At 56.4% G+C, this 461,373-nt stretch carries 304 protein-coding genes, 4 tRNA genes and 2 pseudogenes (2 of these 310 cut by a window edge); 163 read left to right on the top strand and 147 right to left on the bottom strand.

Translation table 11 applies throughout. The features are described from left to right. Positions 1–532: the 3' portion of a hypothetical protein gene (locus CEE69_RS03445; RefSeq protein WP_099259351.1), read on the top strand. The gene continues 356 nt to the left of window position 1, outside the view; 532 of the gene's 888 nt are visible here — the last part of the coding sequence; the start codon falls outside the window, past its left edge; its stop codon occupies positions 530–532. Positions 533–1,019: 487 nt separating this feature from the next. Here the strand turns inward: CEE69_RS03445 and CEE69_RS03450 are convergent, their stop codons facing one another. The 5 genes from CEE69_RS03450 to CEE69_RS03475 all read right to left on the bottom strand — a co-directional run bounded on the left by CEE69_RS03450 (position 1,020) and on the right by CEE69_RS03475 (position 9,578). Continuing rightward, positions 1,020–2,444: a Gfo/Idh/MocA family protein gene (locus CEE69_RS03450; RefSeq protein WP_099259352.1), complete on the bottom strand. Its 1,425-nt coding sequence runs from the start codon at positions 2,442–2,444 to the stop codon at positions 1,020–1,022. Positions 2,445–2,843: 399 nt separating this feature from the next. Then, positions 2,844–3,425, bottom strand: a complete 582-nt coding sequence (locus CEE69_RS03455; RefSeq protein ID WP_099259353.1) for a histidine phosphatase family protein — start codon at positions 3,423–3,425, stop codon at positions 2,844–2,846. Then, the gene (gene rpe / locus CEE69_RS03460) at positions 3,422–4,129 is read right to left on the bottom strand and encodes a ribulose-phosphate 3-epimerase (RefSeq protein WP_099259354.1); all 708 of its coding nucleotides are present in this window, start codon (positions 4,127–4,129) and stop codon (positions 3,422–3,424) included. Before rpe ends, CEE69_RS03455 begins: the two co-directional genes overlap by 4 nt. Before the next feature lie 666 nt (positions 4,130–4,795). Beyond that, positions 4,796–7,969: a type II secretion system protein GspD gene (locus CEE69_RS03470; RefSeq protein ID WP_233214580.1), complete on the bottom strand. Its 3,174-nt coding sequence runs from the start codon at positions 7,967–7,969 to the stop codon at positions 4,796–4,798. A 577-nt stretch (positions 7,970–8,546) separates the two neighbouring features. Further along, a complete protein-coding gene (locus tag CEE69_RS03475; RefSeq protein WP_233214581.1) occupies positions 8,547–9,578 on the bottom strand; it encodes a sugar phosphate isomerase/epimerase family protein in 1,032 nt (343 codons plus the stop codon). A 143-nt stretch (positions 9,579–9,721) separates the two neighbouring features. Here CEE69_RS03475 and CEE69_RS03480 point away from each other — a divergent pair, with 143 nt between their 5' ends. Continuing rightward, positions 9,722–11,446, top strand: coding sequence for a glutamine--tRNA ligase/YqeY domain fusion protein (locus tag CEE69_RS03480; RefSeq protein ID WP_099259356.1), 1,725 nt, complete (start codon positions 9,722–9,724; stop codon positions 11,444–11,446). A gap of 171 nt (positions 11,447–11,617) precedes the next feature. Here CEE69_RS03480 and CEE69_RS03485 read toward each other — a convergent pair whose 3' ends face one another. From CEE69_RS03485 to CEE69_RS03495, 4 genes are all read right to left on the bottom strand, one after another. After that, complete coding sequence (locus CEE69_RS03485) at positions 11,618–13,150, bottom strand: carboxypeptidase M32 (RefSeq protein ID WP_233214583.1); 1,533 nt, start codon at positions 13,148–13,150, stop codon at positions 11,618–11,620. A 109-nt stretch (positions 13,151–13,259) separates the two neighbouring features. After that, a complete protein-coding gene (locus CEE69_RS03490; RefSeq protein ID WP_099259358.1) occupies positions 13,260–14,450 on the bottom strand; it encodes a DUF1559 domain-containing protein in 1,191 nt (396 codons plus the stop codon). A gap of 105 nt (positions 14,451–14,555) precedes the next feature. Next, positions 14,556–14,717: a hypothetical protein gene (locus CEE69_RS32345; protein ID WP_158230950.1), complete on the bottom strand. Its 162-nt coding sequence runs from the start codon at positions 14,715–14,717 to the stop codon at positions 14,556–14,558. A gap of 363 nt (positions 14,718–15,080) precedes the next feature. Continuing rightward, entirely contained in the window at positions 15,081–16,805 is a 1,725-nt protein-coding gene (locus CEE69_RS03495) for a glycosyltransferase family protein (RefSeq protein WP_099259359.1), read from the bottom strand. A 106-nt stretch (positions 16,806–16,911) separates the two neighbouring features. Between CEE69_RS03495 and hisD the strand changes: the two genes are divergently transcribed. The 6 genes from hisD to CEE69_RS03525 all read left to right on the top strand — a co-directional run bounded on the left by hisD (position 16,912) and on the right by CEE69_RS03525 (position 25,233). Next, positions 16,912–18,276, top strand: coding sequence for a histidinol dehydrogenase (gene hisD / locus CEE69_RS03500; RefSeq protein ID WP_099259360.1), 1,365 nt, complete (start codon positions 16,912–16,914; stop codon positions 18,274–18,276). An 84-nt stretch (positions 18,277–18,360) separates the two neighbouring features. Beyond that, entirely contained in the window at positions 18,361–19,620 is a 1,260-nt protein-coding gene (locus tag CEE69_RS03505; RefSeq protein WP_099259692.1) for a beta-ketoacyl-[acyl-carrier-protein] synthase family protein, read from the top strand. A gap of 368 nt (positions 19,621–19,988) precedes the next feature. Continuing rightward, positions 19,989–20,240, top strand: a complete 252-nt coding sequence (locus CEE69_RS03510) for an acyl carrier protein (protein WP_007325818.1) — start codon at positions 19,989–19,991, stop codon at positions 20,238–20,240. A gap of 111 nt (positions 20,241–20,351) precedes the next feature. After that, positions 20,352–21,746, top strand: coding sequence for a phytoene desaturase family protein (locus CEE69_RS03515; protein WP_099259361.1), 1,395 nt, complete (start codon positions 20,352–20,354; stop codon positions 21,744–21,746). A gap of 161 nt (positions 21,747–21,907) precedes the next feature. Further along, on the top strand, positions 21,908–24,133 hold the full coding sequence (locus CEE69_RS03520) for an NADP-dependent isocitrate dehydrogenase (RefSeq protein ID WP_099259362.1): 2,226 nt from the start codon (positions 21,908–21,910) through the stop codon (positions 24,131–24,133). 92 nt (positions 24,134–24,225) lie between these two features. Further along, positions 24,226–25,233 (top strand): class I SAM-dependent methyltransferase, encoded by a 1,008-nt coding sequence (locus CEE69_RS03525; protein WP_099259363.1) that lies wholly within the window; start codon positions 24,226–24,228, stop codon positions 25,231–25,233. Between the two features lie 89 nt (positions 25,234–25,322). Here the strand turns inward: CEE69_RS03525 and CEE69_RS03530 are convergent, their stop codons facing one another. Further along, positions 25,323–25,769, bottom strand: coding sequence for an NADAR family protein (locus CEE69_RS03530; protein ID WP_099259364.1), 447 nt, complete (start codon positions 25,767–25,769; stop codon positions 25,323–25,325). A gap of 112 nt (positions 25,770–25,881) precedes the next feature. Beyond that, positions 25,882–27,024 (bottom strand): lactonase family protein, encoded by a 1,143-nt coding sequence (locus CEE69_RS03535; RefSeq protein ID WP_099259365.1) that lies wholly within the window; start codon positions 27,022–27,024, stop codon positions 25,882–25,884. A 94-nt stretch (positions 27,025–27,118) separates the two neighbouring features. Between CEE69_RS03535 and CEE69_RS03540 the strand changes: the two genes are divergently transcribed. Next, positions 27,119–28,015 (top strand): cysteine hydrolase family protein, encoded by an 897-nt coding sequence (locus CEE69_RS03540; RefSeq protein ID WP_099259366.1) that lies wholly within the window; start codon positions 27,119–27,121, stop codon positions 28,013–28,015. 271 nt (positions 28,016–28,286) lie between these two features. Here CEE69_RS03540 and CEE69_RS03545 read toward each other — a convergent pair whose 3' ends face one another. From CEE69_RS03545 to CEE69_RS03555, 3 genes are read right to left on the bottom strand one after another with little or no spacing between them, the layout of a single operon-like run. Then, positions 28,287–29,441, bottom strand: a complete 1,155-nt coding sequence (locus tag CEE69_RS03545) for a hypothetical protein (protein WP_099259367.1) — start codon at positions 29,439–29,441, stop codon at positions 28,287–28,289. Further along, complete coding sequence (locus CEE69_RS03550) at positions 29,438–30,088, bottom strand: methylated-DNA--[protein]-cysteine S-methyltransferase (RefSeq protein WP_099259368.1); 651 nt, start codon at positions 30,086–30,088, stop codon at positions 29,438–29,440. The genes CEE69_RS03545 and CEE69_RS03550 overlap by 4 nt, the downstream gene beginning before the upstream one ends. Beyond that, positions 30,085–31,284 carry a serine hydrolase domain-containing protein gene (locus CEE69_RS03555; protein WP_099259369.1) on the bottom strand — a complete coding sequence of 400 codons (1,200 nt, stop codon included), beginning with the start codon at positions 31,282–31,284 and terminating at the stop codon, positions 30,085–30,087. The genes CEE69_RS03550 and CEE69_RS03555 overlap by 4 nt, the downstream gene beginning before the upstream one ends. Positions 31,285–31,495: 211 nt before the next feature. Between CEE69_RS03555 and CEE69_RS03560 the strand changes: the two genes are divergently transcribed. Then, on the top strand, positions 31,496–33,121 hold the full coding sequence (locus CEE69_RS03560; RefSeq protein ID WP_099259370.1) for an arylsulfatase: 1,626 nt from the start codon (positions 31,496–31,498) through the stop codon (positions 33,119–33,121). A 288-nt stretch (positions 33,122–33,409) separates the two neighbouring features. On the opposite strand, the gene CEE69_RS03565 is transcribed toward CEE69_RS03560, so the two are convergent. Further along, positions 33,410–36,286, bottom strand: a complete 2,877-nt coding sequence (locus CEE69_RS03565; protein ID WP_233214585.1) for a hypothetical protein — start codon at positions 36,284–36,286, stop codon at positions 33,410–33,412. 445 nt (positions 36,287–36,731) lie between these two features. On the opposite strand from CEE69_RS03565, the gene CEE69_RS03575 reads away from it, so the two are divergent. Beyond that, entirely contained in the window at positions 36,732–37,025 is a 294-nt protein-coding gene (locus CEE69_RS03575) for a transcriptional regulator (RefSeq protein ID WP_099259372.1), read from the top strand. 64 nt (positions 37,026–37,089) lie between these two features. Here the strand turns inward: CEE69_RS03575 and CEE69_RS03580 are convergent, their stop codons facing one another. Continuing rightward, positions 37,090–38,124, bottom strand: coding sequence for a phosphatase PAP2 family protein (locus CEE69_RS03580; RefSeq protein WP_099259373.1), 1,035 nt, complete (start codon positions 38,122–38,124; stop codon positions 37,090–37,092). 361 nt (positions 38,125–38,485) lie between these two features. On the opposite strand from CEE69_RS03580, the gene CEE69_RS03590 reads away from it, so the two are divergent. The 6 genes from CEE69_RS03590 to CEE69_RS03615 all read left to right on the top strand — a co-directional run bounded on the left by CEE69_RS03590 (position 38,486) and on the right by CEE69_RS03615 (position 45,333). Beyond that, the gene (locus CEE69_RS03590; protein WP_099259375.1) at positions 38,486–39,148 is read left to right on the top strand and encodes a DUF502 domain-containing protein; all 663 of its coding nucleotides are present in this window, start codon (positions 38,486–38,488) and stop codon (positions 39,146–39,148) included. A gap of 352 nt (positions 39,149–39,500) precedes the next feature. Next, a complete protein-coding gene (locus tag CEE69_RS03595; RefSeq protein ID WP_099259376.1) occupies positions 39,501–40,499 on the top strand; it encodes an ROK family protein in 999 nt (332 codons plus the stop codon). A 48-nt stretch (positions 40,500–40,547) separates the two neighbouring features. After that, positions 40,548–42,362, top strand: a complete 1,815-nt coding sequence (gene lepA, locus CEE69_RS03600) for a translation elongation factor 4 (RefSeq protein WP_099259377.1) — start codon at positions 40,548–40,550, stop codon at positions 42,360–42,362. Positions 42,363–42,548: 186 nt separating this feature from the next. Next, a complete protein-coding gene (locus CEE69_RS03605) occupies positions 42,549–43,139 on the top strand; it encodes a hypothetical protein (RefSeq protein ID WP_199169782.1) in 591 nt (196 codons plus the stop codon). A gap of 290 nt (positions 43,140–43,429) precedes the next feature. Beyond that, positions 43,430–44,548, top strand: coding sequence for a hypothetical protein (locus CEE69_RS03610; RefSeq protein ID WP_099259379.1), 1,119 nt, complete (start codon positions 43,430–43,432; stop codon positions 44,546–44,548). Positions 44,549–44,625: 77 nt separating this feature from the next. Further along, on the top strand, positions 44,626–45,333 hold the full coding sequence (locus tag CEE69_RS03615) for a polyprenol monophosphomannose synthase (RefSeq protein ID WP_143549142.1): 708 nt from the start codon (positions 44,626–44,628) through the stop codon (positions 45,331–45,333). 214 nt (positions 45,334–45,547) lie between these two features. Here CEE69_RS03615 and CEE69_RS03620 read toward each other — a convergent pair whose 3' ends face one another. The 5 genes from CEE69_RS03620 to CEE69_RS03645 form a co-directional block, all read right to left on the bottom strand. Further along, on the bottom strand, positions 45,548–47,230 hold the full coding sequence (locus tag CEE69_RS03620) for an FAD-dependent oxidoreductase (RefSeq protein ID WP_099259381.1): 1,683 nt from the start codon (positions 47,228–47,230) through the stop codon (positions 45,548–45,550). Continuing rightward, positions 47,227–48,228: a calcium/sodium antiporter gene (locus tag CEE69_RS03625; RefSeq protein ID WP_099259382.1), complete on the bottom strand. Its 1,002-nt coding sequence runs from the start codon at positions 48,226–48,228 to the stop codon at positions 47,227–47,229. Before CEE69_RS03625 ends, CEE69_RS03620 begins: the two co-directional genes overlap by 4 nt. A gap of 141 nt (positions 48,229–48,369) precedes the next feature. Continuing rightward, on the bottom strand, positions 48,370–48,750 hold the full coding sequence (locus CEE69_RS03630) for a hypothetical protein (protein ID WP_099259383.1): 381 nt from the start codon (positions 48,748–48,750) through the stop codon (positions 48,370–48,372). A gap of 293 nt (positions 48,751–49,043) precedes the next feature. Further along, entirely contained in the window at positions 49,044–49,319 is a 276-nt protein-coding gene (locus CEE69_RS03640) for a membrane or secreted protein (protein ID WP_233214587.1), read from the bottom strand. A gap of 269 nt (positions 49,320–49,588) precedes the next feature. Next, positions 49,589–50,608, bottom strand: a complete 1,020-nt coding sequence (locus CEE69_RS03645; RefSeq protein WP_099259385.1) for a hypothetical protein — start codon at positions 50,606–50,608, stop codon at positions 49,589–49,591. Positions 50,609–50,680: 72 nt separating this feature from the next. Here CEE69_RS03645 and CEE69_RS03650 point away from each other — a divergent pair, with 72 nt between their 5' ends. Together CEE69_RS03650 and CEE69_RS03655 are read left to right on the top strand one after the other, a co-directional pair. Then, positions 50,681–51,688: a Fe-S oxidoreductase gene (locus tag CEE69_RS03650; RefSeq protein WP_233214588.1), complete on the top strand. Its 1,008-nt coding sequence runs from the start codon at positions 50,681–50,683 to the stop codon at positions 51,686–51,688. Then, entirely contained in the window at positions 51,642–53,210 is a 1,569-nt protein-coding gene (locus CEE69_RS03655) for an NAD(P)/FAD-dependent oxidoreductase (protein ID WP_233214589.1), read from the top strand. The genes CEE69_RS03650 and CEE69_RS03655 overlap by 47 nt, the downstream gene beginning before the upstream one ends. Positions 53,211–53,265: 55 nt before the next feature. Here the strand turns inward: CEE69_RS03655 and CEE69_RS03660 are convergent, their stop codons facing one another. Together CEE69_RS03660 and CEE69_RS03665 are read right to left on the bottom strand one after the other, a co-directional pair. After that, the gene (locus CEE69_RS03660) at positions 53,266–55,902 is read right to left on the bottom strand and encodes a diguanylate cyclase (protein ID WP_099259388.1); all 2,637 of its coding nucleotides are present in this window, start codon (positions 55,900–55,902) and stop codon (positions 53,266–53,268) included. A 253-nt stretch (positions 55,903–56,155) separates the two neighbouring features. Further along, positions 56,156–76,345: a LamG-like jellyroll fold domain-containing protein gene (locus CEE69_RS03665; protein ID WP_233214590.1), complete on the bottom strand. Its 20,190-nt coding sequence runs from the start codon at positions 76,343–76,345 to the stop codon at positions 56,156–56,158. A 540-nt stretch (positions 76,346–76,885) separates the two neighbouring features. On the opposite strand from CEE69_RS03665, the gene CEE69_RS03670 reads away from it, so the two are divergent. Genes CEE69_RS03670 through CEE69_RS03685 form a run of 4 tightly spaced genes read left to right on the top strand, consistent with a single transcriptional unit; the run spans position 76,886 to position 83,500 of the window. Then, positions 76,886–78,784: a TolC family protein gene (locus tag CEE69_RS03670; RefSeq protein ID WP_233214591.1), complete on the top strand. Its 1,899-nt coding sequence runs from the start codon at positions 76,886–76,888 to the stop codon at positions 78,782–78,784. Further along, complete coding sequence (locus tag CEE69_RS03675) at positions 78,781–79,710, top strand: efflux RND transporter periplasmic adaptor subunit (RefSeq protein WP_099259391.1); 930 nt, start codon at positions 78,781–78,783, stop codon at positions 79,708–79,710. The genes CEE69_RS03670 and CEE69_RS03675 overlap by 4 nt, the downstream gene beginning before the upstream one ends. Next, a complete protein-coding gene (locus tag CEE69_RS03680) occupies positions 79,704–81,155 on the top strand; it encodes an efflux RND transporter periplasmic adaptor subunit (protein WP_099259392.1) in 1,452 nt (483 codons plus the stop codon). Before CEE69_RS03675 ends, CEE69_RS03680 begins: the two co-directional genes overlap by 7 nt. A gap of 59 nt (positions 81,156–81,214) precedes the next feature. After that, positions 81,215–83,500, top strand: a complete 2,286-nt coding sequence (locus tag CEE69_RS03685; protein ID WP_233214593.1) for a site-2 protease family protein — start codon at positions 81,215–81,217, stop codon at positions 83,498–83,500. Positions 83,501–83,588: 88 nt separating this feature from the next. Here CEE69_RS03685 and CEE69_RS03690 read toward each other — a convergent pair whose 3' ends face one another. The 4 genes from CEE69_RS03690 to CEE69_RS03705 all read right to left on the bottom strand — a co-directional run bounded on the left by CEE69_RS03690 (position 83,589) and on the right by CEE69_RS03705 (position 89,945). Next, the gene (locus CEE69_RS03690) at positions 83,589–86,306 is read right to left on the bottom strand and encodes an O-antigen ligase family protein (RefSeq protein WP_099259695.1); all 2,718 of its coding nucleotides are present in this window, start codon (positions 86,304–86,306) and stop codon (positions 83,589–83,591) included. A gap of 269 nt (positions 86,307–86,575) precedes the next feature. Further along, positions 86,576–88,057: a DUF4346 domain-containing protein gene (locus CEE69_RS03695; RefSeq protein ID WP_099259394.1), complete on the bottom strand. Its 1,482-nt coding sequence runs from the start codon at positions 88,055–88,057 to the stop codon at positions 86,576–86,578. A 49-nt stretch (positions 88,058–88,106) separates the two neighbouring features. Next, the gene (locus tag CEE69_RS03700; RefSeq protein ID WP_099259696.1) at positions 88,107–89,006 is read right to left on the bottom strand and encodes a DUF1573 domain-containing protein; all 900 of its coding nucleotides are present in this window, start codon (positions 89,004–89,006) and stop codon (positions 88,107–88,109) included. 255 nt (positions 89,007–89,261) lie between these two features. Further along, positions 89,262–89,945 (bottom strand): Maf family protein, encoded by a 684-nt coding sequence (locus CEE69_RS03705; protein ID WP_099259697.1) that lies wholly within the window; start codon positions 89,943–89,945, stop codon positions 89,262–89,264. 496 nt (positions 89,946–90,441) lie between these two features. Here CEE69_RS03705 and CEE69_RS03710 point away from each other — a divergent pair, with 496 nt between their 5' ends. The 3 genes from CEE69_RS03710 to CEE69_RS03720 all read left to right on the top strand — a co-directional run bounded on the left by CEE69_RS03710 (position 90,442) and on the right by CEE69_RS03720 (position 94,247). After that, on the top strand, positions 90,442–92,178 hold the full coding sequence (locus CEE69_RS03710) for a DnaA/Hda family protein (RefSeq protein ID WP_099259395.1): 1,737 nt from the start codon (positions 90,442–90,444) through the stop codon (positions 92,176–92,178). Between the two features lie 103 nt (positions 92,179–92,281). Next, positions 92,282–93,730, top strand: coding sequence for a replicative DNA helicase (gene dnaB, locus CEE69_RS03715; protein ID WP_099259396.1), 1,449 nt, complete (start codon positions 92,282–92,284; stop codon positions 93,728–93,730). An 85-nt stretch (positions 93,731–93,815) separates the two neighbouring features. Further along, entirely contained in the window at positions 93,816–94,247 is a 432-nt protein-coding gene (locus CEE69_RS03720; protein WP_143549143.1) for a hypothetical protein, read from the top strand. 323 nt (positions 94,248–94,570) lie between these two features. Here CEE69_RS03720 and CEE69_RS03725 read toward each other — a convergent pair whose 3' ends face one another. Next, entirely contained in the window at positions 94,571–95,011 is a 441-nt protein-coding gene (locus tag CEE69_RS03725) for a hypothetical protein (protein ID WP_099259398.1), read from the bottom strand. 77 nt (positions 95,012–95,088) lie between these two features. After that, on the bottom strand, positions 95,089–96,681 hold the full coding sequence (locus CEE69_RS03730) for a DUF4153 domain-containing protein (RefSeq protein ID WP_099259399.1): 1,593 nt from the start codon (positions 96,679–96,681) through the stop codon (positions 95,089–95,091). A 445-nt stretch (positions 96,682–97,126) separates the two neighbouring features. Between CEE69_RS03730 and CEE69_RS03735 the strand changes: the two genes are divergently transcribed. The 5 genes from CEE69_RS03735 (at position 97,127) to CEE69_RS03760 (ending at position 102,700) form a co-directional block, all read left to right on the top strand. Beyond that, complete coding sequence (locus CEE69_RS03735) at positions 97,127–98,809, top strand: COG1361 family protein (protein WP_099259698.1); 1,683 nt, start codon at positions 97,127–97,129, stop codon at positions 98,807–98,809. A 197-nt stretch (positions 98,810–99,006) separates the two neighbouring features. Continuing rightward, on the top strand, positions 99,007–99,864 hold the full coding sequence (locus CEE69_RS03740; protein ID WP_099259699.1) for a DUF1206 domain-containing protein: 858 nt from the start codon (positions 99,007–99,009) through the stop codon (positions 99,862–99,864). A 338-nt stretch (positions 99,865–100,202) separates the two neighbouring features. Further along, positions 100,203–101,066 (top strand): DUF2314 domain-containing protein, encoded by an 864-nt coding sequence (locus CEE69_RS03745; protein ID WP_233214594.1) that lies wholly within the window; start codon positions 100,203–100,205, stop codon positions 101,064–101,066. Positions 101,067–101,367: 301 nt separating this feature from the next. Further along, on the top strand, positions 101,368–102,156 hold the full coding sequence (locus tag CEE69_RS03750) for a carbon-nitrogen hydrolase family protein (RefSeq protein ID WP_099259701.1): 789 nt from the start codon (positions 101,368–101,370) through the stop codon (positions 102,154–102,156). A 217-nt stretch (positions 102,157–102,373) separates the two neighbouring features. Then, positions 102,374–102,700, top strand: a complete 327-nt coding sequence (locus CEE69_RS03760; protein WP_233214596.1) for a hypothetical protein — start codon at positions 102,374–102,376, stop codon at positions 102,698–102,700. Between the two features lie 2 nt (positions 102,701–102,702). Here CEE69_RS03760 and CEE69_RS03765 read toward each other — a convergent pair whose 3' ends face one another. Further along, a complete protein-coding gene (locus CEE69_RS03765; RefSeq protein ID WP_099259402.1) occupies positions 102,703–104,571 on the bottom strand; it encodes an arylsulfatase in 1,869 nt (622 codons plus the stop codon). 121 nt (positions 104,572–104,692) lie between these two features. Here CEE69_RS03765 and CEE69_RS03770 point away from each other — a divergent pair, with 121 nt between their 5' ends. Further along, positions 104,693–105,772 carry a transglutaminase-like domain-containing protein gene (locus tag CEE69_RS03770; protein WP_099259403.1) on the top strand — a complete coding sequence of 360 codons (1,080 nt, stop codon included), beginning with the start codon at positions 104,693–104,695 and terminating at the stop codon, positions 105,770–105,772. A gap of 81 nt (positions 105,773–105,853) precedes the next feature. Continuing rightward, positions 105,854–106,711, top strand: coding sequence for a dihydroorotate dehydrogenase electron transfer subunit (locus CEE69_RS03775; protein WP_099259404.1), 858 nt, complete (start codon positions 105,854–105,856; stop codon positions 106,709–106,711). A 90-nt stretch (positions 106,712–106,801) separates the two neighbouring features. Here the strand turns inward: CEE69_RS03775 and CEE69_RS03780 are convergent, their stop codons facing one another. Then, positions 106,802–107,827, bottom strand: coding sequence for a helix-turn-helix transcriptional regulator (locus CEE69_RS03780; RefSeq protein ID WP_099259405.1), 1,026 nt, complete (start codon positions 107,825–107,827; stop codon positions 106,802–106,804). A gap of 103 nt (positions 107,828–107,930) precedes the next feature. Then, positions 107,931–108,686: a hypothetical protein gene (locus CEE69_RS03785; RefSeq protein WP_099259406.1), complete on the bottom strand. Its 756-nt coding sequence runs from the start codon at positions 108,684–108,686 to the stop codon at positions 107,931–107,933. Positions 108,687–109,178: 492 nt separating this feature from the next. Here CEE69_RS03785 and CEE69_RS03795 point away from each other — a divergent pair, with 492 nt between their 5' ends. Continuing rightward, the gene (locus tag CEE69_RS03795; protein WP_008652974.1) at positions 109,179–109,640 is read left to right on the top strand and encodes a ferritin-like domain-containing protein; all 462 of its coding nucleotides are present in this window, start codon (positions 109,179–109,181) and stop codon (positions 109,638–109,640) included. A 183-nt stretch (positions 109,641–109,823) separates the two neighbouring features. Here the strand turns inward: CEE69_RS03795 and CEE69_RS03800 are convergent, their stop codons facing one another. The 6 genes from CEE69_RS03800 to CEE69_RS03825 form a co-directional block, all read right to left on the bottom strand. Further along, positions 109,824–110,825, bottom strand: coding sequence for a c-type cytochrome (locus CEE69_RS03800; RefSeq protein ID WP_099259408.1), 1,002 nt, complete (start codon positions 110,823–110,825; stop codon positions 109,824–109,826). Beyond that, entirely contained in the window at positions 110,816–111,838 is a 1,023-nt protein-coding gene (locus CEE69_RS03805; RefSeq protein ID WP_099259409.1) for a ribonuclease H family protein, read from the bottom strand. Before CEE69_RS03805 ends, CEE69_RS03800 begins: the two co-directional genes overlap by 10 nt. Positions 111,839–111,840: 2 nt before the next feature. Beyond that, entirely contained in the window at positions 111,841–113,124 is a 1,284-nt protein-coding gene (locus CEE69_RS03810; protein WP_099259702.1) for an HD-GYP domain-containing protein, read from the bottom strand. Positions 113,125–113,223: 99 nt separating this feature from the next. Beyond that, the gene (locus CEE69_RS03815; RefSeq protein WP_099259410.1) at positions 113,224–114,411 is read right to left on the bottom strand and encodes a hypothetical protein; all 1,188 of its coding nucleotides are present in this window, start codon (positions 114,409–114,411) and stop codon (positions 113,224–113,226) included. A gap of 40 nt (positions 114,412–114,451) precedes the next feature. After that, a complete protein-coding gene (locus CEE69_RS03820) occupies positions 114,452–115,408 on the bottom strand; it encodes an ATP-binding response regulator (protein WP_099259411.1) in 957 nt (318 codons plus the stop codon). A gap of 128 nt (positions 115,409–115,536) precedes the next feature. Then, complete coding sequence (locus CEE69_RS03825) at positions 115,537–118,254, bottom strand: COG1361 S-layer family protein (RefSeq protein ID WP_099259412.1); 2,718 nt, start codon at positions 118,252–118,254, stop codon at positions 115,537–115,539. 560 nt (positions 118,255–118,814) lie between these two features. On the opposite strand from CEE69_RS03825, the gene CEE69_RS32740 reads away from it, so the two are divergent. The 23 genes from CEE69_RS32740 to CEE69_RS03945 all read left to right on the top strand — a co-directional run bounded on the left by CEE69_RS32740 (position 118,815) and on the right by CEE69_RS03945 (position 152,584). Continuing rightward, positions 118,815–118,988 carry a hypothetical protein gene (locus CEE69_RS32740; protein WP_199169783.1) on the top strand — a complete coding sequence of 58 codons (174 nt, stop codon included), beginning with the start codon at positions 118,815–118,817 and terminating at the stop codon, positions 118,986–118,988. A gap of 121 nt (positions 118,989–119,109) precedes the next feature. Further along, a complete protein-coding gene (locus tag CEE69_RS03830; protein WP_099259413.1) occupies positions 119,110–120,264 on the top strand; it encodes a DUF1559 domain-containing protein in 1,155 nt (384 codons plus the stop codon). 299 nt (positions 120,265–120,563) lie between these two features. Continuing rightward, positions 120,564–122,666 carry an esterase/lipase family protein gene (locus tag CEE69_RS03835; protein ID WP_099259703.1) on the top strand — a complete coding sequence of 701 codons (2,103 nt, stop codon included), beginning with the start codon at positions 120,564–120,566 and terminating at the stop codon, positions 122,664–122,666. 726 nt (positions 122,667–123,392) lie between these two features. Then, positions 123,393–124,838 (top strand): UDP-glucose 6-dehydrogenase, encoded by a 1,446-nt coding sequence (locus CEE69_RS03845; RefSeq protein WP_099259414.1) that lies wholly within the window; start codon positions 123,393–123,395, stop codon positions 124,836–124,838. 368 nt (positions 124,839–125,206) lie between these two features. Continuing rightward, positions 125,207–125,938, top strand: a complete 732-nt coding sequence (locus CEE69_RS03850) for an FHA domain-containing protein (protein ID WP_099259415.1) — start codon at positions 125,207–125,209, stop codon at positions 125,936–125,938. Positions 125,939–125,941: 3 nt separating this feature from the next. Next, positions 125,942–126,514, top strand: coding sequence for an RNA polymerase sigma factor (locus tag CEE69_RS03855; RefSeq protein WP_233214599.1), 573 nt, complete (start codon positions 125,942–125,944; stop codon positions 126,512–126,514). Then, the gene (locus tag CEE69_RS03860; RefSeq protein WP_099259417.1) at positions 126,511–127,176 is read left to right on the top strand and encodes a hypothetical protein; all 666 of its coding nucleotides are present in this window, start codon (positions 126,511–126,513) and stop codon (positions 127,174–127,176) included. Before CEE69_RS03855 ends, CEE69_RS03860 begins: the two co-directional genes overlap by 4 nt. A gap of 22 nt (positions 127,177–127,198) precedes the next feature. After that, positions 127,199–129,748, top strand: a complete 2,550-nt coding sequence (locus CEE69_RS03865) for a carboxylesterase family protein (protein ID WP_099259418.1) — start codon at positions 127,199–127,201, stop codon at positions 129,746–129,748. Between the two features lie 306 nt (positions 129,749–130,054). Next, positions 130,055–131,149 carry an AAA family ATPase gene (locus CEE69_RS03870; protein ID WP_099259419.1) on the top strand — a complete coding sequence of 365 codons (1,095 nt, stop codon included), beginning with the start codon at positions 130,055–130,057 and terminating at the stop codon, positions 131,147–131,149. After that, positions 131,139–132,020, top strand: a complete 882-nt coding sequence (locus tag CEE69_RS03875; protein ID WP_099259420.1) for a DUF58 domain-containing protein — start codon at positions 131,139–131,141, stop codon at positions 132,018–132,020. Before CEE69_RS03870 ends, CEE69_RS03875 begins: the two co-directional genes overlap by 11 nt. A gap of 8 nt (positions 132,021–132,028) precedes the next feature. Next, entirely contained in the window at positions 132,029–134,617 is a 2,589-nt protein-coding gene (locus CEE69_RS03880; RefSeq protein WP_099259421.1) for a BatA domain-containing protein, read from the top strand. Beyond that, positions 134,614–137,469: a vWA domain-containing protein gene (locus tag CEE69_RS03885; RefSeq protein ID WP_099259422.1), complete on the top strand. Its 2,856-nt coding sequence runs from the start codon at positions 134,614–134,616 to the stop codon at positions 137,467–137,469. Before CEE69_RS03880 ends, CEE69_RS03885 begins: the two co-directional genes overlap by 4 nt. A gap of 426 nt (positions 137,470–137,895) precedes the next feature. Then, the gene (locus CEE69_RS03890) at positions 137,896–138,900 is read left to right on the top strand and encodes an NAD-dependent epimerase/dehydratase family protein (RefSeq protein ID WP_099259423.1); all 1,005 of its coding nucleotides are present in this window, start codon (positions 137,896–137,898) and stop codon (positions 138,898–138,900) included. Between the two features lie 89 nt (positions 138,901–138,989). Beyond that, positions 138,990–141,332 carry a serine/threonine-protein kinase gene (locus CEE69_RS03895; RefSeq protein WP_233214601.1) on the top strand — a complete coding sequence of 781 codons (2,343 nt, stop codon included), beginning with the start codon at positions 138,990–138,992 and terminating at the stop codon, positions 141,330–141,332. A gap of 136 nt (positions 141,333–141,468) precedes the next feature. Then, entirely contained in the window at positions 141,469–142,476 is a 1,008-nt protein-coding gene (locus CEE69_RS03900) for a hypothetical protein (protein ID WP_099259425.1), read from the top strand. A gap of 31 nt (positions 142,477–142,507) precedes the next feature. Beyond that, the gene (locus CEE69_RS03905) at positions 142,508–144,349 is read left to right on the top strand and encodes a hypothetical protein (protein ID WP_099259426.1); all 1,842 of its coding nucleotides are present in this window, start codon (positions 142,508–142,510) and stop codon (positions 144,347–144,349) included. 312 nt (positions 144,350–144,661) lie between these two features. Continuing rightward, positions 144,662–146,032, top strand: a complete 1,371-nt coding sequence (locus CEE69_RS03910) for a Na(+)-translocating NADH-quinone reductase subunit A (protein WP_099259427.1) — start codon at positions 144,662–144,664, stop codon at positions 146,030–146,032. A 5-nt stretch (positions 146,033–146,037) separates the two neighbouring features. After that, positions 146,038–147,297 carry an NADH:ubiquinone reductase (Na(+)-transporting) subunit B gene (locus CEE69_RS03915; RefSeq protein ID WP_099259428.1) on the top strand — a complete coding sequence of 420 codons (1,260 nt, stop codon included), beginning with the start codon at positions 146,038–146,040 and terminating at the stop codon, positions 147,295–147,297. Beyond that, positions 147,284–148,195: a Na(+)-translocating NADH-quinone reductase subunit C gene (locus tag CEE69_RS03920; RefSeq protein ID WP_099259429.1), complete on the top strand. Its 912-nt coding sequence runs from the start codon at positions 147,284–147,286 to the stop codon at positions 148,193–148,195. The genes CEE69_RS03915 and CEE69_RS03920 overlap by 14 nt, the downstream gene beginning before the upstream one ends. A gap of 3 nt (positions 148,196–148,198) precedes the next feature. After that, positions 148,199–148,825 carry an NADH:ubiquinone reductase (Na(+)-transporting) subunit D gene (locus CEE69_RS03925; RefSeq protein WP_099259430.1) on the top strand — a complete coding sequence of 209 codons (627 nt, stop codon included), beginning with the start codon at positions 148,199–148,201 and terminating at the stop codon, positions 148,823–148,825. A gap of 3 nt (positions 148,826–148,828) precedes the next feature. After that, positions 148,829–149,470 (top strand): NADH:ubiquinone reductase (Na(+)-transporting) subunit E, encoded by a 642-nt coding sequence (gene nqrE / locus CEE69_RS03930; protein ID WP_099259431.1) that lies wholly within the window; start codon positions 148,829–148,831, stop codon positions 149,468–149,470. Between the two features lie 135 nt (positions 149,471–149,605). Next, positions 149,606–150,865 (top strand): NADH:ubiquinone reductase (Na(+)-transporting) subunit F, encoded by a 1,260-nt coding sequence (gene nqrF, locus CEE69_RS03935; RefSeq protein WP_099259432.1) that lies wholly within the window; start codon positions 149,606–149,608, stop codon positions 150,863–150,865. 399 nt (positions 150,866–151,264) lie between these two features. Then, entirely contained in the window at positions 151,265–152,584 is a 1,320-nt protein-coding gene (locus tag CEE69_RS03945) for an FAD:protein FMN transferase (RefSeq protein ID WP_233214603.1), read from the top strand. Positions 152,585–152,618: 34 nt separating this feature from the next. Here CEE69_RS03945 and CEE69_RS03950 read toward each other — a convergent pair whose 3' ends face one another. Next, on the bottom strand, positions 152,619–153,431 hold the full coding sequence (locus CEE69_RS03950; RefSeq protein ID WP_233214609.1) for a 4'-phosphopantetheinyl transferase family protein: 813 nt from the start codon (positions 153,429–153,431) through the stop codon (positions 152,619–152,621). Positions 153,432–153,532: 101 nt separating this feature from the next. Between CEE69_RS03950 and CEE69_RS03955 the strand changes: the two genes are divergently transcribed. The 3 genes from CEE69_RS03955 to CEE69_RS03965 all read left to right on the top strand — a co-directional run bounded on the left by CEE69_RS03955 (position 153,533) and on the right by CEE69_RS03965 (position 154,904). Then, the gene (locus CEE69_RS03955) at positions 153,533–153,928 is read left to right on the top strand and encodes a hypothetical protein (protein WP_099259435.1); all 396 of its coding nucleotides are present in this window, start codon (positions 153,533–153,535) and stop codon (positions 153,926–153,928) included. A gap of 94 nt (positions 153,929–154,022) precedes the next feature. Then, the gene (locus CEE69_RS03960) at positions 154,023–154,406 is read left to right on the top strand and encodes a hypothetical protein (protein WP_099259436.1); all 384 of its coding nucleotides are present in this window, start codon (positions 154,023–154,025) and stop codon (positions 154,404–154,406) included. 24 nt (positions 154,407–154,430) lie between these two features. Further along, entirely contained in the window at positions 154,431–154,904 is a 474-nt protein-coding gene (locus CEE69_RS03965) for a hypothetical protein (protein ID WP_099259437.1), read from the top strand. Here CEE69_RS03965 and CEE69_RS33615 read toward each other — a convergent pair. After that, positions 154,904–154,978, bottom strand: a pseudogene (locus CEE69_RS33615) (hypothetical protein); the annotation flags it as partial. The gene CEE69_RS03965 and the pseudogene CEE69_RS33615 sit on opposite strands and share 1 nt — an antisense overlap. Before the next feature lie 178 nt (positions 154,979–155,156). On the opposite strand from CEE69_RS33615, the gene CEE69_RS03970 reads away from it, so the two are divergent. Then, positions 155,157–155,717 (top strand): REP-associated tyrosine transposase, encoded by a 561-nt coding sequence (locus tag CEE69_RS03970; RefSeq protein WP_099259705.1) that lies wholly within the window; start codon positions 155,157–155,159, stop codon positions 155,715–155,717. A gap of 190 nt (positions 155,718–155,907) precedes the next feature. Here CEE69_RS03970 and CEE69_RS03975 read toward each other — a convergent pair whose 3' ends face one another. After that, positions 155,908–157,455 (bottom strand): family 16 glycoside hydrolase, encoded by a 1,548-nt coding sequence (locus tag CEE69_RS03975; protein ID WP_099259438.1) that lies wholly within the window; start codon positions 157,453–157,455, stop codon positions 155,908–155,910. 188 nt (positions 157,456–157,643) lie between these two features. On the opposite strand from CEE69_RS03975, the gene hemB reads away from it, so the two are divergent. The 6 genes from hemB (at position 157,644) to CEE69_RS04005 (ending at position 165,383) form a co-directional block, all read left to right on the top strand. After that, entirely contained in the window at positions 157,644–158,675 is a 1,032-nt protein-coding gene (gene hemB / locus CEE69_RS03980; RefSeq protein ID WP_099259439.1) for a porphobilinogen synthase, read from the top strand. A gap of 167 nt (positions 158,676–158,842) precedes the next feature. After that, positions 158,843–159,499: a class I SAM-dependent methyltransferase gene (locus CEE69_RS03985; protein ID WP_233214611.1), complete on the top strand. Its 657-nt coding sequence runs from the start codon at positions 158,843–158,845 to the stop codon at positions 159,497–159,499. A 479-nt stretch (positions 159,500–159,978) separates the two neighbouring features. Continuing rightward, positions 159,979–160,386: a GntR family transcriptional regulator gene (locus CEE69_RS03990; RefSeq protein WP_037254513.1), complete on the top strand. Its 408-nt coding sequence runs from the start codon at positions 159,979–159,981 to the stop codon at positions 160,384–160,386. Between the two features lie 85 nt (positions 160,387–160,471). Beyond that, positions 160,472–161,479, top strand: a complete 1,008-nt coding sequence (locus CEE69_RS03995; protein WP_099259707.1) for an ABC transporter ATP-binding protein — start codon at positions 160,472–160,474, stop codon at positions 161,477–161,479. Next, positions 161,476–163,998: an ABC transporter permease gene (locus CEE69_RS04000; protein WP_099259440.1), complete on the top strand. Its 2,523-nt coding sequence runs from the start codon at positions 161,476–161,478 to the stop codon at positions 163,996–163,998. Before CEE69_RS03995 ends, CEE69_RS04000 begins: the two co-directional genes overlap by 4 nt. After that, the gene (locus tag CEE69_RS04005) at positions 163,995–165,383 is read left to right on the top strand and encodes a hypothetical protein (protein WP_099259441.1); all 1,389 of its coding nucleotides are present in this window, start codon (positions 163,995–163,997) and stop codon (positions 165,381–165,383) included. The genes CEE69_RS04000 and CEE69_RS04005 overlap by 4 nt, the downstream gene beginning before the upstream one ends. Before the next feature lie 169 nt (positions 165,384–165,552). On the opposite strand, the gene folK is transcribed toward CEE69_RS04005, so the two are convergent. From folK to CEE69_RS04020, 3 genes are all read right to left on the bottom strand, one after another. Then, positions 165,553–166,629 carry a 2-amino-4-hydroxy-6-hydroxymethyldihydropteridine diphosphokinase gene (gene folK / locus CEE69_RS04010; RefSeq protein WP_099259442.1) on the bottom strand — a complete coding sequence of 359 codons (1,077 nt, stop codon included), beginning with the start codon at positions 166,627–166,629 and terminating at the stop codon, positions 165,553–165,555. A 40-nt stretch (positions 166,630–166,669) separates the two neighbouring features. Then, positions 166,670–167,110 carry a hypothetical protein gene (locus tag CEE69_RS04015; RefSeq protein ID WP_099259443.1) on the bottom strand — a complete coding sequence of 147 codons (441 nt, stop codon included), beginning with the start codon at positions 167,108–167,110 and terminating at the stop codon, positions 166,670–166,672. Positions 167,111–167,223: 113 nt separating this feature from the next. After that, positions 167,224–169,089 (bottom strand): ExeA family protein, encoded by a 1,866-nt coding sequence (locus CEE69_RS04020; protein WP_099259444.1) that lies wholly within the window; start codon positions 169,087–169,089, stop codon positions 167,224–167,226. A 200-nt stretch (positions 169,090–169,289) separates the two neighbouring features. On the opposite strand from CEE69_RS04020, the gene CEE69_RS04025 reads away from it, so the two are divergent. The 4 genes from CEE69_RS04025 (at position 169,290) to CEE69_RS04040 (ending at position 178,319) form a co-directional block, all read left to right on the top strand. Continuing rightward, positions 169,290–170,111, top strand: a complete 822-nt coding sequence (locus CEE69_RS04025) for a class I SAM-dependent methyltransferase (protein WP_233214620.1) — start codon at positions 169,290–169,292, stop codon at positions 170,109–170,111. Positions 170,112–170,132: 21 nt separating this feature from the next. Beyond that, positions 170,133–171,596, top strand: coding sequence for an aldehyde dehydrogenase (NADP(+)) (locus CEE69_RS04030; protein WP_099259446.1), 1,464 nt, complete (start codon positions 170,133–170,135; stop codon positions 171,594–171,596). A gap of 173 nt (positions 171,597–171,769) precedes the next feature. Next, a complete protein-coding gene (locus CEE69_RS04035) occupies positions 171,770–175,021 on the top strand; it encodes a protein kinase domain-containing protein (RefSeq protein ID WP_099259447.1) in 3,252 nt (1,083 codons plus the stop codon). A 67-nt stretch (positions 175,022–175,088) separates the two neighbouring features. Further along, a complete protein-coding gene (locus tag CEE69_RS04040) occupies positions 175,089–178,319 on the top strand; it encodes a serine/threonine-protein kinase (protein WP_099259448.1) in 3,231 nt (1,076 codons plus the stop codon). A 278-nt stretch (positions 178,320–178,597) separates the two neighbouring features. Here CEE69_RS04040 and CEE69_RS04045 read toward each other — a convergent pair whose 3' ends face one another. After that, positions 178,598–179,899, bottom strand: coding sequence for an IS701 family transposase (locus tag CEE69_RS04045; protein ID WP_099259449.1), 1,302 nt, complete (start codon positions 179,897–179,899; stop codon positions 178,598–178,600). 239 nt (positions 179,900–180,138) lie between these two features. Between CEE69_RS04045 and CEE69_RS04050 the strand changes: the two genes are divergently transcribed. Beyond that, entirely contained in the window at positions 180,139–183,378 is a 3,240-nt protein-coding gene (locus CEE69_RS04050) for a serine/threonine-protein kinase (protein ID WP_099259708.1), read from the top strand. Between the two features lie 142 nt (positions 183,379–183,520). Here CEE69_RS04050 and CEE69_RS04055 read toward each other — a convergent pair whose 3' ends face one another. Then, a complete protein-coding gene (locus CEE69_RS04055) occupies positions 183,521–185,728 on the bottom strand; it encodes an AAA domain-containing protein (RefSeq protein ID WP_099259450.1) in 2,208 nt (735 codons plus the stop codon). A 75-nt stretch (positions 185,729–185,803) separates the two neighbouring features. On the opposite strand from CEE69_RS04055, the gene CEE69_RS04060 reads away from it, so the two are divergent. Next, positions 185,804–186,085, top strand: a complete 282-nt coding sequence (locus tag CEE69_RS04060; RefSeq protein WP_233214622.1) for a DUF1294 domain-containing protein — start codon at positions 185,804–185,806, stop codon at positions 186,083–186,085. Between the two features lie 23 nt (positions 186,086–186,108). On the opposite strand, the gene CEE69_RS04065 is transcribed toward CEE69_RS04060, so the two are convergent. Continuing rightward, positions 186,109–186,759 carry a hypothetical protein gene (locus tag CEE69_RS04065; protein ID WP_099259451.1) on the bottom strand — a complete coding sequence of 217 codons (651 nt, stop codon included), beginning with the start codon at positions 186,757–186,759 and terminating at the stop codon, positions 186,109–186,111. A 105-nt stretch (positions 186,760–186,864) separates the two neighbouring features. On the opposite strand from CEE69_RS04065, the gene aroB reads away from it, so the two are divergent. The 6 genes from aroB to CEE69_RS04095 all read left to right on the top strand — a co-directional run bounded on the left by aroB (position 186,865) and on the right by CEE69_RS04095 (position 193,700). Then, complete coding sequence (gene aroB, locus CEE69_RS04070; protein ID WP_099259709.1) at positions 186,865–188,025, top strand: 3-dehydroquinate synthase; 1,161 nt, start codon at positions 186,865–186,867, stop codon at positions 188,023–188,025. 106 nt (positions 188,026–188,131) lie between these two features. Beyond that, complete coding sequence (gene nusG, locus CEE69_RS04075; protein WP_099259452.1) at positions 188,132–188,686, top strand: transcription termination/antitermination protein NusG; 555 nt, start codon at positions 188,132–188,134, stop codon at positions 188,684–188,686. A 341-nt stretch (positions 188,687–189,027) separates the two neighbouring features. Next, positions 189,028–191,037, top strand: a complete 2,010-nt coding sequence (locus CEE69_RS04080) for an FAD-dependent oxidoreductase (RefSeq protein WP_099259710.1) — start codon at positions 189,028–189,030, stop codon at positions 191,035–191,037. A gap of 1 nt (position 191,038) precedes the next feature. Next, entirely contained in the window at positions 191,039–192,427 is a 1,389-nt protein-coding gene (locus CEE69_RS04085; protein WP_099259453.1) for a cytochrome c3 family protein, read from the top strand. 111 nt (positions 192,428–192,538) lie between these two features. Then, on the top strand, positions 192,539–193,162 hold the full coding sequence (locus tag CEE69_RS04090; RefSeq protein ID WP_008652879.1) for a Tll0287-like domain-containing protein: 624 nt from the start codon (positions 192,539–192,541) through the stop codon (positions 193,160–193,162). Between the two features lie 121 nt (positions 193,163–193,283). After that, positions 193,284–193,700: a globin family protein gene (locus tag CEE69_RS04095; RefSeq protein ID WP_099259454.1), complete on the top strand. Its 417-nt coding sequence runs from the start codon at positions 193,284–193,286 to the stop codon at positions 193,698–193,700. A gap of 187 nt (positions 193,701–193,887) precedes the next feature. Here CEE69_RS04095 and CEE69_RS04100 read toward each other — a convergent pair whose 3' ends face one another. From CEE69_RS04100 to CEE69_RS04110, 4 genes are all read right to left on the bottom strand, one after another. Next, entirely contained in the window at positions 193,888–195,960 is a 2,073-nt protein-coding gene (locus CEE69_RS04100) for a hypothetical protein (protein ID WP_099259455.1), read from the bottom strand. Between the two features lie 138 nt (positions 195,961–196,098). Then, positions 196,099–198,066: a WD40 repeat domain-containing protein gene (locus tag CEE69_RS04105; RefSeq protein WP_099259456.1), complete on the bottom strand. Its 1,968-nt coding sequence runs from the start codon at positions 198,064–198,066 to the stop codon at positions 196,099–196,101. A 49-nt stretch (positions 198,067–198,115) separates the two neighbouring features. Beyond that, complete coding sequence (locus tag CEE69_RS32355; protein ID WP_158230952.1) at positions 198,116–198,277, bottom strand: hypothetical protein; 162 nt, start codon at positions 198,275–198,277, stop codon at positions 198,116–198,118. A gap of 108 nt (positions 198,278–198,385) precedes the next feature. Beyond that, a complete protein-coding gene (locus tag CEE69_RS04110; protein ID WP_099259457.1) occupies positions 198,386–198,664 on the bottom strand; it encodes a hypothetical protein in 279 nt (92 codons plus the stop codon). Positions 198,665–199,223: 559 nt separating this feature from the next. Here CEE69_RS04110 and CEE69_RS33060 point away from each other — a divergent pair. Then, positions 199,224–213,326 carry an Ig-like domain-containing protein gene (locus CEE69_RS33060; RefSeq protein WP_449314199.1) on the top strand — a complete coding sequence of 4,701 codons (14,103 nt, stop codon included), beginning with the start codon at positions 199,224–199,226 and terminating at the stop codon, positions 213,324–213,326. A 108-nt stretch (positions 213,327–213,434) separates the two neighbouring features. Continuing rightward, complete coding sequence (locus tag CEE69_RS04150; RefSeq protein WP_158230953.1) at positions 213,435–213,986, top strand: PEP-CTERM sorting domain-containing protein; 552 nt, start codon at positions 213,435–213,437, stop codon at positions 213,984–213,986. On the opposite strand, the gene CEE69_RS04155 is transcribed toward CEE69_RS04150, so the two are convergent. Then, complete coding sequence (locus CEE69_RS04155) at positions 213,979–214,632, bottom strand: hypothetical protein (protein WP_099259460.1); 654 nt, start codon at positions 214,630–214,632, stop codon at positions 213,979–213,981. The two genes, CEE69_RS04150 and CEE69_RS04155, sit on opposite strands and share 8 nt — an antisense overlap. Further along, positions 214,629–214,832, bottom strand: coding sequence for a hypothetical protein (locus tag CEE69_RS04160; protein WP_099259461.1), 204 nt, complete (start codon positions 214,830–214,832; stop codon positions 214,629–214,631). Before CEE69_RS04160 ends, CEE69_RS04155 begins: the two co-directional genes overlap by 4 nt. Positions 214,833–214,994: 162 nt before the next feature. On the opposite strand from CEE69_RS04160, the gene CEE69_RS04165 reads away from it, so the two are divergent. Together CEE69_RS04165 and CEE69_RS04170 are read left to right on the top strand one after the other, a co-directional pair. Next, a complete protein-coding gene (locus tag CEE69_RS04165; protein WP_099259462.1) occupies positions 214,995–220,409 on the top strand; it encodes a choice-of-anchor I family protein in 5,415 nt (1,804 codons plus the stop codon). A 184-nt stretch (positions 220,410–220,593) separates the two neighbouring features. Continuing rightward, complete coding sequence (locus CEE69_RS04170) at positions 220,594–223,569, top strand: thioredoxin (RefSeq protein WP_233214641.1); 2,976 nt, start codon at positions 220,594–220,596, stop codon at positions 223,567–223,569. Between the two features lie 265 nt (positions 223,570–223,834). Here CEE69_RS04170 and CEE69_RS04175 read toward each other — a convergent pair whose 3' ends face one another. The 3 genes from CEE69_RS04175 to CEE69_RS04190 all read right to left on the bottom strand — a co-directional run bounded on the left by CEE69_RS04175 (position 223,835) and on the right by CEE69_RS04190 (position 226,901). Continuing rightward, on the bottom strand, positions 223,835–224,707 hold the full coding sequence (locus CEE69_RS04175; RefSeq protein ID WP_099259464.1) for an IS3 family transposase: 873 nt from the start codon (positions 224,705–224,707) through the stop codon (positions 223,835–223,837). Continuing rightward, a complete protein-coding gene (locus CEE69_RS04180; RefSeq protein ID WP_008655570.1) occupies positions 224,704–225,003 on the bottom strand; it encodes a transposase in 300 nt (99 codons plus the stop codon). The genes CEE69_RS04175 and CEE69_RS04180 overlap by 4 nt, the downstream gene beginning before the upstream one ends. Before the next feature lie 545 nt (positions 225,004–225,548). Then, a complete protein-coding gene (locus CEE69_RS04190) occupies positions 225,549–226,901 on the bottom strand; it encodes a Gfo/Idh/MocA family protein (RefSeq protein WP_099259466.1) in 1,353 nt (450 codons plus the stop codon). Between the two features lie 301 nt (positions 226,902–227,202). Here CEE69_RS04190 and CEE69_RS04195 point away from each other — a divergent pair, with 301 nt between their 5' ends. Next, on the top strand, positions 227,203–228,189 hold the full coding sequence (locus CEE69_RS04195) for a hypothetical protein (RefSeq protein ID WP_233214643.1): 987 nt from the start codon (positions 227,203–227,205) through the stop codon (positions 228,187–228,189). Positions 228,190–228,368: 179 nt separating this feature from the next. Here the strand turns inward: CEE69_RS04195 and CEE69_RS04205 are convergent, their stop codons facing one another. From CEE69_RS04205 to CEE69_RS32360, 6 genes are all read right to left on the bottom strand, one after another. Next, the gene (locus CEE69_RS04205) at positions 228,369–229,607 is read right to left on the bottom strand and encodes a hypothetical protein (protein ID WP_099259468.1); all 1,239 of its coding nucleotides are present in this window, start codon (positions 229,605–229,607) and stop codon (positions 228,369–228,371) included. Positions 229,608–229,626: 19 nt separating this feature from the next. Further along, positions 229,627–231,513 (bottom strand): hypothetical protein, encoded by a 1,887-nt coding sequence (locus CEE69_RS04210; RefSeq protein ID WP_390179961.1) that lies wholly within the window; start codon positions 231,511–231,513, stop codon positions 229,627–229,629. Between the two features lie 192 nt (positions 231,514–231,705). Next, positions 231,706–234,165, bottom strand: coding sequence for a polyketide synthase (locus tag CEE69_RS04215; protein WP_099259469.1), 2,460 nt, complete (start codon positions 234,163–234,165; stop codon positions 231,706–231,708). A gap of 179 nt (positions 234,166–234,344) precedes the next feature. Next, positions 234,345–236,138 carry a proteasome accessory factor PafA2 family protein gene (locus tag CEE69_RS04225; RefSeq protein ID WP_099259713.1) on the bottom strand — a complete coding sequence of 598 codons (1,794 nt, stop codon included), beginning with the start codon at positions 236,136–236,138 and terminating at the stop codon, positions 234,345–234,347. 81 nt (positions 236,139–236,219) lie between these two features. Further along, positions 236,220–236,429, bottom strand: a complete 210-nt coding sequence (locus tag CEE69_RS04230; protein WP_099259471.1) for a hypothetical protein — start codon at positions 236,427–236,429, stop codon at positions 236,220–236,222. Between the two features lie 25 nt (positions 236,430–236,454). Then, complete coding sequence (locus CEE69_RS32360) at positions 236,455–236,610, bottom strand: hypothetical protein (protein ID WP_158230954.1); 156 nt, start codon at positions 236,608–236,610, stop codon at positions 236,455–236,457. A 497-nt stretch (positions 236,611–237,107) separates the two neighbouring features. On the opposite strand from CEE69_RS32360, the gene CEE69_RS04240 reads away from it, so the two are divergent. From CEE69_RS04240 to tgt, 3 genes are all read left to right on the top strand, one after another. Continuing rightward, positions 237,108–237,181 (top strand) — tRNA-Thr (locus CEE69_RS04240). Positions 237,182–237,380: 199 nt separating this feature from the next. Continuing rightward, a complete protein-coding gene (locus CEE69_RS04245) occupies positions 237,381–238,712 on the top strand; it encodes a tetratricopeptide repeat protein (protein ID WP_099259473.1) in 1,332 nt (443 codons plus the stop codon). 5 nt (positions 238,713–238,717) lie between these two features. Then, positions 238,718–239,836: a tRNA guanosine(34) transglycosylase Tgt gene (gene tgt / locus CEE69_RS04250; RefSeq protein ID WP_099259474.1), complete on the top strand. Its 1,119-nt coding sequence runs from the start codon at positions 238,718–238,720 to the stop codon at positions 239,834–239,836. Between the two features lie 145 nt (positions 239,837–239,981). Here the strand turns inward: tgt and CEE69_RS04255 are convergent, their stop codons facing one another. Both CEE69_RS04255 and CEE69_RS04260 read right to left on the bottom strand, forming a co-directional pair. After that, entirely contained in the window at positions 239,982–241,256 is a 1,275-nt protein-coding gene (locus tag CEE69_RS04255) for an HTTM domain-containing protein (protein WP_099259475.1), read from the bottom strand. Beyond that, positions 241,253–242,056 carry a hypothetical protein gene (locus CEE69_RS04260; protein ID WP_233214658.1) on the bottom strand — a complete coding sequence of 268 codons (804 nt, stop codon included), beginning with the start codon at positions 242,054–242,056 and terminating at the stop codon, positions 241,253–241,255. The genes CEE69_RS04255 and CEE69_RS04260 overlap by 4 nt, the downstream gene beginning before the upstream one ends. A gap of 328 nt (positions 242,057–242,384) precedes the next feature. Between CEE69_RS04260 and CEE69_RS04265 the strand changes: the two genes are divergently transcribed. Next, complete coding sequence (locus CEE69_RS04265; RefSeq protein ID WP_099259476.1) at positions 242,385–245,411, top strand: hypothetical protein; 3,027 nt, start codon at positions 242,385–242,387, stop codon at positions 245,409–245,411. Positions 245,412–245,526: 115 nt separating this feature from the next. On the opposite strand, the gene CEE69_RS04270 is transcribed toward CEE69_RS04265, so the two are convergent. Further along, positions 245,527–245,940, bottom strand: coding sequence for a hypothetical protein (locus CEE69_RS04270; protein ID WP_099259477.1), 414 nt, complete (start codon positions 245,938–245,940; stop codon positions 245,527–245,529). A gap of 158 nt (positions 245,941–246,098) precedes the next feature. Between CEE69_RS04270 and CEE69_RS04275 the strand changes: the two genes are divergently transcribed. The 3 genes from CEE69_RS04275 to CEE69_RS04285 all read left to right on the top strand — a co-directional run bounded on the left by CEE69_RS04275 (position 246,099) and on the right by CEE69_RS04285 (position 250,674). After that, the gene (locus CEE69_RS04275; RefSeq protein ID WP_099259478.1) at positions 246,099–249,602 is read left to right on the top strand and encodes a DUF7133 domain-containing protein; all 3,504 of its coding nucleotides are present in this window, start codon (positions 246,099–246,101) and stop codon (positions 249,600–249,602) included. 129 nt (positions 249,603–249,731) lie between these two features. Then, positions 249,732–250,217, top strand: coding sequence for a hypothetical protein (locus tag CEE69_RS04280; RefSeq protein ID WP_233214671.1), 486 nt, complete (start codon positions 249,732–249,734; stop codon positions 250,215–250,217). A gap of 34 nt (positions 250,218–250,251) precedes the next feature. Beyond that, positions 250,252–250,674 (top strand): VOC family protein, encoded by a 423-nt coding sequence (locus CEE69_RS04285; RefSeq protein WP_099259479.1) that lies wholly within the window; start codon positions 250,252–250,254, stop codon positions 250,672–250,674. Positions 250,675–250,839: 165 nt separating this feature from the next. Here CEE69_RS04285 and CEE69_RS04290 read toward each other — a convergent pair whose 3' ends face one another. Beyond that, a complete protein-coding gene (locus CEE69_RS04290) occupies positions 250,840–252,102 on the bottom strand; it encodes a CCA tRNA nucleotidyltransferase (RefSeq protein WP_099259480.1) in 1,263 nt (420 codons plus the stop codon). A 148-nt stretch (positions 252,103–252,250) separates the two neighbouring features. On the opposite strand from CEE69_RS04290, the gene CEE69_RS04295 reads away from it, so the two are divergent. The 5 genes from CEE69_RS04295 (at position 252,251) to CEE69_RS04320 (ending at position 258,363) form a co-directional block, all read left to right on the top strand. Beyond that, positions 252,251–252,688: a hypothetical protein gene (locus CEE69_RS04295; protein ID WP_233214673.1), complete on the top strand. Its 438-nt coding sequence runs from the start codon at positions 252,251–252,253 to the stop codon at positions 252,686–252,688. A gap of 197 nt (positions 252,689–252,885) precedes the next feature. After that, on the top strand, positions 252,886–255,546 hold the full coding sequence (gene ppdK, locus CEE69_RS04300; protein WP_099259481.1) for a pyruvate, phosphate dikinase: 2,661 nt from the start codon (positions 252,886–252,888) through the stop codon (positions 255,544–255,546). A gap of 296 nt (positions 255,547–255,842) precedes the next feature. Then, the gene (locus CEE69_RS04310) at positions 255,843–257,045 is read left to right on the top strand and encodes a glycosyltransferase (protein ID WP_099259483.1); all 1,203 of its coding nucleotides are present in this window, start codon (positions 255,843–255,845) and stop codon (positions 257,043–257,045) included. A 354-nt stretch (positions 257,046–257,399) separates the two neighbouring features. After that, positions 257,400–258,179 (top strand): hypothetical protein, encoded by a 780-nt coding sequence (locus CEE69_RS04315; protein WP_199169785.1) that lies wholly within the window; start codon positions 257,400–257,402, stop codon positions 258,177–258,179. Next, on the top strand, positions 258,157–258,363 hold the full coding sequence (locus CEE69_RS04320; RefSeq protein ID WP_099259485.1) for a hypothetical protein: 207 nt from the start codon (positions 258,157–258,159) through the stop codon (positions 258,361–258,363). The genes CEE69_RS04315 and CEE69_RS04320 overlap by 23 nt, the downstream gene beginning before the upstream one ends. Before the next feature lie 159 nt (positions 258,364–258,522). Here the strand turns inward: CEE69_RS04320 and CEE69_RS04325 are convergent, their stop codons facing one another. Continuing rightward, a complete protein-coding gene (locus CEE69_RS04325) occupies positions 258,523–259,764 on the bottom strand; it encodes a sensor histidine kinase (protein ID WP_099259486.1) in 1,242 nt (413 codons plus the stop codon). A gap of 96 nt (positions 259,765–259,860) precedes the next feature. Between CEE69_RS04325 and CEE69_RS04330 the strand changes: the two genes are divergently transcribed. Further along, positions 259,861–260,604, top strand: a complete 744-nt coding sequence (locus tag CEE69_RS04330; RefSeq protein WP_099259487.1) for a ribonuclease E inhibitor RraB — start codon at positions 259,861–259,863, stop codon at positions 260,602–260,604. 207 nt (positions 260,605–260,811) lie between these two features. On the opposite strand, the gene CEE69_RS04335 is transcribed toward CEE69_RS04330, so the two are convergent. Then, positions 260,812–262,320 (bottom strand): BBP7 family outer membrane beta-barrel protein, encoded by a 1,509-nt coding sequence (locus CEE69_RS04335; RefSeq protein ID WP_099259488.1) that lies wholly within the window; start codon positions 262,318–262,320, stop codon positions 260,812–260,814. Positions 262,321–262,585: 265 nt separating this feature from the next. On the opposite strand from CEE69_RS04335, the gene CEE69_RS04340 reads away from it, so the two are divergent. Both CEE69_RS04340 and CEE69_RS04345 read left to right on the top strand, forming a co-directional pair. Next, positions 262,586–264,775: a preprotein translocase subunit SecA gene (locus CEE69_RS04340; protein ID WP_099259489.1), complete on the top strand. Its 2,190-nt coding sequence runs from the start codon at positions 262,586–262,588 to the stop codon at positions 264,773–264,775. A 777-nt stretch (positions 264,776–265,552) separates the two neighbouring features. Further along, positions 265,553–266,869, top strand: a complete 1,317-nt coding sequence (locus tag CEE69_RS04345; protein WP_233214677.1) for a hypothetical protein — start codon at positions 265,553–265,555, stop codon at positions 266,867–266,869. A 345-nt stretch (positions 266,870–267,214) separates the two neighbouring features. Here CEE69_RS04345 and CEE69_RS04350 read toward each other — a convergent pair whose 3' ends face one another. Next, positions 267,215–268,000 carry a TIGR00282 family metallophosphoesterase gene (locus CEE69_RS04350; protein WP_099259491.1) on the bottom strand — a complete coding sequence of 262 codons (786 nt, stop codon included), beginning with the start codon at positions 267,998–268,000 and terminating at the stop codon, positions 267,215–267,217. Positions 268,001–268,081: 81 nt separating this feature from the next. Beyond that, positions 268,082–269,758, bottom strand: coding sequence for a 30S ribosomal protein S1 (locus CEE69_RS04355; protein WP_099259492.1), 1,677 nt, complete (start codon positions 269,756–269,758; stop codon positions 268,082–268,084). A 137-nt stretch (positions 269,759–269,895) separates the two neighbouring features. Between CEE69_RS04355 and CEE69_RS04360 the strand changes: the two genes are divergently transcribed. Continuing rightward, on the top strand, positions 269,896–270,423 hold the full coding sequence (locus CEE69_RS04360) for a hypothetical protein (protein WP_099259493.1): 528 nt from the start codon (positions 269,896–269,898) through the stop codon (positions 270,421–270,423). A gap of 301 nt (positions 270,424–270,724) precedes the next feature. Here the strand turns inward: CEE69_RS04360 and CEE69_RS04365 are convergent, their stop codons facing one another. From CEE69_RS04365 to CEE69_RS04380, 4 genes are all read right to left on the bottom strand, one after another. After that, the gene (locus tag CEE69_RS04365; RefSeq protein ID WP_099259494.1) at positions 270,725–271,780 is read right to left on the bottom strand and encodes an acyl-CoA desaturase; all 1,056 of its coding nucleotides are present in this window, start codon (positions 271,778–271,780) and stop codon (positions 270,725–270,727) included. 237 nt (positions 271,781–272,017) lie between these two features. Continuing rightward, positions 272,018–272,236: a small basic protein gene (locus CEE69_RS04370; protein WP_085978436.1), complete on the bottom strand. Its 219-nt coding sequence runs from the start codon at positions 272,234–272,236 to the stop codon at positions 272,018–272,020. Positions 272,237–272,420: 184 nt separating this feature from the next. Further along, the gene (locus CEE69_RS04375) at positions 272,421–277,037 is read right to left on the bottom strand and encodes a DUF4332 domain-containing protein (RefSeq protein WP_099259495.1); all 4,617 of its coding nucleotides are present in this window, start codon (positions 277,035–277,037) and stop codon (positions 272,421–272,423) included. Positions 277,038–277,315: 278 nt separating this feature from the next. Further along, entirely contained in the window at positions 277,316–278,152 is an 837-nt protein-coding gene (locus tag CEE69_RS04380) for an iron-sulfur cluster transporter (RefSeq protein WP_099259496.1), read from the bottom strand. Positions 278,153–278,364: 212 nt separating this feature from the next. On the opposite strand from CEE69_RS04380, the gene CEE69_RS04385 reads away from it, so the two are divergent. The 5 genes from CEE69_RS04385 to CEE69_RS04405 all read left to right on the top strand — a co-directional run bounded on the left by CEE69_RS04385 (position 278,365) and on the right by CEE69_RS04405 (position 283,351). Next, positions 278,365–279,603, top strand: coding sequence for a DUF6655 family protein (locus CEE69_RS04385; protein WP_233214685.1), 1,239 nt, complete (start codon positions 278,365–278,367; stop codon positions 279,601–279,603). A gap of 175 nt (positions 279,604–279,778) precedes the next feature. Further along, positions 279,779–280,885, top strand: coding sequence for a DUF481 domain-containing protein (locus CEE69_RS04390; protein WP_099259498.1), 1,107 nt, complete (start codon positions 279,779–279,781; stop codon positions 280,883–280,885). A 263-nt stretch (positions 280,886–281,148) separates the two neighbouring features. Next, a complete protein-coding gene (locus tag CEE69_RS04395; RefSeq protein ID WP_099259499.1) occupies positions 281,149–281,550 on the top strand; it encodes a TadE family protein in 402 nt (133 codons plus the stop codon). A 16-nt stretch (positions 281,551–281,566) separates the two neighbouring features. After that, positions 281,567–282,700: a VWA domain-containing protein gene (locus CEE69_RS04400; RefSeq protein WP_099259500.1), complete on the top strand. Its 1,134-nt coding sequence runs from the start codon at positions 281,567–281,569 to the stop codon at positions 282,698–282,700. A 108-nt stretch (positions 282,701–282,808) separates the two neighbouring features. Further along, positions 282,809–283,351 (top strand): TadE family protein, encoded by a 543-nt coding sequence (locus tag CEE69_RS04405; RefSeq protein WP_099259714.1) that lies wholly within the window; start codon positions 282,809–282,811, stop codon positions 283,349–283,351. A 53-nt stretch (positions 283,352–283,404) separates the two neighbouring features. On the opposite strand, the gene CEE69_RS04410 is transcribed toward CEE69_RS04405, so the two are convergent. After that, positions 283,405–284,304: an SDR family oxidoreductase gene (locus CEE69_RS04410; protein WP_099259715.1), complete on the bottom strand. Its 900-nt coding sequence runs from the start codon at positions 284,302–284,304 to the stop codon at positions 283,405–283,407. Positions 284,305–284,648: 344 nt separating this feature from the next. Here CEE69_RS04410 and CEE69_RS04420 point away from each other — a divergent pair, with 344 nt between their 5' ends. Genes CEE69_RS04420 through CEE69_RS04430 form a run of 3 tightly spaced genes read left to right on the top strand, consistent with a single transcriptional unit; the run spans position 284,649 to position 289,170 of the window. Further along, entirely contained in the window at positions 284,649–285,953 is a 1,305-nt protein-coding gene (locus CEE69_RS04420; protein WP_099259502.1) for a S1C family serine protease, read from the top strand. Next, positions 285,943–287,067, top strand: coding sequence for a PDZ domain-containing protein (locus CEE69_RS04425; protein ID WP_099259716.1), 1,125 nt, complete (start codon positions 285,943–285,945; stop codon positions 287,065–287,067). The genes CEE69_RS04420 and CEE69_RS04425 overlap by 11 nt, the downstream gene beginning before the upstream one ends. Before the next feature lie 3 nt (positions 287,068–287,070). After that, the gene (locus CEE69_RS04430; protein ID WP_099259503.1) at positions 287,071–289,170 is read left to right on the top strand and encodes a hypothetical protein; all 2,100 of its coding nucleotides are present in this window, start codon (positions 287,071–287,073) and stop codon (positions 289,168–289,170) included. A 228-nt stretch (positions 289,171–289,398) separates the two neighbouring features. Here the strand turns inward: CEE69_RS04430 and CEE69_RS04435 are convergent, their stop codons facing one another. Continuing rightward, on the bottom strand, positions 289,399–289,581 hold the full coding sequence (locus tag CEE69_RS04435; RefSeq protein ID WP_037251833.1) for a hypothetical protein: 183 nt from the start codon (positions 289,579–289,581) through the stop codon (positions 289,399–289,401). 229 nt (positions 289,582–289,810) lie between these two features. On the opposite strand from CEE69_RS04435, the gene CEE69_RS04440 reads away from it, so the two are divergent. Continuing rightward, positions 289,811–290,527, top strand: coding sequence for a DUF3467 domain-containing protein (locus CEE69_RS04440; protein WP_233214701.1), 717 nt, complete (start codon positions 289,811–289,813; stop codon positions 290,525–290,527). Positions 290,528–290,750: 223 nt separating this feature from the next. Here CEE69_RS04440 and CEE69_RS04445 read toward each other — a convergent pair whose 3' ends face one another. Further along, complete coding sequence (locus tag CEE69_RS04445) at positions 290,751–291,686, bottom strand: proline racemase family protein (RefSeq protein WP_099259504.1); 936 nt, start codon at positions 291,684–291,686, stop codon at positions 290,751–290,753. 208 nt (positions 291,687–291,894) lie between these two features. Between CEE69_RS04445 and CEE69_RS04450 the strand changes: the two genes are divergently transcribed. Beyond that, positions 291,895–296,391, top strand: a complete 4,497-nt coding sequence (locus tag CEE69_RS04450; RefSeq protein ID WP_099259505.1) for a DUF885 family protein — start codon at positions 291,895–291,897, stop codon at positions 296,389–296,391. 115 nt (positions 296,392–296,506) lie between these two features. On the opposite strand, the gene CEE69_RS04455 is transcribed toward CEE69_RS04450, so the two are convergent. Beyond that, positions 296,507–297,286 carry a thioesterase II family protein gene (locus CEE69_RS04455; protein WP_099259506.1) on the bottom strand — a complete coding sequence of 260 codons (780 nt, stop codon included), beginning with the start codon at positions 297,284–297,286 and terminating at the stop codon, positions 296,507–296,509. Positions 297,287–297,545: 259 nt separating this feature from the next. On the opposite strand from CEE69_RS04455, the gene CEE69_RS04465 reads away from it, so the two are divergent. The 4 genes from CEE69_RS04465 to CEE69_RS04480 all read left to right on the top strand — a co-directional run bounded on the left by CEE69_RS04465 (position 297,546) and on the right by CEE69_RS04480 (position 302,781). Further along, positions 297,546–299,012, top strand: a complete 1,467-nt coding sequence (locus tag CEE69_RS04465; RefSeq protein WP_099259508.1) for a sulfatase — start codon at positions 297,546–297,548, stop codon at positions 299,010–299,012. A gap of 77 nt (positions 299,013–299,089) precedes the next feature. Continuing rightward, positions 299,090–301,003 carry a tetratricopeptide repeat protein gene (locus tag CEE69_RS04470; protein WP_099259509.1) on the top strand — a complete coding sequence of 638 codons (1,914 nt, stop codon included), beginning with the start codon at positions 299,090–299,092 and terminating at the stop codon, positions 301,001–301,003. 132 nt (positions 301,004–301,135) lie between these two features. Beyond that, positions 301,136–302,401, top strand: coding sequence for a LamG domain-containing protein (locus tag CEE69_RS04475; RefSeq protein WP_099259510.1), 1,266 nt, complete (start codon positions 301,136–301,138; stop codon positions 302,399–302,401). Positions 302,402–302,517: 116 nt separating this feature from the next. Further along, complete coding sequence (locus tag CEE69_RS04480) at positions 302,518–302,781, top strand: hypothetical protein (protein ID WP_199169786.1); 264 nt, start codon at positions 302,518–302,520, stop codon at positions 302,779–302,781. 47 nt (positions 302,782–302,828) lie between these two features. Here the strand turns inward: CEE69_RS04480 and CEE69_RS04485 are convergent, their stop codons facing one another. From CEE69_RS04485 to CEE69_RS04495, 3 genes are all read right to left on the bottom strand, one after another. Next, positions 302,829–303,533: a hypothetical protein gene (locus CEE69_RS04485; protein ID WP_099259512.1), complete on the bottom strand. Its 705-nt coding sequence runs from the start codon at positions 303,531–303,533 to the stop codon at positions 302,829–302,831. Between the two features lie 126 nt (positions 303,534–303,659). Beyond that, positions 303,660–304,643: a DUF3500 domain-containing protein gene (locus CEE69_RS04490; RefSeq protein WP_099259513.1), complete on the bottom strand. Its 984-nt coding sequence runs from the start codon at positions 304,641–304,643 to the stop codon at positions 303,660–303,662. Positions 304,644–304,767: 124 nt separating this feature from the next. Further along, complete coding sequence (locus tag CEE69_RS04495; RefSeq protein WP_099259514.1) at positions 304,768–307,620, bottom strand: serine hydrolase; 2,853 nt, start codon at positions 307,618–307,620, stop codon at positions 304,768–304,770. A 614-nt stretch (positions 307,621–308,234) separates the two neighbouring features. On the opposite strand from CEE69_RS04495, the gene CEE69_RS04500 reads away from it, so the two are divergent. Continuing rightward, positions 308,235–310,577 (top strand): AMP-binding protein, encoded by a 2,343-nt coding sequence (locus tag CEE69_RS04500; protein ID WP_099259515.1) that lies wholly within the window; start codon positions 308,235–308,237, stop codon positions 310,575–310,577. A 303-nt stretch (positions 310,578–310,880) separates the two neighbouring features. Here the strand turns inward: CEE69_RS04500 and CEE69_RS04505 are convergent, their stop codons facing one another. Beyond that, the gene (locus tag CEE69_RS04505; protein ID WP_099259516.1) at positions 310,881–312,293 is read right to left on the bottom strand and encodes a hypothetical protein; all 1,413 of its coding nucleotides are present in this window, start codon (positions 312,291–312,293) and stop codon (positions 310,881–310,883) included. Between the two features lie 240 nt (positions 312,294–312,533). On the opposite strand from CEE69_RS04505, the gene CEE69_RS04510 reads away from it, so the two are divergent. The 3 genes from CEE69_RS04510 (at position 312,534) to CEE69_RS04520 (ending at position 318,297) form a co-directional block, all read left to right on the top strand. Continuing rightward, on the top strand, positions 312,534–313,937 hold the full coding sequence (locus tag CEE69_RS04510; protein WP_099259517.1) for an MATE family efflux transporter: 1,404 nt from the start codon (positions 312,534–312,536) through the stop codon (positions 313,935–313,937). An 85-nt stretch (positions 313,938–314,022) separates the two neighbouring features. Next, on the top strand, positions 314,023–316,728 hold the full coding sequence (gene acnA / locus CEE69_RS04515) for an aconitate hydratase AcnA (protein WP_099259518.1): 2,706 nt from the start codon (positions 314,023–314,025) through the stop codon (positions 316,726–316,728). A 24-nt stretch (positions 316,729–316,752) separates the two neighbouring features. Then, a complete protein-coding gene (locus CEE69_RS04520; protein ID WP_099259519.1) occupies positions 316,753–318,297 on the top strand; it encodes a polyamine aminopropyltransferase in 1,545 nt (514 codons plus the stop codon). Between the two features lie 664 nt (positions 318,298–318,961). Here CEE69_RS04520 and CEE69_RS04525 read toward each other — a convergent pair. The 4 genes from CEE69_RS04525 to CEE69_RS04545 all read right to left on the bottom strand — a co-directional run bounded on the left by CEE69_RS04525 (position 318,962) and on the right by CEE69_RS04545 (position 328,470). Further along, positions 318,962–320,458, bottom strand: coding sequence for a DUF1501 domain-containing protein (locus tag CEE69_RS04525; RefSeq protein ID WP_099259520.1), 1,497 nt, complete (start codon positions 320,456–320,458; stop codon positions 318,962–318,964). 29 nt (positions 320,459–320,487) lie between these two features. Continuing rightward, on the bottom strand, positions 320,488–325,827 hold the full coding sequence (locus CEE69_RS04530; RefSeq protein WP_099259521.1) for a DUF1549 domain-containing protein: 5,340 nt from the start codon (positions 325,825–325,827) through the stop codon (positions 320,488–320,490). Between the two features lie 287 nt (positions 325,828–326,114). Beyond that, complete coding sequence (locus CEE69_RS04535; protein ID WP_099259522.1) at positions 326,115–326,765, bottom strand: hypothetical protein; 651 nt, start codon at positions 326,763–326,765, stop codon at positions 326,115–326,117. Between the two features lie 358 nt (positions 326,766–327,123). Continuing rightward, a complete protein-coding gene (locus CEE69_RS04545; protein WP_199169788.1) occupies positions 327,124–328,470 on the bottom strand; it encodes a hypothetical protein in 1,347 nt (448 codons plus the stop codon). A 310-nt stretch (positions 328,471–328,780) separates the two neighbouring features. Between CEE69_RS04545 and CEE69_RS04550 the strand changes: the two genes are divergently transcribed. From CEE69_RS04550 to CEE69_RS04565, 4 genes are all read left to right on the top strand, one after another. Further along, positions 328,781–329,323 (top strand): hypothetical protein, encoded by a 543-nt coding sequence (locus CEE69_RS04550; RefSeq protein ID WP_099259524.1) that lies wholly within the window; start codon positions 328,781–328,783, stop codon positions 329,321–329,323. 219 nt (positions 329,324–329,542) lie between these two features. Next, positions 329,543–330,835, top strand: a complete 1,293-nt coding sequence (locus tag CEE69_RS04555; protein ID WP_099259525.1) for an LptF/LptG family permease — start codon at positions 329,543–329,545, stop codon at positions 330,833–330,835. Then, the gene (locus CEE69_RS04560) at positions 330,835–331,506 is read left to right on the top strand and encodes a TIGR04283 family arsenosugar biosynthesis glycosyltransferase (protein ID WP_099259526.1); all 672 of its coding nucleotides are present in this window, start codon (positions 330,835–330,837) and stop codon (positions 331,504–331,506) included. Before CEE69_RS04555 ends, CEE69_RS04560 begins: the two co-directional genes overlap by 1 nt. A 212-nt stretch (positions 331,507–331,718) precedes the next feature. Continuing rightward, on the top strand, positions 331,719–332,618 hold the full coding sequence (locus tag CEE69_RS04565; RefSeq protein ID WP_099259527.1) for a ParA family protein: 900 nt from the start codon (positions 331,719–331,721) through the stop codon (positions 332,616–332,618). A gap of 627 nt (positions 332,619–333,245) precedes the next feature. Here the strand turns inward: CEE69_RS04565 and CEE69_RS04570 are convergent. The 12 genes and pseudogenes from CEE69_RS04570 to CEE69_RS04645 all read right to left on the bottom strand — a co-directional run bounded on the left by CEE69_RS04570 (position 333,246) and on the right by CEE69_RS04645 (position 344,352). After that, complete coding sequence (locus tag CEE69_RS04570) at positions 333,246–333,854, bottom strand: hypothetical protein (RefSeq protein WP_099259528.1); 609 nt, start codon at positions 333,852–333,854, stop codon at positions 333,246–333,248. Positions 333,855–333,973: 119 nt separating this feature from the next. After that, the gene (locus CEE69_RS04575) at positions 333,974–334,222 is read right to left on the bottom strand and encodes a hypothetical protein (RefSeq protein WP_143549145.1); all 249 of its coding nucleotides are present in this window, start codon (positions 334,220–334,222) and stop codon (positions 333,974–333,976) included. A gap of 191 nt (positions 334,223–334,413) precedes the next feature. Next, positions 334,414–334,858 (bottom strand): annotated as a pseudogene (locus CEE69_RS04580) (DUF4269 domain-containing protein). A gap of 603 nt (positions 334,859–335,461) precedes the next feature. Further along, complete coding sequence (locus tag CEE69_RS04585; protein WP_158230956.1) at positions 335,462–335,878, bottom strand: hypothetical protein; 417 nt, start codon at positions 335,876–335,878, stop codon at positions 335,462–335,464. Between the two features lie 103 nt (positions 335,879–335,981). Next, entirely contained in the window at positions 335,982–336,623 is a 642-nt protein-coding gene (locus tag CEE69_RS04590; RefSeq protein ID WP_233214719.1) for a hypothetical protein, read from the bottom strand. Positions 336,624–337,124: 501 nt separating this feature from the next. Then, positions 337,125–337,250 carry a hypothetical protein gene (locus CEE69_RS33455; RefSeq protein ID WP_261341334.1) on the bottom strand — a complete coding sequence of 42 codons (126 nt, stop codon included), beginning with the start codon at positions 337,248–337,250 and terminating at the stop codon, positions 337,125–337,127. Between the two features lie 1,071 nt (positions 337,251–338,321). Beyond that, positions 338,322–338,447, bottom strand: a complete 126-nt coding sequence (locus CEE69_RS33460; RefSeq protein ID WP_261341334.1) for a hypothetical protein — start codon at positions 338,445–338,447, stop codon at positions 338,322–338,324. Between the two features lie 975 nt (positions 338,448–339,422). Continuing rightward, a complete protein-coding gene (locus CEE69_RS04620) occupies positions 339,423–339,824 on the bottom strand; it encodes a hypothetical protein (RefSeq protein ID WP_143549148.1) in 402 nt (133 codons plus the stop codon). Positions 339,825–340,465: 641 nt separating this feature from the next. Next, positions 340,466–340,897 carry a hypothetical protein gene (locus CEE69_RS04630; protein ID WP_099259536.1) on the bottom strand — a complete coding sequence of 144 codons (432 nt, stop codon included), beginning with the start codon at positions 340,895–340,897 and terminating at the stop codon, positions 340,466–340,468. 174 nt (positions 340,898–341,071) lie between these two features. Continuing rightward, positions 341,072–341,632, bottom strand: coding sequence for a hypothetical protein (locus CEE69_RS04635; protein ID WP_099259537.1), 561 nt, complete (start codon positions 341,630–341,632; stop codon positions 341,072–341,074). 99 nt (positions 341,633–341,731) lie between these two features. Continuing rightward, positions 341,732–342,211 carry a hypothetical protein gene (locus tag CEE69_RS04640; protein ID WP_099259538.1) on the bottom strand — a complete coding sequence of 160 codons (480 nt, stop codon included), beginning with the start codon at positions 342,209–342,211 and terminating at the stop codon, positions 341,732–341,734. Positions 342,212–342,870: 659 nt separating this feature from the next. Continuing rightward, on the bottom strand, positions 342,871–344,352 hold the full coding sequence (locus CEE69_RS04645) for a DUF1501 domain-containing protein (RefSeq protein WP_099259539.1): 1,482 nt from the start codon (positions 344,350–344,352) through the stop codon (positions 342,871–342,873). A 226-nt stretch (positions 344,353–344,578) separates the two neighbouring features. On the opposite strand from CEE69_RS04645, the gene CEE69_RS04650 reads away from it, so the two are divergent. Next, positions 344,579–345,991, top strand: coding sequence for a mandelate racemase/muconate lactonizing enzyme family protein (locus CEE69_RS04650; protein ID WP_099259540.1), 1,413 nt, complete (start codon positions 344,579–344,581; stop codon positions 345,989–345,991). Positions 345,992–346,158: 167 nt separating this feature from the next. Here CEE69_RS04650 and CEE69_RS04655 read toward each other — a convergent pair whose 3' ends face one another. Next, a complete protein-coding gene (locus CEE69_RS04655; RefSeq protein ID WP_099259541.1) occupies positions 346,159–347,037 on the bottom strand; it encodes a serine/threonine-protein kinase in 879 nt (292 codons plus the stop codon). 353 nt (positions 347,038–347,390) lie between these two features. Next, positions 347,391–349,550 (bottom strand): alpha-amylase/4-alpha-glucanotransferase domain-containing protein, encoded by a 2,160-nt coding sequence (locus CEE69_RS04670; RefSeq protein WP_099259542.1) that lies wholly within the window; start codon positions 349,548–349,550, stop codon positions 347,391–347,393. Positions 349,551–349,582: 32 nt separating this feature from the next. Between CEE69_RS04670 and CEE69_RS04675 the strand changes: the two genes are divergently transcribed. Continuing rightward, entirely contained in the window at positions 349,583–349,765 is a 183-nt protein-coding gene (locus CEE69_RS04675) for a hypothetical protein (RefSeq protein ID WP_233214721.1), read from the top strand. Between the two features lie 289 nt (positions 349,766–350,054). Here the strand turns inward: CEE69_RS04675 and CEE69_RS04680 are convergent, their stop codons facing one another. Continuing rightward, positions 350,055–350,984 carry a hypothetical protein gene (locus CEE69_RS04680; protein ID WP_099259544.1) on the bottom strand — a complete coding sequence of 310 codons (930 nt, stop codon included), beginning with the start codon at positions 350,982–350,984 and terminating at the stop codon, positions 350,055–350,057. Positions 350,985–351,424: 440 nt separating this feature from the next. Between CEE69_RS04680 and CEE69_RS04690 the strand changes: the two genes are divergently transcribed. Both CEE69_RS04690 and CEE69_RS04695 read left to right on the top strand, forming a co-directional pair. Further along, positions 351,425–352,570 carry a DUF4013 domain-containing protein gene (locus tag CEE69_RS04690; protein WP_099259546.1) on the top strand — a complete coding sequence of 382 codons (1,146 nt, stop codon included), beginning with the start codon at positions 351,425–351,427 and terminating at the stop codon, positions 352,568–352,570. A 74-nt stretch (positions 352,571–352,644) separates the two neighbouring features. Continuing rightward, entirely contained in the window at positions 352,645–353,112 is a 468-nt protein-coding gene (locus CEE69_RS04695; RefSeq protein ID WP_099259547.1) for an NUDIX hydrolase, read from the top strand. Between the two features lie 359 nt (positions 353,113–353,471). Here the strand turns inward: CEE69_RS04695 and CEE69_RS04700 are convergent, their stop codons facing one another. After that, positions 353,472–354,662 carry a hypothetical protein gene (locus CEE69_RS04700; protein ID WP_233214722.1) on the bottom strand — a complete coding sequence of 397 codons (1,191 nt, stop codon included), beginning with the start codon at positions 354,660–354,662 and terminating at the stop codon, positions 353,472–353,474. 308 nt (positions 354,663–354,970) lie between these two features. On the opposite strand from CEE69_RS04700, the gene xseB reads away from it, so the two are divergent. The 5 genes from xseB to CEE69_RS04725 are packed head-to-tail and all read left to right on the top strand — an operon-like array spanning position 354,971 to position 359,784. Then, positions 354,971–355,375 (top strand): exodeoxyribonuclease VII small subunit, encoded by a 405-nt coding sequence (xseB, locus tag CEE69_RS04705; RefSeq protein ID WP_099259549.1) that lies wholly within the window; start codon positions 354,971–354,973, stop codon positions 355,373–355,375. A 2-nt stretch (positions 355,376–355,377) separates the two neighbouring features. Next, complete coding sequence (locus CEE69_RS04710; RefSeq protein WP_199169795.1) at positions 355,378–356,325, top strand: polyprenyl synthetase family protein; 948 nt, start codon at positions 355,378–355,380, stop codon at positions 356,323–356,325. Continuing rightward, a complete protein-coding gene (dxs, locus tag CEE69_RS04715; protein WP_099259551.1) occupies positions 356,322–358,229 on the top strand; it encodes a 1-deoxy-D-xylulose-5-phosphate synthase in 1,908 nt (635 codons plus the stop codon). The genes CEE69_RS04710 and dxs overlap by 4 nt, the downstream gene beginning before the upstream one ends. Next, the gene (locus CEE69_RS04720; protein ID WP_099259552.1) at positions 358,229–359,119 is read left to right on the top strand and encodes an NAD(+)/NADH kinase; all 891 of its coding nucleotides are present in this window, start codon (positions 358,229–358,231) and stop codon (positions 359,117–359,119) included. Before dxs ends, CEE69_RS04720 begins: the two co-directional genes overlap by 1 nt. A gap of 20 nt (positions 359,120–359,139) precedes the next feature. Continuing rightward, positions 359,140–359,784 carry an RluA family pseudouridine synthase gene (locus CEE69_RS04725; protein WP_099259719.1) on the top strand — a complete coding sequence of 215 codons (645 nt, stop codon included), beginning with the start codon at positions 359,140–359,142 and terminating at the stop codon, positions 359,782–359,784. Between the two features lie 166 nt (positions 359,785–359,950). On the opposite strand, the gene CEE69_RS04730 is transcribed toward CEE69_RS04725, so the two are convergent. Beyond that, a complete protein-coding gene (locus CEE69_RS04730) occupies positions 359,951–361,735 on the bottom strand; it encodes a hypothetical protein (RefSeq protein WP_233214729.1) in 1,785 nt (594 codons plus the stop codon). 82 nt (positions 361,736–361,817) lie between these two features. On the opposite strand from CEE69_RS04730, the gene CEE69_RS04735 reads away from it, so the two are divergent. After that, on the top strand, positions 361,818–363,365 hold the full coding sequence (locus tag CEE69_RS04735; RefSeq protein WP_099259720.1) for a sulfatase family protein: 1,548 nt from the start codon (positions 361,818–361,820) through the stop codon (positions 363,363–363,365). Between the two features lie 524 nt (positions 363,366–363,889). Here CEE69_RS04735 and CEE69_RS04740 read toward each other — a convergent pair. From CEE69_RS04740 to CEE69_RS04755, 3 genes are all read right to left on the bottom strand, one after another. After that, positions 363,890–367,321 (bottom strand): tetratricopeptide repeat protein, encoded by a 3,432-nt coding sequence (locus CEE69_RS04740; protein WP_099259554.1) that lies wholly within the window; start codon positions 367,319–367,321, stop codon positions 363,890–363,892. Positions 367,322–367,971: 650 nt separating this feature from the next. Further along, positions 367,972–368,044: transfer RNA gene (locus tag CEE69_RS04750), tRNA-Lys, on the bottom strand. Positions 368,045–368,170: 126 nt separating this feature from the next. Further along, a tRNA-Ser gene (locus tag CEE69_RS04755) sits at positions 368,171–368,259 on the bottom strand. 412 nt (positions 368,260–368,671) lie between these two features. On the opposite strand from CEE69_RS04755, the gene CEE69_RS04760 reads away from it, so the two are divergent. From CEE69_RS04760 to CEE69_RS04780, 5 genes are all read left to right on the top strand, one after another. Next, entirely contained in the window at positions 368,672–369,286 is a 615-nt protein-coding gene (locus tag CEE69_RS04760) for a hypothetical protein (RefSeq protein WP_099259556.1), read from the top strand. A 131-nt stretch (positions 369,287–369,417) separates the two neighbouring features. Continuing rightward, positions 369,418–370,314: a polyphosphate kinase 2 family protein gene (locus tag CEE69_RS04765; protein WP_099259721.1), complete on the top strand. Its 897-nt coding sequence runs from the start codon at positions 369,418–369,420 to the stop codon at positions 370,312–370,314. Positions 370,315–370,414: 100 nt separating this feature from the next. Then, positions 370,415–371,563 carry a (E)-4-hydroxy-3-methylbut-2-enyl-diphosphate synthase gene (gene ispG, locus CEE69_RS04770; protein ID WP_199169790.1) on the top strand — a complete coding sequence of 383 codons (1,149 nt, stop codon included), beginning with the start codon at positions 370,415–370,417 and terminating at the stop codon, positions 371,561–371,563. A 98-nt stretch (positions 371,564–371,661) separates the two neighbouring features. Continuing rightward, the gene (locus tag CEE69_RS04775) at positions 371,662–372,003 is read left to right on the top strand and encodes a tetratricopeptide repeat protein (RefSeq protein WP_099259558.1); all 342 of its coding nucleotides are present in this window, start codon (positions 371,662–371,664) and stop codon (positions 372,001–372,003) included. Between the two features lie 216 nt (positions 372,004–372,219). After that, entirely contained in the window at positions 372,220–373,515 is a 1,296-nt protein-coding gene (locus CEE69_RS04780) for an FAD-binding oxidoreductase (RefSeq protein WP_099259559.1), read from the top strand. A gap of 182 nt (positions 373,516–373,697) precedes the next feature. On the opposite strand, the gene CEE69_RS04785 is transcribed toward CEE69_RS04780, so the two are convergent. Together CEE69_RS04785 and CEE69_RS04790 are read right to left on the bottom strand one after the other, a co-directional pair. Beyond that, positions 373,698–374,528, bottom strand: a complete 831-nt coding sequence (locus CEE69_RS04785; RefSeq protein ID WP_099259560.1) for an SDR family NAD(P)-dependent oxidoreductase — start codon at positions 374,526–374,528, stop codon at positions 373,698–373,700. Beyond that, the gene (locus CEE69_RS04790) at positions 374,519–375,250 is read right to left on the bottom strand and encodes an SDR family oxidoreductase (RefSeq protein WP_099259722.1); all 732 of its coding nucleotides are present in this window, start codon (positions 375,248–375,250) and stop codon (positions 374,519–374,521) included. The genes CEE69_RS04785 and CEE69_RS04790 overlap by 10 nt, the downstream gene beginning before the upstream one ends. A gap of 144 nt (positions 375,251–375,394) precedes the next feature. Here CEE69_RS04790 and CEE69_RS04795 point away from each other — a divergent pair, with 144 nt between their 5' ends. Both CEE69_RS04795 and CEE69_RS32370 read left to right on the top strand, forming a co-directional pair. Beyond that, the gene (locus tag CEE69_RS04795; protein ID WP_099259561.1) at positions 375,395–375,973 is read left to right on the top strand and encodes a glutathione peroxidase; all 579 of its coding nucleotides are present in this window, start codon (positions 375,395–375,397) and stop codon (positions 375,971–375,973) included. Between the two features lie 124 nt (positions 375,974–376,097). Further along, the gene (locus CEE69_RS32370) at positions 376,098–376,265 is read left to right on the top strand and encodes a hypothetical protein (RefSeq protein WP_158230957.1); all 168 of its coding nucleotides are present in this window, start codon (positions 376,098–376,100) and stop codon (positions 376,263–376,265) included. A gap of 37 nt (positions 376,266–376,302) precedes the next feature. Here the strand turns inward: CEE69_RS32370 and CEE69_RS04800 are convergent, their stop codons facing one another. Further along, on the bottom strand, positions 376,303–378,054 hold the full coding sequence (locus CEE69_RS04800; RefSeq protein ID WP_099259562.1) for a hypothetical protein: 1,752 nt from the start codon (positions 378,052–378,054) through the stop codon (positions 376,303–376,305). 461 nt (positions 378,055–378,515) lie between these two features. On the opposite strand from CEE69_RS04800, the gene CEE69_RS04805 reads away from it, so the two are divergent. Beyond that, positions 378,516–379,190, top strand: a complete 675-nt coding sequence (locus tag CEE69_RS04805; RefSeq protein WP_233214737.1) for a redox-sensing transcriptional repressor Rex — start codon at positions 378,516–378,518, stop codon at positions 379,188–379,190. Between the two features lie 124 nt (positions 379,191–379,314). Here the strand turns inward: CEE69_RS04805 and CEE69_RS04810 are convergent, their stop codons facing one another. Then, a complete protein-coding gene (locus CEE69_RS04810; RefSeq protein WP_099259564.1) occupies positions 379,315–380,847 on the bottom strand; it encodes a sulfatase in 1,533 nt (510 codons plus the stop codon). Between the two features lie 144 nt (positions 380,848–380,991). Next, positions 380,992–382,743: a RodZ family helix-turn-helix domain-containing protein gene (locus tag CEE69_RS04815; RefSeq protein WP_099259565.1), complete on the bottom strand. Its 1,752-nt coding sequence runs from the start codon at positions 382,741–382,743 to the stop codon at positions 380,992–380,994. Positions 382,744–383,360: 617 nt separating this feature from the next. Here CEE69_RS04815 and CEE69_RS04825 point away from each other — a divergent pair. Beyond that, positions 383,361–383,906: a DOMON domain-containing protein gene (locus tag CEE69_RS04825; protein WP_099259723.1), complete on the top strand. Its 546-nt coding sequence runs from the start codon at positions 383,361–383,363 to the stop codon at positions 383,904–383,906. Positions 383,907–383,910: 4 nt separating this feature from the next. Here the strand turns inward: CEE69_RS04825 and CEE69_RS04830 are convergent, their stop codons facing one another. Further along, on the bottom strand, positions 383,911–385,446 hold the full coding sequence (locus CEE69_RS04830) for a S10 family peptidase (protein ID WP_233214741.1): 1,536 nt from the start codon (positions 385,444–385,446) through the stop codon (positions 383,911–383,913). Positions 385,447–385,761: 315 nt separating this feature from the next. On the opposite strand from CEE69_RS04830, the gene hmpA reads away from it, so the two are divergent. The 3 genes from hmpA to CEE69_RS04845 all read left to right on the top strand — a co-directional run bounded on the left by hmpA (position 385,762) and on the right by CEE69_RS04845 (position 388,513). Further along, positions 385,762–387,000, top strand: a complete 1,239-nt coding sequence (hmpA, locus tag CEE69_RS04835; protein WP_099259567.1) for an NO-inducible flavohemoprotein — start codon at positions 385,762–385,764, stop codon at positions 386,998–387,000. Positions 387,001–387,138: 138 nt separating this feature from the next. After that, positions 387,139–387,603 (top strand): large conductance mechanosensitive channel protein MscL, encoded by a 465-nt coding sequence (gene mscL, locus CEE69_RS04840; RefSeq protein WP_099259568.1) that lies wholly within the window; start codon positions 387,139–387,141, stop codon positions 387,601–387,603. 7 nt (positions 387,604–387,610) lie between these two features. Continuing rightward, positions 387,611–388,513: an alpha/beta hydrolase gene (locus tag CEE69_RS04845; protein ID WP_099259569.1), complete on the top strand. Its 903-nt coding sequence runs from the start codon at positions 387,611–387,613 to the stop codon at positions 388,511–388,513. Positions 388,514–388,695: 182 nt separating this feature from the next. Here CEE69_RS04845 and CEE69_RS04850 read toward each other — a convergent pair whose 3' ends face one another. From CEE69_RS04850 to CEE69_RS32755, 4 genes are all read right to left on the bottom strand, one after another. Beyond that, positions 388,696–389,388: a methionine-R-sulfoxide reductase gene (locus CEE69_RS04850; protein ID WP_099259570.1), complete on the bottom strand. Its 693-nt coding sequence runs from the start codon at positions 389,386–389,388 to the stop codon at positions 388,696–388,698. 152 nt (positions 389,389–389,540) lie between these two features. Then, positions 389,541–390,503 (bottom strand): putative bifunctional lysylphosphatidylglycerol flippase/synthetase, encoded by a 963-nt coding sequence (locus tag CEE69_RS04855; protein ID WP_099259571.1) that lies wholly within the window; start codon positions 390,501–390,503, stop codon positions 389,541–389,543. A gap of 36 nt (positions 390,504–390,539) precedes the next feature. After that, positions 390,540–391,010 carry a hypothetical protein gene (locus tag CEE69_RS04860; protein WP_099259572.1) on the bottom strand — a complete coding sequence of 157 codons (471 nt, stop codon included), beginning with the start codon at positions 391,008–391,010 and terminating at the stop codon, positions 390,540–390,542. A 373-nt stretch (positions 391,011–391,383) separates the two neighbouring features. Next, positions 391,384–391,599 (bottom strand): hypothetical protein, encoded by a 216-nt coding sequence (locus CEE69_RS32755; protein ID WP_199169791.1) that lies wholly within the window; start codon positions 391,597–391,599, stop codon positions 391,384–391,386. Between the two features lie 81 nt (positions 391,600–391,680). Here CEE69_RS32755 and aroA point away from each other — a divergent pair, with 81 nt between their 5' ends. The 10 genes from aroA to CEE69_RS04925 all read left to right on the top strand — a co-directional run bounded on the left by aroA (position 391,681) and on the right by CEE69_RS04925 (position 405,296). Further along, positions 391,681–393,072: a 3-phosphoshikimate 1-carboxyvinyltransferase gene (gene aroA, locus CEE69_RS04875; protein ID WP_099259574.1), complete on the top strand. Its 1,392-nt coding sequence runs from the start codon at positions 391,681–391,683 to the stop codon at positions 393,070–393,072. Between the two features lie 27 nt (positions 393,073–393,099). Further along, on the top strand, positions 393,100–393,882 hold the full coding sequence (locus tag CEE69_RS04880; protein ID WP_099259724.1) for an N-formylglutamate amidohydrolase: 783 nt from the start codon (positions 393,100–393,102) through the stop codon (positions 393,880–393,882). A gap of 268 nt (positions 393,883–394,150) precedes the next feature. Further along, the gene (locus CEE69_RS04885) at positions 394,151–394,981 is read left to right on the top strand and encodes a hypothetical protein (RefSeq protein ID WP_099259575.1); all 831 of its coding nucleotides are present in this window, start codon (positions 394,151–394,153) and stop codon (positions 394,979–394,981) included. A 472-nt stretch (positions 394,982–395,453) separates the two neighbouring features. After that, the gene (locus CEE69_RS04895; RefSeq protein WP_099259576.1) at positions 395,454–396,200 is read left to right on the top strand and encodes a ParA family protein; all 747 of its coding nucleotides are present in this window, start codon (positions 395,454–395,456) and stop codon (positions 396,198–396,200) included. Continuing rightward, positions 396,193–397,182, top strand: a complete 990-nt coding sequence (locus tag CEE69_RS04900; RefSeq protein ID WP_099259577.1) for a ParB/RepB/Spo0J family partition protein — start codon at positions 396,193–396,195, stop codon at positions 397,180–397,182. Before CEE69_RS04895 ends, CEE69_RS04900 begins: the two co-directional genes overlap by 8 nt. A 765-nt stretch (positions 397,183–397,947) precedes the next feature. Continuing rightward, positions 397,948–400,335: a protein kinase domain-containing protein gene (locus tag CEE69_RS04905; RefSeq protein WP_099259578.1), complete on the top strand. Its 2,388-nt coding sequence runs from the start codon at positions 397,948–397,950 to the stop codon at positions 400,333–400,335. A 169-nt stretch (positions 400,336–400,504) separates the two neighbouring features. Then, positions 400,505–401,215, top strand: a complete 711-nt coding sequence (locus tag CEE69_RS04910) for an RNA polymerase sigma factor (RefSeq protein ID WP_099259579.1) — start codon at positions 400,505–400,507, stop codon at positions 401,213–401,215. Further along, a complete protein-coding gene (locus tag CEE69_RS04915; protein WP_099259580.1) occupies positions 401,212–402,747 on the top strand; it encodes an anti-sigma factor family protein in 1,536 nt (511 codons plus the stop codon). The genes CEE69_RS04910 and CEE69_RS04915 overlap by 4 nt, the downstream gene beginning before the upstream one ends. 353 nt (positions 402,748–403,100) lie before the next feature. Next, positions 403,101–405,068, top strand: coding sequence for a BBP7 family outer membrane beta-barrel protein (locus tag CEE69_RS04920; RefSeq protein ID WP_099259581.1), 1,968 nt, complete (start codon positions 403,101–403,103; stop codon positions 405,066–405,068). Positions 405,069–405,224: 156 nt separating this feature from the next. After that, positions 405,225–405,296 (top strand) — tRNA-Gln (locus tag CEE69_RS04925). Positions 405,297–406,697: 1,401 nt separating this feature from the next. Here CEE69_RS04925 and CEE69_RS04940 read toward each other — a convergent pair. The 18 genes from CEE69_RS04940 to CEE69_RS05025 all read right to left on the bottom strand — a co-directional run bounded on the left by CEE69_RS04940 (position 406,698) and on the right by CEE69_RS05025 (position 431,398). Next, the gene (locus CEE69_RS04940) at positions 406,698–407,168 is read right to left on the bottom strand and encodes an HNH endonuclease (protein WP_099259584.1); all 471 of its coding nucleotides are present in this window, start codon (positions 407,166–407,168) and stop codon (positions 406,698–406,700) included. Beyond that, positions 407,165–408,946 carry a restriction endonuclease subunit S gene (locus CEE69_RS04945; protein WP_099259585.1) on the bottom strand — a complete coding sequence of 594 codons (1,782 nt, stop codon included), beginning with the start codon at positions 408,944–408,946 and terminating at the stop codon, positions 407,165–407,167. The genes CEE69_RS04940 and CEE69_RS04945 overlap by 4 nt, the downstream gene beginning before the upstream one ends. Then, entirely contained in the window at positions 408,943–409,098 is a 156-nt protein-coding gene (locus CEE69_RS32375) for a hypothetical protein (protein WP_158230958.1), read from the bottom strand. The genes CEE69_RS04945 and CEE69_RS32375 overlap by 4 nt, the downstream gene beginning before the upstream one ends. Further along, positions 409,095–410,585 carry a type I restriction-modification system subunit M gene (locus tag CEE69_RS04950; RefSeq protein WP_099259586.1) on the bottom strand — a complete coding sequence of 497 codons (1,491 nt, stop codon included), beginning with the start codon at positions 410,583–410,585 and terminating at the stop codon, positions 409,095–409,097. Before CEE69_RS04950 ends, CEE69_RS32375 begins: the two co-directional genes overlap by 4 nt. Positions 410,586–410,591: 6 nt before the next feature. Continuing rightward, positions 410,592–411,749, bottom strand: coding sequence for a PDDEXK family nuclease (locus tag CEE69_RS04955; RefSeq protein WP_099259587.1), 1,158 nt, complete (start codon positions 411,747–411,749; stop codon positions 410,592–410,594). A 5-nt stretch (positions 411,750–411,754) separates the two neighbouring features. Beyond that, positions 411,755–414,097, bottom strand: coding sequence for an EcoAI/FtnUII family type I restriction enzme subunit R (gene hsdR / locus CEE69_RS04960; RefSeq protein ID WP_199169792.1), 2,343 nt, complete (start codon positions 414,095–414,097; stop codon positions 411,755–411,757). A gap of 342 nt (positions 414,098–414,439) precedes the next feature. Beyond that, entirely contained in the window at positions 414,440–414,871 is a 432-nt protein-coding gene (locus CEE69_RS04965; RefSeq protein WP_099259588.1) for a hypothetical protein, read from the bottom strand. 99 nt (positions 414,872–414,970) lie between these two features. Continuing rightward, on the bottom strand, positions 414,971–415,462 hold the full coding sequence (locus CEE69_RS04970; protein ID WP_158230959.1) for a hypothetical protein: 492 nt from the start codon (positions 415,460–415,462) through the stop codon (positions 414,971–414,973). 1,130 nt (positions 415,463–416,592) lie between these two features. Then, positions 416,593–417,108 carry a hypothetical protein gene (locus CEE69_RS04980; RefSeq protein ID WP_099259591.1) on the bottom strand — a complete coding sequence of 172 codons (516 nt, stop codon included), beginning with the start codon at positions 417,106–417,108 and terminating at the stop codon, positions 416,593–416,595. 99 nt (positions 417,109–417,207) lie between these two features. Next, positions 417,208–420,651: an efflux RND transporter permease subunit gene (locus CEE69_RS04985; protein ID WP_099259592.1), complete on the bottom strand. Its 3,444-nt coding sequence runs from the start codon at positions 420,649–420,651 to the stop codon at positions 417,208–417,210. 72 nt (positions 420,652–420,723) lie between these two features. Further along, positions 420,724–421,074, bottom strand: coding sequence for a four helix bundle protein (locus tag CEE69_RS04990; protein ID WP_099259593.1), 351 nt, complete (start codon positions 421,072–421,074; stop codon positions 420,724–420,726). Between the two features lie 64 nt (positions 421,075–421,138). Continuing rightward, complete coding sequence (locus tag CEE69_RS04995; protein ID WP_099259594.1) at positions 421,139–422,542, bottom strand: efflux RND transporter periplasmic adaptor subunit; 1,404 nt, start codon at positions 422,540–422,542, stop codon at positions 421,139–421,141. A gap of 226 nt (positions 422,543–422,768) precedes the next feature. Then, positions 422,769–423,209, bottom strand: a complete 441-nt coding sequence (locus tag CEE69_RS05000; RefSeq protein ID WP_099259595.1) for a hypothetical protein — start codon at positions 423,207–423,209, stop codon at positions 422,769–422,771. Between the two features lie 243 nt (positions 423,210–423,452). Next, a complete protein-coding gene (locus CEE69_RS05005; RefSeq protein WP_099259596.1) occupies positions 423,453–423,911 on the bottom strand; it encodes a hypothetical protein in 459 nt (152 codons plus the stop codon). A gap of 10 nt (positions 423,912–423,921) precedes the next feature. Further along, complete coding sequence (locus CEE69_RS05010; RefSeq protein ID WP_099259597.1) at positions 423,922–425,181, bottom strand: DUF1552 domain-containing protein; 1,260 nt, start codon at positions 425,179–425,181, stop codon at positions 423,922–423,924. A gap of 89 nt (positions 425,182–425,270) precedes the next feature. Then, a complete protein-coding gene (locus tag CEE69_RS05015; protein ID WP_099259598.1) occupies positions 425,271–427,682 on the bottom strand; it encodes a DUF1592 domain-containing protein in 2,412 nt (803 codons plus the stop codon). Beyond that, positions 427,679–428,386 (bottom strand): hypothetical protein, encoded by a 708-nt coding sequence (locus CEE69_RS05020; RefSeq protein WP_143549153.1) that lies wholly within the window; start codon positions 428,384–428,386, stop codon positions 427,679–427,681. The genes CEE69_RS05015 and CEE69_RS05020 overlap by 4 nt, the downstream gene beginning before the upstream one ends. Before the next feature lie 168 nt (positions 428,387–428,554). Continuing rightward, positions 428,555–431,398: a carboxylesterase family protein gene (locus CEE69_RS05025; protein ID WP_233214752.1), complete on the bottom strand. Its 2,844-nt coding sequence runs from the start codon at positions 431,396–431,398 to the stop codon at positions 428,555–428,557. Positions 431,399–431,402: 4 nt separating this feature from the next. Here CEE69_RS05025 and CEE69_RS33065 point away from each other — a divergent pair, with 4 nt between their 5' ends. The 3 genes from CEE69_RS33065 (at position 431,403) to CEE69_RS05035 (ending at position 434,146) form a co-directional block, all read left to right on the top strand. Continuing rightward, positions 431,403–431,630: a hypothetical protein gene (locus CEE69_RS33065; protein WP_233214753.1), complete on the top strand. Its 228-nt coding sequence runs from the start codon at positions 431,403–431,405 to the stop codon at positions 431,628–431,630. A gap of 92 nt (positions 431,631–431,722) precedes the next feature. Then, the gene (locus CEE69_RS05030) at positions 431,723–432,616 is read left to right on the top strand and encodes a rhomboid family intramembrane serine protease (protein WP_099259601.1); all 894 of its coding nucleotides are present in this window, start codon (positions 431,723–431,725) and stop codon (positions 432,614–432,616) included. 204 nt (positions 432,617–432,820) lie between these two features. Then, on the top strand, positions 432,821–434,146 hold the full coding sequence (locus CEE69_RS05035; RefSeq protein WP_099259602.1) for a hypothetical protein: 1,326 nt from the start codon (positions 432,821–432,823) through the stop codon (positions 434,144–434,146). A 135-nt stretch (positions 434,147–434,281) separates the two neighbouring features. Here the strand turns inward: CEE69_RS05035 and CEE69_RS05040 are convergent, their stop codons facing one another. From CEE69_RS05040 to CEE69_RS05060, 3 genes are all read right to left on the bottom strand, one after another. Beyond that, complete coding sequence (locus CEE69_RS05040) at positions 434,282–434,647, bottom strand: hypothetical protein (RefSeq protein ID WP_233214755.1); 366 nt, start codon at positions 434,645–434,647, stop codon at positions 434,282–434,284. Between the two features lie 770 nt (positions 434,648–435,417). After that, on the bottom strand, positions 435,418–436,626 hold the full coding sequence (gene fdhA, locus CEE69_RS05055; RefSeq protein ID WP_099259604.1) for a formaldehyde dehydrogenase, glutathione-independent: 1,209 nt from the start codon (positions 436,624–436,626) through the stop codon (positions 435,418–435,420). Between the two features lie 159 nt (positions 436,627–436,785). Then, positions 436,786–438,441 carry a TolC family protein gene (locus CEE69_RS05060; RefSeq protein ID WP_233214757.1) on the bottom strand — a complete coding sequence of 552 codons (1,656 nt, stop codon included), beginning with the start codon at positions 438,439–438,441 and terminating at the stop codon, positions 436,786–436,788. Positions 438,442–438,505: 64 nt separating this feature from the next. Between CEE69_RS05060 and CEE69_RS32760 the strand changes: the two genes are divergently transcribed. Continuing rightward, entirely contained in the window at positions 438,506–438,697 is a 192-nt protein-coding gene (locus CEE69_RS32760; protein ID WP_199169799.1) for a hypothetical protein, read from the top strand. Between the two features lie 200 nt (positions 438,698–438,897). On the opposite strand, the gene CEE69_RS05065 is transcribed toward CEE69_RS32760, so the two are convergent. From CEE69_RS05065 to CEE69_RS05075, 3 genes are all read right to left on the bottom strand, one after another. Continuing rightward, a complete protein-coding gene (locus tag CEE69_RS05065) occupies positions 438,898–442,332 on the bottom strand; it encodes an efflux RND transporter permease subunit (RefSeq protein WP_099259605.1) in 3,435 nt (1,144 codons plus the stop codon). A gap of 77 nt (positions 442,333–442,409) precedes the next feature. Then, entirely contained in the window at positions 442,410–443,636 is a 1,227-nt protein-coding gene (locus CEE69_RS05070) for an efflux RND transporter periplasmic adaptor subunit (protein ID WP_233214765.1), read from the bottom strand. A gap of 416 nt (positions 443,637–444,052) precedes the next feature. Then, positions 444,053–444,775: a cytidylate kinase-like family protein gene (locus CEE69_RS05075; RefSeq protein WP_099259606.1), complete on the bottom strand. Its 723-nt coding sequence runs from the start codon at positions 444,773–444,775 to the stop codon at positions 444,053–444,055. A gap of 523 nt (positions 444,776–445,298) precedes the next feature. Between CEE69_RS05075 and CEE69_RS05085 the strand changes: the two genes are divergently transcribed. Then, entirely contained in the window at positions 445,299–446,657 is a 1,359-nt protein-coding gene (locus CEE69_RS05085) for a sigma-54-dependent transcriptional regulator (RefSeq protein WP_099259608.1), read from the top strand. 280 nt (positions 446,658–446,937) lie between these two features. Here the strand turns inward: CEE69_RS05085 and CEE69_RS05095 are convergent, their stop codons facing one another. Further along, entirely contained in the window at positions 446,938–447,810 is an 873-nt protein-coding gene (locus CEE69_RS05095) for an SHOCT domain-containing protein (protein WP_233214767.1), read from the bottom strand. 504 nt (positions 447,811–448,314) lie between these two features. Between CEE69_RS05095 and CEE69_RS05100 the strand changes: the two genes are divergently transcribed. Beyond that, positions 448,315–450,333 (top strand): dockerin type I domain-containing protein, encoded by a 2,019-nt coding sequence (locus tag CEE69_RS05100; protein ID WP_099259610.1) that lies wholly within the window; start codon positions 448,315–448,317, stop codon positions 450,331–450,333. Positions 450,334–450,422: 89 nt separating this feature from the next. On the opposite strand, the gene CEE69_RS05105 is transcribed toward CEE69_RS05100, so the two are convergent. Together CEE69_RS05105 and CEE69_RS05110 are read right to left on the bottom strand one after the other, a co-directional pair. Then, entirely contained in the window at positions 450,423–451,916 is a 1,494-nt protein-coding gene (locus CEE69_RS05105) for a mannitol dehydrogenase family protein (protein WP_099259611.1), read from the bottom strand. Between the two features lie 18 nt (positions 451,917–451,934). Further along, a complete protein-coding gene (locus CEE69_RS05110) occupies positions 451,935–453,659 on the bottom strand; it encodes a purine-cytosine permease family protein (protein ID WP_099259612.1) in 1,725 nt (574 codons plus the stop codon). A gap of 598 nt (positions 453,660–454,257) precedes the next feature. On the opposite strand from CEE69_RS05110, the gene CEE69_RS05120 reads away from it, so the two are divergent. Further along, complete coding sequence (locus tag CEE69_RS05120; RefSeq protein ID WP_233214774.1) at positions 454,258–455,319, top strand: hypothetical protein; 1,062 nt, start codon at positions 454,258–454,260, stop codon at positions 455,317–455,319. 39 nt (positions 455,320–455,358) lie between these two features. Here CEE69_RS05120 and CEE69_RS05125 read toward each other — a convergent pair whose 3' ends face one another. Then, complete coding sequence (locus tag CEE69_RS05125; RefSeq protein WP_099259731.1) at positions 455,359–456,486, bottom strand: transglutaminase-like domain-containing protein; 1,128 nt, start codon at positions 456,484–456,486, stop codon at positions 455,359–455,361. A gap of 131 nt (positions 456,487–456,617) precedes the next feature. Continuing rightward, complete coding sequence (locus CEE69_RS05130; RefSeq protein ID WP_099259614.1) at positions 456,618–457,142, bottom strand: hypothetical protein; 525 nt, start codon at positions 457,140–457,142, stop codon at positions 456,618–456,620. A gap of 266 nt (positions 457,143–457,408) precedes the next feature. On the opposite strand from CEE69_RS05130, the gene CEE69_RS05140 reads away from it, so the two are divergent. Beyond that, positions 457,409–458,569, top strand: coding sequence for a Gfo/Idh/MocA family protein (locus CEE69_RS05140; RefSeq protein ID WP_233214782.1), 1,161 nt, complete (start codon positions 457,409–457,411; stop codon positions 458,567–458,569). Further along, positions 458,566–458,847 carry a hypothetical protein gene (locus tag CEE69_RS05145; RefSeq protein WP_099259617.1) on the top strand — a complete coding sequence of 94 codons (282 nt, stop codon included), beginning with the start codon at positions 458,566–458,568 and terminating at the stop codon, positions 458,845–458,847. The genes CEE69_RS05140 and CEE69_RS05145 overlap by 4 nt, the downstream gene beginning before the upstream one ends. A gap of 210 nt (positions 458,848–459,057) precedes the next feature. On the opposite strand, the gene CEE69_RS05150 is transcribed toward CEE69_RS05145, so the two are convergent. Together CEE69_RS05150 and CEE69_RS05155 are read right to left on the bottom strand one after the other, a co-directional pair. After that, on the bottom strand, positions 459,058–460,770 hold the full coding sequence (locus CEE69_RS05150) for a J domain-containing protein (protein ID WP_099259618.1): 1,713 nt from the start codon (positions 460,768–460,770) through the stop codon (positions 459,058–459,060). Positions 460,771–460,874: 104 nt separating this feature from the next. Beyond that, positions 460,875–461,373 carry the 3' portion of a hypothetical protein gene (locus CEE69_RS05155; protein WP_233214783.1) on the bottom strand. Its footprint extends 179 nt past the window's final position, so 499 of the gene's 678 nt are visible here — the last part of the coding sequence; the start codon falls outside the window, past its right edge — the gene reads right to left on this strand; the stop codon is at positions 460,875–460,877.

The following is a 461,373-nucleotide window of genomic DNA, read 5'->3' on the forward strand; positions in this document are numbered from 1 at the left end:
CGCTGTCAAGCGATTTGAGTTCACTCCCGAGCAGTTGACCAGCCACTTCAGTCAATCGGACGTGGGTGCTTCCTACAGCGTTTGGGTGCCTTGGGATGCGATCGGTGGCGAACAACGTCACATCTCATTGGTGGCGTCGTTCAAGACCAAAGAAGGCAAATTGCTTCAGGGTCAGCCGACCAATGTCTTGTTGCCGGGTTCGAAAACCGATGCTGAAATGGCGCTTGCCAATCGGTATTCGCCAGACTTCCGAGCGTGGCAGCACGCCTCGTCGGGCAAGACCTCGCCGAGCAGTGGTTTGACCACGACGACCATTTCGCGTCCTACGGTTCGTGACCGTTCGGATGTGTTGCCACCGTCGGTTGGCACCTGGAACATTGCTCGTTCGAGTTCTTCCAATTCCGTCGACATCGCGATGGTGAACCAAGGCGATGCACAGGAGAGTGCTCAGGGCGAGCCGGCGAACGCGATTGCGTCTCCGGGGAAAACTGGAACGCCGCAAGTTTTGCCGGCATCCACTCGCTTGAAGTGAGTTGAACCTGGGTGTGTTGTGTGTAGGCCAGGTTGTACCTGGCTGGGTGATTGATGGGCTGCGTTGAGTGTTGTGGGGTGGCTAGACGCCTCGCTTTGTACCAAAGCATCGGTTGGTTGCCAGGTGAGACCTGGCCTACTTGGCTGGACTCAGTGTGGTCCCTCGCTGACTCGTTCGGGTTGTGATTTTGCATTCGGTTTTGTTGGCCAACGGCCAACATCAACCCAAACGTTTTGAATTGAATTTGGCCGTTGGCCAAAATGGGACCGTGTTTTTCTGCTCCAGGGGCGATGCCCCTGGTTATGTTGAACGAGGCCGTTGGCCATACGAGGAAAAAACGCAACTTCACAACTTATGCGTCCGGCGTTGCGATGGATTGGAATGGGCAGGTCGCCGGTGACGTGGCGAGCACAAAAAAAGAGCCCGGTGGATACCGGGCTCTTTGCATTTGTCATTCGCTGATTGGCTCAATCAGCCGGGAGGCGGATCAGCCCAGTTCCCAACCATCGCGATATTCTCGCTGAACGAATTGATTGACCGCTTCCACGTTGGGGCTGGTCAAGTCTTTCGCGTTCCATTCGATGCGTTGGCCTTCGCCCGCACGCATGGCCAAGTTGCCGACCAAGATGGTTTCGGTCAGGCGGCCAGCGTAGCCGAAGTTCGACATTGTGCCGGGTTCGTACTCGCCCTTGATCGTGCTGACGAATTCCCATTTGTGACGCTCGTCGCCACTTGCTTTGAATGGGATGCGAGGCAACCAAGGTTCCGGCTTCTTGAAGTCGACGTACTTGCTTTCTGGAAGCAGGTAGTACTTCGCTCCGTAGTCGTCGGGTGAGAACACGAGGCCTTTGCTGCCGACGATGACCGCACCGGATTGTTTCCGTCCGCCATCGCGTTGAGCTTGAACGCGTTTTTGGAACGAAGCAGGCAATTGCGAAATGATGTTCTCTGGTGGCAGGTTGCCGCCGTCGTACCAGTAGAACTTACAAGGTGGCAACGTCTTGCCATCGGCACCTTCGCGTTCTGGGAATTCGAACATCAGCGAGCTGCTGCCGGGATACTGTTCGCCTTCGACGATGCCAGGGTTCTTCACCGCGGTGACCGCGACTGGATCCCAGAGGTGGAGAGCTTTAACGGGCATGTTGGTGGTGTGACAGGCCATGTCACCGAGAGCACCGGTGCCGAAGTCGACCCAACCACGCCAGTTGAACGAGTGATAAGCGCCTTTGACGAACGGACGCATCGGGGCTGGGCCGATCCAGGCGTCCCAGTTGAGCGAATCCGGCACGGGGTCTTCGCCGGCAGGACGTCCGCCGCCTTGTGGCCACACGGGACGGTTACTGAAGATGTGGATCTCGCTGACGTCGCCGATCGCGCCGCTTTGAATGACTTCCACAGCTTCGCGAAGACCATCTTCGCTGGTGCCTTGGTTGCCCATTTGCGTGATCACGCCGGTCTTCTCAGCGGTTTCTCGCATCAAGCGAGCTTCGCGAATCGACCAAGTCATGGGTTTTTGGCAGTAGATGTGCTTGCCCATGTTCATCGCTTTGACACATGCCGCCGCGTGCGTGTGGTCAGGCGTGCTGCAGGTCACGATGTCGACCTTGTCGCCCATCTTGTCCAGCATTTCGCGGAAGTCATCGAACTGTTCTGCGTCAGCGAACTCGCGACCTTTCTTAGCCAGCGTGTCGCGATCGACATCGCACAATGCAGCGATGTTCACGCCTTGATTGGCGATGTGGCTGGTATCGCTACCACCTTTGCCGCCGACGCCAATGCAGGCTGCCGACAATGAGTTCAGGGCGGAGGTCGACTCTTCTTGAGCAACGCTGGTGCCGGCGAAGTAGCCGACGCCCGCGGTCAATGCGGCCGATTGGCCAATGAAACGACGGCGGTTTGTTTTCGAGGTCATGGACAAACAGTTCCAAAGGAAGGAAGTGGTAGGTGGGCGATCCGGTGAGTCGCCATTGCATCGGTTTGCAACAAGATATCGTAGACAAACGCGACGGGCGGCGGAGATCCGTGGATCGAATTGTACTTCACCGGAGCGCCTAGATTAACAACTCAATAGAGCCAGGACAATCTTTCCGCAAGAACGATCGCAGCGTCGATTCGGCGGGAAATCTTCTCAATTGAGGCTCATTTCACGCAAACGGGGTTTTGCGAGAGTGAATGCCACCGCGCAAAAAAAGCCGCCTCCGTGAAGAAGCGGCTCACTGGTTTGTGTTTTCTCGGGATTTGGCCGCTAACTTTTTTCAGGCGGCTTGGTTTTGTCTGCCTGAGAATCGTTGCTGTCGAGGCAGATTTCCAATCAGGACGTCTCGATCAACTGCCAGTTTCCAGCGTCGGTTTCGACTTTCCAGATCTGAGGCAATGCTTCGTCCTTCAGCTGGCTAGCGACCAGCGACGCCAATGGATCAGGGATCACGAAGGCGACGACATGGTTGCGATTGCGTTTCAAGATGCGACGCACGGCTTTGCCAACTCGGTGGGCTGCTTCGAGCATTGGTTCGCCGCCGGGAGGACAGGTCGACTCGGGTGTGTCGCACAATTCGCGATACAGTCGCGGTTGATTGCGGCGAATTTCTTCGATCAGTTTGCCGTGCCACAAACCATGGTCGACGTTGCGGAACTCGTCGATCACCTTTGGTCGCAAGTCGCGACCCTTGGCGATGCAAGTCGCTGTTTCGACTGCGGATTGGCAAGGTGCACAGTAGATCGCGTTCAAACGAATGCCCGCCAATTCACTGGCCAGGGCTTCCGCTTGCAATCGACCGCGTTCGCACAGGGGCATGTCCAGATTGCCCTTCATGCGACCTTGTTCATCAAAGGTGGTCGCGCCGGGACGAATTAAAACCAGCTTGGATGCTGCTTTGGGCCAAAGTGAGATCATGACTGGACTCCTGATTGAGGAGGCGAGCCATGCATGGCTTGGGTCAGTTCGTTGATCGCTGTTTCATAGTCGTGCTGTCCAAAAATCGCGGAGCCGACGACGAACAGATCGCAACCGGCCGCACGAGCGTCGCCGATTGTTTCAGCTTTGATGCCGCCATCAATTTCCAGCAGCAGGTCTGGCTTGCGTTCTTTGAGGCTTCGCAGACGATCCAGCGAAACCGGATTGAATTTCTGACCGCCGAACCCAGCGTTGACGCTCATAACCAGCACCATGTCGACTGAATCGAGGCAGCAATCCAGCTTGGCGAAGTCCGTGTCGGGATTGATTGCGACACCAACGCCGACGCCCATGTCTCGAATTTTGCCGGCTGTTTCGACGCAGTCTTCAACGGCTTCGACGTGGAACGTCAGCAGGTCCGCGCCGGCATCGACCATCGGTTGCGCATAGGCAATCGGGTCGCTGATCATCAAGTGAACATCCAGCGGCAAGTCCGTGTGACGACGCAGGCCTTCGACAATGGGCATGCCGTAGGTCAGGTTGGGCACAAAGTGGCCGTCCATGACATCCAAGTGCAACACGCGCGTTCCCGCAGCGGTCAGCTTCTCGACCTCGGTGCGCAAGTCACCAAAATCGCATTGCAAAAGGCTCGGCAAAATTGCCGGCCCAGCGGCACGGATGGAATCGAGCTTCGCTCGGCTCATACAGTTGTCTCATCGGGGAATGGATTCACCACGCAGGTCCGGCCTGGTGGCCAATGGAAACGTCCGAAGACGCTCAACCGAGAACACTCCACAAGCACGGCAAAACCGGTCTCACTTCGTCTCTCGCTTGCACCCTGCTGCCTTGGCAGCCAAATGCCCACGTTGCGTTGGTGTGATGCGATCGCCGTGCCAAGTTTCACAAGCCAGAACCGATCCGATCGGAGGGCTGAATGCGAATTGACGACACACGATTGCATCGATGGGGCAACAGATTGATCAAGTCCCGGTGTAGCTGTCAATTGGCAGGCCAAACTCAGGGGGAGTTCCCCAAGCCACAATGGCGGCCGCAACACGGAAATTCAAAACAACCGGCATTTGCTAGCAATTGCAATGGCGGCGAATCCTCCGTAAAAATTTGCTCTCGCATGCGGTGAATTTCCCGATCCAGGCGATTTGCCGCCAGGTTTGCATCTTGCCGGGGCGAATTGCCTTGGAAAATGCAGTCTGTCACCGCGCACGAAAAAACGGCCGCCGCGTGTTCCGAAGAACTCGCGACGACCGTTGATGTCTTGAAGCCGTCGATGTCTTGAAGGCAGTGAACCCGATTCACCCGACTCGAAAGCGGAAGGACGCTTCCGAATCGTTCGGTGCAGGGTTACTCAGAGATCAGCGACCCGGATCAAATCCGGTTTGGGCGATCTCTTCTTCCTCTTGGATGATGATCCGAGGTGTGACCATCATCATCAAGCTACTCGACTGACGACCGACCGCGGTGTTGCGGAACAATCGGCTGACGTAAGGGATCTTGCTCAGGAACGGAACGCCACGTTCGTTGCGGCCTTCGCTCATTCGTTTGATCCCACCAAGAAGAATCGTGCCGCCATCGGGAACACTCACGGTCGTGTTGACTGTGGTGATGGCAAACGTCGGTTGCTGAACCGTCGTGCCTTGCGTGACGCTTTCTTCTTCTTGTTCGTCTTCTTCATCGATCACGCCGTCACCGTTGGTGTCAACGTTGCGATTACTGGTGTTGCGAGTCGTCGAGTTGCCTTGGAAGGTGAACTCGTTGACTTCGCCAATTTGGCTGAAGGTTGGAATCAGCGTCAGGCGAACGAATCGTTTGTCTTCACTAACAACACCTTGCACGTTCAGTCGTGTGCCTTCGTCGAGAACGACGATGACCGGCTGCTGTGCGACGGCAAAGTCACCGACGACTGGAACGATACTGGTCACAAACGGTCGCGATGTCTGGTCTTGGATCGACGCGATCTGACCATCGAACAGCGTCACCTTAGGTGCCTGCATCACATTCGTACGACTGTCACCCTGAGCGGCTTGCAAGAAGAAGTAAGCTTCGATGTCGCTCAAGATCGCAAACCCGAGGGTCGAGATCGCACCAGGGTCAGCACCAAAGGGTGGTGTCACACCGCTGCTGTTGTTGTCGAATCGAATGTCGAGGTCAGCCGTTGGCGTTCCATCGGCGTCCAAACCGATCGTGATTTCAGGTCCGCTGTCATCGCCTGGCAAACCAGGTGCGTTGTCATCGAACTGCAAGTCAAAGTCGATGCCGATTTGCTCGAAGAACGTGTCAGACAATGTGATGAAGCGAACTTCGATCGTGATCTGCAAGTTCTGCAGACGACGAAGCGATTCCAACAAGTCAACAATCTGATCGTGCACATCACTGGTCGTGCTGACAACCAGCGACAAGTTTTGTGGGTACGGTGCCATCGTGCCGACGCCACCGAGGGCTTCCCACGATTCAGGTTCAATCGTCGTTTGAATCAACTGCATCAGTTGGCTGAAGTCAGCCATCGACTGACCACCCAAACCACCCATTCCGCTGGGCGAACCCAAGCCTCCGGCCGAACCGTAGCTGCCACCAGTGTTGTACTGGCCCAGCATGTTGGGGCTCATCGACCCGGTGGAATTGTTGCCGGCAAAAGCACCCAATCCCGACGCCGAGACAGGCACAACTTGAACGTCCGTGTGCGGGTTGATCATTTGGTAGGCGTTTCGCAACGCACCACGCAAACCATCGTCGTAACCCGCGACGAAGTTTGGAATCGGTGTGACGAGGTCAGCGACTCGATAGGTGTGAGGAATGACCATCGATCGACGAGCGTCTTTGCTGGTCACGTTCAACACTTCATTGTCGATGACGTGAGTCAGGTCGAGATCGCCCAAGATAATGTTCAGAGCACTCTCAAGCGAGATTCGCGTGGAGATATTCTGCGAAACCGGGGTCTCGCGGTTCAAACGAATCGCGGCCAAGGCTCGGTTGTCGATCACGATCGGCACGCCGGTCATGTTTGACAAGTCATCCAGGACTTCGCCGAGTGGGCGGTCACGGTATTTGACTTCGACTTCCGTCGCGAGTTTGCGTTTGATCTCTTGTTCGCGAGGGGTGAGGCTGGTTTCAGCGTTGCCTTGCAAACGTCTCCGCGAGAGTTCTTCCCAGGAACGAATTTCGGGGAAGGCAAACGGGCGGTCAGGATCGCCAGGCACAGCTGCTTGACCGATGGCCAGCATTTCACGAACAAAGCCGTCTTCAGAACCCGCTTTGATTTCCTCATCCATTTGGATGCGGACGCCCATGCGGCTGCTGTGGAACATGCTTTGAGCGATGGGCGAACCAGGTTTCAGCTCACCCACTTGCTTGGCAATCACTTCGGCTTCGTTGAAGCGACGATCGTCCATCAAGTCGTTGAAGGTCTCGACCAGCGATGAAATTTCATCGTCGATGCGAACTTCTTTCGCTGCGTCGGTTGCCATTTCGGAACGAACCGCTTCGTTGGCGAGGTCCAGTTGGATCTCGGCGCGATGCTGTTCGACATAAGTTCGTTGATCCGACAACGCACGGTCGACCATGGCCGCCAGCGATGCCTTGGATGCTTCATCAATGCTGGCACCATCCACGCGACGACGAAGACGTTCGAGGTCGTCGACGGCATCCATTGGTGCGGTGGTGCGTTTCTCGTTGGCCTTCGACAATTCCGTCGTGATCTCGCGATACAGTCGACGGGTTTGCTGTTGGGCTTCGAGTTCCGCTTTGTCCATCGCGGACAAAGGTTGGCCAGCGGTTGGCGAAGGCAAGCGAGACGGTTGCAACAACGTCAACTTGTCTTGCAGTGCACGACGAGTTTGCGTGTCGAGCTCGGACTCAAACGTCCATGCTTTGACGAACGCTTGGCGTGCTTCTGTTTTCTTGCCTTGCGACAGCAGGTCCATTCCTTCACGGAACAGACGGTCGCCATCGGAATTCCCAAGCGGCATTGCTGCTTGAACTTGCGAGATGCCACCGGGAGCCGAGCTAGCACCACCGGCTTGTTGCACCATGAAAGGTGCTCCGGCAGTGGCTTGACCACTGGTTTGCATGATCGGGTTGGCGGCTTCCTTGGCCAAAGCGTTCAGATCCAAACCGGTCCGGCGAGCGGCGGCTTGAGTATCAAGAAGCAATTGCCACGGACGAGCGTCGCCGGGTTGGAATTCATGCTCTTTCAATCCGAAGGATTGGGCCTGGTTGGCCGACAAATAAGCATTCTTTACATCGCCTTTGTCCAGCGCGGCTCGACCGGCGGCAACCAATCGCAACGTTTCCGTGCGACGGATAGCCAACGGCAACGAAGCAGGCGTTTCTTTCGAAGTCGCAGCAGCTTTCGCGGACGAGTCGGCGGGAGGCAATGAGAACTGGGCCGATGCGTTCGGGACTGCGACCGCGGTCGACAGCAACGAAGCAATGGACAATGACACGAGCGGCCGGGTGACCTTGTGTCGCCATTGAGATTCCAGCGTCGACAACAATGTCTCCTTGGCGGAAACTTTGGTCGGCGCGGTCATCGAATGACCCATTTCGTCCTTGGTCTGTCCCTCGGGACACGACCGGTTCCGCCTTGGCGGATGATACGAGCGGTTCAACGCGACTCTCCTTCTTCGCGTGAGACATGAAATCCATAAAGTGCAGGAAAGCTCTCGCCCAGGCTCACCTCAGGTGGACTGGTTGTCGGCCGTGAACATCGAAATGTTCCGCGTTTCGAACTGGTCTCCCCGGTCGAATTCCATCCTCGTGACGGAAAACACCCAATGAGTCAGCACGAAAACCTTCCTAGCGAGGTTGGCAATACGAATTGCGGACAACCAGTGTCAACACGGCTTTGACCGATCAAATCGAATTTTTGTCAACCGGAAAATGCGATTCACGCATGAAACTGTCGGCCGAAATCTGAGAGCGGCAGGATCCGGCAGCGAAGACCCCCGAAAAGGCCGTGACGATCGCTAGATTCGCGATCGGGCAGAGTCGCATTCATCGTTCTTCCCCGCAGGAAACTCGATGAATGCGGATTCACGCAGTTTGCCGGATTGATCACGCGTCGATCGATCCGGCGGAGTCAATCTGCGAACGTTCAGATGGTGGTGATCAGGCCAACCTGGGACGCTCTCGCCCCAGCATTCGATCCAGCGAATCGGAGGTTTGGTAGATCAACGCTTCCGGGAAGTGCGCGTACGGGTGAAAGTACTCGAACGTCAAATACCCGTCGTAGCCGATCGTGTCGAAGGCTTTCAAAACGGCCGGCCAGTTCGTCGTGCCATCCAGCAGCGGACGAAACGCTTCGAGCGAGTGATCGGATCCCTTCTTGGTGTACTCCTTCAAGTGCACGTTCTGAATTCGATCGCCCAGGATCGGAATCCAATGCTCCGGGAACTGATACTCCATGATGTTGCCGGTATCGAAGTGCACTCGCACGTGATCACTTTGGAAACTGTCGACGAACTCAGCCATCTCCATCGGCGACATCAAGAAACCGTTGAAGAAGATGTTTTCCATGTTCAGTTTGACGTTCAACTTCTCCGCCTGAGGAAGCAGTTTGCCAATGGCTTCGCGAGCCCGCCGGTCGCAGACGTCGTTGGGCGTTGGGTCGTGGTCTTCACGCCAAGGCATGTGAACCGCACCGGGGACGACCAACAAGTTTTCCGTGCCCAGATCGTGTGCCGCCTGAGTCATCTTGCTCGCCAGTTCCATCCCACGGGCCCGTTCGGCCGGATCGTTGCTGGTCAGCGGATACGGCCAAAACAGAAACGAGCACAGACCGCTGATCGCGATGCCGATCTCGTCGGCCATCTTGCGGATCTCGGTGAATTCTTTGGTTCCTGATTTAGGTGACAGGTCACTGTCGAGATCGTAGTTCAGCTCGATGCCATCAAACCCGGCGTCCTTGGCCAGCTGCAAGCATTCCTTCAGCGACATCTTATCGGGGTAGGGAAACGCCCAAAGGTTGATCGACTTTTTGAACTGATACTTCGGTTGTGATTGTTTGAAAGGCGCAGCGGTCGCGATTGTGGTGGCTTGCGACGATCCCGCGGCGATGGCGGCGCTGCCAAATGCGGCGTAGCTCAGCCACTCACGACGATCGACGGCAGGTTTCGAGTTGGACTTGGGGTGGGATTTCACGAGGCGGGTTCCTTTTCAACATCAGGGTCAATGGAGGGTGGAACCAGCGTAACCGAACCGAATGTCAGCGTTGTGGATTGGCCGCAAATCCTACCCTTTCAACGTTTTGGCAATCGCGTCACAATGCGATCTCCCTTGATCCTTTGAACCGGCGAATTGACGTGAACGCACCCGAACCATCCGACTCGGCCACCCCAGATAAAACGCCGTCGAAGCACTTCATTCGCCAAGCGATTGATGCTGACTTGGAAGCCGGACGCTTTGACGGAGTTGCCACGCGATTCCCGCCGGAACCCAATGGTTACCTCCACATTGGACACGCGAAAAGTATTTGCCTGAACTTTGGTTTGGCCAAAGACATGGGCGGCACATGCAACCTGCGATTTGATGACACTAACCCCGTCAAAGAAGACACCGAGTACGTTGAGTCCATCCAAGACGACGTGCGTTGGTTGGGGTTTGAGTGGGACAACTTGCATTTCGCCAGCGACTACTTCGACCAACTTTATGATTGGGCGGAACAACTGGTCAAAGACGGCAAGGCTTACGTTTGCGACTTGAACGCCGAAGAGACTCGTGCCTACCGCGGCACGCTCACCGAACCCGGTAAAGACTCACCGCATCGCGATCGCACTCCGGAAGAAAACCTGGAGCTCTTGCGAGCGATGAAGGCTGGCAAGTTCAAGGACGGCGAGAAGACGTTGCGAGCCAAGATCGACATGGCGGCGCCGAACATCAATCTTCGTGATCCGGTGATGTACCGGATCACGCACGTGCCTCACCATCGCACCGGCGACAAGTGGTGCATCTATCCGATGTACGACTGGGCACACGGTCAATCGGACTCGTTGGAAAAGATCACATTCTCGATTTGCACACTCGAGTTCGAGCACCATCGGCCGCTTTACAATTGGTACTGCGAGAACCTTGGCATCCATCATCCTCGCCAAATCGAGTTCGCTCGTCTGAACATGACTTTCACCGTCATGAGCAAACGGAAACTCTTGCAACTGGTGAAGGAAAACCACGTGACCGGTTGGGACGATCCTCGAATGCCGACCTTGGTCGGTTTGCGTCGTCGCGGTTACACGCCCGAGTCCATTCGTGCGTTCTGCGCCGATATCGGTGTGGCCAAGTTCAACAGCACGATCGATGTCATTCGTTTGGAAAACTCAGTTCGCGAACACCTCAATTCGGTCGCGTCGCGGCGGATGGCGGTTTTGAATCCGATCAAGCTCACCATCACGAACTGGCCCGAGGGCAAAGTCGAGAAGATGAACGCGATCAACAATCCCGAAGACGAATCCGCCGGCAGCCGCGAAATTCCATTCAGTGGTGAGCTGTACATCGAGACCGAAGATTTTCGCGAAGAGGCTCCTCGCAAGTTCTTCCGATTGAAGAAGGGCGGTTCGGTTCGTTTGCGTTCCGGCTACATCGTGGATTGTCACGACGTGGTGAAGGACGACGATGGGAATGTCACCGAAGTCTTGTGCACCTACGATCCGGAAACCAAGAGCGGCGAAGACACCTCCGGTCGCAAAGTCAAAGGCACGATCCACTGGGTCAGTCGTGAGCATGCCCGAAAGGTGACCGTTCGCAATTACGACCGTCTGTTCAAAGTCGAAAACCCGGATGCGTCCTCGGACACGGGATCGTTCCTGGATCACTTGAACCCAGACTCACTGACGACATTAACCGCCCATGTGGAACCATCACTGGCGGAGGCCGCCGTGGGCGATCGCGTGCAGTTCGAACGACTGGGGTATTACGTCGTCGATCCCGATTCGACCGATGGCGAGCTCGTTTTCAATCGCATCGTTCCGTTGCGTGATACTTGGGGAAAGATCGAGGCGAAGGGGAAGAAGTAGCTCGCCAGGAATTCTCCGTGGCCGGATCCGCCAGAATTTGGAAGCAAGTTTGCCGTAGCCGAATTCGCCAGAATTCGGACTCGTTCGCATGGCGGACAGGCGCCGAGATTGCTCGGTGCCTGTTGAGTGATCGTTCAGTGCGGATCACAGGCTGGAAGCCTATGCCACTCTTTAGGTGAGGTCGTAGACTTGGCTGTAGCGGGTTCGCAGGCTTTGGATCAGCGGTTCGGCGGAGAGCGGTTTGCCGCTGGCTTGTTCGACCAGTTCGTCCGCGGTTCGCGTTCGTCCGAGCTGATGAACGTTCTTGACCAACCATTCTTGTAGCGGTGCAAAGTTCCCTTCCCGAACCATTGCATCAATGTCGCCGAGTGATTCTTTGGCAGCATCGTACAACTGTGCCGCGGCCAAATTCCCCAGCGTGTAAGTCGGGAAGTACCCGATCAAGCCCGCGCTCCAGTGGACGTCTTGCAGCACGCCATCGGCGGCCGACGGTGGGCGAACCCCGATGACTTGTTCGTAAGCATCCGCCCATGCGACCGGCAAATCATCCGTCGATAGCTCGCCGCTGATGAGGGCTTGTTCCAGTTCAAATCGTACGATGATGTGCAGGTTGTACGTCGCCTCGTCGGCTTCGACGCGAATCAGCGATGGCGAGACGGAATTGAAGCAGCGATGCAATTCCGCAGCGGTGGCATTGCCCAATTGCGCCGGGAAGCGTTGTTGGATCTGCGGGGTGAAGTGTTCCCAGAACGGCAGCGTTCGGCCGACGAGGTTTTCCCACATTCGTGATTGTGATTCGTGGATTCCCAACGACGCGTAGCTTCCCGGTGGCAATCCGAACCAGTCGTCTCGCATGCCTTGTTCGTACAGTCCGTGGCCCGCCTCGTGCAGCGTTCCGAAGATGCTGGTCGGAAGAAAGTTGGGTTCGTAGCGAGTTAGGATGCGGCAGTCAGAGGGGCCGATCGTTGTGCAAAATGGATGCGAAGTCTCATCCAGCCGACCTCGGTTGAAGTCAAAACCGATCGCTTTGGCGAGCACGTGCGAGAACGCTCGCTGTGCTTCGACAGGAAATTCCTGGGTGATCAGCGACGTGTCGACTTGTCGCGGTGAGTCTTTGATCTCGCCAATCAATGCCACCAGTTCGGTTCGCAAGTCGGCAAATGTTTTTGTGAGAGCGGCCGCTTTTGCACCTGGTTCGAATTCGTCCAGCAAGGCTTCGTAGACCGTTTGGTCATCGGTCTTCAGGAGTTCGCCAGTTTCCCGTTTGAGCGAAAGCATTTCATCCAGCACGGGCTGGAACATCGAATAGTCGTCGGCTTTGCGAGCGGCGTCCCATTGCCCTTGGCCGCGAACGCAACATGATGCGGTGCGTTGGACCAGGTCGCTGGGCAGTTTGCATTGCCGGCGGTAATCATCGGCGAGACATTTCAACGTCGCTCCGATGTCACTGTGCGGATCGGATGCTGCGTCCCAGTCCGCAAGCGAAGCGAGTTGCTCTTCGATGACCGGGGCCGTTTGCAGGGTGTGCACCAACCCGCGCAGGTGAGCGACTTGTTCGGCGCGGTAGTCCGCTCCTCCGCGTGGCATTCCGGTGCGTTCATCCCATTCCAGCAAATCCGCGGTGGTGGACAGTTTGGCCGCATCGCGAAAAGTTTGGCAAAGCGATTCGAAGGTGGCAGCGTGATCGTCGGTCGTTCGGCTCATCGAGATGACTCCATAAAAAATCCCCGGCACAAATGAATGTGCCGGGGACGTTGCCATGTTCGCTGGCGTTTGGCAAGCCGAGGTCAGCGAGTTGGTATTCTACGTCAACCTAGAAAATGTCGCCCGTATCGACGACTTCTTTGGACGCTCGAGTACCAAGTGCACCCCAGATGCCGTAGACGCTTTGGCTACCATCAATCAGCGGAGTTGATTGCTGATTTCCCGCATCGATGCTGTCGGTGATGAACTTGACGGCACCGTCGCCTAGCAAGACGTGAGCACCACCTTGGTGCCGGCTACTGCACGACGAGATGCCTTGGCTGGCGTCATCAGCCGAAAAGCAGTTCAGCGAGTTTGGTGGCTTGATGGTTTGGAACGAGGTGTACTGGATTCGACCGTCGGCCCAGCGTCCACCACGAATTTGGTTCCCGCCGCCCAAGTTGCCGGGCAGATCAGCATCGGGGAGCCAGAACTGAGGACGGGCTGGATCAACTCCGGGATCGCAAAATGCTGGATTGGTGATGACGTCTATCCCCGCGTTGAGTTGAAACTCAGCGATCAATTCGCGAGCACCGATTGTCGTCGCCACTTCACCCATGGCGATTGTGTTGGACAATCCGTCAAGGCAGTCTCGGAATTTCAATTGATGCCGTGCCCAGAACATCCCTCGGTTTCGAGCTCGAGCCAGGGCTGCCCAGTTGGTGTTGTTTCCGGTCGCGCGGCCTTTGATGCCAGCTTGCCCGGTGGCGATACCGCCATCTTCGTAGTTGCCGCGTTCGTTGCGACCACCTGAGTGAACCAGTTCAATCGCGTCGCCAAGGCAAAAAGCAAAGTTGGATCGGCCGAGTGCTGGCAGTCCCACGCCTGGGTCGCTGGGGCAGCGAAGGGTGGGGATGTTCGTCATCCAAGGTGGAAAGTCTGTCCGCCAAGGTCCTGGGTTAATCAGCATGCCTCCGCCAGGAGTTTGGTAAGGGTTGCTGACAACGTCCCAGATCGCTTGTTGTTCCATGAACGGCGTCAAACCGACCAGGCCGCTCAGATACAAGCGTTGCGTCAATGCGGAGTCGGCCGTGGTCGTGTAGTTCGCTCCCGTCATCTGCTGCGGCAATGTATTGAATGCCGAGTGATAGTTGTGGACCGCAAGTCCCATCTGTTTGAAGTTGTTGCTGCAACTCATTCGGCGTGCCGCCTCGCGAGCGGCCTGGACCGCGGGCAACAGCAGCCCCACCAAAACGCCAATGATGGCGATCACCACCAGGAGCTCCACCAGCGTGAAGGCTCCTCTTTTCTTGCTGCTCATGGGGAAAATTCTCTAAAGACATCGAGAAAGCTGATGAAATTGCCAAGTACGCCTCAAGCAATCAGCAGCCGGGAAAAAAAGGGAGGGATGGATCGGTTGCGATCGCTACTGGTCCATCTGTTCGAGGTAGGCCTGTTGTTCGGCCTCTTGTTCGGGAGTCATTTGGTTGGGGTCAGCCACCGTCTGCGAAGTGCTGGATGGACAGCCTGTAATCGCTAATGAAACCGCTACCAGAATCAGAGCTGAAAGTCGCGGAAGAGTACTCATGTAGAAAAACCACCATTCGGAAGAGTGAGGAGCGATTGCGAACGCAAGAAGGTGGTCCTTCCCGCTATTTAGAGATAAGGGAAGGTGCTCTCGCGTTGCATTTGGCTCAAAGTTACAGCCTTTCGGCGCATTGGCAAGAGAATTTTTGACCCGGATGGTCGTCTTGTTTTACCTAGCGAGCTCGGCGAAGACGCCTCGGTCTGGGTTTGAAAAGATCCGCCGGCGAACTTGGGGGCCGCCATCCGATTGAGAAGAAATCTAAGAATCGGGTTTGTTTGGTGTTTGCGAGACTTGAACTAGGCCTCGAGTGACATTTTCTGGCGAGTGATGAGGCCTTGAAGTCTATCGAGAAGACGCCGTTTTTCAGTCCCGGCCGTTTGTCGTTGAAAATAGATAAAGGTGTCCAAGACGCCCTTGATGTTGGGTGCCGGGGAGCCATCGCTGGAGTTCCTCTCGCTGCGTTGATGACAGGGAACGCGTGAGAAACCAATGCCTTGAATGGGCATTGTTGGTGGATTTTGAAAGGACCGCATTTTTCCATCCTTCCGCCGGCGTTTGAGATCCCAAGGCATGAAGGTTTGCTTCGGAACCCAACGAGTACGGTCCGTTGGCAGGAAACGTCAGATAGTTCGCGAGATCGGCGTTTTTGACCTCTCCCACAATGGGCGGTTGCTCGATCAAATAGCCGTCAATCCAGACGTGATGCTCGGTCTGAAGCGTGTTTTCCTTGTCTTTGGGTGTGGTTTCTGCGGCAATCAACCGAAGAGCTTTTCGCCAGTCTTCGCCGCGATGCACCCAGTAGGAGGTCACTCGCGGTAACCAGGGTCGATTTGGTCCAGGCTGACTCCATTCTGGGGTCCAGTAAATCGATCCTTGCGCGAAAAAGACCGTAAATAACGATGTGAAAGCAATTGACGCCGCTAAGATTTCGTAGTGTCTTCGAAGGTTCAGAGCGGCGATCCAGGCACCGAGACTGATGCAGCCGAGCGGCAAACCTGCGATCAGATAGCGCCGATGCCAGATTGGAACCCCAAGAAATTTTGCCAAAAAAAATCCGGAAATCACAGAGATCATCAGGGCACTTAGTGTCAAAGCTGCAAAAGAAGCGGGACGAACGCGGAAAGCGGGGGGGGCAGTCGCAGGCGAAACATCGTTCGACTGCGACTTGGAGCCGGTTCGAAATGGCAGAGTCGCCGAACCGAGCAGATAGAAGGCAAAGGGAATGAGGGTCCACCCTACCCATGGCCACATGCTCCAAAGAGCGAAGAGTGATCGAGGGCGGCCAAAAGCTTCCCAGGCATCCCGGTGGTTCCAGATTTCTCGTTGATGATTGGCGATCAGCAGTCCAACAATCATCCACCCCGCCAGCCACAGCACGTGCCGAATAGTGCGTCGTTTGAATTCAGTGGGGTTTCCGTGGGCGTGAACCAAGTCGCTCACTGACAGTGCGATCACGAGCGGGGCGAGCGTCACCAGGGAAGTGACGTGCATCAAAATCGCAAACAGGACGCTTGCGTGCAGCCCCACCCAGTCTCGTGCTCTAGTCCGAGACGCCGACGTCCAGATTCGAGCGGCAAAAAGGATTGCGGCGGTGCTGCCCAAGATGACGGCGGCATACGGCCGAAGTTCAGTCCCAAAGAATGCAGCATTGCGATCCAACGCGAAAAAGAGGCCGGCGATCGTCGCTGCCAGCAGGCTGCCGTGGTAACGCAGGGATCCCCAGGTGATCAGAGCTGCGGAAAGGCTGACGCACCAGAGGCTGGTTAGCCGAGCCAGGACTTCCACGGGGTAGCTGGCGAAAGGCTCGGGCCAGGGAATCTGTTGCCAGATCCAAAGGGCCCAGAAGTACAGCGGTTGCTGGTTTCCCATTTTTGCTCGTGGAGCCACTTCGTCCCAGCCGTCGGCGACGCACCATGCCGTGTGAAGTTCGTCGATCCAAAAGCTTTCGGCCAAAAACGGCCATCGAAACGCGAAAGTCAGGGCGAAGACCGCGATCACGCACACCCACTCGATTGCGGTGGTGCGACGTTTTTCGGGAAGCGATCGTGCTTCGGCTGTCTTCGGAGCAGGCGTGGAAAAGCGTTTCATGGGCCAAGCCTAGCCCAAGGTTGTTGGCTCGGTAAACTGACCGACCGGCTTTCGCAGCCGAGTCCACTTCGTCGATCCCTTCCTCGTTCTTTTCCGCATCGTTGCCGTGCCTGAATTTTCAATCCAAACCGTTGACGCTCGCGATCCTTCTTCGTGTGAAGCTGCGGAAACGCTGGCCGCGTTGCGAGAAAAGTTGAGTCCTCGTGGGGACTTGGTGAGTCCGCGTGGTCGTGAGTTGACGTTGAAAGTGTTCGGCAAGGCTCTGACGCCGATCGAGGTCGTGGAAACGATCTGCAACGACGTTCAGTCCCAAGGCACCGAGGCTTTGTTGCGGTACACCCAGACGCTCGATGGTGCTGAGTTGACCGCCGAGACGTTACGAGTGCCGGAAGCAGACTTGAAGGCCGCCCATGCCGCGGCGGACCCGAAGCTGATCGAAACCATCGGCCGAATCCGCGACAACATCGCCACGTTCCAGTCCGCGATTTTGCACCGAGATGTCACCATCACGCCGCGTCCGGGAGTCTCGCTGACCCAACGTTACGTGCCGATTCCTCGCGTGGGAATTTGCGTTCCCGGTGGTGCGGCGGCTTATCCATCAACGGTGATGATGACGGCGATTCCGGCTCAGGTTGCTGGCGTCGATGAGATTGCGGTGGTCGCGCCTCCGACCCCGTTTGGTGCTTACAACACGGACATGCTGGCGACTTGTTACGAGCTGGGTATCAAGGAAGTCTATCGGTGCGGAGGAGCACAGGCTGTCGCCGCGATGGCGTACGGATGCGATGCCTTGCCCGCGGTCGACAAAATCGTCGGACCCGGCAACCTGTTCGTGGCATTGGCGAAGAAGCACGTGTTCGGCACCGTCGACATCGATTCGTTTGCCGGGCCGAGCGAAGTGATTGTGATCGCGGACGATTCTGCGGACGCCGCTTTTGTTGCGTCGGATTTGTTGGCTCAAGCCGAACATTCGCCCGGATCGGCAATCTTGATCACATGGGATGAGTCGTTGCTTGCAAAGGTCGAATCGGAATTGGCTCGGCAGCTTGCGGAGCTCGAGCGTGGCGATTTGGCTCGCGATGCTTTGTCCGATTTCGGCGCTTTGGTTTTGGCTCGCGACGCCGATCACGCCTGCGAATTGACCGACTCGTTCGCGCCGGAGCACTTGCAAATTGAGACTCGCCAGCCGGAATCGTTGATTGCGAAAATTCGGCACAGTGGCGCGGCATTTTTGGGGCACCACACTCCGGTGGCCTTGGGCGATTACGCGGCTGGGCCCAGTCACGTGTTGCCGACGGGAGGCACGTGCCGTTGGGCGGCGGGGTTGTCGGCCAACAGCTTTTTGCGGTCCGGGAGTGTGACTCAGTTCGATCAATCGGCTCTGGCGGCAATCGCTCAAGATGTGATCACGGTTGCGGAGAAAGAGGGCCTGACGGCTCACGCACGCAGTATTTCGATTCGAACGGAATGATTGCCCGTTGAGGAAACGCGGTCCGATTGCTACGTTTTTGAGTCGCTTTCCACGCACCAATCGCCCATTTTGGCCGCAACATCAGTGATCGCCCCCAACCTCGCCTCGCAGCTTCCTGACGACCAACGCATTGTCATCACCGGCGTCGGTTTGACATCGCCCAACGGCAACGACTGGGCAACGTTTCGTCAGGCGTTGCTGGAAAAACGCAGCGGTGTGCAGCCGTATGAGATCCGCTACTTCGGTGAGACTTTGGCGGGCGTTTGCGATTTCGACGCGAAGAAGTATCAATCCAAAAAAGACATCCGCCGGGGAACTCGCGCTGGCAGCGTCGGCGTTTACACGGCTCAAGAAGCTGTCGCTCATTCCGGGTTGGATTGGGAAAACGTCGATAAGGATCGAGTCGGAATTTACGTCGGCGTGACTGAACACGGCAACGTTGAGACCGAAAATGAAATCCACGTGATCAAAGGGTTCGACTACGACACGAGTTGTTGGTCGCACCACCACAATCCGCGCACGGTCGCGAACAATCCCGCGGGTGAAATTGCATTGAACATGCAGATTACCGGGCCGCACTACACGATCGGTGCCGCTTGTGCCGCCGGAAACGCTGGCATCATTCAGGGTGCTCAGATGCTGCGGTTGAACGAGTGCGATGTGGCGATCGCGGGCGGAACCAGCGAGAGCATTCACACGTTTGGGATCTTTGCCAGTTTCAACAGTCAGAACGCTTTGGCGACTCACGCGGATCCGACGCTCGCTTCTCGTCCGTTTGACCAAAAGCGAAACGGCATCGTCGTCGCGGAAGGCGGTTGCTTGTACACGCTGGAACGACTCAGTGACGCCAAGGCTCGCGGGGCGGAGATCCACGGCGAGTTGGTTGGTTACGCGATGAACACGGACGCGACTGATTTTGTGTTGCCCAACCCGGAACGCCAAGCTCAATGCGTTCAGAAGGCTCTCAAGCGAGCCGGATTGGAAGCGGACCAGATCGACATCGTCAGCACGCATGCGACGGGAACGAACAGCGGCGACATTCAAGAGTGTGCTGCTTTGCGAAGCGTGTTTGGAAAATGCGAGAATGTTCGCATCAACAACACAAAGAGTTACATCGGGCACGCGATGGGAGCCGCCGGCTCGCTGGAGTTGGCTGGCAATTTGATGGCGTTTCGCGATCAAGTCGTGCACCCCACGATCAACGTCGATGAGCTGGATCCCGAGTGTGACTTGCCGGGCTTGGTTCTCAACGAGCCCCAGGAGAAACCTCGCGTGGATTACATCCTGAACAACTCCTTCGGGATGCTCGGCATCAATTCAGTCGTCATCGTCGGCCGAGTTTGATCAAGAAGTCGCGCGCCGCTAGCCAACCGCGAGCAACCTCCAATTCCAAATTTGCACTTTGCAATTGTCAATTTGCAATTTCAGTGCTCGGCCCTCCCCTCGCTTCGCTCGACCCTCCCAGAGGGAGGGTGAATCGGAACGAGGCCTTTTGTTCCTTGATCCACTGATCCCCGTGGTCCTGTGGTCCTGAGCCACTTTCCCCCTCTCTGCGTCGATCTGTCTCGTTTCAATTGAGCGGAGTCCACCTGTGGTGCCCCTTGTGTCGAATCCCGATGCCGTCGAAACTACTCCATCCCGCGTGGCATCCGATCCACGGTGGGGCACGGACGTTTCTCCATCCCGTTTCTCTCGCATTCCTGCTTCCTTTCATGACTCCTGCCGAAATTCGCCAAGAAATCATCGATATCCTCGACGACATTTCTCCCGATGAGGACCTCGACAACCTGGACGACCAGAAGGCGTTTCGCGAGCAATTGGAACTGGATTCGATGGACTTTTTGGACATCGTGATGGAGCTTCGCAAGCGTCACCGCGTGCAAATTCCAGAAGAAGACTACGGTCACCTCGCCAGCATGCATTCCACGGTCACGTACCTGGAACCCAAGATGAAGGATCTTTAGGACAAGCGGAAAGAACCACAGGGGCACAGAACCACAGGGTGTGCCTTCGGGAAACTGCTCTCGGTCGTGCCTGTGGTCCTGTGACACTGAGCCCCTTTCCACTTTCGCTGTATGTACGACACCATCATCATCGGCGCGGGGATGAGCGGGCTGGCAGCCGGCATTCGCTTGGCCCACTTTGACCAACGCGTTTGCATTCTCGAGAAGCACTACACGATCGGTGGTCTGAACTCGTTCTATCGAATGGGCGGTCGCGACTACGACGTTGGGCTGCACGCGATGACCAACTTCGCTCGCAAGGGTGACAAGAAAGGTCCGCTGGCCAAGCTCATTCGGCAACTGCGATTCAGCTGGGAAGATTTCAAGCTTGCCGAGCAGAACGGATCCTCGATCCGATTCCCCGGTGTCGAGTTGGATTTCAACAATGACATCGCGATGCTCGAGAGCGAAATCAAATCTCGCTTTCCCGATCAGATCGATGGTTTCCGCAGCCTGTGTGGATCGCTGCTCGACTACAGCGACATGGACGGGGACGCTCCCGAGTTCATGCGTTCGGCTCGCAAAGTCATGGCGGAACATCTGTCTGATCCGCTGTTGATCGAGATGCTGTTGTGCCCGCTGATGTGGTACGGCAACGCTCGCGAAAACGACATGGATTTTGGCCAGTTCTGCATCATGTTCCGAGCTTGTTACTTGGAAGGTTTTGGGCGTCCGTACAAAGGGGTTCGAGTCATCCTGAAGAACTTGGTTCGGAAATTTCGCGGGCTCGGCGGCGAGCTCAAATTGCGAAGCGGCGTTTCCAACATCCACGTCGAAGACGGCAAGGCTGTCGGCGTTGTGCTGGACGATGGCACCGAACTGCGGGCCAAGCGAATTCTGTCGTCCGCGGGCACGGTCGAGACCATGCGGATGTGCGACGACATCACCGAGCCAGACGTGGCAAAGGCTGGCAAGTTGTCGTTCATCGAATCGATCAGCGTGCTGGATTGCAAGCCGAAAGAACTGGGGTTCGATCGCACCATCGTGTTCTACAACGATTCGCCGAACTTCCACTGGGAACGCCCCGACGATTCGTTGTGTGATGCTCGAACGGGAGTCATCTGCAGCCCGAATAATTACATCTACGACGCAGAAGAAGGCGAGTTGCCCGACGGTGTGGTTCGGATCACGACGCTCGCCAACCACGATCTGTGGTCGGAGTTGCCGGAGGAAAAGTATCGGGCGGCGAAGGTGACGCAGTACGACGATGCCGTCGCATCGGCCGTTCGGTTCATGCCCGATTTTCGTTCTCGCGTCGTCGACACGGACGTGTTCACGCCCAAAACAATTCGCCGTTTCACCTGGCACGACAACGGAGCCGTCTATGGTGCTCCTGACAAGCAGTTGGATGGAACGACGCACCTGCCCAATGTTTTCTTGTGCGGTACCGACCAAGGATTCGTTGGCATCGTGGGTGCGATCGTCAGCGGCATCAGCATGGCGAACCGGCACTGCCTTCAAGTTTGATCGTTTCGGACGATCATACGCCCTCGTCTGCGGTTTTTGGTTGCAGGTTTGCCGTTGAGGTCGCGCCGGCATTGACAATTGAGCGTGGGGGCCGCAGGCTTTCGGACGCAAATTCTTCTTGATCCCCGTGATTTCGGGGTCTTTGTCCAGACGAGGTTGGAATGCCCAGCGAAACTGCCGCGATTGTTTACACGCACACCGACGAAGCTCCCGCACTGGCGACTCGTTCGTTGCTGCCGATCTTGAGGGCCTTCACCAGCGGCAGTGGTTTGTCGTTTGAGACCAAGGACATCTCTTTGGCCGGCCGCATTCTGGCCGGATTCGCGGATCGATTGCCGGCGGACAAGCAAGTCCCCGACGCGTTGGCCGAGCTGGGTGAGTTGGTCACAAAGCCCCACGCCAACGTGATCAAGTTGCCAAACATCAGCGCCTCGATCCCGCAATTGGTCGAAGCGATCACGGAACTGCAGGCTCAAGGGTACGACCTGCCCGACTTCCCTCAGGACCCCAAGACGGACGAAGAAAAATCGGTCCGAGCGATCTACGCCAAGGTGCTCGGCAGCGCTGTCAATCCAGTGCTTCGAGAAGGCAACTCGGATCGTCGGGTTGCCGCTCCGGTCAAAGCTTACGCGCAAGCGAACCCGCACTCGATGGGCGACTGGTCAGCTGATTCGAAGTCGCACGTGGCTCACATGAGCGAAGGCGACTTCTATGGCAGCGAAAAATCGGTGATCATGGACTCCGATGAGACCCTGCGCATCGAACATGTTGGTTCCACTGGTGACGTCACCGTTCTGCGAGACGGACTCAACGTCAAAGCAGGCGAGATCGTCGATTCGGCTCGCATGAGTGCTCGTCAATTGCGAGCGTTCTACGCCGAACAAATCGCGGATGCGAAGTCCAGCGGCGTTCTGTTCTCGTTGCACCTGAAGGCGACGATGATGAAGGTCAGTGACCCCATCTTGTTTGGGCACTGCGTCAGCGTGATGTACGACCAATTGTTCGAAGAACATGGCGATGTGCTGGCCGCCGCGGGTGTCGATCCCGATCAAGGCCTCGCGTCCGTGTTCGCCAAGGTGCAAGACTTACCGTCCGATCAACGTGCTTTGGTCGAAGGAACGCTTGTTGAGATTCAGTCGAGCCTGCCCGGGATCGCGATGGTCGACTCGGACAAAGGCATCACGAACTTGCACGTGCCCAGCGACGTGATCATCGACGCCTCAATGCCCGCTGCGATCCGCGCTGGTGGCAAAATGTGGGGAACCGATGGCAAGTTGCACGACATGAAAGCCGTCATTCCCGATCGTTGCTACGCCGGCGTCTATCAAGCCACGATCGACGACTGCATCGCCAACGGCACCTTCGACGTCACCAAGATGGGCAGCGTTGCCAATGTTGGTTTGATGGCTAAGAAAGCCGAAGAGTACGGCTCGCACGACAAAACCTTCCGCGTGCCCGCCGACGGTCAGGTTCGCGTCGTTGACTCGGCTGGCAAAGAGTTGATGAGCCACGAGGTCGAAAAAGGCGACATTTGGCGTGCTTGCCAAACCAAAGATGTGGCGGTCAAAGATTGGGTACGGTTGGCGGTTTCGCGTTCGCGTGCCACCGGAGCACCCGCGATCTTTTGGCTGGATGAAAACCGTGCTCACGATCGCAACTTGATCGGCAAAGTCAATGAGTACCTGAAAGATCACGACACCGCCGGGTTGGATATCCAAGTTTTGGAACCCGCCGCTGCGACTCGCCATGCTTGCGGTCGAGCTCGTGAGGGCAAAGACACGATCAGCGTGACCGGCAACGTGCTGCGAGATTACTTGACGGACTTGTTCCCGATTTTGGAACTCGGCACCAGCGCAAAAATGCTGTCGATCGTCCCGTTGCTGGAAGGCGGTGGTTTGTTCGAAACCGGGGCCGGCGGATCGGCACCAAAACACGTCGAGCAGATCGTCAGCGAAAATCACTTGCGTTGGGATTCGCTCGGCGAGTTCCTTGCCTTGGCGGTATCGCTGGAAGACTTGGCTGAAAAAACCAGCAACGAAGAATTCGCGGTACTGGCCAAGACGCTCGACGATGCCACGGGATTGTTCCTCAAAAACGACAAGTCACCATCCCGAAAAGTTGGTGAACTCGACAATCGCGGCAGCCATTTCTACTTAGCGTTGTACTGGGCAGAAGCCTTGGCGAAATGCGATCACGATGGTTTGAAATCGCGTTTCGAACCGATCGCGAAAGCCTTGTCAGACAACGAAGCAAAGATTGTCGGCGAGCTGAATGATGCTCAAGGCGTCGAGGTTGATTTGGGTGGCTACTACCATCCCGACGAAGTCAAGGCTTGTGCGGCGATGCGACCCAGCACAACTCTCAACGCAATCATCGATGGTGTTTAGAGTCGTTCGCTTCCATCGCGAATTTTTTCACAACAACCTATAGCTCGGTGGTCCTCCACCGAGAGCAACCCCCGCGATCTCCCTCCCAGTTCATGCCAGTCGACCCCACCCCAGTCCTTCAGTACATCAACGGCTTTCGATTCTCGAAGGTCATGTTTGCCGCGGTTGAATTGGGCGTCTTTGACCGGCTGGACGATCAACCTCGTTCGGCGGAAGAGTTGGCAGCGGACCTGAAGTGCGATCCCGCGGCGATGAATCGCTTGCTCGATGGGCTGGTCGGGATGCAGTTGCTTTCGCGCGAATCGCAGTCGTATCGCAACACCAAACTGGCTTCGGAATTGCTGACGACGACCAGTCCGAACCGAATGACCGGCTACATCAAATTCAGCAACGATGTGAGCTGGAAGCTGTGGTCCCACTTCGAAAACGCTATTCGCGAAGGATCACATCGTTGGAAAGATGCCTACGGTTGGGACCAGCCCATTTTCAGCAGTTTCTTCGCCGATGATGCTGCCATGCGAGAGTTTTTGATGGGCATGCATGGCTACGGCGTGATCAGTTCGCCGAAGGTGGTCCGCGCCGTTGATTTGTCACCGTTCAAGCACTTGGTCGATCTTGGCGGAGCCACCGGTCACCTGCCGATCGCAGCTTGCGAAGCCTACGAGTCACTGACCGCGACCGTGTTTGATCTGCCCGATGTGATTCCGCTGACCAAAGAGATCGTTGCTCAGTCATCCGTTTCCGATCGGATCGATGTGACGGCGGGGGATTTCTTCGCCGATGAACTTCCCGAAGCCGATTTGATGTCGCTGGGTCGGATCCTGCACGATTGGTCCGACGAAAAGATTGATCGTTTGCTTGCGAAAATCTATGACCGGTTGCCGGAAGGCGGTGGTTTGCTGCTCGCGGAGATTCTGATCCAAGAAAATCGTGGCGGGCCGGATTGGGGGCAGATGCAAGATCTCAACATGTTGGTTTGCACCGAAGGCCGTGAACGAACGCTCGGGGAATACGAAGCAATCTTACGCCGTGCAGGCTTCAGCAACGTGACCGGCCAAGTCACCGGCGCACCCGTCGATGCGGTGCTGGCCATCAAGTGAGCCAACTGGCCAGGTTGGTACGCAGACGCGGGTTCGCTCCCGTTGGCTGCGTTGTCTTGCCCGCCTGCGACAGAACAGCGTCTCGCCATTCAGCGAAGTTCTAACAGTTTGGTTCGGGTGTCCATCAGGATCCGGCCCAGCATGTTCTTTCCTTTGCCGTCTCCCCCATCGCCCCAGTAGTCATCGTTTGCTGTGTGCTCGATGATTTTCGCGTCGCCTGTCGCCAGTAGTAAGTCACGTAGTTCGTGGTGTTGCGTGAATTTCGCCATGACAGCTTCCCGCATGACGTTCACCTTCACGGATTCCCAGTCGCGTCGGAGCGTCCGTTTTCGGTCTCGTCCCATCCTTGCCGCCAGCATGGGCGAATTCGCTTTCCGGATTTCTTCTTGATCAGACTTTTCCAGGAACTTCATTGCTTGGAAGTAGTGCTCCGTCGTTGGCCAAATCTTCTTTCCGATTTGAATCGGATACCCCGCGAAGTTGGAGAATTCACCGTATTCGTCCGCGGTGCTGTAAAACTTGATCGGCTCTGACATGACGATTGACTTGTTCGGGGACTGCGATTGCTAGGCAGACACAATGCTGGTTCGAAGGTTCGCATAACATGCTGTTCTAGCAAGAGAGCAACATTGGATCTCTTGTCGTTGTTCAGGGAGCGACGACCAAGTCACGTGCAGCGAGGTTCCAGTCGAGTTGGGCTGCTTCGGTGAGTTCGCCATTGCGGGCGATGCGATAAGCGGACAAGCGACGATCACCGGTTTCGCTGACGAAGAGCAGTTTTTGGTCTGGAGACAGGTCGAGTTTCCATGGGATGTCGCCCACATGGCAACGAGCGACCAGGCTGAGTTTGCCTTCCACGTTGACGTCGAAGGTGAAGACGCTGTCTTGGTCGCTCACGAAATCGCGGACGGCGACGAACAAGCGTTTTCCATCGCGAGTGAGCACTAAATCGGACGCATGCAAGCCACGTTTTCCATGAACGAACGGTGTGCGACGCGGCAGCGTGATCGCATGTTGAATATCGGTGAGTTGTCCGTCTTCTTGAATCTGATAGACGCTGACACCGAGTTGTTGTTCATTGCTGAAGTAGACGATTGGAAGCGATGGGTGAAAGGCCGCGTGGCGTGGGCCAAACATTGCGGGGGGATCAGCATTGAATGGTTGCAGAGGGACCAGTCCGCCCGTGGTTGCATCGAATCGAAATTGGAACAACGCGTTGTTGTTTTTGACACACGGGACATAGGCAAATTGATTGTCTGGCGTTGTCAGGATGCAATGAGCTTCTGTGTTCGGCGTTACAACAGATGAAGTGAGTTCTCCGACTTGGCCGCTGTCCTGGATCCGATAGGCTGCGATGATCCCGTTGCGATAGTTGGCGGCCAGGAAGAATTTCCCACTGCGATCGATGCTGGTGTAGCCGGTTGGATGATCCAGTGACGACGTTGCGATCAACTGCATCTCGCCCGATGCGGTCGCTTGAATGGTCGCGGATGTCGGGACACCTTTGGCACCCGAACTGACGATCAATCGCTGGTGGTCTTGCTGCCACGCGAGGATGGAGGGTGTGAAGGGAAGTTCAAGCGAACTCTGGCGTTGGAATGAGACGTTGCTGTCTTGGCTTGTGACCATCCACTGAATGATTTCATTAGTAGGCGGTGAAGGTGCGAAAACGTGAAATGGTTCCGCACCTCGCGCGAGCATCGCTGAAAGGACGATCAGGTAGCAGCAGAGACAACAGCGAAGCATTGGGATGCGTCCTTCGGGACGGGCAAGGTTGGTGGGCGATTTCATATTTTAGCTGCGAGACGTTGCCCAGGTTGGCCCTGTCGCAGTTCGAAGATGATTAGGATGAAGGCAAACTCACCCTTCAATCTGGAGACGTCGGATGGCGAAAAGTTTCGCATCGGTTGCTTTGTTCATCGGCGTGTTGCTCGGCCGGTGTGCGGTTGCGCAGTCGGGTTTGGAGTTCAAGCTTCAGTCCCAATCGAAAACGGATGCCGGAGATTTTGTCATTCAGCACGACGAAGTGACTTGGGATCCGACTCAGACCGCAATCATCGTTTGTGACGTGTGGGACTATCACCACTGCTTCAACGCGGTCGGTCGCCTGAATGAAATGGCACCGACGATGAATGAGGTCATTGCTGAATCGAGGCGTCGCGGTGTGACCATCATTCACGCTCCGAGTGGCTGCGTCGATTTCTACAAAAACACAGCAGGTCGCAAACGTGCGATGGAAGCACCTCTCGCGAGCAATCTGCCCGACGAGATTGGTGCGTGGTGTTACACCATTCCTGCGGAAGAAGATGCCAAGTATCCGGTGGATCAATCCGATGGTGGCGAGGACGACGATCCCGAAGAACACGCGGCTTGGGCGGCGAAGTTGGAGTCGATCGGTCGAGATCCAAAGCAGCCGTGGAAGCGTCAACTGAAAACAATCGAAATCGATGACTCAGCTGATTTCATTGGCGATCAAGGTGACGAGGTTTGGAACATTCTGGAGTCCAAGAAGATCGACAACGTCATCCTATTGGGCGTTCACACGAACATGTGCGTGCTTGGTCGACCGTTTGGGCTTCGTCAGATGGCAAAGAATGGAAAGAATGTGGTGCTGATGAGAGACATGACGGACTCGATGTACAACCCAAAGATGTGGCCCTACGTCAGTCACTTCGAAGGGACGCGGCGAGTGATTTCGCACATCGAGCGATACGTTTGCCCGACGATCACCAGCGACCAAGTCATCGGCGGTACGCCATTTCGTTTTGCGGGTGATGAGTGATTGTTCAGGCTTTCGTTGGAGCCGAGCCCGACTGTCACGCAACAAGTAGCCGACGGAGGCTCTCCGTCGGCAATCAAGCGTTCTTGCTGGGGGAGATTGGACGGTTGCTTTGATTGTTTACGCTCATGCCGACCGAGGTCCTCGGTCGGCTACATGGGATGCTGGCCGGGGGCTTTTTATGGCTTCGCAGGCCGTGAGGTTTCAACCGTTCAACGTCTGGGCACGGTCGGTGTTGGGAATCAACTGTTCGTTGTGTCGTTTGTTTCTCACATCATGCTTCGCTGTTGGCGAACAAATCAAATGGAAGCGTGCCGTATGGTTTGCCGTTGATCTGCAAAGTGACCGCGTGCCGGCCGGGATAGAGTGTGTACGTGGTTGCGTTGGCGTGCAGTCGGTGACGTTTGGTCAGTGAGACCGACTCGCCTTTTCCGAGTGGCAGGCTCTTGAGCTTGTGGACTTTGGGAGCTGTCGTTCCGTTGGCTTTGACGAAGTCGATGACGTAATCAATCATCAGTGATTCCGCTCGTTCAGCCGAGACGGTGAATGAGAATTCAATTGTGTCGCCCGGCCGAAGTTCGCCTGTCTTGAGTTCAAAATCAGAGACTTCAATCTTGGGGTTGTCGCGATAACCGAGGAACTTTAACGCGGGGGAGTGACCTTGTTTGATCAAGGTTCTCAACGCGTGGCGACTGATCCAGTCCAGCTCTTTGGGTGTTTGACACTGAGACGATTTCCATCCGCGAAGGGTTTGGAGGACGAGTTCGGGATGCGATTTGGAAATGTCGTTGAGATGGTTGGCGACCGATCGGGTGACGTACCGCGTCGGGTCGGCGTGTAGTGTTTCGAGGAATGGCAGCGGAGTGGTGACGTCGATGGTTAGCCGACGCGACCAGGGCAATTTCGGTCGTGTGCCTTCGCTGACTAAACGGCGGACGTGATAGTTGGAATCCGACGACCACTTCGAGAGTTCGGCGAGCGTCGCGTCCGGGTGAGCGTCGATGAAGGCGCGGATGGCGTCCTCCATTGAAAATCGCATCGTGATGGCTTTGAGAGTTTTTAGCGAGTGTCGCAGCTGTTTCCGCTCGAGCCCGTTGCGAACGACGAATTCCCCAAGCGGAGCGAAGATGAAGTCGCCGAAGTCGTCGTCGGTTCGTTTGGGATCCAGCGGCGGCGGCAGGGCCTCTCGAATTTGAGTGGCTGCGGTGGCAAAGTCATCGGAAAGATGAGTTTCAAGGACGCCGGCGATGTGGACGATCCGCTGTTTCAACTCGAGGTCCAAAAGGCCTCGCATGCACTGGCGCGTGAAAGCTTTGCCATCGAAGTTGCTGTCCGCGTTTTGGAATAAACTGCTGAGGTAGTTCACGCGGTCGCGATTGAAGAGTTGATCCTTCAGACTGAATCCGCTGCCTGTTGTCGATGGGCTCATGGCTGTGTTCGCGTCGTCCTGGCTACGGAAAGTGATTCAGCTGGTGTGGTTTCGAATCCGGCGAGGTGGAGCTGGTTGTTCGCTGGTTCGACACTTCCACCGCTCACTTTCTTCTCTCGACGCAGGAGTTCTCGTTTGCGGTCCAAGCCCCAACGAAAGCCTGAGTCCTTGCCGTCCGAACGCACGGCACGATGACAGGGGATTGCCAGAGCGATTTGGTTTTGGCCGCAAGCGGCGCCAACGGCGCGGCTGGATCCAGGTGAGCCAATTCGGTCGGCAAGTTCTCGGTAGGTGACCGTTTCGCCAGGCTCGGTTTGCGCCAACTCGGTCCAGACCTGTTTCTGAAAGTCAGTGCCAAACAGATTGACTGGCAGACGGAGTGGTTCGGCCGGTTGTTCGATGAATTCGATGGCAGCGGCAAGCTCGGCTTGGAAAACGGACTTTGTTTCGACCCGTTTTCGGTTTGAGTGTGCAGTGGCCAAGTCAATGAGCAAGCTTTCCCGGTCATCACCGAGAGCCAAGTAGCTCACGCGCGTTTTGGAATTTCCGTCGCTAGTCCCAGCGATCAAGACTTGCCCTAGAGAGCATTCGCCGGTCGCGAAAATCAGCTGCGAATCATCAACGTTGGGAGCGATTGGTGGATTCATTGTTCGATTTCGATTGAACCTGATGCGGGTGATTCGCTGAAGGACGAAAGTTGCTGGGCGGCCCAGTCGGCGGCGATGGTTCCGATTTCGCCCGCGAGCGAATTGACGGAGCCTTTGCCGTTCGGGTGAACACGATTGCTGAGGAAGATGACGTACAACTTCAGTTCCGGGTCGATCCAAATAGCAGTGCCGGTGAAGCCGCCGTGTCCAAATGCGGCGTCGGTCATCGACTTGCCCCGGTTGGAAGAGTAACCGGATTGCTTGTCCCAGCCCAGGCTCCGCAGTTGAACTCGATCGGGCGAAGAACCGGGCACTTCGACGCCCGTTGTCATGGCATCGAAAGTGGCTGGTGAAAACAAATCCATGTCGTCGGACTGGCCCGCATTGACCAAGACGTTTGCAAGGATGGAGAGGTCGTCCGCGGTGCTGAACAATCCCGCGTGACCGGCAGTTCCGCCCAGAGCGTAGGCACGAGGATCATGAACTTCGCCTCGCATCCAGTGGCCGTCGCGTTGTTGGGTCGTCGCACACTGATCGTCATTCTCTCCTACCGGGCGGAAGCCGGTGTGCTTCATCTGGAGTGGTTCAAAGATGTTTTTTTGTGCGAATTCATTCAGAGGCTTCCCCGAGACTCGCTCGACCAATTCGCCGAGCACCATGAAGCCAACATCCGAGTATCGAAATCGCGTTCCCGGAGGACTGCGAAGTTTCTGGTTCATCAGGTTGTCGATCGATTCGGCGTGAGTGCCCCGGTAGTCCGACATGCCGTTGTCGGGGATCAAACCTGAGGTGTGCAGAAGCAAGTGTTTGATCGTGACGGATTCTTTGTCTTGGCCAGCGAATTCGGGAAGGTATTTGCTGACGGGATCGTCGACGGAAAGTTTGCCTTGATCGACCAGCATCATCACGCTGTTGGCCGTCGCGATCGGCTTCGTGAGCGACGCAAGGTCGAAGACGGTGTCGACTGTCATTGGAACTTGACTTGGTTGAACCTGGCGATTTCCAAACGCGGATTGATAGACCGTTTGTCCGTCGAATCCGACTGTCACGACTGCTCCGGGACATTTGTTGGCGTCGATGCCCTGCTTCACGATCTGCTCCACACGTTCCGACGGGAAGTCTTCCGCGTGGCAGGTGTAAGTGGTTGTGATGGCCAGGAACAGGACGGCCGCGAAGCGTGCAAGGAGTTGGTTCATGGTGCTGAAATTGAAATTCAGAGGTCGGAGAGCATAAATGGCGGTGTGACAAAGAATCTGAGTCGTCGCTAGTTTACAATGGCTGGCCGGCGAGGAGTGACGGGGGCGTTTCGGTTGATGCCGGATCGTACCCGAAACTGCCCGAACGATTGACTAAGGGAGGATTCTCCCTTCCCGCCCATTTTCTTCCCCACCGATTGATTGAGTCAGCATGAAACGTGTTGCCATGGGAATTTGCCGTTCCCTTTTCGCTTGTTTGTTTGTCGTCGTCGCGTCTTCGCAAGCGTTTTCCAAAGAGACATCACCGCCCAACATTGTATTGGTGTTGGTGGACGACATGGGGTATTCCGACTTGGGGTGCTACGGCAGCGAGATCGAAACACCGAACATCGATGCGTTAGCAGAGAATGGGCTGAGATTTACCCAGTTCTACAACTCTGGTCGATGTTGTCCGACGCGAGCGAGTTTGTTGACCGGGTTGCATCCGCACCAAGTCGGGATCGGGCACATGACCGCTCCTCCGGGAAAAGTGCTGAACGCTCCGCCGGCTTATCAAGGTCATCTGAACGAAACCTGCGTGACGATTCCCCAGGTGTTGAAGTCTCAGGATTATCACACGTTCATGACGGGGAAGTGGCACCTCGGGCATGTCAATCAAAATGATTGGCCGATGCAACGTGGGTTCGATCGTTTCTATGGCGGGATCAGCGGCGCATTCAATTACTTCAAGCCCGGCGGTGATCGCGGGATGACTGACGGGAATGAGGATGTAGAGACGGAAGATGGTTTCTACGCGACCGATGCATTCACCGACATTGCTTGTGACTACATCAGCGACGCGAGGAGGGCGGACGACAAGCCATTCTTCTTGTACCTCGCTTACAACTCTCCTCACTGGCCGTTGAACGCGAAGGTGAAGGACTTCGAGAAGTACCGAGGGCGTTATACGGATGGCTGGGAAGCGGTGATGAAAGCCCGGCAGGCCAAGCAACGTGAGATCGGGCTGTTCGGTGAATCATTGCAACCGGCGCCCCACGTTGGGCCGGCTTGGGATTCATTGAAAGCGAAGAAACGAGATGATTTGGATGCGATCATGGCAGCGTACGCCGGGTGCGTGGACAACATCGATCAAAACATCGGGAAGTTGGTCTCTCATCTGAAATCGATCGACCAGTACGAGAACACGCTGATTCTGTTCTTGTCAGACAACGGTGCTTGTCAGGAAGGCGGGCGTTTGGGTTTTGGGGACGAGAACATGGTCCGCAATCCGCCTTTGGAAACGACGAACGGTGTGCGTCAAGGATTGGCTTGGGCGAACGCCAGCAACACGCCTTTCCGTTTGTACAAACACTTTTTGCACGAGGGCGGTGCGAACACACCTTTGATCGCTCATTGGCCCGGCGGAATCCCTGAGTCACGCCGCAACTCGTTCGTGAGACAACCGGCTTACTTGCCGGACATCATGGCGACATGCGTGGAATTGGCCGAGGCGGAGATGCCAGGCGATGTTCCACCGTGCCAAGGCAGTTCGCTCGCGAATGCTTTGACCGGTGATTTAGAAGCTGCCAAGCAACCGATCCATGACACGCCGATCTTCTTCGAGCATGAAGGCAACGCGGCGATGCGCGATGGGGATTGGAAACTGGTTCGTGAGTACAAGAAGCCTTGGGAGTTGTACAACATCGCGGACGACCGGACGGAGCTGAGCGATTTGTCGACCGCGGAATCGGAGCGGCGTGATCGGATGGTTGCGGCCTGGGAGGCTTGGGCGACGAAGACAGAAGTCGCGTTTCCCGAGCGATACAACATGTATCAAGAGATGAAGAATCACGAGTGAGAGCTTGTGTTCATCGCTTTCTCATTCGCAACGACAGGCAGCTGTCTTGGCTTCACAAACGGTTGTTTCACTGACGGACGAGGCGATCCGGCAATCAAGTAGCCGACGGAGGCCCTCCGTCGGCAAAAACGGATGTGTGGTGCTGCAGACAGCCGGGTAGGTTCGTTGCCTCGGGTTGCTGGTGAGGCTAGTCGCTTGTTGTGGTTGGGTGCGCTCGGGCCGACAGAGAAGCCTCCGTCGGCTACATATTCGCTTCCGTTCTCAAGCGGGACGCTGGAGAAGGGCGTACTACTCGGATTGGTGCGAGATGGGACGCATGGCGGGGAGCGGGTTGGCGTCGGTTTCCCAGGCTCGAACTTGGATCTCGTCGATGATCGCTTCGCCGCCGCCGAGGACTTCAAACATCACGTGGATGGGTTCGTCGTTGACCGTTTGACGGTACAGGGTCACGGGCGTCCAATCCGGCCGGTCGCTGATGAGCACGCCGAGTTCTTGCGAGCCGAGCGAGTCGTACATCAGCAATCCTTGATGCGGGCCGCCAAAACCAAGCGTGCGGACGACGGCGTCGATCCGAACGGCTCGGTTGGGTTCGACAAAGATCGGTGGACTACGGACAAGTAGGGCAGTGCCTTCGTAGCCGCCGGGCAACGGGTCATCGCGTTTGGGAATCACCCGAACGGTCAACGCTCCGGTGCCGTGGAAGACGCCACGGTCAACGCATTCGGCCGTGGTTTCCGCCCACTCTGAATGACGGCGACCAAAGGTCCAGCCCTCGGTTTGCAGACTGTCGGGGCGATCCATTCCGCCACCACTGAGCAGGTTCACTCCCCAACGTGATCGACCGCGTGTGTCACCGATCGGTGGCATCTTCAAAACGGAAGTGGTCGCCAAGCCGGAGTTCAACAACGGCGACCAAGCGATTTGTGTTTCGTAGTTGCCTGCGTCGATCGGCGGACTGCTGACGATGCCGTACGGGTCTTCGCGAAAAGCATCGCAAAGCATCCAGTTGGCCTTCATGCACCAAGCGTCCGCACGGGCGGCCAATCGCAAAGCGGATTGCGCATCATTACTGCGAACCATGCGTTCGGAATTGTTGATCGTGCTGCGTGCGACTTCGAGCAAATCGTTGGGCGCATCACGAGAAACGGCCCGAGCGGCGACGGCCCGTGCCCAAGCTGTATTGGACTGTTCGATCGAATCGCGAGCCAACTGCCAACGATCCAAGGAGGCTTGTTGTGAAAACTTGGACAGCGACGATGCGAGTTGACCGCCTTCTGAAACTTGGTCGCTAATCGCGATGACCTCAACCACATCGGGCGACACGATTTCGATCGAGGTGCCTTGCGGGGTTGTTTCGGGTTCGATGCGCTCGGCTGCGAAGTGCGTCAACCGCCACATCAGTTTGCCCTGTTCAAAGGCGGGCAAATCAATGCGAAGGGTCTTCCCGTCGCCGCCCATGATTCGAGTTCCACGGACCATTGCTGAGGTGCAAATCAGGAAGGTCGTGGAACCGCTGGCGAGACGATGAGCGGTGTAGTACGGACCGACCGGAACGGGAGTGGTGTCCGGCGTGCCGGTGGAGACCCATTTTTCAAGCGAGGCGACGAAGCGGTTGATGAAGCTGATCGCCATGCCGCGGTTTTGGTCGAGCGTTTCGCCGGAAGCCAATGATCGCGTCGATCGAACAAGGATCGCCGACGGTGCATCGGCCATCGCATCAGCGACTTCACGCCACATCGGTTGCCAAGCAAATGTTTCGGTGGGAGGAGTGCCGATCTGGTTTGCAATTGCGTTGGATTGGGCGATCGAGGCGGCGTTGGGCATCCCGAGGACACTGATCGCGATGGGTTTGCCGCCCAAGCGAAATTGTTGTTGTGCGCGTTCGGTACGAATCGCTTGACTGGAAAGAGCACGGATCCGCGGCGGTGCCGTCAACACGGCCGCATCCAGCATCGCTCCGTAGTGCCGGAAGTCCTCGACCGGCGAGCCAACGATCGGTCGTTGCCAACGCCGCGGCAAGGCGCGCAACCGAGCGATCTTCTCAGCGATTTCTTCGCGGTGGTGGCTGTCCATGGCTGTGCCCGGAGCCGCGACCCAACCCGCAACGGGTTCGAGCAACGGTTCTAGTTTGGGATCTGGAATGGTCGGGCACGGAGCGTAGATGCGGACGCGATGCGCGATCGCGTCGGATAAGATCGCTGCGGTGGGAGGTTCGGCCAACCAAATGGCATCGAACCCCAGCGAACGAATCCAGCTGAGTGGCTCGTTGTTGTACTGAATGATTCGAGTGACGCGTCCGATTGGAAACGCCGGTTGGTCGGCTGGCGATATGAGCGACCGACCATTGGTGGGTGAGTCGGATAGCTTCGGTCGACGTTGACCCTGCATCAGACTCAGATCGATGTTCATCCGAGACGAGGATTGCAACGGGGTTCGGTTGGCGTTGGTGGTTGAATGAGGTGAACTGTCGAGTTCAGTCATGGGGACCATCGCATTGACGCGAAGATCGTCCAAACGCAGCGTGGAATTCCCGGGCTTGCCATACGCGTTGACGACGACCGCGTCGACATAAGGAGCTGACACGTCCGCTTGGATGCCGTACTCGTTGCGTAGGGCGATGATCTTCAGACGCAGAGGAGCCGTGATGGCGCTGACGCCCAAACGTTGAAACTCACCAACTCGTCGATATTGGGATCCGAAGATGGTGACGGAAGCGGGGCGACGCGTTTCCGGATCGATGAGGTAGGGGAACCGAACTCGGAATCCGACTTGGATCCCTGTGTTGAGACCTTTGACCGAGACCATCGCAGAGAGCTCGTCGATCGGTCGGACTGGTTCGATCGGGTAAACGAGGATGGCTTGTGTGCCGTGTCCCATTACCAGCGAGATCGCTTCGCAAACGCCACCTTCGGCGGATGGATCGTTTTCGTGACCTTGGTCAGCGACTTTCGCATCGCAATCACTTTCATGAAGTGACCAGCGCGGTGGGTACGCATCAAGTGAATCGATCAGCTGCGCCGTTGCGACATCCATCATCGTCAGCGAGCACGCGATGGCGACCAAGACCGAGGCAACGTTCGCCCAAGTGGCCGTTCCGAGGTATCGCAATTTGGTAGCGATCTTGCTGAAAGATGTGTGCGCGCCGTCGAGACGCGCCCGATTCACTCGGGGCTGCATCGGAATACTTTTCCTAGCCGTTTCAGCCATCGCGGGAAGTTCTGCAAACGTGTCGGCAAGTCGAATTGAACGTTGACCACCTTCGGAGCCAAGGGAACAATCCCTTGCAAGTGACCGGGAGGCGAAAACGCAACATCAAGTTGCGAAACCTCCCCAACTACGGGTTGATCCCCCGAAACGCACCTAAGTGCTTGGGATACCAAGTCTTGGGCAGGAAAGCCAGATCGAAAGTGTGTTGCTAGAACGCCACGTTGCGAAAACGCAACACACATCACCAAAAACCGTAAGTGCTTTTCCCGTAAAGAGTTCGGGATCACAACGTCGTGTCGGCAGGCAGCCGGCACCGCAAGTGCAATGGATGGCTATCACCAAACAAGCAACCACTCGCTGGTTTGGTCCCACACCCTGACGCCCTCGAAGGAAAGTCACTTTTATGACCAAGATCGCTGCCAACAACGCCGCCAAAATCAACGACGAAACTCCTGTTGAATTGCAAGAAATGGCTGCCGCCATCGACGCCTTGCCAGCACGCTACCGGGACGCGGTTGCACCCGCTTTGGCTCGTGTGGTCGAGTGCAGCACTCGCCGTCGTCGAATTTTGAACTTGGTTCAAGAAGCCCTGTCGCAACTGCGTTTGGACATGAAGTATCTGATCTTTGACTTGGAAGCGACTCGTCGCGAACGAGATCAATACAAAGAAATGTTGGAACAAGACGGCTCGCTCTAAGCCGCAACGATCATTGGGTGTGTCGCTAGCAAATGCAGGCTCGGAGGTTTTCCGAGCCGAGTTGCTAAGCCGCTCGCTCGCCCGCGTTGCCAAAATCTGGTCGGCGGTTTGATTGCCCATCCTTGGGTTCGACATGGTCCGAACCGAGAGGGTGTGACTGCGAAGTGTTTGCTGATGACATGTTGGACGTCATCGCTTCGTATTGCTCCGTTGCACTCATTTGCGACGCATGAATCGGTGAAGCATGCATGGGGAACGAAGGTGTCCCCGTTGATGAACCCGCGTTGCTTTGTGGAATGAGCTGCGGAACAGCGTCGGACGAGTCACTGGTTTCGGCGCGAGATCGTCGACCATGTTCGGGAACCATCTTGTCAAACAGGTTTCCTAACAATCTTGGATGAAAACAGACGTAGGACCAAAACAGTCCGAACGCCACGCCGCCGCAAACATCGCTGGCGAAGTGAGAGCTTGTGTTGACGCGATTGATCAGCACGCCCATCCAAACCATTGCGAAAAGAAAACGACCGCGCGGGACGACGACCCACAAACCAATCAGCATGGCGGTTGCTGTGACGACATGTCCGCTTGGGAAGGCTCGCATTGCGGCGTCGAACGAGGCGACTTCGCTGAGGTCCCAATCAAATGCCCAAAGCCAAGCGGAATCGTGACCCGCATGATTCAGATTGAGGTTGCTGGGGCGAGGCCGGATCACAAACATCTTCGCGATCGTGGCAATGGCTCCGCCACCCATGGCAAGCGTGGCCAAACGAGGCAAATGCCAACGGCGTTTGGGGGCCATTAGCAGGATTGCCAACAAGATCACAAAGACGCCGTAGCCGTGCGATAGAACCAGCGAAAGTTCCAGGGCAGAATCCAATTCCGCTGGCAGTGGCGCGGTGCGGAAGTAAGACGCGATGTTCACGTCGACCAACGTCATCATCGGCACCAACATCATCGTCATCGCTGCCATGTAAAGCAGCGTCACGGGACGATACAGCGTGATCGCATCGTTGGTCGTGCTGGATTTGATGAGCGTTTTTTTGTCGCGAGGTGTGACTTCGCGGTTTTGGTCTTCGCGTGACGATTCAAGTCGGTTCACGATGGCGTCCTGTATCGCGACTGGTTCAGATCGGCGGTCTGGAGGGCGGATTCGAGATCGGGTAAACGGGGCGAGATCGATTCAGTTCGGTCCTGCCGTCCGCGTCGATGGCTGTGAATCCTGGACGATCCGGACGCTACGAAATGCTGGATGGCGGTGGGAACCCCAGTCGGGGTGAAGAACCTGCGGGCATGTCGAATTGCAAATGAATTCGACGATTTGCCCAAGCGTCCGCGCCTTTGCAAAGGCCGCAATCGGCCCAGAGTCGGAGGCCGCCTCGCGTGATACCATCCGCGTGTTGAGCTCGCAGTCCGCGTGATACCATGCGATCTTTCGATTCGTTCCGTGAAACATTGCCGCCATGAAACAGCACGTTCAACGACACTTTTCGTTTCTTCGCACGACCGCGATTGGTGGAATCTTTTTCTTACTGCCGTTGCTGGTCGTGTTGGTGTTGCTTGGGCAATTGGCTCAGGTCATCTATGCGGTCGCGGTCGCGTTGTTGCCGTTCCTGAAAGACTACACGCCGTTTCATGATACGACCGGGTATCTGCTGGTCTTCGGCATCGCGACGTTGTTGCTGATCCTGGCGTGTTTCGTTTCTGGGATCATGGCACGTCGATCGATCGCGAGGCAGTTCACTCGCTTCATCGAGAAGTATCTGTTGATGCTGTTTCCACGTTACGCGATTTTCAAGGAACAGCTCAGCGGCAACATCGGGGGCGAGGTTGCGAAAAATCGGTTGCGTCCCGTCGTGGCTCGGTTGGACGGTTATTCGCAATTGGCGTTTGAGGTCGAGCGCTACCGTGGATCCGACATCGCCGACGATCCGTTGGGCGTGACGTTGTATTTGCCCGGGTCACCGGATCCTTGGAACGGGAAAGTGGTGATGGTCGAAGCGTCACGAGTTCAACGCATCGATGCACCGTTTGGTGACGTGGTCGGTACGTTCGAGCAATTGGGCACCGACACGCAGAGGTGGGCTCGGGCGGATGTTCTGGCCGTTCCGGAAGACGAGTCCTGAGCGGGAAGTCCGGCGGAGGCTGGTTTCTATAGAGGTTTGGAGTGTTTTGGGCCGGTGAAGCAGGACAAATGTCGTTTTCGAACTGGAGCGACTATGCGATGGCCGTTGGGGTTGTTTGCGTCGTGGAAACCGGTGCTAACGCATTGCGGCTGATATTCCCGGACTCAGCAAGTGGTTTGCCAGGCGTTGGTGAATCGAGTCGTTGTGTTGGTTGACGCCACATCGAGAGTGACTTAGCGGGGGCGTCGTTTCCGTTGCAAAACCCTGTCCAGCGGCGATGCCAAAATTGCGTGATCCGTTATACTTCCGCCCAGCTTCTAAGACTCATTCCCAAACTTTCTCAAGCGTTTGCATGACAACCGATTCACGGCACTACTGGGGCATCGACATTGGCGGCACCAGCATCAAATGCGGGCTGGTCAATTCGGCCGGAGAGACCGTTGCGTTCGAGCAGGTTCCCACGCTGGAATCCGACGGCCCCCAGGCGGCGGTGGATCGTTTGGCCTCGACAATTCGCGAAGTGGAAACGCGGACGAACACGACGGGCAACGTGCCTCGCATCGGAATGGGAGCCCCCGGGCCGATGGATTTGCCTCGCGGGATGTTGGTCGCTCCGCCTCAGTTGCCGTCGTGGTGGGAATTTCCGCTGTGTGCGAAATTGACCGAAGCGACCCATCGGCCGATTTCGTTTTTAAACGATGCGAATGCCGCGGCTTACGGCGAGTTTTGGCTCGGCAGCGGTGCAAAAGGTTCGTCGATGATTTTGTTGACGCTGGGCACCGGCGTCGGCGGCGGCATCATCGTCGAGGATCAATTGGTCAACGGCGTGAACAGCTTTGGCAGCGAATGCGGCCATATCATCGTCGATCCTTCACCGGACGCTCAGCTTTGTGCATGGGGAGGTGGCCGCGGTCAGTTGGAAGCCTATGCCTCGGCCAGCGGCGTGGTCATGCGGACTCGGCACCGACTGGCGGAATACCCGCAGTCGAAGTTGCGACCTTTCCACGGCGAAGCGGGCTCTGAATTGACCGCGAAAAAGATCTGGGAAGCTGCCTCGGAAGGCGACGATTTCGCGAATCTGATCATTGATGAGACTGCACACTGGTTGGGAATTGGCGTCACCAATTTGGTTCACACTTTGGACCCTGGGCACGTGGCGCTGGGTGGAGCGATGAACTTTGGTGGCTCGGAGTGTGAGATTGGGCGTCGCTTTTTGGCCGGCGTGACGGAAGAATTTCGACAACGGACCTTCCCCAATGTCTTCGAGGGAACGACCATTTCATTTGCGACGCTCGGACACGAAGCCGGCTATTTGGGTGCGGCCGGGTATGCTCGCAAGCAAGATTCCTGAAAACGGGTTTGCCGTTTGAACAATCACCATCACTGAAACTGAAACCGGATGGCATCGAAATCCTCTCGTTCGCAAGAACACATTCGCAACTTCTGCATCATCGCTCACATCGACCACGGCAAAAGCACGTTGGCCGATCGTTTGCTGGAAAACACCGGCACGGTGGACAACCGCGGCAAGAAGACGCAAATGCTGGATGACCTCGCGCTGGAACAGCAACGCGGAATCACGATCAAGGCTCGCGCCGTCGCCATGCAATACCAGCGAGACGGCGTGGAATACGAACTGAACCTGATCGACACGCCCGGCCACGTTGACTTTCAATACGAAGTTTCACGTTCGTTGGCATGTTGCGAAGGTGCGTTGTTGCTGGTCGATGCCTTCCAAGGTGTCGAGGCTCAAACCGTTGCCAACGCATTTGCGGCGATGGAGCATGATCTGACGATCGTTCCGGTGATCAACAAGATCGATTTGATTCACGCTCGTCCGGATGAAGTCGCCGAAGAGATGATGAATTCTCTGGGCACGGACCCCGAAGAATGCATGCGAGTCAGCGCGAAGACCGGCGAAGGCGTTGCCGCGTTGCTCGACTCGATCGTGGATTCGGTTCCGCCGCCAACCGGCGATCCCGAAGCCGTCTTGCAGGCGATGGTCTTCGATTCGAACTACGACGATTTTCGCGGTGCGATCACGTACATCCGAGTCATGGAAGGAACGGTTCGCAAAGGTCAAAAGATCAAGTTTTTGCGTGCAGGATCGACTCACGACGTCGTGGAACTGGGCCAGTTTGCTCCCGCCCGAGTTCCCTGCGATGAATTGGTCGCCGGGCAAGTTGGCTATTTGATCTGCAACATCAAGAGTCTCGGCGACGTGCACATCGGTGACACGATCAGCATCGCGGGCAACGATCCGGCTCCGGCATTGCCGGGCTATGACCGTCCCAAACGGATGGTTTATTGTGGGTTGTTCCCCAGCGATGGGCAGGACTTCAGCGAACTGCGAGATGCACTGGAGCGATTGGCCGTCAACGATCCGAGTTTCGAGTTCGAGCCCGAAACCAGCGACGCACTCGGGTTTGGTTTCCGCTGCGGTTTCCTGGGGCTGCTGCACATGGAGATTGTCCAGCAACGCCTCGAGCAGGAATCGGACATCGACCTGGTCCAAACCGCTCCCAACGTGACCTACGAGATCACCGACAAACGCGGCGAGACGAAGAACATTCACAAGCCGCAGGATGTCCCCGACCCCGGCGACATCGAGAAGTTCTGCCAGCCGATTGTGCGTTGCAACGTGATCGTTCCGGAGGAATACATCGGCCCGGTCATGAAACTGTGCCAGGAACGCCGCGGCATCCAAAAGGGCCACGAAGTCCTGGGGGCTTCGCGAGCGATGCTGACGTATGACATTCCTTTGGCGGAAGTGATCTACGACCTGCACGACCGCATCAAGAGCTGCACGCGCGGTTATGGGACGCTGGATTACGAGATGGTCGGGTATGAAGAAGCCGACCTGTGTCGCTTGGACATTCTCGTCAACGGCAACCGAGTCGACGCTTTGTCGGTGGTTTGCCACCGTGCCGATGCGGATCGTCGCGGGCGTGCGGTTGCGAAAAAGCTGAAGGCGGAGATCGAACGGCACATGTTCGAGGTTGCTGTGCAAGCGGCGATCGGAAGCCGCGTGATCGCTCGTGAGACCGTGCCCGCAATGCGGAAGAACGTGACCGCGAAATGCTACGGCGGTGACATCACGCGAAAACGCAAGTTGCTGCAGAAGCAGAAGGAAGGCAAGAAGCGAATGAAGGCGGTCGGCAACGTCGAGATCAGCCAGAAAGCTTTCATGGCGGTGCTGACCGACGGCGAGTGACGGTCCGAAGCTGGTTTGAGTTCCACGCGTGAAACTGTTGTCGGCAAACTTTCCGAACGAATTTCCGGAATGACCCGCAAGATCGGAACAGTTTGACACGATACAGGTACTACGCAAATGAATGATCCTCTGCGGATTGGTTCAAGTGCGGATTTGCCAAGTCGGAAACCAAGGAAGGTTGCTCGGATGACCAGCAAGATGACCTCAACACTCACTCGTTTCGGGACGTTGTGCCTGCTCACCACTGTGGTGATTTCAAGCACAGGTTGCTACGGCCTGGGCGGCAGCAACTACAACTTGGGAATCCTCGGATTTCCAATTCCTGTGAGCCCGTACTACCAACACAAACAAGAAGAGAAGTTCCACAACAAGGAACGCTACGACCGGGTGCCGATTCTCGGCCCCACCACGTCGGGCGGTCCGCCAATCGCTTTGGATCCACCAAGCGATGACGAAGTGATGCAAGCACTCGAGCAGGCTCGTCCTGTTCAAGGCGGCATCCCTTTGATCTGGGAAAAGCAACGCAACGATGTGCGGATCATCAAAGAGAAGATCTCGGACTACATCGATCCGCCGCGTTTCTATCCTTTGATCGGACCGGCTCAGTTGCACCACGCACACTACAAGTGCACGGTCTACTTCGACGAGTCGACCATCATCGGCTACCCCGTCCCGCACACGCTGCGTGACCGCGAAGCGATTGAGGTCGTCTACATTGACCACAACCACTTCCACATGGTTGGCGACGTCGAGCCTTACACGACGCCGAACCTGTAGGGCCGAGCCTACAGCCCGAACAGATCGGGATCGGAACTCCGGATGAAACACTCCGGCTGGCAATTGCAGTGAACAAAACGACGGTCCGATGAGCATTTGAGCTCACCGGGCCGTTTGTTCGTTCAAGCCCGACATCTTTCCCACACCGCACGGTTTCCCCACGCGATGCGTCTGACTCGCGATGGCGTTGAAAAACCAGAAAAGGTGGCCAGGATTCTTCCCGGAAACGGGGTCGGCGGGTTAGCGTATGCGGACTGAAATCACGTCCCGCTCCTCGCGAATCTCTGCACATGAATTCTGACGAAAACCCTTCTTTGACCAGCGACTCGCCACGTTTTGACGCCGACGATTTGGGCACGCCCGAATCCGTGGAGTCAAACCCCACCGCGAATTCGGACGTCTATGACGACGTGCCCGATGACGAGGCCTCCGGCGAAGCTTCCGCCGCAACCGAGTCGACGTCGGAGACGATGACGGCCGAAATGTTGAACGAAGACGTTTCGGATTTGGCTGACGACGTCGAAGAGCTTTCGGACGAAGTCAACCAATTCGCGGTCTCAGCAGTCGCCGCAACGGATGAATCCGCCGATTCGGACGACGCGGATTTGTCGCCTGAATTGTTGGCGTTGCAACAACCCTTCGTCGGTCGATGGAACGGGTTGGTCAGCACGACGAACTGGGAAAAGGGACGCATCATCAGCCAATGGCGTGCGGCTTTGATCGAAGCTGGTGCTCCTTCGACGGAATACTCCGACGAAGCTTGGGCCTCTCGCGTTGGAGGTGTCACAGCACCCCACGTGGGGCGTTTGCGTCGCGTCTTCGATCGTTTCGCTGACGATCAGCCGAAGTACGAAGGTTTGTACTGGTCGCACTTCTTGGCGGCATTGGACTGGGATGACGCGGCACTTTGGTTGCAAGGAGCCGTGGAAGAGAAGTGGTCGGTTTCGAACATGCGAGACAAACGTTGGAAGGCCAACGGCGAAGTCGAGTCGCAACGCCCAACCGCCAGCCAGGTGATGGACGTCGATTTGGACGAAGACCAACCGATGAGCGATGCCGAATTGGGCACCGCGCCTGCTCAGGGCGACGACACGACGCGGGACTACGATGGCGACACCGATGGTGTCCAAGGTCCGACGTACGAAGGTCCTGATTTTGGCGAAGAGGAAGAGCTGAACAAGCTCGGTGAGTCCGGGCGTGAAGAGGGCGAAGCCGGATTGGCGACGGAAACACCGCCGTCACCCTTGCAACCTTTCGCAGGTTTGCCAGAATTACCCGATGATCTCAGCGACGTCGTGGAACAACTGAAGTTGTCGATCCTGCGGCACAAGTCCGCTGGGTTCAACGACGTCTCGCCCGACGTGATCCGCCGCTATCTCGAAGCGGTTGCACTCCTGATTGAATCGTAGCCATCGACACGACTTCTGAAATCGCCAACGAAACCGAATCGCATTCCGTTGCCTCTGACCTCGCGTCGGGGCAACGGATTTTAGTTGGAATCTGCACCTACAACGAAGCCGCCAACGTCAAAACGATGTTGACGAAGATTCGCGAGGCTCTTCCAGATGCGGATTGTTTGGTCGTCGATGATGACTCGCCCGACGGGACCGCGGAAATCGCGCGACGGTACGCGGAGGAGTCCGGTGCCGGTGAATCGATCCTTGTGAAAGTTCGCAAGGACGAGCGAGGATTGGGGGGCGCCATTCGCGCGGCGATGCAGACCGCAATCGATGGGCAGTACGATTTGTTTTGCAATATGGACGCGGATCTCAGTCACGACCCAGCCGATTTGCCGCGGTTGGTGTCGACATGTTTGAAGGAGAACGCCGACGTTGTCGTTGGGTCGCGTTACATCGAAGGCGGCGCGATCGTCGGTTGGCCGTGGCGTCGCAAGGTGATGAGCGGCCTGATCAACGGGTTCACCCGAAAGTTGTTGCGGTTGCCGGTGCGTGACGCGAGCGGTTCGTACCGTTGCTATCGTGTGCGCTGTTTGGCTGGGTTGGATCCACCTCGCAATCCAAGTGATGGGTACGCGTTCATCCAAGAGGTTTTGCTGCGGCTTCATCGCGATGGAGCGAAGTGCGTCGAGGTTCCGATCACGTTCACCGAACGAGTTCACGGCACCAGCAAGCTGAATCTGAGAGAGGCGGTCCGAAGCAGCTTGACCGTGTTCCGATTGTTGGCCGCTCGGTAGGCCATGTCTCACATGGCGACCGCTACCTAACCGTAGCCGGATTCGCCAAGAATTCGGTCTGTAGGCCATGTCTCACATGGCGACCGCGCCGATGCTTTGGAACAAAGCGAGATGTGTTCTCAGATCGGTATGGCCTTGAGGTCGTGTCTGATTTGGAACGCGAAGATTGTCAGGTGGGACCTGACCTACGCGACGGCGGTCTGGATTTCGGGGATCAAATTTGCGCAACCGCTTGCGCGGCCCGGCGTCCGTGGTCGAAGGCTTCTTCGAACAAGGCAACGCCGCTGAGGTCCGACGCGGCAAAGTGGATGTTGCCGATCGATTGGCTGGCTCGCGTTCGAAGCGGATTGGAACGGCTGCCAACGGTGGGCTGGATCATCGCGTGGCCCCAGACCATGACATCCATCGCTTCGATGTGTTCGCGAATGTTGGGATGCATGATTTCAAGATCGCTGCAAACGACTTCCGCGGCTTCTTCCCAGCTGAGAGTCATCAACTCCGTGCGAGTCAGTGCGGTGTCGTGGGTCGTCAACGCTTGGTACCACGTCAACACGGTTCCGCCGTGATCGCTTCCAGTTTGATGGCCCGCGTTGACGTATCCCAACGAAGCGGACTGGTAGCGAACGTTGTCCCAGCACATTGCGGGTTCGTTTTCCTTCGGTCGATCTCTGAGCACGATATTCGCAACCAACCAACTTCCGTACTGAAACGACTGAGCCATCTCGATGCGGTTTTGTTTGACTTCGCCAAGTGAATCAGGCAGCAAACGGCACGCGATGAATTGCGGGACCGCGAGGATCACCGAGTCGGCGGTGACGTTGGATCGTTTTTGCGTTTGAGTGTTCAATGCGCTTAGCGAGAGCGTGCCAGAATCAAGTTCGCTCATTGAAAGGACTGCTTGATCCGTTTCGATTCGGTCGCCGATTTTCCGCACCAATTGATCGACCAGAAAGCAGTTGCCTTCGGGCCACGTCAGCACGGGAGCGGACTCGGTCGATTGCGAAGGATCGAGCATGCGCGAAGCGAAGTAAAAAATTCCGGCCCAGGCACTCGTCTGGTCGGCTCGCAAACCGTAGTCATCGCGGCAAGAGTGATCGACCAACCAAAGCAATCGCGGCGAATCAAATTCGCGAGACTGCATCCACTGGGACATCGACAATTGATCCAGTGCTAGGCTCTCGGGATCGTCACTCGCCCGCGAAGTCGGCAGAACGAACCAAGGTTTGTCGTTTGCGTCTCGCGTCTGCGCAAAGTCGGACATCTCCTTTTGGAATCGTTCGACTTGCGAGATGTCTTCGGTGGTCGCGTCACCCATCGGCAACAAACCATATTGCCAACGTCCGTTCGCCCATACGCGTTCTTCGGGATCACGGCAAAGCATCTGCTCGGCCGCTGCTCCGCTTTCATCGAGGACGCCGCACTCGCGAAGGAAGTTTCGCAGCGGTTCGTTGTGAGTGCCCGGGAGCGGCAAGTAGTGGGCTCCCCAGGGAGCACGCAGAGAACCGAACGAGTCCGATTGGTACTGGGTGCTTCGCGAAGTTCCGCCGGGTGTCGATTCCAATTCGAGAATGAGAAAATCGTCGATGCCCGATTTCAGCAGTTCGTAACCAGCCGCCAGTCCCGCGACTCCGCCGCCGATAATCACGCAGCGAGCGTGCCGGATGTCTGCGTTTGGATTTTCTGCGTCGGAAGCCGAGGCAAATCGCTCGGCGGTTGGGACTCGTAAACGATGCCCAACGTCGCGGTTGGGCGTGAGCACGGAACCGGTGAAAGGCAGTGCACCAGACCATCGCGATGAAAGTGAATTGCAACCCAGGCAGGCGAGCGTTCCTGCGCCGAGCACCGAAGACAGCAGATCACGACGTGTGTAGCGAAGTCTTCGGGGTTGGAAATTCATCCGAAGGCTCCGTTTGTCTTCAATAAGTAGCCGACGTAGCCGCAGTAGATCAGGATCATCAGCACGCCTTCCCACCGCGCGATCGTTCGGCCCGTGCGATAGAGCACCCAACTCAAAATCGCGGCGATCACCATCAACGGCATGTCGAGCCCCATGATTTCGGGAGCAACGTTCAGACCACTGGGGGCGATCACGGAGGTGATGCCGAGCACGGCGACGATGTTGAGCGTCGTGCTGCCGACGGCATTGCCAATCGCGATTCCGCGTTCTCCTTTGATGGTCGCAGCCACGGAAGTGACCAGCTCAGGCAGCGATGTTCCCGCCGACACAATGGTCAATCCAATGACCAGTTCCGACACACCCAGGATACGAGCCATGGAAACCGCACCATCGACGAACAGGTCGCATCCGAAGACCAGGGCAGCAACACCGGCACTCAGCAGGATGAGTTGCCAGATGATGACAGCGACTCGTCGACCCAACGTTTGAGCGGCTTCTTCCACGATCTCCGGAGACAATAGGTCGTCGCCGATGGGTTGTTCGCCCGACTTCTTTCCCAGTCGGTATGAAATTGCGAAGTAGCCAACCATGATCAGGATCAACCCGATTCCGTCCAACCGACCGATGATTCCGTTCAAGGATGCGACCAACATCGCGAGGCATGCGGAGATCATCACAGGAACGTCGAATCGCGTGATCTGGCGATCGACCGGAAGAGGCGCAAACAGGGCGCTGAAGCCGACGATCATCAACATGTTGAACAGGTTGCTGCCGACGACGTTGCCGATCGTGATGTCGGCTTGTCCGCGAAGGGCGGTCGTGAAAGAGACGGCCATTTCAGGAGCGCTAGTGCCGAGCGACACGACCGTCAGTCCCACGAACAGTGGACTGAGCTTCGCCGCGATCGCCAAACGGGACGCGCCGCGAACGACCCACTCGCCTCCGACTAAGAGGAGGAGGACGCCGCCGAGAATCTGTAGTGCAATGATGCCATTCATGCGCCCGAAAATAGACAAGCGTGCCGTCTCGCAACAGGAGACGACACGCTTGAAAGTTGTTTCGGTGATCCAGAACGAGAATCACACGTCAGAATGGATTGGCTCGTGCGTCAGGCGATGACACCTCAAGCCAAATGCGAATCAATGGTGACCGCGGTGACCACGACCATGTCGACCGTAGTGCAGGTCGTAGTGACCTGGTTGATAGTGGTAGTGGTTTCCGTGAGGAACCAAGGTTGGCGCGTGGTAATCGTAGTGGGGGCGAGCGTAGCCGCGGTAGCCGGATGAATAGCGGCCTGAGTAGACAGCCGGTCCGAAGGCTCGGTGCCCGTTGTTGTAGTAGCTGCCATAGCGGCTTCCGTAGCGACTGCTGTATCGGCTTGGCCCATAGTTGCCATAGCTGAAACCGCCGGTTCCGATGCTGAGCGAAAAGCCTTGCGCGTTTGCTTCAGGGGCGTCGCCCATGAAGGTAGCTGCGACGGCGAGAACCGGGACGGCGATCCATTTGGTCAATCGAGACATTGTTTTTTTCTCCTTAGAAAACTTGTTCCGCCGCGTGATGCCGCCTTGGCATCGGTTCACAAGTCGCGTGAAACTCATTTCGAAGGAGATCTATCGCAAGCCAGGGGCCAAACGATGCCAAAATGTCACGGAATGCGGTTTTGAGCAGAAAACGCCGGTTTTCCAACACAAAATTCAAGTGCCGAGCGAATTCAGAAGAGAGTCAATCGCTCGATGTGTCGTCTTTTTGATGTCGTGTCAGGTTGCAAGTTGAGACGGCTCGGCACCCGAGTGGGGATGCCGGTGGGCTCGTTCTAGCGACCCAGCCATGGCATTGCGTCAGCGCTCAAGCGATCGCGGACCGGCCCGGGCAGTGGTTGTTGGTAGCTGGGCGGACGACTGCCCTGGTCATTCGGTCCGATATCGGTCAGCGGGTAAGGATCGTGAACCACCGCGTTGGCTTGTTGTTGGTTCATCGTTCCCGGTGCAGGCAAGAACCCACGACCACGGCAACCAGTGGACAAGCTAGCGAGAAGGACCAGCGAGGACACGCCGGCGAGCGAGCATACGCGCAGGGAGGAGTTGCGCATGGGATCGGTCCTGACAAATACGAGATACACGGATTGGGAGGGCGGCGTTGCCGGGGAGGGTTGGGAAGAGCAAGCTGCCGGCGAGTCACGTCACTGAATGAGTGACACTACAGCAATTCATCGAACGATCGCGATGCCGCCTGGAAGGGTTCCCGTCCGGCGACGCGAAAAGGGCGGACGGCGGGTTGGATTGATCCGGTCGATTCCGGTTGAAACGTTTATTCGAATGCGACGTCAACGGGCGGACGGATGCGTGCCTCGTCGATCACTCAGAACGAGAAGTATCGCAACCAGTTTCGGAAGCCTTGGCCGGGAACATAGGCAACGGGTTGGCCCCAAAGCCCAGGTCCGACTTGAACGGCATTGGTGCCTTGGCCGAAGTCAATCAACGCACCGGCCGGACCTGCGGGAAGCGTGGTGGATCCGACGGGCGGAACCGTGGCAAGGCCTGGGTAGACGCTGGCGGGTATCGCAGCAGGGGCAGCAATCTGCGCTGGTGGTGCGGTGTAGTTGACCGGGGCGACTCCGCCGGGTGATGCACAACCTTGGCCGTACCCATAACCCGAATACGGGCTCATCGCGGAGTACTCACTGGGTTGAGTGATTAATGCGCAATTGCTCATCGTAGCGAAACCACCGTTGCTCAATTGTGGTGGCGGAACGGGAGCGTAGTCGGATGGCGGTGGTCCGATTTGGTTCGGCACGAAAGTTGGGTTCCCGCCCAGGACATCGTTTGGAACCGTATTGGGTTGAGGCAACGATCGACCTTGCGAAAAGCTATCACCGCGAAGTGAGTTGCTGGGATCGACGGTGCCGGGAACTGCGACGCTTCCGTTGGGTTGCAGTGTTCCGTGCGGAGGCCCAGCGATCGGCGGCGCCGTGTTGTTCATCGGAGGAACGCCAAACGATGGCTGCGTCGGAACCGGTTGGGATTCCGTTGGTGGCGTGAAGGTTTGTGGGCCGCCAATGTCGCCGGGCAACGCGAATCCGCCCGACTGCATCGCTACTTGCCGAACGTTCGGATCGTAGTTTCGCGATCCATTGGCCTGTGCTTGCGGCGATCGGTAAGAGGTCGGTGTGATGGTTGTGCTTTGGGCGGCACGCTGACGCCGAGCGGTTTCGGTCTGGTCGACGGCACTCGGGGAACCAATCGGACGAAACGGCAATGCTTGCTGGGCCCAAGACGTTTCAGGCGAGACGAGCGTCGATCCACCGGCAAGCACGAAGATGGCGACGAGGAGCCGCCGAGCGTGCTTGGGTCGCGAAACGTTGGTCAGATTGCGGTTCATGGTATCCCGTTCGTAAAAGCGTGATCTTGTTGGGGGTATCAATCTGTGGCGGACTGCATCAAGATCAATTCCATGACTCGCAGGGAATCGAATTTGTTTGCCAAACCCTCACCACAAGAAGTGCTGGCATCGCGAACAGACGCGGTGGTTGCCGACGAGGAAGATCGCAACCGCGATGCCAAACGGCCCAATTCGGTGTTCGTGGAACTGGAACCCGCCAGTCGCCACCCGAATCGCTCGCCAGGGCAGTCGCCGGAGATGACCGAGGTGCTGACGTTGTTGCTGGCGTCTTCAGAGTGTTCGCTGCGGTGCACAATGTGCGATTTGTGGCGAAACACGCTGGATGAACCAACGCCCGCGGGGGCACTGCCCGAGCAAATACGATTTGGTTTGCAACACTGGCGGGAGCAGACTGGTCGCGAATCGGGCGGAACGATCAAGCTCTACAACAGCGGCAATTTCTTTGACCCGCGAACGACGCCGTCAGCGGATGACGACGAGATTCTCAAATTGTGTGAGCCGTTTGATCGCGTGGTAGTGGAGAACCATCCTCTGATCGGAACACGGCGCTTGTTCGAGTTCGGGAAACGCTTGCGCGGGAAACTGGAAATCGCGGTCGGCTTGGAATGCATTGCGCCGCGAATGTTGGATCGATTGAACAAACGACTTCGTCCGGGGCAATTTTTTCAATTTGCACAAAGCTTGAAAGAAGCTTCCATTGATCTGCGAGTGTTCCTGATTCATGGGTTGCCGTGGCTGGCGACGCAGGAGTCGGATGCGTGGACGATCCTGTCGGCACGATTCGCGGCAGCGGCGGGCGCTCGTCACATCAGTTTGCTTCCGTGTCGAACGGGCAATGGTTTCATGGACCGTTTGGCGAACGAGGGAGTTTTTCATCCGCCGTCGCGAAAACAGATGCGAGCGGTCATGGATGCACTCGAAAACGATTCGCGATTTGATCACGGGCCCGTGCTGACACTGGACACGTGGGGATTGGAGCCGGAGGTGCCTGAACTGACCGAGCTCGCCGCCGATGCCCAACCATGTGACTCACAAAGTGACTCGCCAAATCATGTCTGATTCATCGACGGACTATGATGTCGCGATTTTGGGTGGTGGGTTTTCCGGTGGCCTGTTGGCTTGGGTTTTGTCCGCCCGCGGTATGCGAGTGTTGCTGGTGGAGCGGGATCGGTTCGGCCGATTCGCGATTGGTGAATCCAGCACGCCGATGGCGGACTTGGTGATGCGTCAACTCGCCGAGCGGCATGGGCTACCGAAGCTACACGCGTTGTCGACTTACCCGACTTGGCAGCGGAACTTTCCCGAGTTGCGGCGCGGAATGAAACGTGGCTTCAGCTACTACCATCACGGTGGAGTGGACTCGGGCGAAGGCGTCGGACGAGAATTTCACGACGAGTGTGAGGCGTCGCCCAGCGCGAGTCGGAACAGCTTGTTGGTGACGGCCAGTCCCAATGAGACTTGGGCGGACACGCACTGGTTGCGCAGTGATGTCGATGCGTTCTTCATTGAGCAAGCCATGGACGCTGGTGCCAATTGCCGTGAACACACGGAGGTCGTGGAGGCGGAGATGGGTCGATCCGTGCGGATGACGCTACGTGAGCGTTCGGCGGGAGACGATGATGGAACGACTCGCAGGGTTTCGGCTCGTTGGATCGTCAACGCTTCGGGACGTTTCGGTGTGTTGCCAGACTCGTTGATGAAATCAATCGGGTTGCGACGAGTCGATGATCGTTTGCGGACGAACACCCGCAGTGTCTTTGCACACTTTCGCGGCGTGAAATCTTGGACGGATGAACTTCGGCGAACCAATCAGTTGGGCGCGGACGAGCCATTTGATCCCGACGATGCGGCGCAGCATCATTTGACCGACGAGGGTTGGATGTGGATGTTGCGATTGGATCACGGCGTCACGAGTGTCGGATGGACTCAGCCAAGCGGACGGGATCCAGTGGACTGGCAACGGTACCCAAGTCTGCAACGCATGATGCGGGAAGCGGTCTTCGACGACGCGACTCCCAATTGGATTTCCGTTGATCGAGTTCAACGAATGCAGTTGCCGGTGAGATCAGGGAACTACATCGCGATGCCGACCGCGGTCGCCACCATCGATCCATTGCATAGCACGGGGATCGCACATGGATTGATCGGTGTCGCTCGATTGGCGGACGCTTTGCTGAGCGAGTCCTCTCGTCAGTCCGAATTGCTCCAGCGCTATGCCGCTACCGTCGAGCAAGAGTTGATGCGGATCGATTCGTTGGTGGCGATGTGTTATCGATGTTTGCGGAGCATGCCGCGTTTCGAAGCCGTTTCGATGTTGTATTTCGCCGCTGCAATCGGCTCGGAAGAGTTCCTGGTGTCGGGCGGTGATGTGCACTCGCCACTTTGGTTCTGCGGCGTTCCCGAGTTTGAACGTTTGATCGAACAGACGAACGAGCAGTTGGATCAGAACGTCACGGATGCCGGATTGTGGGAATGGCTACGCCCGCGATTGCAGAGTTTCCAATCCGCTGGGTTGCTCGACCCGGGGGTTCGAGGAAGGTACCGCTACACGGGCGAAGCGAAGTCGTCGGTTCGAGATTGAATTGCGATTTGGCTGACGGGAAAGCAGTTATGATCGCCAAGCTCAGCGTGCCCACTCAGCTTTGAAACAGTTCTTCTTCGACTTCGTCGTCTTCCAGTTCCACTTCGATGAGGTGGGCGTTTTGCGTGGCCCGGCAAAGGTCGAGCAGTCTCTGCGTTTGTCGAAGGAGTGTGATCCACTCGACGTTTTCGCCGTTGGACGCTGCTTCTTCGATTTGGCGTGCGGAATCGACGATGGGTGTAAGGTAGCTGGCGTCAGCGATGTCGCACAAGTCTCGAGCGAGGTCACGCAGTTCTGTGATGTTTTGCTTGTCCATGGCTTCAGCGATGCGTTCGATTTGCTGTCCGATCTTCAGAGCGGTTGGCTTTGGAACGGCGAACGAGATTCCCGTGGTGGTCGGCACGCCCATGGCGCTTTCTTTGACATCGGCCTCGATCTTCGTGAGGAAGTGATTCACCAGTTTTGCATCGAATTGTTTGCCTGCGCAGCGTTGCAATTCCAACGCCGCGGTGGAGTGCGGTCGGCCTTGACGATACGCATGATCCGACACGATGGAGTCATACGTGTCGGCGATGGTGAGGATGCGAGCTTCCATCGGAAGCTCATCCAGTTTCAGGTGCCGTTCGGTGGTACCGCGTTCGGAGATCGCATGGTGGGCTCGAATGATGCGTTCTAGTTCGGGGCAATGGAACGTGCCCGCGACCATGTCCAATCCGATGGTGTTGTGTCGCCGCATGACTTTCCATTCTTCGTCGGTCAGCGGTCCAGGTTTATGCAAGACATCGTCGGGGACGCCGATCTTGCCAATGTCGTGCAAGAGTGCTGCGATCTCCAGCACATAGATATCACGTTGGCAAACCAAACCGTCCGCGGCTTGCACGCAAAGGTTGGCGACGCGACGGCTGTGTTCCGCGGTCGCAGGATCTCGGTAGGCCAATGCGGAAACCAACGCCGTGACGGCGTGGAACGGCAGGCTGACCAAATCCGGATCAGCGACTTCTTCGGGTTGCGATTCTTCTTCGCCGAGGACGTCCACGCGATCGGGATCGAATGGGACCGACTGGTTTCGTCCGCCGCGTTTGGCGACATACAGGCAACTGTCGGCTTGGTTGATCAGCGATTGAACATCGGCGGCGCCGAATTTCAGCTCGCTGACACCGAGTGACGCGGTCAATCGCAACGACTCGGGGTCTTCGAGGCGAATGTTCATGATCGCCAATCGAGTTCGTTCGGATTGCTCCATTGCTTCGTCCAGGTCGTGACCCGGCAGCATCACGCAGAACTCTTCTCCACCGTAGCGGCAGACGACTTGGTTCTCTTCGTGAAGGTCACGCAACACCTTGCTGACTTTGCGAAGCACTTCGTCGCCCGCGTGGTGACCGTATGTGTCATTGACGCTCTTGAAGTGATCGATGTCGACCATGAAACATGACAGCGGACGTCCCGCGCTGCGGTAATCCGTGAGCATCTCTTCCATGCGTTCGAAGAACGCACGACGGTTCAAGCAACCGGTCAACGCATCTCGTGTCGCGAGAATTTCGAGCTCTTGGTTCTTCTTTTGAATTTCGTCTTTGCTCAATCGCAACATCGACAACATGTTCTCGAGTTCGAGACGATGCTTCTCAACGTGCGTGACGTCCTGGAAAGTGACCAGGGCACCTTTTTGTTTTTCATCTTCGCCGATCGGTCCAGCGTTGACGCTGAAGACTCGGTGAATGCCATCGCGGCCGGTCAGACGAAGGATTTCTCCGACGACTGATTTACGCTGGCTGATGGCTTGTGTCCAAGGCAGTTCGGCTTCCTTGGTCGTCTTTTCACCGTTGCCGAACACCCATGGCAAATCGCCCGCCAAACGGTCTTGCAGTTCTTCGGGCTCGAAACCGTTGGTATCCAGGAAATTGTCATTGGCGAGAACGATCTTGCCGTCTTTGTCGAGCACCAACAGGCCTTCGGCGAGGGTGTCGAGTGCTTGACGGACTCGTTCCGGCACGACCTGCGTTCGTGAGAAGACGCCGAGGATCCGCATCATCAGGAACGAATACGAACCCATGCCGATCACGGTGAAGAAGATCAGTAGGCGAAGAATGCCATGGTCGAGCAAGTTGCCGAGCGGTCCCGAAAGGTTGCTCTTGAACGTGAATTCCAGATTTCCCCAAGTGCGGTCTTGAACGGTGATGGGGATGTCCAGCCGGATGATGTCGCCGTCGAGTTCAGCCGTCGCTTCTTGCGATGCCGAGACGGTGGGCTCAACCCAATTCGGGACCAATTCGGTGGGTGCGGGATCGTCGGATAGGAACAGGACGTCATCGTGTGACGCTGTGCTTGACGGCTTGGGATCAGAAACGTTGGCTGTTCTTGATTCGTCGGACGAACCGGATTTTTTCCAGCAGATTCGGTGATGTTTTGTCGCGGCTTGAAGCGTGCCGGTTTCGGTTCTCAAGCCGGATGAGAGCAGTGTGTCGTTTTGGCGTACCAAGGATTCCAGCGTGGAATTCAGCTTGGACCATCGGTGTTGACGAATGTCGTCAATGGATGCGATCGCAACGGTTTCGCAGAATTTACGCCGCGCAGCTTCTTCGGCCAGCCGTGAATCGGGGATAAACCCGAGCCACTGAGCTCCGAGGATGAGACCCAATCCGACGCACACAAGTGCGAAGGCGAGTCGAAGCGATGCGAATACGGCTTGGAACAAGAAAGTCGATCGATGAGTTCGGGATGGTTGACGTCAAATTCACCTCTGATTTGTCACAAGCGTTCGGTGACACGCGGCCCGTCGGCCACGCGAAATCAGCTGGAGAATTCCCTTTGGATAAGTCTTCGCCATGAAACGCGGCACACCGTCATTAGGAGGTGTACATCTGAGTTGACGCTGAAAAGTTGTGTCGCTACGAACGGTTTCGCTGCCTGATGCGGCTGTTCGGTTTGTAGCGAGTTGTCCGGTGGTGCTAGTCGAGCATTTCTTCCACTTTGTCCTGGGCCATTCCGTCCGCTCCTCTATAGGCAGAGAGCAGCGATGCGGGGTCCAACATTCGCCAACTGGGGATGCCCGCATACATCGTCGCGATGAACATCCCGCCTCTGAGTGCCCAAAGCACATATCCAATCGAGGCCAGCCCCAATGTGGTGCCAACAGCGCCGACGTCGATTTCTTCGTTGTCGAATGACTCGTTGATTTGGACCGTGCCGCTGTCGGACAAGTGCCAAGTGAGCAGTGTGTTGAGCGCGGATTCGCCAGCGAGGTCGTTGAGCAATCCGTCGCCGCTGTCGAGAATCTCGTACAAGAAGGATGTGTCGCCAAAACCAATGCGTTGAGCGCCGCGACTGGTTTGACTGACGCTTGCACGAATGCCTTGCCCACGAGCGTCGGTGCCTCCACCGGAGCTGTCCTCACCCGATTCCGATCCGCTTCCATCGCCTTGGTTTGCGTTTTGGTTGCCTCGGCCGGATTGCGTTGATTCGTTACCTGCTGTGCCTGATGAACCGCCAGGACCAACGGTGGTGGCGGGGCCATCCGCATCGCCGTCGCCGGTCGAGTCGGTGGGTGCATCGCTACTGTCGGATCCTTCGTCGCCACCGTCCCCGCTGCCGGTCGATCCGCCTGAATCGCCGCCGGAGTCTCCTCCACCGTCGCCGCCTGAGCTTCCGCCAGAGCCGCCTGTGGAGCCACCCAGGACATCGATTGTGACCGTTGCGATGTTGCTGGTCAGCAAACCATCGTCAGCTTGATAGCTGAACGAATCATCGCCGAAGTAGCCTGAGTTTGGCGTGTAAGTCACGTTGCCGTCCAAGTCGACTTGCAGCGTGCCATTGGCTGGGTGAGCCACAATGACAATGCGAAGTGGATCGGAGTCCACGTCGACGTCGTTCGCAAGCAAGTGAGGTGAATTCAACAATGTGTCTTGGCCGACCACCACGGTGTACACACCGTCGTCCAGTGCGACGGGGGCTTCGTTGATGTCGGCCACTTGGATCGTGAAGGTTTGATCGACGAAGGTCCCGTCATCGGATGTTCCCCGCACAATGACGTCATGAGAGGAATTTGCTTCGAAGTCCAGCGACGCTCCCGCCGCAACGGTGACGACTCCGGAGTTCAGGTCGACATCGAAGCGTCCGCCCGCGTCGTCGAACATGGCGTACTGGACGTCGCTGTTGGTTGCGTCAAAGTCGGTTGCCAAAACGGTGACGCCCACGGAAACGCCCGCGGCAGAGTTCTCGTTGACCTGGTTGGCGTTTGCATCCACATCACCATTGGCGACCACCACGAACTCGTTGACATCGTTGATGTTGATCGTGAAGGACTGAGATGCGGTGGAAGTATCGTCGGATGTGGCGGTGACGGTGATGTCGTAGCTGGCGGATGATTCCCGATCGACGGAGCCCGCCACGGTGACTTCGCCGGTGCTGGAATCAATTTGAAACAAGTTGCCGGGATTGGCGGTCAGGCTATACGTGATTGTGTTATTGGTCGCATCCAGATCGAACGCAGTGGCTGTGACACCGACGCTGGTTCCAACCGCTACGTTCTCATCGACTTCGTTCACATTCGCGTCGCTGTCGGTGGGAACCGTGACATTGAACTCATCCAAGTCATTGATCGCGATGTCGAACGTTTGCGTCGCGACGGACCCATCGGAACTGGAGGCCTGAATCTCGATGGTTCGGCTGTCACCGTGAGTCTCGCGATCGATTGCCGCCGCAGTGGTGACTTCGCCCGTGTTGAGATCGATCTGGAACAAGTTGTCTGGATTGCTGGTCAGGCTGTACGTGATCGTGTTGTTGGTCGAGTCCAAGTCAAACGCATCGGCGGTGAGTCCAACGGAAGTTCCAGTCCCGACGTTCTCATCGACCTCGTTGGCCGCTGCGTCGCTATCGGTTGGGGTGCTGACGGCATGCTCGTTGGCATCCGTGATTGTCACGGCAAAGTTTTCGTCGTAGGTGGCACCTGCGGTGTCCGTCACTCGGACGGTGATGTTGTGGGTGGTGTCGGTTTCATTATCCAGTTGGGATGTGTCCGCAACGGTGACTTCACCGGAGCTGGAATCGATCACGAATCGTCCGTTCGCGTCGTCAGTCAAGGTGAACGTCGCTGTGTCGCCGGAATCTATGTCGCTGTGAGTGATCGTGCCGACGGACGTTCCGTTGTTGGCGGTTTCCACGACGGTCAGGCCAGTGGTTGCCAAATCATGAGGATTGTCATTGGCACCCTGAATGGTGATCGTGATTTCGGCGGTGCTGTTCGCTCCGTTTGAATCTTCGATCGTGTAGGTGAAGACATCCTGAAGTGTGTCGCCTGTCGTTCGAAGTGCTTGCACGGACGCGTTGTTTTCATCGACAACAAAGGTGTACGACCCGTTGCTAGCGATTTGGATGGTTCCGAACGAACCAACCACATTGCTGGCGACGGAACCCGATGCCGAACCTTGCGAACCCGCGGCGACACCGACAACCGTCAGCGAGTCAGTCACGTCCGCATCGGTGTCATTGTCCAAGACGTTGCCGGTGGCATCGCTGCCAACTGTAGCGTTGGCGATTCCACCCGACTCGGTTGCGGTGCCGCTATCAACCAAGGCAATCGGTCCGTCGTTGGTTCCTGTGATGGTGACCGTGACGGTTTCAGTGTCGGAGAGCGTTGATCCGGAATCGTCGGTGGCGCTGATGGTGTAGGTCAGGACCAGCGTTTCGCCGTTGGCGAGGAAGTCGAATGCTTCGGTGCCACTGTTGAAGTCCCATGTCAGCGTGTCGCTGTTCTCGGTTCCGTCGAGGATCGCGGTTGGTGAGACGGACAGGAAGCTTTGCAGGGTCGCGTTGTTAAGCGATCCGGGAACGCTCGATGCTCCGATTCCTGAGACGGCAACGCTGTCGACGGCGGCGGTCACCTCGTCGGCGACGTCCGCATCGCTGACGGTGAACGTGCCGGAGTCGGTTAGGCCGCTGTCGGTTTCAGTCAGTGATGACGTGGCGGGGCCGCCGCTGATGATCGGGGCGTCTTCGATCGAATTGACAGTGACGTTGAAGGTCACGTCAGTGGATTCCCCGCGAGCATCGGTGGCTCGGACGGTGATCGTCGTCGTGCCGTGTTGGTTGGCGGCGTAGTCCAGCGTCAACGTGCCGGCGCCGTTGTCGACGTTCGCCGAATCCAGGAACTCGGAGCTGCTGTAGCCGATCAGACTGTAGGTCAACTCGTTGTCGGCGTGTTCCAGATCGCTGAAGGCCGCGTCCAAGTCAATCACGGTGTCGGGGGCGTCTTCGTCAACCGTGACGTCGCTGATACCGCCAGTCGGATTGCTGTTCAGGAAAATATCGACGGCACCGGATGGTGAGTCGTATTCGTCGTAGACGGTGAAGCCGACCGAGTCGTTGACCAACGTGATGGAGTCAAACGTTCCCGCCAGCGTGGTGGCCGTGAAGATGTCTTGCAGGTAGCCGCCGGCGGTCATGCCGGTGAGGTCGAGTTCCAACTGCGCGCCGAGGCCGAGCGTGAAGGTTCCGCCGACCGCGATCGATTCGTAGACGCTGGTCGAAGATGCCGACAAACGAATGATTGCGTCATCTTCCACAGTCAGGTCGTTTGTGATGGTGCCAGCCCCGGTCAACACCGAGTCGTTGACCACGACTTCGCCAGTCGCGTTGATCGTGTGACCGTTTAGGTCCAACGTTCCCGAGATCACGTTCAGGCCTTGCGAGCTTCCGTTGAGCACCAAGTCATCGGCCAAGATCGCGGTGCCAGACGTCTTGTCGATGTTCAGTTTGCCATCGGAGAGATCCTCACCTGAGATCGTTTGGGTGCCGGTGCCGTTGAGTGTCAATACAGCGTCGCCGCCGACGCTGGTGTCGGACGACGTGATGTTGCCAGCGACACGAATTTCGCCAACGTTCAACGCGTTGACGCTGGTGATCGTCAAATCGCCACCGACGTTCAGAACGCCGGAAATGTTTTTGCTGAAGTTAGAATCAAAGATGACATCGTCGAAGTTGATCGCGGACGCGGCGATGGTTCCGGAGTTGTTGCCGAACGTGATCGTGTGGGTCAGATCCGCGACGCTGCCGGCGACATGGTTCAATGTGCCATTGATGGTCAGGTCGGTGCCGAAGGTCAGCGTGCCTGACCCTTTGTTGATCGTCAGGTGCTCGGCTTTGGCATTCGCATTGGTTGCCGTGACCGTTTGGTTGCCGGTGCCATCGGCGATGATCATCGTCGTGCCGCTGTAGCTGTCATCGCTGTAGGTGATGTCGCCTGAAACGTTGATTTGGCCGCCGTTCAGCGTGCCAGCGTTGGTGAACGTGAAGTCGCCGTCGACGTCCAGTGTTCCGACGATCACGCGAGTTCCTGCGACCGTGCTGTTCAGGATCACATTGTCGAACGTTGCCGAACCTGAATCGATCGTGGTGTTGTGACCTTGGAATTCAACGGTTTGTCCATTGGTGTCCCATCCGCCGGATGTGTAGGTGAAGTCGCCGCCGAGTTCGATGTCGTCGAGCAGTTGAACTGTGCCAGAGGCTTTATTGATTTCCAAGTTGCCAAGTTCACCGGTTCCGCCGTCGGTGGAGATTTGCTGATCGTTGGTGCCGTCCAGAATGATCAGGCTGGTTCCATCCCAATCGTCGTCGGTCGTCAGCACGTTGCCCGCCACGTTGATGGCGGCTCCGTCGATGGAGTCAACATCGGTGAGTGTCAAATCGCCATCGACGTTCAAACCACCAACTACGGTGATCGTGCCGTTGGTGTTGTTGACGCGGAAATCGTCGATCGTCAGTCCATCGGCATCAATGGTCTGGTTGGTGGTTCCGTTCAAGCCGACTCGGTTGCCGCTAAAATCGACTGTGCCGGACGTGTGGGTGAAGTCGCCGAACAAGTCTAGGTTGGAGGCGAAGGTGAGTGTTCCGCTGGACTTGTCAATGTCGATTGAGTAGATGTTGCCGGAACGCGTGTAGGTTTGATCGCCACTGCCATCGAATACAAGCGTGGATGTGCCAACTCCCATGGAAGGCGTGCTGTCAAAGTCGCCCGCCAGCTCAACACGGCTCGAGCCCCAGTTCATGGTTCCGCCGGTGCGAGTCAAATCGCCATCCATGTCCAGCAAGTGGCCTGCGGTGCGGAATGTTCCGTCTGATTGCACGAAGTTACCAGTCGTTTGGAAGTCGCGTTCTTGCGTGAGCGTGCCGGTGTAGCCCGCACTGACCTGGATCTCGCTGACGCTGCCGGCGAACGCCGAGTCAATGTCGGAATCCTTGGTGCTGGTTGCGTCGAACACGACGATGTCATCCGCTTCGGGAACCAAGTCGTGATTCCAGTTGTCTGCATCGGTCCAGTCATTGGTCGCTCCGCCGCCGTCCCAGACGAAAACGGTTTGGCCGGGATTGACTGTGATCGCGACGGTGGTCGAATCGGTCAGTGACCCGTCGTCGACCAAGACAACCAGCGATGCACTGCCGTTGTAGCCGGCTTGGGAGTCGTAGCCCAAACCGTACAACGCCGCGTCGATGTCGGCGGTGCTGCCGCTGAACTGCAGCGTTCCGTCGCTGCCATCGCCATCGATGATGGTCAGCCCGGTGGTTTGCGAGAGAGCGATCGCGGCGTGGTCGGCGGTCACCGTGACGGTCAGGTTGTCACCGTCGACGTCGTCGGTATCGAGAATGCCCGCACCCGAGATGTCGAATGACAGCGAACCGCCTTCGTTGACGGTCGCGGTGGCGGGGCTGGTAACCGTGGGGGCATCGTTGACATCCGTGACCGTGATTTGTGCCGATTCGGTGTTGCTGCTGAATGCGGAATCGCCGCCGGTCGAGCTGATGTTGTGGTACGTCCCAGCGGTTCCGGCCGTTTGATCCCAGCCACGGAATCCGAAGTTGGCGAGCGTTCCGTTTTCACCGTTGGGGTTGAAACGAACGAGGTCGGTTGATTCCAGCAACAGGGCTTGGCCATTGTTGACGGTGCCGACGTCGGCCCAGATGGTGCCGCCATCGGTGGAGTATTCCCATGTCCCGTTTCCAGGGTTGGAAACAACGATTGCGATGCCTTCGGGATCTCCATCGACGTCCGTCAAGATGTCTTGTCCCGACGAAGCGAGAATGTCGGCAACGGTTTGTCCGGCATTGTTGATGTCGTCTTCGGTGATCGTGTCGAAGGTCGTCGAATAGTTGTAGTCGAGCACCGGGGCGTCGTTGATGCCGGTGATGTTAACGATCGTGTGAGCCGTTGCGGTCTGTTCGCCACCGGTACCCTGTTGAGTTCCGACGTTGCCGTCATCGAACTCCCAGTTCAACTGGACGGTCGTCGGCGGTGCCTCGCTGGTGTTTTGGTACGTGATCGACTGCAGGACTTCGTTGAGTTTGTCTGCGTCCAGATTGGTGTTGAAACGCAACGTCAGTTGTCCGCCGGAGTTTTGGTCGACGGTGCCGATCGTTTCGCCATTGAGTACAAGGCTGCCGCTTTGGGTCAATGCGGAAAGGTTTCCGCTGGCGCCGAACACGTCGTCTCCGCTGGTGCCGCCGTCTCGCGAAAGTCGCAATTCCGTGTTGTTGTAGTCGTCCAGCCCGGCGTCGATTTCGGCATCAAACAATGACAGGTCGCCGTCGAGCACGAAAGCGGAACCGCCTTCGGTGAAAGAGGCTGTTCCGACGTGTCCGTTGATTTGTTGAACCGAAATGTTGTCGATACGACCGTCGACGTTGTTGGTGTCGTCAGATAGCCCGGCGGTGTCTGAAGTGTCGGTGAAAGTGATCGTCGATGGGGCCGAATCCGCGATGAACGTGTACTCGTACCGAACAAAGCTGGTGCCATCGATGTCGGTGACGATGTGTGAAGTCGTCAGCAGATTGCTGTCCCCGTCGACAGTGACTTGCAGAGATTGATTTTTCAGATCCGATCCGTCGCGGTAATCGAACGTCAACCGATAAGTCTGGCCGGATTCCGTTGCAATCGTTTGCGAGGCCGAGTGCGGCCCCACTGCGTTGCCGCCGCCGAAGTTCATCTCTCCACTGGAGTAGGCCGTTGAACCGACGGTCGACCAACCGCTCAGGTCGGTATCGAAGGTGCCGTTGCTGATTAATTCTGGTCCGACGAACTCGGGGGCATCGTTGACACCGGCGATCGTGATGACCGATTGCGTGCCAACAACTGTCGTGTCGTTGACTCCGTCTTGTTCAAACTCGGTGACCGATTCCAGGGTCACCGTGCGGGTCGTTCCCGTCGGGGTTTCGCTGGTGTTTTGATAGCCGCTGTTGTTGATCAAGGCCGCGGCAGTGGCTGATCCGATCCCAAAATCACGTGAAATCGTCAGGGTGGCCACGCCAGCGTTGACGCTGACGCTGTAGGTGAACCCGGACGTGTCGGTGATGCCTTCGTTCCCGTCAACAAGGGCAATGTATTCGCTGTTGATGCGGTATTGCTCGTGTGCCCCATCCGTGACTCCGTCGATCGAAATTTCGAACGATCCGATGGTGTCGCCAAGCTCAACGGCGTCGATGGTGGTTCCCGAGAAAACACTGACCGATGAGCCGCCTTCGGTGAACGTCGGATTGTTGGCGGTGGTGGAAACGACTGGGGCGTCGTCGACCTCGTGGACTTTGATAACCAAGTTCTCTGTCGCTGAATCGACGTCGCCGTCGTTAACAACAAACGTCATCGTTCGGTCGGTTGTATCGGGATCGTGGCTGTTGTTGTCGAACGTGATCTCGTTCAGTGCAGCCTGGTAGTCGGCAAACGTCACACTATCGGGCGTGTCACTGGTTAATGTCAACGTGATGGAACCGTCGACCGTCAGATTGCCGCTGGGGATTCCTGACACTGAAATTCCGAGCGCATTGATGGCACCTTCGTTGACGTTCAGGATGTCACCGATTTTGCCGTTGGTCAGGGTGACAGTGAAGGATTCCGCGTGCGTGTCGTCGACGTCGGTGATGGTAAAGTCGTCGTCGATGATTGCGATCGGACCCGCGTCCTCAGTGAACACCGTTGTCCCTTGCTGGGTAGCGACGGTGAAATCGCTGATGTTCAACTGGTTGCTGGTTCCGGTGTAGTTGGCCAAGACCAGAGGCGCAATGTAGGCGGTGCCATGACGGAACTGCGTTTGACTGGTGGAACCGGTATCGGTGGCACCGCCAATCGAAATGGAATAGTCGCCGCCGGTCTCGTCGATCGATCCGCTGGATAACAACGGGTATTGGTACGTTCCGCCAGTTGGCGAAACATTGCGTACGGCTTCACCGGCCAAAATCGTGGGGCCTGCCCATGCGGTCCGCAGTGTGATCACACCGGTTGCATGATCGATCGCGTCTGCGTCCCACAAATTTGATTCAACGTTGCGGGTGTAGGTGTAGTCGGCGTAGGTTTCGCCAAGACTGTTGGTGTAGCCGTACCAACCGAATGAGCGGTTGTTTTGGCTGCTGCCCTCGTACCAGCCGGTGGCGTCGGTTAGCACGATTTCGGTTGCACCCGCGACGAGGTCGACGGCGAGTGTGGTGTCGGCGGCTCCGGCATAGTGGCCGGTGTGTTGGGATGTGATCTGGTTGCCATCGATGTCGTAGCTGAAGAAGCCAAGGTAGTGGGTTTCGCCCGCGTCGTAGTTCCCGCTTGCGCCGTCGCCGGACCACGCTGTCACGGACAATTCGTAGCTCTGGTCGGAATCGACTGCGATCATATTGCTCGATTCGAGTGTCGCTTTACCAATCACCGAGGTGCTGGTGTTGCCGCCGAACTCGCCGACCATCGTATCGAAACCCGATGAGATCGTTGGAGCATCATTGACGGCGGTGATGTCGACCGAGACATCTCCAAAGACTTGATCCGTGCCACCACCGGTCCCGGTGTTGCCGTTGTCATTCGCAGCGACCTGGATTGAATCTGCTGCGACACCATTCAGGTTTGGCGTGGCATGTTGGTAGGTGACTGACGTGGCGTTGTCTAGAAACGAATTCAAGTCTCCCCGCGTCCCAGTCAACGTCAGCGTCGACGTTCCATCACCAACAACGGTCACACCGGCTGTCGTCGTGGCGTACAAGCTACCGCCGGTGGAGGTCGACAGTTTGATGCTTAGATCTTGCCCGCCACTGCCATCCACGTCGCGGAGATCGACGGACGACAAGTCCACGTTGGACGCAACGTCTTCGGTGACAGTGATGCTGGCTGGTAGTGATCCACTGTTGTAGGGATGATCATTGACCGACTCGACGGTGACGTCTCGCGATAGAGTATTCGAATCGCCTTGCCCATCGTTGACGATCACTTCAATCGTCCGCGTCGCTGTGTTGGGGCTGCTGTCACTGTTTTCGTAGGTGAGCGACGCCAGAACCGTTTCGTACTGTTCTACCGTGGCGGTACCGGACAACGTCAGTTCTCCGGTTCCAGAGTTCCAACTGGATATGATCCCGAATTGATCGACCGCCGCCAAAACGTCTTCGGACGAGACGTAATTGGCGTTGATGCGAACGACGGCGGACTCCAGGTGCGTGTCATCGACATCTGCCAGGTTCACATCGGGAAACACGACGGTCGCGGAATCGTTTTCGGTGTAGTCCAAATCGGCCCAGGCTGGGGCGGACGCTGCTCTCACTTCAACGTCATCGAGATAACCGCGAACACCAGAATGGTCGGCCGACGTGTCGGTGAATGTCAGCGTTGTGCTGGTCGAATCAGCGACAAAGCTGTAGGAGTACGGCTGCAACAAAGTGCTCGCCACATCACTGGTGATCGCTTCGTCCAGAAGAAGGGCACTACCATTGACGTCAAGCTGGATGGACTGCGACTGGGTTCCGCTACCGTCGCCGTACCGGAATGTAACGAAGTACTCCTTGCCGACTTCGGTCGTCAGAGTTTGCGATAGAACGCCGGGAGCACCTCCGATTTGGCCGAATCGCATTTGGCCGCTGTCATGATCCAGGTTCCCGCTGACATTCCAACCACTGGCGTCTGAGGTGAATTCGCCGTTGGTGACGAGATTACTGCCTAGGATATGTGGCGTGTCGTTGACCGCGAATTGTTGCGAAAACTCTGACGTTTCATTGGTCGTTAAGTCGGTTGCAGTGGCCGTAACGAGCGTTCCCGATGGCAGGGCAGCAACAAAGTTGGTGTCAAAGGTTGCGTTTCCAGAGCCGTCGGTCGTGACGTCGATTGATCCCAAATAGGTTTCCCCTTGCCCATGACCGCTGGCGTATTCGTCGGTCAGAAAGAACTCAAGCCGATACGTGCGAGCTGCCAAACTATTGAATGAGCCAGAAACCGCTAACTGAGTTCCGTCGGTGCTGGCCGAGTCGATGACCGGGAAGTTCTGCAGTGAGTTGCCACCTGTGTCGGAGTCTCCGGCGTCGTTGGCCGTGTAGTACGGAGCGGTTCCGAACGAGGTGTTATCGCTGGAGTTTTGTAGGTCGATTCCAATGATTCCGCTCGCCGCATCTCCCTGCCGAGAGAGCACGGTTCCGTTGCCGTAGATCGAGTTTTCAGTGATCTCAATACCATAGGCACCGTCATTGACGGCGATGCCTGCACCATAGTTGTTGGCAATGATATTGTGAGCAATCGTGACGTCGTAAGAACCGCCGCGGAGTGCGATCGCATCGTATTGAATGTGCGTCCCTGAGGTCGGACCGACTCCGTTGTTGACGACTGTATTGTTTGAGAAAGTGATGTTGTTGGTGCCAGATCCCGTGTAGAGAGCTTGCGTTGATGTGCCGCTGAGGTAGTTGCCGTCGATCGTGATACCGCTCGACGCGTTGATTCCGATCGCATCGCCGTTGCTGGCGTTGAGGCCGATGTCGATGAACTGGTTTCCGGTGATGGACCAGCCATCGGCCGCGTTGAGAGCCTGAATGCCTTTTGATTTTGAGAAGGCAAAAATGTTGCCAGCAATGTTTCCGTTGTCCGCACCATCCGCGATAACGCCGCTGGTGTTGTTAAGTGCAAGGCCAGGATCAGAAATTCCGGTGGCGCCGGATCCGAAAATGTTGCCTGTGACAGAGGTGTTGATAACCGCATCGGTGATTTCGATCGCCGCCGCACCACCTTTGCTGAATCCGTACATTGCAAAGCCGGTCACCGTGACGTTGTCAGCGCTGATCAATAGTCCGTTGTCGAGCGTTGAGTCGCCGATGATCTCGATCTCGGGCCGTTCGACTCCTGCAATCGCCGTGTCATTGACACCAACTTCGGTGACAACGCCCAGCGTGCCCGGGTTGGTATCGCCGCCGAAGGATGTTTGACTGGTCCCATCCAGGATGACGGATTCGGTGATGGTCGGCAGCGCCGCGGTCAGTGAAATTTGCCAGTGTGCGTCGACCCCGTCAGTGCCGGTGTAGCCCGCGTCGGAGTTCAAAATCGAAAAGTTGATGGTGTCTTGGCCGAGCGTTCCATTGGCCGCCGTGATTGCTTCGCGAAGCGATACCTCGCCGTCGGTGCCACCACCGACCGCGTACAGTTCTTCGATCGTGTAGGTTGCACCCAGCCCCGTGTCGTCGACATCCGAAGTCGTGGTGACGTTCAGGAGAGTGCTTTGCACATCCTGGACAGTGACGGTGATCGTCTGGCTGTCCGTGTAAACGCCGTCGCTGACTTGGACCGTGACTTCGTACACGTTGTCCAGATCGCTGTCGTCGGGACTTTCAAAGTCGGGCGAACTGACAAACGTCAGATTTCCTGAAGCGTCGATCGCGAAATCATTTTGGTCCGTTCCGCCGATGATCGAATACGTCATCGTGTCACCCGGCATGTCGGCATCACTGACGGTGACCTGGGTCACGAAAGACACGGTTTCGTTCACGTTGACGCTGGCCGTTGCGCCACCACCATTGCTGGTGATCGCAACAATGTTGTCGTTGATCGGGTTCAGCGTGATACTGAACGAACCGGTCGACGCCGAGCCAGCGCCATCATCCACGCTGAATGAAAAGCTGTCTGCCAGGTTCTCGCTGTCGTCGTGATCGTATGTGATGCGTCCGGCGTCAATTTCCGATTGCGTGAACGAGGTGGTGACCAGTCCGTCCAATTTCAATTGGCCGTAACTGGGGTTTGCCGTCACGGTGTAAGTCAATTCGCCAGCGGTGTTGTCGACATCGGTGGTCTCCAGCATCGACGAAGTGATGGTGTTTCCCGCTGAGCCTTCGTTGAACGTTGCTCCGTTGTTGGTGCTGATGACTTGTTCGTCGTTGACATCCGCGACGGTCACCGTGACGGTGTTGTCTGCTGTACTGAATGCGGTCGAACCGCCGCGCGTCGTTACATCCGCTGTTCCGCCCGCGGTACCAGACGTTTGGTCCCAGGCGTGGTAGTCCAGCGTCAGGGTGCCGCCATTCTCTGTATCCGGTGTGAAGCGAATCAGGTCGTTCTCTCTCAACAGCAACGCAGATGTCGAATCAACGGTTGGAATCGTGGTCCAGCTGGATCCACCATTGATGCTGTATTCCAAAGTTCCGCCTGAACCCGCGGATCCAAAGATCGCGGCACCTTCCACTGCACCGGCGTCGGCATCGGTAACGGTACTGCCCAAGAACGCTGCGACTGAAGCGGTGAAAGGAGCTCCATCTTCGGTGGCGGGATAGGTGGGCGATGAAGCCGTCATCACCGGCGCATCATTCACGTCGTTGACTGTGATCGCGATGGTCTCGTTGTAGGTGCTTCCCGAGGAATCCATCACTTGTACGGTCACGTCATGCGATGTGGTCGTTTCAAAGTCGAGCAGTGAACCGTCGGCGACGGTGATCTCGCCCGTGCTAAGATCGATTGCAAATCGACCTCCTGCTGTGTCGAGCAGGGTGTAGTTGAAGGTGTCGTTCGCATCGGCATCATGGGCAACTGCGAATCCGACTTGCGTGCCGTTGGATGCCATTTCATCGACTGCCAACGTGTCTCGCGCGGCACCGGCCACGTATCCGGTGCCGGTCGCTTGACCGACCGTCAATACGTAGCCGTTGGCAATGTCAACGATTTCACCGGAGACAAAACCGTCGAATTGCCAGTTGGCCAGCAATCCCGCTGAGGCGGCTTCGGCAGACGTGAAATCGAGTTTGTAATTGTCGTGCTCGGCGATGTCTGAATCGGCACGAACGTGGTCCCAAACACGAACGTCATGGAAGGTGCCCGAGAAATGCTGCGTGGAATCGAATCCAGACTCTGCGCCGCCGTCTTGGTCTTGTCCCAGCACGAACGCGCCGCCACCATTGGTGTTTGCCTGAGTCCCCGTGACAATGGATTCGGCGAACACACCATCGACGTAAAATCGCAATTCTCCACCGGGTGTGTCCCAAGAGAATGCAACCGTGTGCAAATCGCCGTCAAAAAGTTGACTGTAGGTTCCGGTCGATTCATATCCGGTCCAATCGAGCGTCCCATCCGCGTGGATTGCGAGATACGATCCTGATCCACCCGACTGTCGTGAATAGAGTGTTGCCATGTCGGCAGGAGTTTGCAGATCCGAGATCGCAAATTCCATCGTGATCCCCGTCAGTCCATCCCAGTAGGGAACGCCACTGGAATTGTCGACCAAGTAGGCGTCGTTTCCACCGTCTGAGTTCAACGCAACACCGACGGACAGATCCGTGGGTGCTTCGCTGACATCATCGACCGCAACGGTCATCGTTTCGTTGTACGAATTGCCTGCGGCATCGCTGACGGTGACATCAATGGAGTGAGAATCGCTGGCTTCGTGGTTCAATAGCGAACCATCGACCACCGTGATTTCGCCGGTGTTTGAATCGATCGCGAACCGCCCGCCCGCATCGTCGCTCAGGCTGAAGGTGAAGTTCGATAAAACTTCGCTGGCGTTCCATTCAATGATGTAGCCGCGGTTGTCTGCACCGGAGAGGTCAAGCCACTCGCCGGTCGATCCGTAGATAGCTAGGTAGTCTTCGTTCCCTCCAAAGTCATTGGGCTCAATTGAATTAAAATTGGCGTAAGCGCCGGCAGGTGCTGCACCCAATTCATCACCAACCCAGAAGTTGTCCGCCTCCACCCCGTCTTCGATCCAATTCCAGCTGCCTTCGCTCGTCGCGTCGGTGCCTCCAATGTAGAACTCCGATCCCGCTCTGGAAACGATGTCCTGAACCAGTTCGTTCTCGTAGGACGAACGGATCGTTACCAATTGACCGCCGACCCCGTTGATCAAGTCGCTGGAAGCGCTCGACATGGCAGTGGTCACGTCCACTGCGTTTGTGACAAGTTTGTAAAACTTGCCCGTTGCCGCGTCGTAGGACAACGTCGGGTCATCGTTCAAAATCGTCGTCACAGCAGCGGGGATTTCGATGACTTGAACGTCGGCGATGTATGGACCATAGGTGCTGGTCGGACCTTCGAGCGATCGGAACTGGAGCACCGAAGTCGCGTCGTCCGCTGTGAAGGTGAAGCTACGCTGCTCAAACGCCCCGGTTTCACCCCATGACCAATTGCTCTCCTGAGTCGCTTGGAAATCGGCACTCGTACCACTCGCACTCACGCGAAGGTTCTTGACGGTGTCTCCGCCGCTAAAATCGCCAGTAAGCGCAAAGACGACTTGGTACTGCCGCCCCGCAACCGTCGTCAGATTTTGCTCAATCGCTCCCGGCGCAGAGCCGTCCAAGTTGACAACGCGACCGCCCAACGGAGACTCCCAATCGCTGGTCGCAAACAGGTCGATGGAGGCTTCCGTGACCGTCCAGTCACCAAAGGTCCCGGTCACACCATACTGGGTGGTGGACGGAGTCGCTTCGTTGAATAAACCATCGCTGGCAATGTCTTCGGCAACCTCCGGGGCGCTCGGTAATACGAAGCCGACCGTCGATCCGCTAGTAGCGTTCTCAGCGACGTGAAGATCTTCAACCGGAGTGCTGGCTGTAAAACCAGCTCCAACCGCATGTCCAACGCTCAGGTTGTTTCCGCTCACCAAATCGACGACTTCGTTGGAACCGTTGAAGCCATCCATCTGCCAATTGGCCACTAGGCCCGTCGGCAAGCTACCGCTGTCGAACTTGTTTTGATAGTTCAGTTCGATTTCAGCGTCGCTACGGACTTGGTCCCAAATGCGAACGTCATACAGCGTGCCCTGAAATGCATTGGCGGCGTATATGTCACCTCCATCGTCGGAATCTTGTCCGATGATCAAACCAACCGTTGGGCTGTCGTAGAGGGTATACCCCGTTCCCTGGCTGGTGATCGTTTCGACATACTGTCCATCGACATAAAACCGCACGTTGCCGTTGTTTTGATCCCATGACACGGCAAAATGGTGCTGATCGCCATCGAGTAGTTCGGCGAACGACTGTGTGGTTGATTCTGGCGTGGAATCCGCGATCGAGATGAATAGCGTTCCGTCCGCGTTGATCCCCGCAGTGAACTCGTTGGCGATCCCGCCTTCCCAATAGTCGATCAATGCGATGTACCCGGTTGGAGCACTATCGACCTGGAAGGATGCTTCAAAAGTCACTTCGCCAAGCCCGCCCAAGACCGGACTTCCATCGGCAAGCTGCAGATAGGAATCGTTCCCACCGTCCGTGTTCAACTCGATACCGCTGGACAGATCGCTTGGCGCGTTGTTGGATTCAACCAAGTCGTTGAGCGAAACTGTGAAGACTTCGTCGTAGGTGTTGCTGTCCTCATCCGTCACGCGAACGGTCAAGGAATGAGAAGCTTGACTCTCATAATCCAGCAATGATCCATTGCCGACCGTGATCGTGCCGGTGCTGGCATCGATCTCGAAGGCACCGACGACGGTTTGTGACTGGATCGTGTAGGTCACCGCATCGGTGGCGTCGAGAACCGCATCGGCGTTCCATTCCACAATGGATCGCACCATCGCTCCACTGCCCTCGTCATCCCACGTCCCGTTGACATAAAGTTTTGCGAAGTCCTGCCCGCCATCGTCATTGGGTTCTGCCGGTGCCCAATTGGAATAGGCGTCGTCCACACGGTAGCCGGATGCGGCCCCACGCCAGACGACTTTTCCTGCAGTAGTGCCGGTGTACTCTTGAAATTCGCCTTCGACGACTTGGTCCGAGTAGCCTAGCCAAACGTCTCCTCCAAGTTGGTTGGCAAACAACGTGGCAAGCTCATTCTCAGCCGCGGAACCGATCGTCAACAGTTGTCCCGAGACGCCACCAAGCACGTTTGAATTCGCCGATGACTGAGCAGTGGTCCAAGCGGACGACACATTGGTGAGTTTATAAAATTTGCCTGTCTCTGCCGAATATCGCAAGTTTGCGTCAGCCGCCAACAACGATGCGATTCTTGCTTCACGTTCAGCGTCTTGACCAGAAACACTGCCCACAACGCTCCCGCTGATCGTGTTCTCGTCGATCGCAAGCGTGAGTGCTGCTTCGCTGGCAGTGAATCCAGATTCGCTGGTGTGTTTGATCGTTAGGTTGTTTCCGCTGACGGACTCGGTCACCACTCCATCGCCCGAGATGTCGTTGAAATTCCACTGAGCCAACATTCCAGACTCGTCAAAGGGAAGTTCAGTTCGGTAGCTGCCGGCCATCTCTGCTTCGGTGCGGGCATCATCGAAGACTCGGGCGTTGAAGAAAGTTCCGCTGAACACTTGGTCGCTCTGGAACGTGCCTTCCACGGAATCTTGCTCTTGTCCAAACAGCAGTTCACCGCCGCTGGCAGTGGTATAGCCTTGTTGTAACAACGGGTCTCCGGCAAGCACGCGGCTGTCGGCCACCTCACCATCGACATAGAAGACCCATTCGCCTGTTCCTCCGTCCCACGTAAACCCGAGGCTATGGGTTTGGCCGTCGAGAAGACTCCGATAGTCCATTGCGTCAGAGTAGGCGTTGGAGCCAGCAATGGTAAGTTGCAAGTCTCCAGTGGTCGTGATGTAGAGGAGGACTTCGTTGCTGTTCGAGCCGGTTGCATACGACAGTAAGGGGACTCCGCCGCCCGCGACCGTGCTCTCGAACTGAACCTCATAGCTCAGCGAACTGAGTCCGCCCAGGATGGAGCTCCCGTCATCGGCCAGCAGGTACAAATCGTTGCCACCATCGTCATTGATGTTTAAGCCGCCAGCATTCGTGGCAGTGGTGGACAGGTCCGTCGGCGTGTCGGATCGATAGGCATGCAGTTCCGCCATGTCCGATTCGTTGACTGCATAGTTGTAGACTCGGATATCATCCATCAGACCAGTGAATTCACCGCCTACGGAACCTATGTCGTACGCGCCGAGCTTCACGGAGGATGGACCAGTCAAGTCGTTGAAGAACGTCGTCGTTGACGCGTCACCTTGTGAATAGGTCACATCGCCGCCGGTTAGTTTGACGCCGTCTATGAACAAGCTCGTGCCGCTCGAGTCGGTGGTGACCGCGACGTGGTGCCAGGTGTCGTCGTTGATGGTCGCGGTCGAAGTCGCACGCATGAGCGAAGAACCGCCCGCATTGACCGCCCAAATCAAATTCCCGTTTTCAACCCACAACGATGCGAAGTTGCTTGTCGCACCGTCGCTGATGTCAAAGATGGTTGAGAAGTCCGACGAGGAAAGTTTGACCCATGTGGAAATAGTGCCCGCGGTCAGGTTTGCAAAACTACCGACGTTCGCGGATAGGTCCACATAGTCGCCTGTCCCATCAAGTGTCAGTTTTCCGTCACCGACCTGATTCGTTCCACTCGTTGTGTCGACCGATGCATCACCCTGTAGAACACCATTCAAGCCGTTCGCGCTGCTGTCGGTCGCACCTGAACCCGCGTCGAACTTGTAATGTGCCAACAATTCGGGCGGCGCGACATACTCGTACGCACCGATGTCGGGCGATCCGTCACGTGCGACGCCGCGTTGATCCTCCACTGTGGAGGAACCTGTTGCTGCGTTGTAGGCAATGCTGTCGATGTTGATCGCGTGAACGGATTGCCCCGAGGATGCGTCGACGCTCAACGCAGCCAATGCCGGATCACTGCCCAGAATGTCGGTTCCGACGGTGCCGCTGAATCCGCTGTTGTGTTCGACGATGTTGTAGCCGCCACTGACGATCGTGCCATGCACGTCACTCCCACCAAGATTGGACGTGTTGTCGGCGAAAATGGAGGCCTCTGCATTGAAGGTTGCTGCCGTGATGTAGACGCCGCCACCATAGCCATTTGTGTCTAACGTATTGTTATCGGCAATTGTCGAATGCAAGATGGTGACGGTGCTGCCCGCATTCTCAGCATAGATCCCACCGCCGTAGAATTCGGCTTGGTTTCCACTGATCGTCGAGTTAGTAATCGTTGTCGTGCCGTCGAAAACGTGAATTGCACCACCGCTCGCACCACTGGTGTTTCCGATAAACGCGGTGCGATCGAGCGTCGTCGTCCCTCGGGAATAGATCGCTCCGCCACCAACATTGGCCACGGTGTTGTCGGTAAAGGCCACATCGGTTGCCGTGAATTCGCCCTCGTTGTAGACGGCCGCCCCTTCCTCGGTACCGGACGAAGCCCCAGTCAACGTCATGTCGCTGATCGTTAGATCACCTGCGTTGGCGAGATAGAAAATTCGATCGCCGAGTGACGACGCATCGAGGATGGTCGTGTCCAGGCCATCGCCCTGGATCGTGATCTGACTCGTCACATCCAAATCGCCCGTGGCAGACGCGTTTTCGAACTGTCCCGCGAGGTCAAGAACGTAGGTTCCTGCACCCAAGACAATCGTGTCAGCACCGGCGGTATTGTTCGCCGCGATGATGGCTTCACGCAGCGAGATGAAACCATCGCTTCCCTTGTCGGCATACAACGCAGACAGGCTGGTGGTGTCGCCGTCCAGCGTGTCCGCAAACGTGTCGACTTGGATACCAGCACTTTTCAAAATCAAAGTATCGATGTCATCGTCGGAGAGCGCACGCGTGTAGATGCGAACGTCATCGAGTTTGCCTTCGTAGTCGGTTCCTGCAACGCTGCTGCCACCGATCGTGACCGTCGAACTGACATCAACCACACCAACGTTGGATGTGGTGGGGCCCGATGATGTCCCGTCGACGTACAGACGCAGGTCATTCCCGCTTCGCGTGGCGGTGACATGGTGCCAATTGCCGTCGGCAACGAAACCAGACGTGGCCAAGCTGGTCGCCGACGTGGTGCTTCCTTGCAGGAAGAGGTTCAAACTGCCGTCGCTGTTGGTGTAGATCGAGAACCCATCGCTGCCGTCGTGGGATCCGATCAAGCGAGTCGAATCGGCTTGTAAGGCGTCCGCGTTGTACCAAAAAGAAACCGTGAAATCGCCGCTGAAATCGAGCGACGGATCGTCTGCGATTTCGACAACCGAGTTCGCACCCGATCCGTCCTGGGAGAAGTCCATCGCATACTCACCAACGGCCGCATCGCTGGTCCACGCCGGGTCGTTGACCCACGTGCCGTCGTTGCCATTTCCCGATGCATCGGTTTCCGTCAGCGAACCCGAGGTGTCGTATTCGTGATGAACGACTAGGTCGCTGGTGATATCCAGCGTGCTGTGCCAACTGGCCTGCGCCGCATAACCAAATGCAACATCTGTCGTCACATCACCGACGGTGTATTCGAGGATCCAGTCGCCACCGAGTTCCTCGTGCCCAGTCGCATCGTCACTTGCTGCGACGTCGCAATTGCAAACGAGCGCCAACATCTCGATCAGGTCTTGACCCTCGACCGTGCTCGCCAAATCACATCCATAGATCAGCAGGTCGGCATCGGTGTCGAGAGAGTGTCCCCAGGACGCAATGTCACCGGCAAAGGACGGAGCGGTGTCGATGCTCAATCGATCGCTACCCAACTGGATCGCTTCGCCGTCACCGTGCGATACCAAGTGAATCGCATCGACTCCTTGCAACGTCGATAACGCACTGCTGATTTGATCGATGCCGCTTTGGTCACTCGCCAGACGCACGATGACCCACTGCGTGTCTTCACTTTGATCGCGAAGGTTCTGGACGAGCGCATCGCTCTCCTGCACACCGTCGTCAATGAAGATGACTTCGATCGGCCGAGCCGGATCCATTGTGATGGGACCGTCGGCTGGATCGAAGAATTCGGGATCGTCTTTCGGCCGACGTGCTTCACCGTCAGGCGTCACGTTTGTGATATCGATGTCATTCAGCGCAGCGTCGATCGAATCCAATTCGGCGTTGAGTGATTCAAGTAACTCCGCATCCGGAGCGACGACTTCAATTGCTTCCAAACCTTCACCGGAGAGAAGAACTCGATCTTCCAGTTGAAAGAAGTGAAAGTCGCGTTTGGACATCGCAGAATCTTCAGGAGCGTTATTTTGCATGGTGAATTGCCTCATCGTCCTAAACGACACAAATTGACGTATGCATGAGACGCACGGGTGTCCACGTAGGATCCGCTGACTTTGCGGGTTCGGCTGATCTGACGCGTTATTCCGATTGGTGCCGGTCGAAACGTATGTGTGGCTCAATTTGCTTGCGGTCGTTGCAATCCTCGCGACCGTCTCATCCGAAGAGTTATGTACACGTAGTGAATCAACGCACAGGATCTCACGACGTCGTGATCACCCCAGCGGTTGAGAGGGCACGCTTGCCAACCTTCGGATGAAGGTGCGGGCGACAACCGACAGTGATTGTTTGCGTTAGCAAATCTGGTCTAGGTAGGAATGAAGCCCACGTATCAGCATCACCGCAGCATCCGACGGAGGAGGCCCCTGCAGGTCTCGACGTTGAGAAGCGAAGAACGACGTTCGTTTGCGAAGGCGATGCAGCCTTGGCGACGGTCGCGGGTGGCTGCGTGGATGCTAGCAACCAGTGTTTTGATCTCGCTCGGAATGCATCCACCAATCCTCAGAGCAGAAGAAACGTCGTTTCAGCAGTTCCTCGACAACGCTGCACGCAACATGGCGGAGGCCAATCGCCGGGATTCGTTGCAACCAGAGACACCGTTGGCAACCGAATCAACGCCTCTTTCGTCTTCGAGCACCGACACGTTGGCGTTGCCGCCCGAACCAACGGAAGTCACCACGGCGGTTGACACCATTGCCCCTTGGTGGGAGTCCATTGCTTTTTCGGGTTTGTTGCAGACGCCTGAGCAAGTGTCATTTGATTTGCCAACCGTCCTGACGGACACGCTCGAGACCAGTCCTCGGATCTCATCAGTTTCACGGCGGACTTCGATTGCGTACGAAAAGATTGTGCAGCAAAACGCGGTCTTTGATCCGACGCTGTTGTTGGAAGGTGGCTACGGCCGCGTCAACGATCCGGTCGGCAGCACGCTGACGACGGGCGGCCCTGATCGATTGATTCAAAACTCGGTTATTGCCAGCGGCGGCTTCCGCAAATTGACGCGGCGCGGTGCGGTCGTCGATGTAACGCAAGAACTGGGAACGCTGGATAGCAACAGCCTGTTCTTCGAACCCAACCCGCAAGGCAATTCAAGGGTAAGCCTCAGCATCACGCAGCCGTTGTTGGCGACCAGCGGTGAAGTCTACAACACACGTCTCGTCACGCAGGCGTCGATTGACAGCCGGATTGCTTGGCAAGAGATGCGTTCGGAAGTGGAAGCCCACTTGGTCGATACCTTTCAAGCGTTTTGGCGTTTGTATGAACGCCGTTGCCACCTCGTTCAACAACGGGGCCTGATCGAACGAGGCGAACAAATCGCTCGCATCGTCGACGGACGAGCAGACTTGGATTCTGGACCATTGCAACGCATCAAAGTCCAACGACGATTGGCGAATGATCGTGATCGCCAGATCGAAATCGAAGCCGAATTGCGGCGGTTGCAAGTCCGATTGAGAACCCTCGTCGGCAGTCCTGAACTGGCGGCTCTCAATCAATCCGTTGAACTGATTCCGCTGGCCAATCCTGAGATCCCCAACGAAGCGATCGATTTGCAAGACGCGATCGTTCGAGGGTTGGAAAACCGACCCGACATCCAAGCGGCGACGCAAGAGCTCGCGGCGGCAGGGTTGGGGATCAGCGTGACTCGCAACGAATTGAAGCCACGACTCGATGCCGTCTTCGATGCGTATCTGTCGGGGCTCAGAGGAGACAACCGGTTCTTCCAAGCCTTCGGCGATCAGTTCACCGAAGGTCCCGGCCTGACGGCCACGTTGCAGTACAGCCTCCCGTATGGCCGCCGCGCCGCACGCAGCCGCGTTCGCGAAGCCAGATATCGATATCAACAACGCAGCGAAGAATTGCGTCAGAGTCTTTTGACTGCTCGACGTGAAATCGAAACGGCCTTGATTCAGGCGTTCGCGAATTTTCAGCTTCGTGAAAGCAAGGCGATCACCTTGCAAGCCGCGATCCGTGAAGAACAAATCGCAACGCGGCGTTGGGAGTTGCTTGCTGGCGATGGCGGTCCCACCGCGTTGGTGCTGGAGGATTTGCTCGAAACGCAGAAACGTCGCACCGAATCGGAGCAACTGTTTGTTAGTGCGCAGGTCGCCTCGGTGATTTCATTGATTGAACTGCAAAAAGCGATGGGAACATTGTTGAAGACGGAAGGAATTGAACCAGTGCGACCGGACAACACCAGCCAGATTGAACTGCTTCAAACCAACCCTGCTGATTCGAATGCATCGCGAATCACAGCTCATCAATCGGATTGGAATTCGCAGGTTGTCGGCGAATCCTTGATCGGTGAATTGGGCATGATCGAACTGGATGACTCATCCATCAAAGAAGTCGCGTCCGACTCGGAAGGATCGAATAGGAAAGAATGATGAAACGAACTTCATGGACGATCATCGTATTGAGCGTTTGCATTTCATCCGGAATGCAGGCGGGCATCGCAATGGGACAATCCGATGGCAGCTCGACTCGCGGAATCGCGTTGTACGGTGATTCCGCATACGAAGGCTTCTCGCAAGCGATTGAGGACATCTATCTTGGCAGCGAAGATCTGGGGCGGATCGTCGAATTGCCGGTGAAGGTGGGGCAACGAGTCAAAGCCAACGACGTCGTGGCACGCTTAGACGATGAAATTGAAAAGGCGTCGATGGAGATCGCGCAAACACAGGCATCGATGCTCGGTGAAATCAATGCGGCTCAGGCATCGTTGGACGTCCAAACGATTCGAGTCGAACACCTGCGTCGTTTGATGCGAGAAGAGATGGCAGGTTCCGACGAACTCCGTCGAGCAGAATTGGAATTGAAAGTTGCCAAGGCTCGTTTGCTGACCGCGACCGAGCAACGTGCACTGCGATTGGCGGAAGCCAACCGTCTCGAACTGCAATGGAAACGACGCAAAATCCGAGCTCCCTTTGACGGTGTGGTTGCGGAAAAGAAAGCGGGCTTGGGCGCCACCATCACACCCTCGGATCCTGACATCGTCCGCTTGGTCCGAACCGATGTCCTGCACGGTGTTTTCAATGTGATGGCCGATCGGGCTTTGCAAATGAAAATCGGCATGGAAACGCAGGTCTACTTTCGAGCCGCACGCAAAACCGTGGATGGAAAGATTGAAACGATCGGACCGTCCATCAACAGCGAAAGCGGCACGATTGAAATAAGAGTTCGGATCGAGAACCCTGCCAGTGAGCTCCGTCCGGGAGACCGCTGCACAATGCGGGTGATTGCACCATCCAGCTCAAAAGAGGGCACCGAGTCCATCTCCAAGCTTGGATCGCCAGGAGTCAATCGATGGTAGGCACGGCTCCCTCAGAAACGTTCGCGAATCAGGCACCGGCTGAACTTGCGAGTACGACCGAAAATTCGGCAACGCATCCGATGCAGTTTGCTGAATTGTCGGACGTCTCACAATCGAAGTTGTTTCAGTCGATGTGGCACACTTGGTTGACCGAGATGGCATCGACCAAGGACCGCGTGTGCGCTGCTGAGTTGTTGGTCCAGCGACTGTGTGCCGTGCTGCCAGAACACACCATTCGATTGGGCTGGGGCGCCCGATCGTTGCACCGATTGCACGACGGACGTTTGGGGTGGCTGGGGGCCGAAAATTCGATTCGCCAACGCTACGACGCGCAGTGGTTGGCGTCCACGGTGGAAGCCGACACTCCCGTGACCGAAAGTACATCGCGGTGGGACAATGGCACATTGGTGATCGACTTGGTTCCAGACGTTGTGCCTACGTCTGATTCGTCCAAGGCCAGCAACAATATTTCGGCGGCGGTGCCGCGGTGTCAACTTTGGATTCGGCCACCCGGGGCGGATGACTTCGACGCGAAGATGTTCCAACGCATGTTGACGACCGACGTGATGGGGTTGTTCGCAGCGATCTTTTTGAGTCGCCCTGCGAAAGATCATTGGGGGCGTTTGGCTAGCAAGCTGAGTAAATGGTGGTCGCGACGTGGATTGATTGGAATCGCGGTCTTGGTCACGTTGATTCTGACGTGCATCCCAATGTCGTATCGCACCCATGCGATCGCCACGGTTGCTGCGATGAACGGACGGATGATCGCTTCGCCGATCGACGCCACTCTTCTGACAACGTTGGTCCGACCTGGTGATCGGGTGAAGGCTGGCCAAACGTTGTTGCAGTTGGATGGACGCCCGCTTCGTATCGAACTGGAATCGCTGCTGGCGGAAATTGACGAGGCTCAAAAGGACGAAGACATCGCGTTGGCGAGCAGTCAAATTGCTTCGGCCCAGTTGGCGGGACTTCGTCGGAAAACATTGCTTCGAAAAGCAGAGTTGTTGCAAGACAAACTCAGCAAGCTGGATGTCGTTTCTCCGATCGATGGCGTGATCATTCAAGGCGACCTGACTCGATCGCTTGGAACACCGCTGGAGATTGGGCAAACGTTGATGGAAGTTGCTCCGGAGGGCAACGTCGAGATTGAATTGGAATTGCCGGAGTCCGAAATTGGCTTCGTGGAGATGAACGCTCCCGTTGAACTTTGGTTCCCCGCGTTGGATGGCGAGGCGTTTGAAAGCAACGTGCGATCGGTTTGGCCTGCCGCAACGATTCGCGATGACGCGAATGTGTTCGTAGCGATCGCCGAATTGCCAAACGAAGACGCATCATTGCGAGTGGGAATGCGTGGCGAAGCGGTTGTGCTGGGACCAACTTACCCGTGGATTTGGAAGTGGGTTCGAACCCCCGTGAGAAGGCTGGGGTGGATGATCGGATGGTGAATCAGAACGACGCCGCACGCGATGTACCACAAGTGGAAGTTGCTTCGGGATTTGGACAAATGAGTTCGGCCGAATCACCTCCCGCTGCGCCCAAAGTGCGTTTGGATCCAGATCTCGAATTCACTGTGTGTGAGGTGGCGGGCGTCACGATCTTTCGCGCCGCTCACTCTGGAACGGGCCAGCACTTTCAGTTTGGCGCGGCGGAACACTACATCGCTTCCTTGCTGGATGGGGAGCGATCGACCACGCAAATCGTTGAGCAGGCACAACGAGACGGATTGGATTGGTCACCCGAAGACGTCGCGGATTTCATCGCGGTTTTGGTCTCCCAGAAAATCGCGATTGCGGAACGAGGTGCTGGTGTGGCACCGGAATCACCATCACCCGATGTGGCGTTGGATGCATCGAGCGAACTGCTGGGTGAAACAACTGACGCGGACGAATCGACTCTGGACGATCGCTTGGAATCGGCCACTGCAACGCACGGGAAGAATGATCGAATCGGGATTCTTCAATCGTTGAAGCGAATGCTATCGGGGTGGGTCGCCCCGTTTGTGAAAGCGTGTTCATGGTTGATCAGCTTGCGATTTCCGCTGATCAATGCAAACGGACCAGCCAACGCATTGCTGCCCTTCACACGGCAGTTGTTTACGCCTCGCGGAGTCGTGGTTGCCGGCGCGTTCATCGCGATCTCGATGACATTTGCTTTGTTCCAACGAAGAGAATTGGCCGCCGAGCTGATGCGAATTTTTGATTCGCAGTTGTGGATCGGGATGCTGGGTATTTGGGCCGTGATGAAACTGGTCCACGAAATGGGCCACGCTGTCTCCGCACGTTGGCACGGTGTTCAGGTCGGCAAAGCTGGCATCATGTTCTTCTTGCTGGCGCCTTTGGCCTACGTCGATGTGACGAATGCTTGGCGACTGCCGAATCGTCAATCTCGCGCCTCCATCGCGATGGCGGGCGTGTACGTGGAGTTGTTGGTTTCGTCGATTGCCTACTGGATTTGGTGTTGGCATCCGTCTGAAGTGGCGGCCCACTGGGCGGCTCAGATCTTTTTCATCGCCGGTCCAGCGACATTGTTGGTCAACGCGAATCCTTTGCTTCGATTGGATGGCTATTACGTTCTGTCGGACTGGACTGACATTCCGAACTTGCGAGAACAAGGACGCAAGCTGTTTGGCGGGTGGTTGCAAACGAAGTTGTTTGCCATGCGAAGTCCCGCTTCCAAACTATCTGGTTGGCGACGCGGATTCGCAAGTTGTCACGCCGCCGCATCGGTTGTCTTTCAGTGCGTGTGGATGGGCGGCCTGATCATTGTTGTGTCGATGTGGGCGGGTCCCGTTGGCTTGCTGATGGCAATGGCCGCGATCCTTTTGTGGGTCATGCTTCCATCCATCAAATTCGCCAGCAAGGTTTGGAGCTACGAAGAATCGAGCGACTCGTTTTCCAAATGGTCTCACCGCCGACGTGCAATTTGGACCTGTGTGACCTTCTGCTTCTTGGCTCAATTCTTGGTCACGTTGCCGTCGCCTCTCAGTCGTCCGGTGCCCGTCGTCGTTCGATTTGCGGACGACCAAATTTTGCGATCTCCCGTTGATGGCTTCGTTGATCAGGTTGCCATGCAATCGGGAGATTCGGTGATGGCGGGCCAGGTCATCCTCGAATTGATCGATCATGAGTTGGTTGCGGAACGCGATGCGACCCAGTTGGAATTGGATGCAGAAGAGATCAAGTGGCAACGTCACGAAGGAATGGGCGAACTCGGTCTGGCCGAAGCCGCGAAACAAAAGTCAGAAAGTCTGAGACGTAGTTTGGAAGAGCTTAACGCGCAGGTCGATTCGCTTCGCGTGGTGGCCCAACGCGACGGCGAGATTCTGACGACCGACCTAGACGACCTCAACGAAACCTACGTTCGTGCGGGTGAAGAGTTGGTCCATGTCGGAGTCCGCCAACGAATGGAACTGTTGGTGTCAGTCGGCGATTCCGACTTGGATGCCTACCGATCGACCCTGCAAAAGAACGAGCCGATGCAGGTCCTTTTTCGCGGTGGCGAAATCATTGAGGTGCATCCAGAAAAGTTGCAACCTCGTGCCAGTCGCCAGGTTCCGCATCCCGCGCTGGCGGCCACGGTCGATGGGCCACTGCCGGTTACTCCCGCGAAGAAACAGTCACAGTCTTCGGATCCCTATGAATTGTTGACACCGAGGTTCCAGTCGATCGTCCCGCTCACACCCGCAGTCAGCGATCGCGTGCGAGCTGGTGAAACGGGGCAAATGGCTCTCCGCGATCAACGAAGCCTTGGCAGACGATTTTGGGAATGGTTGTCGGACGACGCGACGTAGCCGCCCGAACAAATCGAGCCTACTGCCTCGGTCACGTGATTCGTCTGCGGTTCATTTTGTCGAACCGCGAAATTTCGTTGCGACAACGCTAATTCAAGATGGATTCGACGCTCGGGAGCGTGTCGTCTTTCGGGAGGGTCGGTTCGAGCATCTCTTTTCGATCGGCTTCTGCGATACGGTCGACGAACTGTTGAAAACGAGCGTCTTTGGCAAATGCCTCGCGTCCCAACCGAGCGTGTCGAAGCGCGTCTTTTCGATTGCCGGTGATCAACATCTGCTCAATCAATTGAACTCGGTATCGAGGTTCATCCGGCAGCAACCGAATCGCTTCTTCGCCCGCCTTCGTCGCATTGGCCGTGTCATCGAGCGAGAAGTGTATGCGTGACAGGAGTGCTTGGCACTTGGCACGCCCGGCCAAATTGGACGCTCGACCGCAGTCGATCGAACCAGCCGCGTGCTTGAGGAATTTCTGATCCGGTTCGTCCCAGAGCATCACGTCGGCCGCCGCTAGCTCGATCGCTCGCGAATCATCGGGGATCACATCGGCAAGGGGAAGCTTGTCTTGGTTGACTCGGAAGAGAGGCATCAATTGAGATGCCAAGGTTGGACGCAACGCCAACGAATCGCGAAACGTTGCCACGGCGGAATCGTAGTCGCCGATCATGAAGGCGCGGCGTCCCAACCGCATCAAACGATTCGGTTCTGTCGAGTAGAACGTCGCGAGGTGTTTGACGGCGACGCCCGTTTCAGGTTGGGGTTCCAAAACGGATTGCAGTTGCACCAGCGATGCCCGTGATGCCTGACCGAGCGGGCAGCTTGCGACGCCAGCCAAGGCTGTGTTCCAGGCGTCTTCGTAGTGCAGAATGCTTTTCAAGCGGTCTCGAGTCATCGCGGCCAACGGCGGTGGGTATTCCAGTCCACGCTCGTTCAAGTTTGTCTTCGCATAAATCTGACCGGCCTGTTCGATGGTGGTCGGACGCCATTCCAACGTTTCTGCCAATCGTCCGCGGTCACGCTGGGTTGCCGCCAGCAACGTGCGTGTCTCGGGGAACGGGTTGGTGCTCAAGTTCTCGGCGAGCAACGACTCGACTTGTTCCAGCACTTCGGGTTGGAACTTCATTCCTTGGTATTCGCTTCGGATCCGGCGGACCAGCGACTCCGTTTCCGCGTCGTCCTTTAAACCTGGCATCACAAGGATGGACAGCAGGACGATGGCGACCGCGACCGCACCAACACTGACCGAAGAAGTGAGGCGACCCCATTTGGAGGTGGATTTCAGTTTGATCTTGTTCCCACCGGTGGCGGACTTCGTATTCGGTTCTCCCGCTTCGGCTTCCATCGCCGCCGCGGCTTCTTCTTCACGTTCGGCAGCGGCCATCGCCATCGCGTATTCCGGATCCGCCATTGCCATCGCATGATACGGATCATCTTCTTCGTCGGGCATCGGAGCTTGCAAACCACCGCCTGCGACCTGTCGCGAAACCACCGCGGTTGCCAGCACAACTGCGACGAACAAGTTGGCTGGCATGATCAACCCGAAGTCGAAGAATTGTGATGCAGCAACCGCAGCAATTGCGTACCAAGCCGCGACGCGAACGCCTTGGTCCACCGGGTCAGCCGATGTCGACAACCGTCGCAGTGATCGAAGCAAAATCACGAAAAGCAGCACCGTGATCACAACGCCGGGCAATCCGGTCTCGACCAACATTTCCAACCACAAGTTGTCGGCGTGTTCAAACCATGGCCCCGGACTTTGCGATTGGTACGGCAAGTAGGAATATCCGTATGTGCTGATGCCCGATCCCATCGGGAGGTAAGCCATCGCGGCATTCCAGCCGTCTTGCCAGTGCAGCAACCGGCCATCTTTTTGCAGTGTGTCAGCGTTTGCGGAGATCATCTCGAGCCGTGTGATGGATTCGAGATTGAGCTGCATCGGGACGGTCAGAATGGCGACCGAGATTGCGATCACCACCGCCAAAATTGGCAAACCGATCAAGCCACGCCGCGGGCGGACATATCCAAAAGCAAAAACCAGTCCGAACAGAGCCGCGACGACGCCGCCCCGCGAACCGTTGAGCAGCAAACCCGCGACGCATGTGATTGATGACAGCAATCCGATCAAGGATTCTCGGTCCGAGATCAGTGCGAGCAAGTCATTGAATTCGAAATCGGGATCGTCCAATTCGATGTTGTGCAAAGCCATCATCCGCCAAGACAACAATCCGAGGCTGGCGGCCAAACCGAAGTTCAACATCAACGCAGCGTTGTTGCGATTGACGAATCCGGCGAACCCACTGGACTTGGATTGGAAGAACCAGATGTCCGCGGTGGGATCGAGTTTGCGATAGAAGCCGATGATTGCAACGGAGGCCCCCGTGATCGCGATCGCGCTGAGCAGCATCGTCAGTCGATTGCGAGCGTGAAAAACGATCGATGCCGCAAATGACAGTGGCAACAACAACGTCAGCAACATCGCGACGTGCTGAGTATCAAACGGCGACACAGACATGGAATGGATCGATGGCTGTTCCGCGGCGGGAACCAAGCCCTCCAGCCACGTCGAGTAGGCATCCTGAGAACCCGGACTGAGCAGTCCGACAAGGCTGGATGGCAACGGCATGGTTTGGATCCACGCGAGCAACACCAGCAGCCCAAGCGGAACCAATAGTTTGTGCTGGCGCAGACCGCTGGACGCCGTCGTGTCGGTCAACCCAATCAGCGAGAGAACCATCGCGACCAAGATTCCGGCCGCGGCAATGTATTGGCTCCAGTGCAAAATGCCGCCGAAATCCGCGGCCAGACACAACGGAATCAGGACCAAGATCGAGGCGGAGATCCACAGCAACGTGGTACGCAGAACTGACACGCGGGCAACCGAACCAAAGGAACCAAGAAGGAAATCTCTGGTTAGGTTTTACCCGATTGCTACGAAGGACAAGACCGCATTCACGAATTGTTAAAACGTTCGGAGTGTTCGGCTGGTGTTCAGCGGGAGTGTTGCAGCGATTGAACCCGTTGCAACGACGTCAAACCGAATACAACTGACGTTGGATGGAATAGGTGGCATGGCGACGCTCATTCGCCGGATGGGGCGTCCGGATTCGGACGTTTCCGAGCGTGTCGGCTGGTCCGCTCGATCCGATGCGTGTCTTCCTCAACGGTGAGGTGACCCCAGTGCAACGCTTGGTCCTGCTCGTATTGTTTGCTCAATGTCAGCGCGATGTTGGCTTTGGCCAATTCGTAGCCCAGGTAAAACGCGTGCGAAGCGTCGACGTTGTCCGATTGTGGTTGCTGCATCAATTCAGCGAACAAGGCAAACGGATCTTTGCCAGTGAGATGCAAACCGGCACTTATCAAATGGATGGTGTCGTCTTGCGCGATCAACCGGTAATTGTTGTCTTTGACGCCACTCGCGAGTGCGTCCAACGCGGCATCCGAATGTGGTCGCAACTTCGGATCGCGAAGGGATACCAGTTGGTCCGACAAACGCTTGGGCGGAACCCCTCGCGAAACGGCGTGGTGAACCAATCGTCGAGCGATGTCGCACTCCGCGACCGAGGATATTGCCCAATTGATGACCTGGGTGGTCAAGACACTTCGGATCGAAAGCTCTTGGCAGATCCCGAGCAACAAGAAGTTGACGCCAGCCGAATCGACGTCGGTGAGTTCTGTCAGGTTGCCGATCCCCATCATCATTTCAATGTCGGGATACCGCCGCCGAACTTCCGCGTAACGCAGAAGACTTTCGGTGAAAGCGGATCCAATCGGTTCCAAGATCGGATCGACGCGAAAATCAATGTTGTTGCGTTGAAGGAACTCAATCGTTTCGTCGAGGCTATCCAGGTCGTCGGGAACATCCGGAATGGCCACAACTTCACAACCCCAGTCACGTGCGGCGTCGCGGTTGGATGAGTTGACCGACAATACTAATGTGGCTCCCGAACAAATCGCATCGTCAGCTTCGTCAGGATCAAACGTGTCGATGCTGATCGTATGACCAGCATCCACCAGAGCCGAAACGTAGTCACCAATTGTTCGGCATCGACGCGACGGGTCGCATCCCAAATCGATTCGGTCCGCACCGTCCGCACGCAATCGATTCGCGATCGTGACAACTTCTTCGACCGACATTCGCGGTGCGTGATTGATCTCAGCGATGATCTCAATCGAGTGCGCCGACAGATCGACGGATTGCTGGCGGCCGGTCATCCAGGCGTGCAAATCGCGACAGTCTTTGGGACCGCACAACACCGCGGCCGAGGTTTGCTGGATCAAACCCAACAGTGGAGTCGCCAAGTCGCCAGCCGCTTCCAAGTTGTCTTCCAGAAATCCTGGCAAGATCACGTGCGTCGCGGAAGTTGGTATCTCCCAATGCCGCGAAAGCCATTTTGGTGTGATCAGGGCGGCGACGGTGATCGGAACCACACCCACGCTTTGCTCGCAACCAAACTCTTTCGCGATGCGAGCCGCTTCTTCGGTCACCGCAGTTTCCGCCAATCGCCCGGTCAAGAAATGAACGTGCGAGTCGGAAGTCAGCGTGGGAGGCGGAGAAGGCATGCGGTGGTGACGATGGGCGAAGGGCGTTCGCCCGGGATCGGCGAGTCGGCTACTTTACAGTACCCGTCGCAACGCACTCAGCCGTCTTGTCGCCGGGCAGATCCGTCACGATCTGGATTCGCTGGGCAACGCGATCCGGTTTGTCTCCGCCGGTGAATTTCATTTCAACGAAGTGCAATTTCTTTTTGCCTTCGGGAATTTCAAACTGGAAGCGATCGTCCGAGCAGCGAACTTCTTTGATTTCGAAGGCTTCTTCGCCACGGATCAACAAACGTTTGCTGACCGTTTTGCCCGACTCGGTTGTCCCCAAGCTGACCGCGGCCGGAGAAATGCTGATCGTGGGACGAATCATTCCGGCGATCGACATTTCGATGGTCGGGAATTTGGAGTCATTGCTGACCAGAGTCAGCCGTTCGCGAATTTCACCTTCGGACATGGTTTCTTTCATGCGAACTCGCATTTTGTATTGAACCATATTTGGCTGGACGATTGGTTGTTCCAGTTTGACGGCAAAGTCGTCGCAGTGGCTGCGGACATCGGTCAGACGCCAGCTTGAATTGCCGCGGTGGGTGATCGTGATGTCTTGTTCTTTGACTTCACCGTTTTTGCATTGGCCGAAGTCGACTTCCGGTGGATCGAACGTCACGTCCGTGCGAATGAAACCACTGACCTGCAGTTGGACTTCCGCGTAATACGGTTGATCAAAGATGACCGTCACGGTCGCGGCTTTTTGGCCAATGAATGTGCTGGTGTTCAGCTTCGCGACGATCGAACTGGTTTCGTGCGTTTCCAGTGTGTCATCTGAAACGGTCGGCGTGGTGCAACCGCAACTGCTTCGAACCCCTTGGACGTGGACTGTCTCTTCGTACAGGTTCCGGAATTCAAATTTGAATTCGGCTTTGGTTCCGCGGCCGACAACTCGAAAATCATGCTTTGTTTCGGTGAACATTTTTTCGGCCCAGTTCTGTGCGTTGGCTGAAGAAGCCAGCGTCACCAGAGAGAACAGGGCAATGCAACCGGTCAGGCTGGAACGGACGAGTGATCCAATCATCAAACAAATCCATCGGCTAAGGCGAATTTTGTCACAGCAGCAAGGCTGGCACGATCGCACGAGGGTATTGGGTGGGCAATTTGAAAATCGATTCGAGACATTCGATTCGTCGACGCCGTCCTTCGCCGCCTCTGCTCGCCGCCGTAGTTGGAACTAAGAGCAGCTTGAATCGGATGATTCAATCGAATCAATCGTCGGGGTGGTTATCTTTTCGGCTTTTCGCTCAAAGTTTTCCAGCAATTCCGCCAGTCGTTCCATCGGCAATCCGACAACGTTGCTTTCACTATCGTTTCCAATGATCGTCAACCAATCGTTTCCGTCTTGGAAACCGAAAGCTCCTGCCTTGCCTTCCCATCGCAAACTATCCAGGTGTTCGGACAATTGCTCTTCGGTCAGTTCCGACATCCGCAGTCGAGTGCGAACGACATCAACCTGGAACGTCTCGTTTCTTCGAGACCACAAGCAGACGCCGGTGTAGACATCGTGTTCGCGTCCGCTGAGTAAACGCAGCATTTCTTCGGCGTGATCGCGATTGTGGGGTTTGCCCAAAATGCTTCCCACACAGGAGGCGACCGTGTCGGCGGCCAGCACCAATCCTTGATCGATGCGGGCGACCACGTCGGCGGCTTTTCGGTATGCCAGCCTTGCCACCATTTCGGGGGCGGTCTCTCGGCTACAGATCCCACACTCGGCGGAATCGGAAGCCGGTTGAATTGAAAATTCGTAGCCTGCCGCTGAGAGCAATTGCGCTCGTCGCGGGGACCCGCTGGCCAGGATCAATGATTCCGGATTGGGTGATCGCGAGCCCGGCAATTCGGCCCGTGGAAGATCGTTCATCAGAGGAAGTTTGCTCATCATGAGTCCTAGTTTATCGGATGCTCCCGGGGCGTCGTCCCGGGAGGTGCCGAAACGCCGATTTCGGTGCCGAAATTCTTATCAACAGGGTTGGCGGTTCGTAAGTGCTTGCATCCGAGTCGTTTACACGCATGACATTTTGAAGAAGGTTTTGTGTGGAAAAGGTTACCGACAGATTTTCCACGAGTCACCAAACTCGCCTTGCCGACACTGAAGGGACTCCGTCATGATCTCGGATCGCAATCGGCTCGGGATTTTCCGACCCCGCCGGATGACCTCACGCCGTGTCGGCACCCACGCTCCAAAACTTCACTCAATCTATTTGACTTGTTTGCTAGCAAACCTAGAATCTGCCCCAACGTCGTGAGGGAGCACATCACTCGGCGACACTCATCGCTTCGAAGAATCGCAGCCACGCTGGCCGCCCGATTCGTCGCCCGTGTAAACAAAATCCATGAGGGAGGTCTGCGCAACCGGTATGTCGTCGACGCAAGGTAGCATCGAGACGCAGGAAGCCATTGAGCGATTCGCCGAGGCTTTGCATCAACGCATCGGCGCGGACCGATACCGGTTGTGGTTCACCCATGGGGTCAGCTTCGATCTGGAGGTCGGCGAGTCGCCTGATGATGGCAAGCCAACCGTGGTCGTGGTGATCCGAACCAGCGGACCCTTTGCCGCCCAACGCATGGGCAACAGTTTCGCAACCGAGTTGCGCGCCGCGGCCATGATCGCTTGTGGTGAACGCGCTCGTTATCGCATCGACGTGGAAGAAGCGGAGCAACCCGCGCCGAAGAAACGAACTCGCGCGGCCAAGGTTGCTGCTGAAAAGAAAGCGACTGCAAAGACCGGCGGTCGTCGATCAACAGCGCGTGCGACCAGTGGACGTGCATCTGCCAGTCGACAATCCGGTGGACGCCAATCCAGCGGTCGTCGCGGATCAGCAAACAGTTTGGCTAGCCTGCTCGCTCAATCCACCGCAACCGGCGAAGACAAATCCGCAAGCTCGCGTGGTGGACGCGGTCGATCACGCGGTCGTGTGGAACACGATCCCATCGCGGCGTCTGAGTTGCCCGAGGAAGAACACTTGGACGACGAAGAGATGGATGACGAGGAAGTCGCTGTCTCCACACCACGTTCATCAAAGTCCAAGCTTCCGCCGCTTCCGGAATCACAGCCTACCGGCGGCCGAACGCTCGACAGTTTCATCACCGGACCCTGCAACGAGTTCGCGTTCTCCGCCGCGATGATGGCGGTCGCGACTCCATCGGTTGCCACACCTTTGTTCTTGCACGGTCCAACTGGGACTGGCAAGTCACACCTGTTGGCGGCTTTGGCGAATGAGTTCCGAACTCGTCGCCGGATGCGTCGAGTCGTGTTGCTGACCGCGGAACAATTCACCAATGACTTCGTCGTTTCGGTGGGCTCGACCGGATTGCCCGCTTTCCGTCGCCGCTACCGCGACGTCGACGCTTTGTTGATCGATGACGTTCACTTCTTAGCGGCCAAAACGGCGACGCTCCGAGAAGCTTTGTACACGGTGGAAACCTTGGCATCGGCGGGGAAACCGCTCGTGTTCTCCGCCAACCTTCCTCCCAGCGACATTCGCGGATTGACCGGCGAAGTGGCCGGCCGGATGGCGTCTGGGCTAGTTTGTCCGCTTGCTGCGCTCGATCAACAAACTCGTTTCCAGCTTTTGCAGCGGATGGTCGCGACGCGATGCGTGCTGGGGTGTGACAACACATTGTTGGAAGAAGTCAGCGAACTGATCGGCGGCGACGCTCGTGCCGCTGGCGGAATCGCGAACCTGATCGGAATGTTGCAGCGAATGTTCCGCCGCGAACCCACGATCGACGAAATTCGTCGTTATGGCGGCGATTTGTTGCGAAGCACCCAAGTGGCACCGACTCTCCGCAGCATTGAAAAAGCGGTTTGTGAGACTTTCGGGCTTGAAGGTGACGGGCTGCGCGGCAAAGCTCAAACGAGACGGGTTAGTGAACCTCGCACCCTCGCGATGTACCTGGCTCGCCAACACACGGGCAGTGCGTTCACTGAAATCGCCAAGCACTTTGGTCGACGAAGTCACTCCAACGCGATCTCAGCGATCAGTAAAGTGGAGACTTGGTTATCCAGCGGCAAACCCATCGGTGCGGGCGACGGCGCCATGTCGGCGCAAGACGCCATCGCTCGTGTCGAATCACGTTTGCGAGTCGGCTGAGTCGTCGGACCACGCCTCGCCTTGCATTCTCATCGCCATCCATTCTGATTGAATGGATTCGTTTCTTTGAACCATCCATCCGACCCCAACGGCAGCTTCACGGATGATCGCAGACAACAAATTCGACGGACCTCATCGCGGTAAGAAGAAGAAAGAAGCTTCGACCAGCGAAATCCTTGCTCGGCAGCAACCGTTCGATCGCGAAGCTGAGATGGGCGTGATCGGTTCCGTTTTGCTGATGCCCGATATCTGCGACGAGATCGCGTCGCTGAAGGCGGATGACTTCTACGACGAAGCCAACCAGATCATCTATCGCCACCTTCGAGACATGTTTGACTCGGGCGAAAAGATTGACATCACGTTGTTGGTGTCGCGGATGCGAACCGCGGGCGACTTTGAAAAAGTCGGTGGCGCCGCGTACCTGGCTCAACTAGGCGGCAGCGTCGCAAACGCGGCACACGCGGCTTTCTATGGCGAGATTGTTCGTGAAAAGGCGATGTTCCGTCGTTTGATCGAATCCGGCACTGAGATCCTGCGAGATGCTTACGAGCAAAACAGCACCGCAAAGGAATTGTGCGCGCAAGCGGAGCAAAAAGTTTTCGCGATCATGGAAGGCCGAACGGGCAACTCGGTTTGGGCGATCAGCGATGTGTTGCACCAAGCGATGGATCGCATGGAAGCTCGGATGCGAGACGACTATGTCGAGGGCGGTGCCGAAACGGGGCTGACGGACTTTGACCAAATGACCGGCGGTTTGCACCACGGCGAGCTGATCATTCTGGCGGCTCGTCCTTCGATGGGTAAAACGGCGCTCGCCATGAACATCGCCGAACACTGTGCGATCGTTCAGCGTGAACCGGTCTTGTTCGTCAGTTTGGAAATGTCGGCGATTGAATTGGCTGACCGGATGCTTTGTAGTTTGGCTCGCGTGAACGGTCACCGTCTGCGAAACGGGACGATCAGTTCCGACGACCGCGACCGCTTGGTTTCCAAAGCCAACGACATCAGCCAAGCTCCGCTGTTCGTGGATGACTCGCCGAGTCGAACGGTCAGCGAAATCGCCGCGGCGGCACGTCGGATCAAGCGAAAAGAAGACGGTCTCGGACTGATCGTGATCGACTATTTGCAGCTCATCGAACCGGACAACTCGCGTGACCCTCGGCAGGAGCAGGTCGCGAAGATCGCTCGTCGTTTGAAAGGGATGGCTCGTGAGTTGGAAGTCCCGTTGTTGTGTTTGTCTCAGTTGAATCGGCAAGCGGAAGACGGCAAGGATCACCGTCCAAAACTTTCGCACCTTCGTGAGTCGGGTGCTATCGAGCAGGATGCCGACGTTGTGATGTTTGTGCACCGCGAGGAGTATTATCACCGCGGTGAAGACAAGGCTCAGTTCGCCGGGCAAGCCGAGATCATCATTGCGAAACAGCGGAACGGGCCGGTTGGCGACGTTGAACTGACCTGGGAAGGCGACTTCACTCGATTCAGCAACCGCGCCGCGGAACATCACAGCGAATTCGATGATTATCGTGAATTCACCAGCCCTGGCGGTTTTTGACGCGTTTGGGCACGCGCCGAACGGATTCGAAATTGCTATCTTGATTTCGACGTCAGTTCGTTTTCACGGCCCACGGAGTCGACCGATGAAGAAGTTTGTTACAGTCGCTGTCTTGGTTTTGGTATCGCTGACCTTCGCGGCTCAGGTTCCTTCTCAACAAGTTTCTCCGGACGCCCCCGGCGACAAACTATCGGAGCCAAAGGCGAGTGATGCCAACCTTGGACGAGAGGTTGTGGAGACGCTCGAAGCGGCCTACGCAAGCTATTGGACTGCCTTCATTTCGGGCGAGGCGACGTTCGCCGATGTCTTGCGAATTGACCGTAAGCTTTTCGAGGCTCAGAAGAAGTTCGGAGATCCAGACTCGATCAAAGAATTTGCTCAGTCACACTTTGACCGCGCAGAACGTCTCGAAACAACAGCCGCCCAATTTCTCAGGAATGGGATTGGTACCAAGCAAATCTTGTTGGAAGCGAGGGCGGCCCGGCTGAACGCAGCTCTCGAATTGGCTCAGCACTGAGGAACCGTTCGGAATCAAGTTCGGCTGTAGCGGAGCGGCGCGAGCCGCCCGGTGTGTCACCGGAGGGCTCGCGTCCTTCCGCTACCTTTGATCCCGAAGTTGTTGCCGAATGGTTCCTGAATCGATTCAGGCTTTAGGCTGAATGACCGCTGACTCTCCGCGTCTTCAACTCGCATGAGTTCACTCAGGTCGATCACGACGCCGAGCTGGTTGCAAAAAAACTTGGTTGCAATAGAACTCCGCGCACACGTCAGGGCAGACGGCCTCGAAATTCGCGAATGCATTCCCGTCCGGGTCGCTCGCTCAGGAAAGTCAGGCCAAACTCATTGGGCGTCTTCTTTTGCAGCGATGAACTCCTTCAACGCTTCGTGGCCACGGCCCGTTTGATGAACAATGAGGCTGAAGTTCTGTGGGTAAACAGAGAGGCTCGCGGGGCCGCCGTTGCGTTCCCACGAATTCGGTTCGACGAGGGTTTGAACTTCTTCAAGGAAGTCGTCCAAGGCCGCGTGCACATCGGAATGCTCCTGCGATTTGCTGAGCATGTCGTAAACACGATATTCGGCCTTGGTGACTTTGGCGGACATCGAATCGTTCCAACCCTCTTCGTAGCCGGTTAGATAGCCATCGTCGATTCCGTTTCTTCGGCCCCACTTATACGCTCCCAATCCGATCGCAACCAACAGCACCAGCAGAAGAGCGGTCTTGATGCCAAACTTCGCACGCGGGCTGAATGGAATGCGAAGATGGAATTCAAAGTTACTCATAGTTAGGTCTCGCTTCTTGCGAGGAGTTGAATCGGCTTCCGTTTGAGACCGGAAATTAGAATGGCTCCGATAGCAGATCAGTACCACTGCATCGCGTAATCCTTGAATCGTTGCAGGGTGGATTGGCGATCGACCGGGCTATCGAACTGGGTTGATAAGTTCGGGTGTTCCGCCAATCGCGTTGCGAGCAATCGTGTCGAACCTTGGAGTTCACTCCAGTGAGTCTTACCAGCAGCAGTGAGTTCGGCTTGGCGGATGGCCAGACGAGCTTGCACGCCTTCTCGAATGATCGGATCGGGGTGTTCGATCAGGTGGAACGTCGACAGCAGCCCTTCGTCGCTGATCGGTTTGACCGCCAACATCACCGATGGAGCGGAATAGCCCGAGTTGACTCGCGAAACGTTGTAGCGATGCGAGACGTAGTCGACCGGTGTGATGCTGTACGCGATGACAACAATTGTCAGTGCCAACATTTGTGAACGAAGCAGCCACCAAAAATTTTTGGTGGTGGCGATCTTGTACACGACCAGAGCGAATCCAATCACGACGGCGGTGATCCCAAACAAACCGACCATGCGAAGCTGTGTCATTCCGTTGTAGCCGATGTAGATCAGCAAACGATTGTAAACAGCCAATGCGAGCAGCAAGTTTTCTGCGGACCAGATCCATGCCCACCAACGAACTTTGGGCATCCGAGGATCGGCAAGCAGACTGCGTCCGAAGATGACGGACAAGGAAACCGTCGCCAGTCCCAATGCAATGGTCAGCCACGCGGCACCTTGATGGGCGTAGCCGGCATAGTAGAAGCCTTCCGGAAAATCACGACGCCAGAGCGTCCAGAATTCAAAGCAGAGGTAAGCGGCGAAAAGAGTCGTGACGGCAATCAATGTGTTTCGATAGGCTGAGTAGAGTCCAGACTCAGACGACGCGATCTCGCCATCGACTTCCGATTGATCTCCAAATCGCAGGTACGGGCTCAGTGGACGAATCAATCCCATGCCAATCGTCAACGCCAGCACGCAGAACGGGATTTCCCAAACGGAAAAACTGCTGAACCAATCCAACGTGATGTTCCACGCGGATGTCACATGTCCGCCGACCCAAGAAACCAAGTCGGGGTTGGCCATCACGAAGATTCCGCCGAACGCCAACACGGCTGCGACGGGAAGCAAAACCGAAGCGAGTCGATGATGGTTGCGAACCTGGTCGATGGCTTGGCAGGTGAAACGGTAGCGAGAAATGCGATTGGTGCCATCGACAAAGCTGCGGCCGAGCCACAAGAAACCCTCCAGCACAAAAGGCACCACGCCGCTGGCGGCCATCGACATCGCGACGACCAGAAGCGTTGCCGAGAAGATTGCCAGTGGTGAGCCCTGCCACAGCAGTCTCAAGGCGACCAGCCCGGACAACGCTCCGCAAATGGCGAGCGAGCGTCGATGCGGAAGGTTCTTTGCCGCGTATCGAAAAAGGATCGGCGTCAGCACCAAGAAGATCGCGATCGACAGGTAAGTTGCGAGCCGAAAGATCAAAACGTCCGCGGCGAACGTCCAAACGAGAGCGGCGGTTATCTCCCGTGTCGCCAATCGAATTGGAATTCCAAGATCCTTCGATGACAGGTTGGAGGAAGGATTGGACGGTGGGTCGGCCGGAGTACTCAGGTTGCTGGACATCGCGAATCACCTTCGTGTGAGAGAAAAGACCCAGAGGCTTTTGAGGCACATCGCCCCACGTTCTTGGTCGAACGGTCCCGCCTAGGGCAATCTCAGTATAGACCCGCGTGATGCCGACGTGCCAACCATCGCGTTCTTGATCGATTGAACGCTTCGTGATCGGCCCGGTCGATCACCTTCGACACATGGTTTCGCGTTCAGCATCCGCATCGAGGAAGGTCGCGTTTGATTCACGCCCAACATGCACCCTCAGCGATCATTCGATCACTCATTTCGAGGAGTAGACAACGCGTCGACCAGGCGATGCACCGAACGTGGCGGTTTCTTGAATTCTTCATCGCAGAAAGGTCGTGGCTGGCATAGGCCTTGCTCAACTTCGGCGTCGTTGCCAACCGGCGACGATCGTCAATTTCCCATCGATTTCCAAACTACCAAGAGGTATGTCATGACTTCATTCGGAAGAAGTCTCTTCTTCGCAGCAGCGGCCGTCTGTTCCGCGTCGCTGATTCCATCCGCCCAAGCGCAAACGTCGCTCTCGACCGGCGATGGACTATTGAAAGTGTCCAGCCAAATGCCCGAGGAGGTTCGCCTCGGCGAGAGTTTTAACTACACCGTTGACGTCGTGAATATCTCTGACGCGGTCACTCTTCATCAGGTGAAGTTGGCCCAGAAGAACACGGAGGGATTGACCATTGAATCGGTCTCTCGGCAAGGCAAACAGCAGAACGAAAAGCAATCTCAGTCCGGTAAGAAACAGAAGAAACAAAGCAGCAAGAATCAAATGGTGATTCAAATGCTGAAGCCGGGCGAATCGCGAAAGTTTGACGTTCAAGCGGTCGCCGATAAAGAAGGCGAGATTCGTAGTTGCTTGGAAGTGGTCAGCTACAAACCTGCAATCTGCCTGACCAGCGAGGCAGTCAAGCCTCAGTTGGAATTGACTAAGTTTGCACCCAAAGAAGCCAATCGATGCAACGTCATCGAAGTGGAATACACACTGAAAAACGGCGGCAGCGGCGATGTTGGCCCAATTACGATCACGGATTCGTTGGGCGAAGGTCTGTCCACGATCGATGGTGAGAACGAGTTGAAGTTTGACATCGATGGGTTGGAAGCTGGCGACACTCGCAAGTTCCTGGCTCGCGTTTACGCTGCGAAGAGTGGCGAGTTCGGAAGCCGTGCTGAAGCAAAAGCCAACGAAAGCGATCTGAGCTCACGCAGCAAGAAGACTCAAACGAAGATCGTTTCGGCGGACTTGGTTGCAACCTTGGACGGACCCAATCGTTTGTACGGGAACGACTTGGCTCACTTTACCGCGACGATCACCAACCAGGGCAACGCTCCCGCGGAAGATGTTCGCATCAACTTGATGTGGCCCGAAGCAGCCAACCTGGCTGATATGAGCGAGCCAGAGTTGAAATCAGGCGATCAGTCGCAGCAGAACAAGTCGAAGGAACAGCCCGAAGGCCAGCCAACCGTTGCAAAATCTGACAACCAGTCGGATTCGAAGAAGTCGAGCAACGGAAAAAACGACAAGCAATCGCAGCAAGAAGATTCGCCCAAGATGGCGGAAGAAATGGTGACGATTGAGAAGCTGAGCCCGGGGCAAAGTGCCACGATCGACTATGCGATTCGCACTGGGGAACTGAATGAAATTCCCACCAAAGTGAAGGCGACCAGTGTCTGCACGGTCGATCCGGCCAAATCGGAAGAGAATGCGACAACGCGAGCAACAGCCACGGCAATGGCACGTGCGAAGGTCGTTCGTCTTCCAGCTTTGCAACTGACAGTCGTCGATGACGAAGATCCTGTCAGCAACGGAAGCGAAGTGACCTACACCATCAAAGTGTGGAACGAGGGCGACGCCATCGACAACAACGTTCGTCTGACCGCTGAACTACCAGATGGGCTGAAGTTTGTGTCGGCTGATGGTCCGACGGAATTGAAAGAAGAAGGAAGTTCGATTCAGTTCGCTCCAATCAAAAAGCTTCAACCCGGCGATGAGGTGACTTACACCGTGAAGGCCGAAGGCGATGGAGAAGGTTCGGTGCGATTGACCACTCAATTGGCCAGCCAATCGCTCTCTTCGAAAATCACGGCGGAAGAACCCACGCGAATTTTCAAACGCTGATCGATTTCTCGCCACTCTGATGGCGCATCATCATGCATGAACGCAGCAGGTTCGTGGTCGTCTGACCGCGGGCCTGTGTTGCGTTTTACCGAACAATGATCGGTATGAGGCTGATCGGTATGGGGTTTGCGAACGATGAAACGACGGTTTACCGACGCCGTTGTTTTCAATCCATTTCGCATGCAGAAGGTTCAATCATGTCCGCCAACGCCACGTCTCGTTTCTCTTGGCACGGTTACCAGGAAGCACGTTTGCCGCAGGTGCCATCCTGGGTCGAAACGATTGGACGCGCGGGGCACATCGCGAAGGGTGTGGTGTATTTCATCGTCGGTTTCTTGGCTTTTCGTGTCACGATCGGCGCGGGTGGTGAAGTCGGCGGGGCTCGCAATGCGATTCGCGAAATCGGCGAGCAACCCTACGGCAAGTTCTTGCTGGGATTGGTCGCGATCGGGTTGCTTGGCTACACCGCTTGGCGTTGGGTGCAAGCGATCAAGGACACGGAAGGTGCCGGTACCGAAGCGAAGGGATTGCTGAAGCGAGGCGGCTATGCGTTCAGTGGCATCGCCTACCTGGTACTCGGTTGTTACGCGGGTTCGCTGTCGCTTGGCTTTGCCGGCGGTTCGTCGAGCGGGGAATCCTCTCAAGCGTCGTTTCTGCTCGACAACGCGGTCGGGCAAGTCGTTCTCGGAATCGCCGGCGTGATCACGGTGGGTGTGGGGATTTACTTCATGGTCAAGGGGTACTACGCCAAGTTCATGTCGAAGTACCAGTTAGCCGAGATGGGTAATGCGTTTCGGACGACGGCACTCCATGCCGGTCGCATTGGCTTGATCACTCGTGGGATCGCCTTTTCTATCATCGGCTACTTTTTGGCTCATTCGGCTTGGCAGGGCACCGGGAACGGTGAGATCGCCGGCATGGGCGACGCCCTCTCGGCCATTGCTGGCCAAATGTACGGTCGAATTCTTCTGGGCGTCGTTGGGTTTGGATTGATGGCGTATGCGGTGCATATGGTGCTGCTCGGATGCTACCGAAGGTTCAACGTCGGACAGTGAATCTCGATGGCGGATCGAACGCGAACCTTGCGAATTTCGGAGATGATCCCAGAGGTAGGAGGTTGCTCTTACGGGCGAACGTGCGTCGTTATAGGTGCTTGACGGGACGGAGCCCACTCTTGGTGCCCATTGTCCCGCCCAAATGCGGTAAGCTATGGCGTTCCGAGCAACTTCGCCCTGACATCGATCGATGCCAAATTGCAAATCGCGAGGCATGTAGGTGAGAGAGCTTTGAGGCTTGGACGGGTCCCCACGTTGGCGATCGAGCGGTCCACGCATTCGCCTCCGTGCGTCGTCGTATGCCAATTTCTTTCGATCATTATTGACGGGGTTCGATCATGTCAGCGCAAGCATCTCCTGTTTTCAAGTCGCCAGGAAACGATTCCGAGATGGACGAAGCGGCCGCCAAGGCCCGCAAGGCGTTTCGCTATTTTTGGCGTGAGATGGCGTGGGAGCGGCGTCGCATCATTCCTGGTTTGGAACTCGCCGCTGTGAAGGCAACCTTCACGGACCCGGCCGAAATTCGCGAACAGGATCCTGATGCTTTGGAATGCGAGCACATGTGGATGATGGACATCAACTTCGATGGACGCAAGGTGGAGGGCACGCTGATCAACTCGCCCTCTTCGTTGAAATCAGTCAGCGAGGGTGACCGTGTTCGGATTCCAGGTCGCCAAGTTTGCGATTGGATGTATGTGATCAGCGGTGAAGTCTACGGGGGATTCACAGTCGATTTGATGCGTGCTCGGATGAGCAACGCGGAACGCAAACAACACGATCAAGCTTGGGGTTTCGACTTCGGCGAAGTTGGGATCGTCAACGTGGTCCCTCCGGACTTCATCGGTGATGAGGCTCCAAAGAAGAAAGGTTTGTTCGCTCGTTTTAGTCATCCCGAGGTCAAGCCGCAGGACTATGCCAAGGTTGCCGCAACGGAACATCCGATGTCGGTCAACATGCGAGAGTCATTTGAAGAGACGTTGTCCGAAAACCCTGAGCTTGTTCACGAAGCAAGCGATGAAGGCTACACGTTCCTTCACCAGTTGGCATTGGCGGGATCGTTGGACGGAGTTGACGTGTGCTTGAAGCATGGTGCAGATCCGGAGAAGGCAGCCCCCAATGGAATGACGCCTTATACGCTCGCAAAGAGTTTGGGATGGAAGCGTGTGATGGCACGATTGCAAGAGGCCGGAGCGGGCGGCTAAGGGCTGCGGTTCTGACCAGTTGCCGTTTCTCGAGGTCCAGCAATCAGCTGATGGCCCTCAGGCCCGGTTGCGTTGTCGAAACCGGTGCTTAACGCACATCGGCCAACACTTCTGGGACCCTAGGGAAGATTTGCTCTCGGCAGGAACGTAGGTGCAGATCGCTTCCATGTGGTGATCAGCTAGATTGAAGGCGGGCGTATTGGTCCGCTTGAGTCTTCCCTGGGAGCTATCCGCTATGAAGTCTGTTTGTTGTCGTGTGTCCGCGACCGTTCTGTTTCTGGTCGTTGCGGGAGTGCCGTCGTTGGTCGGTGCGGCGGACGCATCGACGACCGAGAAGGTTTGTCGGGTTGCGATGGCCCAGATCTATTGCATCGACAGTGATCGCGAGGGAAATCTGCGGCGGATCGAGAATGCTGTTGCGGAAGCTTCCGGCAAGGGAGCCGAGATTGTTTGCTTTCCGGAGACCTCGTTGTACGGATGGGTGAACGCGAAAGCTCATGAGTTGGCGGCGCCCATTCCTGGCAAGGACACGGAGGCTTTGTCCAAGATTGCTCAGGAGCACGATGTGTATTTGTCGGTCGGAGTGTCGGAAAAGGAAGGCGATCAATTGTTTGATTCGGTGGTCCTGTTCGACGACGAAGGCAAGTTGATTCTCAAGCATCGCAAGATGAATGTGCTGACTCATTTGATGAGTCCACCGTACACTCGCGGCGAGACCGTCGAAGTTGTCGAAACGAAGTTCGGCCGAGTCGGCATGCTGATTTGCGCCGACACCTTTCATGATGAGACGGTGGAGCGTATGGCAAGCAAAAAGCCCGATCTGTTGCTGGTTCCGTATGGTTGGGCCGCCAATGCGGATGACTGGCCGGGGCATGGTCCGTCTCTTCGCAGCACCATCGCCAGAGCGGCCAAAACAATCGGATGCCCGATCGTGGGTACAAATTTGGTCGGGAGTATCAGCGGCGGCCCATGGCAAGGAATGATCTACGGTGGTCAGAGCTACACCGTCACTCCCGATGGCACCGTTCTTTCACAAGGTGCCGATCGCGATCGGGAAATTTGCCTGGTGGATGTGCCGGTTGGGGAGTGAAAAGGGCCACAGGGCCACAGGGACTCAGGGACTCAGGGACTCAGGGACTCAGGGACTCAGGGACTCAGGGACTCAGGGACTCAGGGACTCAGGGACTCAGGACTCAGGACTCAGGACTCAGGACTCAGGACTCAGGAGCGTGTTGGGTTTGGGGGGCCGGTGGATTGATTTGGGGATGAGTTTTTGAAAATCGTTTTGCACCTTCGTACGAAGATCAATGATGTCGGCCGAGCCCAATCCCTATTCTGTTGGTGAGACAACGGACAACCTCTCTGAGGAGCCTCGGACGTTCTTTGGCAACGTTTTGGTTTTCATTCGAGTGGTCGTGTTTTCAATTTTATGGATGTTCGTATTCTTTTTCGGTTCGGCGATGATCGTCGGCTTTTTGGCCGGCACTTACTTTGTGTTTCTCGCTTTGCAAAGTGCCGATCCGAGCGAACCCAGCTTATGGATTGGAACGGGAACCGTGGTGATATCCGAGGGCATGGGCCTGCTCGGGTTGATGCTGGGGCTGCTCGGGAAATTGCCAGGAACGCGACGTTGAAATCAGTCGCCGATGCGACGGACGTCGACGTAGTAGGCACCACAGATAGATTCTTGGTTGCCGTTGAGCATCCAGGTTTGCATCTCGATCGGGCCTGCTGAGAGCTGCGTTCGAAACGTAATCGATTGGCCAGATGAATCGGCCGGGCTGGTTTGGTCGAAGTTGCCAATCTTGAGTCGGCCGCTCTTGATCGGTAGAGAAACACCGGCGGGGAATGTTCCGTCAGTGACCTGCTTCATAGGAATGGGTTGATCGAGTTTCAGCCCCGACTCTTTGGGCCAACGGCGCAGTGCAAACTCATAGGTGCCAGGCTGGTCAACGATCAGGTGCCAAACGCCGTTCTTTCGAACACCGCGTCGGATTTGGACTTGTTGGTCCACGAAAATATCCAGCCACTCGCAAGCGGTCAGCAGGCTGGGATTTTCTTGCTCGCTGCCGATCACGACTCGTTCGGGTGTCATCACGTCGTCTTTGACTCCGTCCCACCAGACCGACAAATGGTCTCGCATTTTCGCGACAATTTCGGGGTGCTGTTGGGCGATGTTGTGGTCCTGATGCAGGTCGTCCGCCACGTTGTACAAACGCTTGTTCTCGAGCAGCCGCCATTTCTTCCACATCACCGCGGCTCCGTTGCGTCGCGGGATGGCTGGGTTGCCTTTCGTGTAGGTGACTTTGAACTGTGGCATGCGGCTGTAGTTGATTACCAGCATCCGATCGGCGAGCGATTCTGTATTGCCACGAAGACGATCGGAAAGGCTGATGCCATCAAGCGGGCCCGGTAGTTGATCTGCGCAACCTGCCAAATTCGCGAGCGTTGGCAGCAGGTCTTGCACATGCGTCAGGTCATCCACTCTTTGTGCGGAGAGTTGGTTGGGCCAGCGGATCAAACAAGGAACGCGGTGGCCGCCTTCCCACAATTGCGTTTTCTTGCCTCGCATGCCCGCGTTGAAGTAGTGGTGGCCAAACGTGCTGCCGTTGTCAGTCAGGAAGACGATGATCGTGTTGTCCGCCATTCCTGAGTCATCGAGGAACTGAGTGAGCTTTCCGACGTTGTCGTCGATGTTCAGTCCCATCGCGAGAAAGCTGACCAGGTCTTCCAGGTTGCTGGGTGTCTTGTCGAGTTTCTGTTTCAGTTCGCTGGCGTCGCCAATCATCGTGCGAACTCGATCGCGGTATTGGTCAGGAACAAACCAAGGCCAATGGGCGGAGTTCAATGGGATGAATGCGAAGAAGGGTGAGTCTTCCGTGTCGGCTTGCTTTGCCCACTCAATCGCTTCGTCGAAGAACACGTCGGTGCAGTAACCAGAATGTGCGACTCGTTTTCCGTTGCGGATGTAGGTGTCATCGAAGTAGTCGTTGTCCCAGAAGTCAGGGACGCTGTTGATGTGCGACGAAGGGAACCAAAGCGTTTCGTCGAAGCCTCGGTCTTCGGGACGGAACGGATAGTTGTCGCCTAAGTGCCACTTTCCAAAGATCCCGGTCAGGTAACCAGCGTCTTGGAAAACGTCGGCCATCGTTTTCAAGTCGTGCCGCAAGAGCGTTCGGCCACTGCTGACGTTGATCGCGGAATTGCGAAAGGCGTCCAGGCCGGAGAGCAATTGCCCGCGGGTCGGCGTGCACATCGGAGCAACATGAAAGTCGGTCAGTTGGACACTTTCCGATGCCAGCTGATCCAGTGCCGGGGTCTGGATGTAAGGATTGCCGTTGAAGGAAAAGTCACCGTACCCTTGGTCGTCGGTCATGACCACGATCACGTTGGGAGACGCGGCCGAGGCAGCCGGTGGCGTCGCAATGATCGAGGCGAAAGCGATCGCGGAGGCCAGCATGGGGAGTGCGAGCGAAGCAAGTTGGCGGGGGTGGATCCAGCGCATGGTGAGATATTGGGTGGGAATCAGTGGGGATGGATCGCCTGTGGTGGCGGTGGGGCAAACAGTCTAACACGGGCCGAGGAAAATCGTTGGGGTCGGGTGTGGCGGGAGCTAGAATGGAGGCATGACTCAATGCAAGAATCAGATGAATCGACGTGCCTGTTTACGATCCCTTGTTGGTTCGGGAGCGGGTGTTGTTGCGGTCGCCGGAGCATCGCTGCCGCTCGGCAATGCATTCGCCCAAGATGGCTCACCCAATGAAGCGACAGATGGCGCGACGGATGGCACGGTGCAGCCGCCACTCGATGCATCGCCGGTTGCTGCGGCGCAAGTCGATTTGACCGTCCCGCAAACAACTCGCTGGCGATTGGGTGTGAACATCGATACGCCGGTGACCATCACATCCGGATTGGCAACGTTCCCTGTGTTCATGGATTGGCCCGAGCAAAAGGTCTCTGTCACTGGCCGCACGGTGGACGGCCGCGTTGGCAATGTTGCGGTTCGCGAATTGGATGGGGCTCGCCAGGTCGTCGTTGCGATCCCGCGTTTGACTTCCGGTGGCACCGTGCAGGTCGAGGTGGAAATGGAGGTTGTCCGCCAGCCGATCGTCGCGCCCACGGAAACGGGTGACTTGATTGTTCCCGCCAGGTTGCCTCGAGAGATGCGAGCTTACATGGGCAACAGTCCCATGATCGATGCGACGAATCCGGCCATTCGGGCGTTGTCTCGGGAGCTGGCAGGCGATGCGCCGGAGAGTGACTGGGAAAAGGTGCGTCAGATCTACGATGTGGTTCGAGACAAGGTGCGATATCAAGAAGGCCCAATTCGTGACGCGTCGGATGCATTGAAGACTGGCATCGGCGATTGCGAAGACATGACCAGTCTGTTTGTGGCTTTGTGTCGAAACGCTGGCATTCCAGCTCGGATGGTTTGGATCCCGGGTCATTGCTATCCAGAGTTCTATCTCGAGCCGAAGGATGCCAAGCCTGAGCGTGGCGAGCTGGCAGGGACTTGGTACCCGTGTCAGGCGGCCGGGACGGAACAGTTCGGTGGAATGTTGGAATCGCGTCCGGTGTTGCAAAAAGGCGATCGATTTCGGGTGCCGGAGCAGAGGACTCCCGTTCGATACGTGGCGGAGTTCTTCCGATGCGATCGGCAGGGTTCCAAAGCACCCCGTGTTGAGTTTGTCCGCAAGCCCGTTTGAGGGCGTCCTAGAGGATCAACCGAAGTGGCGGTACACTTCTCGGGCCGAGTGAATCGTTTCGAGTCTTGACCCCGTGAGCACATGTCCAACTTGCACGCTGCCCATTACGCCGACGCGATGGTGCGTGTCGATGCACCGCTGATTCGCAACGAAGCCATCGCGGAGAACACGCATTTGCTTCGCGTCGCGGCACCGGAAATCGCAAGGACTTTCCGGCCGGGCCAGTTTGTCATGATTCGCATGACGGGTGTCAACGCACCGTTGATCGGTCGAGCTTTCGCGATTTATGACGTCCACCTCGGCGCCGATGGGCAGCCCGAATCGATCGATTTGATCTATCTGCGAAAGGGTGCACTCACGATTCCGTTGTCGGAAGCTCCCGTCGGAACGATGGTCACGGTTTGGGGACCGCTCGGGAATGGTTTCGATGATCGGCCGTGTGATCGGCTGATCATGGCGGTCGGCGGAATCGGTCAGACTCCGATGCTCGCGGCGGGACGTGATGCAACCGAGCGAGGTTGGGCTCAGAACGTCGAGCTGATCTATGGGGCTCGTCGAGCTTCGTTGTTGGCGGGCGTCGAAGATTTTCGATCCGCCGGTTTTGATGTGACGACTTGCACGGACGACGGGTCCGAAGGTCGCACGGCGCGAGTCCCGGATGTCCTGGCGGATCGGTTGACGGAGATTCAAACCGAGAGTCCGGACACTCGCATCCGAGTGATCACCTGTGGTCCTGAAATCATGATGGAGAAGTCCGCCGAAGTTTGCGAACGACTCGGTGTCGATTGTCAGGTCTCGATGGAAACGCCAATGGCGTGTGGCATCGGGATTTGCTTTTCTTGCGTGGCCAAGGTCAAGCAAGACGACGGCGAATGGGATTACAAACGGACGTGCGTGGAAGGCCCGATTTTCGACGCCTGTAAGATCGTTTGGGACTGAGGGGTTGGGACGACGGACTTGGAAGTCCATCGTACGGTCGTTTCATCCGGGAGATTTGCTTGCCGCGTCTGCTCGGGCGAGCTTATGTGACTAGCCGTTGTAGGTCTGGGTAAGCTTTTCAATGACGTCCGCGACGGCTTGTCTGTATTCCGCCGGTTCCAAAACTTCCGCGTCGCTTCCCAGAGCAAGCACCTTCGGTAGCAGTTCGCGAGGATGTGACGCGGGCACGGTCAGGATCGTATCGGATGCCGGATCGTCGGCGTCGACGGGTTCGAGTTTTTGTTCCGGATGCCATGGGTCTTCGCGAAGGTAAGACGCGGATCGATTGCCCAAGCGAATTTTGACGGGCGTGCTGCTGTCGCCTGAGAAGATGCCGATGCTTTTTCCAAGGAACTCGTTCAGGTTGATCTTGGCATCGGGTTTGAAGTATTCGTCCAGGACGGTGGCCTGGGTGAATCGATCCAGCTTCCAATTGCGAAGTCGTTCGGATTCGTCGGTGACCTCGGGGGCCGCGGCGACCACGTAGATGCTGTTTTGATGAACGGCCAAACCATAGGGCTCGATCTGACGCACGGATGCTTCGCGACCGATCGGTTTGTATTTGATCTCGACGACACGGTGTTCCAGGATCGCTCGATTGATTGACTTCAGCATTCCCGATTGAGCTTCGTAGGTTTTGCTCGGAGTTCCGGAAACGTAGAGCACTTTTCGGTATCGCTGATAGTGTTCGTAGACGCCTTCGGGAATGGCTTCTTGGACTTTGTTCCAGAACGTCTCGATGCCCTGCCAGTACTGAGTGCCCATCAGCGGGTAGAGCAGTTCGCGACCGATCGAGAGGGCGATCAGTTCGGTCGCCGAGAACGCGATTTCGTGGACCGCGGTGTGGTTGCGACCGAGGCGATAGATACGGCCGCGTTCCAGGACTTCGTTTTGGATGTCGTAGCCCGCGCCTTGCAGAGCCTCGACGTCGCGGCGGACGGTGCGGGTGTGCAGCGTCGACAGTCCCAGGTCCAGGATCAGGTCGCCGCGAAGTTCGTCCAGAGTTCTGCCAAAGCGTGAATCTTCGAGGAGTTGCAGGAGCTTGTGTTGGCGAATCAGTTGTTCGTTGCGTGCCACGTCGGAGTTGCCTGGGGTCAGTTGGTCGGGAGCAAGGTGCGGTTGCCGCGAGACGGATCAGTTGCGTTCCGGAAGGACGTCGCAGTTCGGAACAGGTTCGCGACTACTTTTTCGGTTTCCGGCCAGGCTTGGAGTTCGATTTGGATGATTTCGATGGCACTCGGATTCGTTGCATCGAGATCTCGCCGGTGGCGGTTTTCTCGACTTGGATTTGAGGTCCGGGGCGACGTCCGCGTCGGGGGCCGACTTCTTCGGGAGTGAACCGTTTGTTGATGGGTTGCAGCAACTTCGTCAGGCAGTAGCTGTTGATGCTCAGGCCGAGTTCCGCAGCTTCGTTGACCGCGGTTGAGTGCATCGAGCGAGGCAGGCGAACCGTGATCATTCGCTCGGGTTCATGCAGGCTGGTCTTCGAATTGTCTTGGCTGCGGATCGAGGTCATGATCTCGAGCAATTCCGCGAACTCAGGACTGGATTCGAAGTGGCGGCGTTGAGCAGCGTCTGGGAACAGTTTCCAAACCACTCCGTCGCAGCCCATGATCTCGCGATAGAAAACGACCCAGCTTCCGGTTTGGGCGAAGACTTCCGCGGCCAGTTTCAGGACCATGTCCGGGCGATCTTCGTAGGGCATGTCGGGATCGAAAGGCGACAGCTTGAATGAGCCAGTCGTCGGTGTGACCGCCTGGACCTTCGCCTTGGTAGCTGAAGATGCGGAGCCCGTGGGCCGAGCCAAGTCGCTGGCGTAAACAGCCGGAGGATCGTCATTCGCCCGGACCTGTTCCACTGAATTTTCTTTCGCTCGCGACGAAGAGTCTTGCCGGGTGTCAGTGAAATCAGTTCGGTGCGAAGGCGATGACGTCATGTCGTGAGCGAGTTGGGTTGAAAGTGCACGGGTCGTTTGGGACGTGGTGCTATCCTTCAGGGTGATCAAACGTGGCTTCGGAACCTTTGCTAGCAATGGGACTTACGTCACCGAGTTGGGGCTGCGTGTTTTTTGTGCAGGCCCTGTCTCGGCGGGGGTCGGCGAGGCTGCCTCTTTTTTGGGCGTCGCGAAAGTGGCTGAAATGGAAGTGTCCATGTCGATTGCCGTTTCAGAATTTGCCAAACAATATTTTCTGAAATCAATTTCGTTTGTGCTCGATCACGCTCATTGTTGGGCGAAGGAAGGCGTGTCGAAATGCCATCGCGGTGCGGGTGCGGAGGCTTCTTAGCGGTGGCAGATTTGCGGAGTCATGGAGCGCAGCTGGTCGTATCGGGGTGTGCGGGGGAGGAGAATTTTGAGAAGCTTTGATTGAGAAAACGAATTGGATTTAGCGTCCAACGAATCCCGCACTGACCACCACAAGGAAATTTCATGGCCAGCGAAGCACTGATCAACCAACTCAACGAAATCCTCAAGCACGAATGGACCGGAGTCGCTCAGTACTCCCAGGCTTCCTTCATCATCGAAGGCGTTTGGCGTGAGGTTTACGCCGACAAGTTCTTGGGCGACGCGAAGGAATCCTTCGGGCACGCTCAATTGGTCGGCGAAAAGATCTCGGCACTCGGCGGGGTTCCCGTCGCCACGCGAAACGAGATCAAGCAGAGCAAGAATCTGGTTGAAGTTCTCGAGTTCAGCCGTGACTTCGAAGCCAAGGCTGTCGAGATGTACACCCAAGCGATCGAGTTGGCAGAGCCACAACGCAGCTTGGTTGTGTTCCTGGAAGACATCCTGAAAGAAGAGCAAGAAGGCGTCGACGAGTACACGAAGTTGCTGCGTGACACGCCAGCATCGCATTCGTCGATGAGTGGCGAACCCGTCCGCAAGTCGGGCTGAGCCAGCTCGGTCGATCGCCGGCATCCGTCGGGTTCAGAATCAAATCACGGCAATCCAATTTGGGTTGCCGTTTTCTTTGCGCCGGCAGCAACGGCCTGGCGTCCGACGTATTTCTTCAGCCGCCGGTCATTCGCTTTCCGATGATCGCCGGGGCCAGGGAAGAGGACGGCCTTGCCGTGCTGTTCAGTGTTCGTGCGAGGCAGCGGGTGGCGCGAGTCGACCGCCGTCGCTGCGTAGGTACACGACCAGCTCAGCAACTTGGGTTGGCGTCAGCGAGTTGAGCAAACCGACCGGCATTGGGGAAACCTTGGACGGTTGCCGTTGTTCAATGTCCGCCGCATTGATCGTGACAACGGATTCTGGATTGGAAAGATCGGTTTGGATCCGCAGTTGTGATTGGTCGGTCGATGCAGCTCGGCCGGTGATCACGCGACCATCCGAGAGCAAGAACTTTTCAAAGCGACCGACATCATGCAAATCCAAAGACGGTTGCAGGATGTGGCGGATCAGTTCTGTGTTGGAATAGCACATCCCGATGCCACGAAGGTCGGGGCCAGTTGCTCGGCCGTATCCGGCGACTCGGTGACACGCGTCGCAGCGTGCGGTCCTGAATGCTTCGCGACCGGATGAGATCACGCCTGGTGTTGGTTCTGGGATTGTGATCGCTTCCAAGTCAGCCAGTGTGTGCTGTCGCTGTGCCTTTTGATTCAGGTTGTCGATGAAATTGGAGACACGGTATGGATCCGATGATTTCCAAAAGGGTCGAAGCGATGGAGAGTCGATCGCGTCGAGTATCTTTGCGGCTTCCGCCGGAGTGTGTGGGGCTCGCAAGACGTCGGCGATTGCGAGGAATGATTCAGCGGTGCCCATCAAGCCGGCTGCTTCGACGGCCGCGAGTGAAACGTCAAACGCCGGGTCATTGGCTGAACGGCGAAGTAGTTGGATTGCTCCCGGAATCAGGCTCGGGTTCTTCGCATAGCAACGACCTAGATCAATCAGCGCCTCGCGGCGGACGGGTGATTCCGGCGACGCGAGTGATTGGAGGATCAAGTCCGGGCGCAACATTCTGATTTCGCCAGTCTTCGCTTCGTTTGCCTTCTCGACCGGTGGGACTTCTGCCGATGCACGATCGGCGATGCAGGTAGCTGCGAATGCTAGGACGGCGATGTGGCGTATCAGCGGCATCGAATTAAATCGGTCGTCGCAATGGATTGCGCGTCGAGAGTCGAAGTGGCTGCCGCGAGAAAGCGATCCGCGTCGACCGGATAACCCGCGGTGGCTTGAAAGGGTTCGTGGCCGACCCATCGGTCCTCAAAGTATCGATTCAGAAACGTCATCGCGATTTCTCGGAGGCACTTGGCGTGAAGCGACGACATGGCAACGGGAACAAAGGAGTCACCTTTGACGGTGAAGTGCATTCTCAGTTGGTGTGTTTCGGTTTGGACATCGTAAACGCTGCAGCGACTGGTTTCATCCACCACGCGAACGTTTGCATCGGGGAAGGTCGCCGCGATGACTCCCGCGTAGTAGCGTCGGCCACCGTGCCGGTCGAAGAAGATTTGTCCATGAGTGTGCGAGTCCAGTTCTTTGGATTCCATCATGGACGCGACCAAACCAAGGCTGGTCTCGCCGAGCAAATCGCTTTTGTTGGCGGAGGTTCCCGCCACCGAAGGTTCGCAGAATGCGTTGAAGGATTTTGCCGTGACCAGCCGAGCTCTCGCGCCGGTCATTTTCCACTCGGGAATTGACCAAGCCTGAGTTGCCGGCGCGATGGATTCTTCCGACAACCATTTGTCGGGAAGTTCATCTAACCAGCGACCCGGTGTCAGCATGTCGGCCAGCCACGGAATTGCCGCCACGCATGCGAGGTCATCGGGAATCAACCTCGGCAAACGTGCTTGCCAATTGGATTCGGTTTTGCCCATGGAGCGATGGGCGAAAGAGAGGACGCGGTGCAGATTTCCGAGCGGGGAAGTGTCACCACGTCGCTGAGTGCGACTTTGGAAGACGCGTTTGGAGTCATCGACTCGAATGAGTTGGCCGTCGATTCGAACCGGCGTCTTCATGACTTCCCACATCTTGGCGATCGAGTCGTTCCACTCGGCCGATTGCGTGGGGCCTTCCCATCGCGTCGCGGCGATCACCAGCGGTCCGAGTTTCGGGCCATAGCCGGCTTCGTCGACCGCGATCAAGAACATGCTTAGGAATCAATTTCCGGCGGAGACTGGTAGTTCTCAGCGAATCGAATCATCAATTCTTCATTGCTGAGCAGGGCGTCAACGACATCGGATGCCCACTGCTTCCCGCGACCTTCGCGGAAAATCTTGCGGACTTTATCAAGTGGCATGCCGCGGCGATACGGGCGGTCACTCACCATCGCGTCGAACGAATCTGCGACGGCCAGGATTTGTGCGGCTCGCGGAATGTTGTCGCCTGACAGACCATCGGGGTAACCGCGGCCATCCCATGATTCGTGGTGATGGCGAACAGCGGGAAGGATGTGTCGGAAGGGGCGGATCCCTTTCAAGATTTCGTATCCCAAAACCGGATGCCGTTTGATCTGGTCAAACTCTTCATCCGTCAATGCACCGGGCTTTTTCAAGACCGAGTCATCAATGCCGATTTTGCCGATGTCGTGAAGGATGCCAGCCAACTGCAGCGAATCGGAATCTTGGTCGGACATGCCCAGTCGCCGTGATAGCGCGACGGCGAGGTCGGCAACACGAGAGCTGTGGCCGCATGTGTAGGCGTCTTTTGCGTCGAGCGCGGATGCCAGGGATCGGACCATTCCTTCCAGCATCGATTGCATCTCGATGTACTGACGTTGGTTGACCAAGTGCATGGACAACATCATCAGAACGGAACGCACCAAGTCGATGTCGACGGTGGTGAATTCAGGGTGGTCAGTCGTGCGGACCGAGATCAGTCGACCCAGGTGAGTTCCGCCACGGTGGATTGGAAGGATCATCATGCGATGACCGTTCAATCTTGGTTCGTCGCTGTGATTGACGATCGTGATGTCGCGAACGATGCCATCTGTTTTGGCGGCGTGTCGCCAAGAGGCGGCGATCATCGATTCCAACTCGCTTGAGCTGATCGGTTCGCCGACAATCAATCGGTCGGGTTCGTTGACGACACATTCCGCGTCTTCCGGGCAAAGCTCGACCACGGCCGTTTTCCACGGAACGCAAACGGAAAGTTGTTTGAGCATGTCGATGCAGATGTCATCCGCATCGCTTTCCAGTTCCAGATTCGCAGTCAAATCATGGATCAGCCGGATCTCTTCGAACTTGTCCGAAAGGGAGATCGAAAGCTGTTCAATGTCATCAACAAGTGTTTTGTTGACTCGTTCCATCGCATCGAGAGTGTCCGTGCCGATGCTCGCCGCTTCAGCAGCAGCACGCTCGGCAACGCAGACTCCGGCCAAAACGCTGGCATGCAGCGGATCGACGTCGGTTATCGATGGTGAGGATGTGATGGACATGCAAAACCGTACCACTTCGATGACACCAGGTTGGAAATCAATCCGAATAGGTTGCGGTGGATGCATGTACCCCCCGTTTAATTGTTCTGCCTTTAACAATTACTCTTGGGAGTCAACGTCTCGTTCGATGTCCTGACGCTCATTCTTAAGCGCTTCGCTCACTCTCTGAAGCAATTCTCGCTCGTCACGCGACAGCGACGCGACTCCGTCTTGATGCAAGCGTTGCAATATTTCATCGACTCGGGACGCATCATCGGCTTCGCGGTGCTCTCTTTGCATGGTTTCGCGGAGCCGTTGATGCTTCGCGGCGTCCTCCCGGCGGGCTCGGAATCGACGCCAAGTTGCCAGCGGGCCAAACCGGCCTCGAAAACGACCGATCACATTCCGTTCGCCGACTTCGGTGTACTCGGCTCTTCTCACAATCGATTCATAGATCGCCGTTAAATCAGGTGATCCCGCGGAGGTGAACAACCAAAGCGACAAGCCGACCACACCGGTCACGGCTGGCCACGCCATACCGCCCGCTTGCGACGTCACTCCACTGGTACTGAGAAGCAAGTTGCCACCGACCAAAGTCAGCAATGCCATCGCGATGATCCAAGCCCGCATTGAGCGAAGGCAGATTCGAGGGTCGTGCGTGGGGCCTCCACCGAACAATGCAAAGACCAAGGCCCAACCGACTCGACCGAGCGACTGCGGCAGTGGCAGCAAATTCCAAACGCCTTGCAGGCACCACAGCCAAGCGGCCGCGGCCCATGGATCATCCAGCCAAACGATGGCATCTCCCTTGAGCGGCGCGTCAATCGTTATCAGCGAGACGCCAATCAGGGTGAGTGACCCAAGCCCGAGTGCGAGCATGCAGAGCGACCAAATCATCAGGACGCCAGCAACTGAAATTCCATGAGGGCGTTGAGTCGGGGCTGCCCAGACACCTCCGATCGAAACGATGCAGCCGCCGCGATGGACGCCGGCGCTGCGTTGATGAAAAACCGCGATCGTCGTTTGAATCAGCAGACCCATCAGCCAAAAGCCGATCAGCCACGCCATCCAGTGTGCGTGCGATTGCCAGTTGGCCGATGCGGTCGTGTCGGTCAGATGAGCGGACACGCCAAACGCGATGGCAGCAAACAGTCCGAGCGGCAACGACATTGCGACGGAGATTTCAACGCCGACGACTTGCAGGACAGGCCAACGAATCGATCGCCCGAAACACATCGATTGCTCGATGGCCTCTTGCTTCCGCAGCATGGCCGCGGAAGATCGATCGCCGGGGTGCACCGGGGTCATGGCAATTGCAAAACGAACTGGAAAGTAGAACGGCAGGCGATCACAGCGCGGAACTGTCGGATCGTTTGCGTTTGATCATCGTCAGTTCGTTGCCAATTTCATTGTGATGGATTTCGTCCATGAACGCACTGATCAGCAGCAAGCCGCGTCCACCGATGGATTCCAAATTGGCAGGGTCGGTCGGATCGGGCAGCGCCGAAACATCGTAGCCCGGACCTTGGTCGCGAATCACAAAGACGGCTTGGCTGCGAGTGGCGGTCAGCGTCACGTAGGTACGACGGTCGGAGTACGGCGGCAGTTCGCGATGGCGACGGATCTTTTCTTGATAGGCTTCGCCCTCGTCGACTTCGCGCAACGCCGATTCAACTTCCAAGTTGCCGTGAATCATCGCATTGAGGATGGCTTCGTCGAGCGCCATTGCGATTTGTGTCCACGCCATCTCGTCGAACAAATGCAGTTGTTCGAGTTCTTGTTCCAGCCTCGCGATCACGGCGGGAACGAGTTGTTCGTGGCTGGGCAGGACAAGTTCCAACTTGATTCGCGAAACGCACTGATCGATGTCAGTGGCTTGGGATGCCGACCGGCTGACCTTGAGGACTTGTTCGACGGTATCGACCAAGCCTTCCTCTGCGAGGTGCAAAGGAATGTAGGTCGCGGCTCCTCGCATCAACGCTTCGCCAGCAACTGGTTCGGCGCCTTCTCGTGTGATCAAGATGATGGGAACTCGCGGGGCCGCGGCTCGCAATTTTTCGACCCAGCGGATCGCGGCGGTGCCGGCGTCGCTGGATGGGGAGCTGGAGTCACCCGAATCTGGGGTCAACGATTTGCACTTCGGAAGTTCGGTGATGATCAAGTCGAAGGAAGCAAGTTGCAATTCCTTTAGTGACTGATCACAGCTTTTCACCGCGACGACTTCGCGAGAATCGTCATCCAGTATGCGCACCAATTCATCGCGTGCATCAGCATCGGATTCGACAATCAGGACGCGATCACTCACGGGCGATCCTCCGCGGCAAACAAACAGTCAGTGGACGGATGCCAATCACCCGTCAGTAGATACTGTAGGTCGCCGTCTCGGGTGATGAAACCACCCGAGATAGGAGTTGTATGATCGACTCGCGGTTCCTAGCGATCCGCATAAACCATGGTCGACTCTTCTTTGGTCACCGGTTTGGGCGACTGGTCGCTGGTCACGATTGCTTTTACGAGGTGCGTGTCAGCGGCGTCGCCTCGGACACGAATGCGATAGGTGAGTTCCGATCCAGCGGGTAGTTCGTTTTCAGGAGCGAAGACCATTCCGCCTTGACCGTCCGGACGAACTTCCGCGTCGGCTCCCAGCACTTCCATGCCACGTGGAACCATCAAACGAACTTGGACGTTGGAGTCGTTTCGCGAGCCAGTGTTTTGGACTCGGATTTCATAGGTCGTTTCCGCACCTTGCTCGATCGGGTCGGCCAAGTCCGAAATGCTGAAGCTGAGTTCGGCTTGTGACTCCACTCGGACGGTGCTTTCGCTGGTTGCTCGTGAATTGAGGTCGGCGGAAGCTTCCAACTGGATCGCTTGTTCGCCTTCTTCCACTGGCAGCAACGTCAACGGCACCTTGGCGGGTTTGCCCGGTGGCAAGGACGCGACGGACCAAAGGACGGCGTGACGATTTGGATCGTAATAGCCAGCGTTCTCGGTTCCGACGAAAGTGAATCCGCGGTCGAGACGAGCAATGATTTCAACGTTGGTCGCTGGTGCGGTGCCGCGGTTGATCAGTTCAACTTCGTAGGTCGCTTGTCGTTCCAGGAATCGCAAGCCTGGTCCGGTCAGACGGACATCAATTGCCGGAGCAACGACTTCGACTTCGACGGTGTGGCTGGTCGGTTCCGCGTCGTCGGACACCAGTTCAACGGTGTTGCGAATGACGCCCGGTTCAACCGCTCGCATCCGCAAGACTTCGCGACGGACTTCGCCGGGACGAAGTGTATTCAAGAACGAATCAAGTTCACGTCCGCCGGGGTGATCCATGCCTTCTGGAACATCTTCGCGAAGGACAACGTTGGTGGCTGCACCCGAACCGACGTTGGACACTTCGAGCTCGATTTCGAGTTGTTGGCCGATCAAGACTTTTGCGGGTGCGTGCTGAGTGACTTTGAGTTCGGGGCGTGTGCTGCGAGTTCGAACCGAGGCGGCGGCTTCGAATGTGACGCGAGCGATGCTGCCTAGTTCGCCTTCTTCGACGGGCGTCAGGTTCATCGTGATGATGCGTTGTTCGCCGGCTGGCAAGGCACCGAGTTCCCACATCAACGCGTCACCTTGCATGACGGGATTACCGGAGGCATCGTTGAAACGCATGCCAGCGGGAATGGTGTCGTGAACTCGAACGCCCAAGGCTTCCGCGGTTCCGACGTTTTGAACGTTGAGTTTGAAGGTCGCGGGTTGTCCCACTTTGACTTCCGGTGGTGCTTCTTTGTGAATGACGATGCTTGGTGTTTGCATGCCTTCCAGTCGACGCTCGCCGGGCATCGCGTAAGCGGCTGGTTGTGCAGCGATGGACGTGTTGCCTGCATACTCATTGCCGGCTCCTGGGGCTGCGTAGCCGGAAGCTGGGAGATTGCGTTGGCTTGCAAAACGAGTTGAAGCGGCAGGTGCCGGTTCTTCGTAGGCTGCATTGCCACGAGCAAAGTTATCGTTGGGTGCGTTGGCTCCATAAGCCGATGGCTCAGGCGAACCGAACTGGTCGCTACCAGCGAATTGGTCCGACCCAGCGAATTGGTTGGGGGCTCCGTAAGGTTCGGCGGCCGGTGCGGAGCGAAGGTCGTTGTTGTAGTTCGCGTCATTTCCTGAACGCATGTTGTTGGCGTTCATTGGTTCAGGCTGACCAAACTGGCCTGGTTGTTCGGGAGCCATGTCGTTTGGCATTTGGTCAAGAGCGTCGCCGGGCATCGAGCCATACGGCGAGTCGCCTGGCTGAGCGAACGTCGCGGCTGATTGAGATTGAGGTGCTGGCAAGTTCGGCAACGGGGCGTTCCCCATGGACGCCGGTTCTGGCATCTGCATCGGCTCAGCCATTCCGCTCATCGCGGGACCGTCGTTCATTCGCATGTCGTTGACAGGAATGTCGGAAGGGCGTTCGTTGCTCATCGCTTGGCCGACTGCGGGCATGCCGCCAAAAGCCATCGCGGGCATGGCCATCGCTGGGCCAGCGTTGTTTTGTGCGTCTGATGGAGCGGCTGCTTCTGGTTCAGCCGGCATCGTCATCGACATGTTCATGTCAGGCATTCCGAATCCACCGGTCATCGACAGGTCGGCTTCAGGCATCGAGTTCACCGGGGCGTCGGCGGGAGGCGCATCCATCGGCGGCATTTCCATTGCCATCGCTGGCATGGTCATGCTTGGGCCGGATTCAGCAGTCGGGCTTTGCGAAGCCGCTACTTGGGGTGCGGGTTCCGGAATCGACAACGGCGATAGACTGTCCAGCGATTCGTTGTGGCTGGCCATTTCGACTGGCTGCGACACGTAGGTTTCGTCGGAGTAGCCGGCTTGGTGAATCGCACCTGGATCCGACGAGTCGTCAAAAGCCGCGAGGAAGTTTTGCGGCGCGGTGTCGTTGGGACCCGTTTCGCTCGTGCCGGGCATCGAGATCGGTGCTGGCATTTCGGATTGCCAGCGGGGAGCGTCGAGGGTTGGCACGTTCTGATCGGCCAGGTCCACGTCACTGGGAAGGTTACTGCGTTGAGCTTGCGCGGCGGCGAGAGCTCCGAGAAGAATCGTCGCGATTCCACCGGTGAGTCGGTAGCCAATTCGTTTGCCGAAAATTTCCATCGTTCGCATTCCTTTGCGTGTCTTTCGCTTCATCCTGGCGAAAGTCTGGTTCCAGGCATGTCGGGGTATCAAATCCCGCGGCCATGAAACAAGCCCAGAAAATAGTCGGAGCAGTGAATTCATGGTCCAGGCATTCACATGCCTTGGTTCTCCGGCCGCGGTCAGTTCCGCGACTTGTATCCGGAAGCGGTCGAATTCATCGCAACGGATTCCTGTTCCTTTCAAAGGCAGCAACACGACATTCGATTGATTGGTTGATCCTTCGCTTTCTTGGCGAGGATTCAGTCAGTTGCGTCGGAACGAGTTGTCTTAAGAAACTTTGCCGAGGTGGGGTGTGATGGATCTTCCCTGCGGGGGCACGTGTGCACAATTGACGCAATGCTGTGCTAGGAGCGAGCGTTTTGCGTCAGGGCCTGCGAATATTCTGCTGTGAAAAATGAAATGAATATTGTCAAAACTCGGTTTGCAGTCAGATTGCGGCTTTTTCTTGCTGTCGGTTTCCTGTCCATAGATCTAGTTTGGCGGGGTGTGCTATCGCCTTGCTAGGTGTTCGGCAAGCAATTTTCGTGCTTTTGAATTGAGGAGAGTTTTTGATGTTAAAGAATTTTGTTGCCGTTGCTGCTTTGATTTTTTGTCTCGGCGGAGTGGTCGGTTGTGGGCCGAGCAACGAGCTGACCGTCTCGGAAGTTGACGACAGCGTTGTTCACACCGAAGAGCAAATGGCGGAAATGGAAGCCTCCAATGCCGCTGACATGATGAGCAAGTAGCTCGTCGCGATTGGCCGAGGACCGGCCCTTCGCATCATTTGTCTCCAGTTCTGGAGCATTTCTTTCGAGCACTCGCGTCGAGTGCTCCTGTCGTTCCCTTCTTTTTAAAAGGGCGTTTTCAATGAAACGCAATTCTTCTCAGGGCTTCACGCTCGTCGAACTATTGGTCGTGATCGCGATCATCGGCGTGCTCGTGGGGCTGTTATTGCCCGCCGTCCAGGCAGCACGCGAAGCCGCACGGCGTATGCAGTGCAGCAATAATTTCAAGCAAATTGGCTTGGGTCTTCACAACTACCATTCGGCTTACAATCGATTGCCGACGCAAAGTGGTGGGACGTTTGGCAACCCAGGTAACCGTCATCTTTTGAGTTTTTTGGTTGGTCTCACCCCATTCATTGAACAGCAAGGTTTGTGGGAACAAATTGCCAATCCCCGCGCGACGAACCACAACGGTTCGACTCGCGGGACTCCGTTTCCACCGATGGGGCCGGTGCCTTGGGATCGAAACTACACGCCATGGTTGACGCAAGTGGGCACGTTCCGCTGCCCGAGTGATCCGAATGTTCCTCCAGGAAACTTCGAAGCGTTCACGAACTATGCGGCGTGTATCGGCGACGGGATCGCCAGCAACAACCACTCCTGCGTCAATCAGGATGGGTCCGAGGCAACCTGGTGTACGCCACGACGCGGCGGGATGGACCGAGGGTTCTTTGTCACACGACGTGAGACTCGTTTCCGAGATGTGCTGGATGGTTTGAGCAACACGATCGCTTGCGGTGAGATTGTCACGGACAACAACACCCTCGAGATCAACACGGTTGTGATCAACCGCGGCAGCAATGCGGCATTCTTCAGCGACCCTGCTGTTTGCGAGGACACGATTGATCCCAATCGACCTCAATTCCACGTCGCAGGAACTAATGCCAACAACTGGGCCACTTCACAGCGGCACGGGATGCGTTGGGCGGATGGGCGTCCCGTGATGTCCAGCGTCAACACGATCATGGGTCCCAACGGAGTGAGCTGTGCCTACGCGGGTGACGGGTCGGACTGCATGGTCACGGTCGGCAGTCGCCACCAAGGTGGTGCTCACGTGTTGATGGGTGACGGAGCCGTTCGCTTCATAACCGATTCGATCGACGCCGGGAATTCGCGAGCGAATTCGCCAAACTGGCCTGTTGGATCGTCGACAACATTGCCGGGGATGCAAAGCCCTTACGGTTTGTGGGGAGCTTTGGGGACCAAGGCGGCGAAGGAAACCGAGGGACTCGAGTAGTACTCGATCTCCCTGAAGCCAACATCACAAACGCTCGCGACGATTCATTTCGTTGCGAGCGTTTTTTTGTGCGCCGGGGAAAGGAATCGCGAGCGTTCGATCGATCGTGAATCGGCGATTTGAGATCGAAAGAGGCCTAAGTTTCCCAGCTTTCCATGTTCGCGTTGACACCATTTGCGTGAGTTTCCTAGTGTCCGCCCATGGTCTGTTTCAATCGTTCGTCCGCACGACCGATTCTTCGTTCACAATCGCCTCCTTGGGCGAGCGTTCGTTGCTGCGCTTCGCTGATCACATTGTTGCTGTTGTGTTGCCCTTCGTCGGGGTGCATCACCGCTCGGTATCTCGAAAACCGATCGATTCGCGATAACGCGCTGACCAATTCTTTGCACCTGCTCCGGTGGCGCGGCCCGGAGATCAGTGTCCGAACGCAAAGCACGCTGCGTCGATACGGGTTGATCGAAACCTATCAGGACGACAGCCAGATCTGTCTCCACCGACTGCAATCGCTCAACGCACAAAACCCCGACACTGAGCTCGCTTACGCTCTTTCAGAGTTGTCTTACGTCGAAGGGAAAATCGCGGATCGAGACGGTCGTTCCAGTGACGCGATGAACCACTATGGCGTGGCTCTGACGACCAGCTACCGGTACTTGTTCGGCAATCAGCTCGGCGAAGTCCGCAATCAGTACGATCCCCAGTTCCGCGCCGTTTGTGATTTGTACAACGAGTCGCTGGAAGATTTGTTGCGATTGTTGTGCGCCGAGAATCGCTTGCGTCCTGGCCAGACTTACACGATCCAAACCGCGAATCAAAAGTTCGTGATACGAGCGGAAATGCGTGGTGCTTGGAAGGAAGACGAATTCGATCACTACGAATTCGTGAGCGACTACGACATCAAGACACTGAACAATCGACACACCACCTACGGTTTGGGAGTGCCGTTGATCGCGGTTCGCAAGCCACGTGGCGAAGGGCATCCCGAGGAGAAGTACTATCCGGAAGGCTTGAGCTATGCGGTGACGGCGTTGCTTCGGTGTTCAACGGAACCTTCCCGAAAGGGGGGAGGTGCGAACGCTTATCAAGGCATGGCACGGGCAGGCAACGCGTCGTCCATTCAGCAGGTATCTCATACGAACGAGTTTGGTGCTGCCGACGAGACCGCCGTTTGTGTGCTTGAATTCTTTGATCCGTTGCGAGCCAATCAAATTCAATTGGCCAATGACTGGGTTCCATTAGAAACAGACCTGACGACGCCGCTGGCGTACTTCTTGGACAGCGAAGAATATCGCAAACGCGATCGCGCGACGGAAGGTTTGCTGGATCCAGACGACGCTCAGCAGAAACGCGGGCTGTACATGTTGGAGCCCTACGACCCCAACCGAATTCCCGTGTTGATGGTGCATGGGCTTTGGTCCAGTCCGCTGACGTGGATGGACATGTTCAATGACCTGCGGAGCTTCCCCGAAATTCGCGAACGCTATCAGTTTTGGTTCTACCTGTATCCGTCCGGGCAACCGTTCTGGATCAGCGCGACGCAGTTGCGAGGCGATCTTTTCGCGATGCGACAGACGTTTGATCCCGCCGGGCAGGACCGAGCGGTCGATCACACCGTCCTGGTTGGACACAGCATGGGTGGGCTGGTCAGCCGGATGCAGACGATCGACAGCGGCGATGATTTTTGGAATCTGGTCAGCGACAAACCAAAAGAGAAGCTGCGTGGTCCGCCGCAGGACATCAACAAGCTGGTCAGTGCCCTTGAGTTTCGACCGAACCAATCCGTTGGACGCGTGATCACAATTGGAACGCCGCACCGCGGGAGCAATCTTGCCAACACCACCACTCGCTGGTTGGCTGGTTTGATCATCGAGTTGCCGCGCATGGCGGTCTCCACCAGCACCCGTTTGACACGAGCCAACCCCGGTTTCTTTCGCGACACACGTTTGCTGACCGAAGCCAACGCGGTGGACTCGTTGGCGCCGGATTCGCCAATCTTCCCTGTCATGTTGCGAGCGAAACGTTCTCCGCAGGTCAAGTATCACAACATCGTTGGCGTCTTGGAGGACCCTCCGCTGTTGGCTGGGCGTCATCACCGAGGCGATGGTGTGGTGGAGTACAACAGTGCGACAATGGAAGACACGGAAAGCGAATTGGTGGTTGATTCGACGCACACCAAATTGCACATGACCGGCAAAGCGATCTTTGAGGTCCGGCGAATTTTGCTGGAGCATTTGGATGAGGTCGATTCAGAAGATCGGCTGGCCTGGGCACCGCATTCAGCGACGCCTTTGATGAGCGACGGAGCCTCCGGGATGATCACCGACGTGGCCCCCAATCTTTCCAATGGACGTCCATCGGTTTACCAACTGATGAGCAGTCCTCCCGCCGACGCGACTCGGCGATAGCAAAGCCAATGAGGCTCGCGTCTCCTCAGCGGAGGTTGCGCAGTTTCTTAAATGCTGTATTGCCGGGCGTTTGTCATCACCCTCCCTCTGGGAGGGTCGAGCGAAGCGAGGGGAGGGTCGAGCATCGGAACCAGCGCGTAACCCTCCCCGGCCCGAAGCGGGCCGACCCTCCCAAAGGGAGGGTGAAATAGAACTGCCTGCCCCCGCTCCACCACGGAGGTCGTGCAGTTTTCAAGTGCCGTGCTCGCGAGGTTAAAATCACCCTCCTGAACGCAGTTGGGGAGGGTCGGAATGCGAGCGTTCAGCGAGAATTCCGGGGAGGGTAGTGCGCGCCTTTTCCTATGCTCGGCCCTCACCCTCGCGTACGCCTGAACGGCGTCGCTCGACCTCTCCCCAAACTTCGTTTCGGGAGAGGTACGCCGTGTGTAAGTCAGCCGAAAAGCGGCATCAAAAAACTGCACGACCTCCTTAACGGAGGGAAGTAGGCTGCTTGCGTCTCAATAATGTCTCGCTGGGGTGCGTCGCGATCAGAGTTCGGGTTGAATGGGACGCGGTTTCCATTGTCTGCCGCGAGGCGGGCAATCGTCACAGGCAGCACATTGCGAATTTCAGGGCCCCGATTCAGATCGAGGGGACTGATTCATCCACGCGATGATTTTCCTGCCGACTAAACTGCCGGACTCGAGTCTTGTCACGCTCACTTCGTTTCTTTGTTGCTTTGATTCTATGACTGCTACCGCCTCTGCCCCCGCTTCGGATCGTCCCGCGATTGGACCCGTGAAGAAAATCTGTTGCATCGGCGCTGGTTACGTGGGCGGTCCAACGATGGCCATGATCGCTCACCAATGCCATGACATCGAAGTTAAGGTGGTGGACATCAATGCCCAGAGAATCGCACAGTGGAACAGCGATGAACTTCCGATTTATGAGCCCGGTCTCGATGAGATCGTGAAGGGGCGTCGAGACCAAAATTTGGTCTTCACTACCGAGGTCGACGAAGCGATTCGTGACGCCGATATGATTTTCATTTCGGTGAACACTCCGACAAAGACGTTTGGCGTGGGTGCTGGACGAGCAGCGAACTTGGAGTTCATCGAGAAGTGCGCCCGCAAGATCGCAGAGGTCTCGATCGGTCACAAAATTGTCGTTGAGAAATCAACTTTGCCCGTCCGAACGGCCGAAGCGGTCAAAGCAATTCTGGCGGAAGCAACGAGCGGTGCGACCTTTGACGTCCTGTCGAACCCCGAATTTTTGGCGGAGGGAACGGCCGTGGATGACTTGCTGGCTCCTGATCGCGTTTTGATCGGTGGCGAAAGCGATGCCGCGGTTCAAGCTCTCGTCGAGGTGTATGCCCAGTGGGTGCCTCGGGAAAGATTGTTGACAACCAACTTGTGGAGCAGCGAGCTGTCAAAATTGACCGCCAACGCATTCTTGGCTCAGCGAGTTTCCTCGATCAATTCCATTTCGGCACTTTGCGAAGCGACCGAAGCGGACGTCGACGAAGTCGCGATGGCGATCGGAATGGATTCGCGAATCGGACCGAAGTTTCTGAAGGCATCGGTCGGTTTTGGAGGCTCTTGCTTCCAAAAGGACATCCTCAACCTCGTCTATCTTTGCGAGTACTTCGGGTTGCCCGAGGTGGCTGACTACTGGCAGCAAGTCGTCACGATGAACGACTACCAGAAGCGACGTTTTGTGCACCGCATGGTCCGCACAATGTTCAACACTGTGTCGGACAAGAAAATCGCCATTTGGGGATTCGCATTCAAAAAGGACACGAACGACACCCGGGAATCCGCCGCGATTTATGTTTGCCGCGATCTGTTGCTAGAAAAGGCTCGTTTGTCAATTTACGACCCTCAAGTCACCAAAGCTCAGGTTGTCGCCAACTTGGAAGCTGTCTTCAAGAATGGTGATCAAGAGATCAGTAATGTTTCGCGTCAATTGATTGAGAACAACGTGGAAGTGGTTTCCGACGCGGAGACCGCAGCGACATCCGCCCATGCGATTGCTGTTTTGACGGAATGGGACGAGTTCGCGACCGCAGATTTTGAAAAAATTCGTGAATTAATGCAGAAGCCCGCCTTCGTCTTCGACGGTCGCAACACATTGAAGAGTCTCGGCCTGGAAAAGCTTGGGTTTGACTACCAAGGCATTGGATTCAGTCGCTGAGTTCGACTTAAGTTCTCCGTCACCCCGTTCTCTCGCCATCGCGAGCCTTCAGAGGGGCTGCAATCGGCGGTTCTACCTGCTATTTTTGAGGGGTCTCTATGGTGCCCTGGAGGGGTAGTGGTGTGGTATATCACGATATCACGCTTGAATGGGTGATTAATCCTCTCCCACTATTCGATCAATTACAATAAGATCGGCCGCGAACATGGTTGCAAGGTTGCTTGCAAATCACTCTTTGCGAAAGAGAGGGTGACGGGGAAGCCAAAAATTGGTCCTTCCTTTGCATAGGCACGAACCACGTTTGACCATCCAAGTCTCGCACGACCGATTCCGACTCGTGCGTTTGGTTTTCGCAACGAAGGGTACCGATGCAAGTAAGACTGCGAGTCCAATCGGGCAGCCATGAAGGCAAAGAGATCGAGGTCTCGGAAAAGAGATTCTTGATTGGACGTAGCGAATCCTGTCAGCTTCGTCCAAAAAGCGAGTCGGTCAGCCGCCGGCATTGCATTCTGGCAATCAAAGACGGCCGAGTTCTGGTTCAGGACCTGAAGAGCCGCAACGGCACATTCGTCAACGACAAGCGATTGCCGGCTGACAAGGCCAAGGTGCTGAAAGACGGCGATAACCTTCGCGTCGGCAAGTTGATGTTTTCGCTCGTCATCGAGCATGGGTTGCAGGCCGCGAAAAAGCCTGAAGTCAAAGACGTCGCCGATGCTGCCCAACGGACCAAGCAGGGTGCTGGCGAAGACAGTCGCTTTGAAGAAGTCGACGTGGATTCCTGGTTGGACGAAGCCGATGCAATCGATCGGGTTCGAAAGCAGACCGACCCGGACACGCGACAATTTCGTTTGGATGGCAAAGAAGGCGAAAACAGCGACGACCTGTCGGTCGATGGCACGGTCATGATCGAAGACGCTCCTGCGAAGAAGCAGGACAACGACACCAAGATGTCGTCGGACGATGACACCAGCAACGGTTCACGCGTGATCCCGCCCAAGAGCAAACCGGGCAAGCTTCCCGAGGGTGCAAAGAAAGCTCTGAAAGAAAATTCGCGGGACGCGGCCGACGATGCCTTGAAGCGTTTCTTCAGCGGCCGGTAGGTGATGAAAACCGTTTCGCTCGCGATGTTGTCCAATGAGGCATTGGCGGACGCCTACTTGGGGCGTGACGCCCGCATGGACTCCGCGTTCACCGAACTCTTCCGTCGGCACCGTGATTTGGTTTATCGCGTTTGTGTCCGTTGGCTCGGGCACCACCAAGACGCGGAAGACCTGACGCAGGAAACCTTTCGCCGGGTCGCTGCTTCCATTCAGTCGTGGGATCGTTCGCGACCAATTGAGCCCTGGTTGACCACTATTGCCGGAAATCGTTGCCGGTCCTTTTTGGCCAAACAAAAATCCAAGCCAAAGTTGGCTGGAATCGATGAGACGCACGTTGCGATCCAAGGAGTCGGCTCGCCCGCCAGCGGTATCCAAGCGAACCAATCGCTGCGTGACGCGATGGCTTCCTTGCCGGCGTCCTCGCGGCAAGCATTTGAGTTGGTCCATTTCGATGGGATGTCGTACGAGCAAGCTTCGAGCGTGATGGGCCATCCCGCGGGTACAATTAAAACGTGGGTCCACCGAGCTCGTCTGCAAGTGATCCGCCGCGTTCGAGAAACCGGGGGTGTCGCATGAGTCACAACTCAACCATTCACTCCGTCTCCGTTGGTGAGAACGCAGCCTGCGACGCATTCGAAGCTCGTATGAATCAGTGGATTGATACCGGGTCAGAACATTCGATCGATGACGACCGTCACTTGGCTAATTGCGTCCACTGTCAGCAAACTCTCGCGATTTGGCGTCAGTTGGAAACGGGGATGCCGACGGCGGTCGGGGCGGTGGGAACATCTGGAACTGAGCGAAGGTTCCTGCGAGTCGCCGGTCAGTTGTCAGTGGCCGTGGCTGCGTGCTTGATCGCCGTGATTGTTCTGCGGGCTCCGACCAACGAAATGTCGGTGGACGAGGCGAATTCTCTCGTGGGGCCTTCCGGCGATGGGGTACAATGGAATGTCGCGTCGTCGTCAGAACAAAGCGATTCGCAGGGTGAATCAGCGGTGCGTCCAGTTCCGGTTGCTACCGATTCCACTCGCGAATCATTGTTGGCCGATTCGGGCAAGCTGTCTGCTAGGCGGCCCGCTGGATCGGTGATCGATGGTGCTGTCGCTGATCAGCCTTCAGGGCAAAACATGTTGTTGGCGCAGTTCATCGCTCAGTCTCGTCCAACAGTCACTCAGCTGAGTGTTGGTGTGGCTCCGCTCGGTCGGACACTGCAACGCACGGCGAATCTTTTCTACTGATTGCTACCAACGTTGAGTCCCCATGAAAGTCACCTTTTCCAACTCGGATGGCAAGCGAATGTCCAGCCGGTTGAGAGAGGTGCTCGCGGCGATTCTCTTGCTGGTTTTCGCAGTGTCGATTGTTGGGCAATCCGCATTGGCTCATGCCGAGCAGCTGATATCGCTGCGGAACGGGATGGTCCTGCGAGGGATCTACTTGGAAGTTCCCAGCATGAACCAAAATGCAGCCTCGGCTGCAGGTGAAAGCGGTATTCAGAACCGTCCGATTTGGGTCGTCGATGATGGACTGCGGCGAACCTACGTTCATCGGCGAGGGATGGTCGCAGCGGAACCACGCGATGTTCCGGATCTGCACGAGCGAATTGAATTCTTTCAACCGGTGCCCGATGGTGGCGAACAAGTCGCGTCGATTGGCCAGGCTCTCGGCGTCACGCCGTTCAACGAGTTCGGTCGACGGAGACTGACCGTTCGAGGTCCCTCGGGGTCTCCGTTCCCGATCCTGCAAGGCATCACGGAACTGACGGCAAAGTACGCGAAGGTTGAGGCTCTTAAGACCGACGACTCGATCAACCTCGACATGCGAATTGCCACATCGAGTATCAGCAGCGATCAGCTGCGGAACATTTTTCGTCGCAACACCGATCCGAAAAATGTCGACGCTCGCTTGAACGTCGTGCGTTTTTTCGCCGAGTCCGAACGTTACGCCGACGCGCGTCGAGAATTGGTGCGGATTCTGGATGAGTTCCCAGAGAGTTCGGATCTCAAGCCGATCGTTGGCCAATACGTCGAGAATGAAGCCAGCCAATTGCTCGAGCAAGCGGAACTGCGACGTGAGTCGGGCCAGCCCATTTTGGCGCGAGCGATCTTGGATCAGTTCCCGACGCGAGTCGTCAGCCGAGTCACGCAGGTCAAGGTCGCGGACTTGATCGGATCGATGGACGAAACTCAGAAGCAGATTGACACAGTTCATCAGCGTCTGGCGGAGTTGGTTGGCGAACTGCAGGAGCCAATGCAGAACTCACTGGGTGGATTGGTCGCTGAAATCAAAGCCGAGCTCACCCCGGCGACTTTGCCACGTATGAGTGACTTCATTCGCATGGGCGGCAACTCGACGATGGATTCCGAGACTCGGGTTTCGCTCGCGGTGGCGGGTTGGTTGCTCGGCAATGGTTCGGGCGAAACGAACCTGAAAATCGTGCTTTCGCTGATCGACGTGCGAGTGTTGGTTCGTGAGTACTTGGCTGAGCAAGACCCTGGCAAGCGACAAGAGATCCTCGAACGTTTGTCGTCGTTGGAAGGCGCGCGAGCCGACTACATCGCGAAAATGTTACCGTTGATGAAGCCGCCATTGATTGATGCGATCGAGGTGGATGATTCGATTGTTGCTGATCCTTCCGTGGATGGAATGTTCCATGTGGGATTGGACCAAGCGGGCTTTCACGCCGCTCAAGCAGAAGACCTCGCTTCGCTTCCGCCTGTTTCGTACGTGGTGCAGTTGCCACCGGAGTACGACCCGAATCGAACCTATCCGTGCGTCGTTGCGATGCATGCTGCGGGAGCGGTCGCTGAGACTCAACTCAATTGGTGGTCGGGTGTCCCACAGCAATCTTTCTTGCAACAGAAAACCAGTGACGAGCAGCTGGTCAACGAGTCTTCGGCTGATGGCACCGCGGAAGAGTCTGCACCGGAAGTTTCCCCGACGATGCGGCTTGGTCATTCCATCCGCCATGGATTCATCGTTGTCGCACCGCGTTGGACGCGAGGCGGTCAGGGCGACTACGAGTACACGATGCGCGAGCATGACGCGGTGCTGAGTTCGTTGCGTCACGCGATGCGACATTTCGCGATCGATGCCGATCGTGTTTTCATCGGCGGTCACGGGCCGGGCGGCACTGCGGCTTGGGACATTGCCATCTCTCATCCGGATTTGTGGGCGGGGATGATCAGCATCAGCAGTCGCCCCGGCAAAACGCTGCAGCACTACAATGCGAATTCGAAGTACATGCCGGTCTACATCGTCAAAGGTGACAAGGACGGCGTGCCGCTGCGGGATTATGGAGGCATCTACGATCGATACATGACCTACGACCACGATGCCATGATCGTGTTGTACCGCGGCCGCGGATTGGATTTCTTTTACGAAGAAGCTGACCGGATCTTTGAATGGATGAAGACGCCGGGGCATCGCCGCGCCGCGCCGCCGGAAGATTTGGAAGTGGTATCGATGCGAGAGGGCGATCGGTTCTTTTGGTGGTTGGAATGGGGCGAGATGCTTCCTGGTTTGTCGATCAATCCCATTCTTTGGAACGACGCGGAGCGTTTGAAGGCTGCCCCGGTCAAGGCTCGCGTGATGGCGAACAACGAAGTCATCATCACGCAGGCACCATCGGATTCGTACACGGTTTGGTTGTACCCGCAGATGCCGCTGGATTTCAAAGAGACGATCACGGTTCGCTACCGTTCTCGACGCAAGGATTTCACGTTTGATCAATCCGTTGGAGTGATGTTGGAAGACGCTCGTGTTCGAGCGGATCGCGAACGGCCGTTTTGGGGAATGGTTCAAATTCCCTGAGCTTGTGATTCTGAGCGAATTCTCTCAGCGTTATTTTTGCCTCGCAATGCACGCGGGCTCATCAAGCGATACGTGCAGACAATCGATTTTGCGGCGTATTGGCAGACAGTTGGCCGATGTGTCGCTCGTGGGGGAGTCGTTGGTCCATCTTTCGGATTCATGCATCCAGGGGTGTTCGTGAGGCAGATCGTCTCGCGTAACAACTGTTGCGAGCACATTTGACCGGTCTACTCCGCCACTGTCCGGTGGGCTACCTTGGTAAGACGTACTGGTGCGATTGGCCGCATGATCGTCGCCGCGTGATCTTTGGACAAAGAGAACCTGATTGAGACATCCTGGATGAATGCACCTGAATCAAATTCCGCTGCCATTGGCGAGGCGGACCTCAACTTGCTTCACGACGCTCGCCGGCGAGTGATCGAAGAGTTGGGAAAGATCATTGTTGGCCAAGAAGAAGTCATCGACGAGATCCTGATTTGTCTCTTCAGCCGCGGTCACGTTTTGCTGGAAGGCGTGCCAGGGCTGGCCAAGACGCTGATGATCAGCACGCTGGCCAAGACGCTGGACCTATCCTTCAGTCGAATTCAATTCACACCTGACTTGATGCCCGCCGACGTGACTGGCACTGAGATCATGGAAGAGGACCGCGCGACGGGGCATCGCGAATTGCGATTCATGCCCGGGCCGCTGTTCGCCAACGTGGTGTTGGCCGATGAGATCAACCGAACGCCGCCGAAGACACAGGCGTCGTTGCTGGAAGCGATGCAAGAACGGCAGGTCACGGCCGGTCGCGAACGACATCAGCTCGATGATCCGTTCTTCGTGCTAGCGACACAGAACCCGATTGAGCAGGAAGGCACGTACCCGTTGCCCGAAGCTCAACAAGACCGGTTCATGTTCAAAATCTACGTCGACTACCCATCGTTCGATGAAGAGTTCGAAGTCGCTCGGCGGACCACCGGAACTGGGACGGCTGAAGCGGAACCGGTTCTTCGTGGCGAAGAGATTTTGCGGCTGCAACAATTGGTTCGTCAGGTTCCCGTCAGCGACCACATCGTGCGATACGCGTTGTCGTTGGTTCGTCAAACTCGCGTCGGCGGTGAAGGCGTTCCGGACTTCGTGGAAGACTTGGTTGGCTGGGGCGCCGGGCCGCGAGCTGTTCAGTTTTTGATCCTCGGTGGCAAAGCCCGAGCGTTGTTGCAAGGTCGCCATCACGTGCAGGTCGAAGACATCCAAGCTCTTGCACCGCCAGTTTTGCGTCACCGGATGGTGGTGAATTTCGCCGCCGAAAGTGAAGGCATCACCAGCGACGAAGTGGTCGCCCGAATCATTGACGCCACCCCGACGACCGAGGACGAATTGTCTCGCGATGCCCGATTCCAAAAGATATTTGCGTCCTGAGGTCACCGCTCGCATTCGCCGGTTGGAATTGACCGCCCGGCGAGTGGTGGAGGGTTTCCTTTCAGGGATGCACCGAAGTCCGTACTTCGGTCAATCGATCGAGTTTTTGCAACACCGCCAGTATGTTGCTGGCGATGAGTTGCGGCATATCGATTGGAAGGTATACGCGCGCCAGGATCGGTTGCACATCAAGCAATATGAGGAAGAAACCAACCTTCGTTTGCAGTTGCTCGTCGATTGCAGCGGCAGCATGTCGTACGGCGAAGGTGACGAGAACAAATTTGAGTACGCCGCTTCGCTCGCCGCCTCGCTCGCCTACCTCGCTCTTCGTCAGAAAGACGCTTGCGGGTTGTATACGTTCGACACGCAGCTTCGTGACAGCGTTCCGGCCAAATCGAGTCAGCACCAGCTCAATCGGATGTTGACTTGCCTCGCGTCCGCGGATCACGAAGGCGAGACCAAACTCGATCACGTCGCAAAGCAACTCGCATCCGCGATTCCTCGAGCCGGTGTTGTGTGTGTGATCTCTGACTTGTTGGGCGTGGAAGAACTGCAAGAAGGATTGCGAGTCCTGAGGGCTCGCGGGCACGACGTTGCCTTGATTCACGTCTTGCACGACGACGAAATGGATTTCGACTTCACCGGCGCCACTCGATTCGAAGGGCTGGAAGTCGAGTCGGCATTGAACTGCAATCCAGCCGCGCTTCGCGAAGGTTACCTCGAGGCGCTGGATGACTTTCTTGAAAAGACCCGACGAGCCTGTGGCCGATTGAAAATCGATTACTTGCAAGTCCGGACCAGCGAACCGCTCGATGCCGTGCTGGCTCGTTTCCTGTCCGCTCGGCAGGCACTCCCAAAACTTCGAAGCTAGGCAACGACTTGTTCCTCTATCCCGCCCTATCGATTGGTTTCGCGTTCGTCGCGGTTCCGCTCTTGGTTCACCTGATCAACTTGCTTCGGCATCGCCGGACCAAGTGGGCGGCGATGGATTTTTTGCTGGCCAGCTATCGCAAACAACGTCGTTGGATTGTTCTGCGTCAATTGCTGCTGTTGCTTTCGCGGTTGGCCGTCGCGGCATTGCTGATCGCATTGCTGGCTGGATTGGTTGGTGGACGCGAATGGATCGGGGCTCTCGGCGGCCAAACCACGCACCACGTGATCATTCTCGATGACAGCTACTCAATGCAGCAGGTCGTTTCGCGGCGCGGTTCCGATGAGGGTAGCGTGGAATCCGATTCCACCGGCGTCGTCGGCAACACAGCTTACGACCGAGCGCTGGCTTCCGTTTCGGGATTGGTCAAACGTTTAGCTGCCGACGGCGACAACCACACGTTGACGGTGATGCGAGCCAGTCGCGCGGCGATGGTGTCAGCGGGTGAGAATGCGTCCGCGGATGTGGCTGCTGACTTGTCCGCGCAAACCATTTCGCCAGATGGACGACAAGTCGATCGTTTGATGGCGACGCGAGCTTCTTCGCTGCGAACCGATTTGGTTCCCGCGATTGATTTGGCATCGGACTTGATCGCCGCGACCACCGCGGATTCGCAAAACTTATACGTGGTCAGCGATTTCACGCAGCGGGATTGGGCGGCGCCGCGTCGTATGGCGGAGGCGTTGGAATCCGTCGACCAAGCGGGTGCCAAGATCCGAATGATCGACTGCGTGGACAATCGAACGAGCAACACGACTCGCAATCTCGCGATCACCGATCTGAGTCCGACGCCGGATGTTTGGGTCGCGGGAGTTCCCGTGGTGGTCAACGTAACGGTCAAAAACTATTCGCCGCGTGAAGCGACGAACGTGGCAATTTCCGCGAGCGTGATCACTTACGGCGATCAAGTCAAAACTGCGGATCCGACGGTCACCGTCAGCGGCGAAGTCCAGAACTTGCCGGTCATCTTGATTGACTCCATTCCCGGCGGTCAGCAGTTGACGAAGTCGTTTCAAATCTTCGTCAATCAGGTTGGCACGCATGTCGTCAAAGTGGAGTTGCCATCCGATGCGCTGGAGGTCGACAATTCGCGAGTTTGCACGATTCCGCTTGCGGATGCTCAGCGAGTGTTGGTGATCGACGGTGGGGATGCGGATACGATTGGGGCCTACCACGTCGCTTCGGTTTTGGATCCGGGAAGCCAAGTCCGGATCGGTGCCATTCCGGAAGTGCAACCGGTCACGATGCTGCGTGATGTGACCGCCGAGCAATTGTCCCGTTACCGAGCGGTCTATCTGATCGATGTTCCCGAACTATCCAAGCGGGCGGTCGATTCGCTGACGCAATACGTCACCAACGGAGGCGGCCTGGCCTGGTTCTTGGGCGACGATGTCGACGCGGAAAACTACAACGGCATGGTTGGTGGAAAAGCCGGGGGGCTGTTGCCATTTGATATCGCGCCCACGTTGGGTCTGGGCAATGACTCGGAGGAGTCGCCGCGATTGGTGCTCGGCAAAAACGCGGATCTGCTGGGGCCGATCGCTTCTGCTGGGAATGGCATCTTCGGGTTAGTCAGCATTCGCCGGCAATGGGTGCCCGCGATGTCTGCTGCCGAAGAACTGCGAGAAGAATTGATGGGCGATGAAGCCGAGGCTGAACCAGTCCAAGCGAACGTGCAAACCTTGTTGGCTCGTTCCGACGAGACTCCTGTTGCGACGCTTCATGGATTGGGCCGAGGCCGGATCGTGACGGTCACCACCGGACTGGACGGCAACTGGAATAACTGGCCTGGCGATCCGACGTTCGTTGTGTTCTTGCTTCAAAGCAACGCGATGTTGTTCAGCGGAGCCGCTCCGCCCACCAGCCGAATGGTCGACTCGGTCGCGGAAATTGACGTGCCCGGGGAGAGCTATCTGCCGACGGTTGTCTTGCTACCGCCCGCGGAGGAGCCACCTCGGTTGGAGATCGAATTGGAAGCCGCTGCGAACGAATCGTCAATCCAAGTTTCGCCTCGCGAATTAATCGTTGCCGACCAAGCTGGGCTGGACGAATTGTTGATGCCAGGAACGATCGAATGGCAACGCACGGGAACCGATGGGCAAACGAGCGTGATGCCGGTGGCGTCCGTGCTGAACGTCGGCGAATCCGATTTGTCTCGAGTAAGCAGTGCCGAAGTGATCCGAGACTTGCTGCCTTTGGAGGTCGAGTTTCTTTCACCGGGAGATTGGGGTGACTCTGGAGTCGGCGGTGGGATGTCCACTTTCCTTTTGATTTTGCTGGCACTTTTGGTGTTGATGCTGGCCATTGAACAGATGCTTGCGGCTTGGGCGTCGTATCACGTGCGACCGACCAGTGATGGTGCGGTGGGAAGTCGATCCAGTCGCGGAAGACGAAGCAGTCCCGCGTCTGAAATGCCACGGCCAGCCCCGCGTGGTCGCTCACGAAAGAGGACGGTTGGGGCGTCCAATCATGGCAACGATGGTTCCGACGGAGCGACCTCGAGTGCGAATCCATCCACGGCGGGAGCATCGCGATGAATCCTTCTGAACAAGTTGTCTACGAATTCGCGAGAGCATCGAGCCTGGACGGTTGGTGGGTCTGGGCCGCGGTGGTTTTAGGATTGGCCGTCGCTTACTCGGCATGCATCTTTTACTACAAGCGTGACGTCGGAGAGCTGCGGCGTCCGGTGCGATGGACGTTGATTGGTCTGCGTTTGGTTGCGGTGACGGCGCTCGTGTTTCTGTTCTTCGATTTGGTTCGGCGGACTGAGCGACGAGTGACGCGACCCAGCGAAGTCATCGTGATGGTCGACACCAGCCAGAGTATGTCGTTGCCTTCGGGTGATTCGATCGAGGCCGTTTCTCGTGTCGAACGGGCCCGTGAGTTGGTCGCCGTTTCGGAACTGGTCGAATCGTTCGCGAAAGAACATCGAACGAGTGTCTATCTGTTCGATCAAGCGACCGAACCTTGGCTCGTGCAAACCAAGTTCGAACAAGAAGTCGCGACAACCGGTGAGCAATCATTGAATGAAGAAGCCTTTGCAGAACCGATCAGTCCGTTCGTGTTGTTTGGCGGTTTCTGCCTCGCTGTTTCCGCGATTGCATCCTTGGTCGCTTTCGCGATGGGGGGCCTCGGGATTGGCAATGCAAAAAAGAATGGCAAGCGATTGACCAAAGCCGCCGGGGCGGAGACTCCCGGTTCTGCGTCTGCGATCGGCTGGTCACTGTTGGCCGCAGCGATCACGTTGGTGTTTGGCATCGTTTCGATCGGCGGGGTCTACGCGGTGCACACGGACCGGTCTTTGGCTCAGTTGATTGGTTTGGAAACAGCCGGGGAGCCCGACTCGGCGGAGAGCCAACCGGCCCCGAGCGAATCCGATTTGGATTCCGATGGCGATCCTGAATCACCAACGATGAAGGCCGTTGATTGGGATGAAGTCATTGTCGCCGGCGGTGCACAAAGCCGGATCGGCGACGCGTTGCGATCTGTTTTGGTGGACCATGATCCGACGACTTTGGCGGGCGTGATCGTGATCACTGACGGTCAGAACAACGGCGGTGCGACATTGTCCTCGGCGTTGGCTTTGGCTCGTCGCGGCGAAGTCGCGGTCTATCCCGTGGGCCTGGGAAGCAGTCAGCCTCCGACGAACATTCGCGTGGTTGATTTGGAAGTCCCACGTCGTGTTTACCCCGGCGACAAGTTCGTTGTCGCTTCAGTGTTGCAAGCGACTGGCACCTCGGCGTTGGAAGTCGATGTGGAATTGGTGGACGCGCTCGACACGGGCGAAGGCAGCTCTTCCAGTGACCCTGGCGCAAACGCGGAACAGTCCGCGACCAGCTTGCCTGGCGGCGTGGTCTTGGAAACCCAGCGAGTGAAGTTGGAACCCGACGCGACGCTCACTGATATTCGTTTTGAAATTGAACCGCAAACCGTTGGACGACGACGCTTGGCCGTTCGCGTGGTCGCGCCGGCGGAGGATCGCAACGCTGCTGACAACATGCAAACGGCTCGCTATGAGGTTGTCGCTCGCAAGCTACAGGTATTGGCGATAGCCGGCGGGCCGACGCGTGAATATCGCTTCGTTCGCAACTTGTTGTTCCGCGATGAATCGGTGCAACTTGACGTGTGGTTGCAAACCGGGATGCAGGGCATGAGTCAGGATGCCGACGAGTTGTTGGCTCGTTTCCCCGAGACAGCCGAAGAGTTGTTTGACTACGACGCGGTGGTGATGTTCGACCCGGATTGGTCTGCGATTGATTCCGCTTCGCTTGAGTTATTGGATCGCTTTTTGACTCAGCAGGCCGGCGGTTTGGTCTTGGTCGCTGGTCCGGTTTTTCACCCAAAGATTTCAGGAGATCGGGCCGACCCACGCTCGAGCCAGATTGGTGCATTTTTTCCTGTGAACCTGGCAACGCGAGGTCCATTGCTGGGTGGTGGTCGACAGGGCGGTTCGGAATCTTGGCCGTTGAAATTCACGCCGGAATCCTCTCAAGCGGAGTTCCTGTGGGTGGCGGATTCATCGGAAGAGAGTTTTGAGATCTGGCAAGAGTTTGGCGGCTTCTACGATTACGTCGGTGTCAAAAGTGCAAAGCCCGGTGCGAAGGTCTACGCCTATTTCTCGGATCCAACGACGGAGGTCAGCGGCAGCTTGCCGATTTTCATGGCCAGCCAGTTTTATGGTGCCGGCCGAGTCTTCTTCCAAGGCAGCGGCGAAGTGTGGCGTTTGCGTGCTGGTGGTGATCGTTACTTCGACAGCTACTACACCAAACTGATTCGTTGGGTGAGCGAAGGTCGTTTGTTGAGAGACAGCAACCGCGGCGTGCTGTTGGTCGATTCAGACCGAGCCATGGTGGGGCAAAACATTGCGTTGCGAGCAGTCTTGGTCGACGATCAATTTCAACCGTTGACGGAGCCATTCGTGACCGCGAAATTGTTGGCTCCCGATGGAAAAATCAAGGATCTCAAGCTGACTCCCGCGGCGGACTCGCCTCGCGGTGGAACCTACACGGGCAACTTTGTTGTCACTAAGAGCGGCGGTTACGAAATTCAGTTGGCGGTGGGCGATGCTCTCGACGAACAATTGCTTCGCCAGAGTGTTCAAGTCCGATTGCCGACCAGCGAGCTTGAGCGTCCACGCCGGGCGGATGACGAGTTGTTGAATCTGGCGTCGACCACGCGGGGCGAGTACGTGCCGGTGGATGAGACGACTCCGATGAGCGACGTGAAAGCAACCTTGTCCGAAGCGATCGTGCCGCAATCGCAAGTCACCTTGTTGGCAGGAACACCCGATTCTGCTTTCACGCTTCGTCGCAACGCGGTGTTGATGTGGTTGATCGCATCGGTGCTGACATTCGAGTGGGTGACACGACGTTTGCATCGCTTAGCTTGACCTTTTAGTTCTGAGCCAGAGTAGAACAGTTGTCCTCAACTGTTTGCGTGTGTGGGTGAAATCATCGAGCAACCTGACGCGATTGCGAGTGAAGTTGGCGAAGGGGATGGTTTGGTGTTGGAGACTGGCCCGACGGAGCAATGGAGACAATTGTTCTACTCTGTTGGGTCGACGGACTTGGAAGTCCATCGTACGGCGGCGTGAGATCTGGGGTGACGGTGCCGACTGTGTGAGCCGATCGGCGTTAGCCGCGGTTGCCGCTCACAACGTTTCCGGCTACCGAGCAGCCAGACGCGATTGCGAGTGAAGTTGGCGAAGGGGATGGCTTGGAGTTGGAGGCTGGCCCGACGGAGCAATGGAGACAATTGTTCTACTCTGAGGCTTCGTTCTTTCACGCGTCGCGGGGGAGACATTGAAAAGCTATGATTGTCCGGTGAGCTTCTCTTCTCTTTGATAATCACCATGACGCAGTCGCAACGAAAAATCTTGATCACCGGTGGCGCCGGCAACGTGGGCGGATCGCTGGCGTGCCGATTGGCCGAGTCTCCGGACAACGAAGTCGTCGTGGTGGACAACTTGGTGACGGGAGATCGATCGAAGTTGCCACCCGTGTCGGCGAAGAACGTTCGGTTCATCAAGGCCGATGTGAACCGGATGGACGATTTGTCGCCGATCATGACGGCGACTCGTTTTGATGCGGTCTTCCATTACGCGGCGTTGGTTGGCGTTCAGCGAACGTTGGCCAATCCGGTCGCGGTGTTGGAGGACATTGACGGAATCCGCAACGTGCTTTCGCTATCAAAAAACACGGGCGTTGGTCGCGTCTTTTACGCCAGCAGCAGCGAGGTGTATGGCGAGCCGGTGGAGATGCCTCAGCACGAACAGACGACGCCGCTGAATTCGCGATTGCCTTATGCGATCATCAAGAATCTGGGCGAGTCTTACTTCCGTTCGTATCACCAAGAGTTCGGGTTGCAGTTCAACGTCTTTCGATTCTTCAACACGTACGGGCCGAAGCAGACGACGGACTTCGTGGTTCCCAAGTTCATCGCCGCGGCTCTCGCTGGAGAGGATATCCCGGTTTATGGGGATGGGTCTCAGACACGAACGTTTTGTTTTGTGGATGACAACCTGGACACGACGACTCGTGTGTTGGATGACCCGAGTTGGGCATGCAAAACGATCAACATCGGCAGCGACATCGAGATGACGATCAAGTCGTTGGCGGAAACCGTGATTGAAATGACCGGCAGTTCATCCAAGGTCGTGCACTTGCCACCGCTTCCCGAAGGCGACATGACGCGACGTTGCCCGGACATCACCAAGATGAAAAAAATCCTGGGCCGCGAACTCACGCCGCTCCATGAGGGTCTAGAAAAGCTGATTGACGCCGCCAAAAAACGCACTTCTTCTCAGGTTGCAGTCGGGTGAATATGCCGCCACCTCCCGGGCCACCCTCATCTGGGTCGCCGTCGCCCGATTCGGACTCTTCTCGTCAGTCCGATGCGTCCCGGGAGCCGATGACCGAGTCGCAAACGATCGGTGGTCAGGCAGCCGCGCGTCGATTGTCACTTGGTGCGACGATGCCGCCCGCGGAAGTTCCCGGTGTGCGCCTGCAACGCTTTTTGGGTTCGGGAGCGTTTGGTCAGGTGTGGGTCGGACGTGATATCAACACCGGCCGCGGCGTGGCGGTGAAGTTCTACTTGCACCGAGGCGGTGTGAACTGGTCGTTGCTGTCCCGCGAAGTCAAAAACTTGGTTCAGTTGTCGGCCGATCGGCACGTCGTGCAGGTGCTGGAAGTCGGCTGGGACGCCGACCCGCCTTACTACGTGATGGAATTGATCGAAGGCGGGTCGCTGGAGGACATGCTGGTCCGCCGTGGGCGATTGCCGGTGGCTGAAGCGGTCGACTTGTTCCGCAAGATTCTGATTGGGCTGAATCATTGTCATGGGAAAGGCGTCCTGCACTGCGACATCAAACCCGCGAATATTTTGTTGGCGGCTGACAACGAACCACGTTTGGCCGACTTTGGACAGAGTCGAATGTCGCACGACCAGACTCCCGCGATGGGGACGCTGTTTTACATGGCGCCCGAACAAGCGGATTTGCAGTCGTCGCCTGATGCCCGGTGGGATGTTTACGCGGCGGGAGCTATCTTGTTTCGAATGTTGGCCGGGTCGGCGCCGCATCGCGATCAAGCGTTGTTGTCGCAATTGGATACTGCCGGATCTTTGCCGGGACGATTGGCTCGATACCGCGAGGCCATTGCTTTGGCACCGCCTGCGGCCGAACAGTTGTCGCGGCGTGATGTGGATCGATCACTGCGAAAGCTCATGCAGCATTGTTTGGAAGTGGATCCCGAATCTCGCTACAGCAACGTTCAGCAGATACTCGACGATCTGAACGTTCGCGATAAGACACGCTCGCGGCGCCCGCTGATGTTGTTGGGGATTGTCGGGCCGCTGTTGCTGTTGCTGGCCACGTGTTTCTTTGGTGCACGAAGCATCGATCTGGCGACACGGACGGCGACGAAGGAGCTTCGGACTGAAGCGTTTGGAAGCAACCAATTCGCGGCACGTTTGGCGGCACAAACGTTGGAGACCGAAATCCAGCGTTACTTTGACTTGGTGCACGAGGAGGCCCAGCGAGAAACGTTCGAAACATTGTTGGCGGAATTGATCCAGGGCGAAACGTCCGCGCCGGTGTTGCAGCGAATCGCTTCGTCGTCCACGCCCGTTGACGCGTTGGTTCGCGAAGACGCTCTCGCGGCACGAGACATTTTGTTGGAGCATCCGGCGCAGTTGCGACTGGATGAATATCTGTCCGAGCGGTTGGCGCAGTACCGCCAGCCATCAGAACCGGGAAAGCCTCGTCAGCGATTGGCGACGATGTTCGTGACCGATGGTGCCGGAACGATCATGACGATCGTCTACGGGAAATCGGTTCCGCGAGCGCAGAACAGTGTCGGTCGAAACTTCGCCTACCGGACTTACTTCACCGGGCGAAAGGACGATTATCCGTCGACGATTCCGATGGATTCGGTTTCGCCTCTCCGCCACACGCACTTGAGTTCGGCGTTTCAGAGCACGGCGACGAAGATGTGGAAGGTCGCCATCAGCACACCGCTTTGGTTGGAAGAAAGTGGCGTGGTGGTCAGCGGTCGTCGCGAAACTCCAGATCGAGATCCCGACGCGGTATTTGTTGCGACGATCAACCTTGGTGATTTTCAGTTGTTGCAACGGTCACGTTCTGGCAACGAAGCCGATGCGGCCAATCCCAGCCAAGTGGCCGTGCTGGTGGAAGCTCGCGAAGGCGATTTGCGAGGCACGGTGTTGCAGCATCCGTTGATGGATCAACTGCGAGAAGAAGGTCAGAACGTTTCGGACAAAAGCTACCAAGTCGACGGCGCGACGATGGATCGTTTGCTGGAAGGCGGTGATGTTGATTTTCGCGATCCGATGGCGAGCGCATCTTCGGGGAATGGTTTTGGTGGCGACTGGATCGCGGCGATGGAGCCGGTCACATTGCCACGGCCGACGCAAGCTGCGCCCGCTGCCGGTGACGGGAGCGATCTCGACGAGTCGCTCGGTTCATCGAGCAAGCCAGTCGCGTCGAGGGTGGAGCAAACCGATTTGCTCGTGTTGGTTCAGTATCGATTGTCGGAAGTGCTTGGTCCGGTCTCCGAGCTTCGGCGTTCGTTGTTGTTCGAAGGTGCGTTCGCGATTCTTTCGATTCTTATCATGACGCTGTTTCTCTGGTGGGTCGTTCGGCGTGTGACAACCCAAGACGAACGTCGCGCGGCCAAGGAATCTCAGTCACCGCCGCCGCAGCAGGAACGCATCGAGACGATGACGTTGGGGTAGAGGTCACTCGACGCTGAAAAAGCAGGCTTCGTCCGGGTCGCGGTTTTGGCAGCGTGCATCGAGCGGGTTACAATGAGGACCCCGCCCCGATGAATCACCATCGCCCGCCTGAAAAGATTCGCTCGCCACCTCGCCGATGAAAACCGACCCCCAAAAGATTGCCGCGGACGAGAATCAGAACGCAGCGAAAGAGGACGCGAGCGAGGCAATCGGCGACGGTTCCCGACAAGACTTTGCGTTGGTTCTCATCCTTCGATTCGCGGCGTTTCTGTGTTTTGTCGGATGGACCTGGGTGCATTACTACTGGGAAGGTCCTTACGGAGTTTTGCTCTGGCAAGACGCGACGTATGACTTTGCCGAGTGGTTGGGCGTCAGCTGGGACGAATTCGTTGGGACGGGAGCCGATGATGGCTGGCTGCAGGTTTGGATTTCTCGGATCACTTGGTTGTATGTCGGCTGCACCATTCTGACGCTGACCGTTCGTCGGCAATCAAAGTTTCAAATGATTGCTCTGCTTGGCGGCAGCGGGTTGCTGATCGTTTTGAGTTATGCGAAATACGTGGGGGCCCAACGCCAGTTTCCGATGTTCTTGGAACACGGCGGTCAGATGCTGGCACCCGTCTTATTGGTATTGGCTTTGAAGCTGGGGGCTCGCCATCGAGCGACCATGATCACAGCGATGGTCGCGTTGATCATGACTTTCGCCGGGCATGGTTGCTACGCGATTGGGTGGTGGCCGACACCGCCATTTTTTTACGGCATGATTTCGGTTTCGCTGGGTGTCGAGTACGAAACTGCAAACACAATGTTGCGAACGTTTGGAACGCTCGATTTCGTGGTTTGTTTGGCGATCTTCGTGCCACAGCTGAGGGTCTGGGCGGCAGGGTACGCCGCCATCTGGGGAATCTTGACCGCCGCGGCTCGACCCGTCGCGGGCATGTCGATGAGTCTAAACTACTGGGGCGCGGACCAGTTCCTCCACGAAGCCGTGTTGCGTGCACCTCATTTTCTGATTCCGCTGTATTTGGCCGTTCTATGGCATCGTCAAAGTTCGGCGGTATCGGCCAAGTCAAACGAACACGCGAAACCACCTGCCGCGACGACCGCTGATTCTGCGTCGTTGGCGATTGAACTCACCTCTTGAAAAACAACTTGTTGCCCTTTTAGGAACCGTCATGAAGTTATTGAACCGTCTGGCGTTGTGCTGTTTGGCACTGCTCGTCACCGCCGAATCTGTTTCTGCACAACCGGGAGGACGCGCGCGACGACGTGCGGACTTGAGCATTCCCGACGTTGCGAAAAAGGACGTCATTTGTTTTGCGCTTTACACGGTTCACGACAAGACACTGAAGTTGACGGCGCAGCTGTATCCGCTCGATGCCAGCGATCCCAAGGTGGCTCGCTTGGAAATCGAAAAGGATGGTCAATGGACCGAAGTCGCCAAAGCGAAAGTGATCGAAGCCGGCTGGACGGCGCCGTTTCGAGTCGAAAACTGGGACGATTCAACGACCGTCAAATACCGCGTTGCTCACGGATCGGAAGCATTCTACGAAGGCACGGTTCGACGGAACCCGATCGACAAAGATGAGATCGTCGTTGCGGGATTCACCGGCAACTCGATCCACCCGGCTCACGGTGGCGACATTTCGCGTCAGGATCTGATCGACAACGTGAACAAGGTCGATGCGGACGTGTTGTTCTTTTCCGGCGACCAAGTCTACGACCACAACCGGCACTACGCCGCTTGGCTGAAGTTCGGACGCGATTTTGGCGACATCATCAAGGATCGCCCAACGGTTTGCTTGCCCGATGATCACGATGTTGGCCAGCCCAACCTGTGGGGCGAAAGTGGAAAGATCTCGACGCTCAGCGGTGCCGCCGATGGTGGTTACTCGCAACCTGGTGTCTACGTTCAAGAAGTCGAACGGGCCCAAACCAGCCACCTGCCCGATCCGGTCGACCCGCACAAAATCGGCCAGGGCATCGGCGTCTACTTCACCAATCTCAATTGGGGAAACATCGACTTCGCGATTCTGGAAGATCGCAAGTTCAAAACTGGTCCCGCCGGGCGTGTGCCAAAGCAAGGCCCTCGTCCCGATCACATTCGCAACCCGGAGTACAACCCCGCCAGTGTTGACGTCGAAGGTGCGGTGTTGCTCGGCGAGCGGCAACTGGACTTCATCGAAGACTGGGCGGCGGATTGGACCGATGCGGACATGAAAGTTGCCTTGTCGCAAACGATCTTCTGCGGCGGAGCTCACATTCACGGCACTGCAAATGGTCGTTTGCATGCTGACATGGATTCCAATGGCTGGCCACAAACTGGTCGCAACCGAGCTTTGGAAGAGCTTCGCAAAGCTTTCGCGTTTCACTACGCAGGCGATCAGCACTTGGCGACGATTTTTCATCACGGCATCGACGAATATCGCGACTCGATTTGGTCGTTCTGTGTGCCTTCGATCGCCAACTTGTATCTGCGTTGGTGGGATCCGGTCGAGCCGGGTGAAAACCGCGAGCCGGGTGCTCCCGAATACACCGGTGATTCGCTGGATGGATTTGCAAACAAAGTCACCAACTACGCCGCCGCCAATCCGGAGGCGAAACCCGCTGGGAATTTGTTGAACACGCGAGCCGCCGGTTTCGGCATCGTTCGATTCAACACCAAGTCCCGCGACATCACGATGGAGTGCTGGCCGCGAAATGTGGACGTGACCGATCCCGAGGCGAAGCAATACCCGGGGTGGCCACTGACAATCTCGCAGTTCGACAACTACAGCCCGCCGTCGTGGGGTGAGCTGGGTGAGATGACCTTCGATGTCGAAGACCCGGTCGTGCAATTGGTCGACGCCTCGACCAAGGAAGTTCTCTATACAGTTCGCGTAGCGGGGACGAAGTTCACGCCAGGTGCGCCGAAGGGAAAATCGTTCGTCGTGAAGGTTGGCCAGGATGCACCGGAGACGATCGTTGCGGAGAACGCGAAAGTCGGTGGTGAACCGGTTTCGGTGACGCTCAAGTAAGCGTCCGTTCGGTCGGTAGAAAATTCGCAAGAATTCGATTTCGGCTAGCCGATCTTGAGCGGTTTCGCGCATTGTTTTTCGAGCGAAACTTGCCCGCAAAGTCTGCCCTATTTGTCGGGGCGGACGTGTTGCATCGAGGTGGCAGATTTCCGTCCATGAACGGCGATGATCTGCCGTTGTCAATCTTCTGACGCTATGCCATAGTGTCCACTTGCTTGGCCCGCGACATTTTTTCCGGTCTTTTCTTTCGGAAAAACGCTGCGGGCTTTGGCTCGAACCGACTTTGTTACAAATTTCACAAAGTGCCCATTCATGGCAATGACTCAAAGCGTGACCCGCATCAAAAAGGGTCTCGATCTGCCCATCACGGGATGCCCCGAACAGCACATGGAAGCTGGCCCGGCGATCCGCCAAGTGGCTTTGTTGGGCGACGACTACATCGGAATGAAGCCAACGATGTTGGTGACGGCGGGCGACAAAGTCGTCTTGGGCCAACCGCTTTTTGAAGACAAGAAAACTCCCGGCGTGATCTTCACCGCTCCCGCCTCGGGCACCGTCGTCGATGTCGTTCGCGGCGCGAAACGCAAGTTCGAAGCGGTTGTCATCGATGTCGATGTTGATTCGACGGAAACGACTACGATCGATGGGATCGCGGGTACCGATGCCGTCTCGATCGCTCGCGAGAAGTTGGTCGACGGATTGGTTCAGATCGGACTTTGGCCGTCGTTCCGCACTCGCCCCTATGGCAAAGTGCCGACGATCGACTCGACCCCACATTCCATTTTCGTCACCGCAATTGATACCAATCCGTTGGCGGCTGATCCCGCAGTGGTTTTGGCGGATCGCAAAGACCAATTTGTGATCGGCCTTCAAGCGTTGACGCGTTTGACGGACGGTGCTGTGCATCTGTGCCAAGCCGAAAAGGCTTCGATTCCTGGCGGTGATGTGGCGGGCGTTCAATCAGCCTCATTCGCGGGACCTCATCCGGCCGGATTGCCGGGGACACACATCCATCATTTGGACCCCGTCAGTCTCAACAAAACGGTTTGGTACATCGGTTATCAAGACGTGATTGCGATCGGTTCTTTCTTGCAGACCGGTCAACTCGACACACGACGAGTGATCTCGCTGGCGGGTCCGAAAGTCAATCAGCCTCGTTTGATTGAAACTCGCGCCGGAGCTTGCATCGACGAGTTGATCGATGGCGAAGTCGATACCACTGTCAAACTACGCGTCATCTCGGGATCGGTGCTCAACGGGCACACTGCTGCGGCACCGCATCAGTTCCTGGGACGCTACGACAATCAAGTCTCGGTCATCGAAGAAGGTGACCACCGCGAATTCATGGGATGGCAAAAACCTGGCTTCGACAAATTCTCTGTCAGCCGCATTTTTGCATCGGCGATGACTCCCGATCGCAAGTTCGATTTCACTTCGTCAACCGGCGGCAGTGAGCGAGCGATGGTTCCACTGGGCACTTACGAAAAAGTGTTGCCAATGGACATCTTGGCAACACAATTGTTGCGAGCTTTGATTGTTCGCGACACCGATTCGGCTCAGCAACTGGGCGTGCTGGAGCTGGAAGAAGAAGACTTGGCCCTGTGCACGTTCGTGTGCCCCGGTAAATACGAATATGGATCCTTGATCCGAGAAAACCTGACAACCATTGAGCGTGAAGGTTAAGGAATATGAAAGCATTACGTGACGCATTTGACAGCGTCCACCCGTTCTTTGCCAAAGGCGGACTGCTCGAGAAAGCGTACCCAATGTACGAAGCTCTCGACACGTTCTTGTTCACGCCAGGCGAGACGGCTCACGGACGCACGCACGTGCGCGACAACATTGACCTGAAACGCATGATGATCACGGTCGTCTTCGCGTTGGTACCGGTCACGTTGTTCGGCATGTGGAACACGGGATACCAAGCCAACACGGCCATCCAAAAGATGACCGAAGCTCATGTCGACGTCGATTATGACTGGCATCACAGCGTTCACACTGCGATTGGTCTGGGGCACGATCCAGCCAACCACGTGGACAACTTCATCTATGGGGCGATCTTCTTCATCCCCATCTACGTCGTTTGTATGTTCGTCGGGGGACACATCGAATTGGTCTTCAGTGTCCTTCGTGGGCACGAGATCAACGAAGGGTTCCTGGTCACCGGATTGCTCTTTCCGCTCACGCTCCCGGCGTCGATACCACTGTGGCAGGTCGCTGTGGGAATCGCGTTTGGGGTGATTGTCGCCAAAGAAGTCTTTGGCGGCACGGGACGTAACTTCCTCAATGTTGCACTGACTTCGCGAGCGTTTTTGTACTTCGCCTACGCTGGTCAAATCAGCGGTGACAAAGTCTGGACCGCAGTCGATGGTTTCTCGGGTGCAACGGCACTCGGGCAAATGGCCAACGCCAGCGAAGACGCTGTCGGATCGCTCAGTGCTGTCCAGTACGTCTGGGGTGCGGAAGAGCCGATCACCTGGATGAGTGCCTTCATCGGAACCATCCAAGGATGCGTCGGCGAAACCAGTGCTCTGCTTTGCTTGGTTGGTGCTTTGATCTTGATCGCTTCGGGCATCGGATCATGGAAAATCATGGGCGGTGTAATCGCTGGTGTGACCGCAACGGCACTGTTGCTTAACGCAGTGGGCAGCGAGACGAACGCCATGTTCTCCGTGCCGTTCTACTGGCACCTGGTCATCGGCGGAGTCGCCTTTGGTTTGGTGTTCATGGCGACTGACCCGGTCAGTGCCTCGATGACAGAAACGGGCAAATGGATCTACGGTCTTTTGATCGGGTTCATGACCGTCCTGATTCGTGTCATCAACCCTGCTTTCCCAGAAGGCATCATGCTGGCGATCTTGTTCGGCAACGTGTTCGCACCGTTGATCGATTGGGGCGTCGTCCAACTCAACATCCGCCGGAGGGCCGCACGTTATGTCACAGCCTGATTCGACTATGAAAACGATCGTGACCGCGACAATTCTGTGCGTGGTCTGCTCGTTCGCCGTCAGTGCCGCCGCGGTGGCTCTGCGACCGATGCAAGAAGAGAACAAAAAGCTCGACCGTCAACGCAACATTCTGGACGCCGCCGGTTTGTCCAAGGGTGAGTTCGGGAAATCAGCCGCTGAGTTGGACAAAGAGCAAATCGAAATGCTTTGGACTTGGGTCAGTCCTGAATTGGTCGACCTAGAAACCGGCGAAGTCTACACCGACTTGGTTGGCGAGGAAGCAGAGAAGTACGACCCTCGTGAAGCTGCAAAGAAAGACGCCGAGAGCATCGAGATCACCGACCCGCAATTCGACATCGGTGTCCCTCGTCGCGAAAAAGTGGCTCGCGTTTATTACGTGACAAAACCTGGCAACTCCACGCCTGCGATGGTTGTGTTGCCTGTTTACGGCAAGGGCTTGTGGTCAACGCTGTACGGCTACATGGCGCTGAAGAACGATCTTGAAACGATTGCTGGTCTAACATTTTACGAGCACGCTGAAACACCTGGACTGGGTGGCGAAGTGGACAACACGAAGTGGAAGGCTCAGTGGGTCGGCAACAAGCTGTACGACACGGATGGCAACCCAGCCGCCCGCGTCGCCAAGGGACCCGCACCCGACGGCGACGAGTTCGCTGTTGACGGATTGTCGGGAGCCACGATCACGTGTCGCGGCGTGACCAACCTGGTTCGCTACTGGGCTGGCCCTGATGGATACGGTCCTTTCCTGGACCAAGTGAAGCAACGATTTACCGGTGACGCATCTGCGGAAGCCGATCAACCTGAATCATCCGTCGAAAGCGGTGTCGAACAATACGACATCGACAACGTCGGTCCCAAAGAACCGGTGGGAGAGTAAACCATGGCTGCCCCCAAAGTCGGCAAGGTCCTGTTCGGGCCCGTTATCGACAACAACCCGATCGCGTTGCAGATTCTCGGCATTTGTAGTGCTTTGGCTGTGACGACCAGCATCCAAGTCTCGTTTGTCATGGCTCTCGCCGTGGTGGCGGTGACCGGATGTTCGAACGCCGCGGTGTCGTCGATTCGTCACTACATTCCCGGCAGCATTCGGATCATCGTTCAGATGACCGTGATTGCTTCGCTGGTGATCGTCGTTGACCAAGTGTTGAAGGCGTACATGTACGACATCAGCAAACAGCTTTCGGTCTTCGTTGGGTTGATCATCACCAACTGCATCGTCATGGGACGAGCGGAAGGTTTCGCCATGAAGAATGGCGTTTGGATCAGCTTCCTCGACGGAATCGGAAATGGTTTGGGATACGGATTGGTCCTGATCGTTGTCGCGTTCTTCCGCGAATTGTTCGGCAGCGGAACGCTGTTGGGCTTCGAGCTTTTTCAACTCGACCGCAATGGCGGTTGGTACAACCCAAACAATTTGATGCTGTTGCCGCCCAGTGCGTTCTTCATCATTGGGTTCATGATTTGGGTCATTCGTTTGAACAAACCTGAACAAATCGAAGAGGCCTAAGTCATGTTCGAACAATACCTCAGCATCTTTTTGAAAGCGGTCTTCGTCGAGAACCTCGCGCTCGCATTCTTCTTGGGAATGTGCACGTTCTTGGCGGTCAGCAAAAACGTCAAAACGGCGATCGGTTTGGGATTCGCGGTCATCGCAATCGAAGCCATCACCGTTCCTGCCAACCAACTGATCTACAGCCTGTTGCTGAAGAAGGGTGCGTTGACCTGGGTCAATGATCTCTTGATTAGCACGGACACTTACAACTTCGCGGAGGTCGACCTGACCTTTCTCGGGTTCATCAGCTACATCGGCGTGATTGCCGCCTTGGTTCAGATCTTGGAAATGTTCCTCGATCGATTCATTCCAAGCCTTTACAACGCCCTGGGGATTTTCCTTCCTCTGATCACCGTGAACTGCGCCATCCTCGGTGCGTCGCTGTTCATGGAGCAACGTGAGTACGCGTTCGGCGAATCGGTTGTTTACGGATTCGGTTGTGGTGTCGGATGGGCACTCGCGATCGTGGCGTTGGCAGGGATTCGAGAAAAAATGAAGTACAGCGACGTTCCTCCACCGCTTCGCGGTTTGGGGATCACGTTTATCACGGTTGGTTTGATGTCATTGGCTTTCATGTCCTTCAGCGGCATCCAGCTTTAGACCGCCGAAACCATCGCAATGACGTGCGTCAGCCATTTGGCTGACAGCAGTGAGTTTGTCAGCCCTCGCGGCTGACGTGAGTTTTGACTGTCAGGCAAGTTTGCCTCGCGTGCACCCCTCAATTTCTGATTCAAAATGCTTTCCCTTTCTTTGATGATCGCAGCCGTTGATCCGATGGAAGTCGTCTTTGGCGTCGTCATGTTCACCATCGTGGTGATCGCGTTGGTGTTGCTGATTTTGGCTGCGAAGAGCCAATTGGTTGCATCCGGCCCGGTCAAGATCATGATCAACAACCAAAAAGAAGTTTCGATTCCGGCCGGCGGGAAATTGCTCGGTGCTCTCGCCGATGCGGGCATCTTCGTCAGCAGCGCATGCGGTGGCGGTGGTACCTGTGCCCAGTGCAAGGTCAAGGTTACCGAGGGCGGTGGCGATTTGCTGGCGACTGAAACCGGCCACATCAACAAGAAAGAAGCGGCCGATGGGGAACGACTTTCCTGCCAGGTCGCAGTGAAGAACGACATGGTCGTGGAAGTTCCACCCGAAGCGTTCGACACTCAGAAGTGGGAATGCACGGTCAAGAGCAACGACAACGTCGCGACGTTCATCAAAGAGTTTGTCCTGCAGCTTCCCGAAGGTGCCGAGGTTGATTTCCGTGCCGGTGGTTACATTCAAATCGAATGCCCTCCCCACGAGATCCATTACAAAGACTTCGAAATCGACGAAGAGTATCACCCGGACTGGGACCAGTACAACATTTGGCGTTACGTGTCGAAGGTGGAAGAACCGGTCATCCGTGCTTATTCGATGGCCAATTACCCCGGCGAGAAGGGCATCATCATGCTCAACATCCGGGTCGCTTCGCCGCCACCACGTGCTCCTGAGGGAACGCCTCCTGGGAAGATGAGCAGTTACATCTTCTCGCTCAAACCTGGCGACAAAGCCACGATCAGTGGTCCTTATGGTGAGTTCTTCATCAAGGACAGCGAAGCGGAAATGGTCTACATCGGTGGTGGTGCCGGAATGGCTCCTCTGCGAAGTCACATCTTTGAGTTGTTCAAACGACAGAAGACCGATCGCAAGGTCAGCTACTGGTACGGTGGCCGTAGTCTTCGCGAATTGTTCTACATCGAACACTTCCGCGAAATCGAGAAGGACTTCCCGAACTTCAAGTTCAACATCGCGTTGTCTGAGCCTCAACCAGAAGACAACTGGGACGGCTACGTCGGGTTCATTCACCAAGTGTTGCTGGACAACTACCTCAGCAAGCACCCCGCACCAGAAGACATCGAGTATTACATCTGTGGTCCTCCAATGATGAATGCCGCTGTGTTCCGTATGCTCGATGAATTGGGTGTTGAACCTGAGAACATCGCCTACGATGACTTCGGCGGTTGATGCGGCGGTGACTGGTTGCCGTTGCGAACCAATTTGAAAGCAATTGAAGATTACGAGTTCGTAGGCAACGGAGGCCCTCGGTTGTCGTCCTGTTTGAATGCAACTGAGAGCCTCAGTCGCCTACGAGATTGATGCGACTGAGAGCCTCAGTCGCCTACGAGTGAGCCACCGTCCGAGACTCTCGGTTGCGATGCTTTTATGTAGACAACCGAGGCTCTTCGGTTGTCATGTTTCACGTCGGCAACCGAGCCCTTCGGTTGCCTTCCTGATTGCGAGTGCAAACGATTGCATTCGGGATGGTCACCGATCTCGTTGGCCAAATCGCTCATGCAACATGGACTGATCGCCGAACGGATTCTTCGCTCAGGACTCCAGATCCAAACCAATGCGATTCTTTCGATGAGAACTCATTCCAGCGTTGTTGCTTTCTTTGGAAGTTGGTTCCTCGCAGCGTATTGTTGGGCGGCGACCGCACATGCCGCGGACCCGCTGACACTTCGCGGTGCAACCATGGGCACGACCTACATGGTCAAGGTCCACTCGCCTCCGGTAGAAGCGGACTGGGAGTCGGAAACGGCCGCTGCGATCGATCGCGAACTTCGTTCGGTCAACGATCAGATGTCGACATATCTGAAATCGTCCGAGCTCAGTCAATTCAACGACTCCGATTCGACCGAATGGTTCGACGTCAGTGCTGATACCGCTGGAGTTGTCGCTGCAGCCTTGGATCTTTCGGAGAAGACGGGCGGTGCCTTCGACGTCACCGTTGGGCCGTTGGTGGATCGTTGGAGCTTCGGTGCTGGTGAACGGACGAACGACGTTCCGAGCGAAGACGAGCTGGAAGAGCTGAAGAAAAGTGTCGGCTATCAGCATCTGCAATCGCGATTGGATCCGCCGGCTTTGAAGAAAGACATCGCGGGCCTGCGAGTCGACCTTTCTTCGATTGCCAAGGGACATGGTGTCGACCGAATCGTGGAGTTGTTGAAACGCCGTGGGGCAGAGAACGTGTTCGTCGAAGTTGGCGGCGAGGTCCGAGTGGCAGGCGACAAGTCGGGTGACTCATGGAAGGTGGGCATTCAGCAGCCTGATGCTGGCGGACGAGAACTCTTGGTCGCTCACAAAATTCGCGACGCTGCGATGGCAACCTCCGGCGACTACCGCAACTTCTTTGAAGTTGGGGACCAACGCTATTCGCACACCATCGATCCGCGGACGGCTCGACCGGTCACCAATGGATTGGCATCCGTCAGTGTGATCACCGAGACTTGTATGCTCGCGGATGGTTGGGCGACCGCATTGAATGTGGTCGGCCAGGAAGAAGCGATGCGATTGGCTCGCGAAAATGAGCTGAGTGTGCTGGTTGTTCAGCGGCTCAATTCTGGATTCGTGAGCAGCGGCACGGGTGAGTTGGCGGAGTACGCCGACGCGGATGTCTCAGCCGATGTTGCGGGTGCGGATGCCGCCACGACCAAGGCAGAGAAATCCGAAGCGAAGACATTCACGCAGCGCATGGCACCAGTGCTATTGATGACGGGGCTCACCTTCGGGGCGGTACTGCTGGCTATGGCCGTCGGCGTCATCTTCGGTCGCCAAGCCATCAGCGGATCGTGCGGCGGATTGAACGCCAAGGTCGACGAGGATGGCGTTTCGCGTTGCACGATGTGCAGCACGCCCTCAGAAGCCTGCCAAGAGCTACGTGACAAGATGGTCGAGAAATAGCGGGCTTGTCATTCAGGCGGCCCGTTGCTTCGTCCTAGCAATCTTGCATTCGTTTGCGGAAGTCTGAGAGCTCAATCTTCGGGACGATGTTGCTGGCTTTCGTGCCGAGTGCGACGGCGGCAATATAGCCTTGCCGTGGAATCACGTTGCGAATTTGCCAGTGGCGACCCTGGGCAAGTGATTCGTCTTTGAGAATCAGTCGCGGGGAATTCGAGGCTGCATTCTCAAACGCAAATTGGTCCAGCGGCGTGTGCAAGCCGGTCCCGATGGCCTTGATGAACGCTTCTTTGAGCGTCCAGATCTTGAGGAACAAAGCCTGTTTCGCGTCGCTGTTTTTGACCCGGTCGAGCTGGTCAATTTCTTCCGGGGCGAAGTAGCGTTGCGCGAGTCCCGGATCGGTTTTTCGGTCCAGGCCTTCGATGTCGACGCCGAGCCATTCATCGGCGGCTTCGGCTCCAATCCCGCAAACAACGAGGCCCTTGGTGTGGGCGATATTGAAGGGGCGTCGAAGTTGTTCGGGGGTTTCGACGATCGGTTTGCCGTGATCGAGGCTTCGAAACTGGATTTGATGCGGGGCGGTTTGGGTGTCAGCGATCAGGAATCGGGCCATGCCGCGTCCGATCACGTGCTGATGCCGCGCTGATGCGACGCGGAATTTCGCCGCCGATTGGTGCTCTTCTTGCGGCAACCAACGCATGCAGAACGACTCGATCTTGCCGGGAGTGTCCTGGGCCGCCGAGGCGTACCAAAGTTGGATCGGGGATTGCTGGTTCAGCGGTCGACCCGGCGCAGTGGTGGGCAGCTCGGAGTCGTCGATGTTCGATTGTACGGGGGGATTTTTCGTCATGGCTGCCATGATCGACAAAACAGGGCCCACCCGTCAATCACGCTGACGGGGATCTAGAAAAGGAGTGTTCGTGGGCGCGGATTCGGCTCGATGAAAACGATATGATTCGCGATCCATTTCCACTGCCGTGCCTGCTCGCCGAAGACGCTCTCGAAGCGATTTCGTTTGACCGCGGAATGTTGTGGTTGGTCGCGGGCTTTTTGCTGTTGGGATGGGTTTTGGCGCGGATGACGATTTCCCGGCGACGGAAGGCCATCCAGCAACGCGGGGAGAGCAGGGAAACACAGCGGCGTTTGGACTCGCAGGTCAAGACAGCTCTCCCTCTCAGTGACGCGCCGATCGAGACGCAGCGTTGGCAGGTCGCGATGTTCGACCTGCAACGAGAGCTGACTGGTGATTTGGACACCCGTGCCGCCGTTGTTCAAAACCTGATCCGACAAGCGGACCAGCGAATCGCGATGCTGCAGGAACTCGAGCGTCGCCATCAGGCTGAGTGAGCACAGTTAACATTGGTGTGCGACGCCGAGATAAACTGGATGGAAAGATGTCCATTCGTTGACTTGGAATTGTCGCTGATACCGGAGGCGCGCTTTGTTTCGATTCAGTCTCGCAACGCTGATTGCTTTGCCGATCGTGGTGGCGTCGTTTGACTTTGCGGTGGTTCGTCCGGTGGTCGCAACGGTTGTTTACTTCGCCATCGCAGCGATGCTGTTTCTCTACGGGGTGACCGCGAAGCAGGTTGAATCGCAATTGGACGTGAAGTCCAGGCCCGGGTTCGTTTTCGCGACGGGTTGTTTGATTGCATGTGTGTTGGTTCTGATGTCCGTGCAAACCCTGAGAAAAACGTCTCGGAAGTTTCGTGAATGGTCGGTGGCACATCGCATGGAACGCTCGGGCTATCGAAAGGTTTGGGATGAGCCGACCTACGGGCGGAACGGGCAGGTCCTTTCGCGAGGGTACCGTTGGGAAAAGTGATGTTTGCCAACGCTGAGTGGAGCCATGATGAATCCATATGAGAATCAGTCGCTGATTGAAGATCGCTACCAGGTGGATGTCGTTCGCACGCCCCTGACGTACATGCATGCACTGTTGGTTGGAGTTGGGGTGTCGATCATCACCCCGGTCTACTTGTCCGTGAGTTGGCATGTTCGATCGGGAACCCTCTGGGTTTCCGACATAACGTTCTGGCTGCGTGAGTTCACGATCCCGGTGACCGTCGGAATCGCCGTGGCGTTGTTGGGAGCGTGGTTGGTGCCTTCCCGTTTGACCCGATGGCTGACGGCCTACCGCCTCTTGGTGCCATTCATCGTGCTCACTGCATTGTTCTCCACGATGTTCACGTTGCTGGGCTACGGTTACCTCAACCAGCCCATCCAGTTAGGCCGTATTTACCTGACGTCGCTGTCGGCGTTCCATGCCGTGATCGTCGCCACCGCCGTGTTCTTGCACCTCGCCTGCCGCCCGCGACCTTGATTGCGTAGGCCAGGTCCCACCTGGCGATCATAGAAGGCCGGTGATTGATGGGCTTGCGCGGGGGCGGGTTTGTCGCCTCGCTTTGTTCCAAAGCATCGGTTGGGGTGCCATGTGAGACATGGCCTACGATGCTTCGTGACGAGTCTTTGGTGTCAAGGAATGAGTTGTGTGTGTGGCGTGCTGCGGGCTATGGAGGCTTGCAGGTGCAATTTTCAGTTGGCTTCGTTGCGGGACAATCGATATGGTCGGGTGATGTCAAATTACCATCGGATGTACCTGCCAGGTGGGACGTTCTTCTTCACCTTGGTTACCTACAACCGCCAACCAATATTCCAATCGTCGATGGCGAGATCCTGTTTGCGGCAGGTGATCCAGCAACAGCTAGATTCCTATCCATTCAACTTGTTCGCGATCTGCTTGTTGCCGGACCATTTGCATTGCGTGTGGATGCTACCGCGAGGCGATTCGGATTATTCGGCCCGCTGGCAGGCGATCAAGCGTGGCTTTACCCGGCGGTATCTCGACCTCGGCGGTCAAGCTTGTTCCGTGACTGATTCCCAGCGGCGCGAAGGGCGGAGCGGAATATGGCAGCCTCGTTTTTGGGAACACACCGTTCGAGACGAACAGGATTTGGAGCGTTGTGTCGACTACATCCATTGGAATCCCCGCAAGCACGGTTTGGTGCGAAGAGTGCGAGACTACCCGTTTTCAAGCTTCCACCGATTTGTCCGCGAGGGGCAGTACGAGCCCGATTGGGGCGGCTTGGAACCCGATTTGTCGGCGGGCAATCAGAATGACTGGGGAGAACCGTGACATCGGCTGAACAACCGGCGGCACGTAGGCCAGGTCCCACCTGGCGATCATAGAAGGCCGGTGATTGATGGGCTTGCGCGGGGGCGGGGGTGTCGCCTCGCTTTGTTCCAAAGCATCGGTTGGGGTGCCATGTGAGACATGGCCTACTTCAGCGCTGTTGCTGAAGTAGGGACTGCTTTGGATTCGGTGTCTAGTTCAGGTCGCGGATTTGGATGTCGCGCCAGCTGACTTCGTAGGGGCCGGTGCCGGCTTTGATGCCGTGGACTTGCAGGCCGAGGAATCCGTTGGTGGATGATTCTGGGTCTTGGATGTCGCTGATCTTTTGATCGCCGATCCAAACCTGAATTCGGTTGCCGTGGGCTCGTACCAAGTAACGATTGAACTGGTCGTTCTTGTACGCATCCTTGATCGGTTGTTCTTTGGTGATCCAGCCGCGGCCGGTGGCTTCGGAGTAGATGTAGCCAGCTTCACCCGGAGCCGATTCGATCTCGACCTGTGGGCCGAAGACTCGCCCGCCCTTTTCGCGAGATTGCGAGCGGATTTGAACGCCGCTGTTGAGACCCGTGTCCACGTTGACTTCGAAGGTCAGTTCGAAGTTGCCGTAGTTTTCGTCGCTGCAAAGGAACGAGTTGGGGCTGCCTTCCGATGTCGTTCCAACGATCGTGCCGTCTTCGACTCGGTACTTCGCGGTGCCATTCTTGCGGTTCCATCCATCCAAGCTCTTTCCGTCGAAAAGCGGTTTCCATCCATCGGCTTTCAAGTCTGGTGCCGCGTCAAAATTGACGTTGCTTGATGGCGAAGCTTTCGCGCCGCTTTCGACTTCGGAAGCTTTGGCGGGGTCACCGGTCGCGGCTTCGTCGCTGCCCATCTTGTCAGCAGCAACAGCAGCCAGAGTTACGTTTCCAGTCGCGGCCCATTCAGTTCCTCGACGGAGCGACGTTTGGAACGCGAGTCCCTTCATCGCGGGAACGTCGTGCCCGAGGGTGGTGTGAAAGACACGGCCTTCGCCGTACTGGATGGTCATCAAGATGGGTTCGTGTTCGCCGGTTCCGCCAGTTGCCGGGTTGCTGTAAGCGGTCGCCAACACGTCCATGTTCTCGGCGGGGCCACGAAGTTTTCCATACAATTCGTCAGCGACTTGAAGGAACGACTTCGGCAAACCAGCGGTGATCGGGTGCGAGGCATCGCGAACGACCATCATGAAGGGCACGCGTTTGCCGTGTTGTCCGCCGCCACCTTTGGACATGTCGCGAGTGAATTTCTTTTGGTCTTCTTTCCAGCGAACGTAGGGTCCGTCTTTTTCATTGCGTCCGCCCCAGCCGCCGACGCCGATCATTTGGTTGTAGGCATCCCATTTTGGGAACGAGTTGTCCGCTGCATGAACGGTCACGAAACCACCGCCCTCGCTGACGTAGGTCTCGAAAGCCTTTTCGGTTTCGCTCGACCATGCTTCACCGTTGTAGTTGGAAACCACGACGTCGTAATCGGTGAATTTGGGTGCAAAGCCGGCTTTGTCTTCACCTTTGCCAGGCGCGGTTGCGACCGTGACTTTGGCGAAATCGCCTGATTCAAGAGTGGCCTGGATCAGTGGCGTGGTTTCTTGCCACTTGTGGTTGTTTTGGCCGTCGATCAGCAACACGTTCAGTGGCTTGGATTCGGCGGAGGCTTGGTCGGTCGCAAACGCGGCGGAGAGGAGTACCGCGGAAGCGGCAAGAATGGTGCAAAGTCGAGATTTCATGGGTGTTGAATCAAGGGGATGAGGGGCAGGGTGGAACTCAAAAGCCCCCGGCGGGATGCTAATGAGCGGGCCCCAGTTTAACAGATCGGTCGGGTAGGCTTGGCACGTTCTGTGAAGCAAAATGGAAACGTCTCACCGCGGCTTCGGGGATCTAGATCGTCGTCGCTGTTCCTCCATCGATTTCATGGGTGCTCGTTTTGTCCCGATTTTCAGGCTCTCCCGCTCCACGTGCCGCCTTTCCCGCCACCCGGCTTCGCCGCGTTCGAGCGACCGACTGGTCACGCCGCCTCGTCCGTGAGACGACTTTGTCGGTGGACGATCTGATTTGGCCGCTGTTCGTGATGGATGGTTCGGGCGAGCAGCCGGTCGGATCGTTGCCCGGGGTGAACCGGCTGGGAGAGACAGATATCGTTGCGACCGCCAAACGAGCGGTGGACTTGGGCATTCCCGCGATCGCGTTGTTCCCGGCGACAGATCCGAAGCTGAAAACGGAAGACGCGGCCGAAGCGTTCAACCCGGACAACTTGGTTTGCCGAGTCACCCGCCAAATCAAAGACGCGGTGGGCGATTCGCTGGGGGTCATTCTTGATGTGGCTTTGGATCCCTACAGCAGCCACGGTCAGGACGGCTTGGTTCGCGATGGACAAGTCATCAACGATGAAACGGTGGACGTGTTGTGTCAGCAAGCGATCGTACAAGCCGCGGCGGGATGCGACATCATCGCCCCGAGTGACATGATGGACGGACGCATCGGAGCGATCCGGACGGCGTTGGACGAGGCCGGGCATTCCGGTGTCCAGATCATGTCCTACGCCGCCAAGTATGCGAGCGCTTTCTATGGACCGTTTCGTGATGCGGTCGGGTCGGCGGCCAGCCTCGGGGCAGCGGACAAGAAGACTTACCAGCAATCACCTGCTCAATCGGACGAAGCGATCGCGGAAGTCGCGTTGGACATCGCGGAAGGTGCCGACAGTGTGATGGTCAAACCGGGGATGCCGTACCTGGACATCGTCGCTCGCGTGAAGGAAACCTTCGGCGTGCCAACGTTTGCCTATCAAGTCAGCGGCGAATACGCGATGCTGCGTGGAGCAGCTGATGCGGGCTGGCTGAACGGCGACGCTGTGATCTTGGAAAGCTTGCTTTCATTCAAGCGTGCTGGCGCCGATGGTGTGCTGACGTACTTTGCGGCCGACGCGGCGGAATTGTTGCACCGCGTTTGATCTTGCTCAACATCTTGCCCGTAGGATGGTCTTCCAAGACCGTCCTGCAAAGTTCGTGGGGCGATCTTCCAAGACCATCCAAGTCGAGCGCGACGGTCTTGGAAGACCATCGTACGGGCGACAAATCGCTTCTCTTCCTATTTAATCTTTCGAAAATACATCTCAATATGGCCGATTCGCTTTCATTCGCCTGGCACTGGGAAGACACGCTGATCGCCGGACAAGAACGACCGTTGGCGGTTGCTTCCGATCCCGACGCGATGTTGATCGAGGCTTGCGAGCGTCAAGACGCTGGCGAAGAAGGCGTGATCGATCCGTTTTGGGCGACGACTTGGCGGGCGGCTTCGGGGCTGGATCGTTTTTTGGATCGAGTTCCCATTCACAATCAAGACGTGTTGGAAGTTGGTTGCGGGACCGGGCATGCTGGGATCGCGGCCTTGCTGCGTGGGGCTCGCGTGACGTTGACGGATGGCGTCGAGGACCCGCTGCAATTGGTGCGGCTCAGTTTGTCTCGATTGGGGCTGCACGCTGACGTGCAAGTCTTCCGGTTGGGCGAGGGTTCACTCGCGCCGAAGAAGTTTCCGTTCATTCTGGGCAGCGATGTCACCTATCTGAGAACGCTGTGGCCGGAGTTGTTGCAGTCCGCCGACGAGCATCTGACCGAGGATGGACAATTGATCTTGAGCGACCCTCAACGATTAATCGCGACGGAGTTTTCCCAGTGGGTCAAGGACAAACCTTGGAGCTACACCGAACACACGGTGGAGATGGATGATGATCCGGAGCATCCCATTCGCATCATGGTTTTGACGCAGAGTTCATAATGCTTACGCCATGTCCGTAGCCGGATTCGCCAGGATTCGGAGTCACCAAGTCGTTAGATTTTTCGAGTCGTTTAGATCCGAATTCTGGCGAATCCGGCTACGAAGAAACGGGCAACGTCCTGCGTTTTCCTGCAAAGCAGCAGAGTAGAACAGTTGTCCCCAACTGTTCGCGTGCTAGGGACGAAGACTTCGAGCCGCGCAAAGCGAACGCGGTGAATCTTCGAGATGGGGTGTGATCCCACGATGTCATCCGTCGCGACGGAACGATTAGGGACAATTGTTCTACTCTGGTGACGTCTCGTGCTCGCCTCGCTTTGTTCCAAAGCATCGGCGTGATCGCCAGGTACAACCTGGCCTACGGCAGCGTACGCGTCTCGGCCTACCAAAATTTCTTTTGCAAATTCGCTTGACCCTCTATCGTGTTCGCTGTACCGTGTAACCAGTACACCAGTTAACCAGGTTTGGGCATCGGTGCGAATATGTTTTTTACAGTCGACCCTTCCAACGGCGTGGCGATCTATTCCCAGATCGTTCGCCAAGTGAAATTCGCTGTCGCGGAGCAAACGTTGCGTCCGGGGCAGCTTCTTCCCAGCGTTCGGCAACTCAGCCAGCAGTTGGCGGTCAATCCGAACACGGTGGCGCGAGCCTTCCAGGACCTGCAATCCGAGGGCGTGATCGAAACGCTCCGCGGTCGCGGGGTCGTAGTCTGCAAAGGCGCCGTCGAGCGTTGTCGCAAACAGCGGCAGTCGCTTCTTGCGGAACGCCTTTCCGCGGTATTGACCGAAGCTCTGCAAGCGGGGCTGTCAGCCAAAGAGGTCCGCAAGCTCGTCGATGAGCAACTGCGGACACTCGACGGAACCATTGAAGCGATTGCCGAGTTGCAATGAGCTTGCCATGCGGACGAGCCCGATCGCTTGGCCGCGTTTGATTCGACGCACACTGAACCCATCTCATCGAAGCAGGATCGTCATCATGAACCCCGTCATCTCGACCGATCAACTGACCATGCGTTTTCGAGGCTGCGACGCCTTGCTGGGCGTGGATCTGACCATCCAACCCGGGACCGTGTTCGCTCTGCTGGGCGAAAACGGAGCCGGCAAAACCACGCTGATCCGAATCCTCACCGGGTTCCAAAAACCGACGTCAGGATCCGCGTCCGTCTGCGACTTCGACCCGCTGAAGCAACCGTTGGAAGTCCGTCGCCGGGTCGGTTACGTCTCCGACAACCCGGCACTGTATGACTGGATGACGGTCGGGCAAATCGGTTGGTTCACGGCTTCGTTTTATCCCGATGGCTTCTACGACGCCTACCGTGAATCGATCGCGAAGTATGAGATTCCCGAGGACCGAAAGATTCGCGTGCTCAGCAAAGGGCAACGTGCCAAGATCGCTTTGTCGCTTGCTCTGGCGCACGACCCAGAATTGCTAATCTTGGACGAGCCAACGTCTGGCCTGGATCCAATGGTTCGTCGTGAGTTCCTGGAAAGCATGATTGGCCGAGCTGCATCGGGCCGAACCGTGTTTCTGTCCAGTCACCAGATCAACGAAGTCGAACGGGTCGCTGACACGATCGGGATTCTGCACAACGGCAAGCTCCAAGCCTGCGAACCACTGAACGATCTGAAAGGCTCGATGACGGAGCTGACCGTTTCACTGGACGATCCGCTGGTCCAAGTCCCGACGTTGCCCGAGCCAGCCGAAACGTTGCTGGAAGAGAACCAAGGTCGACAGCGGCGAGTTCTGGTCCGCAACTTCGATCCGTCGATGATTTCCTTCATCGAGTCCGCTTCTGGCGTTGTCGGCGTGCGAGATCGAACAATGACGTTGGAAGAAATCTTCATCGCTCACACGCGAAAAGGTTTCGCTGGCCCGCCCGGACCGCCGCCTGAATTGTCTCGCGGACCGATCGAGTCGCCGAAACCACCAGCGGGTGACGGCGGACGTGAATCCGAAGTGGTCACCACGGGAGAACAGTCATGAACGAAACTCGTCTATGGCAGGGCCTGCTGTGGAAAGAGGCCAAGCAGGTCATCCCGCTGATCGGGATGTTGTTAGGAGTCTCGGCCTTATTGTTCATCGTGTGGGCAGCCACTTCGCGGCAATTGAATGTGACGCTGCAAGCCACCGGGGACATTGTTCCGCTGATCATGCCAGCGTTGTTCGCGGCCGGTGCGGGGGCGATCCTGATCAGCCACGAAAAGGAAACTCGTTCGTTGAACTGGCTGGCGTCTCTTCCGATTCCAGTTCGTCCGATCGTGATGACCAAATTCATCGTCGCACTCGTTGGGTTGATGCTGATGTGGCTCGGATGTTGGCTGCTCGGAATCTTGGCCGGATTGGATGGTGGCAACGGTGGACCGCTGACTGAATTGAAGCAGATTCACCCCGCCTTTTGGTTTCTGCATTCGGTCTATGTCTTGCTCTGTGGGTTTTACACCGCATGGAGAAACAAGAATGCCTTTCCCGCCCTGGTCTGGATCGTTCCACTGGCGTTGCTGCCCTTTCTGGTGGTGGAAATTTGGCATGCGATGCCTTTTGTCGGGAGCTCGCAATACGCGGATGTGCCTCAGAAGACTTGGGTGATGGGAATCGTGACGGCTTTGGCGATTCCCATCGCGGGATGGTTTGCGTATCGAGCAGGCCGGAGAGAGCTGCAGGCCGATGAACCGGAACGATTGCTCGGCCGTGACGGGTTGCATTCTGCCGATGCCTGGCGTCCACCGGAAAATTCGGCACCAAGCGAGTTGCCGTTTCGAAATTCGTTGACTTCGTTGGTTTGGCAGGCCATTCACAGTTCGCGTTGGATGTCGATTGGCTTGAGCGCGCCTCTACTTGCCGGTGCTTTGGCTTGGTTGGTGCTGACCAATCACATCGGTGACATTTCCAGCTGGTCGATGGTCGCGATTCAGGTATCAATTGGATTGGCGTTGCTGGCCGTGTCCTGGTTGGGCGTTGCGGTATTTACGGGAGACGGTTCCTCCGGGCGATTGAAGTTTCTGGCCGATCGCGGCGTGTCGCCTCATCGTGCGTGGGTTGGCCGTCACTGGTTTGGCGTCAGTCTGCTATGCGGGATTTCTTTGTTGATCCTTGTGGTTCAGGCCATCCTGGGAACACCACTCAGTCCGGATGCATACGATCGACCCGCTGTGCCGGAGGTTTCTCTGCTGACGATTTTGGCTGTGTTCGCGGTCGTGTATGGCGTGTCTCAGTGGACCAGCCAATTGGTACCGATGCTTGCAGCGTCCGCTTTCTTGGCTCCGGTGCTCTCGCTGGTCGCATTGGCGATGCTGATCAACGCGGGCGTGGGCAACGGGGTTCGACTGGGATGGTTGCTGCTCATTGCCGTGCTTCCGTTCGCTGCGACGTGGTGGACGATGCAAGACTTCATGGACGGCCGGCGTGGGGTGAAGTATTGGGCGGTGATGGTTGGCGGTGCGGTCTTGTTTATGTTCGCACCAAGTGTGCCATCGACCATTGCGAAAGCTCGCCTTCCATCGATGCCGGAAGATCGGGTCGCGGAGTTGTTGCCTGAAGCACGCGAACTGGCCTCCCGAACGCGTTTCAACGCGATTCCGATGCGACAAGGAGACCTTGAGCTTCGAGACGAGCTTTGGAGTCCAGCCGGCGAGATCGATGGTGAATTGGCGGTGGATCGTTTTCAGCAACGCAACTTCATGTCAGCTGATACATGGATGGTGATTGGGGATCAGGACGAGAATCCCCTGCGAGCTGATTGGTGGAATGTGCAAAATGGTTTCGAAGCCGCTTCGCTTGCGAAGATTCGATGGAAGCAAGATCCGGATGATATTAAGAAGGAACAGTTGGCCGCGTTTGTTGATCGTCTGACGATGATCGCCAAACGTTTGAGATTGAGCATTCGTTGGTACGACCAAGAGGTGGCGGATCAAGTCGAAATTTGGCTTGTCAACAACCTATCGGATGAGGCCCTCACTCCATTGCGATCAGAGGAATTTTTCCAAAACGCGTTGACGCAGGTCGGAGACTTCGAGGGCCGGCAAGCGGCACGTCGACGAGCTCTTTTGATCAGTTGGTACCGGGATCGAGAAACATCCAGCCTTCTTCAGGGGACACTGTTCGGAATCAGCGCCATGGAGGACTGGTTTGAACGAGTGCCCATAGGATGGAGAAACTCCATCATGAAGCAAGGATTCGGTGCGGTTGTCGATCGATGTCTCAACTTGCTGGACAAAGGCCAGTCCGGTAGCGATTTGGAATCCGACTTTCGAGCCCTGCACGATTTACTTGGCAGACCAGGTGGCGATTTCGAAACGAGCCCTTTTGCTGACAACGTGAATCGAAAAGGAAAGGCTTGGGTGGGCACATGGACTCCCGCTTACCAGGGTTACATTGCGGCAAGCTGGTTCGAGCCCTGGGAGTACAAAGGGCAGGAAATGCTTGAAATGGACCGTGACGAGGCCGGAGTGGAAAACGAATCGACCATTGAATCCAATGACCCGTCTGAGGAGGGAGTCCAATGAGTTATCGCGCAACTGATGTTTGGTATCGAGTGTGGATGTGGGGGCCTCCCGTGTTGGTTGTGATCGCGATCACTTGGGGTGTCGGACGCGAGTATTGGGCGACAAGTCGATATCATGCGATTGTCGATGAGCTTGAGAGCAATGGTGTTCCCGTCACAACGACGCAAATTCGCGATCGGTACAAATCCTTTGAACCGACCAATGAGTCTTTGGAGTGGAAGGAACTCTCAGATGCGGTGTCGATTTTGAGAGAAATGTCACGAGACTCTGTCAAAGGACTTTCGGACCTTGTACCACCGAATGAACCTTGGCCCGCAAAGCCTTTTGCCGAGTTGATGAGCGAACAAGCTCAACCGTTGCTGGAGAAGATGGACACATTGCTTGCGAAAGACGTTCCGATCCGTCTGCCCTATACTATCCCAAATCGGTACATGTCCGTTACGCAATATCTATTCTCTTCGTTGCAGGATCAACTGAACGACGAGTTTCGTTTGGCTTATCACAATGGTGATTCAGAGCGAGCCCTGTCGCTGATCCAAAAGAGCCGCGACTTGGGGCAACGAATTGGCGATTCGGGTGGGCTCAACAATTACTCGCAGCAAATTCGCAATCGTGATTGGTTCGCGGTGGTGCGAAAGTCGATGAAAGCCGAGTTTTGGGATGCCAATCAGCTACGCGAAATACGCAAAATGATTGGCGACAGCGATCTGTCGGGGGCATCGAGCGATGTCGATCCGGTGTCCGGTTTCGTCGCGTGGGAACCTTTGAAGCGTCAAAGTTATTTCGTGACTTACGAAGATGAGGGGGAACGCAGTGTCTTCTTCTTCGGTGCAACCGGAGTCCACGCTTTGGCGGCAGTCGAGTGGTTGCAAGCGGATCGAGAAGAACTGGAAGATCACAATGTGACACGAAAACGCACCAATCGTGAGCGCGAGGAAGACCAAGAACGGTTCGGCGAGATCGTTGATCGATCTCGAAATTGGGTGTCCGTACCGTACGCGACGATGAACCTTGATGTCCGACAGGTCTGGAGAATATCCCGGCCGAACCGGCTACGGCTCCAGACCCAGCAACACAATCAGAAGGTGTGGACGTTGATCGCGGTCTATTTGCGAGAATACCAAGTTGAGAATGGCGAGTTCCCGAGGTCCTTGGATGGACTGCGGTCCGTAGGAGCGAATGTCAAGGATTGGACGCTCACGACCGGAGAACAACTTGGGTATCGTGCGGATAGTGACGGTTCCACGGCGGTGCTTTGGACCGACGCTGGGACGCCTCACCCAACTGAAGAACGCGGTATTGGGCGAATCCCATACAGCGAAAGAACTTATGGGGCTGGACGAGCCGAACGCTATGAAATGTGGTTCAACAGAAAAGCGGAGTGAACCTCAGAGTAGAACAGTTGTCCCCAACTGTTTGCGTGGCTGGTTTGCGTGGCTGGTTGGAGTTGCTGGGTAGCGTGATGCGATCGCGGATGAAGCTCGAAGTGGGGTGCGGTTCGACAATGGAACGCTGTGAGACGGAACAATTGGGGGCAATTGTTCTACTCTGGCTTCACCACCAGTGGCCGTCTTCCGTGATGGGGTGGATTTCGCATCGCATCGAGTCGATCGCGGAGGCGAGTTCGCCGATGGCCCAGTCCAAGTCGTCGACTTCTAATCGGTATTCGGGCCACTTCCATCCAGCCGGCCAAATTTGATGCGGTGCTGGCCAGCGATCTTCTGCGGTTGTGTGCTGGATTCGGGCGAGCAACCTTGGCAGGCACTGCGAAGAAGGTGATATCTCTTCGCGAAATGTCTTTGAATCTCTCAGGGCCGAGGGCGGTTCAGCGGCGATCCATTGTTCCAACCCCTTCGCAGCATCCGGTTGATCGGGATCGATCACGGAGATTCCGTGTTCCGATGACAGTCGTTGGCAAATGACTTGCCGAAGTTTCGCGTCACCGCCGACCAACGCGATGGATGGGACGTCGGCCGCGATGTGATCGCGAAGGTCTTGGATCGTCCAACCGAAGCGAGGATCACAGAAGTCGGCCGCGACATCGCAAGCGGGTTCCAGGACAAATCGTCGGGCGGTGTAGCGAGGGTGCGGGACCACCAGGGCTTTGGCGGAGCCCGCGGGGCCTCGTCCGCCAATCAATCCACGTCGTCCGGCTGCGACCGATGGCCCGGCCAGTCGCCCATGTAGAACGACGTCGAGGTCAATCACTCGGGCACCCCAACGAACCAAACGTTTGCGGCCCAAGTCGATCTCCAGATGCTGAAGAACGTCCAGCACTTCAGCCGCGGAAGCTTCCGTCGCGAATGCTGCGACGGCGTTCAGGAACGGTGATTGTCCGCCTGGTCCTCCGATGGGAGGGGTTTCGAACAAGCGACTGGTTCGCAGTCGTGGAACGGAATCCTTGGGGGATTCGCCGGAGAGCTCGGTGCAAGGCGCGGCGACGACACCAGACTCCGCGACCCGCCGTGCCGCTTCGGCAATGACAACCCGGCGGTCACCCAGATTCGATCCGAAACTGATGAGGCACTGGGTGGGCATGAACGATTCGGTCGATTTGCGAGGCAGAGAAAGGTTTGCTCGCGAATGATAGCCGGAACCGGTGAAGACACCAACGATGGCGTGGCGGGCCAAATGGCTGGTACGCCCATCGACCGATTCGTATCTGATTCAGTCAGCGTTGCATCGGGACGGCGGTTGTCCACTCAGGAAGCTCCGTGGCTTCCGAGGTGATGCCCAGTACAATCGTTGAAGGGTGCTGGGACGCTTTGCCGATCAGCAGGCACTGAGAGAGATAGACGCAGTCGGTTAGGCTTTCTCGCTCAAGAGTCCGCTCACAGCGTCGAGCGTGCCACTTGTTTTGCAACGTGCTCCAGCCAAAGCCCTTGCTGGGGGCACACCAATCCACACGCAACCGCGGCGATGCAATGGAGTCGCCGCTTTCGGATTGATGCGTCGCGTTGGCTTCTCGCCAAGCGTGTCCCAACGCCACGAAGAACGCTGGTTGCAGGCGTAGTTCATCCGGCGTGACCAAGACCAACGTCTTGCCGTATCGAACGGCTTGTTCCACGGTTCGATGCAGCAGCGTTCGCAAAGTTTGATCCGGTGTGAACATCGACCACGTTGGGATTCAAAGCCCGAGAAACGATTCAAGCTCGAACAAAACGGCTCGGGATTTCCGAGCCGCTGAAATGTCTAGTGCGAAGATCTGGCGACCTTCGCGAACGATCAAGATTGCGGCGAACGCATCTTGGCCAACATGGCTTGGAAGTCGACCGCGACGGGACGACCAGCGGACAAGTCCGCTGATTCGTGATGCAACGCGGCGGTTTCGACTTGCACGTCGTCTTCGATGACCAGCATGTCGCGGTCGTCTTGGTTGACGGCGATGTCTTCCCCATCTTCTTCCATCCACAACACGGGAGCCGAGGCTGCCATGGCGGACTGGTTCTGCATCGCACCCATGTCGTCTTCTTCGCAGATCTCGTCCGAGCAGTTTGCTTCGTCGCTGACCAACGCCAGCGGTGAATTGGCCGCACCACGCATGCTGAGAATTTCTTCGTGCAGCGAGGTTTCCAAATCGGACGCCACTTCATCGTTGTCCGCGACGGAATCGGCTGAAGCGGCCAGCGAGTCCGCGGTCGGCTTGATTTCTTCTTCGTCATCGAACTCGCCGAACAATTGGTCAGCAGTCGGCGTCGCGGCGACGGGTGTTTCAACCACTTCATCCGTGTCAGCCGCTTCGGGCAAGTCCGATGCGAGAGCGGATCCGATGACGTCGGAGACCATTTCGTAGTCGCCTTCGTAGGTTTGGCAGTCGATGCTCAGCGAACCGAATTCGATGTCGCTGCCGGAAGCTTCGCACTGTGCGGTTGCTTCTTCGCAAACGAGTTGCTCGTCGATCATTTGTTCGGACGAGTCAACCACTGCGACTTCTTGTTGTTCGGACTCTGCCTTTTCGTTTTGGCACTGGCCAGTGGTTTGGCACGCTTGATCGCTGCACTCGGAAGTGCTGCAAGCTTGGGTTTCGCACTGGGTGACTTCCGCGGTCGCGGGAGTTTCGGCTTCTGCTGGCAACGGTTGATCGTTCCAACGTCGTCCGAGATCAGCGTCGTCTTGGCCATTGGCATCTTCGAATTCGAACGAGGCCGTCGCTGGTTGGTTGTCCGAGCTGGATTCGTTCCACATCGAATCATCGAGCGAGCCGAATTCGACGTTGGATGCTTCCGAGCTTGGTTCCGCGATGGTTGGTTCGTCCATCATCGGGCTGGGCAATTGTTGCAGCGTTGCCCAGGCACGATCGACGATCTTGTTGTCGATGATGCTTTGGTTCAGCGACGCGGCACAATCGATTGCGGCGGTCATCATTTGGTTGATCAAACGAGGCGTGCCGCTGCAAGCTTGGTGGATCGCACGGATCGCTTCGTTGGTGATCGCTTCGCTTGGGTTCGAGCCGCAGGCTTCAATCACGCGGCGAACGTAGGTTTGGGCTTCGTCACCGTTGAGCGGGTGCAGGTAGCATCGGGTTGCGACGCGTTGCACGAGTGCTTCGAGCGATGGCAGAGCGAGTGTCTCGTCCAGTTTGGGGCCGCCCATCAGAACGGCACTGACACGCGGTTGGCCTTCGCTCATCGTGTTGGTGATGATGCGAATGGTTTCTAAGACCTCGGGAGTCAAGGCTTGGGCTTCATCGACCAGCAACAACAGACCGGGGAATTCCGACGTGCTGCGAGCGAGTCGTTCCACCAAGGCGAACTGTGGATCTTCGTTCGGCGCCAGTGGCGTCGAGTGGATGCCTTGGACTCGGTTGAGACGCGTCAGCAAGTGACGTTGGAACAACAGCGGGTTGTCCAGCATGGCGTCGCCAAACACCACGACTTCGCGGCGACCGGCGAATTGTTTCAGCAACAGCTGGCACAGCATCGATTTGCCGACACCGGGAGGTCCGATGACCAGCGAAATCGCTTCCCAGGCTTCAATTGCTCGTTGGATTCGCTGCAGTGCCTCGTCCTGCGAGCCAACGGGGACGTAGCGATCCGCGCTGGGGAAGGGCGGGAAGGGTGGCACGTGAAAAGAGTGTTCAACCGAAGACATGGTCGAAGTTTCCTAGGCGGAACAAGTGGGAGAATGCGGACAAGCCGTCTAATCGTTACAGTCGTCACCCAGACCGCAGGGTCTGAAACAAAATTCATCCATCTCTGACGAATTCCACTCATGCCCCCTCGATTCGCACCGTGACAAAGAGCCCCGCGACACAGAGTTCGCCGACGAAGAAATCCCCGAAGAGGAAATCCGTGAAGGAGACTCGAGCGTCGAAGGCACGAAAACCAGCCTCGACCGCGACGATCGACTGGTACGATCGGCCTCAGTACTTCGACATGGTGTTTCGTGATGAAACGGCAACCGAAATGGCATTCCTTGACGCGGCGTACCAGCGTTACGCGACCGGAACCGTTTCGCGAGTTTATGAACCCGGATGTGGCAGCGGTCGTTTGGTGGCCGCCTCAGCAGCCCGCGGGTACGACGTCGTCGGTTTGGACAACAACGACGCAATGCTCGCCTATCTGCGTCGCCGATTGCAACGTCGAAAATTGTCTGCGGAGCTGATCAACGGAGACATGACGACACACGTCTGTTCGCCTGCTGTTGATGCCGCGTTTTGCACGTTCAACACGTTCCGGCACATGATGGACGAAGCCTCGGCGATCGCCCATTTGCATTCCGTTGCCAAATCTTTGCGTGAGGGTGGAATTTATGTTCTCGGGTTTCACTGCATTCCTTTGGACGCGGATCCTGACTGCACCGAACGTTGGAAGGCTTCTCACGGGGGCACCAACATCAGCGTGACATTGAAAGTGATTGATTTCCAACGGCGAAAGCGTCGTGAAACTCTTCGGGTTTCGATCAAAGCCACGCAAAAGAGCGGAACGGTCGAACGAGTCCGAAGTGAGTTTCCGTTGCGGCTCTACACGCCGGCTCAGGCCTTCAAATTGCTGAAGTCGGTCAACGACGTGTTTGAGATTGTCGGTGTGCATGACTTCGACTACGAAATCGAAGAGCAGCGAGAGATGGATGACGATCTGACCGACGCCGTGTTTGTACTGCGAAAACGATAGCCTCTTGAAACGAATGTAAACATGGATTCTTTCCAAGCCACCTGTGCCGCGACCGGCGAATTTCTTCCAGGCGAATTTGCCGAAGCGACGTCAACTCAGGTCGACGCTGCGTGTGAGCGTGCGGTTGATACGGCGATCCAGCTTCGTGAGATGTCACCTGAAACGCTCGGTGAGTTTCTTTCTGCGGTAGCGACCGAGGTTCGATCGCGCCGGAATGACATCGTGTCTCGTTGCGAGCTGGAAACTGGCTACGTCAACGCTCGTGTGGAAGGCGAATTTGATCGAGCGGCCGGGCAACTGGATTTGTTCGCCCGTTTGGCGGTCGAGCGACCCTGGGACCGCGTGACGACCGAGCCCGCTGATCCGGACCGCAAGCCGTTTCCCAAACCCAGCATGTCGCGGCGGTTTGTGCCGGTGGGACCCGTCGCTGTTTTTGGAGCCTGCAATTTTCCGCTAGCGATCTCGGTCGTCGGCAACGATTTCGTATCAGCGATTGCCACCGGCAACCCAGTCATTGTGAAGTCTCACCCGAGTCACCCGGGCACGTGCGAGTTGCTTGGGGATGCGGTCAAGGATGTGGTGAAGCGAATGGGGATGCCGGCGGGCACGTTTGAACTGTTGCATGGACGGAAGCCGGAGACGTCCGTTCGTTTGGTGTCGCACCCAGCCGTTTCGGCGGTCGGATTCACGGGCAGCCCCCAAGGCGGCCGGGCGTTGGCCAAGGCAATCCTGGAGCGAGAAAACCCAATTCCCATTTTCGCGGAATTGGGCAGCACTAACCCGGTCTTTCTCACCGGCGACGCGATGGCGACGCGAGCGGCGTCCATCGCCGAAGGGTTTGCCGCGTCGCTGAGATTCGGAAACGGCCACATGTGCACCAAACCGGGTGTGGTGGTGATTCACGAAAATGATGCCAGCGAATTTGTGGAAGTGACTCGTGGCATCTTCGCCAAACAGCCGAACTTGCCCTTGCTGAGTGGTCCCGTCGCCGACGCGTTCGATCGCGGTATCGAACGATTGCGTTCAGCCGAAAAGGTGGAAACACTGTTTGTGGCTGAACCAGCCGATTCGGATGGCCCGTGGCATCGCGGCGCCCACTGGTTCGGGATGGATGCCGAGACCGCGATTCGTGACGGCTGGCTGCACAGCGAAACGTTTGGCCCGGTTTCTATTTTGGTCCGATGCCGCCACGAGTCAGAATTGCTTCGCGTCGCTGAGCAATTCCATGGATCGTTGACCACCACGCTGCACACAGAAACGTCCGATAATGAATTTGCTCGCGAATGGCGCAGTGTTTCGGAACGTTTTGCTGGCCGAATCATTCTCAATGGCTGGCCCACGGGGATGGAAATCGGCTCGGCAACTCAGCACGGCGGCCCGTTTCCCGCCAGCCTTGACGGAAGCAGCACATCGGTTGGGCACGCCAGTTTGGAACGTTTCGTCCGCCCGGTTTGCTTCCAAAATTGGCCCTCGAATCGTATGTGAGACAGGTTGGATCGCGATCACATTTTGGCGGGAATTGTGACTAACATTGGGCACATGATAGACGTGCAACTAGCTTTCTCACCGAAAGCCGGCGACACGGACTAGGATGCAGGGCAACGTTTGATACGATTTTCGTTGCTCCTCTTTCGAATCTTCATTCGGCTCCCAATTTCGTGCCACGCCCCACCGAAGATCCAACTGAAGTTCGCACTTCGACTTCCGGCGAGATCGTTGCCAAACACATTGGCGACTACCAGATCGTCCGCACGCTTGGCACGGGCGGGATGGGCGAAGTTTATCTGGCAAAGCATACCGAGACGCAACAAACCGTCGCCCTCAAAGTGCTGCGGCACCACGTCGCCGACCAGCCTCGTTTTCGCCGGCGATTCCAACGTGAGGCGGAGTTGATCCAAGCGTTGAAGCACGACCACATCGTGCCGTTGTTGGATACCGGCGAGGACGCGGGTCTGCCATTCTTGACGATGCGTTTGGTCGACGGGCAAACGCTTGCAGATCTGATCCTTGAGCAACGAGGGATCGATACCGCTGAGCGTTCGGGAGTCGACTCGCAAACCGACACCGCGATCATGTCACAAGCTCTCGCGGCGACCGATGACAGTGCGAACTCGTTTGAATTCATCGCCAAGGCGATCGCGGACATCGCTGACGCGTTGCACTTTGCCCACTCGAACAAGATCATTCACCGCGACATCAAACCGTCCAACTTGATGCTCGACCGCAATGGGAAGTTGTGGCTGACTGACTTTGGATTGGCGTTCTTGGAAGATGACAAAACCGCCCTGACGATGACGGGTGACTTGGTTGGAACACCCGCCTACATGAGCCCCGAACAGACGATCGGGTCTCACTCCGAAGTGACGCGTCGATCGGACGTCTACAGTTTGGGAGCGACGCTGTACGAATGGGCGACGCTTCATCGTCCGTTCAGCGGCAATCGTGAACAGGTTCTGGTGAACGTTGCAAACGGAAGTCTGGCAACGCCTCGCAGTCTTCGCAACGATCTACCGCTCGCCCTCGAAGCCGTTATCTGCAAGGCGATGTCACGGTCGCCCGATGGTCGCTACCCAACCGCCGCCGCGTTTGCGGAGGACCTTCGCCGGTTCGCTGCTGGCAAGCCAGTCCACGCGAAAATGCCGGGCTGGCCGGAACGCTTGTTCCGGTGGAGCCAGCAAAATCCGTTGGTCGCCTTGGCATCGTTCCTCGGTGTGGTCACGACCGTTGTTGCCGTCTTGGCAATGCAAGCGATCTACTCGGGGCAATTGGTTCGCATCAACGAGCAGTTGGAAAAGAGCAATGACGATCTGATCGTCTCGAACCTGCAGTTAGAAGCTCGCGAAGCGCAACTGAGCAATCAGCTTTTTATCTCTGATATGTCACTCGCCTTCAAAGCCTACGCAGGGAACAACCTCTACACGACGAAGCAGTTGCTGGACAAGCATGGATCTCAAACCAATCCCTATGGTGCTCGAAGATTTGCATTCGAGTTGCTGGACTATCTCGCGGAGCCGCCGTCTTCGACCGTGCTGACCCAGCACAGTTCTCCTGCCACCGGACTGGCTGTATCCGAAGATGGCAAGCTTGTCGTTTCGGTTTCGGAGGGAGGCGAGGTGCATGTGGTGGACCTCGAGTCACGCGAATTGCTTGCTCAGTACCAGTTGCTTGGGCGTCTCAATTCCGTCTCGCTCAGTCCCGATAATCAGTTTTTTTTGACCGGCCTGAATGATTCCATTGGGTTCAGCCCGATCAAGCTGCATCGCGTCGACAATGGCGAAGAGGTTCTGGGTTTGCTCGGCCACTGGCACTCGATTGAGTCGACCGCGATATCGCCAGATGGAAAGTTGATCGCGACAGCGGACCGCTATCGACAGATCCAGATTCACGATGTTGAAGGCAATTTAATTGAATCTCTCGATGCGGGAACGCGGAACGAGTCATTGGATTTCATCGGTGACGGCCATCGTTTGGTCTATGTCAACGATTCGAAACCAGATCGCGAAATAAGAGTTCGAGATTTGGATTCCAAAGAAGAAGTCACTCTCCCGATCGATGTGATGGCGGCTCAATTTGCGATGTCGAAACCGGATCCTGAATCGGGCCAGTTCCGAACCGTTGCACAGGGATACGGTTCTCTTTCCGTCTGTGATTTCGATCAACCACAGCCGTTTGTTCAGATGGATCTGTTTGATGCGACGTTCCGATGTGTGGCAATCAGCGATGACGGAGAACTGGTCTACTCGGGAACCGACGAAGGGTCTGTCTACATTTGGCGTTTGAAAGACCGGGACTTCTACAACCAATTGTTTCGTCCGCTCTTGGTGCCGGCCGCGAATGGTCGGATCTATGACATCGAGGTTTTACCGGAAGATACCGAAACACCTTGCTTTGTGACGTCTTCTGAAGATGGCAATGTCACTTTGTGGGACACGCAAGAGAAGATGCCAATTCGTCCGGCTCACCCGAAGGCAGCTTATCCGAGCACTCCCACGAAACAGATCGCGTCGGCACACTATGGATCGTCCGATGTTTTTCTTAGGCTCAATGGCGGCGTGGTGGCTCACTACAATCCAAAAGAGAGCCACTGTGAGTTATCTGTGATCGCTCTCCACGGCACAAAAATCAGTGACTATATCGCGGCGACGAAGGATGCCTCGGTCGTTGCGGTGTCGTCTGGGACCGAGCTGAATCTTTACGATGTTGAATCGAAAAAACTCATCAAGAATATTCCCGAGCATTACTCGGAGAAGCAATGTCGCGGCCTTCATTTCTTGGGGAAACGATTGTATGTCCTCTATACCGAAGAGGTGCTGGTCTACGAATTGCCGGACTACTCCTTAGCCGGTATTATCCAGCTTCCGATTGACAATGCGGTTTACATGACGCGGATTCCGTTCGAAGACGCTTTGATGGTCGTCACCGAGCGAGCGCTGTGCAAAGTGGAAGGAATGTCAGCCAGTTTCTACGAGAAGGCTGGGTCCGCTGCGGAGTATTTCAAACGTGTCGTTTTTGATTCTCGCGGAGACCAGATGGCAATCATCCGGAAGAACCGTCTCGTCGAAGTTCGAACGTTCCCAGAAGGCGAAACCGTTGCCGTATTGCGAGGGCATCTCAAGCAACCGAGCGATTGTTTGTTCATGGACGACGACATGACGGTCGCGACCACGAGCGAAGAAGGAATCGTTCGGTTTTGGGACATCGAAAGCGAACGCGAATTTGGATCGCTTGCGACCGGAAAAAGCCAGGACAACTACCTGCACTACTTTGAAGAAGCCGACATGTTGATGGCAACTTCTGCGGCGGGGCCAATGGAGCTTTGGGTGACCGATCGCGGTGCTGATTGGTTGGCTTCCGAATCGCGTGATAGTTCCAACGCACTGATGGCATCGACAGCCGACGAGACGAAATAGCACGGTCTGTGCTCGTCAACGCTTTTCAACACTCCTCGCGATCTCGACAAAGACGGTTCAACACGAAGTGGATCTCCAATCTGACAATCCTAAGGATGCGGTCGCGACGGAAGTCGGTGAAATGAACCTGCCTCCGCAGCACATTGGCAAGTACCAAGTCATCCGGACGCTGGGTGCCGGTGGGATGGGCGAGGTGTATTTGGCCGAGGACACGACGTCGGGGCAACGTGTCGCGCTGAAGTTGCTGCAGCATCAGGCGTCCAAGAAGCCACGGATGCGTCGTCGCTTCGAACGTGAATCAAATGTGATTCAGGACTTGCAGCACGACCACATCGTTCCGCTGCTTGACGCCGGAGTCGAACAGGGGATGCAGTACCTGGTGATGCGGTACATCGACGGCCAAACCTTGGCCGAGCGAATTGCGGTCCCTCAAGGTTGTGGTCAGACCGCATCGTTATCGATCGGGAACAGCCAGGATACGACAGCGGCGAGTGCGGGCGATCCACTGCACGAGGATCATCCTGATTCGTTTGAGTTTATCGCCACTTCGATCGCGAACATCGCCGATGCGTTGCAGGTCGCTCACGACGAACGAGTCATCCACCGCGACATCAAACCCGCCAACTTAATTTTCGATCAAGACGAGAAAATCTGGTTGGCTGATTTCGGCCTCGCGTTCACGGAAGATGACCGCACCGCGCTGACAATGACCGGCGACGTGCTGGGAACTCCGGCGTACATGAGTCCCGAGCAAACGCTTGGCTCGCAGACCGACGTCACACGACGTTCGGATGTATACAGCTTGGGTGCGACGCTCTACGAATGGGCCACGTTGCAACGTCCCTTCAGTGGCAATCGGGAACAGATCCTGGTCAACATCGCGAACGGGAGTGTTGCCACGCCTCGAAGCCTCCGGGCGGAGCTGCCACCGGCACTCGAAGCCATCATTTGCACGGCGATGTCGCGATCCCCCGAGGCTCGTTATCCGACGGCTGCCGCGTTCTCGGACGACCTTCGGCGGTTTGCCGCTGGTCAACCTGTTCGAGCCAAAATGCCAGGCTGGACGGAGAAATTGGCGCGTTGGCGACGACGCAACCCGATGGTGGCGCTCGCGTCGTTGATCGGAGTTATCACTACGATCATGGCGGTTTTGGGAATGCAGGCGATGCACTCGGATCAGCTGACGCGAGTCAATGCACAGCTTGCCGAGAGCAACGATGAGCTGATCAAAACCAACCTGGAACTTGAATCACGTGAAGCTCAGCTGAGCAAACAGTTGTACGTGTCCGACATGTCGCTGGCGTTCCAGGCTTACAAAGGAAACAATCTCCGGACGACCAAGCAATTGCTCGATAAGCATCGACTCGAATCGGAGGAAGCGACGCCGCAACGGTTCGCGTATCGATGCCTGGATTACTTGGTCACGCCGCCTCCTTCGGTCTTGCTCACGCAACACAATGGCCCGGCAACAGAAGTGGCGATTTCAAATGACGGGAAGATCGCCATTTCGGTCAGTCACGACGGCGAGGTTCACGTCATTGACTTGGCGACGAAGCAGCGAACGCATCAGTACAAGCTCCCCGGACGACTCGATGCGATCGCGATCAGCCCTGACAACCAGCATTTCCTGACAGGTCTCAATGGTGACGTCGGATTCAATGGCATCACCGTCCGCGAAATTGCCACCGGGAAAGAGACTTTGGAACTGCTGGGCCACTGGCATAACGTTGAGTCCGCTGCGTTCTCTTCCGACGGAGAGATGTTTGCGACGGCGGGCCGCTACCGCAACGTCCAAGTCCACGATCGAGAAGGAAGAGTCGTCAAGACATTTTACGGTGGCTCACGGAACGAGTCAGTGCAATTCGCGGGTGATGGTCACCTCATTGCCTATGTGAAAGAAGTGGACTCAAAGCGACGATTGAGTCTCCTGGATCTCGACTCTGGGAAAGAGATTGAAGCACCGGTCAATGACGAAACCACACACTTTTCAACAGTTGATTTGGGCGATGGCATCTTCCGAATGTTCTCGTACGGAGCGAAGGACTTCAAGATTGCTGATTCCACGAATACTGAATACTTTGCGAAAGCATTTGCGATGGACACGCCCGTACGCTGCGTTGGAATTGCTGCCAATGGAGAGGACTTGTTCAATGGCACGGACGATGGAACTGTGTATGCATGGACGCTGACGAACCGTGCAGAGGACGGGTTTTTGCAGGCTCCTTTGGTGTTTCAAGCGTCCAAAGGCCAAGTCAGCAGCCTTCAGGCGTTGCCAGATCCAGCCGATTCCGCCCGGATAGTCACAGCAGGCGAAGACGGCTCGGTTCGGCTTTGGGACCTCAAGGACAAATTGCCCGTTCGTCCCAACCCGCGGGGACGCACGTTCCCGTCCGCACACGTCACCAATATCTATTCTCCCGACGACAACCCGTTTGATGTCTTTGTCAAACTCAGCGACAACACGGTCTGGCACTACGACCCCAGACGTGACCTGCATCAGATGCAGCCAATCGAGAGCGAGCTGAAGGAATGGGGGACCAGACTTGCGAGCAACGCCGATGCTTCAATGCTTGTTGTGACATCCGAAGTCGAGGTGGAGGTGCGTGACTTGCAAGCGAAAAAACTCCTCGCCAAAATCGTGCCCCCGCATCGAGGCGAACCAATCAACGACGCAAAGTTTGTGGATGGCAAATTGTGCGTGCTGCTGCCGAAGCTTCTGTTGGTCTATGACGTGGAAAACTTCGAGCTGATCGAAACCCATGAACTTCCAAGTGACAACTTCGCTTTCTTGTACGACATTCCAAACCGTGATGCCTTGATGCTGAGTTCGTCGAGTATGCTTAGCATCTATGAAGATTCGAGCGTTTCAATTTTTGAGGCCACTGCGTCAACGGCGGTGCGATATTCGCACGTGAGCTTTGATTCAACCGCGAAGCAAATCGCGATCGTCTTTGACGACCGATTGGTCGAGATCCGAAGCTTCCCTGAGAACGAGACGACCGCAGTTCTACGAGGGCATTCCAGGCCGATTGGTGATTGCATTTTTTTAGACCGTGGTCGAACGGTCGCCACCACCGGGGATGAAGGCGTGGTTCGATTCTGGGACCTCGCCAGCGAACGCGAGCTGGGGGCTCTTCCAACTGGCGAGCACTATCAAAATCAGCTTCACTACATCGAAGACGCAGACATGCTGATGCTGACCTCGATTAAGCGGCCCACGGAGATGTTGATGACCAAAAATTCTCGCGAGAAGTTGGCTCGGGCGATCAAGTCCGCCAATGCGGAACAGGTCGAGTGATCCCTCGTGGTCTGTCACGACTTATTCTTAGGGTAGTGGACGAGGCGACGAGTCCTGGACTGGCGTCAAATCCAAGGACTCGTCCACTACGATCAACCCTGGATTTTAGCTGTGACAGACCACTAGTACTACAGCGCTAAGTTTTCGCCCATCGACATCGTGTGATGGTGTCGGGATCGATTCCAAGCGTAGCGTATCTCTCGAGCTTACTTCGTGTGTGGCTGACGCGGGCCGCGGCATTGCGAGATTGATGGTAATTGATTCGCGAGGCGACCTGTTCAAGCAAGGTGCGACGACTCTCGCGAGGAAGCGACCAGCTGACAACGATCGCGTCGACCGCGTCGCGAATTTGCTGAATCGTCCACTCCGTATTTTTTTTCCCACGCCTGCTGACAGGTTTGCGACAAGAACAAGTAGCTCAGCGACGTGATGATCAGGTGACGCTTCAGTCCCAAGTAGCGACGTCCCTCGTAGCAGTCCAAGCCGACCTCCTGTTTCTGATCTTCGAAGCAACGCTCGACTCGCCAGCGTTGGAAAGCGAATTGCAGAAGCATCGCCATCGAAGTGAATTGGCTCGCGTTACTGACGAAGAATTTCAGTTCGCCATCAAGCACGTTTCTCGCCACCACCAACCACAGTGACATTCCCGGTAAGCCGTCGCTGCCTTTGAGTGTCACGCGAACCCGCTTGGCTTCCCAGATGATCGGACCTTTCTCGCCGTCTTTGACGCGGTATCGTTTCCAGCGTTTCGCTTTCATCGCTTCGCCGTGCCAGAACACCGTTTCGACACTTCGCGGCAAGCTTTCCCCACTCTTGATGCGGGGCGTCTTGCGACCTCGACCCCGGCCTCCCTTGCGGTAGGGCTGCTCGGTCACTTCAGGCGGCTTCTCCCAAACCGAAAATGTTCGCGGTACTTCGAGCACAAACTTCTGGTCACGACTAGCCAGGCCTTCCAAAAAGCCAGGTTTGCCGCCGTAGCCTTCATCGGCGGTCAGCCATGGAAACACGATCCCCTCGCCTTCGCTTCGGTCAAGCAATTCCAACGCGATCTGCCACTTGGGGCGATACACCATTTCGTCAGGGATGCCAGCGGCAGCACAACGCTGTCGATCGTTGCTCCAACTCTCAGGAAGAAACAATTCGCCATCGACCATACAGTGAAAGTCCTCGGTCGCCGCGGCGAGATGAACCGTGACGATGCAGTTCTCTTGCTTGCCAACTTTGCCGCACCATTGTCGCTGCACGCCGGGCGTCTTATCGCCTTTTTTGACGTCACTGGTTTCGTCGATGATCGCGACCGTGTTGGCGGTGACGTGCTCATCACGGACGATGTGAATTAGCCTCCTGCGAAGAGCGTCTTCGTTCCATCGATGTTGAGCGAGAAACTCTTGCAGAGTTCGCACTGGTGTGCCGGCTTGCAAGGCAATCGGCTCGACGCTTTTGGCATCCAGATCCGACAGCTGCCCACGAACGTAAGTAGTCAAATGGGCTCGAGTATCGCTCCGCCCAAAACAGTCGCCAAAGCGAGCCAGATAAGCGTCCAGCCGATCTTCAAGTTGCTCCAAATCATCGACGTCCATGCCTGAACCTCCGTGCGGCAAACCAAATCTCAAACCGCTATTCTCAACCAAAACACCGAACCGTTACAACTCCAGTTAGCGCTGTAGTACTAGGCGATGGTTTGAATCGTGAAATCTGCCAGCGAACAGACTCGATCGTCCTGCGGGGAATGTCGGCCCTAGCTATCATTGGGAGGCTACTGACCTGTGATTGCATGGAGTGCGATCACGTTCGGGGTGAACGTTCTCCACCAATGCCAATGCCGCTATCGAAGCCGACGGTTCTACACGACGTGAGTCTACCACCTGACAATCCGACCGAGGCTGCCGGCACAGAGGCGGGTGGCTTCAACGAGTCTCTTGAACACTTTGGCAATTACCGAGTCATCCGGACGCTGGGCACGGGCGGGATGGGCGAGGTGTACCTGGCCGAGGACGTCACCACGGGGCAGAAGGTGGCGCTCAAACTGCTGCAACATCGCGCGTCGAAACAGGCTCGTTTACGACGCCGGTTCGAACGCGAGTCCACGCTGATCCAGGATTTGCAGCATGACCACATCGTTCCGTTGCTGGATTCCGGAGTCGACGAGGGAACGCAATACCTCGTCATGCGTTACATCGACGGACAAACCCTGGCCGATCGAATTTCGCAAGAGTCCGGCAACGACGACACTCGAACGTGTTCGCCAGGACCAAGCAGCGAAACAGTCAACACAAGGATCAGCGTCGAAGCGGGAAGTGCGTCGAGCGACTCGTTTGAGTTCATCGCCGATTCGATCGCGAATGTGGCGGATGCGTTGCAAGTCGCTCACAACGATCGCGTGATTCACCGTGATGTCAAACCCTCGAACTTGATGTTCGACAGTGACGGCAAGATCTGGCTCACGGACTTTGGTTTGGCGTTCACCGAAGATGAGAACACCGCGCTGACGATGACCGGCGACGTGCTGGGGACTCCCGCTTACATGAGCCCCGAGCAGACTTCCGGTGCAACCGCGGCCACAACGCCTCAGTCGGACATCTACAGTTTGGGCGTCACGCTGTACGAATGGGCGACGCTTCAGCGAGCCTATTCGGGTTCCCGGGAACAAATCCTGAATCAAGTTACCCAAGGGGCTCACTCGCCCGCGGGTTCCGTGCGTCCGGAACTGCCTCGGCCTTTGCAAGCGATCATTGGCAAAGCAATGTCGCTCACGCCAGCGAACCGTTACGCCACCGCAGCAGAGTTCGCAAACGATCTCCGGCGGTTCGTAAGTCATGAACCTGTCACTGCGAAGATGCCGGGATGGAGCGAACGGTTGTTCCGTTGGAGCGAACGCAATCCGATGGTCGCCTTGGTGTCCTTGATCGGAATGGTGACGACCATCATCGCTGTGATTGCAACTATCTCGATTTACTCCGGTCGTTTGATGAGCATCAACACGGCTCTCGATGCCACCAACGAAGAACTTTCGCGAACCAACGTCGAACTTGCCACTAGCGAGGAAGAACTGCGGCAGTACTTGTACGTGGCGGACATGACGCTGGCCTATCAGGCCTATGCGTCACACAATTTTGTCGAAGCGAGAAAGTTGCTTCAGAAGTACAGCCCGAAGGAGAAGTCCAACCTCAATCGAATCGGCGAGGACGCGAAGCCGCATTTCGCTTGGCAATTGCTCGATCGCCTGACGACAGAACTGCCATCCGTTTTGCTGACGACGCACGAGGGCAAAGCGAATGAGGTAGCCGTTTCGGACGACGGGAAGCTGGCTCTTTCCGTCGGCGAAGAAGGGCAGTTGCATGTCATCGACCTGGAGACGCAGGAGGTTCTGCATCGCCATCAAGTCGGCAATCAACTCAATGCCGTCGCTCTCAGTCCCGACAATCAGCGTTTTGTGACGGGTCTGAATGGCAGCCTCGGTTACAACTTGGTCATGGTCGGTGACGTCCAAACTGGCGAGGTGGTGGAATCGATGGTCGGACACCAGAACACCATCGAGTCCGTGGCCTACTCGTCAAACGGCAAATACGTTGCCTCAGCAGAACGATATCGCAGCGTGCAGATTCATAGTGTCGATGGGGACCTGGTTGAACGCATTGAAGGTGGGAGTAGAAACGAGTGTCTTCAGTTTGTAGGTGACGGCGTGAGTGTCGCTTCGCTGAACGACCCGGACGAGGGTGAAAGACGAGTGTTCGTTTGGGACAAAGATTCGGAGAAGTCCTTTTCTCTGCCAATCATCGTGGCATCCTCTTCCTTTGCGTTTTCCAAACCGTTGCACGAAAGCGGTGAGTTGCGTTTGGTCACCTGCAATTCCGACAAGGTTCAGGTGGTTGATGGCAAAGAATGTGAATTGGTTGCGTATTTCGAAGATATCCCGGGCCGGATCCGCTGCGTCGATATCACGGATGACGGGCGTTATGTCTGCGCGGGTGTTGATGAAGGAATGATTCTCTTGTGGGATCTCTATCAGACAACCAATGGCAAGAGACTTATTCATACCAATGTGTTTCAGGCGAGCGAGAAGGGGATCTCGAGCGTCAAGTTTGTGGCTAGCGATCAAGGCGTTCCCCGAATCATCACATCGAGTTTGGATGGGACGGTGCGATTGTGGGACGCATCGGATCTCATTTGGAAGACGCCGGGCAGCGATCTTTTCGCGAGTGAGAAGTATCGACTGCACAATAGTTACACACCAAATCATGGCGATTCCAATGTGTATGTTCGATTCCGTGGTGGCGTTGTCGGGCACCACAACCATCAGTCCGGCGTCGACGACATGCGACACATCGGAAACTACCCTTGCGAATTTGGACTCGCGATCGCTCTCCATCCCGACGGCCGGCGGATGGCAATTGGCAGTTCAAATGGGGTTGTGATTGCGGATTCCATCACCGGCGAAGTTGAGACCACGATTGCCCCTCCTGAAGCAGAGAAAACCTGCCGAGGTCTACTTTTTATCGATGGTTTGTTGGTCACGCTTTTCAACGATCGTATGCTCCTCCATCGCGCCGACGACTTTTCCTTCGTGGACGAGTTTGATACGGGGGACGGGAATCTATTGGAGCTATGCCGAGTTCCCAATGAAGACGCCTTGATCGTGATGGGGGCAAGCCATCTCTACCGTTTCGCCGATCAGAAGTTATCGTTGTTGGAACGTGTGGATGAGTCCGAAGCTTATGCGGGAATTTGCTTTGATTCGAAGGGGAAGCAATTCTTGTCGTCACATCACAACCGCGTCATCCGAATTCGGTCTTATCCAGAGCTTGAGCCCATCGCGACTTTAAAAGGGCACCGTCACAATGCGATCGATCATTTGTTTTTGGATGACGACCAGACGGTCGTGACATCGATGGTTGACTCGACCATCCGGTTTTGGGATCTGAAAACCGAACGACAGTTCGGGAACGTGGGGCTTGGGAAACCTGCTTTTTTTAGCCTTCAATACATCAAAGAGAAGAACGCGATCTTCGCTGGCCATACGGATTCACCCGCCGTCGTATTGAGTGCATCGGCGGAATAGCCTTGGTGATTCACCGGGCGGCTTGCGCAGCCCTGTTAAGAGCTGTAGCACGATTCGTTTGGTGAAGTGCTCGTAACCGGGAGCTAACGCTCGGCGGCTGATTTAGTTCGTTGCGTGGTATTGTTGCGAGTGCTGCGGCGTATCAGTGTCCTTCCAGCGTGAACACGCTGTGGTAAGCACCAGCGTCTTCGAAGTAGCCAAACAGTTCGGAATAGAAATCGTGGCTGCAGAGCGTGGCGCTGTCTCCAACCACAATCAGTTTCCGTTTGGCTCGCGTGAGTGCCACGTTGCTGCGGCGTTGATCGGATAGGAATCCGATTTCGCCGTCGGGGTTGCTGCGAGTCATGGTGATCAGCACCACTTCTTTTTCACGGCCCTGGAATCCGTCGACGGTGTCGATTTCGATGCCGTCAAGATCCAACCGCATGCGGAGGTTGCGGACTTGCGCGGCATAGGGAGCGATGACTGCAATTTGATCGCCGGTGACTCCCATGTCGGCGAGTTGTTTGACGAGCTGCAGGATGACCTTGGCTTCCCCGTGGTTCAGTTTGCTTTGGCCGTCGGGTTCCAATTCTTCTTCGTAGCCCGCACCTGCGGTGTCAATCAACAGCAATGGTTCGGTCGTGAAATCGTTTTCCTCGACGTTGGGCAAATCGCACAGGCGATGCCGTTTGACGGAAGCGTCCGCGATCAGGGTGCCGTCGTAGAAATGATCGCTGCTGAATCGCATGATCGATTCGTTCATGCGGTACTGAACGGTGAGTCGGCGATAAATCCGTTCGCCGTAGCGATGCACGAGACGCTGCATCAACGAGTCTCGCATTCCGATCTTTGCGGCGTCGTCGGACAAGACCGTCGGAGGCAACTGGCAATGGTCGCCAGCCAAGATCAAACGATCGGCTCGCAGGATCGCTTGCCACATTCCAGGCTCGGTGCACTGGCACGATTCATCGACGACGACCAAATCAAACGATTGATCGCTGAGCAGCTCTTCGTCGATCGTGGTCGTCGTGCAGATCACATCAGCCCGGTCGATCACCGCACGCACGATGCTGCGTTCTTGGGAACGGATCATGCCGCGAAGTCGGCCGGCTTCGTTGAACAGTTCAGATCTTTGTTTGCGCTCTCGACCGCCGCTAGCGCGAATTGGACGGTTGGCTTCTCGCAGAATTTGATCGAGCTCTCGACGGAGGTCTTTGATCACCGTGCTGGTTGGGTCCGATTCAACCAGTGCGTCGAGCGTGTGCTCTTGTAGAGATTCGAAAACGCGAGCGGGGTGACCGACGCGAACCACGTTGGGCATCAAACGCACGAGGCGTTCTAGCAGGTTGTCGACGGCGGTGTTGCTGGCCGCACAAGCGAGGACTCGTTCGCCGCGCTCGACGGACTGAGCAATGATCTCGGCGATGGTGGTTGTTTTGCCAGTGCCGGGAGGACCGTGGATGATCGCGACGTCATCGGCCATCATTGCGAACGCGACCGCATCGCGCTGTGGCGGATTGAGTTCCGTTCGAAAGTCGATGTCATTCAGTTCGAATTGGAAGCTTTCCGGATCGATGTCATGCGTGTCGATCGGGTTGCCATCGACGCGAGGAGTTTTAACTCCCAGCAACACGTCGCGGAGTTTGCCTGAGCGACCGCGAATTTCTTGGGCTCGTGCCATGGCGGCGAGTTGGCGCAGGCGAGTCGTCTCGTCCGGTGACATGTCCAATCGGAACCGGTCGGAAGTGACAGCGGGACGCTGGCCGGATTTACCGTGTTTGCCAACACCACTCTTCTTCAGTTCGTCCTGATCGCGAATCGGGAACGTGTCGGTCGCGATTTGGATCGAATGATTTTTTCGACGGCTGACGACTCCTGCGATGCCTTCATCCGACGGATCGTCGTCCATCGACAGCACAACGGGCGAGCCAACCTTCAGCCGGTTCATGGGCAAGTCTTTCCCGCCGGGTTTGGCCAGGTCGAGCAGATAACGCCCGGCCAAACCGGTGTGGTAATCGACCATGTCGAGCCCCACGATCGCTTGGCCGGTGCTTTCCACATCTCGCTGAGACCGGATTTGACGGAGTTTGGCGAGGCGGGCTCGTTCGGCTTCGGCTTCCAAATCCAACCAAATCGCAAGCTGTTCGAAGTAGTCTTCTTGATCGAGCGGGCGATCGGTCGGCAGGCCCGCGGGATAGGGAACGTTCAGATTCGCCAACCCGCCAGCTTTCGATGAGTCGCCGTTGGATTTCTTGCCGCCGGAGAGGATTCCATCGCCGAAAGATCCGGCATCAGAATTTTTGAACGCGGTTTTGCCTTCTCTTTGGGACTTGGCTTTCGAGCGGGCTTTGCGCGAACGTGATGACATGCGAAGAACAATCGTTAGGAACGATCCCGCAGCTGGATGCGGCGGGAATGAAATACGCCTTCGGAGAAACGGTCCGTGACGCTCGCACTCATCATCGCCGCTGAAACATTTTTTGCCAGTGTGTTGACCGCGGTTTTGTATTGGATGGACAAACGAGCCGCTCGCGGAAACGCTCGTCGCATCCCAGAAAAGACGCTGCTGCTGGCCAGCGTGTTAGGCGGATGGCCCGGTGGATACCTCGCTGGGCAGAAGCTGAGGCACAAAACGTCCAAGGTCTCTTACCGGATCCAGTTCGCCATCGCCGCCGTTGTTCACGCGTTCGTCGTCGCCGCGGTTCTATGGTGGGGCCTGCGTTGAGCGGGCAACGAGGCGACGCCGGTTCATTCCGTCGTGGCGGCCTCTTCGTTTGCCGCATGATTTCGCTGGCTGTATCGCATTTCACTGACCTTCATCAGCAATCCCAATTGGTGACGAAGAGCCGGGCGAACTCGATCGGTCACCTTCACTCTTTGGGATCCGTCCGCTGGGCCGACCGTTCCGCTGATCAATTCCACATCGATCAAGGCCGGTGGAACTCGTTTGTAATGAGGGTCAGAGAACTCCAAACGAACCACCATCGGTTGCTCGTTCGCCTCACCAGCAAAATCTTCCGTGGCAGGAACGTCGGCCAAAGCCTCGACTGAAAAGTCCTCCACCGTCGCCCATTGGTAGTGGTTCTCTTCCAGCAATGCCTTGCGAAGGTGGCCCAGACCCGGGAAGGCGGTCAGTTCGACTTGTGAGAAATCGGCACCAGGTCCCGGAATCAGTTCGACGTGGTCGCCCAACTGGATCGCGGTGATCACGTCCGGGCCCCAAAACTTGGTCGTCTTCTCAAGTTTTGTCTTGCGGGCATAGATGCTGACCACGGCCGCAATCGCACCGACCACAAAGATCGCCACCAACGCCAAGACTTGGGTTCGCGTGACGACCACCCGCGGGTCGTTGTACTTGTCCGCGTGAGGATCCACTGCGGGCGACTCGTTTTCGTTCATCAAAAATCACAATCTGAAGTGACAAGAGTCCATTGATTGGACCGCGATTGGGTGGCCCATCGAGGCATGCCGCAAGAACAAGTCAACGGCTACACTATCCTAACCGTGCAATCAACTTTGCCCCAACCCATTGACCTCATGACCGAACCGATTGAATCAATCGAAGTCTCGCTTGGTGATCGCAGCTATCCCATTTGGATCAGCTCGGGACTGACCGAATCTGCTGAGCAGCCCTATTTCGCGAAACACTTTCAAACGGCCGTTGGCGACTGCACTCATGTGGTACTGATACACGATGCAGCGGTGGCAAATACGATCGCCAGCCGAGTGCAGCAACAACTCGAACAGGCCGACATCCGCATCACCAGTATCTCGATTCCATCGGGTGAAACGAGCAAGTCGGTTTCGCAGCTGGAGTCGATTTGGAACACGATGCTGGAGTCGGGGACAGATCGTCGCAGCGTGGTTGTTGCGGTCGGGGGCGGAGTCGTTGGCGACTTGGCCGGGTTTGCCGCCGCCTCGTTCACTCGCGGATTGAGGTTCGTGCAAGTTCCCACGACACTGCTATCGATGGTCGACAGCAGCGTTGGTGGCAAGACGGGAATCAATCTGCCCGGCGGCAAAAACATGGTCGGCAGTTTTTGGCAGCCTCAAATGGTTTGGATTGACACCCAGTCGCTCTCCACGTTGCCGGATCGCGATTTCATCAGCGGGATGGCGGAAGTTATCAAGTACGGCGTGATCGAGGACGCGGAGTTCTTCACTTGGTTGCAAACCAGCGCCTCGCGAATGATCGACAAAGATCCCGAGACGTTGCGTTACGCGATCAGAAAGAGCTGCGAATCGAAGGCTCGCGTGGTCGCGGAAGACGAGCGTGAAACATCCGGCCGCCGAGCCATTTTGAACTACGGGCACACGTTTGCTCATGCGATCGAAGCCACCGCGGGCTACGGAGTGTGTTTGCACGGCGAAGCGGTCTCGATCGGAATGCAGATGGCCGCTCATTTGGCCATCGACATGGAACTCTGCGGCCCATCTTTGCTAGAAGAACAAACGGCCGTGTTGTCCGCTGCGAAATTGCCGCTGGCATGGAAGGATGCCGATCCCGAACTGATGCTGCCGGTCATGTCTCGTGACAAAAAAGTTTCACACGGCAAGTTGCGGTTTGTTCTTCCCGACAAGATCGGACACGTGGCGATGGTCGGCGACGTCCCCACGGACAAAGTCGTCTCGGCAATCAACGCTTGTCGCGAAGAATCCAACTGAGACTCTGGTTGGATCATTCACCACACGAGCATTCAAAAACAGTTGATCGGCAACGATCGAAGACTCACCTCGGTTCATCTCTGACTCCACGGACGCTGTCACCTCGATGCCCATTCTGCCTTTCGAACCCGATTGCTACCCAGACGACTTGATCGACCAAGAGGAATCGCTCGATTCGCCTTGGTGGTTGCTGTACACGAAATCTCGCCAAGAGAAAGCGGTGATTCGGAAACTGCGTGAAGCTGGTGTTCCGCACTACGCGCCAATGATCAAGCAACGATTTCGATCGCCCGCCGGGCGCATGCGTGAGTCGTTCGTGCCGTTGTTTTCGACGTACGTTTTTTTGCGTGGCGACGATCAGGCACGTTACGAAGCGATCTGCACCGGATCGGTGTTGAAGGCCTCTGAAATTATGCAGGTACCCGACCTGATCGAGGACCTGCAGCAGATCCGCAGCCTGATCGTGATGGGTGTGCCGCTGACGATCGAGAGCAAACTGCAACCCGGAGAAAACGTTCGCGTGAAGAACGGGACTTTCGCGAATTACGAGGGCACCGTGATTCGCCGCGAAAATGAAACTCGTTTGTTGGTCTTTGTTCGGTTCATGGAACAAGGCGTCAGCGTGAAACTGGAAGACTGCCAGCTCGAGAAAATTGACTGATCGAGTGTTCCCACCGTGTTCGCTTAAACCGCGGGCACCGTTGCCTGCTGACTAAGCAACAACCTGCCTGACTTTTCAACGGCAGAATCGGCACCGCCGTCTTACGCGTAAGATGCGCCCTCACCCATCGCCTCGAAAGATGCCGGAATGATGCATCTTTTGAGGAATGAACGCCCTTAGACGGTCGCTTGGGGAAGACGGCATGGTCTGGCATGTGTCGGCGAGTCCTTTGGAATGGTGTGTGCTTGGGAACGTAAAACATCACCCCGCTCGAATCATTCGTTCCAGAAGAGTGCCACGTGAATCGCTTCCATTCGCGTGAGCACGCAATTGGCCAGCCCATGCAAAGTGCCCCTCAGATCGCCGATCCACCTCGCGCCGATGTCGCATCGGCGGAGAGATTGGTCGTCGTCGGGGGTGGAATGGCGGCTCACGGTTTTTGCAAGCGAATCATCGAAAGCAGCCAGCGGTCTCGGTTTGCGATTTCCGTCTTTGGCGAAGAACCTCGCCCGGCCTATGACCGAGTGAACCTGTCGTCGCTGTTGGCGGGACGGCCCGAGTCTGAATTGTTGCTCTCGCCGAGGCAGTGGTACCAGCAGAACAAGATCGAGCTTCACACGGGACGGCGAATCACGCGAATCGATTTGGAGCGTCAGCTGGTTCACGATGACCATGGCATCGCGGAGCCGTACGACCATTTGGTGCTGGCCACAGGTTCGTATCCATGGGTACCGCCGATTTCAGGTGCGGAAAGCCCAGGAGTGTTTGTCTATCGCACGATCGATGACTTGGAGGCGATTCAGCAATACGTTTGTCAACACGATGCCAAGACTTCGGCTGTGATTGGCGGTGGACTGCTGGGATTGGAGGCCGCGAAAGTCATCACGGATCTCGGTTTGGCAACGACAATTTTGGAAGTTGCCCCTGGTCTGATGCCGCGGCAGCTTGATGCCCAAGCCGCGAAAGTTTTGCGTGAGAAGGTCGAATCGCTAGGCGTCGAAGTGCACGTCACTCGTCGCACGAAAGGGATCGTGCCGCGGGATGGCAAGCTGACGTTGGAATTCGAGAACGCGGATCCGGCTGAAGTCGACATTGTCTTGGTCGCCGCGGGGATTCGACCTCGAGATGAACTGGCTCGAGAAGCCGGGTTGGAACTCGGTCCGCGAGGTGGCATCGCGGTGAACCGGAGTTTGCAAACGAGCGACCCAAACGTGTTCGCGATTGGCGAGTGCGCCGCGGTGGATGGACAAATCCATGGTTTGGTGGCTCCGTGCTATCGCATGGCGGATGTGTTGGCAGCACGCTTGTCGGGCGAGCAAACCGAATTCGTCGACGATGAAGAACCCGTTGAACTGAAGCTTCTCGGCGTTCCCGTCATCACTCTCGGCAAAGCAATCGGTGAATCGACCTCGGGTGTCGTGGTCACTCATGCCGGCAAGGATGGCTACCGCAAACTGATTTTGGAACAGGGACGCTTGGTCGGTGCGGCTTCGGTTGGTGAGTGGGACGATGTGAATCTGATCCGAATGTCAGTCGCCCAGCACAAGCGTTTGTGGCCGACCCAGCGTGTGCGGTTTTTGCGGACGGGAACACCCTTCGCCGGTGGATCTGGATTGCCAATTCATCAGTGGCCGGGTTGCGCGACCGTTTGTTCTTGCATGGGTGTGACGCGAGAGAGACTTGGGGTGGCCATCGCTGAAGGGCATGTCACGGTACCGGAGTTGTCGGCGGCAACCGGAGCGGGCACCGCCTGCGGAACCTGCCGAAACATGCTTTGCGAATTGGTGGGTGAGGGTCCCGAACCGGTCAACGTCCGTGGCAGCCGAGTTCTGTTGACGACCTCGGTTGTCGCTGCGTGCTTGGGTGTCGCTTTGTTCCTGCTGCCGCCGATACCGTTTGCCACCAGCGTTCAAGATGCATGGCGCAAGATCGATCTGTTTTGGCGAGACGGATTCATCAAACAAGTCACCGGATTCTCGTTGTTGTTTCTGATGTTGGCGGCGCTCGTCTTTTCGCTACGAAAACGAGTCAAGCGAATCAGCTTTGGCGACTATGGGTGGTGGCGAGCAGCTCACGCTTTGATCGGCACCGCGATGTTGTTTGGATTGATCGTTCACACCGGCGTCCGAATGGGCAGCAACTTGAACTTCGCTCTCAGCCTGACGTTCCTGTTGCTGGCTCTGGTTGGTGGTTTGGCCGGAGTGGCTTCGTCGCTGGAATCCAAGCTGTCAGGTGATTCCGCCATGTTGATGCGAGCTTGGCGGCCCAAGTTGACTTGGATTCACATCGCCCTGTTTGTTCCACTGCCAGCATTGTTGGCCGGTCACGTCTTCAGCGTGTATTGGTACTGATATGACAGGAGCCAAACAGCTGTGGTTGAGTTTGATCGGCGTGAATGTGCTGGTGATTGGTGGCATTGCCTATTCAGCTCTGGCACCAGGTGCATCGACGAAAGCGATGTTGTTGCCAGGCAAGACATCGCACGGACACTACCAAATTGAGATGCGATGTGACCTTTGTCACACCGAAGGCAGCGGACTTCGCGAAGACGCGTGCACCAGTTGCCATGCCGAAGAACTGCGACTGGCCAAAGACACGCATCCGGCCAGCAAATTCAATGATCCCACCAATGCGGAATTGTTGTCCGTGCTGGATGCCAAGAACTGCGTCACCTGTCACCGAGAACATGTCGAGGAGCAAACGCTGGACATGGGGCTGACGATGCCAGCGGACTATTGTTTTCACTGCCACCAGGAGACTCTAGAAACTCGCCCCAGCCACGCGGATTTCAAGTTTGATTCCTGTGCGACGGCTGGCTGTCACAACTACCACGACAACCGGGCTCTGTACGAGAACTTTTTGCTCAAACACGCCGACGAAGACGCGTTCTTGGAAGAGATGGTTGGGTTGAAGCGTTCGCCCTTGTCCGCTGTGACGGACGAAGCTCTGTCAAGAGCGGACGCCGACGGGCTCGCTGAGTTGTCCATGACAGACTCACTAGGTGACGTCACGCTCTTGAACGATTGGGCGGCCACCGCACACGCATCAGCTGGTGTGAACTGCAGCGGTTGCCATTTGGAACTGTCCGAAGACAAAGCCGTTGAATCAACGACGTTGGACGGAACCTGGAATCGCGATGTTTCCGTTCAAACGTGCGGTCGTTGTCACGAGGGGCAGATGGAAACGTTTTTCGAGGGGCACCACGGAATGCGTTTGGCTGCGGGTTTGTCGCCGATGACTCCGCGAGACGCTCGTCTTTCAATGCACGTCGATGCCTCGCACCGTGAGCTTGATTGCAACGCCTGCCATTCCGGTCACCGCTTCGACACCGAGTTTGCATCGGTCGATGCTTGTTTGACATGCCACAACGACACGCACAGCCAGGCGTTTCTGGCGACCAGCCACTATGCCGCTTGGCAGAACGAGACTGCCGGGACGGCACCAGCGGGAAGTGGTGTTTCATGTGCGACCTGTCATATGCCGCGGATGGAAGATGACGACGGCAATGTTTGGGTCAATCACAACCAGAATGACAACCTTCGACCCAACGAAAAAATGATTCGCGATGTCTGCATGCAGTGTCACGGACTTGGTTTTTCGATCGATGCATTGGCCGACCCGCAACTGATCGAAAACTGTTTCGCCGAGACCCCTGCGGTGCACGTTGAAAGCATTGACCTCGTGAAAGCGAGATTCGAAGAAAGACAACGTAAGAAGGAGGCTCGTTCGAAGAAGAAGTGACTCATGCAATCGATTCGTCAACTGGTGATCTTTGTCACCGGATATCCCGCGACGTTCTACTCAGCCGTTTCGTTCGGCTTTTCCAAGGCACGCCCAACCCTAGGACCTTTTATGTTTTCCAGATTCACACCCAACACGTTCCTTTTCAGTCTGCTTTGTCTGTTAGTTGCAACCTCCACCGGATGTGGCGGTGGTGCAAACGCTTCGGCAACACCTTCGGAGCCATCTGAACCCGGCATCCCGTACAAGAAATTTGCCGATGCCGTTCACGCCGTGATGATGGCCGACCGAACCGTCTACGCATCCAAAGTTGTCACGCGACTGAAAAAGCAAGAGGCCCCAGTCGAACCCAGCGAGTACTGGGAAGACGAAGAACACACGATCCCGCTTCCGGCGCAAATGTTCCGAATGGGATCCGAGTTGGTGTTCGACAATCCGGAAGCCGGATTCACGTACGCGTTGAAAAGCAAATGGCCTCTCAATGAACAGAACAAACCAAAGAGTGATCTCGAAATCACGGCTTTGGATTTCATCGCTGAGAACCCGACCGAAAACTTTTACGGCGAAGAAGAGCTCGGTGGTGAGAAGTATTTCGTCGCCGCGTATGCCGACAAAGCTGTCGCGGAAGCGTGTTGGAGCTGCCACAACGATCACCCCAACCGCGGGGATGATTACCCCGAGTTCGTCAAAGACGACGTCATGGGTGGCGTCATTGTTCGAGTGCCCATGAAGTGAATCAAGGCAGTTCGGTTCAGTTTGGATTTCATCTGCTGAACCCTGAAGACACAGAGGATCATTTCATGGGAACACGATTCCCACTTTCATTCAAATCATCGATTCAAAGAGGACACACAGCATGACTCCAGAACAAGTGACTCTCGTCAAAGACAGTTGGGAAAAGGTCAAACCCATCTCAGAGCAAGCCGCCGATCTGTTTTACGGCCGGCTGTTCACGCTCGACCCAAGTCTGCGTTCACTCTTCAAAGGCGACATGAGCGAACAAGGCAAAAAACTGATGAGCACGATTTCATTGGCGGTCGCGTCGCTCGATCGACTGGAAACAATTCTGCCGACCGTTCAGGCTTTGGGACGCAAGCACGCGGTCGAATACGAGGTGCCCGAGTCCAGCTACGCGACGGTGGGTGAAGCCCTGATTTGGACACTCGGTCAAGGTCTTGGGGATGACTTCACCGACGATGTCAAAGAAGCATGGGTGCTCACCTACACAACACTTTCTGAAGCAATGTTGAGCGGCACCCAAGCCGCGGCATGAGGACTCTGGTTTCTCGCTGAGATTCAACGAGGCCGCGTTGCTTGGTAACGCGGGACCTCGCGGTAGGGTCGAACGCGGGATGCGGACTTTAGATCTCTACCAATCCTGTATCCGGCAGGGGAAGCCTTCGAAGCGTTCACCCACTTGGTTCGGAAACCCGAGTCTGAACCCAGGCGAAACGTCTCGGTCAACGGGTGAGAACGATCGTGAACTGGTATTGATCAGAACCGGTGGAGACGTCGTTCAAGTTGACGATGACTTGCCCATCTTTGTTGCGTTCCAACGCGACCAAGCCTCGGCCTTTTGTCTTCTCCAGCTGTGGCATTTGCAGAGACGTCTCGACCGGCATGAATCGAGTGACGCCACTATTTTGATAGTAAGGCACATCGGCTGGGATCCACGGCACGTCGTTCAGCTTGACGTCGGATGGGACCGATCCGTAGTGATGGATCCAGCGAATGCCTTCGGAGGTGATTTCCATTCGAGCGGCACCGTCCAGCTCCAGTTCGATGGTCAGCGATGTTTTGGGAAGGTCGAGCGTCGAGATCTGTGACTGAATTTGTTCACGTTCGGATCCCGGTCTTCGCGGGAGTGCTGCCAGATACCAATGGCGAGCCCTTTTCTTCGCGCCGATGGCCTCCGTCCCTGTGAGATTTTCAGATGTGGCTTGCCAGGCCTCCGCTAATTCAAGTTGCGTCTCTGAATTCTCGGGCGAAGCGAGGTCCTTTTTTGCAAGTGATTGAAAAGAGGGATCGGCGCCATCAGCGATTAGCGGAAGTCCTTTCTGCCAGTCCCCACACGTGAGTGCGAAGAACTTTCCCACCCGCGTCTTGGGATCGTCCGCAGAAGACTCCAGCTCACTCTTGATCGACGCCTCGGACTGAGCAATCGGTTGCAGTTCATCCAAGCGATTGGCGAGCAATCGCGAAAGATTCTGAGGGGCTGCATTTGCGACGGCTGATTTTGCGAGGGATAGCATCTTCGTTGCGTTGACGTATTGATGTCGCTTTGCAGACTGGTTTGCCCAGGCAAGTGTGATCTCAACTATGTCCTGAATGTTGTTCGTATCGCTCTTGTCGTTGGACGCCAATTCCTCCGCGACCTTCAATAATCTCAAACGGGCGTGGTGAAGATCGAACTGATATTCGTTTGACAAATCCGACAGCACTGCGGCTGCTCTAGCAAACTGTTCTCCTTTGGCGAATTGCTGGCAGGCGACCCGAAGAAAGACATAGCGTTCGACCAGATTAGTGGAGGCCGTCGCTTCGTCGACGATCTTTTGCGCGAGCGACTGATGTTGTTTGGGTGTTCTCGAACTAGCGACCTCCGTGGCGAACAACGCTTGGAATCTGGCCTGAGCTTCTTGAAGGTCATTGCGGGTGAGGTTTGGCCCTCGCGTTGAGTTTTTAGTTGGCAGCATGGATTCGGGCACGACCACCTTCTCATGGATCTGGTTCGCATTGGTTGGCGCACCCAAAGCGATCCAGTTCACAACGATGGGAACGAGCCACATGCCGCCGGATTGTGGTTCAATCGGAGAGTAAGAAACGCGTCCACGCTTGTAGGCAACCGTTACCAAGGCGGGTGAGTCGGGATCGTGTTCAGCTTTTCGATTGTCTGGGTCGCCTGATTTCCCTCGCTTCAACATGACAGCGGATTCGCGGTCCTCTGCGACGATCACGTTGCCAAAGGAGTGCACCAACGGGGGCGATGGGATGGTGGATTCATATCCTTTGAACAAAACCTCTGTTCTGCCGGGAACTTGTTCGAAGTAGTCGTTGTGATAGTGAGTGGTTTGAATGCCGAACGTTTGTAGTTGTTCGGAATTGCGTCCGTTGTAGGACCCAAAGAAGAACAGATGGCCGCCCCGGGCAACGAAACTTTCGAGTGTTTGAAACACCTCGGCGGTTCTGGTTTTGTCTTTGTGCCAGCCCAGGAAATCAATCGCATTGCTGCCAATGATAATGGCATGCTCACTTGAGCAATCGAGCGGCAAGGACTCCAAAGTCGAAATGGATTTGAAAGGAAGATTTTGCTCATCGCAGATTGTTTTTGCCTTGTCTGCTTCCGCTTGCCCTTGGCCCGCAACGTAGAGCAGTGTTTGGTTCTGCGACCGGTATTGCAAACGCAACTGAGGCTTGGGCTCCTGCTCGGCCGCGAAGACGCTGGACCTGGAGAATCCAAAAATCGAGAGGCCAGGGACGGAAGTGATGCATGTGAGAACGAGACAGGCGGCGATGAGATCGATTCGGATCGGCATGAGGTGCATCCAAGGCTTGGATCAAATGGTGCGATTTTATGGTGCGATTTTATGGTGCGATTTTATGGTGCGATTTTATGGTGCGATTTTATGGTGCGGCGAGGGGCGACCGAGATGGAGCTCGGGGCGACGTTGCGATCAGTCCTGCGATGCGTCCCAAATGCGGACGCTGCCATCGTCGCTGGCGGAGAGGATTTTGCTGCCGTCGGGTGTGAACGTGACATCGTGGACATTCATGCGATGTCCATGCAGTGTTTTAAGAACGTACTGCCCCTCGATGTCGCACAGGATGACTTCTCCAGGTTTCGTGGGAACGCTGGCCGACCATGTGCCGGCGGCCAATTGTCTGCCATCGGGGGAGATTTCAATGGAGGTGATGAATTCCGCTGACAGTTCGATTTCACCGAGTTTGGAGAAGTCCTCCGCATTCCAAAGTTCGATTTTGTTTCCCGCACCGGCGGCCGCCAGAAGCTTGCCATCGGAAGACCAGTCAACGCTGTGGATTCGCGGTGTGTTGGTCGTAAATGTGTGAACGAGTTGGCGTGTTTCCGTGCTCCACATGCGAAGCGATTGGTCGCAACCGGCGAAGATCCGGTCGCCGTTTGGTGATAGGGCCAACGTGGATGTGCCGTTGGGAAGGGCGTCTTTCCATTCGTGCGGAATTGGTGCGTCCTCGATAAGCCAAAACTTGATGTTTCCACCGCTGTCCGACATGGCAACCACCTTTCCATCTTCCGTCGTCGTTAGGCTTTGGATGTAGCCATCGCTTTGTCCAATGGTGGCGAAATCCAACGTTTCTGGATCACCGCGGAGGATCGTGGTGCGACCGCGAATTTGCATCCCGATGTCAATTGAATCACCTACGGGTTGATCCGAGACGAAACTCAGGTTCTCTGGCCAGACCGGGGTGCGATAGGATTCGTTGCCCGTTTCGGTGTCGTAGGCGATGATCTCCGTCGCTTTGCGATTGCGATTGAAGGCAATGAATCGCTGTCCTTCATCCAGCAAACTTACTTTGGTAATCCTTTTTGGGCCTAGCTCGGCAACGAGTAGCGAGTCCCCGAGGGAGTCGGTGTCGAAAGCCCATCGCACGGTTCGTTCATGGCTCGCAAAGTCTGGCCATGTACCGGTAATCCAGCGGCCCTCCAATCGTTCGATCATCGCCCGCGCTGTTTCGCGATCGCCGGCGAGGTGGGCGAAGTATGCAATTCCTCCCAAACGCATCGGTGAATCAGGAACTTGTTCAAGCCATTGAAGGACTCCACGTTTCATCCGAGGCCATTGAAAGCCGTCTTCCGAGAAATGCGTCGCGTCTTTGGAGTTGAAAGTATTCCAAGCAACCATGGCGTAGGGATAATCACCTGTTTGCGATGCCATTTCGTCCGACCAATTTTCTGCGAACGCAAGCAAGTCTCCTTCCTCGCCGTACCAACGCGGTTGCAAGTATTGGCACATGGCACCGATCGGAGGCTGAAGCCATGGATCAATTTCGGCGGACTCATTGAGGTATCGTTGCATGGTTTCCCGATCGGCACCGGTCAGTCTCGCAACTCGCATGCGGTACAGAGGAATTCCGGCATCAGCGATGTCTCCGTCAGTCGCGTAGGCTTCGGCTTGGTCCAGTGCTGCTTCCGCCTGTTCGAGAGCTTCGTGCATGGGCGCCAGCCTCGATGGCGGGATGGTGGAAGCGAACCCTCCTCCACGATGTCGAAAGGCGAGCGTCAACATGCAGTCTGCCATCGCAACGTAGGCACCAACCGATGGCTCAGACGAGATCCAAGCATTCAGGACTTGTTTTCGATCGTTGACCGAAACAACTGTTTGGCGTGTTGTTCGGATTGGCGATCCTAGATGCTCGTAAATGGCGGTGAGGAGCGGAGTGCCATTGATGGAATATGGGTTTTGTTCTCGCGTCTTGTCGATGAGTTGGTTCAGCTCAACGTATTCGCGATTCATCAGATGTGAATTGACCTCGGCGAGAAGTTCTTCAATGTCCGAGTCGAATTCGTGTTGCGCATTCACCGGACTGGGGTGATTGCAAACGATGGCCAGCAACAGCCAACTGAAGGCTGTCAGGTGGAACGGCTTGATGCGAGCAGACTTCATTCAAGGAGTACCAGTCCGGAGGCTTGGAAATGGGCAAATCCGCAGCCATTTAGTGGCTGCGATGCGATATCTGAGCATCCAGATTGTAGGTGCGGAATCGGTCCAGGTGGGCCGTGTACTCCGTGAGGCGGCAATTTTTCTGCAGCGAAGGCACGCCGAACGCATTCGAGCCTTCGCCAAGTTTGCCGCGCACTTCGCTACTGATCTGCATGTCAGTAATCGAGTTGGCGATTGGAAGAGGCAGGCGAAGCTCCCAAGTACCACGATTCGGAGTGGGTTTCTCTTTTGGCTAAAGCACGGTGCCTCGCATGAGTTGGCTTCACATGCGGCGGCGTTTCCAGGCCAGGTAGTTGGCGAACGCTGGGTGCGCTTTCAATCTTTCGATCGTGAAATAATCTCGCCCCAACTCTTTTTCGTCGGGGATCAGATTGTGAATCGATCGATGGCACATCTTGCAAACCGAGATCGTCTGCTGCATCTCTTCTTTTGCAAAACGTTTCTTCCACCAAGTCTTCCGGTGGCAATGACGCGGGATCAAATGATGCTCATTGAAGGCAGGATCGACTTCACACAACACGCAGGGCTTCTCTGCTTTCATGCTTTCCTTCTGCGGCAAATGACGAACTCCGAGGTGCCTGCAGAGCTGGATGGACTCAAGTTTGCCCCTCTAAACCGATCTTTCATGGTATCTCATTAGGGCAGGTAGGATTCCTACGAAACCGTTGCGTCACCAATGTGCGTCGTTGCCACCTTTTAGGCAAACGTCGCAGCCGAAGGGATTCCTCACGAACTGAATTTTGACACGTCATCGTTTGACAACTTGGGTGCAAGTTGCGACCACATCGGGGAAAGACTGGGAAGCAATGAACCACGCTCGCATACCAAGTTTTTGCTTATTCAGCGTGCTTTCGCAGACGTCGATGTATCCCACGTGAGACGCTTGGTGAGTCAAGCGTCCGGTCTCGAGAACGATTCCCTGCGATGATCGACGACGCACCTACCTCACCGCCCATGGGGAGGGCCATGGGGCCCCTCTCACTGGAGTTTTGTTTCCCATTATGCCGACTTAGCGGTTGGCTGTGCCCCAGTTAGCGGGCTGGCTTCGCTATTCTGGAGCCCTGAGCAAACGCAGAACGTGCATCCAAGCGTCGGAGTCAATGCTGATGAGATCGTGGCTGACCAACAAATCGGGACGACAGCGTAGCGATCGAAAGTCCCGCAAACGTATACGTGCCCAGCGTTACCGACGACAGCAGCTTCGGATGGAGATGCTCGAGGATAGGCGGGTGCTTGCGGGGCCAGGGCCAGAAGTCTTGTCAATCGTGCGAGCAGATGCGAATCCGACCAATGCAAATAGCGTTGCATTCACGGTGACATTCGACGAAGCCGTAGCTGGTGTTGACGCCTCTGACTTCGCGATTGATGCGACTGGCCTTGCATTTGCCAGCGTCGATTCAGTTTCCGGAACCGGAGATACCTACACCATCGACGTGTTAACCGGATCGGGCCATGGTTCCCTAAGCCTCGACTTGATCGACGACGATTCGATTGTTCGCGTCAGTGGCAATGGCAAGTCACTCAAAGGTAACCAGGATGGATCGTTCACTACCGGTGAGATCTACACGATTGACAAGTCGGCACCGGTCGCCAACAGCATCACATTGATCGGAACACCGACCGCATCGGCAGCAACGATCGAATACAACGTGACATTCAGCGAGTCTGTCAACGGTGTCGATCAGAATGACTTCTCGGTGATTGCTAACGGTGTCACCGGAGCTGGTGTTAACTCCGTCAATGGGAATGGGACGTCGTATGTGGTTGAGGTGTCAACGGGCAGCGGTCAGGGCACCGTCCAGTTGGCACTCAACGACAACGACACCATCGTCGACCTTGCGACCAATCCACTTGGCGGTGTCGGTGTGGGGTCGCAGCAGACCGGCCCCGTGCATGCGGTCGAACATTCGCCACCCTCGGTGGTTTCGATTACAGCTGTGCAATCAAGTCCGACCAATGCGGATTTGGTCGATTTCACCGTCGTGTTTAGCGAACCCGTGCAGAGCGTCGGGTTGAATGATTTTACGTTGACGACGGGAGGTGGCATCACTGGCGCGATGCTGACTAACGTTGTCGGCAGCACCGATACGTATACGGTCACCGCATCAACGGGGAATGGCGACGGCACAATTCAACTTGGGATTGCTGATCCTCCAACGATCACGGATACCTCTGGCAGTCCCTTGCCAACAACGAGCCTGACCTCATCACCGGTCACAATTGACAAAACAGCCCCGGCATTTTTCAACATGTCTGCGCTGGACTTGTCACCAACCAATCTTCAGGAAGTGCGTTATCGAATCACATTCGAAGAACCCGTTGTCGGCGTCTCGGTCAACAACTTAGAGCCACGCATTAGTTTCCCCGATCCGAATGATACCATTTCCGGCGTCTTTGTCGCTAATGTAACGGGGTCGGGTGACACGTATGACGTTTTGCTCAATACAGGGACCGGGACCGGCTCTGTCTCGCTGAGATTGAGTAATGATGGAAACTTTAGTGATCTAGCGGGCAACAGTCCCAATGCGATTAACGGTATTGGCTTGGTTTACCAGATCGACCGCATCGCTCCGACAATCGAATCGGTCGTCTTGGAGGATCCATCGCCCACGAACGCAACGTCACTGAGTTTCTTGGTCACACTCAGCGAGAACGTCACGGCATTTGGCCTGGGCGATATTGCAATCGACCAGACTGGCTTTCCGGATGCGATTGTGTCGTCAACCCAAAGCGTCTCGGGAACCCAGAAGCGAGTCCTGGTGAGTCCCGGGTCAGGTGAAGGTACGATTTCGCTTGACGTGATTTCTCGAAGCACCGCCACCGACTTTGCGGGCAACCAGTTGGTCACGCCAGCTAACGACTTTGAAGCCTACGTCGTCGACCGATTAGGTCCGCAGGTCGATTCGATCAGCCTGGTCGGGACATCGAACACCTCCGCCGCCAGCATCGACTTTGACGTCGTCTTCAGCGAGCCCGTAAGCAACGTCACCGCTTCCGACTTTGGCTTGGTGGGCACTGGGATCAGCGGCGCGTCGATTGCGAACGTTGTGGGGACCGGAGCCGAGTACACGGTGACGGTCAGCGCAGGCACGTTTGATGGAGCGATCGGACTGAATGCTGTCACAGGAGGAACGGTGACTGATGACTTCAGCAATCCGTTGGGGTCTGGTTTCACTGGTCCTGTCGCAACGATCGATCGAGCAGCACCATCGGTGCTTTCCGTCTCGGCTCCGGTATCCAGCACGAACGCGTCGACGATCGACTACACGGTGCGGTTCAGCGAAACGGTCACCGGATTCACCGCGAGTGACTTGACGCTCGTGAGCGGCGGCGCGATCACGTCCGCGTCGATCAATCCGGTGACCGGAAGTGGCGATACTTATACTGTCACGGTGAACACCGGCAGCGGCGACGGCACGATTGGTTTGGATGTCAACGCTGCGGCATCGATTGTGGATGCAGCCGGGAATTCGCTGGTCAGCGGGTTAAGCGGCGATGTGGTATCGATCGACAAAACGGTTCCCACCATCACAACGTTTGCATCCGCGACAGCACTGCTAACGAACACCGACAACATTCTGTTTGACGTCGTGTTCTCCGAGCCCATCAATTCGTTCGATGTGAACGACTTGATGCTGACGACCACCGGTTTGGTCGGCGCTTCGATCGCTCAAGTCAGCGGCAGCGGAACGACGTACAGCATACGTGTTGAAACTGGCACTGGCGATGGAACCACACGTTTGTCGCTTGGGAACGCACCAACCATTTTCGATCCCTCGGGCAACGCTGTCCCGGCAACGGCGACGCAGTCGGAACTGGTTACCATCGACAAAACCGCGCCGACGACGATGTCGATCAGCGGTGTGTCGCCAGCCAGTGACACGTTGACCAACGCGAGCACCATTCAATACGAAGTTGTGTTTGCAGAACCAGTCACGGGGATCACTCCGTCGGCGTTCTATCCGCACACCGATCAGACTGGCAACCTGAGCGGCCTGACGGTTTCCAACGTCAGTGGTAGTGGTGACACCTACACCGTCACCATTGATATCGGTGGTGGACAAGGTCCGTTGTTGCTGGGGATCGATAACCCAGCAGGCCTGATCAAGGACTTGGCAGGCAATTCGATTGCCTACATTCAGGGGGCCGGTACCAACTACATCGTCGACTTGATCGCCCCGGAAGTCGAGTCGATCACGCGTGCTTCCGCATCGCCGACGTCCAGTCAATCGCTTGATTTCAATGTCCTGTTCAACGAATCAGTTTTGAACGTTGATACGGGCGACTTTGAATTGGCGGTGAGCGGCGTCACCGGCGCGATGATTGACTCGGTTTCGGGAACAGGAGCTTCCTACGTCATCACCGTGACGCATACAGGTGGCAACGGAACGCTGGGATTGAATTACAAAGCTGCCAGTTCCGTCAATGACGCGGCCGGCAATTTGGTGAGCGGTGGAGTCACAACCGGTGAGGTCTACACAATCAGTACGGCGTCGTTCAGCATCGTTGCGACAGATTCAACGAAGAGCGAAGGAGATGTCGGCACCACGCCGTTTACGTTCACGGTCACCCGATCGGACGATACGACGGGAACGGCTTCGGTGGACTATTCCATCACGGGTTCAGGAGTTGACACCACTGACGCGGATGATTTTGGTGGAACCTTCCTCAGCGACACCGTGATTTTTGCTGATGGTGAAGCGACAAAAACGATCGCCATTGACGTCACCGGCGATGGAGACGTCGAGGCAGATGAAGGATTTACCGTCACGCTGAGCAACCCGAGTTCACCAGCGACCATTTCATCTTGGACCGCTAACGGGACCATTGTGAATGATGATGTGATTCAAACGTTTGCTCCGGTCGTGACGCTGCCATCTTTGGCGGTGACTTTCGTTGAAGGCGATGGACCCCTGCTCGTCGATCCCAGTGCGACGGTTGTCGATTCGGATTCGCCTGATTTTGATGGGGCTGTGTTGACGCTGGAGATCACAAACAATGCCTCGGCCGATGATCAACTGTTGATCAACAACCAAGGAGCCGGCCCTGGGCAGGTCGGCGTTTCGGCGAACGTTATCAGTTATGAAGGCGTTGCGATAGCGACATTTAGTGGGGGTGCGGGGACGACGCCACTGGTAATCTCGTTCGCATCAGGAAGCACGCCAGGCGCGGCGCAGGCAGTTCTGCGAAACGCGCAGTACTCTAATGCCTCCGACTCGCCGTCGACTTTACCGCGTTTGATCACGGCGACAATCGTCGATGGAGACGGCAATCAAAGTACTGCAACGTCGGTCGAACTCGCCTTTGATTTTGCGATTGCAGTGAGCACGACCGAATTCAGCTCCATTCAAGGAGTGGGGCGAGATGCGGCGGGAAACCTGTACGTGGGAGGTCGCTTTACCGGGACCGCAGACGTGGATCCGGGACCATCGGAAGTGCTGTTGACCAGCACGGCCGGTTCGCAGGACGCCTACATTGCCAGTTACACGTCTGCCGGAGTGTTGCGTTGGGTCCAGCAGTTTGGCGATACCGGAAGTGATGATGTGCTTGATATCGAGGTGACCGCGTCCGGGAACGTTTTCGCCGTGGGTGCGTTCGCGGGAACCGTCGTTTTTGACTCAGGCGCGGGCAGTGCAAGTTTCGTAGCCGATGGGCCTAGAGACAATTATCTGCTGAGACTCAATAGCGATGGCGGTCTGGTCGCCTCGGGTTCCTTCGGTGGCGACACGTCGGACATTGCATTGGATTCCGATGGCAACCTAGTACTGACCGGCAGCTACACCCGGACAGCGGACATCGATCCTAGTCCGGGGACCTTCTTTCTGCCGGATGCTGGTTCGACTGGCAATGGCAATAGCTTCTATCTGAAGCTGAATCCCAACCTTCATTTCGTTTGGGCGAAATCCATCGAGCAGGTTGGCGGCACTTATCAAGTCGGCGATTGGGGGACTGCCATTGCGACTGATTCATCCGGCAATGTGTATGCGTTGGGAGAATACCGAGCCAATTTTGACTTCGACTTCGGCCCAGAAACTTTTCAGCTCAGCACCTCCAGTGACACCAATCCCGACATTTACTTACTGAAGTTGACGTCGATGGGCGACTTTGTTTGGGCGAATAGTTGGGGAAGCACCGAATTTGACGTTGGGCGTGCTTTGGCGGTCGACAAGAACGACAACATCGTCGTCGCTGGAGCATTCGGCGGTACGAACGTGGGCGGAACCACCGCGTCGACAGACTTCGATCCCGGCCCAGGCACCGATATTCAGACGAGCGTCGGTGTGTACGACATGTTCGTTTCCAAGTTCGATAGCGATGGCGCGTTTCAATGGGCTCGTACCGCTGGCAGCACGGTCAACGAATCAGCGGGAACGATTGCGACCGATTCGCTGGGCAATGTCGTTGCCGGAGTTTCGTTTTACCGAGCGATCGATTTTGATCCGTCGGCGAATGTGTTTGAGATCGATCCAGTGGGTTCGGCTTCCGGATTTTGGGGGCTCTCGCCTGATGGTGATTTCCGGTTCGCATCGCATTTGGCACCGGAAGCATCCAGTGCGTACAACGGGCTGGGGGCTTTGAAGATTGATCAGAATGACTATCTGCTTGCCGCGGGCTATTTTTCTGGAGGAACGGATTTCGATCCCGGTGGCGGCACGTTCGCCATTCCAGCATCTTCGGACGGAAGCTTTCTCTTGGGCTTGGATGTTGTTGGCCTACCCGCTAACCAGACCGTCAATGTTGTCGCAATCGATCCCGAGTTTGCGATCGCCGCGACGGACGCCAGCAAGAACGAAGGTGATGCTGGCAGTACCGAGTTCACGTTCACTGTGACACGATCAGTTAATACGGAAGGGCCAGCGAATATTGATTACTTCGTCACTGGGTCCGGGGCCAACCAAGCGAACGCGAGTGACTTCGGTGGTAACTTTCCCAGCGGCTCCGTCGAGTTTGCCGACGGTGAGACGCAGCAGGTCATCACGGTCGATGTCAGTGGTGATTTAATGGTCGAAGGCGATGAATACTTCACCGTGGCGCTAAGCAATCCCAGTGTCCCGGCGACGTTCACCACCGCGAGTGCTGACGGCGTGATTCTCAACGACGACTTTGCCGGGTTTGAGATTTCCGAGCCAGGTGAGATGTTTGCATGGTCAGGCTCCGGCGAGACAGGAACGGATCCATTCGGCCTGCCCTTTGTTTCGTCCAACACGACAAGTTTCCCGAGTTGGGGAATGCCCGGATTCGGCACCGGTGTGGCCACCTTCCCGGCCCCCGGGTCGTTCGATGGATTCCGGGTCAGCTTTTCGGGATTACCAAGCGACGTCACGATCAATGAGTCGCACGGTAACACGGTGCTCAATGTTGATCCGTTCTCTGCCAATGATCGTTGGAACAAAGAAGTAACTGGGAATAGCGTCTTGTTCACATCACCCGATCCGGTGACGAAGCGGCTCGATCAAGGTGACAGGATGTTTGTCAGCGTGATCTTCACGGGGGACTTCGACCCGACGGCACTGCAATTTGACGTCGAGTACCTCGACAGCACGAATCCGGTTGGAACCGTCGTCACGGAAGCCGGATCGACGGATACCTTCATGGTTGCATTGACGGCCCAGCCGGAATCAGACGTGGTCGTTGACGTGACCAGCGGAGATGTCGGGGAAGCGACTGTCAATCGATCGACGCTGACCTTCACCAATCAGAATTGGAACGTCGCCCAGACGGTGATCGTCACTGGCATCGACGACGCTCTGATCGATGGCGACCAAAACACAGCCATCACTCTCTCCGTGAACGATCTCGATTCCGACGACCTGTTCGATGCACTGGCGGATCAATTGGTTGCTGTGACAACCATCGATGACGAAGTTGCAACGGTCGTTTCGATCGATGTCGCACCAATGCTGGTTGGCGAAGACGATAGCGAGACCATGGTCTACACGCTCTCGCGAACGGGTGATATGTCGGGAACGCTAACGGTGAATTTTACGACGAGTGGCAGCGCTTCTTCAGCCACGGACTATACGACAAGCCACACAGGAACCGTCACGTTTGCTGCTGGGTCGGCAACCGCGACCGTCACGGTCGACGCGACACCGGATTCGATCCCAGAGGGGAACGAGACGGTTGTCCTAACGATCGATCCTAACAATGACTACGTCGTTGGTTCGGCTGGTTCGGCGACCGGCACGATCCTCGATAATGACGATCCGGGTGTGGGCCAGTTGGTTGGGATCGACCTTGGTGAGAATAACCCGACCGACGATTCGCCAACGAACTGGAACGCGTCGTTCTTGCTTAATTTCAGTCTGAATGACTTGATCGCGGAAGATGGACAGCCAACGGGCATCGATGTCGTTTCTCAGTTCAGCAGCGGTGGCGGAATCGGTAACACGATTCTGAACGCCGCAACGATACCTTCCCACACACAATCACTCTCCAAGATCGATGATGTGTACGTGGGCACGGCCGGCGTTCCTTACGCGGCGACCTTCAGCGGTCTGGTAGCCGGAGCGTCCTACCGAGTGTATGTAGTCGCTCACTCGGGCGTGTTCGGGAACGGCAACACGCAAACGGTCACGATTGCCGGTGAAAGCGGAAGCGAGGTTTCCTTCACTCAAGTATTGACCTCCCAGAATCTTCACGTGAATGGTGAAAAGGGTTCGGATCTCAGGGCACTGGAGTCGTATGCCGAGGTCGTCACCGCGAGTTCCAGCGGAGACATTACAGTCGATGTCACGCCGAATACCGGCGACAATGTCTCGTTAGCGGCGCTCGCGATCCAACAGATCTCAGGTTCAACGGAGCCACTGAGTGTTGCGATTGCCCCTGCTTCGATCTCAGAAAACGGCGGCAGCGCCACTGTCACGATTTCTCGTGCTACAGACACGACCAACTCGTTGGACGTTGTGATTACCAACAGTGATCCGTCGGAAGCCTCGGTGCCCCTGACAGCAACGATCCCGGCCGGACAGAACTCGGTCGATGTGACTTTAAACGCGCTCAACGACACCGCGGTGGATGGCACACAATCAGTCACCATCACGGCATCAGTCGTCGGGGGGATCGCCGACGGAATGCCGGGTTTGGACGACTCCTTCGGAACGTTCGGCAAAGCCGACACCCAGCTTGACTCGCAGTACCAACCGCCGCACGGAGTCATTGCCTCACTACCCGATGGCAAGATTCTCGCAGCTAGCGAGGCTAGCACGGAATTTGAACTCATTATTCAGCGTTTCAACGCAGACGGCTCGAGCGACACTTCGTTTGGCACCGGCGGCGTCGTTGTTCCAACTGTCGCGTCAGGAACCGCGCCGCTTGATCCAACTGAGCCATTTCCGAAATCGATCGAAGTCGCCCCCGATGGCAAATTCTACATCGGCGGTGTTTTGGCCAACGGAGCAGAGACGCCATTTCTAGCAAGATTCAATCCCGACGGTTCGCTTGATTCGTCATTCGGCGTCGGAGGCATCGCAGACCTAACGAGCGTTGGATTGGTATCCATTGAAGGAATGGACTTAACCGACGATGGAAAACTGCTCGTTGCTCTGAGTTCGAACAACTCAAGCCTGTTTCGAGCCATGCGAATCAACCCCGACGGTCAACTCGATGCTTCATTCGGAACTGCGGGCGTAGCTGGTTTTCCAAATGTGTTTTCCGAAGCCATTGATGTTGCGTCACTTTCAAATGACAACTTTTTGTTGTTGGGTGATGACGGAAGAATGATTCGCGGTGACCAATTTGGCAACGTCGATCCGACGTTCGGAAACGAAGGCGAGGCATTCGTGCCCTTTACCTCGGCGACCAAAGTTTTCACAGACCTCTTGGTTGACCGCGAGGGCAACATCGTCATCGCGGGAACTGCGACAGAGAGCTTTGCGGACGACTTTACTTTGGCTCGATTTAGTTCCGATGGAGTCCTCGATCCGTCGTTCGATTCAGATGGATTGGTCACCCTCGACGTCGCAGGTTCGGATGACTTTGCGACGTCTCTGGAAATCGGAATCGATGGAAAACTGTTTGTCGTCGGATACACGACACCCGTCGGAGGAAATCGAGCCGCTGTCGTGCGACTCAATAGCGACGGATCGCTCGATAGTACTTTCGATGGCGACGGACGTTTGGTCACCTCGCTGGGGAGCAATTCCTCACAACTGACTCTCGCGTCTGCGATGACTCCGGATGCCAGTCTGCTCGTACTTGGTGGAAACCTCTCGGACATTCAAATCGCGAAGATTTCTTCTGGAGTCATTCCATTTAGCGGATCATCCAGTGTCGATGTAACGGACGACGATGCTTCGAGCTTTGATTTCGGGGACGCGCCGATCGGTTACCCGGTGACACTCGCCGACTCGGGTGCCAGTCACGATGTGACCGCGGGTGGTCCTTTCCTCGGTTTCCTAGCGGACGCAGAACTCGACGGAGTGAATTCTTCAGAAGCCAAGTTTGACGAAGAAAATGGTTCGGACGATGAAGACGGCGTGGTTTTCACTAGCGGCGTCGTCTTCGCCGCCGCTGACGCGACCTTGACCGGGACAGTCGTCGTGGAGCTGCAAAACGCTGACCCGTTATCTAACCGACTCGATGCTTGGATCGATTTCAATCGTGACGGTGACTGGGCGGATCCCGGCGAACAAATCTTTACCAGTTTTGATTTGGGAACAAGTGACGGCGGACAAGTCCTTAGCTTTGCGGTTCCGCAAGACACCGGTGACAACGTTGTCAGCGGGAACACGTATGCCAGATTTAGGGTGAGTACCCTTGGTGGACTTGGCGTCACCGGGACCGCGGCCGACGGAGAAGTCGAGGATCACCAGTTAACGATCGTTTCGGCCGCCCCTTTGATTGTCGACACGCTCACCGACGAAAGTGATGGAGATTTCTCGCCCGGTGACCTGTCGTTGCGAGAGGCAATCGAATTGGCCAACTTCAAAGCCGGTGCCGACACAATCGAGTTTGCGACCGCACTATCTGGCGGCACCATCACGCTGACCGTCGATCAGCTGGAAGTAACCGACGATTTAACGATCACTGGTCTGGGATCGTCGAGCATGACGATCAGTGGTGGTGATGCTTTTCGCGTGTTTCAATCGCTGAACGTTGGTTCGTTTGAACTTCAGGGGCTGACGATCACCGGTGGACGTCCCAGCAATACGGGCAGCCCTAACAGTGGTGCCGCGATCTTTTCATCGGGCGATCTTATGCTCACCGACGTCGTCATCACCGGCAACGTTGCCGGCGGATCACTCGGTGATGGCGGCGGAATTATGCATAGCAACGGTGACTTGACCATCACCGACTCAGTCATCTCCAACAACACGACAACTGCGCCGTCGGCGTTGGGAGGCGGCATCCATTCGCTAGGATCCAATGTCTTGATTCAAGATAGCTTGATCGATGGCAACGCCATGACAGGCGATTTGAGCGTCGGTGCCGGCGTTCTCGTGATCAATGGAAATTTGACGCTGACGCAGAGTACGATCTCAAGCAATATGTCGTCGGCCGACAGCGTAACCGGTGGTGGTGTGACGGTCGGTGGCGGCAATCTGACAATTCTCGGGAGTACGATCTCAGGGAACTCCGTCACCGGCTCAGGTGGGGGCGTTGCGTTTGACGGGCTTGGCTTCACGGCGACCGTGACAAACTCAACGGTTTCGGGTAATAGTGCGGGCGTTTACGGAGGTGGCATCGCCAACTTCGCCGGTTCGTTCGATCTCAATCACAGCACCGTGACGAACAACTCGGCGCCAGCGGATAACGGCGGAGGTGTGGCCAGTTTCACCTCCTCTCAGACATCTGCGATCGTGACAACGATCTATTCCAGCATCATCTCGGGTAACGGCATCAGCGATGTGGATCAAATTGTCTTCGCCGGTCCTGCAGCCCCGTTGGATTCGGTGTTCAGCGACGGGTTCAATGTCATCGGAAACGGTACCGCCGTGCCCGACCGATTCACCGGGCCATCAGACCAAACCTTTGTCGTCAATCCTGGTTTGAATCCCCTGGCTGACAACGGTGGTCCGACGCTGACGCACGCCGTACTGGCAAGCAGTCCGGCACTGGACGCTGGCGATACGACATCCACTGAAAACTTGGAGCAGCGTGGAACAGGTTTCCCGCGACTGTCTGGATCTAATGTCGACGTTGGTGCCTTTGAAAGAGATTCGACAACGTTGCCACAATTCTCAATCACGGCGACCGAAGCCACGAAGCTGGAAGGTGATTCCGGCCTGACAAAGTTTACCTTCACGGTGACGCGAAGCGGTGACACAAGCGGTGCGGCGAGTGTCGACTATCAGGTCTCCGGCAACGGAGCCAACGCGGCAGACGCGAATGACTTCACTGGAGTTTTGCCGGGAGGAACGCTCGCGTTTGACGATGCACAGGAATCCATGCTCATCACGATTGACGTCACAGGTGATGTGCTGGCTGAAGCCGACGAGGGTTTCCGCGTCACGCTAAGCAACGCGAGTGCTTCGTCGACCATCGACGTCGCGACTGCAGACGGGATGATTCTGACCGATGAAGCGCCGGGGCTGACCGTCGATATCATCGCCGCTTCTATTTCCGAGAACGGAGGCTCGACGACGGCAACCGTCACCCGCAATACGGACACGACCGAGGAACTGATCGTGACGATTGCCGCATCCGATACCAGCGAGGTCACTTTGCCGCAAACGGTCACCATCCCTGCAGGCCAAGCGACGTCCGCTCCGTTCGTGATCAACGGAATTGACGATGCCGTTGTTGATGGTACGCAGACGGTCACAATCACCGCATCCACATCCACTGTCAGCAGCCTCGCACAGCAGTACGTTGACGATTTCTCCGGTCCAACCATTGACTCGTTTTGGAACGTGAGTGCCGGGATCCCCGATTCAACGATCACTCAGGTTGACGGTGCACTACGAATCCACAGCCCTACCGCTCCAAGTACCTTTGCCGACAGCAAAGTCGAAAGCGCCACGATCTTCTCGGGTTCGGACTTTGAAGCCAGCGTTGACTTTCGTGTCCCCGAAGGAAACGCGATGGCTTGGCTCACCCTGGGCCGTCGTCCGCAGGGTCAAGGGACATCGCAAACGTATGGTTTGTACTTCTTTGGCGAGAACCATTATCGCGTCTGGCTACACAACGACGAATTCACCGGCCACAAGTTAGTACAGAATCGATTTGGTGACGAACAGACTCAGTGGCACCAGCTGAAATTGACCTACGATGCCGACACGATGACTGCAACCTCCTACATTGATGGCGTTGCAGTCAACACTGAATCAGTGATCATGGATCGTGCCATTATTCGTCTGAACATGAAGGATGGAAACAATCTTGGTCCGACGCCAGCAACGATTGAGTTCGATAACTTTCAGTTCAGCTACGGGGCAGCCATTGCGTCAGGGAGTTCAACCATCGACGTGACTGATGACGACGTGGCAGAATTGGGACTTTCGATTGCTGACGCTGAGATCTCGGAAAATGGGGGCCAAACCACTGCGACGGTCAGTCGCAACACCGATACGACGAACCCGCTCACGGTGACAATTGCGACGAGTGACAACGGGGAAGCACGTATTCCACTTGCCGTGACAATTCCCGCAGGCCAAAGCGTGTCCGACCCGGTCCCTATCTCCGGCGTAGACGATCGGATTGTGGACGGAACCCAAACCGTCACCATCACGGCGACCGCAACTGGTCACGCGGGCACCGACGGGACTGTTGATGTTACGGACGACGATATGCCACCTTCGGTCATGGTTGATATCATCGACACGCAGCTCTTTGATGGAGACGACGCAAGCAACGTCACATTCACCTTCAGTGCTACAACAACCGACTTTGACGTCGGCGACGTGGTCGTGACCAACGGAGCGATTTCAAATTTCGACGGTAGCGGTACGACGTATTCGGCAACATTCACTGCCGTGGATGGATTCGATGGAACCGGAACCGTGTCCGTCAACGCTGGCAGCTATTCGGATGCGTTTGGCAATGCGGGATTAGCTGCCTCGGATTCGGTTGACATTGACACGCTCAATCCCGAGGTGGTCGTGGACATCGTCGATACGGTGCTCAATGAGAATGACAGTACATCCGTCGTCACGTTTACAATCAGCGAAGACGTCAGTGGCTTTGAGGCAGCGGACGTGTCGGTGTCCAACGGAACGTTGTCGGATTTCTCGGGAAGCGGGATGAATTACTCCGCGACCTTCACGGCGGATCCAACAGTGGACGGCATCGGGACCATCGACATCCCGTCAGGAAGCTTTACGGATACCGCGGGCAACTTTGGTAATGGGAGCTCAGATACCGTCGTGCTGGAGCGGCCGCCTCAAGCTCCCGAGGACATTCTTCTCGATACTGACTCGGTCAACGAGAATCTAGACACCTCGGCAGCCGACCTGCTATTCGCAAACTTGTCCGCCGTTGACGCCGACGAGGATGACACGCACGGTTATGAGCTGGTCTCGGGGGTTGGCGATACTGATAACGGTCGTTTCCTAATCACGGCGGACCAACTGCTCCTCCGACAGAGCGAAGTGCTTGATCATGAGACTCAAGCAAGCTACTCCGTCCGTGTGCGCGTCACCGACGGTGCTGGCCTGGTATTCGAGAAGTCGTTGACGCTCGGGGTCAACAACCTTGTCGAGGTCACCAAAGAAGACATCACGGTAGGTGACGGCACGCCCCAGCGATCACGCGTGGAATCACTGTCCATCCAATTCGACGCTGAAGTAACAATTGCCCCGGGCGCATTCACCGTCATCAAACGCGGCCCAGACGGAGGCAACGTGGACGTCGCCTACATCACCCGTCTGGACGAAGACGGCCACACCATCGCCGACCTCACCTTCAGCGGAACCTTCGTCGAATATGGTTCGCTAGTCGACGGAAATTACCAACTCACGATTGATGGAACTAAAATCGTGAGTGTAGACGGATTTGGATTCGATTCCGATGGCAATGGAGTTGATGGTGACTCACTGAGATTCGGGGATTCTGCCACGGACGCGTTTTATCGACTGTTCGGTGATACTGACGGTGACAGAATCGTGACGTCACCTGACTTCAGCAGATTTGTTGACCGGTTTGGTATTCAGGTCAATGACCCAATCTCAGACGCATTGGACTTCGATCAAGACACGATTGTTTCATCGATCGATTTCAGCGAATTCGTCAAAAGATTCGGATTTTTCTTCCCGTTCGAGTAGATTGCAATGCACTTAAATTGTTTTCGGCAAGTATTCATCGTTGCCGGCTTCGTTTGTCTTATGACTCCGACAGCGAGTGCGGCTATCGTGGTACGTCTTGACTTAGACTTGACCACGGTAGGAATTCAAGACTCCGTCTCAATCAACGTCGGCGAGAATCGCTCGGTTCAAGCAATTATTGAACTTACCGATACATCGTCTTTGAGTAACTACAATTTTTCTGTGAGTTACGACGATGTCGCGCTTGATTTTGTGTCCGGTTCGGACGATGCGCCACCAGCGTATACGATTGATAATCCGTCGCTCCTGATAAGTTCTGAAGACGATGCCGGATCCGCACTGATCGATTTGATCGACGGTGCCACGCTACCGGGCTTAGGGCTTGCGGCTCCGAACCAATTCGTAGTTGCTGAGTTTCAACTTGGAGCAGAAATGGAAAGTCCGGGAGCGCAACTGCTTCCGGGAGTCGGCGGCTTAGGAAATGCGTTCTTCGATAATGGTAACGTTGACGTTACCAACGAGGTTCAGTTTTTTGGTGGCACGATCGAAATAACGGCTGTTCCTGAGCCCTCGTCAATAGCATTTATCAGTGCCTCGTTAGGCGCTTTTGCTTTGCGTCGTAGGCTAGCTCTAAACAAACATGTAGACAACGTTAGTTAGTCCCTGACCCCAACCGGCTGTGTCCAGGCTGTTGTTTTTGGTTGTCGAAGGAGGGGGCGTGGTGGTCGCTGGTGCTCGTGATAACCGCTCGGACGTAAAGCTCATTTTCAGTCATCGTGTATGAAGCTTGCGGACCTTCGACAGAACCGACGACCTTGCCGATTCTTGAGAGATCCTCGGCGTTTGACTCCTCGTGGAGAAGCGTGGCGATGAAATTTGTTCGATATTTTGCGCCGTCTTCATCGTTGATCTTGATCGATGGCGTTCGAGTCGATTCCTCCAAGGTGACGTCGTCGAGCATGACGCCGCTTGACGCGTAGAAGTCGCCCTTTTTCATCGCTCGGATCAAGTGCTCCGGTGTCAGGTATTGGCTGAGAACCACCACCCAGCCACGGCCCGGTCGCGATCCCGGTTTGCAGTGGTACTCGTGGCTGTCATCGGAAGCCATTCCCATCATCGGAGGAACGTTCAATTCGGTTTGCCGGATCGCGTTGACGAGATCCCAAATCCGCTCGACACCGGGATAATCGTCATCGCCGAGATGGTTGACTCCGGGGTGTCCGTTGTAGACCTCGAAGAAGCGTTCACTCACAATCGCAGCAAGATCCTCGTGCGAGATCGCATATCCAAAGTTTGGATCGTTCAAGTGCGGCGGAATTTCGCGACCGTGCGCCTTTTTTTGCGTTCTAGAATCGCTTGCAGATTGTTTTGCATCGCTTCGCGAACGGTCGCGGCGCCCGCCGGCGGAATCACTTCGGCCAGATTCGTTGCGTTGATGTGAACCGGTTTGCCTTCTGCCCTGTCGCTGATTTCTTCCGCCTGGATCAGAGGCCCTGATTTTCTCACTGCGGTTGGTACAGAAAAGGGGAGCAGGTCACCTTCTGCGAATCTTCACTGGATTTGCATGGAACTCTGTGAGGAACGTTTGCAGCAACTTCATTTTCGATCGTCAGAATCCGCGGGACTTACATCGTCCCCCGTTCTTACCATCGAATTTGGATCACTCTCGTGGCAAAACGATTTCTTTCCCGTCGTTCGAACCAACGCCGTCAGCACCTGCGTGCGGGATTGCAAGCACTCGAATCCCGCCAAATGTTGGCTTCTGATTTCTCGTTGCAACTGCTCCACGCCAGTGATTTGGAAGGCGGCGTCGATGCGATTTCGGATGCACCCCACTTCGCGGCGATCGTCGACTCGTTGGAAGCAGAAGCTCAAACCGAAGGGCGTGGGTCGCTGTTGGTTTCTGCCGGTGATAATTTCATCGGAGGCCCCTTCTTCAGTGCGTCAGGTGACGGCAGTCTGCGTGCTCCGTTGCAAGAGGCGGCTCAGAACACTTTCGGTGAAGCCGGACTGACCAACATCCGCGAAGATGGTGGTCGAGTTGATCTGTCGATCATGAATTTGCTCGAGTTTGATGCCTCGGCTCTCGGGAACCATGAATTTGATTTCGGTACTGACACTCTCGGCGGACTGATCGGTACCGACATTCGCGGCGCGGGACTTGGTGACGTGCGTTGGCTTGGTGCCCAGTTCCCTTACCTCAGTGCGAACCTGGATTTCTCCGGTGATCCAAATTTGGCGGGACTGTTTACCGCCGATGTTTTGGCAACCACAGACTACCAAGCGGATCTCGGCGATTTGGCAGCCACAGCGGCTCAACCCAAAATCGCTCCCGCAACCATCGCGGAAGTGGATGGCGAATCAATTGCGATCGTCGGGGCAACAACGCAGTTGCTCAGTCAAATTTCGTCTCCCGGCGGAACGGTTTCCAACGCCGGTGGCACCAATGACATGCAAGCGTTGGCAGATGTTTTGAATCCGATCATCGCGAATATTGTTGATGGCGACGATGACATCGCGGGCAATGGCGATGACGTCAACAAAGTCATCTTGGTCAGCCACCTGCAACAGATTTCGCTGGAAGAAGAGTTGGCCGGGTTGCTCAACGGTGTCGACGTGATCGTCGCAGGCGGGTCGGACACTCTGTTGGCTGATCCACAGGATACGCTGCGTGCGGGTGATGTCGCGGAAGGGACTTATCCGCTGCAAACTACCAACGCCGATGGCCACCCGACCATGATCGTCAGCACCGATGGCGAGTACAGTTACGTCGGTCGTTTGGTTGTTGACTTCGATGTCGATGGCGTGCTTTTACCGGACATGCTGGACTCAACCGTCAGCGGTGTGTTCGCAACCGACGTAGCGGGCACCTTGGCGGTTACCGGCGAAACGGACATCGCAGACGCAATCGCGGGCAGCTTCAAAGCGACCGAAGTCAACAAGTTGGTCCAAGCCGTTCGTGGTGTCGTCACAGCAAAGGATGGTGAGATCTTTGGTGCGACGGATGTGTTCTTGGAAGGACGTCGTGCCGAGGTTCGAACGGAAGAAACCAACCTGGGTAACTTGACCGCAGATGCCAACTTGGTCGCGGCTCGTCAATTGGACAGCACCGTAGCGGTGTCGATCAAAAACGGTGGCGGAATCCGAGCCGCGATTGGTTCGATCGATGGTTTGACGGGAGAAACCTTGCCCACGGCAGCCAACGCGGAAGCCGGCAAAGACGCGGGGGAGATCTCTCAGCTGGACATCGAAAACGCGTTGCGATTCGATAACGGTTTGACTGTGATGACGGTCACGGCCGCTGACTTGAAACGCTTGATCGAGCACGGCGTGGCAGCGACCGATGCGGCTGGCAATGCGACACCGGGGCAGTTTCCACAAATTGGTGGGGCCCGGTTCAGCTTTGATCCGAGCCGACCAGAGCTTGTGCTCGACGCCAGTGCCAACGTCATTCAGGAAGGCGAACGTATTCGCAGCCTCGCGTTAGTTGATGACTCCGGTGAAACAATCGACGTTTTGGTTCAAGACGGCCAATTGATTGGCGACCCGAACCGAGCGCTCCGGCTCGTCACTCTCGATTTTCTCGCCGGTGTGTTCTCTGGTGGTTCGCCCATCGGTGGCGACGGCTATCCGTTCCCGGCGTACGGAACCGACATGGTTCACCTCGACGGGGCTGGTTTGGCCGACGGTGCCTCAACCGTTTTCACCACCGGACGTGAACAAGATGCCTTGGCCGAGTTCTTGCTTTCAAACCACAATCCGGATGCCGGGACGACGGCTTTCCGCGACAGTGAAACATCACCGCTGCAGGACCAACGCATTCAGAACTTGGCTTTGACGCATGACACCATCCTGACTCCGTCGAGCATTGAGAGCTTCAAGATTTCAGTGGCGGGCACATTCAAAACGGGAGTCTTCGACGAGTCAGCCGCTGAGATCGTCGCTCACGACCCTGAATCACAACGCGTGTTCTTCACCAACGCCGATGCGAATGAAATTGGCGTGCTGGACATCAATGATCCGAGCAACCCAACCGCTCTTTTGCCCATCACGTTCCCAAGCGGCACCGGCGGTGTGAACAGCGTCGCGGTTTCGGGCGGCATCGTGGCGGTGGCTGTGGCCGCGCAGGATCACACGAACCCCGGTGGCGTGTTGTTCTTCAGCATCGACGGTAGCTTGCTGGGCAGCGTGACCGTTGGCGCCCTGCCGGATTCTTTGACCTTCTCGCCAGACGGAATGAAAGTCGTCGTGGCTGGCGAAGGTGAACCGGATGACTTGGAAGACCCCAATCCAATGATCGATCCGATGGGGACGATCAGCGTGATCGACCTGGCACGATTGCGTCGAGATGGTTTCATCACTTCCTTCGATGTCACGACGCTCGACTTCACCGCTTTTGATGGACAAGAAGACGCACTGCGAGCCTCGGGCGTTCGCATCTTCCCCGGTCGATCCGCTTCGCGTGATTTGGAACCGGAATACGCCAGCGTTTCGGCAGACGGAACTCGTGCTTTCGTCACGCTTCAAGAAGCCAACTCGGTCGCGGTGGTTGACCTCACCGTTCCCGCGATCATCGACATTCAACCACTCGGCGTGAAAGATCACTCGTTGCCGGGCAATGGCATCGACCCGAGTGACCGTGACGATGCGATCGCCATTGCACCGCATCCGGTGTTTGGTTTGTACATGCCCGATGCAATCACGTCCTTTGACGTCGGAGGGCAAACTTACTATGCCACCGCCAACGAAGGCGATTCACGCGACTTTGACGAAGACCGAATCAAAGACATCGTCCTAGATCCGACCGCCTTCCCCAACGCGGCTGAATTGCAGGAAGACGATGCACTTGGTCGTTTGACGATCTCAAACATCGATGGCGACACCGATGGCGATGGTGACTTTGACGAACTGTTCGCGTTTGGCAGTCGTTCGTTCACGATCTTTGACGCCGCCGGAAATGTCGTGTTTGATTCGGGCGACCAATTCGAACAAATCACGGCTCAATTGGTTCCGGAATTGTTCAACAGTGCCAACGATGAGAATGAGTTTGATTCCCGCAGTGATGCGAAAGGACCTGAACCCGAAGCCATCACCACCGGTGTGATCGGTGATCGAATGTACGCGTTCATCGGTTTGGAACGGACCGGAGGCGTCTTTGTCTATGACATCTCGTCGCCCGCGGAAGCGACCTTCGTTCAGTACATCAACAACCGCGATGTCGAGGGGGCTTTCCCAGAAGACGCGGGTGATTTGGGCGTCGAGGATTTAAAGTTTGTCTCGGCGTCGGACAGTCCCAATGGTCAGCCATTGTTGATTTCGGCCAATGAAGTCAGTGGCACGGTGACCATTTTCCAACTCGGACAATCGGTGTTGGATGTTGAACTGCGAGCGGTTGCCATTCCAACCGCACCGGGTTCGACTGAGCTGCCTGAAGCGATCTCGACCAGCCCCATCGGCGGCACCTATTACGTCGAAGCCTGGGTGCAAGATTTTGACAATGAGTTCTCAGGGTTGGCCGGCGGACAGATCGATGTTCGTTACAACACGGACGTCGTGGATGCGGTGGACGTCTCGAATGACGACTATGACTTGCTGGCGTCTGGTTCGATTGACGACGCGGCGGGTTTGATCGATGACCTGGGCGGCGGAACGCTTCAAACTGGTCAAGGGCTGGCGCCGAATTGGGTGCGTCTGGGGTACTTCGAAGTCGTCGCAACTGCCGGCGGAACAGCGACCTACACCTTAGCACCTGGCGGGTTGCCGTTCGCACGGTTTGGCGGAGGCAACTTGTTGCCCGGTTCCGTCGACATGACTGATGTCGAAACAATTCAGCATGTCGAAACCGCGATGTTGGACATGGTTGTCGTCCGAGATGACAATCTGTTGAATTCGGATGGGCGATTGGACGAGCTTCCGGATTCAGTCGGATATGTTCACGAATGGGAAGCCTTCTCGACGGAGATTTATTTGACGCCCGAAGCCGGTGCACCTTCGGTCGATGCGGTGGCGTTTGATCTGTTCTACGAAACGTCGTTGACAAGTGCGTTCAGCTTCGAACCGGCGGCGGGCTTCACTTTGGTTGGTGCAGCGAATGTGGACGATGCAAGTGGATCCGTGAGCGGCATTTCGTTGAACGCCGCATCGCCGATCGCGGCGGGTGGGCCGATTCTGCTTGGTCGAGTTCGATTCGCACCCGGAGTCAACGATGATGCACCGGTTGATGAGGCCACCAACGACATCGGACCGTACGATTTGGCTTTGACGATCGACAACGCGACCGTGACGACTGGCAGCATCGTTGGCAGTGTCGGCGTGGGGCAAAGTCCCGAAACTGGAATGTGGGCGGTTCCTTACGACGCGGACGACAGCGATCAAATCGATTTCGCTGACTTCTCCGTCTTCGCCGGTGTGTTTGGTTCGGTGGTCACCAGCCCCGACGACATGGCCGCTTGGGCCGATCTCGATGGTTCTGGCTTGGTTGACTTCGAAGACTTGGATTTGTTCGATGCCAACCTGGGTTTGACTTCGGCCGAAGGTGATCAGCTTCTATTCAGCAACGTTTACCCGACACCTGATTTGGCCGGTCCACCCGTCGCGATCGCATTTGCGTCGGCCGCGGGTCAGGAACGATTGGGGAGCTTTGGGCCCTTCAGCAATCAACGCGCGCAGACAGACGTCAACAACGATGGCCAAACGAGTGCCCTGGATGCTCTGCTGGTGATCAATGCGTTGAATCAACCGAACGCGCAGATGTCTCGAGCGTTTCTGGACGTGAACGAAGATGGCACGACGACGGCGGTCGACGCCCTGCGAGTGATCAATGCTTTGAGCGACATTGACGACTCCAACGACGCGGCCCCAGCCAGTGAGCCAATCGTCGATTCGAGTGTGGATGTGCTCGATGCGGTGCTTGGACAAGTCGAACGCGAAGCTCGCAAGTTGTTGAACGTGTCTCCCGAAGCCTCGCTTGATTACGCCACGATCGGCCAAGTCGACTTGGATGCGGAAGACGATCGAGAAGAGCTGGAAGGCTTGCTCGAATCATTGTCGCTCGACCAAGGTCAGTTGCGTCTGATGTCGTAGGACTCACGACAATCGATCGCCACCAACGCCAGCGAGGCTCAGCTTCGCTGGCGTTTTTTAGTGGCTGAAGATGTACAGGGAGAATGAATAGACCGGCTGCAGGACTAGTTCGCTGCCCCTACAATCAAGCGGGTGAATTTGAAGCCACTCTCTCTAATGCTTGTCGTTGCAAAAGGAAGTTGTGATGCGTTGGGATCCAATCTCGTTTCTGAAGCCCGTTCAGTTCTTGTTCCTTCTTTTCATCTTGCCGAGCGTTGGGCGCTGCGAAGAAATTCCCGAGCCCGACTTCGACCAACCCACCGAATTTGTCGGATCGGTCGTTGATGCGGAGGGGCTCGCGGTTTCAAACGCTCCTGTCGAAGTCCGCTACTACGACGGTATCAACCCCCGGCAAACCGCGCAAACGGAGACCGATTCGGAAGGCAAGTTCCGGTTCCGCGTCAGGATCGGTGAGCCGGTATTCCGTCAAACTCTTTTCCGGACGAGCCATCCGGATGGATCCCAATTGACGTTTCACATGGTTGGACCCGAGCCAATCAAGGAACGTCCATATCCGGTGAAGCTCAAGCTTGAAAAGGCCGCTCGTGCAATTGCACGAGTCATCGACGGGGACGACAAACCCGTCGAGGATGCGAAGGTGCTGATCATGTTGGCAAACAATTATGGTTTGGATGGAATGCCAACCGAAATGCCAGGAGAGTACGCGGTCCTGTACCCACCATCGTCGACCATTCAGTCCGTCATCGCTCGGAAGGACAAGCTTGGAGCAGATTTCAGAACCTATTCTCTGCCCTATGAACTTCGAAGCGACAATAACGCGAAGGCACCTGAATTTCCTGAGGATGGTGAGACGCTTCGGCTTGACGGAACTCGTCCCGCGACGTTGAAGGTGGTCACTGGCAGCGGAGAGCCATTGCCCGGCGCCGATGTGTACCCATGGGTGTTAGGGAAGGAACCTGGCGTCGACCGAATCAGTCTTAGCGGCACCGATTCGTTCGTCCAGCAAACGAATGCGAACGGCTTGGTAGCCTTCGATTGGATGCCTCGCTGGCAGACGTCTCCTGTACCGTTAACGGTTTCGCTCGATGGATACGCACAACGACGTGCGATGTATTTGCCAAACTCCAATCACCAAGAGCTTTTGGTGGTCATGAACAAAACCGTTCCGATTCGTGGAACAGTCATCGATGCTGAGGGAAAGCCGGCCTCAGGTATTCGAGTGATCGCTCGAGGAAGCGGGCACGCGCCCGATGGTGGAAGTGGTCAAGACATCTCCGCCGAAGATGGAACCTTTGAAATGTCGGTTCCCGGCGAGCAGATCTACTTGCTGACGGTTGAAGATGAGACATGGGTGACCGATGGCGTGCCCACGTTCGCGGTCAACAATGGATCCCCCGTCGAAGGCATCGAACTTCAGTTGCGTGAACCGACCGTTGTCTCAGGAACCGTCACTGATGTGAAAACTGGCGATCCAGCCCCCAGAAATCGATTGGTGGTCAATCTCGATGGAACACCGCTGAACGAACTCAAGAACGTCACAATCGTGAACCCCGAAAACTTAAATCGACATGTTCAACCGATGTACTATTTCGTCACGCAAACCGACGATCAAGGTCGCTATGAGTTGAAACTTGGAAACGGTGACTATCGAATTTCCCCCTCTCCTCCACGCACTCACGTCGAATTTACGGTTGCGGGTGAGGAGTCTTTGACGGTCGACGCCACTACGGAAGTCATTCGCAAAGTTGAATTGACCGGAACCGTACGAAACAAGTCTAATGGCCTTCCTATCGCGAATGCTCATTTGGAGGGCGTGCCCACTGAATTTCGAATTCGAGGCTGGCAGGCTCGCACCGGTCCCGATGGGAGATTCAGCGTCGAGACCGAGGACAGCTCGTTCTACATCCACACGAAAAACGAGGATGGAACTCTCGCATCGATCCTCATAGTTGAAAACACCTCTGACGCGGTCGACATTGAATTGCAACCAGTTGGGGCAGCTCATGGAGTGCTTCACCAACACGAATCCGACGCGCCCGCTGCGACGGAAGTTTTTCAATACGCTGTCCCAGTGCAAAACCGGAACTTTAAAACTTTCAAGCCAAGTTTTGGCGGCACCGTCTTAACCGACGCGGAGGGTCGGTTCGTCATTGAAAACTTGGTTCCTGACCAAGAATACAATTTGACGATGACGGGGAAGGATGGCCGGTCTAGAGGTTCGCTCGGCGAACTCGAAGTGGAAGCCGGTGAAAACAGAGATCTTGGCACTTTGAAAATGCCCGCTCCATACAAACCGTATGTTGCGCCAACACTCGATGATCGCATCGAGCGAGCGATGGCGGTCGAAGGGACGGCAATGGAACGTTTCAGCCGCGCGGTCCCGCGAGTTCAGAGTTCCAAACAAATGTTGTTGATCGCGGTGGGTACGATCAACGAACCTCGCCTGCACGACTTCATGCAGTGGCGATACGAGGACAGCGACTATCGCAAGGTTCGGGATGACTACCTGGTCATGGCGATATCAACCGAGAGCGATGAAAAAAAGGAACAAGCACGCGAGTTGTTGGACGAACTTGGGGTCAAGAACCTGGATCAATCCATTGAGTTTTCATTGGTGCTGGTCAACGCGGACGGCGAGCTCATCGAACATGTGTCTGGGAAAGACTTCATCGTCGAAGAGCAGCTTTCGAAGTCACACGTGATCGATTGGCTTGACTCGTTCCGTCCGGATCCGATTGACGCTCGAGAGCTACTGAAGACGACATTGGCTCAAGCCAAGAAAGAGAACAAACGTGTCATCGTTCAAGAAACGGCGACTTGGTGCGGGCCGTGCCACATGTTGTCCGACTTCCTCAGCGAACACCGCGATTGGGAAGCGGACTACCTGTGGGTGAAGATGGATCACCGCTACACCGGTGCTCGTGAATTGATGCAAGAACTTCGCGATGGGGCAGAGGGCGGCATTCCATGGTACGCAATCGTTGATTCGGACGGCAAACGATTAGTAACTTCCAACCGAGAAAACGACGGCAGCAATATTGGCTTCCCATCCAGCGATAGCGGTCAGAAGCATTTGAAGCACATGTTGATGGAAACAAAGCTGAAGATGACCGAAGATGAGATCACGTCGTTTGTCGATCACTTGAATGACGACGAGTAGAACAGTTGTCCCCAGCTGTTCCGGTGCCAAGTTTGCTTTTGGAACGCATTTCACAAATCGAATGCATCCAAACGCTCTCTTAATCCGTTCGCCCTCGCAACAAGTTGCGAACCTCGCCTGTTGAAGAGGTCGTGCAGTTTTGAAGTGCCGTGCTCGGAAGGTTGAAATCACCCTCCTGAACGGAGAGGTCGTGCAGTTTTATTTCACCCTCCCTTTGGGAGGGTCTGAGGTGGCCTGGGTTTTGGGGGCCACGCGTCCTCTTATTTTAGCAGGGGACGGTTGATTCGAATCTGGTCGGCGAAAGATAGCCGAGCGATGAATGAAGTCGCGATGTGTTGTAGTAGGCAATGAACTCTGTGAGTTCACTCAACGCCTCGCGATAGCTTTCATACTCGGTCATTTGCAACTCCGTCTTGATCGTTCCAAAGCAAGATTCCATAAACGCGTTGTCGTAGCAGTCACCAGCTCGGCTCATGCTTTGACGCATCGAACTGCGTTGGATGATCGCTCGGTATTTCTTGCTTGCGTACTGACCGCCGCGATCGGTGTGGTGGATGAGATCTCTTGAAGGCTGTCGACTTCGAATCGCCTTTTGGAGCGTCTTGATCACGAGGCTATCGGTCATATCCATTTCCAAAGACCAGCCGATGATCCGTCTGGAAAAGCGATCCATGAGGGTCGCCATGTAAGCGAATCCAGTTCGCACGATCGGAATGTAGGTGATGTCGCCTACCCACAAACGATTGACGCTCGTTGGCTCAGGCCGCTCAAGCAACAAGTTCTCATTGTAGCCCAGGGTGTGTCGACTTTCGGTCGTTCGCGGCTTGAACGATTTTGGCTGCAACGCCGATAGCCCCGCAATTCGCAGTAGTTTGGCGACCCTTTCACGTCCGATTGCAACTCCTTGTAGTTTCAGGTCTGCAGCGATCCGTCGGGCACCGTAGCGTCTGCGGTGTCGATGAAACGTGGTGATCACCATCGGCAGGACATCCATGTCGCTCTGTTCTCTTTGGCTTGGAGGTTCGCTTTGAAATCGCTGAAACGCGGATCGCGAGAAACCGAGGATCTCGCCGACTTCTCGCTGCGATGCAGTGCCATCGCGAATGATGCTCAGCGCGGCGGAGTAGAGCTGGCTCACTCGTTTCGGCCGAAAATGATCAAAGCTTTTTTTAAAACATCGCGTTCACGCTCGACCCGTCGCAGCTCTGCCTCGAGTTCGACGACGCGGCTATCGAGCACCTCGCCAACCGGCCCGGCCGACTCGACCTGTTGATTCTTCCACCGGTAAAGAAGGTTCGTTCCGGAGATCCCCAGACGCTCAACAATCGATTTTGCTGAGTGACCATCGAGCAACATGGCAACTGCATCACGTTTGAATTCGTCGGTGTAAGTACGTCGTTCAGGATTCGCTGAAGGCTTGGTCTTTCTGGGCATCTGAGGTTCCTTGAGTTCTTTTCAGTTTAAGGACTCGCGTGGCCCCCAAAACCCAGGCCACCTCAGTCGGCCCGCTTCGGGCCGGGGAGGGTTACGCGCTGGTTCCGATGCTCGACCCTCCCCTCGCTTCGCTCGACCCTCCCAGGGGGAGGGTGATGATAAACGCTTGGCAACACAGCAGTTAAAAACTGCACGACCTCGCAGCGGGAGGGTCGGAATGCGAGCGTTCAGTGAGATTTCCGGGAGAGACAACCCGTGCTGCGATCTCATGCCCGGCCCTCACCATCGCGTACGCCTGAACGGCGTCGCTTGACCTCTCCCCAAACTTCGTTTCGGGAGAGGTGCGTCATGCGAAACCCGCCAATGTAAGCAATGTCTAGGGGCCTTCCGGCTCGAGCTAGGAGCGACGTCCCCTCCGGGGCGCCAAGGTCGTCAGTCGGAGAGGAACGCACCCGGCAAAAAAACAGCCCGAGAGAAAACTCTCGGGCTGCTGAAATGCTTCCGTTGGCGAGCCCTGCGTCAGGCTGCCAAAGAGTGGCTCATGCTCACGCGAACGGTGAGTACTTGCCTGGTGTTGGCGTTGGGTACTCGCCGTCTTCACCTGGCAGAGTTGGTGGAGTCGACTCGAGGGTGTACTCGTCGATTCCTGGGCAGAGGTCCTTGCCCTTTTCCATCAGGTCGTCCCATTTGACGATCTTGCCGGAGTAGCAAGCTTCGCGACCGAGGATGGCACAGAACGTTGATTTCGCTCCGTACTCGCCTTCGTTGTAGATCTCGCCACGCATCAGAGCTTCGATCAAATCGTGTTGCTCTTGTTGGTGACCGTTCAGGCGTTTGCCCTCGAACGACCATTCGTTTTCGCCCATGATTTTACCCGATGGGTTGGCGGAACCCTTCGAGCCGATTGCGAATTCACCAACGTGGTTCCAACCGCCTGCCAGGTGACGGCCTTGGCTGTGCATCTTCGAACCGTCGGAGAATGTGTACTCGCAGAACGTGTGGTCGAAGATTTGCGACTTGGTCGCGTCTCCGCCCATACGTTGCTCGCGACCGCCCATGCCGTTGCACTCGACGGGATATTCGCCTTTGACCCAGCAACCGACGTCCAAGTTGTGGATGTGTTGCTCACAGATTTGGTCGCCACAGATCCAATTGAAGTGGTACCAGTTGTTGCACTGGAAAGCCATTTCGCTCTGGTCTTCGCCCTTGTTGCGATACCAGATGCCGCCACCGTTCCAGTAAACCTGTTGCGACAGAACGTCGCCGATCGCACCGTCATGAATGCGTTCGATGCACTGCATGTAGTGTGGCTCGTGACGACGCTGAAGTCCGATGCCGACCATCAGGTCCTTCTTCTTCGACTCTTCGACAGCCTTCAGAACTCGTTTGACGCCGGGAGCATCCGTCGCGACGGGTTTCTCCATGAAGATGTGACGTCCCTTGTTCACCGCGTACTCGAATTGTTGCGGTTTAAATCCAGGAGGAGTCGCGATCACAACCAAGTCACAATCAACGTCGATGGCAGCTTTGTAACCGTCCAAGCCGGTGAAGACGTTCTCGGGTGGAACGGCAACTTTGTCGCCGAACTTACGAGTCAAGCCTTTGATCGTGCCTTCTGCTTTGTTGCCGAATGCATCGGCCACGGCGACCAATTTCACGTTGCCCTTGGTGGACATGATGTTAGCGGCGGCTCCGGTGCCGCGACCACCACAACCGATCACGACGAAGCGAATGACGTCGTCACCAGCCGCATGTGCGTTTGGAATGGACACGCCAGCGAGAGTGCTGCCGGCCAAGGTCGTGCCAGCGATCAATCCAGAATCCTTGAGGAACGAACGGCGGCTCGCATCGAGTGTGCGGCTGGCTTCTTTGGAAACGGGTGGCTTCGGCTGTGGCATCAGAGACTTCCTGTAGCAATACGTGTTGAACGGGTCCCGAGGGAATCAGAACGTCCGCGTGAGGTTGGAAAACTAGGCGGGAACCACGACAGCTCGCCGAAATGACAGGCTCGTTTTCAACAATCAACCAGCGAGTCAAAAGATGGGGATCGGGCAAAATGCGTCGTGACAGAACGTGATTATACCCGAGAACGCACCCTGAGGTTCACGGAGTGGCAGGAATTGCTCGTCAAGTCTTCGGAATTGTGGACTAAAATGAAGACAAACGGATCTTTCCTTCCAACGAGAACAGAGCAGTGTCATGCGGCGTTTTTTGATCGCTTCGGCCTTAATCTTTGGCGTCTTTGCGCCGACAGCAGACGCCCAACGACCCGTCGCCCGCTACCGTGGGGGACCGGGAGCGGGTTTCGGATTCTATGGACCTGCGTACCGGACGCCTGGCTATCTCGTTCCGCCCCCGTTTTTGCCGGGCCCTGTGGCGGTCGTTCCAGTCGGGCCGCCAACCGTCCGCCCTGGTTCCTATCGCGATCCACTGTATCGCTATCGAGGCGTCGCCCCAATCGGGCCGGCCATTGCGGTTCCGCCGTTCCCCCCGGCACCCGCGATCGTTGTCGCTCCGCCTGTTTTGGCGGCCCCATCAATTGGTGGGTTTGAAATCAACACACCGGGGTTCCGACTCAGCATTCCGGGGCCTCCGCCTTATCCGGTTGAAAGTGCTTATCCGGCCGAGGCTTCCTACCCATCGGATCCGGTGGTCGCCGCTTACCCGCCCACTCCCGGGCCAGCATTTGATGTGGCGACGCAGTTGACCGAAGGCGTCGAGCGTCTCGCCGCATCGCTGAACACGATCGAGGACGGTGACATCTGGTGGGACTACCTGCAGATCGACGCGTTGCGACAAGTCACCGACAACTCTCAGGTCACCTCGGATGGTTCGATGACCAGCGAAGCTGCCGCGAAAATCGAGTCCGCCGCTCGGGCGTATCAAGGTGTCACGTCGAATGGACAACTCGGCAACATCACGAGGCTGGATGGGTTCGCCGAAACGAGAGACGCTTTGGTGGTTCTTTCGCAGTCGCAATCGATTTTGTCCGAGTCAGCTGACGCACCCGTCGCGGCCCCGTTGCAAGCAACGTCGACGATGTCGAACGAGCCCACGTTGGCTCCGTCGCCCGATGAAGCGAATGACGCGGATGTGTCGCAGCCAACCGACGAGTCGGATGAAGCCGACAGAAGTATTGAAGGCTCGGTCGAGGAATTGCCGGCACCGCCGAAGATCAAGATTTGATCGATTGGTTGGATTAGGCGGCGCGAACAGTTGTTCGCTGTTTGGCCGCGTGTTGATGGCGAGGTGCACGCCTCGCTTTGTTCCAAAGCATCGGTTGGGATGCCATGTGGAACATGGCCTACGAACGCATCGGGCCGATTGCCATGTGGGACATGGCCTACGTGCTTTGTGGGCGACGGTTACTTCTGCGTGGCAAGTTTTCGGAAGTAGGCTTCGATCGCTTCGCGGTAGTGGGTCGGTAGATCGCGGCTGATTTGTTGCAGCGATTCTTGACGTTCTGCGGGAGGCAGATTGCCCCAGCCGTTTTGATCATCGATCTTTTTGCGGTCCGCGTCGCCTTGTCCGCTCGCACCGGCAATGCGGCTGTCATCCATCGGTGACGCTTGGCCATCGGATTGGCCGCCGTTGCCGCTCGCACTTTGTTGTTGCTGCTGCTGTTGTTGCTGTTTCTGCTGCTCTTCTTCGATCTTGTCGATCAGCTTGGTGAGCTTGTCGATGACTTCTTGTTCGCGATCCTTCGTCGCTTCATCAGCACGACCCAAGTCCAGGCGACGCGTGACGTCACTCATCAACCGAGAGATTTCGTCAAGCGAATCTTTCTTCAGCGGTTTGATGTCCGCGACCATCATCTCGGCGGTGCGAGCGTAACGAGCGGGAATTTGATCCTTGCGTTGCAAGAGTCGACGCAGGTCGGACAATGAATCCTTGATCTTCAACTGAGCGTGGTAGCACGCACCGCGATAGAACAGCAGCGTCGCCGGATCGGGGCAGATCATTGGATCCACTTCAGCAAAGATTGGCAGGGCTTCGTCGTAGTAACGAGCACGCACCAATTCGCGGCCGATCCAAGTCCGCAGGGCGGCTCGCAATTCGTTGGGCATCGATTCCACGATCGCGTAATCGGGACCGTTGGGATCCATGGCTCGGGCAGTCGACAACAGGTCGCCATTCAGACGACGCATTAACTCCGACAGCACATCGAATTGTGCGGAAGCGGCGTCGACCCAAGCGTTCAACGGTTCGATGTCATCGCGTTGGACTCCGACCAAAAAGTGCTCGGTCGCTTGGTCCATGGAATCGGGAGCGACACCGAGAGTGTCGAGTGCGGCGCGGAGCTGCTCTGCCATCTCTTCCGAATCTCGCAGCGGCCAATCGGCGTCGCTCTTCAAACCCGTGTTGCCATCCGTTCCCGGATTGAGTGGCTGGGCTTCTGATTCAGGAATGATCTGGACGAAGGAAGACTGTGACTGGATGGAAGACGAATTCGCTGGACGGAAAGCTTCGTTGGCGGTCGAGACAACGACACGGTCGGAGGTGAGCCCGATGTCGGCCAACACGGTCGAAGCCGAGAAGGAGGCCGGCGACAGTGTGAGCAGCGCAGCAGCGAAACGAATTCTCATCAGCAATGGTCCATTCAAGGTCGCGGGAGGTGGTTCCCTATTTGTTCCGCTCGGTCACCAAATCGCGTGTGATTTGATAAAGCCTATCTTGTCTTTGCGACAAATCGCGGAGCAATGGCAAGACATCTTCGGCAGAAGTTGCCTTGCCATCCATCAAACTAGCATAGCGATCCGTGGAGCCCTGGATGCGAGTTTGCATCGTTCGGATCAATTTTAACTCGGCCAACTTTTGGACAAGGGGTTCTTCTCCAGAACCCGACGGTTGCCCCCCACCGTCGCCCTGTTGTTCCTGTTGTTTCTTTTTTTCCAGGTCACGTTGTGCCTTGGCTAACGCCGCAATCATTTCCTCCAACCCCGCCAAGATGTCGGTTTGAAGGCCCTGAGTGACCAAGTCAATTTTGCTTTGGCCCAATCGAGTCGACACGCGGACCGTGTCTTCCCGCAGTTGCGAAACCACTTCGGGGAACGCGACACTTGAGCCTTCTTCTCGCAGAAGCAGCATTGCACGGTCGGCTTCGAACGTGATTTTTTGCTCTTCAAACGCCAAGTCGCCGGCTTTCAAATCAGTCGCGCGATTGCGTTGCACTTCCGGTGTTTTTGCAAGTTGAACGGTTTGATCCAGCACGGCGGATTGCATCGCCGCCATCTTCCGCAAGCGAGCTTCCAGCTTGGCCAGTTCCCGTTCCATCTCTTCTTCGCGAAGTTGACGAAGGATCTTTTCCAGTCGATCGATCGCGCGACGCAGTTCTTCTTCGGCTTGTCGTTGTTGTTTGGTTGCTTCTTGGCGTTCGTTCTGAGCCAGCTTGTCTTGAGCTTCCTTCATTCGCTCGATCGCTCGCTGCAATTGCTCCTCGGCTTGTTCCTGAGGCGATTGCGGTTTGGGCGGTTGTTGCTGCGAAGATGACTGCTGTTGGCCGGACTGTTTCTCGCCTGACTGTTGCTGTCCGGATTGCTTTTCGCCGCTTTCCGATTGTTGCTCGCCGGAGGGTGATTGCTCACCGTTCTTCTCACTCGATTCTTCGTTGGCGGGTTCGCCTTCGGAAGATTCGGAGGACTCCTTTTCACCTTCCGACTGTTCGTCGCTTGGTTGTTCACCTTCGGATTGCTTGCCTTGTTCGGAAGCTTCCTTGGGTTCGCCACCGTTTTCAGATTGGTTCTCGGAACCTTCGTTCTGCTTGCCGCTTTCACTTGGCTGATCGCTGCTGCTTTCTTCGCCGGGTTTTTGCTGAGCTGATTCTTGTTCGCTTGGATCCTTCTCGCCGGACTCCTGTTGCCCAGGTTCCATCTCGCTTTTGTTGTCGGACTCGCCGTCGGATGCCTTCTCAGTCGATTCTTTCGATTGGTTCTCGGCCGACTCGCCTTCGGCTGATTCGCCTTCCGAATCGTCCGATTCTTCTTCGAGTTCTTTACGAAGCTCTTCCGCTCGTTCGGCGATCGCCTTCTGTTCCTTTTCGACTTCGCTCATCTCGACACCATTTTCGGTGCGAGCCCGGACGCTGCGTTCATTGCGTTCGGTCAGGCGAAGTTGTTTGATCAATTCCGAGATGCGTTTCTTTTCGTCTCGAATACGTGAGCTTCGGTCTTCGCTCATCAACAGCTTCAAGATCGATTGCAGTTCATCGGTGGCTGACTTTTGGTCCGTCATCGCTTTGGATAGCTGACCGTCGCCGATCATCTTCCCCGCGCCGCGAAGTTTCTCCAGCACAAACCGTTCGCGAGACTGCTTGGCGACCCGGCGAAGCAGAGCCGAGCGTTCTGGGTTCTCGGTGGCTTCCATGTCAGCCAAACGAAGCAGCAATTCCTCCAGTCGTTCGTAACGAGTCGCGACGCTTGATTGGCGAGACGCGAGCGTGGTGACTTCATCGCCGGAAGAAGCTTGGTTGCTGGCTTGCTGCGCAACACTCGTTGAAATGGACAGAACCATCACGGTCGTCGCCAACACGCACGAACAAACCAATTTGACGGACCGACACCCAACCGCGAATGCGATGCGGCGAGACTCGTTCGCGTGGTTCATGGGATTGGCGTTCATTGTTTGGCTTTCCATCCGCGGTTCACGTCGCGGGGACGCTTTCAGAAAACGAACCCAGTCGACCGCCCGCGTTCGCGTTGCTTTCTACTTGAACAGATCCTGGACCTGCTGGTTTCGAGTTTCTTCGGTTTCCTCGATCAATTCTTCCTGATCGCTGATTAACCCTCGGACCAAATCCAGAATTTCGTTGAAACTTTCTAGGTCAAGCATTTTTTCCAAGACGGCATTGAGCGACAGAAGGACCTCGTCGGTTGTAGCAATTGCCGCAGTCGCTGCGTCGGTCATCTTTGCGGGAGACGATTCGGCGGTGTCCTCGGACATCAGCACGCGTTCCATCGAAGTGATTTGACGCTGCAAACGTGGCAAGGGTTCCGTCACAACCGCGGACAAGGGGTCATGCACCCCAACTTCCAATCGTTCACGACGGTCAACCGAATCGACTCGGTTCTGCACCATTTCCAACAGCATGTCCTCCAGCCCGACGACGATCCCGGCCAATTCTTCGGTCGATTTGGTCGTCTGCAATTCAGCTTGGCGAATCCGCAGTTGGACTCGTTGTCGGGCCCGCACGTCTTCTTCACCGTCAACTTCGTTGTCTTCGAGTACGTCGGACTCATCCGGATTGTTTTCCTCTTCCGGAGACTGGAGAACATCCAGTGCGTCGTTTTGAACCGCGGCCAAGCTTTGGCGCAGTCGCTGAGTCTCGTCGATGGCTTGTTCCAATCGCGAGCGGAATTCCAGTTCGCGTCGCTCCAGAGTTGCCAGCAGAGTTTCTGGAGTTACGACTTGAAGACGAACCACTTCGCCGCGAATTGAGTGGGGGGCACCCAGATTGAAACGGTCTTTGGCCGTCGTGAAAATCTGCACGCTTGCTCCAGGAGCCAACCCACTGACGGTTCCGTCGTCGGTCAAGTCTCGCAAGTCGAACGTCCAATCGGCATTCCCATCGCGATCCATCTCGGGCGAAACCGTGTGCTGCTGCGGTTCCGCATTGATCGAGTCGTCCGGTTTGGCTTCGCTGCTGTTATCGGCGACGTTCTCTTCGGAGGCTCGGACGGCCATGGTCAGGCTCAACGATTCCACGCCGTAGTCATCCGTCGCGGTCGCTTGGATCGGCAGCATCGCGATTGGAGTGATCGACGAACCGATGCCCTTCATGGTCATCGATGTCTCGGGGACTTGGTCGCGAACGACGCCGATGAAGTATCGATACGAGGCTTGGGCTGAGATACCGGTCTCGTCTTTGGGAACCAAACGCACGGACGTGGGTTCTCGCAAATCCGTTACGGACCACTCAAATGACATTCGATCGTCCGCGATCTTGACGACCGGTTCGGCGGCTTCGTTTTCACTGTCTTCGTTCACGTCTTCGGACGTCGTGGAGACATCCACTGCGCCGAGCGGTTTGCTGCTTGTTCCACGAAGCGTCAACGAACTGCCTTCGCGAATTCGGAAGCCAGCTTGGTATTTCAAAATTTGATCGGACGAATCAGGCGAGGCACCGCCGGCGTCGAAGATTCGCAAGTAGTCCGGGTAGCGAATCGCCAGTTCCATGTCCGCGATCGCGGGCGGGTCGACGGCTTCGATTCGATAGTCGAGCAAGCGATCGTCCAAGCCACGAATCGTCATCGTGACGGACTCGGCGAGTGACGCCAGCGGCGGGCCATCCAGCACGAATGATTGGTAGCCATCTTGGATCCGACCGACTCGTCGAAGGTTGCTTTGACCTCGATTGCCGGAATCATCCACATAAGAAACGGTGCAGATCTCCGGCACGGTGTGCCCGAGTTCTTCCGTTGCGGCGCGAATGCGAAGCGTCGTGCTACTGCCACGAGCCAACCTCAGCGTCTTGTCTTCGAAGGACAGCAGCTCGGTGCCGACTTCTTCGGTTTCATCCGCGGTGATGATTGGCGACTCGACGCCGATCATTTCGAGCTCGGCTTTGCGCGGCCAAGGTGAATCCGAAAACAACGACAACCGTCCAACCGCTCTGGCAAATGTTTGCGGGCTGGCAATCGCCATCACCAACGCCGCCAGCAACAACGGAACGACCAGCATCAACTTGCGACGGATCGGCTCCCATCGGAACACTCGCCCAAATTCGACTTGGTCCACCGCCGCGGCGGCTTCTTGGTGAACATGTTGCAGAAGGACAGGACTGTGCGAATCGTGCGAACGATTTTGTTGAGTCAGTTGGACGGCGGTGACCAGGCGTCCGCCGAGACTTGGGTGATGACGTTCTATCAGCAACGCCAATGAGTCATCGGGCAATTCGCGATTGAGTCGCCCCCACAACCATTTGGCCAGGATCACGACGACCAAGACGGCGACAACAAACAGAACGACCGCACGAGCCGAACGAGGCATTTCGCTGCCGCCGATCCGAACCGGCAGATAGTCGACGGCGAGTGCCACCCAAAAAACGACCAGCACGAGCGCCGCGATCGCGAGCAGCGAATCCCAAACGATGTAGCGCCGCACCCGGTCTCTTAGTCGTGACAATAAATCACGAAGCCCCGGATCCAACGATTCAGTACGACCCATCCGATTCCCAATTCGATTTGTACGTGTGTCCGTCGTCCCCATCGTACCAATGATCCACGAACCAGCCTATCGCGTTGGAAATTCGATACGGTGGAGTCTTTGGGCCTTGCTGACGCGGCGGGTTGTGACGGGGGGCGGAGTCGGGACCCAGTCGTTGAGGTTTCGGAATTCGAAATGCATCAGTTCGATCGGCGAGGCTTCTGGCGGGAGCTGACTCGTTGGCCATAATAGATCACTGTGCGAATGCCCTGACGGTGACCCACCAAGGCTCGATCCCAATCCGTTCGCATCGTCGGTCCACCAGCCACGGAGACCTCGCCGGCGAATTCACGAATCATCCATCCACGTTGAGCTGCGGGCGAATCAGCCGGTGCGTTGCGGCGACGCATCTGGATGTCGTCGCCATCGACCAATTCACGTTCGCTGTGATCGGCGATGAAGCGAGCGAAATAACCGTCTTCTGACAGCTCGTGGTAGCGAAGATCGATCTTCTTCCGCGAGATCCAAGACGCATGCTCACCCGCCATGTCGCCGACGGCTTGGTCCAGCATCCAACGTTTTCCCAGCCAATCGATTCGACCGAGTCCTTGTGCGGTTTGATTGCCATCCTTGCGGAACTGTCGCACCAACCGAATCGACTCGGCCCAGTGCTGAAGTGCACGATCGGCTTCGTCCCATTCCGATGTTTGTCTCGAATGCTGTTGCTGATCACGGACGAACTTCTCTGCCGCACGATAGTATTTCGTTTGCATCTCCAGCGAAGTCATCTCACCGTGGCTGGTAGGAACCCGGCGAAGCAAGTTCCAATCGCGATTGAAAACATGCAGGGCTCGAATTGGACGACGAAGTTTGGGCAAGTCTTTGGTTTGCTTGGCTTCGATCATATCCAAAACCAAAGCCACGCTGCCGACCTTGGCCCACTGAGCAAGATCGCTGAGGTTGGAATCGGACAGTCCGATTTGCAGTCGTTGTCTGCGTTTCAACAGTTGTCCTGTCTCTGCGATCGAACGCCAAGAACGACCACACAGCTTGGACAACCAGTGTCCGTAAACGAAAATTGGACGTTCGCCGTTGAAGCCACCCATGTCGGCAACCCGATCGACTCCCAACGCTTTGCCCGACAAAAAAAAGCAACCGTCATGGTCCAGGTGGCCGGTCCCCATGATCGCGACTCGCGACACGAGCAAGCCGGTCAAGTAGCGACGCTGAGATCGAAACGCGAGATGCGAACCGATCACTCGCAGCGACATCACCAGCGGAAGGTGAAGCATTCGCAGCGAGGTGATGGACAACCACTGAAACCATCTCGGCAAAGCAACGAAGCTCTGCTCCGAATCGTTCGTGTCAACACGCTCGTGTTGGCCTGGTTGACTGTCAGTGCCGTGATCATCGCGACGAATGATCGAAGAGGCTCGTTGGCACAATTGCTGAATCAATGAAGCGACAACGATTGCGACAACAACAGGGAACGACAGCAGCACGCAAGCGATCTGCAATGCCCAAACAAAACAAATCGCGATGCGATACGTCAGCAAACCGAAACCGGTCGCGACGTCGGTCTCGTAGTTCTCTTGGCACCCATATAAATGGCCGGCCGCGTCGCAGCTGTTCTTCAGGACACGAAGCCGATCCACGTTTTGATCGGCCGACCACTGAACTTCGCGTGAAGCGTCTCGCATGATCTCATCGATCGCGCGTTGGCATGCCACCAGATCGCTCGGGCGATAAACTTCCGGAGTGGCCATTTCGACCAGCCCGCCCGGTCCATCGCGGAACGCGAGGTGAGTTTCCAGGTTGATCGCGGAGCCGTTGGCCAGAAATCGACGGTCACCGCCGTCCAGTCCTTCCACCGCGGGCATATGCCGGCAGATGGCGTTTCGCAGAGCCACGTAGACCTCACGTGCCGAAACTTCCGACTTCAGCGAACCGTCACTCGGTTCGATGAAGGTCGCGAATTCGGTTTCCATTCCCATCAGTCGCCGACACAGACGCTGGTGGATGGCAATCTTCGCTGATGGCTGCGTCATGAGTGGAACGGGCGTTTGGGGCCGGAATCATTCGCCGTCGTGGTGCGTGTTCGCTCGGTGAACGTACGTCGCCGCATCCTCGCGGGCGTCCAAGCTGATGGATGACGCAAATGCTTGCAGTCCCGCCTTGTCGTTGTCCGGCGACTGCGGCGCCGAGGGCTCGACTGGCAACGGACGCGGAAGGTGGGGCCGGTTTCGCGGTGGAGCAGCGTTTGGCTGCGTTTCAGTGACATTCATATTGAGAAGACCTTCCGTTCGACTTTCAGAACGATTCCATTTGCTCGGGCCGCGTTGATCGGATGATCATCACCGCCATCCGATTGATGGGCAGTGCGCGGTGTTTCGCGTTGACTCCTTCGGTGCCATCCATTTGGCCACCTTGGTCACCATGGAGCAGCAACGCGGTCGGTGTCGTCATTCTAACACTCCTGCGGCGTCAGAATTTCCCGATCGCGGGCAAATTCACTTGGTTGATTAGAAATAGCTGGATGGCGTCTGGTGGCCGAACGACTCTCTCGGCCCCAATTGGGCCTGTCAGCCGGCAGGCAGAGGTCGTCGGGGCTGTCAGCCGTTCGGCGTTAGCCGCGGTTCCCACGCACAATCGGGGCGACTGCTCAAACGGATCAGGGGATGAGGCCCAATCATTCCTATTTACCTACTCTGAACGTTCAATGACGCTCGATCCACCGGCTCTGCTTCGAGCAATTTCAAAGCCACGATTCGCCACTCTTCCTCTGACGAACAAATTTTCCGGGAAACTTTTTTTGGAATTCCGAAATTATTTTTTTCTCTCCCGCAAAATTTTGTGGAATTTTTTACGCATCGGGATCGCTTCCGAGCTCTCTCGGGGGATCCAGAGCCATCGCGACGGCCCTTGACGTTTTGGCCCAAACGCCCGTATTCTCTGGAAAAGTCGCCAGCGTAGCTTCAATTGGCAGAGCATCGCATTCGTAATGCGAGGGTTGCCGGTTCAAATCCGGCCGCTGGCTTTGATTGGCAGAAAAGTTTTTTACTTTTTTGCCACCGAGTGTCGGGCGAATTTTGCATCACATTGATTGTGATTCAGATTCCTCGGCAAAACACTGGCCTGCAGAGCACAATCCGGCAGGGCAGCGCGCCACCTGACTCTTTATCCCTCCTTTCGGATCGCTGTGCGAGCGAGCCGAAGTTACCCCGGACAAAACGAAGATGAGCGAAGTCGAACTCGAAGTTCTCGACCTGAAGCAAATGGTTCTGGCGAGCAACTCGTTCGGCCCCAGCGACGTCGCCGAAATTCGGCAGGCGATCACCGAAAACTACGGACACTTCGGTGAACTGCGCGACGCGGTCAACGAAATGGAGCAGGACGACGCCCTGACTCCCGCCGGCAAAACCAAAATGGGTGTTTGCCAATTCATGCTGGGCCGTTTCAAAGACGCGTCGGAGACTCTCTCCGCCGCCGACGGAAGCGCGATGGCGTTGTTCTACAACGCTCGTTGCCAATTTGAATTGTCGAGCTTTGATGGGGCAATCGAAGGTTACGAACAAGCCAAAACGTCGGGCTACAACGAAGACCAGTGCAAAATCGGTATCGCCGAAGCCAAGCGTTACCAAGGCAAGATCGAAGAAGCGATGGCGATCTTGGACGACATCTTCGGCCCCGCCGAACAAACCGCGGACTACATGTACCAACGTGCGGCAACCGCCGCTCAAATCGGTGGCCGGATGGAAGAAGCCATCAATTTGTACCAACGTGCGGTTTCGACTGACGAAAACCACGCAGGTGCCTTGTTTGGTTTGGCTCTCGAAAACGACCGCTTGGGCAACGACGACGAAGCTCTTCGTTTGTACGAGCGTGCCGCGAAAGCATTTCCGACCGGCATCGGTGCCCTGATCAACTTGGGCGTGATGTACGAAGACAATGGGCAATACGACAAAGCCCAGCTTTGCTACAAGCGAATTCTGGATTGCCACCCCGATCACCCTCGGACGCAGCTGTACATGAAGGACGCTTCGGCGACCGGAAACATGCTGTACGACGAGGAAGCCCAACGTCGCAACGATCGTTTGGCTCAAACGTTGAACATGCCTGTTGCAAACTTTGAACTCAGCGTTCGAAGCCGCAACTGCCTGCAAAAGATGGGCATCGAAACGATTGGCGACCTGACCCGCCACAGCGAACAAGAGTTGCTTTCGAGCAAGAACTTCGGCGAAACCAGCTTGGTCGAAATTCGCGAAATGCTGTCGCAAAAAGGTTTGTCGCTCGGCCAGTTCGCTGGTGAGAAGAAATCCAACGACCCGCCTGTCGACACTTCGCACATGTCGCCCGACGAACAAGCGTTGCTGGAGCGTCCCATCGCGGACCTCAACCTTTCCGTACGTGCTCGCAAGTGCATGACTCGATTGCAAATCAACTCCATCGGTGAGCTGATCCGCAAGACGGGCGACGACATGCTCGAGTGCAAGAACTTTGGGGTGACCAGTTTGAACGAAGTTCGCGAAAAGCTGGGTGACCTCGGATTGAAAATGCGGGGCGACTGACCCGCTTGTTTCGCTATGAATTGATTGGCACCGATGGAGGTGCCCGGCGCGGTGTGTTCCATACGCCGCGCGGACCGGTCCGCACGCCTGGCTTCATGCCGGTGGGCACGCTTGGGACGGTCAAAGGCCTGACGATTGATCAAGTTGCCGCCACCGGTGCGGACATGATCCTCGGCAACACGTATCACCTTCGTTTGCGTCCGGGGCATGAGACGGTTGCTGCTCTCGGCGGGCTGCATAAAATGTGTGGCTGGGACGGCCCGATCCTCACGGACTCGGGTGGGTTCCAGGTCTTCTCGCTCGGTGCGATCAATAAAGTCACCGAACATGCGGCGACATTTCGTTCGCACATCGATGGCGCAAAGATCGAACTGACGCCTGAGCATTCAATCGAGATCCAGCAGGCTCTCGGTAGTGATGTGGCGATGGTTTTGGACCACGTCATTGCGCTCCCCGCACCGATGACCCAAGTCGAAGATGCGCTCGCTCGTTCGATCCGCTGGGCCGCGCGATGTCGCGTCGCGGCTGATCGAGAGGACCAGGCTCTATTTGCGATCGTGCAGGGTGGTTTGGACCGAACGCTTCGTCAGCAGTGTGCAACGGAGTTGGCCGCGATGTCGTTCGAAGGCTACGCCGTTGGTGGTTTGTCGGTGGGCGAGCCTCCCGAGGACATGTACACGACGACGGGGTTCACGACGCCGCATTTGCCGGTGGACAAACCACGGTATTTGATGGGCGTAGGCACTCCGCGTGACTTGCTGGAAAACATCGCTCGCGGGATCGATTTGTTCGATTGCGTCATGCCAACCCGAAACGGCCGCAACGCTCTGGCGTTCACTGACGAAGGACCGCTGAAGCTTCGCAACGCGGTTCACAAGCTGGACACTCGGCCGCTGATGGAAGACTGCCCGTGTCTGGCCTGCCGGCACAGTCGCGGGTATCTGCGTCATTTGTTTGTTGCGGGCGAGATGCTCGGACCCATTCTGCTGTCCCATCACAATCTGATGTACTACGGTCGTTTGATGCAGGCAACGCGCGACGCGATCGAAGCGGGCGAGTTTGAGGCGTTCAAAAATGCCAAGTTAGCGGGCTGGGGACACGAACCGTTCCACGAGTCGGTCTAGCAGTTCAGCTGACCGCCATTATGGGGGGCTTCGTCCGTACGATGGACTTCCAAGTCCGTCGGTCCAAACAGTTGCCGGACTCGCCAGAATTCGGACGGGAATGGGAGCACCGAATTCGGCTAAATGACCGGAACTAATTTTTCGCTCACGACTCGTCGAGATCGTCGTTTCGCAGAACGCTGTCACCAGCCGACAGGCTCCCGTCGGCCAGTTTTTGCTTGATCTTTTCTCGAGTTGCCATCAAGCGTTCCGTGCGTTCTTCGTTCTTGGCTTCGCGACGTTTGAGTTTCGCGTAGCGTTTTTGGATGCCCTTTTCGGCGGCTTCCAATTCTTCCATGCGATGCTTCAGGTCGGCAGACAGCTTCGCCGATGTGGAATCCGGTGTGGCATCGTTGCCCATGGATGTCATCACGCCGGACAGCGACGCATCGTCGTCCTCGTCTTCGGCGAATTCACCAAGCCGTTTGCGACGGATCCAGTCGGGTGAAACGAAGATCCCGTTGGCTCCGATCATCATGATCCCGAACGTCATCATCCCCAGGAACAACGCGATTCCGCCGTGAACGGCAACGGCGACGGTCAGCGTGATTCCGCGAGTCAATCGCGGCCAGATGAGCGCACAGTAGAAGATTTCCCAGAACATCGTGAGGTGTGATAACGCCGTGAAAACCGTTGGGAAACGGCCCAGGAACGTCAGGTCGAACGATTGGTATTCGTAGTTGGCAATTGCGAACCAGACCGCTGTTCCGTCCCACCACAATTCGCCCCGAGCTTTCGCGAGTCCGCCAAACAGATAGATCACGCAAAGGTGAACTTGCAGCAACCGGGTCGCCACATTGACGGCGACGGTTTTCTTGTCAGCTGGGAAAAGCCAGGCTTTCCATCCGGTCAGAGTTTTTTCGCCATCGTTCGTGAACCGGCGTCGCAGTTTCGCATCGATCGACCAAATGGCTCCGCAGGGGACAAAGGCCAGATACATGACGCAGTAGGTGACAATTTGGTCCAAGCCAAAGAGGCTGCCGAGCAACCGATGCACCAACATCAATTGCAGGAACCACGCCAAAGGACCGGTCAGGCGAGTCAAGAAGCCGACCATGAAGCTGGCCGTGACCAGGATCGTTGCGAGGTGGTTGAGCCAAAGAACCGTCGGGTTATCGACCAACCAAAGATACGACCATGCGGCGGTGCGTTCCCCGAGCGTTCCGTCATGCAGTCGCGCGCTGGTTTCGTTGTCAATCCAAGCCTCGGTGCCGACGAATGATGAGAAGTCGGTGGCAAGAACCAGATGCGAATACAACAGCATCGCACCCGTGATGATTCGCAACACGGCGAGCGTGTCGATGTTCCGAGGCGTGAACCAAAAACGGTCCCAGCTATCGAGGCAGGACAAAGCGTATTGTTTGAAGGAATCGACCATCACGAGGCGTCCTCCGTTGCGGCGACAGGTTGATTCGATTCGCCTGTCTCAGTTTCCTCATTCGAATCCGTTTTGCGTTCACCGTCTGGGACGGGAACCGGTTCGGAGTTCTTCGGATCGATTGGAATCGCGTTTTCGGCATCCGGTTGCGGCAATGCTTCCGCGGTACCGAGCAAGCCCTCCAGCGTGATGGGGACATCGGGCAGTTCGACGTACGATCGCTCGTCGGTCAGCGACAGGTCTTCTTGGGTGAATAGCACGAAATCCGGAATTTGATGTTCGAGACGCACGATCTCGACATCCGATTTGCCGGTTGACTGCAGGTGTCGCACCATCGAATCGGCGATGCGTTCGTATCGTTTGCGTCCCAGGCGAAGCGTTTGCAATTCTTCGGGGCTGAGTTCGGGACCGATCAGCTGGCTGACTTCGAGCGGCAGGGCGGGTTGGTAAGAGTCATTGAGAAACTCGGCCAGCATGAAATGGCGATGGTATTTCAGGCGTGGCCATTGCTCGTCGAGATCCGGGAAAACCTGAGTGGTTTTGCCAGCATCCGAGGTCGCAAGAACCAGGTGGCTGGGACCGGGATCGGGAGCGAAAAACGCGTAGCCGCGATCCATGTAGAGCCACTGCGCCATTGGGGAAATCACCTTCAGCAACGCTCCGACCGAGGGCGAGAGGCCGCGAGCACCCCGTGCCTGAAACGCCAGCGGCGGCAGGATCATCGTCAGCAACATTCCAATCAGGAGGAAGTTGTTAACGATACGCTTGCGAAGTGATGGCGGCGGGGAATCGGGCTGAGACACTGGAATTTTGCAGTCCCGAGAGAGTACTGAGGCGGACGGGTGGCGGTCGAAGGGCCGTTTTCGCAGTCTTGGTTTGCTGAGTTTCACCACGTGCTTCACGCGGGGCAAATGGCGAGCGAATTTGGGTACTGCTTCGATTTTCGCCCAACCTTAATCCGTCCGCATCCCGTGTACAGGCGACGGCTTTTGACGCCCAAATTCGAGCGGAGGCGATTCGCCCGCAGAATTCATCTTGGTTTGGAGACCCGATTTTAGGCATAAGCATCTAATCGACGAGAATCGTTTCGTCGCCAGCCTATTCAATTGCTCCAATCTAATCAGTCATCGAATGCGTCAGGATTCCCGACGATCGCTGTTGTTGTGGCCAATCACGGCATCACTTGCCGTCCTAGCGACCACCACAACGCCTTACTTTCTGAACTCGACCGGTTTGCAAGAACCCGGCGGATTGTTCGCCAAGTTCGGTTTCGGAAGATCGGTCGATGCGCGCTCGGAGGTCCACTCCGACCGGAAGATCGAGTCGTTTGCTTCGGATCGAAACGGCGATTCGTCAACCGGCGGGATTGGATCCGGAAGCTCCACCAATGGCTTTTCGCCCTCGAGTCGTCACGGATTTGGAGCACCCGAACCTCTCGCGCCACTGAATCATTCGGAACCGAAACTGTCTCAGACGCCAGCGGAGGACGCCCACCGTCCTGATCGTGGGGCTCGGGGATTGTCGATGCCGGAACGATTGGTCAGCGATGTGTCTGATTCGCCCGGAACGCTGCAGGCTCCGGTCGTCGACCTTGAAACGGAACTGGCAGGTTTTGCTGAGGCCTCAGAACCGAAGCCGGTCATCGAACAAATCACAGCAGCCGTTCCGGCATCGTTGTCTCCCGGATTGGAGGCACCCGCCCAGGAACGGCCCGAATCGATCTCATTGCCCACCGAGATGTTCCACACCAAATTGGACGAAGGTTCCTCCGAATCCAATTCGCTGATCCCCGATTCGGTCGCGGTTCTGGCGAAGCCCAGCGTTCCCGCGGACGATGTTCCGCAATTGAATTTGGATCTGCCTCGTTTCGTTCGCCCGCCAGTTGTCTCGCCCGCCGACAACACGAACGCGGCGAAGAGTCATCACCCGACCGGATGGCCACTGGCAAAGCAACTGCGAGTCGAATTGTCGGAGCTTTCTTCTCACGCGAATTTGGCTCTGGATTCCAATGAAGAGTTGAGCGATGTGTTGCTGACGTCGGTCGACATCGAACAAACCGATTTGAAGACAGCTCACGACGAGATGCTGCGAATGGGAAACCAATACAGCGGATCCACCTCGTCCGAAGAAGCGATGCGTCGTCAGGCGACTTCGATTGTCATGGGACGTTGGGCGGAAGAAGTCGATGAACGTTTGACTGAGCTTCGCCAACTGGCTCGATTGGGCGAACAGGACGCCGGGCCGATTCTGCGTGAGCTATCGTCGTTGGCAGCCGCAGGATTGCAATTGGCCGAACGAGCCCCTGAACGTGATCAGCAAGTTCGTTGGCTGCAAGCGTCTCATTCGTTGGCACGTCGCACCAGCGTGTGGGCATCGATCTGGCAACTGGCTCGCGGGCACGCGGATTCATTCGAACCGTCCGGCACGTTGCCAAACGAAACGCTGACACTGCACAGTCAGAACAAGGTGCACGAACGGTTTGATGTGCACCAACTGATTCGCGATGTGCGTGAGCAGTTGCCCGAGACCGGCGATCCGAATGGCTGGGCAACTTTCTTATTGCTCGACAAAATTCAAACGCTGGCGTCCTCGGACGACATGGATGAGCGAGCCCTTACCGCTCAGCGGTATCTGTCTCGAATCACGTCGCAACGATTGGCACCGGAACACGATTCGTGGTTGAACCAGGCTGCACTTCAGCAATTGACCGAAGCCATGAAGACCTGGAGTGCGATGCCGATTGACTACGTCGCACTGCTGCAAGATTTGGAAAGAGCCGAAGCGGACTCGATCGACTTGGCGGCCGTGAAGGTCACCAACGCGTTTCAGTCGCTGCGTTTTTCCGATGACGCTCACGCGGCGCGAGTCGCCAAAGCGATCGACTTGAACTACCGAAATGCGAACGTTCGGACAGCGATCTCAGCCAAGCTGATCGAGCGGTTAATCCCTTCCGTTCCAGATCGCTCGTCGCCCATCGCGACTCAAATTGCCGGCACACCTGTGCGAGGAACCAGCAACGTCAGCACCGCGATGAATCTGCGTTTGAATCCGTCGCCCGGTCAGTGGAGCATTGATTTGCTGACTCGCGGGGACGTTTCGACGCAAAGCCGTGCTCAACAAAGCGGCGTGACCGTTCACTCCAATGGCTGGGCCGAGTTCGATGCGTCGACGCCAATCCGCATTTCGCCGACCGGTCTGATGGTTGGCGGCACCGAAGTTCAAGTCAACGCGAACAACCGTTTGCAACGAATTGATTCGAAGGTCAACGAATGGCCGCTGATTGGGTCGTTGGTGCGTGGCATCGCGGAAAAGAAATACCAAGAAACCAAGTCGTTGGCCAACCAGCGGACGCGGCAACAAATCCGAGACGAAGTTTCAAACCGGACGCAATCAGAGCTGGGAACACAAACGACAAAGGCGGAAGAGAAGTGGGATGACCTCGTGCTCGGTCCGCTCGGACGTTTGGAGTTGTCGCCGACAGTGATCGACTTGGAAACCACATCGGAACGTTTGATTGCTCGTTACCGCTTGGCGGGCGATTGGCAATTGGCCGCCCACACGCCTCGCCCGCGAGCCTGGAATGACAGTTGGTTGAGTTTGCAGATGCATCAATCTGCGATCAACAACACCTTGGAGCAGATCCTTCCTCGTGGCGAAGTCAAAACCTTCGATCAGCTTTACACCGACACATTTGCCTTGTTCGGAAAAGAAGGTGCGGCGTTGCCGGAAGAGGTTCCCGGTGAGGCAGAGATCGCGTTTTCACCGACGCGTCCGATGACGATCGAAATCGAAGACGGCAAGATGTGGCTGACATTGCGTGTGGTTCGATTGAGCCAACCGGGCAGTCCGAAGCTGACCCGATTCATTGTTCGTGCGGCCTACAAACCAGAGATCGATGGTCTGAACGCGAGGTTGGTTCGAGACGGGCATTTGCGAGTCAGCGGGCCCGGAATGTCGATGCGACAACGGCTGCCGATTCGAGCCGTCTTCAACAAGGTCCTTGCGGAGGATCGTGTGATTCCGTTGACGACGCCGAAGTTGGTCGAGCATCCTGCGATGCAAGACTTGGTGGTCAGCCAATTGGAACTTCGCGACGGATGGTTGGCTCTCGCCCTGAGCCCCGAAGCCGCACCGAGCGTCGCAACCCGACCAAGGTAAGCACGCTTCCAAATTTCTGAGTTTCAATCGTCCTGTGGTCCTGTGGTCCTGTGGTCCTGTGGTCCTGTGGTCCTGTGGTCCTGTGGTCCTGTGACCCTTTCCCACTCCCCACCACCTACATCATTTGCATGTAGCAGGCGGCGAACAGGGCCGAGTGAGCGATCAGGCAAACGACGGCCCCGATGGCTCGGGATGAGAACATTCCCAGGATCGAAAGACCGCAACCCAGTCCCGTGACCAGGATTCCTCCGGCCGGGAACAGTCGCCAGCAGGCAATCGAGAAAACCAGCACGATCAATGCTGCGACGACGCTCGATTGCAGCATGCCCGATTCGGGAACCCAGACTTCTTCTTGGAAAACGGGATACGCGGAGGCCAGGGCAGGTCGGTCCGTTCCAGCCGCGAATGGGCTGCCTCGCCGGATTTCAGTGGACTTCGCGGCCGATTGAATTGGCGAGGTCTGCGGTTCAGTTTGCGCCTCGGATGGGGCCTGATCCGAAGGAGTCGACGAAGGGTTCGGTTCACTCATTGAAACGGCAACTTCGGGCTGGAGACCAAGAAGGTTGACATGCAAATATTCGGCTGGAATGCCAGATGCTGGACGGTTAATCCTTGTCCATCTTTCCAAGCCCCAGTTATTCTATACATACCGCACGCCGCCGCCCAATGAGGTCTCTTATCAGCACTATGTCGTCGCCAATCCACTCCCCGTCCCCCTCGTTTCACTGTTCTTTGCGTCGTTCGCGGCGTCCTTCCCGATTCACTCAGTGGGTGGCTGTTCTCAGCCTATCGGTCGCTGCGCTGCCACTGTCTGCGATTTTGCCTGGTTTCGAATCGACCAAATTGGTGAGTGCCGCGGAACCCGCGACCGCGTCCGTGACGACAACCAAACCGGAAGCCTTGCCGCCTGAAATCGCGGAAGCTTCGGAGGAAGCAGCTCAGGCGATGGCGGGCTTCAAAATCCCCGACGGGTGGAAGATTCGACTTTTCGCCGCGGAACCACAAGTCGCCAACATTGTCGCATTTGGAGTCGATTCGCAGGGCCGAGTCTACGTGTGCGAAAGCTATCGCCAGAATCGCGGCGTGACAGACAACCGAGGTCACGACGACGAATGGTTGCTGGCCGATTTGTCAGCGGAAACGGTTCAGGATCGCATCGATTATCACAAAAAGTTGCTCGGTGAAGCCGCGATCACTTACGCGCAACACGACGACCGAATTCGCCGACTGGTCGACACCGATGGTGATGGTGTCGCGGATGAGTCCATTGTTGTCGCCGATGGATTCAACGGATTGGAAGAGGGAACCGGAGCGGGCGTGCTGATCAACGGTTCCGATATTTACTACACCTGCATTCCCAAGTTGTGGAAATTGACCGACGCGGATGACGATGGCGTCGCGGAAGATTCCCAGGTGCTATCGGATGGCTTTGGCGTTCGAGTGGCTTTCCGTGGGCATGACATGCACGGTTTGATCCGCGGCTACGACGGGCGTCTTTACTTTTCGATCGGCGACCGTGGTTACCACGTCACGACCGCCGAGGGAAAGCTGCTGTCCAATCCTGCCGTGGGTGCGGTCTTTCGATGCGAGATGGATGGCAGCCAGTTGGAAGTCTACTGCAATGGTTTGAGAAACCCGCAGGAGTTGGCATTCAACGACATCGGCGACTGGTTCACCGTCGACAACAACTCGGACAGCGGCGACAAAGCTCGTTTGGTTCACTTGTTGGAAGGTGGCGACACGGGATGGCGAATGCACTACCAGTACTTACCCGATCGCGGACCATTCAATCGACTGAAGATCTGGGAGCCACACCATAACGAACAACCGGCTCACTTGGTTCCGCCGATCATCAACTTCACGGACGGTCCATCGGGGCTGGCGTTTTATCCGGGCACCGGGTTTGGCGACCAACTCGACAATCAGTTTCTGATCTGTGACTTCCGAGGTGGCCCGTCCAACAGCGGAATTCGATCGTTCTCGGTCGACCCCGACGGTGCCTTCTACAAAATGGGAGCGGACGACCAACCGATTTGGAACATTTTGGCCACGGACGTTGCGTTCACTCCTTCGGGTGAGCTCTTGGTCAGCGATTGGGTCGACGGTTGGGATGGGCTGGGCAAAGGCCGGCTTTACACGTTGAGTGATCCCGCCCAGCAAGACACGGACATCGTTTCCGAAGTCAAAGAATTGCTCAGTGGCGATATCGCAGCCACCTCGGTCGAGGATCTCACGAAACAATTGCGTCATGTTGATCGACGTGTTCGTCTGAACGCTCAGTGGGAACTCGCCAGTCGTGGTGAGACGAAACCGTTGATGGAAATCGTTTCGGCGACGGACTTGGACGCTCGTTTCCGCCTGCATGGATTTTGGGGATGCGAACACGCGGTGCGTTTGGATGAATCAAAACGTGCGGATGTGTTGGCTGCAAACCGAGAATGGCTGACCGACACCGATCCAATCATTCGCGCGGCGGCATGTGCGTTGGCCGGCGACCAGAACGACGCTGAATCGATTGCCAAGGTCAGCGAATTGCTGTCGGACGAGTCGGCTCGCGTGAAATACTTTGCCGCGATCGCTTTGTCGGAATTGTTCACTGCTCAGGCTGACAAGACGACTCCGAGTCCGCAGGCACTTGGAAGTGTGCTGCAAATTCTTGAGAAGAATGACAACGTCGACCCGGCACTTCGTCACGCTTGCACGTTGTATTTGCGACGAGTGGCAACGGAAGACGTGCTCGCCAGTTTGGCATCGCATGGCAACGTCCCAGTCCGACGTGCGGCGATTGCTGCTCTTCGAGGTCAAGGCAGCGAGAAAGTGACCGCGTTCTTGTCCGATGCAAATGCGTTGGTTTTGGCTGAAGCTGCGTTGGCGATCCACGACCGGCCCATCCCGGCTGGCGTCGACGAGTTGGCTCAGCTGATTTCGGTCGCGGATCTGCCGCTGAATTCTGAGGCGCTGCTGCGTCGCGTTTTGGCCGCCAACTACCGCATCGGCACCGCAGATTCCGCCGCCGCACTGGCCGCCTTTGCCGCGTCGGGTGAGAAACCCACTTGGGCTCGGATCGAAGCGATCGACATGTTGGCAAACTGGACGTCGCCCGATCCGCGAGATCGTGTGACGAACGAGTATCGGCCTTTGGAGAACCGTCCTGAGATCATCGCTCGCGAAGCCCTCGCCAAGCACATCGAAGTCTTGATGATCACCGATCAAAAGGTTCGCGAAAAGGCGATCGATGTCGGGTCGACATTGGGGATCAAGAAGATCGCCCCACAGCTAATCGCTCGATTGCAAGATTCCCAGTCACGTCCAGCGTTGCGAGCGTCCGCGCTCACCGCATTGGCTCGTTTGGAATCGGCTCAAGCCGTGCAGATCGCTCGGACAATTGATTTGGAGCAACCGACCCAGTTGGTCACCTCGGCTCTCTCGGTGTTGGGGAAGCATGATGGACCCGCGTCGGTTGACCGCTTCATCGCCGCGACGGCGACCGAAAGCCAACTTGTCCGCGGGCTCGCTTGGGATTTGTTGGCGGAAGTGGAATCACCGGAGTCCGTCCAGCACATCAAGAAAGGCGTCAACGCTTACCTGGAAAACGATCTTCCCGCCGACGTTCAATTGAACTTGGTCGAAGCCGCGGCAAAGCGTTTGCCTCAGGAATGGAACGCGAAGATTGTGGCTCATCGTGAGAAACTGGCGTCGACCGAACCGCTGGCGAAATGGATGGATTCGTTGCACGGTGGTGACCCTGAAAAGGGAGCCACGTTGTTCTTTGGCAAAACTGAACTCTCGTGCGTGCGTTGCCACAAAGTCGACCGAGCGGGCGGCGAAGTCGGGCCAGCGCTCACGACGATCGGAAAGACTCGTGACCGCCGAACGTTGTTGGAGGCGATCGCACTTCCGGATGCAAAGATTGCGGAAGGGTTCGAGACCGCGGTGATTGCGGACGAGGACGGACAAGTCTTCACCGGGATCGTTGCTGCTGAAACCGACGACGTGATTGATTTGATCGCCGCGGATGGATCACGTAATCGAATCGAGAAGGACTACATCATCGCTCGGAAGAAAGGCAAATCATCGATGCCGGCAGGATTGACGGAGCAGATGACTGCTCGCGAGCTACGTGATTTGGTCGCTTACCTAGCCAGCCTTCAGGTCGATCCGCGAGCCGGCGAAGAAGAAGGTCACGAGTGATAATCGCGATCGATTGAGAGCGTGCACTGTCGCAGCGGCGTCGCACGCGGTCCCTCTTCCAAATGAGTTAGAATCGGCACCGAGGAGCAAGTGTTCCTCGGTGCTTTTCTTTTTCAAACGGAGGTCACGATGAAGACTTGGCTTGGACTGGTCGCGATTTTGGCTGTCACTGCGACGTCTGCAACAGGAACAGAACCGCTGCCACCGGAAGGGTGCTCCCGCGTCAAACTGACATTTGCCTTGCCTCCGAATGCCCCGCCAACAACCAATCAGCCGATGACCAACGTCGGCGGCATGGTTCTTCCCATCGATTCCGTTCGGCCGATTTCAATCTTTGTGGATGGCAAGTTCACGGGGCACGCGATGGGGTCGCCGTACTTTCCCACTCGGCCGGACATCCATCTGAGAGCGGGTGATCACGAGTTTGAGTTCAAGTGCGATGGTTTTGCACCCGTCAAAATCAAACTCACGGTTCTGGGAAACCAATGCACGCAGCATCTGATCGTGAAAATGCTGGAAGAGGCGGAGAAGAAAACGGCTGAGTCACGGAAACCCGCGGGCACTGCAGTCCAGTTCGTCGGCAGTCGCAATGCCCAGATCGAGAATGCAAAGTGAGCCGGAACAAATCGCTCTCTAACGGGCTTCTCGAATGAGCGTCGTCACCACATTGAATTTTGGTGGCCGAACGGAAGAGGCGGTCGAGCACTACCGAGCGGTGCTCGACGCCGACGTTCTGATGCTAATGCGTTTTCGCGAATGTCCGGACCCGTCGTTCTCGAAGCCTGGGTTCGAGGACAAAGTTTTTCACGCGACGATTCGCATTGGAACGACGGAGTTGATGGGCAGCGACGTGGGTTGCGAAGATCCCGATGCGAAGACGCATTTCGCCGGATTCGCATTCGCCGTCCGAGCTGAATCGATCGAGAACGCGGAACGCCACTTCGCTGGATTGAGCGAGCAGGGCCGAGTTCTCTTGCCGCTCGCAGAAACCTTTTTCGCGACGCGATATGGAATCGTGAAAGATCGATTCGGCGTGTCGTGGAAGATCACCGTGGCGGGTGAAGCAGAATAGAACAGAAGCAAAGTAGAACATTTGTCTCAAATGTTCCGACGGGCGGTGTCGTGCGCCGTGCCACGTGAGTCAACGACTCGGCGATAGCGTTTGGGCGGACGCCTCGCTTTGTTCCAAAGCATCGGTTGGGGTGCCATGTGAGACATGGCCTACCGGTGGTTGGCGTCAGGGTTTGTCTTGGAGGGCTCGCTGCAGGGCGTCTTCACGCGAAGTGAGTTTGCCATCGAGTTGGTCTTCGCGAATGGATTGCAGAATGGATTTGAACTCGGGCCCGGGACGCATCCCGTTGGCGATCAAGTCCGCTCCCGTGACGAACGGAGCTGGATTCAGTTCGTTGGGATCGCCGGACAAAGCTCGTGCCGCTCGAGCGACTCCGCGTGACTTGGGTGCCAACGCTCGCGCGGTCGCGACGATGGTTTCCGCATCGTCGTCGATCAAGATCGGTTGCAAACGTGACCACGCCAGCCCATCGCACTGGGTGATCGTTTCGGCGTGAGTCAGTGCGGCTTCGATGGAGCGTCGTTCGGCGACGGAAAGCTTCCAGTCGTCAAAAATCAAACGCAGACTGTGCAGCGTGTCGCCGGGCAGATGAAACAATGCGATCGCCATCGTGACTTCGAAGGATCGATGCTTGGTCGCCTCGGTCGCTTTGGAAAAAGCGGTCCAGTTCATCGTTTGCAGCCCAGGCCAGATCTGCAGGGCCAACCCGGTGTCCACCAGCGTTTCCAGTCCGACGTCGACCGCGGGAGCCGTCATCACGCGACGCATCTCGGCTCCGATGCGTTCACCGCTGACGACGCTGATGTCGCTGGCGTGATTCTGGATCGCCGCGAAGGTTTTGTATTCGATCGCGAAACCGAGCGTCGTCGCGAATCGGACCGCTCGCAACATTCGCAGTTTGTCTTCGTCGAAACGCTGGACGGCCTTGCCGATCGTTCGCAGTCGGCCATTCGCCAGGTCTTCGATGCCGCCGACGTAGTCGATGACTTTGGACTCGAAGAGGTCGTAGAACATCCCGTTGATCGTGAAATCTCGCCGCAACGCGTCGGCTTCCGCGTCCCCGTATGTGACGCTGTCGGGGCGACGTCCGTCGGAATAATTGCCGTCGGCGCGGAAGGTCGCGACTTCCGTCGGCATCAGTTTGCCGCTGGTTTCACTGGACGCCGCGGATCGCTGCGGCAGCACGCCGATGACGCCGAAGGATTCCCCAAACGCCAGCGTGTTTCGCTTGCCAAAGACCTCTCGGACGGATTCGGGAGTCGCATCGGTGGCGACGTCGAAGTCCTTGGGTTTGCGACCAAGCAACGCGTCGCGGACGCAGCCGCCCGCCAAGACGGCGACGAATCCAGCGTCTTTCAGTGCGGTGATGATGCGAACCGCTTCGGCAGCTTCTGGCGAATTCAGGGTTTCAGTCGGGAATTCTGGCATCGTTGGGTGGCGTTTCGAGGGGCGAGGCACGACGATTTCACGCAGCGTCGTGCCGCTAGAGTTTCGAAAAGACGCTACCATACCCAGGCGTTTGATTCTCCCGATCATCGCTCGCCCATTTCATTTTCTCGCACGTTCGATCGCCCTCTTGTCTTCCGATTCCGCCTCTTCGCCTGACCGATTCACCGACGCCGAATTGGTTGCGTTTCTGGACGAACAGCTCGAGCCTTCGCGGTCGTCCGAGATTGAGCAGGCGGTACGGGAGGACGAAAAACTGCGTCAGCGGCTGATTCAGCTGCGAGGCCAAGATGTTGCTGGGTTGCACACAATTGGTGCGATTTGGCGTCGCCAGCAGCTTTCTTGTCCCGACCGTTCGGTACTGCAGGCTTACGTCGCCAATCAATTGGAACCCGAGATGGCGGACTATGTTCTGTTTCACCTGACCGAAATTGGGTGCCGCGTTTGTCGGGCCAATTTCGACGATTTGAACCAGCAACTCGCTCGCGGCCGATCGGCGGAAGAGGCCGCGACACGGCGGCGGCGAATGTTCCAAACCAGTGCCGGTCATTTGCGTCGACACGACTGACCGCTGGGACGTTTGCTGAGCGTGTCGATCCGATGGCACTGCGAGACGTCTTCGCGAGGCCGCAAACGGTGCGAAAACCCCGTGATTTTGCCGGTTTCAGACGCCTTGACTGATTGACCTAACTACGTGTGCCAAATACGCTTTGCGGCCAAACGTTCTTTTGATTTCCAAACCCCACACAGGGATTGACAGCGACGATGGCAAAAAAAGACAAGATGGTTTACTACTTCGGTAAAACCAAGACCGAAGGAAAAGGCGGAAGCAAAGCCATCCTGGGCGGTAAAGGCCTGAACCTGGCCGAAATGACTTCCATCGGACTGCCGGTCCCTCCCGGGTTCACGATCACCACCGAAGTTTGCGATGGCTACTACAAAGCCGGCAAGAAACTTCCCAAGGGATTGATGGACGAAATTCAGGACGCCGTCAAAATCCTGGAAAAGGAACTCGGCAAGAACTTCGGCGACAATGAGAACCCATTGCTCGTCAGCGTCCGCTCCGGTGCCGCCGTCTCGATGCCCGGGATGATGAACACCATTTTGAACCTCGGTTTGAACGACGAAGCCACCGAAGGTTTGGCCAAGGCGACCAAGAACGAGCGTTTCGCTTACGACGCTTATCGCCGCCTGATCAACATGTACGGCGACGTCGTCATGGGACTGCACCACGAGCAGTTCGAAGCTGCGTTTGACAAGGTCAAGAAAAAACACAAGGTCACCGAAGACACCGAAGTTCCCGCCGAAGGTTTGCGTGAACTTTGCGAAGCTTACAAAGCGGTCTACAAGAAGGGCACCGGCGAAGACTTCCCTCAAGACCCCATCAAGCAACTTCAGTTGGCCATCGAAGCCGTCTTCGGCTCATGGAACGCTGACCGTGCGATCAGCTATCGCCGCATCGAATCGGCCAAGGGCAACACCGAGATCAACAACTTGATCGGTACCGCAGTCAACGTCCAAGCCATGGTTTATGGCAACATGGGCGACGACTCGGGAACGGGCGTTGGTTTCACCCGCGACCCCAACACTGGACAAAACAAGTTCTACGGTGAGTTCCTGATCAACGCTCAGGGCGAAGACGTTGTCGCTGGTATCCGTACCCCACAACCTGTCGCTCAAATGGCGAAGTGGGACAAAGCGGCTCACAAAGAGCTGATGGAAATCAAGAAGAAGCTTGAGGACCACTACACCGACATGCAGGACATCGAGTTCACGATCGAGCGTGGCAAGTTGTTCATGCTGCAAACTCGAAACGGCAAACGAAACGGCATCGCGGCCGTGAAGATCGCTTGCGACATGGTCAAAGAAGGTTTGATCACCGAGAAGGAAGCTGTCCTTCGCGTTCCTGCATCGGACCTGACTCACTGCTTGTTGCCATCGTTCAAACCCACCGCTCGCAACGCGGCCGACGTGTTGTGCCGTGGTCTCAACGCATCGCCAGGTGCCGCGGTTGGTAAGTTGGCCTTCACCGCGACGGAAGCTCGTGAGCGTTTCGAAGCTGGCGAAAGCGTCATCCTCGTTCGCCGCGAAACCAGTCCCGAAGATGTCGAAGGCATGTCGGCTGCGGTTGGTATCTTGACCAGCACCGGTGGAGCAACCAGCCACGCTGCTGTGGTTGCTCGCGGTTGGGGCAAGTGCTGCGTCGCTGGTGCCAGCGAAGTCGAAATCAACGAAAAGGGCAAGACGATCACGGTTGGCGGACGCAAGTTCACCGCCAAGGACACGATCAGCCTGGACGGCACGACCGGCGAAGTGATGGCCGGCGAAGTCGAAACCCAAGAGCCCAAGTTGTCCGGCGATTTCGCCAAGTTGATGAAGTGGGCCGACGAGTACCGTCGTCTTTCGATCCGCACCAACGCGGATTCGCCCGCCGACAGCAAACGTGCTCGTGACTTCGGTGCTGAAGGCATCGGACTGTGCCGCACCGAGCACATGTTCTTCGAAGCCGATCGCATCATCCACATGCGTGCAATGATTTTGGCTGAAGACGAAGATGCACGTCGTGCCGCACTGAAGAAGTTGTTGCCATTCCAACGCAAAGACTTCGAAGGCATCTTCAAAGCGATGAAGGGTTGCCCAGTGACCGTTCGTTTGCTGGATCCACCATTGCACGAGTTCTTGCCTCACGAAGCAGCTGCTCAAAAGCAAATGGCAGAAGAGTTGGGCGTCAAACCCGCGGAAATCAAAAAGCGTGGTGCGGCTCTGCACGAGTCCAACCCCATGCTCGGTCACCGCGGTTGCCGTCTCAGCGTGACGTACCCCGAAATCCTGGAAATGCAGGTTCAAGCGATCGTCGAAGCAGCTATTAGCTGTGCCAAGAAGAAGATCGACGCTCAGCCTGAGATCATGATCCCGTTGGTCGGTACCGCCGCTGAACTTCGTATCTTGCGTGAAAAGGTCGAAGAAACGATCGAAGCCACCAAGACCGCCAAGAAGTTCGAAGGCGAGCTGAACATCTTGATCGGTACCATGATCGAGATTCCTCGTGCCTGTTTGACCGCAGACGAAGTTGCCGAGCACGCCGACTTCTTCAGCTTCGGCACAAACGACTTGACCCAAATGACGTTCGGTTACTCCCGCGATGACGTCGGCGGATTCCTGCCCGATTACATTGAGGCAAAGATCGTTCCGGTTGACCCTTTCCAATCGCTGGACACCAGCGGTGTTGGTCAGTTGGTTGAAATGGGCGTCACCAAGGGCCGTAGCATCAAGAAGAAGCTGAAGGTTGGTATCTGTGGCGAACACGGTGGTGACCCAGCCTCGATCGATTTCTGCAACTCGGTTGGACTGGACTATGTTTCGTGCAGCCCATTCCGCGTGCCAATCGCACGTTTGGCCGCAGCACAAGCTGAATTGAAGTCGTAGTGAATCGAGCCGAATTGGCACCATTCAACGAATGATTGATGGGCCGCGAGACCGGAGAAGCCCTCCGCCTCGCGGCCTTTTTTTTGTGCGTGGGCAGCAGGCCAGGTCATGACTTGGGATCGACGCCGATGCTTTGGAGCAAAGCGAGTCGTGACATTGAAACACAAGACGGCAATCACTCGTCTGGTCACCATTGCCAGGTGGAACCTGGCCTACTGGCTTCGTTACCGTAGAATTTAGACGGCGACAAAGCACGGACGCCTTCCAACAACTCTCCATCCCAACCAGTCTGCCACATGCCACGCCGCCGAGTCCTGCTGATGGCCAGTTCGATGCGTGGCGGCGGAAGCGAACTGCAAACCGCGATGCTGGCTCGGCATCTTGAACGCGAACGATTCGACGTGCACTTGTATCTGACCCAGGCCGTCGGCGATTTGCTCGCGACGATCCCGGGCGACGTCGAAATTCATCATCCGCCCGAGTCATTTCCGACCCGGTGGACGGATCGAATTCCCGGTGGACTGCTCAAGCGACAAGCGGAATGGTTCCGGGATCTGGTCCAGCGAACGGACACTGACGTGATCTATGACCGGACCTTTCACATGACGCTGATCGCCGGCCATCCGGTGCTCGAACGCGGATCATCGTCACGTCGTTGCCCACGAGTTTCAACGATTGTCAGCCCGCCCGAGGTTGCATTGCCGTTGGTCGAAAAACGATTCGTCTGGTTGAAGCGTCGGCGTCTGGCGGAAGCCTATCGGCGGAGTGCCGCGGTGGTCACCGTCAGCGAAGTGGCTCGCCAGTCCGCGATTCACTACTACGGGTTGCCGGAATCGCTGGTGCAAACGATCCGCAATCCGATCGATGCCGATGCGATTCGGCACGCGGCGGGATCGGATTCAATCGACCGCGAACCGGACGAATGCCTGCGATTGGTCGTTGTTGGCCGGATGACGGAGGAGAAGGGGCACGCAACGTTGCTGGATGCGATCGCATCGTTGATGAAAAATTGGCCTGAGAGCGTACCTCCACTTCACTTTCGATTCATCGGCGACGGCCCACTTCGCGGAGGTTTGGAGTCTCGGTGGAAAGACATGGTGTTGGCGGCAGGACCCAAGGACACAATTCACCGAGTCGAATTTGCCGGAGCGATTCAGCCGGCTCATTCCGAAATCGCTGGGGCGGATGGGCTGGTGCTGCCGTCTCATTTTGAGGGACTGCCCAATGTTGTGCTGGAGGCGTTCGCGTTGCAGACCCCCGTCGTGGCGACGCGGGCGGGAGGAACTGTCGAGCTGCGGGGGTCGGAGGAGCGTCCCACGTGTCATTGGGCCGAACCTGGAGATTCCGGCTCACTGGCAAAAGCCATCCGCGAATTCGCAGAGCAGGCTGAGCAGCGAAGGTTGCACGTTCTCAACGCCAGTCAGTTTGTGCGTGAAAACCACGATCTGAGTACCGCAGTGGAACGAGTCAGCGAGCTGCTAATGCGAGCTGGAGCGTAGCTCGGCTTTGCTTTCGCTGGGAGCGATGTGCTTGAGATGACGGCGTTGTGCATCTCGCGTTGCGATCGTTCCACGCCGATGCCGATTCGCCACGCTGGTCGGTTTCAGTCTGTGGCGGGGTATGAACGTCGTCGAATAGCCGTGCGTACCCTCACAATCGCTACACTTTCCTCTGATTTAGTGGGTGTCGTCAATTGAAACGCGTTTCAGGCAATTTTGTTGACACTCATTTTTGGGCGTAACTATACTTTGGAATGAAATTCCCGACCTCTTTTCTCCATCCGGAACCGACCACCCATGACCCTACTCGGGAAATCCTTTTCGGTCATAATCCTGCTATTAAGCGGGGTTTTTATGGTAATGGCACTCGCCGTCAATGCGTCCCACCGCAACTGGCGTGATGTCGTGCTCGGACCTACGGGTTTGAAGGCCCAGATCGAAACCATCGCACGCACCAACGAACAACTTCGTGATTCAAGAGCACGCACGCAAGCGTCCTTGGATCGCGAACAAGCCGCTCGTCGGACCGCCTTGGCAGCCCTGCAAACCCAACTGGATCAGTTGGAATCGCAGTTGCGTGAGAGCGAGTCGACCGTGCAGCAGTTGCAGGCGAAAAGCACTGAACTGGCCCAGATCGACCGTGCTCGTGCGGAAGAGTTAGAAAAAATCACAGCGGACAATACTCGATTGCGAGAGCAAATCCGCACCGAGCAACAAGACCGCGACACCTTGTTCGCACGCACGTTGGAATTGACTGACCAAATGAACAGCCTTCGCGGCGTGGTTCAGTTGCAACAAGATCGCAACGACCAGCTGCACGGCCAAGTGACGCGATACAAAGAAGTCGTCGACGCCGCTGGGTTGAACATGAACGACCCACTCGATGGTGCTCCGCCGGAACGCAACGGCACCGTCTTGGTCGTCAACCGTCCTCGCAAGTTGGTCGAAGTTTCGATCGGCTATGACGATGGGCTTCGCAACGGTCACTTCTTGGAAGTCACCCGAGGTGGCCGCTATGTGACTCGTTTGAAAGTGCGTGATACGGAACCGGATCGTGCGGTTGCTGAAATCATGCGTGACTACAGTGAAGGCGTAGTGGAGGAGGGCGATCGTGTCGACACTTCCATCGAATGATGCACCCACAGGCAAACAACCACCAAGTGTTTACACGGTGATGTTGTTGCTGGCGATGTTGTTCATGTTGATCGCGGTCATCGCGATGTTCGTTGAACTGAATCGCTGGGGACCCGACTATTACAAAACCAACACGGCTCGTCCGACCGTGATGCTGACGACGAGCAGCCCCTTCATCGGCTGATTCGTTTTCGCAACGAACAATTCATCTCACCCAGGCCTCGTGCTTGGGTGTTTTCGTTTACGGTCAGGCCAGTCGCTTGGCATTCGCCATGGTTACCACGTTTGACCGCTGCTATCGCCAGAACCGCTGATCAGACTTTGCTCGCTCGTTCGAGCAAACCTAGTTCGACTGGTTCGGGTCGACACCCGTCGGATCTGGCGAACCCGTGATGGCTTCCAGCAACCGGTGAGTCAACTCGGGTGACTTCTTGTTCTTGGGTCGCGACGCGTCGGTGGGCCAGTGAGTGACCGCCGCCACGCCACCGATCGACGCATCTTCCAGTCGAATGGTACCACCGCAAGAGAGCACCAATTTGCGGACCATGGCCAAACCCATCCCGCCTTTAACGCTGTTGCGGCCTTTGCCAAGCGTCTCGAACATCCGAAACACGCGTTCGCGGTGTTCCTCTGCGACGCCGCCACCATCATCTTCGACGATGACTTGGGCGGTACCATCTTCCGCGAGTCCGCCGCGAACGATGATCTTTCCCGTCGGGCCAGGGTGATGTTTGATGGCGTTGTCGATGAGGTTCACCATCACTCGCATCACCGGCGAAGAATTCCCGATGATGGTCGGCAGGTCGGAGTCCAGCCGCACTTCAAAGTTTTCAGGTGCTTCGACGAACGCGATGGCTTCGGAAACGATTTGATTCAGATCAACAGGTTCGGTCGATGTGTAGCTTTGATCGATCCTCGCGTAGGCAAGCAAACCGTCCAGCAACGCTTGCATGCGTTCGATCTGTTTGCCCATCGTCGAGCAGTGTTCCAGCACCGACTCGGGCACTTCCATCCCGGCTTCCTCGATGTCATCGCGAATCCAAGTGGCCAGGTTCTGCAAGCCTCGAAGTGGTGAACGGAGGTCGTGAGACGCAACGTAAGCGAATTGCTCCAGTTCTTGATTGCTTCGCTGCAAGGATTCGTTGACTTCGATGCTGCTTTCCAACGCCGCATCGAGTGCTTGCTCGATTTCAATTCGCCGGGTGATGTCTTGGTGGGTCCCGATCATTCGGACCAAGTCGCCGTCATCGTCGTAGATGAAATCGCCAATCGATTCGATCCAGCGATACTCGCCGTCAGAATGCTGCAGGCGGAAGACGTTGAAGTAATCCTGCGGAGTCCCGCTGGTCACCGTCGACAGCTGAGTCAATGCTCGCTCGTAATCATCCGGGTGCAGCCGATCTTTCCAGCTTTGAAGAGTCCACGTGTAATCCGGTGGAAGCCCGAGTTGATTCAGGAGCTCTTCGGACACTTCGACGTGGGTCGATTTGACATCGAACACCCAATAGCCAAGCTTCGCGGTTCGTGTGGCGATGCGAAACCGTAGGTTGGTTTCTATCAGTTGTTTTTCAATGTCCGTCGTCATGTTGGAAAATGTATCACAACCCCGAGGTCAACGGGGCCACATCGGTACAGATAGTCGGTTCTGGCGGGCCGATTCGAATCTGCTAATCTGACGAGAATGAACACACCTTCGAATGAGCCTGACTTGGCATTTGACATCGACGCCCTCTTCAACCACCTCGTGGAGGAATTGGAAGTCGATTTGTCAGTCCCGATGGATTGGACTTTCACTTTGCGTGGGGTCGAAATGGGGCAACTCAAATCGATCGCTGAAACCCTGGATGACTATCAGTGCGAGCTGGAAGAATCCGTGGAGGAGATTGACGAGAAAGGCCGTTTGTCACTGGGCCGACCGATGTTGAGCGTGGTCAAAACCGGGGCTTTGATGCCCAGCGAAGTGAAAAAAATCGCTGATCAAATGAGCCAAATCGCCGAACGCACCGGCATCGAATATGAAGGTGTGGAGGTGTTCGATGCGATTGATGACGACGAGCTGTTCGATTGGCTGAGTTTAGACGAAGCGGTGTGGCGACTTCGGCACTTCAGCGACAGCGGATTGAATCCCGGAGAAGAACTGCCTTGGGTGTTTTTGTTGATGGGCGATTCACTGGAGCAAATGCAGAAGCTCGCGGAAGCTTTGGTCACGGGCGGTTTTGAGAACAGCCAGTCGGATGAAGACCCGGATGAAGAAGGCCGGTACGGCGTGTTCGTGTTCCAGGAAGGCAGCAACGACGAAGAACGCTTGGTCGCCGCTCACCGACAAATCGTGAAAATCGCGAAGGATCACGAAGCCACGTTCGAAGGCATTCAGTTCCTGTCGGAAGAAGACTTCGTCGACGTCACCCTCGATCTGGATGTCTGACCGAAGACCGGTGGGCGTCGTGGTCGGATGTCGCGTCTCGCGATTGCGAACGCGCATAAAAAAACGTGCGAGGATAGAAATCCTCGCACGTCTCGATTCGCTTTCGCCGAGCAGTCTCCGACTTGGAACCCCGGACAGTTATCAAACCGGAGTCCACCCGGCAGAACCTACCGCCTATCAGGAACAGAAGTTCCTGCCGAGTTCAGCTTAGAAGTCGATGACACAGCCCAAGTCGATGCCGTGGGTGTACAAGGAACTGTCCTTGCGTTCCGAGGCTGGTTGAGCCAAGGCTGCTGGTGGTGTTGTGATTGCGTCACCATTGTAAACATTGTTGATGTTGTCGCCGGCCAGCAAAACGTCATCCCAGTAGATGAAGCTGTAGCCAACGGACATCGAAACGTTGGGACGGAACTGGTAAGCCAGCTTCACGTTTGCTTCGGGTGCGAAGGTGAACTTGTCTTCGTCCAGTGCCGTCGTGTTGAACGTGTCGCCCATAGCGAGCACACCGCCATTGGTCGAATCGGTTGGAACGCCACCGGTGGTGAACGTTCGCACGCCCGAGCCACGGTAGATTTGTTCCATGTTGCCCAAGTGAACCTTGGTCAACGTTTTGAAAGACCACTTGCCACGGTTGATCTGACTTTCGAAACCGATTTGACCACCGAAGAATCGGTTCTCGGTTTCGATCAAGTCACTGATGTCAGTTTGGTCGCCGATGAGGCCACCGATGGCAGCCGTTGTTTGGATGCTGGTGCTGTTGACACTCAACGTGTCGTCGATACCGAAGTGCGAGAAACCACCGATCAGATCGGTGCGGAATCCTGAACCGCTGAGCATTTTCATGCGAGCGTAGGCTTCCGCAGCATAGATATCGAGCGAGCTCTCGGCTGTGAACGAGCCTTCGAAGTCATCGCTACCGGCGACTCCGGTGTTCGCAATCAGAATACTGTTTTCCGACGGGATGTTGGTGTCGTAGAACGGGCGACCAAACGAGTTGGCTGTACCGTCAACGATTCCACCCGAGCTGGCGTCTTCGCTGCTCTCACTGAGCCACCAGAAGCGGCCGCCGACGCCGAAGTCGTCACTCAGGTTTTTTCCGAAGTCGAGACGGAATCCGGCCGACAAGTCGCCACCGATCGCTTCGTCACCACCGAACACGCTGGTTGTTCCAGCGATATCACGTTCAGGAGCCGCACCAGCCGCGTTTTGAGTGATCAACGGCGTGGTCGAGCGAGCTTGGGTGAACCAAAGCAAAGCTTCTGCCGTCATCCACATGTCGGTCTTTTGCAGCATTTTGCGACGAGGTCGCTTGCTGCATTCGCCACAGCTTCCGCCGCAAGCCGATCCGCAACTGCTGGCCATTTCATAGCTGCTGTTGCCGCAATCGCCAGTGCTGCATCCGCTGCCGGTGCTCATCGCATAGGGATCATTCATCATTGGGGCAGGCGTTGGAACGCTGCTTCCTTGATGATCGCCCACGAAGGCCACTGGCTGAAGCGATTGAGCTTCGTCGCCGTAGAACGATGCCGCCATGTTGTCCGCGGAATAGTCGACATCGTCATAAACGATCTCGCCTTCTTCTGCGGTCACAGGTGCAGCACCGGTGTAGTACTGATTGATGTTCGAGTTGCCTTGATCCGCCGCCGAGGCGGATCCTGCTGACAGCATGGCTGCCAAAGCGAGCAACTTCCATTTCGTCGTTTTTTTCGTTTCCATTGGTACTCTCGTGTAGTCCGGGAACACGGGATTCATCTGGTTAACTGTTTCGACCAGATTCAGCGGACCATTCAGAACCAGCCCTACCCTAGGAACAGCCGACGCAGATTGCCTGTTTTGAACCCCACCTGTGGTACAAGTTCTCTATCTTTCCTCAAAGTCAGATAAAATGGTGTTTCACGGCGATTGGAGGTCGCTCTACGCGCGCTCTCGTGCGTAAAAATGGTAATTCTTTGCCTCGCTTTTCTTTCCGTTGGCCCGCTCGATGTCCGAATCTTCCGCTCGCGAAACGACCAACCCAAACGAATCGGTTGAATCTGGTACCCAGGTAGGTGATTCCGCTTATCAGCAACCCGAACCGGATCCAAATTGGAGTCCGCCGGATCCCGTTCTTTCGGAAGCCACTCTGCTCGACCCATTGGCACCGAACGAGCCGTTGGAAGAGGCGGACGCTGATGCAGCCGCTACAAAGCAGGCGGTTGCACGCCGATCCAGCGACCCTTCGGCCAACAAGAAGAAATGGACCAAGGCGTCGAATTGGCGACCGCGAATGGTCCGATGGCAGCGCCAGTTGGCTCGCGTCAACGCTTTCGAAGACACGCTGCAATCGGAAGACGACGTCACATTGCGAAAACGCAGTTTGGCTCTTCGTTACCGCGCGATGGCGGGCGAAAAACTCGGCGAGTTGCTACCGGAGGCCTACGCGCTGTGTCGCGAAGCTGGCCGGCGAAGTCTGTCGATGCGTCACTACGACGTTCAGATCCTCGGTGGCATCGCATTGTTCGAAGGCCACATCACCGAAATGCAAACCGGGGAAGGCAAAACGCTGACCGCGACGCTGCCGCTTTACCTGCACAGTTTGGTCGGCAAAGGAGCTCACCTGGCGACGGTCAATGATTACTTGGCCAAGCGGGATGCCGAGTGGATGATGCCGCTGTTTGAGATGCTGGGGGTTTCTGTCGGGATCATTCAAACGGAAGACGACCAGGGCGGGCGTCGGAAGAGCTACGGTGCCGCGATCACCTATGGCACGGCGAAGGAATTTGGTTTCGACTTCTTGCGTGACCGTCTGCTGCTGCGAGCCCAGAACCGAATGCAAACAGAAATGCTGGGCAGCGGTGAGGGTGGCTTCAGCGATTCAGGCGACCAAGTCGTGATGCGAGGCATGCACTTCTGTTTGGTCGATGAGGCGGACAGCATTCTGATTGACGAAGCTCGTACGCCGCTGATCATCGGCAGCATCGAAGACACTGTTCGCGATCAGATCATCGAAACGTACAAATGGGCAGCGGACAACGCGCCGCTGTTCGAAATTGACGAACACTTCGAAATCGATGATGAAACCAAACGCTACGAATTGACCGCACGAGGCCGCAGCAAGGTCCGCGCGTTGCCAAAGAGCGACTTGGTTCGCACGATGGGCTTGGTCGACATGTACGAATACATCGAACGGTCGATCAAAACGCACCGCGAATTCTTATTGGATCGCCAGTACGTGATTCGTCCGAGCGAGAAGGATCCGAATGTGGACGAGATCGTCATCGTTGACGAGTTCACGGGCCGATTGGCCGAAGGCCGTAAGTGGCGTGATGGGATCCACCAGTCCATCGAAGCCAAGGAAGGTGTCGAAATCAGCGTGCCAACCGGTCAGGCGGCTCGAATCACCGTTCAAGATTTGTTTCTGCGTTACCCGCACCTGGCAGGGATGACCGGTACGGCGGCAACCAGTGCTGGCGAGCTACGCAAGATCTATCGCACCCCGGTCGTTCGCGTTCCGACCAACCGGCCTCCCCAACGAGTCCAGTTGCCATCCCGCGTGTTTGGAACGCTCAATTCCAAGTTCGAAGCGATCGCGAAGGAGGTCGAAGAGATTCACGCGACCGGGCGACCGGTTTTGGTGGGAACACGCTCGATCGACAAAAGCGTTTTGCTTTCGAAGTTGTTGGATGATCTCGGCATCGAACACGAAGTCTTGAACGCGAACAACGTCGAACGGGAAGCGGACATCGTCGCGGATGCGGGTGGCCAGGGCAAAGTGACCGTCGCGACCAATATGGCTGGTCGAGGTACTGACATCAAACTTTCCAATGACGTCGAACAGATCGGCGGGATGCACGTGATTTGCACCGAGTTGCATGATGCGGCACGGATTGACCGGCAGTTGATCGGGCGTTGCGGTCGCCAAGGTGACCGCGGTTCGTATCGCCAATATCTGTCGCTGGACGATGACATTCTGAAAGGTGGCTACGGGGCGATCAAATACGAGAAGCTGAAGAAACGCGGTGAAGCGACCAGCGGCAGCGTCGATCGCTTGGCGGCGATGTTCCACAAGGCTCAACGGAAAGTCGAGCGTCGTCACTTCCGTGATCGAATGGTGTTGATGCACCACGAGAAAGAACGCAAGAAGATGCAGCGTGAAATCGGGCAGGATCCATACCTGGATACGCCGGACTGATTCAGGTCCCGGTTGGTTGTATCGTTTTGCGTAGCCGGATTCGCCAGAATTCGGAATTGGCGAGGGAGATCTGCGCGTCCGAATTCTTGGCGAATCCGGCTACTGCTTTCTCGCCTCGCTTTGTTCCAAAGCATCGGCTGGGTCGCCATGTGAGACATGGCCTACAACAACCTGTAGCTCGGTGGTCCCCCACCGAGACGAGACTGGATTCTGCTTCAGGAACTCACGGTGGGGGACCACCGTGCCACGGATCGCGTCGTCGCTCTGGCGTAGCTGGATTCGGCCGAATTCGGACGGCGGCCGAGCGAATTGACTTTGGATACGTTATCACCGCAACAATGAGGAACATTCGGTTAAACGAGATGGACCGCACAACCGATAAATTCGGCAGGGTCTTGGTCATTTAACTCCGCCTTCTACGGTCATTGGCTCATGAATTTCGAACGCATGTGGGAAGTCGTTAAACGGAACGTCAACCCGTTCAAGGGAGCGAATAAACCGAAATTGGTTGCTTTGGATCAGTTGATCCAAAGAATCGGCACGAACCTCGGATCGAGTCTTATCCGTCTGTCTGAAGGCGACTGGGTACACGACCAATTCAATTTCACATGGGTCCAGTCGCTAACCGAGCCTGAGTTCCAGGAATTTCGGGGGATGTGGCTAAGCTGTTTTCAGTCACACAATCGTTCCGGACATCAACGGCCGCAGACTGCTGCGTCTCCAGATTTCCGCCGATTTGCCGAGGAAGAACCTGATGGTCCTGACTTAGGATTACCAATGGCTGCGTCTCCAAATTTTAACCGACTTGTTAAGCCGGAGGCTGAGCGTCCTACCATCGAATTTGCATTGGCTGCGGCTGGACATCGATTTGCCAATGTCGTCAGCGATGCCGACCGGAAACAAATGCTGTCGACGCTGAGCAACGATGAATTCTGGAATGGCCTTCAGTTCGTGAAGGAGAAGTATCAGAAGATTGCTTCGGAGCGAAACATTGGCAACCTTCGCAGGGCATTCCTCGCCGTTCAAAGCATCGGCAATTCCGTTTCGGACAAGCTGTTCCAAAACAAGTACTTTGGCGAGTACGCAGCCAAAGCCGACTTGATCAACAACATCTACGATGACGCGGCAGCGAATGGACCGCAGAGCAGTTTGGAGAACAAACTGTTGGTAGCCGGTGGGCTTTGGCGGGTCGTCAAGACAACGCTTTCACTGGCCTTTGGTGGCATTGTCATGCATGCCAGTACCAGCCCAATGAAAGTGCTGAAGAAATCACTTGGTGCACTCAACGCACTGGCAGGGATGGTTGCCGGACTTTCTGATTTGCTTCTCGGTAATAATCCAAATTTCCAACCACTAACGGGGCGTGCCGGTATCGACGCGAAAATCGAAGAGTACAAGAGGCAAGTCCTCGGCCCAGGATCGCATCAAGAAGGTGACACGATTCGGCGTCAGATGGAAGATGGTCCAGCGCGACTGATGAAGAGTTCTGATATCACGATCTATGACTTGGACAAAGTTCGTGATCTGATCAAGCGTTCGCTCTGGTGGTGCAAAGTCTGGGAGGCGGATATCAAAGAGCTTCGTCGTGACTGCGCCAGCAATTTTGGAAATTCGAATTTGACGAGTGGATTGAAGGAAGCCGTTGGCGATAAATCAGCCAACGACGTCGTGAAGCTCAATGCTGCCATTGATGCAGAGAAGGTAAAGCAAAACGAGAAGATTAAAACGTTGGAAGCCAACGTTGCTAGCTCGAAAGCTTTCTACGGGAATCGCCTAGCGATCATCAACGATTTGCTGGCTGCGTCGGAAACGCGATTGAGCATCGCACGCAAGCAAGCCAAGTCCGCAGCCGCCGGGCAATCGTATGACATCTTGAGGCAAATCGCCGTGGAGGCATCTGGGTTCGATCGGTCAAACCTGAAGCCAGTCAAACCGTCAGAGATTCAACGTAAGAAAACGGTTTGGAAAAAACCGGCGGGAATAACACGAAAGAGCGTGTTGGAAGAAATCGATGCAGCGATCCAACATGGAGACCGCAACTTATCGATCGCGTCTTTCACGGATGACGACATTTCGTTGGAGGCCGCTGCTTAGTCGGGAAGAGGGCATCGTCCGGTCGTTTTGTAGCTCGGTGGTCCTCCACCGCGACGAGCCTTGTTTGCTTCAGTAACTCACGGCGGGGGACCACCGTGCTACGGATTGTGTTGTCGCTCTCGTGTAGACGGATTCGACAGAATTCGGAGTTGGCGAGGGAGGCCTGTGCGTCCGAATTCTTGGCGAATCCGGCTACTGTTCTTCTCGCCTCGCTTTGTTCCAAAGCATCGGCTCGGGTGCCATGTGAGACATGGCCTACGACAACCTGTAGCTCGGTGGTCCTCCACCGAGACGAGCCTGGATTCAGTCTAGTGACTCACAGTGGGGGACCACCGTGCTACAGGTTCATTGCGTTTCGATGCGGTCTTCGAAGCGTTCGATTGAAATCGCTTTGCCGTCGGCGTCGGCTTCGATGATCGCGCCGCACAACCGGACGTCTCTCGTCGCCACGTGAAAGTGACTGGGCTCAAAGCTGATCGTTGCGTTGGTCACGCGTTTGATGTCACGTCCGATGATGCTGTCGTACGGACCGCTCATTCCGACGTCGCACTGAAACGCGGTTCCGCCCGGCAAAAGGCAGCTGTCGGCGGTCGGCACGTGTGTGTGCGTTCCAAGCACCGCGGTCACCCGTCCGTCCAGATAGCGACCCAGGACTTGTTTGTCGCTCGTCGCTTCCGCGTGCACATCGACCAAGATGCAACGTGGGTTCTCAGCGGCCATTTCATTGAGTGCCGTGTCGACCGCTGTAAACGGGCAATCGACCGGACGCATGAAGACTCGTCCGAGCAATGAAATCACACCAAGCCTGCCGCCGGGTGTCTGAACGACGGTCCAGGTTCGTCCGGAAGAACTCTCCGGGTAGTTGGCCGGACGGACAATCCGTTGGCTGGACTGAAGGATCGGGATGATCTCTTTGCGGCGATAGATGTGGTCGCCCATCGTCATCACGTCCACGCCCGCTTCGATCAGCCGTCGGTACTGGCGAGGCATCAACCCCGCGCCATCGGCTGCGTTCTCAGCGTTGATGACCACCGCATCGAGACGGTGTTTTTTGCGAAGTTCCTCGGTCCGCGCAAGCACGCCGGAGTAGCCGGGTTTGCCTACGACATCGCCGAGAAACAAAAAACGCACACGGAGTCCTTGCGGAGAAGGTCGTTGCCAAGCTGCACGTCATTCCGAATGCCGTGCAGCAAAATCCTGCCAGCAGATTGCTTACCAGCGGAGGCCGAATTTCTCGCCGCCGCTCGGACGGTCATTGCCGCCCTTGAGAGGCCCGGAGTGCGACGCTTTGACCGCCAATTCGCGTGGTGGCTCGTCGACTTCTTCGACCTTTTCACCCTCGGCAGCCGGTTTGGCGTGAGCGGCTTTGATCGACAAACCGACCTTTTGCGAGTCACGATCGAAGCTCATGATTTTCACGTCGACTTCGTCACCAACGTTGACGACCGAGCTGACGCGCGAAACGCGGTGCGTTGCCAATTCGCTGATGTGGCAGAGTCCTTCGACACCCGCGGTCAATCGCACGAACGCACCGAATTCAGCGGTCCGTGTGACTTCGCCCTTGTGCACCGAACCAACCGCGAACATGGACTCGGCGGTGTCCCATGGGTTTTCCAGCAAGTCACGATAGGTCAGCGACATCTTGCCAGATTGCTTGTCGATCTTGTCGACGCGAACCTTGACGTTCTGGCCTTCTTCGATGACTTCGCTCGGATGCTTGATTCGTTCCCAGCTGAGTTTGCTGACGTGGATCAGGCCATCGAGTCCACCGACGTCGACGAATGCACCAAAGTCGCGAACGCTGCGGACGACACCTTCGAGGATGTCGCCGGGTTCGATTTTTTCGAGTTGTTCTTGGCGTTTGACTTCGCGTTCTCGTTCCAGGATCGCACGACGCGAAAGAACCAGGTTGCCGCGGCGAGCGTTGGCTTCGGTGACCAAGCAAACCATTTTCTGGTCGACAAATTCGCTGCAGTCTTCAACTCGGTATTCCGAGATTTGGCTGATCGGCATGAACCCGCGAACGCTGCCGACTTTGCATTCCAAGCCGCCGTTGTTGTGGCCGGTGATCGTGGCTTCGACCACGCTGCCTTCGTCGATGTCGTCCCAATCCGAGACTTCGGTCGCTTTGCCGGGCAGGCTGCACGAATACAAGCCGTCCTCGGAGTTGATGCCGCGAACGATGACTTCGATCGATTGACCGGGGGTTGGTTCTTCGTCGGTGAATTGTTCGAAAGCGACTGTGCCTTCGTCGGGGCCGCCCAAGCTAACGAACACGTTGTCTTGATGGATCTTCAGCACTTGAGCGTGAACGCGAGCACCTTCACCCAGCGGTTCGCGGCGGTCGGGCAGTCCGGCGTTGCCGCCAAGGATCGTGTCCAAATCGGCTTCCGCCAATGTGGCGTCGAGTTCCGCTTGTAGGTCGTCGCTCAGTTGATCGCGAACGTTGGGGACCGCCGTTTTCTTTTGTTGCGGCACGTAAGGCTTTTCGCTTTTGTCACGTTGCTTTTCACCCGCCAAACGTGGCAACGGAGCGTCTTTGCCGCCCGATTTGCCTTCGCCGGGTTTGCCGCCGCGTTTCCCTTTGTGCTTGACCTTGCCACCTTCGAGCTGGTCGGTCGAGACCGCTGCGGGAGAAACCGGTTTGGCAACTCCCAATCCGCGAGCCGCCAAGGGACCGCCGCCGATTCGCGGCAGGGGAGCCTTGTTTTTCTTTTGCCCGGCTGGTTTGGGGCTGCTCGGTTTGGCTGGTTCCGCGGGGGCCGGCGACGCCGATTCAGCCGGAGCCGATTCTTGCGAGGCAGGGGCCGCAGCCGAGGCTTCCGGGGTGGGGGCGTCCGAAGTTGGGGTTTCGGCCGTTGCGTCGGTGGATGGTTCGCCGCTGCTCATGGACAGTCAGGGGGGATCTGAGAAAGAGTGAAATGGCAATCGCGCCAAAGGCGTCCCGCAGTCTAGCAATCCGGAGGGCCACTCGGTAGCCTTCCCTCGTTCTGACTCAGCACAATCCACCGACAACCTTCGAGACCATGCCTAACTTTGACGATTGCACGTCTTCTGCCGCATCGAATTCGGGCGACTTGCCGTCCTGGTTGACCGATTTGGACGCATCCGTCGCCCAGCCATGGATCGCCGCGATTTCTGCCGCGGAAATGCCAGGTTTGGGCGAAGGGCCCACCAACCGTGAATTGGCGGATTTGCTTCGAGGCGAGACGGCCAAATCGTTCACGCCGCTTCAACGCAGCGGATTGTGGTTGTTGGCTGGGGACCTGGATCGGTCGCACACCATCAGCCAAGACGAAGGTTCGTCCGAGGGAAGTTTTTGGCACGGGATCATGCACCGCCGCGAAGGGGACTTTGGCAACGCAAAGTACTGGTTCCACCGAGTCGGCCGGCATTCGATCCTGAGCGATCTGTCGGGCATGTACCCGGAATTGCATGCCGATGCGGATGAGTTCGTCGATCGCGTCGCAAACGCCGTGCGAACTGGGGAGGACGTCGAGGAATGCCAGCAAGTCCAGTGGACCGAGTGGCAGTGGCTGATGAACGTCAGTTGAATGGTTTGTCGCTGGGGAACCGAATTCTTGGCGAATCCGGCTACACCATTGCGAACCACAATCCAACCAACCTGTAGCTCGGTGGTCCCCCACCGAGACGAGCGCAACTCGAGCGATGTGGGCGTTCCTGCCTGCCAATGGCGAATGTTTGGGGATACGCCTCGCTTTGTTCCAAAGCATCGGCTGGGGTGCCATGTGAGACATGGCCTACGGCAAAACAACCTGTAGCTCGGTGGTCCCCCACCGAGACGAGCGCAATCGAAGACTGCGACTTGCTCCAGCCAGCCCTCCAAGCGTCTGACTACTTCCCAGCGACGCTGGCTTTGGTGGGGCGTTGGACGTCGGTGATCAGTCCCATCATCTCCCAAACGCGGATGATGCCCCAGGACATATCGAACTCGTACCACTTGTGACCGTGGCGAGCCGAACGTGGAGTCGCGTGGTGATTGTTGTGCCAACCTTCGCCGTGACTAATCAATGCAACCAGCCAATTGTTGGTGCTGTGATCTCGCGTTTCGTAATTGCGATACCCGAACACATGGCTGAGCGAGTTCACTGACCATGTCCCGTGCAGGACGAAAACGGTTCGCATCGCGACTGCCCACACCGTCCAAGACAGCAAATAGCGGTAGGACACGGCCCAATCGCCACCGCTGACCGCGTATCCGACCACTCCGCCGATCAACGAAATGACGATTGCGTGGAAGACGAAGACAAAGAACCATCCGTCCTTGCGTTCGAGTTTGAGGTAAAAGCGGTCTCTCAGCAAATCGCGAACATAGCGTTCGTAATGGCTGGTCTTGTCGAGATCTTTGTGTCGGCAAACGACCCAGCCCATGTGTCCCCAAAGGAAGTTGACCAGTGGCGAGTGCGGGTCGGGCTGGTGATCACTGTGTTGGTGATGCATCCGGTGAATCGCAACCCAGCGTGCGGGGCTGTCTTGCAGGTTGCACATGCCCAGAATCGCGAGCGTGTGTTCCATCCACTTCGGGCATTTGAAGCCGCGGTGGGTCAGCAATCGGTGATAGCCGATCGTGATGCCGAACATGCCAAAGATAAAATGGCCGGCGATCCCGGCGATGAGGCCCGACCAAGTGAACAGGTACGAAAACCAAGCTGGAACGAAAGCCGCCAAAGCGACCAAATGGACCAGGGACAGCACGATCACGTATTGCCACATGATTCGAAGTGGCTGGGTTTCTTCCGGGCGAGGCAATCGCTGCGGATCGATGCCAGATTCGCCGACGGCCATGGCTTCTGTCGGGACGGCGCCAGACCCGAAATCGTTGGATTCGTCGAAAACCAACTTGTCGCGTTTCGCGGCTTCAGTTGGAGCGGGGGCTTCGGATGTCGACATCGTCAAAACCAGGGTGAATTGGAATTCATGGCCGAGCGGGAGCCGAGACTCCCAGAGTGGACAGTTCTTTGCGGGCCATGCTAGCTAGCTTTCGAACCGCTCGGGAGGGTGATTTGATAACAAATCCGCCACATGCGGCCCATCCTCGCAAAATCAATGCAAAAAGGCGACGCATCGAGAGAGATGCACCGCCTTTTGCTGTTTTCGTTGAGAAGGAGCCAATTGCTCCGGCCGCGACTACTTCTTTTTCTTGTCGTCGGCTTCGTCGGCCTTTTTGACCTTCTTCTTTTTCTTCAGCGAGACTTTGAGTACACGCGTCTTCGGCATGCCAATGATGCTCGACTCTTCGTTGAATTTGTCGAGATCCTTCATACGCTCGACACGTTCAGCACGCGTCAGGACGTTGCGACTCTTAATGGCCCCGGCTTGCACCTTGAGGCTGCGATCCATGGTCATGGCGAAATGTGTCAAAATCGAGGGGGAATTCGGATGGTCAAGTCGAACAGGTTATCGACAGTTCGATTTGCTGGCAAGTCGTAAGTCCAGCGGTTACCGGTTGTCCAGTCACAATCGGCCAGTTTAAGCGTCCGGCCCCCGAAATCGAGACCGAAAACGGGGGCCAGTGAACATCGGGGCCGGTTTAGGCGGCTTGCAACGATCGGTGCTGGGCGGCGTAGGTCACCCATTCGGTGACTTCTTCCAGGTCAGGAAGCTTGCCACCACGAGCGATGCGTTTGCCTTCGCGGGAGTGCGAAATGGCGTCGACCTCTCCGAAAAGTGTCACCGGGTTCTGATCTGCCAATTCCTCGGCGGAGGTGACTCCGGCGGCGACCAAGAATTGAGCGTCGTGGCCTCGCATCATCGGCACGCGGCAAACCAACGTGGTTTGTTGCTGCCATGCGAGCACGGTTTCGGCTTCGACTCGACGATGGTTGAGCTGTTCGGCGACCGTTTCCGGGGTTGATTTCAGCAAGTCATCGACGGTGTAGATTCCGATTTCGTTCAAGCGTTCGGCCATTCGAGGTCCGATCGATGGTGCATCGACAACGTCGCTGGCTCGTTCCAAGTAGAAACGCAGTTCAGTCGTGCTGCTAGATTCGCGGCTGCTGGAGCGTTCTCCGCGTTCACTTCGCTCGGAACGATTGCTTCGCGATTTCCGTTCGCCACGTGCTTCACGTTCTGCTCGAGGTTCACGTTCTCCGCGTGAGTCACGCTCGGTACGCGAGCTTCGTTGGCCGCGGCTAGATTCGTGATCTCGCATCGAGACGACGCCTTGCGAGCGGTTGGCTCGGCCGTTTCCGGAACCGTTGCCGTTTCCAGATCCATTTCCGGAGCCGTTTCCGGATCCGCTTCCGTTGCCCGAACCCTGCCCGTATCCGTTTCCGCTGCCGGAACCGTTTGCGGACGATGATCCATTTCGAGTCCGGCTGCTGGAGGAGCTGCGAACCGAGCTGCGTGAGCGACTCGTTCGGCCGCCTTCACTGTCACGGCTTCGCAGCGTTCGCGAGCGGGTGCGTTCGCTCTCGCGGCGTTTGCTTTCACGAAGCGATTGCATTTCGTTGGCCAGTTGGCGACCGCGGCGGGCGGCTTCGACTTCGTAGCGTTCTTGATCGAAGGCATCGTCGTCGTAGTCGTTGCCGAGGTCCAAATCGCGATCGAGCACGTGGCGTCCGTTCGATGAACGATGGTTGAGCGAACGTGTGCTGCGAGAGCGACCGTTCAACGTGCGACCGTCCACGGTGCGAGTGCGGGTTCGGACTTGAGCGGTTTGGTTTGCCGATGCGATCCAGCTGGTGATTCGAGAGAGTTCGTAGCTCGAACCGCTGAGCAAAATGCGTTGGCCGCGTTCGGTGGCCAAAAACGTTTTGACTTGGTCCAGCAAATCGCTGGGGTGAATCGCTGCCAGTTGGGCTGGGTCGGTGACTCCGCAACCCACCAAAACGCGAGCGTCAAAGCCACGCAGTTGAGGAACGCGGCACATCAAGCGACATTCCGATTGCCAGCGACGAATCGTGCGAGCGTCGACGCCAGCCAATCCGAGTGTGTCGGCCAATCGGTTGCTGTCTTGGCTCATCAAGTGAGTGATGTGCGAGATTCCAATCCGGCGAAGGCGTGCCGCGGCGACTCCATCGATCGACGGTGCCGAATCAATGGGGCTGTCGACGGTCAGGAAGAATGGAGTCTCGTTGACTTCCGATTCCGTCGCGTGACCATTTGCGAGAACACCATGTTCGTGGGTTCCGTTAGTTGCCGCGGGAAGTGTCGAAGTCGTTTGGTCGGCGTAGTAGTATCCGTCGCGATACATCGTTCCCGAAGGAGCGTGATCGGTTGCGGACGCCGGATGGCTGGGGACGAAACCGTTGTTTGAGGTTTGGTGTCCGTTGGTGTGAACCGAAGCGGCAGGGTAAACCGATGGCTGACCGTGCATGGGTTGCTGTCCGCCGACCCATTGGTCTTCGTCCAGTCCCGCGGTTTCGCGATAGGCAGCTTCGAACTCATGGTTCACGTCCGCCGATGCTCCGTTGAACCAACGTGAACGTTGGCCGGTTCCGAGTTCGGTTTGGCTGTCCAGTCCGTGTGGGCCGACGTAGCGATCTTGTCGACGACCGTTTCGCCATGCTGGTTGGTGAGCGTGTACGACTCGTGAGGCGTGCAGGCGGAAGGTTCGAGCACCGCTCCGAGCGAGCGACGATGCCAGAGGATCGTGGCTGGTCAGCAACACGATTTGGCGACCGGGTGATGCGTAGTCGGAAAGTGCCGAGGCAATCGCGTCGCCGGTCACGCCTTCGGCGGTCCAAGGACGAAAGGCATCGTTCAGCCCATGATTGTCCAGCCCGTGCATGTCGGTACGACCATCCACCGCGGTGAATAATTCGCGATGTGTTTCGAGAATCAATGGCACTGAACGTCCGGTTCGATCCATCAGTTCACCCGCTGCCATGCGAACGGCCATCGCAGCGACGGCACGTGTGACGCCCGGCAAGCTCATTTCGTCTTGATCATCGATTCGCACGTGGACTTGGCGTCCCGCGGCGATCGATCGAGTGTTGGTGAACCGACCTTCCGCTTCGCTTCTTTCCAGCGTATGAGGATCAACGTTGACGGCGGAAGTGGTCCACGTCACGCGGCGATGGCGTCCACCGGACAAGCGAACCAGCCAGCGACTGGCCAGCTCAACCAACGAAGATTCGGCTCGGGTGGCGGGACGGTAACGATTCAGCTCTGTGATCAATTCGTCTCGACGGCGGAGCAACTCAGTGCGGCGGGCGTTTCGAACCACTGGACGAACGGCTGGACGTGATGCTGTGATCTGTTCCAGTTCGTGTTGACGAGTGGCCAAGGCCTGCAGTTCTCGATCGAGTTGACGCAGGCGATCATCGACCGATGCCAAGTCAAATGCCGATTCAGGCATTCCGATTGGGTAGTCAGCGTCTACGATGGGCAAGGACCGAAGGCTGCGGCGAACGTGAGCGGTTTCATCCAGCACGCTTCGCAGTTGGGTTTCGGTTTGGTGCAGTTCGCTGATGCGAGCGTTGCGTTCGGCGACCCAGTCCGGGTGACGGCCGGTGATGGTTGCAAAGTCATGCAGTTCACTTCGCGATGCGGCAAGTTCTTCGACAATGCGAGCCCGGTCGTTGAGCAACTGATCAAGCGTGTCGGCGAGTTGACGCGTGACGTTGTCGACGTGATCGCCAACCACGTAAGGCGAACGCCGAAGTTCCGTTCGGATTTGACGCAGGGTCGATGCGAGCGAGCTTTGACGGCTCCAGGCACCTCGTAGTGGCTCGAACGTGAGCGGATCGACCGAACCCGTTGTTGCGGCAGCCGTTTCGCGTTCGATGCGACCGAGCAACCAATCGATTTGCTGTGTCGCTGAGTTGATTCGCAAATCAATGTCGTCGATCTGGTGCAGCGGACGATACGCGTCGCGATAGAAATCATCCCAAGCGTGATCGACCGAGTAACGATCGATCGCGTGGATAAAGTGATCGTAGCGGCGTCCACGAATTCCATCGACATCGACGGAATAAGCATGTTGGCGAGCGGTCGCGATTGAATCTCGAAGACCGCGAATTTCGGCCAGTGTTCGACGCAGTTGAATGATTTCCGAATCTGCGTGACGCAGTTGGTCTCGCAGTTCCGTTGCCGACAACTTCGCTGCGTATCGCAGGTCGGTCGTCAAGTATCCGTTGCCGGTGTAGTGATCGCGATGAACAGCTTCGTAGGCCAGTGGATCGGTGCCGTGGGTGTAAGGCCCGACCGCCGAGGCAACCGAACCAGGCACCGAGTAGGCTTTGGCGTCAAGATCGGCGATCCAGCGTTTTAGGCCAGCCGCACGGGCTCGCAACGAGTCGGCTTGTGTGTGCAGTTCGTGCAATCGCTGGGTGTGTTGACGATGGCGCTCGGTGTGAACGCTTTGGTATCGTGCCGCTCGCGAACGATGAGCCAAGATCACATTACGACGAGCCATGAGCGAGTCTCGAAGACGCACGCACTCTCCGCGTTGACGTTGGAGGTCAGCGACTTCGTTGTCCCAGGTGCTGCCGTACCAATCTGATGCTTCGAGTTCTTGGTTTGGCAGTGCGGCCAATTGGGCTTCGACGTCGGCCAATTCCGAGCGCAAGGCCCGTCGGCGGCGATCGTCGGTTTCTGTGAACGAATGAACCGATTCGCCAGATTGAACCGAGTTGCTGTAGGCGGGGTGGCTGTGGGTGTAGCGTGCCGTTTCGGATTCGTAGGGCAGCGTTGCCAACCCTTCGCGATCCAGTCCCGATTGGATGCAAGCAGCGACGACTCGAGAAACGCTGGTGACAGTCGTGTCGACCATCACTCCGTCCACGATCGATTCAGGCATTTGCACGCTGCGAAGAGCGCGAGCCGCCAAGGTTGTGTTGGTTTTGGTTGGGGTGGCGCCATCTTGGTTGCCGAACCATCCGTCGTGATAGCCTTCCCATGCCGTGGTGGTTTCGCTGCGTGGTTCGAATTCGACCGTGCGGCGACCGTTGGAAGTGCCATCGGCTTCGCGGCGGCAGTGGACCCATCCGTTGTTGTCGACCCAGACGACTCGTCCGGTCGACCCGCTGAGCATTCCGTTGGGATACTGTCGCGAAACAAGTGAGTCGCGAATGAAGCGGCTGATCGCGGTTTTGCCGGATCCGATCGGGCCGAGCACCACATTCAAGTGATGAGACAGCGGTCCAAGTTCCACCCGGTTCAACGGGCCATGATTGTCGATTTCGATTCGATCCAACAACATCGCAAAACGCTCCTTCCGTGGCTGCGCGTGATCACGCCCTGTAAGGGTCCAAGGTCCTTGGCAAAGAAAAGAGGGCCATCCTGCCCACTTGCGGGAACCTTTGCCGGGATCCTTTGTTCACCACTGGAATGGGTGAACTCGCGGAGACTTTAGACGAATCGGCAAATTCGTGGAAAGGCCGATTTCGTGAAACTGCGACAAGACCAAAAAATCATATTGTGGTCAGTCGACGTGGAAAGATTGCTCAAAGAGCACTTCGCTGCGATGGCATTTGCGGATCACGCGGCACGTCGTTCACGCTGCTTCTTTTTCTTCTTTGCCGCCTTTTTGCCAGCCTTTTGACGAGACAGGCGAATCGCTTGCGGGACCCACATCTCTTGTTTGATGCGTCCTTGCAGTTTCATCCAATTGTCAAAATGGCCGACTTGTTCGGCCGACCAGGCCGCAATTTGATGGTGGTAGAAAATTCCGTGTTCCTGCAATTCTGTTTGCTGGACCACACCGATGCCCCAAATCTGTGTCAGGTCGTCCGGTGATTTCGGGCGAGCCATGTAGAGCAGTCCAAGTTCTTCGTGCTCTCGGATGGGAATCCCGTTCTTGTCCTGGGTTTCGCCGTGTGACTCGGTTGGTTCTTCCGAAACAACAGCAATGGTGGTTGGATTCGCGGATTGCTTTGGTGGCTTCGTTGCAGTTGCCTTGGGATCGATTCGCCTGATCGAGTCGATTTGGTTGTGGTCTTCGAAGTGACCGGCCAATTCATTTTCGAGTGCTTCGATTCGCATCCGCAAAGCAGCGACTTCCAGGTGCAGGTTTTGAGACTCGTTGGTGATCGAAGCGGATACCTTGATGAATCTCGCAAGCTCCGCCCGGAGCAAACGAATCTCTTTGCTGTCGTCGATGTTTGTTGATGCCGTTTGTGGCGACGACTCGTTTCGATTGGCAGCCAGCTTGCTTTCTCGCTTTGCACGAAGTTCCTCCAGACGTTGCTCGCGGGCTTTGCCGTGGCTGGACAGCAACCCATACAAAACGATGCATCCCAAACAAGCGTATCCGGCGGCCAGACCCAGTACTAAGTAGTGCATGGTGTTGGCGGATGCGGATTCGATTGGAGGCATGACGAGCCAAATCTCTGGATGTTTGAAGGACGCAGATATCTGGAGCGTTCGGCGTTTGCGCGCGTCCGCTCCGTTTCTTTTTTCGGAACAATCAGAATAGCGCGTTGAATCTTTCTTCGGTTTTCACACCTTTGACTGAAGCACGCTCAAGCGTCGCCCACTCGGCGATGGCTGCAGCGAGTGTTTGGTTCCTTGATTCGAAAGTGTTTCACATGTTGATTGGTCCGGGCGTTTTGCCCGCGTTGATACAGAACTTCCGTTGCGATTGGTGGTGTTTCTTTGCTACCCCTCGGAACGTCGAGGAGATCCTCGACCGGTTTCATGTCGAAACCGCCCACCCTGACAACCCACCTCTCTACTCACAGATCGCTTGTCCGATGAATCGGAACCGGCTGCATTTCCGATTGGCCGCTCTCCCCACCGATCACCGCTGCGCTGCTGGCGAACGTCTGGTTGCATCTTTGCGAACGCCTTACGAACAAGTTGTACCTAAGACCGATCGCGGGCTCGTGAACCGTTCCGCGATGTCGATCCTTATAATTGGGATGATGTGTCTGTTTTCAGGTTGCGGCACGACTCAGGAACGCCAGGCGACCGAGCAATTGTTGTTGTCTGACGCCGTTGACCGCAGCGTTTCAACGATTGACTTCAGACCGCTGACGGGTGAGAAGGTTTACCTCGACACGAGCTACCTGCGATCCGCGAAAGTGCCCACGATCGTGAACGCTGACTACGTGACCAGTGCTTTGCGTCAACAGGTCATGGCTGCGGGGTGCTACTTGCAAGACAGTGCCTCCGAAGCTGACATTATCATCGAGGCTCGGATTGGCACGTTGGGGTACGACGACCACCGCGTGACACTCGGTGTTCCAGAGAACAACGCGATCAACTCGACAGTTTCGCTTCTGCCGAGTTCACCTTCGGTTCCGCAGATCCCGGAAATCGCCATCGCCCGTCGCGACGCTCGTGAAGGAGCCGCGAAAGTGGCTGCGTTTGCTTACGACCGGAAGACTCGCGAAGCCATCTGGCAATCAGGGATCAGTCGATCGCGATCGACTGCTCGAGATACTTGGGTGATGGGCGTTGGGCCGTTCCAAGGTGGGTCCATTCGTGAAGAGACCCGATTGGCTGGGACCAAGCTCTTGCGATTCGGACGGCGATCCACTGGGTCACCGCCAAAAGTTTTTAGTCGTCCGCCAGTTGACTACACCGCGGAGACGCGATTCGACGGTGGTTACCCTGTTTTGGGTGACGAAAACCAGAGCATGATCGGCGGCGGGTTGTTGCCCGGCGAACCGTTACCGAGCGTGACTGCAACGGAAATGCTTGCCAAAGATGAATCCGCGAGCGACTCAGAGGGCGACAAAGAGGCGTCCGGAGAGCCGACATCAAAAGAGGCACAGCCAGCTGAGAAGATCGCCGCACCACCGATCAAGAAAAAGTTGCGCTGAGAATATTCCCTCTTTCACGAGGGACGCGGCTTTTGTACACGCAGCTGAGAAGATTTGTTCAGTAGGTGTTTCGGACGTCGCAAATTCATCAACCAAACCGAATATCCGATGCACCGCCGATTGGCATTCAGCATCCGGAGTTCTTTTGGATGAACTTGTCCCATAGATCAAAACCATGAATCGAATTCATTCCATCAACCCCTTTCTGTTCACGCTTGCCGGTTGGCTGGTGTTGTCCAGCGTGACTCACGCTCAGACAGTTCCCAGTTGGCAGTCCGGTCAATCCGTGTTCAATGGCTCGGGATACGACCTGCCGTCATCACCGGCGGTGACAGCCTCAGCAATGCCATCGGTCCCGGTTCCAACCGCGGTTGATTCGATGGGTTTGCCAGCCGATGCGCCGGGAAGCGGTTCTTCGCTGAACATGAACGATCTTTCGTCTGGTTGGAACGAGGAGTTTGGTTTGTCTCCCGCCCAGTTGGAGTCACCGATCCTCGAGACGCCGCTGCCGGATGAAGTGATTCAATCGACCAGTTACGCGGACGTCGTCGAGTCGGGACATGTGGTTGAGTCGCCTCCGTTGGAGGAAGAAGTGGTGACTTGGTACCAGCGACCGTGGATCTGGATGACAAACGGATGGACAAACCATGCTGAGTTTGGATTGGACGGCAGTTCGGGCAACTCGGACACGCTGGCGCTCCAGACCGGTTTGGAAATGAAACGCAAAACGGACCGATACACTTTGGCGTTGGATTTCGACTATCGACAAGCCAGTGCGAACGACGTCACGACCGAAGAAAATGGTCGGTTCAACTTGGACTACGATCGCTTGATCAACGATTCCAATTGGTCGCTGTTTGGAAAGTTCGGGATGGAGTTTGACGAGTTCAAAGCGTTTGATCTGCGTTTGAACTTGAACGCTGGTGTCGGGTACTACTGGATTCGCAACGACGATACGAACTTGGTCACTCGCTTCGGTGCTGGTGCGTCCAAGGAGATTGGTGCGCCTGATGATTCGTGGATCCCTGAAGCGGTGTTTGGGATTGAAGCCGACCACCAGTTGACTTCGCGTCAAAAGGTGAAGGCGAAGTTGGACTTCTTCCCAGCCTGGGACGACTTCAGCGACTATCGGTTGGTGACCGATTTGGCTTGGGAGACTCTGCTCAGTGATTCGGATAACTTTTCGCTTAGATTGTCAGTGACGGACCGCTACGACAGCACGCCGCAGGGTGCACTCAAGAACGACTTCTATTACTCAGCGTTGTTGCTCTACAAATTCTGATCGCTGGTAACTTCTAAGTCCTGACAAGCTCGATCGCCGGTTGCGGACGTGACCGTGGCCGGTCGACCGTTCCGCGTGTTTCAGCCGGTGGGATCGTCTCAATCCGAACATCCGGTTGAATCGCATGGCCGCGTGCCGTTCCGAGCTTTAAGAATGCTTGCTTCCACCCGATTGCTTACCGAGTGGTGGTTTTTTGTGACGTAGGATGCATTTGTTCGCCCAAGGTGCGGACGTTTGAACCTTCTTACGCGGGGTACCAATTCATGGTCACTCGAAACAAAACACCACATCGCAGCGGGATCGCCGTCACGGAATTGGCCGTGGGGTTGCCGTTGTTGTTGGTGGTCATGATGGGCACCGTCGAAGCGTGCACCATGATTCGGTTGCAGCAAAAAATGAAGATGGTCGCCTACGAAGGGGCTCGCGTTGGCGTGCTCCCGGAAGCTCACGCTGAAAACGTCGAGTGGCAGTGCGAAACTCTCAGCACCGACCAAAGACTGAACAGCATCGTCGTTGTCATGGACCCCATGAACCCAGACACGCTTGAGTCGGGTGAGTGGTTCACGGTTGAGGTCCGGGCCCCTTTCTCCGAGAACACTTTGATGGGTGGATGGGGATTTGGAAATTATGACTTGGCCGAGTCGGTCACCCTCCAGAAACCGTGACAGCGGAATCATTCAGATGCCCCACTTGAATAAGAACTGTGAGAAACGTCGCGGCGCCGTGATCGTCTTGCTGGTGATCATGTTGCCGGTGCTGCTGATCCTGGCGGCTTACGTGATCAACGTCGCCTACGTCGAAGCGGTCACCGCCGACAGTCAAGTTGTCACCGATGCCGCGGTTTGCGCCGCCGGTCGTGTGTACATTCAAACCGGCGACAAAGACGCGGCGCTCGCTGCGGCTCGAGACGCTGCGGCACGAAACCCGGTCGCAGGACAAGTCGTCCCGATCAACATGGACGATCTCGAATTTGGGATCAGCGTCCGTGAGAGTCTCGAAGAAGGTTATGTCTTCGAACCATTGGCCGAAGGAGAAGAACTCGGCAATGCGGTTCGGCTGACCACCCTGTCACTCGCCAATTCGCCGCAACCGGTCTTTTCGCCGTTATTTCCGACGATGGGGACCAACTTGCAAATTCGGCCTCAACGAGTCGCCGTCAGCACGCAAAGCACGATGGACGTCGCATTGGTGATCGATCGCAGTGGTTCGATGGCTTACGCGAGTGACGAAACGCCCGACCCTTACGTCAATCCTGCGTCGGCACCTCCCGGGTGGACTTATGGCGAACCCGTCCCGCCGAATTCACGATGGTTGGATTTGGTCGCATCTGTCAATTCGTTCAACGGTTTTCTGGATGACTCGCCTCAGTATGAAAAGCTTTGCTTGGCGACCTATTCCGACAACGCCAGTCGGGATTGTGAGCTAACGCACACCTATTCAGCGATCTCCGATCAACTCGACGCCGTTTCGTACCAATTCAACGGTGGCGGAACCAGTGTCGGATATGGGCTGGAACATGGTTTAGCAGCGCTGACGGACGCCACTCACGCTCGCAAGTTCGCGGTGCGAGTCATGGTGCTGATGACGGACGGTCATCACAACACCGGCAAGAGTCCTGAGAGCATGACGTATCATTTGCAGAACCACGGAGTGACGTTGTTCACGATCACGTTCAGCGACGACGCCGATCAATCAAGGATGTCCAATTTGGCAAAAGCGTGTGGGGGCGAGAATTTCCACGCCACCGATGCGAGCCAATTGCAAAACGCATTTCAGAAGATCGCGAAGAAGCTGCCGTCGTTGATGACGCAGTGACATCATTGCCCGACCTTGTTTGACTTTCTACTGTGACATCGCATCATGCTTGAACTGCTGCATTCAAAATTTCGCTCGCGTGCGTCCGCACGTCACGGAGCGACCGTGGTGGAAATGGCGGTCGTTTCGACGGTCTTGTTCACCATCTTGGTTTCGGGCATCGAGTTGACGCGTGTCACGATGCTTCGACATTCCGCCGATCATGCTGCCTACATCGGTGCCCGCCGAGGAATTATCACCGGTGCGACCGCGGAAAACGTCGAGGAAGTGGTTCAAAGCCACATGGATGCGATTGGTATTCGCGACGCGACCGTGAAAGTGACTCCTGAGAAGATCACTGAAGCGACGACGCAGGTCGAAGTCGAAGTGGGGGTTCCCTTGAAGATGAACACCTGGATCAGTCCGGAACTGTTCGGAAAGAACCTCAAAGGACGGGCTCGGTTGCTGACCGAACGCGCGGCGATGGTGATGAGCCAATCGATGCCGACGCCTCCTCCACCACCTCCACCACCTCCACCGCCGCCAGAACCCGAGCCGGAACCAGATCCAAATCCTGAGCCGGAGCCTGAACCCAATCCGGATCCCGAACCGGCTCCGGAACCTGAGCCAGAGCCTCAGGAGCCATCACCTCCGCCGCCACCATTGTTGTAGTCGGGCGTGGTGGAACATCCCGCCAGAGTGAGCGTTCCACGTCAGCGAATGATTTACGTTCGCGGTACGCTTTGAAGAACATCGCGAAGACCTTCGCGATAGGTTGGGTATTGCATCTGCGGAAGTAAGTCGCGGCGAACGCGACGGTTCCAAATTCGTTTGTCCGTTTCACTACGGAAACGAACTCCGGAATCCACCATTGGATCCACGAATGTCGGTTCCGCCGACCGGGTCGCACGTGCGATCTCTTGGTAGAACTCTCGTCGCACGACTGGTTCGTCGTCTGCCACCACGTAAAGCGGTGAGCGTGCGCGCGATGCAAACCGCTGGTTGTCGAAACTGTTCATGACCGCGGTCGCGGCATCATCGACGTGAATCAAATTCAGGTGACCGGTCGGCGGTGAAGCGATCGGACGCCCAGCGATCACATCGGCTGCACGGGGGACTCGTCCGGGGCCGTAGATTCCCGCCAGTCGCAGCGTCGTGGTTGGTCGACCGACTCGCAAAGAACGCAGCTTGGCTTCTGCGGCCAAATGAGCCTTGCCGCCCTCTCGAGTTGGATGAGTGGGTGACGATTCGTCGACCCAGACACCTCCGGTTTGGTGGTAGACCCCAGTCGTGCTGATGTAGCAAAGGTCGGCGGATTGTTCGGCGGGACGGCCATCGTCCAGGTACCGAATCACACGTGCCAGTCCATCAACCTGCGACGCGAATCGGTCCACTCGACTGTGGCGATCATAGGCCACCGCGATCAACACATGGGTGGCAGATGGAAGGTGCCGCAAAGTCCGCGAATCGTTCCAATCAAACGCGATGGGGTCGAAACCTTCGGCCGCCAGGGTTCCGAATCGGCTTCGGGTGGTTGCGTGGACTTGCCAGCCTGATTGTTGGGCGATTCGCCCGACTCGCAGTCCCAAATATCCACAACCGATGATGAGCAACGAGTTCGACATGCTGATGATCTGGCGATTGGAAAAAAGAGAGGAACGGTGGAAGGTCACCAAACTGTCGCGATTAGCGGCGGATTCGCGGGAAAACGGCAACTAAACTGAGTGAGTCGCGAACGATCCGCTTCGTGGCGGCATCCAACGACTTGGAGCACCGGCTTTCGTGGCCGATGGGCCGCCGTCAGGGCCGATCTGCCGCCCATGATCGTCCGCAACGATAGGGTGGTTTGGTTGGATTGCACGCGTTGCAACGGCACTTTATCTCCTGAACGACATTGCCGCGACCGCTGAGACCTTGAACCAAGACCTGGTTGGTGGGGTACAATGAGGACCGCCCGTCTTTCCTTCTGATGAATCACGCGATGCCATTTCACGACACGCTCGGACTGAGGCTGGTTGCCAGTTGTTTTCTATTCGCTCTGGCGATTTCTCCTTCGGTCAGTCCCGCGCAGATCGTCAATGGAGTTCCCTCGACAATTGGCGGTCCGCCACCGTTGCCACCCGGTGCGACTTTGGTGCCGCCACGCCAAAGCTTGCCCGGTACCGGACAAAGGTTCGGGCCAAGTTCAATTCAGGATCAAGGCGGCAACGGAACGCAGTCCGGCCTCGGCTCGCAACGTTTGATCCCGCCCGGATCGATCAACCAGAACGCGTTCGTTCAAGAGTCGGCTGCGGACGCATTTGACGATCGTTCCGGTGGCACGTTTATCGAACCGCCGACGGAACTGCAACGATTGGTTGAAGAGGGCGGAGTGCCAACTTCGTTGGACCAATTGCGTTCGCTGCAACGTCAACAACAGCGGGTCGCTTCGTTAGCCGAAGCCTGCACCGTCAGCGTGCAAATTGGGCCCGCGCAAGGTTGCGGCGTCATCATCACTTCGACGGGTTATGTTTTCACCGCAGCTCACGTGGCGATGCGTCCCGGCAAATCCGCGATGTTGACACTTAACGATGGGCGAACGGTTTCCGCGAAAACTTTGGGCATGAATCGCAGCGTCGACGCGGGGTTGATGAAGATTGATCCGGGACAGAACATTCGCGATTCGGCCGGACGTGAACTCGGTTGGCCACACGCATCGCTTGGAACCAGCGAAAAACTCAAGTCCGGAATGTGGTGCATCGCAACGGGGCACCCCGGTGGTTACGAAGCCGATCGAGGCATGGTGACTCGGGTCGGCCGTATCTTGGCTGTGTACCCCGATCGTTTAGTGACGGATTGTGCTTTGATCGGCGGCGACTCCGGTGGTCCTTTGTTTGATTTGTCAGGCAAGCTGATCGCCGTGCACAGTCGCATCGGGAATGATGTCGCCGACAACTTGCATGTTCCCATCGATCACTACAATGAACATTGGGACAAGATGCAGGGCGGGAACGCTTGGGGGTATCTGCCTGGCTTCCGACCCGTTTTGGGTGTCCGAGGCAACAGCAAAGGCGGGATCGCGAATGTTGTCCGAGTCGGACCGGGTTCGCCTGCTGATCAAGGTGGCATTCGGGCGGGTGACCAAGTCATCACGTTCGGCGAAGTGGATATCACCGATTTTGAATCATTGAAGGCCGCGGTTTCTGACACGATGCCCGGCGAACGAGTGAAAATTTGGCTGCGACGTGACGGCCAACCTGTGAAAGTGACTGTGGAGATTGGCCGTGGCGATTGACGTTCAAATGACTTCTTGGAAGCGATCGCTGAGCGGTGCGTTCACAGCCATGGCGACCGCCGTGTTGCTGTGCGTGTCTTTGACCGGTCCGGTGTCCGCGCAAGAAGAAACGTCCGTGCCGGCTTGGTTGCAAGAACGCTTGGTCGAACGCGTCATGCATCGCCGCGACAATGGCGAGATGATGCAGTTGGTGCGTCCGATTGCTGAGAGCGTCAACGACGGCGTGGTCGGCGTGATCTGTGGCGGCCGTCCCGTTTCATTGGGAACCGTGGTCGCCAGATCCAGCTTGCACGTGGGAGCGTCCGTGGCGACGACGGACGCTTACGTGATCACCAAGCGAAGCGAATTGTCCAACGATCCGATTCGCGTCCGCCTTCGTGATGGCCGGATGTTTCCCGCTCGAGTCGCCGCGGTTCGCCGACGTAGCGATCTCGCATTGCTGGTGATTGAACGAGACAGCACCGGAACGCTGCCGATGCTTCGCCCGGTGACGTTGACTTCGACCACTCCGGTTGTCGGCAGCTTTTTGATCAGTCCCGACCGAACCAATCGAGTCATCGGATTGGGAGTGATGGGGGCTGGGCCTCGCCGTGTTGAGTACCGCGGCATGTTGGGCGTTCAACTCAATCCGAACGCATCCACCGCGGGAGCTCAAGTCGAACAAATCTTGCCCAACAGCAGTGCGTCGGAAGCCGGGTTGGAATCAGGTGACCGGATCATCGCGATCAATGGGCAAATGCAAAACAACAAGGACTCGGTGATGTCGACGCTGCGGATGGTTTTCCCCGGCGAGATCGTGCAGCTCACCATCGTTCGCGATGGCGATACCAAAGAGGTGTCAGCCAAAATGCGTGAGGCAGCGATTGTTCAAGAGTCTGAAAATGACGCGCGTGTGAACGGAGCTCGCAACATTCGGTTGTCTGGTTTCGAAGAAGCCCTGCAGCACGACACGGTTCTCAACCCCGATCAATGCGGCGGGCCTTTGCTCAACAGCGACGGGCAAGTCATCGGAATCAACATCGCTCGTGCCGGACGAGTGGTCAGCTACGCGCTACCATCCTCGTTGGTGACGGTTGAAGTATCCAGCATGATCGCGGAAGCGGGTGGGAAGTGATCGTTGGTTGACGAGGCATCCTCCGGTGGCGATTTCCGACCTTTCGCAGTTCAGTGCGTCAGTTGCCAGTCCCGATTGAAGGTCAGCAACCCGAGCTTGATCGGTACGATTGTGAATTGCCCCAAGTGCAATTCCTTCGTGCAAATTGATCCGCCGGAAAACACCGCCGGTGCGACCCAGCCGACCCCGCCAAGAGTTACGTTGGGTGATGAATCCATCGGCAGCGAGGCGATGACAGAAGCCGGTATGTCGGTTGGAAATTTGCCAAGCGATCTGCCCGGTGATTCAGCAGCTGATCCTGGCCCCTTGGTTGCTCCGCCGTTGGCCGATGGCTCTTCGTTCGCGGCAGATGACGAATATGCATCTGGCTCGAGCCTCGACTCGGATGCTGATCTAAACGCATCGTCATCCGGTGTCGATCCGAATGAGTTGTACCAAGCCCGACGAAGCGGCACGTCCAAATCGGTAGCGATGTGGATCGTTGGATCGTTGTTAAGCGTCACGCTGTTGGCGGGGCTGTTCCTTTGGTTCCGCCAGCCCGATTCGACGGCGGGTTTGCCCGTCGCTGACCTTGGCCCAACCGCTGACACGTCCAACGAACCGACGGATCCGATCCAGGCCAACGATCCGGAAGTCGCCCCGATTGCTGATGGCAATGAGCCGACCGCGACCGAAGACAGCACATCGACTGATGACGAACCCAGTGACGATCCGGCTGAAACGGCCGATGGCGATGCGGTCTCGGATGGAGTCACTGATCCAGTGGTTCCAAACCTGACCGGCGTACCGAACGACCTGATGCCGCGAAGCCCACTCGACGGTCCGCCCGCCGTTCTCGGTCGCGATCAACCGTCTGAGGGACCGGTTGCTCAGCCTCTCGCGAACGATCCGGCAACCGACGTCGTGACTGAACTGCCGCCTGAGTTCGCTCAGTTTCAAATACTGTTGGATATGCCCGGCCAGGCTCCTGATGCGACGCCAATGTCCGAGGCTCCGGTGTTGGAAGACGTCGTTTTAGATATCGCAGCGGAGGAATTTGTCGACCCGATGCTAATCGCAACACCTCCTGAAGAAGTCGATATCGAAACGGCTTTGAAGATGCGATTGGCGATCAGCACGAAGGGATACCCGCTGTCGGATTTGATCCTGTTTCTTGGCGAAGCCACTCTGATTCCCATTCAACTGGACTGGGTGTCGATGGATCTAGCGGGAACGGATCTGAGGCAACTCGTCGCGACGGATGCGAAGGGTTGGACGACGATGGGCCAGTTGCTCGGCAGTGCGGCGCGATCCGCAGGATTGAAGATTGAAACAGAAGAGGATCGACTGACGCTGACCCTGCCGATGGAAGTGTTGCAGTCCAAAACGGAAACACTCGTTGATCTGGATGACTTTGGTACTGAACGAGGTTCCGCGGAAACGCTTTTGAATCAACTGAACGCGGCCATCGAGCTCGAACCTCGTGATGCGTTGCACCTTCGATGTCTGACCACGGAATCACTGCGGCGGATGAGACAACACCCATCCACGCTCGACGACGACGTGATGACGCGCTGGACGGCTGCGTATTCTCACCAGCCCACCGAGGTTTTGGTGGATGATGGTTTGCCTCCCGCCTGGAAGGTGCTCAGCCGAGGCAAAACGGGGCCTCAGTTGGACACCGCGATCGCGATGGCTGGGTTGCTTCGACGAACGTCTCGCGCGAACGACGCAACGTGCATCATCAACTGGACCGACGCTCAACGACGCCGTTTGTCGCCGGGGCAATTGGTGATGGCGTACGCGGGCGAAGCTGGCAACGAGGTCACCGCGGGCGACATGCTAGGCCGAACGCTGGACCCGATCGGCTTGCAAATTCGCGAGGTTGATTCATCGCATTGGTGGGTTGGCACATCAGCGACCTATGACCGTTTGCCTGTCGTCGTGCGAAGCGAACCATTGGGCCCACGTCGCGACGACGTGTTGAACCGAATTCGCGAATCGGCGCGTTTGGTCGGCGGAGGCCTGGCGATCGAGCACGATCCTGTTTCGGATGGTTTCTTGGCGGTGATGCCAAGGTTCCTCTACCGGCAATTGCCGAAGATCATCGGCCCAGAGCTCTAGGCGACAAAGCCTGAACCGGCGATGCGTTTGGGGTGCCGATGGGTCCGGGAAATGAGACCGGAGAGAAGAAACGGGCGGTTGAGGTCAACCGCGCTTTTCATTTCGATGTGATTCACTCGAGCCAACCGAGGCAGAAGGTTGGCTGTGATTCGCCAGTTGGTTTTGGCGATTTGGGTAAGACGTGTTCCGCGTTGCTGTTTCAGGAAGGCAACGCTCGTCGTGGCCGAATTACTTGGCGGCCAAAGTACGAAGTTCTTCCAATTCGACCGTCAGGCGGTGTCGAAGTGGGCTCTCGTCACGCAATTCGCGCTCGAGCAACTCTTCTGCTTGGTCGAAGGTTTCTTCCGTGCATTTCTTGGGTTCGGCGACAAGTTCACGGAACATGCGTTCGATGGTGGCTTCAGTTAACACGGCGGGGGACCTTAAACGGGGATGCGGGGGATGGTTAATCGTCTGTCCATCTTAAGATGGCGCATGGTGATCGCAAGTGCAAACGATCAGTCGACTTCCAACTTGAATGGGAATCTTCGATCCCCCACCGAAGAGGAGAATGACGGGTCCAGGCCCGACGACAGATGATCGAATGCCCGATAGAATGGTGCCGGTTGTCTCATTTCACTTCCCTGCAATTGCGGTCCCGATGAATTCCGACACGCCTTCTGAGCCCCCTTTTGACGGTCCACCCAACGACGACGATGGATCCGGCGGCAACCCACCCGGCGATGGTCAACTCGGCGGCGGCCAATGGGGCGATGGCGTGCCGGAGGGTGGTCCACCCGCGGACGGACCGCCCGGACCTCCGGCGCCCGGCAACAATCCTGCGGCCGACAACCCCGCCGTTCGAGCTCGGGTGCCCGATCATGTCGCGGGTGGTTGTTTCAGCACCGGCGCGATCGTGATGACCGGCCCCAGCGAGTTCATCGTCGACTTTCTACAAACCGTCGGCCGGCCTCACCGAGTCGCTGTGCGAGTGATCATTCCGCACGCGGTGATGCCTCAATTTGTTGACGCGTTGCAGAAGAATTTGGAGTTGTACAAAGGTCGCTTTGGCGAGCCGATGATGCCAACGCCGACACCCAATCCCAACGCCGAGCAACGTCGGCCATCGCCACAAGAAATCTACGATGATTTGAAGTTGCCCGACGAAGTGCTCAGCGGAACCTATGCCAACGGAGTCATGATTGGTCACGGTGCGACGGAGTTTGGTTTGGACTTCTTGACCAGCTTCTTCCCACAGTCCGCCGTCAGTGCTCGAGTGTTCCTGGCGGCCGGCCAAGTCCCACGTTTGCTCGACTCACTTCGCGGGGCAACGAAGCAACTGGAAGATCGCCGCAAAGGCAACGAAGGCAATCAGTGACCAGGGTCGCTAGTCGTACGTAGGGCTTCCAAGCCCGACGAAGTGGTCGGTTGACCAGGCTGTTGACTCAATACGGTTCGCAGATGGAGCAATCAGCCAATGGGCGATCGTCCACGGTTACCGAGACGAACCGAATGCGATCGCGTTCTGGCTGAGTCAAGCAACCGGTTGTAACTCGACGGGCTTGGAATCCCATCGTACTGGCGTTGCTCACTGAACCCTTTTATCCACGCTCGAACAGCAAAGTTGTTTCGGCGATCACTTCCGCTGATCCCGTCAGTCGAGGCAGCACCGCACCGGCATCGTCGATTCGATACGTGGCTTCAAAACAACTTCCGGTGATCGATTCTTGCCGGAACGTTTCGCCGGCTTCGAGCTTACCCGCGGCGGCCAAACAAGCGACCTTGGCACAGGTTCCCGTCCCGCAGGGTGAGCGGTCATAGGCGTTGCCGGGACACAGCACAAAGTTTTTTGCGTCCGCGTGCTGAGAAGGACCGACCATTTCGACATGGTCGATCTCCGCACCATCTCGGCCCATGATTCCTTGTTCACGCAGCGCGGCTTTAATCGTTAGTGTCGCTTCCATCAACTGATCGACGTTGCTGAGCTCGAGGTCCAATCCGTGGTCGTCGACCAAGTAGAACCAATTGCCTCCGTAGGCAATGTCGCCGGTGACAAATCCGTTCTTCAGCAGTGCCGAACCAGGTACCTCAACGCGGACGCCGGATTGATAGCGTTCGCTGACGACGTTTTCGAAGGAGACCGTTTCGCCATTGTCGTGTAGCTGGACTTCGATGATTCCAACCGGTGTTTCTAAACGGTGCACTCCTGGTGGCAATCTGCCTTGCCAAGCCAGCGTCGCGACGGCACCAATTGTTGCGTGGCCACACATTTGCAACACACCCACGTTGTTGAAGAACACCACACCAGCGAAGCAACTTGGATCGACTGGCTGGCACATCCAAGCACCCACGATGATGTCGTTGCCGCGGGGCTCGTTGACGATTGGTGCTCCCAACGTCGCGAAGTGTTCGCGAAGGTACATCCGGCGTGCGGCCATCGTGTCCCCAACCAGCACGTCTTCCAGTCCGATCACCATTCGCGTCGGTTCCCCACCGGTGTGAGAATCCAACACCCGTACACGTGCAGGCAGCATCATCGTTCCCGAATCAAAGAAGGTAGGTGCAGGATTTCGCCTTTGTGGAGCGAAACATTCATAGCGACGCATCGCCGTGTTCTGCTTGATTAAAGTGGTCTGAACCCGCGAAATCGATGGACTTGGGACGCTCGTTAGGAGTGGGGGCCAACAAGATCGTTTTGCGGGGAAGCAGTCCACTGACACGCACGGTTCCACAGAACATATAGACATGAAATTGCCGTTTCACAATTGGATGCCTCGAATTTTTGCCGGGCGATCGTCCGCGAACGTCGCCTCTCAAGTCGCGGGGTTGCTGTTCGGGTTTGCATTTTTCGCGTTCGGTGGCATCGCAAACGCACAGGGTCCATCATCGCCTCGCCCCAGGGTGATTCAGCAAACTCTCACGCCGCACTGGACGACTGACGATTCGTTCTGGTTCCGTCGTCAGAACGCGGATGGTTCATTCACCGGCATTCGAGTGGATGCTGAAACCGGTGAGATGACGGAGGTGGATCCGGCTGAAAAAGACAGCACGCGTGAAGCGGCGCTCAAGGGAGGCCGCACGCCTCGATCCGGTCGGTCCGCAGAAAGTCACAGTGAGATCACGTTCGTCAACAAGACCGAACAAGCGTTGCAATTGTTCTGGGTCGACGGCGAAGGCAAACGGGTAAAATACGATTCGGTCTCCGCCGGAGACTCACTGGTCCGAACAACTTTTGCAGGACACGTTTGGGAACTGATCGGCGAAGACAAAACGAAGTTTGGTTACTTCGTTGCTGACATCGAACCGGCTCGAGTGGAAGTCACCGAACCGGCTCGCGTGACCCAGCCAGAACCGGAACGTCGTGGGCGCCGCCGACGGGGTGTTCGCCGTGGGGATGATTGGAACGCTGGCGTGCCCGCACCTGACAATGACAAGGTGGTTGCAAGATTGACCGAGGGCAGTTTGCAATTGCTTCGCTCGGAATCCGAAGACGAGTCGGACGAATGGAAAACGTTGATCGATGAATCGCAACTGGCCGTGTCCTTTGCTGATCACGCTGCAGAATCGGCTCAGCCCATGAAGTTGGAATCGCCGCAGTGGTCACCCGATGGAACCGTGTTGCTGACTCGAGCGGTCATTCCCTACGAAACTCAACCAGTTCACTTGGTGGAATCATCGCCCAAATCCGGTGGTCGAGCGGAACTCAAATCACGCCCGTATTTGTTGCCCGGCGATCCGGTCGACGAGACTCAACAGCTCGCATTCAACGCGAAAACTGGCGAAGCGATCGAACTGGATTTGCCATGGATGTCTCAACGATTTTGGAACTTCCGGTGGGTTGGACCGCACCGCGCTTTGATCGCTGTCACCGACCGAGGCCATCAACGATTCCGCTTGTTCGATGTGGACGTGTTGTCCGGTGAAGTCACCACCGCGATCGACGAAAAATCAGAAACGTTCGTTTGGACCACTCACAAAACGGACCTGCCGCGTTGGACTTATCTCGAAGACACGAACGAAGTGATTTGGGTCAGCGAGAAGGACGGTTATCAGCATCTCTACTTGGTCGATTTGGCTGGCGAAAATGAGATCCAACCCATCACGAGCGGTGAGTTCGTCGTTCGTGGAATCGACAACATCGACGAAGAAAATCGCGTGCTCGATTTGGTGGTCAGCGGTGTGCACGAAGGCCAAGACCCGTATTTGAAGCATTACGCTCGGGTCGCGTTCTCGGGAGAAAGCTTCACGCTGATGACGGAGGGCGATGGCACGCACACTGCCACGTTTTCTCCTGATCGAAGCCAATTGGTTGTCACCCATTCTCGCGTCGATTCGTTGCCGGTTCATGAACTGCGTTCCGCGGATGGCAAGCTGATTCAAACACTCGCCAAAGCGACGGTCACGCCTGATGACGCCGAGTTGAATCTGCCGCAGGTCTTCTCAGCGAAGGGCCGTGACGGCGAAACCGACATCTGGGGATTGGCGTGTTTTCCCGAAGGCTATGACCCGACCGGAGACAAAAAGTATCCCGTCGTCGAATACATCTACGCCGGGCCTCATGATTCGCACGTGCCCAAATCGTTTCGTTCGGCACCCTGGCATCGCGACTACTTAGATGCCGGTTTCATCGTCGTGCAGATCGACGGCATGGGGACCGCCAACCGATCCAAAGCTTTCCATGATGTGTGCTGGCACAACCTGAAGGACGCTGGTTTCCCCGATCGTATCGCTTGGATGAAGGCTCTTGCGAAAGAACATCCCGCGATGGATTTGGAACGAGTGGGCATCTTCGGAACGTCGGCTGGTGGCCAAAACACCGGATCCGCGTTGTTGTTCCACGGTGACTTCTATGACGCGGGCGTGGCGGCTTGCGGTTGCCACGACAATCGAATTGACAAAGCCTCTTGGAATGAACAGTGGATGGGCTATCCGGTCGGAGATCACTATTCCGCCTGCAGTAACATCGACAACGCTGGCAACCTGATCGGCGATTTGTTTTTGATCGTGGGTGAAGTCGACACGAACGTGCCACCTGAATCCACGCTGCGTTTCGCGGATGCGTTGATCAATGCTGGCAAGGACTTTGATTTGCTGGTCATGCCGAACGTGGGGCACAGTGACGGCGGGAAGTACGGCAAGCGACGAACGTTGGACTTCTTTATCGAAAAGCTAGAACCCGGGAAGGAGATCGACAAATCGACCTCTGATTCCAGTGAGACATCCGAAGAAGTTGCCACCGTGTTGATCGACTCGGAAAAACTGCAACCACAGACGGCTTGGAAGGACATCCAGAATCACTATCAAACCGACCTGGAGACACTGAAGCGTCGTTTGCCGATTCGTGTGGCGGACGAGCGTCTGTCACAGACCGCCGCGTTCTTGGCCGCATGGGAAAGCCAATTGCAGACGGCGATCGATGCCGAAGGCGATAACACTTTGAGCGACGCGGAAGCGGAAATCGCTAGCGAAATGTTGACTGCGGTGAGTGATGAAGAGGCGGAGCTGAAGACGCTCGTTGCGACGTCTGCGAAACTGAAAGAGATGTTTCCCTTCACCGAACAATTGATCTCGCTGACGGATCTTTCCAAACGTGTGAACGCACTGGATGGACAAGCGATGGCGGCTGAGGTGGAAACGCTGAACGGAAAGCTTCAGGAGTTCGTTGCAGACAAGGAGCCCAAGTCGGTGGCCGTCAGCCAATCCGTCATGGAAGCCGCGAAAGATTTGGTGGACGAGTATGAATCTTGGCAAACGTTCTACGAGGGCTATCACCCCGATTTCAATTGGTGGGTGCTCGATCTGGCCAAGGAGACCGGCGAGAACCTGCGTGCTTGGAAAGCAACACTGAACGTCGGCGAATCGTTGACGGCGAAACAATCGGAATTGGTTGCTGGCGGTTCCGTCGAACTGCCCACACCGGCTGAAGCGTTTGCCTTTGACGAGGCTTACCCACCGATTCAAACATGGTCCCAACGCGAAGCGACTTGGATGCCATCGATCGTCCGTCGATTCACTCGTCGTGGTCGCGATCGTGAAAAAAGAACGGCACAGTTGCCTCAGTGGAAAGAGGAGTTGGCCGCTTTGGAGTTGGACGGCAAACCGTTCGAAGAATGGTCGCTTGATGATCAAGTCGATTGGCACCTGCTGACCGCTGAGGTCGAAACACGAATCGAACGCAAACGGATCGAAGATTCGGGCGAAAAATTGCCGCCTGCGACCTCGTCGGTTGAAAAGGATCTGTCGGGCACGCCGGTCGGACGCGAACGAATCGAGTTGGAATTGCGTCGTCAATTCATCGATCATTCGCCAGAGGAATTGATCGAGTTGGCCGAACGAGAATACGCGATTGTGCGATCTGAGATGGTTCGCGTTGCTCAAGACATGGGATTGGGCGAAGATTGGAAAGCCGCGGTCGAACGGATGAAGAATCACCACGTGGCACCGGGCCAACAGCCGGTGTTAATCGGCGAGATGGCTGACCAATCGGTCGAATGGTTGCGAAAACGCGATTGGATCACAGTCCCGCCGTTCGCCGATTATTGCTGGCGGATGATCATGATGACTCCCGAGCGACAGAAGGTGAATCCTTTCTTCACCGGCGGCGAAGTGATCAGCGTTTCATTTCCAACGTCGGAGATGTCGCCGAGTGACAAACGCCAAAGCTTGCGAGGAAACAACATCGGGTACGCCCGAGCAACGGTGCACCATGAACTGATCCCGGGTCACCACTTGCAGATGTACAGCAACGAGCGGTTCCAACCTCACCGTCGCACGATGAGCACGCCGTTCTGGTTGGAAGGATTGGCCGTCTATTGGGAACTGAAACTGTACGACGATGGGTTCGCTCGCACTCCCGAAGAACGCATGGGAATGCTGGTTTGGCGAGCCCACCGGTGTGCACGAATCATCTTTTCGTTGAACTTTCACCTGGGGCGTTTTTCACCGGATCAGTGCGTCGATTTCTTGGTCGACAACGTTGGGTTCGAACGACGCAACGCGACCGCGGAAGTTCGACGCAGCATCGGTCCGAGCTACCCGCCGTTGTACCAAGCTGCGTACATGCTCGGTGCGTTGCAGATCCGCCAATTGCACCGTGAGATGGTTTTGTCGGGCGAGATGACCGAACGCGAATTCCACGATTCGATCATGGAAGCCGGAATGTTGCCCATCGCCATGTTGCGTCAGGTCTTGAAGCAAGAACCGCTTCAAAGAGACGAACCACCACGCTGGAAATTCAACTGACGGCGTACGATGGTCTTCCAAGACCGTCGAGGCAGCAATCTCCGTACGATGGTCTTCTAGACCGTCGAGACGGCTACCTACGTACGATGGTCTTCTAGACCGTCGATCTTGGTTCTCAACCGCCGTCCCCGCTCAGCGTCTCCGCGGTCAGCAACACCTTGCTGAGATTTGCGACCGGAAAGAAATGATCCCCCGGCAACACTCGCAGAGAGAACCCGGTCGATGTGAGTGCTTGCCAACCTTGCATCTTCGCTCGGTTGGCAACATGGTCTTCTGCCCCGGCGAGAGCCCGAATGGGGACGGGGATGGTCGGGTGCTCTGCAGTCGCGACTCCTCGTGCCAGTTTTAAATCCGCACGCACGATTGGCAAGAACATCGCGAGCGCGTCGGGATGCTGCTTCAAACCGGCTGGCAATCCGCCATAGCGACGGTCGAGTTCTTCCGCGAACGCGTCGTCGTCCCAGTCCAACCAGTCGCGGTTTTGCGTCCATTGGTTGGGCGGCGAGGCTCCCATCACGATCAGCCCTTTCACGCGGGATGGACCGGAGGATTTTTCTAACAACCGAACCGCCAACCGGTACGCAATCAACGCACCCAGGCTGTGTCCCGCCAGCACCAACGTGTCGTCATCAGCAAAGGTTCGTTCCGTCTCGGTCGCGATCGATTCAACCAACGAGTCCATGTCGGTTTCAAGTGGATCCGAGAAACGGGACTCACGCCCAGCCATCCGAACGGCCCACAAGTTGATGGAACTCGGAGCATTTCGCGACGTTGTCAGACTACGAAATTGTTTGAACAGCGGAGCGGTCGCACCGCCGGCATGCGGCACCCACAACAGGTGCGTCTTCGACTTCGATGCGGGACTGATTCGACAAAGGGCGTCATTCGACGTCATCAAGCAATCGTTTCAACGAGCGTGTCAAGTTTGCAGTCCAGGAGAGTCACCGCCAGGAACGCTTTGTAACAAAGCACCCGGCCAGGCGTCAGGTGAGACCACCCAAGTGGCATAGGCTTCCAGCCTGTGAGTCCCTGCCCTTCATCCCTGCAAGGCGGCATCGCCTTCCAGCCTGTGTATCCCAATTCCCCACAATCCACCGAGGATTCAGCTATAACGGGAGCCCCCACAACGATTCCTCCCCATCCCAATTCCCACCATGCCCGCCCTCCAACCCCGCCATCTGTTTCTTGGCTTGGTCAGCTTGGTTTGTTCGCTGCCGATGCCCGCGTCGGCACAAGAAACCTCGCCATCCAAACCGCTCAACGTGTTGATGATCGCCGTCGATGACTTGCGGCCTGAGCTTGGTTGCTACGGCAAATCTTTCATTCACTCGCCGAATATCGACCGTTTGGCGGCTTCTGGCATGCGGTTCGACCGCGCGTATTGCCAGGTCGCCGTTTGTGGTGCCTCGCGAGCCAGCTTGATGAGCGGTTGCCGTCCGGAGACGACCCAGTGCTGGAACTTCAAAACGCTGCTGCGGTCGAAGATGCCCGACGTGCTGACGCTGCCGCAACACCTGTCTCGCAACGGCTACGAAACGGGGTTTCTCGGCAAGGTCTACCACAGCGCCAGCGACGATGCGGCGGCCTGGACCGTCGATGCCAACGAGTGGGCCCCGCGAGATCGCAGCAAGGGCAAAGGCTACGTCCAGGAACTGCCTCGCAAACGCAATCCGGCCAACTCGAGCGAGAAGCCGGGACCATCGATCGAAAACGGCGGCGACGTTCCAGACAATGCCTACGCCGATGGCCACAACGCCGAGCGGGCGGTTGCGATGTTGGAGCGCTTTGCCACACAAGACAAACCGTTCTTCTTGGCCGTTGGATTCTTGAAGCCACACCTGCCGTTCAATGCACCGGGCAAGTACTGGGACCTCTACGACCGCGACGCCATTGAAATTCCTTCTCGCGAAGATGTGATTGATGGTTTGCCGTACGCTCGATCGAGTTGGGGAGAGCTGAAGAACTACACCGACATTCCTGCGAAAACGAAGATGCTCGACGACGACAAAACTCGTGAGCTGATCCATGGTTACCGAGCCGCGGTGAGCTACATGGACGCACAAGTTGGCAAGGTGCTGGACGCTCTCGAAGCCAACGGGCAACGCGAGAACACGATTGTCGTGTTGTGGGGCGACCATGGTTGGTACGTCGGCGACTTTGGCGATTGGTGCAAACACACCAACTATGAAATCGCAACACGAGTCCCGTTGATCGTGTCCGCCCCGGGCGTTCCTGCGGGTGAAACGAAATCGTTGGTGGAATTGGTGGACGTGTTCCCAACCTTGTGCGAGCTGACCGGAGTGCCGGTTCCGAAACATTGCCAAGGCAAGAGCATCGCGGGAGTGGTCCGTGATCCCGAACTGTCGGTTCGTCCGGCGGCGTTCAGCCAATACAAGAAATTCAAACCAGGCGTTGGGCCGGTGCTTGGAACCAGCATTCGCACGGAGCGGTTTCGTTACACGGAATATGTGTCGAGCAAGACAGGCAAACTCGAAGACATCGTCTTGATCGATCTCGACAAGGATCCGGGAGCGATTCGGAACGTGGCTTCCGATCCTGCCTATCAATCGTTCTTGCCGCAATTGCACACTTGGTGTGAACAATCCGCTACCGGGCTATGACTGCGAAATCTAGTTCTGATTCCAAGGGTGTATCTCGGCGCACTCTTAGTCGTACCAAGAAGGCTTGTTTCGGTTTCGTGACCACCGCGTTTGGATTGTTGGCGATCGAGTTGTTTCTGACCGCAATTGGTGCCGGTCGGTCGAACGATCAAACCGACCCGTTGATGGGGTTTTCGAAGCAAGTTCCCCTGCTGGAACGCTTCACCGATGACGACGGCAAGACGTGGATGCGAACCGCGGAAAACAAGTTGGTCTGGTTCAACGACCAACGCTTTCCGCTGACAAAGCCAGCGAACACGCAGCGGATCTTTTGCCTCGGTGGATCCACGACGTTCGGTCGACCTTACGACGACAGCACGTCCTTCGCGGGCTGGTTGCGAGAATGGTTGCCGCACATCGATGCTGACACAAAGCATGAAGTCTTCAACGCGGGTGGTGTCAGCTACGCCAGCTACCGCGTCGCGGCGGTGATGGAAGAGTTGGCTGAGTACGAGCCTGATCTGTTCATTGTCTACACCGGTCAGAATGAGTTTCTCGAACGGCGAACGTACGCAGACTTCTTTGACCAGTCCCAGGCTCAACTTTGGTTGACGGGATGGTTGAACAAGACCCGAACGTATCGGGTGATCGATTCCCTCGTGCCTAAAAAGCGTCCACCGAAATCCGACTCGAACTCGATCGGTTTGGCCGCTGAAGTGGACGAACGTCTGAACCACACGGTTGGACCGTCGGACTATGTTCGCGATGAGGAATGGAGCGACAATGTTCGCAAGCATTTTCGATTCAATGTTCGACGCATGATCTCCATCGCTCAATCCGCGAACGCGAAAATATTGTTCGTCGTTCCAGCTTCCAACGAAAAGGATTGCGGTCCCTTCAAGCCGGCCCCTGAAGAAGATTTCTTCGAACGAGGCCGGCAAGCATTTGAGGCTGGCGATTATGAGGTTGCTCGTTCAGCATTTCGATCTGCGATCGACCGAGACATTTGCCCGCTACGTGCGCCCGGCGAGTTTGCTCAGTTCATTCGTGAACTTCCCGAGTCCGATGACGTTCGTGTGCTCGATTTTGAATCCGCACTGCGCGACGTTTGTCAAAACGAATTTGGGCATGACATTCTGGGCGAAGAGTATTTCCTGGATCACGTTCACCCGACCGTTGAGGCCCATCGACAGTTATCACGTTGGCTGATCGCTGAAATGCAAGACGCGGGATGGTTGGCGGATGGTTCCATTGCTTTGGAACAGTTGCCTCCCGAAGCAATTGCCGAAGTCGATCAATCGGTGTTCGACCGCATCGATCGCAGGGCCCAAGGAATCGCGATGCGAAACCTTGCGAAAGTCATGCATTGGGCCGGGAAGTTTGAGGTCGCTGCGCCGCGTGCTCGAGACGCAATCCGAATCTTGGATGGCGACGCGGAGAGCCAGTTCATTCTTGCTGACTGTTTACGCTGGATGGGACGTGTCGATGAATCGGTGGAGGAATTCGAGCGGGGCGTCAAGGCGTTCCCAGATTACTACCGCGGGTTGCAACGTTACGGACAATTGTTGCTCGAGTTGGAAGACTACGAGGCGGCTCGAGATCTGTTGGTTGTCGCCACCGTGGGGATCCCGGAATCGGACCCTCGGCATTGGTTGTCCCGCTTTCAACTTGCAATTGCCCATCTGGGTGCCAGCGATTTCGAATCCGCTCACGAAGAGTTGCTGCGTTGCAATGAGCACGCGCCGGATGACTTGGATGTCGTGTTTGCGCTCGCGGAAGCCAGCGCGGGGATCGGAGACTCGGAGGCAGCGATCAAACTGTACGAGCGCATCTTGGATGATTTTCCTGACGACGTGACGACGCACCTCAATCTCGGGCACGTGTTCTTGAGTCTGAACCAGACTCAGCGAGCGTCGTTGCACTTTGAGACGGCTCTGCTGTTAGCACCTGACAACCCGCGAGCACGAGCGGGCATGACTGTCGTCAGCCAATTGAATCAATCATCGAAGTAGGTCAGCACGGCATGTGAACAGTGGATTGTTTACACTGCGACGACTTTGTTATTGGTTGCTCTTAAGATTCCCCTTATGAAACGTCGTTCCTTCTCACGATTTAGCAATCTGATTCAGCCGTAGGAATTGAGTATGACACGCCTTCTTCTTATCTTCCTCACTGCCGTCGCGTCGACGCTGCCATTGGGAGGCGTCTCGGCGTTTGATCCTACCGGCAATCGAGAAGTGGTTCGAAACACGCCTGGTTTGGTCGCGTTCTGGGACTTCACGCAGCGTGAATCGACTGGGCAAGAACGTTTCATCGCGCACGTGCCTGCTGGGTCGACGAACGTGTACCCGTTGGATGCGGCGAACTATGTGCGCGACTACTGGGGCGAAGGCAGGCAAGCCACTTACGCGGATTTCCCGCTGTTGAACGATGGGCCGTTTGGGCAAGCGATTCGTATCCGCCAGGAGTCGGATCCGAACTTCCGCCCGTTTCTGTTCATTCCCCGGTCGCGTCTGCATGACACACCGTTGGATATTAAAGGCGACGGCAAATCGGTGACCGTTGTTGTGTGGGCGATTCGAGAAAGTGGCAATCATGCGTTGGCAGGAATCTGGCACGAAGGCACGGACCTCAAGCAATCGTCCACCGCTTCGATCAAGAAGGTCGAACGTGGGCAGCGGCAATACGCATTGTTCGCCGGGCTGAATAAAGCCGGCAGCGCGTGTGGTCATGTGTCGGAGAACGGAGCCAGTTCGTTCCTCAACAAGTACGCCCTTCACAAATGCAATTCGCTGGGCCAGTCACCTGCCGTCTCCGCTGATTCGCCGCCAGAAAAGCTCGCTGCGTCCTGGCAGTGCTTTGCGATGACGTTTGCCGACGAGAAAAACGAGATCACTGGTTGGCTAAATGGAGAGTCCGGTGAACGCTGGCTCAAGAACCCCAAGTCGAACAATTTGCTGTCGTATGCCCACAACGCCTACATGCAAGCACATTACGCTCGGACGCCTGGAATGCAGGACGGTGAAGACAGCGAGTTCCCCGAGGCTCAGTACTACAGCCCGCCGGAAGGTGATGAGTCTGAGACGGAAGTCTTGCGTGAGGACGAGAACCAACGTGTTGAACGTCGCCGCTACCGCTACACCGAAGTGGTTGTGACGCTAGAGAAAGATGAAAACGGAGTATGGGTTGAGACCGACCGAAACCTCGTTGGCTTGCGGTTGAACCCTTGGTGGTACCCGCACGGCATCTATTCGCCACCCGATGCAGAACAAGGCGGGCCGTTCACGATTGGGCGGGTGATTCACAGCAGTCGCAGTGTCGGCTTCACCGGATGGATTGGAGGCGTCAGCGTGTTTGATCGGGCCCTCTCGGCAGCCGAGTTGAAAGAGCTTGCCGACCTTCGGAACTGATCGGCTGGGATCGGAGTGATCCAGTTGAATGCCGATGTCGGTTGCGACCGAGGAATCCGACCTGCGATAAACGAAATCTCACCGCTTCTCAAACAACTTCTCACAGGACGAACGTGATGGCAGAGCTTCTCCAAGAAACAATGGATCAAATCCGGGCTCATCTCTTGGAAGGGAAAAAGCTCAAGGCAATCAAGCTGTACCGAGAAGCGACGGATTCATCACTTATTGAGTCCAAGGAACAAATCGAGAAGCTCAGCGAAGAGCTTGAGAAATCACACCCTCGACAAATGGCCGACAACAAACCCATCGGCTGCGCCGGAATCCTCTTGCTCGCCGTGGCCGGCGCAGGTTTGGTGGCCAAAAGTGGCATAGGCTTCTAGCCTGTGAATAAGAGGGGCAACGAAGGTATAAATCACAGGCTGGAAGCCTATGCCACTTTGGGGACCGGTTCGCCGGCTTGGATTCCGAGTTTCGAACGAATCCGAGCTGATGACCATTGGAAATCTTCCGCACGGTCCACTAATCCAGCCACGACAGGATTCTGCTCGATGTAGTGGATGATTCGAAGCAACTCCTCTTGATCGCGGGCGTAGTGATCGAAAGTCTCCGCTTGCCAAAATGCACCTTCACCGCCACGTGCTCGATTGCACTGCGTCCCCGTGAAGCTTTGGATGCTGTGTGAAATGCCTTCACGTGGAGTGCGTTTCTTTTCCTTGTCCTGTTGTTGGGCTAAAAACTGTTCCGCCCAAGTTGGATCGGGCAGGAACACCCAATGGTGATGGCTTGGCATCACAACGAATGCGAACAGCGTGTAGCGTTCCCCCGCGAAATGAAGGAACGCGTCGGCGACGATCTTTGCAAGCCGATCATCGCGAAGATGTGTCACTGGTGACTCACCATCCAGGATGGAATCCACCAGTTTGAAAAGCAACTTGTGCTTCTTCATTTCCCAATCGGCGTCACTTAGGTCGAGAGGCTTCTTGCGTTGATCGAATTCATCACGATGAGCACGGATGCGTTTCAAACCAGCGGCTGGCAAACTGCCATCCAAGCAGGCCGTGATGAACGATGCTTTGCCCTCGACATCGATGTGAGGCAGATTGCGACGTCGGAAAACTTTACCCTCATTCATACGCTACCTCCTGTGGCATAGGCTTCCAGCCTATGATTGAGACTGCGTTTGCTCTTTGTGAATCACAGGCTGGAAGCCTGTGCCACTGTGCAGGTTTGATCACAGGCTGGAAGCCTATGCCACCGCTTAGGACTTGATGCCGATGTTGAGGTAGGCGTGGACGTGGGGGGCGCCGCGGAAGTGCCAGACCATTGATGGGCCTTCGACTCGCCAGATGTCCCAGACGCGATCGTTGTCGATGTCTTCTTGTTGATAGAAAGCCATGTGCAGTTGGTCGAGTCCTCCGCTGCTGTTCAGGATCTCCATCACTTCCTTCGAATCGTTCTCACGATAAGGAGCCAGCAACATCTTGAGGGTCGATTCGACGAGCTCCTTTTGATCGCTGGAAAGTTGGTCGACGCCAATCCCCGGAAAGTGCCCGCTCTCGCCCTTCAACTGCACCGCGGTTTCATTGGGAGCCTTCTTTTGTAACGCCAGTTTGGCTTGGTCCGCGTCCAAGGCTTGGAAGACCTTGTTGGCTTGCAAGGTCTGCTGAAAGAACGGGCTGTCGGGGAGGTATTCCTCGCCGTGCCCATAAACAACGGGGCCGCCAAAGCCTATTTTGTCGAGTCGATTTCCGTCGGCTCGCATCGTCACGTGACGACCGGTCAATTCGAATTGGAACTGGTCCGAGCCTGGTTCTCCGAACAACGCGAAACTGTAGCTTTCTAGTCCGCCGTCATCGTATTCCATTTGTTCGAGCAGACGATCGTATCCGTCTTTGGAGGTGATGTTGCGAACGATTTGCTCGACCAGCGTCTTCTGCTTCTTCGAGAATAGATCGTCGCCGATGGTCGTTTTGCTGACGTGCCAGTTCGGGTTGATCTTCAGGCGATCGGCGTGATCGAACGGTCGCCAGACAGCGGTCTTCTGTTTGTCGGACAAGGAGGTGTACAGTTCCCCCACGTAGGTTTCCGCGGAAGCGGTGGGGGCTCCCGCCGCATGAGCAAAACGGGCGTCGAAGAGGTTGGTCGTCGCAACACCAGCGGCGATAGCTCCTCCAAGTTTGACGAAGTCTCGGCGGGCAACGCGTTGGCCATCGGGGCGATTGACGTTCATCGGAAAGCTCATGAGGGTTGGAGGGAATACAGGCGGGAACCGTTTGCTTCAAACGGCCGATTTTGATTCTACCAAATTCAACCCCAGCGAACAAAAATTGGATCGTTTCGAAGACAACGTTGCCCAGACGAGAACGTTACCGAGTTCCGTCCTCGCTTGGTTCCGGCCAATCTTTGATCTGGTCGATCGCCTTCATGACTTGAGGAAGGATGGTCCCGGTCACTCGTGAAAGACGAGCGGTGACTCGCGTATTGAACAACAACGCGACGTTCTTTCCATCGGAACGACGAACCAGAATCGTGTTGGTGCCGGGAAGCGAACCGCCATGGGAAGCGGTCAATTCGCCAGAGTCATCGGTAACCACTGACCAACCTTGGCCGTAGTACCTGGGCTTGAGGTCACCGTTCTTCTTGTGTCCCGCCAAACCTTCCGGCCGAGCAAACATGTCGTTGATTCTGGCGGACGACAACAGTGGGCTGTTCTCGGGGTGATCGAATGCGCTAGCGAACCGAGCCAGGTCGCTGGCCGATGCAATCCACGCTCCGTGGGAATCCATCGCCTCCAAGTGCCAAGCCCCATAGGTTTGCGGCACGCGCGAATTCAAGTCCTTGGCGAAGACGGAGTCGCCTTGGTGCGGATCGTAGTAGCGGACCTCGTTTGGTTTGCGGCCTTTCAAACGAGTCGCGCCGACTGACATCGATGTCACGCCGATCGGTTGCAGGACATCTTGTTGGACATAGTCTTCGTAAGTGTCGCCGGTGATCTTCTCGATGACTCGCCCAAGCAAGCAATATCCGTAGTTGGAATACGCGTACCGCTCACCCGGATCGAAGTCGAGCGGTTTGCCTCGCATGACACGGATGATGGTGTCGGGCGTCGCGGGGTGGGATGCACCGAGAGCGTTTGCAAATTGAGTTGAGCGGAACATCGCGTCGAACGATTGGTCTCGATCCCAACCACCACGATGTTGCAACAAGTGCTGGATCGTGATTTCGTTTTGTCGCTCGTCGATCTTGGAACCTTCTTCCACATGAGGCTCATGGTCGAGGATTTCGAAGACTTTGTCGTCGAGCGAGAGTTTGCCTTGATCGATCAACTGCAAGATCGCGACAGCGGTGATCGGTTTGGAAATGCTGGCGATCCGAAACAGGCTCTCGGGAGTGACCGGCTCTCGCTGGCCGACGTCGGCGTAGCCAAACCCTCTCGCGTAGACGACGTTGCTTTGGTCCGTGATCGCCAGCGATGCACCCGGGATACGGTGCTCGCGAAGGAATGTTTGCATCACCCTATCGACTTCGCGAAACGCTGGTTGGTCGTCTCCGGTGACGATCGCGTGCGACGCGGTTGTGGGATCAAAGCCGGGGCCGCGGAGGACTTTGCCGGGGCGTTTGCCGGTGAACTTGCCATCGGCGAGCACGGGAATTCCGTTGACGATCACGTGCTTCATGCCAACCGATTCTGCGTGCGGGTTTTCGAAGTCCGCTCGATCGGCGAGTTCATCAAAGTCGAACACGATCACGTCGGCGGCTAGGCCCTCGGCGATTCGGCCGCGGTCATAGACCATCACGGCGTTGGCCGCGGCGGCACTGGCTTGCGAGATCGCTTGTTCCATTGAGATCGCCCCCAGGTCTCGGACGTAACGCGACAACATCCGTGGGAACGCGCCGTAGGAACGTGGATGCGAGGCGCCTCGATTGCCACCGGCTGGGCCGACATCGGTGCAGAAAGAAACAAACTCTTGTTGCATCGCCAAAATCTTGTTCGCGTCGCTCATCGTTTCGGGCAGTGCGAACGTGGACGCATTGCACAGTCCAAAGAAGGTGTCCCAATCGTCTTCACCAGTTGCTTTGGCGATCGCGGCGACGGATTGGCCAGCGTACTCGCGATAACGAGGTTCAGTGGTTTGGCCGACGATGATGCGGTCCCAATCCGAGCCCGCATGGCGATACCAGTTTTCCCAACCGCTGGTGGATTCGATTTCCTCGCGAACTTCAGCTCGAAGTTCTTCGTTGTCGGCCAACCGGTTGAGGAACTTGGCTCGTCCTTCGCCAAAGTGCCGCGGGTGAATCAGGGCATCGATTCCCAACCCGTTGTTGATGTAGGGATAGATGTCGGCGGTGACTTGGTGACCTTCGCTGCGAGCGGCTTTGATCCGCGCGATTGCCAATTGCATCTTGCCCCAGTTTTGACGACCGGCGGCTTTCAAGTGAAAGATGTGAACGGGAGTGTTGCCAATGCGGCCAATTTCCAGGGCTTCATCGATCGCTTCGAGAAGCTGGTCACCTTCGTTTCGCATGTGCGTGTAGTAGCGTCCGCCGTGTTCGCCCGCGACTCCGGCCAAGGCACCGATTTCTTCGGTCGATGCATAAACGGCGGGAGGGTAGATCAACGCGGTGGAAACTCCGATCGCACCCGCACGCATGGCTTCGCGAACGTGTTCCTTCATCGCCTTTAGTTCATCGTCGCTGGGACGCCGGTCGTCTTCGCCCATCACCAACCGGCGGACTTGGGTGTGCCCGATCGTTTGCACGGTGTTGACGGGCATGCCTTTCAGGTCCAGCAACTGAAAGTACTCCGCCATGTTTTGCCAACCGACTGTTTTCGCGTCATGTTCTGAAACCGGCGCGGCCGACGATCCCTCGCCCGCGTTGATGGTCGTGATGCCTTGTGTCAGTAAGTTCATTGCCGACGAAGGATTCCGAAGCATCGGAGTCGCGGTTTGCCCCATCATGTCGATGAAACCGGGAGCGACGATCAATCCCTCGGCATCGATCGTGTCTTTGGCGGACGCCGGATCGATGCGGCCGATGTGGGTGATCTTGCCGTTCGTGATTCCGACATCGGCTTCGTACCAAGGGGCACCCGTGCCATCGACCACGTGCCCGTTCAGGATCGCGAGATCGAAGGTTGGCTCTTTTGAATTGGGCTCGTCGTCCGCAGCGAAGGTCGCCGGTGAAATCAGCCAAACAACCAAGAAACAAAGGGCCATGGATCGACGCGGCGCAATGTCAGAGGGCTTCTTCCACACAGGATTGACTCGGCAGGCGGGGAGGGGCAGGCGGGACAGTGACCCGAGCCGACAGCGCGGAACAGATCAAATTGCAGCCAACAGCTTAACTGATCCGAGAGGGGGGCTTGGTCGTCCGCCTATGCCGCCGGACTGGTGCGAGTGAGAAGTCATTTCCGCGACGGTGGGCTTGTTCGCGTCAAGCCGATGGGATCAAAGCGAGTGCAGCGTTTCCTTTTTCTTGCCTAAGTTCCCGAGATGGCCAGGTTTGACACCGGATTTGCTAGTAATCGCAATCCAGATCACGAATCATTTTCGCGGCAACCGTGGAAGGGGGGTTCGATCTCTCTTGGCAACCTGTAACGATAGGGCATCTTGAGAAGTTTTGGAGTCCCGCCATCCATGACGGTTGTGCGGTAAGCAAGGATGCCCCCCTGACGAATTTTGACCTGTCGTCAAAGAAACGCCATCATGCTTTCCATCCACCTAGCAGAGTTATATGCTAGGACGAAAGACGACCCAAACTCACTATCCTGCCCCGGCGAGCCAAACAGTTTTCGAGTTGCCCACCTGATCGGCCCACCGCCTGAGACCGTATGTTACGCAAATCAGATATCGCTGATTCAACGACGCGCGAGCCCAATGAGACGCGATGGAAATCGCTCGCTCATTTGCTCGTTGATCGTGCCGCGCGGAATCCCGATCGTCCGGCGCTGACGTTTCTGACTGACGAATCGCTGGATGGGACGGACGAAGGCCAAACTTTGAGTTACGCCGAATTGCACCGGCGTGTCCGTGCGGTCGCAACGCGATTGCTGCGAGAGACGGGAGTGAAGGCTGGCGATCGAGCGATGTTGCTGTTCCCGCCCGGCTTGGAATTCATGATCGGATTCATGGCCTGCGAGATGGCTCGTTTGATTCCGGTCCCGACCAGCTATCCAAAACCTGGTCGCGCGATGCCACGGTTGGACACCTCGGTGGCGGATTGCGGACCATCGGTTCTGATCAGCGACCAAGAAACCATTGCCGGGATTGATCCGCACCGAGTGTCGCCAGAGACGGCCGCTTTGCCGAAGGTTGCGACTGATGCATCGATTCAAGACGACTTGTCCACACCAGAGTCCTTTGATGACTTGCCGCTCGACGAGATCGAAGCCTCTGATTTAGCTCTGTTGCAATACACCAGTGGGTCGACGAGTGATCCGAAGGGCGTGATGGTTTCGCACGCGAATTTGCTGAGCAATTTGGAGTCGATTCGGCACGCATTCGGGATCGAGTGGTCGGACGATGACGGTGACGATTTTGAACGCGGTCTGTTTTGGTTGCCTCCGTTCCACGACATGGGATTGATCGGCGGAATTTTGGAACCGTTGTACGTCGGCGGTCATGCGATCTTGATGTCGCCGCGATCGTTCTTGGCTCGGCCGATGCGTTGGTTGCGAGCGATCTCGGATTACAAAGCGACGATCAGCGGCGCTCCAAACTTTGCGTATCAATTGTGCGTGGACCGAGTGGATGCCGCGCAGGCGGAGTCGCTTGAGCTGAGTGGTTGGAAACTTGCGTTTTGTGGTGCTGAACCGATCATCGCTGACACGCTGCAGCAGTTCACGGATCGATTCTCCGACGCTGGGTTTGGTGGCGAAACGTTCTGCCCTTGTTACGGATTGGCCGAAGCAACGTTGATGGCAGCCAGTTGCCGGTCCGGGCATGCACCCAGCCTGTTGGACGTCGACAGAGATGAATTGACTCACGGCCGGGCAAGTGTCATTCGGCACACGTCGCTCAATCGTACGTCAGCCGAAGACGTGGCTGATCCGATGTCAGAAGATGCCAATGTTCGTCAATTGGTGAGTTCAGGAAACGCCGCTCACGCGATGACCGTGTTGGTGGTGGACGAGGCAACGAAACAAGAACAACCAGACGGCGAGATCGGCGAAATCTGGTTGGCCGGTCCTTCCATCGCGTCGGGATACTGGAAACGCGAAGAAGTCAACGCGGAAGTGTTTGGTGCAACGTTAGCCGACGGGGATTCGTCAGAGAAGTTCTTGCGAACTGGCGACCTTGGCTTCGTTCACGACGGCGAAATCTACGTCACCGGACGCAGCAAAGATGTCGTGATTTTGCGTGGTCGAAACTTGTTCCCGCAAGACATCGAAGCGACGGTCAAAGGTTTGTTGCAAGCCAACGTGTTGCAATGCGCGGCCGTTGCCACGACCGGGCGAACCGGCGATGCGTTGACGGTTGCCGCCGAAGTTTCGCGGCACGTTGATTCAGAAGAATTGCCCGACATTGTGCGTCACATTCGACGTGCGATCATCGATGATCACGAAGTCGACGCCCGTCAAGTGTTGATCACACGTCCCGGCGGGATCCCGCTGACGACCAGCGGCAAAGTCCAGCGTCAGCAGTGCCGGGCAATGATCGAAGGCGGCGAGCTAGCGGCCCGTTACCAATGGTCTCGCAATCGGTTCATCGACGATTCGGAATCGGTGGCGCTGCCGGAGTTGCCGACCCGCGTGACTCGAGAAGAGATTCCCGAAGCAACCGAACAAATCACGGCGTGGTTGCTGGCTTGGTTGTCAGGACACAGTGGCGAGCAGATCCATGAAGATGGTGAACGTCCCGTACGAAACACTTCGCTGACGCCAGAGACCCCATTCGCGGAAACTGGCATGGATTCGTTGACCGCAGTCGAACTGAGCAGCGAGCTGGAAGATTGGTTGGGGATTGAGTTGACACCTGTGTTGGCATTCAACTACCCGACCTCATCGCGGTTGGCGGCTTACTTGGCGGAAACGTTGGCGGGTGGTCCCGAACACGACGCTGCCGTAGATGAATTCGATGGCACGGGCGGCGACATTCAATCGGACATCGAAGCGTCCGATTTATCGCCGGAAGAACTGGAAGCCTTGCTGAGCGAAATCGAAAACGATTCTTAAAGTGAGACTCCGCCTCTCACCTTGTCTGTCCGCTAGATGCACCACCATGTAGGCCATGTCCCACATGGCGACCGTGTTGGGGGCTCGTTCGCTGTTTGGAATGCTGTCGATGTGGCGAATGATCCGGAACGCGACGATCGCCAGGTGGAACCTGGCCTACGGTGGGCATCGACAGAGTAGAACATTTGTCCCCAAATGTTTGCGTGCGTGGTGTCTGTTGTCGTGCCACATGACGCGGTCGTTGTTGAGCGTTCAGCGAGTCCGGTGTGATCCCGCGTTTCACCTTGCCAGGTGGAACCTGGCCTACGGGTTGGGGTGTGGTTTTTGGCGGATTTGACTGGCCAGCATGACGGCGATCCAAACGGGCAACCACATGGCGGCGGCGTCGGAGAAGCGTCCGATCGGCGGGCTGGTGAGCGACACAAACGCGATCTTGAACAGCCAGTAGCTGAGTGCCAACCAAGTCAATGTTGCCAGTCCGGCGCGGTTGGATGCATGCTCGCGAAGTGAATCGGTCGTCTTCATTGGATTGAATCGGATCGATGCAACACAGGCGGCGACGGCCAGCCCCATGGTGACGACAAAAAAGATCGGATGCATCAGCATGTCGGCCACCGATCCCCACACGCCACGCCGGATCGCCAACGCAATCCAACGCAGATAGCGAAGGGGATAGCCCCGAACGATCGTGCTATCGAGTTCTGCAAGCATTCGGTGTTGCTCGACTCGTTGCAATCCAGGTGACTTGTCGGAAACTTCCGGAGTCCGCTTCGCGACAGCTTCCGCGGCTGGGATCACAACCATGTAGGTCATCGCGTCCCAGCGATTTTCAATGGTCGTGTACGAGTCCGCTCGCGGGGCCGCATCGGCGATCCGACGGAGATCCAATCCATCAGCGGCGACGCGGTCACCGGCTGCCATCTCGATGCGGCGATCGGCGATCTCTTTTCCGAGTTCGCCCAGTTGGTCGGGCAAGGCCTCGAGTTCTTCTGCGTCGAGCAACTGAGTCGTCACGGCGGCCATGTTCTGGTGACCAAAGGGAAGCACGCCGAAGTCATCGACTGTCACCCATCGAAACGTGCACCAACCAAGCAACGCGATCACGGGCAACGCTCCAATTCCGATCGCTTCGACCCAACGTCGAGAAAACGTGACGCCCGGACGCACGAAAACGCTGAGCATCAACCAGGGGATCAGAAACAAATAGGCAGGACGGATTGCAATGACCAGCACCGTCATCGTGCCCAAGACGACGCACCGACGTGGCGTCAAACCAGTTCGCCAGACTCGCAGCAGCCCGATTCCGATCATGGCGGCCAACGACATCGCGGGAGCGTCGGTTGCGATCGTGTTGACGTGATCCCAGAACGTGCAACCGATTGCGAAGGCACAGCACGCAACGACGACCGTTCGACGCGAGAAATTCCAGGCCGCCAGTTCGACTGCCGGCCAGCCGACCGCGATGGATTGCAGAGCGATGTGAAGAACGACCAACGCTTGCATCGCGTTCTCGTTCGCCAGCTTTTTTGTGAGCCGCACGATCACCGGGTAGCCCGGCGTTCGGATTTGAGTGGCGACGGCTTCGGCAGAGCTGAATGAGTATTCGGTGTAGCTGGGGGAGTCAGGAACCAAATGGGGTGCGAACCGATTGGTCGTCCAACATGTCCCCATCAAGATGACAAAGGCGGCCAGCGTTATCAGAGCGAAGTGTTTCATGCGAATTAGCTTAACCTGACGGCGGTTGAACGCGATGAGTCCTCATTGCCTCATTCCAAGCGTTCGTGCTCTCATTCGCCCGGATTTGCAACTTCGCTCGACTGGGAACCGGACTTGGTGTCGCCTCTTTCGAATTCTTGGCGAATCCGGCACCATTTCTTCCCGGATCACTGAGCGACAACGGTTCTACTTTGCTGCCGCTTCCTGACGAAAATTCACTCCCACCGAATCATCCCCCTCATGATCTCCGCGCTCAAGGAAGTTCTTCGCGTTGCGGTTCCGTTGATGGTCAGCACCGGCATGTTTTCGCTGGTTTTGTTCGTCGATCGAACGCTGTTGCTGTGGCACGAGCCTTCTCAGATGGGTGCGGCGATGGCGGCCGGCAACCTGTTCTGGGTGTCCGTTTGTGTATTCGTTGGCATCGCGTCGATGACCAGTGCGATCATCAGCCAGTACATCGGTGCGGACCAACCCAAGCGAGTCGGCCAGCTGCTGTGGCAGTCGACTTGGTTCGCACTCGCGACGCTGCCGTTTTTCATTTTGGTGGGAAGTTTTGGTGAGTCTCTGTTTCAGTTCACGGACCAGCCCGAGCATCTGATTCCGATGCAGGCCGCTTACTTCCGCATCTTGATGTGGGGGGGTGCGGGTGAAGTGTTGCAAACGGCTCTCTCAGGTTTCTACAGCGGAACGCACCGGACTCGCACGATCATGCTGGTGTCGCTCGCGTCCGGTGTGCTGAACTTGTTGTTGGACGTCTTGTTGATCTTTGGCGTTGGTTCGCCCGATCCCGAGACTGGTTTGCGGTTCATGGAACTGGGCATCGCGGGAGCTGCGATCGCCAGCACGCTGTCGTTTTGGTTCAAAGCGGTTTGTTACGCGGTATTGCTGATGAAACCCGTCGAGCGAGAACGCTATGGCATTTTGCGTGGCATTCGAATCAACCGTCGAATGATGAAGCGGTTGATCTACTTTGGTTTGCCGGCCGGGTTGATGTACGTCACCGAAGCGGGAGGCTTCACCGTCATCGTTTTGCAAATTGGTCGACTCGGCGACGTCCCACTGCAAGCCACCACGATGGCGATCAACTTCAACATGATCGCGTTCATCCCCTTGGTCGGAATGTCGATCGCTGCATCCGTTCTGGTCGGCCAACATCTCATTCGGACTGGGCCGGGGCCCGCGATCCGCTGTGTGATTGCAGCCTTGATCGTTGGTTGGGCCTACTCGTTGGCCTGGGCGGTCGCGTATGTGTTCACGCCCGGCGGCTTGATCGCTCTGTATTCCTTGTCGCCAACGGGAGTGGACAGCGAGGTTGCGTTTGAGATCGCCGAAAAACTTTTGGGCTTCGTTGCGATCTACGTGATTCTGGACGCGACACAATTGATTTTGGCGGGAGCACTTCGCGGGGCGGGCGATACCTGGTTCGTGTTGTTGGCTGGGCTGGCGGTGTCGTTTGGGGCAGTGATTGTGGGTGCGGTGTGGCAACCTGTCGCGGCCCGTTTCCAAGACCCGGACGGCCAAGCGGCGGCCTTAGCGGCGTTGGATTGGTGGTGGTGGGTGATTACGGGTTGGGTCTGCACCCTCGCAATCGTCATGGCCGGACGTTTTTTGCAAGGCAGATGGCAACGGATGCGGATGGTTTGATTCCACCACTACGGTTTTCCGAGACGCATTGCTAAACTGTTGGCCGCTCAGCACTATTCGGCAATTCGACAACAGGAAACATGCAGTGACTGCGGATATCTTCGGCGCACGCGAACAATTTGAAACCGGATCCGGCTCTGCAGCGATGTATCGCTTGGAGGCCCTCCAGAAACGAGGCTTGGGGCAGATCGACCGCTTGCCGTTTTCGATTCGCGTGCTGTTGGAAGCCGTGTTGCGAAATTGCGACGGTTTTCAAATCAGTGAAGACGACGTCAAGAATCTCGCCGGCTGGGACGCGAAAGCGGTGGCTCCTCACGAAGTGCCGTTCAAACCTTACCGCGTTGTACTGCAAGATTTCACGGGTGTTCCCGCCGTCGTCGACTTAGCTGCGATGCGTTCTGCCATGGAACGAATTGGTGGCGACCCGAACAAAATCAATCCGTTGATCCCCGTTGACCTGGTGATCGACCACTCCGTGCAAGTCGACTTCTTCGGCAGCGACGGAGCGCTCGTGCAAAACGTCGAGCGTGAATTCGAACGCAACAAAGAGCGTTACGAGTTCCTCCGCTGGGGACAACAAGCGTTTGATAACTTCGGCGTGGTTCCGCCCAACGTTGGGATTGTTCACCAAGTCAACTTGGAATACCTCGCTCGCGTCGTCGCGATGGGCAAAGACGAACAAGGCCCCGTGGCGATGCCCGACACCTTGGTCGGCACGGACTCGCACACGACCATGATCAACGGTTTGGGCGTGTTGGGCTGGGGAGTCGGCGGCATCGAAGCCGAAGCCAACATGCTTGGCCAACCGCTCTACATGTTGATGCCAGAAGTCATCGGTTTCGAGCTGACCGGCGAATTGCCTTCGGGTGCAACCGCGACCGACATGGTGTTGCGAGTCGTCGAGATCCTGCGTGCCGAAGGCGTTGTCGGGAAGTTTGTGGAGTTCTTTGGAACGGGCATGAACGCAATGAGCGTTGCTGACCGAGCCACGATCGCCAACATGGCGCCCGAGTACGGTGCCACGATGGGATTCTTCCCCGTCGATGATTTGACGCTGCATTACATGCGTCAAACCGGACGAAGCAAAGAGAACGTTGAACTGGTCGAACGTTACTGCAAAGAACAGGGACTGTTCCGTTTGGATGACGGCCCGACGCTGAACTACACCAAGACCGTTTCGCTTGATTTGTCGACGGTCGAACCCAGCTTGGCCGGTCCAAAACGTCCGCAAGACCGTGTGCCGCTCGCGACGATGAAAAAGGCGTTCAACGAGTCGTTGACGGCTCCCGTTGGTGCATCCGGATTTGGACTTGCTCCTGAAGCACTCAGCCGTACCGGGCACGTTTCGAACAACGGTGCCAGCTCCGATATCACACACGGTGCTGTCGTAATCGCCGCCATCACTTCGTGCACGAACACGTCCAACCCATCGGTGATGGTTGGTGCCGGATTGTTGGCCAAGAAGGCTGCCGAGCGTGGTTTGACGGTCCCGTCACACGTGAAAACGTCGCTGGCTCCTGGTTCGCGAGTCGTGACGGATTACTTGAACAAAGCTGGTTTGTCCGAGTCGCTCGACAAGCTCGGTTTCAACACGGTTGGCTACGGCTGCACGACTTGCATCGGCAACTCGGGGCCTTTGCCGGAACCCGTTGCAGCGGCAATTCAAGAAGGCGACTTGATCGCTTCGGCGGTCCTCTCCGGCAACCGAAACTTCGAAGGCCGCGTCAATCCGCTGACGAAGGCCAACTATTTGGCCAGCCCACCGTTGGTCGTCGCGTACGCTTTGGCCGGAACGACGGACATTGACCTGAACACTGAACCACTCGGCAAAGACACCAACGGCGATGAAGTGTTCTTGAAGGACGTGTGGCCATCGGCCGATGAAATTCGCGACACGATCGCGTCTTGCATCCAACCCGAAATGTTCACCAACGAATATGAAGCCGCCGTGTCGGGCAACGACATGTGGAACGCAATTGAAGCGGCCGGCGGAGCCCTCTACCCGTGGGACGAAAAGAGCACTTACATCCACCACCCACCATTCTTGGACAGCGTCACCGCGGAAGCCGTGCCGGACATTGCTCCGATCAAGGGAGCCAAAGTGCTGGCACTTCTCGGCGATTCGGTCACGACTGACCACATTTCGCCTGCCGGAGCAATCGCGACCGACGGACCTGCCGGACGTTACCTGCAGGAAAACGAAGTGCCAATTCGCGAATTCAATTCGTTCGGTTCGCGTCGCGGGAACGACCGAGTGATGGTGCGTGGAACGTTCGCCAACATTCGCATTCGCAACCAGTTGGCACCGGGCACCGAAGGCGGTGTGACACGTTACTTGCCAACCGGCGAAACGATGAGCATCTACGACGCGTCCATGAAGTACCAAGCTGACAACGTGCCATTGGTCGTGTTGGCTGGCAAGGAATACGGAACCGGCAGCAGCCGTGACTGGGCTGCGAAGGGGACGATGATGTTGGGCGTCAAAGCCGTCATCTCGGCCAGCTTCGAACGTATTCACCGCAGCAACTTGGTCGGGATGGGGGTGTTGCCACTGGAGTTTGCCGACGGCAATTCGTGGCAGTCGCTCGGTTTGACCGGCGAAGAAAGCTACGACTTCGATGGCTTGTCCAACGACCTGGAACCTCGTTCGTTGATCACCGTCGTCGCGACAGCGGCGGATGGCAAAAAGACCGAGTTCGAGTGCCGCGTTCGCATCGACACCCCGGTCGAATTGCAGTACTACCAGAACGGCGGCATCCTGCCGACGGTTCTACGAAACCTCCGCGGTTGATTCTGGCGTCGAGCTGAATAGCAAGTGATCCATCGCGCCCCGCTGCATCTGCTGTATCTCAACGTGCTCGTCATTGCGACGTGCGGGTTGATCTACGAGCTGCTGGCGGGGACGCTGGCGAGCTACCTGCTGGGAGATTCGGTCACTCAGTTCTCGTTGATCATCGGTGTCTATCTCTCCGCGCTGGGATTTGGGGCTTGGTTGTCTCAGTACGTGACTTCCAAGCTCGCTCGAGTGTTTATCGAAGTCGAGTTGGCCCTCGCGTTGTTGGGTGGTTTTTCCACGCCACTTCTGTTTCTCGCCTTCCCGATGATCGAGTGGTTCCAGTGGCTGCTCTTTGGCAGCGTGATCGTGATCGGCACGCTGGTGGGTTTGGAACTTCCGCTGTTGATGCGGATTCTGAAAGAGCATCTCGAGTTCGAAGAACTCATCTCACGAGTCCTCGCATTTGACTATCTGGGTGCCCTTTTCGCCTCGCTGTTGTTCCCGATCTTTTTGGTGCCCAAGCTGGGGCTGAACCGGACCGCGATTGTATTTGGTTTGCTCAACGCATTGGTGGGGCTTTGGGGGACGTATTTGCTGCGTCCTTTGCTTGCGAAGAAGGGTTTGGATGGTCTTCGAGGGCGAGCGTTCTTGGTGATTGGATTGCTGATCGTCGGGTTCATCAAAGCCGATTCGATCACCAGCATCGCGGAAGAGAACACACTGGGCGGCCGCATTGTCTACGCCGACACCTCGCCTTATCAACGCATCGCGGTGACTCGCAACGACAAAGGTTTCCAGCTCTACCTGAATGGTCACTTGCAGTTCAACAGCGTCGACGAATACCGCTACCACGAGGCTTTGGTGCATCCGGTCATGTCCGTTTGCGAGGACGCACGTCGAGTCTTGGTGCTGGGTGGCGGTGACGGTTTAGCGGTTCGCGAGATTCTACGATACGACCATGTTGAGTCGGTCACGCTGGTGGATTTGGACCCGGCGATGACGCGGTTGGCGACCCAGTTTGAACCGCTGGCGGAACTGAACGGACGATCCTTGGAGATGGCCCGGGTCACGGTGGTCCATCGGGACGCTTTTTTGTGGGTGGGAGAAGGCGACGAGCAATTCGACGCGGTCGTGATCGATTTTCCTGATCCAGGCAATTACTCGATCGGGAAGCTGTATTCGTCGCGTTTCTACAATTTGCTTCGAGAACGGATGACGGAAGACGCCGGATTGGCGATTCAGTGCACCTCGCCGCTGGTTGCCCCAAAGTCCTACTGGTGCATCCTGCGGACGATGCAATCGTCTGGCTTTGACGTCACGCCCTACCATGCACCCGTGCCGACGTTTGGGATCTGGGGGTTTGCTTTGGCGCGGATTGCTCAGGATCCGGACTCGGATTTGAATTGGCGTCTGCCACCCCAGCTTTCGCCGGAGATGACTGGTTTACGATATCTCACGCCTTCCACGATGGCGAGCCTCTTTGATCTGCCCGCGGATCAACAACCACAGGACGTCCCGCCCAATCGCCTGAACGATCAGATCCTCGTGCGTTTGTACGACGAAGAATGGGGCCAAAACCAGTAGCCGAATTCGCCAAGAATTCGGTCCCTACGAGAGTAGAACAATTGTCCCCAATTGTTCCCTCGGGCATCGCTCTCGGTCGTGTCTGGTTGCTAGCCGAATTGACGTGTTGATTCAAGTTGAAGTTGCACCCCATTCGCGCTGAGCGTCTCGACTTCGCCAACCTCGCACGCAAAAAGGTCGTGCAGATCTAAATGCTGTGCCGGCAGCGTCTTGAGAACCCCGCCCGCGCAGGAGGTCGTGCAGTTTTTAAATTGTTGTATTGCCACGCGTTTATCATCACCCTCCCCTTGGGAGGGTCGAGCGAAGCGAGGGGAGGTCTCAGCATTGAATCCGGCGCGTAACCCTCCCCGGCCCGAAGCGGGCCGACCCTCCCAAAGGGAGGGTGAAATAAAACTGCACGACCTCCGAAGTTGGGAGGGGACGGAAAGCGAGCGTTCAGCGAGATTTCCTGGGGAGGGCAACCCGCGCCGTTTCCCATGCTCGGCCCTCACCTCGCGTACGCCTGAACGGCGTCGCTCTCCCCAAACTGCGTTTCAGGAGAGGTGCGCCGCGTGAAAACCCGACAAAATGCCGCACCAGAAAACTGCTCGACCTCCTAGCAGTTGGGGACAACGGTTCTGCTCTGGGGGAAGTCCGAATTCTGGCGAATCCGGCAACCAACCGATCAGGTCATCAGCGACGTCACTGCCTGTGCTTTGACCAACTCGCGGGGTTGGTTGAGGTGGTTGTAGACGATCGTTTCCGGGTCGATGCCGAAGCTGTGGTAGATGGTGGCGAGCAACTCGGCAGGATGGACCGGGTTGTCGACGGGGGCGGAGGCGGTTTTGTCGCTCTTGCCGTAGACGAAACCTCGTTTCATGCCGGCACCAGCGACAACGGCGGTGTAGCAATATGGCCAGTGATCGCGGCCATCATCGGAATTGTTGTTGCCAGACGTGCTGACGCCTCGTTGCGGGCTGCGACCGAATTCGCCGACGGCGACGACCAAGGTCTCTTCCAACATGCCGCGTTGGTCCAAGTCCTCGATCAACGTCGTCAAGCCATTGTCGAGCATCGGAGCCGATTGGTCTTTCATCCGTTTGGACAGCCCCGAGTGATGGTCCCAGGAATGGTTGTCGCTGTTGGCGACCTTGGGCCAGATCACTTCCACGACTCGCGTGCCGGCTTCGACCAATCGACGAGCGAGCAAGCAGCTTTGGCCAAACGAATTGCGTCCATAGGCGTCACGCAAAACGTCGTCTTCCGCGGACAATTGGAAAGCGTCGCGGGCCCGACCAGACAGGATCAAAGAAAGGGCTCGATCGTAGTTCTGGTCGAGTTCGAATTTCTCGACTGCCTGATTGATGACCGGCATCTGTTCGTTGAGTGCCTGACGCAAATTGGCACGTCGCTGAAGGCGGACATCGAACACTTCATCGCGAAGCGACAAGTCGTCTGTTCGGATTTTTTGAAGCTTGTCCATGTCCATGTCATCGCCAGGCGGATACAGCGTGTATGGATCGAACGCTTTGCCCAGGAACCCGGCCGTGCCGCCTTTGCCGACGACGTTGGATTCTTGCAGTGGTCGCGGCAGCATGACAAACGGCAACATCGGCTCGTCGAGCGGTTTCATCTTGACGATGTTGCTGCCGAAGTTGGGGAAGTCCTTCGGCGAAGGTGGCTCCAGCTGTCCCGAAGGGCTGACCTTGTCGGTCGTGTATCCCGTCATCATTTGGTAGATCGCCGCGGTGTGGTTGAACAAACCGTTGGGCGTGTATGACATCGAACGGATCATCGTGAACTTGTCGTTGACTTGAGAAAGTCGCGGAAGGTTCTCGGTGAATTTGACGCCGGGGATCTTGGTCGAGATTGGCTTGAACTGACTTTTGACGTTGTCGGGGACGTCTTCCTTTGGGTCCCACAGATCCAAGTGACTCGGGCCGCCTTGCAAGTAGACCATGATGATCGACTTGGCTTTGCCCCAACCGGGGCCGCCGCCGTGGTGCACGTTGGCACCGCCACTGGCCTCCGCAGCTTTGGTCTGGTTCGATTGCAACTGCATGATTGTTGGCAGTGACAATCCGAACAACGATGCGCCGCCGACTCGCAAGAACGCACGCCTGGTTTCGCCCAAGTGAGGGTCGCAGAGATCTTTGGCACGCGGGCCTTTGAAAGACAACATTGTTTTCTCGAAGGTTGGTGGCGAACGAATCAGTGGTTGAACAAGAAGGCGGGCGAATTGACGAGAGCCCAGACCAAGTCTTCCGCCGCGGTGAGGCGGATGCTGGCGAGTTGCGTCTTGGACCGTTCCACGTTGGCTCGCAATTCAATCAGAGCAGGATCAACCGGCGTTTCGGTCTCAAAGCGTTTGCGCCGTTTCTCGAGTGAGGCAATCTGCTCGTCTTGCGGCAGCGGACGTTTGGCCGTGTTCACCGCGTCGCGAGTCGCCTTCAATTCAGGACTGATGGTCGAGATGTACTGATTGATCGTTTTCGCGAGTGCCTCGCCGCGTTGTTCGGCGGGCGTTCGCTCTGCGGCGGCAAAGGTTTCGGAGAGTCCCAGTGGGATTTCGCCTTCGGCCGTGGTCACGCTGATCCGGAAGCGACCCAGTTGATGTTCCTTCGCGTTGTGGTTCTGGGCCAATTCAAAACGCAGGCGGGTTTTGCCTTCGGATGCGATTGGTTTGGCGAATTGGAACGTGGCCCAGTGTTCGTGTCCGTTGGCACCGGAGACCGCCCACGCCGATTGGTTGCCAGCGTTTCCATCGAAGGTGTTTTCGATTTTGAAACCGTTCTGCAAGAAGTCCGCCGAGGCACGAGCAATTTTGACGGCTGGCAAATCTTTCGGCTTCGCTTCCAGGTCCGAACCCGCTTTGACAGTAATCTCGGTGACCACAAAGTTGCCCGCTCGGCCGGGGCCGTTTTGTGGCAGGCTTGGGTCGGTCAACGCTTCGACACGGAATCCCGTGATGCCGGTCAGATGAGTTTCAAACTCGACGATATAGGATCCATTGCCCTGCTTTCCGCTGGCCAGAACGCTGCGGTCGGGTTGGACGGTCAACGTCGCTTGGTTGGAGGCGGACAGTGAGGTGGGAGTCAGTGGGTGCCATTCGGTATCGGCCTTCTTATCGGCCAAAAATTTATCAACCAGTTCAGGCAGACGGGCTTCTTGTTCGGCGAGCTTTTTCGCAGCGTCTTCGATCTTCTGTTGACGCTCCGCTTCCATCTTCGCTCGTTCATCAGCAATCGCAGTTCGGCGAGCGGCGATGTCGTCGGCGAGCTTGGTCAGCATCTCCTTGCGGCTCGCTTCCAATTTGGGAAAGCGTTCCGTCCAAGCGGCTTCTGCGTCGGCCAATCGTTTGACCAGCGTTTCATGATCCCCGCCGATTTGCGAATGAATCGATGCAAATGCGGCTCGTTCTTGTTCGGACGGATAACGGCCGAGTGCTCGCAAAAAGATCTCTTCGGTGACGGCTTCGTCGGTCGAGTTTTCGGCGACGATTTTTTCGAGTTCGTTCTTGGGGTCACTGATGGCGGTTCCGATCGTTGGGCCGCTAATCAACGCCATCACTGGTCCAAGTTGCAAGTCGGTGCCACGTTCGCATTCACAAGCGGTTTCGCGAACGGGGCGGCCGAGGTTGGCTAGGAAGCCATCGGTCAGTGCGACGCCGGAGTCGGTCGCGGCGGCGGCTCGTGTGCCCGCGGGCATGCCCGGGATTTGGCTGGTCGCACCCGTCAGCGAATGCACCGCGTCGTAGATGACTTCGGCGGGCAATCGTCGAGGAGTCGCGTGGGAGTAGTTCAGATGGTCATCTTCGTTCCATTCGTTGGACTGGACCGACAACTGATAAGTTCGCGAACTGACGATCAACCGCATTAAGTGACGGGTGTCAAAATTGGAACCGATGAACTCGTCGGTGAGGTAGTCCAGCAATTGCGGGTTGGTCGGCGGGTTGCCGGCTCGAATGTCGTCGATTGGTTCGATCAGGCCGACGCCGGTCATGTATCCCCAAACGCGATTGACGTAGGAACGAGCAAAGTAGGGGTTGGTCGGATCTGTCATCCACTCGGCGAGTTCTTCCCGCCGCGTCGGTGAATCGCTGGAACTTGAAACCAACGTTTGATCGTTGGGTTGAGCGACTTGTGTCTGATGTTGAGCAGGTTCAGGGACGGCATTGCCGGCCAATTCATAAGGGAACGAAGGCACAACATCTTCACCGGTGCGAGCGTGCTGGACTTCCGAGTCAGCCGAGTCGGCGATGATCTCGAACAGCGGTGTCGCACCTTCGACCGCCGTGCCGCCGATCTTTTTGTTGCCCGATTTGGGATCCTTCTTCCGGTCGACTTTTGCGAAGTAGGCGGCAAGTTCGTAGTACTGGTCTTGGGTCCAGCGTTCGAACGGATGGTCGTGGCACTTGTTGCAATTGAAGCGGATTCCCAGGAACAAATGCGTCGTGTTTTCCATCGTGTCCTCGGGGGTCCGGAGGACTTTGTAGTACGACGCAGCGGGATTGGTTTGGTTGGAACCGGATGCCGTCAGGATTTGATAGGCGAATTCGTCATAAGGGCGATTCTCTTCGACCGCCTTTCGAATCCAATCGCGATAAAGTTTGGTGCCTTCGACACCGAGGAACTTTCGGTTGACCTGCAGCAGATCGGCCCACTTGTTCGTCCAGTATTCGACAAAGTCTTCGTTGCCGATCAAGCGATCGATGACGGCTTGGCGTTTGAGTTTGCTGGGCGTTTCATCCGCCAGGAATTCGCGAACGGTTTGGCTGGATGGGGGCAACCCGGTCAGGTCCAAGTGCAAGCGACGCAGGAAGGTCGCGTCGTCCGCGACTTCGCTGGGGACGATCTTCATTCGGTCCCATTTCTGAGCGACCATTTCGTCGATTCGGCCCCAGGTTTCCACATTCGCTTGTTCATACCCGGAACGATCGCCCATCACGGTCAGCGTCGTTGCAGCGTAGGCACCTTCGAATCGAGCCAGCACGGGAGCTTCCCCGCGGCGAACGGCACTGAGCATGCCACCGGCTTCGGCGGTGGCGACTTCGGTGTTACCAGAGCTGACGAATGCCTCTTGCGTGACATCACGCGAATCGCCGTTGGCGTAGGTCGCGACGATGCGGACTTGTTGGTGAGCGTCGGTGGATTGAACCACCGGGTTCTTGGGAAACACTTCCAACGATGAGACGCGGGGAGTTTCCAAATCGAGTTTCGAACCGTCGGCGATCCAGCGATGCAGCACCGCGTGATAGGGATCGCCCTTCTTCATCAGCGTTCCGCCTTCGTGAGGCGTGATGCCCAGCGGTTTGCGGAGCATCATTGAGTCGTCGGGAGCGGACGGGTTGATGCGTCGCGCGGCCAAGTCATCCGTCAGGGCTCGGATGTCGAAGATCGGATCGTAACCGCGAAGCGACAGCCGGAATCCGTTCTTCCCCTTCTGGGCTCCGTGGCAGGTTCCTTGATTGCAACCCAAGCGAGAAAGGACCGGATTGACGTCGCGAATGAAGTCGACGGAGGCATCGCCTTGACCGGTGATCTCGATCGGCAGCGTGTGTTGGTGCGATCTGAGTTTGACCGTGACTTCTCCAGTCGCATCGTGTTGCGGTCGAATCAACCCGCTCGGTGACGCCACGTAGTCTTCGGATCCGGTGATCTCGATTTGCCGCGTGACGTCGACGGTGGAACCATCGGCGAGCGTCCCGATCGCGACCAGTTGCACGTAGTCGTAAGGTGACGTCAGCGAGATGGATTCGGGGACGACGGAAAGTTCGACCAGTTCCGACGAATTGACCGGCGATTCGGAAGGTAAATCGTCAGTTTTGGCGGTGGATGTGAAGTCCAGCTCGCGATCGGTCCCGCTAGGACCTTCGCCCTTGGCGGAGTGGCGCAAGCCGCCCGGTGCAGTGGAACCGGAGGGCTCGCGCCCTTCCGCTAAAGACTGCGGCACCGCGTGAAACGTTCGAACGAGTTTGCCGGTTGGATCAAGGTGACGGATCTGGCCATCGTTGGCGGAGACATACACACTTCCGTCGTCAGCAAGTTCGATTGCGTAGGCCGCGGCGTTGGGCAATTCAAAATGGAGCGTTTGTGTGACGGGGGCATTGACTGCTTCGTCGACGACTTTCTTTCCGTTTCTGGATCGATTGGCGACTCGTTTGCCGAGGATCGTTTTCAGCAGATCAGTCAATTCGCCGGTGAAGTCGTACTTCCAAACTCGCAGTTCCGAATGGCCATCGATCGTGGCAACGGCGGCGATGTGCGTTCCCGTGGAATTCACAACGACTTGGCGGATGCGACCGTTGAGACGCGGCAGGTTTCGGATCAAATTCGCATCGTCACCGATTTGACGTTTCGTTTGTCGGAAGACTCGGTAGACCTTGGTCACGCCATCGGCACCACCGACAACGATCTCATCGCGAGTCGGATGCATTGCGACGCTGGAAAGGCCGCCGGACAAGGCACCGGGGGTGATCGAAGTCACGTTGTCGATGAAGCGTTCCGTTTCGACTTCGGTCAACTTGCAAGTCATGTCGCGAGCGACGGAAACCAGGTGCTTTCCATCGGGCGTGAACACCGTGTCACGAATCCAGTCCTCATGGGCACCTTGGAACAAGACTTGTTCGCCCGTCGATGCGTCGAGCGCTCGCACGGTGTTGTCGTTGGCTCCGATGGCGATCTTGGTTCCGTCGGGCGACCATGACAAACCGGTGATGGTGTCGTAAGTGATCAGGCGAGACAGTTCCAGTTCGCCGGTGGATGCGTTCCAAATCTGAAGTTCACCCAGTTCGCCGGGCGTGCCACCTGCCGCGGCGATGCGTGAACCGTCCGGTGAGAAACGGACGGAGTTGATGCGAGGCGACATTCCAACCAAACGCGATTGCATTTCGCTGGTCTTCGGATCGATCAGGCAGATCTCGTGGTAGCCGGCGACCGCGAGCGAGGTCTCGTTGGGCGAGAGGTCCATCGATGGCAAGGTTGGCGCACCGGCGTAGACGGGCGGATGGTCCGCATCAAAACGTGGTCCGGCGGACTCGGGTGAGTCGTTCTTCGCACCTTGGTCGATCCATCGCCGAATCGTGTCGACTTCCGTTTCGTGCAACGGTTTCCGAGGAGCCTTGGGCATCTCCGCGACGCCATCGTGCGACGTGATCAACGAAACCAAATTACTCGACTCGGAATCACCGGGAACGATCGCCGCGTCACCGCTTTCGCCGCCGCTCAACATCCCGGAGAAGTCGGTCATGACGTATTCGCCGAGTTGCTTGGCACCTTGGTGGCACCCGAAGCAGTTGGCTCGCAAGATCGGCAGGACGTCGTCGTGATAGCTGATCGTTTTTGAATCAGCATCTAATTTCGAACCCGCGACCGAAGGGGCAATTTCGGTCGCATCGGGTTCGTCCTCTGCCAAGATCGGTGGGGCGCCGATGGCAGAGAAAAAGAAAAGTCCCACGACGGCTAGGTGGGGAAGTGGGGATCGCGGTGTCCGAATGGACAACGAGACCAACGAAATATCTGTCACGACGAATTTCCTTCCAAGCAACTGCAAGGGGACGAAAAATCATCGCCGATCCGAATCGATCTCGGGGAGAAACCGATTTGGTAGCCGTGTGGGGGTGGCAGGCGGGAACGGGGTGGATCCCCGCATAACCACAGATTACTGACGGTTGGCCCGTTGGTCAAGGAAAGCGGACGCGGGATTTGTCCGAAAAAGTGGCATCGGCTTCCCGGCTATTTTGGCAAACGCCACTGTTCCCGCGTACAACCAGGGCGAACGCTGGATTGTCCAATGTGTGGTGTTGACGCTCCGACAACAGATGCTGCTTTTCTTCCGGCTTATCGATGAATCAAACCGCTGACGGGAGCCACAAAGACAGGCTCGCGGATCGCGGGGACGGACGATTGGTCGTTCAAGTCCAATGCGTCGGCGGCTGGGTCTTGCACGGGTTCAGGAAGTTCCGGCGTGATCGCTTCCAATTCGTCGGGTGAAGGACGGTGCAGCGTCTCGGCTTTTTCCAATTCTTGTGCGACTTCGGTCATCAACACTGGTTCCTGGTACCGATCAGCGTCGTTGGGGTCGGTGGCGACCGAACGACGCGGGCCGACCGTCAAAACTTCCCAGGGTTTGGGATAGAAGTAATGTTGCTCGACTCGTTCAGGCGGGCAGTGCTTGCCGTGCACCGCGCCTTTGATTCCGTTGTTGTCGTACAGTCCTAACGCATCGGCTCGCTGCCACGCCCGTGCTTCTTGGCTGGACGGAGCGATGAACGCTGCCGTCTTGCCACCCATATAAGTCGGCCGGTTGTATTGGCGGCGATACGATTCCGGCATCCGGCTGCCGACGGGCCCGATCACATCGATCCGTTGAGCTCCGTCAGGCCGCAACAACGGAAATGGCCAATCGGCTCGGCACTCGTTGCTGGCCCAACCAGCCAACATCACGACCAACAAAACGGGAATCGACGTGTGAAGTGGGGTGACTTTCATATGACTGGCGGCACTGCATCCTGCGAAACCGAACGAAGTAAACGTCGCACATCCTTCGCGACATCCTTCGAATCGTCGTGATCGATCGGTTCGGTACAACGCGTTCGCACTTTCGCGCGTCGCAACCAACAGGCAATCTTCTCGGCTCAGTCAATCTGTCCGGCTTGCGGCAAGTTCACCGACCAGTTTCGCAATCAGTGGGAAAGCAACGTCAGCAGCTTTCAACTGAATATATTTCATGGATTCATCAGCACAGCCGATGTGCGTTGTCCACGGGCAACAGCGACGAACCGAACGCCAACGCGATGCGGCTGGTTGGATTGGCAGCTCGATCGCCACCGCTTTTCGAGACGGCCCGTCAATCGATTTGCAGGCTGCTGGCCAGCAACGATGCCATTTCTCGACCGGCGTAACACGACCGCTCGTAGTAATCCACTTCCGAGTGAGCCTTGCCGACGGTGGGTGAGCAGTCCCGCGAACGCACCGGCAGTGGCGAACCGTCATAGCGAGCCGCGAAACGGGTTGGGCCGGTGTATCCGAGCGCCGACGTGCCACGGATTCGTGACAGCAACCAGTAGTTCTTGAGAATCGCGTCGCGGCGGTTGTACAGCAGCACCAGGCGATTCATGTTCTGCGTCGCGAGACGGTGGTACCCATGAGGTGTCAACCAATCGCTCTGGATGGCCGGGGCGAGCAACCCGACGTCCAAGTTGGCTGCCAACACGGGCTCTTCATTCAATCGTCGGCGTCCGATCGCGCCACCCGCCAATGCATGCAGGCTGCCGGTGACGATCCGGCCACCGAAACTGAAGCCAATCAGCGAAGTTGGCTGGGCGGCTTCGACATGACGACGCAACAACCAAGCCAGGTACAAACCTTGGGCATCGGTGCGTTCCGCTTTGATCCGCGCGTCGGAGATCGCAAACGTTTCGCGATCGCTCTGCCAACTCCAAATCACAAAATCCATCGGCAAGTGCCCACAACGATTGGATTCCAATTCGCGAGCAACGCCCATCCCGCGTTCGATGGCCAGCGAAGCGGAGCGTCGGTTGCCGTGCACATAAATCACTCGCGGGCGATTCGGCGCGAACGTCCCGAGGTATTCATCGAGACTGGATGGCGTGATTCGTCCGCAGCGATCCAGGCGTGAGATGCGAAAGTTAGGATTCTGCAGGTTGGCTCGGCAAGCAGAGCTGGTGATGTGCCGCGTGCTAATCAACCAGTAGCGATCGCTGGTCAAGCATTGCTGCAGACTGGATGGCGACGGAATCGCGAAGGAGTTCGATGGAATCATCGAGGACGGTTGAAACGTCGGGGCGATCGACTTGCTGGAGACAAACGTTTCGGAATCGCCCAGTTCGTTCTCCGCGTTCCGCTCAATCTCTTCGGCTCGTTCCAGCTCAGCAACTTCTGTTGCCGCGATGGTTTCGGTGGAAGTCCAATCGCTGGATGCGGGCAATGCGAGCGGCTTGGAGAACCCAGTCGAATCGAGCAACAGCGGCTGACCCGCATTAGCGATCGTCGCTTGCACCGCGAACGCAATGCACAGCGTGATGCCCAGTGCGATGCTGGACCGCACGGAAACGATTGCATGCGGCAGCACACTTCGTCTGGCGGTGGGACAGGAAAGGGAACCGGATGATCGGCCGTTGATGAGGTTGGTCATCAGCGACTTGCGGTCGTTGGGGTGAGGGAGCTGCATCATGCGAACAATCAAATGGGTCGTATGAATCGTGCGGGGCGTCCAAGCTACCACAGCCCTTCTGAAGGTGGGATGTGGCGTTTTGTCAACAAATTGTTGCCCAAAATTAGCGTGTTGCGTTTGCACAACACGCAGAGCGTCCTACTTTTGAGTGGTCTTGATGCCAAGGCCAACGTTTAGGCTCGGTTTGTCCGTTAGGTCCACCTTGCCCGATCCGCCTGCTTTGCCAGTCAAGGAAACTCTGATGTCTATCCGAACTCTAACGCTCCTGACGATCGTGACGGTCACCGTTACCTCGACCGGCTGTTCAGGAATGAGAAACTTCTTCTTCGGCCGCGGTGCAAACTGTGGTCTTTGCAATCGCGTCGGTGCCGTTGGTCGCGCCGTCAACCCATTCGCTCCGCCACCGGCACCCGCCGCTGGTGGTTGCAACACTGGTTCATGTGGTTTGTTCAATCGTGGGCCCGCCGTCGCGGCACCCGCGGTCATTCCACAGCAACCTGTGTACGCTCCCGCACCTGCCTACGTTCCTTATGCAGCACCCCAAGCCTCGGCCGGAACCTGCACGACTTGCCCAACGACGCAGGCCTACGTCGGCGATGGTTGCGGCAGCGAGTACAGTGCCAGCATGCCAGGTTACTACGAAGGCTCGGTCGACCCGTATCTCGGCAGCGGCACGCTCGGCTACGGCGAAACCATCGTCCCCGGCAGCGGCTATCCCACCGATGGATACGGCGGAGCCATCCAAAGCGACTCGTTCGCACCTCGATCCTACCGATCGAATCGAGTTGACTCGCAAGGCGACGTGATCATCCACGCCGACCCACTGCCCCCCGGCGCCCAACTGGTCGACTGATCCAACCATCGCAACCAAATCGTAGCTGGCTGGGGCCTCCCAGCCAGCCGAGCGCAAACTCACGGTAGAGACCACCGTGCTACAAATCTAGCCACCGCCGATTGATCTTGAGGCGTGGATGGGTTGGCTGCGATGGTGAAGTGGGATGGGAGAAATCCGTTTTCCCACGTCCACCCTACTTTTCGAAGTCTCGCTCTCAAAAGCCCTGTTCGCCGCATCGTGACCCAGATCGATCGCTACGTCCTGATCCTCTTTTTGCGCACCGTTTGTGTGTGCTTTTTGTCGTTGGCGGGCATCTTCATCGTGTTTCACGCCTTCACGGCGATGGACGATTTGATCGCCCAGTCAAAAGTGGGCGATTCGTTGCCGCTGGTGCTGGCCAAGTTCTACGGGCCGTATTTGCTGCTGCTCTTCGACATGACTGGCACGATCATCACGCTGATGGCGTTCTTGTTCACCGCGGGATGGCTTCGCAGAACCGGAGAGCTGACCGCGACGTTGTCCGCCGGAGTTTCCCACGGACGCATTCTTCGTCCGATGGTGATCGCATCGCTGGTCATCATTTCGGTGCAGCTCGCCAACCGCGAATGGGTGATCCCCCGTTTTCGCGACTCGTTGACGATGAAAGCCAAGAACCTGTCCGGTGACATCGAACAAGCCGTGATGCCGACTTACGATCAGTCGTCCGGGATTTTGATCGAAGGTGACAAATTGCGAACGCTCGGGCGAGTCATCTCGCGTCCGAACTTTCGACTCTACAGCGAGTACGCTGGGTTCGGCGACGTGTTGCTGGCCCGCGAAGCGATCTGGTGGGACCCAGTGGCGATGGCGGAATGGCGATCCGAAATGGGCCCGACCGAGCAACCACAATCGACGACGGCTTCATCGCAGTTGGCTTCGATCGACGAAGCGGCATCGGGTGTCGATGGCAAGCGAACCAGCTGGACTGATCTGGCGGGCCGAACTGGCATGCCAGACATAACAGGGTATTTGCTGCGTGGAGTTCGGCGTCCCGAGCAACTTGGCGATGTCCCCTCGGTGGGCCTTGCGTCGAGAGAAGACTTGGTGATTCTGACGCCAGCGGATCAACCTTGGTTGGGGCCGACAGAGTGCTTCGTCGTTACCAGCATCCACCCCAACATGCTGCAAACGCAAGACACTGCGACGAAGCTCGCATCCGTGATGGAATTGGCTGGCCGAGTTCGCAACCCAGCCGTCCACAGCAGCATGGCACTGCGAACCACAACCCACGAACGCATCATCAGAGCTCCGTTGGACTTCGCTCTGATTTTGTTGGTGCTGCCAATGGTGGTCAACCGCCGCGGCCGCAAACTGTTTGTGTTGATCGGATCCGCGGTGGGTTTGATCATCGGATTCTTTGCTTTAAAGACCATCGCGAGCACACTGGGCGGAAGCACCAACTTGATCACGCCCGGCATCGCCGCTTGGATCCCGTTGTTGATCATCGGACCGCTGGCTTATTCACGTCTGCGTCATGTCCAGACGGTCTAATGAAGCTCAGCGTCATCGTTCCGACTTGGAATGAAGCGGCCAATATCGAGGCGTGTGTATCCTCCGCTTTGCAATGCGGTGCCGCGGAAGTCATCGTGAGCGATGGTGGAAGCCAAGACGAAACCATCGCCATCATCGATGCCATGAACGAACCCCGCGTGCGTTGGTTGCGTTCTCCTTCAGGTCGCGGCGTGCAGTTGCGAGCGGCAGCCGAACAAGCGACCGGCGATCTGCTGTTGTTCCTGCACGCTGACAATCGTTTGCCAGTCGATGCCCTGGAGCAAATTCGCGAGGCTGACTGGCCGGAGTGGGGTGGGTTTCGTCAGAGAATTGAGGCGGGTGGTTTTCGATATCGATTGCTCGAATGGGGAAACGCCTGGCGGGCACGAGTCCGGTCGAACCTCTTCGGCGACCAAGCGATCTTTGTTCATCGCGAGTTGTACGAGCGAGTCGGTGGTTTCGCCGCGGTTGGACTGATGGAAGATGTGATGCTCTCGGCGGAGCTTCGCAAGCAGACGCCCGCGACTCTGTTGGCTGGGCCGGTAGCGGTTGACCCACGGCGATGGCAGCAACGCGGCGTCATCCGCCAGACGTTGCTGAATTGGCGGATTCAACGAGCATTTGCCAGGGGTGCGTCACCGGATGAATTGCGGCGGATCTACGACGCCTGATTGAACGTTTGATCCGATGACGCGGGATAAAGGTGCCGCAAGCTTTGGCCGGGATGGGCGAAGTCTGCGGCCATCTGCAGCCAATTCATGGGTTTCTAGCCTGCTCGATTTGAGCATGCGTGAGTTTGTGATGAATTCTTGAGTGGATCTGCTCCCCTCTCGGGTGTGGTGATCGCTGAAAGCATCCAAATCCTTCAACCCACTGAAAGCCCATGCCTGTACTCTTGATGATCAATCTCAAAGGCGGAGTTGGAAAAACCGCGTCGACAGTCGCAATCGCAGAGACATTGGCGGAGGAAGGGTTCAAGACTTTGGTAATCGATGCGGATCACCAAAGCATGGCGGGCGAGTTGTTGCTGGGCGAGAAGAGAATGCTTCAGTGCGAGAACCGCAAACGCACGCTTCACGATGTCTTCTTGGATATGTGCGATCCGGATTTTGAGGTCGATGACCTTCGATCGTTCATCTCGGAACAGACATCCAATGTCGCGACCGTGCACGACTTCTTGGATGTGATCCCGTGTTCGTTTCGGATCGATGACTTTTACAGCAACGCCTTCCGCTCCAAGCGTCGTGCGGGTTTGTTCCAAACCGAGCGAGAGTTGTTCACACAGATCAAGAAGCAAATGCCTGGTGCGAAGAAGTGGCTCAACGAACTGTATGACTTTGTGATCGTCGATTGCCCGCCGAGCATCGCGATGCAAGTCAAAATGTTCTTGCGGATCGCGGATGGCTGCGTGATTCCATCGATCCCAGATCAATTGTCGGTGCGTGGCTCAGCGAACCTGGTCGATCGGCTCAAACGCTTTCGCGTCGACACGCTCGGCACACTATGGACGTTGTATCGTCAACAAACACCTCTGCACCGTGCAATGGTTGCGGAACCGTATTCGATGCTACCAACACCATTCGAATCCGTTATCCCCAACGCGGCTCAATTGGCCCGGGCCGTTGACCCGCGCGAACTGAGCAAACCGCTACCGAACTGCGATGCCAAGTACGGACGCCAATTCGCAGCCCGCTACCGAGAGCTGTGCGGCGAAATCATTTCCCGACTTCGTAACTTGGATGTACCCGTCAGCAACCGACAGGAAGAGCTGATCTGTCTTTGAAGTTGATGTCACATCGATGGCCGGCGTAGCGTTGGCAAATTCCGAACATCAGCCAATGGTGTTCGATCGCCCGCTGGCCAGGTATGTCCCACCGGGAAGCCGGGCGATGGGCCATTGGCACAAGCAGATGACACGCGTTGTGCCAGTAATTTCTCAATGAAGCAACTCGGGGTGACACCGGACGGCTCGCGCCATTCCGCTACCAGTTTTAGCGGCAGGGCGCGAGCCCTCCGGTTCGGCCAACTACAGGTTTCAAGCCTGAAAAACCACTGACCAACACGACACCATTCAAATCGTCAATCAAACTGGCTCCGGAGGAGTCCGCATCAGTAGCTCGGGGCGGCATCCCCAAGTACTGATAGTTTTGCAATGAAGCAACTCGGGGTGACACCGGACGGCTCGCGCCGTTCCGCTACCATTTCTAGCGTCAGGGCGCGAGCCCTCCGGTTCGGCCAGGTACAGGTTTCAAGCCTGACAAACCACTGGCCAAGACGACACCATTCAAATCGTCAATCAAACTGGCTCCGGAGGAGTCCGCTTCAGTAGCTCGGGGTGGCAACCCCGAGTACCGATCCATCAGACGCCGCACCGCCCCGGACGGGGCCGTCGCAATGCAGCAACAGTTGCCTATGGCACGTTCGGTTCGTTGCTCGCGGGAGCAAATGGATCCTCGATCCGAGAATCAAGAAATTCGGTGAATTCATTTGATAGGTGTGGCCAGCCTGCTTTTTCAAGGCAGTTGCGAAACTCAAGGTGCTCGAGCGTTTCGCTCGGAGTTCGCTTTGGTTTTTCGTTTGGAGGCAGCTCGGGTGCTAGCTGTCCGTTCATCAGAACCGGATAGTGGATGTAGCGGGTAGTGGCTCCCGGGTACGAATAGCCGCCCGGACCCTTAAACAGAGACGCATCATACGGACCCTTGTACGTTACTAGCCAGTAGAAGCGATTCTCATCCGCTGAAACGAGCACGGCACGGTGAAACGCCCACGCGTGCAGGTTGCCGAATCCAGTGAACTTTGTTCGTTCGTGTCGGGTCTTTGCAATCTGGATCGCCTTGGCAACGTCGCAAGGAATCGGCTCCTCACCGACGTTCCATTTCGGCGTTTTCGCCAAGATTTCTGGCGTGACTGAGAATGCGGTGGTCGTTCCGTAAACCTTGAATTCATCTGCAGAGGAGTGCGTTTTCAATAGCAACGCCATCATTGCGAAAATGCCAATCTTCAAGACGTATAATTTCATAGGTCGTCGGCGGCGTAAAAGTTTGGATTTGTTGGGCGGCATCTCAAGTGCGGACCTCGGTCCGAGAGAAGTGCGTCACCATTGGATACGCAGTGGTCGGCTCGCAGCGGTCGACAGAGTCAATCGCATCCCAAATCTTCGACGAAGCGTTGTTCCGGATAGATTCGGTCGTAATCGATATCCAGTTGTTCCGCAATGATTCGACGAACTCTGAGTGCACGTTCTCGATCGACGCCCGGCGAACATCGCCGGATGAATTCATCTTCTGAGATGGGTGGCCATTCGTCATTGGGCGGGAAGGAAAAGGTCGCGTTCCAGAACGCCAGTCCGGCGGTTGCGGCACGCACGAGGCCGAGTCGAAACTGCATGGCGAAGATCTCAATTGGAATGATTTCGTTTTCTCTCAACACTTTCGTAGTGTGCCTTGTCATAATTAGCGGTTCGGCGCTGCAGCACCGTCTGACGATAAGTTGTTTGTCGGCCAAATAGAAAGGGGCGGAGCCATTTCGTGCGACCATCGCAGATCACCATCGCGTGCAGCGCATTGCGATCCCATCATTCATCGCGCCGTAGCTATCGCCAACAGTTCCGTTTCGTCGGTTTGCTCGAGACCAAGGATTGCGACGTAGGGATCACCAGGCAATCCAAGGGTTTCGGCAAATGCAGGTTCAGTTTTCATTCCCGACCGTTTCAACGCCGACACCGCTGGTCTTAGATCAGGAGACAACGCAAGCAACCGCTGTTCAATCCGAAAGTGCCGTACGCCCCACTGGCTATTCGTCGGGATTGGTTGGCAGAAGATCTCAAAGTCCCATCCGTACGCATTGAATTGAACAATGACAAGCGATGTCGATATCGCTTTCAGGTACATCAATTCCAAGCGGTGGTGTTCCAAACACGCTCGGATCAAAAGGCCGCAAACTTGCAAACAAGCCGAGGTTCTCAATTGCGTCTTTGTACGTGATTCGCATTGAAGAAACATCAAGTGAAACAACTTCGTGCATCACCGAGCCGACTTTGGCCCCGCGAAAGCAAGCCAAGCAGAGACCGGAAGCGCGAACGCTGCGTAAGTGAATGACAGGATGGTAATTGGACGATTCCCTTGTGGAGGTCCCCAGGAGTTGTAGTTTATCAAGAATACGATTAGCGAAGCGAACGCGATTGCGGAACCGCCAAAAACCATTGCAGCATGATCGCGATTTCGGAGTGCGAGAATAGCGATGACCAGTCCAACGAGCGAGAAGATTGGACCAGAACCGATAATGGTCTCGTGCCGGTAAGCTTCGACGGCGAGTGAGGTGACTATCACAATTGCTTGCAGCACAATGAGCCGACGCATCCAGGGAGCCCGAGCTGGTACCCTGTCAACTAGGGCTGCATCGCAAACCGACGCAGACGCCGCGTACGGATTTGGATCGTGCGATTTGGCGGCAAATGAAATGGCCGTGGTTCCTTGGGGTGTCGAGGCATTTCAGTCGGGGGATGTCACGCGTAACCGGGAATGCATCGAAAAGTCTTTACAGGCTAAACCGCTCAGGACGCGTGCGCCGGGGCACGTTGTGGTTGACCGTCGATGTGAATTGAAATCCGAGACGCAATGAAATACGTCAGCGAGGAAGTAACGTTGGCTCGTCGCTTGAACGCTGCCTAGCGAACATGATCGCCGTAGCCGCGAGTGTGAGCAGCGCGCCGACAGTCATGGTGGCCCAGATGGTGTTGTGAGGAAAAGCGATGTCCTCGGGAAGCACAGAGCGATAGGGTGCCATGCTGAGGTAGCCGTGGCATACGCCGACAACGCCAATGATCGCTGGCAAGAAGACAATCCAACGTGATTTCAAAACCGCACCATTAGGCGCGTTCAACAGATCGTTCGCCAAAGCCGAGGCAATCGCAAAGATCCCGGTTGTGAACAGGAGGATTCCGTAAAGCGCCCCCATGCTACTAACGGTATCGGCGATGAATGACGATGGCAGCATGTTCGCAAGGGCGAAAGTCGCAATGCCACCGAAGCCGGACAGGATCAACAGTCGTGGAAGTCTCATAGTATTTCCTAAGCGAGAAGGCAGTTGGAGCAATTGACTATAAGTAGGATAGCTGCAGCAATCACCAAGTGCGGCCAATGTGTTTTCAATTTGCGACCGCCCGATGCGGCGTTTCAGTGTGATGCACGATGCTGCCTATTCGCCATTGTTGGGTGACGTGACAGGCTTTTGAGGTGGTGGCCCAATGATGACGGCCACGTAGGCCATCGGCTGCTCGCCCTGAGCTGGCCTTTTCTCTCCGCTGACAGATATAATACAGCACGGGCTCAACTGCTCGAGTCCCAGGTTCATCCGCCAGTGTGGCTCTCGCCTCATATCCTGAGGCTGGCGACCAGCCAACAACGCTCACCAGCACGCGTCCGTTTCTGCGTTCAGGAATGTCTCCGCCGACAGGGCAAAAGGGGTGTTTGCCGTCAAGACGACCATCCCATACGTCATTGTCGACGATATCGTCTTCAAGCAGCCCGTCACAAACAGGCACCCAGTCTGTGACAGCGAAATACCCGGTCTTGCCCAGCTCTTTGAGTTGCTCGGCAACCCAGGACTCGACGACGGGTCCATTTTGCTTCGGAGTCCGATCGGTGACCGGGATGATCACCTTGACGAACACCTGGTTAAATCGCTGCCGTGCGATCAACTCTGGCGTCGGATTCTGGGCGGGTAGCTCAGAAGCAAAGGTCGTGAGCGTGTAGAAAACGAGCGGGACGGCAAAGCTGCGAAATCTCATCCTGATCCTCATCGTGCATGGGTGACAGATTTCTGACAGAACGGAGTCGTCACGGAGCACCGCCAGCGTGTTTCCATTTGTAAAATCGCTATGTCGTGCTTCGGTGCACGGCATGATTTTGTGCAAATTCAATCGAGTTCCGGGAGGCACTCGCGTCGATATCCGCTTGGGAGTTCAGGCCACCATTGCGAACGCCAGGTGTCGATCGGTTCCCAGTCGCTGACCGGAGAAAGTTCGCACGACGTGATGCTGTCGTCCGCACTTTCCGAGTCAAACGTAGTAGACGATTGTAAGGCTTCGTCGTCAGACAAAGCAAACGGTTTCGCGGCAATAGTAGTCGGTGCCAAATTCCGAACGCACGAAATTCAGTGCGTCACGCCAATGACTTGTGCCGTCAACGGTGAAGTCGAACTGGCCGATGTAAGAATAAGAAGTAGGGACGGGGCATAGATAGAGCCTGGCAGCCAAGACCTCCGTCCCCTTTGATCTTGCCCGGACTGCCTACATCGCAAAGCCAAGTACCGCGAGTGAAGGACGACCATCGCGGATATATGGAGACTCGACGGATGTTGCGAGCTTGGCGTGTTCCAAAGAACGCTGCCAAATGTTTTCTGGTATCGATCGCATTAGGGAATCAATCCTTTTGCTATCCGAACAAATCAGAGCAGGGACAATCGGATTGAAATCTCGGAAACGATCATGTGAATTCGGACCTGGTGGAATTCGTGGGTCAGAGCGACCGTCCAGCGGATAGACATTCACCACGAGGATCCGTTGGCCTCTTTTCCATGATGCAACACCGGGCCAGTCTTTGTTCATTTCCAAGAGCACAACCGCGTCAAGTTCGATGGAGTACGCAGCCACCATTGGGCGCTTTACAGAGACAACCCACCCCGCGTCGACATCACCAATGTGCAAGGCTTGGGATAAACCGGTGTAGCCAGTGTGTTTTCCGGAAGTTGCGATCATGATGTCTTTGGCCATCGCAGTGAAACCGAATTTCTCCGGTTCGATTTGCCTCCAAAGATCTTTTGACAGTTTCAGTTTCGCAGGGTTGGACGACTTGGGTTTGCTTTTGAACACGGTTTTGTTTGGCGAGAGGAGAGGCGATGAGCCCGAGGGGCTCCAGTCATCGTTGTACAGGGAAAGGAACGCAGCCCATCAAACAACCTCCATATTGGTGTTTGAATAGATGTCGATCGTTTGGTCAGTCATGGGCCTGCCACTCCTCGCAACCGGCGAAAAGCACTGCGACGAAGCAGATCGCCAGGAGGCTTCGCGTCTGTGTGCCATTGGGTGTTAGCCACGGTTCCCATGCACGACCGGAGCGATCACGCAAATGGCTCATGAAATTCATTCCAATCATTTCTGCAGCCCTGCTTATCCAGCCAGGGCGATGAGTATCGGCATTCCGATTAGAACCAAAGTTTGACTCGGAAAAGGGGACGGACTCGGAAAAGGGGACGGGGGTCAATTGGCGTGATGCGTTGTTTTTGACCCCCGTCCCCTTTTCTTGGCTGTTGCAATAGTAGTCGGCGCCAAATTCCGAACGCACGAGATTCAGTGTGTCACGCCAATGACTTGTGCCGTCAACGGTGAAGTCGAACTGGCAGATGTAAGAATAGGAAGAAGGGGCGGGCATAGATAGAGCCTGGCAGCCAAGATGACCTCCGTGCCCTTTGATCTTGCCCGGACTGCTTACATTGCAAAGCCAAGTACCGCGAGTGACGGACGACCATCGCGGATATATGGAGACTCGACGGATGTTGCGAGCTTGGCGTGTTCCAAAGAACGCTGCCAAATGTTTTCTGGTATCGATCGCATTAGGGAATCAATCCTTTTGCTATCCGAACAAATCAGAGCAGGGACAATCGGATTGAAATCTCGGAAACGATCATGTGAATTCGGACCTGGTGGAATTCGTGGGTCAGAGCGACCGTCCAGCGGATAGACATTCACCACGAGGATCCGTTGGCCTCTTTTCCATGATGCAACACCGGGCCAGTCTTTGTTCATTTCCAAGAGCACAACCGCGTCAAGTTCGATGGAGTACGCAGCCACCATTGGGCGCTTTACAGAGACAACCCACCCCGCGTCGACATCACCAATGTGCAAGGCTTGGGATAAACCGGTGTAGCCAGTGTGTTTTCCGGAAGTTGCGATCATGATGTCTTTGGCCATCGCAGTGAAACCGAATTTCTCCGGTTCGATTTGCCTCCAAAGATCTTTTGACAGTTTCAGTTTCGCAGGGTTGGACGACTTGGGTTTGCTTTTGAACACGGTTTTGTTTGGCGAGAGGAGAGGCGATGAGCCCGAGGGGCTCCAGTCATCGTTGTACAGGGAAAGGAACGCAGCCCATCAAACAACCTCCATATTGGTGTTTGAATAGATGTCGATCGTTTGGTCAGTCATGGGCCTGCCACTCCTCGCAACCGGCGAAAAGCACTGCGACGAAGCAGATCGCCAGGAGGCTTCGCGTCTGTGTGCCATTGGGTGTTAGCCACGGTTCCCATGCACGACCGGAGCGATCACGCAAATGGCTCATGAAATTCATTCCAATCATTTCTGCAGCCCTGCTTATCCAGCCAGGGCGATGAGTATCGGCATGCCGATTAGAACCAAAGTTTGGAGTGCCATCATAAACCAGTAGGGGCCCGGTGAAGTGCGTCGGTCGATCAAAGCGTTGTCGCCAAGCAAGCCTGCGACTGCGGCTAAGAAAAAAGGGCGGGGGTCAGTGATAGAGCCTGGCAGTCAGCAAGACCTCCGTGCCCTTTGATCTCGCCTTGCGGTGAAACTGAATCACTCTGGATTGTCTCGCCGCTGCTGTTCGATCAGCTCAGCGATATCGTCCATCGAGAAAGACATCAAAGGAACTCCTCTGAACTTTTCCCCGCCGCGTTCACGTGCAGACGCTTCCGAAAGTACAGCGTTCGTGAACTGTTGTACGCCAAACTTGGATTCGAGAGACTGCGTGTAGAGTGCTTCGGCAAGCAGATCTGCCGTAAGATTTCCTCCCGACAAGGCCTCACCAACGGTTGTATCTGGATCGACACTTTCGATGTCAGTTTTGGCGAAGTCTGCCGTGAACGTACAGACTTCCAAGACCAACCCAACCTTGCCTTTGGGCTCTTCGTCGGAACATCCAATGCACTGCAAAAACAAGACCAACAATACCGTAAAAAGTCTGGCAAATCGTATCATTTGATCTGGTGGCAATATTGGTTGGACGAATGCTAGCCGTAACCGGGTCGCGTCGAGAAAGTTAACCATTGTTAAAACGCTTGGCACGCGACTCCGGTACACGGAAATGTTATTTGCCGTTGTGAATTCAAATCTGTGAATTCAGAAGGGCGTTCACATAAGGTCAAATTTGAAGGCCAAGTACACGCCCAGCCAAATGATGCAAAGTTGCAACACATTGAGCAATACGGAGCCACCAACATATCCTAAATGGGAAGCGAAATCGTTTCCAAGCCGGAACGAAGCAATAATCGCGAGCAACTGTCCGCCAACCCAGTATGTAATCCCTGGTTCAGGGACCGAGAACAACGTTAACTCGATCGCTAACGACACCAGCGGCGACCACGATCCCAGCAACCAAGCGAAAAGCCAGGCCCGGGATTTAGTTGTTGCGTCTTGTGCTGCGGTCGGCCGCGGCGGCTCGTATGGCGATGTCGTTGGAATCTCGGTTCGATCTTGGGTGGATAGCGACGGAAGTAAGATGGACCGACGCGATTCAATGGCGTAACGGCTAGCGTAACCGGGCGGCGGCGGTTGACGTTGACTTCAAATTCCGCGTGATCCGCCGCTCCGGTTCACGCAATTGTTCACCCTCGATTCGTTCACTTCGATTCTTCGTTGGGGGCTTTCATGAACGCAGCAGGAATGAGCGACCCGTTCTTCAGCAGAGGTTCGGACTTTACCCGCTTACGTCTTTTTGGCGGTGCAGCAAGTGTAAATGTGATGACGCACCAGAGCTTGTCATCGTCCCGCCGAATTTCCGTAGGGCGCTGGCGATGGTTGCCTGCGACACACACGGTCAGCCTATCCCGATCTATTTGATAGATGCATTGCGCAATCAATGATTCAAGGCCGACATTCCATACATCGAGCGAGCTATCGGGTTCCGAGACGGCAGCCGAATATCGACTCTCGCTGGGCCTGCGATCCAATAAGTCCACTCGATAGCGTCCGTCAGGTGTAAATTCGACGTACTCTCCCGGAAGTCCTCCGATCAATGAGACGGTCTTGCCCACGATCATGTCCGTAGACATTACACGCCAGGATCCGAGCAAGGCGGGGTCACTCGGTGAATCAGGGGAATTCGACGGCATGGTCACGTTGAGGGCGAACGTCAGTGATCACGGGGTTGCGGCCAATCAACTCAAACTCACGAAAAGACGACGCCCGCAACTCCCGTTCATCACATGGTTCTGCCATGCTTTGTGTCAGACGAGACAGCCACAGTCAACGATTTGCCAGTGGTTCACCAGGACATCGATACCATGCTCTTCATCAAGTTGGGTCGAGAACGAAACTATGAATCGACTGTGGGATTCTGGGTCGTCTTCAATGTCATCGATTAGGCAGCAAGGAGAGTGCATCAGTCTCGCAACCGCGTCGTGCGACCAATGGTCAATGACACCGGAAAAGTCGACGCCATGGTCACGGCGAAGCCCGTCGAAAAACTTGAAAACGGCATTCAGTGCATCACTCTTCAATGAATGTTCGTAAGTGACGATTCGTCGGACCAAATCAAGTTTGCGTTCGCTAGGTGTAATGGACTCAGCGAACAATTGGAATCCGAGCGGACCATCCAAAATGCGGCATTCGATGTCGCCAGTCCATTCTGTAAACGGATGGGAAATGTTTTTTCCGTCGACTTTAGTTGAGATCGTGGCGGATGTGTCCTCGCATGTAAGCACGAGCTGTGTCGGATCAACAACAATCGATGCTGGTACTGGTTGGCGACGTTCGCCAAAGATCGCATTCCGTAGTTGTTTCAACATTAAGTGAATTGATTGGCAGAACGTTACACATCACCGAGTCGGGACGGTTGATGTTCCATTTGAAAATGCCCGCAAGCCCGACTTCGGTGCATGTGATGGTTACCCGCCGTTTGCCGACACCGCCAGCGAGCAGAGTGTCGAAATAAAGTTGCGAGCATCAAGTATACCGTGGAACGCTTCCGGAACGTCCGGAAGTTCAGGGATCGTTGTCGCCATTACTTCGTTGGTCGCCGACAAACGAATTACGACATCCGTGTCAGCGTAGCCAAACGATCGAACTTGTATCGGAAACGGGTTAGCAAATGGAAGCCCCGGTAGAATGACGTTGTCAAGATGAACCGACGCCCCGTAGCAGTAGTGCTTCGGCTGGCAATCGTAGATGAATACCAGCGAAAGTATTCCTCCTGCCTCAAATAGTTGTGTTGGGGGACCAAGAAGTGATTCAACATCCGATGCAGTCATTCCAACAGTGACGTTGCGGGCAGTGTCGGCGTACCGCTGTTGTTGAGCCAGATCGGCTGATCCTGAGATCAGCAAGAATGCAAACCAGACCGCAGATATTGAATCAGGGATGAACATGAATCTTCAGTCGGGTAACAATGGATTCAACCCTACTCACTAGGGTCGTATTCGGGGAATCGCGTGATACGAGGCCAGTGAGTTGGGGTGTTTGAGCAATATCACTTGACTCACTGGCGCGTTGGAAATCTTAGACGTTTCACATGGCTGCTGCGACTCTACCATTTGAGGGGGTATTCAGGCGAGGCTGGCAGATCAATTGGCAAGGCTTGGTTGGTATCCGCGCTGACCGGAGTTGCACTTGCAGGAAGAATGAGCGGGCTGTGTTGCCTTGCTGACGCTGCGGGTTGGGATGCGGAGATGCGGCGCGAAAACGCCGTGGTTTGCAGGCTCGGTATTAGGTGGCGCGAGCGTAGTTGAGGTCCGAATTCTTGGCGAATTCGGCTACGGATTTAGCCTTGCTGGCGCGGCGGGTTGGGAATGTTAGGCCGGGGAGGCCTTGCTTGCGCTGCGGGTTGGGTTGCGGAGCTGCGGCGAGAAGATGCCGTGACTTGCGGGCTCGGTGCGGGTTGGGGCGAGGGGTAGTCGCGGTCCGAATTCTTGGCGAATCCGGCTACGGGTTGAGCCTTGCTTACGCGGCGGGTTGGGAATGGTAGGCCGGAGAGGCCTTGCTTACGCGGCGGGTTGGGAACGAGAGGTCGGCTGCGGTTGGGTGCCGGTCAGGCGATGATCTCGTGGATGGGGCGTACGTGTTCGACTCCGACGAGCTTTTGATCGAGGCCGCCGTAGAAGTAGGACAGGTGGTTGGGATCAAGGCCCATTTGATGCAGGATCGTGGCGTGCAGGTTGCGAACGTGCAGCGGGTTTTCGACCGCCGCAGCACCGAGCTCGTCAGTGGTGCCGTGGCTGATGCCGCCTTTGATTCCTCCGCCCGCCATCCACATGGTGAATCCGTAGGCGTTGTGATCTCGGCCGCTGCCGTTGGCGTATTCCGCGGTGGGTTGGCGGCCAAATTCGCCGCCCCAAACGACCAAGGTTTCGTCCAGCATGCCGGTTCGTTTCAGATCGGCCAGCAACGCAGCGATCGGTTGATCAGTCGCGCCGGCGTGTTTGTTGTGGTTGATTTCCAAGTCGCCGTGAGCGTCCCAGTTGTCGTCGTTGTGGGCGCCGCCGCTGTAGAGCTGGATGAACCGAACGCCACGCTGTGCCAAGCGACGTGCAAGCAAGCAGCGTTTGCCGAAGGCTTGCGTCTTGGGATTGTTGACGCCGTACATCGAAAGCGTTTCTTCGGTTTCGTCCGAGAGGTCAACGGCTTCCGGTGCAGCGGACTGCATTCGGTACGCCAGTTCGTAACTGGAGATTCGCGAGGCCAAGGGTTCTTCGCCGACGTGTTGGACGAGGTGGCGACGGTTGGCATCTTGAATTGAATCGATCAAACGACGTTGCAATCCAGGCGGGAAATCCGAAGGCGGGTTCAAGTCGAGAATCGGATTGCCTTCCGTGCGGAACACGGTGCCCTGGTAGGTCGCAGGCATGTAACCGCTGGACCAGTTTTTGGCTCCGCTGATGGGACCGCCGGTTGGGTCGAGCATCACGACGAAGCCGGGCATGTTTTGATTTTCACTGCCGAGTCCGTACGTCAGCCATGATCCCAGGGCCGGTGAGCCTGACAGGATTTTGCCGCTGTTCATCATCAGCATGGCGGAACCGTGAATCGGCGAGTCCGCGGTCAACGAATGCAGGAACGCGATGTCGTCGACGTGCTTGGCGACATTGGGGAACAGCGTGCTGACCATTTTGCCGCACTCACCGTGGGGAGCGAAATCCCAGCGAGGTTCAACGATTCGGCCGCCGGCTTTGTGTCCGCCGCGTCCGAACGTTTTGACATCGACGGTCTTGCCATCCATGCCCTTCATGGCGGGTTTGTGATCGAACGTGTCGATGTGGCTGGGGCCGCCATACATGAACAGGAAGATCACCGTCTTGGCTTTGGGAGCGAAGTGCGGTGGTTTGACCGCCATCGGTCCGGCTGAGCCGGCGACTTGGGAGGCGGGTGACGCCGAAGCGTGTGGCAACAATCCATCGGACGCCAGCATCGAACTCAGCGCTGCGGCACCGAACCCACATCCCGTTTCCCAAACGAATTCGCGACGGGTGCGACCACAGAAATTACCTGAATGGCTTGATCGAGATGCGTTCATGGCGTGGTGGTGAGGCAGGAGGTGAGATGAAAGGCGGGGGCGAACGATCGCAAAGAACCGTTGACGCGGGTTCTTAGTCAGTCGCCGCCGTCCCATTGTAGACGACTTTTGCGAATGGAGGCAATCGTTTCGTGAAAAATCCGGCTGCGGGGGCATCACTTGGTCGGGTTTGAGTGCGTTAAACTGCTGGCAAAATCACTTTGCCCCTCCCACCTCGAGTCCCGCCTTGTCCGCCTCCAAGTCACTTTCTTTCCCCGCGAATCCGGCCCCCACCGCTCTGAAAGAGTTTTCGCTGACGTTGCAGTCCGAGTCCTATCGCTACCGGACGCCGATGAAGTTCGGCGGGCGAGTGGTGGAAGAGGTCACGGTTTTGACCGCGGAGTGCATCGCGAAAAACCAAGCCGGCCAGTCCGCCGACGGCGACCAGATCGGCGTGGGAAGCATGACGATGGGGGTGACTTGGGCGTGGCCCGACGCGTCGCTCACCGATGACACCAAGTTGGAAGTCGTTTTGGAACTGGCCAGCCGAATGGCCGCGCAAGTGAACGAGGCATCGGGAACGCTCTCCGGGCATCCGATGGAAATTTGTCTTCAACTTGCCAGTCAGCGAGACGAGTTGGTTGCAGCGGTCGCGGCCGGGCACGAGTTGACGGCCCCGATTCCAGAGCTAGCGATTTTGTTGGCCGCGTCGCCGATTGAAGCGGCGTTGTTTGACGCTCACGGAAAAGCGGCCGGGCAGAGCAGTTACAGCTTGCTGTCGGCGGAGCATCTTCCACCGGATTTGGCCGAGATGACTGGCGACGATCGCTACGCGGGTTTGCGACTGGACCAATTCATCTCGTCCTCGCCGGTCGCGACGCTGCCGCTGTATCACCTGGTCGGGGCGTTGGACCCGTTGACGGAGGCTGAATTGACGACGCCTGTCGGCGATGGGTTGCCGGAAACGCTCGGTGAGTGGATCACTCGCAATGAGTTGACTCATTTGAAGATCAAGCTGAACGGCGACGATGCGGATTGGGATTTCCGCCGTGTTCGTGATATCAACACGGTTGCCAATGAGACGACGGATCGGGGTGCGTCGACGGGCAAGCCGTGGTGGTTCTCGTTGGATTTCAACGAGCGCTGCGAGGACGAAGCGTATGTGTTGGGGTTGTTGGATCGTTTGGAATCGGAGTGCCCGGAAGCTTTCGAGCGGATCCAGTACATCGAACAGCCGACGCATCGTGATTTGAAACGGCCGAACGCGGTGACGATGCATCAAGCGGCGGCGAGGATCCCGGTGGTGATCGATGAATCACTGACGGGATTGGAGAGTCTGCACCTGGCGGTCTCGCAAGGTTATAGCGGCATCGCGCTGAAGGCTTGCAAGGGGCATGCGGAAGCGTTGTTGCTGGGGGCGGTCGCGGTGCACGAGAATTTGTTCTTGTGCGTGCAAGATTTGACGTGTGTGGGAGCGTCGCTGCTGCACTCGGCGTCGCTGTCGGCGCATATTCCTGGCGTGGCCGCGGTGGAGAGCAATGGACGGCAGTATTGCCCGGAGGGCAACGCGGAATGGATGGCGAAGTTCGGGCCGATGTTTGAGGTCAAAGGCGGCAGCGTGCCGACTAGCTGTCTGGACGGGCCGGGGCTTGGGTATTGAACGCGGTGGGATCTGAATTCTTGGCGAATCCGGCTGCGGAGTTGAGGGGCGGGGCCTTGCTGACGCGGCGGGTTATGAATCGAAGCGTGCGGCCTTGCGGACGCGGCGCGTTGCGATGGAGGGGCAGTGGTGGTCCGAATTCTTGGCGAATCCGGCTGCGGGCTTTGCTAAGCAACGCGGCGGCGGGTGCTTCTTGTTGAGGTGGTGCTGGTTGCTGAGCCGGGGACGGTCAGGGATTTGATCCGGTCGAGGGCGTTGGCCATCGCGACTCCGTCTCGGAAGCGTTTGAGTGGTTTGGGATCCATCGATTTGCGGATCCAGTCCACGAACTCTTGGTTCAACCCACGACGCAGTTTGGCGTACGACGGCAACGGTGCTTCGAAGGGATACTCCGGCAAAGCACCTGACAACATCCGGTAGATCACGAGCCCGAGTGAAAATACATCGCTGCGATAGGTCGGTTTGCCCATCGCTTGTTCGGGTGCGATGTAGCCAAGCGTTCCGGAGGCAGAAACGGCGTGACGTCCACGTTCGATCCGCGCCAATCCAAAGTCTGTCAAGCAGATCTTGGAGTTGGGGAACAGGATGAAGTTCTCGGGTTTGATGTCTCGGTGCAGGATGCGACGCTCGTGTGCGTAGGCCACGGCGGATGTCATTTGACGGACGTAATCCAGCGTGGTCGCGCGAGCCATGCGGCGACCAAGTCGATCGTGCAACGTTTCTTCGCCCAGCGGGAATACCATGACGAAGTGGCCGTCGATGTAGCGAGCGTCCTTGAGAGGCAAAATGCTCTCATGCGACAAGCTCGCCATGATGCGAACTTCGCGTTGCAGGTCGTCGGCAGATTGGTGATCGCTCGAAGCGTGAGACTCCGGGATTTTCAACGCCACATCGCGATCTTCGATCGTATCATGGGCGGAGTAGACGGTCGCAAATCCACCTTCGCCAAGTTTTTTGACGAGCCGGTATTTGTCCAACCGCATCCCGACGCGAAGACGACGCGTCGAGTCGCTGGGGTCCATCACCAATTTCAAACGTGCCGTCACGGGCGTTGCCTCAAAAGAGAAATCGAATTCGCACGGCTAGACGCTCGTGCCGACCCATCGAAATCACAACCAATTCATTCTTTGAAAAACCAAGTCGCTGATCAGCCAACCTTTGACAAATCAAGCTTTCTATCTTCGAAGCCAGCAGACAGGAGTCTTCGGGATGCGAGCCTTTTGCTGTTTCAACACTCAAACGGCTTGCATGAACATTCCCAACCATTCCTGTTCATCTGCTTAGCGGACTGTTGATTTAGTCGTATACCGAATAAAAAAATTAGCCGATGGGCGTTAGCCCCGGTTGGCGTCTGATCAACCGCTGCTAACGCGGTGCGGCTCATTCAATCGACAGCCCGTTAGACGTTCACATGATCGTGCTGTTGGACTTCGATTGTGTTTTCACAGCGAGTGGCAATGTCAATCGTGACCGCCCAGCGTCCTTCGGCGTCCGCGGTGATGATCCAGTGAGGCATCACGCACACTGATTGGTGAACCAGTTCAAAACCGGCTTCGCTTTGGCTGACTGTTTCCACGGGGAACGCCCACACGCCGCTGTCGCGATCGGTTCGCAAGTCGATGTCGACGCCGAGCCAGCGATCGGACAGGGACAAGCCACGCACATCGGTGAGGTCCAAGCGTTCGCCGAGTTGTCCGAGTTGGTTTCCGTCGACGTCGCTGAAGTAACGGTCGTCGGCTCCGGATGGTAAACCGGCAAAGTTCCATTCGACAGCGAAGTGCAGTGGGCTGGCCGGTGGCAGGTTTTCCAGCAAGTAAGTCACGGACAGGTTGCCGCTGCCTTCTTGCAAGGTGACCGCTTTGGTCAGCGTGATTGGGATTCCCCAAGCGTTGCCGTCACGACGCAGTTGAGCTTGCACACGGTCGCTGCCTCGACGCAGTTTGGCTTCGAATGGCAGCTCGACAAAGTCACCTCGTTCGGGTGACTCGCCACGCGAGACCGATTCGAGGGTCGCTTCGTTGTCAAAGAAGTGGTCCATCAAACTCTTGCGAGCGTAACGGTCGTACTGAATCATCTGATCCAGTCCTTCTTGTTTGAACACGACGCGGTCGTGGATGCTGGCCACATCGCCACCGGCGCTACTCGGGCCCGCCAGGACTTTGCGGTGATAGGCTTCGGGGCGACGTTGCAAAGTCGCCAACAAGTTGTGGTTGATGCCTCGCAAGTCCCACTCGTACATCCGGCCACCTTGGGCGGGATCGATCCAAGCGACCATGGATTCGTTGGACAGCCGGATCTCTTGTTGTCCGTCGTAGTCGTAATCGCCGGCGGTTGCGGAAACGGTGTTCAGCGTGCCTTCGATTTCTTGCAGCAGCGTGTCGGCTTGGATCAGGTGTTCGTAGATCGCGTTGCGAAGGTGAGGCAAGTAGATTCCGCCGAACGCACCGTGCCAGTACGGGCAGTTGCATTGACCGCGATACAGGTGATCGCGAATTTCGGCGAGTTCACCGGCATCGTGACCGCTCGCTTCGGCTTTGGCCAAACGATCGCTGACATGCATCATGCGAGCGTACATCTCGTTGGTTTCTTCGTATTTGACTTTGAAGTTCCGCCAGAAACCGCCACGCACGAACGATTCCAGGTGGCCCCAGCGTTCGTCGTTTTCCATCGCGTGGGAAACGTCGTCCAGGATCTCTTGTGACTCGGCGGGCAACGACCAAACAGTCATTTCGCGGTAGCTGCAATCGGGCAGGTAAGCCTTTCCGGCCGGAGCAGCACTCTGGATCGACTCGGCCAACGTTACCGTGTGCAACCACTCTTGGTTTTCAGTCAACGCGTCGAAGAACGAACGCAACCAGCCTTCGTCATAAACGTGCGATTTAGTGTCGGGCCAGGTGCCGAACTTTTCGCCGTCGTCGCCGAACGTCATCACGGCACCCGGGTTCGAATGAGCGATCCCGCGAAGGTAGTCGATCGTTTCGTGAGCCGGGCGGAACGGGATTGTGTAGCGAAGTTGTTCGCTGCCGGGGAAGACGCGAAGCAGTTGGCCTTGGTCTTCGACGACGAAGTAGCTGCGCAGTTCTTCTTCCGCCATGCCAGCGGATTTGAAGTGGTAATCATCGAGCACGGTGTAACGCATCCCGGCTGCGGCAACGTCGGCGGTCAGGCCGGATTCCCAGACGCGTTCAGGCATCCACATGCCGGAAGGCGTGACACCCAGGTTTCGCTGCAACCACGAGCTGTACGATTGAATTTGTCCCACGCGGTCGCGGCGGGGCAGCATCGTCAGGATCGGTTCGTACTGTGGCCCGCCGACGATCTCGATGCGGCCGGCTTCGACGAGCAAACGCACGCGGTCGAGGTACTCGGGATGGCGTTCGGCCAACCACAGCATCAACGGGCCGGAGGTGTGCAATGAGATATTCAGTGCGTCGTATGGTTCAAACACCTCCAGGAACGGCAGGTAGCTGTCCTGGTAAGCTTGTTCAAACACGCCATCGAAGTTTCCGATTGGCTGGTGGTTGTGAAGGACCAAGCAAAGGTGAACGTGAGGCGACATGGGCGCTGGGATTCAGTGTGTGGAAGGACGTCGTGAAACAGGCGATGACGGTGCGCGAATTTTACGATTTGCATGCATGGCGCGAATGCAAAAAACAACCGGAATTTTCGAAACGGAGCGAATGTTTGGGCGAGCCAAATTCGCTGGTCGTTTCCAGCCGGTTAATCGGCGCAATCGTCACACTCGCGACAACCGCTGCGATCATCATCGGCTGACGGTTGTGCCAGCTTGAGCGGAAACAACGGTCGTGCCGATTCTGCGGGTTGGAACGGCCACAACCTGTAGCTCGGTGGTCCTCCACCGAGAGGGACGCTGGGTCGATGTTCTCGGCGTTTGAGAACGGAGGCTTGTGGTGTGGGCGAGCTGGAGTTTGGATTGGGTGAGGAGCGGCTTGAGACAGAACGCTGGTTGACGGAACAATTGAGGGCAATTGTTCTACTCTTGTGGTTCGTGCGTCACGGTGGGGGACCACCTCACTACAGGTTTTTGGGGAGTTGGTTTGACCTAGAACTGATGCGTGAGGCCGACGCTGCCTCCGGCGTAGGCGATGCTCTCCCTCGGTTCCCATCCCAGGCTGGGGAAGGTGTCATAGATGTTCCGGACGTCCGAATAGACCATCCAGTGCAGATCGAGCGAAATCTGAGTTTTGGAGCTGAAATCGTACGCCAGCGAGCCCGTGGTTTGGGCGAATGCTGCGTCGGACCATGTGGTCTCGCTCGAATTGGTGATGGATGAATTAAAGCTCCGTGAATCAGCCACATTAGGGCCTTCACTGAAGTTGACACCCCAGCCGGCAGTGGTTTTTCCTCCCCAGCGAAGACGTTTCCAGTTCCAGTACGCTCCCGCTGAAATTTGGGGACTGAGGATGTGGTTGGATGTCTGTGATTCTCTATTGATTACAATCCCCGGCATCGCGGCCATGGGTGGTTGCTCAGCGGGAACGTAGCTTAAATGGTCGGACAGGAAGGAGTACCGGACACCCATCAGCAATTCGAGATGCCCAGACAGTGCTTCCATGCTTGTGCCTGTCTCAGCCTCCGCAATTCCCAACCGAGATTGCAATTCCATTCTGGAGCTGCCGGATGAACCGCCCGTGTATCCGTGATGCAGGCCCTCGCTGAACATCACGGACGCTTTTACTTCGTCAAAGAAGGCACCTGATTCTGCCTCGCTGAGATGCTTTGAGACGCTGAGTTCGAGTCCGTTGCTCCAGGTGGACTCAATCGTTTCAATGTAGTCCCCGTTGGTGTAGCCAGCGCGTCCGTCAACATCAAATATCAGTTCATAAGAGTCGCCGCGGTATAGCCGAAGGTAGTTCGCTTCGATGTTCCAGGAAGCTGGCGATGCGAGCGACGGGACGGAGGTTGTCAGCGGGGCTGTCAAAACCACGTCGGAACGCAATCCGTCGACTGAGAATTCGGACGACTCCAGCATTGTCCAATCAGTTGAGCGGGCGGGACTGCTCTCGCTTTCCGACTGAGCCACAGTCGCCCTGCAAACAAGTGGGCTCAGCAGGATCGCAATCACTATCAAACGGGGGTTTGGCTGCATCGGTGGCATGCTGTGTCCAAAGCAGGTTGCACGGATTGTTTCGGATACCCCATCTATCGGGTGCAAATTGAGCGTCCTTGCTGAAGATGTTCCAGATTGGCAGATGTTTTGGTGGCGACGGACCGTCGAATTCGGCTCGGTTGGTCCAGGTTGAAGGACGAAGCATCGCACCCCTCCCGACTTCGCTGAGCTAGTCTGATTGCTGCAGCGTTGTGAACTGGAGAATTCGTTTCAGCCTTTAACCCTTTGAGGCCTTTCAGCTTCTCCTCCGACAACGTTCATTTTCTTTGCCAAGATCGCACGCGAGAGTTCGAACACCGGGTATGCGACGCTTCTTCCAAATCATTCGAAAAGTCACCTGGACGCTGTTTTGCCTTGCGTCGTTGGCGTTGATCTTGGCGTTTGTCACCGCGCTGCCGCTTTTGCAACTGATCACGTTGGGGTATTTGCTGGCTGTTGCGGGGCATTTGGCCGCTGGTGGGCAACTCAAGGACGCCTTGCCGAATTTGAACTCCGCTGGGGTGTTTGGGGCCGCTTTTTTGGCGCTCGCGATTGCTTCGGCGCCGACTCGGTTGCTGGCTCATTGGGAATCCGTTGCCGCGGTGATCGATCCCGGTTCGCCGGATGCGACTCGGCTTCGGATCGGAGCGATCGCGTTGTCGGCGTTCTTGACCGTCTACCTGGGTTGGGCTTGGGTGCGAGGCGGTCGTTTAAAACATTACTTGTGGCCGCAGCCCAAGCGTTTCTTCAAAGAGGCGTGGCGTCCGTCGACTTGGTCGCGGTTCGCCGATCAGGTTTGGGATTTTCTGAAGGGCCTGCGCATACCGTCGCTGTTCTGGATGGGAGTTCGCGGCGCGCTGCTGACGCTGGTGTGGTTGATCCCGGCTTTCGTGATCATGGGAGTGACTCGGCAAGGCGACAATGCGGCGGATGGTTTGATCGGCGTGTTGGCTTTGCTGACGCTCGCGTTTGTGTTGTTGTATCTGCCAATGTTGCAAACTCATTTTGCCGCCCAAAACAATTGGCGAGCGATGTTCCAGTGGCGGCAAGTCCGAAGTGATTTCCGCTATGCACCTTGGTCTTGGGCGGGGGCGATGTTGGTCGGGTTGGTGTTGATGCCGATCCCGTTGTACCTGTTGAAAATCGAAGCAACGCCGCAAGAGATCACCTGGTTGCCATGCCTGGTGTTCGTGGCGTTCATGCTGCCGGCTCGAATCGCAGAAGGGTTGGCGCTGCGTCGATGCCGGCGGCTTCGAGTCCGAGCCGAATCGGGCGAATGGTCGCCTGGGGTTTGGTCAGGACGTTGGTGGTTTGTCTCTCGGTGGACCGTGCGGTTGTTGGTGATGCCTGCGATCGTTGGCTTTTACTTGCTGGTGCTGACCGGCAGCCAATTCACGAGCTGGGACGGGGTGGAAACCTGGGTTCGCCAGCACGCTTTGCTGGTGCCGGTTCCCTTCGTCGGTGTGTGATTCGACCGGGAGATCGAGCTTGAAACGGGGCGTGTTCCCTTGTCGAGTTTTGGATCAGGTGGTAGAAGCGAAGCATGACTCGCTTGCCGAATACGAAACCGACCCAGTCTCAACATCGCAACCGCAAACGTGGTGTGATCGGAGTGATGTTCCGCGCGGACAAACTACTGATCATCCGTCGCTCGTTGACCGTCAACGCTCCCGGAAAACTCTGTTTGCCCGGCGGAGGCATTGAGGCGGGGGAGAGCGAAGAAGAGGCTCTCGTCCGCGAAATGCAGGAAGAATTGGCGATCGATGTGACGCCAACCCGACTTTGCTGGCGAAGCGTGACCCCTTGGGGAACCCGGTTGGCATGGTGGGTGGCGGAGTTTCCGGACCACATTGAACCGGTGCCCAATCCGGAAGAAGTCGCCGAAGTTCACTGGATGACGGCGAACGACATCGGCACCGCTCGTGGGGTTCTGCCCAGCCTTCCTGACTTTGTCGCGGCGTGGCGTGGTGGGAAAATCGAGCTGCCTTGGACGGATTCCTCTCAGGGCTGAGTGGAAACTCACCTTGTCGGTTCCTCGCGTTCTGCTAGGCTACGCGATTCGATCCGGCCAGTATTTGTTTGGAACGCCAAAGATTGGCGATACCATGACGCGAATTCTGGTCATGCACGCAAGACACGAACAATTTCTCAGGAGAGCGATTTAGGTGGGTACCAAGAAATCTGGCAAGGGACGACGCAAGGTAGGCCGCAAGAAACGACGGATGCGAGCCAAGATTCGTCACCGCAAGAAATAATCTCTGCTGGCGGGATGAGTGATCGGTAGATTGATGCCGATCCCTTCACCGCAAGAGATGTGTAGCCGCCTCGAAGTTCGCGACTGACGTCATGGTTTCGTTTGAAACCGATGGATCAGTCGTCTTCGGATTGCAATCCCAGTTCGGCCAGCCATCGGCGGCCAGCTTTGGGGTAGTCGCGGGCATCTCGTTTTTCACGCTGCAATTGGTCGATTTGTTCTTCCAATTCTTCGGCGCGACGTGCCAATTCCTGGCGCTCTCGCGAAAGTTTGGCTCGTTCGAGCGAAGCTTCGATCTCGGCGGTTCGGAACTTGTCTTCCCATTCGGTTTTCAACTGGGCGAGGCGTTCCCGCTCTTCGATCACCAATTCGTCGCAGTCGACCATTCCGGCAATAGCAGCGGCACCAAAGGCGACTTGGTCGTTGCGAGTGTCCGCGCGGTTTTGCAGCAGAATCTGCAACTCATGAATTTCGGCATTGCGTTCGGAAATCGTCTGTTCGGCGAGTGAAAGCCGGTCGACCAAATCGTCGATGAAGGCCACCGGGTTGTGAACCCATTCGGGATCAATCGCCGCCGCGATTTCTTGTGCTGGTTGCGACAGGGACTCCAGGAACGACTCCGCATTGAAGTCGTCGTTCTCCATCTGTTCCAGAATTCGTGCCTTGCGTTCCTCCCAAGACATCGAGTCATCGCATCCTTGCGTGTCGGACACGGTGCGCGTGACTTCGGTTGACGCGAGTTGTGCCGCCAGGGCTTCGTTTTGGTTTTGCAGCTCATGCGAACGCAGGCGTTCGGCTTGCAGTTCTTCTTCCAGTCGATGGACTTCTGGCGGAACCAGGTCGCAATCGTCGCCCTGTTCGTACTTGCCCTCCGTGAACTTGCCGTCGTCGTAGTTCTCTTGTTCGAATTCGTCCGTGTCTTGGGTTGGGACGGGCGGTTGCCAAGAGACGCCGCAGCAGTCGGCTGATTGACCAAAGTCATCCACCGAGTCGGCGGGTTCTTCCGGTTGTGCGGATGCATCGCTGGATGCCAGCGGTGTGAGAGCGTACTCGTCCAAACGATGCGTCAGTCGGCCTTCGAACTCGCCGAGCAGCGACACGATCTCTTGCAATCGCTGGTCGATTGGCGTGGCTGCATCAGAAACGACTTCGGCCACGTCAGCGCGTGTCACCCAAGTGCCGGAGGTTTCCGCATGCTGTGCAGATTCGTTTTCCTCGATGGCAACATCGACCGACGCGAAATCCGTTGCAGGATTGTCGCGAGAGTCGTCGCTCGGCAGGTTTTCAGTGGGATCGTTGGTGGACATTTCAGTCGATTCAGGGACTTGATCGCCAGGATTTTCAGTCCCTTCGATATTGCCAGCGTCGAATTGCTTCGCCTGTGGCCGCGGTTGCGGCGCAGGGGAAGAAAGGCGTCGCTTTCGTTTACGGTTGTTTCGAGCCATTTGGCTTGAGATTCTTTTCCGGGGCAAATCGAGTCAGGCATGGCCTGATGGGTGCGATGGACTGTCTGCTATAGTCCATCCTCACCAGTTCTTCGGAACAATAGATCACAATCAATTGCCGGTCAAAATTTCGCACCGACCATCCTCACCCAATCCAGAAAAATAAAGTTTTGGCTAAGAAGAAACGGAACCCCTCTGAAGTCGAGGCCGGCGACGGCGAGCAATCCGCGGCTGAGTTGGGGGATTTTGAAGCGACTTTGGGCGATGTCGAAACGATCGTGCGAAAGCTCGAATCCGGTTCGCTGACGCTAGATGATTCGTTGAAGCAGTACGAGGTCGCGGTGGCGAAAATGCGTCAGTGCTACCAGTTGCTCGACGTGGCCGAACGCAAGATTTCGGTGTTGGCGGGAGTCGACGCGGAGGGGCGTCCCGTGACAGAACCGTTGGAAACCATGTCGGGTGGCGAATCGCTGATTCAAAAGCAGGCTTCACGCGGCAAACGTCGCGGTGCCGGCGGTGCTGACAGTTCGAGTGGTGAATCGGTTGGCGACGAATTTTCGGAGGATGACGAGTGAGCGTGGAAGCATCGGGTGATCGCCGCGAGCAGACGAGTGACACCAGTGAATCATTGACGGACTACTTGAACGCTCACCGTCCGGCGGTTGATGCCGCGTTGGAAGCAGCCTGCCAGGACCGACCTGGTGTGCCCGAGCGATTGGCAGCGGCGATTCGGTACGCGGTGCTCGCGCCGGGGAAAAGGCTCCGTCCGATTTTGACGATCATGGCAGCGGAAGCTTGCGGCGGCGACGCGGCATCGGCGATGCCTTCCGCAGTCGCGGTCGAGATGATTCATGCCTACTCGTTGATTCATGATGACTTGCCGGCGATGGACGACGATGACTTGCGTCGCGGTCGGCCGACGACACACGTGAAATTTGACGAAGCCACGGCAATTCTGGCCGGCGATGCGTTGCAGTCGATGGCGTTCGCTCATTTGCATCAGAGCACATCCGACGTCGCGAAATCGGCGGCTCTGATTGGGACGCTGGCCACCGCGGCTGGCCCGGCGGGATTGGTGGGCGGGCAAGCCGACGACTTGGACGCTGAGAAGCACACCGTCGAAGATTTTGGTGGCCCAGAAGCCGCCCTTAAGCATTTGGAAGCGATCCACCATCGTAAAACGGGGGCGTTGTTTACAGCCTGTGCGGCGATGGGCGCAATTTCCGCCGGAGCGGATTCGAATGTCGTTTCGGCCTTGACCGATTACGCTAAAGCGTTTGGACTCGCGTTTCAAATCACGGATGATTTATTGGACTGCACGTCCACGGATGAGCAACTTGGTAAACGAACGGGGAAAGACGACGGCCGTGGCAAGCTGACGTACCCGGGGTTGATGGGACTGGATCGGGCAAGAGCCCACGCCGAAGCGACCATTCACGCGGCGCACGAATCGCTGCAGTTGTTTGGAACGACTGCTCAGCGGTTAAGAACTTTGGCGGACTTTGTTTTGGAGCGTACGAATTGACTGATCACAAACACCCCCTGTTGGCTGGCTTGCCGGATGCAACGCCGCTCGCCAATTGGTCCAGCACTGAACTGAACAACGCGGCCGTCGAAATTCGCGACGTTCTGTGCAATTTGCTCGCGACCCGAACCGCCCACTTCGCGTCCAACTTGGGCGTGGTGGAACTCTGCCTCGCGCTGCACAGTGAGTTTGATTTCCGAACGGATCGATTGATTTGGGACACCGGTCACCAGGTCTACCCGCACAAATTGGTCACCGGCCGCTACGACCGATTTGAAACCATCCGCACGGCCGGCGGATTGATGGGTTATCCCAACCCGCTTGAGAGCGTTTATGACTTGTTCATGACCGGTCATGCCGGTTGCAGTGTCAGCACCGCGGTTGGACTGCGCAGTGGCGACATCTTGATGAACCAGGAAGAACGCCGGACCGTGGCGGTCATCGGTGACGGTGCGTTCCCCTGCGGAGTCGTCTTTGAGGCACTCAACAATGCTGGTGAACTCGGCGACGATCTGACGATCGTTTTGAACGACAACAAAATGTCGATCTGCCATCGAACCGGCTCGGTTGCTCAGTACTTGGATCGTCTTCGTGGCAATCCGTTTTACACGGGACTGAAACACGAGGTCACGAAGTTGCTCGACCGAGTGCCGATGTTTGGCGACCCGGCCGAGCGACTGCTGGCTCAAATGAAGGAAGGTGTCAAAGCGGGACTGCTGGGCGGAATGCTGTTTGAAGAGCTCGGCATTCGTTACATCGGTCCGATCGATGGGCACGACATTCCTTTGATGCAAAAGTACTTGCGGCTCTGCAAGGAAACTCCCGGCCCAGTCTTGTTGCATGTGGTGACTGAGAAAGGTCACGGGTACAAACCAGCCGCCGAAGACCCGGTGTTCTTCCACACGCCGCCGGCTTTTGAAGATCGAGGCGGGACCCCGGTCACTCGCGGCAGCGACGGTCGTCCGCCGTACACCACACACGCTCGCGACGCGATCGGCGAAGCGATGAACCGCGATTCGCGAGTCACGGTCATCACCGCTGCGATGTGCCAAGGCAACAAGCTCGAACCCGTTCGCGAAAAATTCGCGGATCGGTTCTTTGACGTTGGAATCTGCGAGTCACACGCGGTCGCTTTTGCCGCCGGGCAATGCAAAACCGGCATGCGTCCGATCGTGGACATCTACAGCACGTTCCTGCAGCGCAGCTACGATCAAATCTTCCAAGAAGTCGCTCTGCAAGACTTGCCGGTCGTCTTCATGATGGACCGCGCCGGGCTGACCGCGCCCGATGGGCCGACTCACCACGGCGTGTACGACATTGGCTACATGCGTTTGTTCCCCAACTTGGTTTTGATGGCTCCGGGGTATGCCCAAGAGCTTTCGATGATGTTGGACAAGGCGTTGACGCTCGATCATCCGTCGGGAATTCGGTACCCCAAAGCTTCGGCGTTGGATGCGACTCACACGCCCGCACCCATCGAAATCGGCAAAGCGGAATGGATTCGCGAAGGTGCCGATGGAACGATCGTGGCCTACGGAGCGATGCTGGAACAAGCGATTGCCGCGGCGGAGCAACTCGAAGGCGAACTGGAAATCGGAGTCGTCAACGCTCGCTTCGTCAAACCAATCGATTCCGAGATGGTTCACAAGACGCTGAGTGATGGCCGTTTTGTCGTGACGCTTGAAGAAGGCACTCGTGTCGGCGGCTTTGGTTCAGCATTCCTCGAATCAGCGGTCGATCAACGGTTGGACACGCGAGCCGTTCATCGGTTGGCGTTGCCGGATGAGTTCGTCTTGCACGGTGATCGTTCGCAGTTGCTGGGCGAATCGTCGTTGTCTGCGAAGAAGGTTGTTGAAGTGTGCCGCGAAGCGGCTTCTGAGGTCGGTTCACAGGTTGGTGTTTGATGTCATCTTCCGGCGGAGAGGCTCCTGATTGGTGCGGTTGCGATCGCCCTCCACGGATCGTGGTTTTGGGGGCTCCTGACAAAAGCAATGTGTCCTCCGCTTGGAAGCGTCTTCGTCCAACGATTCAGTCGCACGCCGAGATCGTCGCAGCGGACTTCGAGTTCACCTATGACTTCTCGGATGAAGACGTCGATTTGGTGATCGTCATCGGTGGAGACGGTTCGATTCTTCAATCGGCGCGGCAAATGGGCGGCAACCAAACGCCGGTGTTGGGGATCAATTGCGGGCGTCTTGGATTCTTGGCCGCACTTTCGCCCGAAGATTTCTTGGACGCTTGGCCCAAGGTCTGCCTGGGGGATTTTTCGATCATCCGACACCTGATGTTGGAGGTCCAGCTGATCCGAAACGACGAAGTGATCGCCCAGTCGATGGCGCTGAACGAGGCAGCCATTTTGAACGGCCCGCCTTTCGCGATTCTTGACATCGATCTCTATGCTGACGGTGAGCTGGCGACCCAGTACCGATGCGACGGTCTGATTGTGGCCACGCCGGTCGGATCCACGGCCCATAATTTGTCGGCTGGCGGGCCGATTTTGAGGCGGCAACTGCAAGCGATCGTGATCTCGCCGATCAGCCCGCACACGCTGACCTATCGGCCGTTGGTGGATTCAGCCGACACGCGGTTGGAATTGGCAGTGACCGAACCCAACGAATCGACCAGCATCGTGGTTGATGGGCGAATCCTGGGGCAATTGAAATCCGGCGATCGCGTCCGTGTGCACCGAGCTCCCGTGGCCTTTGAGATGCTGCGAGTTCCCGGACAGAACGATTACCGAACCTTGCGTGAAAAGTTGGGTTGGTCGGGCAGGTTGGCGTTGCGTCAGCTTTGATCGGTGATCAAGATTCTTCGATGATCGAAATTCTTTGGCAGTGCCATTCCTGCGTCGTCGTCAACAAACCGGTGGGGCTCCCGACCACTTCTCCTCAAGGCATCGACGGGCTCGAGTCTTGTTTGCGGAAGCAGCTTGCGGAGGCTGGCAGTCCAGCCAGCTACTTGACCGCCGTGCACCGACTGGATCGCCCTGTGTCAGGGCTGGTGTTGATTGCTCTTCGAAAGAAGGCCGCACGTCTTCTCAGCGAGCAATTTCGATTGCGTCACGTGCAGAAGAAATACATCGCGGTTGTTCAAGGACAAGCCCTGGAGGCTTGCAAGCAGGAGCCTTGGCAGGACACCATCGCCAAGCTGGCCGATGAAGCTCGTGTGGAGATCGTCGGTTCCGATTCGGCGGACGGACGGGCCGCGGAAACGCGAGTGAGCTTCCTGGATTATGACTCGGCCACCGACTCTTCGCGAATCGAGTTGCGGCCGGTCACCGGGCGAATGCATCAATTGCGAATCCAAGCTGCTCTTCGCGGGCACCCGATCATGGGCGACCCACTGTACGGGAACGCGGAGGACGAATCGGCGTTGAAACTCGTCGCGGCGAAGCTGTCGTTCCGAGATCCCACTAACGGACGAGCGGTCGAAGTCTCGCTCCCGAAGTTGCCGTTCTAGGCAGTCGGTCCAACATAGGTATTGCGTAGGCCAGGTTGTACCTGACATGGTCACCGGCCGAATGTTTCGCCATTTCGGTGGCATTCAAAAACGGGAATTCGCCTCGCTTTGTTCCAAAGCATCGGCTTGGTGTCAGGTGGAACCTGACCTACGAGTGATTGAGGGGCTACTCGGGGATGTTCAGCGGGTTGAGCTGGCAATTTGGTTTGGCTTGGCGGAAGCGTTGCAAACCTTGATCGGTGATCTTGGTCCGCTGGACATCGAGCGTTTTCAGCTGTCGCAGAGCCGCCAGCGTCGCGATTGAATCGTCTGTCAGTCGGGTGCCAGTCAACCACAGCGTCGACACAGTTGGCGGGATCGATGCCAATGCGGAATCGTCGATCGCGGTGTAGCTGAGATCGAGTTCTCGCAGTTGGCTCGCACCGCGGAAAAGATTGGCGATTTGGTTTGTGACACCGGTGGCTTCCAAGCTCAATTGATCGAGTTGGTTGGTGTCTGAAATCAGTCTTCGGACGTCGGCGTCGTTGATTGGCAGACGCGAAAGATCGCACCAGGTCAGGCCGCGGATCGGTTTTTGATGGGACAGGCCTTCGCTTGTGATTTCGCATCCTGCCAGACACAAAGTCGACAGATCGCCCACAATCGGGTTTCGCTTGATGTGAGCGTCGTCGACTCGTAGCGATCGCAGGATCTCGGCCGGGTTCACATCCAAGTCGATCTCAATTGACGTTCGATCGTCTGCGTTTCTAGTGGGTGAATACAGGGCGACCAATCGTTTGAGTAGAGCACGCCGCGGTCCAGGCCCGGCTGAGTCCATCAGAAAGTGTGTTCGCAGGCTGGCTTGCGAATACCAGCGTGCCAAATCGGGTTTCGATTGAACGCTATCGCGGGTGCCCTGCAGTTCTTGCTGCGACGCGACGGGGACACCGCCAATCAAGGCTTGGTAGCGAGCGAGTTGCAATCTCGGTGATTCCCAACCACCAACGTAGGCCAGCGATTGTTCGTAACGCAGTGATTCGAAGTATCCCGCGATGCCTTCGATCAACCAGAAGTCGTTTGTCGTTGCGGTCGCAAATGTCTGCCCACGTGTCGGTCGACGTCGCGAGGCATTCGCGGACGCCTCGGTGAAGAGTTGATGGCAAACCTCGTGATGCAAACTGGAAAGATCTTGCTGGGGAAAGAAGAACGACAATCGCAGCGTGTCGCTGTAGAACCCCGTTGAAGCAGCGACAGCATTCGTGTCCGTGTTGCGAAAGGCGGATGCGATCGTGCTTCGGTAGTTTGCAGCGTCCGGCAACAATACCACTCGGTGCCGTTGGCCATGTTTGATTCGAGCTGGCGACGAGAGCGAATTCAGATGATCGACGACCGACGTGGTTTGCCGGTCCCAGTCCTTGGTGAGCAACGCAATCTGATCTCGCCCGGACCAAATTGGGAAAAACACTTGAGTCCAAACCCAGTACTCTCGCTCGAGAGCCTCGGCCACTCGCCGCGAATCGGCGTCGTCTGCTTGGCTGAGAATTTCGAAGTGATCGGTTTGCCAAACGCGAAAGGAACCTGGCCGCCAGTGCAGTTCGCTTGGGGCGACTCGTCCGCGACGCTGCGTGACCAGCACGTCCGCATCGGAAGGCAAGCCGAACAAAGTTCGCAGCTCGGTCAGGCTTGGGTTCGTGTGGTGGGCTCGCCACAGTTCAGTGTAGGCCGACCAAATCTCATCGGCCGCGTTGGGCGACTCGGCTCGTGCGGCAACGTCGGCAGTCAGTGCGGCAGGCTCACCATCGGGATCTGCATTCTTCGCCAAGGGAGGCGGATCCGCAGCGGTTGGCAGTGGAATGAACGCGGTCACGCGATCGGCATTCGCCTCATCCGGTGACCTTATGGATGTTGTTTCTGCAGCCGAATCGTCGCCACATGTGGTTTTGGGTGACGCCAAAATTGTCAAAAGCGTCACGATGATCAGGTATAGTGGTGCCCTCGCGGATTTGATCGCGACCCCCTTCCCCACCTTGCTCTCTCCCAACATCTCTTTCCACATGAAAATTCTTTGGACCCAAGTGGCTCGTCGTGCGTTCGCAGCGACGATGGCCGCCGTTTGTTTGTTTGCATCGATGTCGCTGCAAGCGGCTGAACGAAATGTCTTGTTCATTATCACGGACGATGAAAGTCCCACGCTGGGTTGCTATGGCGATACCGCGGCAGTGACTCCCGCGATCGATGCCGTTGCCGCTGACGGCATGGTGTTTCGAAACGCGTTTGCCACGACGGCATCGTGCAGTGCCAGCCGAAGTGTGGTGATGAGTGGTTTGCACAACCATCGTAACGGACAGTTCGGACATCAACATCATTATCACAAGTTTGCATCGTTCAATGACGTTGCGGGTTTGGCTTTGCCGCGTGTGATGGCAAACACGGGCTATCGCACCGGGCACATTGGGAAATACCACGTCGCCCCTGAGTCGGTTTACCACTACGAAACCTACCTGAAAGCCAATTCCCGCAGTGCGGTCGAGATGGCGGATACAGCGAAGGATTTTCTAACAAACCAGGAAGACGATCGTCCGTTCTTTTTGTATTTCGCGACTTCTGACCCTCACCGTGGTGGTGGCGTCGACAAGACCTCCGAGTTGGAACTGAAGCCAGACCTGTTTGGCAACAAACGTCGTCGTGGTGCTTATCCGGGCGTTGAAGAGGTCTTCTTCGATCCGAAGGACGTGATCGTTCCTGCGTTCTTACCCGATACCTCGGAGACGCGAGCGGAGTTGGCTCAGTACTATCAGTCTTGTGCCCGGATCGACCAAGGTGTCGCTCGTCTGGTTGAGATTCTGAAGGAAGCCGACCTCTACGATAAAACCATGATCGTTTTCACAAGCGATCACGGGATGGCGTTCGCTGGCGGCAAAACGACTGTCTACGAAGGCGGATTGCGAGTTCCGATGGTCGTTCGCGATCCGTATCAGGAAAGCCGCGGCGTCGAGAGCGAAGCGATGATCAGTCACATCGACATCACGCCGACGATTCTCGATTTCGCGGGTGGCTTGGACCGCGAAGCCAACGCCCCCAAGGGATTGGTCCCCGCGAAGAAGCTTCGCAATCAGATGGGGGTTTCGCCGATGGACAATCACAACGGGAACAAGCCGCTGGATCAGTACCATGGTCGAAGCTGGATGGATGTGCTGGCCGATCCTGCGAAATCGCATCACGAAGAGATCTTCGCTTCGCACACGTTCCACGAAATTCAAATGTACTATCCAATGCGAGTCATTCGTGACGGCAAATACAAGCTGATTTGGAACATCGCACACGCTCTGGACTACCCGTTCGCCAGCGACTTGTGGGCAGCCAGTTCGTGGCAGGCCCAGTTGGCCAAGGGTTTGGACGCACCGTACGGTCAGCAAACCGTTGGCAAGTACATCCACCGTCCTGAGTTCGAGCTCTTCGACATCGAAGCCGACCCGAACGAGTCGACGAACTTGGCAACCAGCAGCAGCCACACGGATGTCTTGGAAGCCTACCAGGCCAAACTCAAGAAGATGCAAAAGAAGTACGACGATCCCTGGATCATGAAATGGGATTACGAGTGATCCAATGGCCGCTCGATCGCAGTGCCCGTCAGCCATGGGCGGTCGCATCTCAAAATTTCCGTGAGCCTCAGCGATCCTAAGTTTAAGATGCCGGTTTTCGCTGCTGGCTCTTCGGCAATCAATCGCAGAGCAAGTTTCAGACGCTCTGGTTGTGACATTGCCCGGCTCGATTGCTACTCGTGGAACTTGAGAGCCTGCATGATGCAGGCCCAACGCCGCCCGGCAACCAACCAGCAACGGGCCGTGATCCGGGTGTGCCAGAGCATCCGCTGATTCCGCTGGCTTGGTTCGGTGGTCTTCCTCTCAGACTCCAGTCACAAATGGCGAATATGCTTCGGATTCATCCGCCGGATTGTATTCCGGCGTCGGCCACCGGTGCACGCTGGAGAAGGGCCGAGGTTCTAACCACACATAGGGTTGCTAGACTCGAATCTGCTGAGGCGAGCGGCAACTCGGCATCAGAGTTAGCAGATCGTATCGGATTGTTCTTTGTTCTCGCATGAGCGCAGTCAGGCGACAACTCGCTAGTCATCCGCAAACTGAGCGACCAGTTCCTCAGTCATCTCGAGGAATTTCACTGGATCATTGTTGAGAGGGATTAGCTTTTCAGCCTTACGCAGCGGGTCCATCAGCGTTGAAGTTGCGTCGTTAGCCTCTCCGAATTCCTGCGTCAACCAATTTTCAAGTCGCTTCGCCAATGACCGAAGTTGCTGCAGCGACGGGGACGTCTCTCGAAATGTCAATTTAACAGAAACATGTGAGAGCACCTTGGCGAGGTTCTCCGCACAATCGTCTTCAGAGACGGCTGCGACAAAAGCCCCCACGTAAGCTTGTAGAGCGTTAAACCGTGAATCTGAATCCCCGTCCCAGTTGTAGTCAAACAACGTTATGTAAAGATCAACGAGTCGCTCGGTTGGGCCGTGGTTCTCCAAATGTTCTTGGGCAGAATCGAATAATTCCTCTGCTCGCTTCTCCGACTTTCGACGTAGCAGCACCTTGAACAGTTGCAGAAGGGCGATGCCTCGATCTTCTTCGGAAAGATTTCCTTTCAGCATTTCGTCAAGTTCACGAATCGACCTCTTGGGAATACTGTGTCGCTGCTCGAAGTCGGCATATTTTGAGCGGCAGTACGCGAGCTCATCTTCGTCACCGACATTTTCAGCTCCTTGAATAGCAATTTGCCAATGTTTTCGTGCATCATCCGATCTGCCAGTCTCCTCGCATAGAGAGGCGAGTGTAGAGTGAAAGTCCGGCACCGAAAACGGATCATCTACCAGCTCAATATTCTTGGCGAGAACTCGATGCGCTTCGGCCGTATCGCCGAGTACACGAAGCAAACGGGCGAGGTTGAACGCTATCTGGGGTTTCCGTTCGTCCTCGTCGTATTCGTCACATTCCGCAAGTGCCTTTTGATACTGCTTCTTGGCTGTTTTCTTTCTGCCACGTATCCACGACAGATTTGCAATAGCCTCGCAAGCCCGAAGGTACTCATTCCACCACTCCACCGACCGCGATCGATCACGGCACAATCTGTATAGCTTGGATGCTTCATCGAAATTGCCAGATTTTTCGAGCGTCAACGCGTGCCCGTGTTCAATCTGAATTTCCGAGAATTCGTCCCCCGAATCAGCAGCAACTTTGCGTGCCTTCTTGAACACTCTGATTGCAGCTGTTGTATCGCCGAGGCGGCGATGACTTTCTGCCAGATTGTGGAGAGAGTTGACGACCAGCCAATTCAGCTTGCACTTGCGTGCCTCTTCTGCAACGAGCGTGTGAAGTGGCAACGCCTCCTCGTTTCGGTCGAGATCCTGTAGGCAAACGCCCTTCTGATCGATTGCTGCCAGCTCCTTTTCGATATTGCCGTGTTGTTTCGCGACCGCAGCAATCACGTCCAATGTGCGAATGGCCTCATCGAACTCGAAATTGAAATCCCAAGACAACGTGTAAAGAAACTCGTACGCTCTGAGTAATTCATCAATCGCATCTGGCTCTCCCTTGCAACATGCAATGCACTTGCGAAGCGCATCAACGGCACCGCCAATATCTTCTGGTGCCAATATCTGAGCAAGCTCAATCCAAAGTGCAGCTGTGGCTGCATGGTTCTTTCGGCGAGCCTCCTGTCGAATCAGTTCACTAAACGTCTTTGGATCTACAGCAACAAAATCGCCGTTGTCGATGGGGCGACTTCTGTCTACCAGCCCCCGGACCAACCAATGAGTTGCTTTCTCCTTTCGTGCCAGCCTTGTCAAGGATCGGAAATGTTGCGAGCCACCATCTTGATCACCAAGTCGCGTCTTACACGCCCACAAACCGTGATGAGCTACCATCACGTACTCAAACATCTCAGCATCCTGCGCCAACTTCAACAGATCTTCCATGTAAGTCAGTGCCTTAGCCAATTTTCCCATTGCGTAGTGGACGCGGGAAACACCTTCTGTTCCACGAACTCGTAGCTCATCAAATCCTTCAGCGCCTGCCAGCCTTGCGGACTTTTTGAATACACGAAGCGACTCTCTTCTTTTACCCGCCGCGAAGAGTGTGTTTGCCTTATTGTTCAGTAGTACTGTTTCTAAATGGACGAGTTGAAACTCCTTTGCCAACACCTCGGCTTCGTCAAATTTCCGGAACGCCGAATCAAAGTCTTCCAGCTCCGCGTAGGCCTGAGCCAAGACCTGTGTCGAGACTGCGATGCCTACCATGTCCTTGCACTTCTTCTTCAATTCAATTGATTCACGCAGCAACTCAATGCCAGCCTCAGGATCGCGTTCAACTTCAATTTGTCCCAAATTACCGATTGCGTGGGACTCAAGCATTGTCAGTTCGTATTTCCTGGCGTGTTTCCGTGCTCGCTCGTAGAAATCAACCGCTGCCTCAATGTCACCCTGATTGTGGTAGTTTGTCCCAGTATTCAGTAACGCAATATTGTAGCACTCTCGATCTTTCAAACGTGCCGCTACGCTTTTAAGCTTGTCAAATTGAGTTCGTGCTTCATCAAACCGTTTTGACGCCGACAGGCAATGTCCGAATGCTCGAAAGAACTCAAGTCGTACTTCGGGTGACAGTTTCCGTAGCAATGTAGGGTCACTGTTCAAGGAATCCAAGATCGTAGTGCATAGAGGCAACCAGTGGTCCGACTCCGTCGCAAACGCGACGTCAATAACCAACAGCACTGCATCCTCAAGGCGCTTTTGCCTAAAGTAAATGAGAGATAAAAACAGAGCACAGTCGATGTGATCGTGTAACTCTTCTAATCGGTCCTGCCATCGAGATTCCAAGTCGGGAAGCTCATCAGCGAAACTCTTCTCAACGTTCTTCACGCAATCGATGAGAATATCATTGGTGATCAACTCAAGGCGCTTGAGGTGACGTAAATGCTCGGGCCAGGCAATGTCCGGAAAGAATCCGCGAAGGTGCCTGTCCGTCATAGGAATGGGAGACGCAACAATTATTGCAAGAGCCTCGCGCGCCGGTGCAGACAAGACAGTAGGGTGTTTGACTTTGTTGTGAGTGCGCTTTGCCCTTTGATCGAATTCGGCCTCAAGTTTCGCCTTAAGTGCTTGAGCAATTTCCTCGGGCGTAAAGTTGTCTGCCCCCAAGTAGTTGTGGTCGTCGGTTAGCCCGAACTGACGAGAGTCGTCGAGACGAATCGGAAGAAGGAAATCACCCTTTCGCGTTCTAGCCTCTCGTTTTGCAGTTTCAAACTCCCACTGCGTCCATTCCCGCTCTGCGTAGTGTTTTGAAATCATGGGCACAACGTAAGCAGAGTCTGGCCCGTAAATGCCCTCATATTCGTTCCGACTTTTTCCCCAAAGGTGCGCGTGATGGTCTTTGTCGTAGAACACACGTAGGCCGAGCGATTGCATCGCTCGCGCCACCGCTTCCGCTCGTGGTCGATCTTTCCCGGCAAACGAGAGCGCTGCATCAAATCGAAAGTCAGATCTTTTCTTTTTTCCCATCGGTGCATTCTATCAATTTTGGGTGCAAAGCTAAGCACCGCTGCTGCGCACATTCAGACGATGAAGCGAGCCGACACGTCATGGTCCATCTAGGCGATTTCCGCTTGATCTCGTGCTCGCTCCGGTGGCCGACTTCGGTGCGTTCTTTCCCGTATCGATGCGGGGCCTCTGACATCTGGTGATTTCACCCTCTTTCAGTTAAACGGCGTTGACGATCGTATTCGTGCCAACGTCTTCCGCGGCCAGCATCCGAAGCATCGCCAAGCGGCTGGTGTGGTCCATGTTGGACAGGTGAACGAGCTTGGCCGCGGGCATCCGGTCGCGGAGTCACTGAACCAAGCCTGTGTGTTCTGCGTGGTCTCCAGGTTGTGAATTGAAATCCCCAGCAAGCTGCATTGGTACTCCACCTTCCGGTGATGGTGGATCCTTCTTCATCACCAGCGATGTCCATTCTGTCGGGATGTTCAATCCAAGCGTCAAACAGTCGTTCGAGCGATAGCGGACCGAAGCTCTTGGTGAAAGTTCCAGAGATGGCACCATTTGCCAAAACGGTAAATGACCGTTTTGGCTTGCAAGGAGCTGCAGCGTCGCCGACCGGCGGGTCGGGCCAAAAGGCCGCTCGCCCACGCTGGGGCCAAGGGAAAAAGAAGTGAGAGTGCTGGGACTCGAACCCAGGACCATTCGATTAAAAGTCGAATGCTCTGCCAACTGAGCTACACTCTCGACCGACGACGAATCGTCGGTTTGATCTCAACCGAAACGGTGGAGCAAAATTCACCAACATTCGGAAGAGAATATCAGAGAAAAAAACTGCCAATTGCAGAAGCAATCCGGCCGACCGAGTTCAAGCGGAGCGGACAGGATTCGAACCTGCGGAACCAGTTTCCCGGTTCACCGATTTAGCAAACCGGCGCTTTCGACCACTCAGCCACCGCTCCTGGTGGAAACGTGCCCGCGGGACGTTGCCGCCGCGTGACGTGTTTCGGTCAGGCGGGATTGTGCTTCATTCCGCTTTCCGCTGCAACCCTTTCTGGCCTCTGACAGCCTGACACAGGGAACTTTTTCAAGGTTCGCAGCCCCACCGGATGTCGCAACCGACTCAGTCGCCTCAATTGGAACCCAAACCGGCCTCGATCCACTCCGTCGGGGATCTTCGTGAACTCTGCCGCCGGTGGTTTCGTTGCACTACACTGGTTGCTCTCGCCTTGATTCGCTGAATCATCGGATTCGCGGAACCGCCGAGCTTCCCCACCCGATCCCCACCTGACCACTAACATCATGCGACCTCTTTTTGCGAACGTTTTATCGGCTGCTTTGGCGGCATCCACTCTCTCCGCGTACTCTCCGTTGGTGTCCGCCGAAGACGCGCGGCCGGTGACGGTCGTTTTTCAAGACGACTTCGAAAACGGTGACGAAAAGTGGGAGTACCTGGACCCAAAAACTTGGAAGTTCAACTCCCCATCCGGCGAATCCAAGAATGGATCGATCGAGATCACCGACCGCAAATCGGAGTACTCACCGCCAACCCGAAGCCCCGGGCACGTGGCGCTGGTGAAGGATCTTGAAGTCGGCAGCTTCGAGATTCAGTTTCGCGTCCGCAGCACCTTGGACACCGGCAACCACCGAGATTGCTGCGTGTTCTTTGGCTACCAAGATTCAGCGCATTTCTACTACGTCCACTTGGGTGCCAAGCCCGATCCGCACAGCGGCCAAATCATGATCGTCAAGGACGCGCCGCGTTTGGCCCTGACGACGAACGAAAAGCTGACTCCTTGGGACAATGACTGGCACAACGTGTTGCTCCGCCGGGATATCGAAAGCGGCAAGATCGAGATCTTCTTTGACGACATGGAAACACCTCACATGAGCGTTGTCGACAAGACGTTTGGTGCCGGCCGAATCGGGCTGGGTTCGTTCGATGATTTGAACGAATTCGACGACGTCGTTGTTCGCAAAATCGACTGACGATTTTTTGGGTGATACAGCTTTGGGCGGGGGTTTGGATGCGTGAGTTCATGCTCGGCCCTCCCCTCGCTTTGCTCGACCCTTCCTGAGGGAGGGTGAAGTTTGGAGGCAACAAATTGACAGGGACCAGCATGAGCACGGAAGAGAATCAGACCGACGAAGCGAATTGGGATCTGGACCCGAAGTTTGACTTCGTCGACGCCCATCGTTTGCCGTTTTCAGACGACAAGGTCTCGCTGAAAAAGATCGACACCGAATGCTCGGGTCCTTTTGAAGGGAAGGCTCACGGGCGAGCGTTCACGCATGCTGCCAACATCGAAATTCGCGATCTGCAGTACCGAATGTACACGGAGGGCAAGCAGTCGCTGTTGGTTGTGTTGCAGGCTCCCGATGCCGCCGGCAAAGATGGCTTGATCCGCAAAGTGCTCGGGCAGATGAATCCGCAGGGGTGTCGGACTTATCCGTTCAAAGTGCCTTCTTCAGAGGAGCGCGCTCACGATTTCCTCTGGCGAATTCACAAGGCGACGCCCGCAGCCGGAAAGGTCTCTGTGTTCAACCGATCGCACTACGAAGATGTCTTGGTCGTGCGGGTGGAGGACTTGGTGCCGAAGTCGGTCTGGAAAGAACGCTACGAGATCATCAACGACTTTGAGAAGTTGCTCGCTCATCGCGGCACTCGGATTCTGAAGTTCTACTTGCACATCAGCCCGCGGGAACAACTCGAACGCTTCAAGAAACGGCTGGATGATCCGACCAAGCACTGGAAGCTGAACGCTGGGGATTATGCCGCCCGAAACAAGTGGGGCGATTATCGCGAGGCGTACCAGGAGACCATGGAGAAATGCCATTCGAAAAGGGCTCCTTGGCATGTCATCCCGGCCGACAAAAAGTGGTACCGAGATGCGTCCGTGGCCGCGATTGTTCGTGACACGCTGCGAGACATGGACCCGCAATTGCCGACGATTGATGCGGATTTGGACGAGATTCGGCAGCTCTATGAACGCGAATTGGCTGAGCTGAACGAGTGAACCGTCCCGCCGGATTGCGGTTTTCTCCAGCAGGGTGCCTTGTCAGATGCGGGTTCGTCTGAAAACTCACTGTTTCATTGCACACACTTTTCTCGACTGATTGCTTTCGTTCATGAAAATTCGCCGCAACCCGACTCGCCCGGTCACCATCGGATCGATCACGATCGGAGACGGTCACCCGATCGCTGTTCAAAGCATGACGGCGACGAAGACTCAAAACATCGATGCGACGGTCGAACAAGCCGAAGCCCTGCATGCTCGCGGGGCCGGAGTCGTCCGGATCGCGGTGGACAGCGACAAAGACGCCGAGGCGTTGGCGGAGATTCGCAAGCAAACAAAGGCCAACCTGGCTGTCGATTTGCAAGAGAACTTTCGGTTGGCGGAGAAGGTCGCGCCGCACGTTGACAAGATTCGATACAACCCCGGTCACCTGTATCACCACGCTCGCGAATTGACTTGGCAGGAGAAGGTCCGCTATCTGATCGACATTGCGGGCACCAACAACTGCGCGGTTCGGATCGGTGTGAACTGCGGCAGCGTCGACCCAGCGAAAAAAGAGAAGTACGACCGCGACGATTCGATCACACCGATGTTGGAATCGGCTCTGGAGCATTGTGAACTGGTCGACTCGTTGGGTTTCCACAACTTCGTTGTTTCGCTGAAGGACAGTGACCCGTCGAAAGTCGTCCAGGTGAACACGCTGTTCGCTGAGAAACGTCCCGACGTCGCGTTGCACTTGGGAGTGACGGAAGCGGGCATGCCGCCGGACGGGATCATCAAAACTCGAATCGCTTTTGAGCAATTGATCGGCAAAGGGATCGGAGACACGGTTCGTGTTTCGCTGACGTTGCCGAACCCCCGCAAACCGGAAGAAATCGATGCGGGCAAGCAGATCGTCGACGACATTCATGCGGGGCGCGTTCGCAGCGTCGTGAAGTTCGACGATTCGAAACTGAACATCATCAGTTGCCCAAGTTGTTCTCGCGTGGAGAACGAGGCGTTCATCGATTTGGCGGCCAAGGTCAAGGAAATGACGACGTTCGCGCAAGAGTATTCGATCACGATCGCCGTGATGGGATGCCGTGTGAATGGACCGGGCGAAACCGACGACGCGGACCTCGGGTTGTGGTGCGGGCCGGCAAAAGTCAATCTAAAGCGTGGCCCGGAAGCCCTGGGTGCGTTTGGATACGATGAAATCCTGCCGAAGTTGAAGCAGGAACTCGATGATCTGATCGCCGCCAAGCAATAGCTATCCGACCATTTTACGATTCCGAATCGCGGCTCGGTTGCCGGCCGTGGCGTTCGGATGAATTTTCAATCCACTCTGACCTCTGATTCTGTTTCCCTATGGCCAGCGACGAACTTTACGAACGGTACAACGAAATCGAAAAAATCATCGACGATGAGAAATTCGAAGAAGCCATCGCGGGGCTGAAACCGTTGGTGGAAGAAGACGAATCGTTTGTGCTCGCTCACCTGGCGCTCGCTCGCGTCTACACCAAAACGGGCCAGCACGAAGAAGCGATCGAGCACGGTAAGAAGGCTTGCGAGTTGGAACCTGAAGACGCGTTCAACTTCACCGCGATGAGCGTCACCTACCAACGGGCTTGGGCCGGAACGCAAAACCAGGCCTACATCGCTGCCGCGGAAGACGCGATGGCGCGAGCTCAACAACTCAACGCGATGTAGACAGACCTGCAGCCGGATTCGTCAAGAATTCGGTCATGACCAGCCATTCTGCGTTGCTGCGGCTCAACCGGCACAACCGTTTCAAGTTCACCAGGCCAAGACGGACTGCGTTGGATTCCGATCCTCTGCGCGTGCATGCCCGCTCGGTGGAGCAACAAATTCACAGACGAACCTGTTGAATTCGATTGCTTCCAATTTTTGCCGAGCGTTTGAGCCGTGTCTCCATCGTTGTTTTTTGCCGCGATCTTTGTCGGAAGCTGCGTCCTGATGTTCGTCGGTAGCGCGGACGCGATCGAGGAATGGGAATGGAAACGGCTGACCCGTAAACAGCTTCCAAAACTTCGAAGCGGAGACCAGTTTCGGCCGGCACCCAAAGAATCGGTCGAGCAACCGGAAGCTTCGTCGAGGACGGATGTGTCGCAGCATCCGAGTGGCTGGAAAGGTTGGCGTTCGGTTGTCGTGCAATCGACGAAAGACGAATCGCCCGACTGCCGGTCGTTTGTGCTTGCGCCGAGTGAGGGCGATTCGTTCCCACCATTCTTGGGCGGGCAGTATTTGACCGTTCGGTTGAAAGATCCCTCGACGGGCAAGAACGTTTCTCGCTGTTACAGCCTATCCAGTGGTCCCGATGAGCCGCACTACCGGATCACGGTGAAGCGCGTGCCGGGCGGAGCGATGAGCAATCTGTTGCACGACACAATTCGCGTTGGCGACCGAGTTGAAATTCAGGCACCGAAGGGAAAGTTCCATTATTCGATTTCCGAAAGCCATGGCCTGGAGCCTCAGCCGTTGAATCTGATCGCGGCGGGCATTGGGATCACTCCGATGTTGTCGATGATGTTCCAAAGCTTGAACGAGCGAGCGGATCGAGAGGTCAATTTGTTCTATCAAGTTCGAAACGCGATCGACGCTCCGTTTCTGGCACCGATTCGCGAGATCGCGAAAATGCTGGAGAAGAACACGGGCGTTCGCGTTCACCTTTGGTTCAGCAAACCGGAAGATGAGGACATTCAGCCGGGCGACTCCGTTGGACGATTGTCAGCGGAGCAGATTGTGGATCGTCTCGGTCACCATCGCGGTGAATATTTGATCTGCGGCCCGGATGTGTTCATGAGCGGGATCGCCGATGGTTTGATCAATTGCGGTGCATCGGAAGAGCGCGTGATGTTCGAATCGTTCGGCGGGAAGTCGAAGTCCGCGGGCGCTTTGGCGGTGCCAGCTTGCGAGCCTTCTGATGATTTAACCGATGCGTCGGTTGGATTGCTCGTCACATTTCGAACAAGTGAAAAGAACGCCGCTTTCGAGTCCGGGATGGAAGGATTGTTGGACGTGGCTGAATCGCTGGACGTTGATGTCGATTCGGGTTGCCGGTCGGGCGATTGTGGTGCTTGCGTCCGTCGTTTGCTCTCGGGTGAAGTTCGCTACGCCGAGTTACCAGAGTGCGACGTGGAAGAAGGCGAAGCGGTCCTGTGCGTTGCTAAGCCGGTCAGCGAAGTCGTCGTCGACGCGTGATCTCGTACCGTAGGCCATGTCTCACATGGCGTCGGGTGAAATGCCGAAACAATTGACGCTTGCGAGAGATCGTCGTTCGGTGGTGACGCCTCGCTTCTTGCGAAGCATCGGCGTGGTCGCCATGTAAAACATGGCCTACTCGGCGGACGAGCATGGGCGGGGCGGACGACCGTGTGCCGTGCTCAGGCGGTGCTTTTGCTGAGCAGCCAATCGGCGAGTCTGGGTGAGACGGCGTTGATCGCCATCAGGACTCGGACTTTGGGCGGCATCACAATTTCGATCTTGCGACTTTGAATGCATCGCAACACTGCATGAGCGACTGCCTCGGGCGGCAAGCCTTTCAGTTTTGCACCGCCGCCAGGTTGAGCGGCCGTGGCGGGCACGCCCGCTTTGGTGTCGGTTTGGTAGCGGTCGATCGGTTGGTCATCGTCGCGACGGATGGGGCCGGGGCACACGACACCGACGTGAATTCCGTCGGATTCCAATTCCATCCGAAGCTGACGCGAAAAACCGACCAAGGCGTGCTTTGCGATGACGTAGCCGCCCAGGTATCGCGGGGCGACTCGCGATGCGAGTGAACCGAGATTGACGATCGCGCCGCGTGACTTTTTCAGTTCCTCGTGAGCGGCGCGGCTGCATGTCCATGCGGAGACAACGTTGTCACGAAACATGGATTCCAGTTCGTCCGCGCTGCTATTGATCAGAAGTCCACGATCGCTTCGACCGACGACGTTGACAAGTGCGTCCAACGAACCAAACCGAGCAACGTGTTGCTGAACGAGTTGCTGCATCGCGCTTGCGTCGCACGCATCACCCACAAAGGAATCGATGAATTCATCATCGAACTCACTCGACAGTGTTTCCACTGCAAGCTGAAGACGTTCTGGATTTCGGCCCAACAGCGTGACGGGGTAGCTTTGGCTGAGCAGGCTCCGGCTGACATGCAGACCCAGGCCCGCCGAGGCTCCCGTGACGATCGCTGAGGGAAACTTCGTTGGCAGAGTCAAACCCATTCCTGCGTGGTGGGTTTGATCACGATTTCAGGCACACATGCTCGAGGAGGCAGGTGGCAGATCGACAGCACGACCGAAGCGATGTCTTCCGGTTGCAGGATCGATTCCTTGTGCTCTTGGCTGACCGGGACCGGACGATTGTCCAAGATCGGCGTGTTGACTTCGCCCGGATAAACGTTGGTGATCCGAACACCTTCGTGACGGACTTCGTTGGCAACGGCGGTGCCCATCGCCGTCATCGCGAATTTGCTGGCACAGTAAACGACTCCGCCCAGCGTGATGGCTCGCTTTCCCGCGACGGACGAGATGTTGATGATCAGCCCATCGTGCCGGTCTCGCATTCCGCTGATGACCTGGTGCATGCAGCGGTAGGCGCCGGTTGCGTTGATTCGGAGAACGCGATCCCATTCATCGGGATCCATTTCCGCCATGGTTCGTTTGGCGATGTTGATGCCGGCACTGTTGACCAAAATGTCCACTTCGCCAACGTTGGTCCGAACGTCTTGGAAGAACGCTTCGATGCTGTCGTTGTCCGCGACATCGATGGTGTGCGTTCGGACAGGGGTGGGCGAATCAATCGAACCAGCGACCTCCTTCAGAGGTGCTTCGCGACGCCCGCCGATCGTGACTTTCGCACCGGCCATGGCCAATTCGCGAGCGATTCCCGCACCGATTCCGGTGCCTCCACCGGTGATGGCAACGACTTTGTCTTTCAAACTCATGGTGGATCGCAAGTTGGGGGATGGGATGGGGGGAACATTCGATTTTCGAATTGCGGCGGGCATTTCGCAATCCCCCCTTGGCGACACGGTTATAGTGACGAAGTTGCCTCCCAAATCCCTCTTTGTTTCTCCACAGGAAAATCGATGTCACGTTTTTTGCTTCTCACGCTCGCCCTGGGTTGTCTGATGAATACTCCTCAATCCGTCTCCGCCGCCGATTCCACGGCTGATCATGAATGCGTGTTGGCTCACGAAGCCGAAACCATTGAAGGCAAGGAAGTGGATCTGCACGACTACGAGGGCAAAGTCGTCTTGATCGTCAATGTTGCCAGCAAGTGTGGTTACACCAAGCAATACGCCGGTTTGCAATCGCTGTACGAAGCTCACAAGGAAGACGGGTTGGTGATCCTCGGATTCCCATGCAACCAGTTTGGTTCGCAAGAACCAGGAACGAACTCGGACATCCTGGAATTCTGCAGTGCTCGGTTCAACGTCACCTTCCCAATGATGAGCAAGGTTGACGTCAATGGCGACGACGCGTCGCCTTTGTACAAGCAATTGACCAGCGTCGAATCCAAGCCTGCTGGCAAAGGCCCGATCAGTTGGAACTTCGAGAAGTTCTTGATCGGCCGCGATGGCCAAGTTGTTGGTCGCTACAAGTCGAAGGTGGCACCAGCCGACGACGAATTGGTTTCGGCGATCAAAGCCGCGCTGAAGGGCTAGAGGCCGGTGTGGCTCGCACGATTGGCGAGCACGAGCACGAGCACGAGCACGAGCTAGAAGCTAGAAGCTAGAAGCTAGAAGCTAGAGATTTCTATCAGCGCAAAAAAAACGGGGCGAACTTGTCATGCAAGTTCGTCCCCGTTTTTATTTGATCGCGTTGTTTCCAGTCGAGCACCCCGGTGACTTCGTGGCCGGTGATCCGTTGTTCGGTCGGATGTCCGGATCGACACGGCCGACGAAGTCGGTTGGGGACGCTGTGTGGAGAGCGTTACGTCAGTTGTTCTCTGGGTAGCCCCGTCGTAGGGGGCTCCCCCGAGAACAGATTTCAATTAGCAACCGCAAGCAGGTGCAACTTCGCAACCTGAATCGCAGCCAGCGTCGCAACCGCAGTCATTTCCGCAGCCACAACCGTTGCCGCCAAGGATTCCCTTGAGCAAGCTACGGATAGGACCAGCCGAAGCAGGTGCACATGCTGGAGCACAAGCGTCTGCACAAGGATCTGCACATCCGCAAGCTGGAGCTGGGCAGCAAACAGTCACTGGGACTTGCTTGCAGACAACTCGTGGCACGCAACGAGTCACGGTGTAAGGCTCGCAAACTTTGCGGCACTTCTTGACCTTGATCGTTTCTTGGTAGCACTCTTTGCGGCAAGTCGTGTGGCACACGGTCTTGGTACGGCATTCTGGGATCATCTTGCAAACTTTGTACTCGCAAACTTTGGTGCGGCACTCAGGAACCATCTTGCAGACGGTGTACTTGCAAACTTTGGTGCGAGGCTCGCAAACCATCTTGCAAACGGTGTAGTTGCAAGTCTTGGTGCGGCACTCGGGAACCATTTTGCAGGTCGTGTAGTTGCAAGTCTTCTGACGGTTTTCGCAAACCATCTTGCAGACTTTGTACTCGCAAGTCTTGGTGCGGCACTCAGGAACCATCTTGCACACGGTGTAGTTGCAGGTCTTGGTACGGCACTCAGGAACCATTTTGCACACTTTGTACTCAACGGTCTTGGTGCGGCACTCAGGAACGCGACGGCACACGGTGTAAGGGATTTCACGAGTACGGCATTCTGAGACGTACTTGGTGCAAGTCACTTCTTTTTGCTCGCAAGTTGGGACCCAGACTTTCTTGCAGATCGTCTTGGGGCAACCTTGAACGCATTCCACTCGGCATTTGCCGGGGCAGTATACGGTTCGGCAAGTTGCTGCATCGAAGTACGAAGTACCGGGCTCACGCACGGTGCGACGAATCATCGGTCCAGGAACGGTTTCCGTTTGAGTTTCCCAGTGTCCACCTTTGACCGTGATGGTCTTGGTGTACGTCTGAGGAACGCTCACGCTGTAGTTTTCCGTGCGAACCTTTTGTTCTTGCACGGTGTTGTAAACCGTGTAGTTGATGTTTCGCGTACGAGTTTCGTACGTTGGCACCATCACGGTGTAGTTGGTCACTTTTTGACGAGTTTCGTACACAGGCTTGTTGACCGTGTAGTTGATCGTCTTCGTACGTGTTTCGTACACAGGTTTCTTGACTGTGTAGTTGATCACCCGTTGGTGCTGTTCGTAAACAGGCTTGTTAACGGTGTAGTTGATCGTTTTCGTACGTGTTTCGTACACAGGTTTCTTGACTGTGTAGTTGATCACCTTTTCACGAGTCTCGTACACAGGCTTGTTGACTGTGTAGTTGATCGTGCGTTGGCGTGTTTCGTACGACGGTACCATGACCGTGTACTGAACTTCTTTTTGGTGAGTCTCTGGAACCATCCGCGTACGGTTGACCACTTGGTCTTCGTAGTACACTTCGTTCCGTGTGCGGGTGCGAGTCTCTTGGACTTGCTCCATCACGGTTTCACGGACGGTTCGCATGACGGTGTAAGAACCACCGGCGACGGCCGAACCGTCAGCGATAACCGAACCACCTGCAACAGCGGAGCCTTCTGCCATCACCGATCCATCGGCAACAACGGAACCACCACAGCTGCTACAGCCTTCGTAGCTGATCGCGCCGCTATAAGCAGCGTGAGCAGCATTCGCGCCCGAGACGATCGAGATGATCATCAATGCAGGCAACAACCACAAACGTTTCATCGTAAGTTTCTCCACAGGTAACAACGGGACGTTGTATGAACGCAGCTTCCTTTGGCCTGCCGGATACCCCCCGGCTTGACCTCCAAACCAATCAAAACCCAGACTGCTAAACCGATCCGCTGCCTGTTTCACTGTCACGGTCGTGCAGATTGCCCGTCGACTGAACGAAGGCCGAGGCTGCGGAAGTGAGAGCGGGATGGCCCACACGTGGGCCAGGGAGGGTCGGTAAGGCTTCACTTGCTGGTCGGTCAGAGATAAGCTGTGCCTAGTGCGTGTGTGGCACAGGCGAGAACTCTGCGGACTAGCAAAACTGATCTTGATGCACAAACTTCATCGTCTGCGGGACACTCGTTGAACAAGCAAACAGGGCAGTCCTGGCAAAACGGAACGATTGGGTCATCAAGTCCTGCCGACCCTGCGGGTTGTTCCGTTGGAAACGAATGCGCGGGTCAATCACGACCATGAATACAGAGCATGTTCCAGGCGATTCGGGTGATGCCGAAGAGACCGATCGTAGGGCCGAATTGTCGACGCCCGCGGTGGGCCGATTGTCGCTTTACTACCGCGAATTGCACCGTTTGCTGGCTTCGGGAGAGACATCCACGAACAGCCGTGACCTGGGGGCAATGGTCAATGTTTCGCCCGCAGTGGTCCGGCGTGATCTCAGTTCGATTGGATCCATCGGCCGCCGAGGTGTCGGCTACGACGTGGCGATCTTGGCGGAACGAATCGGCGCTGTTTTGGGCTCCGGTGTGCAGTGGAAAGCCGTGCTGATCGGCGTTGGTTCCCTGGGCAACGCGTTGCTTCGATACCGTGGGTTCGAACGCCTTGGTTTTTCGCTTGCGGCGGCGTTTGATACCGATCCAGCGAAATACGGCCATGAAGTTGGCGGGACCACCGTCCGTTCGCTGGACGATTTGGAAGAAGTGCTCTCAACCGCGAAACCGGAACTGGCGATTTTGGCGGTGCCAAGCGAACAAGCCAGCCATGTGGCAACGCGAGTCCTGGCCGGCGGAATTCAGGGAATCCTCAATTTCGCTCCCACCACGCTTCGCGTGCCATCCGGCACCGCGATCATCAACGTCGACCTCGCCAGTGAGTTGCAGCAACTGGCGTTTCGAATTCAAAACCGCTGACGGGGCGAGCACGAGCACGAGCACGAGCACGAGCACGAGCACGAGCACGAGCACGAGCACGAGCACGAGCACGAGCACGAGCTAGAAGCTAGAAGCTAGAAGCCGGCGACCCCGTCGCCTCTACTCAGTTGTCGATCCGGAGCATTGGATTCCAGTTGCCAACTTTGTATTCCGTTCGCTTGCCCGAGGCCGGCATTCCTTTTGCCATTTCCGCGTTGAGTTGTTCGGTCAACTCACGAATCACTTTCGCGTTGTTGGGATCGTCCTTTCGATCTTCGTGAGCCAAGTTAGTGAACTCATCGGGATCGTTCTGGTGGTCGTACAGTTCGATGCCTCTTTTGCCATCGTCCCAACGCGTCAGCCGATAGCGTTCTGTTCGAATTGAATAGCCGTAATAGCGTTGTTTGGCTTGTCGATCGTTGCGAGCAACCATGGACATGGAATAGCCGCGGCCCGATTCCGAAGGATCTTCCAGCATTGGCACGAGCGATTGACCGTGCATCAGTTCTTGGGTGGGGACCTCGCACAGTTCTGCCAGCGTTGGGTACAAGTCGACCAAGCCCACGGGCGATGTTGCCACGGCGCCTTCGGTTCGTCCTGGTTCAGCGATGATCAATGGCACACCGGCGACTTTGTCGAACAAGGCCTGCTTCTGCCACAAACCTTTTTCGCCGAGGAAGTATCCGTGATCGCTGGTGAAGACCACGATGGTGTTCTTGTCCAATCCGGTTCGTTTGAGTGTGTCGAGAACTTTGCCGACTTGTGCGTCCATGAAAGTGGTGCTGGCGTAGTAAGCCTGGATCGCTTGGCGACGTAGGTCGTCATTCAGCTGGTCTTGTTCTTTCTTCTTGCTCAGCAAAGCCGCCGGAGGAACGTCGGCGTTGTCTTCCTCCACGTTGTCGAACAGTGGCATGTCCTCCAGTTTGTACGGCTCGAAGTATTCCTTCGGTGCGACATAAGGAGTGTGCGGCCGATAGAAGCCGACCGCCAAAAAGAACGGACGGTCGTTGCGTTTCGCACATCGTTCGAGAACCCAAGAGGCATCATCCGCCAGCATGCCATCGGTGTGGGCTTCGTCGGGGCGTGGGGATGCGTACCAAGATAGCGTTCCACCAAAGGCATTTTTGCGGAGCGTGAAGATATCCGGTTCTTCGATCAATCGATCACAACCGGCTGGGTTGAGTTCCAATTCCCAGGATGCAGGATCGTCGTGTCCATTCGTGCCGACTGACTTGGGAACGTTGTAGTGATACAGCTTTCCGACGCGGCCCGCGAAATATCCGTTCAATCGAAAGGCTTGCGGCAGCGACCAACGCTCGGGGATCGAGTCGCGAAAAATTTGGGCGTTGCCGTGGATGCCGGTGGTGTCGGGATAGAGCCCGCACAGCATCGAGTTTCGAGAAGGACCGCAGAGCGGGTATTGGCACGCGGCGTTTTGAAACAGGACACCTCGAGCGGCCAAACGATCGATGTTGGGTGTTTTCACAATCGGGTCGCCATAGCAACCGATGCGAGTGTTCAGGTCATCGGATATGAGAAACAGAACGTTCTTGCGTTGGTGGCCTTCGCTCGCATCCGTTTCTTGTCCCTGAGATACCTGAGAGCTGAAGAGAAGACTAAGTAGAAGACCAAGACCAACAATCCGCCTGATGAACATGGATGTACTTTCCGCACGAGAAATGAAATTTGTGCGGCAAGTATAAACGAGCGAAACCCACGACGTTGGATCACAACATCGTGGGTTTCGGCTTCGGGTCGTTGCAGGTGACTCGCGATGTGGATGCGAGTTTCTACGCTTCGTCTAGCGTTGCACGTTCTCGTCTTCGGGACGCGTGGCCAACTGAGTCTCAGCTTCCAGCGAAGCGGGATCCAAACCAGGATTCATTTTCGGATAGGCTGATTCGGGGACCACATCGACGGCGACAATCGATTCGATTCCGGTGGCCGTGTCCAAGCTCACGATGCCATTGGGAATTCCGTCCGGCGTTGGTGCCGGAATCGCGTCGCCATCGACCAGCATGGTCGGAGTCATCGGTGCTGGCTCAACCGCATCGGGAGCGGTGTCGGGTGTCGGCGCGGGAACCAAGTCACCATCGACCAGCATGATTTCGATGACTGCCGAGTTGGGCAACTCATCGGGAACCGAATCAGGAGTCGGAGCCGGGATGACATCGCCATCGACGACCATTGTGTCGATCGAATGGACGGTGTCTGGTTCCGCGTCCGGCACCGGTTGCGGAACTGGTTCACCGTCGACCAGCATCATCGCGACGGGTGTGGCTACCATCGAGGCCAAGTCATCGGCCACAACATTCAGCACGTCGGCTTCGATGATGGAACGGCGACGCGAAACGTCCGCCAGCAAACCGCCCAGCTCACGTGGTGAGAAGCGTTGTGCGGCAACCGCCAACTGTTCGGCTTGCCAAACCGCTTCGTCGAGCAAGCAGTCGGGCGACGACTTCACGACTTGAGCTTCGTGGACATCGCCTTCGTTCAAGTCGTATGGCAAATACGCTTCTTCCAGTGTCACGATGACTGGCGAGCTTCCAGCCAATTCATCCGTCGAAGCTTCGATCACTTCTGGTTCGATAGCAACTTCCATCTCGGCTTCCGCTTCAGCGATCGGTTCGGAGAAGTCGTGTTTGGCGATGAAGGGAAGGATCACCGCGGACGGGCTAAGATCCATCGGCTCTTCGGCAGCCAACGCGGCCAACTCTTCGCGAACGTCAATCGTGAATTTGTGAGGAGCGGGTGATGGTTTGACCGCTTTTTGGACGACCTGGCTTTGCAGCACTGGTTCGTCGGTGGTTGCTTCCGGCTTTGATTCATCCAACCACCAACGGTTCAGTGCAACTGCTTGGGCCAATGCTTCGTCGTCGGCGACCTTTGCTTCGACGGCTGGATCCAATTCGCCAGCGACAGGTGGCAAGATTGCTTTGGTGCGGATCATCGCGAACGGTTCGAGGAACTGTTCCAAAGGGATTCCGATTTTGGCCGCGGTGGAAGCGGCGACGGCGGCCAGCATTTCGTTGAAGTCCGACGATGTGCGTCGGACGCTCGTTGATGGTGCCACATCGACTTCGGCTGCGGCTAGTTGCAGGTCGCCAGAGTCCGCTTCGATTCCGTCTTCGCTGGACGGACTGATGTTGGGCAGATCAACGCTGGGCAGGTCGGCTTTGGGTTGAGCGTCGATCGCGACGGTTGGGATCGAATCGTGCGTGCCAGGAATCGCGATGATCTTTTGTGAGGTGGGTTCGTCGCTGGCTTCGGCTTTTTCGCTGCGTTCGTTTTCTTCGCTGAGTTCGGGTGTGTCGGAATCCGCTTCTGTGTCGACTTCATCAATCACGACTGGCGTCGGGTCGATGGGGGCGGCGTCTTCGTCGAAGCGGTGGACGAGGATAGAGATGCCGCCGGAGAGAGCAGGGTCAACTCGCTTGGCGAAAGCGAGCGAGGGTGCCAGTCCCGAGGCGAAGAGCGAACCGGCGATGGTGACCGACAAAGCGAGGCGTTTGGCGGTGCTGGGACAATTGCGAATGGGGGAAAGAATTTTCATGATTATGTTGGGGCCGGAGGTCAGCGAACGACGTCTTGGAATAATGAGTTCACTGCGAAACCGGAGCTTGTATAAATGTGATGGAGGGCTGTGAGGTGGGCGCGAGCGGTTCAGGGCTTCATCAAGTGGACACATCCCCGATCACCCGAAGGAGATCCCGCTCCAACGCACGCTATCGGCGACTTGGACGGCTGGGGAATTGGAATCGCTTAGGAAAGCATTTCGTTTTTGCTGCGACCGTTCAGGTTGTTCCGGTTGGGCAAATTTCCGAAAGTTTCACGGCCGGTTTGTTGAAGAAACCTCCACAATTCACTGTTCGAAACGGCGGTCGGGCGATGTTCAAGCCGAGCTGAACCGCTGGCGTTTGACGCCCCGGTTGAGGCACGTGAGAGATTGCCACCATTCCAAATCAGGGCAAAGCCGGTACCCTTTTGATGGACGCGGGAACATCGCCGCGGTCTGACGTTCCCGCGAATTTAACGAGCAGGTTTGAAGTCTTGAGTTCTGCCAAAGGTCCTCTTCTCGATCCCACGATGTTGTTCCGATTCGAAGTTCGGTTGCAGCAACATTCGCTGGATTGGACTTCGCGAGGGTTGTCCTTGCCGACGTCGTGCCGCGTGCCTTCGTTTGCCGCTCTATCAGGCGGTCCGATCTTCGCCGACGTTCGCATCGCGTGGGACGTGACCGGGATCGGATTTCATTTGCTGGTCAACGGGAAACGCCAACTGCCGTGGTGCCGCGAAACTCGATTGGACGAGAGCGATGGATTGCACCTTTGGATGGACACGCGGAACAGTCCCAATATTCACCGCGCAACTCAGCACTGTCACCGGTTCCTATGGTTGCCCGCCGGCGGTGGACCCAAGCGTGAGCGAGCCGTCGCGGCGATGGTGCCCATCAATCGAGCGCGAACCAACCCCAAACCGGTTCGGCCGGACTCGTTGAAGATTCACGCGATCCCGCGGCATGACGGGTACGAGTTGTCCGGATTGATTCCCGCCGAAGCGCTGACCGGTTACGACCCCAAGGATCAATCCCAGATCGGTTTCTACTATCTGGTTGCGGACCGGGAACTCGGTAACCAAGCGTTGACGCTCAGCACCGATTTCCCCGTTGCCGAAGACCCGTCGTTGTGGTCGGAGGCCGCTTTGATCTCGAGCTAATCGCTTACTCGGCTGGTTGGCCGACGGCGCCGTCGTAGAACTCAACCAGGTCCTGTCGCAATTGCTTGAGCGACGGTTCGTGGACGTACATCATGTGCCCACCTTCGTAGTGCTTGATCGTCAGGTTTTTGCTGCGTTCGGGCGACAACCCCATGTGATCGATCGTGTACTCCATCGCGAAGTGTGGTGTCGCGAGGTCGTAGTAACCACAAGCAACGAATAGCTTGAACGAAGGGTTGGCGGCCATCGCGCCGCGAAGCGTTTCCGATGCGTCGACGTAGCGGCCTTCGAACGGTTTGTAGCTCCACGGGTGCACGTTGCCGGTCAGGATTTCGTAGACGCGGCGGTCTTTGTATTCCAAATCGCGATGCATGTAGTCATTCAAGCAAGCCGTGAAGGGGCCGAAGATCGCAGCGCCACTGGCATCGAACTCGGGCGTTTCACCGGCTGAATCTCGGTCGATGCTCGTGTAGCGACCATCGAATCGCCCGACGGTCAAACCTTCATCGCGAAGCAGTTCTTTGCCGAACCGTTGCATCGAAATCTTGAGATTCGACGACAACAAGTACGCTTCTGAGAGGCCCGTGAGGCTTGCGAGTTCCTTGGCGACACGTTGGCGTTCTTTCTTGCTGATTCCGGTGCCCTTCAGCAACGCGGGAGCGTATTTCTGATAGGCAAACTTCTCCGATTTCGCGACGACTTCTGCCAGCGGAAGTGATTGCATTTCGTCATCGAGTTGTTTGTGGTACCAAGCCGTCGCGGTGTAAGTCGGTAGAAAACAAACATCGGGAACATCGTTGCTGGGCGAGAACCGAAGCGTTTGAAAGTTGATTGCGCCGGAGATCACGACGGCACCGTTGAGTTCCATTTTGTAGTGGTCCCGCAAGTAGCCGCTGAGTCCGGCAACGCGAAGCCCGCCGTAACTCTCACCAAGGATCAATTTGGGCGACAACCAACGTTCATTCAAAGTCGTGTAGTCGTGAATGAATTGTCCAACGCTGCGGACGTCTTCGTTGTAGCCATGGAAGTCACTCTTGTTGACGTCTTTCGCCGGGCGGCTGTACCCAGTGCTGACGGGGTCGATGAAAACCAGATCGGTGATATCGAGCAGGCTTTGATGGTTCTCGTCGAGATGGTAAGGCGGACTCAGCAACGAAGCGTCATCGGGGAACCGGATGATCTTTGGCCCCAACATCCCCAGATGCAACCAAACAGAAGACGATCCCGGTCCGCCGTTGAAGCAAAACGTGAGTGGCCGTTTGGTGGCGTCGTCCGTTTTCCGTTCGTACGCGACGAAGAACACTTCCGCCTTTGGATCGAGTTCGTCGGTTTGCATGACCAAGCGGCCCGCCGTGGCGGTGTAGTCGATCGTCTCTCCGGCGACGCTGAATGAGTGCTCCGTCGTGACAAACTTATCGGCCAGTTCATCGCTCGGTTTCTCCGCCGCCGAAGCGTCCTTCGAGGCCGCTGCGTCATCGGCGTGAGCGTTTGTGCTGACGAAGAACAGCATCAATAGGCTTGCGAGACATTTCCAATTCATCAGGTGCAACTCAGTTGTTCAGTCAGGGAGCGTTTTGAATGAGGTCCGCCAGGCACGCCAGTGTAGTTTGCTGGCACGCTCGATTTGGGCTCTGAGCCCACCTCTTTTGCATTGGCGATGCGCAGGTGAATCAACCTCCGATATTGGTTGAGTGCGGCAGAACCGTCGCCGCTCTTCACTGTGTGGGGAGCACCGAAACCGCCGTTCGCTAAAGTCTACCTTGACGTGCATGTTTTAATGTGTACCTTGTGGTGCTGATTAGCGGCTCGCGATTTTGCCGCCGCGTTCGACACCTCTTTTCGAGAAATTCCGTCCATGCTCAGTGAGAACACGATTCGAGTTGTGAAAGAGATCACGCCCGTTGTGGCAGCTAACGCGGAGACCATCACCCGGCGGTTCTATGAACGCATGTTCGAAGTGAATCCGGAGGTGAAGGTCTTTTTCAACCAATCGCACCAACACACCGGCGGTCAGCAAAAGGCATTGGCCGGAGCGATCTGTGCTTACTTCACCCACATCGACAATCCCGCGGTGTTGTTGCCGGCGGTGGAGCTCATTGCACAGAAACACTGCTCGTTGGGAATCAAAGCCGAACACTACCCGATCGTGGGAGCGAATTTGTTGGCCGCGATCCAGGACGTGATGGGCGATGCCGCGACGGATGAGATCATGGACGCGGTTGAGGAGGCTTATGGTTTCTTAGCTGACATCTTCATCGGTCGCGAAAATGAGATCTATAAGAGTCAAGCGTTGGTGCCGGGTGGTTGGAATGGGACGCGAACGTTTGTTGTTTCGCGAAAAGTGTCGGAGAGCGACTGCGTGACTTCGTTTTATTTGAAACCGAAGGATGGTGGGGAATTGCCGCTGTTCAAACCGGGACAATACATCACCGTGCACCTGGAGCACCCGGTCACGCCGACTTCGCCACGCAACTACAGTTTGTCTGATCGTTGGCATGAGCCTCACTACCGGATCAGCGTCAAACGTGAGGAATCCTTGCAAGACGATGCGCCGGGAGGTTTGATCTCGAATCTCTTGCACGACGGGGTTCACGAAGGCGATGCGATCGAACTTGGGCCACCCTGCGGTGAGTTCACTCTTGACCCCAGCGAGCGATGCTCGGAGCCGGTGGTCTTTCTGGCAGGAGGAATCGGTGTGACGCCTTTGCTTTCGATGGCGAAGTCGTTGTTGAAAGCACATCCAAACGCCGACGTCACGTTCGTTCAAGCCGCACGAAACAGTGCCAGCCACGCTTTCGCTGATGAACTGCAGCAACTCGCGGAAGCATCACCCGGACTGCAACTCCGGACGATTTACAACGAACCTCTCGACGACGATCTCGCATCGGGCAAGTGCGATGAGGTTGGGCTACTCAGTCGAGAATTGATACGTGACTGGGTGCCGGTTGAATCGGCGAGGTTCTACTACTGTGGTCCGCCAGTGTTCATGAGTGTCGTCCAATCGATTCTGTCTGAGTTGGGTGTGGCCGAGCATCGAATGAACTATGAATTCTTTGGTCCAAAGCAAGAGTTGCTGATGTCTTCTACATCGTGAGTTTGCCGTGGTGTCAATGCAAATTGAAACTAACCGCTTGGTTCAAAGATGACGCGGCCTTACGCTTTGCACATTCATCGCAAACATGTTGTTTGCGTTCATTGAGTTGGTGCACATGGCAAAGAGCGAGCGGGCATTATGGGAATGGTACAAGAGTTCAAAGAGTTTGCACTCAAAGGCAGCGTCATTGATTTGGCGGTCGGTGTTGTGATCGGCGGTGCATTTGGTGGTATCGTCAAATCGCTGGTCAGCAACATCATCATGCCGCCAATCAATTTGCTGACGGCTCGGTCGGGAGTCAATTTCAAAGAAGCGGCACTGACAATCGAAACTGAATCGCCAAAGCTTGACGATGCGGGGAAGGTCATTGAAGGCGAAGGAGCGGGAATGGTTGTGCAGGACTATCCCATTCTCAACTACGGTCCGTTCGTGCAGACCATTTTTGAATTCCTGTTGATCGCCATTGCCTTGTTCGTAGCGATTAAGCTGATCAATGCTGCTCGATCGCACATGGAAGGCGAACCGGAAGAAGAAGAGGTCGCCAAACCGAGCGAAGACATTCAACTGCTGCGAGAAATTCGCGACGCCCTTCAAAAAAGCTGAGGACACGATGAGTCACCGACGTTCGTTTGGATTTGTTCTTGCCGCCGCGATTGCTTTTCAATGGATCGGCAGTGGCGATCTCGCCATTGCTGATGATGCCGTGGCGGATTCGACGTCCGGCGGCGAGGTGGTCGAAGAACAGTTCGTTTACAAGACGATCACGGATGAATCATCGGGCAAGTCAATCGAACTCTTCGTCGATTGGACTCGGCCGGCCGGTTGGACGGCAGAGGATTCCCGTCCGGCGGCCGTGTTCTTTCACGGCGGTGGCTGGACGGGTGGAAAACCAGGGCAGTTCGCATCGCATAGCAAGGAGCTTGCTCAGCGAGGCATGGTTTGCTTCCGCGTGAAGTATCGGTTGCTCGACAGAAAGTCCAAATCGCCACCGGATACCTGCGTCGAAAATGCATCGGATGCACTTCGGTACATTCGAGCCCATGCCAGCAAGTTCGGAATCGATCCAAAGCGGATTGCGTCCGGTGGTGGTTCAGCGGGCGGTCACTTGGCGGCGTACCTCGGAACCATGGACGACGAGGTGGTCGACGGCGTCTCCCGCAAACCAGCGGCGATGCTTTTGTTCAACCCGGTCTACGACAACGGACCCGGCGGATGGGGCACGGCGAGAGTCGGCGACGCTTTCGCGAAGTATTCGCCGATGCACAACATCACCAAAGACGATCCGCCATCGATCGTGTTCTTGGGGACCAAGGACAACCTGATTCCGGTCGCGACGGGGGAACGATTCCGAGACAAGTGCAAAGAATGCGGGGTCCGCAGCGAGTTGCATCTCTACGAAGGCCAGCCCCATGGCTTCTTCAATGCGAAGAAGACCGATGGAGGCGGAAAGATCTACCGCGACACGATGGAAAAGACGGTCGCGTTCTTGGAATCACTTGGCTGGGTGGATTGAGTCGTTGATGACGATTTAACCCATGTAGGACTCTTGCCCGTCGGAGTTGTGGATATCGGCCAAGAGTGGCCAACCTTCGCGCAGCAGCGCGAACTTTGGCAACGGACGGGGTGGCTTGAGGACCGTGGCTCGCACGGCATCTCAAATATGGCAGGGCCTCTTGGGAGGCTCTGTCCCCGCAACTACTTGGCGTCGGTTGCTTTGGGGTTGGCCGCTTTTTCGCTCTTCATGGCGTCCTCTTTCTTCTTCACGTCGGTCGCCTTGATTGGCTTGGGCATCTCTTTGCCCTCCGGAATGAACTTCATCGAGATCGAGTTCACGCAGTGGCGTTCGTTCTTTGGGGTCAGCCGTTCGCCGTGGAAAACGTGGCCGAGGTGTCCGCCGCAGTTGGCACAAACGATTTCGATTCGGCGGCCGTCGGCGTCGCGGAGGCGTTTGACCGCGTCTTTGATCTCGTCATCGAAGCTGGGCCAACCGCAGTGACTGATGAATTTGTCTTTCGCGTGATACAGCGGCGTGTTGCAGCGTTTGCAGATGTAGGTGCCCGGATCTTTGGTCAGTGTGTAACCGCCGTCCCCGGGTGGTTCGGTGCCCTTGTTCAGAATCACGTAGGCTTCGGCTTCGGTCAGCTTGTTGAACGGGCTCGAGTCCATGTTCAGCTCATATCGCTTGCGGGGGAGGCGGATGGTCGATTTCTGAGTCGTCTTCGTTTCAGACTCGGCGGTCGTGTCGGATTCACTGGTCTCAGCAACCGTCGCGTCATCTGCGTTGATGGAAGCCATGGGGCCACCGCATCCGGCGACGGCAATGATCAACCCGCCCAAGATGAAGAGTCCGAAGAAGTGTTTCCAAAGAGGCTGTGAGAGCAGGGGCATCGTTCGGCCTTATGGCTGAGGTCAAGGAAGGAGCCGCTATCCCGTGCGGCCAAATCTATTTTACCGGATCGTACTACGCAGCAAACCGCTAATTTGGTTGGCCGGCGTCTGGGATTTGTCTCGATCAGCGATTGATCGCACGCGAATCCGGTTCAGGTGGTCGTGGAATCAAACGCTTCGGCGTCGTGGCGAGCTTCCATCGCGCCGCTGTAGATCTCGTGAGCGACCAAGACGACCATGCCAACCAAGAGTGGCAATATATAGTAGATGACGCGAAAAATCAGGACGGAGGCCAGCACCGGCTTGCCGACCGTGTCTTTCAGCAGCGTCCAAAGAATCAGCTCGAGAACGCCAAGTCCGCCGGGGACTTGGGTGATCAGTGACACGGTGATTCCGACCAAGTAGGCCGCCAAGACGGTCGGAAACGGAACGACTGCGTCGCCGGGCATCACCAAATACAGTGCGGTTGCCGAAATCGTCAGGTCAACGATGGCAACGGAAGCTTGAGCGGTCGCCAGGCCCAGACTTGGCGGACGCAGGTGTAGTTTTCCGATCGGCCAAGGTTTTTGCCAAACCAAGCAAATGACTGCGTAGAAAACGGCAATCGAGAGCAGAATGGCTCCGAGCGTCCGGACGCCAAATGGCAAGTCGAACTTGGCTGGCAATTCGATCGGATGCAGAACCAAGACAACTCCGCCCAGCACGCAGACGCCTGACCAAAACGTCAGAGCCAGAACGCTCATCAGGGCCACGATTTGCCGGTGAGTCAGTCCCCAGCGGTGATAGAATCGGTAGCGAATGGGGGCGGCGGCGAGAAGCGTGCCCAGATTGTTTCCCAGTGCATAACCCAGAAACGCGACCAGGGAGACTCGCCGAAGCGGGAGGGCTCGGCACACATACCGAAGTGCCAAAATGTCGTAGCAGATCAGCAGACAGTAGTTCAGCGCCACCAGGAAGGTCGCAATGACCAAGTAAGTGGTGGGAACACCGGTCAACCCGGCGACGAAGTCATCCCAGGAAACCTTGTGAGCTTCGCCGATCAGCAGCCGCACGGCCAAGCCGAACAGCAGCAACGCCATGAACGGACCGACGAGCTTGCGGGGATCGAATTTCACGCAGGGTGGCTTTTTTCTTGGAGCCGCCGAAGGTCGCTAGTTCCAATTCGATTGGTTTTCGCGAGGTTCGACGTAACGGATATCTTGCAAATTCAGGCCCTCCAGACGCTTTTCCAGTTCCTCGAGCTCTGCTTCTTGTTGTTCCGGCGTTTTGTCGTTGTCGCGGGCCTCTTCGTCAAGCTTCCGTTGCTCGTCATCGGACTTCTTTTGCCGATCTTCACCCGAATCGGCTGTGCTTTCGTTGTCGTATCGCGATTGGTCGCGAATTCTTCGGTCGGCGGTTTCGGGATCGGTGCGGGCTTCGATGTCAGCGGCTCGAACGCCACCGGGATCGAAAACGCTGCCGACCCGGCCGGTTTCGCGAAGGGTTCGCTCCCAAGCTCCGCCATAAGCTGGATAGGCATCCATATCGCAATCACCGCACAAGCGGCAGCCGGTTGATGGGACCACCAGCGTGACCAGCAAGATCAGCGAAAAAACGGCGGAGGCGGTTCTTCGAGCGGACATGTGGGATCGGAGAGGTGAAAGGGGGGAGGTTGTGACGGGTGGGAAGGCGGACGGTCATAAACAAACGCGTCCGAGGCCAATTTCCCGGGGCTTGAGCTCGACGATTGGCAAGCGGTTTGCAAAAACGTCTGGGCACAAAACCCTCCACCATCCCCTATCGGAATCGACCTGAATTCGGGTGAGGCAAACTGGGGAGTTTTTGTCGATTATTTCGATTCGATGGATTTTTCCGTCAGAAAATTTGAAGTTCCGCTCAAGTTCGCTCTTCCGCGAACCGGGGCAAACATGTGACAAGAGCTTTCCCGGCGAGCAAGGAACGCTCTCAACCGGTCTCTTCTTTTTGTTCCGCTTCACGCAGGATGCCAGTGATGCCTCAGTTGATTTTTTTGGCGACCGCCACCAGTGCCATTGGCTTGCCCCTGATCGCATTGATCATGTTGATGGTCAGTAAATTGTCCGTAGGAGCTGCGGCCCGACGTGCGGAGCGTCGCTTTTTGGCATTATTGGTTATCATGACCGTGATCACGGCTCGCACTGTGACCACCAGCGAGCCGACTTGGTTGATCCACACGGTGACCTTGGCGGTCATGATCGTCGGATCGCTTTGGATCCCAGGCCAGCATCCACCACGAACCAATTCCTCACCCGAACACACGTCTCTAGCCGGTTCATGAACTCGACCACCGAATTGCCGTCCGACGCCATCGCCACCGTCCGAGTCATTCCCGGTGGTCCCGTCCGCGGTTCAATTCGGCCTCCGGGTAGCAAGAGTCTGACCAACCGAGCTCTGCTGATGGCCGCCTTCGGCCGCGGCACCAGCCAGCTCGAAGGCGCTTTGGTCAGCGAAGACACCCACGTCATGACGGATTCGCTGCGCAAGATCGGCGTTGAAATTGAATCGCTCGACGCTGGACGAACCCTCGTTGTGACTGGTGCGAACGAGGCCCCCGCGTCGGATTCGCCACACGATTTGTACATCGCCAACAGTGGCACGACCGTCCGGTTCTTGACGGCAGCTTTGTCGGCTTTTGGTGGCAACTATGTACTGTCAGGCGTCCCCCGGATGCACGAGCGTCCGATCGGTGACTTGGTCGACGCCTTGGCCCCGGTCGTGGACGGCCGCATCGAAGCGGTCTCCGATGGCGGATGCCCTCCCGTTCATATTCAAACGGCTGGTTGGGCGAAGCACGAACTGAGCGTCGCCGGCAGCGTCAGCAGCCAGTACTTGAGCGGATTGATGATGGCGGCGCCGTTGGCCAGTCGACGCTCAGGCCAGCCCGTCACGATTCGAGTCGTCGGCGAATTGGTCTCGCGTCCGTACGTCGAAATGACCGCGGACGCGATGCAAGTCTTTGGTGCCTCGGTCGAATTGCAGTGGCCCACCACGGCGAAAGGCGATGTGCTGGTCCAGATCTCCGGCGACTACGACGCGATTGGTTGGGGAATTGAACCGGATGCTTCCGCAGCCAGCTATTTCTGGGCAGCCGCGGCAATTTCTGGCGGCGACGTGACTGTGAAGGGGCTCAGTCGAGCCGCGACCCAAGGCGATGTGGCGTTCGTTGATGTCCTGGAAATGATGGGATGCCAAATCGAAGAAGACGACGACTTCATCCGAGTCATTGCGACTGATTTGCCGCGCGGCCAGCTCCGCGGAGTTGATGTGGACATGAACGCGATCAGCGACACGGTGCAAACATTGGCGATGGTGGCTCTATTTGCGAATTCACCGACTCGCGTTCGCGGTGTGGCCCACAATCGATTCAAGGAAACGGACCGGATCGGCGACTTGGCCTGCGAACTTCGCAAGCTCGGGGCGACGATCCAGGAGCACGAAGACGGGATGACGATTCATCCACTAAGCGAACCGGCGGTCAGCGAAAGCAGTCCCGTGCGGCTGGATACCTACCACGACCACCGAATGGCGATGAGCTTTTCTTTGGCGGGATTGCGACTCGGCGGCGTCGAGATCGAGAACCCCGCCTGCACCGGGAAGACTTATCCGAACTATTGGTCGGACCTGGAGCAGTTGATCGGCCGGGCTCATCACTGGACGGCGGAATAAGCCAGGAGAACAGAGATGGCTCTCTTAGTGACCTGCGACGCCGGCGGCGACCGGATCCCAGAATCACTGCGCGAGCCGCTCGCTCAAGCTGGCATATCGAGCGTCATTCCGGGCATCGAGCCATTGATCAACGAGACGTCGATCAACGAGTCATCGGTCAGCCGCGATGACCCATCTCGGTTGTTGATGCCACCAATTGATCGCGAAGCGGGGTTAGCGGCACGTTTGATTGCCGATCATGCGGAATGCGATTTGATAGCAAACCCTTATCGAGCGGACTTGGTCGACGTGGGTCGTTCCGTCCACCACCGCAATCTCTTCCGGCCATCGGTTCGCAAGTTGCCAGCAAAAGTACGCAAGGCAATTCTTTCTGAGATCCGCACACCCTATCGCGAGACCGTGCGGCGACGGATCAGTGAGATGTTGCTGCAGTATCCCTACGTCGTTCATCTGTCGATTCGCACATTCGCGGCTCGAACCGCGTCGGGGCAGTGGCAGCGAGGCGACGTCGGGCTGCTGTACGATCCCGGCCGCGCCGACGAGCTGGATTGGTGCTTGGATTTGTCGGACGAGTTGTACTTCGCGATGCCGGACCTGCGTGTCCGCCGCAACCATCCCGGCCGCGGAACCAACGATTCGTTGACGAAAGCGATGCGAAAGCACTTCTACGACGTGCACTACTTGGGCGTGGAGGTCGTACTGAATCGTGCCTGGGTGGCTCGTCCGGTGCTTCGTCGACGCGAGGTATTGCGAGTCTTGGCCAACGCAATTCGAGAAGTGACTCCGGAAGCGACTCCCCAAGCCGCCTGAGTCCACTATCAACCTGTCCGCAATCAACCTGTAGCTCGGTGGTCCCCCACCGAGCTACGGAACTTGTTTCCGTTTGTTCCGGTTGCCGAACCTATCCGCCCGTGACCTTTTCGTTTGAATCGGTCGTCCGTTGCGGAACAAAATCTTGCGGGAACCGGGAGTTCCGTTGCCGATCAACTCGATAGGCACCCGCATGAAGCGATCGACGGTGCCATTTCATGGACGAAGCTGGAATGTTCTTTTCCCCCCCAGCCTTCGAGTCCTCCTCATGCGAAATCTCACCCTCGGCACGATCATCGTTGTCGGTGGCTTGCTCGCGGCGATCCCATTTCGTCGCGACGCGGTGCATCCTGAGTCTTCAGATCCCAACGCTTTGGCGACCGGTCCGACGACGGCCCCGTTTGCGATCGCCACGTCCGATCCTTTGAGTCCTCCCTGGGACACGGAATCATCCGTGGCCGGGCAAGTGGCCTCCTCTTCCAGTCCATCCCAAGCAACGGGCTGGCCAAATCACCGTGGGCCCGATCCGCCCAGCCAGGGTTACGCCGCACCGTCCCAGTCGGCGGCTTTTGCAGCGACCGGTCCGAATGCCATTCCTTCGCAGCAACCTGCGCGTCCGCGTCGCGACGGGCGTTTGCCGCTGACTTACAACGATTTGGCCGTTCCGCTCAGCAACCCTCATTTCCCCGACCGACGCTTCAACGCGTTGTCGAGTTCGCCTGCCAATCCGATGGCACGTCAATCAGTTCCGCCGGTTGGCATGGCCGAGGCTCGTGTGCAGGGGACTTCGCCAGCTAATCAGTCACACGTCGCGGCGGATCCACGCGTGGCAACTTCGTCGAAATCAGCATCGGCTCCCGTCGCCCGCGAAGAATCGACTCCGGCACAACTAGCGAGTTCCGGCCCGGCTTCTCAAGCGATTCCGGATGCCCAGCGGCAAGTCCTTCGTCCTCCGACCTTGGATCTGCATGGTCAGAACGCTTCGCAGCAGCCAACACGTTCGCGTTCGTTCAAGATTCCTGAAGTCGAAATGCCCGCTATGCCGCCAGCACCCAGCGTGATGGAACGCCAGCGTCATTGGATCCGGCAACCAGAGTGAGTGCGATTGGTACTTCGCCAACCCGGCAATTGGTGATGCTTCGAAGCAAGTACGCAGCCGTCTTCGCTGATGTCAGCCGTTTGGTGTTAGCCAGGGTTCCCACGCACAACCAACGCTAAGGCACAAACGGCTCACGGGATTCACCCCACTCGTTCCAGCCTTCCTGCTCAATCGTGATCGCCAATGCACGAGACAGCGGCTGGGCGCGAGCCCTCTGGTGACGAACCGGGCGGCTCGCTCCGCTCCGCTACATCTTGTTTTCTGCTACCCACCGCTATGTCACCTGCCCAATTTCACACGAAACTCGCGCAGGCAGAAACACACTGGGCAGGTCAAGCCCGGTTTCTTATGAAACCAGTCTTGTTTCGCGAGCTTTGTTTCACCTAGTTTCCCGCTTGTCCAAGGTGTTCCTTGGTCAGTCGGCAAACGGACTTGCCGGCAATGTGATTCATCCGATTCGGACGCATAGAACGTGGCGAAGATTTTGTCAGTCGTGAACCAGAAAGGAGGCGTTGGGAAGACCACCACATCGGTCAACCTATCCGCCGCCCTGGCCATGTCTGGCAAGAAAACCTTGTTGGTCGACATCGACCCGCAATGCAACGCCACCTCTGCACTGGGCCAATCGCCCGCCGCACATCATGGATTGACGGGAACCGAGTCGCTTCCTGATTCGATCGTCGAAACCGATGTGCAGCATCTCGGGTTGTTGCCCGGCAGTCGTTCTTTCCACGATGCGGACATGCTTGCAGAAACCGGCGATCGATCGACCGCTCGACTTCGCAAGCATCTCGACAGTGTGATGGAAGAATACGAATACATCTTGATCGATTGCCCGCCCAGCGCGGGAGCCATGACCGAAACGGCGCTGACTGCCAGCACCGAAGTGTTGATTCCGATCCAGTGCGAGTACTTCGCGATGGTTGGTGTCACGCAACTGATTGGAACGATCAAGAAAGTCATCACTGCCACCGACGGACGTCTGACCTTTGGCGGCATCCTGCTGACAATGTATGACGAATCACTTGAACTGACCCGCGAAGTCGACGAAGAGGTCCGAGACTTCTTTGGCGACATCGTTTTTGAAAGTGTCGTGCCACGGGACGTCGCATTGTGCGAAGCCCCCAGTCACGGCCAAACCGTTTTCCAGTACGCCCCGCGAAGTCGCGGCGCGTTCGCTTATACCCAACTGTGCATGGAGGTACTGCAACGTGACTAACGCGACAACCAATCGAACCAACACCAGCAAAGCACCCGCTGGCAAAGACCGCCGCCTCGGAAAAGGCTTGGCTGCTTTGTTGGGTGAGCCAATGGACGACATCGTGCCGCCAGGCGAAACCAACGATGCCCCTAAGCCTGGCATCCAATCACTCGAGTTGCCAATCGACTCGGTCGAAGCCAACCCGTTTCAGCCTCGTCGCGAATTCAACCCAGACGAGATCGCTTCGCTGGCCGAATCGATCAAGAACCATCAACAGCTGCAGCCGATCTTGGTTCGCATTGTTGACGGTCGTTACCAACTGATCAGCGGCGAACGTCGCCTGCGTGCGACCATCCACGCGGGCTTGCAAACGATCCGCGCCGAAGTTCGCGAAGCCGACGACCGTTTGGTTGCTGAGCTGGCGATCATCGAGAATTTGCAACGCAAGGACTTGAACGCGATCGAAAAAGCGATGTCATTCAAACGCTACATTGACGAACACAAATGCAAACAAGACGACTTGGCTCGTCGATTGAGCATCGACCGAAGCACGATCGCCAACCTGATGCGTTTGTTGGAACTGCCTCAACCAATCGTTGAGATGGTTACCAGCGGCGAATTGACCGCGGGACACGCTCGAGCATTGTTGCCGATCGGCGAAGTGGAAGTCCAAGTCGTCACTGCGAAGAAGATCCTCGAAGAAGGATGGAGCGTTCGCAAAACCGAAACCGGCGTGGCGGAATTGCTGCGTGCGGAAGAGGACAGCGACACGGGCCTGAAGGTCACCAATGTCTCTCGCCAAAAACGCAAACCAGTGCCGCCGCACATCGAAGCGATGCAGCAAGAGATGCGAATGGTTTTCGGTACCAAGGTCGAGATCAAAGCGTCGGCACGAAGTCGCGGCAAGGTCACGATTCACTTCAGTGACGCCGAAGAGTTCGAACGCATTCGTGGGTTGCTCGGCAGCGTCAACCGACCTCAGCTTCGCGTCGCGGGCTGATAAAGTTTGGCTGAGCTGAAATCGCTGAGCCACCGAAGATTCACCTGGCCGGCGTGGTGTCGCAGATTCAGTCTGTCACCACGTCGGTTTTTTTATGCGCGCGTCGAGTTCTAGTTTGGTTCCGACGTCGCGTTTCCGTAGGTTGGGCTCCCAGCCCGATGAGCACCAGCATAACTACCAGTCTCCACACTCCACGAAGGAAGCCGTACAGCTTTACTTCACCCTCCCAGAGGTTGTGCAGATATTAATTGCTCTGTTCGTGGCGTCTTGCGAACCCCGCCCGCGCAGGAGGTCGTGCGGTTTTCAAATTGTTGTATTGCCACGCGATTATCATCACCCTCCCCTTGGGAGGGTCGAGCGAAGCGAGGGGAGGGCTCAGCATTGAATTCGGCGCGTAACCCTCCCCGGCCCGAAGCGGCCCGACCCTCCCAAAGGGAGGGTGAAGTAAAACTGCACGACACTCCCAAAGGGAGTGTGAAGCAAAACGGGGCGACCTCGAAGCGGGGCGAGGTGAGCCAGGGCAATTTGAACTAGAGCGGTTGCTTCGTCGGGCTTGGAAGCCCAACGTACTGGGTGGACGAATGTGGCGTGGGTTTGCGCTCCCCCGGTGGGTCGATCCGGCCAGGCAAACTTGTTGGGGTGATGGGGCTGGAATTCCTGCGGTTGCCGGGGTGAAAACCGCTCCTGGGCCTACGTGGGCGGTACCCCGCCGTCTAAAATACAGTGCGCGAAATTCGGCAGGTGTGGCCGATGCTTTCGCGGGTGATGCCCCCTTCGGACTTGTTGATGTCCAGCCTGATTGAAACGATTGAAGTCGACGCTGCTTTGGCAAAACGTTTGTCAGAGATGCCTGCCGATTCACAAACACTGACGCTATCGCTTGATGCGATCGCCAGTGGTGGATCGCCCGCTGGCGTTCTGCAGCATCCAAGCTGGGCTATGGCGCCGCATACCTCCACACCCTTGTTGGCCCCGAATTCCGATGGGACGGAGTCGGGGTTAGCTCAAACGATCGAGGTATCCGAAAGCAGCGGCTTGGTCGAGGACAAGGCCGCGGCCTCGGGTGAGCAGATGGACGGCCAGTCCAAGCAGCCACAGGCGCTGGCGAAGTGCGAAGGCTTCTTGCCGCCACGTCGCGTTGCGATGTTGAGTTCGGATCCGACCAAAGCGGATTGCTCGTCGTTGAAGGATGTCGAATATCGATTGGTCGGAACCTTGGGTAGCGGCGGCACTGGGATCGTTTACCAGGCTCACCAGCGTGCGATCGATCGCGAGGTGGCAATCAAGGTGTTGAGGCGAGAGCTAGCTTCGGACGCTTCGTCACGAGGACGCTTCTTGGCTGAGGCTCGCGTGATCGGTGCGTTGGATCACCCCAACGTGATCGCGCTGCATGATCTATGCATCGACGATGAAGGACAGCTGTTCTACTCGATGAAGCGGGTCGACGGAGCGAGCTGGGATCAACAAATAGACACGCTTTCTTTGGAAAAAAACCTCAATATTTTGCTGCGAGTTGCCGATGCGATTCGTTACGCCCATTCGCGAGGACTGGTCCATCGCGATTTGAAGCCCGAGAACGTGATGCTCGGTCGCTTCGGCGAAGTCCTGGTCGCTGACTGGGGGCTCGCTCTCAGCAAGTCGTCCTTGACTCCTTCGGCGAACGAATCCAGCACCGATTCCAATCATGCGATCGGTGGCACGCCGGCTTACATGGCGCCGGAACTAGCCGCGGGCGATCTGTTCGGGATCACTTACGCCACCGACATTTACTTGCTCGGTGCGATCTTGTTTCGTGTTGTCACGGGTTTCCCGCCGCACCACGGCAAGAGTCTGTTGGCCTGCATTCGTGCCGCGGCTCACAACAAAATTGAACCCATTCCAGAACACCTCGGTGACACCGAGTTGGAACTGATTCAAATCGCTCTCAAAGCGATGGCGACGGAGCCGCTGGATCGGTTCACTTCGGTGGAGGAGTTGATCGAAGCGATCGAGGGTCACCGTTCTCACGAAGCCAGTGATCGATTGGTGCGTCGCGCGAAACGTCGTTTGGCTGAAATCGACGAGATGGATGCTCCCGAGGTGGTCGTGAAAGAAGGCGGCAACTCAGGATTGCGAGCGGATCGCTACGAACGTTTCGCGGCCGTCGACGCGTTGCTTCGCGAAGCCATCGAGATTTGGCCTGACAACCGTCGTGCGATCGACACTCTTCGCAGCACCCAACTGGAGTTTGCTCGAACGGCAACGGCTCAGGGCGACTTGGATTTAGCATTGGTGCTGTACGAGTCCGCTGGGAAGTCCGACAGCGAAGCGGCCGCGCGAGTTCGTAAAAAACGTGATCGTCGTGAACGAGTCCGTGAAAGCCAGGCCAAGTACTCGACGTTGTTCACTCATTCGCCCGACGCTGGTTTGTTGATCCGGTGGTCCGATGGTGTCGTGATGGAAGCCAACACGGCGTGCCTGGACATGTTGGGTTACGAGAAGGAAGAAGTCGTTGGCGAAAAGATGACTTCGCTGTCGATCTGGGCGTGCCCGATGGCTCGTGAAAAGTTCATTGACCAGTTGGCTCGCGAGGGCCAGATCGACAACTTCGAAACTCAGTTTGTGCCCAAGGAAACTTCGCTGCAGCAGCCGGTATGCGACGACAAAGCGGTCGATGTCAGCAAGGTTTCTGGGTTGATCGATGTGTTGATCAGTTCTCGGACCGTCCAGTTAGGCGGCGAAGAAATGTTGTTGTCGACGGTGCGAGACATCTCGGCACGCAAAACCGCGGAACATGATTTGGAACATTCTCGTCGCCGCCTGCGAGACCTTCAGCGTCTGGCGGGGTTAGGTAGTTGGTCGTTCACTTTGAAATCGCAAGCGATTCACTGGTCCGATGAGGCTTACCGATTGACTGGACGAGAGGTGCATCGCGGGGCACCCGATTACAACGAATTGATCGCGTCGGTCCACCCCGACGATCGCGAAAAGCTTCAAATGGCCATCGAACGCAGCGTGACCCAAGGGACTTCCTACCAGTTGAAGTTCCGCTACCGTGACGACCAAGGCAAATATCGAAAGCTGTTCACGCGAGGGAATCCGGTGTTCGATGCGGATGACAACGTGATCGAGATCTACGGCATTTTGCAACACGTCGCTGCGGGAGGTGGCTGATTCGGTCGTCTCGCGTGAAGGTCGGATTTGTTCGTCCAACGTTGCGGTCGTGTTTCGCTATGCTGAGTTTGGTTTCATGACCGAACGAAACACGCTTTTGTTTTGTTGACCCGCCCTGCCCTTTTTCGTCCCCTTCAGTGCCCTGACTTCGCCGACCCAATCCACCGTCCTGCGTTACACGCAATCCGATCCCGACGTGCGGCTGATGCTGCGCGTGAAAGAGGATGATGCGGGCGCGTTCGAAGAGTTGGTTCGTCGTTACCAAGCAAGGTTGGTTCGGTTGATGCAACACCTGGCACCGCGAGGAGACCTGGCTGAGGACTTGGCCCAAGAGACTTTTTTGCGTGTCTACCGCGCTCGTCAAAGCTACACACCCGGCGCCAAGTTCTCGACTTGGTTGTTCACGATCGCGGGCAATGTCGCTCGCAATTCAAAACGCACGGCGGCGCGACGACATGAAACCAGCGAAGTCGACTCGCCGCGCGGCGCGGATGATTCCGGCGATGCCCCGTTCTTGGCGGTGACCGCAGTGGACAGCAGCGGTTTGATGCCGACTCGCCAAGTCGAAGGAGATGAAAGAGCGTCGATCGTTCGTTCGGCCGTGGCGTCGTTGAATGAACGTCAACGGATGGCGTTGATTCTGTCTCGGTTTGAAAACATGAGTTACGTCGAAATTGCCGAAACGATGAGCCTGAGCACCAAGGCGGTGAAGTCGCTGCTCAGCCGGGCCCGCGTGAGTTTGAAAGAGGCCCTAACGCCCTACATCGAATCGGGACAACTGGGTGGGACGTTCGATCCGGCCATGTCGATGCCGTCCATGCAAATCGAGAGAAGCACCAGCCAAACTGCCGGCGAAATGATCGAGGAGGAGCCATCATGAACGACCCGAATCGCTCGCTCGACAACCAAAGCAAAACGACATCCGGCCCCACACCCAACGACACCGGTCAAACATCCGGTGACAAGACCGTCTCGATGGCAATCCCAACCCAAGACCAAACGCGAATCGACCAGGGCTTTGAGCCGGACGATATGACGCTGCGCGAGATGCCGGTCGACCGCGATGATGAGCAGTTGGTTGCCTACTTGGATGGAGAACTGTCGGGCAAGGAACGGACGGAACTCGAAGACCGTTTGATCAACGAGGAATCCCTGCGTCTGCGTCTACAAGGGCTGCAGCGAGGGTGGGACATGCTGGACGTCCTTCCAACTCCGGTTGCGGATGAACATTCCGTTCAAACGACGTTGGAAATGGTGGTTCGCGATCTCACTCGAGCCTCCATGGGCACCGAAGCGGCAAGTTCAATCAATGGGAACGTCAGTTCGGACACCCTGCCCCAACAACGCCGGCGCAAGTGGACGCGGCGGCTTCTGGTCTTTGGCGTGCTGGCACTGATTGTTTCATCGCTGGTGACTTGGCGATGGCAAGCGATGTCTCATCAAAACCAAGTTGCCGATTTGCCGATCGCGATCGATCACCAAGCCTACGCCAGCACCGATGACTTGGAGCTTGTACGCGATCTCGCGAAGTCACGGTTGTGGTTGACGCTCTCCAGTCGTTCGGCGACCGAAGACTTGGAAAAGTTGGTTGACCAGTATGGCGGCACGAATGAGTTGCTCGAAGGCATCAAAGAATTGGATGAAGAGCAACGTGCCACCGCGTACCGACGCTGGGACACGTTCAACAATCTCTCACCCCAGGCACGCGCGACGACGCGTCAACGCGCCAATCGAGTCGCCGAGGCCGAGGATTCAGCTGAATTACTGACGACGATGCGGGCATACTCGCGGTGGAAAGAACAGCTCAGTCGCGACACGTTGGCGTCGATCGAAAATCAAACCGGCGAACCACGATTGCTTGCGATCGAAGAAGGTGTTCATGAAACAATGAGCGTCATCGGACGCGTGACGGCCAAGGGGTTGAGCGACGAAACGGTCGAACGGATCGCGTTTACGATGCGGCAAATTGTTCAACGTCGTGTCGAGGACCGTGAACCCGCGGCAACGCGGATGATGGAAGGGTTTCACCGTTGGAACGGCCGCAATGCAGACGAATCAATCGGGTATCACTACATTGCTCATTCGATCGTTGGTGACTCTGGACGACGTCACAATTCGAGAGACAAGAAACGAGGTCCTGAGTCGCCGCCGTTGTCATTGAGTGAGCTGCATCAGATTGAAATCATGTTGCCGCAAGATGACTTGGAATTGCTGCGAACCGTTTCCACCAACGCTTGGTTCCGATCGATGGTCATTCGCGACTGGGCCGAAGAAGCCTTGCGTCGTCGCGGTCGCCCTGATTCCGAGCTGAAGACGTTGCAGCAGGCCTACCAAGAAACCTCCGCCGACCAGCGAGAAGAGTTGGATCTATTGCCACCCGAAGAAGTCCGCGACCGACTGCTTCGCCAATAGCCAGGCAATCGACCCAATCAGCCGCAGGTTTCAAGCCGCGGTTCTCTTTCACATCAGCCGCCCGGCCTTAGCCGCGGCTATCAGTACGTAAATTAGCCGCGGTTTTCGTCCGCACATGATTCCACGCTAGCATCGCCCCCAATCCTTCCGGCCAGTCCCATTGTGTTGCTCAGCCTCTTTGTTCGGCGCACCCAACTCGCGTGAAACTCAAGCACGTGAATTTCTTTCTGACTTGATCTTTTCGTCTCAAGTTTGCTACCCCGAAAGCCGACGCACCGGCGATTGCCGCTGACGCTACGCAATCGCTTCGCAATTCACGGTTCCACTCGGAACCTCGGAAGGCTGGATAGCACATGAACGACAACACGAATCGACACCGCTTTGGACCTGCAGGCCTGTTGCTTTGCGCATGCGTGGTCATGTCCTGCGCGGTAATGCCAAGTATTGGTTTGGCACAGGAAGCCAATGAGAAATCGAAGTCCAGCTTCTTCCCGTTCCCGATTCGGTTCGGCATGAAATCCGATGCGGAGATCAAAGGCAGGACCGATGCGTCTGAATCCAAGACCGCAACATCTACCGCCAAACAGACGGCATCAGCTTCGGGCACATCCCCGCGACGGATTCCGGTGGAACGTAACCTTGGTAAACCAAAACACGCCGCGTTCGATGATTCCAACGAAGACAGCGGTGAAAATTTGTCGGTGGTCCAGGTTCAACACATCGATGTCGGTTCCATGCGATCTTCTCGCAGCAAATTGCCTGCGGACGGACGCGTTGTCGTTCCTGGCACGGATGGATTGCCGCATTTCGAAACGCCTGGCGAAGTGACCAGCGTCGAGATTTTGGATGCCGATGGAAATCCAATCAGCAGCGAGCTCGAAGAAGGCGAATACTACTACGGTTCCCAACCTGCCCCGGTCCGAGTCGGCCAGCCACTGCCGGGAACTCTGACGGTTCCTGCACGAACCGCGCAGGCTCCGATGAACAACTTTGTGCCGCACTCGGTGGACGGCGAAATGATCGACGGAGTTGTCGTCGACGGGGAATGGATCGGCGAAAATGGAAACTACGTCGGCGACATGGGCGAGACCTACATCGAAGGCGAAAGCGTTCTGATGGAAGGTGGCTCGCACGGCCATTCGACCGCCTGCGATGAATGCGGTGGCGGATGCGTTGGTGTCTGCGATCAACGAATTGACGCTCGCATTCGAGTGCTGGCCCATGCTTTGTCGGACCCGCTGCACGATCTTTGGATCCGTGCCGACTACATGCAACTTTGGGTCGATGGACAACACGCTCCATCGTTGGTCACCACCGGAGGCGCCGGAACCGCTCGCGATGACGCTGGCGAGATCGGGCAGGTCGGAACCGAGACGCTGTATGGCGGAATGTTGGGTGATGACAGTCGCGCGGCCGGACGATTCGAAATTGGTCGCTATCTCGGTGACACCGGTCTGGCGATATCCGGGTCGATTTTGTTTTCAGAAGATATCTCCAGCCGTTTCTCGGCCGACGGTTCGCAGTACTCCATCTTGGCTCGTCCCTACGTCGACGTGACTCCGGGCGGGATCAATAACGGCGAGGCCGCGGATCTGATTCAATTCAACAATGATCTTCGAGGCAACCTCTCCGTTGACTCTTCGACTGAATTCGGCGGCGCGGACGTCTTGATGCGAGCATTGTTGATCAACCAACGTGGTCGGCAAATGGAATCGTTCGTTGGCTATCGCTTTTTGCAACTGGACGACCGGCTGACCATTCAGGATGAACGGCGGGCGCTCGTCGACGGCGGCGGCATGCAAGCCGGTTCGTTGTTGGAGCAGACCGATGACTTCTCGGTGGAAAATCGTTTTCACGGTGCAACCATGGGGATCCGCTCAACCACCTCCGGCCCCGTCTGGTCATTCAACACGGCCGTTCAGTTGGGAATTGGCGTGACGCACAGCAGCGTGGCGGCATCGGGAGCGTCGGTCAGTACCGAACCGCAAGCGGGCGGCGGCGTGATCACCAGTCGTTCCAACACCGGGTTGCTGGTTCGTTCGACCAATTCAGGGGTGCGAGAATTTGACGAGTTGGCGGTGGCTCCCGAGATCCAATTGTCTGTCACACGGCATTTCTGGAATGACTGGGACGTCACGATCGGATACCAATTCCTTTATCTCAGCCGAGTGATGCGGGCGGCGGAACAGATTGATCCGTTGTTGAATCTCAGCGATTTGTCGATTGGCGGATTCGAAGGAAGCCGCCGTCCTGATCCCGCGGGAACGTACAACGATTTGTTGGCACATGGGATCACGTTTGGGGTCTTCCACCCCTTCTGAGGCAACGGGAAAGCGAGAGGAACTCCAAGTAAACTCGGCAAAATCGGAGCCTTCGACCGGCCGGAAAAAATTCCGCAGCGAACCCGACCGAATCCGCCAGACTCCTCTTTAGCAACCAAGCAACGCGTGCTAAACTTCCCGCTCAGTCGCACCCACTACCCCGTGGTGTAATTGGCAACACAGCTGGTTTTGGTCCAGCCATTCTAGGTTCGAGTCCTAGCGGGGTAGCTAACGACACAATCCCCAGTGATCCAGAGCAATCAACAGCCTGTTTCACTGGGTTTTTTTGTGCCTTGATTGCTCCTGAATGCTGGTGATTGGTGCTGATGACATCGCCACGAACACCGCCAGTTGTCGCGGTGTCGATTGGATCGCCTGTCAGTGTTGTTGAACCCGCTGCGAAGTCATCGTTGATCACCACCTCATCGCATGCTCAGGCTCGTTTCCGAACAGAAGGCTATTCGCAGTTTGATCGCGTTTCCCAATTGCAAAAAGCCTCAAGCGAGCGGAGGCTGCCCAACAGCTTCGAAGTTCCATTAGAAGGTTTGGTTGCTCTACGGAATCATTCGTCCAGTCGGGAAAATTCTTGTTATTTCCGTGCTTTGAGAGGGCCTGCCATCACGCCGGGCATGGATTCAGCGAGAGGACGGGAGTGAATCCACCGGGATCAATCGGCGGATGGAAACGCGGGGAGCAAGCCGCTTCGGGTATTGTTGCTGGCGGCTACGGGGCGTCAATAGTTCGTCGATGCGAACCCTCAAATGGCGAAGCATTCAATCGCATGGACAACTTGTCGCACTGTTGAAGGAGTCCGTCTTTCGAGACAACTCTCGGTGCCGTTGTCACCTGGGCGTCCATTCGGAGAGTCTTGCAGAAAGCCGTGGGACCACCTCCCTCATGGCGTTGTCGGACGCCTGGATGTCGGTGCAGAGTATTTCGATCTTTTCCCCGACCGAAGGTATCTCGCGTCGTGAAAAACTACTGCCGTTCCAGTTGCCGCTCTGTTGGTCAAAGAACCTCGAGTCGGTTCTTCCGTTTCCGTGCTCAATCAGATGCCGGATACCAAATGTGATTGCAACTTGCGGCCAATGACGGCCAGCGATCGAAGGCAGCGACACGCCGGTAACTTCTTGAATTGCTTTGCCGAGACGCTGTAATCCGTGTCGAGGGACGAGTTGATCCACAACAAAGTTTCGAAGATCCTCGACTGACGCCAGATTTGCGACTTCGGCCAACGCAACCTTCTCGGAGTCTCCTATTCGGATGTGATCGAAATGTTCCAGCCAAACCTGTCGCAAGCTTCGCGCAAGGAACAATTCGAAATTGGTCTTAAGTGCAACGAAATGGATGTCGTTGACGAATTGCTGCCGTTTCTCTTCATTTGTGCCCTGCAACTTTGATGACAACTCCTCGTTGGGCGAAGTAAAGGCGCATGCATGCGAGACCATCACTCGGTCGAGATGCTCGAGGCATTTGGTTTTGTAGTACTGGTGCGACGTGATCATTTATCTGAAGTCCGCGAGAATTGAACGTCTTTGAGCGGTGGTGGACTGGCGGGAACGCAATCGCGCGGACAACTCGTCGAGCTGCGACAAAAGGACCGACACCTTCGACACGATCCGCTTTTGTTTAGGCATCGCGGTGGCTCCTCAGTTCTTCAACACGCGCAGTCAATACTGCGTTGATTTGATTGAAAGCCTCATCGACTAGCGCTTGATCTTGCGGTGTGATCCGCGTTCGCCCTCCACTTAATTCGATCCAGTTGAGGATTTTCTGCCGACGTTCATCGAACAGTTGAGTCTTTCCTCCGCATTTCTGTTCGAGAAATTCCGACCAATCCGATGCGAGCTTTTCGTCGCCGTTACAGATGTTGCATGAGAGGATTAGGTTGCTTAGGCCGTTGACTCCTCCTTCAGACTCTGCGACCAGATGATCGTTATGGCCAGTGCGTGATTTCCTGTCGATCTTTATGCCACAATAGGCACATGCAGAATTGAAGTATCCCCAAAGCCGGTCAATTTCAGCGTCCGTCGGCTTTGGGTCTAGAATCCTCTTTAGGGAACTTTTGATTGCCCTGCGGGCTTGTGGTACGGTCGTCATTCCGTGCCCTCCAGGATTTGATGGATGAGGGCGGTGAGGAGGGCGTCGGTGTTGGACTGGCGGGAACGCAATCGCGCGGACAACTCGTCGAGCTGCGACAAAAGGACCGACACCTTCGACACGATCCGCTTTTGTTCGGCGAGAGGCGGGACGAGCATCTCTATTGTTTTCAAATTCGTTGCGCTGATGCCGATGTTTCCAGCCGTGGTTGCACAGAACGACTCTATCTTTTCGCGAGATTGTTGAGCATTCAATGCGTACGCGGCGTATCGAGGCACGAGCCTTTCGAGGTCAACTCGAAAACGAATGAGCTTGTCGGGGTAAATCTGTTCCGTTCCCAATTCATTGCGGTACAGCGAGAACTTTCCGACGTAGTGAAGGTTGCCGTTGAATCGGCACGCCAAGAGATCGTCTTTCTGAAGGTTGAACTTCTCTCGTTCGGCGTCGGTCAAAACCGACCATTTGTGGTCGGTTTCTTCGACATAGAAGTCGCCCCGTGATGTGCCGGCGCTGATTCGTAGGACCTGAGTTCCTTCGGGCGTGTCCGATGGCTTCTTCGAGTAGCCGTTCAACGAGTTTTCTCGAAGCAAATTGCCGAGTGAATCAACCGTCGCCGGTTCGTCGTTTGGGTCTTGGGGGACGAGTTTGCCTTGGACGGCGAGCTGGAGGATGGACTGGCGGAGGTGGGCGGGGCCAGAGGGCTGGTCGAGCAGGACCTCGAAGTGATCGCTCAGACGCTGCCAGCTACTTTTGAGCGTTTCCCCTGTCGATGTTTCCCGTGATGTGCCCGCTGGCAAAGGCGCGGATGCCGAGGTCAGGCTCGCAAGCACGCTGCGGCTGGCTCGCTCTCGCACACTCTCTCGCGACCGCCGCTGCGATTCCAACGTATCGCACAACGACATCAGACCCTCCACCTTCGACACGATCCGACGCTGTTCGGCTAAGGGAGGAAGCATCAGTTGGAGGCGGCGGACATCCTCTAGTCCAAGACTGTTCTTGATTCCTCGCTGAGCGCCGTGAAGTTGCGACAGAGCTGAGCGGGACGTAAAGAACGTCGCGAGGTATTCGGGATCGACATGCTTGGAAGGCCGCGTTAAAGCGATGTGTTGATTGATGTGAGCCGCCTCGAACCCCTGCGGTATCAAACCGACCATTCCGGTGTCGCCCGTTACAGAAATCAGGATGTCGTTCGCCCGCACTGCTGTTCGTTTTGTTTCTGTTGTGTCAGGGGGCGTAACGCGCTGGAGACTACTAAGGTCGAGTTTCGTTGTGGCATAGTCCAAGTTGCCAATTCGCAAGAAGATCGGGCCATCGTCGGAGTAATACTTCGCCCAGCCGCGTGAGCCACTTGTAACGAAAGTCAGCAACTGCCCCGCACGAACAGTTGCCCAACCAAGCGGAACCGATTCCTCATCTTCCTTGATTGGCGGGAGCGGTTTGGGCTTTGGAATCTCTTTGGCTTTGACTAACACTGCAACTTCTTCGGCGATTCGCTCAAGTGCAAAGCTTGCGGCCTCATCATTCGGGTCTTGACTAATGAGCTTTCCCCGAACGGCCAGATCAAGCATCAATTCGCGCAGCTTTTCGACTCCCTCCGGCAACTCCACAAACGACTCAAGGTTGTCGAAGAAGGGCGATAAGCCGGGATTCTGGCTAACCGCTTCCTGCCACTGCGGCGACTCCCACGGTGGAGGCTCCACTTGCGACGATGCGGAGGCGGATTCTTTTCCCTTGCCTGCGGCGACGGCGGATTTTTTTCCTACTGGGGCGGCACTCATGCGCTTGCTTCCCGGTGGCTTTCGCCTTGTTCGACTTCGACTTGGATGTCAGCAGGTGCAACCCATTTGAAAATTCCCTCGACGCTTGCCGACTCGCTGCGGGCGAGACCGCTGGCGACTTTCCCGGTGGGAGTGTGTCTTAATTGGCTCATGCCGATTCACCTCCACTGGAACTGAGCGCGGCGGCGAGTTCACTCTTGAGCTGGTCGAGCGTCTGGCGGCTGGCGGTGCGGATCGAAGCGAGTTCGGCCAGCAGCTCGTCGGGATCTCCGGGGCCGGTGTCGGCGCTGTGCGGGTTCTTGATGTCGAGGTTGTAGCCGTTCTCTTTGATCTCGGCGGCGGAGACTTTCCATGCCAGCTCGCTCGCTTTGCGGCCTTTGAATCCGCCCCGCGTGTCCGGCTTGCCCCACCACTTCTTCTCCGCGTCAAACTCTTCGATGCGGATGGGCTTGGTTTTGTTGTAGCTCTTTGCGCCGGGCGGGTACGGATGCTCGTAGAACCAGATGTCTTTTGTGGGCGTGCCTTTGGTGAAGAACAGCAGGTTGGTCTTGATGCCGGTGTAGGGATTGAAGACTCCGTTGGGCAGGCGGACGATGGTGTGCAGGTTGCACTCGTCGAGCAGCCGCTCCTTGATCCGCGTTTTCACGCCTTCGCCAAACAGCGTGCCGTCGGGGAGGACGATGGCTCCGCGCCCGCCGTCCTTGAGCAGGTGCATGATGAGGACGAGGAACAGGTCGGCGGTTTCGCGGGTTTGAAACGCTTTGGGAAAGTTCAGCTCGATGCCGTCCTCTTCCATGCCGCCGAACGGCGGATTGGTGACGATTACGTCGACTCGATCTTTCGGGCCGTAGTCTCGCAGCGGTCGGCTGAGCGTGTTGTCGTGGCGGATTTGCGAGGGGACGTCGATGCCGTGTAGGAGCAGGTTGGTGGTGCAAAGGATGTGCGGCAGGTGCTTTTTCTCGACGCCGTGGATGCTGGCTTGCAGGGTCTCTTCGTGGGCGGGCTTTTTGACTTGGCCGGTTTCTTCACGGATGTAGTCGATGACGGCGGTCAGGAAGCCGCCGGTGCCGCAGGCGGGGTCGAGAATTCGCTCGCCTAGCTGCGGGGCGGTTTGCTGGACCATGAACTGGGTAACGGCTCGCGGGGTGTAGAATTCGCCCGCATTGCCTGCTGACTGGAGGTCTTTGAGGATTTGCTCGTAGACATCGCCAAATAGGTGCCGATCTTTGCTGTTGTTGAAGTCAATCTCGTTGATCTTGTTGATGACCTGCCGCATCAACGTGCCGTTCTTCATGTATTGGTTGGCGTCGTCGAAGGCGGATCGGATCACAGCGGCCCGTGGATTGGCTGCTGAGACGGTCAAGGCTTTCAGTGCGGGAAGCAGCCCGTTGTCAACGAAATCGAGCAATGTTTCTCCCGTCATGCCTTCATCGTCGGTTGCCCAGTTCCGCCATCGATACTTGTTGGGGATCGGCGATTTGAAGTCGTCTTCAAGCAGTTCCTCTTCGGTCTCGCGATCATCGAGGATTTTCAGGAAGAACATCCACGCGATCTGCTCGATCCGCTGGGCGTCCCCGTAGGTGCCCGCGTCCTTGCGCATGATGTCTTGGATGGATTTGATCGTGGTAGAAATGGACATGTTGGACTACTTCCCTGTGGTGCTGTCGATGCCGAAGTTTTGGCACACTCTGTCGATCGTATTTTGATCTTTTAGTTTGCAAGCCGTGTGCGTGATGGCGAACAAACCTGGCTCCCAAAACGCATCTTCCCGATCCACGGTTTTGATCCACTCAACACGAACCACGTTGGAGCACATGTCAGGATCTCCTATGTTCTGGCTCATGTCTTTCGCAGACAACGGCGCGTCGAGCAGGCGATTTGTCTTTGTTCCGTCCTGCACCATGAAGGTGTCGATGGTTTGGTTTTTTTCTGTGACGATGCCTACGCCAACGTATCCTCGCTTCGGAATCAACACGAACACCCGCGAGCCCACAAACAGATGATCTAAAGTCCGGGTGTACCATCGTCCTCCGCTGCCAGTAACGAACCCGTAGTTCAGGCAGTCATCCCAGTTGGCGTCATCGTATTCGCCCAGCGACACATAGAAGTCCTGCCCGTTCCAAGCAGAGTCGGCGCTAACGCCCTGTGCTGCTTGTTTTTGCCGGATTTTGATCTGATACGCTTCCGCTTCCGGAAGTGGGATGATTGTTTGGACGTCCAGAAACAGTTCATCCTTGGTACCGTAGGGCTTGATCCGAACGCAGGTGATGTCGATTCCCTGCGATCGCAGCCATAGGACCGACGTCGTTATCTCTTTGGAAAACTCGGCGGATGCCAAAACGATCCGTACGTTGTTTCCGAAGTCATCTTCGCAGGGTTCATCCCAACCGAGGAAGTTGAGAATGACATCTCTCGCTGATCGATTGTCTCCGCGTTTCGCAAGGTAGTTCGTGAAAGTCTTTTCCGCGTCCGTGAAGGTCATGGCACTGACCATGGCCGCGTACCGGAGTGACTGTAACTCCATGTGCCCACCATCTTCGGATCGCTTCAGTTCGACGACAACGACGTTCGCATTTCGATCGATGGCAAGCAAGTCGATTCGTCGCTTGCTGTCGTCCCAATCGCTGAACTCTTCAGAGATCACGAGCAGGTCCGGCGATGCTACGAGTGGGTCCGGATTGAGAATTTCTATCCGATCTTGCAGCAAACGCTGCAGGTCAGCCCGTTCGGAGATTTGGACCTCGGCAAAGCTGGTTTTCGGGAGAGCCACGATGTCATCTTGGGTGTACCGATAAATGGTCATCTTGTTCAGGAAGCACTTGCGTAGAGTTGGGTTTCTAAATCTTTGAGCGCCGCGAGATAGGCATCTTTGCCGCCGAATAGTTTGATGATTTCGACGGGCGTTCCCATGTCGTCGAGTGGGTCAACTTTGAGCACGTCCATGCTCTCGATCGCGAGGATGCCTTGGTTGGCGTATTTTTCCAGCAAGGCTTCTAGCACTGCCCGTGCCTGCGTTCCGTATTTGGTGAAGTAGTCTCGCTTCTTGACGTTCTCGGCTCTCTCCCGCCGTGTCAGGGGTGGTTGTCCGTACACGACGTGACACAGCAGGTCGAATGGGTCGAGGTCTTTGCCGACGTCATCCGCGAGTGCCTCAAAGAGAACGCCCTGTTCCTCGAACTCGGACATGATCGCGGCTTTCTTGTCGGCAGCATTCCAGGTCAGAAGGAACTCGTCCATGGAGGCGAATCGCGACATGACCTTTTTCTTGGTGTAGTCGCGAAGGGATTCGGTGATGAGTTTGCCGTCCGGGCCGTAGTACTGGATTCGCTCAGCGACGACGCTCACCTCGGTGTCCAGGACATAGTATTTCTTGACTCCTGGCTGCGGTGGTGGCGGATCATCGCCGTCGGTGTCGCCCTCGCTTGGATCGCCATCGGTGCCCTTGCCACCGGACAGGGGATCGTAGTCTTCGTCTGGGATCGGATCCCCATCGAAGTCGGGATCGGCGAACAGCTCGGTGGCCTTTTTGAAGTCCATGATCGTAAAGAAGAGTTTGTCGTAGTCTTCGTCGATCCGGGTTCCCCGGCCGATGATCTGCTTGAACTCGGTCATCGACTGAATCCGTTGGTCGAGAACGACGAGTTTGCAGGTCTTGGCATCCACGCCCGTTGTCATCAGCTTCGATGTCGTCGCGATGACGGGATAACGGGACTCTGGATCGATGAAGAAGTCCAGTTGCTCTTTGCCTTCTTTGTTGTCCCCTGTAATTCGGACGACGTAGCGGTCGTCTTCACCGACCAATTCAGGGTTGCAGTTGACTAAGGCTTGACGCATCCGTTCGGCATGGTCGATGTCATCGCAGAACACGATGGTTTTGTCGTAGGGGTTGGTCGCTTGTAGAAACTCGGTGATCCGCTGGGCGACGAGCTGGGTGCGTGGCTCCAGAACGAGAGATTTGTCGAAGTCCTTTTGATTGTAGATTCGATCTTCGATGAGATTTCCGTGCTTATCCAATTGTCCTTTGGTGGGGCGCCAGCCTTGGAGGTCTTTGTCGATGTCGACCCGGATGACTTTGTAGGGAGCGAGGAATCCGTCATCGATCCCCTGTCGCAGCGAGTAGGTGTAGATGGGGTCGCCGAAGTAATGAATGTTGGAGACGTACTGGGTCTCCTTGGGCGTGGCAGTCATCCCCAGATGCGTCGCGCTGCTGAAGTAGTCGAGCACCTCCCGCCATGCGGAATCGTCCTTGGCGCTTCCGCGATGGCATTCGTCGATCACGATGAGATCAAAGAAGTCAGGGGAGAATTCTTTGTAAACCTTGTCGCTCTCCTCGGGACCGGTGATGGCCTGGTAGAGCGACAAGAAAATCTCGAATGACTTGTCCGCCTTCCGATTGCGGATTTTGGTCATCGCGCCGCCGAACGGCTTGAAATCGTTTGTCTTGGTTTGGTCGACCAGAATGTTGCGGTCGGCGAGGAACAGAATGCGTTTCTTGGCCCCAGACTTCCATAATCGCCAGATGATTTGGAAAGCGGTGTAGGTTTTGCCGGTACCGGTTGCCATGACCAGCAAGACACGATCTTTCCCGGACGCGATGGCTTCGACGCTGCGGTTGATTGCCTTGGTTTGGTAGTACCTGGGGGACTTGCCCGATCCATCGTCGTGGAAGTCTTGATCGACGATTTGCTCGGCTTGGTCGTCGATGCCGCGCCATCGAAGGTAGCGTTGCCAAAGATCGTCCGGCGTTGGGAACTGACCGAGAGGGATTTCGAATTCAGTTTCCGGATAGGTCCGCGTTCGGTCGTGAATGAGGAAACCGTCCCCATTGCTGCTGATCGCGAACGGAACGTCGAGGCAATCTTCGTGGGAGTAGGACAGTGCCTGCTGCATCCCAGCCCCGACGGTGTGCTTGTTGTCCTTGGCTTCGACGATGGCAAGCGGGATGCCGGGTTTGTAGTAGAGGACATAGTCGGCACGTTTCTTCGGTCCTCGCGCCGTGGATCGCCCTTTCACGATGACGCGACCATCGGTGAACGTGACCTCTTCACGCACTTGCGCGTGCAGATCCCAACCCGCAGCCGTGATGTTGGGGGTGATGAATTGGGTGCAAATGTCGCGCTCACTCAGCGACTTCTTGTCGATTGAGTCCATGATTCCTACCTGATTTGGCGGGCAAAGGCCGGGGCATGTCGCTCAGGTAGGATGTGCGACGATGCCCCAGTCTTCTGTTTCAAGCTGTCCAGCGGCCAACTGGAGTGGCATCCCGTGCGGGAGTATAGACAGAATTGCCCGCCGAATGGGGTTCTCTGACATGTTCTTGTTCCGTAGACCCCAGACCAAGAAACGGTCGCGGGATCTCTACGCTGGACTCTCCGTGACTGATGTCGTCGGGATGCAATAGCCGGTGATCTCGCCACGTTGCAGCCGTTTCAACGATTCAAGCACTGAATGAGATCCATTCAGCGTTTTGATGCAATGTTTCGAAGTCACTGTTCAATGCTCGTTCCCGGACTGAGAACGTTCGAGCCCTTTGACCAGAGCGCAAATCGTCTCGGACAGATCTCTGGCTGAGACACGCCCCATTTTCTTGTCGCTGTCTTCATCCTCCAACGGTTCATCAGCTGGAAATGGCCTTGCTGCTAGTTCCAACATTTCGCCGACAGCAGTTTCGAGCGACTCGGGGTCGACTGACGCAAGCCCAGCGAGCAATTCCGGCAGTTCGAGCTCGACTGAAAACCGATACTGGGTCCCCGTGCTGATAGTCGTTTCAGGCTCACCGACGCACCGAAACAACAAGGTCGACTGGATCGCGAAGTTGGATGATCCTTTCCAGAATCGAATTCGGTCCCAATAACGATTGCAACCCTCCGAGACAGTCTTTTCGTTCGCGCCATCGTTAGAATGTGGGCGTTGAGTAATTTTCATTGGCTAGTTCTCGTTTTTGATTTGAATTATTGCATGCACTACACGGGCGATCCGGGATTCTGGAAGCGTTTGGTACCCAAGTTGAATCAGCTGAGGTGGTTATGCCTTCACGTATTTCGACGCCAATTCTTCGATCAGTCCTTCGACAACTGCCCGCTGAAGTTGGAGCTGCTCAAGTCGCTTTGGGTAGTCCGGGTCGTTTATCGCAGATTGGGCGCCAATTGAAGCGTTCACGTCGAGCCGAAAACCAGAACCATAGAGCGAAGATCGGAAAATCGCAGCCATGTTCGAGTAGTCTCGAGTCACATCCGCCAGTTCCGGGAAGTAGATAAGGCAAAGATAGTGAGCATTGGATGCAGCCGTGGGGTTGAACCGTAACGCCTCTTCCCCTTGCGATCCCAAGAAAGTTTGCATCTCAACGGTGCTCTCCTGAATGCAGCGGCATACCTCCTCGAACTTTTCACGGTTCAGGCGGTGTCTCCGTTCCTTCCGGTCCGCGTGCGAACTCGCCAACTGAACAAAGTAGCCGACGAACACACCTGCAAGCGCGAGCAATCCAGGTGCGATTTGCTCAAGTAGTTCCATTCTCAATTCACCTTCCATTGCGTGGCCGCAGTAGCGGACGTTGTCTGTCGTCTCTGGCCGATTTCCCAACCGGACAGGGCGCGGAATCTACTCGCAGGCCGGCTTCAATCTCTCAGAAGCGCATTTAGTAGAAGTCCGAAGCTCACGGCGGATCCAATCAGCAACACACCCCCGCCAACGAACTCTTGATCTTGGAAGATGGCGAGAACGCCTCCCGCCATCGCGATGAAGCCGGTGAGGCAAGCACCCAACACCGCGCAGCCTACGAGCTTGGTTCCCGGTTTGTCGTCCGTTGGTTTCTGTTTGTTGATCACTACGCGTTTGGTTGCTGATGAGGGTGAGCGATGGTCCCGTTGACCGTGCCAATTGGCCCTGCGAGGGATGAAATACTTTTGGACGGACATACTAAGGGGGAACGCCGGGGCGCGGGGCCGGGCCACCGGGTAGCCTACCCCCTTCGATGCTGCTTCCGTGCTGGCCGCGATGATACCCCGGTGATGTTGCCTCAGTCGCGGTGGACACCTTGGCGGTTCGCTGCCATGCCTCTGGCAACCCTCAGCAGTTCAGTCTGCTGGCGAGGTTCAAGATCACGGAACAACTGCAGCAATTCGGTCTCGTCCTGCACCAATGACACCGCCCGTGACACCGCCGATTGCGAACACCCTCGATTTCCCTGCGTTTCCGGCGGTTGTTCGTTTCCTAGCGGGGTAGCTTGACGATAGGTCAGCGAAAGCCGATTGAAGAAAGCCCCAGTGATTCACGGGTTTCTCTTCAGTCGGCTTTTTTCGTTTCTCGAGTTAGCTGCCCTGCACCGTTGGTGGTGAGCTTTGTGGTGTTTTCAAGGTCCGGTTTTGGCGACCGCGATGAGGGCCGGCGAAACTGGCCGGCAAATTTGCGGATCGTGATCGGGGCGTCGTCATCGTTCCGGCCATGATGATCGCGGGCATGCTGATGAGCGTTTGCACCAGCAGTCACGCACCTAAACTCGAGGCGTCCCAAACGACAACTCAGCCACGGTGACAGTCACCGCAGCCGAAATCTACTCTTTGACGTTTCGCAGTCCAAGTTCTGATCGATGACAGAGGCGATGAGATGACTCACCAATCTTCAATCGAAAACCTACAATCGACAATTCTCTAGTGAGCGTGAGCTTCTTCTTTGAAGTCGCCCGAGTACGGTGTGCCGTCAATCACGCCGGTCATGCTGCCTTCGTACTCTTGGACGACTCCGAGCTTTTCATGCGTGCCGATGAATCGCGAGGCTTTGCCATCGGGATCGCTTGCTTCCGGTGCCGCATTCAGAGTCACGGTCATTTCCGGCTCGACGATGTTCAGCTCAATGGTTTCTGCATCGATTGGGGTGGGCGTCTTTTCATCGCCACCTAGCACGTACACCGTCGCTTGAGTCTTGTCGTGATCGACTGTGAATTCGACGTGGTACTTTCCGCCACCCCAGTCGACGATGGTGCCGTCGTGAGGGCCAGCTCCATGACCATGGCCGACGACACTGTGATCGTTTTCGTCGCCTTCGGCGTGTTCGTGACCGGAATGATTGTCGATTTGGGCCGGTGGTTCGTCGACGGGCGTTTTTTGGCTGCAGCCAACGTTCATGACGAGACTGATGGTCAAGAGTGCGTAGTTGAGTGACTTCATCGTACGTTTCCTTTTGAGTTTGCGGCGGTGACAATTCCGTGGCGATTGGAGAAGCCACTGTCAAAACCGCGAATTAAAAAAACAATCCAATCCTTCGATCTAAAAGTCTTCTCTCTTCGATCGCAAATCTTCAATCGTGATTGCCTTGCCGCTGAACTTCCAAAACAGTCCGGGGTGAATCAGGAATTCGCAGAACGTTGACGTGGTCAATCCACCGAGGATGACCGTTGCCACCGGGTAAAGAATCTCACGCCCAGGTTCCTGACCGCCCAACACCAATGGGATCAGTCCAATGCCCGCGGTGAGTGCCGTCATCAGCACAGGTGCAAGTCGTTCGAGACTTCCGCGAATGATCATCGCTTCCGAGAACTCTTCGTCTTCCTCTTTCATCAAGTGGAAGTAGTGCGTCACCAGAAGAATCCCGTTGCGAACCGCGATCCCTCCGAGCGAGATGAAACCAACCAAGCTGGCGACCGTGAGACTTTGCTGCGTGATGACCAAAGCCAGCACACCGCCGATGAAAGCGGTCGGCAGGGCGTTGAGAATTTGCAGGACGATTCGCACCGACGGGAACAGCAGCATCAGCACCACGAACATGCCAACGACGGAGATGCCGGCCAGAACGATGATTAGCTGAGTCGCACGCTGCTGGCTTTCAAACTGCCCGCCATACTCGATGAAATAGCCGACCGGCATCTGCACTTCAGCGCCGACTCGTTGTTTGATTTCACCCACTGCACTGGCAAGATCGCGGCCCTGCGTGTTGCAGCGGATCACGATCCGTCGGCGGGCGTTTTCGCGATTGACGGAGTTTGGTCCGGTGCCTTCGCCGATGTCAGCGACCTCTCGAAGTTCAATCTGCCCACGTTCGGTTTCGTCAGCGTGATGCGGCAAGTCAATGCGAAGACGACCGAGATTGGCATAGTCCGTCCGATACTCCTCTTCCAAGCGAACAAGCAAATCAAAACGACGTTGGCCTTCGAGTACTTGCGAAACCACCTCGCCTTGCAAAGCCGTTTGCAACACGTTGGCAACATACTCTCGCGTCAATCCGTGCAGGGCCAAGTCGTCCGCACGCAATTCGATATGCAACTCAGCCGTCTCGCGAATTGGTTCGACGATCGGCGGCGTGATGCCGGGAATGTCTTGGATGGAGCTTTTGACTTGCTCGGCGACTCGGCCCAGAGTGTCGAGATCATCGCCGTGGATCTTGATCGCGATTTGAGCGTAGACGCCCGAAACCATGTGGCTGATCAAGTGGGCAAGCGGTTGTTCGACTTCGATGTCCACGCCCGGCGCTTCGTCGCTGAGCTTCTCCAGTAACTCAGCCAGGATTTCCTCGCGATTGGTCTCGGAATCTGGATTCATGCTGAGGATGTATTCGCCGAAATTAACTGGCGACGCATGTTCGTCCATCTCGGCCCGACCGGTTCGACGAACGAAAGACAGGATTTCTCCATCGGGCCTTTCATCGGTCTTTTGCATTGACTGAAAGACCGCGTCGATCGAACGCGAAACTTGGTTCGACGCGTCGAGTGACGAACCAGGCGGAAGGGTCACGTTCACTTGGATGCTGCCTTCGTCGAAAGGCGGCAAGAAGTTTCTGCCCAGTTGAGACATTTGCCAAGCCGCGAGTGCAACGGCAATCCAAGTCAGGACCAACAGCGTGCGAGGCATCGCCATGCTGAGTCGTATCAGCGGCGTGACGAGTGTCTTCAGCCCCCGTAGCAAGAACCCGTCGCCTTCGCGGTGAGTCGCACCTGACTCGGGCAGCAAGTAGTACGAAAGCACCGGCGTGACGGTCATCGACACGACGAACGATGCAAGAATCGAAACGATGTACGCAAACCCGAGCGGCGTGAACAAACGGCCTTCCACGCCCGAGAGCGCGAACAGGGGCAGAAACGAAAGGATGACAACCGCGGTGCCGAAAACGATCGAGCTGCGAATCTCTTTGCTGGCTTCGAAAACAATGACGATTGAAGATTGCCGATTGTCGATTGGTTGGGCGTTGTTTTGTTTCAAGCGACGGAAAATGTTTTCAACGTCCACAATCGCGTCGTCGACCAATTCGCCCATGGCAACGGCGATACCGCCAAGAGCCATGACGTTGATCGACAGTTCGCTGCCACTGAGGATTCCGACCAGACGGAAGACGAGCGTCGTCAAAACAAGCGACAGCGGAATGGCGGTCAGCGTGATGAACGTCGTGCGAAAGTTCAGCAGGAATAGGAACAAGACGATGATGACCAGCACCGCACCGATCACGAGTGCTTCGGCAACGTTGAAGATTCCACGGTCGATGAAGTTCTTCAACCGAAACAGTTCGCTGTTGACGATGATGTCGGCTGGCAACGACGCTTCGACCTCCGCGAACGCCGCGGCGACATCGTCGGTCAGTTTTCGCGTGTCGACATGCGGTTGCTTGACGGTCGTGAACACAATCCCTGGCCGTCCGTTGACGCTGCCGTCGCCACGTTTCAGTTGAGGTCCCTCGGTGACGCGTGCAACCTGTTCGAGCAACACGGAGCGTTTGGGATTGCTGCCGACGGGAACCTTTTTGAGGTCTTCAATGACGACGCTCGGTTGCGGCCCGAGTCGCCCAAGCACACGAATCGGACGCTCTGTCTCGCCCGTCACGGCAAATCCGCCGCTCGTGTTGATGTTGCTCTCCCGCAGTGCTTTCTCGACATCCTGCACCGTGATGTCGTATTCCAACAGTGCCGTGGGATCGATCAGAATTTGATACTGCTTTCGATCGCCGCCCTGCATGAAGACTTCCGCGACACCGGTTGTTTTCAACAGCCGAGGCCGGATGATCCAATCCGCGATCGTACGCAGTTCAAGTTGTTGCTTGGCATCGGAATAGAAGTTGGCTTCATAGGTTCGTCCGTCGATCTCAATCGTCGCCGTCCCAACGTTCGGTTCCTCTGCTGCTGACCAGGCAACCGATTGCGGTGCAAGTTTGTCCCACGTTGCAAAGTCGTGTCGATCGCCTGGTCGCCAAACTTCGATGTGCGGCGTTGGACTATCGGCCGCGGTCATTTCCGCCATCAGATTGGTCGTGCCGACTTGAGCAAGCTTTCCGCCGTCGGGACCGTCTTGTCGATAGATGCCCGCGACGACGATTTGGCCCATGATCGAAGAGGGCGGTGTCATCTGAGGCCGAATTCCCGCTGGCAAGATTCCTTCAAGTGTTGTCAGTCGTTCTTGCACGGTTTGACGAGCCGCACGGATCTCGGTCGACCAATCGAACTCGACAAAGATGATGTTCAAACCCGATGTCGACTGACTGCGAACGGCTTGCACACCGTTGGCACCCATCAACGCGATTTCGATCGGCTGTGTGACCAGCGTTTCGACTTCTTCGGTCGCTAAGCCTGATGCTTCGGTGATGATGACCACGCGAGGCCTGTCGAGGTCTGGAAAGACATCGATCGACATTTGCGTCGCAAGGTACGAGCCATAGACCAGCACGACCAAACTGATCACGACGACCAGCATGCGGTATCGGAGCGAATATTTGATAATGAAATCGAACATATTTATTGTCGATTGAAGAACGAAGAACGAAGATTGGATTTGACGCGATCTTCATTCGACGAACTTCAATCGTTATTCGGCCTTTGCTGTTTTTCGAGATGCAACCATGATGGCGGTGATTTGATTTGCTTCGTCGAGGAGGGATTCGACCTTCCCCTTTGCTAACAATTGGCCCTCGATGATCAGCTCGAGCCAGTAGCAGCTTTCGTCTGCCTCTTCGATGACGATGCTGAGCTTTGAGACGAACTCGGCCTTCGATCGGCCACGGCACGCCGCGCGATAGTTCGCCCCAACCGAGGTCGCACTGCGGATCAATTGATTGCCAATCGGACGCCCCACCGCATTCTCTGGCAACGCACCAACCAGCTTCATCACCCGCAAAGCAAACCGCTTCGTCCGCTGCTTCAGTTCCGAATCATTCACTTCTCATTCCCTTTTCATTTCTTTGCCAACAACCAATCGTCAATCTTCAATCGACATTCTTCAATCAATGCGCAGCATGCACCGTTCCGTCCGGATGGACGTGCAAGCCGGGTTGCTCGCCGCTGGCTGTTTGCGATTTCAAGACTCGGTTCAACGATGCGGCGGAACTCTGGGCCAAGTAGCTTCCGCGAGGAATGCTGCCGTCGTTGGCGATCACGATTGACTGACGGTCTTCGTGCAGGACATGAACTGGGAACCGTTTGAAAAGGTCGCCATTTTGACGGAACACATACGCCTCCGGACCTTCCCGAACCACGGCTTCAGCGGGCACAACGATGACATTTTCAAGCTGTTCGACCGGCACGCGGATCCTTGCTCGTTGACCGGGGCGGAATCGCCAAACCAAGAACTGCTTTCCCGATTTCGCGTAGGCGTGAGACTGATTCGACAACGGCACAAAGAAGTCGAAGGTGCGGCTGTCAGGGTCGATCGAATTCGATAAATGCCGAATGTGAAACGTTTGCGAGATCTTGGGCCAATCGCCGGCTTCGTCTTCCGCAAACTCGATCTCGACGGGACGGTTCTCCGCCGCCGCCTTCTCCAAGTACGACGCCTCGCGTTTGAAGGCGTGACCAACGACGTACAGCGATTGATGGTTCGATAGCTTGGCGAGCAACTGACCGGCCTGCACCTGTTGGCCCATCTCCACGCTCAACTCTTGAACTTCATAAGCTACTTCGTTCGGTGAGGCGGAATCGGTAATCAGACTGGCTAGCTGAACGGGAGTGTTGGGTTCGCCGATCGAAGCGATTAGTCCAGCCAATGGCGGCGGAGCGGTGACTTCGATGGTTGAGACAAACTGCCCTTCTTGTTGAACGAGATCAATCTGCTCGGGACGCAAGCCTCGCGTCAGCAAATCCTGCCGAGAGGATTGGATGATCGCCCGTTGGCGGCTCATGTCTGCTCGCAGTTCGATCATCTTCGCCTTGGACACCGCACCAGTGCTAACGGCTCCAGACAAGCGGTCGATCTGTTCCTGGATGATGCCCGTTTCTTGATTCGCCTTGAACAGTTGCGTTTGCGTGTTCTGCAAATACTCGCTGAACAAACGAAGCGTGAACAAGGCATCGCCCGGCCGCTTCGTATCGCCAGGAAATCCGTCGATCGCGGTCACGATGCCAACCGCGGGCGACGTCACGCCACGATCCGATAGTCCCGGTCGGTCGGCAACGACACCGGGGATCGTGACTGATCTCCAGTAGTCTTGCGGCTTCGCGGGAGCGGACGACAAGCCAAGATTTTTCCTCGCTTGTTCGCTGATCTCAAGCACCGTTTGCTTCTCGGTCGGCTCGGCCGATGAGTGATTCGTCGGCGTTTCACTCGCCTCTTTGCTACTGAGCAATTCGGCTCGGAAGAACCAAGTCGCTACGACAACAGCGACGATGATCGCTGGCCCAAGGTATTTCATGATGGAAGATTTTCGATGGAAGACTGATGGTTTGCAGGGATGGCGAGTCCTACCAACCCGATGCGCGCGCAAGGAACGTTGTGGTTGAGCGCACCCGCTAGCGCGTCGGCTTGGTCGGCGAAGAAAAAGCCGACTGCGCAACGTGCTGCAATGTCATAGAAATGAAGAACGTGAAAATCGAAAACAACGATCTCAAATCGTCAAATTTCAATCTTCAGTCGACAATTCACAGCCGAAGAGAGGCCGTGAGAAGGTAGATGGGCAGCGTCCGATAGCGATCCGGCGGATCACTGGTGCGCCATCCTGGTGGAAGGCTGACGGGAAGCGGATCTGAAAACCCGACCCGGTCTGCCGAGTGGAACTCAAGCCCGATCGTCCCCGATGCTCGCGTCAGCGAATGACCCGAAGCAGCCAAATAGACGGCATCCGAATCGTGTTCGGCCGCCGGCGAAAGCAAGGCATCTTGCGAAGCCGAATCGTCTTCGCTGGCATGCTGATGATGGTCGTCATTTGAGTGAATATCATCATGAGCGTGACCATGCAGGTGCACATGCGGCCGCAGAGCATGATCGTCCGGTTCAGCCACACCGCTACCCGCGTGCGAATGAGGCAAGCATTGCCCGAGCACAAAAAGCGGAATCAGCAGGAGTGAAAGAACACGGTTCATGCCAAACAACTTAACTGCCCATTCGAAGATTCGCTATAGCGACCCAGCAATTGCCTATCGAGGGAGAATCGCGGCACTGTCACCTCCGATGCACTGAACTCGACGGAGCGTCAGCCGCATGATTCGCTGCCGATCACAAATCGACATTCAGTTTCGTCCGTCGGCAATTGGATGCCCCAACTGGAAGTCACGAATAACGTGTCCGGTTTTCGAAGGCGAATTTCGTCGCTGAGCAATTGACCGCTACGCAGTCTGTTTTAGCTTTCTGCCGAGTGCCCATGCGAAAATGGTGGTCGCGATCGTGGCAACGCATGAGTAGAGAACTCGTACCAAGTTCGATGGCATGTCGACCAACATCGAAGCGGCCAGCAAGAATGCGAGATAGACGAGTGTGTAGGCAATTGCCAAAGGGAACGATCTGCAACGTCCCATGACGCCATGCCAACGCGCTGCGAAGAGACTGCCGTACAGCACGATTGCCGGCGTGAAAACCGCGATCATCGCGAACAGAACGATCTGCTCTCGATTCAGAGGCGATCCTGAAGTCAGCAACGACATCAAACCAACGCCCGCCGACAGAATGAGAATGCCGACGACCGAGAGCATCATAAGACGCCGTATCCAAGCCCTTCCGTCTCGGTGAATGAATCGCCAGATCGCCAAACCAATTTGCTTGTCGAGTGATTCGATGCGATTCAACATGACGAGCGTTTCAGGTCCATGACAGCGCCGACGTACTCTGGCCGAACGTATCTGTCTCGACGCCCGCGTCCTGCAACAACCGCACGAATAGATTGCTCAGCGGCGTGTCTTTGTCTTGCTTCATGTCGACGTAGCGACCGTGGTCGTATCCGCCGCCGGCCAGGAACACTGGCAAATTCTTGGCTTCGTGGGCATTCGCGTTCCCGAGATTGCTGCCAAAGAGAACCGATGTTTGATCGAGCAATCGGGACCCTTCTTCGGACTTCGTTTTCATCGAGTCCAGCAAACTTCCGAAGCATTCGACGATGCCAGCTTCGATCTTTTGAAGTTGGTCAATCTTGGTTGGGTCTTGCCCGTGATGGGAAAGGTTGTGATGGTTGCCTGTGACCCCGTCGATCTTGGGAACGACGTAGTGATCTTGCACCATGACCGTCACAACCCGTGAGGAATCGGTTTGCAAGATCAGCGGAACCAAGTTCATCAGCAATTGCGTGCGACCAAGAATGTCAGCCGGATCATTGATGTCTTGAGGCTTTTCGGCATCGATGACTGGCTTCGGCCGATCCATCCATCCGGCCGCCGCGGCGATGTTGGTCTCCGCTATGCGAACCGATTCAAAGTAGTCGTCTAGCAGATGATTGTCAGAGTGACTGGCCCGGCCACGCAGCGATTTTGTTTCGCTTTTTAGTTGATCCAAGATGCTGCGTCCATCAGCCAGTTGACGCCGTTGCCGCTCGACTTCGCTTGGTTTGCCGCTCAAGAACATCTTTGTGAACAGATTCGCGGGACTGACTTCCGCTGGAATCATCACACCGCCCGGAGTATACGATTGGCTCTGCGGCTTCATCGTTCCGAGCGTTACGGAGGGGAACCGCGTGGAGTATCCGTGGTGCGCCGCCGCGATCTGGTCGACCGATACACTGTTGCGAAACCCGTCCGTGCCGGGCTTCTCAGCCGCAGTCAGCCACGTCATTTCGCTGTCGTGAGGCTGCCGACCGGTTTGATGTTCATGAGACAGCCCGGCAAAAAGTGTGAAGTCGTTGCGATGATTCTGAAGTAGATTCAAGTACGGCGTCGATTCGTAATCCTTGCCCGTGGTTGTCGGCCACAGGTTGGGCGGATGCAAACCCAACGCCGTGCAAACGAACACCATGCGCCGCGGCGGCGTCATCTTGCTGGCCGCGAAAACGGGATTCATGCATTCCAGCATCGGAAGTGCCAGCGAAACGCCCGCGGATCGCAGAAAGGTTCGTCGGTGGAGATGGGGCATGATTGTTCTTGGGTTAAATCGAGGCTCGTCGTAGTGAAACTCGTCAAGAGTTTCATGCTGCTGTCTGCCGAAAGTCTTGGCGACTTCCGCTACTTCTCTCGGAACAAGCGGCTTTGAATGACCGCGTGCAGTAAGTCGCGAGCCGGATAGTCTTGTGACTCATTTGCACGCAGGATTCCCTCGATCACATCGCGGTCGGCAAATTGAATTTCGCCGCCGGTCGAGTAGACGACGAGTTGAGACACGAACTGCCGGGCGACTTGCTCTTTCTGGTTCATCAAGGCTTGTTTGAATTCATCGATCCCCGAGAAATCAACGCCATCTGCGGTCGCACCACTGGCGTCGGCCGGCGGCCCTTGATGAAAAGATTTGCCCGACAGTTTGGCGAAGAAACCTTCGCCGGCCCCGGTTGCTCGGTAGTGTGTCCGGTAGCTGCCGATTGGATCAAAGCACTCAAGTGCAAACCCCGGTGGGTCGATCTTTCGATGGCACGCGTTGCAACTTTCATTGTCACGATGAGCCGTTAGGATTTCACGAATCGTGGTCTTGCCGCGTGTGTCTGGTTCAATCGAACCCACGCCGGGTGGCGGTGATGAGGCCGGTGTGCCCAACAAATTCGTCAACACGAAATTACCGCGAGTCACAGGCGAAGTAACGGTTCCGTTGGCCGTAGTTTTCAGGACCGCCGCTTGCGTCAGCACACCGCCTCGATGCGATCCTTCGGGCAAGGAGACTTTCCGCATGTGTTGGCCCGCAACCTCGGCGATCTGATAGTGCGACGCCAGTCGCCGGTTGACGAACGTGAACTCAGAATCAATCAGGTTGGTGAGCGGGAGATTCGCGTTGAGTAATTCGGTGAAGAACGCCCGCGTTTCACCGACGAGTGACATGCCGAGGATCTCGTCGTACTCAGGATATAAGTCTTCGTCAGGCGACGTCGCATTGACTTGATCGAGCATCAACCATTGCCCAAGGAAGTCATTGATGAATCGTTCGGCCTTTGGGTCCGCCAACATTCGCTCGACCTGCGTTTTCAGCACGTCGTCATCGCTCAACTTGCCGGCGTCAGCGAGCTTCGTCAGCTCCGCGTCGGGAATGCTCAACCAAAGGAATGCTGACAAACGTTTCGCCAAGGCGTGATCGTTCAGTTCGCCAGCCGATTCGTCAAACAGCAAGAACTGAGGCGACGAAAGAAGCGACCGTAACGGTACACGAATCACTTCGGTGAAATCGCGATCCTCGTCGATCGCAGACTGAGCCAACGCAATGAACCGATCCAGTTCACCGGGCTGGATCGGACGAGCAAAAGCATTCGTCGCGAACGATTCAACGATTTCTTTGACGTGTTCACTCGGATCGGCTGATAGTTCGATCCGTGGTGCCTCGTCGTCGGCGTCTGGGATTGCCAAAACGTCGCCGAGCAGTTGCCGCGTTCCGGTCGGCGGCCAAACATCGTGAATCGGTCCGCTCATTTTCCAAGACCGAATTGCCAGTCCTGGTCCCTGGAAGTTTTTGGAACCAAGCACATAGAGGCTCGCGATCGCGGCGTCATCACTTTCAACTGTGATATAGACCAGATCACCAGGTTGAAGGAACGTTTCGATCGATAACGTTATCGGCTCTCCCGGCAACAAGTCATCGGCCGCGATGATTGTCGCTCCGCCGCTGGGTTGTTTCGCGATGATCTTGTAGGTGACCGGGCCCTTGGACTGGAACGCTTCCAAGCACGGTTCGATTCGATACATGCCTGACTGTTGAATCGCCAGCCCAAGGATTCCGCTTTGGATCAGATAGTCGGAGTCGCGAAACAATGCGACGCCTTGATTCAGACGGCGTGAAACGTTGCCGCCCAATTGAACGGGCTTTTCGTGGAACTCATTCAGGAAAGCATTGCCTTCCAAATCAAACGTGATGTCAACCTTTGACGGCGCAACCAGTTGAAGCGAATGATGGAGAGCTTCGTCGGCCGCACGCAGGAAACCTTCCATGTGAATGGCCGACAAACGCTGTGATGTTCCCACCGTGTCGAAGCTGCCTGATTCGCTCTCATCGGGAAGCGATGCCGTGACATCCGCAGGGATTCCCAGTAAGTCCTGCAACACGTATCCATACTGTCGCTTGGTCAATCGCCGCGCCGGAACGCGACCACTGCGACGTTGGCTGACAAGACTCGCTGCGTTGAGACTCGCATGCAAGGACTCGGTGGCCGCCGACAATGCATCCGCATCGGGCCGCGATTCACTCGGCGGAGGCATCTCGCCCGACCGAGTGCGATCCAGTACGCGAACCCACATTCGGAAGGAAGCTTCGTCGTTCAGGTCACTTCCCAATGAATCAAAATCGAGGGACGTATCCGTGCCAGAATCATGGCACCCGATGCAGGTCGTCTGCACCAATGCTTTCATTTCGACGGAAGGAAATTCACCCTTCGCTGCTGTGCTGACCCACAGCGATGCCAACGATAGGTAGACGGCTAAAAAGGGTGGCTGACGATTCGTCATTGAATCTGACCCGCGATTGATCGAGTTGAAACGCTGTTTCCAAACGGAGTCTTTGCGGCCTGTTGTTTCAGAGGACAGATCTTCAGGTTGCGGATGAAAACGGACGACGAAACGATTCCGACTCCACCACCCGACTTCGCTTGGTCGGAGGTCGCAAACAAGAATGCCGGCCGCGCATCATCGTCGATGTAGATTCGGCAGATGCCTTCGTCCACTTCCAGTCTGACATGAAACCATCGCTCGCGTGCCCAATCAACGCTGTTGCCATGATTGAAATTGACGACCACCGACTGATGTACGCCCGTGGTCACGACGCCTTGCCGAAGTCGTCGCGGTAGCTGATCGTTGAACTGTGGCCATGGGTTGAGCGTGATTCGATCGTAGTTCATCCCGGATTCGTCGACGAAGAGAGCCAGTGTCGGATGAGATCGCTGAGGTGCCGAAACGTCCATCTCGATGGTCCCCGTTTGAAATTGGACTCCCTCTACCGTTGCGATTGAGTCCGCCCCATTGGTCCGTACTCGCAGCGAATTTTGTCCTTGGTGGTAAATCGCATCGAGTTGGACTGGGGGCGATCCTTTCCAGGACTGGCCTTGAAATTCGATGCTGTTACCGTTGGGCCGTTCCGCATTGGCCTGCATCGTAAATAAGCAACACAACCAAGTCGCCAACGCAAATCGCGTCCATCGGGTTTCAGTTCTCATGAGACCAGTTCCTTGGTTCGAGTTTGTTCCAGCGGTGGACGTGATAAAGAGAATCACGTTGCATTCCGACCTCTCGAACGGAAACCACATGCAAGGCGAGTAGTGTCCGCGTTTGATTCCGTCGCTTCGACACCGGATTGGTTTCGCTTTGTATCCCTTTGTCGATCGCTAGCGGTCCACTGGCTTCTTAGGTACACCCGCATTTCGGATCTCATCGAGAAGGTCGCAAGCTTCTCGGCGTAATTCCGATGCGGTGGTGATATCTGCGTCCATGATTTGGTGCTGATCAGCGTCAGTCGTGTAGGTTGGCCAATTGGGAACGCCTTCCACGTTCGGGTTGCCCGTCTTGGCGAACTGCACCCAGTAGTCCATGAATGCATCGGAGAGTTTGGCGTCCTCTGGCGAAGGGTTTTCGAGCTTGCCGAACACGTAGCCAATCTCGGCCGCATGTGCCGCGCCCATCCATCCCCACACCGGCTTGGTGAAGTGATACATCCACACGTCGCTGCCTTGGCTATCCATCGCCCGAGCGAACTGACGAGCCGGCTGCACGAACCAACCGTCGGTGATCAACTGCACCGCAGCTTTTCGCAAGTTCTCGTTCGTATCTTGCAAATAGAACTTCATCAGCCGATCGGCGTTGTCACCGAATCGCTCCACCAACGCATCGCGGTAGTCCTGCATGTTTTTGAATCCCTGCCGACCGGCGAACATCGTGCCTTCGTCTCGGTTGGTGCCGACGATGGTGGGGATGTCATGCTGCTGTCCGTCGGCGTAAATCTCCAGCGGACTCTTCAGAAAGACATGGCCGTCGATCGCAACCGGCCAACGCTGTTTGACTTTTTCAAGCAACTCTTCGGCTGGCAAGGCACGCAGTTTCGCGATTGGGTCCTCGACATCGTCGCTAAACAAACGGTTGGTCTGTTCCGTGCCATCGAACTCCGCCGGCGGACCGTTGTCAGTTTCCTTTTTTAGTTCGCGAAAGATCACGGGGTCGAGCCAAGGACTTTGCAAAATTGCCCGGTGGAACAGCCCTTTAGAAAGCGGCGTCGCGGTGAGCAAGTAAACGCTCGTCCCTCCCGCCGATTCGCCAAAGATCGTCACGTTGTCAGGATCTCCGCCAAAGCCCGCGATGTTATCGCGAACCCACTGGAGTGCTGCGATTTGGTCGAGGATCGCGTAGTTGCCTGATACGCCATCCGGTGACTCAGCTGACAATTCCGGATGCGTCATGAAGCCCAACGCTCCGAGCCGGTAGTTGATCGACACCAGAATCACGTCGCGGTTGGCCAGAGCATCGCCGCCACCGTTGCCTTGGTTGCCTGATCCTTGCGTGAACCCACCGCCGTGAATCCAAACCATTACCGGACGTTTCTCGGTTTTGCTTTCCGTAGATCGCCAAACGTTCAAGTACAAACAATCTTCGCTCTGTCCGCCCTGCGCAAAATTCTTTTGCTGCATCGATTTGGAACCGTACTGGTCGCAAACGCGAACATCGGACCATGGATTCACCGGCTGCGGCGGTTTCCATCGCAGGTCACCGACGGGGGCAGCCGCGTAGGGAATGCCTTTGAAGACTTCGACGGAAGGATCCCGCGACGGCACGCCTTGGATCGGCCCCGAAGTGGTCTGCACGATCGCCTTGGTCGCTGCCTTTTCAACCGACGTGGTAGACGCTTCGTCCGAACCGTCCTCCGTGATGCAGTACACTTTCGTCAGCGTCCGCACTAACAATTTGCCGCCAGCAATGCTGGGCGTTGCGATGCAGAGTTCATCCAGCGGGTTGGTGTCCAAGATCTCAAACTCAGGTCCGGCCTTGATGACATAAGTCAAACCTTGCTCACTCAAGCAGAAAACCTTGCCGTCGTAAGCCCACGGCGAAGCGGTGAACGATCCCTTCGGAGAAAAGCGTCGTTTGCCGTAGACTTCTTCGCCGGTCAACGCGTTGTGACACGTCATGAAGCCTTGGTCGTAGACCGTGTAGAGATAGTCGCCGTAGACGATCTGTGTCGTGTTGTAGGGAGAGGCTTTGGGCTGATACCACTCAATGAATTCGCTGCGCGCGAAGTCACCATCGGGTGCGATGTCACCGCTCGCACCGGGCCGAATTGCAAACGTCGGACGATGAGCGTCACCGACATATCCCGACGACAGGTAACACATTCCGTGAGCCGCGAATGGCGACGGAATCACCAGAATCGACATGTCACCGTCAAACCTCCAAAGCTCTTTGCCGTCGAGCGAATAGCTGCGGTTGACGCGTTGACCCGGCACCACGATTTCTGTGCGGACCTCGTTCTCCCAAACAAACGGCGTCGCCCACGACATCACTTCGTCACGCTTGGTCCGCCAATTCTGGTCGCCGGTCTTGGTATCGAACGAAGCGATCCATGACGCTTCTTTGTTGTCGTAGACCACGAACACCTGATCGCCATGAACGACCGGAGATGCGGCCGCGCCATAATCCATGTTGGTCTTCTTGGGCTCGATCATCTGTTTCCACAGCAAGTCTCCATCGAGCGAATAGCAGAACAAGCCCAGGTCGCCAAACAACACAAACAGACGTTCTCCGTCCGTTGCGGGGGTTTCGGCCGCATACGAACTCTTCGGATGACGAGGCACCACTGGACGGCCTTGGAACGCTTCCCGCTCCCAAAGCTTGTCGCCAGATTTCAAGTCGAAGCAGAACACTTTCCAGTGATGAATTCCCTTGGCTGGATCGCGCACGCCTTCGCCGAGATACAAGCCACCTTGCGGTTTGATGTTCTCTTCCTCGGCAACGACTGACGAAACAAAAACTCGGTCGCCCACCACGATCGGGCTTCCCCAACCTTGGCCTGGCACGTCGGCAACCCACGCCACGTTTTCCGTTTGGTCCCAGCTATCGGGCAGGTCCGGATCGTCCGCCACGACGCCGGTAGCATCCGCCCCACGAAACCGAGTCCAATTTTCGTCCGCGAGCCCAAGGCGGCAAAAGATTAAGAAGGCAGACAACGCGACGAGGCGGATCAAGACAATGTCTCCAAAAATGGAAGTCCGAGCAAAACTGCCAGTGATTCTCTTCGATCGCCGGCGTGATCGCCATCGCGAAACGGAATCACCTCGTATCGTTCTGTACTCGACCGCCGCGGTTGTCCATCTGACCAGCGCCGGAACCGGGGGATACCGCCATGCGACTACGCGTTTTGTCTGTTCGCTCAGGAGGTACGAGGACGCTTCGCCCAAACCGCTTGCCTTGTGTTAGGACCGTCGCCTAGTTTGGGGCCGTCCTATTTCCATTCGCCAAGCCAGCGTGCCGCAAAAAACGAGGTGGTTGGCAACCTTGCCCGCCATGCTATGACCGAAAGACGACCGGAACCCGAAATCGTTTTTCGCTCGCCATCGCACCGCGATTGCATGGATGCTCGGTTGGTGCTGGAATCGGTGGGGATCTCGAACGAGATGATGCGACAATCCGAGGACTGGTGCCTGGTCGTGCCCGACGATCAAGTTGGCGCCGCCTTCGCTGAGTTGCAGTCGTATCGCAACGATCGTCTTGCCGAAACCAAACAGACTCTGCCATCCAAAGCCGTCGTGTTCGGTGGTTCGATTGCGGGGGTGGTTTATTACGCCATCTTCATTGTCTCGGTCGCGGTGCTGGCGGATACGTCTGCCTATGGGATCGACTGGAAAACGGTCGGCCAGATGAGCGCCGGTGATGTGATGAACGGTGAGTGGTGGCGAACGATCACCGCGCTGACCTTGCACGCTGATGCCGGGCACTTGCTCTCGAATTTGGTTTTTGGTGGTGTCTTCGGCGTGCTGGCGGGCCGTCTTCTAGGTGGCGGATTGGCTTGGTTGGCAATTGTCTTGGCCGGTGCTCTGGGGAATTTGATGAACGCCGTGATTCGGGACGCGGCGCACACTTCGATCGGTGCATCAACCGCCGTGTTTGCCGCGTTGGGGATTCTGGTCGCGCACGCGATGCACCCTCGATACAAAACATCGACGAAGGCCTTGGTTCGCTGGAGTCCCTTGATTGGCGGCGTCCTGTTGTTGTCGTTCATGGGGCTGGAAGGCGAACGGACCGATGTGTTGGCGCACGTCACCGGCTTCGTCGCTGGAACGCTGTTTGGCTGGATCGGATGCCGCTTGCCGGAGGCGTGGCTTGCCCGCAGTTCGTTCCAAATGGTCGCTGGCGTGATCACCGGAGCAATCGTGGTTGGGGCTTGGGTGCTCGGCGCCCGGTGATGTCCCTTTTTGAACTCATTCGCTGAGTTCATTCTCTTGGTTGTGGGAATACCTGCGGAGTTCACGCCCGGGCAGCGTTCACGTGGAAGCGCTTACAGTGTATTCTATACAGAGAGGTGTACGTAATTGGCGTAGCGAAAACCGGTGGTACTGGGCTGCGCATCAATCAAACCGTGCTGAGATTCTGCGAACCCTGAACGAGACATGACCCGAAATCAATCACGTGACATTGGCGAGTTCATGACGAATCATCCCCGTATGAAATGCCTCCTGACGATGGCCGTGGGATGGTTGTTCGCCATTGGCGTCCCTTCAACAGTGTCAGCGCAAGGTTTGATTGACATCGAGGAGCCGCCGTTTTCTTACTCTGACACGGTCGAGGACAATCGCGTCAGCCGGTTGATTGCGAAGATCCAGTCCAAAGAAGTGCGTCTCGATTACAGCAAGCCACGCGGGCACTTGGAATCGCTCCTGCAGGCACTGGACATCCCAGTTTCATCGCAAACGCTGGTGTTTTCCAAGACCAGCATGCAGGTCCAGCACATTTCGCGTTCCAACCCGAGAGCCATCTACTTCAACGACGACACTTACGTTGGTTGGGTGCGCGGCAGTTCGTTGGTTGAAGTCTCAACCGCCGATTCGAAGTTGGGAGCGGCGTTCTACACCGTCGACATGAAACCCTGGCGAGCGAACATGACTCGGTCAGACTATGACTGTTTGGGTTGCCATGCCACATCGATGACCGGCGGGCTGCCGGGGCATATGATGCGGAGCGTTTCGCCGTTCCATGACGGCGGGATCAACGCTCAGTTCCCCTCGCACGTGACCAGTGATTCCAGTCCCTTTGCGGAGCGTTGGGGCGGTTGGTACGTGACCGGCAACCATGGTTCCATGAAGCACATGGGCAACGCCTTCTTGCGAGGCAACACGTTGGATCTGCGTCGCAGCGGCAATGTCACGGACTTGGATGATCGCATTGACACCTCCGGGTACCTATTGCCGACCAGCGACATTGCGGCGTTGATGGTGCTGGGGCATCAAACCAGTGTGCACAATGTTCTCGTCAAAGCGGACTTCACCGTTCGAAAGCTAGAGTACGATCGTGCACAGCGTCTAGCGAAGGGGCACAGCACCAGCGAAGGAGACGCAGAGGAGCAGTCAATGCAAATCACGCAAGCTGCACGCCAAGTGTTGAAGGCAATCTTGTTCTACGACGAGGAACCGTTGGAGTCACCCATCGAAACTGCGGGCGAATTTGTGCCTGAGTTCGAGGCACGCGGGCCGATCGATTCGAAGGGGCGATCCCTTCGACAGTTTGATCTGCAAACCAGGTTGTTCCGATACCCGTGCAGTTTCCTGGTCTACACCGAAGCCTTTGATGCCTTGCAGTCAACGCTGAGAAATGAAATTTTGACGCAACTACGAACCATCCTGACCGGCGAGACTGTGCCCGACCAATACTCGCACCTGAACGCAAAAACGCGAGCCGAGCTACACGAGATCTTGAGCGAAACCCTAAAGGGTTATTGAGCCGGACAGGACTGAATCGCCTCGGACTTCACAACGTTAAGCGACGATTCCTGCTGCATCCAGTTCTCGACAGTCGAGCCGTTTGCATGTTGATTCGCGTTCTCTCCAAAGCAACCGCAGCAAACGCCAGAGCGATCAATTGTTCTCTTTTGACATGAGCATGCTCGCCATCGAAGCCACGCCCACGTCGGTTGAATTTCTGAGCATCTCGAGCTCCGATCCACATTCGGCTTGAAGCCAATCAGCGAGTTCTGGATTTTCCTCTACGCCGCGGAGGAGAGCGTGCAGCGATTGCGTCTGCATCTCCGTGTCTGGTTGCGTCAGCGATGCCCGAATGCACTCAGTGATCACTGCGGTCATGGCGTCGTCTTCGAAGCGGATCTCGATGCGATCGGGCAAGCTAGTCACCCAACGGATGGAACGATTGGCGACCCAAGCGAAGGAGACGACCATCATGAAAAGGAGTGCCACTGCAAGTAACGCGAAAAAACGTCGGTTCATCGTCGGAACTCCTCAGCTAGAGCCACACGGAACGACAATTCAACAGTGCTGTCGGTTGTGTCATTCACGTCAAGGTGCACTGCCACCATTGGTTGAAGTCGCGTCTCATGATTGTACCGCCAACGCCGGAGCCGCGCTACTCGGAATTGGTTTTGGTCGTTGACTGCAGGAGTTGGCTCGGTGCGTCTAGCGAGAACCTGACCCATCAAAATGCTGTGCAGTTTTGAAGTGCCGTGCTCGCAACAGCTTACGAACCTCGTCCGCTGGCAACGGGCTTGTCGATTTTGCTGTAGGTTGGCCACTCTTGGCCGACATCCGCAACCTGGACGGGCAAGAGTGCCTTTTTGTACCCCACATCTTTTGGGAGCCGCTTGCGTTGGGAATACAAGCGGTTTAAGGCTAAACATCCCTTTCCGAGGAATCATTAGTGTTTGATTAGCGGCGATTAGTGTTCCCTTGACCGCTCTAGTGGAACACTAATCCACTCTGATCGGACACTAATCTTTGGTGTTTCGAGATGTGGGGTATAAAAAGGCAAGAGTGCCCATCCTACATACATTAAAACCTCGTTGACGACTCAATCGACAAGCCGCCGCATGAGAGGGCGAATGCAATCGCTGCATCTGCCCTCTGTCGCGTCCATTGAATGTCGCGTTCCTTAGCAACGCGTGAACAACAAGTCACGATGTTAGCGGTGTGGCGCAAGCCGCCCGGTGAGGAACCGGAGGGCTCGCGCCCTTCCGCTACGTCACTTGTTGTTAACGTGGTTCTTAGCTGGAAGCAGCCAGGACGCCGTGTGGGTCGAGGACGAATTTCTTCGCGGCTCCTTGGTCAAAGTCGGCGTAGCCTTGCGGGGCATCTTCCAGCGAGATCACCGTTGCGTTGACGGCTTTGGCTATCTGACAACGCTCGTGAAGAATTGCCATCATCAGGCCTCGGTTGTACTTCATCACGGGGCACTGACCGGTGGTGAAATGCAGCGATTTGGCCCAGCCCAAACCGATTCGGAGCGATAGATTGCCGGTGCGGGCTGCTTCGTCGATTCCGCCCGGGTCGTCGGTCACGTACAAGCCAGGGATTCCGACGCCGCCTCCGACTCGGGTCACCTCCATGACTTGGTTGAGCACCGTCGCGGGTTTCTCGACACCTGAATCGCCACCATGACCGCGGGCTTCGAAGCCAACACAGTCAACGGCACAGTCGACTTCGCGGGATCCCAAGATCTGTTCGATCATGTCAGGCAGAGAAGCGTCGGTTTTGAGGTCAACCGTCTCGCAACCGAACGAACGGGCTTGCGCGAGCCGTTCCTCCACCATGTCGCCAACGATCACGACCGCGGCACCGAGCAACTGAGCCGCGTGAGCACATGCAAGTCCGACTGGCCCTGCCCCGGCGACGTACACGGTGCTGCCGGTGGTCACGCCCGCGGTGTACGCGCCGTGGTATCCGGTTGGGAAGATGTCCGACAACATCGTCAGATCGCGAATTTTCGCGAGGGCTTGGTCGCGATCGGGGAAGGCGAGCAAGTTCCAGTCGGCGTAGGGAACCATCACGTAGCGTGATTGGCCGCCGATCCATCCGCCCATGTCGACGTAACCATAGGCTGCGCCGGGGCGATCCGGGTTCACGTTTTCGCAAACGCCGGTGTCGCCGTCTTTGCAACAACGGCAACGACCGCAAGCGATATTGAACGGCACGCTGCAGATGTCACCCTTTTTGATGAACTCCACATCACGCCCGGCTTCCACGACTTCGCCGGTGATCTCGTGTCCGAGCACCATGCCGGCCGGAGCTGTTGTACGTCCGCGGACCATGTGTTGGTCGGAACCGCAGATGTTCGTCGAGACGACTTTCAGAATCACGCCATGGTGACACTGCCGAGTCTTGCCTCGGTAGCTGAGTTCCAATTTTGGATCGTCGATCGACTGAACGTCGACCTTTCCATCGCCAAGGTAAACAACACCTTTGTTATCTGACATCGAAACACGCCTTTTGAAGAATGGGCGGCAAGACTACCTTGTCGACGTTGACGGGAAGATCCTCGCCTCTAAAGAGAAGGGGCAGTCTACCAGATCAATTTCGAATCATGGGGTGACGCGTTCAATGGTTTCGCAAGGTCAATAGACTTTCGCGGTGAATTAGAAACCACCGCCGCCGAGGGCTTGGTAAGCGTTGATGATCGCACTGAGCTCTTCTTGCTTGGTATCGATCAGCAGCATCTTGGCTTCCATCAATTCACGTTGAGCGAGTAAGACCTCGACGTATTCCGCACGAGCGTTTTGGAACAGTTTGCCGGCACTGTCGACGGACTCTTCCAACGATCGAAGCTGTTCTTTCTTGATCTCGATGCTGTTGCGGTAGTTGTCGACTTTGGAAACGAGGTTGACGACTTCGATGTGAGCTTCCAAAACGGTTTGTTGGTAGTTGTAGATGCTCTGCAACTGAAGGGCGTTCGCGGTTTGATAGTCGGCCTTGATCGCTCGCTTGTTGATCAACGGCCCCACCAGTTCTCCGGCAACGCTGTAGATCAGCGATTCTGGAGTTCGGAACAGGTATCCCGTTGCAAAAGCGTTCCAGCCCAAACCGGCGGTCAGCGTGAGCGAAGGGTAGAAACGAGCACGTGCGACTTTGACGTCCAATCCGGCGGCGGCGACTTGACGCTCTGCTTCGCGAATGTCGGCGCGGTTTTGCAGCAATTCTGAAGGGACGCCGGAACTCAAGGCTTGCATGTTCAGATCGATGAAGTCGACTTCGGTGCGGTCCACGTGTTGTGGGTAGCGACCGACCAAAAAGTTGATTCGGTTTTCAACTTCGACGATCTCTTGAGCGATGACGGCCCGCTCGCTTTCGTTCTTGTGCACTTCCGCTTGGAAACGCTGCACAGCGAGCTGGTTGCCCCGGCCGGCTTCTTTCATTGCGCTGGATATGTCGAGGCTGCGCTGTTGGATCTCGATCGTCTTGTCGAGAGTCAGCATGCGATTGTCGAGAGCGAGCAACTCGTAGTAGTTGTCGGCAATCTCAGCGACCAGACGTGTGATGATGTAATTTCGCCCTTCTTGGGTGGCGAGGTAACGCATCGCGGCGGCGTTTTGAGCGTTTCGCAGACGTTTCCAAATGTCCATTTCCCAGGACACATTGGCGGCGACGAGAAAGTCTGGCAGCGGATCGGGGAAACCTTTGCCGGGGGCAACTTCCAACTGTTTTTCCACGGCACCGTCACGAGTGTGCTCGCCTGGCTTTTCGATCCCAGCCCCGACTCCTGCGGTCACGAACGGACGGTACTCTCCGCTGCGTGCATAGGTTTCGTTGCACGCGATTCGGATTTCTTCGGAAAGGATTCGTAGTTCTTGGTTGCCAACCATCGCTTGCTGGATCAGATCCAGCAAATACGGGTCGGTGTAGAACACGCTCTGCGGTAAGTGAGCTGAATTCTGGAACGTTGAAATGCCGAAGTCCAGCTCGTCCTCGTCGTAAACAATCGTTTCGCCGGATTCGTCCATCACTGACTCGGTGACAACATCAGCGGTGGCATTCACCAAGGTGGTGGGCGTGGAATCCTGAGGCGTTGTTTTGGAATTTGGAACGTCGGATGACTTGATGTAGCTGGCAAACGTCTTGTTCTGTTCATCCAAGTCGGCGGATGCGAGGTTTGTCTCAGCAGAGATCCGCTCACTTTCCTTTCCGCTGGGATCGGAGACTAACGTTTCGACGAACGAAGCGGTTTCAACTAGCGATTCCGCTTCGTCGAGATTGGCGGGCGTATTCGTGCTCGCCGTGGGACGTGTGGAGTCCATGCCGTTGTTCCAGTTGTAATGCTGGGGCATAGCAGGGCCAGGCTTCGCGCCTCGCAAGCAAGGAATGCCGCATCCCGGAGTCGACAAGAAGGAGCCGCAGATCAAGGCGGCGATAGCGGCGCGTTTGGAAATCTGGACGCGCGAAACGGTAGGCGATGAAAGGTTCATGTTCGTCCTGGTTGAACTGGCGGGGATCGGCATCCTGCCGAAACGTTTTCTCGAATCCGCATTGACGGACAAATGGTCGTTTCACTGAAAAGCGATGACGCATCACGGTCAATTTGAAAGTCAAAGGGATTATCGTCGGTGATGGCGATGACAACCGACGCTTTGATTTTCCTGTGTCGTTTGTGCCAACATTTGCAGATCAGTCCTCCGGAATCTGAATGCTATGTCGAGAATTCGGATCGTCAGGGTTACAGCGAACGTTGGCATCGAAGTGTTTCGGTGTTGAAATCAGCTTTCTCGCTCGAAGATTTCGCTCAGTGGCGCGTCATGTTCGTCGCGAATCAGCGTGCGTCCATCGGCCAATTTCGCGAAGAGATAATACAGGCCGGGGATCACAAGGACGCCGACCAGTGTGCCGAGCAGCATCCCGCCGACCGCGGTCGTTCCGATCGTTCGGTTGCCGATGGCTCCCGGCCCGGTGGCTCGCACGAGTGGGATCAAACCCGCGATGAAGGCAAACGACGTCATCAGAATCGGGCGGAAGCGGAGCTTGCCTCCTTCTATGCCGGCCTCCATGATGCTAAGTCCTTCCTGCCGTCGTTGAACGGCGAATTCGATGATCAGAATGGCGTTCTTGCCAAGCAGTCCCACCAACATCACCAACCCGATTTGGCAGTAGACGTCGTTGGCAAGACCCATCGACTTTAGAAACAGGAATGAGCCAAAGATACCCACCGGCAGAGAGGTCAGCACAGCCAATGGAATGATGAAGCTTTCGTACTGCCCCACCAAAACCATGTAGACGAAGATCACCACGATCAGAAAGATGTAGACCGCTGTGTTTCCCGATTTGGCTTCGTCGTAGGACAATCCTTGCCAGTCGATGTCGAACCCGTTGGGCAACGTTTCCTTGGCGACTTGTTTGATCGCTGCGATTGCCTCGCCGCTGCTGTATCCCTCTGCGGGTGCCCCTTGAATCGGTGCGGTTGGATAGAGGTTGTAGCGACTGATTTCGTTCAATCCTTGCTTCTTTTCGATTCGCATGAACGCGGAGTAGGGCACCATGTCTCCTGCTTCGTTTTTGACAAACATGTTGTCGAGATCATCTGGGTAGCGACGGAACTTCGGTTGGGCTTGGACGTAGACCTTGTAGAACTGGCCGAACCGAACGAAGCCTTGTTCCCACGTGCTGCCGATAACGATTGACAAGTTGTCCATCGCGTCTTTGATCGACACGCCCTTTTGCATCGCGACATCGTTGTCGATGATGACTTCGTATTGCGGGTAGTTGGCGGCGAAGAACGTGAACAGACCTTTCAGTTCGGGGCGTTTCCCCAGTGCAGCCATGAACTCGTCCGTGACTTGGCCGAGTTTCTGGTAGTCGCCACTGTTGGTTTTGTCGAGCAAGTTGACGGAGAACCCACCGGCGGCACCAAAGCCGGGGACGGCGGGCGGTTCAAAGAACTCGAGTTTGACGTTGGCAATGTCAGTCCCGCGTTCCTCCAATTCCTCGATGATTTCACGTGAGGTCAGTTCTCGGTCTGCCCACGGTTTCAGGTTGATGATGCAGGTTCCAGCGTTGGAGCCTCGGCCTTCCGTCAGGACTTCGTAGCCGGCGATGGAGGAGACCGAGGTGATCTCATACATCTGTTTGCAGATCTGCTGCAGTTCGTGACATTTCGAATTGGTGTATTCCAGGGTTGACCCGGGCGGTGTTTGCACGATGCCGTAGATCATGCCTTGGTCTTCCAACGGAATGAACCCGGTCGGCAGGACTTGGTTGACGACCAAAATCCCGTATCCAAAGACAGCAATCACCGCGACCGTCACCAATCGGCGACTGATGAGATGACGCAACACGCGAGCGTACCCGCCGGTCACGGATTCGACGCTGCGGTCAAATCCATGCAAAAATATCCCGATCGGACTTCGCTTTTTCGCGGCACCGTCGAAGCCTGAGAATGCGGCACGGAATGAGAACGCAGCCAGCACCGCGATCACGCCAGCGATGATGGCGATTCGCGTTGCAGTCAATTCAATTTGTTCGGAAATGACTTCGTGAACCAGTTCGACGTGAAGCAAGTAACGGACGGCGAAACCAATTGCCACGCCCAGCAGCAGACTGACCAATGCTCGGAACAAATAGGCGTGCCGGCCCGCGACCTTTTGCATCCCACGATTGAGCAGACCGATGACGCCGCGTTGAACGTTGTCGTCGAGCGGTTTCAAGATCATTGCGCAGAGGACCGGTGTCAGCGACAAAGCCACCACGCCGGAAATCACGATCGCCATGGCCATCGTCAATGCGAACTGACGGTAGAACACTCCGACGGGGCCTGTCATGAACGTGACGGGGATGAAAACGGCCGTCATCACCAACGTGATCGCGATGATCGCTCCGCTGATTTCCTGCACCACCTCGCGAGTCGCTTGGTAGGGCCCGAGATGTTTCGCGTGCATCTTTTCGTGGACGGCCTCGACCACCACGATGGCATCATCCACCACGACCCCAATCGCCAACACAAGTGCGAACAGCGTGATCAGGTTGATCGACATACCAAACATCAGCATGAAGAAGAACGTTCCGATCAATGACACCGGAACCGCCAATGTCGGAATCAGCGTGCTGCGGAAGTCGCCCAAGAACAGGTACACGACCAGAGAAACCAGAATGAACGCCTCGAATAGAGTGTGCAGCACTTTTTCGATCGAAGCGTCCAGGAAGTTCGACACGTCGTAGGTGACGGCGTAGTCCATCCCCGGTGGAAACTGCTTTTCCTTGATCGATTGCACCTTCTCTTTGACCTGTTCGATGACTTCCGCGGCGTTGGATCCGGGAGTCTGTTTCAGCACAATCGCGGCGGCGGGCAAGCCATCGATGTCCGAGTACAGGTCATAGAAAGACGAGCCGAGCGAGATGGTGGCGACATCCGATAGCCGCAGGATTTCCCCTTCGGGAGTTGCCCGCAAAATGATCTGGTCGTATTCCTCGGGCGTGGTGTACCGCCCCACCCAAGTCAACACATACTCGAGTGTTTGCGAGGTCGATCCAGTGGCTTGGCCGAGTCGCCCGGGGGTGCCGATCATGCTTTGATCGGCGAGTGCTTCCATCACGTCTTCTGCATCGATGTGGTACGCACGCATGCGGTTGAGATCCAGTTCGACTCGCATGGCGTAGGAGCGGTTGCCAAGAATCGATGCGAATCCAACGCCTGGAATGCGTTTGATTTCGTTGAGAATGTTGACCGTGGAATAGTTGTAAAGGTAGTTCTGGTCGACGTTTTCGTCGGTGCTGAACACGTTCACATACATCAGCATGCTGCTCATGTTCTGCATCACGATGATGCCTTCGCGTTCGACAATGGGCGGCAGATTGTTCTTCACCATTTGAACGCGGTTGTTCACGTTCATCACGGCGACATCGGGATCGGTGCCGGGTTCGAAGATGACCTGAATCGTGCCTTCGCCAGCACTGGTCGCGTCACTGAGCATGTAACGCATGTTGGGAACGCCGTTGATGGCTTGTTCCAGTATCACCATCGTCGAGTCGATCAGAATCTTGGCGCTCGCACCCGGATACGACACCGACACACGGACGCTTGGTGGCGCGACCGAGGGGAACTGCGAAATCGGCAACACGTTGATCGCCAGCCCACCCATGAACAGGATCAGCAGCGAGATGACGATGGCGAGGGCGGGCCGGTGAAGGAACTTTTCAAGCATGTTGCAAGCGGCGTTCTGGCAAGACGAACGCGTGCGTCGCGTCCGAGTGGAGGGATGGTAAGCAGAATCAGAGGTGACTATTCAGCGTGGTATTTCAGGTGGCTGAGGACGGTTTCCGGATCTCGGAATTCGTATTCCACCTTCTGGCCGTCGCGGACCTGCAAGATTCCCTCCAGCACAATCTTTTCGCCGGGCTGCAACCCTTCCGAGATCAGGAAGATGTCGTCCTTTTCGTTTTGAATCACGATCTCGCGTTGATGCACGACGTCTTCCGCGTCGATCACAAACGCGTACTTTTTCGCGAGGATTTCGAACGTCGCACGTTGAGGAATCACAACGGCATTTTTCGCGACTTGATTGATCAGCACGGTGCCGGTTTGGCCGTGTCGAAGCAGACCGTTCGGATTGGGGAAGTCTGCCCGAAAGGCAATGTTGCCGGTTTCATTGTCGAAGTCGGCTTCGATCGCACCGATCTTGCCGGGTTGATTGAAGATCTTGTGGTTGGCCAACCGGAGTTGAATGTTCAACGCGTCTTGGCTTTGCCCCGCGTTCATCGCTTCTTGGTATTCCAAGTAGCGAGCTTCGGGGACGTTGAAGTAGACCCACATGACGCTGTTGTCGGACAACGTTGTCAGCATCGCGCCCTCTTCGATCAAACTGCCTTCTTGTTCGTGCAGACGATCGACGATGCCATCAAAGGGGGCTTTGATGTTGGCGAAATTCATTTCCGCGCGAGCCAATTCGACGTTCGCGACCGCTTTGGCCAGTTTCGCCTCGGCCAGTTTGAGTTCCTGAGTGGAAACGATGTTTTGCTGGACCAGCTTTTGTGTGTTGTCGAACTCGACCTGAGCCAGCTTTGCTTCGGCCATGTCGGCATCCAATTTGGCTTCGTAGAGCGTTGGCAAAATTTGAAACATGGTTTGCCCTTTGGTGACCGCTTGCCCTTCGTTGACAGAGATTTCCTTCAGGTAGCCTCCTTCGAGAGCACACACTTCGATGTGCCGACGCGAGTGGATCTGGCAAACGTATTGCCGAGTCAGCATCACATCGCGAGCAACCGGACTGGTCACCACAATTTTGTGCTGAGGATGGTGCTCGCCCGATTCATGATGTTCGCCCGGTTCTTGATGTTCACCTGATTGTTGATGTTCACCTGATTGTTGAAGCGGTTGTTCGTGCTTGTCGCCGTGTGATTGGGGCGAGACGACGTTCGCGAGCGGAAGAGCGGATGTTTCGGTCCAATCGCCGCACCCCGCAAACAAGCAAGGGAAGGATGCAAAGAGGATTGCTTGGAACAATTTCATTTGGAGGGGCCGGGTGGTTTTGTTCATGGCTGGAACGCGGACGCGTGCTGCAGCGTCGCGGGATGTTTTCAGTTGATGAAAAAATTGCGATTCGATCGTTCTGCATTCGCGCCGCAGGCAAATTGTTGCGGCCGCGAAGGATGATCTTCGCGCGGTGAGAGCCAAAGCATGAGGTGTGCCGAAGAGCGAAAACGTGTTCTCAGATGGGCCAGAGACCCACGCGGCGCCCCCGATTTGCGGGCGAAAAAGAAATTGCGTTCGCGAGATTCGACTCAACGCATCACCGGTTGTCTGCAATTCGGTTCATGGCACCTGCAGCAAACTGCACGCGCGAGCGCGCTGGCGAAATTGGGGCGTTGCGGGCCGGGTAGGGGCAGACGCATCGATCCTCCCGGAGAGAGGGCGAAGAACAACGCTCAATGAACGGTCGAGTCGGTGAACCGTTCTGTCAATCGTCGAGAGGAGTCGACGATGATGTCGGCAGCTTCTTCCAACAAGACAATGCCGACATTCAAAACCAAGTCGTAGAGATGAGGGTCGGATTCGTCTTGATGGAAGTGCCCTCGGATGTAGTTCTGTCGTTGACGGTCCTTATTCAGGACCCAGTGGCGAGCTTCCTTCTCGGAGAGATGACGCTGTGACATGACTCGTTGTATGCGAAGTTTCAGCGGTGCGACGACGCGGACCGACACGCCTTGCTCTGGAGGAAGGATGTACTTCGCTCCTCGACCGACAATGACAACGTTCCCGTGCGACGCAGCCAGCAGGACGAGCTTGGAAACACGGTGCGTGTAGGTGGATTCAGAGAATCCCAGCCCGCCAATTCGAGAGGTCAGAATTTCGCTGAGCCAGTTTTCGTGCTTCTCATCCACTCGTTGAATCAGGCATCTCGGGGTCCCGTATTGCTGTTCCATGTAGTCGACGATCTCTTGGTCCAGCAGGTCCCACTGCAATTTTTCAGCGACCCGTTTTGCCAGTTCACTGCCGCCCGCACCGGCCTCTCTTGAAATCGTGATGTAGGGGCCCAGCCGCTTGTTGGCGTCCGATGGGGGGACTTCTTGTTGGCTGTGTTCCGCATGGATCCACTTCAAAACTCTCTCGTCGACACGTCGTTCTATCGCGGGGACTCGGACACTCATCGTGGTTGGACCTATTCGATTAAGGGATCGATTTTGTGAAGGACCGCACGAAAATGCAATTGATGGGCCGCGGTCGAAATTTCGCAGCCACCGCGGGGCCGCTTATCCAGCCCAGCACGGTGTGGAATGAGGCAACATTGTTTTCACGTCATTCGATTTCAGTCCCGCAGGAATGCAAGTTTCTGCATGAAAGCTGCAGGTGATTGCATTTGGAACGTTCGTTCGTTGATTCATCGGTTGCCCACGCGTGCGTCCGGGATGAAGCCCTCCAGCCTGTCGAAAGGGACGCAGTTCCGCACTGGCGAACGAAACCGAGTGAGTTGAGCCGGTTGATTGCGTTCGTGGATTGGGCTGCGGCGTGATTGCACCGCTTTGGTCTGCTATTTGCCTTGTCAGCCACGCGGTCGCTTCGCGTCTGTGTTTGGACTCAGCCGAAGAGTCGAACGTCTTGGGCATTCATTGCCATCCGCTAGCTCATCAAGCTCGCACTGAAACCTCCCGCCAAGTCGAAGCCGATTTAGAAATGGACAATGAACTTCATCTGTTGATCGTGGACGACGAGCCGAACATTCGGTCTGGTTTGGCTCGCGGACTCGAAAAGAGCTGTGACCATATTGAAACGGCCAGCTCAGTCAACGAAGCGCTCGACAAGTTCGATGCCGGGAAATTTCAGCTTGTGATCGCCGATGTGAAGATGCCCGGCGATCGAAACGGAGTGGACCTGGTTCGACTAATCAAGCAGCGGGACCCGGGAGTCATGTCGATCATCATCACCGCGAACGGAACCGTGGAGTCCGTGGTCGACGCCATGAAATCGGGCGCGTTCGATTTCATTTCCAAACCAATCGATTTGAACCTGATTCGCCAGCAAGTCGCGAAGGCGGCGGAGCATCATCGGCTGCAGCACGAAAACCATCACTTGAAGGAGAAGTTGGCAGAAGCCGGCGAGATGGCTGGCATCATCGGCAATTGTCAAGCGTTCCAGGATTTGCTCAAGCAAGTTCGGCAGGTTGCATCAACGGATGCAACCGTACTGATTCAGGGCGAAAGTGGAACCGGAAAAGAATTGATCGCACGAGCGATCCATGATTTGAGTGCTCGATCGAATGCTCCGTTCGTCGCGGTCAACTTGGGAGCCCTGCCGGAGAGTCTGTTGGAAAGCGAAATGTTCGGGCACGAGAAAGGTGCGTTCACCGGAGCGTCCCGGCAGAAGCCGGGGTGTTTCGAGCAGGCCGCTAGTGGAACGTTGTTCTTGGACGAGATCACTGAGATCCCGGCCAAGAGCCAAGTGGATTTGCTGCGAGTCTTGGAGACCGGACAATTCGCACGCATCGGTGGCGAGCAAACCCTTCAATCAACGGCGAGAATCATCTCGGCAACCAATCGCGATGCGAGGACGTTGGTGCAGGATGGAACGTTTCGCGATGACCTTTACTACCGATTGAACATCGTTCCGATCGAGGTGCCTTCGCTGCGGGATCGCCGGGAAGACATTCCGTTGTTGGTCGAACACTTCTTGACTCGGTTTTGCAATCGACACGGACGCGCTCTGAAATCGTTGACGTCCGAAGCCATGGATGCTTTGGTCGCGTCGAGTTGGCCGGGCAATGTGCGTCAACTTCGAAACCACATCGAACGGATGGTGGTGACAGTCTCGGGGGACACGATTGAACGCAGCGATCTGCCTCAAGAGCACCGGACGCAACAGAACGCACCAGCCACCACAATACGAACCTTGAATGAAATCACCGAGATGGCGGAGCGAACCGGAATCGAATCAGCTCTTTCCGCGAAAGATTTCCACCGGGAGCAAACCGCAAAGGCTTTGGGAATCAGCGTCCGAACATTGCACTACAAAATGAACCGCTACGGACTGCATTGAAAGCTCGTGCGATTGCAGTGGATCGAATCCGAACGGGAAAGAGTAGAACAGTTGTCCCCACTTATTCCGTTGGGCAGCGCACAACAGCCAAACCATGTTGCAACCGAGTTCACTCCCCTCCGTTCGCGTCATGCCTCTCAACACCGTCAACATTCCTCACGCCGGCCCCGTCCGGGGCGGCCGTTTCTTGGTCGCCCTCTTTCTCGGGGCTTCCACCCCGAGCTATGGAAGTCGGCCCCTCCGGGGCGATGTCGGCACACTTCGTTGCGCGCTGGTTTGTTCAGATCCGGTCGAGCAGGTCGGACTTCTTCCGGTCGAATTCTTCTTGGGTGATGTAGCCTTTATCGAGCAATCCGCCGAGGCGATTGAGCGTGTCAAACACGTCGTTCGGATTCGCTGACGCATCGGCGGCAGACGCTGGAGCAGTGGGCTGCTGTGCCGGGGCGTGTGGTTCTTGCTGCACGGGAGGAGTCGCGGGTGCTGGTTCGGGCGCCGGTGCCATTTGCGAAGTCTGTTCGACTCCGTTTCGGCTGACGACCGGGAGCGACGACAGCGGGACGACTCCGAATTGGCTGGTGAACGTGATCGAGCCATCACCGGACTGTTGTTGGCTGAAGCCGCCGATGTTGTGTTGCAATGTGTCGTACAACCAAACGTCATCGCCCGTTGCAACGGCCAAACGTTGTGCGTTGGCGAAGTACGCGTAACGCATTTGGTTCTGCGATCCGCTTGCCGATGGCGAACCGAGCTCTTGGGGCCACCAATTGCGCCGTGGGTCAGGAGCGAACAGGCTGTTTTCGCCCGAGCCCCCGCCGGCTTGTTGATCCTGATAGTTTGAGCCACCACTTTGGCTTTGCGACTGGAAGACACCGCTGCTCGTTCCGGTTTGGTTTTCGGCGATCGAGCGAGCACAGTCGTCACACAAAGATGAGACGCGGTACTTCAAGTTCTGATTGAACATGTCACCAATCATCATCATTCCGCCGGCCATCCATTGTCCCGAGCCACCGAATTCCGGGTGCGAGAATTGGGCCATGCTTCCGTTGCCGTTGTAAACCGCCGTCAACATGTGGCTGACCGCGTCCACGGAAAATCCATGACGATTGGATAGTGTTTGGGCGATTTGCTGGCCCATCGAAGAAAGTGGCAACATGGGAGACTCGCGGGAAACACTGATAGAAACAGATTGGTAAGACACTCTACGCCATCATTGTCAACCAATTCCCCCAAACTTCCTAGGGCCACATTTTCCGGCGTCGTTCGTTCTTCATCGAAAGTTTTGTGATGACCACGCCCGGATGACTCGATCGGTTCGGGCGTTTCATGGCACGATCGGGGCGTCGAACCGTTTTGGGTCGCAGGGCGGAGGCTCCGGGGCTGTGATTGTCCCCCGGGCGCTTCGCTGGTTGGTGCCGGTGGACCTCAGAAGAACAACAAGCAGAGGTGTCAAACGCAACAAGAATGCGTTTGTTAACGCGGCAGAAAGTTGCGCAGCGGAAGCATTGTGTCTCAGTAAACAACAAAGCCGCGTTCCAGGTGTGACGTTTGGTCGCAGGGACCGTCCTTAGATGGAAGGCAGGGTGCGGTCGTTCGCCTTCGGCAACGATTCGGAATGTCTGCCTTCTCTTCTTCTCTCAAGTGCTGCACGGGGATTGTCATGCCACTGCGTTGGAATCGTTTGATCGGGGCCTCGAAATCAGCTCGCTCTCGCAAGCAGCGTCGCCAATCGACTCGCCGAAAGCTGAGGTCGGAATCCTTGGAAACGCGAAATTTGTTGGCGGCAAACATCTTTCATAACGAAGCGATGCCAGAGGACGTCAATGAGGATGACCAAGTCACGGCGCTGGACGCTTTGACGATCATCAATCGAATGAACCGCGAGCAGGCCGGTGAAGCCAGCGACGATGGCGGCCGCGGGCAAAGAACCGACGTCAACAACGATGGTCGCAACAGCGCGTTGGATGCGTTGATGGTGATCAATCGCTTGAATCGCGGTCAGGACGGACAAAACGATCAAGGAGGACGTGGCGATGGGGCGGACGACGATGCCGACATGGAATCCGGTGATTCGAATGTTGGGGACACAGACGTTGGGGGCACCACGGAAGACGATTCCACAACAAACGATTCAGAGACGGATGATACAGCGACCGACGATACGACGTCCGGCGATCAAGCGGATTCGGCGATTGAGCTAACCGGCGATGCGGTTTTGGATTGGAACAACTTGTTCAACGAGTTGACGTCCAACAGCGAAGACTTTCAAAGCCCGGGTTATGCGTCTCGAGCGATGGCGATGTTGAACGTCGCGATCTATGACTCCGTCGCGATTGCTTCGGGAGATTCAGAGATTGCTTTCTACGACTACGACTCATCAGTGACCGATTCGTCGGGCGACGTCTCATCTCAAGCTGCCGCTTCGAGTGCCGCCTTTTCTGTCTTGAGTTCGCTGTATTCGGACCAGCAGGACACGATCGATTCGTTTTACGCCGACGTGTTGCAAACTTACAGCAACGATTCGGAAACGGAGGCTGGGTTGATCGTTGGTGAAGAGGTGGGCAGCACGGTGTTGGCGAACCGCGCGGACGATGGTTCTGACGCACTCGTTGAATACAAATACACCGATGAAGTCGGGTCCTTTCAATCTGATCCGCTCAACCCGGACGTTCCTGTTTGGGGACCTGGTTGGGGCGATGTCGACACGTTCGCGATTTCCGATGTGGATGCTTTCACGCCTGAATCACCGCCGGATTTGACCAGCGAGGAATACGCGGATTCCTACAACGAAGTGAAAGAGTTGGGATCGGTCGACAGCGAGACCCGCACGGCGGATCAAACCGAAGCGGGAATTTTCTGGGCTTACGATCGAGAGGGATTGGGCACACCGTTGTCGTTGTTCAATGACATTCTCGAAACGGTCGCGGTTCAAGAAGGCAACACATTCGAAGAAAACGCAGCGTTGTTCGCCCAGGCTTCGGTTGCAATGGCGGATGCTGCCGTTGTCGCTTGGACGACCAAGTTCGAAGAAGAGTTCTGGCGGCCGGTCACCGCGATTCAGGAAGGTGACACCGACGGAAACGCACTGACCGAAGGCGATGCAGATTGGACCGCTCTCGGGGCACCCGATGGTGGCGACGACATCGTTGGCTTCACACCTCAGTTTCCAACTTACATCTCCGGACACGCCACGTTCGGTGGTGCCTTGTTTGGCACGCTACAAGAATTCTATGGCACCGACGATATTTCGTTCACAGTTGCCTCGGAAGAACTCGAAATCCTGCTCGATGATCCCGACTTGCAAGAAGCGTATGGGCTGGATCTGGACGATGCCGAGCGAACGTTCGACTCGTTCAGTGAAGCGATGGCGGAGAATGGACGCAGCCGGGTCTATCTGGGCATCCACTTTGACTTCGACGATCTGGTCGGTCAGGAAGTCGGCCAGTCCATTGCCGCTTCGGTCGCATCCGAGTTCGCCGTGGCGACACCGGATGATTCGAGCGGCGAGGAGATCGACGACGACAAGCTTGCAACGATGGACGACGGACGCAATTCCGATGGCAATCGGGGCAACACTGGGAATGACTCGAGTTCGCGAGACGATATGAACCGTCGGTCGGACGAGGACGAACGTCTAGCTGCGATTGATCAGGTGTTTTCGCAAAACCGTTTGATTTGATAGCCGCAACAGAACCAAAGTTCGCGGGGATCATCGATTGATCCCTGCGACTGGTCGGCGGCAATTCGGATCATCAAGCCGTGACTTTGCTAGTTCCTTAGCAAACGCTGCATCATCGAGGCGACGTCCGTGGTTTCATAGAGCGTTTCCACCATCGAAACGTATTGCTTCGTGAACGTTTGGTTCTCGATCAGGTCACCGAACACCTCGGTGACTTCGAGGAATGACAACGGATCCTTGCGAGTTGCCTCCGCCGCGTCATGAAGCTGAGTTTTCAAGGCGTCGGTGATTTCTAGCGGGTTGCCGTCTTCGTCGGTCCGCTTGTCGCTGTAGAAACACCACGCCGCAATGACCAGCGTTGCAAATTGGATGCTGCCACCACGAGCCAAATTGTCTTGGATGGTCGGAATCAAAAAGACGGGCAGTTTGCTGGAACTCTCCAGGCAAATGCGTGAGAGAGCGTCTTTGATGTTGGGGTTTCCGAACCGCTCAAGCAACGTGTCTTTGTATGCCTCCAAGTCAATGCCATCGACTTGATCCAAGACTGGCGTCACTTCGACGTCCATGAACTGGCGAAGGTAGGATGCAAACAACGGGTCCGACACGCAGCCGTCGATGGTTCGGTGGCCATGGATCGATCCCAAAATTCCCAGCACGGAATGCCCGGCGTTGAGAAGGCGAAGCTTCATCTTTTCGTAGGGAACGACGTCAGGAACAAATTGAGCGCCGACGGATTCCCATGAGGGACGACCCGCAGAGAATTCGTCTTCCACCACCCACTGACAAAACGGTTCGCAAGTGACGGGCCATTGGTCCTGGAGTTGATGCTCTTCGGCCAAGTAGTCGATATCTTCGTCGGTGGTGACGGGAGTGATTCGGTCGACCATCGCGTTGGGAAAGCACACGTTGGATTCGATCCAAGTTGCCAACTCAGGATCTTGTTTCCGAGCGAAGCCGAGCACGGTTTTGCGAGTCAGGTCGCCGTTGTGCTGGATGTTATCGCACGACTGGATCGTGAACGCGGGAAGTTTGCGATCGCGTCGCCGTTTGAGGGCTTCGGTCAGAAAGCCAAACACCATCTTCGGCTTGGTTGGGTTTTCAAGATCGTGTTGAGCGTCGGGGTGATTCCAATTGAAATCGCCCGTGGTTGCATCCAGGTTGTAGCCGCCTTCGGTGATGGTCAGTGAAACGATCTGAGTTTCCGGACTGGCCATTTGCTCGATCACGGATTCGGGATCGTCGTACCCCAGCAAGAAGTCCATGATGGAACCGATCACACGGCTTTCGACGGTTCCGTTTGGATGCCGAATGATCAACGTGTAAAGGTAGTCTTGTTCTTTCAAAACGGCAGCGATCTTCTCGTCCGCGGATCGCAGACCGACGCCGCAGATTCCCCAATCGCACGAAGCGTCTGAACGCAAAAGCTCGTCGGTGTAGTAAGCCTCGTGAGAACGATGAAAGCCCCCTACTCCCACGTGCACGATTCTGGGGTTCAATCGACTGCGGTCGTACTGAGGCGGCGAAAGTTCAGCGGGCAGTTGCGACAGGTTGGCTTCGTTCAAAGCTCGCATTTGATTCGTCATGATGTTCCGACCGTTGGTCTAATTGTCGTGCTGTGGATTGAGGGTTTTGTAGCGATGCAGAACCCAGTATGCGGTCGCGAAATACGAGATCGTGAACACGAATGCCCAAGTGTAGAACAGGTCGCGGTTCGAAGTGTAGGTTTGCAGGTCAGGGCTTCGGAACATCACGTTCAGGGCAAGCAACAAAATGAACGACAAACAAGCTCGTGAAATCCAGCGAAGCACCAACGTTTGGCGAGTCGGGTCGGCGACGGGTTCGCCTTCCTTCAATGCTTGCTCATGTTGAAATTCGCGAATGTCTTCGTTCAGGATTCGCTCTTTCTCTTCCTCTTCCGGATAAGACTCCGCGGCCCCGTAGAGTTTTGCCAAATACGTGTACAGCAGAATGGTGAACGCCCAGGTCGGCACGAACAGGTAGTAGAACGACATGACCTGCATCGCATTCAAACCAAAACCGAAGATCAGACCCGCGATCCATGATGCGATCGCTGGTGTGCTGTGCGGCAGGTTCCGGAACTTCGCCCAGTACCGAGTGAATCCAATCCGTGGGAACACGACATGTTCCGCGAAAACGATTGCTCCGATGGGAACGACCAACAATCCAGCGTAGGTAAGTAGCGGAAGGATTTGCCGAAAGACAAACGGGAAACAAGCGACGGCGACCGTCACGCAGCCGACGGTGAAAGTGACCATCTTGCGAGATCGATTGTGGAAGATCGCTTGTGCGGCCAGTCCGGCGCGATACAGGTTGGCGTTTGCCGTCGTCCAACCCGCGACGATGACGATCACGTAACCGGACATCCCAAGGGCTCGGTAGGCGACGTCGCCGGGATCAAGTTCCACAATCGTTGACTTCAATAGCACGGCGGCCCCGGCGCCCATGATGCCCGACGCGATCCAGGCGATGTAGTGACCAAACAGCATCCCGGCACTGGTGCACAATCCGTAGATCGACTTTTTCGCGTATCGCAACAACGCCATGTCGATCAAGCCAAAGTGAGTGATCGTGTTGGCTGCCCAAGCGAAACCGGCGACCTCCCACAAACCAATGCCCGGTTCTCCGTCCGCATTGGTTCCGGTCCAAATCGAATGGTCGCCGATGACCAAAAAGTCTTGAAAGCCCGATAGCGTTGTCTTCCCCAGCACCGATTCGGCCAAAGCGGGAAACAGCACCAACGCTCCGCTGACGAACATCACGACCAGCCATGGACCACACAGACCCGAGAATTCTGCGACGGCGTTGAAGCCATACATTGCGACGAGCACCACGATCATCCCGACCGCGACAACCACGCCCACGAACAGGGCGTCGGTTGGGTACCATTCCAGTTGCGGCGGTATGTCGAACAGCAATCGAACGGCGGTGCAAGACACGGTGATCATCGCTGCCGAGATCACGGTGAAGATCAGAACGTTCGCCCAGTTGTAGAGCCGGGTCATCGAGTCGCCAGCGATCTTTTCCAGGTACGTGTAGAGGCTCAAACGAGTCTGCACGGCGATCGGCGTGGTGATCAGCGTCCAGCTGAGAATCGCCAGGATGTTGCCGATCAGCAGACCGATCAGAATGTCGCTGGTCGACGCGCCCATGGCGACGAACGTCGCACCAATCACGAATTCGGTCGCCGCAACATGCTCGCCGGCGTACAGCCCCACGAAGTGCGGCCAGCTATGCAGCCGATGGCTTGGAACCGGCAACTGCTCTTGTTTCATTTGGGCAATTGCCTGTCGGCTGGATTCGGTCATCTGCAATTGCTTCGCGGTTAAAAGTGGTTCGATTCAGCCGATTCCAGCCTTCTCTCGAGAGGGGGTGAGCTGATCGGGTTTTGAAAAAAGGCAATCCGATTGCCAGCTTCCCAACAGTTAGCATGGGGGAAAGGGGAGAATCCCCGTCACTATTGCTAACATAGCTTTTTGATTTTGGTTAGTGGCCCGAGCCGGATTCGAATCTCGATTTCGCACCGGTGTGATCACAAACCCCCGTCGCCGCAAAGTTGCCGGTCTCTTCATGAGGGATGAGCGGGATTTGCGGGATGCGAACGCTGCTTTTTTTGAGCGTGACGGTTGGTCGATGTGGCACGCACGATGGCTGATGCTGTGATCTGTAGCACATTGGCACGCGTCAATTCGTAAACTGTGACGGTCTCGCACACTACGGCCATTCAGTGGAACCGGATCTTCGGTTTGTGATGCTCAGACAAACTGTGACGCGGTTTCTCTGCGAATCGACATTGAGATCCGGCACGGTCCGATGCGTTCCATATGAGAGAATTGGGCACCAGGATTGAGTCGGCCGACGCAGTGAATCGGCCGTCGATCGTGCCTCTAACGCGGGAGATGGATCGTGAGTCGTTTTTGGAAGTCGTCGTTGCTGGCCGTCGTCATCGGGTTTTGTTCAGCATCGTTTGCATCAGCGGGCGACTCTTGTGGTTGCGATCCACTGGGTTTGGTCGGATGCGACGAAGTGGTTTGTGACGACTTTGGTTGTGACTCAGGCGGTTGCGATTCTTGCTGTGACTCGGTTGGATGCCGCGGTTGCAAGGCGGCGGGTTGCTTGGCCAAACTGAAGCAGCATCTACGACCGAGCGATCATTGCTTCGATGATTTCATCAGCCCGATGATCGACTTTGTGCACTTCGAGGACCCGCGGAACTTGACCGAGTTGCGTCCGATCTTTGTGACGCATCAGTTCCCCGCGACGTTGGGACCGGCGAACATTTCGGCTGGTGGTTCCGTTCAACTCTTCGCGTTGCAATTTCGCGTCGCGTTGACCGAACGTCTCAGCTTGATCGCTGTGAAAGACGGCTACATTCTGGATAACAGCGAAGGTTCGCTGGACTCATTGGTGCTGGATTCCGGTTGGGCAGATGTTTCCGCCGGTCTCAAATACAACCTGATTCGCGACACCCAGTCCGGAACGTTGCTCTCGGGTGGTTTTACATATGAGATTCCATTGGGCAGCGAACAAGCCGCCCAGGCAGTTGGAGATGGCGAGTTCCACTTTTTCGCGACCGGTGGGCAACGACTGCTCGATGGAAACGCTCACGTGCTCAGCTCGTTCGGATGGCAATTGCCGGTTGACCAATCCGTTCAAAGCACGACGGTTCACTGGAACAACCACTTCGACGTGAAGCTGACCGACCGAGTCTACTTGTTCACTGAGAACTCTTGGTGGCACTGGGTGGATGAGGCCGAGAACGGTTTGGCTCTGGGCGTCTCCGGACAAGACTTGCTCAACCTGGGTTCGACCGATGTCGAAGGCAATGACTTGGTCACGCACAACGTCGGTATGAAGTTCAAACCGAGCGGAAACGTCGAAGCCGGTGTTGCCTACGAGTTTCCTTTGACGGCTTTCAAAGACGTTCTGGAAGACCGAGTCACGATCGACATGATCTTCCGCTATTGATGTGGTTGATCCGACAAGGTCGACGCCGTAGCCGCGGCGTCAGGGTTTGACGGTCCAAGATTCTTGGTGCCGGAAGCCTTCGAGAGTGCCTGTGCCGCTCACCCACATCAACGGGATTTGGAAATAAGCGGCACGGTAGTCACCGAACAGATCGGAGTCGAATTCGACTCCGGGATCCACGTGATAAGTGATGAACTCGGCTGACGACTCGCCAAAGTATTGCAACTTGGTTTTGGTGCGATCGTGAATGATCGCCGATGAGGTGTCGACGGGAATCCAACCCACATCCTGGGCGAAGAACTCTGCTATGACGTGGTACTGGTAGTACGGTTGGTCGTTGATGGTTTCACCGGGAGTCGCTGAGATTGCCCAACGGCCAGACAAAATTCGGGCCGGCACACCTTCACTTCGCATGACGGTGGCGAACAGTGTCGACAGTCCGCCGCAGTCGGTAGCATTCGACTGGCAAAGCAGCGACGCCGTCCGGTCTTCTGTTGCGACGTACGAGTATCGAAACGTGTGAGCCAGCTTTTGGAACACTCGTTGAGCGAAGCGTACTTCGCCTTCGGTTCTTTTTCGTTGGAAACGATTCTTCGCTTTCCATTCCTGGAACTCATCGGAACGGTAGTCGTATTCCGGGGTCGTCCGCAAGAAGTTTTGGCGGTCTTGGATTGAAAGCGGTTCGACAGCGTTCTCCGCCGATGTGTTTCGTCGATTGTAGGTCAGCGATCGAGCGAATAACTGAAGCTCATCATCGCAACGGAACCCGGCTGCGCTAAGCTGAGTGTCATCCTTCACCTCGATTCGGCATCGTCGGATCGTTCGTTGGAAAACGGACTTGTCAGCAATGTTTTCGCTGTCTGGTGTCGTGCTTCCGCGCACCAGTTTTTGGCACGGCAAATCCGGCGGCTGCGGCATCGCAAAGATCCAAGTGTCGGCGACCAGGGAAGGTGTCTCAACATCGAACGTGATCGTCGCCGTGACTCGTTTGGCAGGCGTTCGCACGATTGAGAAGCCCGAGTTGAGACCGCTAGGAATCTCAGGCAAGGCCGCAACTTCTTCGCTCTGCTGATTCGGCGTCTTGTCTTGGGCAATCGCACCAGCCCAGGGTGTGACGGCGAAGGCAAAGATAAGCGTCGTGACCGACAGATAGTTGGCGTATGACATCGGATGGTGTTTCGCTTTGGTGCTGTCGCCCGGGGCGAATTTGTAGAACCCGGGGCGAAAAGATGATTGCCAAGCATACCAGTCCATTCCTTCGACCGCATTTTGCAAACGTCGAATCAGTGTACAGAGAACTACTGAAGCGACCTTGGTAGGACGGTGACCTTGCGGATGTCGCCAACGAAATTGTCGCCGATCAGATCCAGCAACCCGTTTAGAAATTCTTCGGCTTCGGCGTTGCTATCGAAAGTGTCGACGTACTGCCACGTCATGTCAGGCACATGAGACTTGATCCGGAAGTCCAAGTTCGATGGGTTCAATGCCATCTGCAGCAATGCAAAGAACTCCGCCTCTTCTCGGGAGTCAAAGAAGCGTCGTTGCACGTTCATTCCGCCGACTGCTTCGCCAACGTTGTGCCAACCGTCTTCGCTTTTCAAGAAGACTTCGTATTGGACTTTCTGAGAGGTGTCTTCCGCGATCCAAACCTCGTAGTCGGTCATCGCGATCGCTTCGAGCCATTCGGCTTCCAGGATCCCTTTGTCGGTCTTTCGAATTGGAGGAGGGCCCGGGGGTGTGTGCTCGACATAGGATGGGTACTGAGCGCTCGCGGTGGACAGGAAACAAACGCTGAATACGGCGGTCAGGCAGAAATGACGCATGGGTCTGGTCCGTGCTGGTGTTGGGCGGTACGAATTGGTCAACACACAACACAGCGGACCGCCCCATCGTTTGTTACACGTTCTCGCGGGAGTTTTTGCCCGCCCGAAGTCCGCTGGTTTCAAGTGGCTGGCGACCGCCAGCGAACAGACCCTCGGGTTTCGCCGTTTCCGTGCCGGGCGCAATGGGAGTCCACGTACGCATCGCTGGCGAATCTGCTAGATTGTGCACCAATGAACAATCCAGGCGAACTGCGAAGGGAACTCGAGTGAAATTGCGAATTGGATTGATCGGATTGGGCGATCAATGGCAGTCCATGCACCGGCCGGCGCTGAGGATGCTGGGAGATCGATTCGATGTTCGTGCGATTTATTGCAACGTGTCAAAGTTGGCTGAATCGGCAGTCTCGGAGTTTCAGGCGGACCCGGTCGACGGCTACCAAGCGTTGGTGACGCGGGACGACATCGATGCCGTCTTGGTGCTCGAGAATTCTTGGCTTCGGTTTCATCCCGCCACCGCGGCGTGCCGGGCCGGCAAAGCGGTCTATTGGGCCAGCGACCTGGATTTTGATCCAATTCGCGATCGCGATTTTAAATCTTGCGTGCAGGATTCCGGGGTGGCGTTCATGGCCGGATTGCCCCGCCGGTTTGCTCCTGCAACGTTGCGATTGAAGGAGCTGATTGCAACGCACCTGGGGCCGCCGCGATTGATTTTCTGTCACAAACGATTGTGTTTGGAAGACGCTCCGTTGAAACGCCGCGATCAGATCACCCGGCGAGGCGTCGAAGGCAACTTGGGCGACGATTCGCGAGTCGATCCGGAAGAGATTCGTGCCCGGATGACTCGCACCGAACTGATGCAATTAATCGATTGGTGTTGCTACGTCGTGGGCGAACGTCCGGTCAGCGTGACGTCGGCGAATCATTCTCCTGAGGAGGCGGCCGACTACCAGGCTCTCAGCATGCTGTTCGAAGACGCGGGGTCCGCCCAATCGGGACGTGGGCAAGTTCCCGGCGGGTCACACACTTCGGCGTCGAACGGAAGCTCAATGGAAAGTCGTCGGCGAACGCCTGAGCGTCGAGGCGTGACCGCTCAAGTCAGCTGCGGCAGTTACATCCCCGCGCAGTGGCAAGAAGCAATCGGGTTTCGACCTCCCGCGGCGATGCAGGTGTGTTGCGAAAATGGAGTCGCGTTTGTTGACTTGCCGGGCACGTTGGTTTGGTTTGATGACGCCGGACGTCACCAGGAGTTCTTGGAAGGCGAATCACCGGTCGGCGAAAAGATGCTGGGGCAATTTCATCGTGCGGTGACGAGTTTGGTTCGCAACTTGAGCGGTTTGGAAGACGCGTTCAATGCCGCAGCGATTTTGAAAGCGGCACGAGTGAGTTTACGAGAAGGAAGACGGATGGATTTGAGGGAGATGCCATGACCGATTTGCCAACCACGAGCAAGAAGGATCAGCCCGCGTTTGGATGCGTGGTGTATGTCAGTCGCACTGAATCCGGCCGCGCGCAAGGTCGCGTCGCGAATCTGGACGGCGTCGAGACCGAAGGGGCAAGTGAACGCGATGTGCTGTCGACGATCGTTCGCGAAGTGCGAGCTCGGATCGCTGAACACATGGAACGCGAAGAAGAGGTCCCATGGTTGGACCCGCCGGCCGAGAAAGGTCCCGGCGAAGTGAAGCGGTTCTTGCCATTGCACCTGTAGGTCCGGTTCCCACCGGACGTCCGCCGCGATTGAGTTCGCGTTCGGTGGTTGCGAACCGTGAGCTAACGCTCGGCGGCTGATTTGTTCGGGCGGTGCGGAGCGATCCTTGCTCACGCTACGGGTTGGATTTGACGCGGGCATCCGAATTCTGGCGAATCCGGCTACGGCGGTGTCTGTGGCCCTGTGATCCTGATCTACTTTCCCACTCCCCTACCCTACAAACAATTGGGCGCGCGCGAAGATCAGCAGTCCGAGGTCGCCGTGGCAGAAGCCAAGGACGAGGTTCATCCAGTTGGTGTCATCGTGGAAGGCAGCGGCCTCGTTCAGCCGGGTCAACGATTCGCTGGGTGATTCTCCGCAAGATTGCACGTAGCGAAACAAGCGACCACGCCACCGTTTGGTGTAGCACGTTGCAAAGTACTTCTGGCGTGCGTTCTCAGCTCGTTCCGCAAGGTACTTCGGGAAAAACCACCGAAAGTAGAAGATCGGAAAAGCGATGAGACCACCGATCAAGATCAGCACACTGATCACGCTTCCGTTCGATGAAGTGAGCAGTTGATCGAAGACGACCAAGCTCATGGCCCAGGTGAACGACAACACGAAACCGTAGAGCAAAAATATCCCCGCGAAGGGGAGCCACTTGTAGGTCGAGTCCATCCAAGAAACGCGATTGCCGATGTCCTCTAGGGTGCTTTTGAGATCACGCAAACACGAGACGGCTTGTCGATTGTTCTTTTGCTCGTCCGGCGAGGGTGCGATGACGCCAGTGGTCTCCGCCAAATCCGACGTCGCCATCATCATCAGCAAAAACAGCGAGTGATCGTCGCTGTCTTGGTTGATCGGAAAAGAAGCTTGTACACCGTGTGAGTCGCGTGCGATCTCGTCCAAGCAACGTGCCATCTCCGCCGTCGCCACGGGACCATCGCCGGTGCAATACGTTCGCAGGAATGACTCCATCGTCGCGCGTGCGGGCAGGGCGGACTCGGACGGTTTGGTCGACGAAAGGTAGCTGTGCAAAAGCTCGACGAACTCCAAGTCGTTCTGCATCGAATCGTCCAAGTCAGCAGCCTGGGCAGACAACGTTTCGAGGTGCGACTGCGTCCACTCCGGGGGAGCGGTCCAAATCGCGGTTCTCAAGATTCGGAGATAGAACGCCAAACGGGCTCGCGGATCACCCTGACGCAGATGGCTTTCGCATTCTTGGATCAGTCGCTCGAAAACCTCAAACGGCTGATCGATCAGCAGTCGTTCCCAAAGTGGTTCGGTCAATCGGTAGAACATCGACGAACGAATCGCCTTCGCAATTCTTGGCAGCAGCGTCACGATTTGATCGTCAGGGACATCGCCGCGAAGCGTGCCGGCGACCAACGAGATCAGCCCGGGTTCCTGTGGATGTTCCTGCAGTCCATCAAGAAGCCACTGCAGAAACTGAGGTCGCTGCTTCGGGTTCTTCTCCGATGGTTTCACCAGCAGATCGCTGAGCACCGCCAGGATGTAATACTCCAGCGGCGTTCGAGAATGCTTCTGTGAAAGTCGGACGTATGACTCGCGAGGTTTCGCGATGGCTTCATCGACTGGAGAGACCGGAGCGGCGGGACGTATCGGTGCTGGGCGACCGCCGCTTGTATCGGGGATTTCGCTGGGGCTGGTGTCGGATTTGGGTTGTGGCTCGGATGCCGCGCCGGACTTCCACGCATCGGCGGCGTTTTGGCTTTCTGTTTGGCTTCGGCCGTATCGTTCAGCGTTCTCGAGTTGTTCGTAAGCCGCTCGGATTCGCTGGAACTCTTGCGGATGCGTTTCCGGTTTGAACTGACGAATCAGTTTGCCATAGGCACGCTTCAGATCACGACGGTCAAAGTCTTCCGCTAGATCGAAGAACGATCGCGGGTCGTGCGGAAGATGGTGCCACGCGGGGTCAGACATGAACGATGGTCGGCGAAAGTGTCAGAGGGTTGCGATGCGTTGATGTGGTCGCCGGCGAGAGATGCCTCAGAAAAAAACATCTCGGCTGGAGAAGCCGCGATGGCTCAGTCTCGTAGAAAGAGCTTGGCAATTTGGTAGGCGATCAAGGTGCCAAAGAACAGGACCCTGAAGCTGAGCAGTGACGTGCCGCTGCTCATGGGGCCCGATGCTTTGCGGTCCTGCAGTGTGGTCAACCAGTCACGTTCCAATTGGAACAGATTGGGATATGCCTTTTGAATCTTCAGTGAAGTTTCACGGGCTCGTTTGCGACTGTTCTTCGTCGTCAGGTTTTGGATGAACTTTTCGCGAACGTAGCCGGCATCGGATGGTGGCAACACAACCGATTTGCCGAGTGCGATCACCAATTCGCGGTCATACTTTTTGTCGGCCAGCATCGTCACAAACGAATTGCGTTCGTCGGCGGCGGTTTTCAAGCGGCGGATCGTGGGGGCGAGTTCGGGAACGTCGTCCGCGTTTAGGTTGGCCAGCCCCATGGTCAGTTCCTCATCCGACAGATGAAAGAACTGCTTTTGCAGGTGAGCAACTGACTCTCGAGCCTTCGCA

Source organism: Rhodopirellula bahusiensis, from assembly GCF_002727185.1.
In the GTDB taxonomy this organism is placed as follows: domain Bacteria; phylum Planctomycetota; class Planctomycetia; order Pirellulales; family Pirellulaceae; genus Rhodopirellula; species Rhodopirellula bahusiensis.

Bases quoted from the DNA above. Each gene is read 5' to 3' on its own strand.
- CEE69_RS03450 (WP_099259352.1), bottom strand. From the start codon at position 2,444: ATGACCTCGAAAACAAACCGCCGTCGTTTCATTGGCCAATCGGCCGCA.
- CEE69_RS03455 (WP_099259353.1), bottom strand. From the start codon at position 3,425: ATGATCTCACTTTGGCCCAAAGCAGCATCCAAGCTGGTTTTAATTCGT.
- rpe (WP_099259354.1), bottom strand. From the start codon at position 4,129: ATGAGCCGAGCGAAGCTCGATTCCATCCGTGCCGCTGGGCCGGCAATT.
- CEE69_RS03470 (WP_233214580.1), bottom strand. From the start codon at position 7,969: ATGACCGCGCCGACCAAAGTTTCCGCCAAGGAGACATTGTTGTCGACG.
- CEE69_RS03485 (WP_233214583.1), bottom strand. From the start codon at position 13,150: ATGAGCCGAACGACCGACGATCACGCTGCCACCTTCGAATCGCTTTGC.
- CEE69_RS03490 (WP_099259358.1), bottom strand. From the start codon at position 14,450: ATGAGCAGCAAGAAAAGAGGAGCCTTCACGCTGGTGGAGCTCCTGGTG.
- CEE69_RS32345 (WP_158230950.1), bottom strand. From the start codon at position 14,717: ATGAGTACTCTTCCGCGACTTTCAGCTCTGATTCTGGTAGCGGTTTCA.
- CEE69_RS03495 (WP_099259359.1), bottom strand. From the start codon at position 16,805: ATGAAACGCTTTTCCACGCCTGCTCCGAAGACAGCCGAAGCACGATCG.
- CEE69_RS03510 (WP_007325818.1), top strand. From the start codon at position 19,989: ATGACTCCTGCCGAAATTCGCCAAGAAATCATCGATATCCTCGACGAC.
- CEE69_RS03515 (WP_099259361.1), top strand. From the start codon at position 20,352: ATGTACGACACCATCATCATCGGCGCGGGGATGAGCGGGCTGGCAGCC.
- CEE69_RS03520 (WP_099259362.1), top strand. From the start codon at position 21,908: ATGCCCAGCGAAACTGCCGCGATTGTTTACACGCACACCGACGAAGCT.
- CEE69_RS03525 (WP_099259363.1), top strand. From the start codon at position 24,226: ATGCCAGTCGACCCCACCCCAGTCCTTCAGTACATCAACGGCTTTCGA.
- CEE69_RS03530 (WP_099259364.1), bottom strand. From the start codon at position 25,769: ATGTCAGAGCCGATCAAGTTTTACAGCACCGCGGACGAATACGGTGAA.
- CEE69_RS03535 (WP_099259365.1), bottom strand. From the start codon at position 27,024: ATGAAATCGCCCACCAACCTTGCCCGTCCCGAAGGACGCATCCCAATG.
- CEE69_RS03540 (WP_099259366.1), top strand. From the start codon at position 27,119: ATGGCGAAAAGTTTCGCATCGGTTGCTTTGTTCATCGGCGTGTTGCTC.
- CEE69_RS03545 (WP_099259367.1), bottom strand. From the start codon at position 29,441: ATGAGCCCATCGACAACAGGCAGCGGATTCAGTCTGAAGGATCAACTC.
- CEE69_RS03550 (WP_099259368.1), bottom strand. From the start codon at position 30,088: ATGAATCCACCAATCGCTCCCAACGTTGATGATTCGCAGCTGATTTTC.
- CEE69_RS03555 (WP_099259369.1), bottom strand. From the start codon at position 31,284: ATGAACCAACTCCTTGCACGCTTCGCGGCCGTCCTGTTCCTGGCCATC.
- CEE69_RS03560 (WP_099259370.1), top strand. From the start codon at position 31,496: ATGAAACGTGTTGCCATGGGAATTTGCCGTTCCCTTTTCGCTTGTTTG.
- CEE69_RS03575 (WP_099259372.1), top strand. From the start codon at position 36,732: ATGACCAAGATCGCTGCCAACAACGCCGCCAAAATCAACGACGAAACT.
- CEE69_RS03590 (WP_099259375.1), top strand. From the start codon at position 38,486: ATGAAACAGCACGTTCAACGACACTTTTCGTTTCTTCGCACGACCGCG.
- CEE69_RS03595 (WP_099259376.1), top strand. From the start codon at position 39,501: ATGACAACCGATTCACGGCACTACTGGGGCATCGACATTGGCGGCACC.
- lepA (WP_099259377.1), top strand. From the start codon at position 40,548: ATGGCATCGAAATCCTCTCGTTCGCAAGAACACATTCGCAACTTCTGC.
- CEE69_RS03605 (WP_199169782.1), top strand. From the start codon at position 42,549: ATGACCAGCAAGATGACCTCAACACTCACTCGTTTCGGGACGTTGTGC.
- CEE69_RS03610 (WP_099259379.1), top strand. From the start codon at position 43,430: ATGAATTCTGACGAAAACCCTTCTTTGACCAGCGACTCGCCACGTTTT.
- CEE69_RS03620 (WP_099259381.1), bottom strand. From the start codon at position 47,230: ATGAATTTCCAACCCCGAAGACTTCGCTACACACGTCGTGATCTGCTG.
- CEE69_RS03625 (WP_099259382.1), bottom strand. From the start codon at position 48,228: ATGAATGGCATCATTGCACTACAGATTCTCGGCGGCGTCCTCCTCCTC.
- CEE69_RS03630 (WP_099259383.1), bottom strand. From the start codon at position 48,750: ATGTCTCGATTGACCAAATGGATCGCCGTCCCGGTTCTCGCCGTCGCA.
- CEE69_RS03640 (WP_233214587.1), bottom strand. From the start codon at position 49,319: ATGCGCAACTCCTCCCTGCGCGTATGCTCGCTCGCCGGCGTGTCCTCG.
- CEE69_RS03645 (WP_099259385.1), bottom strand. From the start codon at position 50,608: ATGAACCGCAATCTGACCAACGTTTCGCGACCCAAGCACGCTCGGCGG.
- CEE69_RS03650 (WP_233214588.1), top strand. From the start codon at position 50,681: ATGACTCGCAGGGAATCGAATTTGTTTGCCAAACCCTCACCACAAGAA.
- CEE69_RS03655 (WP_233214589.1), top strand. From the start codon at position 51,642: ATGCCCAACCATGTGACTCACAAAGTGACTCGCCAAATCATGTCTGAT.
- CEE69_RS03665 (WP_233214590.1), bottom strand. From the start codon at position 76,345: ATGTCCAAACGCGACTTTCACTTCTTTCAACTGGAAGATCGAGTTCTT.
- CEE69_RS03670 (WP_233214591.1), top strand. From the start codon at position 76,886: ATGCATCCACCAATCCTCAGAGCAGAAGAAACGTCGTTTCAGCAGTTC.
- CEE69_RS03675 (WP_099259391.1), top strand. From the start codon at position 78,781: ATGATGAAACGAACTTCATGGACGATCATCGTATTGAGCGTTTGCATT.
- CEE69_RS03680 (WP_099259392.1), top strand. From the start codon at position 79,704: ATGGTAGGCACGGCTCCCTCAGAAACGTTCGCGAATCAGGCACCGGCT.
- CEE69_RS03685 (WP_233214593.1), top strand. From the start codon at position 81,215: ATGAGTTCGGCCGAATCACCTCCCGCTGCGCCCAAAGTGCGTTTGGAT.
- CEE69_RS03695 (WP_099259394.1), bottom strand. From the start codon at position 88,057: ATGCCTTCTCCGCCTCCCACGCTGACTTCCGACTCGCACGTTCATTTC.
- CEE69_RS03700 (WP_099259696.1), bottom strand. From the start codon at position 89,006: ATGTTCACCGAAACAAAGCATGATTTTCGAGTTGTCGGCCGCGGAACC.
- CEE69_RS03705 (WP_099259697.1), bottom strand. From the start codon at position 89,945: ATGAACGATCTTCCACGGGCCGAATTGCCGGGCTCGCGATCACCCAAT.
- CEE69_RS03710 (WP_099259395.1), top strand. From the start codon at position 90,442: ATGTCGTCGACGCAAGGTAGCATCGAGACGCAGGAAGCCATTGAGCGA.
- dnaB (WP_099259396.1), top strand. From the start codon at position 92,282: ATGATCGCAGACAACAAATTCGACGGACCTCATCGCGGTAAGAAGAAG.
- CEE69_RS03720 (WP_143549143.1), top strand. From the start codon at position 93,816: ATGAAGAAGTTTGTTACAGTCGCTGTCTTGGTTTTGGTATCGCTGACC.
- CEE69_RS03725 (WP_099259398.1), bottom strand. From the start codon at position 95,011: ATGAGTAACTTTGAATTCCATCTTCGCATTCCATTCAGCCCGCGTGCG.
- CEE69_RS03730 (WP_099259399.1), bottom strand. From the start codon at position 96,681: ATGTCCAGCAACCTGAGTACTCCGGCCGACCCACCGTCCAATCCTTCC.
- CEE69_RS03735 (WP_099259698.1), top strand. From the start codon at position 97,127: ATGACTTCATTCGGAAGAAGTCTCTTCTTCGCAGCAGCGGCCGTCTGT.
- CEE69_RS03740 (WP_099259699.1), top strand. From the start codon at position 99,007: ATGTCCGCCAACGCCACGTCTCGTTTCTCTTGGCACGGTTACCAGGAA.
- CEE69_RS03745 (WP_233214594.1), top strand. From the start codon at position 100,203: ATGTCAGCGCAAGCATCTCCTGTTTTCAAGTCGCCAGGAAACGATTCC.
- CEE69_RS03760 (WP_233214596.1), top strand. From the start codon at position 102,374: ATGATGTCGGCCGAGCCCAATCCCTATTCTGTTGGTGAGACAACGGAC.
- CEE69_RS03765 (WP_099259402.1), bottom strand. From the start codon at position 104,571: ATGCGCTGGATCCACCCCCGCCAACTTGCTTCGCTCGCACTCCCCATG.
- CEE69_RS03770 (WP_099259403.1), top strand. From the start codon at position 104,693: ATGACTCAATGCAAGAATCAGATGAATCGACGTGCCTGTTTACGATCC.
- CEE69_RS03775 (WP_099259404.1), top strand. From the start codon at position 105,854: ATGTCCAACTTGCACGCTGCCCATTACGCCGACGCGATGGTGCGTGTC.
- CEE69_RS03785 (WP_099259406.1), bottom strand. From the start codon at position 108,686: ATGACGTCATCGCCTTCGCACCGAACTGATTTCACTGACACCCGGCAA.
- CEE69_RS03795 (WP_008652974.1), top strand. From the start codon at position 109,179: ATGGCCAGCGAAGCACTGATCAACCAACTCAACGAAATCCTCAAGCAC.
- CEE69_RS03800 (WP_099259408.1), bottom strand. From the start codon at position 110,825: ATGCCGCTGATACGCCACATCGCCGTCCTAGCATTCGCAGCTACCTGC.
- CEE69_RS03805 (WP_099259409.1), bottom strand. From the start codon at position 111,838: ATGTTCTTGATCGCGGTCGACGAAGCCGGCTATGGCCCGAAACTCGGA.
- CEE69_RS03810 (WP_099259702.1), bottom strand. From the start codon at position 113,124: ATGTCCATCACATCCTCACCATCGATAACCGACGTCGATCCGCTGCAT.
- CEE69_RS03815 (WP_099259410.1), bottom strand. From the start codon at position 114,411: ATGACCCCGGTGCACCCCGGCGATCGATCTTCCGCGGCCATGCTGCGG.
- CEE69_RS03825 (WP_099259412.1), bottom strand. From the start codon at position 118,254: ATGAAGCGAAAGACACGCAAAGGAATGCGAACGATGGAAATTTTCGGC.
- CEE69_RS32740 (WP_199169783.1), top strand. From the start codon at position 118,815: ATGTTAAAGAATTTTGTTGCCGTTGCTGCTTTGATTTTTTGTCTCGGC.
- CEE69_RS03830 (WP_099259413.1), top strand. From the start codon at position 119,110: ATGAAACGCAATTCTTCTCAGGGCTTCACGCTCGTCGAACTATTGGTC.
- CEE69_RS03845 (WP_099259414.1), top strand. From the start codon at position 123,393: ATGACTGCTACCGCCTCTGCCCCCGCTTCGGATCGTCCCGCGATTGGA.
- CEE69_RS03850 (WP_099259415.1), top strand. From the start codon at position 125,207: ATGCAAGTAAGACTGCGAGTCCAATCGGGCAGCCATGAAGGCAAAGAG.
- CEE69_RS03855 (WP_233214599.1), top strand. From the start codon at position 125,942: ATGAAAACCGTTTCGCTCGCGATGTTGTCCAATGAGGCATTGGCGGAC.
- CEE69_RS03860 (WP_099259417.1), top strand. From the start codon at position 126,511: ATGAGTCACAACTCAACCATTCACTCCGTCTCCGTTGGTGAGAACGCA.
- CEE69_RS03865 (WP_099259418.1), top strand. From the start codon at position 127,199: ATGAAAGTCACCTTTTCCAACTCGGATGGCAAGCGAATGTCCAGCCGG.
- CEE69_RS03885 (WP_099259422.1), top strand. From the start codon at position 134,614: ATGAATCCTTCTGAACAAGTTGTCTACGAATTCGCGAGAGCATCGAGC.
- CEE69_RS03895 (WP_233214601.1), top strand. From the start codon at position 138,990: ATGACCGAGTCGCAAACGATCGGTGGTCAGGCAGCCGCGCGTCGATTG.
- CEE69_RS03900 (WP_099259425.1), top strand. From the start codon at position 141,469: ATGAAAACCGACCCCCAAAAGATTGCCGCGGACGAGAATCAGAACGCA.
- CEE69_RS03905 (WP_099259426.1), top strand. From the start codon at position 142,508: ATGAAGTTATTGAACCGTCTGGCGTTGTGCTGTTTGGCACTGCTCGTC.
- CEE69_RS03910 (WP_099259427.1), top strand. From the start codon at position 144,662: ATGGCAATGACTCAAAGCGTGACCCGCATCAAAAAGGGTCTCGATCTG.
- CEE69_RS03915 (WP_099259428.1), top strand. From the start codon at position 146,038: ATGAAAGCATTACGTGACGCATTTGACAGCGTCCACCCGTTCTTTGCC.
- CEE69_RS03920 (WP_099259429.1), top strand. From the start codon at position 147,284: ATGTCACAGCCTGATTCGACTATGAAAACGATCGTGACCGCGACAATT.
- CEE69_RS03925 (WP_099259430.1), top strand. From the start codon at position 148,199: ATGGCTGCCCCCAAAGTCGGCAAGGTCCTGTTCGGGCCCGTTATCGAC.
- nqrE (WP_099259431.1), top strand. From the start codon at position 148,829: ATGTTCGAACAATACCTCAGCATCTTTTTGAAAGCGGTCTTCGTCGAG.
- nqrF (WP_099259432.1), top strand. From the start codon at position 149,606: ATGCTTTCCCTTTCTTTGATGATCGCAGCCGTTGATCCGATGGAAGTC.
- CEE69_RS03945 (WP_233214603.1), top strand. From the start codon at position 151,265: ATGAGAACTCATTCCAGCGTTGTTGCTTTCTTTGGAAGTTGGTTCCTC.
- CEE69_RS03950 (WP_233214609.1), bottom strand. From the start codon at position 153,431: ATGACGAAAAATCCCCCCGTACAATCGAACATCGACGACTCCGAGCTG.
- CEE69_RS03955 (WP_099259435.1), top strand. From the start codon at position 153,533: ATGATTCGCGATCCATTTCCACTGCCGTGCCTGCTCGCCGAAGACGCT.
- CEE69_RS03965 (WP_099259437.1), top strand. From the start codon at position 154,431: ATGATGAATCCATATGAGAATCAGTCGCTGATTGAAGATCGCTACCAG.
- CEE69_RS03970 (WP_099259705.1), top strand. From the start codon at position 155,157: ATGTCAAATTACCATCGGATGTACCTGCCAGGTGGGACGTTCTTCTTC.
- CEE69_RS03975 (WP_099259438.1), bottom strand. From the start codon at position 157,455: ATGAAATCTCGACTTTGCACCATTCTTGCCGCTTCCGCGGTACTCCTC.
- CEE69_RS03985 (WP_233214611.1), top strand. From the start codon at position 158,843: ATGGCCGATTCGCTTTCATTCGCCTGGCACTGGGAAGACACGCTGATC.
- CEE69_RS03990 (WP_037254513.1), top strand. From the start codon at position 159,979: ATGTTTTTTACAGTCGACCCTTCCAACGGCGTGGCGATCTATTCCCAG.
- CEE69_RS03995 (WP_099259707.1), top strand. From the start codon at position 160,472: ATGAACCCCGTCATCTCGACCGATCAACTGACCATGCGTTTTCGAGGC.
- CEE69_RS04000 (WP_099259440.1), top strand. From the start codon at position 161,476: ATGAACGAAACTCGTCTATGGCAGGGCCTGCTGTGGAAAGAGGCCAAG.
- CEE69_RS04005 (WP_099259441.1), top strand. From the start codon at position 163,995: ATGAGTTATCGCGCAACTGATGTTTGGTATCGAGTGTGGATGTGGGGG.
- CEE69_RS04015 (WP_099259443.1), bottom strand. From the start codon at position 167,110: ATGTTCACACCGGATCAAACTTTGCGAACGCTGCTGCATCGAACCGTG.
- CEE69_RS04020 (WP_099259444.1), bottom strand. From the start codon at position 169,089: ATGTCTTCGGTTGAACACTCTTTTCACGTGCCACCCTTCCCGCCCTTC.
- CEE69_RS04030 (WP_099259446.1), top strand. From the start codon at position 170,133: ATGGATTCTTTCCAAGCCACCTGTGCCGCGACCGGCGAATTTCTTCCA.
- CEE69_RS04045 (WP_099259449.1), bottom strand. From the start codon at position 179,899: ATGGACGTCGATGATTTGGAGCAACTTGAAGATCGGCTGGACGCTTAT.
- CEE69_RS04050 (WP_099259708.1), top strand. From the start codon at position 180,139: ATGCCGCTATCGAAGCCGACGGTTCTACACGACGTGAGTCTACCACCT.
- CEE69_RS04055 (WP_099259450.1), bottom strand. From the start codon at position 185,728: ATGTCATCACGTTCGCGCAAAGCCCGCTCGAAAGCCAAGTCCCAAAGA.
- CEE69_RS04065 (WP_099259451.1), bottom strand. From the start codon at position 186,759: ATGAACGAAAACGAGTCGCCCGCAGTGGATCCTCACGCGGACAAGTAC.
- nusG (WP_099259452.1), top strand. From the start codon at position 188,132: ATGCCCATTCTGCCTTTCGAACCCGATTGCTACCCAGACGACTTGATC.
- CEE69_RS04080 (WP_099259710.1), top strand. From the start codon at position 189,028: ATGCAAAGTGCCCCTCAGATCGCCGATCCACCTCGCGCCGATGTCGCA.
- CEE69_RS04085 (WP_099259453.1), top strand. From the start codon at position 191,039: ATGACAGGAGCCAAACAGCTGTGGTTGAGTTTGATCGGCGTGAATGTG.
- CEE69_RS04090 (WP_008652879.1), top strand. From the start codon at position 192,539: ATGTTTTCCAGATTCACACCCAACACGTTCCTTTTCAGTCTGCTTTGT.
- CEE69_RS04095 (WP_099259454.1), top strand. From the start codon at position 193,284: ATGACTCCAGAACAAGTGACTCTCGTCAAAGACAGTTGGGAAAAGGTC.
- CEE69_RS04100 (WP_099259455.1), bottom strand. From the start codon at position 195,960: ATGCCGATCCGAATCGATCTCATCGCCGCCTGTCTCGTTCTCACATGC.
- CEE69_RS04105 (WP_099259456.1), bottom strand. From the start codon at position 198,066: ATGAAGTCTGCTCGCATCAAGCCGTTCCACCTGACAGCCTTCAGTTGG.
- CEE69_RS32355 (WP_158230952.1), bottom strand. From the start codon at position 198,277: ATGCAGATCAGTAGCGAAGTGCGCGGCAAACTTGGCGAAGGCTCGAAT.
- CEE69_RS04110 (WP_099259457.1), bottom strand. From the start codon at position 198,664: ATGAAAGCAGAGAAGCCCTGCGTGTTGTGTGAAGTCGATCCTGCCTTC.
- CEE69_RS33060 (WP_449314199.1), top strand. From the start codon at position 199,224: ATGCTGATGAGATCGTGGCTGACCAACAAATCGGGACGACAGCGTAGC.
- CEE69_RS04170 (WP_233214641.1), top strand. From the start codon at position 220,594: ATGCGTTGGGATCCAATCTCGTTTCTGAAGCCCGTTCAGTTCTTGTTC.
- CEE69_RS04180 (WP_008655570.1), bottom strand. From the start codon at position 225,003: ATGCCCAGAAAGACCAAGCCTTCAGCGAATCCTGAACGACGTACTTAC.
- CEE69_RS04190 (WP_099259466.1), bottom strand. From the start codon at position 226,901: ATGCCACAGCCGAAGCCACCCGTTTCCAAAGAAGCCAGCCGCACACTC.
- CEE69_RS04195 (WP_233214643.1), top strand. From the start codon at position 227,203: ATGCGGCGTTTTTTGATCGCTTCGGCCTTAATCTTTGGCGTCTTTGCG.
- CEE69_RS04210 (WP_390179961.1), bottom strand. From the start codon at position 231,513: ATGGTTCTGTCCATTTCAACGAGTGTTGCGCAGCAAGCCAGCAACCAA.
- CEE69_RS04215 (WP_099259469.1), bottom strand. From the start codon at position 234,165: ATGGGTCGTACTGAATCGTTGGATCCGGGGCTTCGTGATTTATTGTCA.
- CEE69_RS04225 (WP_099259713.1), bottom strand. From the start codon at position 236,138: ATGGGAATGGAAACCGAATTCGCGACCTTCATCGAACCGAGTGACGGT.
- CEE69_RS04230 (WP_099259471.1), bottom strand. From the start codon at position 236,429: ATGAATGTCACTGAAACGCAGCCAAACGCTGCTCCACCGCGAAACCGG.
- CEE69_RS32360 (WP_158230954.1), bottom strand. From the start codon at position 236,610: ATGACGACACCGACCGCGTTGCTGCTCCATGGTGACCAAGGTGGCCAA.
- CEE69_RS04245 (WP_099259473.1), top strand. From the start codon at position 237,381: ATGAGCGAAGTCGAACTCGAAGTTCTCGACCTGAAGCAAATGGTTCTG.
- CEE69_RS04265 (WP_099259476.1), top strand. From the start codon at position 242,385: ATGCGTCAGGATTCCCGACGATCGCTGTTGTTGTGGCCAATCACGGCA.
- CEE69_RS04270 (WP_099259477.1), bottom strand. From the start codon at position 245,940: ATGAGTGAACCGAACCCTTCGTCGACTCCTTCGGATCAGGCCCCATCC.
- CEE69_RS04275 (WP_099259478.1), top strand. From the start codon at position 246,099: ATGTCGTCGCCAATCCACTCCCCGTCCCCCTCGTTTCACTGTTCTTTG.
- CEE69_RS04280 (WP_233214671.1), top strand. From the start codon at position 249,732: ATGAAGACTTGGCTTGGACTGGTCGCGATTTTGGCTGTCACTGCGACG.
- CEE69_RS04285 (WP_099259479.1), top strand. From the start codon at position 250,252: ATGAGCGTCGTCACCACATTGAATTTTGGTGGCCGAACGGAAGAGGCG.
- CEE69_RS04290 (WP_099259480.1), bottom strand. From the start codon at position 252,102: ATGCCAGAATTCCCGACTGAAACCCTGAATTCGCCAGAAGCTGCCGAA.
- ppdK (WP_099259481.1), top strand. From the start codon at position 252,886: ATGGCAAAAAAAGACAAGATGGTTTACTACTTCGGTAAAACCAAGACC.
- CEE69_RS04310 (WP_099259483.1), top strand. From the start codon at position 255,843: ATGCCACGCCGCCGAGTCCTGCTGATGGCCAGTTCGATGCGTGGCGGC.
- CEE69_RS04315 (WP_199169785.1), top strand. From the start codon at position 257,400: ATGGTAATGGCACTCGCCGTCAATGCGTCCCACCGCAACTGGCGTGAT.
- CEE69_RS04325 (WP_099259486.1), bottom strand. From the start codon at position 259,764: ATGACGACGGACATTGAAAAACAACTGATAGAAACCAACCTACGGTTT.
- CEE69_RS04330 (WP_099259487.1), top strand. From the start codon at position 259,861: ATGAACACACCTTCGAATGAGCCTGACTTGGCATTTGACATCGACGCC.
- CEE69_RS04335 (WP_099259488.1), bottom strand. From the start codon at position 262,320: ATGGAAACGAAAAAAACGACGAAATGGAAGTTGCTCGCTTTGGCAGCC.
- CEE69_RS04340 (WP_099259489.1), top strand. From the start codon at position 262,586: ATGTCCGAATCTTCCGCTCGCGAAACGACCAACCCAAACGAATCGGTT.
- CEE69_RS04345 (WP_233214677.1), top strand. From the start codon at position 265,553: ATGGCTGCGTCTCCAAATTTTAACCGACTTGTTAAGCCGGAGGCTGAG.
- CEE69_RS04355 (WP_099259492.1), bottom strand. From the start codon at position 269,758: ATGAGCAGCGGCGAACCATCCACCGACGCAACGGCCGAAACCCCAACT.
- CEE69_RS04360 (WP_099259493.1), top strand. From the start codon at position 269,896: ATGCCTAACTTTGACGATTGCACGTCTTCTGCCGCATCGAATTCGGGC.
- CEE69_RS04365 (WP_099259494.1), bottom strand. From the start codon at position 271,780: ATGTCGACATCCGAAGCCCCCGCTCCAACTGAAGCCGCGAAACGCGAC.
- CEE69_RS04370 (WP_085978436.1), bottom strand. From the start codon at position 272,236: ATGACCATGGATCGCAGCCTCAAGGTGCAAGCCGGGGCCATTAAGAGT.
- CEE69_RS04375 (WP_099259495.1), bottom strand. From the start codon at position 277,037: ATGTTGTTGGATCGAATCGAAATCGACAATCATGGCCCGTTGAACCGG.
- CEE69_RS04380 (WP_099259496.1), bottom strand. From the start codon at position 278,152: ATGCCTCCAATCGAATCCGCATCCGCCAACACCATGCACTACTTAGTA.
- CEE69_RS04385 (WP_233214685.1), top strand. From the start codon at position 278,365: ATGTTGATTGGTCCGGGCGTTTTGCCCGCGTTGATACAGAACTTCCGT.
- CEE69_RS04390 (WP_099259498.1), top strand. From the start codon at position 279,779: ATGAATCGAATTCATTCCATCAACCCCTTTCTGTTCACGCTTGCCGGT.
- CEE69_RS04395 (WP_099259499.1), top strand. From the start codon at position 281,149: ATGGTCACTCGAAACAAAACACCACATCGCAGCGGGATCGCCGTCACG.
- CEE69_RS04400 (WP_099259500.1), top strand. From the start codon at position 281,567: ATGCCCCACTTGAATAAGAACTGTGAGAAACGTCGCGGCGCCGTGATC.
- CEE69_RS04410 (WP_099259715.1), bottom strand. From the start codon at position 284,304: ATGTCGAACTCGTTGCTCATCATCGGTTGTGGATATTTGGGACTGCGA.
- CEE69_RS04420 (WP_099259502.1), top strand. From the start codon at position 284,649: ATGAATCACGCGATGCCATTTCACGACACGCTCGGACTGAGGCTGGTT.
- CEE69_RS04440 (WP_233214701.1), top strand. From the start codon at position 289,811: ATGAATTCCGACACGCCTTCTGAGCCCCCTTTTGACGGTCCACCCAAC.
- CEE69_RS04445 (WP_099259504.1), bottom strand. From the start codon at position 291,686: ATGATGCTGCCTGCACGTGTACGGGTGTTGGATTCTCACACCGGTGGG.
- CEE69_RS04450 (WP_099259505.1), top strand. From the start codon at position 291,895: ATGAAATTGCCGTTTCACAATTGGATGCCTCGAATTTTTGCCGGGCGA.
- CEE69_RS04455 (WP_099259506.1), bottom strand. From the start codon at position 297,286: ATGACGTCGAATGACGCCCTTTGTCGAATCAGTCCCGCATCGAAGTCG.
- CEE69_RS04465 (WP_099259508.1), top strand. From the start codon at position 297,546: ATGCCCGCCCTCCAACCCCGCCATCTGTTTCTTGGCTTGGTCAGCTTG.
- CEE69_RS04475 (WP_099259510.1), top strand. From the start codon at position 301,136: ATGACACGCCTTCTTCTTATCTTCCTCACTGCCGTCGCGTCGACGCTG.
- CEE69_RS04480 (WP_199169786.1), top strand. From the start codon at position 302,518: ATGGCAGAGCTTCTCCAAGAAACAATGGATCAAATCCGGGCTCATCTC.
- CEE69_RS04485 (WP_099259512.1), bottom strand. From the start codon at position 303,533: ATGAATGAGGGTAAAGTTTTCCGACGTCGCAATCTGCCTCACATCGAT.
- CEE69_RS04490 (WP_099259513.1), bottom strand. From the start codon at position 304,643: ATGAGCTTTCCGATGAACGTCAATCGCCCCGATGGCCAACGCGTTGCC.
- CEE69_RS04495 (WP_099259514.1), bottom strand. From the start codon at position 307,620: ATGGCCCTTTGTTTCTTGGTTGTTTGGCTGATTTCACCGGCGACCTTC.
- CEE69_RS04500 (WP_099259515.1), top strand. From the start codon at position 308,235: ATGTTACGCAAATCAGATATCGCTGATTCAACGACGCGCGAGCCCAAT.
- CEE69_RS04505 (WP_099259516.1), bottom strand. From the start codon at position 312,293: ATGAAACACTTCGCTCTGATAACGCTGGCCGCCTTTGTCATCTTGATG.
- CEE69_RS04510 (WP_099259517.1), top strand. From the start codon at position 312,534: ATGATCTCCGCGCTCAAGGAAGTTCTTCGCGTTGCGGTTCCGTTGATG.
- CEE69_RS04525 (WP_099259520.1), bottom strand. From the start codon at position 320,458: ATGTTGTCTTTCAAAGGCCCGCGTGCCAAAGATCTCTGCGACCCTCAC.
- CEE69_RS04535 (WP_099259522.1), bottom strand. From the start codon at position 326,765: ATGAAAGTCACCCCACTTCACACGTCGATTCCCGTTTTGTTGGTCGTG.
- CEE69_RS04545 (WP_199169788.1), bottom strand. From the start codon at position 328,470: ATGATGCAGCTCCCTCACCCCAACGACCGCAAGTCGCTGATGACCAAC.
- CEE69_RS04550 (WP_099259524.1), top strand. From the start codon at position 328,781: ATGAGAAACTTCTTCTTCGGCCGCGGTGCAAACTGTGGTCTTTGCAAT.
- CEE69_RS04560 (WP_099259526.1), top strand. From the start codon at position 330,835: ATGAAGCTCAGCGTCATCGTTCCGACTTGGAATGAAGCGGCCAATATC.
- CEE69_RS04565 (WP_099259527.1), top strand. From the start codon at position 331,719: ATGCCTGTACTCTTGATGATCAATCTCAAAGGCGGAGTTGGAAAAACC.
- CEE69_RS04570 (WP_099259528.1), bottom strand. From the start codon at position 333,854: ATGAAATTATACGTCTTGAAGATTGGCATTTTCGCAATGATGGCGTTG.
- CEE69_RS04575 (WP_143549145.1), bottom strand. From the start codon at position 334,222: ATGCAGTTTCGACTCGGCCTCGTGCGTGCCGCAACCGCCGGACTGGCG.
- CEE69_RS04590 (WP_233214719.1), bottom strand. From the start codon at position 336,623: ATGAGATTTCGCAGCTTTGCCGTCCCGCTCGTTTTCTACACGCTCACG.
- CEE69_RS33455 (WP_261341334.1), bottom strand. From the start codon at position 337,250: ATGCGATCGATACCAGAAAACATTTGGCAGCGTTCTTTGGAACACGCC.
- CEE69_RS33460 (WP_261341334.1), bottom strand. From the start codon at position 338,447: ATGCGATCGATACCAGAAAACATTTGGCAGCGTTCTTTGGAACACGCC.
- CEE69_RS04620 (WP_143549148.1), bottom strand. From the start codon at position 339,824: ATGATACGATTTGCCAGACTTTTTACGGTATTGTTGGTCTTGTTTTTG.
- CEE69_RS04630 (WP_099259536.1), bottom strand. From the start codon at position 340,897: ATGTCTACGGACATGATCGTGGGCAAGACCGTCTCATTGATCGGAGGA.
- CEE69_RS04635 (WP_099259537.1), bottom strand. From the start codon at position 341,632: ATGTTGAAACAACTACGGAATGCGATCTTTGGCGAACGTCGCCAACCA.
- CEE69_RS04640 (WP_099259538.1), bottom strand. From the start codon at position 342,211: ATGTTCATCCCTGATTCAATATCTGCGGTCTGGTTTGCATTCTTGCTG.
- CEE69_RS04645 (WP_099259539.1), bottom strand. From the start codon at position 344,352: ATGAACGCATCTCGATCAAGCCATTCAGGTAATTTCTGTGGTCGCACC.
- CEE69_RS04670 (WP_099259542.1), bottom strand. From the start codon at position 349,550: ATGTCGCCTCACGTTCACCTTTGCTTGGTCCTTCACAACCACCAGCCA.
- CEE69_RS04680 (WP_099259544.1), bottom strand. From the start codon at position 350,984: ATGCTGGAGTCGTCCGAATTCTCAGTCGACGGATTGCGTTCCGACGTG.
- CEE69_RS04690 (WP_099259546.1), top strand. From the start codon at position 351,425: ATGCGACGCTTCTTCCAAATCATTCGAAAAGTCACCTGGACGCTGTTT.
- CEE69_RS04695 (WP_099259547.1), top strand. From the start codon at position 352,645: ATGACTCGCTTGCCGAATACGAAACCGACCCAGTCTCAACATCGCAAC.
- CEE69_RS04700 (WP_233214722.1), bottom strand. From the start codon at position 354,662: ATGTCCACCAACGATCCCACTGAAAACCTGCCGAGCGACGACTCTCGC.
- CEE69_RS04720 (WP_099259552.1), top strand. From the start codon at position 358,229: ATGTCATCTTCCGGCGGAGAGGCTCCTGATTGGTGCGGTTGCGATCGC.
- CEE69_RS04725 (WP_099259719.1), top strand. From the start codon at position 359,140: ATGATCGAAATTCTTTGGCAGTGCCATTCCTGCGTCGTCGTCAACAAA.
- CEE69_RS04735 (WP_099259720.1), top strand. From the start codon at position 361,818: ATGAAAATTCTTTGGACCCAAGTGGCTCGTCGTGCGTTCGCAGCGACG.
- CEE69_RS04740 (WP_099259554.1), bottom strand. From the start codon at position 367,321: ATGGGAAAAAAGAAAAGATCTGACTTTCGATTTGATGCAGCGCTCTCG.
- CEE69_RS04765 (WP_099259721.1), top strand. From the start codon at position 369,418: ATGAGCACGGAAGAGAATCAGACCGACGAAGCGAATTGGGATCTGGAC.
- CEE69_RS04775 (WP_099259558.1), top strand. From the start codon at position 371,662: ATGGCCAGCGACGAACTTTACGAACGGTACAACGAAATCGAAAAAATC.
- CEE69_RS04785 (WP_099259560.1), bottom strand. From the start codon at position 374,528: ATGGGTTTGACTCTGCCAACGAAGTTTCCCTCAGCGATCGTCACGGGA.
- CEE69_RS04790 (WP_099259722.1), bottom strand. From the start codon at position 375,250: ATGAGTTTGAAAGACAAAGTCGTTGCCATCACCGGTGGAGGCACCGGA.
- CEE69_RS04795 (WP_099259561.1), top strand. From the start codon at position 375,395: ATGTCACGTTTTTTGCTTCTCACGCTCGCCCTGGGTTGTCTGATGAAT.
- CEE69_RS32370 (WP_158230957.1), top strand. From the start codon at position 376,098: ATGCAAGTTCGTCCCCGTTTTTATTTGATCGCGTTGTTTCCAGTCGAG.
- CEE69_RS04800 (WP_099259562.1), bottom strand. From the start codon at position 378,054: ATGAAACGTTTGTGGTTGTTGCCTGCATTGATGATCATCTCGATCGTC.
- CEE69_RS04805 (WP_233214737.1), top strand. From the start codon at position 378,516: ATGAATACAGAGCATGTTCCAGGCGATTCGGGTGATGCCGAAGAGACC.
- CEE69_RS04810 (WP_099259564.1), bottom strand. From the start codon at position 380,847: ATGTTCATCAGGCGGATTGTTGGTCTTGGTCTTCTACTTAGTCTTCTC.
- CEE69_RS04815 (WP_099259565.1), bottom strand. From the start codon at position 382,743: ATGAAAATTCTTTCCCCCATTCGCAATTGTCCCAGCACCGCCAAACGC.
- CEE69_RS04830 (WP_233214741.1), bottom strand. From the start codon at position 385,446: ATGAATTGGAAATGTCTCGCAAGCCTATTGATGCTGTTCTTCGTCAGC.
- hmpA (WP_099259567.1), top strand. From the start codon at position 385,762: ATGCTCAGTGAGAACACGATTCGAGTTGTGAAAGAGATCACGCCCGTT.
- mscL (WP_099259568.1), top strand. From the start codon at position 387,139: ATGGGAATGGTACAAGAGTTCAAAGAGTTTGCACTCAAAGGCAGCGTC.
- CEE69_RS04845 (WP_099259569.1), top strand. From the start codon at position 387,611: ATGAGTCACCGACGTTCGTTTGGATTTGTTCTTGCCGCCGCGATTGCT.
- CEE69_RS04850 (WP_099259570.1), bottom strand. From the start codon at position 389,388: ATGCCCCTGCTCTCACAGCCTCTTTGGAAACACTTCTTCGGACTCTTC.
- CEE69_RS04860 (WP_099259572.1), bottom strand. From the start codon at position 391,010: ATGTCCGCTCGAAGAACCGCCTCCGCCGTTTTTTCGCTGATCTTGCTG.
- CEE69_RS32755 (WP_199169791.1), bottom strand. From the start codon at position 391,599: ATGACCGCCAAGGTCACCGTGTGGATCAACCAAGTCGGCTCGCTGGTG.
- aroA (WP_099259574.1), top strand. From the start codon at position 391,681: ATGAACTCGACCACCGAATTGCCGTCCGACGCCATCGCCACCGTCCGA.
- CEE69_RS04885 (WP_099259575.1), top strand. From the start codon at position 394,151: ATGCGAAATCTCACCCTCGGCACGATCATCGTTGTCGGTGGCTTGCTC.
- CEE69_RS04905 (WP_099259578.1), top strand. From the start codon at position 397,948: ATGCCCCCTTCGGACTTGTTGATGTCCAGCCTGATTGAAACGATTGAA.
- CEE69_RS04915 (WP_099259580.1), top strand. From the start codon at position 401,212: ATGAACGACCCGAATCGCTCGCTCGACAACCAAAGCAAAACGACATCC.
- CEE69_RS04920 (WP_099259581.1), top strand. From the start codon at position 403,101: ATGAACGACAACACGAATCGACACCGCTTTGGACCTGCAGGCCTGTTG.
- CEE69_RS04940 (WP_099259584.1), bottom strand. From the start codon at position 407,168: ATGACGACCGTACCACAAGCCCGCAGGGCAATCAAAAGTTCCCTAAAG.
- CEE69_RS04945 (WP_099259585.1), bottom strand. From the start codon at position 408,946: ATGAGTGCCGCCCCAGTAGGAAAAAAATCCGCCGTCGCCGCAGGCAAG.
- CEE69_RS32375 (WP_158230958.1), bottom strand. From the start codon at position 409,098: ATGAGCCAATTAAGACACACTCCCACCGGGAAAGTCGCCAGCGGTCTC.
- CEE69_RS04950 (WP_099259586.1), bottom strand. From the start codon at position 410,585: ATGTCCATTTCTACCACGATCAAATCCATCCAAGACATCATGCGCAAG.
- CEE69_RS04955 (WP_099259587.1), bottom strand. From the start codon at position 411,749: ATGACCATTTATCGGTACACCCAAGATGACATCGTGGCTCTCCCGAAA.
- hsdR (WP_199169792.1), bottom strand. From the start codon at position 414,097: ATGGACTCAATCGACAAGAAGTCGCTGAGTGAGCGCGACATTTGCACC.
- CEE69_RS04965 (WP_099259588.1), bottom strand. From the start codon at position 414,871: ATGAAAATTACTCAACGCCCACATTCTAACGATGGCGCGAACGAAAAG.
- CEE69_RS04980 (WP_099259591.1), bottom strand. From the start codon at position 417,108: ATGAAGTCACTCAACTACGCACTCTTGACCATCAGTCTCGTCATGAAC.
- CEE69_RS04985 (WP_099259592.1), bottom strand. From the start codon at position 420,651: ATGTTCGATTTCATTATCAAATATTCGCTCCGATACCGCATGCTGGTC.
- CEE69_RS04995 (WP_099259594.1), bottom strand. From the start codon at position 422,542: ATGAAATACCTTGGGCCAGCGATCATCGTCGCTGTTGTCGTAGCGACT.
- CEE69_RS05000 (WP_099259595.1), bottom strand. From the start codon at position 423,209: ATGAACCGTGTTCTTTCACTCCTGCTGATTCCGCTTTTTGTGCTCGGG.
- CEE69_RS05005 (WP_099259596.1), bottom strand. From the start codon at position 423,911: ATGTTGAATCGCATCGAATCACTCGACAAGCAAATTGGTTTGGCGATC.
- CEE69_RS05010 (WP_099259597.1), bottom strand. From the start codon at position 425,181: ATGCCCCATCTCCACCGACGAACCTTTCTGCGATCCGCGGGCGTTTCG.
- CEE69_RS05015 (WP_099259598.1), bottom strand. From the start codon at position 427,682: ATGACGAATCGTCAGCCACCCTTTTTAGCCGTCTACCTATCGTTGGCA.
- CEE69_RS05020 (WP_143549153.1), bottom strand. From the start codon at position 428,386: ATGAGAACTGAAACCCGATGGACGCGATTTGCGTTGGCGACTTGGTTG.
- CEE69_RS33065 (WP_233214753.1), top strand. From the start codon at position 431,403: ATGTCTCCAAAAATGGAAGTCCGAGCAAAACTGCCAGTGATTCTCTTC.
- CEE69_RS05030 (WP_099259601.1), top strand. From the start codon at position 431,723: ATGACCGAAAGACGACCGGAACCCGAAATCGTTTTTCGCTCGCCATCG.
- CEE69_RS05035 (WP_099259602.1), top strand. From the start codon at position 432,821: ATGACCCGAAATCAATCACGTGACATTGGCGAGTTCATGACGAATCAT.
- CEE69_RS05040 (WP_233214755.1), bottom strand. From the start codon at position 434,647: ATGAACCGACGTTTTTTCGCGTTACTTGCAGTGGCACTCCTTTTCATG.
- fdhA (WP_099259604.1), bottom strand. From the start codon at position 436,626: ATGTCAGATAACAAAGGTGTTGTTTACCTTGGCGATGGAAAGGTCGAC.
- CEE69_RS05060 (WP_233214757.1), bottom strand. From the start codon at position 438,441: ATGGACTCCACACGTCCCACGGCGAGCACGAATACGCCCGCCAATCTC.
- CEE69_RS32760 (WP_199169799.1), top strand. From the start codon at position 438,506: ATGCCGCATCCCGGAGTCGACAAGAAGGAGCCGCAGATCAAGGCGGCG.
- CEE69_RS05065 (WP_099259605.1), bottom strand. From the start codon at position 442,332: ATGCTTGAAAAGTTCCTTCACCGGCCCGCCCTCGCCATCGTCATCTCG.
- CEE69_RS05070 (WP_233214765.1), bottom strand. From the start codon at position 443,636: ATGAAATTGTTCCAAGCAATCCTCTTTGCATCCTTCCCTTGCTTGTTT.
- CEE69_RS05075 (WP_099259606.1), bottom strand. From the start codon at position 444,775: ATGAGTGTCCGAGTCCCCGCGATAGAACGACGTGTCGACGAGAGAGTT.
- CEE69_RS05085 (WP_099259608.1), top strand. From the start codon at position 445,299: ATGGACAATGAACTTCATCTGTTGATCGTGGACGACGAGCCGAACATT.
- CEE69_RS05095 (WP_233214767.1), bottom strand. From the start codon at position 447,810: ATGTTGCCACTTTCTTCGATGGGCCAGCAAATCGCCCAAACACTATCC.
- CEE69_RS05100 (WP_099259610.1), top strand. From the start codon at position 448,315: ATGCCACTGCGTTGGAATCGTTTGATCGGGGCCTCGAAATCAGCTCGC.
- CEE69_RS05105 (WP_099259611.1), bottom strand. From the start codon at position 451,916: ATGACGAATCAAATGCGAGCTTTGAACGAAGCCAACCTGTCGCAACTG.
- CEE69_RS05110 (WP_099259612.1), bottom strand. From the start codon at position 453,659: ATGACCGAATCCAGCCGACAGGCAATTGCCCAAATGAAACAAGAGCAG.
- CEE69_RS05125 (WP_099259731.1), bottom strand. From the start codon at position 456,486: ATGTCATACGCCAACTATCTGTCGGTCACGACGCTTATCTTTGCCTTC.
- CEE69_RS05130 (WP_099259614.1), bottom strand. From the start codon at position 457,142: ATGCGTCATTTCTGCCTGACCGCCGTATTCAGCGTTTGTTTCCTGTCC.
- CEE69_RS05145 (WP_099259617.1), top strand. From the start codon at position 458,566: ATGACCGATTTGCCAACCACGAGCAAGAAGGATCAGCCCGCGTTTGGA.
- CEE69_RS05150 (WP_099259618.1), bottom strand. From the start codon at position 460,770: ATGTCTGACCCCGCGTGGCACCATCTTCCGCACGACCCGCGATCGTTC.